The sequence below is a fragment of the Janthinobacterium sp. NFX145 genome, assembly GCF_049810325.1.
GTDB classification, from domain to species: domain Bacteria; phylum Pseudomonadota; class Gammaproteobacteria; order Burkholderiales; family Burkholderiaceae_D; genus Janthinobacterium; species Janthinobacterium rivuli.
On the sequence record NZ_CP187360.1, the window covers coordinates 5,011,531 to 5,472,903 of the forward strand.

Sequence of the window (461,373 nt, forward strand, 5' to 3'; positions counted from 1 at the left end):
GACATTTATTCTCCTGAAGTAAGCAACGGGGAACAAGGGGAAAGCGCGAACTCCGTGCTCGCCCTGCACAAGAATGTCTTTTATACCAAGCTCTACAATTGAAGCGCTTGATGTACCTCAATGTGAAATAACAAGGATCGAACATCTTTCCCGCCCTGCTCTCTTACCAAGTAACCCCCATTAAATTATTGTGATTTCTGACTTCCATAACCGGCGCTCTGCAAGGTGGCCGACGAGGCTTGCCAGCTGCTGGCAGTGCTCGCACTGCGGCGCAACTGGGGCCTTGCATAGCATCCGGTTCTGTTCGTCATAAATTGACAATATTTTCCTGAGGATTACTTAGCAGTAGTTGCGGCCATGCTTGGCGTGCCTGGCATGCGCCATTGACGCTGACCTCCGCCACACCCTGGAAACCGGGTTAACACTTTGTCAGACCAAGAGGAGAACAAGATGAGAGCAAAAAAAACCATGGCGCTGGCCGGCCTGCTGTGTACGCTGGCCGCCTGCAGTTCAAATCCGAACAGCACCGGCATGAGCAGCATGAACGGCCGCAGTGGTGAAAGCTACAGCAATACGACCGCGACGGGCAACGCAGCGACCAACACCGGCATCACCGGCAGCACCATGAACGACACCAGCACCGGCAGCGCCGACACGCGTACCTCCGCGGCCAACAACGCCATGAGCATGGACGGCAGCCAGTCCGGCGTCAGCATCGCCTCCGCCACGGTGCAATCGATCGAGCCGGTGCCACGTGGCATGGATCAGGGCAGCGGCGACATGCAGTCGGGCAGCTCCGGCACAGCGGGCACCACCTCGGGCAACATGCAGTACCGGGTCACCCTGCGCCTGGACGACGGCAGCACGCGCACCCTCATGCAAAACTCCCAGCCAGGCTACCAGATCGGCGATCGGGTCAAGGTGGTCAACGGCTTGCTGCAGCGCTATTAACGATATCCGGGGATCAGCGCGGCATGCGCCGATCCCGCCTGGCCGCTGGCATTCGGGGCGCTGAGCGCCAGCGGTCAGGCACATCGATCGCAGTCAGGCATGCGAGGTGTGGCAAGGCGGGACGGGACAGGCATCATGCCTCGACAAGACAGACATCATGCCTTGCCTTGCCTTGCCTTGCCTGGCCTTTTCCCTGCTGCCATGCTTTGCTTTACTTTTCTTGCCATCTTTTGCTTTATCTTTTCCTTGCCATCGTTTCACCTGGCATGATCTTCGGCAGCGCCCTGCCTCCTCTCATGTTGCGTCTTGGCTGCCTCCTGCCTCGTTTGCCTCTTGCAGACGTCCTTGCTGAATCCGCGCCGGGAGCGCCATTCCCGTGCTCCCGGCGCTAGCGCCTACTCCACCATACCCACCTTGCGCTGGCTTGCCGCCAGCCCGGCGATCAGTTCCGCCGCTTTTTTCCCGGCCAGGAAGGCATGGTCGGAATTGTAGTATTCCCATTCGCTATAGCGTCCCGCCAGCACGATATCCTGCGTCGATAACCATGCCTTCACCAGCGCCACATTGGCGGCCCGCGCGTGGTCGTACACCACATAGGCGTACGGCATGTCCACTTGGTTGGCGGCCAGCAGGCGGTCATCGTCGCGCAGCAAGCCCACCGCGATGCAATCGGCCACGCAACGGTCGATCAGGGCCTGTCCATCGAGCGGCAACGGTTTCCAAGGCGAATAACTGATCTCGCACGTCAGGCCGAAACCGCCCGGCGCGTTGCAGTGGGGGCTGGCATTCCCTTGCAGGAAAATACGGTGGAATATCGTCTCTTCCGGATAGTAGATCCAGTGTTTCTCGCTGATGTTTTCACGCGCCACGCCCAGGTTGACGCAGCGCACGGAAATATGCCGCAAGGCGCGCGCCGCCGCCTGTACCTGCGGCGGCGCCTGCTCGCCGATCAGGCGCACCAGCTGCGGCAAGGGCATGGTGCTGAGCAAGTGCTGGTAGCGGAAGCGGCGGCCGTCGCCCAGCACGATCACGTGCTGCCGTGGCAAGACCTGCACCACATCGGCATTGAGTTCCAGCTTGCCTTGCAGGTGCGGCAGGAAGCCCGACATCAAGGCCTGGAAACCGCCGCGCAGGGGGTAGCCGAAGCGCGCATTCGGGCCCATCGGCCTGGCCACCGGTTCGAGCGCGCCCTCGATGATTTCTTGCAGGTTCGGCAAGGGAACACGCCCGCCCAGCCACGACGTTTCCATCTCGGCCAGGGGCACGGTCCACAATTTCTTGTTGTAGGGAATCGCAAAATGGCGGGCGATGCCGCTGCCCCACACCTGATGGATGAATTGCTCGAAATTGGGCGCGGTCTGGCCTGGGGCTTGGCCCGGCGCCGCCACGGCATCGTGCAGCTGTTCCAGCCCCGTGCCGCCGTCGGCGCAGCAATCCTCAACGGCGCAGGCCGCTGCCTGGCCCGGGGCCACCGGCGCCTTGCCGTAGCGCGCCTCGATGGCGCCAACGATGCACTCCTTGATGACGGCTGGCGGCAAGCCGTACAGCGCCCCTTGGAAAGGATAACGCGTGTAGACCTGCTTGCTGTAGACCCAGGCTTCGCGGTTTTGCCAGTGCAGATTGGTCCCCAGCAAGGTGCGGTACATGTCGAGCACATAGTCATCGTTGGAAAACATGATGTGACCCGCGTGATCGAAGGTAAAACCGCGGTCATGGATGGAGCGGCACCAGCCGCCCACGGCGGCATTTTTTTCCAGCAGCAAAGTATCGGCGCCCAGGTGATAGGCGGCGCTCAGGCCCGTCGGACCGGCGCCGATGATGGCGCAGGCCACGGCTTGCGGCGCACCGGGGGGATGCAGCAAATTGACATCGGCGCCGGTGCCCGGTGCGGCGGCCTGTGTCGTGCCGGCGGCGGACACGGCCTGGCGGGCGCCCTGCCCCGGCGGCGTCGTGTCGAGCAAGTTGCGCATCTGCTCCACCGTGGCATCCCAGGAGGTGGCGTCGACAATGGCGCGCATGCGGGCAGCCATGGCCGCGCGCTGTTCCGGTGTCGCGGCCAGCGCCGCCTCGCAGGCGGCGACAAAGGCTGCCGGCGTGTCGGCGATGGCCACGATGTCGCCATACGGCACGGCCACATCGGCGATCGGCGTGCTGACGATGGGCAGTTGCGCCGCCATGTATTCGAGCACCTTGGTGGGACTGATGAAGCGGGTCGCCTCATTGCTGGCAAACGGCAGCAGGCACACGTCCCAGCCGGCCAGGAAGTGCGGCAGGGCCTGGTACGGTTGCTGGCCCAGGTAATGAATATTCTGGCGCTGCGGCAGGCTGGCCGGGTCGATCTTGAGGATGGGGCCGACCAGCACGATTTGCCAGTCGGGATGGGCGTCGGCCAGCGCCGCCACCAGGGCCGGCTCGAAACGCTCGTCGATCACGCCGTAATAGCCGAGCCTGGGCCGGCCAATCTCCGCCTGCGCGGGATGGCCATTGTGGCGGTCCAGCGCCTGTTCGAAGTGCACGGTGTCGACGCTGCTGGCGAAGCAATGGACGTTGGCGTGGCGCGTGCGCTTCGCCTCAAACAGGCTGGGGCCGCCCGCAAACACCAGGTCGGCGCGCGCCAGCAAGGCCGCTTCTCGCTGCAATAACTGACGCGGCGCATTCTTGAATGCGGCCAGTTCATCCATGCAGTCATACACGACCAGCCCCGCGTGCAGGGCCGGCAGCAGCGGCAGCGCCATCGGCGTATAGAACCACACGATGGGGTCGTCGGCAGGCGTGATCTGGCTCAGCAGGGGCTGCAGCACGGCCAGCTGGTCATCGTGAAAGCCAGGTGCCTGCACGGGCGTGCGGGGCTGGCACACGGTCACGTTCGGCGCCGGCGTGGACAGCTCCAGCCGGCTGGCTCCATCGTCCCAGACGGGCTCCTCGACAAAGACCACGCGGTAGAATTGCGCCAGCCGCGACAGCAGCTGTTGCGGACGCTGATACACGAAATTCCAGCGCAAATGGGAAAAAACGATGATGGTTCGCATGCCAGTTCCTTTCTGCCCCGCCGGGGCAAACGTTGAACAAAGGTGTGCCGTCAGGCGCTGTGCCTGCCGTAGTGCCGCCGTGTAGGGGGGGACAAGGATGCGCCGCAGCCGCTCGCCCCCCTCGCCTTCCAGGCCGACCTCCCACAGGCCGCTGCGGTGCCAGTGGCTGGCATCGTCCCAGTCGGGCCGGTCGATGACGGGATAAATACAGATGCCGCGCAGCGCGGCGCCATGCTGGACGGCCAGCGCCGCCTCGGCAGCCACGTCGCGTATCCAGGCGCCGCGCCCGCTGCCCACGTGGCTCGTTTCCGCCAGCAGCAAAGGCCGCTGGTAGCGCGCCTGTACTTCCAGCAGCAACTGGTGCAGGGGCATGCGGCGCGGTTCGCCCAGGTGCCACCACAGGCGCAAATTGCTGCCGCTTTCCCACTGGTTGCTGTGGTAATAGTTCAGGCCGATCAAGTCCAGGTAGCGCGGCGCGCCGCCCAGTTCCGGCGCTTGCCGGCCGCACAGCATGTCCCACGCTTCGAACTGCGAGGCGCGCCAGGCGGCCGCCTGGTCGACCCAGTCCGTACGTCCGGGCGGCGCGGTCACGTGGATCAGGGGATCGCATTGCAGGAAACGCGCCTGCGGACTGACGTCACGGATCGCATCGCAGGCGGCGATGCTGCCGCGCACCAGCTGCCGCTTTCCTTCCGCTCCCGCATCGGGCCGGTACATATTCAGGCACTGGAACATGTGCACCGACAAGCCCCAGCTGGTAAACGAGATTTCATTGATGGGTGAGTACACGGGCGCGCTACCCGCATACGGCGCAAGGAACTGCGCCGCCGCCCGGCAATAGCGGGCAAAGCGCGGCACGAAGTCGGGTGAAAACAGGTCGAGCCCGGCCGGCCAGCCGTAGTGGCAGAAGGTCCAGTTGATCTGCAGGCCCAGTTCCTGCGCCACGGCGGCGCGCTCCTCGATGAAAGAGAAATCGAACTGGCCATCGCGCTCGGCCAGGCGCCAGCCTATGCTTTCGCGCACGCTGCGAATGCCGAACTGGCGCAGCAGCAGGTAGTCTTCGCGCACCCTGTCCAGGTGGCCCGTGGCGCGGTTCATGTCCAGCGCCTGGCCGCCATGGGTGACGTGGTCGGCGCCTTCGTAGCCGGCCTGCCAGTAAGTAAGGAACGGCGCTGCCGCGCCATCGGTATCGGCCATGCCTGCCCCTTTGAAATCTGAACCAGATGAAACTTGCCAGGTCCGGCTTGCGTTCAATTGAGCCGGATGTTGCGGGTGGCCGCGCTGAGCAGTTCCAGCGCGGCCTTCGGCGTTCGGTCCGCCGTCAGCAAGCCATTGGCTTCCTGGAAGGTGTCGGCGAACTGCGTGTAGCAAAAGCCGCTGAACATCTGCGCCGTATTGACGACCGTCATCAGGCGCCGGTAAATATCGAGGAAGGCCGCCTCGTTGCCCACGCGCGCATAGCCCCAGGTTTCCGCCGATTCGCCCTGTTCCCGGTCGAAGGCGATGCCACCAAACTCCGTCAGGACGATAGGCTGGCCCCGGTGCGGGAAGCCGTCGAGCGTGAGGATGCGCCCGCCCGGACGGCGCTGGTCGAACAGGGTCGTGCGGGCCGAGTCGCTGATCGCATAGCGCGCCTGCAGCCGTTCCGGATCGCAGTCGTAATCGTGGATGCCGAGGATGTCGGTGGCCGACGCTTCCCAGCCGTCATTGCCGATCACGGGGCGCGTGGGGTCGAGCGTGCGCGTCAGGTGGTACAGCGCTTCGACGGCGTTGCGGTGCGCCTGGATGGCCGTCAGGTTGGGCACGCCCCACGACTCATTGAACGGCACCCAGACGAGGATGCATGGATGGCTGTAGTCGCGTTCGATCACGTCCGTCCATTCGCGCACCATGCGCGTGATGGCCTTGCTGGAAAAGCGGTACGTCGATGGCATTTCTTCCCAGACGAGCAAGCCCAGGCGGTCGGCCCAGTACAGGTAGCGCGGATCCTCGATCTTCTGGTGTTTGCGCACGCCGTTGAAACCCAGGGCCTTGGCCAGTTCCACGTCGCGCCGCAAGGCATCGTCGGAAGGCGCCGCCAGCAAGGTGTCTGGCCAGTAGCCCTGGTCGAGCACGAGGCGCAGCGGATACGGCCGGCCATTGAGCATGAAGCGGTCGCGGTTGATGGCCACCGAGCGTAGCGCCGTGTACGACTTGACGGTATCGAGCAGCTCGCCGTCATGCCACAAGGTCACTTCGGCATCGAGCAAAATGGGACGTTCGGGGCTCCACAGCAGTTCGTTGCGCGAATCGTCGATGCCGGGGTCGGACAGGGCGATCTTGCGGCTCGCTTCGTTTTCAATCAGCTTGTACTGGTCGTCGGCCAGCAGGTTGCTGCCATGCCAGATGCGCACGGCCACGGTGAGGTCATCCTGCAGGTCGCCCATGGCGAACACTTCGCAGCCGATCTCGTAGCCCTCGAACACGGGTGTCCAGCGCAGTTTGCCGATGTAGGTGGCCGCCACGCGCTCGATCCACACGCTTTGCCAGATGCCCGTGGTACGCGGATACCAGATGGAATGGGGCAGCAGCTGCCAGTCCTGCTTGCCGCGCGGCTTGGCCAGGTCGTGCGGATCGTCCTCGACGCGCACCGTCAGCACCTGCGGCCCGTCGGGCAGCAACGCATGGCTGATGTTGGCGACAAACGGCGTGTGCCCGCCCTCATGGTCGGCCACCACGTGCCCGTTCAGCCACACCTTGGCATGGTAGTCGACGGCGCCGAAATGCAGCAGCACGCAGGGTCCGCCCGGCTGCAGCAGGAAGTCGCGCTGGTACCAGCAGACGCGGTGAAAGCCTCGGTCGCCCACGCCGCTGGCCTGCGATTCCGGCGGAAACGGCACGATGATCTCGTGCGTCCAGCCGATGCCGCCGTCGGGCAGGCGGTAGCGCCGCTCATTGTCAAACGTAAAGCGCCAGGCGCCGTTCAGCGATTGCCAGTTCTCGCGCACCATCTGCGGCCGGGGATAGGCAAAGGCGCCCGCGCCCGGCAGGACGGTTTCAGCCTGGCCGTCATGCGTATTCGGTGGGGAGAGATGGTCATTGAGCATGCGTGTTGGATGCTTGCCGCAGGGAGCAAGTTCCGGCGTATGGGACTTGCGCCGCAACGCATGAGCAAGATCAAACCACGCTCATGCCAAGGGAACCACCATGCGTGCGCTGTGTCCGGCAGCCTTAAAGCGCTGTACCACCGCGCGCCCCGCGCTGGCGGCGCAGTGCTTGCGGCACAGGGCCACGCAGGCCCCGCCAAAACCGGCGCCCGTCAGGCGCGCGCCGTACACGGCGGACTGCGCCGACAGCAGGGCCACCAGCGCATCGAGCGCCGGCAGCGACACTTCATAATCGTCGCGCAGGCTGGCGTGCGACAGCGTCATCAACTGGCCGAAAAGCACGGGACCATGCTGGCCGCACGCCTGCAGCACGCGCAGGTTTTCGCTGACCACATGGCGCGCGCGGCGGCGGTACGGTTCGGGCAAGCCTTCCACCATGGACGGCTCGCGCACGTCGCGCAGCGCCGCCACGCCCAGCAGGCGCGCCGCCTGTTCGCACTCGGCGCGCCGCTCGTTGTACTTGCTGCCGGCCAAGGTGCGCGCCATGCCGCTGTCGACGACCAGCACCTCGCTGTCGCCAGGCAAGTCGAGCAATTCATGCTGCAAGGTACGCGCATCGAGCAGCAGCATGTGGCGCTCGTCGGCCAGGCTGGACGCCATCTGGTCCATCACGCCGCAATTGACCTGCGCATAGCGGATTTCCGCCTGCTGCCCCATCAGCGCCAGCGACACGTCGTCAATCGACAGCCCCAGCAACTGGCGCAGCGCGCGCAGCATGGCGATTTCCAGCGCCGCGCTGCTCGACAGGCCGGCGCCCGGCGGCACGTCCGATTCGATATGCGCGCGCACGGCCGGCACCGCCACGCCGCGCTCCTCGAGCAGGCGGATGCAGCCTTCCAGGTAGCGGCCGAAGCCGGGCGGCGCGGCGCACTGGTGCTCGAAACGCACGAGCTCATCAAGGGTTGCCGAATAGAACTGATGGTGTCCATCGGCGGCCAGCGCCAGCCTCACCCGCGTGCGTTGCGGCGTGGCGCACGGCAGCATGTAGCCATCGTTGTAGTCCGTATGCTCGCCCAGCAGGTTGACCCTGCCGGGCGCCGAGGCATCCACCACGGGGCTCGCGCCGAAATACGCCTCGGGGGTGATCATGGCAACTCCAGGGTCAGCGGACGCAGCCGCCCCTGCACGGATGTGGCCGGCCAGTCCGGGTCGCAAGTCAGGTTGTGCAGGTGCCCGCCGCTGAGCAGGAAAGTGTCTTCCACCATGCTGTCGGGCAAGGTCGGATGGAAGGCCAGGGCCATGCCCTCCTTCAGGGTGATTTCCGTGTGCGCGCCGGCGGCCACTTCGGGCGAGCGGTAGCCGGCGATGCCGCCCTGCCGGTATTCGTGCACCGTATCGGGCTGGCCCGCATACGCATAGGCGCTGTCGAGCGCGTGATACACCATGCTCAGCGCGTGGCCCACTTCGCAGGCATCGAGCGCCACCGCTTCCAGCGCCAGGATGGCCGCGTCCGCTTCGCCGATGCCGTCGCGCGCGGGGTGGACGGGACGGAAGCGGCGCTGGCGGCTCAGGCTGGCGCACAGGCCGAAACGCTGCGCGCACAGCGCCAGCACGGCCAGTTCACCCAGCGGCGACGCGGCCGGCGGCGCGCGCCGGTAGCGCACGAAGCGCTCGGCGCCCGCCGCCAGCACGTACACGGCGTGCAGGCCGCGCGACCACAGGGCGCGGGCGCACGCGCCGGCCAGCTCCTGCTCGCTCCAGTCCGGGCGCGCGGCGCGCAGCGCTTCGCTGGCGGCAGCGGCGGCCAGGCGCCCCACTTCGCGGTAGCGCACCTGTTCCGAGGCCAGCAAGGGCAAGCGCTCTTCGCGCAGCACAACGGGCAGGCTGCGTTCATGCAGGCCAGGCCGGTCGCACAGCACGGGCCGCCCGCCCGCCGCATGCTGCACGAAATGCTCGCGCAATTCAGCCATCCGCGGCTGCATCCACGGCGTCACTTGCCAGGTCCAGCTGCCGCGCACTTCTTCGTGGCGCAGCCGCTGCGCCTCGGCCGCATCCGTCAGGATGTAGGCCGCGTCGCGCGTGACGAGCACCTCGGCACAGCCGCACTCGGCCGTCTGGCAGGCGCTGCCCGACGCGCCCGCCGTGGCCCAGGCGAACCAGTCCACGCCGCGCAGGCGCAGCGCGCCCGCCCGCTCCTGTTCCAGCCAGCCGCGCATCTGCGCCAGTTTATGTGCAATTTCCAGTTCAACATTCCAATTCATGCGATTTCCTCTGCCATATTCCATGCCACGTGCACGTCCTGCAACTGCCGCGCCGACTCCTCGGGCAGGGCATCCATGGCATACATGCCAGCACCCAACTCGGTACCGGCCAGGTATTTGAGCCGTTCACGCGTGCGGTACGGTGGATAAAACTGCGCATGCAGCTGCGTTTCCGGATGCGCGCACCCGTCCGGCGGCGCCTGGTACCAGGCCATCAGATAGGGCATCTCGCGCTGCCACAGGCCGTCGTATTTCAGCAAGACGGTTTTCAGCGCGCGTGCCAGATCCTCGCGCTGCCCGGCCGACAAGGCCGCAAAGCTGTCCGTCTGCCGCAGCGGCATCACCCACGCTTCATACGGGTAGCGGGCGCAGGCGGGAACAAAAGCGATGGCTTCCGGTCCCAGATACAGCAGGCGCGCGCCGCCATCGGCTTCGCGCCGCGCCATGTCCACCAGCAAGGCCTGGCCATGCTCGGCAAAATACGCGCGCTCCTGCGCCAGCATGCGGGCCGGCACGGGCGGGACAAAGGGATAGGCGTAGATCTGGCCATGCGGATGGTGCAAGGTCACGCCCACTTCCGCGCCACGGTTTTCGAACGGCAGCACGTAGGCGATGCCGGGCCGCTTGGCAAGCTCTTGCGTGCGTTCGGCCCACGCTTGCAGCAGCAAGACGATATGACTGACAGGCAAGGTACCCAGCGAGGCGCAGGCATGCTGGGCAAACACCACCACTTCGCAGTGGCCGCCAGCGGGCGCCGTGGCAACCGTCAAGGCGGGCGGGTCATGGGCATGCAGTGCCAGGGTGGGAAAGCGGTTGTCGAAGACGGCGATATCGTAGTCGCCGGCAGGCAACTCCGTCGGATGCGCGGGATCGCGCGTGGGCGCCAGCGGGTTGTACTGCGCCGGAGGGAGAAAGGTGCGGCCCTGGCGATAGGCCGCGTACGCCACCCACTCGCCGCGCAAGGGGTGCCAGCGCAAGTGCGGATTGGCTTCCTGCGGCAGGGGGAAAGGACTCGGTGCAAGGCCAGCGACGACGATGGGACGCCGGCTGTAGAGAGTCAGCTGGCGCCCATCGGGCTTGACGAGTTGCTTGCAGTACATGATGTTTCGCAATCTTAAGACATGAATTCTTAAGACTGGGGCTGGCAAGGAAAGTTCCAGAGTTTGCGGCGATTTCACCAGTTCAAGCAGCACCGGCCCCAGCCGGCACGAGTTTTTTACCGATCAGTACGCAAATTCCCGATTCGCATTATCATGTGCACAGCCTGTCATCCCTGCCGCTTTCAAGGCCGACCCTATTGTCGTCAGGGGATAGACAAATCGTCCATTGTGATTTTCAACCACGTCCCGATATCGCTACCATGACTCCATTTTCCATACTCGATCTGGCCCCCATCGCCGAAGGCAGCGACGCCAGCCAGTCGTTCAAGAACACGCTCGACCTGGCGCAGCACGGCGAACGCTGGGGCTATAACCGCTACTGGCTGGCCGAACACCACGGCATGCCCGGCATCGCCAGCGCCGCCACGGCCGTCGTCATCGCCCATGTGGCGGCCGGCACGAAAACCATCCGCGTGGGCGCCGGCGGCGTGATGCTGCCGAACCACTCGCCGCTCGTCATTGCGGAACAGTTCGGCACCCTGGAAGCGCTGCATCCGGGCCGCATCGACCTGGGCCTGGGCCGCGCGCCCGGCTCCGACCAGACGACGGCGCGCGCCCTGCGCCGCGACCTGCAATCGGACGCGGAGCAGTTCCCGCAGGACGTGCAGGAATTGATCGACTATATGTCCGACGAGCCGCGCCAGCGCGTGCTGGCCGTGCCCGGCAAGGGCGCGAAAGTGCCCGTGTGGATACTCGGGTCGAGCCTGTTTGGCGCCCAGCTGGCCGCCCACCTGGGCTTGCCGTACGCCTTCGCCTCGCACTTCGCGCCACAAATGATGATGCAGGCCGTGGCCTACTACCGCGAACACTTCAAGCCGTCCAAACAATTGGCGAAACCGTACGTGATGCTGGGCTTTAACGTCTTTGCCGCCGACACGGATGCCGAGGCGCACCTGCGCGCCACGTCGATGCAGCAAGCGTTCGTCAACCTGCGCACGGGCCGCCCGTCGCGTCTGCAACCGCCCGTGCCTGGCTACCTCGAGCAACTGGGTCCGCAGGAACGCGCCATGCTCGATTCCGTCCTGTCCTGCACGGCCATCGGCGCGCCAGACACCGTCAAGGCGAAGATGGCCGCCTTCATCGCCGAAACGGGCGCCGACGAACTGATGATCACGTCGCAGATCTTCGACCACCAGCACCGGCTGCGCTCGTATGAAATCACGGCGCAGGTGCATGCGGAGCTGGCACGCGCTGCTTAAGTTTTAACTCTCCTCGGTATATCCCCCTATACCCTTTTCCCGGCCGTCGGCAACGATCGCCGGGATTTTTTTGCCTGCCCGGCAAGAAATGCGCAGCCCCGCTATCATGTCCATCCAAAAGCATCATTCCAAGAAAGTTGTAACCGCATGAAATCCGCACCATCGAATGTCGACGCCAGCGCCCTGCTGACGTCGACCCGCATCCTGTTGTTCGCCCTGTCCGCCGGCGTGCTCGTCGCCAGCCTCTATTACGTGCAGCCGCTCACGTCCATGCTGGCCGCCTCGTTTGGCGTCAGCGTGCCGCAAGCCGGCTACCTGGTCACGGCCACGCAGATCGGCTATGTGCTGGGCATCGTGTTTCTGGTGCCGCTCAGCGACGTGCTGAACCGCCGTCAGCTGCTGACGTGGATGCTGATCGCCAAGATAGGCGCCCTGCTGCTGGCCGCCACCAGCCAGAACATCATCGTCTTTGCCATCGCCAGCGTCTTGATGGGGATCACGTCCAGCGCCTTGATGGTCGTCACGGCCATGGTGGCCTCGTACGCGCCGGATCACAGCCGGGGCCGCATGGTGGGCACCGTCATGACGGGCTTGTTGTTGGGCATCTTGCTGGCGCGTACCGTGTCCGGCACCGTGTCGCAGATCAGCGGAGGCTGGCGCAGTGTCTACGTGCTGGCCGCCATCGTCGTGGCGGCCCTGCTCGTCATGCTGCGCCGCATCCTGCCAAACGAAGCGCCACGCGGCAAGCTGCAATATGGCAAGCTGTTGGCCTCGCTGGCCGACATCATCCGCCAGGAACCGTTGCTGCGCCAGCGCGCCCTGTTCTCGGGCCTGGGCCTGGGTACCTTCAGCGTGTTCTGGACGGGCCTGACCTTCTTGCTCAGCGGCGCGCCCTACCACTACTCGGAAATGCAGATCGGCCTGTTTGGCCTGGCCGGCGCCACGGGCGCGTTTGCCGCCAACACGGCGGGCCGCATGGCCGACCGCGGCTATGCGCGCCAAGCCACCTGGCTGCTGGCCGTCGCCTCGATCGCTGGCTGGGCCTTGATCGGCTTTGGCGCCCATTCGCTGGTGCTGCTGCTGATCGGCATCGTCCTGCTGGACATGGGCGTGATGGGCTTGCAAGTGACGCACCAGTCGATCATCTATAAACTGGCGCCGCATGCGCGCGCAAGGGTCACCACGGTCTTCATCGCGGGCGGCTTCATCGGCGCCTCCGCTGGCTCGGCCCTGGCCAGCGCCAGCTTTGCCGCCGGCGGCTGGCCCGCCCTGTGCATGGTGGGCGGCGCCATGCCGCTGTTGATGCTGATCGTGTGGAGCAAGTACCGGCACACGCAACGGCGGCTGGAGCGGGCTGCCTGATCCAACGCTGCGGCGCCAACACTATGGGGCCAACAATACTGTCGGATTACGCACGGCTTCGCCGCGCTAATCCGACCTACGCCTGATGCTGATAGGAACAAATCACGTAGGTCGGCTTAGCGCGCCAGCGCGTAAGCCGACACTGCCGCGCCAACATTGTTGGCACAAACCACCCCTTACTTTGCAGCCTGCTCGCGCGCCTTGCCAAACGCATCGCCCGCCTTCCAGGCCGGCATCTTCGCCGCGTTCGCCACGGCTAGACCCAGGTTCAGCGTAAATTGCGCCTGCTGCGTCATGCCGGACAGATCCCAGCTGGCGTCGTACTCATCGGTCACCTGATGGTAGCGGGGACCGTAGGCGGCCGCCTTGGCTTTCGATGCTGCCACGTCCTTGATGTACTCGCGTCCGCCATTGATGGAAAACGCGGGCACGCCCGCCTTGGCAAAGCTGAAATGGTCGCTGCGGAAATAGCCGCCGGCCAGGTCGGGACGCGCTTGCGCGATGTGCATGCCCATGGCTTTGGCGGTTGCCGCCGCCATGGCGCCCAGTTCCGTGCGCTCGCTGCCTTGCGCGCCGATGTCGTGCGTGGCGCCGACAAAGTTCAGGCTATCGAGGTTCAGCGCGGCAGCCGTCTTGTTCAGGGGCCACAGCGGATCGGCCGCGTAGGCGGCGCTACCTAATAAACCCTGCTCCTCGGCCGCCACCCACAGAAAAATCTGCGTGCGCTTCGCCGGTTTTTTCACGGCTTCCTGCGCCATGGCCAGCAAGCCGGCCGTGCCCGAGGCATTGTCGACGGCGCCGTTGTAGATCGTGTCGCCAGTGTCACCCTGCTTGCCCAGATGATCCCAGTGGCCGCTGTAGATGACGGCTTCCTCTTTCAGTGTCGGATCCGTGCCCGGCACCATGCCGGCGATATTGAACTGCTCCACCTTGCGCACGGCCGACTTCATTTCGCCGCTCAGCTTGGCATTCAAGGCGACGGCCTTGAAGTCCTTGCTTTCCGCTTGCGCGCGCAAGGCGTCCAGGTCCTGCCCACCCGCCGCGAACAGGCGGCGTGCCGCGTCTTCCGCGATCCAGCCCTGCAGCGGGGTGCCGGCAGTGCGGTCAGCCAGTTGAAAGCGCTCGCTGCCGCTCCAGCTGTTCTGCACCACGCTCCAGTCGTACGAGGCCGACGGTTTCGTGTGAATCAGCAAGACGCCGGCCGCGCCCTGGCGTTTGGCTTCCTCGAATTTGTAGGTCCAGCGGCCGTAATAAGTCAGCGCCTTGCCGGCGAAACGGTTTGGTTCGGCAGCGGTCGGCTGCGGGTCGTTGACCATCATGACGACGATCTTGTTTTTGACATCGACACCCTTGAAATCGTTCCAGCCTTCTTCCGGCGCCGTGATGCCGTAGCCGACGAAGACGAGCGGCGCGTCGAAGGTGTGGGCGCCAACGGAGTCGCCCGTGGCCCAGACCCAGTCCGGACCGAACGCCAGCGGCACGGCCTTGCCACCACCCGCCACGGCCTGCAGGCTGCTATCTTGCGGCAAGGATTTCACGCCGGCGATCTGCACGCTCTGGCGGTAGCTGTTGCCGCGCACGGGACGCAAACCGGCCATCTGCGCCTGGGTTTCCAGGTAGGCCACCGTCAGGTCGGCGCCCCGTTGGCCCGTGCCGCGGCCTTCCAGCAAATCGTTGGACAGGAAGGCCAGGTGGGCGCGCAAAGGCGCTTCCTGCACGATGGGCGAGCCGGTCGCGGCCTGGGCGGAAAACGCCAGCGCAGTCAAGGCGAGGGAAGAAAACAGCTTCTGCATAATATCCTTTGGGTAAGAGGAGGAAAGCGGTCCGGCGGATGGCCGAGCCGGCGATTGTATGCCATGGAGAAAGATGGATCAAAATGCGGACGAAAAAAATCCCCGCAGCAAGGGCGGGGATTTTTCAGGAAGAACGTTCAGACCAGCAGTGCGGCCGCCAGGGATTCGATCTCTTCGGCCGATTCCTCGAGTATCGTGTGCAAGGTGCTGCCGCCGATGCCGAAGTCGATCTTCGCCGCCGCCTGGCGCCGCGCGGCGCTTTCCGGCGGGTGCAAAGGCGAACCGACGGGCGACAGATCGTTGGCCAGCACCAGGGTCGCGCCCAAGGTGCGGGGCGGGAACGGGCTGCCGCCGTGCCACATGCCTTCCACGGCTTGCAAGACCATGTCCGGCACTTGCAACTGGCGCAGCACGCCGCGGCCGATCAGCTTTTCGCCGTATTCGATCCAGTCTTCGGTATTGTCGTCGAGCAAGCCCGGATATTCCTCGGCGCGCGACAGCAGATAAAAGCCGCCCACTTCGTGCACGATGGCGGCGAACATGGCCGTTTCCACGTCCACGTGCGTGACTTTGCGCGCAATCACCTGGCTCAGCGCGGCCACGTGGGCCGTGTGTTCCCACAGCTTGGCCGCCTTGGCGCGCAATTGCGGGTCGGTAATCTGGCTGCCCAGCTGGCGCACGATGACGGACGCCACCATCGATTTCAGGGTGGCAAAACCCAGGCGCGAGACGGCCGCGCGCACATTGGCGATTTCATTGCCGGAACGGTTGTAGGCGGCCGAGTTGGCCAAGGCCACGACCCGGGCCGACAACAGCGGCTCGGCCATGACCATGCGGGCGGCCGCTTCGATATGGCAATCGGGGTCGTCCAGCGCTTCCTGCAGCTTCAAGGTGGCCTTGACGTTGGCGGGGAACGTCAGCTCGCCCTTGCTCGCTTGCAACGCGATAATCTTGAATACTTCCAGTCTATCCATGGGTCAATCTCCGGTACGGGCCTGTTCAGGCTCTGCTGTGTGGATGGGCCGGGAATGCGCATGTATCCCCGGCCTGGCTCCCGTTTCCGGCAATATTACAGCAAGTTCAAACTCAAACCTATTACTTTCCGGAAACTTTCCCTGCCACGCCTTCGACAAAATAATCCATTTTCGTCAGCGCCGCATCGTCCAGCACGCCTTTGTCCAGGCGCACCTTGCCGTCGTTATCCTTGATCGGCGCGCTGAACGGATTGAGCTTGCCAGCAACCAAGTCTTTCTCGCGCGCCAATACAAACTGTTTCACGTCGGCCGGCACGGCGGCGTTGATGCCTTCCAGCTTGACCATGCCATCCTTGATGCCGCCCCAGGTGCTGCTGGTTTTCCACGTGCCGTCCAGCACGGCTTGCGCCTGCTTCGTATAGTAGTCGCCCCAATGGTGGGTGACGGCGGCCAGCTGCGCCTTCGGACCGTACTTTTTCATGTCCGAATGGTAGGCGATCGCATACTTGCCCTTTTCCTCGGCCGCCTGCACCACGGCGGTCGAGTCCGTGTGATGGGTGACCACGTCGGCGCCCTGGCCGATCAGGGTGATGGCCGCGTCGCGCTCCTTGCCCGGATCGAACCAGCTATTGACCCACACCACTTTGACTTCCGCCTTGGGGTCGACGCTGCGCATGCCGCGCGTAAAGGCGTTAACGCCCTGCAACACTTCCGGGATGGGGAATGCCGCCACGTAGCCGGCCACATGCGTCTTGCTCATCTTGCCTGCCAACACGCCGGCCAGGTAGCGGCCCTCGTAGAAACGGGCATTCGTGTTGGCCACGTTGACGGCCGTCTTGTAGCCCGTCAAATGAATGAACTTCACATTAGGAAATTGTTTCGCCACTTTCAAGGTGGGATTCATGTAGCCGAACGAGGTCGTGATGACCAGCTTGCTGCCCGTTTGCGCCAGGTCGCGGATGACCCGTTCCGCATCCGCGCTTTCCGGCACGTTTTCCACGTACTTGGTGGTGATCTTGCTGCCCAGCGCCTTTTCCATTTCCTTGCGCGCCTGGTCATGCTGGGTGGTCCAGCCCGCGTCGCCGATGGGGCTAATGTAAACAAAACCGACATTCAGCGGCGCGGCGGCGGGCGCGGCGGCCATGGCGGGCATCAAAATCGCACTGCAAACGGCGGCGCACAACAATTTCTTGGACATGGTTTTCCTTGTGGTCAGTGATTAATTTCCGGGATTGAAATTTTTCCCCAGCGAAGCGGGCATGTTGAGCTTGATGTAATTGGCATTGCTGGAGATCAGCACCAGCACGACGATGGCCGCCAGGTAGGGCAGCATCGACAGCAGTTGCGATGCAATCGGCACGCCCAGCGCCTGCGCGTGGAACGTCAGAATCGTGATGCCGCCAAACAGGTAGGCGCCGCCCACCACGCGCGCCGGACGCCAGGTGGCAAAGGTGGTCAGCGCCAGCGCGATCCATCCCCGTCCCGCCACCATGCCCTCGACCCACAGCGGCGTGTACACGAGCGATAAAAACGCGCCGGCCAGGCCGCAGCAGGCGCCGCCGAACAGCACGGCCGCCAGGCGGATGCGGCGCACGGGATAGCCGAGCGCATGCGCGGACGCGGGAGATTCGCCCACGGCGCGCAGCACGAGTCCCGCCCGCGTGCGGTACAGAAACCAGGCGATGGCGACGCACAGCAGCAAGGACAGATACACCATCGGATGCTGGCGGAACAGGGCCGGCCCCAGCACGGGTATGTCTTCCAATAAAGGGATGCCGAAGCGGCCATTCTGCAAGCTGTTGCCCACGTACTTCAAGCCGATATACGTGGACGCGCCGGCGCCGAACAGAGATAAAGCCAGGCCCGTCGCGTACTGGTTCGTGCCCAGCCACACGGTCAGCCAGGCAAAGAAGCCGGACAGCACCATGCTGGCGCCCGCCCCCGCGAGAAAGCCCAAGGTGGCGCTGCCCGTGTTGACGGCCACGGCAAAACCCGTGATGGCCGAGACCAGCATCATGCCTTCCGCGCCCAGGTTGACCACGCCCGCCTTTTCATTCACCAACAAACCGAGGGCGGCCAGCATCAGCGGCGTGCCCGCATTGATGCTGGCGGCGACCAGCGGTGCGATGGTCAGCAGCAGGTTATCCATGTTTTCTCCAGCGCAATTTGTATTGAATCAGCACGTCGCAAGCGAGCAAGGCGAACAGCAAGATGCCCTGGAACACGCCCGTGATGGCGCTGGGCAGACCGAGGCGCGACTGCGCCAGTTCGCCGCCGATATAAAACAGGGCCATGACGAAGCTGGAAAAAATCACGCCCACCGGATGCAAGCGTCCGACGAAAGCGACGATGATGGCGGCAAAGCCGTAGCCGGGCGAGACCGTGGGCGTCAACTGCCCCATCGGCCCCAGCACTTCGCAGGCGCCCGCCAGGCCGGACAGGGCGCCGCAAATCAGCAAGGACGACCATAAAGTCTTGCGTGAGGAAAAGCCCGCATACCGCGCGGCGGCCGGCGCCATGCCGCCCACGCGCAGGCGGAAGCCGGCAATGCTTCTGGACAGGTACAGCCAGCCGCCCAGCGAGGCCAGCAAAGCAAACACGATGCCCACGTGCAAGCGCGTATCGCTGATGACCATCGGCAACAGCAAGCCGTCCGACAGCAGTTTCGATTGCGGAAAATTAAACCCTTCCGGGTCACGCAGCACGCCGTATACGAGATAGCTGAGCAGCAATTGGGCGATGTAGACGAGCATCAGCGAGACGAGGATTTCGCTGGCGTTGTAGCGGTCGCGCAGCCACGCCACCAGGCCCGCCCACGCCATGCCGCCCGCCATGCCGGCCAGCAGGGACACGCCGATGATGGCCGCGCCACCGACGCCGTCATCGAGGTATAGCGCGGCCGCGCCGCCGCAGATGGCGCCCAGGGTCAGCTGCCCTTCCGCGCCGATGTTGTAGATGTTGGCGCGAAAGCAGATGGCCAGGCCCACGGCAATCAACAACAAAGGCGCGACTTTAAGGCCCAGCTCGGACCAGCCGTGCGCGTCGCGCAAGGGTTCGACAAAGAAGACAGCGAGACCGGCCAGCGGATCGTGTCCCAGCGCAAGAAATAGCAGCGCGCCGCACAGCACGGTCAGCAGCACGGCCAGCACGGGCGACAGCCACGACATCAGGCGCGACGGAGTCGGCCGGGCTTCCAGGCGCAAGGCAAACTTAGCCATGGACTGCCTCCTGCGGCCACAGCCCGCTCATCCATTGCCCCACCTGCGCCACGCTGGCCTCGGCCACGTCGAGCGATGGCGAGATTTTTCCCTTCGCCATCACCAGCAAACGGTCGCTGATATCGAACAATTCATCGAGCTCTTCCGACACGACCAGCAGCGCGCAACCGGCATCGCGCAGCGCCAGCAATTCGGCGCGGATTTGCGCGGCCGCGCCCACGTCCACGCCCCAGGTCGGCTGCGCCACCACCAGCACCGTGGGTTCACGCATGACTTCGCGGCCGACTATGTATTTCTGCAAATTGCCGCCCGACAGGCTGCGCGCCAGCGCCTGCGGCCCGCCCGCCTTCACCTGGAAGCGGGCGATGATGGCGGCCGCCCGCTGCGCGATGACGTTATGGCGCACGAAGCCGTGGCGGATGGTGGCCGGTGTCTGCAAGCTCAATAACACGTTGTCGGCCAGCCCCATGTCGGGCACGGCGCCGCGTCCCAGCCTTTCTTCCGGCACGAAGCCGAAGCCCAGCGCGCGCCGCCTTCCCGGCGGCAGTCGGCCCGCTGGCGTGCCATTGAGCACGATGCTGGCGGCGGCCGCGCGCATGTCTTCACCCGACAGGGCCGCCAGCAATTCCTGCTGGCCATTGCCGGACACGCCCGCGATGCCGACGATCTCGCACGCACGCACGTCGAAATGGATATCGATCAATTGTGTGGCGAACGGGTGGCTCTTCGGCAAGTTCAAATTCTTGACGCTCAGCATGGCCGCACCGGGCGTGCGCGCCACGCGCGTGACGGCGGGCGGCTCGGCGCCGATCATCATGCGCGACAGGCTGGCCGCTGATTCCTGAGTGGGGTCGCATACCCCCGCGTTCTTGCCGGCGCGCACCACCGTGCACGTATGGCACAGGGCGCGGATCTCGTCGAGCTTGTGGCTGATGTACAGGATGCTGCAGCCTTCGGCCGCCAGCTGGCGCAAGGTCGTAAACAGTTTTTCCACGGCACCCGGCGTCAGCACGGACGTCGGCTCATCGAGAATCAGCAGTTGCGGCTTGGCCAGCAAGGCGCGCACGATTTCCACGCGCTGGCATTCTCCGACGGACAAGGTGTGCACGTGGCGCTGCGGTTCCAGGTCCAGGCCGTACTGGCGCGCCGTTGCTTCGATGCGCTGCGCCAGCTCCGCCATGTTGGTGCCGGCGGGCAAACCGAGGGCGATGTTTTCCGTCACGGTCAAGGTGTCGAACAGGGAAAAGTGCTGGAACACCATGGCGATGCCCAGCGCGCGCGCGGCCGACGGGTTGGCGATCTCGACTTCGCGGCCATTCCACAGAATGCGGCCGCCATCGGGCTGCACGGCGCCGTAGATGATTTTCATCAGGGTCGATTTGCCGGCGCCGTTTTCGCCGAGTACTGCGTGGATTTGTCCGGGCGCGACGGTGAGACAGATGCCGTCATTGGCCACCACGGCCGGATAGCGCTTGCTGATATCGAGTAATTCCAGGCGTGCCGTCATTGTTTTTTTCGTGCCTCGCTGCAGGGTCGCCGGCATCGCCGCCGGTGGAGAAATTCAAGCTCTTGTCTCTATCGTATCGGCATCCGCGATGCTTGGGGGATGACGCGGCGGCGCGCATTTCTATTTCCTCAAAAAAACAACACCTGTATACAATTTTGAAAAAAATTATCAGCTTTACAGCGGCCGCCTTGCCCCGCAAGGGCGAGAAGGTGCGATGATTATATGCAAGAAATGATAGTAAGTATGCAGACAAGACATATCGCCCAACGCGGTGCTTCTCGCATCATGGATTGAACGGCGCGTAATTATCCCCATCGCAGCGCTTCATGCGGGCTACGCCCCCTGCTATTTCATTTCCCGTTTCCCCACACCGCCATCAGGAGCCGAAAGTGCCAAAAACCATACCGTGTCTGTTGCTCTGCCTCACTACCACCCTCGGCGTGGGCGCAACCGCCCAGGCTGCCGAATGGAGCGATACCGCGCTGAGCTGGCGCGCCGGCAATGATTACCGCGAGCCGTTCAATCCGGACGACATCAAGAAAAACATCTTCGCCATCACGCACGCCAGCGGCTACAAATACGGCAGCAATTTCGTCAACCTCGATTTCCTCATGTCCGACAGCAAGGACCCCGGCGCGCTGGGCAAGACGTCCGGCGCGCAGGAAGCGTACCTGGTGTACCGCAACACCATCGACATCGGCAAGGTGCGCGGCAGCGATATCCAGTTCGGCCCCGTGCGCGGCGTCGGCGTCACCCTCGGTTTCGACGTCAACACGAAAAATGACGTCGGCTACAATTCACGCAAGCGCATGCTGGTGGCCGGCCCAACCCTGATGTGGGACGTGCCCGGTTTCTTCAACACCAGCCTGCTGTTACTGCGCGAAAGCAATGCCCCCAGCGGCGCGTTCCCGCCCATCTCGCAAGTGACGGGCCGCTACACGTATAAAACGCACGCCATGCTGACGGGCGCCTGGGGCATCCCGCTGTCGCCGCTGTTCTCGTTCGAAGGATTCTTTAACCTCATCGATTCAAAAGGCAAGGATGAAGTGGGCCGCAAGACGGCGGTGGAAACGAACATCGACATGCAGGTGATGTTCGACGTGGGCGCGGCCCTGGGCAGCGCCAAGAACACCTTCCGCGTGGGCCTGGAATACCAGTACTGGAAGAACAAGTTCGGCAACTCGCCCGCCACCACGGGCAACGTGGGGCAGACGGCAAAGACGCCGATGATACGCGCGGAGTACCATTTCTAAAATTCATTGTTACGCATCAACACTCACGGTCGCGCCTGATGCCAGCATGAAGCTTTCCTGCTGGCGGAGAGCGCGACCGTGGAACAACTACTGCCGTATTACGAGCGCGAGCTGGGCCTGTTCCGCCAGTACACGCGCGAATTTTCCAGCCGCTATCCGAAAGCGGCCGGGCGCCTGCTGATCGCCGGAGACACCTGCGAAGACCCGCACATCGAGCGCCTGATCCAGTCCGTTGCCCTGCTCACAGCCAGGGTCGCCAAGCGCCTCGACGACGCCTATCCGCAATTTACCAACTCCTTGCTGGAAACCCTGTACCCGCACTACCTGCGGCCGTTTCCTTCGTGCTCCATCGTGCGCATCGCGGCAGACGAAGCGCCCGCTGGCGGTCAGCTGGCCCAGGTGGTGCATGTGGCGCGCGGCACGGTGCTGCGCTCGCAACCGGTGCAGGGCGTCGCCTGCAAGTTCACCAGCGCGTATGACGTGAGCCTGGCGCCGCTGGCGCTCACGCAGCTGCATTTCTCGCCCATCATCGACGCCCCGCCCGGCCTGCGCCTGCCCGCCGGCGCCAGCGCCTTGCTCAGCATGCAGTTCACCAGCAGCAGTGACAACTACTACCTGGACCAGGCCGGCTTTGCCAGCCTGCGCCTGTTTGCCGATGGCGAACCGTCGGTGCGCGCGGCCCTCATCGACGCCCTGTTCCTGCACGGCGCGGGCGCGTACGTGGCGCTGGACGAACACGGCCCATGGCAAGCCATCGATGGTGCCTTGCTGGCGCCGGCAGGCTATGCGGACGACGAGGCGCTGATCCCCATTTCCGCCCGCTCGCACCCGGCCCTGCGCCTGCTGACCGAGTATTTCGCGTTTCCGGAAAAATTTCATTTCATCGATATCGCATGGTCCCTGCTGGCTCCCTTGCTGCCGAAACAGTGCCGCCAGTTCACCCTGCACCTGCCGCTCAAGGGCGTGCGCAGCGACAGCCACGAGGCGCGGCTCTTGTCCGGCGTCAGCCCCGATAATCTTTTGCTCGGCTGCACGCCCGTCGTCAACCTGTTCGCCAAGTCCGGCGTGCCGATCCGCCTCACGCATACCGAGCCCGACTACGCGCTGGTGGCCGATGCCACGCATGCGTTTGCCTACGACATCCACAGCATCGAGGCCGTCACCGTGGTGCGCAAGGACGAGGCCGGCGAGCGCCTGAGCACTTTCTTGCCCCTATATGCCTCGCTGCAGGGTTCTCAGGTAGAACAGGGCCAGGAGTATGGTCAATACTGGCTGGCGCGCCGCGACGAAGCCGTGGCCGCCATCAGCCCCGGCCATGAAATGCGGCTGAGCCTGATCGACCCGCAGTTTTCACCAGGCAGCGCGGCCTGCGCCACCGTCTCGACGCAGCTGCTGTGCAGCAACCGCGACTTGCCCACGCAGTTGCACTACGGCTTGCCCGGCGGCGACTTGCTGGCCGAAGACGTGCCCGACGGTATCCCCGCGCGCTTCCTGCGCAAGCCCACGCCCAGCGTGCGTTTCCTGGCGGACACCCACTGGCGCCTGATTGCGCACCTGTCGCTCAATTACTCCAGCCTGACGCAAGCGGGCCTGGGCGAATTCCAGAAAATGCTGGGCCTGTACGACCTGCCCCGCTCGCCCACCACGCAGCGGTTGATTCAGGGCATCGTCACGCTCGAACACGGCGGTACGCGCGCGTGGATGCCGACCGTGCCGTTTCCCACCCTGATGCCCGGCATCGCCATCCGCCTGGGCATCGACGAGCAAGCCTTCGTCGGCTGCAGTATCCATATCTTTGCCCAGGTGCTGCAGCGCTATTTCGCCCTGAACAGCCAGCTCAACTGCTTTAGCCAACTGACGCTGCTGTCGCACCGCAGCGGCGAGGAACTCATACGATGCCCGGAACGCAGCGCCGACGCCACCCCAGCGTGATCCAGCAATTGCTTGACGCGCCGCAGCGCTTCGAGTGCTTCCAGGCGCTGCGCCTGCTGTTGGCGTGGCTGGCCGAACACGGCATCGACGAGCACGCGGCGCTGGCAAAGCTCGTGCGCTTCGACAATAGCGTCTCGCTGCGCTTTCCCGCCAGCCAGGTCGAGGCGCTCGCGACGGGCGGCATCGACGATGCGGATGCCCTGCTGCAGGCGCTGCTGTCCGGCCACGGCCAGGCCATCCACCTTACGCCTGCCTTCATGGGCCTGCTGGGTTGCCAGGGCAGCTTGCCCAGCCATTATTCCGAACGCATCGCCGCGCACCAGCATAGCGAACGCGACACCGGCCCACGCGCCTTTCTCGACCTGTTTTCCAGCCGCGCCGTGGCCCTGTTTTACCAGGCCTGGCAAAAATACCGCATCGAGCAAGCCGGCCACAGCGGGGACTTCCTGTCGCGCCTGCTGGCCCTGGCCGCATGCCAGCCGGGCCAGGGCCAGGACGAGGCCGCCGCCGGCCTGTACAGCGGCTTGCTGCAGCAGCGCAACATCTCGTCCATCGTCATGGCGCGCATCCTTACCGACCACTTCGGCGTGCCCTGCCATATCGACGAGGCGACGGGAGCCATGGACGTGTTGGCACCGCGCGAACAAACGGCGCTGGGCATGGTCAATACCGTGCTGGGCCAGCGCGCCACCATCGGCGAACGCTGCCGCCGTCCCGACCTGGCCGTGCGCCTGCGCCTCGGCCCGCTCACGGCGCAGCAGCATGCCAGCTTCCTGCCGCGCGCCCCTGGCAGCCAGGCGCTGCGGCACATCCTGATGCTGTTCGGCCAGCCGCTCGTGCGCTACGACATCGTGCTGGTGCTGCGCGCCAGCGATGTGCAAGGGACAACATTGGCGGCAGCGCCACAAGGCGGCCTCGGCTGCAACAGTTTCCTTGGCGATGCGGCAACGCCACGCCACCGCGATGACAAACATTACGAAATGCACTTGATGCCCTCGTTCAACGATTGATCCTTGCGGCCGCGCAAAACGCTTGTGTTCGCTATTGCTACAGTCGGCCAACGATCCCTACCGTGAAGCGATGCGCGATGAGCGAATTCCCCGATACGACGGCGGCATGGACGGCATTGACGGGCGACATGCAGGGTCAGCGCCTGCTGCGCCTGCGCTTTCCGCATGGCGACGGCCCCGCCGGCATCCGCTTCCTCGCCAACAGCCTGTCCGCCAGCGAAAGCCTGTCGCGCGACTTTTCCTATGTGGTGGAAGTGCTGTCCGACGATGCCGCCATCGCCCTCGACAAAGTGATGGGCAAGATGGTGACCATCGAACTGGTGCGCGAGGACGGCACCTTGCGCTACTTCAATGGCTATGTCTTCGAGTTCCGCTTCCTGCGCACGGACGGCGGCTTCGCGTTCTATGAAATGGTGCTGGAACCGTGGCTGGCACACTTGCACTTGCGGCAAAACAATGTCGCCTTCCACGGCTTGACGGTGGCGGCGCTGACGGACAAGGTCTTCGATGATTACCTGATGCGCGACTACAAGCTGGCCGCCAGCGGAGCCGATCCCGCCATCACCTACACGTGCCAGCACAACGAGAGCGACCATAACCTGCTGCACCGCCACTGGGAGCAACTGGGCTGGCACTACCGCTACGAACACCGCCTTGACGGCCACACCTTGTGGCTGTCCGACGACAGCACCACCGGCAAGCCCATCGATGGCGATCTGAGCGAAATCCCCTTCCAGCACCAGGCAGGCTCCCAGGAAGACGATGGCGTGCACCAGTGGAGCACGGTGCGGCGCATGGCGCCAAGCCAGATGACGGTGGCCAGCTTCAACTTTAAAAATCCACGCAGCGCCCGCGCCAGCCGTGATTCCCTGAACAAACAGGGAGCCGTACCCTCGCTGGAAATTTATGAAAACACGGGCAGCTACGGTTTTAAAAACATCGACGATGGCGAAGCGCTGGCCCAGCGCCGCATGGAAGAACGCGACGCGCAGGGGCAGCTGTTCGAAGCGCAAGGCAACGACCGCACGGCGCAACCAGGGCGCTGGTTCACCCTGGGCGGACATTTCGACAGCGCCGCCGGCGAATACCTGATCCTGTCCGTGCACCACTACGCCAGCAACAACTATCAGCAAGGACACGGCGCCACCTCGCACTACAGCAACACGTTCACCTGCATCCCCCGCGCCATCCCTTGGCGGCCGGGCCGCAACTTTCATAGCCGCGAACCGAAGATCTACGGCGTGCAGACGGCCACCGTCGTCGGGCCGCCCGGCGAGGAAATCCACACGGACGGTTATGGACGAGTGAAGGTGCAATTCCATTGGGACCGCCTGGGCACCTTCGACGACAAGAGTTCACCGTGGATACGGGTGATATCGAACTGGGCCGGCCCGAATTTCGGCCACATCAGCCTGCCCCGGGTGGGCATGGAAGTGGCCGTGCAATTTCTCGACGGTAACGTCGCCATGCCCCTCATCATCGGCTGCGTCTACAACGCGCGCAATATGCCGCCGTGGGATTTACCGGCCAACAAGACGCAGAGCGGGATGCTGAGCCGCTCCTCAAAAAAAGGTTCCGCCGCGCACGCCAATGCCCTGCGCTTCGAAGACCGCAAGGACGCGGAAGAGCTGTGGCTGCACGCGGAAAAAGACCAGCGCATCGAAGTCGAGCACGACGAATCGCACTGGGTCGGCAACGACCGGCGCAAAACCATCGACCGCGATGAAACCGTGCACGTCAAGCGCGACCGCACGGAAACGGTGGACCACGATGAAGACATCACCGTGCACAACAACCGCCGCGAGCGCGTCGACCATGACGAACACATCGACATCGGCGACAACCGCCGCGAACACGTGGGCGGCAACGAGCAGGTGCAGATCGACGGCCACCGTTCGGAACGGGTGACCCTGGCCAAGGACGAAACGATCGGACTGGCCAAGGTACTGACCATCGGCGCCGCCTACCAGACCACCGTCATCGGCGCCATGAACACCACCGTGGTGCTGGCGCAGGCCGAGCAAGTCGGACTGACGAAAAGCGTCATCGTCGGCGCCGACAGCACGCTCACGGCCACCGATTCGCACACGATGACGGTAGGCACGTCCAGCATCACCATCACGCCGGGACGCATCGAACTGGTTGCCGATGAAATCATCATCCGCGGCAGGTCGAAGGTGCAGATCCATGGCGACGACATCGACAACAATCCGGGCTGACGATGAACGACGCCGGCACAGCCCATTTCAACATCCCCAACCTGCTCTTCGACAACCGCACGCCGCATGCGGCCAGCCAGTTCGACATGGTCGACCAGTTTGGCCAGGCCTTTCATGTGGTGGTGGCGCGCATGGGCTACACCTTGGGACCCTGCGGCGCGGACGGCCTGGCCAGCCTGCTGCCCATGGCACGGCAATCTCCGCTGGCCACGGAAGACCGGCACCTGGACGGCGACACGCAGGCGGGCACGCTACAGGAGAGCGACTTCGCGCCCTACAAACCGCGCTGCGACGTGATCGTCAATGGCGTAGCGCACGCGCCGCGCGGGCAGGCGATGCCGCAATTTCTCGTCAACCTGAAGGTGCGATCGGAAAAGAAGACCCTGATCGACAAGACCCTGCAAGTGAGTGGCAAGCGCGCCTTCCGCAAGAAAGCCGTCCTCACGCGCCTGGCGCAAGGCTGCGCCCGCATTGCCACCGTGGGCCTGCTGCGGCCCAACCCCTGGCAGTTGTCGGCGCCGGAAGCGTTCCTGCAATTGCCGCTGCACTATGCCTACGCATATGGCGGGCAATGCCGCATCGAGGCCGATGACTGCAACGCGGCGGCGCACGACTCTTGTCAGGCCAATCCGTTGGGTCGCGGTTTTGCGCGCCACTGGTACCTGGACGTGAAACAGATCGATGAGGCGCCCGCGCCGCGCATCACACCGCCATCGCAGCCGTGCACAGCCGCCCAGTTCTGGCAAGGCGCGGGCGGCAAGGAGCTGCCGGCGCCGGCGGGGCTGGCCGTTATCGGCCGTGGCTGGCTACCGCGCCGCGCGCTGGCCGGCAGCATCGTCGTCAAGGACAAATGGGATGCCGACGAAGTCCCCGCCCTGCCGGAAGACTTCGATTTCGCGTACTGGAACAGCACGCCACCCGACCAGCAATGTCCGTACCTGGCGGGACTGGAACAATTCACCTTGACCAATCTGTGTCGCCACGACCACCCCTCGGCCCGCATCGACCCGCGCGGCAACACCGTGCTGCGCTTCGCCCTGCCGCGACAAGTGCTGTGCCTGCTGCTGGCGGACAAGAACGACCAGTTTCTCGTCTGGCGCCTGGCCATCGATACGGTACTGATCGATCCCGAGGCCGCCAGCGTGGAGCTGGTGTGGCGCGCCATCGTGCCGGCCGACGCGGACCAGGTCGGGTCGCGTCTGCTGCACCTGATGGAACCGGCGCAAATCGCCCGCATCGAACTGCTGGAACAGGCGCAGGAAGCGCTCAGCGAAGCCGCCGGACAGGGCAAGAAACCATGACGAATGAAACCGTCACGAAAGCCTCGCGCTTCTATTGCGTCAGCCTCAGCCCCGACATTTGCAAGACGCCCGTCGGCTCGAGCACGCCCCCTATTCCCTACAGCATCATCGGTGAGTTTGCGGAAGCGCAAAATGCCTCGCCCAACGTCAAATCGCACAGCGAGCCCGTCATCCTGCACCAGCGCAGCATCATTCCCACCGTGAAGGGCGACGCGGCCGGCAAGGCGGGCGGCGTCAAGAGCGGCACCGTCGGCAAGCAGGTCGACACCAAGGTCGCCAGCAGCATCCACCGCGCCAACGGCGCCAGCCTGGTGCAGATGGGGCGCGAAGTATGGATGAATTCGCGCAATACCGTGGGCAAGATTTATGAACGGGGCGGAGAAGCGGCCAAGCCCGTGCTCAAGGAACTGACGGCGGCGATACGGGAAGCGGCACAGGATTACAAGGAGCATGGCTCCAGGAAAATGCATGGCGCCGCCGAAGACCTGGTGGACGCGGGCGGCACCATCCTGACAGGCAGCGCCGTGCTGGGAGTCGCCGGGGTGGGCGTTGCGGCGACGGGAGTCGGCGCCCCCGTTGCCGCCGCGATGGAAGCGGGGGCGGCAACGGGCGCTGTGGCCGGCACGGCGACCGTTGCAACAGGCACGGCAATGAAAGCATCGGCCACGGTGCTCGACCAGGCGGCCGACTACATCTTGACAGGCAAGACACCTGATTTGCTCAATACCGCCTCAGACATCGTCATGAATGCGGCAGGCACATTATTGCAAACGGCGGCCTTCAGCAAGGTTCCAGGCGGAAAAATACTGAGCAAGTTCCTTGGCAAGAAAACGGCGTCGACCATCAACAAGGTCAAGGACAAGCTGGTCGGCAAAAAACCGGACCAGCCGCCCCAAAAACTCGACAAACCTCCCCCAAAAAACGGCGGCGACGACGGCAAGAGCCGTGGCAAGAAAGAACCAAAATCGGAAGCACCGTCCGACTGCTGCCCCAAGGATAGCGGCCCCGCGAAAAAACCCGTCAAGGGCCGCAAGCCCGTGCATTTCGGCACGGGCCAGGAAATCCTGTACCAGACGGATTTCGCGCTCGAACGCAGCATCCCCATCGCCTGGACGCGCTGCTATCGCTCCGGCGCCGAATGCGAAGACTGGGGCTTGCTGGGGGCGCGCTGGTCCACGCCCTACACTACCAGCCTGTCGCTATGCGATGCCGGCATCGTCTACCACGAAGACAGCGGCCGCGCCCTGCGCCTGCCACACATGGAACCGGGCCAGCAACACGATAGCCGCAAGGAAGGTTTTACGCTGTCGCGCAACGGCGCCGACACATTCACTTTGCTGTGGCGCGACGGCAGCGTCGACCGCTACGCGCGCGCTGAAGATGGCTGGCTGCCGCACGGCTACGACGGCGTCAACGCCATGCTGGCCCCGTCCGCGCCAATTACCACGCAGCGCTTTGCACTCGTGCGTAGCGAAGGACGCGATGGACGCGGCGTCAGCATCGAGCGATTGATCGATGCCAGGCCGGGCGAAGTGCTGTTGCGCCTGCGCAGCGACGATGGCGGCGTGCTCGAAGCCATGCGCGCGGAGGCAGAACAGTCCTTCAGCATCGGCCGGGTTGACGAAGTGCTGGCGGACGGCAGCCGCCTCTGCCACGTCCGCTACCAATACGCGGCCGAAACAAACGAAACGCAGCCACCCTTCGCGCCCCGCTACAACCTGGTCAGCCAGTCGAATGCGCTCGGTGACACGCGCCGCTACAGCTATCGTCACCACCTGCTCACTTCATGCAGCAGCTACACGGGTTTTAGTTACGAGCTGGAATGGATCAGCCTGGACGCGCTGCACGCCCGCTGGAGCGCTTCCCCCTTGAGCGAACCGGAACTGGCACAGCACTATCCAATCACCGTGGCCAACAGCTACCAGGCGCGCGCCATCGCCACGCGCGCCCAAGATGGCAGCGAGCACACGCGCGTCGATTACGTGGACAACGACACCAGCAGAGTCATGGAAAACGGCGGCGTCCTCGAATACACATTCGACGCCAACTGGCTGGTGACCGAAGTGCGCCGCGTCATCGACGGCAAGGCCGCCTCGCTGGGCCGGCGCGAGTGGGACCGCGATGGCATGCTGCTGGCCGATATCGATGCCAACGGCGCCGCCACGCGCTATGCCTACGATGCGGCCGGTAACCTGACCCGCAGCACCGATGCCAAGGGGCACAGCAACAGCATCGACTACGACGACCGGAACCAGCCTGTCGCCTTCACGGATCCGCTGGGCAACACCACCTTGCGCGAATACGATGCGGCAGGCCGCCCCGTCAGCATCACGGATGCCCTGGGCCACGTCACGCGCTACCGCTACGACCAGCGAGGCCAGCTGGTGGAACTGATCGACGCCAGGGGCGGCAGCAAACATTTCCAGTACAACCGCCAGGGCTGGCTGACCAGCTACACGGATTGCTCCGGCCACACCAGCGAATACCACTACGATGCGCTGGGGCGATTGGAAACGGCCCACGATGCGCTGGGCCATGCCACCCGCTACGAGTATGACGCTCTGGGCCGGCTGATCCGGCTCACGGCGCCCGATCAAACGCGGGAGCAATACGCCTACGATGCGGACGGCAATCTGGTCTTGCACGCGGATGGCGCAGGCCAGCAGACGCGCTACCGCTACAACGGCCAGGGCTTGCCCGTGGAGCGCACGGACGCCATCGGCCAGACCTTGCAGTATCGATACGATGGCGCGCTGCAACTGACGGAATTGATCAACGCCAAGGGCGAAAGCTACCAGCTCGCGTATCACGCGGAAGGCTGGCTGGCGTCGGAAACGGGTTTCGACGGCAAGCGCACGCAATACAGTTATGACCAGGCCGGCAACCTGACGGCCACCGAGTGCGGCAGCCAGCGCACGCAGCTGCTGCGCGACGCGCTCGGCTTGCTGAGCGCCAAGACCACGGCGGATGGCGTGGTGCGCTACGCCTACGATGCGCTGGGCCGGCTGACAGCCGTATCCGCTCCGCAAGCCGAACAACGTTTCTTCCACGATGCCCTGGGCCAGCTGACCGAAGAACGCAGCGCATATTTTCTGCAGTCCGCGCCCGACGCCGGCAGGCTACCGAACGCTCCGCGCGCGCCGGACGCCAGCTTTGTCATGACGCACGCTTATGACGAACTGGGCAACCGTACCCAGACCATCCTGCCGAACGGGCGCCGCATCGACACCCTGCGCTACGGCTCCGGCCACTGGCATGGCGTGCTGTGGCAGGGCCAGACCGTGGTCGACGTGGAGCGCGACAAGCTGCATCGCGAAAAGCAGCGGCAGCTGGGCAACAGTGGCTTGCTTGCCACGCGCCAGTACGACCCGCAATCACGGCTCACGCAACTGACCCTGGCACGCGGCGCCGACGCGCCCGTCCCGGTACGCGAGCGCCGCTTCGAATACGATGCCCAAGGAAACTTGCGCACCATCGTGCAAACGGGCGCTTCTGCTGTCGGCCCGCTTGGCAAACTCAGCTACACCTATGATCCCGTCGGGCAATTGCTTTCCGCTGTGCAACCCGGCCTGACCGAACAATTCGCCTTCGATCCGGCAGGCAATCTGGTCGACAAGGCTCCAGCACCCGGCAACGTCCTGAAAAACTACGGCGATACCGAATACGATTACGACGAGCAAGGCAACGCCACCGGCAAGCGCTTCCATCCACCGGGTAGGGAGTCGACGTGGAGCGAGCTGGAACTCCAATACGACGCCGAAAACCGCCTTAGCCACGCCACAAGGACGGAATGCCAGTCACGCCATCGCGCCCACTACTTTTATGACGCCTTCAGCCGCCGCATCGCCAAACGCGTCGATGAAGCACGCTGGACCAGCCAGCAAGACATCACCAAAGACCAGCCCGCCCGCACGAACGCCACCACCTTCTTCGTCTGGGATGGCGACACGCTGGCGCAGGAACTTGGACACGAAGAAACGGTCACATACCTGTACGAGCCGGACAGCTTCGTGCCGCTGGCCAAAATTAGTTCGCCAGCCTGTCTTCAGGCAAGCGCCGTGCACCTGCCGCGCGTGGCCCAATGGGATTTGCCTGCCATCCGGGACGACGCCGAACTGCAGGCCGCGATTGCGCAAGAACAAGCGGACACCGAAACGCTGCATGCATCGGCATGGCAAGGTACCCAGGCGGTAGCCGATGACGCGGCAGCACACGATAGCATCATCCACTACCACTGCGACCACCTGGGTACGCCGCGCGAACTGACGGATGCACAAGGGAACGTGGTCTGGAGCGGGCGCTACAAGGCTTGGGGGCGTTTGTTGCATATAGACGGAGAAATCGAACAGCCGCTGCGGTTTCAGGGGCAGTATGAGGATGAGGAAACGGGCCTGTTTTACAACCGGTATCGGTACTATGATCCTGACGCATCGAGATATCTAAATCAAGATCCTGCCGGGCTGTCTGGTGGTATGAATTTATATTCTTATGCACCAAATCCTACAATGTGGATTGATCCACTTGGGCTACAAAAAAAATGTGGAACATGTTGCCTCGGCGGACGTTTTTCAAGTGCTGACAGTGCAGCTCGCGCAGCATTAATCCGCTACAACTCAAAATCAATTCGAGATAACCTTGAATATGGCGGACTAATTTACAAAGGAAAGAATGGGAAGTACGATTTCACAAAAGCGACACGGGGAGATAATGACGGAGTAAATCCATGGGAAGGCAAGAAAGTTGCAAAAAACTGTGAGGAATCTGGATACTGGCATACTCACGGAAATTACTCAACAGAAAATGGAATACCTACAACAAGAGAGAAAGATTACTATGACAGCAACAATTTCTCCAAGGCTGACATAGATATTGCGAAATATAAAGGAGTAGGAAAATTTGAGTATAGAGGCTATTTAGGCACTCCGAGTGGTGCTTTAAAAGGATACAACTCGAAAAATGGAAAGACTTACAATTTATGAGAAATACTATTATTTATCTTATCGCATTTATTTTTCTATCACTTAGCGAAAATACCGCCTCAAAAAATCTATACAACCAAAAAGGAAGAAAAATGGAAAACTCAGAAAATGCGAATTATATGATATTAGGAAAATATTTCATATATTCCATTATAGCCTATGAGGATTTTGAAAAAAAACAAAAAAATATTGAAGATTTCATTATCTACATAAAAGATGAGGATAATGAAATAGAATTAACATTCCACCCAAACCTTGCAAAGGGAGAGAGTCCAATGCTAGGAGGGAAAACCTCGCTGGGTCGAACGGTGGTTTATCTTATATCAAAAAAAGACAAGAAAATAATTAAAATCAATTATCAAAAATGAATTTTATTAAATTGCATTAAAGCAAGATATGTTCATAAAAAAATTGTTAAAAATGACCAGCAGCCACCTTCCACAACGGGCCATCGGTGCAAAACACCCATCCATGCGCTCAAGGAATGGCAGCAAAGGAAGCAAGAGCTATTGGCACATACATTACAGACGCAGGAGGAGGAAATCAATATTTCATTGATGATTCAGATATATCAAAACTCAAAGCTAATGAAAATATTTAAATTTCCGACGCCATAAATGAATATAAATAAAAATACTGGAGATATCGAAATAAATGAGAATTTTCACGTAAACAAAAACACATCAACAAAAGAAATAAAAAACATAAATTCTCTTGAATATTTTGGAAAAATAAATGAATTTGAAACATATAGCATGCAAAATATTAAATTTCTCAATGTGGAAACAAGAGTAAATTTCAGACTTAAAAATGGAATTCTTTGCATTATTGAAATATTCTGGACAGATGGAATCACAAACAGACTTGGCTATAACTCCAGTCACTCGGCATGATCAATGAAAAAAAAATATCTTAGTAAGTTAGTTTCAAAATCACTAGGTCAATCAGCGGAAATATCGACAAAGTACGAGGATTTTTTTTTCTTTCTCGTGGGGATACATACTAATCAAGGCAGATCAAAAATCATCACTTTGCTCGACAATGATAATATATGGAAAAAACACAAATATATAATAAAGAAAATAAATATTAACTAGCAGAGCACTCCAACAAACCTTTCCTATCCCGATAGAGATATGAAAAAAAATATATCCAAAATGGAAAACCTGGAAGAAAAAATTTCCGGAAAAAATATTGAAAAATTGCTCGTGGCTTTGGATGAATTCAGAAAAGAGCAAAAAAATATTTCAGATTTTGAAATATATATTCAAGACAACAATGAAGGTATTAAAATAACTTTCGTACCAAATTTTGCACCCGGTGAAAAAATACTAGGTGGAAAAACATCACTGGGAAGATCCATCACTTATACCATTTCAAAAAAGACGAGAAAAATCATCAGTTCAAACTATCATAGATAAAATGAGACTATCAATCAAATAGAGTTCACTCTAATTAATGATGAAAAAATTGCGTCTGGAAGAAAAATATCTTAAAAATTTGCGAAGAAAAATTATCGCAAAAAAAACTGCGCCACTTACAAGCAACGAACTTGATTTTTTTGCCAGCTTGCTCGAACGCGAATTTTATAGCCCGGAAATACATCAGGTCATCTGGGATATAGCATGGCAAAGTCCTGCAAACGCAGCCATGTTAAAAATTGCACAAAATATCATCGCCATCAATGTATCTGCCGACGACGATGTTTTCAATAGCCATATTGAAGCTATATTTAGTTACTACCTACAAAACTCACCAAGCTATGAACAAGAGAAAATTCTTGATCGCTTCGAAAAAAGCAAATCCCTGAGACTGCGCATGATTGTGGCCGAATTCCACATGTGGAAAAATCATGTTTTGAAAGGTTTGCACATGATGGCAAAAATACTTGATGAGGAAAATATAGATCATGCTATCGCTGATTCTATTTGCATGTGGATCGCGCAAAAGAGAACTCCGGAACTACAGAACTCTTTTCTTCATGATGCGGCCCAAGAACGGGAACAAGGAAATATTTCCTATGCGAAAACTCTAGAGTGGATATGCGAAAATCTCATCCGATAGCGGTCAAGGCATATTGTCCGGCTGGAGATTGTCGTATTACCACTCCGTACCAGGTCATCCGGCAAGGTTTCAAAAAATGAAAACATTATCCTTTGATACAGAAAGTGGTTATTTCCTATTGGATGGCATCATGATGGCGCCACTTAACGAATCTGAATTTATTCAAATTGCAAAAGAAAATAACATTGAGATAGAAGACAATAAAACAAACACTTATGTGCGCAATTTATCAACCTGCGGAAGATTGAATGAATTTGAGTTTGGCATAAATTTTATTTTTAAAAATTATTGCATGAAGAGTGTTTGGCTATCGTGGGATGGGGGAAATACAGAAAAATATGGATATAACACGACAGAGTACCAATTAATAGCCGACAAAAACCGACTAGCCAAATTACTTGCTGAAGTCTTGGGAAAAGGTCCTGATGAGATAAAGAAAACATTCTCCGCATTTAATTTTTCATGGGGCAAAATTTCAGCTTCAGCATCTCTTCAATCAGCGATGGCATCAATTGGAATATCGTGGAATATGCACTATTTTCATACGCAATAAATCAAAGGACCAAAATGAAAATTCTTATTTATCCACATAAGAAATTTTTATCAAGTATGAATTTTGAAATTGGAAATGGAACTGATATCCACATTACGCTGTCCAAGGATTGGAATACCAAACTAATCACGCCAAAAATAATCAATCTACTGATCAATGAAAATTCAGAGGAAAAGAGTTGGAAATATGTTTTTTGCATTTTTCTAAATCCGAGTTTCTTCTCCGCTTATTTTTATGCCCAATCAGAAAACTATAGGGTAAGCCTGATTGATGAAAATAAGAAACTGATAAAATTTCACAAAATTTAAATTATTGACAATGAATATAATTCATGATGCTATATTTGAAGATGGATATTTTTCTGTAAAAGAATCAATCATTCTATTTAGAGGAATGAAAAGAAAAAATCTACACTCGATGAATCAAGACTGGGAAGCCTGGATAAAGTGTAAGGATGAGGTAATCGCCTACAAAACAAGTTTCAAACTAAAAAAATTAAAAATAATAGTTATTTGTTTTTTTGAGAAAGATGATGGCCTCATAAAATTCTGGGATTTTGGTCCGGAAAATTGCATGGACGGATTTCAGTCTAAACCCGAAGGAAAATATACAAGAAGATTGAGACGATGGTTTCTAGATGAGTTTGCTATCACGCTGCCGCAATCAGGACCTTGGGGGAAAATAGATGCATGTCATGACCCGCACAATCACACCACATCGGTTTTTTGTGCATATCAATAAAACCACTATTTACTATGAACGAGGAATAAAGACAGGGCTTCGCGCTTTCAAAGAAGAACATGAAGCCTGTGAAAATTTTTTATTAATAATAAAATCCTGGCTTATGTAATTTGAAAGTAATATTTTTTGTATTTATCCTATCTTCCCAAGAGAAGCATGAAATCCAGAAAAATCACATGTTAAACACAATCAATATAGGAATACTTTGCCTTAATTTTGACGAAGCAAAAGAATTTTATATTGACAATCTCGGATTCTTTATTACGGTGGATACCATCATTCAGTGTGATTCAGGCACCAGTCGCCGCCTGACAATGGCGCACGAGTCCAACAAAAAATTCTCAATAGAATTCATGCCTCCTTCAAACATTGAGCAAGCACATCGCGTAGGTAGCAAAGGTGGTACGCTCAATCTATTCACTTTACCAACGAAAAATATTGACACGCTCAAGGAGCGACTGGACAAAACTGCTTTTTTCATCAGTTACGTAGAGACTCCCTACGCAAGTTTTCTGAACGTCGAAGATCCGATGGGGAACAATATTTGCCTCTACGAACCGTGCTGAATCATTGCAATAATTCATACGAGATGCCTCATTCAAAATTTCGCATAACAGAATGAAAAAATTTGAAATCCCAGGCTGTATTTTTGATTTCATTGATGGAGTACTGCTCGTCAATGGAGAGATTGCATTATCGAAAAAGACTTCAGCAAACGATTTCATAAATAGCATTATCAATATATTCCATATCATACCTACAACAACAGCGGCTGGAATGTATATTTTTGACATCAATGGATGGGTAGGCGATTACGTTGTAGAGTTAATTATTGTAAAAGAGAATTTCCCCGAAATGGATTGCATAATAATACATTATTTTGAAAATAATTCTGTAGGCAACGGCGTGAGTGAATCATCGCTAGTCAAACAAATTCAAAGAAAGTCTGGCATTCCCGGAAAAATGAAAGGACTATCAGAAATAGCATTTCAATTTTCGTGGGGAGGGGTTATCGTACAGCATGACATAAAAATATACTCCTCATGCATAATCTTGCAGTACAAAACAGCCAGAAAATCACCCGTCAGATTGAAAATGAATGATCATTGTGTATCGTATATCGATATAGATAAATCTGTAGAAGTGCAGCAACGAATAGTAGCATCCATAAAAAATAGTGATATTTTTTTCCCAAAAACAAGTGAGATACGATGGCTGAATTTATTGAAGAAGCTACCTCGAAAATTAAAAACCTGTCTTCTCGATGAAATTTCTTTTGGAAATTCATTGATAGCATTGCATTCTTCAGGCTGGCCAGATGAGGGAAGCGTTGTAGCACTGCTCAGTAACAGGTTCAGCACGAAGAAATTCGACAAGGATTTACATTTCAGAGCGCTGAATGACGCGCATTACTGCAAAGAAGAAATTTCATATGTTGAAGATAACGTTACGCATTTGATGATCAATTAGGCAATGCAGGAACAGCCCAGGATTTGACTTGCCCATCGCCCTGCACGATACTTGCCGCTGTCGCCAAAGCTCCCCACCCTGAGCAATCAACCATCAGCGCCTGTCACCACCGCCTACACTCACAGCATGCCGTCTCCGAACTCTCCCACCGCCCCCTACATCGGCCGCTTCGCCCCCTCTCCCTCCGGTCCCCTGCACATGGGCTCGCTCGTTGCCGCCATGGCCAGTTATCTTGACGCGAAGGTGCATCGCGGCACGTGGCTGTTGCGTATCGAGGATCTGGACTATGACCGCAATGTCGAGGGCGCCGATCTCGGCATCCTGGCCAGCCTGCAGCGCTGCGGCATGCACTGGGATGGCGAGGCGACGTGGCAGAGCCGGCGGCTGCCGCTGTACCAGGCGGCGCTGAAGCAATTGCAGGACGATGGCCTCGTGTATGCGTGCGGCTGTTCGCGCAAGGAGATCCAGGATTCGAATTTGCTGGCGGGCGCGCCGAAGAATGGGGCCGCCGTGTATCCGGGCACCTGCCGCCACGGCTTGGCGCCGGGCAAGGCGGCGCGGGCCTTGCGGCTGCGCGTGCCAAAGGGGCCGCAAGCCGTGTATGGCTTTATTGACCGCTGGGCGGGTCCTCAGCGGCAAGACCTGGCCGGCGAGGTGGGCGACTTCATCGTGCTGCGCGGCGATGGTTACTGGGCGTATCAGCTGGCCGTCGTCGTCGACGATGGCGCGCAGGGCATCACGCAGGTGGTGCGTGGCGCGGACTTGCTCGATTCCACGCCACGCCAGCTGTATCTGCAGGATGTGCTGGGCTTGCCGCATCCCGGCTTCCTGCACGTGCCTGTCGTCACGAACGACAGCGGCGAAAAGCTGTCCAAGCAGACGGGCGCCCTCGCCTTCGATACAGGAACACAAGCCACCGAACTGCTGGCGTCGGCGCTGCTGCCGGCGGGCCGCTTCCTCGGCCTCGACGTTCGCGCCGAGAACGTGGAAGACTTCTGGCGGCAAGCGATTCCCGCCTGGGCGCAGCGCTTGTCGCAACTTCCGATACACGCATAAAAAAACCCGCCGCGGCGAACCGTAGGCGGGTTGGAATGCAGGCGCCAGCCGCTAGGGCCGGCGCCTGGTATCAGGCAATTAGAAGTTGCCCTTGAACTGCACACCAAACTGACGCGGCTCATTGATGAAGCCCGTGCGGTTGTTGAAGTCGATGGCGCCCGTGATACGCTGGGTGTCGGTGATGTTACGGCCAAAAACGGCCATTTCATACTTGCCAGCATCCCAGGTGTAGCCCACGCGCAAGCCACCTTCAACCATCGGCTTGCCGGTGAACTCGGTGGACTCGTACAGGAAGAAGTTGATCTTGCTGCGGTAAGCCCAGTCCGTGAAGACGAAGAATTCGCCGTTTTCCATCGGGATTGAATAGCGGCCCGTGGCGGTGACCGTCCACTTCGGCGCTTGCGGCAATGGGTTGCCGTTGATAACAGCACGGTTAGCGGCGTTGATCGGATCGGTCACGGTGCAGCTACGGCACGTGGCTACCGACAGGGATGGATCCTTGATTTCCGTGAAGTTGTAGCTACCGCCCAACGACATCTTCAGGCTAGGCGTGACAAAACCTTCCAGTTCCAGTTCCGCGCCGCGGCCATTCGTCTTGGCCGCATTGATCAAACGCGTCACGTTCGAGGTGCCGCCAACGACCGTCAATTGCTGGTTTTTCACCTGGTAGTTGTACAGGCTGAAAGCGACGCGGGCGCGGCGCTCGAACAGGTCGGCCTTGATGCCCGCTTCGAACGAGGTGATCGTTTCCGCATCGGCCACGGTCACGGATACATCTCTGCTGGCTGGCGCGATACTTGGCGCGCGGAAACCGGTGGCGACACGGCCGTAGAAGTTCACATCCTTGTTGTACTTGTAAGTACCGCTCAGGTCCCAGTTGACCTTGGCTTTGCTGACATCGGCGCTGGTCGGGTTGATTTGCGGGACGTTGTTCGCTACTACCGTGTTGAAATCCTTCTTGTCCTTGGTGTAGCGCAAGCCGGCACGCAACATGAAGTCATCGTTGACGGCATAGTTGACGGAACCAAAGGTGGCCCAGGCCGTGTTTTTCTGGCGGCTGGCCAGGTGCGAAACGAGCGCATGGTCGCTACCGCCGAAGTTATCCGTATAGCCGTTGGCGTCCTCATTGAAGTAGTACACGCCAGCCTGCCAATTCAGCGGACCGGCACTTTTCGATTCGGCGCGGAATTCTTGCGAGTACTGTTTCACGCTGCTGATGCCGCCAGCAGTTTCCACCGGGAATGGAATCGCTGGCACCATGCCTGGTGCGCCACCGTCGATGTCGCCATGCGACACATACTTGCCCACGCGTTCGAAACCGGTGATCGAGTACAGCTTGACGCCGTCGAGTTCCCAGCTCAGGCGAGCGCTGGCGCCATTGGTGCGCAGCTCCTGGAAGTTCAAGGCATCGGTGTAGGATTTGGTCGGATCGAAACCGTCGACCAGGTCATTCGTGCCAAGCTTGATGGCGTTGGCAAAGAACACGCGCGCGCTGCCCGTGGTGCTGCGCTGATGCACATTGAACAGGGCGTTGAACGTGCCATTCGGCGCATACATCAATTGCACGCGTTCGGCGTGTTCGTTGTAGCCGTCCAGCGCGTTTTTCTTGCCCGTAAACGTGTTGTCGACGTAGTCGTCGCGGTGCTGGCGCAAGGTCGAGACACGCATGGCCCATTCTTTGCTCAGCGGCACGTTGACGGCGCCATCGAAATTGGTCGTGTTGTGCGTGGCGGCGGAGACGTTGTAATAGCCTTCAACCTTGTCCAGGTTCGGCTTGACGGATTCGAACTTGACCACGCCGGCAGGGGTGTTGCGGCCGAACAAGGTGCCTTGCGGGCCGCGCAGCACTTCCACGCCAGCCACGTCGAAAATCGGATAGCCCTTGAGGATAGGATTTTCTTGCACGACATCGTCGTAAATCAGGGAAACAGGTTGCGATGCAAAGATGTTGAAGTCGGTATTGCCGTAGCCGCGGATGTAGAAGCGGGGAAAGGTGCGGCCATTCGACGACTCCACGTTCAGGCTCGGCACTTTGCCGGCCAGCACGCGAATGTCTTGTCCGCCGGATACCAGCACGTCGAGCTTTTCGTCGCGCAGCAGCGACACGGAAACGGGCACGTCGCGGATATTTTCCTTGCGGCGCTGCGCCGTCACGGTCACGGTTTCCAGCTGGCTGGCGGCAGGGGTCGTATCAGCAGCGACTTCATCAGCGTAAGCCGAGCCGATAGGCAAGGCAGCGGACAGTGCCAGCATAGCAGCGCTTTTGGCGCACAAACGCTTGTGCATCTTGGACATCTTGATCATGTTGTTTCCCAGAAGTTTAAAAAAGAATTGCGAAACCTGTCTCCGGCTTATGTACGGCGCTGGATGATCGTCTGCACCATCACGGTGCAGCAGCGCGAGCGGATGTCTCTCCACTCCTGGCGTCACTGGCTCTGCCCTGGCTGTCGTGCTAGCTGACAGCGGTAGCGGCCGCATCTCTGGGATGTCTGATGAACACCAACTTTTGAGTAAGGCGCCAATTTAATTCAAGCGCCTTGTGCGCTGCAAGAATATTGTTATGTAAAATATTCATTCATCAACATAATGGGCCGACTAGTGGTTATTCAGCCACAATACCGCCTCTATCTTGCTATTTCCTTGCTATTTCATTGCTATTTCCCCCGGTCACCTGCCGCAGGGCGCGACTTTTTTTGCCTGGCCCGCGAAAGCGGAATTGGCGTCCAGCAAGACAGCCCCGGCGGTAAAAATAGTTGTAATATCGCCAGAATTGAGTTGCCAAGCCGCCCCATTCCAGTGCGGCGGCAGCCCCCTGCACCATCGTCGATCGCCTCCATGCCAGAATCCAGCCAACCCAGCAACGCCGTCCCGTCCGCCACCGTCGCCGCCCAGGCGGCGCATTTACTGCTGAGCGCCCATTGCGACATCGTCTGGAGCACGAAAACCTTCGGCCAGTTCGATGCCGACCAGCCATCCTGGCGCGCCTTCACGGGCCAGACCGAGGCCGAACTGCTGGGCCGTGGCTGGGTCAATGCCCTGCATCCGGACGACCGCAACTTGCCTTACGTCATGCCATCGCACCTGACCAGCGTGTTCGAAGCGGAATACCGGCTGCGCCACGTCAGCGGCGCCTACCGCAACATGCTCGTGCGCATGATGCCCGTGCTGGCGCCCGACGGCAGCATCGTTGAATGGCTGGGCTCGCATTGCGACGTGACGCAGCAACGGCAGACGGAACAGCGGCTGCGCCTGGCCATGCAGGGCGGCCGCATGGGCACGTGGGAGATCGACCTGGGCAGCGGCAGCATGGCCGGTTCGGATGCCTTCAAGGGCAACCTGGGCCTGCCGCCTGACAGCCACATCGATTACGCGCAGCTGACGGGCGCCATGCTCGACGGCGACCTGCAACACTGGCAAACGGTAGTGCACGCGGCCATCGCCAGCGCCAGCGATTTCGAAGTCGATATCCGTGTGCGCTGGCCCGATGGGTCGCTGCACTGGGCGCACATGCGCGGCACCTGCGCCAGCGACGGCGCTGGCAACGTGATCGGCCTGTCCGGCATCTCGCTCGACCTGACGGCCAGCAAACAGAACGAGGAAACCTTGCGCCTGACCCTGGCGGCCGGCGAAGTGGCCACCTGGAACTGGGACATCGTGGCCGACCGGGTCACGGCCGACAGCAATATGGCGCGCTTGTTCCCCGTCAATGCCGATGCGGCGACGGCGGCGCCGCTGGCGCGCTATCTGGACATCATCCACCCCGATGACCGCGAGCAAGTCAGCACGCAGATTGCCCAGGCGCTGCAGGCGCACACGCCGTTCGAGGCCAGCTACCGCGTCGGCGCCGGCGATGGCCAGTACCGTTCGGTCATCGCGCGGGGCCGCGCGGAATACGCGCCCGATGGCACGCCCTTGCAATTGCCCGGCGTCCTGCTCGACATCACGCGCCAGAAACAGGTGGAAGATGCGCTGCGCCGAAGCGAGGAACGCTACCGTACCCTGATCGAGCTGATGGACCAAGCCTTTTGCGTCATCGAAATGCTGTACGACGAGCAAGGCCGCCCCGTGGATTTCCGCTACCTGGAAGGCAATCCCGCTTTCGTCAAGCAGTCGGGGCTGGAAAACGCCATCGGCAAGACCATCCGCAGCTTCGTGCCCGACCACGACCAGCACTGGTTCGACCTGTACGACCAGGTCGTCAAGACCGGCGAGCCCGTGCGCTACGAAAACGAAGCCGTGGCCATGGAGCGCTGGTTCGAAGTCTTCGCCGCGCGCCTGGGCGGCCCCGGCAGCCGCCTGCTGACGGTATTGTTCAGCGACATCAGCGAACGCAAGCGATCTGAACAGCAATTGCGCCAACTGGCCGACAACCTGTCCGAAATGGACCGGCGCAAGACGGAATTCCTGGCCACCCTGGCGCACGAACTGCGCAACCCGCTGGCGCCCATCCGCAACGGCTTGCAGATCATGCGCCTGGCCGCCGACAAGCCCGCCACCGTGGCGCGGGTGCGCGACGTGATGGAGCGGCAAGTCAATCAGATGGTGCACCTGGTCAATGATTTACTCGACGTGGCCCGCATCACGCGGGGCCAGATCGAACTCAAGCCCGAGCGCACGGACCTGAAAGCCATCATCGCCGGCGCCGTGGAAACGAGCATGCCGCTGATCGAGGCGGGCCGCCACCAATTGCAAGTGGAACTCGACGAGCAGCCGCTGCCACTCGAGGCCGATCCCACGCGCCTGGCGCAAGTGCTGGGCAATTTGCTCAACAATGCCGCCAAGTACACGCCGGCGGGCGGCCAGATCAGCTTGCGTGCATTACGCGATGGCCACGAGGCCTTGATCGAAGTCAAGGACAGCGGCGTGGGCATCCCCGCCGAATCGATCGCCACCGTGTTTGACATGTTTACGCAAGTGGGACAAAACATGGGCAGAGCGCAGGGCGGCCTGGGCATCGGCCTGTCGCTGGTGCGGCGCCTGGCCGAGCTGCATGGCGGCAGCGCCACGGTGGCCAGTCCAGGCGCCGGCCTGGGCAGCACCTTCAGCGTGCGTCTGCCGCTGCTGACGGAGGAACCCAAGGCGCCCACCGAACCGGCCATCGCCGCCAGCTCCGCCAGCAGCCGCCATTTCCGCGTGCTGGTGGTCGACGACAATATCGATGCGGCCGACACCCTCGCCGCCGTGCTCGACATGATGGGCCACGCCACGCAAGTGGCCCACGACGGCGCACAGGCTCTGGCCGTGGCACCGCAATTCTTGCCGGACGTTATCTTCCTCGACATCGGCCTGCCCGGCATGAGCGGCTATGAAGTGGCGCGTGCGCTGCGCCGGATACCGGCCGGCGCCAACGTCGTGCTCGTGGCCTTGACGGGCTGGGGCGCCGAAAACGACCGCAGCCAATCGAGCGCGGCCGGCTTCGACCACCATCTGACCAAACCGGCCAACCTGCTCGCCATCGGCGAACTGCTGGCTACCCTTTCCACTCCAACAATACTGACAGACCATGACTGAATCCACGAACCACATCCGCCGCCATCTCCTGCTGGTCGGCGGCGCCGCCCTGCTGTGCCCGACACCGATGTTGTTTGCCGCGCCCGCCACCAGCATCGCCGCCGCCCAGACGCAACTGGCCGCGCTGGAAAAATCCGCAGGCGGACGCCTCGGCGTTGCCGCCTGGCGCCAGGGCAGCGAGCTGCGCGTGGCCTACCGCGCCGATGAACGCTTTCCCCTGGCCAGCACCTTCAAGGCCATGCTGGCGGGTGCCGTGCTGGCGCGCAGCGTCAGCCAGCCGGGCTTGCTGGATCAGCACGTGCGTTACGAGAAAAAGGAACTGGTCACCTACTCGCCCATCACGGAAAAGCATCTGGCCGACGGCATGACGGTCGCCGACCTGTGCGCCGCCACCTTGCAGTACAGCGACAATAGCGCGGCCAATTTCTTGATGACATTATTAGGCGGGCCGCAAGCCGTGACGGCGTTTGCGCGCAGCATCGGCAATACGGTGTTCCAGCTGGAACGCTGGGAAACGGAATTGAACAGCGCCATCCCCGGCGAAGTGCGCGACACGGCCAGCCCCGCGTCGATGGCGCACAGCTTGCAGCAATTGTTGTTGGAAAATAGCTTGCCGGCGCCGCAGCGCCAGCAACTCGATACCTGGATGCGCGGCAACACGACGGGTGACAAGCGCATCCGCGCCGGCGTGCCTGCCGGCTGGCAGGTGGCCGATAAAACCGGCTCGGGCGCGTATGGCAGCGTCAACGACATCGGCGTGGCCTACCCGCCCAGCGGCGCGCCACTGGTCATCGCCGTGTACTACACGCGCGAACAGAAAAAAGCGGACACGAATCAGGACATCATCACGGCCGCCACGCGTATCGTGACGGCCGCGCTGGTCTGATTAGATCCAACCCTGATAAAACCGTCGCGAGCGGAAGAGAGGCTCGGCGCCCCCGCTGCGCCGAGAGCGGAACTGTGCTTCAGCACAGTGAGCATCGCAGGCGGCAGATCACGACGCGCAGCAGGTTTGATCAGGTCGTTGGGGGCAAAGCGGCCATGAAACCGGCGTACGTGGACCATGCGGGGTCGGCCGCGCTGCGGATTTCAATCGGGAACTTTGGACGCGGCGCCAGCGCCGTGTTGAGGCGGTTGAAAAACTCTTCGCCCGACTGCGTGTAATAAATCCATTCGCGCAGGTTTTCGCCCGTGGACACCAGCGCCAAGGTGGCGAAACCGTCTTCTTCCACCACGGGCGCCAGCGCCGCTTCCAGCTCTTCCATGTGCTCGCGTTCGTTCGGCGCGGGCATGCCCGTTTCGTCTTCATAACGCCAGGCGATGATGATGCGGTCCGGCTGCGACGACAGGTCCCAGTCGTCATGGAAAGTATCGACATAGCGGTAGATGATGGCCATCTCGTCGCTATGCGTGACGATGGTGCCCCAGCTGCGGGCGGAAGTGGAATTTTCATTCATGGTTGCAACAGTCAAAAAGTAAAATCGGGCAAAGGGCGAGCAGTCTACAGTACTGGCGGGCAAGTCACATTCCACGCGTCATACTGGGCGCCGCTCTTGCGCAGCCAGACACGGGCGTAGCTGTCGCGGTCGCTCTTGAACACCAGCGCATAACGCTCTTCGGCACGCGGTGCGGCCGTGCCCACGTCGACAGCCGCCAGCGCAAATTTCAGCGCCCGCAAGGGGGCGCAGGCCGTATTGCCCGCCATCAATAATCGCGCCCGCTCCAGCAACGGTTTCTGGTACAGCAAGACGCCTTCCAGCTCCACATCGGGGATGCGCTGCAGCATGCGCACGGGTTCGGCCACCGCGCGGCAGGTGCCACGGTCGAGCCAGGCGTAATACTCCATGCCCGCCTCTTGCCAGCGCGCCTGCTTGCCCTCGCCGTGCAGCACGAACTTGGTGCGCTGCGTCCGGCACAGCGCGCCATGGCCGCGATACGGCGACGTTTCCACGCTGCCCACCACTTCGCTGCCGCGGCCGCCCACCACGGGCACGCTCTCGAACACGGTGCGCGCAGCCGGCTCACCCGGATATTGCTGTGCATAAAATTCCAGCAAGGACGCGCGCTGCTGCGCATCCACTGCCACCACCTCGGCGGCACTGGCTGAGATGCACACGGCCGATAGGGTAAAGAGCGCTACAGAGCGCATGAAATATCCTGGCATGGCATTCCTTCAATCGACGTTCAGGGGCGGATATCGCCCAAGCGCAGATTATATAGTTACCAGGAAATACAAGGAGCGTACGGCGTCAGGACGTGCGGAAGTTGACGCCGCCAGCGAGCAACTTGGCGCCACAGGTGGTGGTATCGCCTTCAAAGGCGATGGCGATGCCGTTGATGGTGTGCCGCGACGAGCCGCTGGCGATCTTGCAGCCTTGATGCCCCTTGATGGGGCAGCTGCACAAGTCCCCGACGCAGGCCACGGCAATGCCATTGACCGTAAAATGCGTGGCGGCACAACTGAGCACCTTGCCGCCATGCGACGTGGCGTCGCCCAAACGGATGACTTTACGCATGCTGCCTCCCGTTCTACTTGCCCACCGAGCTTTCCAGGATGGCTTCCACCGATGGCGCCGCATAGTTGCCCGGATCGACGGACGGGGTGACGCGGCTGCGGAAGATATCGCCATTGGCATCCTGCTGCTGGCGTTTGGCGTCCGATGGCGGCGTGATGAAGATGATGCTGGCCTCATTGCCGTCACGCAAATTAATCGCGGCAGTGGCGCCGCCATCGCGATAGCTGCCCATCACGCCAATGGCCATCTGCATGAACCAGGTGGCGGCACCGGTATTGCCCAGGCGAAGATCGGTATTGATGAACTGTGCGCTCTTGCTGCTGTCGATTTCCGGCCCGCCTTGTGACGCATAGTCATGCAACATGCCTTCGAGCATCAGCACCTGCTCCGGCTGATTTCCCGTACCGGCCACGATGCGTGCTGGCCCCTTGCCGCGCTCCGCCACCGGCAAGGTTTGCAGCGCCTGCTGCCAGCCCGCATTGAACATCTTCTGGCGCTGGTCACGCCGCGTGACGGGCTTGCCCTCTTCATCCGCAAATTTGACGAATACGGGCCGATGCACGAAACCGAACGAGGGCAAGCGGTCGAAGGTTTCCATCTGTTCCCGGTTCCATGGAATGGGAAACCACGGCGTCGGCTTCCAGTAGCGCGGAGGGCGATTTTCCCAGGGATTGAGTTTATCGAACGTATGCAAGCCCACGCCGCGGATATCGGGCCGCTGGGCGAAGGCGGCGGCGGCGGCGAGCCATTCGGCGACGGTAGGTTGACGTTCGCTGAAGGCTTCAGGTCGCTGCTGTTTCGCGCGCGAGGGCAGCGATTGCATGACTTCGTAATACATGCCACGCAGTTTTTCCTGGACGAAGTTATTCTCCGGGTCATCCCATACAAATGGGCGCAACGGTTCTACTCGTTCGCGGCGTGCCAGGATGAATACCGCCGTGGCATCAGGCATATCCGGAATGAAATACCCGTTTACCAGTTTTCTTGCAGTGCCTGGCTTCCGGTTGCCATCCCGCGTGCCAACACTGTCCTCGGAATGCAAAACGATGTAGGGTACATCAGGATGCCTATCGAAAAAATCAAACACATCAATCAACAATTGGTCAGGATGCTCATCCAGCTTCCAGGAAGCAATCGAAAACAAGTGCCAAGCCATGCCCGATGTGCCAGCGCCAGCCACGAGTCCCGCCATCGGCTCAGTTAAGCTCGGTTGTGCCGCCGGGTCAAGGATGGGAGTACCTGCATAGAACGATGGCAGCCCCCAGTATAACGGGGTGAAATTGACACCATTTTCTAGCGCATCATAGGCCCTGCTGCCGCCTTCCCCGTCCTTGTCATCGCCCGTCCAAGGGTATTTCTTGGGATCTTTTTCGCGTATGCTGGTGTAAGCACTTCCTTTTTGCAAGGCCTCCCACAATTTTCCCTGACGGTATTTATCCAGCGTCACCCCCAATCCGATCACTTCCAGCACGTACTCTTGCTCTGGCTCCATAGGTGTCTTTGGCTGTTGCGCCTGCAACTGTGACGCGATTTCACGCGCCTGGCTCTTCGATAAGGCACTGAGCCATAACAAACCAAAAAATAAAATCACAACAACTATTGATATTCCCAACCAACGAAGCGTCATCATGGTTATCACCTTTCGGCCTGCAGTTTCGAAGGAATAGTCGGAAGAAAATTATTACCGACGGGGCTATAAAATCCATTTATTTTGCTTTTTTTTCGGTCACTATTTTTGTGTTTTTTGTTTGTGACACTACAATTTTCCACAATGGCCCTGATAGCAAGGGTAATCCTGCAGGCAAAACTCCAGTGTTGTAATAGTCAATGGTGCCATTGATCACGGCACTTCTCCAGGCAGGCTCGACGGATAAATATGGCGCAAACTCCAATACGAATTTTTCTTTTATCCGTATCCCATTGCGCCCTTTTTCGTTGCTCTTTAAGTCCTTCACCCGCCAATCCGCCACCGCACATAAATACGCGTAGAACTGCGGATCCGAACTAGCCTTGCCGCTGCCAATCGCCACGTCATATGCGGTCACTTGGCTATGATTCTTCGCACTACCGATAATGGAGCTATGAAAAGACTTGGCACTGACCTCCCGCTGCCAGCGCAAGCGTGCTTCATTCGGGCTTTCCTGGATGGTCGCCAAGACATTTCCTTCCGTGTAGCGTGTAGCGGCAATGACCTTGCGTTGATCGAGTGGCTCTTTGCCATCGAGTTTCTTTTCCTTGTTATAAGCAGTCGTCATCAAGGCCAATTCGGCCCCGCGTATGGCCTCATCGCGTTCTGGAAAGCGGCGATAGCCAGCCGGATCCGGGCGATCCTCGGCGCTTGTATGCAGGCCGCTTCCGCTGGTAAGTGCCACTGACGCATCGCAGGGATCGACTTCTTCCACAGGTCCCTGATCTTCAGGTTTACGGTTTCGCATCATGGAAGTTTTGGGAATATTGGGCGAATCGATTTGCGAAGTGCCACGCAAATCAGCCAACACCGGCTGTTTCAACGCTTCCCCATTGATGGTGCGTACGCCATTACGTTGTTCCACTTTGCTCAACCTGGTATTGACAGGCCAAACCACCGCATTGTGTTGTGCACGATGACTACGCAAGGAAAGCTCCACATGGGACTGTTCGCTTTCTGTCATGAGCCTTAATGGAAAATCAAAAGGCGGCGGCTTGCCAACCAACGACGCCGTGGTTTTTCCCGTAGCCGGATCCAGTCTGGTCTTGTTGCTGAATACCCGCTGATAAAACCTGCCGCCCAGTTCCGCCAGCGCGCTGCGCACCTTTTTATGTTCCACTATCTTGGTGTGCCCGGATGAGACACTGTACCCATCAAGACTGGATGTCTCCTCTTCTTCAACCAATTCGCTTCCAGATGCATAATCGGGCACGCCATCCCAGCCTATTCCCTGGATGTTATCCAGTGCCACCGTCATGTCTTCCGGGCAGAAATATAGATAAACCTTGCGGCGGTTATCGCGGTCCTCTGCACTCTGCCAACGGCTGCCAACCATGCCGCGATGCTCATCCTTTTTCAAGTCGACAAACGGCGGCTGGCAAGCCTGGCCGTTGCCTTTCGCCACACCGGCCACGATATTCACCAAGGTCTTCAGGCGCGCACCCAGCGTCTGCGCGCCACTGAGCAAATGGTAATAGGGCTTCATCGCTGCATCTTCGCCGCCATCGAACCAGGCGGCTCCGCGCATCAACAGAGGCAGACTGTCCACCAGGCTGTAAGGCGGATGCGTGAGTATCAAATTGTCGGCCGGCGCCAAGCCCTTTTCCATCAGCATCGCTTGCGCCAGCAGCGACAGCAGACAGCCCTGGCTGTGCGCGACGATGCTGACGGTATCATCCGCATCGTAATCGCGGATCATGGAAATCAGTGCGGCCAGGCGCTGGGCCGCCAGCACCATGTACATGCGCCCGGGTGCAGTCCTCAATGGACGCAAGGCATCGCCCATGGGATCGACTGGCGCATAGATTCCCGGACGCCACATGTCGGGCAAATTGCTGGTAGCGTTACCGAAGGGGCCGCCTTCCTTGGACAAGTCCTTGTCGAGACGGTTGCCGTAGCGGTCAACGAATTGGCCGTTGATCGTTTTGCATTTCACTCCCACTTCACGGTAGCCCCAGTAAAACGGAATCACGGGGCTGTTGGTGTCCTTGGCGATCGTACGCTTGAAGAAGACGGCGTCGGGATCGTCTTCCAGCTTGTCCTTGTCCGCCGCCACGGGCATGCGGTAGGTGGCAGGCGTAAATGAACGGCCCAGCCTGGCAGCGAGGCCGGTACACAAGCCGTCCTCTACCGCCTTGTAGCTGACGCCAACATCATTGACGCCATGGATGACGATGATATTGCCCGGCAAATTGCGGCGTATCTTGACCTTCTTGCACACGCTGCGTTCGCAATGCAGGAGCGCCACTTCCTCGCCCACCACGTACGGTACTTTCGGATAGCTGCCCATCGCACTCTCCTGGCGTCGTCAATCCTTGTTGTTGAACACTTCGATGGCGGCCAGGTGCATCGCTGCGCGCTCCAGCACGTCCGTCTTGCCGCCTCCATCGCTGCGCCCATCGGCCGACGAGCCATCGCCCAGCTTCACAGCGAAGTGCGCCTGCGGTGCCAACTGCGGTTGTTGCCGCACGCCATCGACGGCGCTGTCGTCGCCTTCATATTGAAAGATGAATTGCTGGTCGGCCTTGCCCTCGGCAAAGCTTGGCAATTGCACCTCCATGCTTTGCGGGTCGTTGAAGACGAAGTTGGGCGCATTGAACTGCAGCGGCGACTTGCTGCCAAAGGTGATGCCGTTGGCGATACGGATGAAAGCGCCATGTTTGGAAATCAACACGATTTCATCGGCCATGCCTGTCAGCTTGCCTTCGCTGGCGGTGAGCTTCAGGTTTTTCGATGCATTGAGTTCCATGTCGTCATGCTGGCTTTGCAGCAGGAACTTGCCATGGTGGGCGATGGCGCGGATGCCATCCGCATGGGAAAACAGCGAGATGCCCTTGCCCGCGTTCACGCTGTAGCGCTGGCCCGCCACAGCTTGCAAGTGCTGCTGCGCCACCGTATCGATATTACTGACGGCATAGCTGACGATGGCCTTCGAACTGGCAAAGCTGATGCCGGCGGGCGCCGTCACGGCAATCGCCGCCGCACCGCCTAGTTCGGCACGGGGCTGCGTATTGCTGCCGCCCTCCCAGCCTTTCAAGCTGTGCTGCAATTCCTGCTGCGCCTGGTCTTCCTGCTCCAGTGCCTGATGCGTGGCCGCGTAGCTGCCCAGCGAGCGAAACAATTCCAGGCAGTTTTCCATCAGGCCCAGATATTCGCTGCGCGCCATGTGGCTACCCTCGCCATTCAGGCGCTTCCAGGCTGAAATCAGCATGCCCTTGCCCGCCCGCATGGCCAGCTGCTCATCGGTGCGCAGCTCGGCGCCCTCGCCGCGCGCATCGCCCTGGCCGTTGCGCCGGTCCTGCGTCAGCCAGCCCAGATTGAGCTGGGTGGAACCATGATCGCTGGCAAGCTGGGCATTGATTTGCCCGTGCACATCATCAAAACGCAGCTGATTGCCACGCGTACCCTTGATTTCGCGGCTCTTGATGCCTGACAAATAGCGGTTACCGGGCAAGTCGCCTGCCTTGCTCAGGGCAATCGGCTGCGCATTGTGGTTGTACAACTGTCCCACGATGATGGGCCGGTCCGGGTCGCCCCCGAGAAAGGCCAGCAGGACTTCGCTGCCCACGCGGGGCAAGCCCAGATAGCCGCATTGCTGCATGCTGCCGTGACCGTTTCCCGCCCAGCTCGACGCGACCCGCACCCAGGCCGAATCGGCATCCGTGTCGGAGGCGCCCGTGCCGCCTGCATGCTCGTGGTCCAGCTTGCGCGTGGCGGGAAAGCGCACCTTGACTCTGCCCATAGCGTCGCAATGGACTTCCTCATTCGCCGGCCCCACCACCACGGCACTTTGCATGGGAACTGGCGGCAGGTCGATGCGCGCGTCATAGGCTGGAACGATGGGCACGCCGCGCCGCACGGCGGTCAGTGCAATATGCATGCGCAAGGGACCCTCGTCCACCGCCGACGCCAGTTCGCGCTGCGGCAGCGAGGCGTCGTCGGCCAGCCAATGGTTGCGCGCAAACAGGCGGGCCACCCTGGCGGCAAGCTCCCTGGGTAAATTATTTTGCGCCGCCACCTGCAGCGATGTGACGACAAAGTCGCGTTCGTCCACTGGCAAGGCGTCGATGTCCGGGTGCTCGGCCAGGCTGAAGTACTCCCCAGGGCACAGGTCGCGTACGCTGCCTTCGGCGTGAAAGCAATGGCTCTCGTAATCGTGCTGCTGCATGGCCAGCATGCCCAGCTGGCACAAGGCCTCATGATCGTTGCCCGCACGCGGCGGGAGCACGCGGTAATCATCGAGCGTGGCGGCAATCGCATTACCATGCATGCCCTGCGTCCCCCGTCCCAGGGCATCGGCGGTCATGAACGGCCGCGCGCGCGGATGTTCTTCATTCCAGCTATGGCGCGTCACCTTGCCCGCCTGCAGCTTGCGCACTTCGCTCCACGACGTCAAGGTGTCACGCTGTTCCGTCGCGCGGTCCGCGTGATAGCGCACGGTATCGGCCATGTTTTTCCACAAGCCATCGGCATGGTTGAACAGCACCAGGGTATGCGCCGGCTCGGCATGTGCATCCGTATTGCCCTCGGCACGAAAAAACCAGGCGACGCCATTGCGCTTGAGCAGGCGCCGCACGAAGGCCGCATCGGACTCATTGTGTTGCATGACAAATTCGCGCTGCGGATACGTTTGCGCCTCAAAGAAATCGGCAAACGCATACTGGAAGGCGTGCGCCAGCACGGTATTGCTGCGTATCCATTCATCGAGCAAGGTCTTGACGATCTCGATATCCGTCAGGCGCCGGAAGACGCGCGTATTGCAGCGCTTTTCCATGATGGCGAAGGCGTCCGTCAGCACCAGCTGGTAGCTGGCCAGCGCGCCATCGCTGTCGCCAGCACTGGCTTGCGTGACGATGCCACAGATACTGCGCAGCTGGCCCTGGTCGGTGACGATATCGATAGCCGCGGGCAAGGCAATCAAACTACTCAGCGGCAAGTCGGCATGCGTCGAGACACACAAGATGCGGTATTCGATGCCGCCACAGATGGCCTCGCTGCCGGCGATACGCTGCGGTATCAGCACGCCGGCAGGCACCTTGGGCGAAACACCCAGGCGCAGGCGCAGCGGTCGCTCGGCACCCGATATCGACTCGTCACCGTCCATGGCATTCTCCTCGTTCGCACTTGCATCGAATCAAGCTGGAGAACCGACAATGCCATGGGATGGCAGGGAAATACTTGATATTTAGTAAGAGGCTGTCTTGCTGCTCAATACATCCCTCAACAATTGCCGCTTCGCCAACAAGGCGGGATCAAACGCCGTCCACTGCTCCAGCCGCAGCGCATACGCAGGCGCCATCATCCAGCCGAACACTTCCGCCTTGTCTTCCTCGGGGCCGTAGGCCGCGTACAGGCTGACCAGTCCCGGCTGCGGGTGGCCCAGGTTCTGGAAACCCTTGCCATAGGCCGTGGCACCGCCCTGGCCGTAAGCCGTGCCGGGCGGGTTCAGGGCCAGCCAGGCGGGGTCGCGGTAATAGAAGTCGTTGAACAGGCGGAATTCAATGAAGTGGTAATACTCGTGGTGCACGCGCAGCTCCATGCCGGATGGACACAGGGCGGCCAGCAGGTTGTCAGCGTAGACGACGCTGTCGATTTCCGGCGCCGGCATGGCCAGGCGGCGCTGGCCGTCCACGCTCAAGTCTTTCACCAGCACGACGTGGCGCAAGCCCGTGCGCGCGAAGACGCCAGCCGGGTAGCGCTCCATGGCCGGCAAGACGATACTGAGCAACAATTGCAGCCCGGCACGGTCTTGCGCCGAGTCCGTGAAAGCGTGCGCCGCGCTGCCGGGCATGGCCAGGGTCCAGGCGGGCGCCAGTTGCAGGGCCGCCAGGCGCGCCGTGGCGATGGCTTGCAGTTGCGCCACGCTGGCTTCCTGTGGCGCGACGGGAGCATAGCGCACGTTCCAGTCGCACTCGCTGCGCATGCTGTCTTGCTGGGCGGCATGCTCGAACGCTTGCGCGTCGGCCGCCGATGGCGCGGGCGGCCCGGCGCTGGCGCAAGCGGACAGCAGTACGGCGGCAAGACAGGACAACAGGCGGCAAGCAGACATGAAATCTTTCACGGGCTAAAAAATGGGGCGCAATCGCTGCGCCCCATTGTACAAGCTGCAAGTTTCCCAAAGCATCAGCGCTGGTAATGCTTGAAGAAATTCCAGCTGATCACGGTGGCGTCCGGGCCCAGCTCATCGCTGAATGGCCAGCCGGGAGGGCCCCCGCTCCACGCATGGTTCATGCCCTCGACCGTGTACTTTTGCGCGATGACGGCGCCGTTGTGCAGGTAGGTGTCGATGGAGTAACTGCGGCCGTACGGCACCGTCTGGCGCACGATGCTGTCGGCACGGTAGCGCACGCTGTCATTGTCGAGGCCATCGTCGCCATAGTCGTTGGTCTGCAGGAATTGCTCGATGGTTTGCTCGCCGTTGACGGGGTTGACGACGATGTCGGACGTGCCGTGAAACACCATCGTCGGCATCAGCCGGCGCGGCGAGCCGGAGCAGCGCCAGGCATCCTTGCCGCGCACTTTCGGGTCGAACGAGCTGCCGTTGAACAGGGAATCGGCGGCCGTCAGCATGCCGATGGCGCCCTTGTACATGCCACCCGAATGCACCATCACGGCGGCGAACACGTCGGAATAGCAGGCGGCCATGATGGAGGCCATGGCGCCACCGGCCGAGATGCCCGTCACATACACGCGGCTGTCCTGCACCGCGTACTTGCTCTTGACCTTGTTCAAGATGCCCATCAGCACAGCAGGCTCACCCGTGCCCCGTTCCTGGTTCAGCGGCAACATGAAATTCCAGCAGCGCATGGGGTTGGCCGTGGCGTTCTGGCGCGGATAGACGACGATGAAGTTTTCGCTGTCGGCCAGCTGGTTGTAGCGGCTGACGGCGGCCATGCTGTTGGGCTCGGAACCGCAGCCGTGCAGCATCAGCACGACGGGCAACGGCGTATTCGGATTGTAATTGCTCGGTAGCCAGACCTGGTATTCACGCGATCCCCACAGACTCGCGTACAGGCCGAAGTCCCACTGTCCAGCAAAGGCCGGCAGTGCGGCCAGCAAGCCGCAGGCGGCGATGAGTGCAGATAAGAAGTGACGCAGTTGCTGATGCAGATGTGCCATGCCAGTCTCCTGATTGTTATTAAGGACGAAAACAGCGACAACAAACCAGCCTGGCGCTAACCAGGCTGGCACTTCAACAACCTTTTAGAACTTGTAGCCGGCCTTGGCGATGATCTGGCGCGGCGGGCCGTAGAAACCGTCGAGGATGAACACGGCAGGAATGTTGTAGCCATCCGTGCGGTAGCGTTTGTTACCCAGGTTGCTGCCATGCAGACTGAAGGTCCAGTTCTTCGGCGCTTCCCACACGACGCCGGCCGTCCAGATGCTGTAGCCGCCCTGCGCCAGGGTTTCGCTCAAGTCCGTGGTCGGGTAGACCTTGCTGCGGTAGCCATAGCCGACCATGCTGCGCAAGGCGCCGCCGAACACGTCGCGGTCCGTGCGCGTCAGGTTCAAGCCCACTTGCCGGGCTGGCGTATTGCTGAACTTTTGCGTATCCGCAATGTTCTTGCCGCCGCTCATGAACTCGTCATAATGGGCATTGAGCAAGGCGAGGAAGCCGTTGACTTCCCACTGGCGGTTGGGCCGCCACGAAAATTCGAACTCGGCCCCTTTCACGGTTGCCTTGCCCGCGTTCGTGAAGTCGCCATAGAAGCCCGGCACGCCGCCCGGCTGCACGTAGCTGGTGAACACCGACAACTGGATATCCTTGTAGCGGTTGTAAAACAGGGCCACGTTGGCGTCGAACGTGTCGTCCGGCGCCGCGTACTTCATGCCCACTTCCAGCGCGTCGAGTTTTTCATCCTTGTATGGCCGCGCCGAGTCCGGCACCACCAGGTTGTTGGCACGTACGTTGTAGCCGCCCGACTTGAAACCGCGCGACAGGTTGCTGTAGAAATTCGTCGTCTTCGACGCTTCGTAGCGCACCGACAGTTTCGGCGAGGTGTTGCTGACCGACAAGGACTTGTCGAAGTCGGCCGCCGTCTGGATGGGCCGCGTAAAGCCCACGTCGGCAAAAGCACGGTTCAGCACGATGGCGCGCTTTTCCTCGCGCGTGTGGCGCAAGCCCGCATTGATGCTCCACACCTTGCCCAGCGGCCAGGTCCAGTCCGTGTACAGCGCCGTGCTGTCCGTCTCCACCGTACTGACGGCGGCCGTGAACTGGCGCCCCAGGAAGTTGTTGTAGATGCCGCCGCCGGCCGTGCCTTCGAAGCGGTACAGGCCGACCACGCCGGCGCCGTAGTCGCCGCTGTATGACGCCTGCAATTCCAGGCTTTTCTGCTCGTCGCGCGAGTCGCCGAACACGTCGGCGATGGGCTGCGGCAAGCCGTCGAAGTCGATGGTTTGCTCGGACGTGCTGCGCCGCTTGGCGCCGATCACTTTGACAGACCAGTCATTCGACAAGGTGTAATTGGCCACCAGCGAGCCGCCCCGGTTGTGCGTGAAATTGTTGCCCGGCATGCCGCTCTGGATGTCATACGCATCCGTGCTGGCGGGCCGCTTGAGCGGGTCGAAGGCGCTCACGCCCATGCGCTGGAAACCGCGCACGCCGGACTTGTCGTCCGTGGCGTCCAGGCTCAGCACGACGGTCAAGGGGATGTCTTGCGGAAAGTAGCCGACGGACAGGCGCGCGGCCGTGCTGTCCTGGTCGCTGACCTGTTCGCCATTAAACGTGTTGCGGCCGAAACCGTCGCGGTCCAGCTTGGCGGCGGCCAGGCGCGCGCGCCAAGTGCCGCTCTCGTTGGCCAGATTGAAGGCGGCCTTGAAGTTGCGCTGCTTGTAGTTGCCGATACCCACTTCCGCCGACGCGCCGTTTTCCTTCGCCAAGGGGCGCGAAATGTATTTGATGGCGCCGCCGATGGTGTTCTTGCCGTACAGGGTGCCTTGCGGGCCGCGCAGCACTTCGATGCGTTGCACGTCAAACACGTCGAGCAGGGCGCCTTGCGGCCTGGCCATGTAGACATCGTCAAAATAAATGCCCACGCCCGGGTCCACGCCCCAGACGGGGTCAGCCTGGCCCACGCCGCGGATAAACGCCGTCAGGGTGGTATTCGTGCCGCGCGAGGCGTACACGGTCAGGTTCGGCACGCGCTCCTGCAAGTCGGCCAGGTTCTGGATATTCGCCCGTTCCAGGGCCTTGGCGGAAAACGCCGTGACGGCCAGCGGCACGTCCTGCAGGCGCTCATCGCGGCGGCGGGCAGAGACCGTCACGGTTTCCATGCGTTCTTTCGCCTCGCTGGCTTCCTGCGCAGTGGCGGCGTTGACAGCAGCGGGGTTGGCTTCCTGCGCCTGGGCCTGGGTGGCAAAGGCGCCGGCAACGGCGAGGGCGGCGGGCATCAATTTCAAAGCAAGTTTCATAGCGTCTCCAATGTCAGGCTTGCTGACCGCCAGGGAAGACGGCCGGTTTACAGAATCGCAAGACGTCACGGTACCGGCGCGCGCAATGCGAGCACCTGCCCTGCGATGACTGTTTCCCGGCCCTCGGCCCGTGCGGCGAGTGGCCTGTTTATTTTGAATTTATGGTAAGGAAGGACTGCAACAAGGTATTCACACGCTGCGCCTGGTCCAGAGGCGTGGCATGGCGCGAGTTCGCGATGATCTCGATCTCGCACTGCTGAAACTGTGCGGCAAAGGCCCGCTTGCTGGCGACGGGCGTGTAATCCTGGTCGGCCGCCATGATGAGGACGGGCATGGCCAGGGCCTGGAAGTGAATATCGATATCCCAGTGGAAAATGGCGTCCAGCGCGGCCAGATAGGCGCGCTTGTCCATGCCCGCCATCTGCGTGGCGAAGCGCTCGACGAGCGCTTGCTGGGCAGGATCGGGAAACAGTTTCTTGCCGATGATCTTGCCCATGGCTTTCAGGCCGAAGGTGGCGATCACGGTGCGGCGCAGCCAGTAGGCAAACAGCAGCGCGGCCGGTTTGCTGCCCTGGAATGGCTGGGAATTGATCAGGCACAAGCTGGCCACCCTGCCCGGCGCGCGGTTGGCCATTTCCAGGCCCACCATGCCACCCAGGGAAAAGCCGACGATGTGCGCGCGCGGCACGTCGAGCTGGTCCATCAAATTGAAGAGGTCGTTGGCAAAGTCGCCGATCTGCCAGTCGCCGTTGGGCGCGGGACTGGCGCCATGGCCGCGCAGGTCGGGCACGATCAGGCGATAGCTGCTGCCGAGAGCGTCGATCTGCGGGCGCCAGTCTTCGGCGCAGGAGCCGAGGCCGTGCAACAGAAACACGGGCTCGCCCTGCTGCTTGCCGAGGTCGAGGTAATGCAATGGAACATCGGATGTCGTGTGACGCCGCATTCTGTCTCCTTGCTGTTGAACATGCTTTGTGTTCAGGTGCAGGAATATGTTTTCCTGCTGTTGGAAAACATAATACGGAATCAGAATTCCGATTTCAAGTTAAATCGCTAAATAGTTCAAGTCAGGTAATTTAAAGCAACACGCACCAGTTCATCCTCGAGCGCGGCGCCCGACAAAAAGGACAGCGAACCCGTCAGGGTGTGCTGGTTGAGGATGCCCAGCAGCACGGGTGGCACCACCATCATCGCCTGCGTGGGATTCGGGTGGCGAATGCTCGACGACTTGCTGGCCAGCACGGCCACCGTGCGTTGCGAGATCAAATGATTGATCTGGTGCACCCTGTCGCGAAATTGCGCATCCTGCGACGCGCGCGTGATCAAGGCCCGCAAGACGCCGCTGCGCCCGCCATTCACGGCCACGAACATGGCCACCATGGCGCGGATGAAGTCTTCCAGGCTGCGCCCTTCCCACTGGCGCAGCTCCGTCAGGGTCTCGACCTTTTCCACCATGTCGGAAAAAAAGCGCTGCAGCAGCAAGCGGCTCAACGTATCCTTGTCGCCCAACAAACGGTAAAACGTGCCCACCGAGGTTTCCGCCAGCCTGGCCAGGTCGGCCACACCGATTTCATCGAAACGGTTTTCCGCCAGCAACTGTTCACCGACCTGCAGCAGGCGCTCGAACGCTTGCTTGCTGCGCGCCTGGGTGGGTTCCGGGGGAACGATCATCTGCGGGAAGGGCATCGGAAAGGAAGGCATGCGGAGTCGGCGTCTCGAATAGTGGAACCTAAGTTCCGTTATGGGTGCGCGTATTGTAACGCGGGAGACAGCCGATAGGTGCGTTCAAATGTGCTACCTGCCCTGCCATTCCATGTAGACGTCGGCGCGCTGATAATGCGCGTCGCCGGCCGGCCGCGCCACGTGGGCAAAGCCGCTGCTTTCATACAGGCGGATGGCGGGCGCCAGCTTGCTGTTCGACTCCAGGAACAGCAGTTGCGCGCCGCTGGCTTCGAATGCATCGAAGGCCCGTTCGATCAGCCGGCGCGCGATGCCCAGGCCCTGGCATTCGGGTGTGACGGCCATCTTCGACAACTCGATGCTGGCGTCGCCGGCGCGGATCAGGGCGCAGGTGCCAACGATCTTGCCGTCCAGGCGCGCGAGGAAAATCTGCCCGCCAGCGTCGAGGATCGAGCTTTGCGGATCGGACAACACCTTGTCGTCCAGTTCCTCGACATAGAAATAGCGTTCCAGCCAGGCGATATTCAAACGCTTGAAGTCGGGTGCATATTGCGCGGCGTAATCGATGATCTCCACGGCAGCCTGCTCGCGCTGGCGCCGGCAGGCGGCGATCGTCTCGCCGAAACCTTGCGCCTGCAAGCGCGCTTCGGCCCGGTCCAAACTGGCCAGCAGTTGCGGCGTACCGTGTTCGAACACCGTATCGACGGCCGCGCGCACGTCGTCCCACAGGGGCGCCATGTCGCGCAGCAAGGCTTGCCCCGCGTCGGACAGCGCCAGCAGACGGCGACGCTCATCCTTGGCGTCCGGCATCTCCACCACCATACTCGCATCGAGCAGCTTGCGCCCCAGCTGGACCACCACAGGATGCGTCTGCCCGATCTGCGCGGCCAGGGCCGTGATCGCCGTGGGGCCGTTGTCGCGCAGCAGCAATAACAAGGGGAAACAGCGCGACGTCAGCTCGACGCCGGCCGCCACATAGCTGGTATCGACGCCGGCATACAGTTGATCGGAAAGACGACGCAGGCGGCTGGCCAGCATCAGGGAGCCGTAGGTTTGCAAGTTGGAGGACATGAGATCGGGATATATGTAAGTAGTTACGTACACCCTAACGCAAACCAGCTTTCCAGGTCAAGCCTCAGCTTGCTTAGTCTTCCGCCAGCGCCTCCCGCAACCTGGCCTGAAACACGGCGTCGACCATCTCCCCCAATCCCGGCCACATCTGCGTCAGCCAGCGCTTACCCTCCTCGCTTGGCGCCACATACGGCACGTCGCGCGTGGCGCAGGCCAGGCCGATTGCGATGACTTGCCCTGCATCCTCCAGGCCGCCCGCGATCATGGCGTCGATGGGCATGGCGATCAGCTCGGCGGTCAGATGCGGACGCAGCAGACAGGCAGGCGCGATGATGGCGAACGATGCTTCCACGTAACTCCAGCAATTGGTGGGCCAGTGGGCGCTTTTCACATTTTCCAGGAAGACAGCATCACTGAGCGTTTCCGGATGGGCTTGCGCTTGCGCATAGAAGGCAGCCAGGGCGACGAGTTGGGGCGGGGAAGTCCAGGTAGGCATCAATCTTGATCCAGGGAGCGCCGCAATGGGCTTGCGGCAATGGCGGACTGTAGCATGTTCAAGCGGCACGCTGAAACACGGCTGGCACGGGCATAATGCCGGTATTGCTCTCGCCATCTTACTTGAGGAAATCCATGTCGGTCTACGCCATCACCATCCCCTGCTTTGCACAGATGCTGCGCTCCCTGACGACGCTGCTAACTAAAGGTGAAGAACGCGCCCAGGCGCTGGGTTTCGATGCGCAAAACCTGCTCGTATCACGGCTGGCGCCCGACATGCACACCCTGGCACGGCAGGTGGAATTCACGTGCACCCAGGCGCAGGAAGCCGTGTGCCGGCTGACGCGGCAAGCGCTGCCCCAGCTCGCCACGCCCGCGAGCATGCGACAAGCCGGGGCGCTGTTTCCGGCGTAAAGCCTAAAAACGCTCGTCGCGCAGCGCCGGCATCACCAGTTCGCGCACGAACGAGGCATTCGACAGGTTCAGCAGCATGCGCACGACGGCGACGACGTCATGCACGGGAATCAGCTCGCCCTCGCCCCGCGCGGCGGCGTCCGCCAGCGGCACGGACAAGCCATCGTAGGTATTCAGGTAGCCCAGCTGCAGCGCCGTGACAGCCAGTCCCTGTACACGGAAACCTTCGCGCAAGGCGTCGGCGATGCCGTTCAGGGCGAATTTCGAGGCGCTGAACGTCACTTCCGGGCGGCCGCTCTGGCGCAAGCCGGACGTCGACCCCGTGAGTATCAGCTGCGGCTTGTTGCTGGTCAGCAAGCGGGGCACCAGACGCTTGAGCAGCAATATCGTTGCCGTGATGTTGGTATTGACCATGTCGACGATGGCGTCGTCCGCATCGCCGAGGAAAGCGTAGTCATCGCTGAAGGCCTTTTCTTCCCACACACCGAGGTTGTAGATCACGGCGTCCAGCACGGCCGGCGCCTCGCGCGCGATGCGTTCGACGGCCTCGGCGGGTGCCGCCAGATCCGCCGCTATCCATTGCAGCTGCGCGCCCTGGCTGGCGGGCAAGTCGGCAGGTCGCTGGCGCGATACGCCGATGACGGCATGGCCGTCAGCGAGCAAACCGTCCACCAGCGCGCGTCCCAGGCCCCGGCTGGCGCCCACGATCATGATGTGCATTGTGTGTCCTTTCCAATGAAGTCAACGCTGATGATAGCGGCGTTGTATTAAGCACAGCTGAGGCTGCTGCCCATATCCCCCGCATTTACTCACGCGGCGGAAATGCGTATGCTAGGTCTGGCAATCTCCGATAACACACAAGAACGAGACACATGCCTACTTCCAACACCGCCGCCATCAACGCCGCAAGCCGGCCCCTCACTAAACAAGACTACAAGACCCTGTCGCTGGCCGCCCTCGGCGGCGCGCTGGAATTCTACGATTTCATCATCTTCGTCTTCTTTGCCAACGCCATCGGCCAGTTGTTCTTCCCGCCGGAAATGCCGGAATGGCTGCGCTTGCTGCAAACCTTCGGCATCTTTGCCGCCGGCTACGTGGTGCGTCCGCTGGGCGGCATCGTCATGGCCCACTTCGGCGACTTGCTCGGCCGCAAGCGCATGTTCACGCTCTCCATCCTGATGATGGCCGTGCCGACCTTGCTGATTGGCCTGCTGCCGACGTATGCCACCATCGGCCTGGCCGCCCCGCTGCTGCTGCTGTTGATGCGCGTCTTCCAGGGCGCGGCCGTCGGTGGTGAAGTGCCGGGCGCCTGGGTGTTTGTCTCCGAACATGTACCGAGCCGTTTCACGGGCTTTGCCTGCGGCGTGCTGACGGCCGGCCTGACCGTCGGCATCCTGCTCGGTTCGCTCGTTGCGACGGGTTTGAACACTGTCTATACGCCAGCAGAAATCACTGATGGCGCCTGGCGCTATCCATTCCTGCTGGGCGGCATCTTCGGTTTCGGCGCCATGTATCTGCGCCGCTGGCTGCATGAAACGCCCGTGTTTGCGGAAATGCAGCAGCGCAAGGCGCTGGCCACGGAAATGCCTTTGAAATCCGTGCTGCGCAGCCACCGCGGCGCCGTCGTCGTATCGATGCTGCTGACGTGGATGCTGTCGGCCGGCATCGTCGTCGTTATTTTGATGACACCTGCCCTGCTGCAAAAGATCCACCACATCGCGCCGCGCACCACCCTCGTCGCCAATACCGTGGCCACGCTGTGCCTGGCCTTCGGCTGCATCATCGCCGGCATGCTGGCCGACCGCCTGGGCGGCAAGCGTGTGATCTTCGTCGGTTCCGTGCTGCTGGCCATCAGTACGTATATTTTCTACACCACCGTCGGCACCCGCCCCGACCTGCTGCTGCCCCTGTACGCGATGACGGGCCTGTTCGTCGGCGTTGTCGGCGCCGTGCCCTACGTGCTGGTGCAAGCGTTCCCGGCGCAGGTGCGCTTCTCGGGACTGTCGTTTTCCTACAACTTGTCGTACGCGATTTTCGGCGGCCTGACGCCCGTGGTCGTGACCCTGATGCTGAAGAACAACGTGCTGGGCCCCGCCTATTACGTGATCGGCGTGTGCGTGGTGGGCATGCTGACGGCGCTGTTCATCAAGGATCAGCGGCAGACCGTGGGACGATAAACGCGCCACCTGCCGGCCAAGCCACCTTCGGGTGGCTTTTTTTTCGCCCTGATTTGTCGCGCTGCACCAAATTCTGAAAAGACGTTTCACATCGCGAAATTTCGAGTGACGGACTCAGCAATTACTTCTCTCACTTTTTGAAAATTCATTTCATATCATGAAAAATATAAATTAAGTCATTGTAAAACAAAGACTTAATTTAAGTTATATGTCTTATATAAGACTTGAACATCGACGCCAATCGGCCTACTATTTAGTCATGCAGTTTGCTTCGACAAGACGTTGTGGCGCACTCGGCGATTTTCTCAAACATTGCTTTTCTTTTTAGGAGATTCACATGTCCCAATATCAAGACGACATCAAGGCCGTTGCCAGTTTGAAAGACCAACAAGGCAGCGCCTGGAACGCCATCAATCCCGAATCCGCCGCCCGCATGCGCGCCCAGAACAAGTTCAAGACCGGCCTGGACATCGCCCGCTACACGGCGAAGATCATGCGCAACGACATGGCCGCCTACGATGCGGACCCATCCAAGTACACCCAGTCGCTCGGTTGCTGGCATGGTTTCATCGGTCAACAGAAGATGATCTCGATCAAGAAGCACTTCAACAGCACCGACCGCCGCTACCTCTACCTGTCCGGCTGGATGGTCGCCGCCCTGCGCTCCGAGTTCGGCCCGCTGCCAGACCAGTCGATGCACGAGAAGACCGCCGTCACCAGCCTGATCCGTGAGCTGTACACCTTCCTGCGCCAGGCCGATGCACGCGAACTGGGCGGCCTGTTCCGCCAGCTGGACGCTGCCCAAGGTGATGCCAAGCAAGCCATCCAGGCCAAGATCGACGGCCACGTCACCCACGTCGTGCCCATCATCGCCGACATCGACGCCGGTTTCGGCAATGCCGAAGCCACCTATTTGCTGGCGAAACAGTTCATCGAAGCGGGCGCCTGCTGCATCCAGATCGAAAACCAGGTGTCCGACGAGAAACAATGCGGTCACCAGGACGGTAAAGTCACGGTGCCGCACGAAGACTTCCTGGCCAAGATCCGCGCCATCCGCTACGCCTTCCTGGAACTGGGCGTGGACGACGGCATCATCGTCGCCCGCACGGACTCCCTGGGCGCCGGCCTGACCAAGCAGATCGCCGTCACCAATGAACCAGGCGACCTGGGCGACCAATACAATTCCTTCCTCGACTGCGAAGAAGTGTCGGCCGACGCGCTGGGCAATGGCGACGTCATCCTCAAGCGCGAAGGCAAGCTGCTGCGTCCAAAACGCCTGCCGAGCAACCTGTTCCAGTTCCGCGCCGGTTCCGGCGAAGAGCGTTGCGTGCTCGACTGCATCACCTCGCTGCAAAACGGCGCCGACCTGCTGTGGATCGAAACGGAAAAACCGCATATCGCGCAAATCGGCGGCATGGTCAGCGAAATCCGCAAGGTCATCCCGAACGCCAAGCTGGTGTACAACAACAGCCCGTCGTTCAACTGGACCCTGAACTTCCGCCAGCAAATCTTCGACGGCATGAAAGCGGCAGGCAAGGACGTGTCCGCCTACGACCGCGCCCAGCTGATGAGCGTGGAATACGACCAGACGGAACTGGCGATCGCCGCCGACGAGAAAATCCGCACCTTCCAGGCCGACTCGGCCCGCGAAGCCGGCATCTTCCACCACCTGATCACCCTGCCGACTTACCACACGGCAGCCTTGTCGACCGACAACCTGGCCAAGGAATACTTCGGCGACCAGGGCATGCTGGGCTACGTGGCCGGCGTACAGCGCAAGGAAATCCGCCAGGGCATCGCCTGCGTGAAACATCAAAACATGTCCGGCTCGGACATCGGCGACGATCACAAGGATTACTTCAGCGGCGAAGCGGCGCTGAAGGCGGCGGGTAAAGACAATACGATGAACCAGTTCTGAGCTTTTGGCTTGGCTGTAGAGTGAGAAAGCCCGCTTCGGCGGGCTTTTTGCGTCTGAACGTTGCGTGATGTCAGCTTCGTAGGTCGGCTTAGCGGAACGCGTAAGCCGACATGCATGGCCGCTGGCGCGAATTGGCGGGTTGCTTGTTAAGTACAAAAACCGCTTCCGCGATCTTTATTGCATTTGAACCCTAGTCTCGCAAGGACTATGCTGAACTACACGCTCAGCTCAATCACAGGGAGCGGCCATGCATCTCCCCGTTGCCATTTTTAAAGATGCAGCCAGCGTGTACGGCGTGAACGTCCCCGGCATCCAAGGCGTCCACTCGTGCTCAACAACGTCCGGGCAGCCATCACCAGCCACATCGAGACACTGCTGGAACTGGGCGAACCCGTGGATATCACGCAAAGCAAGATTGTAGCCCTGCAGAAAAATCCTGAGCATGCGGGTGGCATCTGGGTATTGGTGCACCTCGACCTTGAAAAGCTCGATAGCAAATCGTGAGAATGCCTGCATCTGCGCCAGGCGATAGCGCCGATCCCAAAATCACTTACCGGCAATCGATATCGATCTCGTTCTGCCCAGCCTTGCGGCCCTTCCTATAGGTGAATTCGCAAAGGCTGACACTGTCGTCCATGCGTCTCGACAGCGTTACCTCACCATGCGCGCCGTAGCTGCATTGCAACCATTTACCGTCTGGATAGCGGCCTTCAAGACGGTAGCTGAGCGCCGTGTGCCCTTTCTTCTTGCGCTCCCCGCTCGGTACCAGCTGCCCCCTGCGCTCCGGGGCGCCATCGATGGGCGCTGCGGCGCTCAAGTAGAGCTGGCTGCCGATATACGGTGTCCACCCAGCTGGCACGGCGTTCAAGCTGATCGATGTCGCAGGCACGCTCTCCGGGCAGGCGAGCGAAGTGGCCATGGCACCCTGCGCGAACAAAGAAAAAATACAGCAGGCGGCACCGCTCAACAAACGTTTATATTGCATGAGCACTCCGCTATTCGATGACGAAAAAAGCATCGGCATTGTTGCTGGGGTCGACATACAAGCCATTCTTGTACTGGCCTTTGGAGCGCAAGGTTCGCGAAGTCTCGATGCCCGGGCGCTTGCCCGACCACTGATCCATGACGAGGATGCCGTCCAAGGTCTGGCCCATATACAGGGCTGCGTGATTGCCTTGCTGATGATTCGCATACTTCCCGCTGATAAACGTGGCAATGGCCGTGCCCTTGCGCAGCAGCCGATTTCCCAGCACCGCCGCCCCCTGCTTCCAGGCCGATGTGGCAGGCGCTCCCGCGTAGAGGCGAACCAGCGCAACGCATTGGTGGTTGCCGACCATGGTGGTTTTTTCCAGGTCGGCGACTTTGCTGTAGGCGTAGGACATGGGACTCTCCGGGGTTGGTGGGAGAGGCTTACGATACATGGGGGAAACTATGGGGGATTGAGGAGGGACAAGGTTTGCGGGGGAATAAGGGTTACGCAAATTTGATTGCACATCTGTATTCGAATGAATACAATGATTCCATGAAGACGGTCAAGAAAACCAGGAACTTCAGCAACTGGCTGTCCCAGATCAAGGACGACAAGACAAGGGCAATCATTGCCCAGCACATTGTCCGGCTGGAAAATGGCTTGGGTGACGTGAAGCCGGTGGGTGGCGGCGTCCGTGAACTACGCATTGATGTAGGGCCAGGCTGGCGCGTCTACTTCATTGAAGTTGAAGGGTACGTGATCGTGTTGCTCGTAGGAGGCAACAAGAGTACGCAGACTGCCGACATCAAGAAGGCCAGGCAGATGGTCAAGGAATTGAAGAAGTCTGCCGCAGACCCGAAAAAATAATGGCGATCCGAAGCAATACAGGAGGTGCATCATGACTGAGTACAACATCACATTGTCTGACCTTGAAGGGCTGGATCTGGAAGACTTCGATCCAGCGGAATACATCACCAGCGATGAAGCAGCCGCCGCCTACATCACGCAAGCGCTGGCAACGAACGACGCCGCCATATTTGCCGCCGCCATTGGCGATATCGCCCGCGCGCGCGGCATGAGCGAAATCGCCAAGGCGGCGGGATTGGGACGAGAGAGTCTGTACAAGGCGCTTCGCCCGAATAGTCAGCCGCGCATGGAGACCATGACCCGCGTTCTGGGGGCGCTTGGGGTGCGGCTGGTGGCGGAGGTTATTGGGGCTGGGAAGGGGGATGCGGTGAGTGGCGCTTCCAAAAAAGCGGGGGCTGCGAAACCGCGCTCGCGGGGCAAGTCGGCGGTGGCGAAGCCAGCAGCTGTCTAGGGCTAGGGCTGCCGTTAGGGCACGGACTGATGCTTTGGGCGCCGTAGAAGCCTATTGGGGGCTTGTCGGCATAAGTTCATAGCCTAGCGGGGAGGTCAAAAGGTCGAACCTACTGGTCCGACGCTCTTCGAATCGACGAAATCTACCACTGTGTGGGCAGATTCGCACACCAAGGGCGTGTGCTCGTGGTTTTAACCAGGCTCTGGACTGAGCGGGCTTCTACGGTGTCCAATGCCTCAGCCCGTGCCTAAATAGCAAACGTGACCCAGTGTGTGGATATTAGGTCGAGTATATTCAGTATAGTTTAATATTCCCCATTTCTCGCGACTCCAGATCGGTTGCCATATAACTTAAAGCAGGACTAAATAATAGAGCCTCAGTGCGGTTTCCTGAGTTAGTTTTATACGCAGTCATCGAATTGCGTTTTGAGAATTCAATAACACTCCACCCACGGAAAAGTTCATATAATTCCGAATTCGCCGCGCATGTTATTAAAATCTTTCGGTTCCTCATTTTTCTTTCTTTCAACATATTTGACAACTTAACCTGCTCATCCCATCCAAAACGAGATGCGTGGTATCGATCAAAGTGCTGAGAAAAAGTTCTTGTTACATAGGGTGCATCAATAAAAATCAAATCGTTAGCAGTACTTTTCTCTATTGTTAAATCAAAGTTTCCATGAATTATTTCCGCACCCTGAAGTTTCTCCGAGGCAATCCTTATCTTCTCCGGACAATAAAAGTCACGCCCATTATTACCAAAAGGAACATTAAAATCACCTTGTCTGTTCTCACGGTAAAGCCCTCCCCAAGAGGTATTAGTTAAGAAAATAATTCTTGCAGCAGCTTGTATTGCATTTGAAGGCTGAAATTTTTTAACTCTTTTAAAATCATCGATTGTATTTTTCAAACTAGAAAGATGAATTAAAACCTCTCGAGGATTATCCCTTACCGCTGACAAGCAAAATGCAATGTGTTCATTTGTATCTCCCAGCAATGCCTTTTCACACTCACCCCCAAGAAAGAAAGCTGCACTTCCTGCAAAAGGTTCAATTATTCGCTTAAAATCTCTTGGTAAGAAATCAGCTAAACGATTTATAAGCCAAGTTTTAGACCCTGGCCATTTGAAATATGGTTTAATCACTATCCAAAAACCGTCCCAGATGCTGGCCTAATAGAATACATCCAATATGTTCCATTACAGTCTATTTCAACTGGAAGATATTTTACTGGGCTATTATAAAGTAATGTTGGCGTCTCTAATGATATGGCACGCAAGGCAAAAGCTATTGAATGAGGTTTATTTCCAGAACAAAGATAATAAACATTTTCATCATTAAATTTTTCCACTCCAGCCTCCGTCATCCTCTGCCATGCTTCCACAGCATCACCCGATGTTGCCTTTAAAATAAATTCATCCGGAATTCGAAAACGTTCGATTAATGCAGCATTTGCAAGCATAGCTCGCTCTACATAACCAGTATGTCCACCGGGACTCGCTAATAGAGCGACAACTCGCTCAGGCTCCTTTCTAATCAGAAGATTCAATGTTTTCCACCCATCAAAACCTAATGAAACAAAAAAGAGCTTTTCCTTGCTGGGCTCAAATTCCCCATAATAACCCGGAACAGGTATTGACTGAAATGCACCATCTGAGAATGATATTTCTTCTAAATCGTTGTAACTAGGTTTTGCGTCCGGATATTTTCCTTCTGAATAACCGAGGCAAATCTGATCAACCTGCCCTGATCTAAATGCTTCACCTAAGAGTGCCAAACTAAAATAACGTGGACAAGTTGAGACATCAATAAAAATTGATGCAGGGAAAGTTCGCTCCTGCTCTCCAATTGCAGCCCAGAAGAGCGAACGAATACGTTCATAAACATCGCTCAGACGCTCTGTATCAGCCTCCAGAACAGTACACAAACCACTTGCTGAATTGAGAAAATTATGTACTTTCGAGTGATTATTTTCTAGCACAGGGGATGAAGTTGTGGTTAAAGGCTTTATTAAGATACTAGACTTGAAATGGATAGAATCACACCCTAGAATAGCGGTGCATCGAGCATCCCAACTAGTTCCAACTAATCCAAAATCAAAACTTCCTCTCCATAACGAATTTGGATTATCACTCTTAATAGATTCAGCCACAATTATTCCATCAGAAAATTTTGTTTGTTTTTGACTCACGCTTATTCTCCTGAAAACAAGTCGTCGATTCTATTACCATCAAGCCTATCGAACAAGCCAGAAGCGAATCTTTCAATATCCTTGTCGTCGGCAGCATCCGCAATTGAAAGAACATCTTGTACCTGCACGATAACCGGATAATACGCTCCGCGATATGAGAATCCAAAAGCCGGAGCAAGCGAAGTATGAACGCGAAATCGCATTGTCATTTCATCACCATCTATCACTTTGAGAAATCCCGCCTCAGCAGCATCAACGATTAACTCTACAGCTCGACTTGTTCGTGCACTCTTTGAAGTTGTAGAAAGCTCAAAAACACCACGTTCCGTAGTTTTTAGGTGACGTACTCCATCTCTTGATCCCGATTGCAACATATGGGTAACTTTACCTAATCCAGATACCAATTTCGCAGTACATGAGGGATGATTCACTCCGTGGGTTGGTAATGACTTAACCTTGGCTTTACTTGAAGCAAGAAGCCCAGCGCTTTGAATACTAGGTTTTATTTTCCCAGAATTTAAAAATTGTGAAATAGTCATTTTCGACTCGCGGAAGATATATTCCAAATTATTCAAATAATCCCTAATGCAACTATCGCTAAGCTGCAATATCATGTCAGCGTAGGCATATTTTGGTTGAGAATGCAGATCGTGCATAATCGACAAATATGCGCCCACCATGGCCTTACGCGTGAGTTGACTGCTTGCCCTACGCTTTGACCATTTTGGCACATCATCACCTGGCAGAGATTTATTCGTCCGCATTTCCAAATAGGTTTCGTATATTGGCAGTGCAGAATCATCGCCTCTTCTACTACGATCAAGATCACCATATTCTTCTCCAATGCTATTACTTGCCTCTTTAAGAAGCGCTTGGGCAAATGGCGAAACAGACTCTCGCAATGAATCCTCTAATAAAAAATTCAAATTAAGTTTACCAAACATGCGCTCCGTATTAAAAACAGGTATACCATCAAGCGAAATATCTTGCACGCGCCGAGAGAACTCTTTAATACGTAGATTGGTTACACCTTCCGCAAACGATCTAAATTGTTTATCTTTAATGCTATCCAATTCTAAAAATTCAACATCAGCGCTTTGTACTGTTAACTTTGGAAGTAAAGTTTCAGACAAAGATTCAGGACGACTAACGAAAGAAATTACATGAAAAAGCGGTCGGGTCGATAATCGTACCCAAGTAGCCAGAATTTGAACGCCGAACGCGTCCAAGGTTTCTGCTTCATCAAAGCAAACTTTAAAAAAAATTTCATCCTGACTATTTGAATGGCTGATGACTTGGGCTAAGCGAGCAATAACTTCACGCGACAACGCTCCAATCTGTGACGGCGAGCCGATAGCATCAAGCACATCCTTTGCCAAAGTGTGTTGCTGCGATGCTTTTTCAATATAACGCCGCAGCGATCGAACACTGCTTGAAAGATCGGAAAACGAAATTGGTGGCCGAGTATTTAATTCACGAAGAAACAATTCCGCAGAGAAATCAGAGAGTAGTTTCTTAACAACTTTCTGCTCATCTGCGGCCGAAAATTTTAGCTGCCCTGTAGATTCCAACTCAGATACCGCATCAAATATTTCCTGCAATTGGATTAATTCAAGGTATCTGGAATAAATTGCACGTTTAAGTAAATCATTTTCATCTTTCAACCAAAAGGAGATCGCATCCAATTGAATATCCGGAAGCTTAATATACACTCCAATAAACTCAGAAAATACAGTTCGCCCCAATTGCTTTCGAAGGCCTTCGTTATTCAAACGCTCGCGCCACGAAAGTGATTTTAATAGTGTCGTTTTACCAGTTCCACGAGATCCGATTAAGTAACATGGCTTCGTTTGTTGCAAAGTAGAATAAATATCTTCTTGCAAATAATATAAATGCCTGATTTCATACTCAAAACGAGTATCAGAAAAAGGAGAAAGGGTAATCATATGATCTTCCTACGGCATTGCCATGTCTTTGATGGTTTTTCGCGATTTACAATTTCAATTATTTCTAATAACTCCAAAATAATCAAAGCATCTGTTAATGCATCTACTTGGGCAGATACTTCAAGATCTACCTTAAGAGAATTCGGAGCGGATTTTAGTAGGTCATTGAATCGAAGAACGATCTGTGGCGATGTCAATTTCGCTAGAACGTGCTCAATCCAAGGTTGATCAATTTCATTCCAAAGTTCTGTTTGATCAATAAGACGTAATTTAATTGCATCACGTTTTACAAGCCCCAAATGATCACCGAAACGATGCGGGATCAACTCCATCCCTAAAGGCTGCCCAGTTTCCGTGGAGAAATATATTCGAATTAGATTAAATCCATCCTCTAGAGCTGGAGCGGAGATGTGAATGATGCGGTGTGCGCCACGCATCGGACTATTCACCGTGAGGAGTGGATCCTGATGAATATGCCCATGTAAATAAATAACGTTCTTTCTCGATTCTAAAATTGTCTCTCGTACGAACCCTGCATTTAGCATTTCGTTATATCCGTCAATTCGCGGCATCGGCTGCGCTAGCAGCGGGTGGTGTCCGAATACAACTGGCACACTGCTGGCATCGCACTCCCGGATATATTGTGCAATAGCGTCAACGTGCCCTCGCTCTGCGGCTGGGCAATCGATTTGTTCACTTACCATCTTGTCGAATACATCAACAGGCACTGTCGACTTCAACGTATCAAGTGCTTTCACCATCTCGTTACGTATCCGTTCGGGGAAGGCTCTGAACTCGCCACACAAGAAACAAGTGTTAATTGGAAGAAAACGTATCGATGGATTGTCAACACCTATCGGCGACAGATCCGTTGCTAAAGGCATACCAACGGTTAGTGCACTCGCGCTACCGCATACGTCCGCCCATACCTGAGAGAGAGGGGAAAACTTGTCTAACAATGGCTGACCATTGACAATTAAAGATCGGTCTAGGTCATGATTTCCCGGTACAGCGAGTAGACCACGGTGTTGCCAATAATCCACATCAGACAACTGAAGAGTTCGATGCAAGAAGGTTAGGCAATCCTTGTAACCGGCTATGTTCCCTTTGGTTGTCAAATCACCAGTCAGTACAATCGCGACAAGGTTTTTCTCTTCCGCTCGTATACGATTGATGCCACGTGCAATGTCTGCGATGCGCGTTGAACTCACTGCTCCAACAGTCGCGGCGGCCAAACCTTGATCCTTGTGGTCAACTAACTGCGATCGCAAAATTAAGTCCGGATAGTGGACGTCCCCTAAGTGCAGGAAAGAAACATGACTAATCGGCAACTACTTCTCCTAGGAAGCTCCTAACAGACGCGATGGCATCCTTTGGAGGAAACAAATTTTCGACGAGCATTCAGAGCAACAACATGGAACAACTTACTTCGTCCGAAGGACATCGAAGCTGCCATTCGTCTTTGCCTTGGGGCCTTAGGGTGGAATATCAACATCATAGGTGATGTTGTTAAACTATGCATCTGTTCTATTTTTCGCAGCCTAATTGACAATGAAAATTGTCCCCATCATGAACACCTGAAGTAAAGCTGAAAACAGAGCCTTTGGGGGAGTAATTCCACCAGCACGACTTAACATCCGCGCTCGTTATCGAAGGCAAGCGGAGTCAGTAAAGGGCCAGATACTGTCTTGAATGGCAAGCGCGTATCGGCGTATCAGGGTCAGGTCCGCCATTTGGAGACGAACTGATGCATTGAGCGCCTTAGAAGCAGGCTCAGTCGAAGACCTAGTTAGAACCACGAACGCGCGCCGGAGGCGCGCGGGGCTGCCGCGCAGCGGCAGCAGTCAGTGGATTCGGAGAGGGCCGGGCCGGTAGGCCCGCCCCTTCGAATCCCCCGCGCACGCCCCGCAGGGGGCGTGCTTCTCTTCGCCTACAGACGAAAAAAAAAGCTACCCGAGGGTAGCTTTTTCTTTTTCGTCTTTGGCGGAGAGAGGGGGATTCGAACCCCCGATAGAGTATTACCCTATACACGCTTTCCAGGCGTGCGCCTTCAGCCGCTCAGCCATCTCTCCTGAAGGCAATGCGCGCGTCTTGCTTGCTCACATTGTGTACTGCATATCGCTTGTCGCGAAGCCGCAGATTATAGCAAAGATTCTACGGACTGCCAAAGTTATTTACCTTGGGGTAAAACCATTGGCTGGCCAGAATTGGTTTCGGATGTTCTCATGCTTCCACCCCAGTAAAAGCTGGGGTCAGACCCGGCGGGGGCCTGTGCCCCAGTGGGGCGCAGGCCGATCCCGAAGGGACTGACCTTATTACGACGCTTCCTTCAGCTGATCCAGGATGGCCGGGTTTTCCAGGGTCGACACGTCTTGCGTGATCGTCTCGCCCTTGGCCAGCACGCGCAGCAGGCGGCGCATGATTTTGCCGGAGCGGGTTTTGGGCAGGTTGTCGCCGAAACGGATTTCCTTCGGTTTCGCGATCGGGCCGATTTCCTTGCCGACCCAGTTGCGCAGCTCCAGCGCCAGTCGTTTCGCTTCCTCGCCCGTCGGACGCGCTTGCTTGAGCACCACGAAGGCGCAGATCGATTCGCCTGTCGTGTCGTCCGGGCGGCCCACCACGGCGGCTTCGGCCACCAACGGGTTGGCCACCAGGGCCGATTCGATTTCCATCGTGCCCATGCGGTGGCCCGACACGTTCAGCACGTCATCGATACGGCCCGTGATGGTGAAGTAGCCGGTGTCCTTGTTGCGGATGGCGCCGTCGCCTGCCAGGTACATCTTGCCGCCCAGTTCTTCCGGGAAGTAGCTGGACTTGAAACGCTCGGGGTTGTTCCAGATCGTGCGGATCATCGATGGCCATGGACGTTTTACCACCAGGATGCCGCCCTGGCCGTTCGGCACGTCCTGGCCCGCTTCGTCCACGATGGCGGCCATGATGCCTGGCAATGGCAGGGTGCAGGAACCTGGCACCATCGGCGTGGCGCCCGGCAATGGGGTGATCATGTGACCGCCCGTTTCCGTTTGCCAGAAGGTATCGACGATCGGGCATTTCTCGCCGCCGATGTTTTTGTAGTACCACATCCACGCTTCCGGATTGATCGGCTCGCCGACCGTGCCCAGCAGGCGCAAGCTGGTCAGGTCATAGTTGCTTGGATGGACTTTCGGGTCCACGTCGGCCGCCTTGATCAGCGAACGGATGGCCGTTGGCGCCGTGTAGAAAATGCTGACGTTGTGCTTCTTGATGGTTTCCCAGAAACGGCCGGCGTTCGGGTAGGTCGGGATGCCTTCGAACACCACTTGCGTGGCGCCCACGGCCATCGGGCCATACGCGATGTAGCTGTGGCCCGTCACCCAGCCGATGTCGGCCGTGCACCAGAATACGTCGTCGGGCTTGATGTCGAAGCTCCACTTCATCGTCAGCGCGGCCCACAGCAGGTAGCCGCCGCTCGAATGCTGCACGCCCTTCGGCGTGCCCGTCGAACCCGAGGTGTACAAGATAAACAGTGGATGCTCGGCATCGACCCATTCCGGCTCGCATTGCGCCGGCTGGCCTTCGACCAGGTCGTGCAGCCATGTGTCGCGACCGGCCACCATCGGCAGGTCGCTGCCCGTGCGTTTGTAGACGATGACGTTTTTCACGCAGTCGCAGCCGCCCAGCGCCAGCGCTTCGTCGACGATGGATTTCAATGGCAGCTTCTTGCCACCGCGCAATTGCTCGTCGCCCGTGATGACGGCCACGGCGCCCGCGTCGATGATGCGTTCCTGCAGGGATTTCGCCGAGAAACCGCCAAAGACCACAGAGTGGGTGGCGCCGATACGCGCGCAGGCTTGCATTGCAGCAACGCCTTCGACGGACATCGACATATAGATGATCACGCGGTCGCCCTTGGCGATGCCCTTGGCTTTCAGGCCATTGGCGAACTTGCAGACTTTTTCGTGCAGCTCTTTATATGTTGCCTTGGTAACGGTGCCGTCGTCCGCTTCGAAGATGATGGCCGTCTTGTCGCCCAGGCCGTTTTCGATATTGCGGTCCAGGCAGTTGTAGGACACGTTCAGCTGGCCGTCTTCGAACCATTTGTAGAATGGCGCGTTGTCTTCGTTCAGGGTGCGGGTGAACGGCTTTTTCCAGCTCAGGTTTTCGCGCGCCAGCTTGGCCCAGAAGCCTTCGTAGTCGCGTTCGGCGTCGGCCACCATGGCGCGGTAGGCGTCCATGCCGGAAATCGTTGCCTGTGCGGCAAATGCTGCCGATGGGTCAAATACGCGCGACTCTCCTGGTCCCTGCTGTTCCGTGCCCTGCCCTTGGTTTTCTGTAGCGCTCATGCTTGTCTCCAGTGTAGTAATTGTTTGCTAACACGATAGACCCCGTGTCTTACGGACGCCTTACATGTCGCGTTTATGCAGCGTTTTACCCCTATCAAGGCTAACCATAAGCGCCTTCGGCAACAGGAGTCAAGGGGACGCCATACAGTATTTTCACTGGGAAAATGCACGCTGCACCGAAGGTTCAATACCACTTCGTGTTTCATCAAACCTAATAATCAGAAGCAAGGCCATGCGCAGTAATCAGCAGCAAGTGTAAAATGTCGGGCATACCAAAAATTGGTATTTACTCCCCCAGGAAACCCCACATGATCGACCACCTACCACCGTCATCCAAACATACCAAGCTGCACCCGCTGTCCTCCTTCATCTTCATGTCGCGCTGGCTGCAGTTGCCGCTGTACCTGGGCCTGATCCTCGCACAATGCGTGTATGTATTTCATTTCTGGGTGGAATTATCCGACCTGATCGGCGCCGTGTTCGGCAATGATGCAGCCCTGCAGCACGTGCTGACGGCCGTTGCCGTGCCGGGCAGCGCCCTGCCGACCAAGCTGAACGAAGCGACCATCATGCTGGTGGTATTAGGCCTGATCGACGTGGTGATGATTTCGAACCTGCTGATCATGGTCATTATTGGCGGCTACGAAACCTTCGTTTCGCGCATGCACCTCGATGACCACCCAGACCAGCCGGAATGGTTGTCGCACGTAAATGCTTCCGTGCTGAAGACGAAACTGGCGATGGCCATCATCGGCATCTCGTCCATCCACCTGCTGAAGACCTTCATCAACGCCAACTCGTACAAGATCGAAGTGATCATCGCGCAAACGGTGATCCACATGGTCTTCATCCTGTCGGCGATGGCGATTGCCTACACCGACCGCATCATGACGGTGACGCAGAACCAAGCGAGAACCCCTCACTAAAGAAACAAGCCCATGGCTGCCAGCGGCGGCCATGGGCTTTCAGCAAAGAGTCTTACCCTTCTTATCCACCGCGAGAACACCATGACTGTCATAAAGCAAGAAGACCTGATCGAATCCGTCGCCGCAGCGTTGCAGTACATTAGCTACTACCACCCTGCTGATTACATCGAGCACCTGGCGCGCGCCTACGCGGCCGAGCAAAGCCCGGCGGCAAAAGATGCGATCGCGCAAATCCTGACCAACTCGCGCATGTGCGCGGAAGGCAAGCGTCCTATCTGCCAGGACACGGGTATCGTCAACGTCTTCCTGAAAATCGGCATGGGCGTGCGCTTCGAAGGCTTCTCCGGCACCGTCACCGACGCCGTCAACGAAGGCGTGCGCCGCGCATACAACTTCGACGACAACAAACTGCGCGCTTCCATCGTGGCCGATCCGCATTTCGACCGCAAGAACACCAAGGACAACACGCCAGCCGTCGTGCACATGGAATTGGTCGAAGGCAATACCGTCGACGTGAAAGTCGCTGCCAAGGGCGGCGGTTCGGAAAACAAATCCAAGATGATCATGATGAACCCATCCGATTCGCTGGTGGACTGGGTCATGAAGACCGTGCCGACCATGGGCGCCGGCTGGTGCCCGCCTGGCATGCTGGGCATCGGCATCGGCGGCACGGCTGAAAAAGCCATGTTGATGGCAAAAGAAGTGTTGATGGAAGACATCGACATGTTTGAGCTGAAACAACGCGGCCCGCAAAACAAGCTGGAAGAACTGCGTATCGAGCTGTGCGACAAGATCAACTCGCTGGGCATCGGCGCGCAAGGCCTGGGCGGCCTGACGACCGTGCTCGACGTGAAAATCATGATGCACCCGACGCACGCCGCGTCGAAGCCGGTCGCCATGATCCCGAACTGCGCCGCCACGCGCCACGGCCACTTCGTGCTGGACGGCTCGGGCCCGGCCTACATGGAACCGCCATCGCTGTCGTCGTGGCCGGAAGTGCACTGGACGCCTGACACGGAAAAATCCAAGCGCGTCGACCTGAACACCCTGACGAAAGAAGAAGTCGCTTCGTGGACGCCGGGCCAGACCTTGCTGCTGAACGGCAAGATGCTGACGGGCCGCGACGCAGCGCACAAGCGCATCCAGGACATGCTGGCCAAGGGCGAAGAATTGCCGGTCGACTTCAAGAACCGCGTGATCTACTACGTCGGTCCCGTCGACCCGGTGCGCGACGAAGCCGTCGGCCCGGCCGGTCCGACGACCGCCACCCGCATGGACAAGTTCACCGACATGATGCTGGAAAAAACCGGCCTGATCGCCATGATCGGCAAGGCCGAACGGGGACCGGTCGCCATCGAATCGATCCAGAAGCACCAGTCGGCCTATTTGATGGCCGTGGGCGGCGCCGCCTACCTGGTGTCAAAAGCCATCAAGCACGCCAAGGTGCTGGGCTTTGCCGACATGGGCATGGAAGCGATCTACGAATTCGACGTGGTCGACATGCCGGTGACGGTGGCCGTGGATGCGAAAGGCACCTCGGTGCACAACACGGGTCCGAAGGAATGGCAGGCGAAGATCGAGCAACTCAATAGCGTCAGCAAGATTCCCGTGACGGTTGCTTAAACAAGCTCTACCATTAACGCCGCGCGGCAATCCAGCGCGGCGTTTTTTTATCTACTCCGGTTCCCCATGACTTCTATTGCAAGCAATGTCCACCCCGACGCGCCCATCGGCATTTTTGACTCCGGCGTGGGCGGCCTGTCGGTGCTGCGCCATATCCGCGCGCAGCTGCCGCAGGAAGACCTGATTTACTTTGCCGATTCCGGCCATGCACCGTATGGCGACAAGACGGAACAGCAGGTGATCGACCGTTCACTGGCAGTGGCCGGCTACCTGCTGCAGCAAGACGCGAAAGCACTGGTCGTCGCCTGCAACACGGCCACCATCGCCGCCATCAAGGCGCTACGCGCGCGCTATCCCGACCTGCCCATCGTCGGCGTCGAACCTGGCCTGAAACCGGCAGCCGCCATCAGCCGCAACGGCAAGATCGGCGTGCTGGCCACCGAGCGCACCTTGCGCGGCGACAAGCTGCTTGCCTTGCGCGAACAAGTCAGCAACGCGACCGGTGCCACGTTCATCTTGCAGCCCTGCGTGGGCCTGGTCGAACGCATCGAACAGTCCGCGATGGGCAGCGACCCGCTCGATGCCACCAGCGCCATGCTCGACCGCTATATCGCCCCCCTGCTGGCGCAAGGCGTCGATACCCTGGTGCTCGGCTGTACCCACTACCCCTTCGTGCAAGACGCCATCGAACGCACGGTGCGCGCGCATACGCAGGAACCCGTCACCCTGGTCGACACCGGGGAAGCCGTGGCGCGCCAGCTGGCCCGTTTGCTCGACGCGGCCAGCCTGCGCCGCAGCGGCAACGACGCGCCACGGCTGCTGGGCTACACGACGGCCAAGGTCGAAGCCCTGGCGCAAGCCTTCGCCGGTTTGCTGGACTTGCAGCCGCCCGTGGCGCACCTGTCCGTGTGAGCGGTGTGAGAGCAAAAGCGACCGTTTTCATGCAATCTTTCGATTCTTTAAAAAAGACCGCATTTAGATTTGCCACTTTGCCGAGTTCTTTGTATAATTCGGCACCTGTTCAGCAAAACAGCTAAACAGGTAAGTAAGACAGTGGTGGCTGTAGCTCAGTTGGTAGAGTCCAGGATTGTGATTCCTGTTGTCGTGGGTTCGAGCCCCATCAGCCACCCCACAGAATTAGCGGTAAATAAAAGGGTTACATGCTTCGGCTTGTAACCCTTTTTTCATTTCCGCGCACATGCATAAGGCAACATCAGCCGCCCTTCCACAACATGTCAGGCGAGCGCATCAGCGAACGAAGCTGGTCGGCGCACAACAATCAAACTTGATGCATACGCTTGATTTATCGTATCCCAAAGAATACACTTGTATGCGTGAAAAGCATCCATACCACCGCCACGTTCGATGACTGGTTCAGCCAGTTGAAGGATCGGAAAGCTTTTTTCCGCATCCAGGCCCGTATTGACCGTGCCGAAGACGGCAACTTTGGCGATTGCAAACCTGTCGGTGGCGGCGTTTCGGAAATGCGAATTGATTGTGGTCCCGGTTACCGCGTTTATTTCACCCAGCGCGGCATGGAAATAATCATCCTGCTCGCTGGCGGCGACAAATCAACGCAAGCAAAAGATATCAAAACGGCGCAGCGGCTCGCGCAAATACTCCAGGAGGTCTGATGATACAAAAACTCAACAAGTGGGATAGCGCGCAGCACCTCAAAACCGAAGAGGATATCGTCGCCTACTTTGAAGCTTGCCTGGAAGAAGCGGGCGACGACGCATCCTTCATCGCCAAAGCGCTCGGCAACATTGCCAAGGCGCGCGGCATGACGCAACTTGCCAAGGATACCGGATTGGGACGGGAAAGTTTGTACAAGGCCTTGTCCGGCGAAGGCAATCCAAGCTTCGACACCATTTTGAAGGTGACGCATGCACTCGGCTTGCAATTTCGCGCCGCAGCGCTGAACACCTGACCACCGATCAGGCGTGGCAGCGAAAAGACTACCCCGCCAGCACCGACTGCACCGTCGTCGCCAAATCCTCCAGGCGCACGGGCTTGACGAGGAAGTGGCGGAAGCCCACGGCCAGCGCGTCGTCCATGTACATGGGCAGGCTGTGGCCGGTGACGGCGATCAGCACGGCGTCGGCCGTGTCGGGATTGTTATGCAGGCGGCGGCCGATTTCGATGCCGCTGATGCCGGGCATTTCGATGTCGAGGTAGACGGCGTCGGGCACGCACAGCTTGACTTGCTCGACGGCCATTTGCCAGTTGCGCACCACCACGGCGTGGTGGCCCAGCGCCTCGAGCAGCATGGCCAGCGATTCGCCCACTTCCTGGTTGTCGTCAACCACCAGGAGATTTAATTTGCGCGCAGCACTTGCCGGCTGGTCGCCCTGACGGCGTTCCACGGAGGAACTGCCTGGTGTCGTTTCAGTTGTCTGGCTCATTGTACGTTCACGTCTGACGGCTGCAAAAACGCGAGTATACAAGAAGCGCGCACAATGCCGCCGCACCCGAGCAATGGTGCCAAGCGGCAATCGAAGCCACCCGCTGTACCGCGCCAGCAACACTTTCCTACCCTGCAAGCGGCCATACCTCCACTACGCAATACTCGCAATTGACGGATAAAATGAGAATCATTATCATTATCATCCCCTTGCGCCGGATGTCCACGCCACGATGTTGTCGCGCCGCCCGATTGCCCGCGCAAACATTGTCATTACGGAGATCCATGCATGGCTGCCACACCTTTCACACTGCCCTTTTCGCTGCGCCCGTGCGCGCTGGCCATCGCCCTCGCATGCCTGAACGCGCCCATCGCCGCGCAGGCACAGCAAGCTACTACTGCCGATAACGCCGGCCCCATCCTGGAATCGATTCAGGTCAGCAGCAATCTGCTGGGCACCAGCATGGCCGCCAGCACGAAAAATTTCGCCGGCGCGCGCACCGTGGTGCAAAAAGACGATATCGAGAACTCGGGCGCAACCAGCCTCAGCGACGTGATGCGCCGCATTCCCGGCGTGCAGATCAGCGACAACTCGGGCAGCGCCGGCAGCGCCATCTCCCTCAATATCGGCGTGCGCGGCCTGGCCGGGCGCTATTCGCCGCGCAGCACGGTCTTGCTGGACGGCATCCCGATGTCGGTGGCGCCATATGGCCAGCCGCAACTGTCGTTCGCGCCCGTCAGCCTGGCCAATGTCGAAACGGTCGACGTGGTGCGCGGCGGCGGCGCCGTGCGCTTCGGCCCGCAAAACGTGGGCGGCATCATCAACTTCAAGACGCGCCGCGTGCCCACCACGCCAGGCATCACGGGCGACGCCACCGTGCGCTACAACTCGTACAGCGAAGTGGGCCACAACACGCAAGCGAGCGTCTTTGCCGGCACCCAGCTCGACAGCGGCCTGGGCCTGGCGGTGCTGTATTCGGGCATCCGCGGCAGCGACTGGCGCGTGGGCAGCGATGAAAAGGTCAACGACTTCGCCCTCAAATTCCGCTACGACCTGAACCCGACGGCCGAGGTGTACGGCAAGCTGTCCTACTACGACGTGACGTCGCGCACGCCGGGCGGTTTGAGCGCCGCGCAATACAAGCAGGACCCGTTCCAGAACACGCGCCCGACCGACTTCTGGAGCGGCGAGCGCAAAGCCTTCGACATCGGCTACCTGAACGCCCTGTCCAGCACGCAGGAACTCGAGGTGCGCGCCTACTACAACAAGAGCTCGCGCGAAAGCACCCTGATCAATGCGAACCGCAACGGCCTGGGCCGCCAGCCGCGCAACTATGAGACGACGGCCATCGAACCGCGCTACACGCAGCGCTTCATCACGGGCAAGATATCGCAGGACGTCACCGTCGGCTACCGCTACCTGGCAGAACGGGCCGACGAGACCATCTACAACGTCGTCATCGCCACCGGCGTGCAACAAAAGCCGACGCGCTTCGCCGACAATTCGACCGATGCGCAAGCCGTGTATATCGACGACAAGATCGCCATCGACGCGTGGCGCATCACGCCCGGCGTGCGCTACGAGCACATCAAGACGGAACGCTTCAACCACTTGCCGACCGACCAGAAGATCGATCTGCTCAACAACAAGGCCCTGCCCTCGCTGAACGTGGCCTACTTGCTCAACAACAACGTGACCCTGTTCGGCAACTACAACAGCTCGTTTGGCGCCGTGCAAAATACGCAGCTCAATGCGCAATCGAGCAAGAACCCGCTGCAGCCGGAACTGGCGAAAACGGCCGAACTGGGCGCACGCTGGAAGAGCGGCCAGCTGTCGGCTGAGGCAACCTTGTTCAACATCAAGTTCGACAATCAGATCCAGTCCGTCGGCAGCGGCGAGAACGTCGTCTTCTACAACGTGGGCGCCACGCACCACCGGGGCCTGGAATCGGCCGTCGACTACCACTTCGACAAGTCCGGCCCGCTGGCCGGCTTGAATGCCTACGCCACCTACACTTACACCAAGGCCACCTTGCAGGATGGCGTGAACGCGGGCAACGACGTGCCCTTCTATTCGCGCACCACGGACACCATCGGCGCCCACTACCAACTGGGCGCCTGGGGTTTTGATTTGTCGAGCAGCCACCAGAGCCGCCAGTTCGCCGACGAAGCCAACACCGTGGCGGAAAATCCGACTGGCAGCCTGGGCGTGATTCCCGGCTTCCGTACCTGGAACACGCAAGTGAAATGGAAAGTACCGGGCCAGACTGGCCTGGAGCTGGTCGCCGGCGTCAACAATCTGAGCGACAAGCGCTACTTCACGCGCACCTCGGATGGCAACCTGGGCAAGATCGTAGGCGCGCCGCGCATGGTCTACCTGCAAGGCCGCCTCGCGTTCTAACAGCCGGCAGCACGCCTGGCACGCGCACTGGGCCAAAAACCTGCATCGTTGTATTTTCGATGCAGGTTTTTTTACGTCCGTCATGTCACAAAGATGCTGCGGTGCAAGCTAAGACAGGGCCGCGTACCCCTGGAAGTCAGTACAACTAATTCACCGTGGAAATTATTTTCATTTTAAACACAAATGATTTCACAATTACAAAATTTTTCCTGAAAAAACTTCTATTTTTTGTGAGTTTTAGTGATACTCTTCAATATCATTTAGGAAATTGAATTAATTATTCAACAATACAACGGACAATACATGAACCTGCCAGCCACCCTTATCAAGATCGCCGCACTCACCACCCTGATCACTGCCGGCGCCGCCAACGCCGCGACCGAACTGGTCATCAACGGCAGTTTCGAAAGCAACGCCATCAGCACACCGTTCGCGCAATTGAGCGCCGTGACGGGCTGGACCTCGTCCGTCAGCGGCAACACGGCCTTTGAAATCCAGAAGGGCGCCACGCAAGGCGGCCAGAGCGGCTTCAACCCCGTCGCCGCTGCCGGCACGCAATACCTGGAACTCAATGCCGAGCGCCTGACCTCCGTCTCGCAATCGATCGCCACCACGGCCGGCGGCACGTATGCGCTGTCGTTCGCCTACTCGGGCCGCCCGAATACAGCAGGCGGCGCGAACAGTCTGATGAATGTCTACTGGGGTTCGACCCTGCTGACGCCAACGGCCCTGGTGGGCACGACCACCGGCGTGTGGCAAACCTACAGCCAGAACGTGACGGCGCTCGGCTCGTCGAGCCTGCTGCGCTTCGAATCGATCGGCCCCGTCTCGGCGCCGACCTATGGTTCCTATCTGGATAATGTCTCGGTGATGGCTGCCGTGCCGGAACCGGAAACCTACGCCATGATGCTGCTGGGCCTGGGTTTGCTGGGTTTTGTGGTGCGCCGCAAGAACGGCGCCTGAGCCTGAGCTAGCATCGCACATCAGCCGCCCCGCCGCCATGGCCGGGCGGCTTTTTTCATGGAAAGACGGGAGCATAATTTTCAGGAAATGTTGCCAAGAAGAATTAAATTGACGCTACAATAGCGGGGTATCAAGCAATGCCAAGCATCGCTCCGCCAGGGCCCCTACCCCGCCCTGATCATCAGCACGCATTTTTTGAACAGGAAGGCTGGCACCACCGGGCCCGATAGCGCTCCCGGCACGGCCACCGCACACGCACCATGTCCGCAGAAAAAACCATTACCGAAACGAGTTCCTACGGCAAGGAAACGCCCGTGGGACGTCCCGACATCGACGGCCGCGCCGGCATTTTCGTGCCCACGGCGGAATTTGACATCGACAACACCACCACCATCCGCAAGGGCGCAGGCATTGTCGGCTTCGGCAACCTCGATGGCACCCTGACCGTGTACTTCGAAGCGAACCGCTTCGACGAAAGCAATCTGCACAAGTGGGAACACAAGGCGCGCAAGGCGTACGACCGCATGGTCATGGGCGCGCCCACGGTGTCGAAAGCGAAAATCGATGCGCGCATGCTGGAACAGGTCGGCATCATCGATGGCATGGGCATCAATCTCAAACACCCGGAACGCCTGACGCACTGGCTGGCGATCTCGAACGTGCCGGATACAGCGCCGGAAGAGCCTGTCGTTCGCTGGAAAAACCGCTAAGTAATCCTCAGGAAATTATTGTGAAGTTATGACGAACAGAACCGGATGCTATGCAAGGCGCCCGCTGCGACGCAGTGCGAGCACTGCTAGCAGTGGGCAACGCCGCAGAGCGCCGGTTATGGAAGTCAGAAATCGCAATAATTTATTGGGGGTTACTCCGGCGGCCGGAGAGCGAGGCGGGGCGCCAGGCACGAGGTATTGTCCTACACGGTAGCGGACATTCATCCGATGCCCAAAGGCATCAACTCATCCTATGATGAAAGCCTGACCACATTTCACACCACTCAGGAGTACGACATGTCCCGCCTCATCCCGATCAGCTTTGGCGCCTTGCAAATAGGTCTGGCAGCGGCGGCGATGTACATCTTGTGCTCGGCGGACGTACTGCACCAGGGTTCGGTGTATTTCCACTAGTAGAATGACAAAGCCGGGCAAGCATTGCTTGTCCGGCTTTGTCCTGCATGCAAACACGCTACATTAGCGGCGGCCGTGATAGCGGCCATGCCCGCCCCAGCCGCCGCGGTGTCCACCGTAGCGCCCAAAGCCAAACATGAAGTCCAGCCCGATCGATACGGGCGGATTGTAATAATACGGTTGCGGCGCGTACACTGGCGCCGGCACATACACGGGCTGCTGCACGTACACCGGCGGCTGCTGCACATACACGGGCTCATTCGTATATTCCACGCGCGGCGCGCTCATCACGCGGCCTGACTGCACCGGCTCGGACGAGACCGTATGCCAGTCGTAAGGATTGTAGGCTCCCTGCGGCGCGCGCGAACCGTAATACGCAGGACCGGGGGGCGCCACGGCGCAGCCACCCAGGGCGGCCAGCGAGATTACTGCCAACAGGGTTTTCATCGCAATTCTCCTAATGTGTACTGCTTAATTAAGTACTATAAGAAATTACGCCGTGCTTTGCTGTGCTTTTACCGATTGTTACACGCCGACGCACGCCGCAACATGAAATGTCGCAAACGCGCCACAAGCGGCCCATGCCGCATGTTTCCTCAAATAAACGGAATCGCGCAGGTATCGATGGCCTTGCCGGCCGCATCGTAGCGCTGCACGCACACCTGGTAGCGCACGCCGTAATCGAGCTCGACCTGCTCGACCTTGCCATACTTCAATTTCCAGCTGGGTTGCACTTGTTGCCGGCCAGCCAGCGCGGCCACATCCTGCGGAATCGCCATCGCCGTTTGCGTCTCGCCCTGGCGCGCATCCTGGCGCCGCGCCACGTCGATGGCCACGCTCACGGCCAGGTCGATGCCGCCGTCCGCATAGCTCAGCGTGGGTGCGCCGCGCTGCGCCCGCATCACGCCCCAGGCGCAAGGCTTGCCGCCGGCTTCGCACTGCTTCAGCTGCGCCAGCGGAAAATATTCAGGGGCAATCTTGCCATCCTTGATGGGCCAGCTGGTGCGCACGCCGTCGCGCTTGCCCGTCAGGGGATTGTCCCAGCTCAGGCTATTGACGACGGCCACGGTCTGCCCCGCCTGCAAGCCCACGGGCGTGCCCAGCGATGCGCAGGCGGAAAGCAGCAAGCCGCTGGCGGCCAGGGAGGAAAGTGTCAGGATGCGCTGCATGGTAGGCCTCTTGTAATGGGAGATCCCGAAGGTATGTTTCGAGGGTAACAGAATCGGCGGCGACAGTGCCGTTGGCTGGCGCACATAACAGTACGGGCGGCACCCTTGCAGGCGCCGCCCGTAGCGGAGTCGGCCATGCCGGGAGCGCCGCTCCCGGCAAATGTGGATCAGTCCAGTTTCCAGGCGTAATCGACCTTGGTCCAGGTTTGCGCCGCGGCGCCATCCTTGGTGCCCGGCTTGAACTTGCATGCGGACAGGGCCTTGATGGCGGCCTTGTCCAGATTCTTGAAGCCGCTGCTCTTGTCGACTTTCGAATCGGCAACGCTACCATCGGCATTGACCAGGAAGGACATCGACACGGTGCCCTGCTCTTCGTTCATCAGCGAGGCTTTCGGATAGTCGGCCTTGCAGTTCTTGGCATCGAACGACGCCGGCACCTCGGCCGCGAAGGCGGCGGAAGAAACGGACACCAGCAAGGCTGCTGCAACACTCATCAAACGCTTATTCTCAAACATGTGCTTCCCCATGATTATTATCAAATACGGCAGTTACCATTTCCTGTGCGCTGTTGGCCGCGCTTAAAACTCTTCCCACTCGTCATTGCTGCCGGCGCCTGCCGCCTTGCGTGGCGCTGAAGCCGCCACGGGAGCGGCTGCTTCGGTCTTGCGGGTCAGCGACTTGACCGGACGCAATGCCGGCGCCGGCTTGCGCACGGCCACTGGCGCGGCAGCCACGGGGGCCGGCACATACGCCGCCGGCTTCTCTTCGCCGTCGACCAGTTTGAAGATGCTGACCACGTGGGCCAGTTCGGCCGCCTGGTCCTGCAGGCTTTGCGCCGCGGCGGCTGCCTGTTCGACCAGGGCCGCATTTTGCTGCGTCATGCCATCCATCTCGATGATCGACAAGTTGACCTGTTCGATGCCGGCGCTTTGTTCCTGGCTGGCACTGGCGATCTCGCTCATGATGTCGGTCACGCGGCGCACGCTGTCGACCACTTCGCCCATCGTCACGCCAGCCTGGCCGACCAGTCGCGTACCGCGTTCCGTCTTCTCGGCCGAATCGTCGATGAGGATCTTGATTTCCTTCGCCGCGCCAGCGGAGCGCTGGGCCAGGTTGCGCACTTCCGACGCCACCACGGCAAAGCCGCGGCCTTGTTCGCCGGCACGTGCCGCTTCCACGGCCGCGTTCAGCGCCAGGATGTTGGTCTGGAAGGCGATGCCATCGATCACGCCGATGATGTCGACAATTTTCTTCGCCGATTCATTGATCGAGCTCATGGTGTCTACCACTTGCGACACGACGGAACCGCCCTTCAGGGCCACGTCCGAAGCAGTGGCGGCCAGCTTGTTGGCTTCGCGCGCATTGTCCGCATTCTGTTTCACGGTCGAGGTCAGCTCTTCCATGGCCGATGCCGTCTTTTCCAGCGCGCTGGCCTGCATTTCCGTGCGCGACGACAGGTCGATATTGCCGTCGGCAATTTCGCGTGACGCCGTGCCGATGGTTTCCGTACCGACGCGCACCTGGCCGACGATGCCCACCAGGCTGTTGCGCATTTCCTTCATTTCCGCCAGCAGGCTGGACGTATCGGAAGGCTGCGTATGGATGCCGATCGACAGGTCGCCATTGGCGATGCTGCCGGCGATCGATGCCGTGTAGTCAGGCTCGCCACCCAGCTGTTTCAGCAAGCCGCGGGTAATCACCAGTGCCGCCGCCACGCCCATCGCCACGGCCAGTACGCCAAGGATGATCATGAACAGGCGCGCGCTGTCGAAGGCCTTGCGGGCGTCCGATTGCATCTGCTCGTTAAGCTTGTCTTCCAGCACGGCCAGTTGCTCCAGCGCTTCCATCCATTTTTTCTGTACCGGGCGGATTTCCTTGATCATCACGCGCGTGGCGCCTTCCGCATCGTTGGCCATCCACAGCGCCGACGCCTTGGCGATGGCTGGCATGGCGGCCGCTTCGTATTCCTTGATCGAGGTCAGCAGGGCTTTTTCTTCCGGAGTCGACTCGACGGCGAATTTCTCTTCGAGCTTCTTCTGCGTTTCCTGATAGGTGCTCGTCTGCGTCTTGATACGCGCCATTTCAGGTTCCATATCGCCCGCGTCCGTCATCAGGGTCAGGATGCGCAGCGAGGTGATGCGGTCGCTGACGTTGCCACGCATGTCGATCACCAGGCGGGTGACGACGTTGTTGACATTGATCACGTGATCGAGACGTTCCTGGATTTGCGCCATGCGCGCGATGCCGAGGACGGTCACGGCCACCAGCAGAACCAGTACCAGGGCGAAACCCAGGCCCAGGCGGGTACCAACCTTCATTTTTGCTAAATTCATTTCGGCTCTTCGTAAATGAAACTATTGATAAGGATTTTTGCCCGGCACGACAAGACGAAGGCTGCGCAACACCGGTGTCCGCCCTTACCGATTGGTATGCTGGCGGTCTCCGGCCGCACGCAGCCTGGGGTACTTCCTGATCTACAACAGCCCTGAAAACGCCAGTGACTGCGAATGCAAATTTGTTCTACACACTGAATTTTTGACACAGATGATGCGAGATCAACATCAAACATTCATATGAGAAATATTTGTCTATAATCAATTATAGGTGTAAATTTTGCCTCAAAGCAAGCAATAAGTACCCGAATAAATGGCTGATTAACTTTCTTCGGGGAAATGGCAACAACGCCGTTTCTTGCCCCATAGAAATGCCCCACGACAGTGCGGGCGTGCGCCGAAACAGCGCATTTACAACACATGGCATAGCCATATGACATCGTTTGGGGAGAGGGACTCAGAGGAGGGGTAGTGCGGACAATACCAGTGCGCAAGGGCACCGGTATAGACAAGTTGGATTAGCGGTCCCAGCTGCAATGCATCACATAGGCGTGGCCGTCTGTGCCGAAGACAAAGATGCTCCAGATAGCGCCCAATCGACCAGCCAGGCTGCCCTGGCCCGATGATACCAGTTGATACCAGTGCGGCTCGCTACCGAACAGTTCGGCCAGTTCGGCCTCGAAACCATCATATAAACGGGCGTCGAGCGGCTCGCGGTCCGCCTCGCTCATCGGCAGCAAGCGCTCGAGCAGCCACTGGCGCGGCGTGCACAAGGCGCCGCTGCAGTCCATGCTCTCGATCGGCTGCAGGCGCATGCCGTCCGGCTCCAGCTTCAGCGTGCGGCACAGCGCGTCGAGCGATGCCTGCGGCGCGACGGGCCCCAGATACTCGCACAGAAACAGGCTGCCATCATCCTTCAATGCGGTGACTGCCTGCAGGTAGCCATGCAACTGCTGTGCATGGACATGGACGTCGCCGCGCATCAGGCAGGCAAGGACAAGCGCGCCGCCGCTTCCAGCAGCAAGCGCGGATCACCCGAGGCCAGCTTCTTGGAATCGGACAAGGTCTGGCGGAAGCCGCGCGCGCCGGGCAGGTTTTGCATCAGGCCCAGCATGTGGCGCGTGACGCTGTTCAGTTTTAATCGCCCCGCTTCTTTTTCCAGCTGCGCGCTGATATACGGAATCATCGCTTCGAGCACCTGTTCACGCGTTTTGACGGGCGTGTCGTCGCCGTAATAGCGCTGGTCGAACTGCGCCATCACGTAGGGGTTGTGATAGGCCTCGCGGCCCAGCATGACGCCGTCCAGGTGCTGCAGGTGCAGGTCGATTTCCTCGAGCGTCTTGATGCCGCCATTGATGATGAATTCGAACTGGGGAAAATCACGCTTCAAGCGGTAGGCATAGTCATACTTGAGAGGCGGCACTTCGCGGTTTTCCTTCGGGCTCAGGCCTTTCAGGATGGCATTGCGCGCATGCACGATAAACGTCTTGCAGCCGGCATCGGCCACGGTGCCGACGAAATCGCGCACGAAGTCATACGATTCGCTGTCATCGATGCCGATGCGGTGTTTCACGGTGACGTCGATGTCGACCACGTCGCGCATGGCTTTCACGCAGTCGGCCACCAGTTGCGGCTCTGCCATCAGGCAGGCGCCAAACGCGCCCTTTTGCACGCGCTCGGACGGGCAACCGCAATTGAGGTTGACCTCGTCGTAACCCCACTGCTGGCCCAGCCTGGCGCTGGTGGCCAGGTCCTTCGGATCGCTGCCGCCCAGCTGCAGCGCCACCGGATGCTCTTCCTCATTGAAGCGCAAATGGCGCTCCACGTCGCCGTACACGAGCGCGCCCGTCGTCACCATCTCGGTGTAGAGCCAGGTATGGCGCGTGATTTCGCGGTGGAACTTGCGGCAATGGCGGTCGGTCCAGTCCATCATCGGGGCGACGGACAGGCGGCGGGAGGGCAAAGAAGAGGAAGTCATGGTGTCTACAAAAAACAGGAGCTGCAAATGACAAACCCGCTGCGCGCCTCACCGGTGAAGGAAAGGCGGAGCAACGGGCTTGAGCGTGGCATGGCCCGCAGGCCATGCGCTACAACAGATTACGAATCGCGCGACGCTTTTTTACGCTCGTGCTCTTTCAGGAAGCGCTTGCGCAGACGGATCGATTTAGGCGTGATTTCCACCAGTTCGTCGTCCTCGATGAATTCGACTGCGTATTCCAGCGACATCTGAATTGGCGGTACCAGGCGCACCGCTTCGTCGGTACCCGACGAACGCACGTTGGTCAGCTGCTTGCCCTTGATCGGGTTGACGACCAGGTCGTTGTCGCGCGAGTGGATACCGATGACCATGCCTTCGTAGACTGGGTCATTGTGCGACACGAACATGCGGCCGCGGTCTTGCAGTTTCCAGATCGCGTAAGCAACAGCGGCGCCGTCATCTTGCGAGATCAGCACGCCGTTACGACGGCCAGCCATTTCGCCACGGGTGTTGTCGACTGGCGCGTATTCGTGGAATACGTGGCTCATCAGGCCGGTGCCGCGGGTCAGGGTCATGAATTCGCCCTGGAAGCCGATCAGGCCACGCGCCGGGATCAGGTACTCGAGACGCACGCGGCCCTTGCCATCCGATTCCATGTTTTGCAGGTCGCCACGACGACGGCCCAGTTCTTCCATGACGCCGCCCTGGTTGACTTCTTCCACGTCAACGGACAGGTTTTCAAACGGCTCGTGGCGCACGCCATCAACCATTTTGAAGACCACGCGTGGACGCGATACGGCCAGCTCGAAGCCTTCGCGACGCATGTTTTCGATCAGAATCGTCAGGTGCAGCTCGCCGCGGCCCGATACTTCGAAGATCGTGTCGTCGTCGGTTGGCGAAACGCGCAGAGCAACGTTGGCTTTCAGTTCGCGGTCCAGACGGTCACGCAGTTGACGCGAGGTAACGAATTTGCCTTCGCGGCCAGCCAGTGGCGAGTTGTTGACCATGAAGTTCATGGTCAGGGTCGGCTCGTCGACGGTCAGCATCGGCAGCGCGTCCGGGGTATCGACTGCGCACAGGGTCGAACCGATGCCGATTTCGTCGATACCGTTGATCAGGCAGATGTCGCCGGCGACGGCTTCGTCAACCAGCACGCGCTCCAGGCCCTTGAAATTCAGCACCTGGTTGATGCGGCCTTTGATAGGCGTGGCGCCTGGGCCATTGATGACCAGCACGTCTTGACCAACTTTGACGGTACCGCGGTTGACGCGGCCAATGCCGATCTTGCCGACGTACGACGAGTAATCCAGCGAGGTGATCTGCATTTGCAGCGGACCTTCAGGATTGTCGTCACGCACTGGAACGTGTTCCAGGATGGCGTCAAACATTGGCTTCATGTCGCCGCTGCGCACGTCTTCGGTCAGGCCGGCATAGCCGTTCAGGCCCGAAGCGTAAATGATAGGGAAATCCAGTTGTTCGTCGGTCGCGCCCAGCTTGTCGAACAGTTCGAACGTCTGGTTGATGGCCCAGTCCGGGCGCGCGCCTGGACGGTCGACCTTGTTGACGATAACGATAGGCTTCAGACCCAGTGCCAGCGCTTTGCGCGTGACGAAACGGGTTTGCGGCATCGGGCCTTCCTGTGCATCGACCAGCAGCAGAACCGAGTCCACCATCGACAGAACACGTTCCACTTCGCCGCCGAAGTCGGCGTGGCCTGGGGTGTCGACGATATTGATGTGGGTGCCTTCGTACTCAACAGCGCAGTTCTTCGACAGAATCGTAATGCCGCGCTCCTTTTCCAGGTCGTTCGAGTCCATGACTCGGGTGTCGACCGCTTGGTTTTCACGGAAGGTGCCTGACTGGCGCAGCAGCTGATCCACCAGCGTGGTTTTGCCGTGGTCAACGTGGGCGATAATGGCGATATTACGAATTGCGCGTTTTGTATTTGACATGGTCGTAGTAGTTACTGAAAAACTGCGGAGTGCGTACAAGGTGTACGAGATACCCGAATGCTAATCTATTTCCGGAACCGCGTAGTATAGCATGTTGCGTTGCAACGCTATCTAAAAATGCTGGCGGCTCCCGCAGTCGGGGACGGTTTGTTTAAAAAAGCGACACTGTTTAACGAGTGTCGCTGGGTAATATGACGTTGCTGTGACTTATTGATGCGCCGTGGCAATCAAGCGTTCCGGCGCCAGGATGCTGTATTCCTGCAACTGGCCGGTGCCCAGCAGCTTGCTGTCGTGATACACGCGCACCCTGCCCGGCTCGGCTGGCACGGCGACGTCTTCCTTGCCCAGCGCGATGCGCTGGCCATGCAGGAAACGCTTGGCCAATTCTTCCGTCAGCTGGACGGCGGGGAAACTCGACAGCAAGGCATCGACGGGCGCCAGCAGGCTCAACGGCGCGGCATGCGCAGTCAACTCATCGAGCGTGACGACGCCGTCCAAGGTCAGGCTGCCCACCTGCGTGCGGCGCAAGGCGTTCAGATGGCCGCCGCAACCGAGGGCATGGCCGATGTCTTCGCCCAGCACGCGGATATACGTGCCCTTGCTGCACATCACGGACAATTTCAGGAACGGGGCGTCATAGCCGAGGAACTCGAGCTTGTGGATGGTCACCGGGCGCGCTTCGCGCTCCAGGGTGATGCCTGCCCTTGCATACTCATACAAGGGCTTGCCGTCCCGTTTCAAGGCCGAGTACATCGGTGGCGTCTGCAGGATAGGCCCACGGAACTGCGCCAGCACGGCTTCGATCTGCTCTTCGGTGACGTTGACGTCGCGCGTTTCCAGCACTTCGCCCTCGGTATCGCCCGTATCCGTCGTCTGCCCCAGGTGCACCAGGGTTTCGTAGGTTTTGTCGGCTTCCAGCAAGTCCTGCGAGAACTTCGTCGCTTCGCCAAAGCACAGCGGCAGCAAGCCCGTGGCGAACGGATCCAGCGTGCCCGTATGCCCCGCTTTTTTCGCGTTCAGGACGCGCTTGGCCTTGATCAGGGCGTCATTGCTGGACCAGCCCACAGGCTTATCCAACAGCAAGACGCCGTCGACCAGGTCGCGCACCCGCTTGATGCCGGGCGGTTTCTTCGGACCCGCCACTGTTATTGCTCGTCCGCTTCTGGTTTGACATCCGGCTCGGCGTCGGCCGCGCGCGTGGCGTTTGCCTTGTCGATCAGCAAGGACATTTCCATGCCGCGCGAAGTCGAGCTGTCGTGCACGAAATGCAGCATCGGGAGGGTGTGGATGTGCAGGCGCTTGCCCAGCAAGCCACGGATGAAGCCAGACGCGGCCATCAGGCCTTCGGTGGTGTTCTTGATGGCTTCCTTGCTGTCTTTCAACATCGTGAAAAACACCTTGGCGTGCGCGTAATCGGGCGTGATCTGTACTTCGGTGATGGTGATCATCGTGCCGACACGTGGATCCTTCAATTCGTAGGCGACGATTTCAGCCAGATCGCGCTGGATCTGGTCAGCCACGCGCAAGCCGCGCGCTGGCATGGTTTTGCTATGTTTAGCCATGATTTTATGCTGTCCTAAGTGCCGCAGGGCGCATGAGTCAAACGGTTGCCCGTTGACCAATGCGCCCCACGTGTTTGCGCGGACAACGATATGTCCGCGCCATTACTTCTGTGATTACAGGGTACGAGCGATTTCCTGAACTTCGAACACTTCCAGGGTGTCGCCAACCTGAATGTCGTTGTAGTTCTTCAGCGACAGGCCGCACTCCAGACCGGCGCGAACTTCTTTCGCATCGTCCTTGAAGCGTTTCAGGGAGTCGATCTCGCCGCTCCAGACCACGATGTTGTTGCGCAACAGGCGGACGGAAGAAGCACGCTTGACCACGCCATCGGTGACCAGGCAACCGGCAATCGCGCCCACTTTCGAGACCAGGATAACCTGGCGGATCTCGACCTGGCCGATGACGGTTTCGCGTTTCTCTGGTGCCAACATGCCCGACAACGCCGATTTGATCTCGTCGATCGCATCGTAAATGATGTTGTAGTAGCGAATGTCCACGCCATTCGACTCGGCCAGCTTGCGTGCCTGGGCATCAGCACGGGCGTTAAAGCCGATGATGACCGCTTTCGAGGCGACTGCCAGGTTGACGTCCGATTCCGTGATGCCGCCGACGGCTGCGTGCACAACTTGTACGCGCACTTCGGAGGTCGACAGTTTCTGCAACGAACCGACCAGCGCTTCTTGCGAACCTTGCACGTCGGTTTTGATGATCAATGGCAAGTTTTTCACTTCGCCTTCGGCCATCTGGTCGAACATGTTTTCCAGTTTCGCAGCTTGCTGTTTCGCCAGTTTCACGTCGCGGAACTTACCTTGACGGAACAAACCGATTTCACGCGCTTTGCGCTCGTCAGCCATGACGACGACTTCTTCACCGGCAACCGGTACTTCCGTCAAGCCCTGGATTTCGACCGGAATCGAAGGACCGGCTTCAGCGATCGACTTGCCGTTCTCGTCCAGCATGGCGCGAACACGGCCATACGAAGAGCCAGCCAGGATCACGTCGCCGCGGCGCAAGGTACCGGACTGCACCAGGATCGTCGCGACAGGACCACGGCCCTTGTCCAGACGCGCCTCGACTACCAGGCCGCGCGCAGGCGCATCGACCGGTGCCGTCAGTTCCAGCACTTCGGCTTGCAACAGCACTTGTTCCAGCAGGTCGTCGATACCTTGACCCGTTTTGGCCGAGACCGGAACGAATGGCGATTCGCCACCGTATTCTTCCGGCACGACTTGTTCGGCGACCAGTTCCTGCGTCACGCGGTCAACGTTGCCGCCTGGTTTGTCGACCTTGTTGATCGCCACCACCAGCGGTACGCCGGCTGCTTTCGCATGGGCAATCGCTTCTTTCGTTTGCGGCATCACGCCATCGTCGGCGGCAACCACCAGAATGACGATGTCGGTTGCCTTGGCGCCACGGGCACGCATCGCGGTAAACGCTTCGTGGCCCGGGGTGTCGAGGAAGGTGATCATGCCGCGTGGCGTATCGACGTGGTAAGCACCGATATGCTGCGTAATGCCGCCCGCTTCGCCGGATGCAACCTTGGCGCGACGAATATAGTCCAGCAGCGAGGTCTTGCCGTGGTCGACGTGACCCATGACGGTGACCACCGGTGCGCGTGGCTTGGTTTCGAAGTGCGCGTGTTCGCCCACATCGGCCAGCAACGCTTCCGGATCATCCAGTTCGGCGGCGAACGCCTTGTGGCCCATTTCTTCCACCAGAATCATGGCGGTTTCCTGGTCCAGCACCTGGTTGATCGTGCACATCTGGCCCAATTTCATCAAATGCTTGATGACTTCGGATGCCTTGACGGACATTTTGTGCGCCAGTTCGGCCACGGTGATCGTTTCCGGTACGTGCACGTCTTTGACGACGGCTTCCGTAGGAGCCTGGAAGTTCGATTCACGGTCGTCATGGTGCGTCGGGCGACGGCCCTTCGCGCCACCGCGCCAGCTGTCACGGCCGCCTGGGCCGCTGTTGCCGCGTGGCTTGGGACCACCGGTGGTGCCGCGTTTTTTCGCGTCATCGGACCAGGTGGACGACACATTCGCCGACTTGATGGATTTCTTGTCTGCAACAGCAGGCTTCTTGTCGCCCGGCTTGTCGCCAGGTTTCTTGTCAGCAGGCTTGTGCAGGGTGCCTTCCGGCGCCTTCGGCTTGACGGGAACCGGTACGGGTTCCGGTGCCTTGATGGCGCGGCGCGGCGCGTTCATCATGGCCTTGATCTGGGCGACTTCGTCGGCAACGGCCTTGCGTGCACGCTCGGTGGCTTCCGCTTTGTCAGCGGCTTCCTTGGCGGCAACAGCAGCGGCAGCCGCTTTCTTCTTCGCTTCTTCAGCGGCAGCAGCTTTTTTCGCTTCGGCGGCGGCGTCGTCAACGACAGGCGCAGCGGCGCTGGCGGCAGGCGCGGCAGCAGCCTTGGCGGCGGCTTTCTTCGCTTCCGCTTCAGCTTCTTTCTTCGCAGCCAGTTCAGCCTGTTGCGTGGCTTTCGCCTGGGCTTCTTTTTCCGCGTCGAGCTTGGCCAGACGTTCTTGCTTTTCGCGCAGATCGGCTTCCTGGCGGGCGATCAGTTCAGCCTGTTTACGGGCTTCTTCTTCACGGCGCGCCACGTCGGCGGGATCGATCACCGGTGCGGCAGGCGCGACCGGTTCAGCTGCGACCGGCGCAGCTTCGTCACGCTGGACGAAAGTGCGTTTCTTGCGCACTTCCACCTGGATGGTGCGCGATTTACCGGTTGCGTCAGCTTGCTTGATCTCAGTCGTTTCCTTGCGGGTCACGGTGATTTTTTTCTTTTCTGTGTCAGCCGCTGCGCCGTGTGTGCGGCGCAGATGATCCAAAAGCTTGTCCTTATCATCTTTCGACAATGGATCTGACGTCGAACTTTTCTCGACGCCGGCAGAACGCAGCTGCGTCAGCAGCAAATCTGCAGGCATCTTCAGTTCGGTGGCAAATTGGGCTACGTTGTTACTCGCCATTCAGTCCTCTTTTCTATGTGTCGCGGAGATGATAAAGATACTCAAATTAAGCCTTTGCGGATTCGGCCAGACTCCATGCCTTGGCTTGCAACGCCTTGGCACGATCGTCGTATTTCGAGTCAACCAACTTCATCTCATCGTCGGTCACATCTTTAAATTCACTTGTAATCAGTTCACGCGCACGGTCCGCAGACAAGGCCAGGATTGCGCCAAATTCGTCGTATGCCAGTGCTGCAAATGCTTCAACGGTCTTGATACCAGCCAGACCCAGCTTGCCGGCGGTAATGCGGTCCATGCCTTCCAGACCCACCAACGCCTCGTCCATGCCTTCCAGACCCTCTTCCGAAGCAATCGCTTCGGTCACGAGCGCATCACGCGCACGGGTACGGAGTTCATTGACGGTATCTTCGTCAAACGATTCGATTTCCAGCATTTCGGAAATTGGCACGTAAGCGATTTCTTCCAGACTGGCGAAACCTTCTTCCACCAGAATATCGGCCACTTCCTGGTCGACATCGAGCTTTTCCATGAACAGGATGCGCACGGCAGCCGTTTCCTGGGCAGCTTTGTCAGCCGATTCTTCGGCCGTCATGATGTTGATCTTCCAGCCGGTCAGGTCAGAGGCCAGGCGCACGTTCTGGCCGGAACGGCCGATCGCGATTGCCAGGTTTTCTTCGTCCACGACGACATCCATCGCGTGTTTTTCTTCGTCAACCATGATCGACGACACGTTCGCCGGCGCCAGGGCGCCGATGACGAACTGCGCCGGATCTTCCGACCACAGCACGATGTCGACGCGTTCGCCACCGAGTTCGCCGGTGACAGCCTGCACGCGCGAACCGCGCATGCCGACGCAAGTACCGATCGGGTCGATGCGCTTGTCGGCCGTGTAGACGGCGATCTTGGCGCGCACGCCGGCATCGCGGGCAGCGGATTTGATTTCCAGCATGCCTTGCTCGATTTCCGGCACTTCCAGCTCAAACAGCTTCATGATGAAGTCTGGCGCGGTGCGCGACAGAATCACTTGCGGGCCGCGCATATTGCGGTCGATGCGCAAGATGAAAGCACGCACGCGGTCGCCGATACGCAGATTCTCTTTCGGGATCATCTGGTCGCGTGGCAAACGGGCTTCGATCTTGCCCGATTCGACGATGGCGTCGCCGCGTTCCATGCGCTTGATGGTGCCGGTAACGAGCGAATCGCCGCGTTCCAGGAAGTCGACCAGGATCTGTTCGCGTTCGGCGTCACGTACGCGCTGCAGGACAACCTGTTTGGTATCCTGGGCGAAACGGCGGCCGAATTCGACGGATTCGATCGGTTCTTCGATGTGGTCATCGACTTCGATATCGGAAATCTGTTCTTTTGCCTCGAAATGCAGGATCTCCTGATCCGGCAATTGCAGGCCCGCTTCATCGGGCACGACGTGCCAGCGGCGGAACGATTCGAATTCGCCCGTTTCGCGGTCGATCGAAACGCGGATGTCTACCTCACCCTCATACCGTTTCTTCGTGGCTTGCGCCAACGCGAATTCGAGGGCGCCGAAGACGACATCTTTATCGACGTTTTTTTCGCGCGCCAGCGCGTCAACCAATAATAAAACTTCGCGGCTCATGCTTTGCGTCCCTTAAAAACCACCTGCGGCACCAAGCGTGCCTTATCCACATCCGCGAGCGTAAACTCCAACATCGCCGGACCATCCTTACCTTCAAATTCCAACGACAATTTATCGCCCACGGGTTCTTGCAAGATCCCCTGGAACGATTTCCGGTTGTTCGTACCCGGCATCGCCACCATCAGCTTGACGATGATTTCCTGGCCTGCGAAACGGACAAAGTCTTCCAGCTTGCGCACCGGACGATCGAGACCCGGGGAAGAAATCTCGAGACGCTCGTAAGGAACGTTCTCTACCGTCAACACATGCGATAACTGGTGACTCACCGTGGCACAGTCTTCGACCGTGATCGGACCTTTTTCAGCGGCATCGGCGGCGCTGAAATCAATAAAGACGCGCAGCAGTCCGCGCTCGGCACGTTCGACATCAACGAGCTCATAGCCCAGACCAGTAACTGTCTTTTCAATTAATCCCAACTGCTGCAAGAAATTCTCCAGAAATAAGGCCCGTTTTCGGCATGACAGCACCACTTGGGCGCCGACAACATGCAAAAACACGCATTCAAGTCATATATGGCCCCTTGCGGAGCCATTACAAACGGTTCAACAAAAAAAAAATGGGCATCTGCCCATCTTCTTGTATTTCCCCAACCAGATGAAAGCACTCCCCACCAAACAACCCTGCGGAGAACTTTTATTAGGCTGCAGATTATAACCTCTTATTAACTTCGCCGCAATGCCGCACACGAGGAGCGGCCCGGCTTACAACAGTTACAAGAGCGCGCACCTGCCGCAGATCGGCGGGTGCGCAAGAAGAAACTCTTCCCGATTAACCTTTGCTGCGGCGGCGCGGCATGCCATCCATGCCGCCGCGATCCATGCCGCCACGCGGCTGGCCACCGGAACGCGCTTGCCCACCGGCACCACCGCCCGTATTGCGGCGCGGACCCGTGTTGGCGAAGCCGAAGGCCGTTTGCAGCGGATCGGGCTGGCGCGGACCGCGCTGCGGTGCGCGGCCTTCGCCGCCACCTGCCGGACGCCCCTGGCCCTGGCCTGCCGCACGCGGCGGACGGCCCTGGCCCTGGCCTTGGCCTTGCGCACCTTCGAACGATGCCGACGAACGGGGCTGACCACCCTGGAACGGACCTTGCGGCTGGCCACGGCCAGGACCACGCGCTTCGCCTGGACGGCCGGCGCCGCCTGGGCGGCCCTGGCCTTGCGGACGGGCAAACTGGCCTTGCGGCTGGCCACGGCGCGGCGCGACCGGGAATGGATCGGCGTTGCGGTTGCTCACATCGATGCGGTTGCCATTCGGCTCGTCATCGCGGTCCTTGCGTTCGACCTTGCGTGCTTCGCGGCCCTTGGCGGCGCCAGCGGCACGGGGGTCGCCCGATGCCGGCATTTTCTTTTCGATGCCGTAGGCGGTCAGCAGATCGCGCACAGTGTTTTCATCCATCTCTTCCCAGCGGCCGCGCTTCAGGCCGCTTGGCAGTGTCATGGCGCCGTAACGGGTACGAATCAGGCGCGAGACGGTCAGGCCGATCGCTTCGAACATGCGGCGCACTTCGCGGTTACGGCCTTCGCCGATCACCACGCGGTACCACTTGTTGATGCCTTCGCCGCCGCCATCGGCGATCTTCGAGAACTGCGCCAGGCCGTCTTCCAGCTCGACGCCGGCCAGCAGCTTCTGGCGCATGCCCTCTTCCAGCTCGCCCAGGGTACGCACGGCGTACTCGCGGTCGATGCCGTAGCGCGGGTGCATCAGACGGTTGGCCAGGTCACCGGAGGTGGTAAACAGCAGCAAGCCTTCCGTGTTGAAGTCGAGGCGGCCAACGGCCAGCCACTTGCCTGCCTTCATGGTTGGCAGGCGGTCGAACACGGATGGACGGCCGTCCGGGTCGTTGTGGCTGACGATTTCGCCGGCCGGCTTGTGGTAGACCAATACGCGCGGCGGCTTCTTGCTGACGCGGCGCTGGATCAACTTGCCGTTGATGCGCACGTGATCGCTCGGCAAGATGCGCTGGCCGATGTGGGCCGGCTCGCCATTGACGGACACGCGGCCCGAAATGATCAGGTCTTCCATGTCGCGGCGCGAACCGAGACCGGCTTCGGCCAGCACCTTGTGCAGCTTCGGCGCGTCGTCGTCGGACGTCAGGTCGCGGCGCACGGCCACTTTCTGCACGCGGCCCGTGCCGCCTTCTTCGCTGTCGAACGCGTCGGAGGTGACGAACGAGAAGACAGCATCAGCGTCGCTGAGTTTGCCTGGCGCAGCCTGGCGGCCTTTGCCCTTTTTTCGGCTCTTGCCGGCATTCTTGCCAGCGCCCGGCACGTCGTTGCGCGGACCACGCGGCAGGCGCGGGCCGGACACGAGGTTGCCTTCGGCATCGAACACGTCGGCGACAGGCGCGGCGGCTTGCTCTGCGGCAGGCGCGCCTGCAACGGCTTCGGCGGCCTGCGGTGCTTCGGCGCGCGGCGGCTGGCGCAGCGCGCGTTCCGCCTGCACGCCACGCATCTGGCGCGGACCGCGGGTCGGACGTGCTTCGGCCGGCTTGTCGGCGACGGCTTCGGGCGCCGTTTCAGCGACGGCGGCAGCGGCCTTGGCGGCGGCGCGGGCGCGCGGCGGACGCGGCGCAGGTGCGGCGACTGCCTCGGCAGCCGCTTCGGCGGCGTCGGCCACGGCTTTCAGGGCTGGCTTGGCGCGGGTTTTCTTGACGGCTGGGGCAGCTTCAACTTCAGCAGCGGCGACGGGCGCATCAGCGGCCACGTCGGCTTTCGTGCGGCGCTTCGGCTTGGCTGGGACAGCGTCGCCAGCAGCGGTAGTTGCAGCAGCGGCATCGGCTTCGATCTGAGCCTTGGTGCGGCGCTTGGGCTTGGCAACGATGGCTTCGTCGCTGGCGGTTACTGTCTCGGGTGTGTTCGGATTATTCATTCTTCGTTTCTTGGCTGTGCTGACCTGGCGCAGCGTCAACCGTTAGTTCTGGCGCAGGGTCGTGAGTGTAGGCTTCGTCCGTGGGCGAAGCATCGGGGCCGGCATCAAGGCTTGCTGTCACATCTATATCTGTCACAGCCGTATTGCTACCTGCACCAAGCTGGGGGACAAGCTCATTGCTTGCCTTGTCAAAATTTTCTTGCAGGGCCGCTTCCAGGGCTTCGAGCCCATTGCCCTGCATCTCGCTGATTTGCTGCAAAGGCGGCAGCTGGGACAGCGATTGCAAACCCAGATCATCCAAAAACTGCTTGGTGGTGGCCAGCAAGGCCGGCCGTCCCACCACGTCGCGGTAACCGATGGCATCGACCCAGCCACGGTCTTCCAGCATCTTGATCGTCTGCGAATTGACGGCAACGCCGCGAATTTCCTCGATATCGCCGCGCGTCACCGGCTGGCGGTAGGCGATGATGGCGAGGGTTTCCAGGGTCGCCCGCGAATACTTGGGCGGCCGCTCGGGCGTCATGCGATCGAGATACATCTTCATTTCCGGGCGGCTTTGAAAGCGCCAGCCCGACGCCAGACTGACGATCTCGATGCCGCGCCCTTCCCACTCATCGCGCAACTCTTCCAGCAATTGCTTGATCGTGTCGGCGCCAACGCCGACGCCGCGCACGCGACCATTCTCGTCCGCATCGACGAACAGCTTCTTCAAGCTGTGGATCGTCAGCGACTCACGAGCGCACAGCAACGCGGTTTCGAGGACTTTTTTAGCCTCAATTGTATTCATAGCAATTCTGTGCGGATGTGTGTTGCAATTCGTATGCAGAGAAAGAAATCAAAAACGTTCATTTCAACGTAACAGAGGGCAGACATCGATGATGACGCCGTGCTGGGTTACTAGTTGAGGCTGTTTTTCCGACGCCTTGGCCGATGCGCGCAAAGCGGGACTAAAGCGGATGCAGTGAAAGTCCTGCCATCCATGGTGCTGGCCTTAATTAACCTTCACTAAGTAACCAGCAATGAAACGATCTCCGGAGCAGCTGCTTTTCCCGTGGCGACGAAGCAGCCAGACAGGAGAGCGACAGTCGTCGTTTCATCCAACGATGCCAATTGTACCTGATAAAAAGCGGAAAAGCGCAAAACCGGGCAAAACACGCGTTTTACCCGGTTCTGGCGCGACATATCGCCCGCTGCCCGCATCACAGGGAGGCGAGTTTCTCCGACAGAATGGCCGATGCACCCAGGAAAGCTGGGTACTGCGCCGTGATGACGAAGGTCGGCACTTGCGAGACATAATTGGCGAAGCGGCCCTTGCGCTCGAAGCGGGCGCGGAAGCCGGAGCGGTCGAAACGCGCGCCCAGGCGTGGCACGATGCCGCCGCCGATATAAATGCCGCCCAGCGCGCCCAGGGTGACGGCAACGTTGCCCGCCACGGTGCCGAGCATGCAGCAGAACGCTTCGATGACATCGTCGCACAGCTGGGATTCGCCAGCCAGCGCGCGGCGCGTGATTTCCGCCGCCGGCAAGTCTTCCGCCGGCACGCCCGCGCGGTCGGCCAGGGCGCGGTAGATCAGTTCCAGGCCATCGCCGGAAATCAGGCGCTCGGCCGAGACGTGCTCGTATTCACGCCAGGCAAATTGCAGAATGCTCACTTCCGTTTCATTGAACGGCGCAAAGCTGACGTGGCCGCCTTCGCTTTGCAGGGCGATCCAGCCGCCATGCGAAGGAATCAGGCCCGATACGCCCAGACCCGTGCCGGCGCCGATCAGGCCGATGGCCGTGTTCGGACGGGCCGTGCCCGCGCCCACCTGGTGCTTTTGCTCGTTCGACAACTGCGGCAAGGCGCGCGCCAGGGCCGTGAAATCGTTGACCACGTCCAGGGTCGTGAAACCGCACTCTTCGCGCATGGCGCGGATCGAGAACGACCAGTGGTGGTTCGTCATGCTGAGGAAATCGCCGTCGACCGGGTTGGCGATGGCGATCACGGCATGGCGCACGGCTTGCCCGCCAGCGGCCGCGATGTGCGGCAGGGCCAAATAGGCTTGCAGGGCGGCGGACAGGCTCGGGTAATCGGCACAGGGCAGCACTTCCACCAGGGTGATGTGGCCAGCGGCCACTTCCAAGGCGAAACGGGCATTGGTGCCGCCCACGTCGGCCAGCAGGCGCGGTCCATCGGCAAAGGCGGAAGTCGGCAGTACGGGAGAAGACGAAGCGCTCATGATTTTAAATGATGAAGTGGGACGCATGGGACGCCAAGCTTAAAGGATGAATGCGCCCGGAGGCAAGCAAAGTTTGTAGTTTAAGTACATCAAAACGAGCCTTTATTGGTAGTTCCACTCCAAATGCAACAGGCAGCGCAAGAATTGCTTGAAAACAATGATTTATAGTAAGTGCTTGCACTCGACAGACGCACGAAAAGCATGTTGCATAGCAGCAGGAATCGCCTTGAAAACACAGTATGCCGGAGTTTGCGCAAAGCCGCTTTGTATGGAACGGCGCAGGTGCGGCGCTGCCGTCCTGGCGGCGCTGCAACGGTGTTTTCGTATTATTACTACCGACTTGCGTGCTACCAAGCAACAGCTATCGGCCAGCAATCAGGCGGATCAGGAAGGCAAACCTTCGCCCAGCAGGCTGGCAGGCGCCGGCTCGTCCGAGCGGTAGGCGGCATTCCAGGCGTCGAGGCCGCCATGCAGGGGCTTGGCGCGGTGGAAGCCGTGCTGGTGCAGCAGCTTGGCCACTTGCGCGGCCGTCACGTCGTTGGGACAGCTGCAATACACGATGATGTGGCGGTCCTTGTCCATGGCGATCATGGCCGGCACGGGTTCCTTGCCGTTGAAGAACAAGGCGCCCGGCACGGCCGGCTCCAGCGCCTGCGCCGTGGCGCTGCGCGCGTCGACCATCAGCGGCTCCTCACCCTGCTCTATCAGTTCGAGCAATTCATCGATGCCAATGCGCTCGATCTGCAAGGCCTGGCGAAAACGCCGGCGTTCGAGGAATTTGTACAGCAGGAACAAGCCCAGCAAGGTGGCCAGCATCAGCAAGGCCGTGCTGCCCATGGTGCTGAGCAAGTCGAGCACTTGCTGCACGCTGGCATGGAAAATCACGCCGACGACGATGCCCGTGCCGCTCCACAGCAAGGCGCCCAGGCCCGCGTACAGGAAGAACAGGCCCGGCGGCGTACCCAGCGCGCCCGACATGGGCGCCGCCACGGTATTGAAACCCGGCACAAATTTGGAAACGATCAGGGCTTTCGGGCCCCAGCGCTTGAATTTGTCTTCCGTCTGGCTGACGCAGTAATCGGGCGACAGCGAGATGCGGCACAGCAGCCGCAGGATGCGCTTGCCGAAATGGCGGCCCGCGCGGAACCACGTGAAGTCGCTGATCAGGCAGGCGCTTAGCGCGGCAGCCAGCACCAGTCCCCCATTCATGTCGCCATCGACGGCCAGCGCCCCCGCCACCACGAGGATGGGAAAGGCGGGAATCGGCAGGCCAAGCTGCTCCACCAGCACGATGCCAAAGACAATCAGGACACCGTAATGTTCGAGCAGATAAATGAGGTTGGGCATGGCCGCTATCTTACCGTAAAAAATCCCTTACAACTGCACGCCCTTGGGTATGGCGCTGAGCAGGGTGCGCGTGTACGGATGCACGGGATTGCGGTACAGCTCGTCCGAATCGGCCAGCTCCACCACTTGCCCCTTGTGCATCACCATCACCTGGTCGGCAATGTATTTCACCACCGACAAATCGTGCGAAATGAAGATGTAGGACAGGCCGAATTCATCCTGCAAGTCCTGCAGCAAATTGAGTACCTGCGCCTGCACCGACACGTCCAGCGCCGACACGGATTCATCGCACACGAGGATTTCCGGCTGCATGGTCAGGCAGCGGGCAATCGCGATGCGCTGGCGTTGTCCGCCAGAAAACTCGTGCGGATAGCGGTGGAAGGCCTGTTCCGGCAAGCCGACTTTGTCGAGCAGCCAGTAAGCCTTGGCGATGCGTTCCTGGTCGGTCGCGCCGATCTTGTGGATGCGCATCGGTTCCAGCAAAATCTGCCCCACCGTGTAGCGCGGGTTCAAGGACGCATACGGATTCTGGAAGATGATCTGGATGCGGCGTTTATACGGCAAATATTCCTTGTTCGGCATGGCGATCAGATCCTTGCCGTGGAACATGGCCGTGCCGCCCGTTGCCTGATGCAGGCGCAGCAAGGTCAAGCCCACCGTCGTCTTGCCGGAACCGGACTCGCCCACCACGCCCAACGTCTTGCCGCGCGGCAAAGTGAACGACACGTCCTTGACGGCCTGGAATTCGCGCTTGCCGAACAGGCCTACGCGCGTATAAAAACTTTTACTGAGGTTATTCACCACCAGCACGGGCTCGTCGCCCGGCGTGTAGCCGCGCGTGCGCTGCTGCATTTCAATACCGGGGCCGGCCTTGCCGTCCATGTAATCGGCAATCACGGGCAGGCGCCACGGGCGCTCGTCCAGCGAGGGCCGGCAATGCAGCAGGGCTTTGGTATAACTGTCTTGCGGCGCTTCGAACACTTGCCGCACCTCGCCCGTTTCGCGCACTTCGCCGTGGCGCATGACGATCACCTGGTCGGCGATTTCCCCCACCAGGCCCAGGTCGTGGGTAATGAACAGCACGGACATCTGATGCTTCTTTTGCAGCGCCGCGATCAGGTCCATGATCTGCTTCTGGATCGTCACGTCGAGCGCCGTCGTCGGTTCATCGGCGATCAGCAGTTTCGGTTCGCAGGCGATCGCCATGGCAATCATCACGCGCTGCTGCTGGCCGCCCGACATCTGGCTCGGGTAGGCGTCGATCTTGGTGGCCGGGTCGGGGATGCCCACTTCTTCCAGCAGCGCCAGCGTGCGGGCGCGTGCCTGCTTGCGGTTCATGCCCATGTGCTGGCGCAACACTTCGGCGATCTGGAAGCCGACCGTAAACACGGGGTTCAGCGACGACATCGGCTCCTGGAAAATCATCGAGATATCCTTGCCGCACATGGTGCGCCGCTCGGCGATCGACAATTTGAGCAGGTCGCGCCCGCCGAAGTGGATGCTCGAGGCGGGGGCTATGATGGTGTTATCCGGCGGCAGCAAGCCCATCACGGCCAGCGAGCTGACGGACTTGCCGCTGCCCGATTCGCCCACCAGCGCGACGGTGCTGTTGCGCGGCACGTTGAACGAGATGCCTTTGACGGCTTCGAACGTGGTCTTCTTGTCCAGGCGGAAGGTGACGCGCAGGTCGCGCACTTCCAACAGGTTATTCTGGTCCATGAGCAACTCCTATTTCACTTTGGGGTCGAGCGCATCGCGCAAGGCATCGGTAAACAGCGAGAACGCCGTCACCAGCACGGCCATCGCCGTGGCGGCGGCGGTCAGCTGCCACCATTTGCCCAGGATCAGTTCATTTTGTGCCTCGTTGAGCATGCTGCCCCACGACACGGTACCCACCGGCACGCCAAAACCGAGGAAGCTCAAAATCACTTCCGCCTTGATGAAGCCCACCACCAGAATCGACATTTGCACCAAGGCAACGTGGCTCACATTCGGGAAGATGTGGGAAAACATCTTGCGCCAGTGCGAGGCGCCGATGGCGTCGGCCGCCATCACGTATTCGCGCGCCTTGTGCTTGATGTATTCGGCGCGTATCAAACGGTACGGACCCGTCCAGCCCGTCAAGCCCAGGATCAGCACGATGGTCAGCACGCCCTTCTGCTGCAGCACGGCCGCCACGGTGAGAATCATCAGGATCGACGGGATCGACGTAAAGATGCTGTAGAACCAGTTGAAGAAGTCATCGACGCCGCCGCCGAAATAGCCGGACACGGCGCCAAAGATGGTGCCCAGCACCACGGCCAGCAAGGCCGCCACCAGGCCCACGACGATCGACGTTTCGCCGCCCTTGATGGTTTTCTGCAGGATGTCGTGGCCCCACTTGTCGGCGCCGAACGGCAGGGTTGCCGCCTTGTGCGTGACGAGTTTCTTGGCCTTGCCCATGCCGGCGCGCAAGGCCGTCAAGTCGTCGGCCAGCGGGTCCGTGACGCCGTACATCTCGACGCCGGCCGATGGATTACTGCCCATCTGGGCCCGCAGTTCGGCGATATCGTCGGCCAGCGGATCGAGCACGTTGACGGGCGTCGGCGCGCTGCGCTCGTCCGTCACGGGCATCGCGCCATCGGCGGCGACGTCCTTGTCGGCGCCCACGAAGGTCGGCGGCGCATAGCTGACGGCCACTTCGTCTTCCCAGTTCGAGGCCACCAGGCCGCTGGCGGACGCCAGCACCAGCAGGAAAAAGGCGCCGACCACGACCAGCGATACCATTGCAATCTTGTCGCCGCGCAAACGGCGCCACGCCAGGGCCCACAGGCCGGGCGATGTATGAGGTTTCGACATCGTCTCTTTCTACTTCAGTTGTACGCGAGGATCGACCGCCTGGTACAGCAGGTCGGTGAGCAGGTTGAAGAGCATGGTGGCGGCGGCAACGTACACGGTGATCGCCTTGATCACCGGGAAGTCGCTGCGCTCGACGGCCAGAATCACTTCACGCCCGATGCCGGGGATGCCGAAGAAGCGCTCGAGCAGGAAAGCGCCGATCAGCAGGGCCGGCAAGTTCGACATCACATAGGTAATGATGGGAATGCCGGCATTGCGCAGCACGTGCACCCACATGATGCGGCCTTCCTTGAGGCCCTTGGCGCGCGCCGTGCGCACGTAATCCTGGTTCGCCTCGTCCAGCACGAAGGTGCGGAACAGGCGCAGGGTCGGCGCAATCGACACGGCCAGGCCGATCAGGATAGGCAAGGTGGAATAGCGCAGCAGGTTTTCCCAGAAGCTGTCGCCCCAGCCCTGCACGGGGAACAGGCCCAGTTTATAGGCGAAGCCGTACTGGAAGACGATGATGTAGACGAGGATGGAAATCGACATGCCCACCGTGCAGGCGATCATGACGGCGCGGTCCGTCAGCGAACCGCGGACAAACGCGATGGCCAGCGCCAGCGCCACGCCAAAAAACGTTTCCAGCACGGTCAGCGGAATCAACACCATCATCGACGGCCCCAGGCGCGAGGTGATGATGTGCGACACGGATTCCCCCGTGGCCCAGCTCTGGCCGAAGTCGAACGTGACGATCTGCTTGATGAAGATCCACAGTTGCACGTAATACGGCTGGTCGACCCCGAGCTGGCGGCGGATGTTGGCGATGCTTTCGGCACTCGACATCTTGCCGGCCAAAATGTAGGCGGGGTCACCGCCGACCCAGTTGAACAGGATAAACACCAGCAGGACCACGCCCAGCATGGTGGGCAGCATCTGCCACAGGCGGCGCAGGATATAAGCAAACATAATGATTCCTTGTCGTTATAAGCTGCGCTTATTTAGTGGCGGGAGCCGGAGTAGCCACTGGCGCACCGCTGCTGTCGATATCCATGTACGCCCATTCCTGGAACAGGATCGGGTGCTTCTTGTAGCCTTGCACCGACTTTTGCGCCAGCATGTTGCGGTAGCGCGCATAGCCGATCAGGGCGCCCGCATTGACTTCCAGGCGGCGCGCCATCTTGTGGAACAGCTCGTCGCGCTCGGGGCTGGCCGGCATGGCCTGGCTGGCCGCGTACCATTTATCGTATTCGGGATCCTGGTAGCAGCCATTGTTGTTCTGGTGCGTGTTCGGGCCGTAGAACAGCTGCATGAAGTTGTCGCCGTCCGGATAGTCGGCCAGCCAGGGCGCCGTGCGCGTCTGCATCTTGCACTGCTTTTCCGTCTTTAAAATGTCGGAAAAGATCATGCGGTCGTTTTCCATGCGGATGCCCAGCGAGTTGTAGGTCTTGCGCCACATTTCCGCCTGCAGCACGCCATTGGCTTCGTTGCGCGAAGCGTAGCGGATCAGCAGCGGCTTGCCGTCCGGCAAAGTACGCCAGCCATCGGCGCCCTTCTTGTAACCGAATTTATCCAGCAATTTGTTGGCCAGCACGGGATCGTATTGCAGCAGGGATTTGTAGTGGGGATCGTAGCCTACGACACCGGGCGGTATCGGATAGTCGAGACGCTTGGCCTGGCCATTCCAGATGATGCGGATTTCCTCGTCGATATTGTGCGCCATGGCGATGGCGCGGCGCAGGGCGATCTTTTCCTTGCTGAAGCCGCCCAGGGTCGGGTCTTCCATATTCCAGTAGTAATAGCTGATTTCAGGATCGAGCAGGCGCGACAGTTGCACGCCCTTCTCCGCCAGCTCGGGACGCAGCTTGCCGTTGAGCAGCGCTTTCGGCGCCAGCGGGCCATCGAGCCAGAACACGTCCGTGCCGCCGCTCTGGAACGACAGCCAGCGCGACTGGTCTTCGATCATCACGGAAATTTCGATGCGGTCGATGGCGGGAATGCGTTTACCCTGCATCTGGCGCACGATGCGCTGGTCGTCCGGATCGTCGCCGGCCATGAAGTTCCACGTCTCGGGCAAGTGCTGCGGGTTGCGGTTCAGGACGATGCGGTTGCCGCGCGTCCACTCACCGAGGGTGTAATAGCCGGTGCCGACGGGATTCGAACCTACCTCGCCCTTCACGTCGCCATATTTATCCACCACTTCGCGCGCCACGGCGGCCGTCGGCACGTAGGCGAGGATCATGGGGAAATTGAAATCGGTCTTGGTCAGCGTGATGCGCAAGGTGTACGGGTCGAGGATTTCCAGGCCGGCCACCTTCTTGTTGAAGTCGAGCTTGTTCGACTTGGCCGCTTCCTTGGCCAGATCATCGAGGCCCACCACCTTGCCTTCGAACAGCCAGCTGTGCGGCGAAGCCAGGCGCGGGTCGAACAGGCGCTTCCACGAATACACGTAATCGGCCATCGTCAGTTCGCGGCGCTTGCCGCCGAACGCGGCGTCCGGCGTGAACAGGATGCCTTTTTTCAGGCGGATGGTGTAGGTCTTGCCGTCGGCGGACACTTCCGGCATGGCGGCGGCCGCGCCGGGCACCACCTTCACGGGACGCGCCAGGTAATCATAGGTGTACAGGGTGTCGAAGACGGCCTGCGTGATGTGGTTCGAATACAGGTCGCGCGCGGTGGCCGGATCGAAGCCCGTCTCGGCGGCCGGCAGGATATAGCGCAAGGTTTTCACCGGCGCGCCCGCGGCAGGGGCGGCATCGGCGGCAACGGCCGCCAGCGGCAGGGTGGCCAGGCAGGCGAGCAGCGCCACGCGCCGCATCCATGGTGACTTCATGTAATACCCTTCATCTCGATTATCTGTCGCACCGCATTGGTGCGCCTGTACTGGCTTCCCCCTGGGATACAGGATTCCACCGCCAAAACCAGTCCATCCACGCAAGATCTATGCCTTGCTCATCGCCAGCCCCGTCCGCATGCAGGCGCGCTGGAAAAAGGCGTAACGATAACGCATATTTTGTCCGCCGGGCGAAAAGCCGCAGTGTTGGCGTGGCACGCAGCCACGGCTGCCCGATCACGGGGAGAATCTTCCGCAGCGCAACAAAGGCAGCTCGCCACCATGACAAAACGCCTTGGTAATAACCCTTACGGCCCCGAATGACAGCTGTTTTTATGGCAGTACGGAAAATATGCGGCGCAGTGCAACATTGAAATAATTGCAAATATTGAAACAAGTCAACATTATAAAAAACACTGTTGTTTCCATGCCGAAAAAGCATGTGTGCGCGTTGACAGGGTTTCCCGTCAAATGGTCTTATCAATCACGGCAACGCACGATATGCCGTTTGACCCACAGCGATTGCCGACGCAGCAATCTTTATCACCCTGGCAAAGCTGTGCCGCACACAGGCCGGCCGAGCACACTTTCGGAGTTCTGAGAATGATGATGGAAACAGTGATATCCCGCTCCGTACGCCTGATCTTTTCGGGTAGCGTGGCAGCGCTCAGCCTTGGCATCATGGCTGCGCCGGCAATGGCGCAAGACGCCAATGTGCAACGTGTGGAAATTACAGGCTCGAGCATCAAACGAGCCACGGCCGAGACCGCATCGCCGGTACAACTCATCACCCGCGATGACTTGATGAAATCGGGCAAGGCCACCGTGGCCGAATACCTGCAAACCCTGACCGCCGATGGCGCCGGCTCCCTGCCGACGGGCTTCGGCAACGGCTTTGCCGCCGGTTCCACGGCCATCTCGCTGCGCGGCCTGGGCGCCACATCGACCCTGGTCTTGCTCAATGGCCGCCGCATGGCGCCGTTCGCGCGCGCCGATGACGGCCAGAAGAGCTTTACCGACCTGTCCACCGTGCCGATGCAAATCGTCGAGCGCATCGAAATCCTCAAGGACGGCGCCTCGTCGACGTATGGCGCGGACGCCATCGCCGGCGTCGTCAACATCATCCTGCGCAAGGACTTCGAAGGCCTGACCCTGAAGGCCGACACGGGCATCTCCGGCGACAGCGACGCCAAGCAGCACCGCGCCTCGCTGACCTTCGGCAAGGGCAACCTCGACACGGATAAATTCAATGTCGTCGTCAATGCCGAATACAGCAAATCGGACATGCTGATGAACAGCGACCGCGCCGGGCGCAAATGGATAGGCAAGGGCGACCTGCGCCCGTATGGCTATGCGATCAACACCCAGTTCGCCGGCGGCTACATCAACAGCAACAACGATGCGAATCCCTCGCCGACAGGGCTGATCCGCGACCCCGTCACCAACAACTATGTCTCCCTGCCCGGCTGCGCCACCTTGTCCGCGTCTTCACCGCAAGATCCGAAAGGCGGCTGCGTGTGGCACCACGACCAGTTCCGCGCGATGCAGCCAAAGATCGAATCGGTCAACCTGTACACGCGCGGCACCTGGCAAGTCAATGCCGACACCCAGGTGTACGCGGAAGCAGGCTACTCGAAACGCGACACGGCCTTTACCATGATCCCGCCATCGGTCACACCCACGGTTGCCTTCCCGCCGAACGCCGGCAACCAGGCCGGCGTCATCAACTACGCCAGCGGCGCCGACACCAGCATTGTGCTGGCCGCCAACCATCCGCAAAATCCGTACGGCGTGCCGGTACGCGTGCGCTACCAGGCTTTCGACGTCGGCCCCAGCACGCGCCAGGCCAACAACGAGTTCAACCGCATCGTGCTCGGCGTCAAGGGCAATGCCATGGGCTGGGACTACGATGCCGGCTACACGCATTCGGAATCAAAGCTGCACCTCGATTACAGCAACATGCTGAACATGGCCGTCGTCAGGGATGCCCTGGGCGATTCCAGTCCGGCCAGCAAGCATTTCCCCTACTACATCGGTGCACAGGCAGGCAAGAATCCGGCCTCGCTGTACGCGGCCATGGTGACGAACGCCACCTCCGATTCGACGACCAAGCTCGACATCATCGACTTCAAGGCCTCGCGCGAGCTGATGCAGTTGCCGGGCGGCGCCTTGGGCCTGGCCGTGGGCGCGGAACACCGCCGCGACAAGCTCGACAATCCATCGCTGACTGGCACGGAAGACGGTTCCATCAACGCCAGTTACGTGGCGGCCAAGGGCGACAGCAAGGTGTCGGCCGTGTTCCTCGAAGTGCTGGCGCCCGTCTTCAAGACGGTGGAACTGTCGGGCGCCTTGCGTTACGACAAATACGACCGTTTCTCGTCGACCACGCCGAAACTGGGCGCCAAGTGGACGCCACTGAAAACCTTCGCCGTGCGCGGCACGTATTCGGAAGGTTTCCGCGCGCCGGGCCCGGCCGAAAGCAATGCCGATTCGCAATCGACGGGCACCGCGACCGTAAGCGATCCCGTGCGCTGCCCGGGCGGCACCCGCCTGCCGGGCGCCAATGCCAGCGACTGCGAACTGCAGGTGGCGGCCGTCAAGGTCGGCGACCCCAGCCTCAAGCCGGAAAAATCCAAGGGCTACACCCTGGGCATCGTGTGGGATCCGTTCAACGATACCAGCCTGTCGCTCGATGGCTGGAAGATCAAGCGCGAAAACGAGATCAATCCCCTGCCGTACAACGAAGCGGCCGCCCTGCCGACCGCCATCCGTTCCGACAGCAACCTGACCATCAATGGCGTGGTGGTGCCGAACACGGGCGTCTTGCTGATCACCAAGGCGCCGTACCGCAACTCCAGCTTCACGGAGATCAAGGGTATCGACCTGGACATCAAGCAGCGCGTGCGCCTGGGCGACTACGGCCGCGCCACGTTCGGCCTGACCTGGACCCACATCGCCTCGTGGGTGCGGGCCGAATCGTCCACCGTGCGCTACCAGTTCGCCGGCACGCATGGCAATTGCGATACCTCCAACTGCGCCGGCACGCCGAAGGACAAGATCAATCTCACAGGCTCGTGGGATCTGGGCAACTGGAACGTCAGCGGCGTGCTGAACTATCGTTCAGACATGAAAAATATCAAGTTTGAGGGCATTCCTTGCTCCTCCAAACTGGCCGACGGCACCCCGGCGCCGAACGGTTGCAAGCTCGCCTCGTTCACCACGCTCGACCTGTCGAGCCGTTGGAACGTCAACAAACAGTTGCAATTGTTTGCCTCGATCAACAACGTGACCGACAAGATCGCGCCGCTCGACCCGCTGACCTATGGCGGCATGAGCTACAACCCGATGGATGCCAGCGGCGCCATCGGCCGCTACTTCAAACTGGGCGCCAGCTACAAGTTCTTCTAAGCTGACGCAGGCATCCTGACGCGAGGCGGTGAGCAATCACCGCCTTTTTTTGTTCCGACTGTGGCGCGCGAACACGCATCCACATGCCTATTGCGCAAACGCAAACCTTAGCTCCCGCGCGCCTGTAAAACTCCCTTGCAGGCCACTTGGCCAAACCCACGCCACAGGAGTGTCAGATGATGCCAACCCGCAGTCCCTTCCCTGCCTTGCGCCTGCTGTGCGCAGCCTTGCTCGGTGTTTATGGCCATGCGGCCATGGCGCAGGACACCGACACAGCCGGCACGCCCGCCATGCAAAGAGTCGAAGTCACCGGTTCCTCCATCAAGCGCCTCGTCGCGGAAACGGCAACGCCCTTGTCCATCTTCAAGGCCGAGGATTTCGCCAGACAGGGCTTGACGACGGCCCAGGAAGTGCTGGGCAGGATCCCCGCGAACGCGTCGAGCATGGGCAGCGGCAATGCCGTCGGCGGCAATACCAGCGGCTTGCCCACGGGCGGCCAGGCCAGCGCCGACTTGCGCGGACTGGGCGGCGACAAGACGCTGGTGCTGCTCAATGGCCGGCGCATCGCCAACCATCCGTACGATGGCGCCAGCGTCGACCTGAACATCATTCCCATCGCCGCCCTGGAAAGAGTCGAAGTGCTGCGCGACGGCGCCTCGGCCATCTACGGCACGGACGCCATCGGCGGCGTCATCAATTTCATCACGAAGCGCTCCGTCAACGTCACGAACATCACGGCCGAAATCATCGCCCCCCAGCACAAGGGCGGCGACGAGCACCGCCTCAACCTGTCGACGGGCTTTGGCGAGCTCGACACGGATGGCTACAATATTTTTGGCGTGCTCGACTACCACAAGCAAGAAGTGCTGACCTCGCAGGACCGCGCCTTCTCGGCCACCGGCATCATCCCCTCGCGCGGCCTGTCCATTACCAGCGGCACGACCTTCCCCGGCAATTACTTCGATGCGGCGGCCAACGGCGGCAAGGGCCTGGCCGGCAATCCGTATGCGGCCAGCGGCTGCCTGCCGCCGCTGTCGGTGCCGGCCGTGCCGGCGAACGGCACTTGCCGCCAGGATTACACGCGCCAGATCGACGACCTGCCGGCGCAGGAACAGCTGGCCTTCTTCGGCAAGGGCGCCTTCAAGCTGGGCGGCGGCCACCTGGCCACGGTGGAATATCTGCATTCGGAAAACAAGGTGAAGGCACGCACGGCGCCGCCGCCGCAAACAGGCTTGATCCTGCCCAGCACCAGCCGATACTATCCGGGCAATGCGGGCGGCGTGCCGGCCCAGCCGGGCTTGTCGGGCCAGCCCCTGAGCGTCAACTGGCGCCCCGTCGAGGCAGGCCAGCGGCAGATCGATTCCACCGGCAAAGCCGACCGCCTGGTGCTGGCGCTGGAAGGGGAACTGGCGGGCTGGGATTACAAGACGGGACTGAGCCATGCGATCAGCAAGTCGTCGGAGAAATTTACCAACGGCTATGTGCAGGATGCGAGCTTTGCCGCTGGCGTGCTGAACGGCATCCTGAACCCGTTTGGCGTGCAGGATGCCCCCGGCAAGGCTTACCTCGACAGCACGGCCCTGCGCGGCGAAGTGCAGAACGCCAGGGTCACCACCACGGGCTTCGACCTCAAGGGCAGCCGCGAGCTGATGCAACTGGCCGGCGGCCCGCTGGCCATCGCTTTGGGCGGCGAAGTGCGGCGCGAAAAGGCCGACTTCAACGTCAACCGCGACATCGCCGGCCAAGCCACCAGTTCCGGCTTGTCGGGCTCGCTGTCGAAGCGCGGCTCGCGCTCCATCCAGGCCGTCTTCGGCGAAATCAACTTACCGCTGATCAAGGACCTGGAAGTGCAGCTGGCCGCCCGTTTCGACCATTACAGCGACGTGGGCAGCACCACCAATCCCAAGCTGGCCCTGCGCTACCAGGCCAGCAGCGCGCTGGTGCTGCGCGGCTCGGCCAGCACGGGTTTCCGCGCCCCCACCCTGTTTGAAAAGAATGCGCCGCCGTCGAAGAACGATACCAACGACAGCTATGACGACCCGATTTTGTGCCCCGGTGGCGTGCCGCAACCGGGCGCCAATCCCTTGCGCGATTGCGACTTGCAGCAGTTCAAGCTACAAGGCGGCAATGAAAACCTGAAACCGGAAAAATCCACGACTTTCGCCTTCGGCCTGGTGCTCGAGCCGATCAAAGAAGTGACCGTCGCCATCGACTACTGGAACATCCATTTGAAGGACAAGATTGGCTCCTTACCCGAGCAATCGATCTTCGGCAACTACGAGAAATACAAGGCCTTGTTCCTGCGCAATCCCGATGGTTCGCCCTACGCCATTCTCGACCTGAACGATAACATCGGTGAAGTGAAAACCGACGGCATCGACGTCAGCCTGAATGCGCGCCTGGCACGCGGCGCGTATGGCGATGTCAACGTCACGGTCGATGGCACGTGGACCCACAAGTACGACTACCAGAACGAACGCAACGGCGCCTTCATCGCCAACGTGGGCCGCTATGCCGACAACAATCCGGTATTTCGCTGGAAGCACACGGCCACGCTGAACTGGCGCAAGGGCAACTGGGGCGCCACCCTGTCGCAATCGTTCAAGTCGCGCTACACGGACCAGAACCTGGTCGAGCCGCCATACCGGCACGATGTGTCGTCGTACAGCCTGCTGGGACTGTCGGGCAGCTATGCGTGGAAGGGCTTGCTGCTGACGGCCGGCGTGAAGAACCTGCTGGACAGGGAGCCGCCGTTCTCGAACCAGGGCACCTTGTTCCAGAAAGGCTATGACCCGCGCTACACGGACCCGGTCGGGCGTGCGTATTACCTGCGCGGCAGCTATACGTTTTAAGGGGAAAAGTTCAGGTCGACAGCTAAAACAGGCAGCGCTGGCAACAGCGTGCCAGCGACAGAAAAGCGGCGCCATCAGCGATGATGTGCGCCGTTTTATTTTACGCATCTGAGCAGGACTGACAAGGGTTCACGATACTTTATTGCTGAAGGATTATAAAAAAAACAGGAAAATGTTGCATTTTGTCCAAAAAGTCCGCGCGAAATTGACAATCTGAATGGTGAATGTTTTGATGAGGGCCCTGAAAATTTACAGAATTTTCATTGGTGGATTTGTAAAAAGGCAAATAAATTGTTGGCGAGCAACAAGTTATTTCAAAATAATTGCCGCCTTTATCACAATAACAAGGAATTTCAGATGATGATAGAAAATGTAATATCGCGGTCGCTGCGCCTGATGTTTGCAGGCGGCATGGCCCTGAGCATGCACGCCGCGTATGCGCAAGAAACAACAGATGGCACCATGCAACGCGTGGAAGTCACAGGTTCGAGCATCAAGCGCATCGCTTCCGAAGCGTCGCTGCCGGTGCAGTCGTTCAACCAGAAAGACATCAAGAAAACCGGCGTCACCACGGTGACCGATTTCATTCAGCAGATTCCTGCGATGCAGGGCTTCTCCGTGGCCGCCGATTCGGTTGGCGGCGGCGGCGGCGGCGTCACCACGGCCTCGATCCACGATATCGGCGCAGCCTACACGCTGGTACTGCTGAACGGCCGCCGCGTGGCGCCATCCAATTCCGGCACCACCATCGACCTGAACTCGATCCCGCTGTCGGCCATCGAACGCGTGGAAGTGCTAACGGACGGCGCCTCGGCACTGTATGGCGCCGACGCCATCGCCGGCGTAGTCAACTTCATCCTGAAAAAAGGCGCTGCGCCGCTGGAAATCAATGCCAAGTACTCGCGTCCTGAAGAATCGGGCGGCGCCAGCAACTCGATTTCGATCAGCAAGGGCTTCGGCGACATCGACGATGATGGCTACAGCATCTTCGTGTCGGCCAGCCATGACGAACAAAAATCGCTGAAAGCATCGCAGCGCAGCTTCGCGAAAAGCGGCATCATCAATTTCAACGATCCGAAGACCGGCAAGGCGCTGCAATTCATCAACGGTTCCTCGCGTTCGGCCCCTGGCAACGCCACTGTCGATTACAACCGCACCGATCCGCTGACTGGCGCCGTGGTCATCAATCCGAAGACCGGCACGCCCTTCGTCGATAGCGTCAACCTGAACCCGTACGCATTGGCCCATGGCGGCAAATGCGCCGCCAGCAACATGGACTTCTATGGCGACGGCAACTGCTATTTCGATTCGCCATCGACCATCGAGATCAATCCTGAATCGAAGCGTGACGCCATCTTCAGCTCGGGTACCGTCAAACTGGGCAAAACCGGCTTCCAGGGTTTCTATGACCTCGCCTACACCGAAGCGCGCGTCATCGCCAGCATTGCGCCATACCCGGCCGATTTCTCCGTCGACGTCGGCTCGCCGCTGTTCAACAAATACCTGGCGCCGAACCTGACGCCAACGCAATTGGCCAACGCCACGGGCGCCGTCGCCAAATACCGCCTGTCGGAAATGGGCAACCGCGTCTACAACTACGGCACCAAAGCCACCCATATCGTCGCCGGCGTCGATGGCAATGCATTCGGCTGGGACATCAATTCCGCCGTGACCTACTCGAAAAACAAGCAGACGCAGCAATACGTCAGCGGTTTCCCCCTGTCGGACAAATTCGATGCGCAATTGGCTGATGGCAACATCGACCCGTTCGCCTACCCTGTGGGCTCGATGCCGGACGCCATGCGCCAGGCACTGATGGGCACGGGCTTCAGCGGCACCTACAACACGCAAACCGTGGAAATGAAGGGCGTCGATGGCCGCGCTTCGCGTCCCGTGTTCTCGCTGCCGGGCGGCACGGCCATGCTGGGCGTGGGCGCCGACTACCGCAACACCTCGTACAAGGTGCAACAGGCGGACGTGGCCAAGCAGGCGCAGATCCTGTTTGACAATGTACAAGTCGACAGCGAATACGCGCGCGACAATGCGGGCGCGTATGCCGAACTGATGCTGCCGATTTCGAAGAAACTGGAAATGACCGGCTCGCTGCGTTATGACCAGATCGGCGCCATCGACAACAAGCTGACGGGCAAGACGGTAGGCAAGAAAGAAAACGCCACCACCTGGAAAGTCAGCGGCAAGTATTCCGCGACCAAGAGCCTGATGTTCCGCGCCGCTGCCGGCACCGGCTTCCGCGCCGCCAGCATGCAGGAAATCGCCGGTCCGCTGGAAGACTGGGGCGTTACCGGTGGTAACTATCAATGCCCATTGACGGCAGCGAACGGCATGGGCGGTCACCCGCTGGCCAACTATTGCGAAGGCGTGGTACGCCAGCAGTTCGAAGCCTTCCAGAGCGGCAATCCGGAATTGAAACCGGAAACGTCGAAGCAATGGAGCATCGGCACCGTGTTCGAGCCGATCGACAGTCTGTCGATGTCGTTCGACCTGTGGAACGTGCAGATCAACGATCAGGTGACACCGGTCTCCGAAGGCTTGATCTTCAGCAATCCAGCCAAGTATGCCGACCTGTTCACTACCAAGCACATCACCTCGACGGGCAAGGACGTGCTGGCCGTCAAACTGCTGCCAATCAACATTGGTAAAGTGGAAAACCGCGGTATCGACTACGACTTCACCCACAAGATGAAGCTGCTGGACGGCCGTCTGACGAGCCGCCTGATGGGTACCTACCTGCTGCGCTCGCGCTACACGACGCCAGGCACGAATGATCAATGGGAAACCAGCCTGAATCGTTACGGTTCGAACGACAAGGTCAGCTTCCGCAACATCATCCGCGCCACCACCACGTTTGAGACGGCCAAGTTCACGCATACGCTGAGCGCCAGCTATCGCAATGGCTACACCGACAAGGAACAGACCGCCAAAGGCTGCGCCGTGATCGTCGCCGGCAGCCCAGGCGAATGCTATGGCATCCAGCTGGAAGTGCCGAGCTACACCACCTTCGACTTCCAGACGGCTTACCGTCCGCTGAAGAACGTGGAAGTCACGGCTGGCATCCTGAACCTGTTCGACCGCGATCCGCCGTTCACCCTGCGTAACACGGGTTCGCATCAAGTGGGCTACAACCCATCGTACTCGAGCGCCCTGGGCCGCCAGTTCTACCTGAGCGGTTCCTACAAGTTCTAAGCTCATCGTGAGCTGAAAACTGAAAAGCCCGGAAAGCTTAGCTTTCCGGGCTTTTTTTCATGCTGCGCGCCACGTCACTTTATTCCGCGTCGCCCTGCAAGCGGCGCTGCTTGACTGCCGCCGCCAGGTTTTCCAGCACGGCCACGCTGGCGCTCCAGTCGATGCAACCGTCCGTGACGGACTGGCCATAGATCAATTCCTTGCCCGGGATCAGATCCTGACGCCCCGCCACCAGATGCGATTCCACCATCACGCCGACGATGCGGCCATCGCCGCCGGCCACCTGGCTGGCGATGTCGGCGCACACGGGGATCTGGTTTTCCGGTTTTTTCGAGCTGTTCGCATGCGAAGCGTCGATCATCAGGCGCGCCGCCAGGCCTTGCGCCCCGATGGCCTTGCACGCCTCGTCCACGCTGGCCGCGTCATAGTTCGGGGTTTTCCCGCCGCGCAAGATGATGTGGCAATCCTCGTTGCCGTTGGTCGAGACGATGGCCGAGTGGCCGCCCTTCGTGACGGAGAGAAAATGGTGCGGCTGCGAGGCGGCCTTGATGGCTTCCACGGCGATTTTGACATTGCCGTCCGTGCCATTCTTGAAGCCGACGGGACACGACAATCCCGACGCCAACTCGCGGTGCACCTGCGACTCCGTCGTGCGCGCGCCGATGGCGCCCCAGCTGATCAGGTCGGCGATGTATTGCGGGCTGATGACGTCGAGGAATTCGGTGCCGGCCGGCAAGCCCAGCTCATTGATGTCGCGCAACAGCTCGCGCGCCATGCGCAAGCCGTCGTTGATGCGGAAGCTGTTGTCCATGTACGGGTCGTTGATCAGGCCCTTCCAGCCCACCGTGGTGCGCGGCTTCTCGAAGTAGACGCGCATGACGATTTCCAGTTCGCCAGCGAAACGCGCACGCTCCTTGACGAGCAGGCGCGCATATTCCATCGCCGCCTTGGTGTCGTGGATGGAGCAAGGGCCGATCACCACCATCAGGCGGTCGTCCTGGCCATGCAGGATACGGTGCAGGGCAATGCGGGCGCTGGCGGCGGTCTGTTCGGCTTGCTCCGAGCAGGCGAATTCGCGGATCAGGTGGGACGGCGGAGTCAATTCCTTCATTTCGCGAATACGCAAATCATCGGTGCGGGGCATCATTTTCTCCAAAATTTAAGGAAGGGTAAAACATCTGGGTAAAAAAAAACCGCCATCAGTGGCGGTTTTTTAGAATTTGCTGGGATCTCGTGTTGCTGCTACGTGAACCGACCGCTACTCCACCGCCTTTGGGTTGGAATTGCTAAAGTAAAAATAAGCGGTAAAAAAGTGGCGAGCGAACATGCGAGTCATCCGTAAGTGATGAACGACTATAAACCTAAATTGCAACGGTTGGCAAGCATATTTGTCGGCAAAGCCGCATGCCGCCGCCGTTTTACACTGCACAACACGCAAAAAAGCATAAAAAGTTGCGCGCTGCCGATACCCGCCTGTTCGCCCCTACCGCTGTGCTCGTCGTGGCAACCACGCCACGCCGGCCATTCTATCGACGACAAGCGGGGCACTACTTGATCTAGATCTAGTCCCGGCGTCGCCGCACGGACAAAACTCAAGGACGTATCGATGACCTTTGACTGCCTGACCTTTCCGGAGAACCGCATGATCCCTACATCATCCCTACAGTCCGCCGCCTTTTCACCACCCAGACTGGGCCTGGCACTGGCCAGTGCGCTGCTGAGTCTACCCGTCCTGGCACAGGACGCCGCGCCGATTGCCCGCGTGGAAATCACCGGCTCGAACATCCGCCGTGCGCAAGCGGAAACGGCTTCTGCCGTACAAACCCTGAACGCAGCCGACATTGAAAAGTCGGGCAAGTCCAGCGTGGCCGAACTGCTGCAGACCCTGGCCGTCGACAACCAGGGTTCCGTCCCCACCACCTTCGGCAACGGCTTTGCCGCCGGCGCTTCCGGCGTGTCGCTGCGCGGTCTCGGCACGGCCTCGACCCTGGTGCTGCTGAATGGCCGCCGCGTCGCGCCGTATGGCCTGGCAGATGATGGCCAGAAAGTATTTGCCGACCTGAACATCATTCCCCTGGAAGCGGTGGAACGGGTGGAAATTCTCAAGGATGGCGCCTCGGCCATCTATGGCTCCGACGCCATCGCCGGCGTCGTCAACGTGATCCTGCGGCGCGACTACCAGGGCACGGCCATCAAGGGCAATTACGGCAAGACGAAGGAGTGGGACGGGCGCGATGCGCGCGCCGCCATCACGCACGGCTTCGGCGACATCGACAGCGACCGCTACAACGTGCTGTTGAACCTCGAATACAGCGAAAAGGCCGCCATCTGGAACCGCAACCGGGCCGGGCGCGGCGCCATCGGGCGCAGCGACTTGCGCGACCTGGGCTTCAGCGCGCAGGAGTCGCTGAGCGGCGCGGGCGCCATCACCACCAACAATGCGGCCGGCAGCGCCGTCAACGGCAATGTGCGCAATCCCGACACGCTCGACTACTACAACCGCGGCAACCTGGCCGGCGCGGATTTTACGCGCACCTTCCCCGGCGCCGCCTGCGGCAACTTCACCACGCATCCGCAAGGTGATCCGGGCGGCGGTTGCCTGACCGATGCCGCCCAACAATACGGCCAGATCCAGCCCAAGCAAAAGAACATCAATTTCTTCGGCCGCGCCGCCTGGCAATTGACGCCAGCGCTGCAAACGTATGCCGAATTGAACCTGTATCACAGCAAGTCGAACTCGGCCACCACGCCATCGACGGTCAGCGGCTCGGTCGGCTACCCGGGCGGCCCTGTCAGCAATGCGGGCGTGTCGCTGGGCGCGGCCCATCCGGACAACCCGTATTTCGGCACGGCGGCGCGGCTGCGCTACCTGGCGGCCGACGTGGGGCCGCGCCTGTCGGAAGTCAACTCCACCTTCACGCGTTTTGTCGCCGGCATCAAGGGCAGCGTGGCGGGCTGGGATATCGACAGCGCCCTGCTGTACTCGCAGAACAAGGTGTCAAACGACCTGGACGGCTACCTGCAGCGCGACGTGGCCTTCGCCCTGCTCAACCCGACTGCCGCCAATGTGGCGGCGGCCAGCCTGAACCCCGCGTATGCGGCCCTGCCAGCCGGCAGCCTGTGGCGCATCGCGGAAAACGCGGGCCTCAATTCCGCCGAGCTATACGCGGCCCTGTCGCCGCGCATCTCGAATGACGCCAAAACGCATATCGCGCAGATCGATTTCAAGGCCAGCCGCGAATTGGGCAAGCTCGACGGCGGCAGCCTGGGCGTGGCCGTGGGCGCGGAATTCCGCCACGAATCGACGGAACTCAAGCCCACCACGGGCACGGAACGGGGCAATATCATCGGCCTCGGCTATTCCGCCTACAAAGGCAGCCGCAATGCCTCGGCCATCTATGCCGAGGTGCTGGCGCCCGTGCTGAAGACCGTGGAACTGTCGGGCGCCCTGCGCGCCGACCATTTCACCGACGTGGGCAATTCCTACACGCCGAAAGTAGGCGTGAAATGGACACCCGTGCGCGAACTGGCCCTGCGCGGTACCTTCGCCAAGGGTTTCCGCGCTCCCAGCGCGGCGGAAAACGGCGTCGGCGGCCTTGCAGCATTCTCCACCGCCAGCGATCCGCTGCGCTGCGCGCTGGGTGTGGAAGTGGCGTGCGATCCAGCGGCAATCGCCGTCATCACCTCGCCCAATCCGAACCTGTCGCCCGAGCGTTCGCGCAGCTATTCCGTGGGCGCCATCTGGGACCCTCTGCCGCGTACCAGCATTTCCGTCGACCTGTGGCAAATCCGCCGCAAGAATGAAATCAACCAGGAGCAAACGGATGCGGCCATTGCCGCCGGCAACGTGGCGCGCGACCCCACAACGGCCACCGGCATTCCCGGCGATCCGGGCGCCATTACGGCCGTGCTGGCCAACTATGTGAATTCGGCGCAAACGACGGTGCGCGGCATCGATATCGACGCGCGCCAGCGCTTCAGCCTGGGCAGCGACTATGGCAGCCTGGTGTTCGACGTGAAATGGACGCATCTGTACAAATGGCTGCGCACGGAGCAGGACGGCACGCAGCGCGATTTTGCCGGCACGCATGGTAATTGCGACGTGTCCAACTGCATGGGCACGCCGGACGACCGCATCAATCTGGGCGCCACCTGGGAACGCCAGAACTGGCGCGTCACGGCCAACGTCAATTACCGCGCACCGCTCGACAACGTGCGGTTCAAGAATGACCCGGACGGCTGCGCCACGCATTTCGCCGACGGCACGGATGCCCCACACGGTTGCCGCATCGCCTCGTTCACGACGGTGGACCTGACGGCCCGCTGGCTGGCCACGCCCAAGCTGGAAGTGTTTGCGACGGTGCAAAACCTGTTCGACAAGATCGCCCCGCTCGATCCGCTGACCTATGGCGCCACGGGCTACAACCCGCTCGACTATGCGGGCGCGGCAGGACGGTTTGTCAGCGCGGGGGTGAAGTACAAGTTCTGAGAAATAGCGGTGGTGTCGGGTTACGCGCTTTGCGCTAACCCGACCTACGCGAGCAGCATGCCAAAAATGTAGGTCGGATTAGCGGGGCGTAGCCACGCGTAATCCGACACCATTGTTGGCCTCACAGTGCCCGAAAAGATCAGGCAGTCCCGCCAACCGTGATGCCATCGAGGCGCAGGGTTGGCTGCCCCACCCCCACGGGCACGCTTTGCCCCTCCTTGCCGCACACGCCCACGCCCGAGTCCAGGCGCATGTCGTTGCCGATCATGGAGACGCGGTTGAGTACGTCCGGGCCGTTGCCGATCAGGGTCGCGCCCTTCACCGGGTAGCTGAGCTTGCCGTTTTCAATCATGTACGCTTCGCTGGCCGAAAAGACGAACTTGCCATTCGTGATGTCGACCTGGCCGCCGCCGAAGTTGACGGCATACAAACCATTTTTGACAGAGGCGAGGATCTCGCCCGGATCCTTGTCGCCACCGAGCATATACGTGTTCGTCATGCGCGGCATGGGCAGGTGGGCAAACGATTCGCGGCGCGCATTGCCCGTCACGGGCATTTTCATCAGGCGCGCATTCATGGTGTCCTGGATGTAACCCTTCAGGATGCCGTCCTCGATCAGGGTCGTGCACTGCGTCGGGTTGCCTTCGTCATCGATATTCAGCGAGCCTCGGCGGCCGGCCAGGGTGCCGTCGTCGACCACGGTGACGCCCTTGGCCGCCACGCGCTCGCCGATGCACCCGGAAAACGCGGACGAGCCCTTGCGGTTGAAATCGCCTTCCAGGCCATGGCCGATCGCTTCGTGCAGCAGGATGCCGGGCCAGCCAGGACCCAGCACGATGGTCATGGGGCCGGCGGGCGCCGGGCGCGCGTCCAGGTTCACGAGCGCTGAATTGACGGCGTCCGTCGCGTATTGTTCCAGCACGGCATCACTGAAATAGTCATAGCTGAAACGTCCGCCGCCACCGGCCGAGCCCGTTTCGCGGCGGCCATTCTGTTCCGCAATCACGGTCAGCGAGACGCGCACGAGAGGGCGGATGTCGGCCGCCAGCACGCCGTCGCTGCGCAGCACCAGCACCACGTCGTATTCGCCGGCCAGGCCCGCCATCACTTGCACCACCCGGGGATCTTTCGCCCGCGCCATCTTTTCCACGCGTTCAAGCAATTGCACCTTGGCCGTGGCATCCAGCGATGCGAGCGGATCGTTGGGCAGGTACAAGGAACGTCCACCCTGGGCAAGCATCTGGCCCGCGATCTTGATTTTGCCGGCGCCGGCGCGCGCAATCGTGCGCGTGGCCGCCGCCGCTTCCAGCAGGGCACGCTCGGAAATGTCGTCGGAATACGCAAACGCCGTCTTGTCGCCGGACACGGCGCGCACGCCCACGCCCTGGTCGATGGAAAAACTGCCCGTCTTGACGATGCCCTCTTCCAGGCTCCAGCCTTCGCTCTTGGTCGACTGGAAATACAGGTCGGCATAGTCGACCTTGTGCGTAAACATCGTGCCCAGGGCTTTGAGCAGCTTGTCTTCATCGAGGCCAAACGGCGTGAGCAGGATATCGCGCGCCACGGCCAGGCTGGACAGATTGGGTTCAAATGGGATCATGGCTTTTTCTCAACATTCAATTTACATCGTGCGGTGGGCCAGCGCTGGCAGCGACTCGCGCACGCCGGCCAAAAACAGCAGGTCGATCTCGCCGCTGACCACGCCCTCGCCTTCGGGCAACACGGCTTTCACTTCGCCCCACGGGTCGATCAGCATGCTGTGGCCCCAGGTGCGGCGGCCGTTCGGATGCAGGCCGCCTTGCGCCGAGGCCAGCACATAGCACTGGTTTTCGATGGCGCGCGCGCGCAGCAGCACTTCCCAGTGGGCGCTGCCCGTCGTATGGGTAAACGCGGCCGGCACGACGATCAGCGCGCAATCGCCCATGGCGCGGTACAGCTCGGGAAAGCGCAGGTCATAGCAGATGGACAGGCCGACCCGGCCGAACGGCGTCTCGATCGAGCGCACCTGCGCGCCCGGCACGATGGTACGCGATTCGTTGTACGACTCGGTGCCGCGCGTAAAACCGAACAGGTGGATCTTGTCGTAGCGGCCGGCCGGCGCGCCTTGCGGGTCGTACACCAGCGTGGTATTGAGGACCTTGCCCTCCTCGCCGGAAATCAGGGGCAAGGTGCCGCCGATCAGCCAGATGCCGTGCTGGCGCGCCATCTGCGCCATGCCATCCTGGATCGGGCCGCTGCCGGGCTGTTCCGCATGGGCCAGCTTGTCCGTTTCCTGCTTGCCCATGATGGCCCAGTATTCGGGCAACACCACCAGTTGCGCGCCAGCGGCGGCGGCCTGCGCCACCAGACGCCGTGCCGTGGCCAGGTTGTCGTCCACGGATGGCGAGGAAATCATTTGTACTGCTGCGACTGTATGCATCATTGCCACCTTTTCTCCATTCGAACGCCTCGCCTATTTCGCCACGGCCTCCACGGCTGCGGCGGCAGGCACGGCGACGGGATCCAATTTACCACCATCGAGCTTGGTCACGACGGGCGATTTCCACGGGCCGGCGATCTGCATGTGATAGGTGAGCGCCTTCATCACGGGTGCGCGCAGGAACAATTGCGCGAGGAAACTACCCAGGCCGATGACGGGGTTGACGGCCAGCGCGTAGACGAGCGGCCCCGTGCCCAGGTTAAATTCCGGGATCACCACCACGTGCAGATTCGTCGTTTCATTGGCGATATCGGCCGTGCCATCCATCAGCACGGTGGCCGCCACGCCGTGCATCTTGAGGTTGTCGGTGGTCACGACGCCGCGTTTGATGCTGGCATTGGCCGTGATGCCGTCGAAGGCCAGGCCTTCGGAAAACACGTCGTGGAAATCGAGTTTCAGCAAGCGGGGCAAGGCTTGCAGGCTGAGCACGCCCAACAGCTTGGCGGCGCCCGGATCCTGCTTGAGGAACTGGCCCGACTCCACGTTCATCTCGATCTGCCCAGACAGGGTGGGAATATCGAGCGAATACGGCAAGCCGTTCCAGGCGATGTCGCCGCTCAGGCGGCCTTTGCCGCGGCGCACCGTGTCGGCAAAGCCGAAACGGTCGAGCAGTTTGCCCGCGTCGACGATATCGAGGCCAAAGCGCAGGCTGGTCGTGCTTTGCCCATCCTTGATGACCCATTTGCCATTGCCGCTCAGGGCGCCATCGGGATTCGATAATTGCAGCTTGCCCACGCGCCACTCGCGCCCGCCCGCCGCCATGGTGTTATAGGCTTGCAACTCCAGCCGGCCGATCTTCTTGTTGAACAATTCAAATTGCTCGGCGACGATATCGAGCGAAGGAATCGACTGGGCGCCGCTCTTTCCCTCCAGCAAATTCTTCACGTCGTTGGCGGCCGACTCCGGAATGATCAGCGACGACAGGCGCGCCGTCATCTTGCCCAGGCCCGACGGCGTTTCCAGCCAGGTCACATAGCCCGACACTTGTTTCGCATCAATATTGGCTTGCCACACATCCTTCTGGTGCGTGGCGCCCACCACCACGTTTTCCAGCTTGCGCTCACCCAGCATCAGTTCGCTGGCGCGGGCCGCCATCATGTCCGGCACCACGTATTGCGCGATATCGGGCGCATCGTCGGCGGCGCCGCTGTCGGTGGGCGCCGTGGCGCTGCCGGCGATCTCGCTGCCGACGGCGATCCAGCTGTCGACGTCCAGGGTTTTCATATTGACGTTGAACATCATGCCGCTGTCCGGCTCTGGCGCCGGCACATTCACGCCGATGCCGCCGCGCACCAGGCGCCAGGCGTCCTTGCCCTGCTTCTGGCGCTGGTAGCGCGCAGCGATTCCGGATCCCAGCGCGATGCGGATATCGTCCGTGCGCAAGCCCGCGCCATTGGCCGCATTGCCCGTCAGGGTAAATTTCACGGGCAGGCTGTCGCCGGCCGGTTTTTTCAGGGGGGCGGGGAAATCCAGGCCCAGGCCCGTCAGCGGCGACTCGACATTGACCACAACCTGGTGGTCGCGCGCCGTGATCAGGCCGCTGTAACGGGCGCCGCCATTCAAATGTTTCGCCAGGCGCTGCAGCACGGGCGCCGGATACGTCTTGCGCAAGCCGTCGATGGTCATGTTGCCGGCAATCTTGACCTGGATGGTATCGTCCGCCTGCGTGCCGCCCGAAATGGCCAGCGGCCCGCCCAGCAGGCTGCCGTTCAAGCCATTCAGGTTGACGCCCTTTTCAGTGAATTCGATCTTGCCCTGCGTGCCCAGCACGGGCGGCATGTCGTGGAACAGCACCACGTCGTTGCCCGCCAGCTGCAAGCTGCCCTGCACGGTCGATTCGAGCATGCGCTCTGTCGGCAAGTGCAATTTGAGGGCCAATTTGGCGTTGCCCGTCGCCGTCGTTTCATCCGTGAAATGCTCGATCCAGCCCAGCACGGGGCTGGCCGTCACGTACTTGAGAAATTCCTGCATCGGACCAGCTGCGTTGCCTTCAATATCGAGCAGGGTGTCGAAGACGGTCAGGTCGGGGATCACGGCTTTGACATTCGTCAGGGCCACGCCGCCCGTGGTGGCCGTGTCGCCGCGAATTTCCATGCGCGCCCGTTCAAACACGAAACTGCCCTTGATCTTTTCCGCCTGCGGCCACAGGGGCGCCTTGCCCGCCAGCGGGCCGCTTTCCGCGAACTCGCCGGGCGCGTAGTTCAGGGTGCCATTCTCGATCTTGCCGGCCACGCGGAAGTCGCCGCGATTGCGCTGGGCCGGCGTATCGCCCTTGAAGGGGAAATGCTCGAGTTCGCCGCGCAGGCGCAGGCTGACATCGCTCGCCACGCCGCCTTCCAGCGCCCCCGTCAGCCAGTGGCGCAGGTGCTCGGGCGTTTGCAGCGGCAGATAGCGGCCGATGGTGTTGATCTGGAAATTATCGATGCTGCCTGTCAAGTCGACCTGGCCCAGATTCTTGCCATCGAGCGGCAAACGCTGCGAGCCATGCAAGGCGACTCGCATGCCTTGTTGATTTAAATCAAGCCTGTCCAGGTCGACTTGCAGCATATTGTCTGCTTGGAAAGCCCAGCGTGCCGCCATTTCGAATTGTTCGAACGGCAAGGCGGGCTCACTCAAATAGGAGGCCAGTTGCAATACCAGTCCCTGTGCATCGATATCGATCTTGCCGCCCTTGTCACTGGCGTCGAGACTGCCAGTCAAATGATCGAAACCGGGGATAGCCGGTGCAGCCGCCTGTGCGGGGCTGGTCGCCGTCTTCGCCACAGCCAGGCGCGCCGGCTGCGCATTCAGCCCAAGATCGATGAGCTTGCCGCGCAAACGGTAGCTGGCCGGCGTCGCCATCTCGCCTTCCCATTGCGCCGAGAAATCCTGCAAACGCCCGCGCGGCGCCAGGGCGTCGAGGCGCTGCCGCTGCTGTTCGCCCAGCGGCAGCTTGTCGGCCAGCGCGGCCAGGGTGTGCAGATCGAGCGACTTGGCCGTGATTTCCGTGCGCGCCGGCTTGCGTTTGGTGGCGGCAACAAAGCGTTCGGACAGGGTCGTGGGCGGCAGGCTGAGGCCATCTCGGGTTTCCACCGCGAAATTCGTCAACTCGACCTGGTGCCCATACGCGCCAAACGTCGGCTTGCCGTCGGGCACCTGCGCCGACAGTTCTTCTTTTGCCGAAATGCGTCCGCTGACGGACAACAGGTCGAGCGGCGCGATATGCTCGCCCAACTGCGCCGTCACATCCGTCAAGCCGACGTCGGCCGTGAAGCCGGCCAGGCGCGCGTGATCCAGGCTCAACCAGGCGCGCAAGGCGCCCTTGCCCTGGCTCAGTTCGAACGGGTAATCGAGGTAGCGGCGCCAGGCGGCCAGGTCGGCATTTTTCAGGTCGGCGTACAGCTCGCCTTTCCACATCGACACGTCGGAGATGCGCGTACTGAAAGGCGGGTGCGTGAAGTGAGCGCGCACATCGATGGGCGCGGCCAGGCTGGCCGGCGGCGTGGCTTGCAAGCCCAGGCGGTGGCTGCGCCAGCGGTTGCGCAGCAGCAAGTTAACCTGGGTTAAAGCCAGCTCCGGCGTGCCGCGCGCTTCATCCGTCCAGCGCACCTTGCCGTCGCGAATGATGATGTCATGCTGCGACAGCAGCCAGTCGGCGCCCTTGCCATCGCTGCCTTGCGTGCCGTCGATCAACACCCCGGCCACGTACAGCTTGCCATCCTTGCTGCGCCGCACGTCCAGGTCGGGCCGCGTGATTTCCAGGGTTGTAAAACGCACGGAACCGAGCACGCTCCACCATGACACGGTGGCCGATATGCTCGGCAGGCTTAGCGCCTGGCGCCCCGCCTGGTCGCGCAGGGTCACATCGCCGAGGAAAAGATTCGGCCGCACGCCATGCCACGAGGCATAAATACGCGCAATGCTGACAGGGTTGCCCAGCGCGCGGCTGGCCGCCCGCTCGATATCGCCCTTGTAATAATCGATATTCGGCAAGATGGCGTAGCGCAGGAACAGGAATAGCACGGCGAAGGCGAAATACGCCAGCAGCACCAGTTTGATGGTAAAACCCAACACATGGTGGGTAGCCAGGTTGGCCATGCGATAGGCGGCACGCAGCCGCTGCCAGCGCAGGGCCAATGGCACATGTTCTGTCACGCTTGCTTCTGGCGGTTTTTGCATCAATAAGCTAATAAACTGGCCCGGCGTCAAATAATGGCAAAAATCGTCTGCATTCGTGGTACGCACCCACATCCCCGCGCTTGCGTCTGAGCAAAGCCTCCCTTACCATCGTCCGGAAGAGCACGTACTGCCGGCGGTATTCGGCCAGCGGCACAATTTTACCGCATCCCCCGCCATTCGCAGCCAAGTTAAACAAGATCATGCACGCCGCATCCACGAGACAGTTACCGATACCATGAGCACACAGCCTTTGATCTCCGCCTCCCGTTTCTACCAGCGCTGGCTGGACGCCGCCCCCGAGCGCGCCGCGCAGGTAGCGCAACTGGTGCGCGCGCCGCTGGACAAGCTCGACTTTGCCGCCGAGCTGGCCGCCCAGGCGAACGCCGCCACGCCGCCGCTGCCGCCCGAGCGGGCCATGCGCCGCCTGCGCAACCTGCTCGTCTGCGGCCTGATCGCGCGCGATCTGGAAGGCCGGGCCGACTTGCACGAAGTCGTCACGGCCATGACGGGCTTTGCCGATTTCGCCATCCGCACGCATGTGGACGCCATCATGGCCGAGATGGTGGCCCTGCACGGCATGCCTGTCGGCGAGGAATCGGGCGAGGAACAGGCCTTGATGGTGTTGGCGATGGGCAAGCAGGGCGGCGGCGAACTGAATGTGTCGTCGGACATCGACCTGATCTTTGTCTACCCGGAAGACGGCGACACGCACGTCACCGTACCGGGCCAGCGCAGCCTGTCCAACCACGAGTTTTTCATTCGCATGGGCAAGAAACTGATCGCCGCTCTGGCCGAGATCACGCAAGACGGTTTTACTTTCCGCGTGGATATGGCACTGCGTCCGAACGGCAACTCGGGTCCGCTGGCCGCCAGCCTGAGCATGGTGGAGCAATACCTGATCGTGCAAGGCCGCGAATGGGAACGCTACGCCTGGGTCAAGGCGCGCGCCGTGACGGGCAAGCCGGAAGACATTGCCTCGCTCGACGCCATCGTGCGCCCGTTCGTCTTCCGCCGCTACCTCGATTTCGGCGTCATCGACGCCATCCGCACCATGCACGGCCAGATCCGCGCCGAGGTCAACCGCCAGGAACGGCTGCATCCGGACCGCAGCAACAACGTCAAGCTGGGCCGTGGCGGCATCCGCGAAATCGAATTCCTCGCGCAAGTGTTTCAGTTGATACGCGGCGGGCGCGACGCCGAACTGCGCGAGCGCTCCACGCGCGCCACCCTGCGCACGGTGGCCGACAAGGGTTTGCTGGAACCGGCCATCGTGGAACAGTTGCTCGGCTCTTACACCTTCCTGCGCAACCTCGAACACCGGCTGCAGTATCTTGACGATGCGCAAACCCACACCCTGCCCGCGAATGACGCCGACCGCCTGACCGTGGCGCAGATGATGGGCTTGCCTGACACGGCCACCTTGCTGGCCCAGTTGGAAGCGCACCGCGTGTTTGTCGCCGGGCAATTCGACGAAATGTTCAGCGACAAGAGCAGCGGCACGCCGCCGGCCGACACGGGCATCGACCCGCAGACGTCGAACGACTGCGCCGCCTCGGACCAGCAGGAAGCCATCGAAGCGCGCTTTGCCGCCCTGGGTTTCCATGAGCCGGCCGCCTGCGCGCGCCGCCTGCTGGCCACGTGGCAGGCGCCGCGTTTGCAATCATTGCCCGAGGCGAGCCGCACGCGCCTGGTGGCCCTCGTCAATTCCGCCCTGCCCCTGATCACCGATTGCTCCGTTTCCAATGGTAACGCCAGCCAGCTAGCCACCCTGGGCCGGCTGCTCGATTTCCTGGAAGCGATCGCGCGCCGCTCGGCCTATCTGTCGCTGCTGACGGAATACCCGCATACGCTCGAGCGCGTCGTGCGCATGGTGTGCGCCAGCGGCTGGGCCGCCACCTTCCTCACGCAACATCCGATTTTGCTCGATGAACTGCTGGACGAACGCATCCGCAACACGGTGCCCGACCCGGCCGCCCTGGCGCTGGACCTGCAGCGCCAGCTCGACGACGCGCCCGGCGACACGGAGCGGCAAATGGATATCCTGCGCGAAATGCACCATGCGCAACTGTTCCAGTGCCTGGCGCAAGACCTGGCGGGCGACCTGAGCGTGGAAAAGCTGGCCGACTACCTGTCGCAGCTGGCCGACATCATCGTCGCCGCCACCGTGCAAGCCGTCTGGCAAACCTTGCCCACGCGCCACCGCGACGTGCCGAAATTCGCCGTCATCGCGTACGGCAAGCTGGGCGGCAAGGAACTCGGTTATGTCTCGGACCTCGACGTCATTTTCCTCTTCGACGATGACGACCAGGAAGCGCCCGGCCTGTACGCCAAGTTGGCGCAACGCTTCATTACCTGGATGACCTCGCACACGTCGGCCGGCATTTTGTTCGACATCGACATCGCCCTGCGCCCCGACGGCGCCTCGGGCATGCTGGTCTCCAGCGTGCAGGCGTTCGAGCGCTACCAGGGCAGCGCGGCCTGGGTGTGGGAACACCAGGCGCTCACGCGCGCGCGCTTCTGTGCTGGAGATACCACCATCGGCAAGCATTTCGAACGCATCCGCGACACCATCCTGCGCAAGGAGCGGCCGGAAAACGGCCCGCTCAAGGGCGAAGTGGTGGCCATGCGCAAGAAGATGCTCGATGCGCATCCGCCCCGCCCCGGCAGCTTTGATTTGAAGCAGGATCCAGGCGGCATGATCGACATCGAATTCATGGTGCAATACCTGGTGCTCCAGCATGCGGCGCAGTATCCGCAACTGACGGCCAACTCGGGCAATATCGCCCTGCTGCGCCTGTGCGGCGAACTGGGGCTGATCGACGCCCAGCTGGCCGCCCTCGTCGCCGACGCCTACCGCGCGCTGCGCAAGCTGCAGCACCAGTTGCGCCTGCAGGGCCAGGACCTGGCCCGCGTGGAACCGGAGCGCGTGCGCGTGCATGCGGATAATGTGATGCGCCTGTGGCAAGCCATCTTCGGCGCCGTTGCCTGAGGCCGGCCCGGGCATGCCACTCCATTACCTGTCCCGGCTGAGCGGATCGGCGCGCGATACGCAAGCCAATCTGCAGCTGGGCTGCGTGCTGGCGCTGGTGGCCGGCGCCGTGAATGCGGGCGGCTTTCTTGCCATCGGCGGCTATACCTCGCACATGACGGGCATCGTTTCCGGCATGGCCGACGACCTGGCGCTGGGCAATATCACCGTGGCCCTGGCCGCGCTGGGCGCCTGGCTGGCCTTTGTCAGCGGCGCGGCCGTGACCGCCATCATGGTGAACTGGGGCAAGCGGCGCCGGCTGCACAGCCAGTTTGCCGCCAGCCTGCTGCTGGAAGCGGCCTTATTGCTGCTGTTCGGCTTGACGGGCAATTACCTGGCCACCATGCCCGACGTGCTGGGCCCCGTCACCATCTTGCTGCTGTGCTTTGTGATGGGCTTGCAGAATGCCATCATCACCAAGATTTCGGGCGCCGTCATCCGCACCACGCACGTGACGGGCCTGTCGACCGACATCGGCATCGAACTGGGCAAGATGGCGTATTACAACCGGCGCCACCTGCCGGATCGGATGGTCAAGGTCAACCGCGGCAAGCTGAGAACGCACAGCCTGCTGATCGCCTGCTTCTTCATCGGCGGCGTCAGCGGCGCCCTGGCCTTCAAGCACATCGGCTTTCCCGCCGCCACCATCCTGCTCGCCGGTGTACTGACCCTGCTGTCGGGCGTGCCCGTGCTGCGCGACTTGCGCCTGCTATGGCGTTTTTACCGGCGCCGTTTCTATTCGCACAGCCATAAATGAAAAAACGCCCAGGCAACTACCTGGGCGTTTTTCTTATGCGGTCAAAAAATTACTTGGCCGACATCAGTGCGACGGTGGTGTCGAGCATGCGGTTCGAGAAACCCCACTCGTTGTCGTACCACGACGATACTTTCACCAGGCGGCCCGACACTTTGGTCAGGGTCGAATCGAAGTTCGACGAAGCCGGGTTGTGGTTGAAGTCGATCGAGACCAGTGGTTCGGTCTGGTACGTCAGGATGCCTTCCAAGGCGCCTTCCGACGCGGCCTTCATCAGGGCGTTGACTTCTTCCACGGTCGTGTCGCGCTTGGCGATGAAGGACAGGTCGACCAGCGACACGTTGATGGTCGGTACGCGGATGGCGAAACCGTCCAGCTTGCCATTCAGCTCAGGCAGCACCAGGCCCACGGCGGCGGCGGCGCCCGTCTTGGTCGGGATCATGCTCATGGTGGCCGAACGGGCGCGGCGCAGGTCTTCATGCATCACGTCGGACAGCACCTGGTCGTTGGTGTAGGCGTGCACGGTGGTCATCAGGCCCGTTTCGATGCCGATGGCGTCGTTGAGTGGCTTGACCAGCGGTGCCAGGCAGTTGGTGGTGCACGACGCGTTCGAAATGACGGTGTCGGTCGATTTCAGCACGGAGTGGTTGACGCCGAACACGACGGTCGCGTCGACGTCCTTGCCGCCTGGTGCCGAAATGATGACTTTTTTCGCGCCGCCCTTCAAGTGAGCCGAAGCTTTCTCTTTGGTGGTGAAGAAGCCCGTGCATTCCAGCACGACGTCCACGCCCAGCTCGCCCCATGGGATTTCAGCCGGATTGCGCTGTGCGAATACACGGATCGGATCGCCATTGACGATCATGTTGTCGCCTTCGACGGTGACCGTGCCTGGGAACTTGCCGTGCGCGGTGTCGTAGCGGGTCAGGTGGGCGTTCGATTTGGCATCGCCCAGGTCGTTGATGGCAACGATCTGGATATCCTGTTTCTTGCCGCCTTCGTAGAAAGCGCGCAATACATTACGGCCGATGCGGCCGTAGCCATTGATTGCAACTTTGATCGTCATACTCTGCTCCTGATTAAAAAAGAAGGTACATGCACGGCCCCGGCGAGCACATCGCCAGGGCCGTTAAAAATCAATATTAGCCAGCGATAACGGCCTTGACCTTGGCGACGACGTTCTCGACCGTGAAGCCGAAGTGCTTGAACAGCACGCCAGCCGGAGCCGATTCGCCAAACGTGTCGATACCGACCACGGCGCCTTCCAGGCCCACGTATTTGTACCAGAAGCTGGTCACGCCTGCTTCGATGGCCACGCGCGGCACGCCTTTCGTCAGCACGCTGGCCTTGTAGGCGGCGTCCTGACGGTCATACACGTCGGTCGACGGCATCGACACCACGCGCACGGCGATGCCTTCGGCAGCCAGCGCGCTGGCGGCGGCGACGGCCAGTTCCACTTCGGAACCGGTGGCGATCAGGATCGCCTTGGCGTCCGCCACGTCGTTCAGCACATAGCCGCCGCGGTAGATGTTCTCGATCTGTTCGGCGCTACGTTCTTGATATGGCAGGTTCTGACGCGAGAAGATCAGGGTCGACGGGCCATCCTTGCGGCGCACGGCGGCGCCCCAGGCAGCGGCCGACTCGACGGTGTCGCATGGACGCCAGTTGTCCAGGTTCGGGATCAAACGCATCGACGAGACGTGCTCGACCGATTGGTGCGTCGGACCGTCTTCGCCCAGACCGATCGAGTCGTGGGTGAACACGAAGATCGAACGCAGCTTCATCAGGGCGGCCATGCGCAGGGCATTGCGGCTGTAGTCGGAGAACGTCAGGAACGTGGCGCCGAACGGGATGTAGCCGCCGTGCAGGGTGATGCCGTTCATGATGGCGCTCATGCCGAATTCGCGCACGCCGTAGTTAATGTGGTTGCCAGGCTGGCCCGAACGCACGGCCACGCACTCTTTCCAGTTGGTCAGGTTCGAACCGGTCAGGTCGGCCGAGCCGCCCAAAAATTCCGGCAGGGACGAGGCCAGTGCCTGGATGGCGTTCTGGCTGGCCTTGCGGGTGGCGATGTTTTCTTTCTTTTCGACGCAGGAAGCGATGGCGGCGCTCAGGGCCGCTTCGAATGCCTGCGGCAAGTCGCCCTGCATGCGGCGCGACAATTCAGCGGCTTGCTGCGGGAATTCCTTGCCGTAGGCGGCAAAGCGCTCGTTCCAGTCCGCTTCCAGCAGGGCGCCCTGCTCTTTCGCATCCCAGGCGGCGTACACGTCGGCCGGCATCTCGAATGGCGCGGCATCCCAGCCGATGTATTCGCGCACGGCGGCGATTTCCTTGTCGCCCAGCGCAGCGCCGTGGACCTTGTCGCCGCCTTGCAGGTTCGGCGAACCCTTGCCGATGATGGTCTTGCAGCAGATCAGGGTTGGCTTCGATGCGGTCTTGGCGGCGGCGATGGCGGCAGCCACGGCGGCAACATCGTGGCCGTCGACGGCGCGGATGACGTTCCAGCCATAGGCTTCAAAGCGGGCCGGGGTGTCGTCCGTGAACCAGCCTTCGACTTTGCCGTCGATGGAGATGCCATTGTCGTCGTACAGGGCGATCAGTTTGTTCAGGCCCAGGGTGCCGGCCAGCGCGCATACTTCGTGCGAAATACCTTCCATCAGGCAACCATCGCCGACGAAAGCGTAGGTGTAGTGGTTGACGATGTCGTGACCTGGCTTGTTGAATTCGGCAGCCAGCAATTGCTCCGACAGGGCCATGCCGACGGCGTTGGCGATGCCCTGGCCCAGCGGGCCGGTAGTCGTTTCAATGCCTGGCGTGATATCGACTTCCGGGTGGCCCGGGGTTTTCGAATGCATCTGGCGGAAGGCCTTGATGTCTTCCATCGACAGCTCGTAACCGGTCAGGTGCAGCAGCGCGTAGTGCAGCATCGAGCCGTGGCCGTTCGACAACAGGAAACGGTCGCGGTTCTGCCATTTTGGATTCGCGGGATTGTGGCGGTAGTGACCACTCCACAGGGCAACCGCGATCTCGGCCATGCCCATCGGCATGCCTGGATGGCCGGAGTTGGCCTTTTGTACAGCGTCCATTGCCAGTGCGCGGATCGCATTGGCCATTTTGGTAGTCGGGAGCGTAGTTGTCATGATGGTGTGGGTCAGTCGCGAGTTTGGGATTCGTTTGCAACAGCACGGACAAGAAAGAACCCAGGCCGGCTGCTTTATGTAGTCAACTATTTTACCAGACTAGGGGGCTGCAAATTAGAATTGCGGCGTACTGGCCAGCCAAATGGCTATACTTTGACGTCTTTCCACCCCACATATACCCCCGTTGAGGATTTGCATGCCGCGTTTTTTCTGCCCCCAGCCGCTCGTTGCCGGCACCACCATCGCCCTGCCGGAGGCTGTCGCCCACCATATCCAGGTCGTGCGCCTGGCGCCGGGCGACGTCATCACCCTGTTCAATGGCGAAGGCGGCGAAGTGCAGGCGAGCCTGGTGGCGGTTGCCAAGCGCAGCGTGACGGCTGACATCCAGACGCACGTGGCGCGCGAAGCGGAGCTGCCCTACGCCGTGACCCTGGCGCAGGCGCTGCCGGAAGCGTCCAAAATGGACTGGATCATCGAAAAAGCCATCGAACTGGGCGCGGCGGGCATCGTGCCGCTGTCGGCGCAGCGCTGCGTCGTGCGCTTGTCCGCCGAGCGGGCCGAGAAAAAACTCGCGCATTGGCAAGGCATTATCGTTTCCGCTTCGGAACAAAGCGGACGCAACCGCCTGGCGCAGCTGGCGCCATTGCAAGATTTTAATAGCTGGAGCCGCCAGCAAGACTTACACAAACGCATCATCCTGACGCCGCGCGCGGAGCAGTCGCTGGCCGACTGGGCCCGCCACCAGCCGCCGCAGGCCATCACCGTGATGGTGGGCCCGGAAGGCGGCTTTTCGGAAGCGGAAGAAAAGGCGGCCCTGGCCGCCGGCGCCATCGGCTTGAGCATGGGCCCGCGCATCCTGCGCACGGAAACGGCGGGCCTGACGGCGCTGGCCACCTTGGCGGCATTGTGGGGCGGGATGTAAGAACGGGATCCGATCCCCTCCCTGCGCGGCACTTTTCCGCGCTCGCCAGTTAAAACGACAAATATCAACGTTCAGACATGAAAAAACCCTGCAAGCATGACGCTTGCAGGGTTTTTTATCTTTCCTGCCAGCCGCACCGGAAAACGGTGCGGCTTCAACCACGAACTATCAGAACTTGTGGTTGTATTCAGCAGTCAGACGCATGCTACGTGGTGCCGTGTAGCTGATGGCACGGTTGTAGGTAGGCGACACGTTGGTGCCGCTGTTGTACGTTTCGTCAATGGTTTGCACAGCCTGACGATTGAACACGTTAAACACGTCAACTTTGAAGACCAGGCCTTTGACTTGTGCAGGCTTGAATGCAACGTTCGCATCCAGACGGATATCTGCTGGCAATTTACCCAAGGCACCGCGTGGCGATGGCACGCCATTGCACATGTGGTAAGCCGATTGATAACCGAAATCGCCATCGACTTCTTCGTTGTTACCCAGGCAGTTCTTCGGACGACCGGTCGCCGCCAGGAAGTTACCACCCACGCTCCATTGTGGCGTCAGCTCGTAGAAGCCGTAAGCCTTGATCTGGTGCGTGCGATCATTTGGCAGCAAGCCATACGCGCCAACCATCAGCTCAGGGAAGTCCCAGGTCTGCGTCGCTGCCACGTCGGTTTGTGCCAGATCGGACAGCGTCTGACCTTCGGTATTACCTTTGCTGCGCGACCACGTGTAGTTAACCTTGCCATACCAGCCATTGCGGAATGGATGTTCAGCAAACAGGTCAACTGCAGCGTAGGTACGCTTGGCCTTGTCGAAGCCCAGATCTTCCTTGCTCAGGTTAACCTTGGTGTATTTGCCATTGCCAGCAAAGTCCACCAGGAAGGTATTCGCTTCGCCTGGGTTGAAGTTGGCGCAACCGAAACCACCGTAGTTCGAGGTATCAATCTTGTTACGCGCAGCCCATGCTGCAACCGGACGGCCATCGCAGAAATCGTCGATGGTGGCGCCCAGAGTACGGTAGGTTGCCTTGGCACCGAAGTTCAGCGAAGGCGAAAACGCCTTTTCAAAGCCGATGGTCAACTCGTCCTGGTAAGTAGGGCGCAGGTTGGTTGCCGACAGCGTTTTCGCATCTTTAGGCTGGAAGTACTCATTGTTCGACGAGTATGGATCGGTCAGATTGACACGGCCAATAGGCGCACCGTTGGCATCAACATCCGTGTACGTGAAGTACTGGGTGGTATTGAGCGAACGGCTGGCGCCACGCACGGCGAGGTGGGTCGGGATTTGCAGGTGATAACGGCCTGCGCTACCGAATACTTTCAAGGTGGCATCGCCGTTCACGTCCCACGAAGCGGACAGACGCGGAGCGATCTGGTTCTTCATTTCCATGAACTTGACGTTTTCGCCGTTCTTGTTGGTGAAGCCTTCGTTACGCAAACCGATCGTCACCAATACATCTTTGTTAACTTGCCACAGATCTTCGATGTATTGGGCATCCTGATCCGAATACGCATTCGTCACAGTGTTCAGAATGTGCTCGCTACCATAGTAGCCCTTCGTACCGAGGCCGCCGCCGCTGGACACCGCTTTTTTCTGGTCACCCAGGTTGATCGGCGTATTTGGCGTCTTGGTAAAACGGTAGATATACAGACCGCCACCGGCACGGAACTCACCCGCATTGATCGACTCAAGCTTGTTTTGATCCAGGCCGGCACGCAAGGTGTGGCTGCCCAGTTTGTATTCCAGATCCAGACGCAAGGACTTGGTTTTGTCTTTCGCGCCTGGTGGCCCGATGAAGTTGATCAGTGGCTGCTTCGAGTTATACGTCACGCCATCAGCGCGGGCAGCCAACGGGGCTTGAACCTGGAACAGCTTGGTATTGATGTCGTAGCCGTCGTAGGTGTTCGAGTGCTTGGAGGTATTGATGCCATACAATGCGGAAACGGTGAAGTCATCGGTAATATTACCCGTGTACTTCAGCACTTGCGCTTCGCCGCCATTACCGCCGTCAATCGCGGCAATGTTCGAATAGTGCTCTCTGGACGCGACGACGCCGTTACGCGAATTATTCTTGTAGTCGAAACCGGACAATTGCACGTCGGTTTTTGGCGTATCACCGATCAACGTCAATTCCAGACGATGGTTGTCGCTGATGTTCCAGTCAAATTTGCCCAGATAGCGGTCAACCTTGGCCTTCGATTCGCCCCAGCCAGTGGTAGGCGCAGCGGTATTGGACGACGCCAGGTTGATGTAGTCACGGTCAGTGCGCGTTGTTTCCGCAGCAATGAACATGAACAGCTTGTCCTTGATGATCGGACCGCCGACATAGCCAGAAAACTGCTTGCTGTCGGTTTTGTTGTATTCACGGTTGAACAAAATCTTGCCGTCGGTTCCAGCATTGACCGCATCGCCCGTGATTGGATAGTAGCCATTGCGCGCCTTGGCACGTGCGCCATTTGGCGTGATGCTCATCTGACCGCCAACTTCCCAGTTATTCGTGCCGCTCTTGGTGGTGATATTGACCACACCACCAACCGAACGGCCGAATTCAGCGCCATAGCCGCCAGTCAGCACTTGCGCTTGCGCAATCGCGCCAAATGGCAGTTCCGATGAACCGAGCTGCGTCAACGCATTGGTTACCACCATGCCGTTGATGTAGTAAGCATTTTCAGACGCACCACCACCACCGAAGCTGGCGCCGCCCGCATAGCGGGAATCGGCACGGGTCGTATTTGGAGCCAGTTGAATGATGGCGCCGACGTTTTGAGCGATTGGCAGGGCGGCCAGTTCCTTGGCGGTAAACACCGCACCGTTATTCGTATTCGAGACGTCAATCCGGCTGCGACGGCCGGTCACTTGCACGGCTTGAACTTTGGAATTGAACGAGGCGTCCACACCTTGGCCGATCACGATGTCGACTTCTTTCGATTCGACAACCTTACCGTCACGTACCAAGTCGATCTTGTAGTGACCGATAGGCAATGCGGTAGCCGTGTAGCGGCCATTCGATTCAACGCTAGCCGTACGCTTCAAACCCGTATCCAGGTTGTGCAGCGCTACGCTGGTACCAGCAGGCGCATCAACCGTACCGTAAATCGTACCGGATGCATTCGACTGTGCCATGACAGGCGCTACGACCATCGTGGACATGGCGCCGGCACTGAAGGCCAGCGCCAGGGCACGTACTAAAACAGTTTTTCTCAACATGTGGTTTCCTAATTATTAGATTAAGCGTCTCTGGTAGAGTTGCTTGGTAAATTTAAGCACTAAATCATGTTTAATACGTTTTTATTTCCGGTTTTAGTTTTTGATGACTTGACACTCCCCCGCCACTGATAGGACAGGCTTCAGACAAAACAGGAAAAACCTACTTGCCTAAGCGATACATAAAACCATAGGCGATTGTTCACTGTCAACATAGGAGAAAAATATGATGCAAAGATACAACAAAATGAACGGAGCGGGAAAAATGGCAAATGCGTCCAAGATTGTGCGGCAATGCACCATTTTGATGCGCTGCAAAAAACGCATATTAATATGCGAAAAATTATTGTTTAAAAACACATGACGTTGCGCGCGCCTCGCGTGCATGGCCACAAGCTGAAATGCCTGCCGTGGCGCACCTGCAGCCCTTGGAACCCTGCCTTTCAAGCACGCGAAGCCTGTGGGATGGCGGCAGGCCTGTTGCAGATTGACAACACACAATGGAATTGAACTATTCAAATCTTAAGTTTTCAATTACATTGTATGAATATCCCCAAAGAGAATATTCACATTTGAATATAAGTTATTAGATGCACCAGTAGTTATCGGAATCCCGCTGTAGAATTTTTATATTCGATATTTAAATAAACAACAAATAGAAGTGCGCCCTGCATTTCCGCCTCTGATAAATAAAAATCAGCGCCATCAAAAAATCATATCTGCATAATCAAAAGCAATTAACTCGGAAATGCAATAGCCTCGCCATTCGAGGAGAATCGCATTAAATAATTCCGCAGTTATTGAACGTAATAATTTAAAATAAAAAGCAGGTTTGGATGGCCGGTGCCGGTGCGCAGCATCCTTCACGCGCGCGAAGCGCGAATGTGGCAGCGCCAGCAGCACGCTGCCATGCCATGCCATGCCACGATGGCAGCCTTCCCGAGGCTGCGAAAAATCCCCTCTCCCCGTATCGCTGCTGCACTTCTTGTCCATTCAACTTGGCAAGAAAATTCAGAATTTGCCTATACATATTGATAATCAATTTATTTGACCGCTAAAAAACCCTCTGGTCAACCAATGCCCGGACGTATGTAATTTGAGCGTGCAAAAACAGCTCCCCAGCACACAAAATGAACTGTGCTCAAAGACAGGTAAAACACCTCGCCATCAACTTTTCAGGCAGAGTTTGCCTACCGCATTGCAAATGCCAGCCGAGGCTGTTCAACGACAGGCTGGCGCACCCAAATGGTGCATTGCGGAAGTTTGCTGTCATGCCATCGCCTCATGTAGCCGATGCCACCATGACGTCAGGGGAAGCGCCGCCTCTTGCGCTGAACCCGGCCGCCGGCAACTTCCATGGGGCAGGAAAATGGCCCGACATCCGCCCGGGCAGCCATGCATTGCGTGCCAGAAGGAGTAAAATGCCGCCTTGCGCCGCGCCACGCGGCTGCCCACTCTCCGCTAGATACGGAGCCCTGCACTTTTCGGATAGACACCATGTTGCGACTCAACGAAGTAAAACTCCCCCTCGAACACGACGAAGCGGCCCTGCCTGCCGCCATCCTGGCGCGCCTGGGCATAGCCGCCGCCGATTTGCTCGGCTTTACCGTCTTCAAACGCAGCTATGACGCGCGCAAGCGCAGCGCCGTGGTGTTGATTTACTCGCTGCATGTGGACGTCAAAAATGAAGCAGCCGTGCTGGCGCGCCTGCAGCACGATGTGCACCTGATGCCCGCGCCCGATACCGACTACAAATTCGTCGCCGGCGGCGAACAGCTGGCCGGCCACAGCACTGAACCGCGTCCCATCGTCATCGGCACGGGCCCCTGCGGCCTGTTCGTGGCGCTGATCCTGGCGCAGATGGGCTTGCGTCCCCTCATCCTGGAACGGGGCAAGCAGGTGCGCGAACGCACGGTCGACACCTTCGGCTTCTGGCGCAAGCGCGAACTGAATCCGGAATCGAACGTGCAGTTCGGCGAAGGCGGCGCCGGCACCTTCTCGGACGGCAAGTTGTACAGCCAGATCAAGGATCCCAAGCATTACGGCCGCAAGGTGCTGACGGAATTCGTCAAGGCGGGCGCGCCTGAAGAAATCATGTATGTGAGCAAGCCGCACATCGGCACCTTCCGCCTGGTCAAGATGGTGGAAGAAATGCGCGCGAACATCGAGCAACTGGGCGGCGAATACCGCTTCAGCAGCAAAGTAGTCGATCTCGACATCGTGCCGGGCGCCGATGGCGGCCAGGTGCGTGGCGTGGTGCTGGACAATGGCGAAACCATCGCCAGCAACCACGTCGTGCTGGCCATCGGCCACAGCGCGCGCGACACCTTCGAGATGCTGCACAAGCGCGGCGTGTACATCGAAGCGAAACCGTTCTCGATCGGCTTCCGCGTGGAACACCCGCAATCGCTGATCGACAGCTGCCGCTTCGGCCCCAGCGCCGGCCACCCGATCCTGGGCGCGGCCGACTACAAGCTGGTGCACCACGCCAGCAATGGCCGTTCCGTCTACAGCTTCTGCATGTGCCCGGGCGGCACGGTGGTGGCTGCCGCCTCGGAGCCGGGCCGCCTGGTGACGAATGGCATGAGCCAATATTCGCGCAACGAGCGCAACGCCAACAGCGCCATCGTCGTCGGCATCACGCCGGCCGACTACCCGGGCGACCCGCTGGCCGGCATCGCCCTGCAGCGCGAACTGGAAGAGCGCGCGTTTGCCCTGGGCGGCGGCAACTACGATGCCCCGGGGCAATTGGTTGGCGACTTCGTCGCTGGCCGCGCCTCGACGGAATTTGGCAGCGTGGTGCCGTCGTACAAGCCGGCCGTGCACTTGACGGACCTGGCGCCGTCCTTGCCCGAATACGCGATCACGGCGCTGCGTGAAGCGTTTCCGGCGTTCAACAAGCAGATCAAGGGCTACTACAAGGCCGACGCCGTGCTGACGGGCGTGGAAACGCGTACCTCGTCGCCGATCCGCATCAAGCGCCGCGACGACAACCTGCAAAGCCTGAACACGCGCGGCCTGTTCCCCGCTGGCGAAGGCGCCGGCTATGCGGGCGGCATCCTGTCGGCGGCCGTCGATGGCATCAAAGTGGCAGAGGCGGTAGCGCTGTCGATGGCCGCCGCCTGAGGTCCGTACAGCAGATCAGGCTGCCAGCGGTAGCCTGATCTGTATATGGCAGCCGGGTGTGCTGTCGATGGCGCACACCTGGCCGCCCAGTTGCTGCACGATCGTGTAGACGATGTGCATGCCCAGGCCGGAGCCGCCCTGGCCCCGCTTGGTGGTGAAAAACGGTTCAAACATGTGTTCGCGCACGGCCGGCGCCAGGCCGATGCCGTCGTCGGAAAATTCCAGCAACAGCCAGCGCGTAGCCGCCTCATCGCCGTCCGCCTCGATGCGCGCGCGTATCGTGATACGCCCCGGCCCGCCCTGCGGATAGCCGTGGCGGGCGCTGTTCATCAGCAGGTTCGAGAGGATTTGCGACAGCTTGCCGGCCGCCAGGCGCACCTGGCAATCGGGCGCGATATCGAGTTCCACGCCCAGCGCCGCCTTGCGCAGTTCCGGGCTGTGCGCCGACACCAGGCCGTGCACGTAGTCGTGCAGGGCCAGATCGGCCACGTATTCGCTGACCTGGTCCACGGCCAGCTGCTTGAAATTACCGATCAGGTCGGCAGCGCGCGCCAGGTTGCGTTCAATCAAGGCCGCCGCGCCTTTCAGCGACTCGGCAATGTCGATCAGTTCGGCGCGGCTGACCTTGGCGCCGCCCAGCAGTTGCACCAGTTGGTCGGCATAGCTGCCCATGCTCGAGGCCGCCGTCAGCGCCACGCCGATGGGGGTGTTGACTTCATGCGAGACCCCGGCCACCAGCGAACCGAGGGCCGCCATCTGCTCCTGCTCGATCAGGTTGGCCTGCGCCGCCAGCAGCGATTCGCTGCGCTGGCGCACGATTTCTTCCAGCTGCCGGGTGCGTTCCTGGTGCTGCAGCTCGGCCGCGCCGCGCGCCGAGAAGATCGACAGCAGCAGCAAGGCCAGCAAACGCTTGTTTTCATCGATGGGCCGCGTGTCGATGGCCGACAGGATGCCCAGGGTCTTGCCATCGGTATCGATCAGCGGCATGCCGACATAGCTTTCGGCCCGCATGTCGACCAGGAGGCTATCGAATGGAAAGCGACGCTGGATGTCGCTGCCGTGAAAACACATGCTCTGGCAGGTGACGTCTTGGCAAGGCGTGTGCTGCAGGCTGTATTCGATATTCGGCTGGTAGCCATCGCCGCCCCACAGGGCCAGGGTGCGGATGCCTTCGCTGCCATCGTCCAGGCGCACCAGGCGCCCGGCGATCACATAGTGCACGTCGAGCGCTTCGGCCAGGTCTTTGACGAGAATGCGCAGGAAGTCGTCGCCACGGGCGTGCGCCGTCGAGGCGGTGATCGAGCGCAGGGCCGCTTCCGCCAGGGTGCGCCGCTGCTCGGCATCGAACAGGGGTTCTTGCGAATTCACATCAAACAACGGAATACTCATGAATGCTCCTGCACGGCACCGCAAGCGCAGGCACACCTGCCGGCGCGGCGACTCTCAGCCATGGCCCGCCCCAGCGGACCTGCCGCGATTGTACCCCTGGCTATTGCTTAATAATACAGATACACAGGAATTTTTTACAGCCAGCCGGAACGCTTGAACAAGTAATACATATAACCGCAGACACAGCTCATCACTGCCACGGCGGCCGGATAGCCGTAATGCCAGTCCAGCTCCGGCATGAATTTGAAATTCATGCCCCAGATGCCGGCAAACGCCGTGAACACGGCAAAAATAGCGGCCCAGGCCGCCAACTGCTTGTTCACTTCGCTCTCGTCGATGGCCACCATCGACAGATTCACCTGGATCGCCGTGCTGATCGTGTCGCGGATGGTGTCGAGCGTGCCGTTGATGCGCGCCAGATGGTCGTGCACATCGCGGAAATACTCCTGGGTATCGTGGCACAGCGGCGGCACGCGGCCGCCGTGCAGCTTGCCCACCGCTTCCATCAGGGGCGCCACCACATGGCGCAAGACCATGACCTTGCGTTTCAATTGATACAACCGTTCAATATTGTCGCGCTCGGTGCCACGGTCGAAGATGCGGTCCTCGATCAGTTCCAGCTCCGATTCCAGCGCGTCGAGCACGGGAAAGTATCGGTCGACGACGGCGTCCATCAGCGCATACAGCACGAAAGCTGAGCCCTGGCGCAGCAAGTGCGGTTCGCGCTCGGCGCGCGCGCGGACACCAAGGAAACCTTGCGAGCTGTTGCTGCGCGACGAGAGCACGTAATTGGCGCCGACAAAAATGTCGACTTCGCCCAGCACCAGTTCGTTCTCGACCATTTCCACGGTTTTCACAACGGCAAACAGGGAATCGCCATACTCCTCGATCTTCGGACGCTGGTGGCCCCGCTGCGCGTCTTCCACCGCCAGTTCGTGCAGGCAAAACTCGTGCTGCATCTGTTTCAGCTCGTCCGGCGTGGCGTCGAGCAAGGCCACCCAAACGAAACAATCGGGGCGCTCGACGTAATCGCTGATGTCGTCGATCGGCAAGTCGGCCAGTTTTTTGCCATCCTGGTAGGCCACGCAGTTTATGAGCATGCTATTCCACAGTTCAAGTTAACACCGGACGAAACAGTCCGGCAGGCGCCAGCTTACCTTATCGACTGCACTTGTTGTGGGTGTTGTGGCGTGCGAGGAACGCCAGGAGGGGAAGCGGACGGGGGCAAGCCCCGTCCGGACGGCAATCAGTCGTCCTTGGCGCCGTCGATGCCCAGTTCGGAGATCTTGCGGGTGATGGTGTTGCGGCCGATGCCCAGGCGCACGGCGGCGTCGTTCTTGCGTCCGTGCGTATGCTTGAGCGCCGTCTTGATCAGGGCCGACTCGAATTGCCGCCCCAGCACGGCCATGACTTCCTGCTGCCCCGCGCCCAGCATGCCGGCCGCCTGCAATTCCAGTAAACCAATCCAGCCCGGCGGCGCGCCGTTGGCGGGCGCTGCCGCCTCGAAGACCTGGCCGCCGTGCGCATGGGCTACGACCGCCGGCGCAGTGTCGCTCGCCGCCACCGTGGCGGCGCCATCGCCCTGCCCCTGTGTCAGTTCCAGCGGCAAGTCCTTGATTTCCACCGTCTGGCCTGGCGCCATCACGGTGATCCAGTTGCACAGGTTTTCCAGCTGACGCACATTGCCGGGCAAGTCGAGGCTGCTCAAGAACTGCATCGTCGGTTCGCTCATGCGCTTGGCTTCCACGCCCAGCTGACGCGCACTTTGCACCAGGAAGTGGCGCACCAGAATGGGGATATCCTCGCGCCGCTCCCGCAAACTGGGCAGGCGCAGCCGGATCACGTTCAGGCGGTGATACAAGTCTTCGCGGAACAGGCCGTCGCGCACGCGCTGCTCAAGGTTCTGGTGCGTGGCTGTAATGACGCGCACGTTCGCCTTCATGGGCTGGTGGCCGCCGACGCGATAGAAATGGCCGTCGGACAATACGCGCAGCAAGCGCGTCTGCAGGTCGAACGGCATGTCGCCGATTTCATCGAGGAACAGGGTGCCGTTCTCGGCTTGCTCGAAGCGGCCGCGGCGCGTCGTCTGCGCGCCCGTAAACGCCCCGCGTTCATGGCCGAATAGTTCCGATTCCAGCAAATCCTTGGGGATGGCCGCCGTGTTCAGGGCAATGAACGGCTGCGCCGCGCGCGGGCTGTGCTTGTGCAGCGCGCGCGCCACGAGTTCCTTGCCGGAACCGGATTCGCCCGTGATGAGCACGGTGACATTCGATTGCGACAAACGGCCGATCGCACGAAACACTTCCTGCATGGCCGGCGCCTGGCCGAGGATTTCCGGCGTTTCCGACGGGCCCGACTCGACGCTCGTCTCGCGCAGGCTCTCTTCCAGCGCGCGGCGGATCAGCTCGACAGCCTTGTCGATGTCAAACGGCTTGGCCAGGTATTCGAAGGCGCCGCCCTGGAAGGCCGCGACGGCCGAATCGAGGTCGGAAAAGGCCGTGATGATGATGACTGGCAAGCCGGGAAAGCGCGACTTGACCGTCTGCAGCAATTCCAGGCCGGACGCGCCCGGCATGCGGATATCGGACACGAGCACTTGCGGCGTGTCAAATTCCAGCGCGGCGATGGCGTCGCGCGCATTGGCAAAACTCTTGGTGGCGAGATTTTCCCGCGCCAGGGCTTTTTCCAGCACCCAGCGGATTGATTCGTCGTCGTCAACTATCCAGATTGGCTTCATTAGTGTGTGCGTCCCGCAATGGATTTCATGGGTGGGATACCGCCTCGCTTATGGCAAGGGTAGAACGATCCTGAAATCGGTGTATCCAGGCCGGCTTTCGCACTCGATCACGCCCAGGTGCTGTTGCACGAAGGTTTGCGCCAAGGTCAGTCCCAACCCACTGCCGCCTTCCCTGCCCGACACCAGCGGGTAGAAAATCCGGTCGCGGATCTGGGGTGCGATGCCCGGTCCATTGTCAATGATATGCAAGTCTAATGCCAGGCCGTAACGGACCTTGGCCAGGGTCACCTGGCGCGCCACGCGCGTCTTGAAAATCAGCTCCGCATCGCCTGCTTCGATGCGCTCGGCCAGGGCTTGCGCCGCGTTGTGCGCGATGTTGAGCACGGTCTGTATCAATTGCTCCTTGTCGCCGCGAAACTCGGGAATCGACGCGTCGTAGTCGCGCGAAATGGTCAGACCGCTGGGAAACTCGGCCAGGATCAGGCTGCGCACGCGCTCGCACACTTCGTGGATATTCACGTCGCCCACGATATGCGGGCGGCGGTGCGGCGCCAGCAGGCGGTCGACCAGGGTTTGCAGGCGGTCCGCTTCCTTGATGATGACTTGCGTGTATTCGCGCAGCTCGCTCAGGTGCAGGGCCGGCAATTCCAGCTCCAGCAGCTGGGCCGCGCCGCGGATGCCGCCCAGCGGGTTCTTGATTTCATGCGCCAGGTTGCGGATCAGCTCCTTGTTGACCTGGCTCTGGTCGAGGATGCGCTCCTCACGGTCGAGTTTTAATTGCTGCACGTTTTCGCGCAGTTCGATCAGCACGCCATCGCGCGGCGCGTCGAGCGCGCTGACGATGCTGTGCACGCGCAGCGGTTCGCGCCCCAGGCGCTCCAGGCTCAGATCCTGGCGCAAGTCGGAAAATTTATGTTCGAGCGCCTGCGCGCAAATGCCGGCCAGCTCCTCGGGATTCAAGAACAGCGCCGTCAGCTTTTGCCGCGACAAGGCCTTCAATGAGCTTTCCAGCAAGTTTTCCGCCGCCGCGTTGGCATAGCTGATGCGGCCATCGCCATCGAGCAGGATCACGGCCGAGGCCAGCAAATCAAGGCCGGCCAGGTGGGCGGGACGGCTGGAGTGGTTGTCTAGTGTCATGTGCTTTACCGAATATTCGCGATCTCGCGTTTCAGGGCCTCGACGTTCTGCTGTGTCCGGCCAATGTTGTCCTTCAACTGCGCCACTCTTTCCTGGTATTTCGCATAGTTACGCTCATTGCCCTGGCGCTCGGGCTGGCCGCCATTGAATTCCAGCCGCTGCGCCGCCAGTTTCTGCTCTTCGCTGCGCAATTCGTCCTGCAGGATCTGGCGCCGGTCCAGGTCGCGCGCGCGCTGCTCGGCGCCATCGACCTTGGGAAACGCGCCAGCGGCAGGCGCCGCCGTGGCCGCCGCCTGCGTGGCGGGCCGGGCCGGCGCGCCGGCCAGCGGCGCCGTCCTGCGTGGCGGTTCCGTCATGGCGCCCGGCAAATCGAGCAGCTGGCAATGCGCGCCAGCCCGCTTGTCCGTGTACGTCTTGTGTCCTTGCGCATCGGCGCAGACATACAGCTGCCCGTGCGCCTGTGCCGCCGCGCCCAGCAATCCTGCCATCAGCGCCATTCTGTAATGCTTGGTCAATCTTCACTCCTGTCGGCTCGTGCCGTATCAATCCTTGGCCGACTATACAACACCGTACTGGCGCCGCATTGGTACTGCATAAAAAAACGCGGGCGAGACCATCGCCTCACCCGCGTTTTTTATTCACTACCGGCACATTGCCGGCGTGGCGCCATTACAGCGAGTAGTACATGTCGAACTCGGCAGGATGCGTGGTCATGCGCATGCGCTGTACGTCCTGCATTTTCAGTTCCAGGTAAGCGTCGATCATCGAATCGCTGAACACGCCGCCACGGGTCAGGAACTCGCGGTCCTTGTCCAGTGCATCCAGAGCTTCTTCCAGCGAAGCGCATACGGTCGGGATCAGTGCGTCTTCTTCTGGCGGCAGATGGTACAGATCTTTCGAGGCGGCTTCGCCCGGATGGATCTTGTTGGCAACGCCGTCCAGGCCAGCCATCAGCAGTGCGGCGAAGCACAGGTACGGGTTCGCCAGTGGATCCGGGAAGCGCGCTTCGACGCGGCGGCCTTTTGGATTGGCCACGTGCGGGATACGGATCGAGGCGGAACGGTTTTTCGCCGAGTACGCCAGTTTCACTGGGGCTTCGTAGCCTGGTACCAGACGCTTGTACGAGTTGGTGCCCGGGTTAGTGATCGCGTTCAGTGCCTTGGCGTGCTTGATGATGCCGCCGATGTAGTACAGGGCGAAATCGGACAGGCCGGCATAGCCGTCGCCAGCGAACAGGTTCTTGCCATCTTTCCATACGGATTGATGCACGTGCATGCCCGAACCATTGTCGCCAACGATAGGTTTCGGCATGAAGGTGGCGGTCTTGCCATAGCTGTGCGCCACGTTCCACACCACGTATTTCAGGTTTTGCGTCCAGTCGGCGCGCTCGACCAGGGTCGAGAACTTGGTGCCGATTTCATTCTGGCCGGCGCCGGCCACTTCGTGATGATGTACCTCAACCGGGATGCCCAAGGACTCGAGAATCAGGCACATTTCCGAACGCATGTCCTGGAAGCTGTCCACTGGTGGCACGGGGAAGTAGCCGCCCTTGACGGTAGGACGGTGGCCGCTGTTGCCGCCTTCGATGTCCTTGCCGGTCGACCACGAACCTTCGTCCGAACCGATCTTGACGAAGCAGCCCGACATGTCGATCTTCCAGCGCACGCTGTCGAAGATGAAGAATTCTGGCTCAGGGCCGAAGTAGGCGGTGTCGCCCATGCCCGACGATTTCAGATAGGCTTCGGCGCGTTTCGCGATCGAGCGCGGGTCGCGGTCGTAGCCCTTGCCGTCCGACGGTTCGATCACGTCGCACTGCATGAACAGGGTCGTTTCTTCCATGAACGGGTCGATATTGGCCGTGTTTGGATCCGGCAGCAAGATCATGTCGGACGCTTCAATGCCTTTCCAGCCAGCGATCGAAGAACCGTCAAAGGCGTGGCCCGACTCGAATTTGTCCATGTCGAAGTGCGACACGGGAACCGTCACGTGCTGCTCTTTACCACGGGTATCAGCAAAGCGGAAATCAACGAATTTGACTTCGTTTTCTTCTACCATCTTCAAGACTTCTGCGGCTGTCATTGCCATGCGTATCTCCTAAATGAATGTGGGGTGAGCCGACCTTAGTGCGTCTGGGCTGATGAAGCGAAGCAAACATTGCGTGCCACCAAAACTCATAAGGATCATAGCAGATTCCATGCCAGCTTCTGATGGGATGTGGCGGCCCAGGTCAAAACCCGGCCTTGCCAGTGAAAGTTTTCCTGCCCGCGATTTTCCTGCTGCGTTTGCGTCAAATCAAGAATGCACTAAGCAAGTGCAAAAAACGAATAACGCACCATTATCGTGCATTTTGTGCCGATTCTTGAAAAATGCCTCGTTGTGGTGCATACGCGATGCACCATGGTTTTCCGTTTGCGAGGCGCGGACGGCGCACTATAATCGTCCACACCTGCCCACTTTCATCGAGGACGCCATGACCACCGCCGCCGACATCCTGACCACCGCCCGCAGCCGGGCCAATGAAGGTACGCCGTATGCCGGCGCCGTCACGCCGCAGGAAGCGTATGACCTGCTGCAGGGCGATCCCGCCGTCAAGCTCATCGATGTGCGCACGAATGCCGAGCGCGACTGGGTGGGCCGGGTCGACATCGCCGATACCCAGCATGGTGCGGTGCAGTGGGCCACCTATCCCGGTGGCGTGCCGAATCCCGATTTCCTCGCGCAGCTGGCCGCCCAGGCCGGCAAGGACGAGGTGCTGCTGTTCCTGTGCCGCTCCGGCGTGCGTTCGCGCCACGCCGCCAAGCTGGCGACCGAGCACGGCTACCTGCACTGCTTCGACATCCTCGAAGGCTTCGAGGGCGACAAGGACGCCGACGGCCACCGCAAGCAGATCGGCGGCTGGTGCAAGGCGGGGTTGCCGTGGCTGGGCGCCTGACGCTGCCAACTGACTATCTGAACAGTGTTTGATCTGGCGGGCCACCTTGCGGCCCGCCATCGGCTACAACCATCCATGCGCGCCCGATTTTTTCAACTGCGGCGCAAATTCTTCTTGCGAACGTGTACCTTATATAGTACAACGTAGAGGTGCGTCATGGATGCTTCCGGCTTGCGGCAAATTACCCTGCTGTTCTATGCGAACGGCAATGGCGGCGAACCCGTGCGCGACTGGCTCAAGTCCTTGCCAGTTGAAGAGCGCCATATGATCGGGCAAGACTTGATGCATGCGCAATGGCGCTGGCCCGTCGGCATGCCCTTGTGCCGCCACCTGGGACACGGCTTGTCGGAGGTACGCAGCAGCCTGCCCGGCAACCGCATCGCGCGCGTGCTGATCTGCCATCACGGCGATTGTCTGGTGGCGCTGCACGGCTTTATCAAGAAAACCCGTGCCACGCCCGATGACGACCTGGCGCTGGCCCGAAAACGCTACAAGGAACTGACATGAACGCCACCTCCCCCCACCTCGGCAGCAGTCTCGACGACTTCCTCAAGGAAGAAGGCATCTTCGAACAAACGCAAAACCGCGCCATCAAGGAAGTGATCGCCTGGCAATTGACGCAGGCGATGCAGGAACAATCGATGTCGAAGACGCGCATGGCGGCCCTGCTGCAGACGAGCCGCTCGCAGCTCGACCGCCTGCTCGACCCCAGCAGCGACGTGACGCTCTCGACCCTGGAACGGGCCGCCGCACTGGTGGGACGCAAGCTGTCGATCACCCTCGTTTAGTACGCCTATCAAAACCTACTACGCGTCGTAATTTGCGGTCTGCGATGCTCACTGTACCTTTGTACAGTTGCGCTTCTCAACCACAACTTCCTTCCGCTCGCTACGGTTTTTATTAGGCGTTGTTAAGCGAGTGAATTGCTCAGGCCGGCTCGCCCGCCTCGGCGGCAGGATGCTCGCCCATCAAGGTCAGGATGCGCTTGCGCACGAAATTGATGTGGCTGCGCAAGCCATACAGGCCATCGGCAAACGACAGGGGAATCGATATCTGGTTGACCATCTCCTCGATCTGGTCGAGCCGTTTCAATTGCGCCGCATACACTTGCGCACGCTGCTCTGGCGGCACGTCTTCCAGCGCCTGCTCCACCGTGCGCAACTGGCCATACCAGCGGTACACGCGTGAACGGATGCGCCACACGTACAAGGGCGGCACCACGCGCGACAGCGGTAAAATCAGCGCGCCCAGGGCCACCACCAGCACCCACATACGGTCAAAGAAATTGGCCAGCCAGAAACTCATGTAGCGCTGCAGCACGGGCGCGCCATCCTTGTAGAATTTCAGCGCTTCGGGCGCCACGGGAATTTCCGTGTAGCGCGCGGACGGGAACTGCCCCTGCTGCTGGAACCAGCCCGTGCCGCCATGGATGCCGGCCGCCGCCTGCACGAACAGGTCGATCAGCGCCGGATGCAAGTCTTCGCGCGCGACCAGGGTAGCCGTCGGCGCGATCAAATGATAATCCTGCGCGGGAATATTCTGCCCCAGGTCGACTATGCCGCGCGGTAAAACGACATGCGTGAGGAAGGGCAAACGCCGTGTGTAGGCCTCCGCTTGCGAAAAATCAAACAGCTTGATGCCCGGCGTTTGCAGCAGCATCTGGATCAGCGGCGCTTCCGGTGCCGAGCTGAACACGAGACCGTCGATGCGCCCTTCCAGCAGCTCCACCGTGGCGGGCGTGTTTTGCAAGTCGCTCACCGTCAATTCCTTCGCTTCGACGCCATTCACAGACAGCAACTGCCGGAACAGGCCGGGCACGCCCGTGCCCTCCGGCCCCAGGTTGATCTTCAGGCCCTTCAATTGCGTCAGTTCCGTCACGGCCTTGTCTTCGCGCATGAACAGCCAGACGGGTTCCGTAAACAGGCTGCCGAGGGAAATGAGGCCATGGCGCTCGGCATCGTCGTGTTCCGTCGAGCCGCTTTGCACGAAAGCAATATCGGTCTTGCCCGCGTTCAGGCGCTGCAGGTTTTCCTGCGAACCCAGCGACGGTTGCAAGGTCACCTTGATGCCGTGTTTGGCCAGGGTAGCCGCATATTTCTTGCCGAATTCTTCGTACGCGCTATTGTCCTGCCCCGTCGACAGGCTCACCTGGCGTGGCGGCGCCGGGTCGACCAGCCAGTAAGCGAGCGCGCAAAACGCGCCAACCAGCAGCAAGGTGGGACCGGCGGTGGCGAGAAAATCGCGCACGGAAAAGCGGCTGAACGCGAGGATTTTGGACATGTGGTGGCGCATAGGTTTCATGGGTGGCTACGATGCCAAGAAAACCTCAACTATGCAAGGCACTTTCGCAGGCGCGGCGTGGCCAAATCCGCTACAGTGCAAGATCAACCACCTGTCCTTCGGAGCCCCGCATGCTGAAAATTCTTGGAAAAGCCGCCTCGATCAATGTCCGCAAAGTCCTGTGGACGTGCGAGGAACTCGATCTGCCGTATGAACGCGAAGACTGGGGCAGCGGCTTTCGCGCCACTGACGACCCGGCCTTCCTGGCCTTGAACCCGAACGCCATGGTGCCCGTGCTGCTCGATGGCGACCTGGTGCTGTGGGAATCGAACACGATATGCCGCTACCTGTGCGCCCAGGCGGGCCGCGACGACTTGCTGCCAAGTAATCCCCGCGCCCGCGCGGAAGTGGAAAAATGGATGGACTGGCAAATGGGTGACCTCAACAACAGCTGGCGCTACGCCTTCATGTCGCTGGTGCGCCACAGCCCCGCGCACCAGGATGCGGCGCAGCTGGCGACGGGTATTGCCGGATGGAACAAAATGATGGGCGTGCTGGAACAGCAGTTGCAGCGCACGGGTGCCTTCGTCTGCGGCGAGCAATTTACCTTGGCCGATATCGTGCTGGGCCTGTCCGTCAAGCGCTGGCTGATGGCGCCGATGCAACGCCCCGACTACCCGGCCATCGCCGCGTATCACGCGCGCCTGGAAGATAAAACCGCCGAATTTGGCGGCTAAAAAAACGCCGGCGTGAACGCCGGCGTTTTGCCACAACTGTCTGCCAGCTGCTAATTCGTGCACTGTTTCGCCACGCCTTCGGCCGGCGCGGGCGCCTCGATCAGCGGCATCAAGCTTGGCGCCAGCGACACCAGCAATTGCACAGGCAAGGCGCTGGTGAAATCATAGTTTTTCGATTCCGGCCCGCGCACATACGCCGTCATGCTGCCATAGAAGCGCTCGCCGATATTGAAGACGAACGTGGCCGAACGGTTCACATAGCGCGACTCGATCAGGCGGCCACCGGCGCCATACACGTCGAAACGCTGGTCGCCCGTGCCCGTCTTGCCGCCCATCGGGATCGGCACGCCGTCGGCGCCGACAAACGCCGTCTTCGCCCGCTTCGCCGTGCCGTCCGACACCACTTCGCGGATGGCCTTGGCGACAGCTTTGGCCACGTCCGGCGACAATACTTGCTCCGCTTCCACCTTCGTGCCCCGCTTGACCATGGTGTCATACGGCGTGTTGGCGGCGAAATGCATGGAATCGATGCGCACGCTCGGTTTGCGCACGCCATCGTTGATGATGATGCCCATCAACTCGGCCAGCGCGGCGGGACGGTCGGCCGACGCGCCCAGGGTTGTCGCATACGACGGCACGAGCGAGTCGAACGGGTAGCCCATCTTCTTCCACTGGCGGTGAATTTCCAGGAACCCTTCCACTTCCAGCAAGTTGGCGATGCGGCGGTCCTGCGCATGCTTGCGGTGCGTATTGAACAGCCATTTATACACTTCCTGGCGCTCTTTCTCGCTGGCCGCCACCATCTGCGACAGGGTGGAACCTTCGTGCTGGCGCAGATACGCCACCATCCACAGTTCCAGCGGATGCACATTGGCCAGATAACCGCGGTCGGCCAGCGACCAGTTTTCCATCGCGTACTGCTGGTACATCCTGGCGACGCGCTCGGGCGGCACTTCGTTTTGCGACGTCAAGTTGGCGTTGAGGAAATCGCCAAATTCCGCCACGGTCCCCTTCGGATTGACGGTGCGGAAAATATTCGCCAGGCGCACGGGCGTCGGGCGGATGCTGGCCAGCAGGATCTTTTCCTGCTCGTCAACGCTCTTGCCGCGGTATTTCTGATAGAAGCGGTGCAGGAACTCGCGCCCTTCCTTGTCGGCAAAACGGCTCAGGTACTGGGCACGGCGCGGATCGTCCGCGTCCGCCAGCAGCGAGGCCGAGGAATCGGGACGCGAGAACATGTAGTAGCGGGCCACGTCGCGCATCAGGCGCACGAACACCAGGTTGGTCGACTGGCGCAGCGCCTGCTGCACCGTCATGATGCGGCTGTCGTCGAGCTTGGAGAAGTTGCCGAAATGATGCAAGCCGCCACCCGTGAAGAAGCCTTCGCCCGGGTTGCCCGAGTATTTGCGCTCCATGGCGGCCGCCAGCATGGCCGGCAGATTGCGCGCCTCGCCCAGCGCCAACGGTTTCAGATAGGCAATCGCCCACTGCGACAGCATGTCCTTCGGATCGACGGCGATCTTGCCCAGCTCGCTAGCACCCATGCCGCTGTAGCGCTGGTGCAGCTGGTCGATGATGTCCATATACGTCACCAGGGTGCGCAGCTTGGCCGTGGAACCCAAGTCCAGCTTGGCGCCTTCGTTGATGTCGAGCGGCTGGTCGTAGTTATCGGTCTGCACGCGCAGCAAGTTGGCCTGGTCGCCCTTTTGCAGCAAGGTAAAGCTGTAGACCACGTTGGCCGGGTCGCCATTGCCCAGCATGCCTTTGCCCGTCAAGCCGGCCGCTTTCGCCACTTCCGGGTCGCGCAATTCGCGCAAGACCTTGGTGACGGCGTTTTGCGCCTGCGCATCGAGCGTGCTGACCACTTTCAGGTCGAGGCGGTCAAGGTTGTACAAACGCGGGTCGCCGAGCATGCTGGCCAGGTGGTTGCGCACGGCATTAGAGGCCTTGCGCGTGACGAACGAGGTCGATGCTTCCGATTGCACGCCCGAAGCCGTCGACGGACGCAGCTTTTCGGCGATGGCCGCATTGCGCAGCTGCGGCGAGATCACCCCCGCTTGCGCCAGCAGGCGCAGATGGCTGTTGGTCAATTCTTCCAGGTCGGCGCCGCCGGCCACCAGGTAATGCGAGGGACGGCGCTGCGCGATCAACAAGCTCAGCGCCTGCTTGTAGGCCAGCGCACTGCCCGGCTGGTCCATATTACCCTTGAGCAAAGTTTTCACTTCAGCAAACGGACGGCCATACCAGACCCACATGCCGTCGCCAATGCCGTTGACTTCGCCAAAACCGCTCTTGGCCGACAGCGGCACGGTGTTGAGGTAATTGACGACGATCTTGCGCCGCGCTTCCATCGTGTTTTCGCCATCCTGGTAGGAGCGCAGGCTGGCCGAAATCATCTGCATCAGCTTATCCTGCATGGAACTGGTGCGCCCGTCTTCCGAATGGCGGTATTTTTCAATCTGCGTGGCCAGGGTGCTGCCGCCGCCACCGCGGTGGCCGCCGAACAGGTTCAGCGCCTTGTCGAGGACGGCCTTGCTCAGGCGGTCCCATTCCACGGCGGGATTGCGCTCGGGCGTGCCCGGGTCCAGCAATTCGCGGTTTTCGATGAACAGCAGGCTTTGCACGAGCGCGGGCGGCGCTTCGGCAAAGCCATCGAACATGCGCTCGGGATAGCTGGCCGCGAACAGCGGTGCGGCACGGCAATCGAGAATCGTCAGTCCCGCGCGGTTTTTCTCGTGATACGTGGCAAAAATGCCCCGGTCGACCAGTTGCACCATCTTCGGCGACATGCGCGCCTGCGCCGTCACTTCATAATCGCGCGCGTTGAGCTTGGTGATGAAGTCAGGCAAGCTGGCATAGCCGAGCCGCTCGTCATACGGGCCGTGCTGCGGATAGCGGATGGCGCCCGCCGGTGCGGGGCCGGGCTCGACCTTGAACGCCAGCTGGCGGTCCAGGCGCGTGAAAAACTCCGCCTGCAGGGCCGAGGTGCGCACTTCGCGCATGACGAACCATGCCACGCCGGCGATCAGCGCCAGCGCGATGAGGGCAAAGATGGGCCAGATGCGCGAACGGCGCTTCTTCGGCGGACTTGCCGGCGGCGGCGCCTCGGCGCCCGTGTCGGAAAGTGGATCAGAAGGGGGCCGCTCTTGCGCGGCCAGATTGACGCCTGTGTCTTTCATGGGATGCTGGGATAAAGTTGGGTTTGGACGGCGCGGGAAATGCGGTAGCGATACCGCTCCGCGCGGGATAAGACGAGGGCCAGCCAGGGCCGGTCACAACAAAGCTTGCTTAACATGATGTCCATACCGGTGAATCAAAAAAACACGTTACTGCACAGGCAGGCGACCCCGCGTTCGACACGCAAGGCCCCTGTTCACCATTCCACCACATCGGCATGAAAACGACTGACGAGCGCACACAAAAATCTTGCTTCATTGAAGATTTTCGCAAAAAAACAACGTCTTGGAATGTACGCTTGCGTACATAGATGCAAAGCGGGCTGGACGCCAGCGAAAAAGCCGCCGGCGCCGGGCTGGCTGCATGTCAGATGGTGGTGTATTCGGCCTGCAAGGTATCGAGCGCGGCGCACATCTGCGCGAAGGCGGCCGTCGCTTGCGCGGGCTCGCCCTTGACGCCAAGTTCGATATGCCGGCGCGTCTGCGCATCGCCCACGCTGGGCAGGCTGAATACCTTAATCAGCGGAAACTCCGCTTCCAGGCGCACCATCAGCGGCGTCAGCAGGGATTCGGCCGTTTCATACACGAGCAAGGCATGTTCCGCGTGCGGCACCTGATTGAACAGGTGGGCGTAATGCGTGTCGAGCACCCATTCGATCATGGGCCAGGACATGACGGGAAAGCCCGGCACGAAGTAATGCTCGCGCACGGCAAAGCCGGCAATCTTGTTGTACGGATTCGGAATCAGCTCGGCGCCGTCGACAAATTCCGCCATTTTCAGACGGTGCAGGTTTTCCGGCGAGTTCAAATCGGCCGGCACGCCCGCCTCTGCTCCCATTTCCGTGATGCGCTGCTGGATATTGACCTTGCCCTGCGGATGCAGCACCAATGGCAAGCCCAGCGCATCGGCCGCCGCCTGGCGCGTATGGTCGTCCGGCGTGGCGCCGATGCCGCCAAAGCTGAAGACGATGTCGCCGCTGGCAAAGCTGCGCTTGAGCAAGGCGACCAGGCGGGCCGGCTCGTCGCCCACGTATTCCGCCCAGCTCAGCTGCAATCCGCGTTGCTTGAGCATTTGTACTACTTTCGGGAAATGCTGGTCCGTGCGCTTGCCCGACAGGATTTCGTCGCCGATGATGATCAATCCGATAGCCATGAAGCTCCCTCGTAGAATTCGATAATAATGGTCAGGCGTCGGCCGGCGCCACGTCGGTCATGCCGCGTACGCCCCGCAAACGCGACAGTGCTTCCAGGCAGTAATACTGGAACCACAGACCCGTAAAGATAAAGATCAGCACATACAGCCAGATGGCAAACGCCGCCAGGAAGGGGAAGAACACTACCGACATCACGCCGCCCATCCACAGCATGCCCGGCACGGCGCCGACCGCGCCGGACACCATGCCGATGGCCAGCAGGGGCCAGCGCTGCTCGCGCATGATGGCGTGGCGCTCTTCCGCGCTGGCGTAGTCGGCCATGGCGTCGTACGCCATCACGCGGTACGTCAGCCAGCCCCACAGCACGGCTTGCCCCGCCAGTGCGGCCGGCGGAAACGCGTACAGGGGCAGCATCAGCACCCAGACCAGGATAAACAGCAGGAATGTGGCCAAGGAGGTGGCGACGCTGCCCAGCAGGCTGCCGCCATGCTTCTTGTCCAGTTGCGGAAAGTGCCGCCCGCCAATATGGCGGCCGATGGCCGGCATGGCGAACAGGCCCATGAAGATCAGCGCCGTCAGGATCATCAGCGGCAGCAGCATGAACATGGCGATCAGGGGCACGATCACGGCTTTCAGCACGCCCAGGCCAAAGGTGGACAACACCTGGCCGCTGGTGCGGAAGAAGTCGTACTGCGTGAACTGCGCATGCAGGCTGTCGATCAGCGGCTGCAGGCCAAACTTCAGCAGTACGCCCCACAGAATCAGCGAGAGGATGAAGGGCGCCACGCTCAGCAGCAATATCCTGCCATGCAATTGCGACAGGAAAGCACGGCCATACGAATTCAACACATTACGCATCAACGGCGTCCTTTTCGTTTAACTCTTGCAAATTCCACCATGCGGCGCAGGCCCAGCCATTGCTGCTGCCAGAAGCCGCGGCCATACTCGCGTCCGGGGCGGCCCACGCCATTGCTGTCGATGCGGGCCAGCTGGTCGCGCACGCCCGTGCGCGCATAGCCCGACGAGAAATTCGCGGTGCCCAGCAGCATATCCCAAATTGGCAAGACCACGCCGAAGTTGCAACCACCCATGCTGCCCTTTCCCTTCGACTCGTGCCCCACGCCGATCGCATGGTGCGTGCGGTGGAAACGGGGCGAGATCAAGAGCCGCTCGCCGATGCGGCCGAAGTGTATCCTCACATTCGCATGCTGCAAGCTTTGCAGAATGCGCGAAATCGACACCAGCAGCACATACTGGCCCGGCGGCACGCCGATACCGAGCGCCACCAGGGCCATCACCACGTCGCGTAAAAAATCGTCGAGCAAGTGGTTGCGGTCATCGCTCCACAAGTTCATGTTTTGCTGGCTGTGATGCAGGCTGTGCAAGCCCCACCACCAGCCGAAATGGTGCGAGGCCCGATGGTAGCAATAGTCGACGAAGTCCAGTATCACAAAATAAATGATAAAACTGAGCAAGGGACTGATGCCGGGCAACAGCGATTCCAGGTTCAAGGGATGAATATTATCGAAACGCAAGGCGCCCGCCAAGGCATCCATCAGCGGATCGAGCGTGAAGAAGACCACGACAGAAAACAGGCCGATGCGGTGCAGCACGGTGTACAAAAAATCGTTCCAGCGGGCGCGCGGGTCGGTGATCTTTTGCGCGGGAATCAGGGCTTCGAGCGGACGCAGCACGAGAAACAGCAGCACCAGTTCACACAGGCCGATCAGCAGCCATTCCGTCCCCTCGAACGCTTCTTCCGTGAATTCGCCAAAGCCCAGGTGGTACACGAGCGGATTGACGATGGTCTGGAACAGCCAGCCTTGCGCCACGCCAAAAGCGTCGACCACCGTGTCAATCACGGGCGTGACGTAGCCGAGGATATCGGCGGCGATCATGGCTGGCCCTTCTTTTGCGCGTAGGCAGGATGCTCGCGCAGGGTGGCAAAGCAGAACCCTTTGTCTTGCAAGCCGGAAATCAAGGCGTCGAGGTTGGCCGGCGCCCATGCATCCTTGCGCGACCAGATGCCCATGTGCGCAATGAAAATGTCGCCGCTGCGCAAGTTCGCCAGCGCTTTTTTCAGCAGCATGGCGTTCGGATACTTGTCGCTGGGCAGCTCATCGCCGGAATACCCCGCAGGCGCCCAGCCCGCATGCTGGTAGCCGCAGGCGCTGCCGGCGGCCAGGGTGCGCGGCGACGTATAGCCGCCTGGCGCGCGCCAGAACGGGTCAAGCTTGTGCCCGGTCAGTTCCTGGAAGCGCGTATCGACACGGCGCAATTCGTCGCAGAACTGCTTGTCGGTGAAGGAGGCCAGCTTGCCGCCATCCTTGCCAAACTGAGGCTTGACCTGGATCAAGCCGTTGGCCAGATCCTTCTTCCAGTACACGTGGTCAAACGTATGCGTACCAAATGCATGGCCTTCGGCGACCCTGGCTTTCCAGTACGGCGCCCACGAGGCATCGAGCGAATAGTCGCCGCGCGTGGTCTTTTCATTGGCCAGGAAGAAGGTTGCCTTCACATGGCGTTTGTTCAGCACGTCGGCGATCAGTTGCGCTTGCGACTGACTGCCCGTGTCGAAGGTCATGTAGATGGTGCCCTTGCAGGCAGCCGGGGCCGAAGATGCGGCTTTGGCCTGTGCTGCCGGCGCCGGTGCGGCGGCATGCGCGGGCGACAGCATGGCGCTGGCGCACAGCAGCATGGCGGGCACGCAGCCCGCGAAAGTGAGGCGTTGCATCATCACACCCGCCATCACATACGCGGCGAGTGGGTGGCGAAATACACGCCATGGGGCGAGCGGCCCACCGGTATGGTCTTGATCACCTTGCGCGTGGTCAAATCGATCACGGCCACTTTCTTGATCCAGCGCAAAGTCACCCACATGGTCTTGCCATCGGGCGTGATTTCCATGCAATCCGGACCGCCCGGCACATTGATGGTGCCCACGTTTTCCAGGGTTTGCTGGTCGATGATGTTGATGGTGTTCGACACGCGGTTCGAGACGAAGGTCATGCGGTTGTCGCCCAGCGCGCGGAAATTGTGCGTGCCGGCGCCCGCCTTGATGCGCTTGACGGTCTTTTGCGTGCGCCAGTCGATCACTTCCACGTAATCGCTGCCCATGATGCCGACCAGCAAATGCTTGCCATCGGGCGTCATCGTGATGCCGGCCGGCGCGGGGCCGACAGGCATGGTCCATTTGACGGTTTGCGTGGCCAGGTCGATGGCGCTGACCTGGTTGCTGCCCTGCTGCGTGATGAAGGCCATGGTGCTGTCGGCCGTGAACGCCATGTGGCTAGGCAGTTTCGGCAGCGGGATACGCTTGGCCAGGGTCAGGTTCTTGCCGTCGTAGCGGTACAGGTCGATGCGGTCCAGGCGCAACGAATTCGAGATGAACCACTTCTGGTCCGGCGAAAAGCCGATCTGATACGGGTCGAGGATGTTGCTGATGCGGCGCTGGATCTGGCCCGAGACGGGGTCGAGGAAGATCAGCTCGTTGCCGACGGAACTGGCGACGATCAGCGACTTGCCATCCGGCGTTTCCATCAGATGGTGCGGTTCCTTGCCGACGGCAAAGGTGGACAGGGGAGCATAGGTTTTCTGGTCCAGCAGTTGCACCGTAGCATCACGGGAATTGAGCACCACCACCACTTCGGCTTGCGCCGTCGATATTGCGGAAACCAGGCACAGCGAGGAAAAAACAAGGCGGCATAGACTGCGGAACATGGAAGAAATCACTGTTAAATACAAAACATGCATTTTACGTGGAACACTGTATTTATTGTGCGAAATCCCCCCTTAAATGCTGCCGGCAGCCACACATCGCCATAATTTCCGTTTTTTCCCTGTGCCGGGCCTGGAATGGCGCTTTGCAACTCATTGCTCTACAATCTGAAGCTTTCATCGCCTACACAAGGATTATCATGACCACCACCACTACCGCTTCCGGCCTGCAATACATCGATACCGTCGTTGGCGAAGGCGCTGAAGCGCAAGCCGGCAACAATGTTGTCGTGCATTACACGGGCTGGCTGCAGAACGACGACGGCAGCGCCGGCTCGAAATTTGACTCGAGCAAAGACCGCAACGATCCATTCGAATTCCCGCTGGGCGCCGGCCGCGTCATTCAGGGTTGGGACGAAGGCGTGCAAGGCATGAAAGTGGGCGGCAAGCGCCAGCTGATCATCCCTGCAGCACTGGGCTATGGCGCACGCGGCGCCGGCGGCGTGATTCCACCGAACGCCACCCTGATTTTCGACGTCGAACTGCTGGGCGTATAAAACAGACTCCGCAGCGCTGAAGCGACTGTACCGGCGCCGCCCCTGTTCACGCAGCGGCGGCGTTTTTGTTTTGAGTGTGTCCTCTAATGCACGGCGCGCTTTTTTTACTATGATGTCAGGCACTGCAGCACGCACGGTGGCCACTCCGCCGGGCCTGCCGCACTTTTCCAGCGATTCCATCAGCACACAGGAGCCATCATGAGTTTACAAGAGCAATTCGAACAAGCGCAGCTCGATTCCAAGACCCTGTCCGAGCGTCCGGACAATATGACCTTGTTGAAAATCTACGCCTTGTTCAAGCAAGCCTCGAGCGGCGACGCCACGGGCGAGCGTCCTGGCATGACCGACTTCGTCAACCGCGCCAAGTTCGACGCCTGGGCGGCCCTGGCCGGCACCTCGAAGGAAGATGCGCAACAGCAATACATCGACCTGATCGAAGACTTGAAGGACTGATCGTCCCTCCCCTGCCCCGGCGCCTGTCGGGGCAGTATAATTTCTGCATGACACCATCACTGATTTCCCAGGTTTCGCTGGCGCATGCCGACGACCTGCCCCGCTTGTTCGACGTCTGGCACCTGTCCGTACGCGCCACCCACGATTTCCTCGCCGATAGCGATATCGCCTTCCTGATGCCCTTCGTCCGCGACGAGCTGGCCAGAGTGACGGCCGAACGCCTGCTGCACGTGCTGCGCGCCGATGACGGCGTCGCTTACGCCTTCCTGTGCGTCGAGCACGCCAGGATCGAAATGCTGTTCGTGCATCCCGACCAGCGCGGCAGCGGTGCCGGCCGCAATCTGGTCCAGTACGCCATCGTCAAGCTGCAAGCCACGGCCGTCGACGTCAACGAACACAACACGCAGGCGCATGGCTTTTACCAGCACCTGGGCTTTATCGTGGAAAACCGCTCGCCGCTTGACCCGTTCGGCAAGCCTTTCCCCATTTTGCACCTGAAACTGGCCGAAAACGGCTAAAAACTCACCAAAAACCACAAAAACAGGCTGTTAACGCAAAAGTGGCTACCAAATCGGTAGCCACTTTTTCATGTTGAAACGGCGTTAAAACTTACTTCTTGGCTGCCGCCAGCGCCTGCGCGATCCAGCCGTCAAACTTTTGCTGGTGGAACTTGATCCAGCCGGCCGTATGGCGGGCGATATCGGCCTGCGTGTTTTCGCCGCGGCGCATGCGCTCATTCTGCGCATTGATGTCCGCCACGGGCAGTTGCATCACTTCGAACAGCTTGGCCGCCGCCGGGTTTTTCTCGGCCCAGGCCTTGTTCGACACGATGCGTGCCGTGTTGACGGCAAAACCGTAATCGCTGCCATCGTCGAGGCGGGTATTCACCTTGTCCGGATTGGCCGAGAATGGCACTTTCAGCCAGATCACGTCCTTGCCCGGCACCAGCACGCCACTGACCCAGTATGGCGTCCACGTGTAGTACAGGATCGGTTCGCCACGCTTGTAGCGGCCCAGGGTATCGGCGATCAGGGCCGCATAGCTGCCCTGCACGTGCGTCACCGTCTCGCGCAATTTATACGCATCCATGTGATTCTCGATCAGCGCTTCGCAGCCCCAGCCCGGGTTGCAGCCCGTCAAGTCGGCCTTGCCATCGCCGTCATGGTCGAACAGCTTGGCCAGGGTCGGGTCGCGCAACTGGTCGATATTCGTGATGTTGTACTTTTCTGCAGTTGCCTTATCGATCAGATAACCTTGCGCGGCAGGACCGGCATACTGGCCCGTGCGCAACAGCTTGGCGTCGCCGCCCGCATTGTTATAGAAATCCTTGTGCATCGGGTCCCAGTGCACGGCCATGAAGGTGGCGTCACCGTTGGCGATGGCGATATGCGCGGTCGGATATTCCACTTCCTTGATCGGCTGCACTTCATAGCCGAGCTTTTCCAGGGCCTTGTCGACCAGCATGGTCTGGAAGGTTTCTTCCGCGATCGAGCTTTGCAGCGGCTGCACCTTGACGCCCTTGCCGGGCAGCACATCGGCGGCCACGGCCGGCGTCTGCGCCATGGCCAGGCTGGTGGTCAGGGCCATGGCGGCGATCGCCAGGGCGGAAAACAGCTGGAACTTGCGTTGCGATTTTTGCGTCACTTTAAAATTGTCAATTTGATGCATGTGCTTCCTTTATTGTGCGTTGGCCAGCGTAGCTTGCTGTTCAACATTATTTTTCTCTGCATTGCCGCGCACCAGGCGCAGCACGAAACCGGCAGGACCCGTCTGGTACCAATGGCGCACGCCACGGCGTGGCTGGCCCATCGCTTGCGTCAAGCGGTCCAGGGTAATGGCCAGCAGCACGATACCCAGGCCACCGACGGTTGCCAGGCCCATGTCCAGGCGGCCGATACCGCGCAATACCATTTGGCCCAGGCCACCGACGGCGATCATCGAGGCGATCACGACCATCGACAGCGACAGCATCAGCGACTGGTTGATACCGGCCATGATCGATGGCATGGCCAGCGGAAACTGCACGCGGGTCAGCAACTGCCACGGCGACGCGCCATAGGCGCGGGCCGCTTCGATCAGGTCGGGACGCACCTGGCGGATACCGAGGTTGGTCAAGCGCACGAGCGGCGGCAGGGCAAAGATGATCGTCACGATCACGCCTGGGGCATTACCGATACCAAACAGCATCACCACCGGCACCAGATAGACGAAGGCAGGCGTCGTCTGCATGGCGTCGAGCAAGGGGCGCAGGATATTTTGCGCGCGGTCGCTGCTGGCAAGGAAAATACCCAGCGGCAAGCCGATGGCCAGACAGAACGCCAGGGAAGTGAGCACCAGCGACAGGGTCGTCATCGCTTCGGGCCAGATGCCCAGCATCGACACGACCAGCAGCGCCAGCACGGTGCCGACGGCCAGCGTGCGGCTGGTAAATTGCCACGCCAGCAAGCCGATGATGGCGATCACCGTCAGCGACGGGGCCGCCAGCAGCACGCCTTCCACGCCGTTCAGGGTGCTATCGATCGGCGCGCGCACTGCCTGAAAGAAAGGGCGGAAATGGGCGACAACCCAGCCCAGGCCCTGGTTGATCCAGCTTTCCAGCGGCAGCGAGCCGTCGAAAATCTGTGTCAGGTGAAAGCCGGTCGCATGTTCCGGCTGCACGGCAGGCGCGGCGGCGTCCAGCCAGGCAGTGCTGGCGTCGGTCGGCGGCGTCAGCGCCCAGGGATTGATTTGCGCGGCTGGCTGTTCAACAACAGCTTCTACTGTGGAAACGGTGCTGGGGTTCATGCTTGTCCTTTCTGTTGTTGTTCGGCTATGGCTGGCGTGTCGCGGTCAAGGAACTTCAGCAAGGTTGTCTTGCTGATGGCGCCGCGGAAGCTGCCGTCATCGGCCACCACAGGGACGGCGTAAGGCAGTTGCGCCACCTGGCCGAACAGGCCGGCGACTGGCTCATCTGCGTTGATGGTCTGCACGTCGGGCAGGTAGGCATGCGCCAGGCCCAGCGGACCAACATGGCCGTCGAGCGCGCTGCGCAGCGAATCGGCCGACACGACGCCAAGGAACTTGCGCTGCGGATTGACGACGTAGGCAAACGCGCGATCCTGCTCTTCCAGCATCGACAGCGCGGCGCGCGAACCGCGGCTCGGCGATTCCGACACGACGATCTGGCTCTTGCGGGCAATATCGCTGGCCTTGAACACGGCCGCCGCATCGACGCCGCGCACGAAGTTGCGCACGTAATCGTTGGCTGGTTTGCGCAGGATTTCTTCCGGCGTGCCCACTTGCACCACGTGGCCGTCTTTCATGATGGCGACGCGGTCGCCGATGCGCATGGCTTCGTCGAGGTCATGCGAAATGAAGACGATGGTGCGGCGCTTGATTTGCTGCAAGCGCAGCAGTTCCGATTGCATTTCCGTACGAATAATCGGATCGAGCGCGGAAAACGCTTCATCCATCAGCAAAATCGACGGATCGCAAGCCAGCGCACGGGCCAGGCCCACGCGCTGCTGCATGCCGCCCGACAATTCGTCGGGATAGCTGGCGCCGTAGCCGTCCAGGCCCACCTGCTCCAGCGCTTGCTGGGCCAGCGCATGGCGCTCGGCCTTGGGCATGCCGGCCAGTTCCATACCGAAGGCAGTGTTGTCGAGCACGGTAATTTGCGGCAGCAGCGCGAACGACTGGAACACCATGCTGATGTCCTTGCGGCGCAGGGCGCGCAGCTGGGCGTCCGGCAAGGTATTGATGTCGTTGCCGTCGATCAGGATGCGGCCGGCGGTCGGCTCGATCAGGCGGTTCAGCATGCGCACCAGGGTCGACTTGCCCGAACCGGACAGGCCCATGATGACGAAGATCTCGCCCGCTTCAATGGTAAAGGTGGCGTCGAAAACGCCGATGGTGCAGTCAGTCTTGGCCAGGATATCCTGCTTGCTGGCGCCTTGATGAACGAGTTCAAGTGCTTCTTCTGGCTTGTCGCCGAACACTTTGAACACATGGTCGATAATGATTTGTTTTGCCACGATGTGGTTCTCCCTCGATTTGACGAATGGAATGAAACCCAGCAAGCTGCCAGCTTGCGGCGGGAATCAGCAAACCCTGTTGCGTCGGCTACGCCACGGCGCAAAAAGCGCACGGGAGCGACAGATAACAGGGGGTGACACGCGTGTGACCAGCGGATGGCCAAAGCCGGTGCCGGGGTGCCGTGTGCGTGCTAAAAGAGGCTGTGGTTCAGGACTTTTAACAACGCTAGCGCCATGCAAATACATGGCACCAAATGTATTTGACCGAAAAAATCGACCAAGCTACTTTTTAACTGGATGCGGGTGTAAAACCCGAAGAATTATTCACCACTCAGCGAGTGGGGAGTACTGCGAAGCAGAAGGTGAAACGCGGTGTAGCTGTTGTAAATATGACTCAAGTATAACGTAAAAAGCCACCAAAGTCCAATGGCTTTCCAAATAGAAATGTGCTAGCAATGTTCGCCAGCGTACAGTCAGACGTGAAAAAGGCGAAAAGCGACGGGTTTTCATCGTCTTTTCGCCCATCACTGCGGCACGTTCCCTAGCACCAAACATGGCGCCAGACAAGCGGCTCAAACTGGCTCGGTAAACACCTTGCGCATCTTCTCGGCAATCTTGCCTTCAATCGTGGAAGCGAAGGCGCTGAGCATGAAGCCCAGCTTGATTTGCAGTTGCGCCTGCTCTTTTTCCAGGGTCAGCGACCCATCGACGCCGCTGCGCTCGAAACGCAGCACGTCGCCATCCCAGGCGCACGCCAGGTCATATTCCTGGGCCAGCTTGTCGGCCACTTGCTGCGCCGCTTCGCGCGCCTTTTCTGCTGTCAGCTTATGTTGCTGAACTATATTTATATCCGCCATCAAACGATCCTTTTATTATAAAAACGGGTGCCATACGGCCAGCATCATACCAGCCGCCACGCGGCAGCCGCAGCCATGGGGAACGCCGGCACATGGAAAAAACCGCGCTTTCCTGTGCGGCGCTTGCGCCACATCAAACCGAAACCAGCGAAGCAGGCCGACTATCTCCATTCCAGTTGCAAGTGTCTTGGAGAGCTACCATGGACCAGAAAGTCATCGTGCCGGTCGAAGCCGTGCTGACCAAATGCGTGTCCTTGCCCGTCGGCTATGTCCCCACCCCCTCGGCGCCCTACCGCCAGCACCGCAAGAATGCGCAACTGACCCTGCAGCCGGGTCGGCCGCGCCTGACCGAGGCAACGGCCCGCGACCTGGCCGCCGTGCCTGTCGGTTCGCGCGTGCTGATCTGGAAGCAAGACCCGTCCGTGAGCGAACTAGGCACGCGCAAGACCTTCCTGCCCGGCCTGACCCTGCAAGGCCCGCGCGACGCGCGCATCACGTTTGGCGAACCGGGCATCGCCCGGGTCAGCCCGAACGCCTTTGGCGACTTCATCGTCTCGCCCAACACCGACCAGTTCGACGCCGTGCACACGTTTGCCATCGTGCGCATGACGCTCACCATGTACCAGCGCGCGATGGCCAGCAACGACACGGCGCCGCCCCTGCCCTGGCAATGGAACAACGCCAACAATACGGAACCGCTGCGCGTGTTCCCGCACGGCATGCCCAACGTCATGAATGCCTATTACAGCCGCAGCGACAACGCCCTCAAGTTCGGCGACTTCATCCCCAGCGGCGCTACCGAACGCGTCTACACCTGCCGTTCGCTCGACATCGTTTCGCATGAAACAGGGCACGCCATCCTCGATGGCCTCAAGCCGAATTGGCTGCTCAACAATAATCCACCGCAGACGGGCGGCTTGCATGAATCGTTCGGCGACCTGACGGCCATCTTCCTGGCCCTGTCGCAGCTGGACCAGGTCGAAGCCGTGATCGCGCAAACCAAGTCCGACCTCCACGATAAAACCTTCCTGGCCGACCTGGCGGAGCAGTTCGGCCTGGCGCTGGGCCGGCCTAACGGTTTGCGCAATGCCGACAATGACATCAAATTGTCGGAAGCAGGCACGGAAGTGCACGCCATCTCGCAAGTGTTTACGGGCGCCATCTACGACATCCTGGCCGACATCTTTGCCCACGAACGCCAGCCCCAGCTGGAAGACGACGCGGCCGTGCTGCACCGTTGCGGCGACTACCTGCGCAGCCTGGTCTTGCGCGCCCTGGTGGCGTCCCCCGATCACGCAGCCACGTACGCCGATGTGGCTGGCCACATGCTGACCCTGGCGCAGGCCGATGGCTACACTACCTACCTGGATTTCATCCGCAACAGCTTTACCGTGCGCGAAGTGCTCAAGAACGCCATGACGGGGGATGGACAGATGAACTTTGCCGCAGGCATCGTCGATGACGAGGGTGCCGTGCAAGACAGGCGGGCCTGCTGCGGTACCATGAACCATGCGGAATACAGCGAGTCCGATCAATTGCTGGAAGCGGAACGCGAAGCGCTGGCGGCCTGGTGCCGCAGTTACGCCCCCCGATAACGCCGTACGCGCCCACCAGCCAGCAGTCAGCCACAGGCGATGACATGCCGCATCACGTCCCCACCACCCCTCAAGAAGGAGCAGCATGAAAATTTCAGCCCGCAGCAGCGGCGGCTTTGCCGGCCTGAGCGAACAGTACGAGATCGATACGCAGGCCCACCCGGCCGGCCCCGGGCTGGAAGCGGCACTGGCCAGCAGCGGTTTTTTCACGCACCCGCAAGCCACGGGCGAACAGGTGGGCGCCGATATCCCTCAATGGCAGATCACCGTCGACGCCCCTGCCGCGCGCCGCACCATCACCTTTGCCGAGGATGGCAGTGCTGAAAATGCACGTTGGCAACAGTTACTGACGCAAATACGCGCCAGCGCCTGATTGTTCCGGCACTTGTTTGGCACATGTTTGGCACATGCCTGGCACTTATTTTTACTGATCTTGATTTGAGTAAAACAAAAACACCACACGGCAAGCCCTTGCGTCGCCCGCCCTGCACCCCGCACCGGCGGGCGACTGTCGCTTTCTTGCCGCGTTCTTCATGGCAACGTCCCGGATAGTCGCTGAATTGCCCGCTCTGCGCGGCAACGGCACTGCCAAAAAATGAATTTGCTTATACGTATTGTATATAAGCGGGATTTGTGAGAAATAGCGAATTGCCTTAAAATACAATGCTTTGCTTTAGTATGCGCCGCCGAGTTTCCTGCAGGCGCTACAGCACCTCCCCAAAAATTGATAGGACTGTTATGACCCACGTTGTCACCGAATCCTGCATCGCCTGTCGCTATACCGACTGCGTCGATGTCTGCCCGGTAGATTGTTTCCGGGAAGGCCCGAACTTCCTGGCGATCGATCCGGACGAATGTATTGACTGCGCCGTCTGCGTGGCAGAATGCCCGGTGAACGCGATTTTCGCGGAAGAAGACGTGCCGGGCGACCAGCAAGCCTTCATCAAGATCAACGTCGATCTGGCGCGTAACTGGCCTTCGATCACCAAGACGAAGGCTGCCTTGCCGGAAGCCGAGCAATTCAAGGACGTCAAGGACAAGCTCGACATGCTGGTGCGCTAAACGCACGGCAATGCCGCGGCCGTTCCGGCGGGAAGATTCTTCTCCGCAGGGGCGTAGCGGCAAAAAAACAGACAAAAAGCAGCGGAAACGCTGCTTTTTTTGCTTTTAAAGCATCGTTGCAGGTCTATCCACGCAAGTGTGGCGCGCTGTCACACCAAAGCGCAAACTGTGGATCTATGCGTGGTAATGCACATTTTGTCCTCAACAAATATCGTAAAATTGGATTATGATATTTGAGCCGATATTGGCGCTTGGAATTAAACAAGGACTCTATATGCTTTACCAACTGCACGAACTGCAACGCTCTTTCCTCACTCCGGTGATGCAATGGGCAGACATGTCCTCCAAGTTATTTACCAACCCGGTTTCTCCACTGGCCCACACCCCGTTTTCGCAACGCATCGCAGCCGGCTACGAGCTGATGTACCGCCTTGGCAAAGACTACGAAAAACCACAATTCGATATCAAATCCGTTCTCGTCCAAGGCGAGAGCGTCGACATCCGCGAACACGTTGTCGTCAACAAACCGTTTTGCCGCCTGATTCACTTCAAAAAAGAAGCCACTGGCTTGCAACAGCCCAAAGTTCTGCTGGTTGCCCCCCTGTCCGGTCACCACTCGACCCTGCTGCGCGATACCGTGCGCGGCTTGTTGGCCGAGCACGATGTCTACATCACCGACTGGACGGACGCGCGCATGGTACCGCTGACGGAAGGCCCGTTCCACCTGGACGACTACATTTATTATGTGCAGGAATTCATCCGCCTGCTGGCGCCTGACTTGCACGTCATTTCCGTCTGTCAACCGACCGTGCCCGTACTGGCCGCCATCTCGCTGATGGCGACGGCCAAAGATCCGCACATGCCGAAAACCATGACGATGATGGGCGGCCCGATCGACCCGCGCCGCTCGCCCACGCAAGTGAACAACCTGGCGACGGAAAAGAAATTCTCGTGGTTTGAAAACACCGTGATCTACGCGGTACCGCCGAACTATCCGGGCTTTGGCCGCAAGGTGTATCCGGGCTTCCTGCAGCACGCCGGCTTCATCGCCATGAATCCGGGCCGCCACGCGCAAAGCCACCGCGAGTTCTATATGCACCTGGTGACGGGCGACGACGAGCCAGCGGAAGGCCATCGCCAGTTCTACAACGAGTACAACGCCGTGCTGGACATGCCGGCCGAGTACTACCTGGAAACCATCAAAACGGTTTTCCAGGAATTCAGCCTGCCGATGGGCACGTGGAAAGTGGGCGGCCAGCTGGTGCGTCCGCAAGACATCACGAACGTGGCGCTGTTCACGGTAGAAGGCGAACTGGACGACATTTCCGGCGCCGGCCAGACGCAGGCGGCGCATGACTTGTGTTCCGGCATTCCTGCCGAGATGCAACAAGACTTCGTGGCGCCGAAATGCGGCCACTATGGCATTTTCTCGGGCCGCCGCTGGCGCGAGATCATATGCCCGAAAATCGGCGAATTCATCCAGAAACACGGCTAATACACGGCATTTCCATCAAAACGCCACGCCAACTCAGACTGGCGTGGCGTTTTTTTATGCCCAGTTCATGCGCGCGACGTTTCGATTTTCACCGTCGGACGCGTATTGACAAAAATCTGCTCGACCCGCGGCTCGCCCGGTCCCGGCTTCTTCATCGCATAGCCATTCACGGGCTGCGAGCGGTTCACCCACAGCGCGTAATACAAATGGTCGGCGCGCGGGTCTTCCGTGTTCGGGTGGATCAGTATCGTCAGGCCCAGGCTATTGAGCTGCAGCCACGGCACGATCACGGGCAATAAATCATTGGTAAAGCCGAAATAGAACGACGGCGTCACGTGCGGGCCGCGCGGCTCCAGGTTCCAGTCGCCCAGTTCGATCTGGAAGCGCTCGGCCGCCCAGCGACGTATCAGCGCCGCCTTCTGGTAACTGTCTTCGTCAAAATAGATATGCGCGTGATAGCTCTCGATATCCGTGTAGGCGCGCGGTGTCGACGGCAAGGTTTCCTCGCCGGGCCGCACGCTGGCGGGGCGCGGCGTGGGCGCCTTGTCCGTATGCTCGCCCCACGGACTCTTGCCAAGTGCTGGTTTCGCGCGCTTGACTGCGCCATCCTGCGCCAGGGCCGTCCCCGCCAGGCCGGAAGCGGCCAGCGCCGCCACCAGGCCGCCGCCGCGCAAGACCGTGCGGCGCTGCGGCGAGAGGAGATTGGCCCATTCCAGATCGATGGCCGCGTGTTGATTGTTGTCAGACATGGTATTTCCTGTTCTTGATGATAAGTATGAAGAGAAGGCAGATCAAAAGTGAACGGTGGCGCGCGCGTAGTAATAAGCACCGAGCACGCCAAGCGGTCCCGAGTTATCGTAGGCGCCTGTGTACTGCGCCAGATTCGCGGCGCTGCGCGCTGCGCGCGGCAGCTGGCCCGGTTTCTGGTCGAAGACATTGTTGGCGCCCACCGTCACGTTGATGCGCTTGCTGACGTCGTAGCCGACGCTGACATCCGTCACGAAGGCGGCTTTCAGCTGGTAGTCGCCGCCCGTGATGGCGTTCAGGCGCTTGAGCTTGCCGTAGCGCGTCTCGCGCAGGTTGAACGTCCAGCCGGCTTTTTCATACGCCAGGGTAAGGATTTCCTTGTCGCGCGGGGCCCGGTACAGCAAGTCGTACTCGGCCGACTTGCTCAGGGTGCCGATGTTCGGCAAGCCTTGCAGCACGGCCGGCAAGGCCGCCTTGCCGACCAGGCTCGTGTGGTTGAAATTGGCGGCCGCCGTCCAGCGCAGCTTGCCATCGGCCACGCGCAAGACATCCTCGGCCGTCAAGTCGATACCACGCGTGCGCGTGTCGCCCACGTTGGCAAAGTAATGCGCGACGAGACCATTGCCTACCGTCAGCCCCGCCGAGCGCAGCAGGTTTTCAATGACGGTTGCTTGCGCCCCCGTCAGCGGCCGGCCGCTGCCGTCGAGCGCCACGCCCGAACTGCGGTCGATGCCGATGTTCGACGACACGCCCAGGCGGTCGCTGACCTTGATTTGATACGCGTCAACGGCCAGACGCAGGGTGGGCGTAGGATTGAAGGTCAGCCCGGCCGACAGATTCGTCGATTTTTCCGGTTTTAAGGCTTGTGCGCCCAGTGCCCGCGCAGCGGCCGAGTTCGGCTGCGCCAGGGTATACGGCACGCCCGCATGGTCGGACGTGTTCGAATACGATTGCGTCACCAGGCTCGGTGCATGAAAACCATTGCTGACGGTGCCGCGCACGGCGACCGCGGGCGTGACGTCATAGCGGGCGGACAAACGGCCCGTCGTCTTGCTGCCGAAATCGGAATATTTCTCGGCGCGCAGTGCCGTGTCGAGCAACAACTGCGGCGTCAGTTTCGCGCCCAGGCCGATATACGCCGCATAGCTGTGGCGCGCAGTGTCGGATGCATCGACAGGCAGGTAGCCCGCCAGCGCCGACGAGCCGCTGCCCTGCCAGGAAGCGGGCTCGCCCGGGCTGCGCTGCTGCGTTTCATGCGAGTACTCGAGGCCCAGGCTCAGGTCGGCCGGCTCGCTCAAGCCCAGCTGCACGGGACGGCGCACGTCGGCATTGGTGGTCGAGCGGCTGTAGCGTTGATTGCCGATGTCAAAATCCGTCTTGCCGCCCGGATAGGTCAGCGAGTAATTGGCCGAGTGCTCCACGCCCACGTCGATATCGTCGCGGCCATACGTCGTGCTCAGGTCCCAGGTCCAGCCAGCCGTCTCGCCCTTGATGCCGCCTGTCAGCGAAAAGTCGTTTTCGCTCGTCGTTTCATACGGCGTAAAGCCGTCCGGATATACGGACAGCAAGCCTTTGTTGTTATTGAAAATGGTATTGGGCAGGCGGAAATTCTGCGCCGAGCGGGCATTGCGGTGCGCATACGTGCCGAAGCCGTACAGTTGCACCTCGTTCGACAGGTCATAGCCGAGGTTTGCGCTGAGCGAGGCGGTCGTGCTTTGCGGCACGCCCGTATTACGCCATGGATTGCTGTTGCGGTTTGCTTCGGCCGGGTTCGGCGTAGCGCCGGCAGGCAAACTGTTGTTCGGTCCCAATTTGACCAGCTGGCCATCGCTGTTGCGCACGGCCGGGTACGACAGATATCCGGGATTCAGCCCGAAATTGCGCACGGCGATGCCCTGGCGCTGGACTTCGGCGCCGAAGTGGGCAAAGCCGTGTTCGCCCAGGCGCGTGCCGCCATCGATGCGCACGGAACCGTTCGTGCCGTCACCCGCGTAGGTGGAACCGAGTTGCGTGCTGAAGCTGCCTTTGTCATCCGCTTTCAGGATGATGTTGATGACGCCGGCAATGGCGTCGGAGCCGTAGATGGCCGAAGCGCCGTCGCGCAGGATTTCCACGCGGGCAATGGCGCCCGTGGGAATCAGGGCCAGGTCCGTGGCGACGGAACCGGGAAAGCCATCTTCATTGACGATGGCCGTCGTATGCCGGCGCTTGCCGTTGACCAGCACCAGGGTATGCGAGGGGTCGAGGTTGCGCAGCTGCCCGGCGCGCACGATGCTGCCCAGGTCGGGCTGCACGCGAGCCGGCAAGTTAAACGATGGCAAGGCCGTATCGAGCGCATCGAGCAAGTTCAACTTGCCCGTGGCCTGCAATTGCTGCGCGCTGATCACGTCGATCGGGGCGGCGCTGTTGGCCACCGTGCGGCCCGTGCCGCGCGCGCCCGTGACGATGACGGTGTCGAGAGGGGCTTGTGAATACGCCACGCCAGGCGCCCCCAGCACCAGCACGGCCGCCGAGACGGCGTGCGCCAGTTGCCGCAAACGGGGAGCGGGGTCTTGCTTGTGAATCAGTTCCAGCATACGAAAACATCCTTTCAAAGTCGTCAACACAGTGGCTGCAGACTAAAGGATGGACAAACAAACAAGAACGAATGCTTTCGTGTTTAGATATTTCGTTTTGGCAACTAACAACAGCGGCGCGCCGTGTCAGGGAGTGGCGGGGGCGGTCGCCAGGCTCTGATCGAGCCGCTTCCAGTAATCGCGTTCCAGCCGGGCCGTATCGATGTCGCGCGCCGCCTCGTTGAAGCGTTTTTGCCGCGCCGCCCCTTCCGCATCGCGCTGGAAGCACACGTAGACGGGGCGCTCCTTGAAGACGGTATCGATGATGGCGATGCGCTCCCGCTCGGCCTTGCTGAAGTTGCGTCCCATCAGCAAGTGCTGCAGGACATGGCGCTCAATGACGATCACGCGGTAACGCTTGATCAGCAGTTTCTTCAGATTCGTCGCGTCGTTCAAGCCCTCTTCCGTATTCAACTCGCCGCGCGCCACCATGCCATCGAACTGTTCCCCATTCGAGTAGCCGGCCACGGTGCCGATGCGCAGCTTGCCCAGTTCCATCAGGCTGGCGCCGGGCACGCCATCCTCCTTCAGGTAGGCCAGCACACCCTGCGTGTTACCAACCGGCACAGAAAAGTGGCAGAGTTTTTCCCGTTCGGGCGTGCGCCAGACGGCCAGCAGCCCGGCATAGCGGGAACTGGCCAGGCCAAACTGCATGGCGCGCTTCCATGGGAAATATTCATATCTGACCGCATAGCCGAGACGCTCGAAGACGGCGCTGACCATGGCGCCCGACATGCCATCGGCCGGCAGGCTGCGGGAAATGAAGGGCGGCCAGTCTTCCGCCGCGAAGCGGACGATGCGCGAGCTGGCTGCGCCCGGCGCCGCCATGGGAGCAGCAGCCTGCCCGTATGCAAGGGCAAGTGCAGAGTGCATGAACAAACAGAAGGGCAAACCAACTGTCCGGAGGAAACGCATGTTTGGCTCCTATGGCCTGGCGCACCTGGCAATACAGGCGTGGCAACAGGACTGGCGGTCGGTTTTTTTTAATAACGAGCTTGATAAAAATCATGCTCCCACAAAAAAAAGGAATTGCAAAGTTGTTTATTTGCACTTTGACATTCCCATAGGAAATAAAATCCGATTGCGGCGCGCCTGCAACAGGCCCGCCATGGCGCGTGCTATCCCCTCTTGTAAAACAGGTTTTTACTTGTGCGCGCGCCGGATGGCCGATAATGGCGTTTTACCGTGGAAGATGACCGTGCCGCACCCTGCCCCTCCCTCACTTGCCGACCAGATCGAAGACTTGCTGCCGCAAACCCAATGCACCAAATGCGGCTACAACGGCTGCCGCCCATATGCGGAAGCGATAGCCGCCGGCAGCGCCGACATCAACCAGTGCCCACCGGGCGGCGTGCAAGGCATCGCGCGCCTGGCCGGCTTGCTGGGCAAAAAAGTCATTCCGCTCAATCCCGTCAACGGCCTCGAACGTCCGCGATCTGTCGCCTATATCGATGAATCGCTGTGTATCGGCTGTACCCTGTGCATCCAGGCCTGTCCCGTGGACGCCATCGTCGGCGCCGCCAAGCAGATGCATACGGTGGTCACCGATCTGTGCACGGGCTGCGACCTGTGCGTGGCGCCCTGCCCCGTCGACTGCATCGTCATGTACCCGGTCAGCGGCGACGCCACGGGCTGGGATGCCTGGAGCCAGGCCGAGGCGGACGACGCGCGCGCGCGCCACGATTTCCGCACCCAGCGCCTGCGCCGCGAAACAGAGGAAAACGAAGCGCGCCTGGCCGCCAAGGCCGTCGCCAAGATGCGCGAAGTGACGCAGGAAGTACCCGTTACGCCCGACGAACAGGCGGAGAAGGAGCGCAAGCGCGCCATCATCGCCGCCGCCATGGAGCGCGCGCGCGCCAAGGCCGCCGCCAGCACGGATACCCCCCAGCCAGCCCCTACCACCCCGAAAAAAGACGCATGAACGCCGCCAAACGCCTGGAAATCTTTACGCGCTTTCGCGCCGCCAACCCCTCCCCGAAGACGGAACTCGAATACACGACGCCGTTCGAGCTGCTGATCGCCGTGCTGCTGTCGGCACAGGCGACGGACGTGTCCGTCAACAAGGCTACCCGCTTGCTGTATCCGGTCGCCAATACGCCGGCCAAGATACTGGCGCTGGGCGTCGACGAGCTGGCCAGCTACATCCGCACCATCGGCCTGTTCCGCACCAAGGCGAAGAACGTCATCGCCACCTGCCAGATCCTGCTGGAGCAGCACGGCGGCGAAGTGCCGCGCGACCGCGCCTCGCTGGAAGCCTTGCCCGGCGTGGGCCGCAAGACGGCGAATGTGGTCATGAACACGGCATTTGGCGAACCGACGATGGCCGTCGACACGCATATCTTCCGCGTTTCGAACCGCACCGGCATCGCGCCGGGCAAGAATGTCGATATCGTCGAGCAAAAGCTATTGAAGTTCGTACCGAAAGAATTCCTGCACGACGCCCACCACTGGCTCATCCTGCACGGCCGCTACACATGCACGGCGCGCAAGCCGCAATGCTGGAACTGCATGATTGCCGACCTGTGCGACTACAAGGACAAGTCGCCGATGCCGGCCGTGGTATAGGTAAAAAAAACGGCCCGAATGGGCCGCTGTCGTTGCGTCGTAGGTCGGATTAGCGCGCAGCGCGTAATCCGACAGGACGCTGCAACAATTTTGTCGGATTACGCTCCGCTAATCCGACCTACAGCAAGACCATATTGTCGCGATGGATCAACTCATGGCCTTCCATGTAGCCGAGGATGGACTCGATCTCGGTGGACGGCTTGCGCATGATGCGGCGCGCTTCGCCGCTCGTGTAGTTGGACAGGCCGCGCGCCACGGGCACGCCGTCCGCGTCGACGCAGGTGATCACGGCGCCGCGGCCGAATTCGCCGTGCACGCCCGTCACTCCGATCGGCAACAGCGACTTGCCTTCCTGGCGCAGCTTTTGCGCGGCGCCCGCGTCCAGCACGACGGCGCCGGCCGTATGCAGATGATCGGCCATCCACTGCTTACGCGCCGTCAACTGCCCCGTTTGCGCCCGCAACTCCGTGCCGATCGCTTCGCCCTGGGCGAGGCGGCTGAGCACGTCGCTGTCGCGGCCCCAGGCGATGATGGTGTGGGCGCCGGACTTGGCGGCGCGCTTGGCGGCGAGGATTTTCGTCAGCATGCCGCCACGCCCCAGGCTGCTGCCGGCGCCGCCGGCCATCGCTTCCAGGGCAGGGTCGCCAGCGATGCCTTGCGTGATCAGATAGGCGTTCGGGTCCTTGCGCGGGTCGGCCGAGAACAAACCGTGCTGGTCCGTCAGGATGACGAGCGCATCGGCCTCGATCAGGTTGGCGACCAGGGCGCCCAGGGTGTCGTTGTCGCCGAACTTGATTTCATCGGTGACGACCGTGTCGTTTTCGTTGATGATCGGCACCACGCCCAGGCGCAGCAGGGTCGTCAGGGTGGAGCGGGCATTCAGGTAGCGTTCGCGGTCGGCCAGGTCGGCGTGCGTGAGCAGCACTTGCGCCGTGCCGAGGCTGTGGGCGCGGAAGCTGCTTTCATAGATTTGCGCCAGGCCCATCTGGCCGACGGCGGCGCAAGCCTGCAATTCGTGGATATCGGTGGGGCGCTGCTCGAAACCGAGGCGCAGCATGCCTTCGGCGATGGCGCCGGAGCTCACCAGCACGACTTCCTTGCCCAGGGCGCGCAAGCCGGAAATCTGCGCGGCCCAGCGCGCGATGGCGGCATGGTCGAGTCCGCGGCCATCGTTGGTGACCAGCGAAGAGCCGACTTTGATGATGATGCGGGTAGCTTTTTGAATCACGGAATCCATGGGGCGGCGCTCTTCACTTAATAGACGTCAGCGCGCAGGACGCAGCAGCAGCAAGGCCAGCCCCGCCGTCAGCTCCATTGCGCACATGAACAACACAAAACCCTGGGGCAAGCCGAAGCTGATGGCCGCGAACAGACGGCCGGCGGGCTGCGCCAGGACCAACATTGCAGTGATATCGCCGAGGACAGGCGGTTCGCCCTGCCGTGCCGCGAACAGCGCCAGGAGCGCGGTAGCGCCCCAGACACCGACATGAGTAGCGTAGAACTGGCTGTAGCCGTTGACGCCATTGAGGAAGATGCCCATGCCGGCCGCCATTTCATCGGCGAACAGCAGGCAGGCGACCGCGCTCAGCCCGTAAGCATACGCGATCAGATGCAATACACGGCGCTGCCACGCTTGCTTGCGCGCTGGCGCGGCAGCGGCCGTCTGTACCGACATCAGGGTAACGCCTTAGTCGAGGATCTTGAAACGCGGATCATCCGGGTCGATCGACGAGATACCGCGTGCTTCTTCGGTCATCTGCGTTTCTTCGGCACGGCTTTCGCTGTGTTTCTTCTCTTCCAGATGCTGGTAAATCGCATTCACCAGTTCCGGGCAACCCTGATGGTTCAGCGCGGAGATCTCGAAGACGGGACCTTTCCAGGCGAAACGCTTGAGGAAGTCCTTGACGATCTTCTTGCGCTCTTCTTCCGGCACCATGTCGAGCTTATTCAACACCAGCCAGCGCGGCTTGTCGACCAGCGACTCGTCGTACTTCTTCAATTCCTTGACCAGCGCCTTGGCTTCCTTGACAGGATCGACGTTGGTTTCAAACGGTGCCAGGTCGACGATGTGCAACAGCAGACCCGTGCGCTGCAAGTGACGCAGGAATTGATGGCCCAGGCCCGCGCCTTCGGAAGCGCCTTCGATCAAGCCCGGAATATCGGCGATCACAAAGCTCTTCTCGTGCGACACGCGCACCACGCCCAGGTTCGGGTGCAGGGTGGTAAATGGGTAATCGGCAATTTTCGGACGCGCGTTCGAGACGGCCGAAATGAAGGTCGACTTGCCGGCGTTCGGCATACCCAGCAGGCCTACGTCGGCCAGCACTTTCAGTTCCAGACGCAGTTCGCGGCGTTCGCCTTCCTTGCCCTCGCCTTTTTGGCGTGGCGCGCGGTTGGTCGAGGACTTGAAGTGGATATTGCCCCAGCCGCCTTCGCCGCCCTTGGCCAGCATTTCGGTCTGGCCGTGTTCGGTCAGATCGGCCAGGATTTCGCCGCTCGCGTTGTCGATGATCAAGGTGCCGACCGGCATGCGCAGGTGGATGTCATCGGCGCCCTTGCCATAGCAATCTGCGCCACGGCCAGGCTCGCCATTGCGAGCCTTGTGCATTTTGGAGAAGCGGAAATCGACGAGCGTGTTGATATTGCGGTCGGCGACTGCCCAAATGGTGCCGCCCTTGCCGCCATCGCCGCCATCGGGACCGCCGAAAGGCCGGAATTTTTCACGGCAGAAAGAGGCGCAGCCGTTGCCGCCATCGCCCGCGATGACTTCGATTTTTGCTTCGTCGATAAACTTCATAATTTTGCCGCCATAAAACTAAAAAGGCTCTACCTTGGGCAGAGCCTTTCGATTGAAGGCTTGCGCCTTACATCATGCGATCATTGCGGAGCGAACTGGCGCTCCGCGATGAATTACGCTGGTACTGCTGCGTTAGGTACAACGGTCACGAATTGCTTCGAGCCAGCACCTTTGACAACGAACTTCACTTTGCCCGCGATCAACGCGAACAAGGTGTGGTCTTTGCCCATGCCTACGCCTTCGCCGGCGCGCACTGGCGTGCCGCGTTGACGAATGATGATGCCGCCAGCATTGATAGCTTGGCCGCCGTAGACTTTAACGCCCAGACGTTTTGATTCTGAATCACGGCCGTTTCGCGTTGTGCCGCCGCCTTTTTTATGTGCCATTTAAGACTCCTTGATAGCTGATTATGTAGACAAACTGCGTCAAACAGCGGCGATTAGCCGTTGATCGAAACGATTTGGATTTCGGTAAAATTCTGGCGATGGCCTTGATGCTTTTGGTAGTGCTTACGACGACGCATCTTGAAAATTTTGACCTTATCATGGCGACCATGCGCCACAACCGTAACCAGTACCGTTGCACCTTCGACCAATGGAGCACCAAACTTGATGCTGTCGCCCGCGCCTACTGCGAGAACTTGATCGATGGTGATTTCGGAACCAATGTCTGCCGGTATCTGTTCTACTTTAAGTTTTTCGCCAGCGACAACTTTGTATTGTTTGCCACCGGTTTTTATGACCGCGTACATGATTTGAAACCTCATCAAATGTTGAAAGAATTTGTCCCACTGCCATGAAAAGCAAGCCGTGCACAACAGGGGGAACCAGCGATTATACACGGACTGAGAAATTGCGTCAAAAACTATTCACAAAGCTTGACGATCGTGGTATGTCGACAACCTGACCATCATGTCAGGCTTGCGCCAGGCGGACAGCAAAACGCGCGCCAGTGCCAACAAGGTCAATCAATTGCTCTACAGTCATAGGCAAACGTCACGCACGCGCAAGCCTTGTCGTATAATCGCGGCACCCACAATCTAATGCAGGTTCGCCTTGTCTGACGCTAACAAACACGTTAACCAAAACACCATCGTGCAAACGATTGCCGCCGATATGGACGCAGTCAATACGGTGATCCGCCAAAAGTTGCACTCCGATGTGATTCTGATCAACCAGATCGCTGAATACATCATCAGCGCAGGCGGCAAACGCATCCGTCCCGTGCTGATTTTGCTGGTGGCCAATGCCCACGCCTATCGCGGCACGGCGCACCATGAACTGGCCGCCGTGGTCGAATTCATCCACACCGCCACCCTGCTGCACGACGACGTCGTCGACGAATCGTCGATGCGCCGCGGACGCCAGACGGCCAATGCCCTGTTCGGCAATGCCGCTTCGGTGCTGGTGGGCGACTTCCTGCACTCGCGCTCGTTCCAGCTGATGGTGTCGCTCAATAATATGCGCGTCATGCAAATCCTCTCCGACGCCACCAACGTGATCGCCGAAGGCGAAGTGCTGCAGTTGCTGAACATGCACGATCCGGACGTGACGCAAGAAAGCTATTTGAACGTCATCCGCTCGAAGACGGCCAAGCTGTTCGAAGCGTCGGCGCAACTGGGCGCCCTGATCGCCGGTGCCAGCGAAGACGATATCGAAGCGGCTGCCGAATACGGCCGCTCGCTGGGCACGGCCTTCCAGCTGATCGACGACGTGCTCGACTATGCAGGCGACGCCGCCGAGATCGGCAAGAATGTGGGCGACGATTTGCGCGAAGGCAAACCGACCATGCCGCTGATCTGGCTGATGGAAAACGGCACGCCGGAACAGCGCGAACTGGTGCGCAGCTGCATCGAGCAAGGCGACGAACAGCATTTCGATACCGTCCTGGCCGCCATCACCAATAGTGGCGCCCTCGACTACACGCGCAAGCAGGCGGAAATCGCCGGCCAGCGCGCCGCCGACGCCATCGCCGGCTGGCCGGACAGCGTCTACAAGCAATCGATGCTGCAACTGTGCTCGTTTGCCGTGGACCGCAATCACTGATCGCGCTTCACTGTCAACAATACAAAACGGCGCCATTGGCGCCGTTTTTTTATTTCACAGGCTTGCCATCGGCGCCGACCACGGCCTGGCCGTCTTCCTTGGCAAACGCGCCTTGCTGCGGCAGCGGCAATATCTCCAGCACTTTTTCCGACGGCCGGCACAGGCGCACGCCCAGTTGCGTGACGACGATGGGGCGGTTGATCAAGATAGGATGGGCTTGCATGGCGTCCAGCAGGACCACATCGCTGAGCTCAGGATTGGCCAGGCCCAGTTCGTCGTACAGGGCACCCTTGTCACGCATCGCCGCGCGCACGGACAAACCCGCGCGTGCGATCAGGTCGACCAACTCTTCACGCGAAGGCGGGTGCTTGACGTAATCGATGATGACGGGCTCGACGCCCGTGTTGCGGATCAGGGCCAGGGTATTGCGCGAGGTGCCGCAGGCCGTGTTGTGGTAAATCGTGATCGTCATGTCGTGATGTCCTTCAGTTAGTGGGTTCGCTGACGCAACAAGGCGCGCCAGCGCAGCAGTTCTCGGTCAAGAAAGCCAGCAAGCCGTTCATGCCCGCATAATTGGCGGCATAGATGATGGAGCGCCCTGCCTTGCTTGCCGTCACCAGATTGGCGTGCGCCAGTTCTTTCAGGTGAAACGACAGCGACGAGGGCGCGATCGCCAGCGCTTCGGCGATTTTCGTCGCCGCCATGCCTTCCGGCCCCGCTTGCACCAGCAGGCGGAACACGGCCAGCCGCGATTCCTGTGCCAGCGCAGCCAGGGCTGCGATGGCGGAAGCGCTCGACAGCGGTGTCGCCTGGTTCGCTATTGTCTTTTCATTTTCCATATTTCAATAATAGTCGAATTATTGAATCGTTTCAAGCGACACCTCTTACGTAACCCAGCGCACCGACTGTCATGGTCTATCGGTCTATCTTGAAGAAAAAATCACTGCGATTGGCATCCCCATGACACGCTCAACCCCGCTCAAAATCCTCGGCTGGAGCCTGGCCGCCCTGCTGGCCCTGATCGCCATCGTGGTCATCTTCGTGCTGACCTTCGACTGGAACCGCGCCCGCCCCTACATCAACGAGAAGGTGTCGGAAAGCACGGGCCGTACCTTCGTCATCGGCGGCGATCTGCAGGTGAAATGGCAGCAGGGCCTGAAAACGGAACCGGGCTGGCGCCGCTACGTGCCGCGCCCCGTCATCAGCGCGCAGGACGTGCGCATGAGCAACCCGGACTGGGCGACGGCCGGCCCGCAACTGGCCAGCGCGAAACGCATCGACGTGGCCATCCATCCCTTGCCCCTGTTGCAGCATCGCGTGGTGCTGACAGACCTGGCGCTAGCCTCTCCCAACATTGCCCTGCAGCGGCGCGCCGATGGCAGCAACAGCTGGACCTTGAAAGACAACGGCCCTTCGGCATGGGACGTGGAAATCCAGCGCATGGCCTTCGGCGACGGCGTCATCCGCTACCTCGACGAAGGCATCGCACTGGACGTGCACGCCAAGGTCAGCTCGACGGCGCCCGACGCCACGCCGGGCGATGCGCCAGGCAACGCTCCCGTGCAGAAATACGGCATCGCCTTCACCTTGGGCGGCAGCTACCGCAAGGCACCCGTGACGGGCGGCGGCAAGGCCGGCGCGGTGCTGTCCTTGACCGACAACAACACCGTGTATCCCGTGCAGGCGCATGCCGTGCTGGGCAAGAACAAGGCCAGCATCGACGGCACCTTGACGGATCCACGCTCATTGTCGGGCATCGATTTGCAGCTGAGCCTGGCCGGCGCCAGCATGGCCGACCTGTATCCGCTGACGGGCGTACTGCTGCCGGAAACGCCGGACTACGCGACCAAGGGCCGCCTGCTGGGCAAGAAGGACGGCGCCAGCTGGAACTGGACCTATCAAAACTTCAAGGGCACGGTGGGCCAGAGCGACCTGGCTGGCACCCTGCAATATTTGCCGCGCCAGCCGCGCCCCCTGCTGCGCGGCGAAGTGACGTCGCAGCAACTGCGCCTGGAAGACCTGGGCCCCACCATCGGCGCCGACAGCAATGCGCGGAAACAGGCGCGCGGCAAGGCGCCCGTGCAACCCGATAACAAAGCCTTGCCCGTGGAACAGTTCAACACGGCCAAATGGAATGCGCTCGACGCCGACGTGAAATTCACGGGCAAGAAACTGGTGCGCACGCACGATATCCCGCTCAACAATGTCGTTGCCAACATCCACATGAAAGACAAGGTGCTGAGTTTGACGCCGCTCAACTTCGGCATGGCCGGCGGCAACATCACCTCGAACATCACGCTCGATGGCCGCCAAAAAACCATCGCCGCGCAAGCCAAGGTGGCGGCGCGCCACCTCAAGATACGCGAACTGTTTCCCAAGCTGCAATCGATGCAGGCGAGCTTCGGCGAAGTGTATGGCGATGCGGCGCTGACGGGCCACGGCAATTCCGTCTCGGCCATGCTGGCCAGCGCGAATGGCGAACTGGCAGCCACCGTCAGCGAAGGTTCCGTCAGCCAGTTCATGCTGGAGCTGGCGGGCCTTAACCTGGCCAACGCCGTCTTCGTGAAAATCTTTGGCGACAAGCAAGTGCACCTGAACTGCCTGGCCAGCGACTTCGCCGTGACGAATGGCCAGGCCGACGTGCGCCGCTTCGTGCTCGACACGGACACGGCCGTGGTAAATGTCACGGGCAACGTCAACCTGGCCACCGAAACCCTGGACCTCGACGTGCGCCCCCGTACCAAGGGCGCCCGCATCATCACGCTGCGCACGCCGCTGTACGCAAAAGGCACGTTCAAGAACCCGGACGTGGGCCCGCAAAAAGGCCCGCTGGCCCTGAAAGCCGGCGCCGCCGTAGCCTTGGCCACCGCCGTCACGCCGCTGGCCGCCCTGCTGCCGCTGGTCAACGTCGACAAAGCCCCCGACACGGACTGCGCCGCCGTCATGGCACAAGCCAACGCCACCCGCAAAGCCCCGACTTCGCCGGCGACGAATGCGCCAGCAAAAAAAGTCAGCGAAGCGGAGATCAAGAAGGCGCAGCAGGAAAAGAAATAGAGGTTGATGCAGCCGCTTGAAACCCGCCCCGCCATCTGCTGTAATAAAGAAAAGCGGGGTGTGGCTCAGCCTGGTAGAGCGCTGCGTTCGGGACGCAGAGGCCGGAGGTTCGAATCCTCTCACCCCGACCAGCCTTTCCCTCACTGAGCAGGCTTGAACTGCTTGCACCTTGACCTGCGCGTTGGCGGCTTGCTGAGAAGTATGATATTAACTGCATTATTAATATCTTGATCACTTCTCACGCAAGGGCCTGACCGATGTCTTTCCTGATAGTTCTGGCCGCACTGGCCTTCCTCATGCTGGCCGCCTACCGCGGCTACAGCGTGATCCTGTTTGCGCCTGTCGCTGCACTGGGCGCCGTGCTGCTGACCGATCCGTCCGCCGTGCCGGCCGTCTTCAGCGGCATCTTCATGGAAAAGATGGTGGGATTTATCAAGCTGTATTTCCCCGTCTTTTTGCTCGGTGCCGTGTTCGGTAAACTAATTGAATTGTCCGGCTTTTCCCAGTCGATCGTCGTGGCCGCCATTCGCTATATTGGCAGTGCGCGCGCGAATGCCGTCATCGTGGCCGTGTGCGCAGCCCTGACGTACGGCGGCGTGTCGCTGTTCGTGGTGGTGTTTGCCGTCTATCCATTTGCGGCCGAGCTGTACCGCCAGAGCAATATCCCCAAGCGGCTGATGCCGGGCGCCATTGCCCTGGGCGCGTTTTCCTTCACCATGGACACGTTACCGGGCACGCCGCAGATCCAGAACATCATCCCCACCACCTTTTTCAATACGACAGGCTGGGCCGCGCCATGGCTGGGCACCATCGGCGCCGTGCTGACGGTGATCATGGGACTGGCTTTCCTGGAATGGCGCCGCCGTTCCGTCAGGGCGACGGGCGAAGGTTATGGGGCCGAGGCCGACAAGGCCACGGCCGACGTGGGCGAGCTGCCCCATCCGCTGCTGTCGGTGGCGCCTCTGGTGCTGGTCGGTGTGGCCAACTTTGCGCTGACCAAACTGATTCCCCAATGGTACGGCGACAGCTACGTGCTCACCGCCGAAGCCCTGCCCGGCTTGCATGCGCCCGTGTCGACGTCGATAGGCGCCGTGACCGGTATCTGGGCCGTGGAAGGCGCCTTGTTGCTGGGAATTTTGCTCGTCTGCGCAACGGCATTCGGGCGCATCCGCGCTGCCTTTGCCGAAGGCACCAAGGCGGCCGTGGGCGGCGCCTTGCTGGCGGCCATGAATACGGCATCCGAATATGGCTTCGGCGGCGTCATCGCCGCGCTGCCCGGCTTTCTTGCCGTCAGCAATACCTTGCGCAGCGTGCCCGATCCGCTCGTCAACGCGGCCGTGTCCGTAACGACCCTGGCCGGCATTACCGGCTCGGCCTCGGGCGGCATGAGCATCGCGCTGGCAGCCATGTCGGACAGTTTTATCCAGGCCGCGCAGCAGGCGCACATTCCGCTCGAAGTCATGCACCGCGTGGTGGCCATGGCCAGCGGCGGCATGGATACCTTGCCGCACAATGGCGCCGTGATCACCCTGCTGGCCGTCACGGGCCTCACGCACCGCCAGTCCTACCGCGACATTTTCGGCATCACCGTCATCAAGACGGTGGCCGTGTTTTTAGTGATCGGTATTTACTACCTGACAGGGCTGGTATGATCGCGTCTTCCCCGACGCTCTTTCGCACCGCTCCATGAATCATTTCCAAGTATTGATCGCGGCCGTCTCGGCCGTGGTGCTGTTCTTGTACAGCTTGCAAGCTTTCAGCCGTGAACTGCAAGCGATGGGCGGCGCGGGCATGCAAGCCTGGCTGGCGCGAGTCACCACCAACCGCTGGTATGGCTTTCTCGTCGGCGCCATCGCCACGGCGCTGGTGCAGTCAAGCAGCGCCACGACGGCGCTGGCCGTCGCCCTCGTCGATGCGCAGGTGATCAGCTTTGCGGGCAGCCTGGCAATCCTCCTGGGGGCGAATGTCGGCACGACGGCCACAGCCTGGCTGGTGTCGATGAAGCTGACGGGCATCGGCCCCCTGTTCATCATCGGCGGCGCCCTCGTCTCCAGCCTGCCCAGCAAGATACAGGCGCTGGGCAAGGCGGCGTTTTACTTTGGCTTGATCTTTTTCGCGCTGGACCTGATTTCGAGCGAACTCAAGCCGCTGCAGGCGCAGCCGTGGTTCGTCGATACCCTGGCGCAGGCGCGCGAACCGTGGATCGCCTTGCTGATGGGCGCGCTATTTACGGCGCTGGTGCAATCGAGCAGCGTCTCCACCGGCCTGGCCATCGTGCTGACGCAGCACCAGCTGATCCCGGCCGAAGCGGCCATCGCCATCGTCGTGGGCGCCAACGTCGGTTCCACCTCGACGGCGCTGCTGTCAAGCCTGCAGATGAGCGCCAACGCGCAAGCCACGGCCAAGGCCAACTTCCTGTTCAACCTGGCCGGCGCGCTGGCCTTCTTCCCCTTCATTCCCGCCCTGTCGGACGCCTTGCTGCCGCTGGCCGGCACGGCCGTGGCGGCCGCCCACCTGATTTTCAACCTGTGCGTGGGCCTGTGCTTCCTCGTGTTCCTGCCCTACCTCCAGCCGCGCCTGATGCGCTGGCTGAAGGCGGCTCCCGCCTGAGGCTATTTCACGGCCGGCGCGGTACCCACCGGCTGCGCCGGCTTGAACACATGGCTGATGCCCATGGTCAGCAGCGGACCGGCCAGCGCCAGGTAGGAACTGTCCACGCCGTACGGATTGCCCGCCAGGAACCAGCCAATCGTGGCGATCACCGAGACGATCACGCCGACAAAGGCGCCGCGCGGCGTGCCGAATTTCGGCGCATAAAAGGCCATCAGCACCAGCACGGCCAGGGTGGCGCGCAGGGCCTTGCCCAGGAAGGCGATCATCAGCAGTTTTTCCGCATACAGCGCCAGCACCAGCGGCAGCAGGCCGGCCACGACGATGGCAATGCGCAGGAACATCAGCGATTTCGCGTCGTTCTTCGCCTTGTTGTACCAGGGATCATAAAAATCCTTCATGGCCAGGGTGGCCGATGCCAGGGTGGTGGCGGAAATGCCGCCGAACAGGGCGCCGGCCAGGCCGACGATCATGATACTGGCGGAAAACGCCGGCATGTGGGCGATCAGGGTCGGGAAGGCGTCGATCGACTTCATGCCCGGATACAGCACGGCGCTGCACATGCCGATCAGGGCCGCCATCAGGCCGAACGGGATCATCAGCGACGACACGTAATAGCAGGCGCGCTTGGCCACGGCCGGATTGTCCGTGCTGACCAGCGCCTGGATCACGTATTGCGTGGCGAAGATGGAACCGATGCCGCCGATCATCCAGGCGATGATCTGGCCCCAGCCGATCTCGACCCAGTTGAACATCTTGGCCGGCAGCTGCGCCTGCAACGCGCCGATGCCGCCCGTTGCTTCCAGCGCATACGCCAGCGCCAGGATCACGCCCAGGTATTTGACGATGGAGTGGGCGAAATTGGTGTACACGACCGAGCGCATGCCGCCCAGGCTGACATAGATCACGGTGATGGCGCCGACCAGCAAAATGGCGACCGTCTTGTTGATGTGCAGCACGGCCGCCAGCACGGCGCCGCCGCTCGCATACAGGGCCACGGCAACGATGCTCAGCGCGACGATGGTAAGGATGGACGCCGCATAGCGCACGGGCTCGCCATACGTTTGCGCGAGGATACCGGAAATCGTCGACTGCCCGCTTTCCTTGTATTTTTTCACCAGCACGATGGCCAGCAGGAAAAAGCCCAGCGACAGCGCCACCAGATTCCAGGCGGCGGAAATGCCCAGTTCATAGCCCTTCTGGGCCGTGCCGATGCTGACGGAACTGCCGATGAATTCCGACAGCAGCAAGGCGCCGATCAGGAAGGCGGGATAATTGCGCCCGCCCGCCGTCATGCCCTCGGCACTGTTGGCATGCTTGCGCACGCTATAGGTAATGTACGACATGAGGGCGAAATAGCCCACCGTGACCGCGGCGATGATGATCAATCTGTTTTCCATCCGTCTACTCCAAGTCTGCTTTTCTTATTATTATTTTTCAAGAAAGCTTCCCCTGCCGCATGCCGCATGCCAGTCTTGCCGGCGACGCTGCTCAGAGGAAAACCACATTCCCGCCGTACCGATACGGTACAGCAAGCCTCACACTAAAAAAGTCCGCAACTGTTCTGTAAACAAGTCCGCCGCTTCGATATTCGAGATATGCGAAGCGGGCAGGCTGGCCAGGCGGGAACCTGCGATCTGCTGCTGCAGCCAGCGCCCGTCGTCGATGGTGGTCACGGGATCGTACTCGCCCGCGATGATCAGGGTCGGCACGGCGATCGTGCCGACGGCGTCGTGCAAGTCCGTCTGGGCCAGCACGTCGCAGCAGGCTGCATAGCCGCCGGCATCCTGACTCAGCAAAATGCCGGCCAGGCGCGCCACCGTGTCCGCTTCGCGTTCGATGAACTGTGGCGTGAACCAGCGCGCGGCCGCGCTCTCGGCCACCGCAGCCATGCCGTCGCGGCGCACCTGCTCCGCCCGCAACTGCCACGGCGCGGCGCCGCCGATGCGCGCCGCCGTATTCGCCAGCACAAGGTGCGTCAAGCGCCGCGGCTGGTGTATGCCCAGCCACTGGCCCGTCAAGCCGCCCATGGAAATGCCGCAGAAGGCGGCGCGTTCGATATCGAGATGGTCGAGCAGCGCCACCACATCCTGCCCCAGCCGCTCGATGCCGAACGGCGCGCCGCCGCTGGCCGACTGGCCATGGCCGCGTGTATCGTAGCGCACGACAAAAAAGTCGTCGCTCAGCGCGGCCGCCTGCGCCTCCCACATGGACAGGTCCGTGCCGAGGGAATTCGACAGGACCAGGCAAGGCTTGCGGCGCTCGCCATCCGTGCGGTAATGCAAGCGAATACCGTCCACCGCGCACGTTTTCCCGACAGTGTCGTTGCCTATCTGCGTCATTAGATGTCTCCTCAGGAATCGTCGTCGCGCACGGACGAGGGATGGCGGCACAGCGGCATCACGTCGATCTGCATGTAGGGGAACAAAGGCAGGGAAGTGAGCAAGTTGTGCAGCTCGTCCACGCTGTCCACGTCGAAGACGCTGACGTTGGCGTACTGACCGGCGATGCGCCACAGGTGGCGCCACTTGCCCTCGTGCTGCAGGCGCTGCGCCAGTGCCTTTTCCGTTTGCTTGAGCTGCGCCGCCTGCTCGGCGGGCATGCTCAATGGCAGGTTCACGTTCATGCGTACATGGAATAACATGGTTTCTCCTTTGACTGACTTATTGACGCTGCATGACGCGCAGCTTGTCCATATCGATCTCGACGCCCAGGCCCGGCCCTGTCGGCACCTGCAGCATGAAGTCGCGGTACACGAGCGGCTCGCGCAAGACTTCCTGCGTCAGCAGCAGTGGCCCGAACAGCTCCGTACCCCAGGCCAGTTCCGCGAACGTGGAGCACACGTGGGCCGTGGCGGCCGTGCCGACGCCGCCTTCGAGCATGGTGCCGCCGTACAGGCCCACGCCGGCCAGACGCGCCACGGTGGCCACTTCCAGCGCCGGCAGCAAGCCGCCCGACTGGGTGATTTTCACGGCAAACACGTCGGCCGCATCGGCCTGCGCCAGCGCCAGCGCATCGGCGGGGCCATGCAAGGCTTCATCGGCCATGATGGCCACGTCGAAGCGCTGCTTCAGGCGCGCCAGCGCGGCGCGGTTGCCGGCCTTGACCGGTTGCTCGATCAAGTCGATGCCACCCGCTTCCAGCGCGGCGATGCCACGCACGGCGTCCGTCTCGCTCCAGGCCTGGTTGACGTCGACGCGCACGCTGGCTCGTTCGCCCAGTGCACGCTTGATCTCCAGCACGTGGGCCACGTCATCCATCACGTCGCGCAGGCCGATCTTCAGCTTGAAGATGCGGTGGCGGCGCAGTTCCAGCATCTTTTCGCCTTCGGCAATATCGCGCGCCGTGTCGCCGCTGGCCAGCACCCAGGCCACGGGCAGCGCATCGCGCACGCGCCCGCCCAGCAATTCCGACAGCGGCACGTTCAGGCGGCGCGCCTGCGCGTCCAGCAGGGCCGTTTCGATCGCGCACTTGGCGAAGCGATTGCCCTGGATGACCTTGCGCACCCTGGCCATGGCCTTGGCCACTTCCCTCGCTTCCATGCCGACCAGCAGCGGCGCGATATAGGTGTCGATATTCGTCTTGATGCTTTCCGGGCTTTCGCCGCCGTAGCCCAAGCCGCCGATGGTGGTCGCCTCGCCCCAGCCCGTGATGCCGTCGGCGCAGCGCAGCCGCACCAGCACCAGGGTCTGCGTATTCATGGTGGCGACCGACATGCGGTGCGGGCGAATGGTAGGCACATCGACCAGGTAGGTCTCGATATTTTGAATCATATTTATTCCGTATAATTCTGTGGAGTGGTGACACGATATGCCCCGAATCTCCCCACGTCCAACACCGAGTTGGTATCAAACCTATACCTGAAAGGTATGAAGATGGAATTACGGCACTTGCGCTACTTTGTTGCGGTCGCGGAGGAAAGGAACTTCACGCGGGCCGCCGCGCGCCTGCACATCGCGCAGCCGCCGCTGAGCCGGCAGATGCAGCAGCTCGAAGAAATCCTGGGCGTGGCGCTGATCGAAAAGGGGTCACGGCCGCTGCGGCTGACGGAAGCGGGCGAGTTTTTCCTCGCCCATGCGCGGCCCCTGCTCGACCAGGTGCGCGACCTGCAGGCGATGACACAGCGCGTGGGCAAGCTGGAACGCACGCTGTCGATCGGCTTTGTCGCCTCGACCCTGTATGGGGAATTGCCCGACATCGTGCACCGCTTTTGCGAGCGCCATCCCGAAGTCGACGTGAGCCTGCATGAAATGACGACGGTGCAGCAGTTGAAGGCCCTGAAGGAAGGCCGCATCGACGTGGGATTCGGACGATTGAAAAGCGAAGATCCCAGCATCCGCCGCATCCTGCTGCGCGAGGAACGGCTGGTGGTGGCGCTGCCACCGGGCCACCGGCTGGCCAAGGGGGAAGGCGGATTGCGCCTGACTGACCTGGTCCACGAAACCCTGCTCGTGTATCCAAAAGCACCCCGCCCCAGCTTTGCCGACCAGGTGCTGGCCATGTTCAGCGAAGGCAATGTCACGCCCGGCCCCGTCACGGAAGTACGCGAGCTGCAGATTTCCATGGGACTGGTGGCGGCCGGCCAGGGCATTTCCATCGTGCCGGAAAGCGTGCAGGCCATGCATCACCGGAACGTCGTGTACCGCAAGCTGGACGACAAGCACGCGTTCTCGCCCATTTTATTCAGCATGCGGCATATGGACCGCTCGCCGGAACTGGAAAACCTCCTCGCTGCCGTGTACTCGATCTACGATGAACACGGCATCGCGCACGTCAAGGAAAGTTTGTAGGAACTACAGCGGCGCGTCGGCCAGCAATGCCGGACGCAGCGCGCGGATGCGCAATTCCGTGAAATAGCCGCCCGCCTCGTTGTAGCGCAGGTAGTGGCGGCCGCAGTTCAGGCAGCGGGCCACCTGGCTCAGGTTGGCGGGATAGTAGCGCGGAGCGATGGGCGCGTCCACGCTGTCATAGCGCGTGCCGTGCGGGTGGTATTCGGCAAACGTCGGTTCTTCGTACGGGTCTTCGCGCAGGGTGCCGACTTCTTCAAAGCGGTCCAGCTCCAGCGAAGTGGGAAGGCGCTGCCAGGCGTCCAGCGGGACGGCGCAGCAGCTGCATTTTTTGGTCACCAGCGCCGACGCGGCGGCCAGTGCGGACAAAGCGGGAAAGTCGATGAATACCATGTTCAGCCGTTACAAGGGGGCGGCCCATGGCAACGAGCCTGGCCGCACCCCTTATTCTAGCGCAGTCGCACCCTGCCGATACGCGCACCGCATTTCGCCAGGACCAGCTCCAGCAACAACAGCATGCCGCCGGAAACGAGCAGCAGCGGCATCAGCGCGCACATGACGACCGCCGCCAGCCAGGCCAGCATGGACGGCGAGGTCCAGGCGCCCGGCAGCAGCTTGGGCAAACCCAGCGAGCCTGGCAGGCGCCGCTTGAAAAACATCACCCAGCCCGACACCAGCGAGAACAGCACGCTGGCGCCGAACAGCAGCAGCAAGGCCTGGTTCCACCAGCCGAATTCGCCGCGGTGAAATGGAATGCCGATGGCCGTGGCCTTGCCGAACGCCGTCTGCGCTTCCCAGCCCGCATAGTACAAAGGCTTGCCGCTGTAGGCATCGAATTGCAGGTCGAAGCGCAAGGTGGGCTGGCTGCGGTCGGCCATGGTGGCGCGCCACACATCGTCCTGGCTGGCCGGCGCCGTCAGCTGCACGGCGATGGCGGGCGCATGGCTGCGCGCCACTTGCCACGCATCCTGCCAGTCGAGCGGCGCGCCCGCCTCGGCCGAATGCAGACCGCGCGGCACGGGCGGCGGCGCCTGGCCGCTGACGTCGCGCAGCGCGCGGATGCGCCCGCCCGCCTGCTGGCTCCACGTCAGCCCCGTCGTCAGGATCACGACGCTGACGATACCGAGCGCCACACCGAGAAACGCATGCCACTGGCGCCAGCCATTGCGGCCCCGCGCGCCCCGTTTCGGCAAGCCCGATTGGGCGCCGCGCGGCCACCACAGCACCACGCCCGTCACCAGCATCACCATCAGCCAACTGGCCGCCAGCTCGATCATCCAGCGCCAGCCATCATTTTGCAGCAGGCGCGAATGCAGCTTTTTCGCCCAGTTGCCGAAACGCTCGCTGCTGGCCAGGCTGCCCAGCACACGGGCGTCGTACGGATTCACGTAGACGATGATGGCTTGCGCGGGCAGGCCAAACTTCGGCTTGACGGACGCGGCATGCCCGCCATGGCCCGCGTGTTCATCCTGCGCGCCACCGGGCGGCGCGAACGCCACCTGCACCGCGTCGTCCTGCTGAAACGGCGGCACCACGTGCTGCACCGTCCAGCCACGCGGCGCGGCACGTTCGGCTGCCGCCACGGCAGTATCCAGCGGCAGCATGGACGCTTGCGGCGCCACATGGTCGAGGTGCTGGTACAGCCTTGCCTCGATCTGCGGCGTGAACACGTACAGGATGCCCGTCAGGGTGGCCACCAGCGCGAAGGGCGAGGCGATCAGCGCGGCCCAGAAGTGGATGCGCCAGTACAGGCTTTTACGCCGCGCGATAAGAAAAGTGTGATCGTCCATGACTATCCTCACAGTGCGTTGAAGGTATAGCCCAGGCCCAGCATCACGCTGCGCGGCGCGCCGGGCGTGTACTGATTCTGCATATTGGCCGCATAACTGCCCACACCCGAATAACTGCTGCTGGCCGAATCGGCATAGCGTTTATCTGCCAGGTTGCGCACCTGCGCCCACGCTTCCAGCCCGCGCGCGAGCTGGTAGCTGGCGCGCACATTCAGCAGCGCATGGCCCTGGTACTCCACCGTGTTGGCATTGTTCATCCAGTAGCGGCCCTGGTGCACGGCTTCAAACGCGATACGCGCACCGGCCACGGGTTTGTAGCCGATCTCGATCGACGTGATGTCGCGCGGGGCCTGCGGCATGCTGCGGCCGCTGTAATCGAGAGTGGCAGATACCTGATAGCGCAGGTAGCGGTGGCGCGCGATGGCCGTAGCGAAGCGCGCGTCGAACGGGCCGCTGTCGTAGTTCAGGCCCAGCTCCAGCCCTTCGCTGCGCGTGCGTCCCGCATTGCGGTTTTCGCTGTTGCCCGGCGAGAGCGTATAGCTGACGATGGTGTCGCGCCCGTCAAGGCGGTACAGGGCCGCGTCGAGCTTCAAGCGGCCCTGCAAAAAGGCCCAGCGCAAGCCCAGTTCATAGTTGTTGTAGACGGACGGCTGCAGGTCGGCGATGCCCGTCTTGCCATACAGCTGGCTCACTTCGGGCGGCGTAAAGCCCTGGCTGACGTTCGCATACGCGCTGCCCACAGGGCCGAGGGCGTAGGTGGCGCCCAGCTTCGGGCTCACATGCGAAAAGCTGCGCGACTCGTCGGGCGCGCCGTAATTGACGCTGCCGCCGGGCGCCAGCTGGTTATGGTAGTCGTAGCGGATGGCGTCCGAACGGCCGCCGAGCACCACGCGCGTGCCAGGCAGCGGAGAGAACTCCCATTGCGCGAAGACGGCCGTGTTCAGAATGTCCGTCTGGTAGTCGCGCACGCCCTGCGGATTACTGGCATTGGCCAGCGAATAGCGCAGGTAACGGCCCGTGGCTGCATCGCGCACGATGGACAGGTTGTCGCTGACGAAGGGATTGTCGCTCTTGTCCACATAAACACCGGCGATCAGGCGCGAATGCAGCCAGGCGAATTCCTGCTGGTGCTTCACGTCCAGGCCCAGCGAATCGACGTGGTTGTTGTTGATGACGCCCTTGCACAGCATGCCCGCGCAACTGCCGATGGAATACGCGGGAATCTGTCCATGGTCGTTCTTGCGCGTAAACACGGTGACGGTGCTCGTGCCATTGGCCGTCGTCGCGCCTTCCCACGCCAGATTCATGCGCGTGGTCTTGTCCTTGCGGTAGCTAAACGTGTTCAGGCTCTTGCCGCGATTGTTGCGGTAATCATTCTCGAACAGGCTGCCCGTCATGGCCGCATCGAGATCCGTGTGGACGATGGTGGCGCGCAGCTGCGAGGTGGGGCTGAGCGCATAGTCGGCGCGCAGCGAGAACGAATCCTTGTCGCCATAGCTGTACTCTTGCCAGTTGTCGCGCGAACGGCGCGAACTGTAGTGGGAAAAGCGCAATCCCAGCGGGCCCCAGGTATTGCTGGCGGACGTGTCGTAGCGGGTGTAGCCACCCACGCTGTCACGCCGCACGCCGACCTTGGCCGTCGGCGTGGCGCTGGCGCCGGCCGTGAGGAAATTGACGGCGCCACCGACGGCATTGCTGCCATACAGCGAGGAGGCGGCGCCCTTCACCACTTCCACCCCGCTGGCCCCCGCCATGTTCATTTCGTTGAGCGAGTTATGGTTGAAGACGCCCAGCGGACGGATGGGGATGCCGTCTTCCAGGTACTGGTAGACGGCATTCGTGCCGATGGGCTGGCGGATGCTCATGCTGTGCTGCTCGTTGCCCAGGTCATTCCAGTACACGCCGGCGATGCGGTTGAGGATATCGCCCATGGTCTTGGGCTTGTCGCGTTCCAGCGTTTTGGCGCTGACGACACCGATGGCCTGCGGCGTCTCGGACAGCCACGATTGCGCACGCGAGCCGGAAACGACGACGGTGTCGATCGCGTGGTCAGTTTGCTCAGGTTGCTGCGCCTGCGCGCAAGGGTAAGCCACAGTGATGGCAGCAGCCAGCACCAATAATGTCTTGTTCATGTGATTCTCGTATAAGTGTGCGGATGCGGCGCCTCACACCGCAAGGTGGACAGCGCCAGCATTGGAAAGGCAAAAACTTAAACGAGGGCGGGCGGCGCGCGCGATTGCGCGGTGGACCAGATGAACAGTGGTGCGGGTGACTGGTAGTACAGGGACGGGAAAATGGCCGTGCCGCTGGCCACAAGCAGCGGCAGCACGGGGCTCGTCGGCGGCAGGCCGACGGAACCCGCATGCATGGAACAGAAGGCGCAATGCTCCATCTGCATGGCCTTGCCGCCAGATTTTCCGTCGGCGGCGCCATCATCATCGGCCTGCACAAGCTGGACGAAACGGATGCCGGCCACCGAGCAGATTTCCGCCCAGCCGGAGCCGGACTCCTGCTTGGCGTTGGCGACGGCCTGGGAAATCGATGGCGCGAGCGCCGCCAGCAGGATCGCAAAGCAGGCGATCCAGGCGGCGAAGCGGCGCGTGAACAAGGTCATTCCCATGGCCGCATTTTACCAGCGGCCGCCGGGACTGGGTAGCGGAAAGCGGCTCAGGCGGCCGGGCAGGCGGCGTTGCCGCTGTCAAAAGCGCGCACCACGCTTGCCGTATCGGCAGCGATGCGGTTCACGGCGCGGCGGTGGCCGAGCACCAGTTCATCGTAGCCGGCGCCCACCTTTTCATTGGCGATCGTACGGCACGTCACCACCTTGTTGCTGGCCAGCTGGCGCACGCTCCACACAGCGTCGATCAGCGCATACTGTCCCATCACCGACTCGAAACGCTGCACATTGGTGCTGATGCGGTACACGGGCAGCTTGTCCGGGTATGGCGTGCGGAACACGTCGATGGCGCCCAGGTCGTTCGTCACGGCCGTCGACAGGGCCTGGCCGATCTCGCCTGCCAGCGGCCCCGCCCAGCGCTGCTGCTCCAGCAATTCGATGCGGCCCGAAGGCGCCGTCACAACAAACTGGTTGCGGCTCACCTGCTGCGGCACGCTGACGGCCAGCACCTCGACATAGTATTTGACGGGCTTGGCCGGCTGCGCGTCGGCGCCGCCGCTCAGCGTATAGAAATGCTCGGGCTGGGGCGTGGAGCAGGCGCCCAGCAGGCTAGCCGCCAGCAGCGCGGAAAAAATCGGTTTCATCATTTTTTTTCATCTCCTTTTTTACCGCGGATCAGGGACTCGGGATGACGTTCCAGGTAATCCGACAGGGCATTGAGCGATTGCAGGGTTTGCGTCAATTGCTGCAAGGCCTGGCGCACGTCCGACTGCAGCGGCGAATCCTTTTGCAGCACCTGTTCGGCCGAACCAAAAGTCTGTTTCGCCGCCGTCAGGGTGTCGCGCATTTCCGGCACCACCTGGCCATCGAGCTGCTTGAACAGGGTATTGGCCTGCTTGATGGTGGCGTTCAGGTTATTGCCGATCTCCGCGTACGGCACCTGATCGAGCTTGCGGGCGATGCTGGCGATCTGCGTCTGCAGTTCATCGAGGGTATTGGGCACGGTCGGCACTTCCAGCGGATACCTGTTCGGATCGAGCGCCACTTTCGGCGCTTTCGGGAAGAAGTCCAGCGCGATGTACAGCTGGCTGGTGAGCAGGTTGCCCGTGCGTAGCTGCGCGCGCAAGCCGCGGCTGACCATGCGCTCGAGCAGCTGGTGGCCGGCCGAGCCTTCCTCATCGTCGACGGCGGCCTTGAAGCGCATGCCCAGGCGGGCTGGGTACAGGTTGACGGTGACCGGCATGCGGAAGTTCTTCTTCACGGGGTCGAATTCGATGCCCACCGAGCGCACCTCGCCCAGGACGATGCCGCGGAAGTCCACCGTGGCGCCAGGCTGCAAGCCGCGCAGGGACTGGTCGAAATAGAACACGGTGGTGATCGCCTCGCCATCGGGCTCGCGCATGGCGCTGGCCTCGTCGGCCGCCAGGCGGAAATTGGTATTGGCCGGCGCCGGCTCTTCGGGCTTGCGGCCATTTTCCGCCTCGAAGGCGATGCCGCCCACCAGCATGGCGGCCAGCGATTGCGTATTCAGTTTGAAGCCGTTGGAATCCAAGCGCACGTCGACGCCGCTGGCATGCCACCAGCGCGCATTCTTGCCGACGAACTGGTCGTACGGCGCATTCACGAAGACGGACATGGTGATGCCGTTGCCATCCTTGTCCAGCGCGAAGCTGACCACCTTGCCCACGCGCAGGCGGTGGAAGAACAGGGGCGAGCCCACATCGACGGAACCGAGACTGTCCGCGTGCAGGGTGTACAGCTTGCCCTTCTGGTCACCGGCCACGGCTGGCGGATTTTCCATGCCGACGAAGTTGTCCTTTTTGGCTTCCGACTTGCCCGTATCGACGCCGATGTAGGCGCCCGACAGCAAGGTGCCCAGCCCCGTCACGCCGCTGGCGCCGATCTGCGGGCGCACCACCCAGAAGCGCGAATCGGCGGTGGCGAAGCGGCGCGCTTCCTTGCTCATGTCGATCGTCACGAGCACCTTGCTCAAGTCCTCGCCCAGGGTGATGGCGCGCACCTGGCCGATATCGACATCCTTGTATTTGACCTTGGTCTTGCCCGGCTCCAGGCCTTCGGCGCTCTTGAAACTGACCGTCACCGTGGGTCCCTGGTCGAGGATGGATTTGGCGGCCAGGCCGGCGCCGATCAGCGCGGCCAGCAGCGGAATGAGCCACACCAGTGACGGCAGCCAGCGGCTGGCCGGATCCACGTCGGGTTCGGGCAGAGGCCGTGCGCCGGTTTCGGCAAGGTCGCCCGTTTCTTTGTCAGCCATGCTGTTCTCCAATCACTGTATTGTTTCCGGTATTTGCCACCACCACGGGTTCTTCCTCGCCAGGCACCTGCCCGTCGACGGGATCCCAGATCAGGCGCGGGTCGAACTGCATCGCCGCCAGCATGGTCAGCACCACCACGGCGCCAAAGGCCAGCGCGCCGGGTCCAGCCGTGATCACGGCCAGCGACTTGAAGCGCACCAGCGCCACCGTCAGGGTGACAACAAAGATGTCGAGCATGGACCAGCGGCCGATGAATTCAACCATGCGGTACAAAATGGTGCGCTGGCGCGGCCGCCAGCGCGAACGCCGCTGCGCCGTGAACGCCAGCAGCGCCAGCACGCCCAGCTTCAGCATCGGCACGACCACGCTGGCGATGAAAATGATGATGGCCAGGCCCTTCGAGCCGCTGGTCCAGAACAGCACCACGCCGCTCATGATGGTGTCGTCCTGCGCGCCGAACAGCGATTGCGTCACCATCACGGGCAGCAGGTTGGCGGGAATGTAGAGGATCATGGCGGCGATCAGCAAGGCCCAGGTGCGGTTGATGCTGTCCGGTTTGCGCACGTGCAGGGCCGTGCCGCAGCGCACGCACGCCAGGTGTTTGCCCTTGCCCAGCGGCGGCGCCACCAGGCCGCACGCATGGCAGGGCAAGACCTTCTCGCCCGGTGCGAAGGCCTTGTAGCGGATGCCGGGCAGCGCCTGGCGGGTCAGGTCGTCGCCCAGGTTCCACAGGGCCTTGGGGTCGAACGAGACGACGATGGCCAGCATCAGGGTCAGCGCGCCAAACGCGAACAGCCCCGGTTGCGGCAGCACCGTGGCCAGGCTGGTCATCTTGACGACGGTGATCAGGATGCCGATCATCAGCACCTCCGTCATGCCCCATTCGCGCGCCGTCTGCACGGCGCGCAGCACGCGGTTAAAGCCCGGCACCTTGACGCCGCCGCGCAAGCCCAGCGCCACATACAGCAGGGAACCGAGTTCGATGGCGGGAAAGAGTATGGTAAACAGGAAGACCATCGTCGCCACGATGTGCATCTGCTCGGACCACAGCACGCGGATGGAACCGAGCAGGGTGGCGCTGGAGGTCAGGCCATTGACGTCGAGTTCGACGATGGGGAAAAACTGGGCGATCAAGAAGACGAAGGCGGCGCCCAGGGTCAGCGCCACCACCTTGCTCAATTCGGCCGATGCGCCGCGCGCGTGGGCGCCGCGATACAACACCGAGCGGCAACGGATGCAGCGCGCCTTTTCGCGTGGACGCAGCGGACGTTTGCGGTACAACACGCCGCAGTCATGACAGCTAATCAGGTCGTATCGGTGCACAGTGTGAAGTTTGCCGGCGCCTGAAGCGCGACTTTCCCATGTTAATGCCAGCCATCATGACAGAGTTGGCATTTTCCTGCACTACGGTATTACTCTTTTCCACTCCCGCGCAACAGCGCCTCCACGGCGCGGCCGATTTGCAGCACCTGATCGTCGGCGCCGGCCAGACCGCAAATGCCCAGCCCCACGGGCAGCTCACCCTCCGCATGGCAAGGCAAGGACAGCGCGCAGCCGTCGAGGAAGTTGATCACGCTGGCGTTGCGCAGCACCAGACCGTTCGTGGCAAAGAAGGTGGCGTCGTCCGCTTCCAGCGGCGCGACTTCCGGCGCGAGTACGGCTACGCTGGGCATCAGCCAGGCGTCGAATGGCGCCAGACGCTGCTTCGCGATGGCGATCAGGCGCGCACGCGCATCGAGCAAGTCGATGTAGTCGGCTGCGCCTTGCTGCTGGCCGCGGCGGATGCGCGCCGCCACGCGCTGGTCGTATTGCGCGCCCTTCTCTTCCAGCCGCGCCCTGTGCCAGTGCCAGGCTTCCGCCGCCACCAGGCCGCCACCGCCATTGATCGTCGGCAGCTCCAGCAATTCCGGGAAATCGAACTGCTCGACCAGGGCACCGGCCGCGCGCAGCTTGTCCAGCGCACGGTCGAATGCCTGCTGCACCTGCGGCTCGACATGGGTGCCCACGTAGTCCAGGGTAAAGCCGAAACGCAGTCCTTTCAACGCTGGCGCGCCATCGGCAAGCTTGCGGCCCGACAGCGCCGCGTAAAGCACCGCGCAGCAGTCGACGCTGTGGGCGATGGGGCCTGCCGAATCGAGGGAGCGCGACAGGGGCACCGTGCCGGCCAGCGGCACGGACGCGGCCGTCGGCTTGAAACCGGTCAGGCCGCAAAAGGCGGACGGGATGCGGATCGACCCGCCCGTGTCCGTGCCCAGCGCGCCGGCCGCCATCGCCAAAGCCACCGTCACGGCGCCGCCCGAGGTGGAGCCGCCCGCCACGCGCGCGCCGTCCAGCGGATTGCGCGGCGTGCCGTAATGGGGATTCAAGCCCAGGCCGGAAAACGCGAATTCGCTCATGTTGGTGCGGCCCAGCAGGATCGCGCCGGCCGCGCGCAGGCACCCCACGGCAAGCGCATCGGCCACGGCGGGCAACGCGTCGGCCAGCGCCAGCGAGGCGGCGCTGCTGACCTGCCCCCGGACGTCGAACAGGTCCTTGATGGAAATGGGCACGCCGGCCAGCGGCGAGGCAACGATGCCGGCGGCGCGCGCCGCATCGCTGGCCCGCGCCTCCATCAGCGCCTGTTCGCCATCAAGGCTGACATAGGCATGGCCGCCCTGCGCCCGGTGCGCCTCGGCGCGCGCCAGCATCTGCTGTGTCAGCGCCACGCTGGTGATGCGGCCGGCGGCCAGGTCGGCCGCCAGTTCACGGATGGTCTTGGTCATTGGTTTATCCTTCCACGGGCAGGGTTTGCACGGCATAGCGGTGCTGCAGGCGGCGCTGCAAGGCTGGATCATACAGCTCCAGCGCGAACGCGTCGCCATGGCCCATCTCGCCGATGATCGGTTGTGTGCCGCAGAACATGGCGCTGCCCACCGGCAGGCTCGTTTGTCCCGTGTAGCGCAAGATCAAATCCTCCGGCGACAGCATGCGCGTCACGGGGCCATCTTGGTACAGGGCCGGCACGCCGCCCCGCTCGCGCCAGGAGCGCATCTGCAGCTGGTCCCAGTGGCCGGCCACGTCGGCATGGCGCCACAAGGTATCGCCTACGGGCTTGCCGCACATCTGCTTGGACACCGTCACGCCATAGCTTTCCACCTTGCGGTCCGTATGATCGGAGCCGATGCCCACCAGCAGGCCGTATGCCGTGGAAAACAGCACGAATTCCGCCTCGCCGGACGAATCGCTGCCCGGCACTTCGATGGCGGCATCACTGGAGAGCAGCGCCGCCGAGACCCGGTAAAACGTCGGCACGCTTTTCGGGCGCGCCACGCCGATGGCTTCCAGTTCGGCGATATGGTGTTCCACCATCGCCATGTCGCGGCCCGTCCAGCCGGCGATGATCAGGTGATCGATGTCAAAGGTGACGGGGCCGTGGCCTGCCAGTTGAAAATGCAATGTCGTCATGATGTTATTCCTCAAGAGGGCCGCGGCCCGTTTCGCGTGCCGCAAAGACGGCGGCGCCGGTGATCAGCAGGGCGGCCGCCACATACAGCGAGACGGCCACGGTGCTGTTGTACGAACGGTACAGACTGGCGATGACGAGCGGGGCGAAACCGCCGCCGATGACGCCGGCCAGGGTATAGGCCAGCGAGGAACCCGCGTAGCGCACTTTGGTGGGGAATTGCTCGATGACGAAAGCCGCCTGCGGGCCGTACATGATGGCGTGGATGACCAGGCCCACGACGACGGCCGTGACGATGGCGGCCGGGCTGGCCGTGTCTAACAAGGTGAAGAAGGCAAACGCCCACACGAGACCCAGCACGGCGCCCAGCGCATACACGGGGCGGCGGCCGATCTTGTCCGACAGCGCGCCAAACACGGGCACCGCCAGCGCATTGCACGCCGTGCCGATCATGATGGCGGTCAGTGCCAGGGTCGACGACAGGTGCAGCACCGTTGTCACGTACGTCAGGGTGAACACCACCACCAGCGCATACAGCACGTCCGAGCCGATGCGCACGCCGCCGGCGATCAGCAGACGGCGCCAGTAGAGGCGCAGCACGTCGCCGATCGGCGCTTCCGCCTTCGCATCCTTCTGATCGAGTTCCTTGAACAGCGGAGTTTCCTCGATGCCGCTGCGTATCCACATGCCGAAGGCCACCAGCAGCAGGCTGGCGATGAATGGCATGCGCCAGCCCCAGTCCATGAATGCTTCATGCGGCAGAAGGTAGGTGATCAGGCCGATGCAACCCGTCGCCAGCAAGGTGCCGAACGACGGTCCGACCTGCGTCCACGAGGCGTTGCGTCCCCGCTTGTCCGGCGCCCCGTGTTCGACGGAAATCAGCACGGCGCCCGCCCATTCGCCACCGAGCGCAATGCCCTGCACGAAGCGCAGCGCCACCAGCAGGATGGGGCTCCAGATGCCGGCCGTCGCATACGTCGGCAAGAGGCCCATCAAGCCCGTCGTCACGCCCATCAGCATCAGGGTCACCACCAGCACCCAGCGCCGTCCCAGCTTGTCGCCCAGATGGCCGAAGATCACGCCGCCGATGGGGCGCGAAATATAGCCGACCGCATATGTGGAAAAGGCCAGGATGGTGCCCGTCAGCGGATCGAAGGAAGGGAAGAACAGGTGGTTGAAGATCAGCGCGGCCATGGTGTTGTAGACGGTGAAGTCATACCATTCCAGGGTCGTGCCGACCATGCTGGCCGTGGCCAGGCGGCCCGTTTTCGGCTTATCGCCCGGCGCCTGGGCTGCCGGATGCGCAGCGTTCGTATATGTGGTCATAGCCTACCTCTCTCGTCAGTTTTATTGCAGGCCCGGCGCAGGATGCTTTGCCCTGCGCCGTGGCCCGTGTCTCGTGTTATCAGTGCCGGCAAGATGCGCGCGGCCGTGTCAGGCAGCGCGCAGGTCCGCCTCGCGCAATTGCCAGGACAACTGCAGGATGGCCGCCTGTTCCGCATCGAGTCCCAGCGCCGCGCTGGCGGCATTGGCGGCCGCCATGGCGGCGCTTTCGGACGAGGCGTCGATCAGGAAAATCGGGTCGAGCACGCGGCCCTCCGTCCGTTCCGCCGGCAAAGGGCCCGACAGATTCGCGTCCGGTGTCAGCAGACGCGTGGCAATGACGCCGTCGATCTGCAGCAGCTTCGTTCCCAGCGTGGCCATGGCGTCCACGGCTTGCGCGTCCTGGCCGATGGCTGGCGCGCCCAGACGCAGCACGGCCAGCCAGGCGCCCGTGCCCATGCCCGTTTCCGCCTCGATGGCACATACACGGCGCATCGGGTCGACCATGCGCTGCAAGTTCGTCAGCGACCATGGCGTCTGCTGGCCGAAGGCCTTGAAGTAGTCGGGCGTCTGGAAGGCGCCCAGCGACACGGTGCGGTACAGGCCCAGGTATTTACGCGGGCCGCGCACGCTCTGGTAGCGCGTGCCGCTGACGAAGCCGGGAATGCGCACGCGCTCTTCCACGTGTTCGCGATCGTACCAGCGGTTGAAATCGCGTTCGTGTTCCGGGTCGGCGCTGGTCCAGACAAACAGGATGCCTGGCAAGGTGGGGGACGTCGTCATGATGGTTCCGTTCTGCGTTATGGGTGGTATGCCAACCCAGAATAGGTGGCGCGCCATCACTTGGCAAACGGGTTATTCTGAACGCGACTGATAAGTTTTTCTTGTGGGTGGAGATGAGGCCAACAATGTTGTCGGATTACGCGCTTGGGCGCTAATCCGACCTACGCCACAGCGTCAAGCTCCGTACTCGTCAGCGAGTCCCACGCTAAACCGGGCCGCCTCCTCACACGCCAGCATGGCCACCAGCTGGATCGCCTCCGTGGTGATGTCTTCGCTGTAGCTGATGACGATACGCTGCGGCGCCAGGCTGCTGGTGCACGGGATCAGGGCGATGTGGCCCTGTTCGATTTCCTCGCGCAGGGGCGCCAGCGGCAGCACGGCGATGCCGAAGCCCGCTTTGACCAGGCGCACGATGGCGGAGATCGAGCTGACGCAGTGGACGCGGCCCAGCTGCACGCCCTCATCCTGGCACAGCGCCTTCAAGGCGGAATGCGGCTGCGAGCCGCGGTTCATGGTGATGATGGGGTGCTGCGCCAGTTGCGCCACCGTGAACGGCTTGCCCGTGTCGGGCCAGTCCGCGGCCCGCCCTGCCCAGCCCATGGCGATGGCGCCGCTGCCCGTGCTGCGGATATGGTCGCCCGTCAGCATGTCCGTCTGCAGCGCGATATCGAGCTCGCCCTGCTGCAGCTGTTCGTGCAGGCGGCGCGTCGATTCCGACGTCAACTGAATCTCGATACCGGGATAGCGCTCCTGCACGCGCTGCAGGAACGGGATCAGCCAGGTATGCACGATGGTTTCGATGACACCGATGCGCACTTCGCCCGTGATCAGCGCGGGCGAGGAATTGGCCGCATACATGTCGCGGCACAGTTCCAGCATGCGTTCGGCGTACACGAGCAGATTGCGCCCGGCAAAGGTCAGGCGGATTTCACGCGCGTCGCGGTCGAACAGACGCGTGCCGAAGTCCTGCTCCAGCGAGGCGATGCGGTTCGAGATGGCCGCCTGCGTGATGTGCAGCTTGTCGGCGGCCGTGCGAAAACTGCCCAGGCGCGCAGCCCAGACAAACGCTTCGAGAAAACGGGTATTCAATGGGGCTCTTCTTCACAGGTTGAGTGTCCGCCCCATTGTAAGCCAAACCGCCCTGCTCTATTTCTGTCCCAGGAAGTCCAGCAAGGTCAGGGCCACGATCTTGCTGGCCTTGCGCAAATCGTCGAGCGCCAGGCGTTCGTCAGCCTTCTTCGCATTCGATTCGGGCACCGTGCGTGGACCAGCGCCATACAGCACGGCGGGGATGCCCCGCTCGCCATACAGGCGTGCGTCCGCGTACAGCGGCGTACCGACTGCAGCGATGGTTTCGCCGAGGATGGCCTGCGCATTCTTTTGCAGGCTGCCGACCAGCTGCTCGGAGCCGTGCAAGGGGCGCAGCGCGTGCGACAGCAGCAGGCGGCGGATCTCGATGCGGATGCCAGGCTCACCGCGCACGGCGTCCTTGATCAGCGCGCGCACCTGCGCCTCCACCGCCACCGGGTCTTCTTCGGGAATCATGCGGCGGTCCATCTTCATGACCACCTTGCCCGGCACCACATTGGTGTTCGTGCCGCCATCGATACGGCCCACGAGCATGGTGGGCGAGTCGATGCCGGCGACTTTCGATTTGATCTTTTTCAGCTCCGGCAGCTGTCCATAGATGGCGTTGAGAATCTTGTTCGCCGCCTGCAGCGCGTCGTGCCCCGTCTCAGGCATCGAGCCGTGGCCCGACTTGCCGTGCACGGTGATTTCCAGCTGCAGGCAGGCGTTGTGCGCCGTGACGATGCCGTAGCTGAAACCGGCGGCGATGACGAAATCGGGCTTCGTCAGTTGCTGTTCCAGCAGCCAGCCCGGCCCCAGCAAGCCGCCGAATTCCTCGTCGTAGGTAAAATGCAGTTCCAGCTGGCCCTTCAAGGGAATGCCCAGGGCTTCGAGCGCGCGCGCGGCAAACACATAGGTGGCGAAATCGCCTTTCGACACGGCCGTCGCGCGGCCATACATATAGCCGCCATCGATCTGGCCGCCATATGGCGGATACGTCCAGTTGTCGCCGGGCGGCACCACGTCGCCATGCGCATTCAGTGCCACGGTCGGCCCGCCTGCGCCGTAGGGGCGGCGCACGATCAAATTGGTGATGCTCTGCATGCCGTAGGCTTCCACCTGGTCGGCAGGGACGGCGTGTTTTTCGGCGTGCCAGCCATATGCCTGCAGCAATTGGGCCACCAGCTCCGCATGGGGCGCGTTGTTGCCGGGCGGCGTATCCGTCGGCTGCTGCACCACCTGCTGTAAAAAGGCGATTTCCTCGTCGAAGTGGTCGTCGATCCAGGCCGTGATTTTTTCTGCGTGCGTCGTCATTTTGCTCCTTGCATGGTCTGTTGCAGCCAGGCGCCCAATTCGCTGCGCTCGGCCTCCGTCATATTCGTCAGGTTCCCGATCGGCATGGCCTTCAATTCGATGGCCTGCTTGTAGATTTGCGCCGCGTGCTGGCGAATTTGGGTTTCATTATCGAGCATCATGCCGGCCGGCGCCGTGGCGAAGCCCGGCTGCGTGGGCTGGGCCGAATGGCAGGTGGAGCAGCGCTGGGCGATGATGGCATGCACGGCCTTGAACTGCGCGACAGGGTCCACCGCCGGCGCGGCCGCCACGGCCACCGGTGCTTTCGGTGCGATGGCGATAGCCACGGCCAGCAGCAAGGCCACGCCGATGGCCGGATAGCGCCACTCGACACGTCCCTTGTGGCGCAGGTTGAAGAAGTGGCGAATGAAGACGCCGGCCGCCATGACCAGCGCCAGCACCAGCCATGCGTGGTCGTTACGGTAAGTCATCGCGTAGTGGTTGCTGATCATGATGAACAGCACCGGCAACGTAAAATAATTGTTATGCACGCTGCGCTGCTTGGCCTTCAGGCCGTGCTTTGGGTCGGGCAGCTTGCCGGCAGCCATGGCCTCGACCATCTTGCGCTGGCCGGGAATGATCAGCATCAGCACATTGGCCACCATGATGGTGCCGATCATGGCACCCACGTGGATGTAGGCGGCGCGCCCGCTGAGCAAATGCGTGAGCACATAGGCGGCGCCGACGATCAGCGCGAACACGGTCACGCCGAACCACAGTTCATACTGCGCCAATTTTGACCTGCACAGCAGGTCGTACACGGTCCAGCCGATGACGAGGGTGGCGATGCCGATGCCGACGGCCTGGCCACTGCTGATATCGGCCACGGATTTGTCGATCATCATGGCCTGGGCATTGAAGTAATACGCGATGGTCAGCAGCGCGAAACCGGACAGCCACGTCGAATACGCTTCCCACTTGAACCAGTGCAGTTCCTTCGGCAATTCGGCCGGCGCCACCAGGTATTTTTGCGGGTTGTAGAAACCGCCGCCATGCACGGCCCACAGTTCTCCCGACACGCCCTTCTTCGCCAGCTCGGAGCCCGGTGCGGGCGGGCGGATCGAGTTATCGAGCCAGACGAAATAAAAGGAAGCACCGATCCAGGCGATGCCCGTGATGACGTGCAGCCAGCGGACGATCAGGTTCAGCCACTCAAGGCCGTACGGGATCAGGTAGGCGAATACTTCCATAAATTTCCTCTAGTCAGACCGAACCAATATTCGTGCCAATCTACACAAGATAAACGGATTTACCGCCCATCACATGAAATATATCGTATATTTAACATATTCAAATCGATATACAACAGAGGCGCCGCCACATGTCCAGCCTGCCGCAACACCTTGACCTGCACCTGATCCGCATCCTCTACCTGCTGCTGGTGGAAAAGAATGTCTCGCGCGTGGCATTGAAGCTCAATCAGCCGCAGCCCTCGATTTCCGCCTCCTTGCGCAAGCTTAGAGAACTGACGGGCGACCCGCTGCTCGTGCGCGGCGCGCGCGGCATGGTGCCGACCCAGCATGGCGAAAGCCTGCTCAATCCGGCCAAGCGCATTCTCGACCAGACGGAAAGCCTGTTCGTCAAGAAGACGCCGTTCGTGGCGCAGGAAGAGGCGCGCACCTTTCATATCGCCGCGCCCGACTACCTGGACAGCCAGTTCCTGCCCAACGTGGTGGCGCTGCTGCGCCGCGGCTCGCCGAAAAGCCGCGTCGTGCTGCACAGCCTGGGACCGGGCATCGACCATATCCGCCAGCTCTCCGATGGTGGCCTCGACCTGGTCATCGCCAACTGGGACGAGCCGCCCGCCCACCTGCACATCTCGAAGCTGTTCGAAGACCCCATCATCTGCGCCATGCATGCGGAAAACGCCTATGCGCGGCGCACGGCCAGCGACGCCATGACCCTCGACGACTATCTGAGCCTGCCCCACGTGGCGCCGTCGCAGATGATGCCCGGCTACCACGGCGTGATCGATTCCTTCCTCGAACGGCAAAACCTGCAGCGCAACGTGGTGGTGGAATCGGCGTATTTCGGCCTGATTCCCTACATGCTGACGCAGACGGACCTGGTGCTGACCACGGGCCGGCAATTCATGCGCTTCTATGAAAAGACGCTGCCGCTGAAAACGTATACCGTGCCCTTGAAATTTCCGCCCATGCGCTTTTACCAGCTGTGGCACCAGCGCGTGCACCAGGCGCCCGAGCACAAATGGCTGCGCGACCAGGTCAGCGCGGCCGCCAAGGCGCTGGTGCAGCGATAGCCGCTATCAGCACGCGCATATAATGGAGGCAGGAACGGGGCGCTATCATCACCGCTTGCATGATCGGAAAACCATGACCACCCTTTCAGACCTGAACGCCGGCAGCCCGGCAGACTTTATCGCACGGCTGCATGGCATCTATGAACATTCGCCCTGGATCGCCCAGCGCGCGGCCGCCGCCCGGCCGTTTGCCAGCCTGACGGCGCTCAAGACGGAGCTGCAGCGCGTGCTGGCGCACGCCTCGCCCGAAGAGCAACTAGGGCTGATACGCGCCCACCCGGAACTGGCCGGCAAGGCCGCCATCGCGGGCCAGCTGACGGTGGAATCGACGCGCGAACAGGCCAAGTCCGGCCTGAACCTGTGCAGCGCCGACGAATTTGCCACCCTGCAGCGCCTCAACAGTGAATACAACGCCAAGTTCGGCTTTCCCTTCATCCTGGCCGTCAAGGGCCCGACGGGCGAAGGCTTGACGCGGCAGGACATCATCGCCACGTTTGCGCGGCGCCTGAAGAACCGGCGCGCCGATGAACTGGCCGAATCGCTGCGGCAGATCAAGCGCATCGCCGAGCTGCGCCTGAACGACCTGTTCGACGTGCGCCTGGACTTCGGCCCGGCCATCATGCAGCAGGCCGAAACCCTGGCCGGCTGGAGCGACAGCGATTACAACCTGACCTGCGCCTACCTGACGCCGGCGCACCAGAGAACGGCCGCGCAGCTGGCCGACTGGATGCGGGACGCCGGCATGCAGGTGCACATCGACGCCGTCGGCAATGTGGTCGGCCGCTACCTGTCCGATATCCCCGGCGCGAAGACCCTGATGACGGGATCGCACTATGACACGGTGCGCAACGGCGGCAAGTACGACGGCCGGCTGGGCATCGTGCTGCCGATCGCCGTCGTGCGCCATCTGCACGAACGGGGAGAAAAGCTGCCGTTCCACTTTGAGGTCGTCGGCTTCGCCGAAGAGGAAGGCGTGCGCTTCAAGAGCACGTTCCTGGGCAGCACGGCCATCACGGGCAAGTTCGACGTGTCGCTGCTGGAGCAGTTAGACGCGGATGGCGTGAGCATGCGCGACGCGCTGGCCGCCGCCGGCCACGAGGCGAGCGCCATCGGCGCCATCGCGCGCGATCCGGCGAATTTGCTCGGCTATGTGGAAGTGCATATCGAGCAAGGTCCCGTGCTGCTCGAGCGCGACCTGCCGCTGGGGATCGTCACGGCGATTGCCGGCAGCTCGCGCTACCTGGTCAATCTTGACGGCGTGGCCAGCCACGCGGGCACCACGCCCATGACCATGCGCAAGGACGCCGCCAGCGCGGCCGCCGAAATCATCCTGCTGGTGGAACAGCGCTGCAACCAGGGCGAGGCGCTGGTGGGCACCGTGGGCCAGCTGCACGTGCCCAACGGCTCCGTCAACGTGATCGCCGGCGCCTGCACCCTGTCGCTCGATATCCGCGCAGCTGTTGATGCCGTGCGTCAGGCGGCCGTCGACGATATTCTCGATGGCGTCGCCGCCATCTGCGCGCGGCGCCAGATCGACTATCAGCTGGAACTGCTGCTGTCAATCAGCGCGGCGCCATGTGCGCCATGGCTGATGACGCAATTGGCGCAAGCCGTGGAATCCGTCGGCATCGCACCATATGCGCTGCTGTCGGGCGCCGGCCACGACGCCATGGCCATGGCCGCCATCACCGACGTGGCCATGCTGTTTACCCGCTGCGGCAACGGCGGCATCAGCCACAACCCGCTGGAAACCATGACGGCGGACGACGCCGACATCGCGGCGCGCGCGCTGCTGGCGTTTTTGCGCAGCTTCCAGCCGAAGCCGTAAGGCTACACCGCCACGGCCCGCTCCAGCATCGCGTGCAGCAGCACATTGCAGCCCGCTTCCAGGTGCTCGGGCTTGGCGTCTTCGATTTCATTGTGGCTGATGCCGTCCTTGCACGGCACGAAGATCATCCCGGCCGGCGCCAGCCTGGCCGCGTAGATGGCGTCGTGGCCGGCGCCCGACACCACGTCCATCACGGAATAACCCAGCTTTGCGGTGGCGTTGCGCACGGCGCCCACGCAGTCGGGGTGGAACGGGCATGGCGGGTAATAGGACACCCTTTCCAGTGAAATGCCCAAGCCTGACTTCTCGCGCGTGGCGTCAATAAAAGCCGTGATCTCGCCATGCATGGTGTTGAGCAGTTCGTCGTTCACATTGCGCAGGTCGATGCTGAATGTGACTTCACCGGGGATCACGTTGCGGCTGTTCGGGAACACCTGCACCATGCCCACCGTGCCGCGCCCATATGGAGGGTAGCGGTTAGCGATGGCGACGACTTCCTGCATGATGGTGGTGGCCACCTGCAGCGCATCCTTGCGCAGGCCCATGGGTGTGGGGCCCGCATGCGCTTCCATGCCCGTCACCACGCAGTCATACCACGACAGACCCATCACGGCAGGCACGACGCCAATCACCTTGTCCGCGTCTTCCAGCACGGGGCCTTGTTCGATATGCGTTTCAAAATAGGCACCAATCGGATGGTCGCCCGGCACCTGCTCGCCCTTGTATCCGATGCGCGCCAGCTCCTCGCCCACGGTCTTGCCTTCCGTGTCCTTGGCCGCATACGCCGTCTCCAGCGAGAAGGCGCCGCAGAACACGCCGGACCCCATCATCACGGGCACGAAGCGCGAGCCTTCCTCGTTGGTCCAGAAAGCCACCTCGATGGGCGCCCGCGTCTTGATGTGCAAATCGTTCAGGGTGCGCACCACTTCCAGTCCCGCCAGCACGCCGTAATTGCCATCGAACTTGCCGCCCGTGGGCTGCGTGTCGATATGGCTGCCCGTCATCACGGGCGGCAGCGTATTGTCCGTGCCGTCGCGGCGCATGAAGACGTTGCCGATCTGGTCGATCGTGATGCTCATGCCCGCTTCGCGGCCCCAGCCCACCACCAGGTCGCGGCCCTGTTTATCGAGATCCGTCAGGGCCAGGCGTTTCACGCCGCCCTTCGCTGTCGCGCCGATCTGCGCCAGCTCCATCAGGGCCGCCCACAGTCGTTCGCAATTGATACGCAATGCATCCATCATCAACTCCTTAAGCTGTCGTGGCGGAAAAGGCGGGCCGTTCGATATAGCGCCCCGCTCCTTCGACGGCCATCAGTTCGCCCTTGTGGAACACCACCTTGCCGGCGGCAATCGTGGTGCTGGGGATGCCGCGCACGGTGCGCCCTTCGAAGACGTTGAAGCCTCCCTTGGCAAACTGCGTGGCGGCGGAAATGGTGCGCGTGCCCTGCGGGTCCCACAGCACGATGTCGGCATCGCTGCCCGCGGCGATGACACCCTTGCGCGGATACATATTGAAGATCTGCGCCGCGTTGGTGGAACTGACCTTGACGAATTCGGACGGTGTCAGCATGCCGGAATTGACACCCGCATCCCACACGACGGCCATGCGTTCCTCGACGCCGCCGCAGCCGTTCGGGATACGCGTGAAGTCGTCCTTGCCGGCCGCTTTCTGCTCGGTGCAAAAGGTGCAGTGGTCGGTGGCCGTCGTGTGCAGGTTGCCGCTTTGCAGGCCGTGCCACAGGGCCGATTGATGGTGCTTGCCGCGAAACGGCGGGCTCATGACGTGGCCGGCGACGAAATCAAAATCGTCGCTCTGGTAGACGCTGTCGTCGATCACCAGATGGCCCGCCAGCGCTTCGCCATACACGCGCTGGCCGTTGGCGCGCGCCCGCGTGATGGCGTCGAGCGATTCGGCGCACGAGACGTGCACGATGTACACGGGAGTATTGAGGACGTTGGCAATGGCGATGGCGCGGTTGGCCGCCTCCGCTTCCACGGCCGGTGGCCGCGACAGCGGGTGCGCCTGCGGCCCGATAATCCCCTTCTTGAGCAAGGCTTGCTGCAATTGGAAAACCAGCTCGCCATTTTCCGCATGCACGGTGGGCAGCGCGCCCAGCTCCAGGGAACGGGTAAAGCTTTTCACCAGTGTCTCATCATCGGCCATGATGGCGTTTTTGTAGGCCATGAAGTGCTTGAAGCTGTTCACGCCATGCTCGTGCACCAGCACTCCCATCTCTTCATGTACCTGCTCGCTCCACCAGGTGATCGCCACGTGGAAGGTATAGTCGCCGGCCGCCTTGGCCGACCACGCGCGCCACTGGTGGTAGGCCTCGATCAGCGACTGCTTGGGCGCGGGAATGACGAAGTCCATGATGGTGGTGGTGCCGCCCGCCAGTCCCGCCGCCGTGCCCGTGAAAAAATCGTCGGACGTCACGGTGCCCATGAAGGGCAGATTCATGTGCGTGTGCGTGTCTATCCCGCCAGGCATCACGTACAGGCCGCCCGCGTCGATCACCGTGGCGCCGGCCGGAACCGGCAGGTTCTCGCCGACGGCGGCGATGGTGTCGCCTTCGATCAGCACATCGGCGCGAAACGCGCGGTCAGCGTTGACGACGGTACCGCCACGTATCAGTGTAGTCATCTTGTCTCCTTCAGTGATTACGACTGCGGCGCCTGCTGCACGTGCGCCACGGCCTTGCCCTTCATCATGACGCCGTACACGACGGCGGCGATGGCCACGCCCACGAACCAGGCGTAGGTGTAGATGGTTTTAAAGCCTTCGGCCACGTCGGGAAACGCCGCGGGAAAGGCCGCATTCAAAAAGCCCGGGATGTTCGGCAGCACGGCGATGACAAAGGCGATCAGCGCCGCCATGTTCCAGCCATTGCCATACGAGTAGACGCCGTCGTCGCGGTACAGCTGTTTGACGTCGAGCTGCGTCTTGCGCACAAAATAATAGTCGACGATGAGGATGCCCGCGATGGGTCCCAGCAGGGCCGAGTAGCCGATCAGCCACGTGAAGATATAGCCCTGCGTCGACTCGAGCACCTTCCACGGCATCATGACGATGGCGATGAAGGCCGTGATGTAGCCGCCCATCTTGTATGAAATCTGCTTCGGCGCCAGCGAGGAAAAGTCATACGCCGGACCCACCAGGTTGGCGGCCAGGTTGACGCTGACCGTATCGATCAACAGGATGATCAGGGCGATCAACACGGCGGCGCCCGTCATGCGGCTGGCCAGATCGACGGGATCCCAGATGGCCTTGCCGTACATGACGACGGATCCTGCCGTGACGATCACGGCCAGCATGGCCAGGAGGCCCATCGGCACCGGCAAGCCGATCGACTGGCCGATCACCTGGTCGCGCTGCGTCTTGGCGAAGCGCGTGAAGTCGGGAATATTCAATGCCAGCGTGGCCCAGAAACCCACCATGGCCGTCAGCGATGGCCAGAAGACGCTCCAGAACTGGCCCGCCTTTTTACCGCCGGGGATGAATTGCGATGGCTGATCCAGCAGGCTGGCCACGCCGCCCGCCTTGCTGTGCACCCAGTACAGCAGCACGAAGCAGATGAGGATTTTCAGCGGCGCCGTGTAGGTTTCGAGCTTGCGGATCGATTCCATGCCATGCAGGATGTAATAGAACTGGATGGCCCAGAAAGCCAGAAAGCACAGCAACTGGCTGCCGTTGATGCCCAGGCCCGCGATCTTCTCGCCGCCCAGTTCATGGCCCACCAGCACGCCCATCAGGGTATAGATCATCTGCCCGCCGAACCAGGTCTGGATGCCATACCAGCCGCAGGCGACGATGGCGCGCATCAAGGCGGGCAAGCGCGCGCCCATGGTGCCGAACGAGGCGCGCGCCAGCACGGCATACGGGATGCCGTACTTGGTGCCCGCATGGCCGATCAGCAGCATGGGCAGGAGCACGATGGCGTTGGCGAGAAATACCGTGAGCACGGCCTGGTAACCGGACATGCCGCTGTCGATCAGGCTGGCCGACAGGGTGTAGGCGGGAATGCACATCACCATGCCGACCCACAGCGCGGCAAAGTGATACCAGCGCCAGGTGCGCTGCGCCGCCGTGGTGGGCGCCAGGTCTTCATTCCAGAGTTGCGTGTTGCCTGAATAGTCGTGGTTCACAGGTATGCTCCATCGGTTGGGAGGGGATCGGTTTTATAGAAACGGCGCGACCTTTAAGTCAATCTAGCTTACCGCAAAGGCCGGCCGCTGTTTACAAATAAAACGCACGCAATAACCGTGCCCTATGCCGACTCCGCCAATGCCCGAGGGTTGCGCGGATCCTGCGTCCAGTTCATGTATGGCTTGCCCGTGGTCTGCGGCACCATCGTGATGCAGCCCTGCACCGGACAGGTGATTTCGCACAGATTGCAGCCCACGCATTCGTCCTTGATCACTTCATAGGTGCGCGTGCCGGCGGCGTCGATCAGCTGCGCAATCGACTGGTGCGAGGTGTCTTCGCAAGCCACATAGCACTTGCCGCATTTGATGCAGTCGTCCTGGTTGATCTGCGCGATGACCTGGTAGTTCATGTCCAGGTATTTCCAGTCCGTCGTATTGGCCACGGCCTTGCCGGAAAAGTCGCTGATGCGTGCATAGCCCTTTTCATCCATCCAGCGCGACAGGCCATCCTTCATCTCGTCGACGATGCGAAAGCCATGCAGCATGGCGGCCGTGCACACCTGCACGCAGCCGGCGCCCAGGGCGAGAAATTCGGCCGCGTCGCGCCAGTTGCCAATGCCGCCGATGCCTGAAATGGGCAAGCCGCGCGTCTGCGGATCGCGGGCGATTTCCGCCACCATGTTCAGGGCGATCGGCTTGACGGCCGCGCCGCAATAACCGCCGTGCGTGCTGGCGCCGCCGACGATGGGCAAGGCCACCATGCGGTCCAGGTCCAGCGAGGTGATCGAGTTGATGGTGTTGATCAGCGAGACGGCATCCGCGCCGCCCGCCTTGGCCGCGCGCGCCGGCATGCGCACGTCCGTGATGTTGGGCGTGAGCTTGACGATGACGGGCAAGCGGCTATGCTTCTTGCACCAGGCGGTGACCATCTGCACGTACTCGGGCACCTGGCCCACGGCCGCTCCCATGCCCCGCTCCGGCATGCCGTGCGGGCAGCCGAAATTGAGTTCGATGCCATCCGCTCCCGTCGCCTCGACCTTGGGCAGGATGTCGGCCCAGTAGTGCTCTTCGCACGGCAGCATCAGGGAGACGATCATGGCGCGGTCGGGCCAGTCCTTTTTCACCTGCGTGATTTCGCGCAGATTGATCTCAAGCGAGCGGTCGGTAATCAGTTCAATGTTGTTGAAGCCCACCACTTCGCGGTTCTTGCCATACAGGGCGGAATAGCGCGACGAGACGTTGACGGCGGCCGGGTCTTCACCCAGGGTTTTCCACACGACGCCGCCCCACCCCGCCTCGAACGCGCGCACCACGTTGTAGGCCTTGTCCGTCGGCGGTGCGGACGCCAGCCAGAAGGGATTCGGCGCCTTGATGCCGCAAAATTCGATGCTGAGATCAGCCATTATGCAGCCTCCACTTTATTGAACAAATCGGAATGGATGGCCAGTGCGGCCAGCTTGCCATGCTGGACGGCTTGCACCGTCAAGTCCTGCCCCGGCGCCACGCAATCGCCGCCCGCGTAGATCCCCGGCAGCACCGTGCGAAAACCTCCATCGACGGCGATCTTGTCGCCTTCGCGTTTCAGCAATGACGCCATCGGGTCATGCAGCACCTCCGTGTCGAGGCTCTGGCCGATGGCCTTGAAGATGGCGCCGGCCGCCACGTCGAACGTTTCGCCCGTGCCAGCCAGGCGCGTTCCCTGCATGCTAGTTTTCTCGAAGCGCATGCCCGCCACCTTGCCAGCCGCGTCGAGCAGCACCTGCTGCGGCTGGGCCCACGTCAGCATGCGTACCTGGTTCGCCTTGGCGATCTCCTGTTCATGGTGGGTGGCCGTCATGGCGTCGAAGCCGCGCCGGTAGACGAGGGTGACTTCCTCGGCGCCGAGCCTTTGGATTTGCACGGCCATGTCGATGGCCGTATTGCCGGCGCCGATTACGATGGCACGTTTCGGCACGGGCAGCGCGGCCAGGTCGTCCGCCTGGCGCAGCGCGCTGATGTAATCGACGGCAGCCAGGAGTCCCGGCGCATCCTCGCCCGTCAAGCCCAGCTTGCGGCTGGCACCCAGGCCCAGGCCGAGGAACACGGCGTCGTACTGCGCGTGCAAGTCGCGCAGCTGCAGGTTCTCGCCCAGCACCTGGCGACATCGGATCTCGATGCCGCCGATGTCCAGCAGGAAGTCGATTTCCTTTTGCGCGAAATCGTCCGTCAGCTTGTACTTGGCGATGCCGTATTCATTCAGGCCACCTGCCTTGCCTTCCTTTTCAAAGATCACCACGTCGTGGCCCAGCATGGCCAGGCGATGCGCGCACGACAGGCCGGCGGGACCCGCGCCGACGATGGCAATCGTCTTGCCTGTGCTTGCAGCCCGCTGGAACGGATGGCGGGTGAAGTGCATGTGGTCGACGGCATAGCGCTGCAAGAGGCCAATCTTGACGGGCTGGCCTTCCGCGTCGTGGTTGCGCACGCAGACGTCTTCGCAGAGGATTTCCGTCGGACAGACTCTGGCGCAGCTGCCGCCCAGGATATTCTGCTTCAGGATGCCGGCGACGGCGCCGTTGATGTTCTTGTCGTGGATGTTGCGAATGAAGCTGGCCACGTCGATTTCCGACGGACAGATGCGGCTGCACGGCGCGTCGTAGCAATACAGGCAGCGGGCGCTTTCGATGGCCGCCTGGCGCGCCGTGAGCGGTGGCGCCAGGTCCGTGAAGTGGCCCGCCAGTTCCTCGTTGGGCAGGGTGGGATGCGGCAAATAGTTCAAAGACTCGATCATCGCGTATTCCTCTTGTTATGTGCGGCCGGCTTGTAATTTGAAACCTTTACTTCATCTGGGGAAAAGCAAATTCCACACCAGCGCTTGCCGTGTTCGGCCAGCGCTGCATCACGGCCTTGTGGCGCGTGTAGAAACGCACGCCTTCTGGGCCATACGCGTGGTGGTCGCCGAACATGCTGCGCTTCCAGCCACCGAAACTGTTGAAGGCCATCGGCACGGGCAAGGGGATGTTTACGCCGACCATGCCGACCTGAATCTGGCGCACGAATTCACGCGCCACACCGCCGTCACGCGTGTAGATGGCCACGCCGTTGCCATACTCGTTGGCGTTGATCAGCTCCACCGCATGCACCACGTCAGGACACCGGAGCACGCACAGCACGGGGCCGAAAATCTCTTCCTTGTAGATGCTCATGTCGCGCGTGACGTGGTCGAACAAGGTGCCGCCGACAAAGAAGCCATTCTCGCGGCCCGGCACCACGTGGTTGCGGCCATCGACCACCAACGTCGCGCCCTGCTCCACGCCCGAGGCAATGAGTTTTTCGATGCGCTGCTTGGCCGCCAAGGACACGACCGGTCCCATTTCCGCACCATCTTCCATGCCGTCGCGCACTTTCAGTGCGGCCGTGCGCGTTGCCAGTGCGTCGATCAACTTGTCGCCCGCGTCGCCCACGGCCACCACCACGGAGATGGCCATGCAGCGCTCTCCTGCCGAACCGTAGGCCGCGCCTATCAGCGCATCGACCGTCATGTCCATGTCCGCGTCGGGCATCACCACCATGTGGTTCTTCGCGCCGCCCAGCGCCTGCACGCGCTTGCCGCTGGCGCCGCCGCGCGCATAGATGTATTCCGCGATCGGCGTGGAGCCGACAAAGCTGATCGCCTGCACCACAGGGTGGTCGAGCAAGGCGTCGACAGTGACCTTGTCGCCCTGCACCACGTTGAAGACGCCGTCAGGCAAGCCCGCATCTTTGAGCAGTTTCGCGTGCAGCAGGGACGCCGACGGATCGCGCTCGGACGGCTTTAATACAAAGGTATTGCCGCAGGCAATCGCGACGGGGAACATCCACATCGGCACCATCACGGGGAAATTGAATGGCGTGATGCCAGCCACCACACCGAGCGCCTGGCGCATGGACCAGGCGTCGATGCCGCGCGAGATCTGGTCCGTGAATTCACCCTTCAGCAGTTGCGGAATACCGACGGCAAACTCCACCATCTCGATGCCGCGCGCCACTTCGCCCTGCGCGTCGGCAAAGGTCTTGCCATGCTCGCGCGTGAGCATGGCGGCAAAGTCGTCCGTGTGCTGCTGGCATAGCTGCAGGTAGCGGAACAGGACACGGGCACGCGTCAGGGGCGGCGTGGCCGACCAGGAGGGAAAGGCGACGGCGGCCGCCTGCACGGCCGCGTCCACGTCTTCCACGGTGCCGAGCGCCACCCGGGCCACGGGTTCGCCCAGGGCCGGGTTGTAGACGTCGCCGTAGCGGCCACTGTGGGTGTCGACTTTGGCGCCGTTGATGTAGTGGGTAATCGTATCGAGATCGTTCATGATGCACTTTCTATTGTTAAACCCGAATTAACCGCCGGGGTCGGACCCTGAGGGTCCGACCCCAGGTTTTGCTTGGGGTCGCCGTTCAATCGAGATTTTTCAACACCGTCGCCAGCTTGCCAAACAGCTCGTCGACATGCTGTTTTTCCAGCACCAGCGGCGGTGACAGGGCGATGATGTCGCCCGTCGTGCGTATCAGCACGCCGTCGGCGAAGGCTTGCTTGAAGGCGTTAAAGGCGCGCGTGCCGGGTTTGCCGGCGATGGGATCGAGCTCAATGCCGGCGATCAGGCCGATGCTGCGCAAGTCAATCACGTGCGGCAGGCCCTTCAGCGAATGCACGGCGTCGCTCCAATATGCCTGCATCGCTTTGGCGTGACCGAGGATGTCCTGTTCCTCGAACACTTGCAGGGTCGCCAGCGAGGCGGCGCACGCGAGCGGGTGGCCGGAATACGTGTAGCCGTGGAACAGTTCAATGCCGGCCGGCGCATCCATGAAAGCGTCGTGGATATACTTTTTGCTGAACACGGCGCCCATCGGCACCATGCCGTTGGTCAGCCCCTTGGCCGTCGTCATCAGGTCCGGCTCGACGTCGAAATAGTCGGCTGCAAATGGCGTCGTCATGCGGCCGAAACCCGTGATGACTTCATCGAAGATCAAGAGGATGCCGTGCTTGGTGCACAGTTCGCGCAAGCGTTTCAGATACCCTTTCGGCGGGATCAGCACGCCCGTGGAGCCGGCCACCGGTTCGACGATGACGGCGGCAATCGTCGAGGCGTCATGCAGGGCGACGATGCGTTCCAGTTCATCGGCCAGGTGGGTGCCGTATTCGGGTTCGCCCACCGTGTAGGCGTTCTTGTCCAGGTTGTGCGTGTGCGGCAGATGGTCCACGCCGGGCAGCAAGGGGCCGAAGGTTTTGCGGTTACCGCCGATGCCGCCCACGGAAATGCCGCCGAAACCCACGCCGTGATAACCGCGTTCGCGGCCGATCAGGCGCGTGCGTGCGCCCTCGCCGCGCGCCCGGTGGTAGGCCAGCGCGATCTTCAATGCCGTGTCGACGGCCTCGGAGCCGGAGTTGGTGTAGAAGACGTGGCCAAATTTATGCCCCGTGTAATCCATCAGTTTTTCCGCCAGCTCGAAGGCGGCCGGATGGCCCATCTGGAAGGTGGGCGCGAAGTCCAGTTGGCCCACCATCTCGCGGATGGCGCCGACGATTTTCGGCTGCGCATGGCCGCACGGCACGCACCACAGTCCCGCCGTGCCGTCGAGGATGGCGTTGCCATCGACGTCCTTGTAGTACATGCCTTCGGCCGACACGAGCAGGCGCGGGTTGGCCTTGAAATCACGGTTGTTCGTAAACGGCATCCAGAATGCCGACATCGATTCCGGCCTTGTTTCGTTCATGACCTTCTCCTTGGGATGGGGGCTGGCGCGGGGCCAGGATCGTTTTTGACGAAGCGTAAAATAATTTACCAGTTGGCAAAAAGCTGATGTAATAATAGACAGGCCATCCCCAATGGCACAGATACACAAACGGCAAAGTACCCCAACCGTACAGGTCGAAATACCACTACAGTTTTGTGCAAGGCAGCATAAGGAGCCACCGTGAAGCACAGCGACAGCACAGACGATGCCCCCGAGCAAGCAAGCGGCTGGCCCGTGCTGGACATCGACCGCCAGAAGAAGGGCGGCCTCGTCGAGCAGATCGTCATCGCCATCAGCGTCATGGTGGGCAGCCGCACCCTGCGCATCGGCACGCGCATGCCGTCCGTGCGCCAGTTCGCCCGCTGCAATGGCGTGTCGACGTTCACCGTCGTCGAATCGTATGACCGCCTGGTCAACCTCGGTTTGCTGTCGTCGCGCCGCGGTTCCGGCTACTTCGTCGCGCGCCACGATATCGCCGCCTCGCCGCAGGCCGCCGTCCACGCGAGTCCCACCGCCATCGATGCCCTCACGCCGGATCTGTATTCGGGCGTGTCCGACGCCCTGCCCGTGGGCGCGGGCTGGCTGCCGCCCGAGATGTATGGCGAGGCGACCGTGCTCGATGCCGTGCGCCAGGCCATGCGCATTCCCGCCAGCCGGCTGCGCGGCTATGGCCATCCTCTCGGCTTTCCCTCGCTGCGCCAGCACCTGGCCACCAGCCTGTCGGAAGAGCTGTTCCAGGTGGAGCCGGACCAGGTCTTGCTGACGCACGGCGCCACGCACGCTTTTGACTTGATCTTGCGCAGCCTGACCAAGCCGGGCGACACGGTGCTGGTGGAAGACCCCGGCTACAGCAATCTGCAGTCGCTGATCCGCCACCACGGCTGCATCCCCGTGGGCATTGCGCGCGGCGAGACGGGCCTCGATCTCGATGCGCTGGCCAGCGAGGCCGCGCGCACCCAGCCGAAACTCATGTTCGTCAACACGGTGCTGCAAAATCCGCTGGGAACATCGCTCAGCCAGGCGCAGACGCACCGCCTGCTGGCACTCGCCGAGCAATTCGATTTCTGGCTGGTGGAAGACGATATCTACCGCGAACTGGCGGCGCGCGGCGAAGCGTCGCTGGCGGCGATGGACGGTTTGCGCCGCGTGATCCGCGTCGGCAGTTTTTCCAAGACCCTGTCGCCCGTGCTGCGCGTGGGGTCGATTTGCGCCTCGCCGTCGCTGGTGGCTGAACTGGTGCGCGTGAAAATGCTGGCGGGGCTAACGACGTCGGAAATCAACGAGCGCGCCGTCTACCACGCCGTGTCCGCGCGGCCCTACAAGCGCATGGTGGAACGGCTGGTGGCGCAGCTCGATGCAGCCCGCGAGCGCAGTATCGACTGCCTGACGCAGGCGGGCATGGCGCCCGTGGCGCGTCCCCGCGGCGGCATGTTCGTCAGCGCCGGCTGGCCCACTATCCAGACGCCGGAATGGAATGGCAAGATCATCGCCGACATGGCCTTGAAGGCGGGCATCCTGCTGTCGCCGAACGAATTTTTCATGCTGCGCGCGCCCGAGACGGTGTGGTTCCGCTTCAACGTGGCCTACACCGATACCCCCGTGCTGCAGGCATTCCTGCAATCGATCCGCCCACGCTAAAGAACCCGCCATGGCCAGCGACAAATCCCCTGCCCTTCCCGTGAAAAATGCCGGCGGCCGGCGCCTGCAAAACCGCGATCGCCTGGAAGCGGACATCCTGGCACAAGCCGTGCGCGTATTTGCGGAAAGCGGCTATGAAGGCGCGTCGATCGCCACCATCGCCGAGCGGGCCGGCCTGTCGAAGCAAAACCTGATGTATTACTTCCCGTCCAAGCAGCTGCTGTACCAGCGCGTGCTCGACGATGTGCTCGACGACTGGCTGGCACGCATGGATATGCTGGCCAATGAACACGACGAGCCGCGCGACGTGCTGCGCGCGTACATCGGCGCCAAGCTGCGTTTTTCGCGCGAACAGCCGTGGGCTTCGCGCGTGTATGCGCTGGAGGTGATCAATGGCGCGCCCCTGTACGGCGCGCAGATACGAGAAAGAGTCGTGCCCCTGCTGCGCAAGGATATCGCCGTCTTCGAAGCGTGGATCGCCGCCGGCAGGATCGCGCCCGTCAACGCCACGCACCTGATGTTCGCCATCTGGGCCATGACGCAATCGTATGCGGATTTTTCAGCGCAGATGACCCTGGTGCTGGAGCGCAAGCAGCTCACGCGCAAGGATTACGAGGACGCGGAAATCCTGCTCACGCACATGGTGCAGGCGGCCATCGCCCTGCCTGGCGCTACGCCGGGCACGTGATGAAATTTCCAATGAACAATCTGGCAGTGATAGCATGACGCGCTGGAGCGCTTGCATTGGCGGCGCCATATCGACAGGACAAGGAACAGGCATGAAACAATGGTCATCGGCGCGCACCGCGTCATTGCTGGGCAAAGCTGCCTGCGCGGCGCTGCTGGCAGTGGCGGGCGCGGCACAGGCGCAGACAGTCGGCATGATAGAAAATCAGCCGCTGAGCGAAACCTGGCTCAACGCGGGCTTTTATTCGTATCACTTTCAGCGCGACAAGAACCTGAACGACAGCAATCCGGGCCTGGGCGCCGAATACCGCTTTTCCACGGTCGCCTCGGTCACGGCTGGCCGCTTCTACAATAGCGACCGCGCCTACTCGAACTACCTGGGCGTGTACTACCAGCCGATCAAGGTGGGCCCGCTGCGCGTAGGCGCCGTCGTTGGCGGCTTCAGCGGCTATCCGAAGATGCGCGATGGCGGCTGGTTCCCGGCCCTGGTCCCCACCATCAGCTATGAATACCAGCGCGTGGGCGTGAATATCGCCATCGTGCCGTCCTACAAGGACCGCCTGTATGGCGCGCTCAGTTTCCAGCTGAAACTCAAGGTGTTTGAATAACCGCTTGTCCCGGTTTGTCGCCGTTCGGTCCGCCATTCCTGCCATTCGTCGCATACGCGATGCCCGGCAGCAAGGTTTTGCCTATAGTGGGTTCATTGCCAGCATGCATACGGCAGCGGCATCCACACGACAGGAGAACGGCATGAAAGACCTCAATGCGGCACCGGGCAGCACTTCCTTCAGCGCTTTCTGGAACGAGCTGTGCGCCTACACGCGCCAGGGCTTGGCCGCCTTGCGCGCCATGTCCTGGCCGATGCTGCTGGCATGCTGCCTGGGCCTGGCGTTCCTGATCACCATCTTGCCGCTGGCCATCATGCTGTTTGCGCTTGTGATGCTGCTCAGATGGGCAAGCAACGGCGACGACACGGACACGGACACGAAGGCCGCGAACTCGTCGCAGTCACCGCAATAAAAATTTGCGTTGTGGCAAGAGTGCAAGGATTGTTCTATGGCACTATGGCGGGACGTAGCACTGACGGGCATCAACCCTATCCCGATGGTTGGTATGGATATGGAACGCCAGACAGTATCCATGATCGAAGCTACTCCCCCACAGCCATAGGAGTTTTCTGATGACCACGACAGCAAAAGCTACAGCAGCGACAACCATCCCCTGCCTGCGCTACCGCGACGCGCCTGCCGCCATCGAATGGCTGTGCAAGGCGCTCGGCTTTGAAAAACAATTGATCGTGCCAGACGGCAACGGCGGCGTCGCCCATGCGCAACTGAGCTTTGGCAATGGCATGGTCATGGTGGCGCCAGCCATCGACAGCGACTATGGCCGCCTGATGAAACTGCCCGCCGACATCGGCGGCGCCAACACGCAAAACTGCTACCTGGTCGTCAGCGACGCCGACGCCGTCTACCGCAGCGCGCGTGAAGCCGACGCCGAGATCGTGCTCGACATCAAGGATGAAGATTACGGCGGACGGGGCTTCACCTGCCGCGACCCGGAAGGCCACATCTGGAGCCTGGGCACCTACGATCCATGGTGAAACGGAGAACAATGATTATCAGTACCCTCGCCGCCGCCAGCCTTGCGCTGATCGGCGGTTTCCTGTCCGCTCCCGTCCTCGTCGACGAGCACCTCAACCGTGTCCATCCGCCGTCCGGCAAGGCGCCATCGGCAGCCACTACGGCCCTGCACGAGAGCCTGTGGATCGCCGACCTGCATGCCGACAGCCTGCTGTGGCAACGCAATCTGAACCGCGACAGCCAGCGCGGGCATGTCGACTTCCCCCGCCTGCAGCGGGCCAACGTGGCGCTGCAAGCGTTTTCCGTCGTCACCAAGACGCCGCGCAAGATGAATATCGAGCGCAATGGCAGCGACACGGACAACATCACGGCCCTGGTGGTGGCGCAAGGCTTGCCGCCCGCCACCTGGAACAGCCTGCTGGCGCGCGCCACTTACCAGGCCGACGAGCTGCGCCAGCAGGCAGCCAGGAGCGATGGCAAGGTGCGCGTGATCGGCAGCCGCGCGCAACTGCGCAGCTTCATCGCCGCGCGCGAAAAAGATCCGGACCTGCTGGCCGGCTGGCTGACCCTGGAAGGCGCGCATGCGCTCGAGGGCAAGCTGGAGAATCTGGATACCCTGTACCGGGCCGGCTACCGCATGGCCGCGCCCACGCATTTCTTCGACACGGAACTGTCCGGTTCCCAGCACGGCCTGAAAAAAGGCGGCCTGACGCCGCTGGGCAAGCAATGGCTGCGCGCCATGGAGCAGCGCAAGATGATCGTCGACCTGGCGCACGCCTCGCCGGCTACCATCGACGACGTATTGACGATGGCGAAACGCCCCGTGATGGTGTCGCACACGGGCGTGCGCGGCACCTGCGCCAATGGCCGCAACCTGAGCGACGCACAACTGAAACGCATCGCCGCCCAGGGTGGACTGGTGGGTATCGGGTTCTGGAATACGGCCGTCTGCGGCAAGGACGTGGCGTCCATCGCGCGCGCCATCCAGTACACGGTCAAACTGATCGGCGCCGAACACGTGGCCTATGGCTCGGACTTCGACGGCGCCGTCACCACGGCCATTGATGCAACGGGCTTGCCGCGATTGACGCAGGCGCTGCTCGACGCTGGCCTGTCGGAAGCGCAGATACGCCGCGTGGCGGGCGAGAACGTGCGCGACTTTTTACTCAAAAATCTGCCGGACGATGATGCCTAGCCCAGGGCGCTGATCAAGTCCAGACTCGCCACCTGGCGCGGCCGGATGCGTATCAGCTTGCGGTACAGCGGCGGCATCGACTCGCACAGCGCCAGCAGCGCGTCTTCCTCCATGGCCGGGCGCACGTACTGGAATTGCGCGGGATTATTCTCCGGCAGCGCGCCTTCCATGGTGGAGCCGTAGGCGCCCAGGGTCATGAAACTGGCGGCGCCGTCGTCCGGGCCGATGGCCAGCACGAAGGTGCCGTGCTTGGGATGGCCCAGATAGCTTTTGATTTCTTCCTGCAGCGCCGGCGCCGCATTCGTCATCAATTCAAAGCGCAGCTGCGCGTACTGGCGCGTGCATTCCATGAACGGCGTGCGGATGACCGACTGCGCCAATTTTCCGGGCATGCACAGCAGCAGGTTGCCAAAGGAATCGAGCAAGGCGGCAGCGTCGCCCTGTCCGCCATCGCGCACATCCTGCTCCATGGCCGCCTGCAGGAACGGTGCCAGGCCCGCATCGGGCGCATGCGGCGCGCAACGGTAAGTCAGGGCGTCCGGATAGCGACGGCGCAAAGCGCGTACCACGGCATGCTCGGATGGCAAGGTGGCCGGATCGCGCAAATGCACGTCGTCACCCGCGTTCAGCAGCTGCATCACCTGCGCCGATGTCGACTCGAACACGAGCGAACACAGTGCCTGCGTCGCCTCGTGGATGCTCTTGCCGATGAAAAAAGATTTGGGCGCGGCGCCGGACGGCAGGCGCGCATACTCGGTGGCGCCGCGCACGGCCGGATAACAAAAACTGCGGCCAGCCTGCGCCTGCAGCTGCGCCGGCAAAGCCGTGAACGTGGCACTGCCATCGTAATTGATGCCCGCCTTGACGTCGGGCGCGGCCACCACCACGTTGAAACCGGCCGCCAGAATCGCCCCCGTGCACATGCAGCAGGGGTCGAGCGAGGTGACGATGGTCAGTTCGCCCGGCGGCGGCAAGGACGTGCCCTTGGCCCGTTCGGCAAAATACCAGTCCACCAGCTGGCGTTCGCCATGCGCCGTGGGGTCGAACACCAGGCCCTGGCGCACGACGTTGTTGTGCATCGATTGCAGCACGTTGCCGGCGCCGTCGAGCAGCACGCCGCCCACGCCAAAGGTGCCCTGCGTCTTCGCTGCCATGGCTTCGGCCGCGGCAATCGCCACGGCGGCCTGGATGTCGATCGTCTTGTTCAAGCGAATCCTGTTACTTCATGTCCAGGTCGGAATTGCCGAAGCCGTGCGGCAGCAGCCAGCCCGCCGTCACTTCCATGATGTCGTTTTTCAGGTTCGTCAGGATGACCGGCAGGTCGGCGCCGCCCATCTCGAAGATCACCTGGCGGCAGGCGCCGCATGGCGAAATCGGTTCGGCCGTATCGCCCGTGACGGCCAATTTGGCGAAGTCGCCCGGCTTGCAGCCATGCGCGATGGCGCTGAAAAACGCCGTGCGCTCGGCGCAGTTGCACAGGCCATAGGCGGCGTTTTCCACGTTACAGCCGCGGAAGACGCGGCCATCCTTGCACAGCAGCGCCGCGCCCACCTTGAAACGCGAGTATGGCGCGTAGGCCAGTTCACGGCCGGCATTGGCTTCGGCGATCAGTTCTTGGTTGTTCATTTGCTTATCTATCTGTAAAACCCGCGAAAGGCCGGGGTCAGACCCTCAGGGTCTGACCCCAGATTTTGCCTCAAGGGTTAAGTTATGGTCGAATGGTACGGTAAATCACCGGATTGCCCGTCAACGCCACCGCGCTGATGGCATACGCTTGCTGGATTTCCCTGACGGCTTGCTGCGCCGCCGCTTCCGTGCGCGCGTGCACCATGGCCAGCGGCTGGCCCACGGCCACTTGCTCGCCCAGGCTCACGAGGTCCGTCAGGCCGACGGCGAAATCGATGCTGTCGGTCGGACGGCGGCGGCCGCCGCCCAGGGCCACCACTGCCAGGCCGATGGCGCGGCAATCGCGCACGTTGGCAAAGCCGGCTGACAGCGCTGGCGCCGGCACGATGACTGGCGCTGTTTCCAGGTGCTTGTCCGGGTTCTCGACCAGATCAAGCGGGCCACCCAGGGCCGACACCATGCGCGAGAAGCGTTCGGCCGCTGCGCCGGAATCGAGGGCCGCCACCAGCTTGGCGCGCGCTTCTTCCTCGGTGGCGGCCAGGCCGCCCAGCACCAGCATCTCGGCGCACAGCGCCAGGGTGACTTCGTGCAGGCGCGCGGGACGCGAACGGCCCGTCAGGTAATCCATGGCGCCGCGTACTTCCAGCGCATTGCCCGCGTACGGCGCCAGCGATTCGTTCATGTCCGTCAGAATCGCCGACGTCTGCATGCCCGCGCCATTGCCGACGGCGACGATGCTCTCGGCCAGTTCCACCGATTTGTCATAGGTCGGCATGAAGGCGCCGCTACCCACTTTCACGTCCATCACCAGCGCGTCCAGGCCGGCCGACAGTTTCTTCGACAGGATGGAGCCGGTGATCATGGCCACCGATTCCACCGTGGCGGTGACGTCGCGGATGCTGTAGAAACGTTTGTCGGCCGGCGCCAGCTGCGCCGTCTGGCCGATGATGGCCACGCCGATCTCCTGCACCACCTTGCGGAACAGTGCATTGTCCGGCACCGTGCAGTAGCCGGGGATGGCGTCGAACTTGTCCAGCGTGCCGCCCGTGTGGCCCAGGCCACGGCCCGAGATCATCGGCACGTAACCGCCGCACGCGGCGACCATGGGACCCAGCAGCAGGGAGACGACGTCGCCCACGCCGCCCGTCGAATGCTTGTCGACGATGGGGCCAGGCAGGTTCAGCGAACGCCAGTCCAGCACCTGGCCGGAATCGCGCATGGCCAGGGTGAACGCCACGCGCTCGTCCATGTTCATGTCGTTGAAATAGACGGCCATGCCCAGCGCCGCGATCTGGCCTTCGCTGACGCTGCCGTCAGTGATGCCACGCACGAAAAACTGGATTTCCTCGGCGCTCAATACGCCCTTGTCGCGCTTCTTGCGGATGATTTCCTGGGTTAAAAACATGGTTTAACTCCGATCATAATAAATTTGGGGTCAGTCCCTACGGTTCTGACCCCAGCTTTGCAACGCTAGTTGCTTATCAGACGCCGTAAGGAATCCACACGTTTTTCACTTGCGACGCATGCGCCAGCACGGCGCGGCCGCCACTTTGGGCGGCGCTGTACCAGTCGCGGCCCTTCGCGCCACCGACCCAGGTGCGCTTCAGGGTACCGGCCGACAGGCGCTCGACTTCCGCACAACCTTCAGCGGAACCGTCATGGCGCCAGACGGCGTCGATGTCGGCGTGCGTGGCCAGGGTGCGCGCCAGTTCATCGGCGTTGCCGCTGATGATGTTGACGACGCCGCCCGGCAAGTCGGACGTGTCGAACACCTGGTACAGGTCCAGCGCGGAGAGCGGATGCGCTTCCGACGGCACCACCACCACGCGGTTGCCCAGCGCGATGGCAGGGGCGACGAGCGAAATGAAGCCCAGCAAAGGCGCTTCGTTCGGGCAGACGATACCGATCACGCCAACCGCTTCATTCAGCGCCACGGTGATGCCCTTGGTGGGCGGCTGGTGCGCCAGGCCATCGTACTTGTCGGCCCAGGCGGCGTAGTAGAACAGGCGTTCGATCGATGCCTGCACTTCCTTCTCGGGGTTTTTATTGCCCGTCATGGCGGCGATGCGGGCGGCGAATTCGTCGGCGCGCGCCGCCAGGTTTTCAGCGATGTAGTACAGCACTTGCGCGCGGTTGTGCGCCGTGGCGCCGGTCCAGCCGGACGCTTTATGGGCTGCTTCGACGGCGTTGCGGATATCCTTGCGGCTGCCCACGCCCACTTCGGCCAGCAGGGCGCCGTTCGCGCCAAACACCGGGGTGCTGTAGGCGCTGTCAGGGCGCGCCTGCTTGCCACCGATGTACATCTTGGCCGTGCGGTCGATGGCGAACGGATCGGCTGCCGCCACTTTCGCATTGCCTTTGGCTTTCGCTTCCACCACCGGCAAGGCTGGACGCGCATCTTCGGCCAGGGCCGTCATGTATTCCAGCATGCCTTCGCGGCCGCCTTCACGGCCGAAACCCGATTCGCGGTAGCCGCCGAAGCCGCACGCCGCATCGAACTGGTTGGCGCTGTTGATCCACACCACGCCTGCCTTGATGGCGGGAGCGATATCGAGTGCCAGGCTGATCGACTCGGTCCACACGCTGGCGGCCAGGCCGTACACCGTGTTGTTCGCCAGCTGCACCGCTTCAGGCGGCGTGCGGAAGCTCATGGCCACCAGCACGGGGCCGAAGATTTCAGCATGTGCGACGGCGGCCGAGGTCGACGCGCCCGTGATCAGGGTCGGCGGGAACCACGAACCGTCAGCCGGCAGTTCGCACGCCGGCTGCCATACGTCACAGCCTTCAGCCTTGGCAGAATCGACCAGCGCGGCGATGCGCTGGCGCTGCACGGGGTCGACCAGCGCGCCCACGTCCATCGATTTGTCCAGCGGCGAGCCGAGGCGCAGGTTTTCCATGCGGGCGCGTACCTTGTTCAGGAAGCGCTCCTGGATCGATTCCTGCACCAGCAGGCGCGAACCGGCGCAGCATACTTGGCCCTGGTTGAACCAGATCGAATCGACCAGGCCTTCCACGGCGCCATCGAGGTCCGCGTCTTCAAAGACGATGAACGGCGACTTGCCGCCCAATTCGAGGGACAGCTTCTTGCCGCTGCCGGCCGTCGCTTCGCGAATGAGGCGGCCCACTTCCGTGGAACCCGTAAACGCGATCTTGTCGACGCCAGGATGGTTGACGATAGCCGAGCCCACGCTGCCGTCGCCGGTGACGATGTTGACGACGCCAGCTGGCACGCCTGCCTGCACGCACAATTCGGCGAATAGCATGGCCGTCAGCGACGTGAATTCGGCCGGCTTGAAGACGACCGTGTTACCGGCCGCCAGGGCCGGAGCGATTTTCCACGACAGCATCAGCAGCGGGAAATTCCATGGCACGATCTGGCCCACCACGCCCACGGCGCGGTAGTCGGCGAATTCTTCCGACTGCAGCTGCGCCCAGCCGGCGTGGTGATAAAAATGGCGTGCGGCCAGCGGCAAGTCGATATCGCGCGTTTCGCGGATGGTCTTGCCGTTGTCCAGGGTTTCGAGCACGGCGAACAGGCGCGAATGTTTTTGCAGCAGACGGGCCAGCGCGTACATGACTTTCGCGCGGCCGTGGCCGCCCATGCCTTGCCAGACGGGCAGCGCGCGGCGCGCTGCTTCGACGGCCCGTTCGACGTCCGCGTCGGTCGCTTGCGTCAGTTCCGCCAGTTGCGTGCCGTCGGCAGGATTGGTCGAGGCGAACAATTCCGCCGGCGCGCTCCAGGCATTGTCGATGAACAAACCGAATGTGCGCTGGTGGCCGTCGAGCCACGCTTGCGCTTCTTTTTGACTTTCGGGAGCAGGGCCGTAGTCCATAGTATTGAGAATCTCGTTAATTGTTGGCATGACGATTGTTCTTTAAGGTTGTGCGTGACGATGATTGGCCGAGTAGCTGCCGGTGACGTAGTGCTCGAGCTGGCGCTCGATGTCGGTCAGCAGGCTGGAAGCGCCGATACGGAACAGGTGCGGCTGCAGCCATTCGTTGCCCAGTTCTTCCTTCATCAGGGTCAGGTATTGCAGCGCGCTCTTGGCCGAGCTGACGCCGCCGGCTGGCTTGAAGCCCACCTGGAAGCCCGTCTGCTCGTGGTATTCGCGGATCGTGCGCACCATCGTCAGGGCCACGGGAATGGTGGCGTTCACGCCCTCTTTACCGGTGGAGGTCTTGATGAAATCGGCGCCGGCCATCATGCAGACCCACGACGCCTTGGCCACGTTTTCCATGGTCAGCAAATCGCCCGTGGCGAGAATCGCCTTCACGTGCGCTTCGCCGCACGCCTTGCGGTAAGCGAGCATTTCGTCGTACAGCACTTGCCAGTTGCCGTTCAGGACGTGCTGGCGCGTGATGACGATATCGATCTCGGAAGCGCCGGCAGCGACCGACAGCTCGATCTCGCGCAGCTTCGTTTCCATGCTCGTCAGTCCGGCCGGGAAACCCGTCGACACGGCGGCGATGGGCAAACGGCCCTGGATGACTTTCACGGCTGGCTGAATCATCTCGTGGTACACGCACACGGCGCCGGTGCTCAATTGCGTCAGGCCCAAGGCGTCCATCAGGTCGGCGCGCAGCGGGCGCATGGCCTTCATGCACAGGCGTTCCACTCTGCCCGGCGTATCGTCGCCGCCCAGGGTGGTCAGGTCGATCATCTGGATGGCTTTGACCAGCCAGGCGGCCTGGTATTCCTTTTTCACCGTACGGCGGTTCGCCAGGCTGGCCGCGCGGCGGTCCGTCGCGGCGCGGTTGACGCGGATCTGGTTGATCCAGCCCAGGTCGAGGCCAACGGCCTCATTACGCTTGAATTCGGGGTGCATGAGTGTCATAACAAGCTGGTTCCATTAGCAAGTGGTGGTACGCCAAGGTGTTTGGCGAGGGTTTGGCCAATATCGGAGAACGACTCGGAAATACCCAGTGCGCGCGGGGCGACACCGGGGCCGAAGAAGATCATCGGTATGTGTTCGCGGGTATGGTCGGAGCCGTGCCAGGTCGGGTCGCAGCCATGGTCGGCGGTGATCACGACCAGGTCGCCTTCCTTGAGCTTGGCCATGAATTCCGGCAGGCGACCATCCATTTCGCGCAGCGCGTCGGCATAGCCTTCGACGTTGCGGCGGTGGCCGAAAGCCTGGTCGAAATCGACGAAGTTCACGAAGGTGAGCGACTTGTCCTGCACTTCATCGGCCGTCTTCAACAGCGCTTCGAACAGCGCCATGTTGTCAACGCCCTTGACGACGCGCGAGATTCCCTGGGTAGCGAAAATGTCGCTGATCTTGCCCAGGCCGACGACTTCGCCGCCCGCATTCTTGACGTGGTCGAGCAGGGTCGGCGCGGGTGGCGCGACGGCGTAGTCATGGCGGTTGGACGTGCGCGTGTAGTTGCCATTGCTGCCGGTGAACGGGCGGGCGATGACGCGGCCGATGTTGTACGGCTCGACCAGCTTGAAGGCCATTTCGCACACTGCGTACAGGCGCTCGAGGCCGAACGACTCTTCGTGCGCGGCGATCTGCATCACCGAGTCGCCCGAGGTATAGATAATCAGCTTGCCGGTGGCGACGTGCTCGTCGCCATGCTTGTTGATGATGTCCGTGCCCGAGGCATGGCAGTCGCCGAGGAAGCCCGGCACGCCCGACATGGCTTTGAGCTTGTCGGTCAGGTCGGCCGGAAACGACGGCGTGGTGCGGGGGAAATATCCCCAGTCGAATTCGACGGGCACGCCGGCGATTTCCCAGTGGCCGCTCTGCGTGTCCTTGCCGGTGGAGCGCTCGCGCGCCGCACCATAGGCGCCGGTGAAGCCGTCGCGCTGGTCGAAACCGGTGGCCCATTCGCCGCTGGCCAGGTGCGCGGCGGCGCCCAGGCCCAGGCGTTCCATGTTCGGGAGTTTCAAGGTCTTGCCGCTTTTGGCGACAGTGCTGGCAATGTGGCCAAAGGTATTGGCACCTGCGTCGCCATACTTGGCGGCGTCTGGCGTCGCGCCAAGGCCGAAGGAATCAAGCAGGAGGATAAATGCGCGTGACATGATAAGGCTCGCTTTATGGATGTAATGCGGGATGATGCGAACAGTGTAGGCCGGATTTTCCCGGCCTGCCGCGCGGCAGCGCCAGTAGATGGCGCGCCGCTACTGCATAAAAAAGTGCTTAGGCTTGCGGCTTTTCTGCGACTTTGGAGAGGAAGGCCAGGATCAGCTTGACCAGGTCTTTCGCGCCGATGGCCGCGTATTTCAGGGTTTGCTCATGCGACAGGGCGAATGGCGACATGCCTTCGGCCAGGTTGGTAATCACCGACACGCCCACCACTTTCAGGTCGCAATGGCGGGCCGAGACCACTTCCGGCACCACCGACATGCCGACCGTGTCGGCGCCCAGGCGGGCCATCATGCGGATTTCGGCGGCCGTCTCGAAGTTCGGACCAGGGTAGGCGACGAACACGCCTTCGTGCAGGGTGATGCCGTTCGAAGCGGCCGTGTCCTTGACCAGATTGCGCAAGTCCGCATCGTAGGCATTGGCCATGCTGAAGAAGCGCGGGCCGAAGCGGTCATCGTTCGGGCCGACCATCGGCGTGCCTGGCAACAGGTTGATGTGGTCGCTGATGGCCACCAGGCTGCCGGCGTCCACTTCAGGGCGCAGGGAGCCGGCGGCGTTGGTGACGAACAGCATTTCGCAGCCCAGCAGTTTCAGGGTACGGATGGCGCTCGTCATCACGCCCATGCCATAGCCTTCATAGAAGTGGCCACGGCCCTTCATGCAGACGACGGCGACGCCCGACAGGGTGCCGATCACCAGTTCGCCGGCATGGCCGTGCACGGTGCTGATCGGGAAGCCTGGCAATTCGTCAAAGCTGATGCTGACGGCGTCCGTCATCTGCTCGGCCAACACACCCAGGCCGGAGCCGAGGATCATCGCCACGCGCGGCTTGAAATTTTCAGGAGCGCGGGCACGGATGATTTCGGCGGCGTGGAAAGGGGTGTTGTTCGACATGGTTATCCTCTGATTGACTAATGGTGATGGGTTGCTGCCTGCGCGACGGTGTACGAAAAGTATCGCCCAGATATCGGGTATGTATGGTGTTACAGGTATATCGAAATGCGTATTGCCTCTATTTGCCGCCACTATGCATCAAACGGAATATGTATGGCAAATACCATTTTTCTTGCCCATTTATACAATTCAAATATAAATCGCCGATATTATAGTCGAGGCAAGCCCGGGCCCGCCATGCCCGGGAAATCCGTGCATACAAGCTCCATACGAAGGTTTTTCGCATGCACCTGACACGCGCTTGACACTGACAAGACAAATGTTTACAGTCACAGACAAATGTTTAAACCTCAGCGAAAACCCTGTGACCGATACCAATAAAAAAGACCAGCTGTACACGCTGATCCGCAACAACCCCTTCATCTCGCAGCAAGACCTGGCGAGCGAGCTGGGCTTGTCGCGCTCGGCCGTCGCCGGCCACATCGCCGGATTGATCCGCGAGCGGCGCCTGCTGGGGCGCGCCTACGTGCTGCCCGACAGCCGCCCCGTGCTGTGCATAGGCGCCGCCAACCTCGACCGCAAGATGCGCACCCTGGCGACCCTGCAGATGGGCACCTCGAATCCCGTGCGTTCGGAGGAAGTGTTTGGCGGCGTGGGCCGCAACATCGCGGAAAACCTGGCCCGCCTGGCTATCCCCGTGGCCCTGCTGACGGCGCTGGGCGACGATGCGGCCGGCCACGCCCTGCAAACGCACGCGGAAGACGCGGGCATCGACATGCGCGGCAGCTTGCATCTGAGCAACACCAGCAGCGGTACCTACACGGCCGTGCTCGACGAGCATGGCGAAATGCTGCTGGCGATGGCCAACATGCAACTGTATGAACAGCTGACACCGGCTTTTCTGCACAGCCGCCAGCCGCAGCGCGCCGCCGCCGCCCTCACCGTCTGCGACCTGAACCTGGGCCACGACAGCGTGCAGGCACTGCTGGCCGATGCGCGCCAGGATGCGACGCACGCGACGCCGCTCGTCATCGTCGCCGTCTCGCAGCCGAAGATGGCGCACCTGCCGCAAGACCTGACGGGCTTGCATTTGCTGATCCTCAACCGGGGCGAACTGGAAACGCGCGTGGCGCGGGCCCTGCCCACGGCGGCGGACCTGCGCGCCGCCTGCCGCGAAGTGCAACGCCAGGGTGCGCGCCAGGTGATCGTCACCTGCGGCGGCGAAGGCGTGTACTTCACGGATGGCGACAATCTGGATGCGCCCATCGTGCATCTGGCCGCGCGCGAAGTGGACGCCGTCGACGTGACGGGCGCCGGCGACGCGTTTTCCGCCGCCGTCTGCTGGTCGCTCTACCACGACAGCAGCGATTTGAAACTGGCGTGCCGGCGCGGCCTGAAGCTGGCCGCCATGACACTGGAATCGGCTGCCACCGTCTCCCCCCAGATTTCCGCCGGCGCGCTCGACAACATTGACGACGCCGACCTGGCGCCGCCTCCCCCTACCCTCTTTCAACAGGACTGAACCATGACCCAATTACAGAATTTCCTCTTGTTCTCGCAAGAAGTGCTCGACGCGCGCGCCGCCGGCAAGGCCATCGTGGCGCTGGAATCGACCATCATTTCGCACGGCATGCCGTATCCGCAAAACGTGGAAATGGCGCGCGAAGTGGAACAGATCATCCGTGACGGCGGCGCCGTGCCAGCCACCATCGCCATCATCGGCGGCAAGATCTGCGTGGGCCTGTCGCCCGAGCAACTGGAACTGCTGGGCACCTCGCCAAACGCCATGAAGGTCAGCCGCCGCGACCTGCCGTTCGTCCTGTCGCAGGGTAAACTGGGCGCCACCACCGTGGCCGCCACCATGATCTGCGCGGAGCTGGCCGGTATTGCCGTGTTCGTCACGGGCGGCATCGGCGGCGTGCACCGCGGCGCGGAAACGAGCTTCGATATTTCCGCCGACTTGCAGGAACTGGCGCAAACCTCGGTGGCCGTCGTCTGCGCGGGCGTCAAATCCATCCTCGACATCGGCCTGACCCTGGAATACCTGGAAACCCATGGCGTGCCCGTCATCAGCGTGGGCCAGGAAGGTTTCCCGGCCTTCTTCACGCGCGAAAGCGGCTTCAAGGCCGATTTCCGCCTCGACACGGCCGCCGAACAGGCCGCTTTCATCGGCACCAAGTGGCAGCTGGGCTTGAAGGGCGGCGTGATCGTCAGCAACCCCGTGCCGGCCGCGCAAGCCATGCCCAAGGAAGAAATCGATGCGATCACCACGCAGGCGCTGCAGGAAGCGGACGCGGGCGGTGTGAAAGGCAAACAAGTCACGCCATTCCTGTTGTCGCGCATCAAGCAACTGACGGACGGCCGCAGCCTGGCGACGAATATCGCGCTGGTCAAGCACAATGCCCAAGTCGGCACCGCGCTGGCCATTGCCATGCAGGCAGTCGTGGCACGATAATAGGACTGCTGTAAAGAAAGCGCGCGCGCCTTCACGGGTCTGCGCGCCGTTCCATCGCCTAGCAACACGCAACGCCAAGGAAAGCATGTCCATCGATCTGAAACAGTTAAAGTATTTTCTTGCCGTTGCCGAGGAGAAAAGCTTCAGCCGCGCCGCGGAGCGCCTGCATATCTCGCAGCCGCCCCTGAGCCAGCAGATCATGAAACTGGAAAGCGAACTGGGCGTGCGCCTGTTTGCGCGCACCACGCGCACCTTCGAGCTGACCGTGGCGGGCAAGGCCCTGATGAACGAGGCGGCCGACCTGCTGGCCAAGATGCGCATGACCATCGACACCATCCGCCAGATCGACCGCGGCGAAGTGGGCCGCTTGCGCGTGGGCATCGTCGGCTCGGCCATGTGGGGCCCCATCCCCAGCTTGCTGGAAGAATTCCAGACCAAATTTCCCCGCGTCACCTGGACCATCCATGAATTCGGTCCCACAGTCCAATATGAAGCGCTGCGCGCCAAGCAGATCGACGTGGGCTTCTGGCGCGAACCCAAGCTCAACGACGACGACTTGCGCCACGATAATCTGCGCCAGGAACTGTGCTTCCGCGAAAACGTCTGCGTGGCCGTCAATGAACATCATCCGCTGGCGAAAAACACGTCCATCGAGCTGATCGACATCGCCCACGAGCCGATGCTGACCCTGAACCTCGACAAATCCGCGTTCCCCCGCTACCTGGTGCAATGCTGCATCAACGCCGGTTTCGAACCCGTGATTTTCCAGGAAGCGAGCGAACCGCAAACCCTGCTGGCCATGGTGGGCGCGGGCCTGGGCGTGACCCTGGTGCCGGAAACAACGAGCCGCATCGGCTGGCCCGGCGTCGTGTTTCTGCCCATCAAAACGAATCCGCCGTCGGCGAATCTGTACATCAGCTACACGACGCTGGACGACGCACCCGTGGTGCGGGCCTTCCTGAATATCCTCAATCCCCCGGCTGCCTGAGAACGCGAACAAAACCTACTGCGCGTCGCGATTTGCGGCCTCCGATGCTCACTGTGCATTCGCACAGCTCCGCTTCTCGACCACAACTCACTGCCGCTCGCTACGGTTTTGTTATGCGTTCTTAAAACCTATTTATATGCCCTACATATAAATACATAAACAAAAACGTATTTGTCATACATATCTGGCATGATGCATAGTGATTCGGACGCCCATCGCGGCGCCGGTCCCGTGCTTGCCCTGCCCGTCCGCTGACGGCGCATCCCAGCCCGCTCCGGCAGCCCCATTCGATGTTGTACCTATAAAAGAGACGGGGCGCGACTGTTGCATGAGCATCACACTGACGGCATGAAAGCAGACGAGGTCAGCAATGATCTTGTGCAATACAGTGCAATGTTGATAAGGAATTATCACCTCGTGCATCAAAAACAGGCTAAATCGACCCCAAATTATATGTTTCACCTATAAAAAATATACAATATCGATCTTCCAGGAGCCAATTCATGAAACTTACACAATTTAGTTTGACGATCGCAGCCGTATTTTTGACTGCTCAAGCGTCCGCGGCTACCCCAAAACTGGGTGTCGTGTATGACGCGGGCGGCAAGTTCGACAAGTCGTTCAACCAATCCGCTTTCGAAGGCGCATCGCGCTTCAAAAAAGACACGGGCATTTCCTTCATCGAAGTACAGGCATCGAGCGATACGCAAGCCGAACAAGTCATGCGTGGCCTGGCCCGCAAGAAACTCGACATGATCGCCGCCATCGGCTTTGCGCAAACGCAAGCCGTGCAAAAGGTCGCCAAGGAATTCCCGAACGTGAAATTCGTGCTGATCGACGGCCAGGCCGCCGGCAGCAACGTCAATTCCGTCGTCTTCAAGGAAGAAGAAGGCTCCTACCTGGTCGGCGTGGCTGCAGCCATGGCCAGCAAGAGCAAGAAAGTCGGCTTCATCGGCGGCATCGATATTCCCCTGATCCGCAACTTCGCCTGCGGCTACGCGCAAGGCGCGAAGGCCGTCAATCCAAAGATGGAAATCACGCAAAACATGGTCGGCACCACGTCCGGCGCCTGGAATGACCCGGCCAAGGGCGGCGAACTGGCCCGCTCGCAATTCGAGCGCGGCGTTGATGTCGTCTTCGCCGTCGCTGGCGGCAGCGGCATGGGCACCCTGCAAATGGCCAAGGAAAAAGGCAAGCTGGCCATCGGCGTCGATTCGAACCAGAATCATCTGTATCCAGGCAGCATCCTGACCTCGATGGTCAAGCGCGTCGACAACACGGTCTACGACAGCTTCATGCAAGTCAAGAACGGCACCTGGAAGGGCGGCGTCAGCTATAAAGGCTTGAAAGAAGGCGGCGTGGATTGGGCGCTCGACGCGAACAACCGCAAGCTGATCACGCCGGAAATCGAAAAGCGCGTGTTGGGTGCGCGTAAGGACATTATCGATGGCAAGATCAAAGTGATCGATTACCGCGTCGGCAGCAGCTGCCCGGTTTAATTTTTCTCCGTATCTTTTAGCGCGCCGCCGGGGCCAGTCTCCGCGCGGCGCGTTTCCATGAAACTATCCAGTTATGAACCTATGCAGCCAGCAGTAGAATTTCGCAGCATTTCCAAGCAGTTTGGACATGTGAAGGCGAACGCCGACGTCAGTTTCTCCATCGCCAAGGGCAGTATCCATGGCCTGGTGGGGGAAAACGGCGCCGGCAAATCGACCTTGATGAGCATCCTGTACGGGTATTACCGTGCCGACGGCGGAGAAATCCTGCTCGACGGAAAAGTACAGCCTATCCGCAACAGCCAGGAAGCGATCAACCTCGGCATCGGCATGGTGCACCAGCACTTCATGCTGGTCGAGAACTTCACCGTTCTCGACAATATCATGCTGGGCACGGAAGGCGGTTTTCGCCTGGCCAGCCACCGCACGGAAGCGGAAGCGAAATTGCGCGAAATTTGCGCGCGCTACCGCCTCGACGTCGACCCGCTGGCGAAGATCGAAGACCTCTCCGTCGGGGCGCAGCAGCGCGTGGAAATCCTCAAGCAGATTTACCGCAGCGCCAATATCCTGATCCTCGACGAGCCGACGGCCGTGCTGACGGCCCAGGAAACGGCCTCGCTGTTTGAAATCCTGCGCCTGTTCAAGGAGCAAGGCAAGACCATCATCCTGATCACGCACAAGCTGCAAGAGATCCTGGAAATCACCGACAACGTCACCGTCATGCGCGGCGGCACGGTGGTGGGCGCCGTGGCGACGGCCGGCACCTCGAAAGAGGAACTGGCCAACATGATGGTCGGCCGCCCCATCCAGAGCCACTTGCCCCGTGCACCGTACAATCCGGGCGCCACGGTGCTGGAAGTGGACGGTCTGCAACTGGCGGATGAGCAACAGGTCAAACTGCTGGCCGACATCGGTTTCAACTTGCGCGCCGGCGAAATCGTCGCCATCGCGGGGGTCTCCGGCAATGGGCAGAGCGAGTTGCTGGAAATCCTGTCGGGCATGCGCCTGCCGACGTCCGGCAAGCTGCGTTTTCTCGACAAGGACTTGCCGTTTGCCAAACGCCACGATGCCGACGGCTTGCCGCTGGCCTTCCGCGAGCTGGGCATCGCCCACATTCCGGAAGACCGCTTGCGCGATGGTGTGGTGAAAAATTTCTCCGTCATGCAAAACACCATCCTCGGTTACCAGGATCACCTGAAAAACCGCTGGGGCCTGTTCAACTTCAAGGCCATCGGCGCGCGCTGCGCGGAACTGCTGAAAACCTTCGACGTGCGCCCGGCCAATCCGGACCTGCGCATCGGCTTGTTGTCGGGCGGTAACCAGCAAAAGGTGGTGATCGCGCGCGAAGTGCTGGCCAAGCCGAAACTGATGCTGGTGGGCCAGCCCACGCGCGGCGTCGACATCGGCACCATCGAAAGCATCCATACGCAATTGCTGGCCCTGCGCGACGCGGGCGTGGCGATCCTGCTGGTGTCCGTCGAACTGGAAGAAGTGCGGGCGCTGGCCGACCGCATTCTCGTCATGTGCGGCGGACGCATCACTGGCGAACTGAAAATTGAAGAATTCGATACCACCCGCATCGGTCTGTTGATGGGGGGAATGCATAAATCATGAATAACGACTTGCCACGCTGGGCGACAGCCTTTGTCATGCCCATGTTAAACCTGCTGTCGGCCTTGCTGGTCGCGGCCCTGGTGATTTATATGCTGGGCGAAGACCCGGCCGAATCGCTGTCGATCCTCGTCCACAGCGCCATCCTCAATCCGGAAGGCTTGAGCTACACCCTGTTCTACGCCAGCACCTTCATTTTCACGGGCCTGTCGGTCTCCGTGGCGATGCAGGCCGGCCTGTTCAATATCGGTTCCGAAGGTCAGATGTATATCGGCGGCCTGGGCTTGACGGTGGCCATGCTGGCCTTCGACCAGACCCTGCCCGCCTGGCTATTGATTCCGGCCGCCATGATAGGTGCGGCCCTGTTCGGCGCGCTGTGGGGTTTCCTGCCCGGCTACCTGCAAGCGAAGCGCGGCAGCCACATCGTCGTCACCACCATCATGTTCAACTTCATCGCCGCCAGCCTGATGAACTTCGTGATCGTGAAATACCTGATTCCGCCGGGCGAGCAGAACACGGCCAGCCGCGTCTTCGCGGAAAGCGGCGAAATGCCGCGCTTAAGTACCTGGTTCCCAGCCTTGGGCGACACCCCGCTGAACATCAGTTTTATCCTGGCGATCGCCGCGCTGGTGATCTACGGCGTGATGGTCTGGCGCTCGTCGTGGGGGTTCAAGCTGCGCGCCACGGGCCTGAACAAGCACGCGGCCCACTATGCGGGCGTGTCGATCAGCAAGATGATCATCATCGTCATGCTGATCTCGGGCGCGCTGGCGGGCCTCGGTTCCGTCAATTCCATCATGGGTTCGACGCATTATCTGTCGCTCAATTTCGTCGGTGGCGCCGGCTTCATCGGCATCGCCATCGCCCTGATGGGCCGCCAGCATCCGGTCGGCATCTTCCTGTCGGCCGTGCTGTTCGGCGCGCTGATCCAGGGTGGCTTCGACTTGTCGCTGGAAAAACCGAATATCCCGACGGAAACTTTCATTTTCATCCAGGGCTTGATCATCCTGTTCTGCGGCGCCATGGAAAACTTCTACGCACCGGCCATTTCCGCCCTGCTCAAGCGCACCAAAGGCTAACACCATGACACTCGACGACTTTCAATTCGCCAGCATCCTGGTATCGACCGTGCGCAATGCGCCCGTCCTGATCTTTGCCGCCATGGCCGGCCTGTTTGCCGAACGCAGCGGCATGATCGACATCGGCCTGGAAGGCAAGATCCTGGCCAGCGCCTTCGCTTCCGCCGCCGTGGCCTACACGACGCAAAACCCGTATTACGGCATGGCTGCCGGCATGCTCGTGTGCGTCGCTCTGGCCCTGCTGCAGGCCTACGTCAGCATCACGCAAAAGGGCAACCAGCTGGTGGCCGGCATGGCGATCAACATCGCCATGAGCGGACTGACGTTTGTGTTGGCGCAATTTTTCTTCCAGCAAGGCGGCCGCACGCCCGACCTCGGTTCGGCGCGGCTGTTCGACGTGGTCTTGCCGGGCACGCAATACGTGGAGCATATTCCCTTCATCGGCTGGGTGTATGCCCATTTGATCGGCGGCCACTCCATCCTCGTCTACGTGGCCTTCCTGCTGATTCCGCTCGTGCATTGGCTGCTGTACCACACGCGCTTCGGCCTGCGCCTGCGCGCCTGCGGCGAAAACCCGCATGCGGCTGACTCGGCCGGCGTGAGCGTGGAAGCGACGCGCTACCTGGCCATGCTGGTGGCCGGCATCCTGTGTTCGTTCTCGGGCGCGTATCTTGCCATCGTGCAAAGCGGCTTCTTCCTGCGCGACATGTCGGCCGGCGCCGGCTACCTGGCCCTGACGGCCATGGTGTTCGGCAACTGGCGTCCCGTCTACACCTTCCTCGGCTGTCTGATGTTCGGCTTCTTCGCCGCCATCCAGATTCAAATTGAAGGCGTGGACTTGCCGGTCGTGGGCCGCATCCCCGGCTCCTTGATCCAGATGGTGCCGTACGTGGTTACCGTCATCGTGCTGGCGGGCTTGATGGCGAAATCCATCGCGCCGAAAGCGATCGGCATTCCGTTCGTCAAGTCCCGCTAAGTTTCAGCCTGCACCAACTAAAAGCGAAGCCCGCGGGCTTCGCTTTTTTTACGCCTGAAGAATTGCGTCCAGCGAGAAAAACACGGACAGACCCAGGCTGCGCGCCACTTCCACCATCTGGTCGGCGCCCTGGGACGCACCGCCGAGGCGCAGCACGGCATCACAATGGTTCAATAAACGCGTCGCATGCGCGTGAAATAATTCCTCGTACACGGCGTCGCCCACTTGGCTTGAACCGGCCAGCGCCAGCATGGGCAAGGCCAGCCACTCACCGAGCACGGGCATGTGGCCCCTGGCATACAGGGGCAGGCAGACGGCTTGCATGGCAGCCACATTCGCCGCCATCAGGGCGGGATCATCGCCCGTGCCGGAGCGATACGGGCCGGCAACCAGAATCTGCATGCCTTGTTTGACCGGCATCAGTTGCAGCTGCGCATGCTGCAGCAGCATGATGGTCTTGCCGTCGCAGATGCGGCCATCGGCCACCATGCGCATGGCCTGCGCCAGGGGCAGCTCCAGCACCTCGATATCCTCGCCCTCGTGCGCCAGGCCGCCGCCGTCGCCGATGCGGCTGGCCGGGTCGTACTCGGCGACAAAGAAATGCAAACGCTCCGTCACGGAACCGGGACTCATGAAGGCTTCGAAAACCTTGTGCACTTGTCCCACCCGGTAACCGGTTTCCTCTTCCACTTCGGCGCGGATGCGCTGTTCCGCGCTGGCCTCTTCCAGCAAGCCGGCCGCCGATTCGATGAGGAAACCGTCATGGCCTTCGCGGTAGGTGGGAAAGCGGAACTGGCGGATCAGGATCACCGTGCGTTGGACTTTGTTGTAGAGCAGGATGGTGGCGCCATCGCCGCGGTCATAGGTTTCCCGCGTCTGCGTCTGCCATTCGCCATCGTGACGCAGGTAGTCGAATGTGGTCTTTTGCAGCAGATACCAGTCGTGCGACAGGGTCTGCACGCCCTGGATGCGGACCCGTTCCTGCTTGCTGTTTTCTTCGCGCATAGTCTCTCCTTGTGCTTGCATGTACTTGCCTTCGCCGACTTTATCATGCAAACTCGTGCAATATCAAGAAAATACAAGAAAAACCATGCTGACACATCAACGCAAACAATACCTGCTGGACTTGCTCCAGCGCGAAGGGCAAATCGTCGCCAGGGCCGTCAGCGACAGCCTGGGCTTGTCGGAAGACACGATACGGCGCGACCTGCGCGAACTGGCAAAAGATGGGTTGTTGGAGCGCGTGCATGGCGGCGCCCTGCCCTTGCTGCCGCGCTCGCCCGCGCTGGCGCCGTTTGCGGGGCGCGAACAGATTTCGCCCGAAGCCAAGCCCGCCATCGGCCGCGCGGCGGGCGCCATGATACAAACGGGACAAGTGGTGTTCCTCGATGGCGGCACGACCGCCGTGCAAGTGGCGCGCCAACTGCCACGCGACTTGCGCGCCACCGTCGTCACGCACAGTCCATCAATTGCCGTCGAACTGGTGCATCATCCATCGATCGAGGTGCTGATGCTGGGTGGGCGCCTGTACAAGCATTCGATCGTGGGCGTCGGTGCCGCGACCGTGGAAGCCATCGGCCGCATCCGCGCCGACCTGTATTTCATGGGCGTGTCCAGCCTGCATCCGCAAGCAGGCATCACCACCGGCGATTATGAGGAAGCGTGCGTGAAACGCGCGCTGAGCGAAGCGTCAGACCGCACCGTCGTGCTGGCGTCGCCGGAAAAATTCAATACGGCTTCGCCGTTCCAGATCGCGCCCTTGAGCCAGGTCAACGATATCATCGTGCACCGCAACGTGGACGACGCCCTGCTCGCGCCCTACCGCGAGATGGGAATCGCCATCACACTGGCATGAAAAAAGCGGCCCGCAGGCCGCTTTCGAATGACATCTTACTGCGGCCAAATTACTGCGGCCAGATCGCCTGCAGCACGGCTGCCAGGTGATAGCCGCCCTCGATCAGCTGCTGCTTCGCCAGCGCCGAGCTGGGCACGGGATAGTTGTCGGGCACCGTCAAGCTCCAGACGTTGTAGACATCGCCCTTGCGACTCGTCTGCTGCATGGCCGGGCCGGCCACCACATCCGTGAAAGCAATCTTCGACGCCGCCAGCGATGCATCGGCCCACTGATACGGCCAGGTGGCGGGGTCGCCTGTGTTTGCGCTCACTACCGGCGCGCTGGCGATCACGGTGCGGGCGAACTGCTGCGGCGTGCGCGTGCTCAGGCGGCGCATGGCGTAATCGACCACGGTCGTATCCCAATACGAATGCAGGGGCTTGGTGGGCGATCTCGGATAGCTGCTGGCAGGCTTGGCCGTGCCATCCTCGGCCGGCAGCGACGCGGGAATCACGGCGTCCGACAGCGCCGTCATCTTCGCATCGTCAAGCAGCAAGTCATTGCCGCCACGCGCGTTGAAAATGGCGACGTCATCGATCTGCGCCTGCGTGGCGGGCACAAAAAACTGGCCATCCTTGCCGAGAAACGCATTGCCCACATGCAGCGGCTGGTGGATATCGCCCACCAGGTGCGTGATCAGGATCAGGGCTTCGCGCTGGCTGAAGCCGTGCGGATTGCTGGCCGCATCAGCCTTGCCTTGCAGCACCAGGATCGCCTGCTTGAGCGTTTGCACGATATCGTCATCGGCCGTGCCCACGCCATGGTCGTGATAGTGCGCGTTCTGGAACGGCACATTCGTGTAATGGTATTCGCCGTGTTTCGGGTTCGCCGCCACATACGTCAGCATTTCCGGCGATTGCGGGCCGCAATACGTGCCCTTCACGCAATCGGGCCAGTTGGCGATCTTTTCCAGGCTTTCGCCCGGCAGCAGCAACTTGGCCACTTGCGCCTGGGCAGCGCTACCCTTGAGCAATTGATCGGCGATGGCGCCCACGGCGCGGTGGCCGTCGTTGCCCCAGGCCAGGACGTTGCCGGAAGCAAAAGCGGCGCCCAGCGCCAGCACGCTCAGCAGTTTTTTCATGTTCACTATTACTCCTTGCCTTGCGGCGCGGCCTTGGCCGGCTTCGGATACTGCTTGTTGATGTCGATAGGCTGCGCATACGCCGAGCTCCACGTCTGCTCATGCAGCGCGGCAATGCGCTGCGCCATCTGTTCGTTGCGCAGCACCACTTCCAGGTTGCGCGAGAGGTCGAAATAACCGCCGGCCCAGTTGCTCGTGCCGACCCAGGCCAGCTTGCCATCGATGCTCATGGTCTTGCTGTGGATCACGCGCGCGAACGGGATGAAACCGGTCGACGCCGCGGGAATCGTCACGATACGGATGTCCACGTTCGGCACCAGAGCCAGGCTTTTCAGGTAGGCGATGGCCGGCGCTTCCGTGTTCCAGCTTGATACCATCAGCTTGATTTTCACGCCGCGCTGGGCGGCGGCGCGCACGGCGTTGTCGATCACGGCATAGTACGGCCGCGTACGGTTCGGGCCATAGGATAACGGCGCGTAGTCGAGCAGCTGGATGCGCACTTCGCTTTGCGCTTGCGCCAGCAAGGCGGGCAAGCCCGTTTCCGAGTCGCCCACGCCGGCCGGGTTATACGCATTCGGGCTGGCAAGCAAAAACGCGTTTTGCGCGTAATTGGCCGGCACCACTTTGCTGTTGAGTACGGTGGCGCGGCTGCCTTGCGACGTCAATGCCTGGGCTTGCCAATCCTGTTCGAAGATCGCCTGCACCTGGCCAACCATGGCGGCTTCCGTGATCTTCAAGCCCGTCTCATGGATGTGCTCGAACGAGCGCCAGTCGAAATTCTGGCTGCCGATGTACGCCACCCGGCCATCGACGGCCAGGTATTTGGCGTGCACGATGCCGTTGCCCGTGACTTTATTGAAATCGATCAGGCGCAAGTCCAGGTTCGGAATCGCCTTGATCTGCGCGATGGTGGCCGCTTCCGACAAGCCCACGCCCTTCTGGTCCAGCAGGAAGCGGATCTTTACGCCGCGCTGGCCTGCCGCCGTCAGGCTGGCCAGCACTTTTTCAAAAGCCGTGCCTGGTTTGCTGACGGCATAGAACTGGGCGATGACGATCTCTTTCTTGGCCGAATCAAACAGCTCGCTCCACACGGCAACAGGTTCGCGCAGGTCGGGATTGGTCAAGCTCGTTTCCACGGGCGAAGTGTGCACCAGCTCAAAGCCGGGAATGGTGAAATCCGCGTGGGCCGTGCCCGCGAACAGGGTAGTGACGAGCAGGGAAACAAATAAACGACGCATGGTTTTTCCTTGTAAATTATTTGACGCGTACGATGCGGCCGGCCGCCGTGGCGCTGCCCGCCGGCTTGCCGGAACGGGCGCGGTCGATCAGGTAATTGCTGAAGGCGTCGATGTCGCGCACGCCCGTGTCGAGCCGGCGCGTGCCTGCCGCCAGCACGGTGAAGCGGTCGCCGCCGCCGGCCAGAAAACTGTTGGCGGCGACTCTGTATTGTTGATTGTCGTCAAGGGGAATGCTATTCAGCATGATGCTGCCCGGCAGCACACGCTGCCCCTGCGGCTTGGTGCTGTCCCAGCGATAAGTAAACCCTTCGGACACTTGCAGCAGATTGCCCTCGCCCGCCTCTGCGCCCGGCCATTGCTGTTCGAGCAAGGTACGGATTTGCGCGCCGGACAGACTCACGACGATCAGGGTATTGCCGAACGGGACAACTGCCTGGTTCTGGCCCACGTTCGTCATCAGGTCGGCGCCCGCTTCCAGGTCCTTGCGGATGCCGCCATTGTTCATCAAACCGATTTGCGCACCGGCAGCGCGCGCGCCGAACAGGGTGCTGTCGGCCACCAGGTCGCCCAACGGCGAAGCGCCGCCCCCCTTGGTGCTGCGGCCCACGTTCGGCACGGCGATGGCGGCCACGGGACGCGACAATTCCGCCGCGCTGCGCTGCTTGACCGATTCCAGGTAGGCTGCGACGGCCGGGTCCGGCTCATACATGCCTGGCAGCATGACGACATTTTGCGCGCTGGCATCAACGACGGCATTCTTGACGGGATCAACCTTGAGCTTGATGCGCGTCAACATGTGACCGCCCATCTGCGCTTGCGTCACGAGGCGGCCATCGACACGGCACAGATAACCCTGGTGCGAATGGCCGCTGATGACCAGCTGGATGGCCGGGTCGAGGCGTTTCACCACGTCGACCACTTCGCCTTTCAACTGGCTGCAATCGGGCTGGTCGACGGCTTCCTTCGTCTCGCCGCCTTGGTGCAGCAGCACGACAAACACGCCCACGCCCTGCGCGCGCAGTTGCGGCAAGGTGGCGTTGATGGCGTCCGCCTCATCGCCGAACTGCAGGCCGGCAATACCGGCGGCCGTCACGACGGACGGCGTATCTTTCAGCACGGCGCCGATCAGGCCCACCTTGACGCCATGCGCCTCTTCGATGCGGTAGGCCGGCAGCAGGGGCTTGCCCGTTTGTGTATCGATAACATTGGCCGCCATATAGGTGTAGCTGGCGCCCTTGAAGTCCGGCGTGAACTTGCACGCCTTGTCGGCGCGCGACGATTCACAGCCACCGCGCTGCTGGCGCAGCAATTCCGCCTTGCCCTGGTCGAATTCGTGGTTGCCGACAGAACTGGCCTTCATGCCCAGCATGTTCATGGCGACGATGCTCGGTTCGTCCGCCCACAGCGCCGACATGGCGGGACTGGCACCGACCAGGTCGCCATTGCCGACAAAAATCAGCTGCGCATCTTCGCGCCGCCACGCCGTCAAGGCGCCGGACAAGGTATCGATGCCGCCGGCCTGCACCGTCTTGCGCTCGGCATCGGCAACGCTCGTGTAGCTAAATTTGCTGCGGTCGAGATTGCCGTGAAAATCGTTCAGGGCGACCAGGTTGATGTCGACGGGCGCCACGGGATGGGTGGCGCAACCGGACATGGCGGCGGCGATGGCCACCGCGATCAGGGATAAGGGCAGTGTTTTCATAGGCTTCGCAGCATAGCGCAAGGGCCGGGATACGGCATTGCGCAAACGGGTTAAACAAGGTCCGGCTGCACAACGCCGGCAGAAAAGAAAAACGGGCCCTGAGGCCCGTTGCAACACATCGCGCGCAGCCTGGCCTGCAGGCTGCGCGTCAGCGCCGATTAGATATCGATCGACAGGGTGACCGATACGAAGCGTGGTGCGCCCAGGTAGTAACGCTGGGTATCAACGGCCGTCGTCACACCAGGGATAGCCTGGGTGTTCTTGACGGTGGTCGAGGACGGATTGCGGTACTGCTTGTCCGTGATGTTGCTCAGGTTAAACGTCAGCTTCGGACGCTTGATGTAACCGAAGTTGGCAAAGGTGTAGCCGCCATCGATACCGAAGGTGGTGTAGCCTGGTGCCGTTTCATCATTGACCATCGATGCTTGCTGCTGGCCGGTGGCGCGCGCTTTCACGCGGGTCCAGAACGAACCATTCTGGTATTCGATCGACAGGCCGGCTTTCTTCTTCGGCGTGTTGATCATTTCCTTGCCAGCCGTTGGCAGGTACACATTCGTCGCGGACAGCATGTCGTCCTTGATCTTGCTGTTATTGAAACCCAGCGAACCGTACATTGCCCAGCCATTGATCGGCGTATTGCCGATTTCAAATTCCAGGCCCTTGTTGCTGACGCGGCCCACGTTGGTGTAGCTGCTCGCCTGCGTGATTGGATCGAAGGTGGTTGCCTGGCGATCCTTGAAGTCGACGAAGAACGCCGTCACCGAAGCGATGAACTTGTCATCCTGGTGGCGATAGCCGATATCGGTGTTCCACGACGATTCTTGTTTCACATCACCAACAAAGTTGGCGACGCCATTGACCACTTTCACGCTGGTGCCGATGTTGCCAAACACGAAGTTAGGGGGTGCTTTGACGTTTTTAGCGACAGAAATGAACACTTGATCGTCGTTGGTGATGCGGTAGCGGGCGCCAAGCTGTGGCAGCAGGGTGTTGTATTTCTTGATCAGGTTGTACGGCTTGACGTTGTTGTTTTCGTCGCCGTAGTTGGTGAAGTCACGCTTCACGTTGGGGCTGCGCACGCCGATATTGATCTTCAGCTTGTCATCACTCAGGCTGATCGTGTCTTGCAGGAAGAACTGATAAGCGGTCGAAATCGACATCCAGTTACGGCTTTGTGCTGGGGTGCCATCCGGGCGCAGGATCTGGCCGTTTTGCAACCAAGGATCTTGCGAGATACCATCATTGCTCAATGCCAGCATCGGACCCGTTTGCTGATGGCGAGCGCGTTCGTACCAGAAGCCACCGAGCACATCGTGGTTACCCGACGACCAGTTCAGCGACGCGGTCACGCCAGGACGGAAGGTCTTGGTGACGCTGGCGTTGGCGACCAGGATGGTATCGAGGGTATCGCCGTCGCCATTCAAGTCCACGCCGCTATTGCGCAGGCCGGTGGTCGCGTCATAAAAACCTTTTTCCGACTGGGCGCGCTGTTGCACGCCACCGTTACCGTAGCCGTACCAGATGTATGGCAGTACTTTCAGATCCAGATTCTCGTTCAGACGGAACTTTGCCGTGGCCGAGGCGATGGCATTCTTGAATGGATTGATGCCCAGTTTATAGAAGGCCGGCGACTGGGTACTTTCCTTTTGTTCCACACCTTTTACCGGCTTCAGATGGCCCTTGAAGGTATCGGCATAGTCGAAGTTATAACCGTTCTTGTTGATTTCAGCCAAGGTCAGGTTATTGATGTTGTTGTTCATCGCCTCGTTGTACAGCAAGGTGGCGTGAATATAGTTGAAACGATCCCAGTCGTAGTTGATACCGGCATCGATATGGTCGCGCTTGGCGCCGCCCTTGCCTTTCCATTTGTCGGCTTCAGCATGCGAAGCGGACACGAACATCTTGGTGCGCTTGTCCGAGAACAGGCCGGTGTCGACGCGCACGAAGGTTTTCTTCATGTTCAGTTGACCGAAGGTCTGCATCATGCGCAGGCGGTGCTTGTCTTCAGGATTGCAGGTATTGATACCAAAGTTGCCGCCGGTAGCGCCCACTTGTGGCGAATCGGCATCGGTCGAACCCTGGGTCACGGTTTGCGAGCAGGTATTTTCCTGGTCGACATATTCTTGTGGGTAGATGGCAAAACTACCGGAGTCATTCACCGGCACGCCATTGATCGTGGCGCCGATCTGGTCGGAGTTAAAACCGCGCAGTGTCAGGCCGCCGCCGAACAGGCCGGTTGCATCGTAGTTGTAGCTATTAACAGCTGGCAACATCTCCAGGGCTTCGTACGCATTGCCCGTTGGACGCTGCTTTTCCAGTTCTTCTGCCGTAATCGTGCTGCGTGCTTTTGGCGCATCTTCCGTCACCATCAGGCCCATACCGGTTTTTTTCGCGGTAATGACCACTTTTGTGGCTTCGTCAGCACTTTGCGCATGCGCAGTAGAAATGCCGAAGCAAGCCAGTTGGCATGCCACTGCGATCATACTTAGTCGCAATTTTGGTTGTTGAATGAACTGCATTTGAACCCCCTAGAGTGTGTTGTAACTTACAAGATTTTGACTTGCTTATATTGTGGTGAAACACGGAAACTATCCAACTAGACACGGCAGTATAAAGATCGAATATTTCAAATCCGTTACACGGATATGACCGCAATGTGACAGGAGCCGCTAGACATCCTGAATTGTCACAAAAGCGATAGCAAAAATGACTTATTCAACTCTTCGCCGTCCAACTATGCATTAAGGTCTGTAGGCTGACAAATACGTTTTTTTTTAATAATTTATATATAAAAAATATAAATCACCGCTGGAAGCCGCATTTTTTGTATCAACCGAGCAAGCTCACCTCATCGGGGCGAAATTATAGATGAGCGGCAACACTTGGAAATTGTTTCAGAAAATAATTGCAAGAAAGCACTACCAGCGCATCATTTTTTGTCGTAAAGACACAACAAAAACGATAAAAGGAGGGTTTTGTAACTATGAAGATCAGGAGCTTACGCGACCGCTAGTTGCGGTCGCGTAGCAGGCAGGAGAGGTGAAATACTTTTACGGTTTTACAACAGTTGCTTTGCGATCACTATTTGCGATCAAGGCTTCAAAACGGGTGAAACGGGCATCGAGTGCTTTCAGCAAGCGTTGCTTGTCCGCTTCCGCCAAAAACGAATAACGCAGGCTGTTGTAGGACAGCTTTTTGATTTCCGCATAATCGGTCTTGTACTGGCTGGCAAACAGCACGTATTCATTCGACAAGGTATTGCGCGAAACGCCCGCGTCATCGGTGGAAATGACGAAGGGCACGCCATACTTGCGGTACAGGGTGATCGGATGTGCCTGCCCCTTGATACCAAGAATGTAATCGTTGCTGGTCAGGTTCACTTCCACGGGAATGCCGCGCTCGCGCATTTTCTGCATGGTCGCCAGCGCATTGTTTTCGTACGCGATATCCATGCCGTGGCCGATACGGTCGGCGCCCGCCACATCGACGGCTTCGGCGATATGGAACGTCATGCCTTCCGGCGGCACCATGCCCAGCGCCAGTTCGCCCGCGTGCAGGGCGATCTTGACGTTTGGATACTTGGCCTTGAGGAATTTGAACATTTCCATGTGCAGGCTGTAGTCGCGCATTGATACGTTCACGCTTTCCTGGCCCACGATGTTCACGCCCACCAGCAGCGGATTCAGGCTCGCTGCCTTGAACGCGGCCACCATGGACGAGAACACTTGCGATGGCGACAGGAAACGCAGCACATACGCCTGGTAGCGCATGGTGAAGTTCGCATCGTCAATGCCGGCGCTGCTGGCGTTGACGTTGTCGTTGTAGGCGGTGATGCTTTTCTGGAAGCTGGCGTCTTGCTCCAGGTTTTGAGTCCAGTTGGCCAGCACGGCTTGTAACGCCGCCGGCTGCAAGCCCGGCGCCAGCACTTGCTGGTCGAACTGCGTGCTTTGCACGAATGGCGACAGTTCGAAAATCGTCTCGATATAGCTGAGGTTTTCCGCGATGGCGCGCTGCTTCAGGGTTTTCAGGCCATCGGCCGTGTTGCTCGACGCGACGGGGCCGAAGTAGCCGAAGGTGTCAAAAAAAGTGCGGTCCGGCGGCGTCTGGATGGCGCCGTGGTTATAGAAATCCTTGGTCGACCAGCGCTGCAGTAATTCCGCATACAGGCCCGCATCGGCAAACACTTCCGTGGACGACAGGCAGCCACGCTGCAAGGCCGGCTTGGCGCGCTCGGCCGCCACGACGTCCTTGTTGCTTTCGATGCGATAGGTCGTCTTGTTGACGCAATAGTTTTCCTTGTCGACCCAGTCAAGGAATTGCTCGGCGTAAATGGCGCCCGAGTAATGATGATGCAGATCACCGCCCTTGGGCATCATGGAAAAGAACAGGCTCAACTCGGCTGTCTTCGGCTGGGTGCCCGAGACCAGGGCGGTAAAATGGCGCGCGGTGGCCGCTTCGTTGGAAGACGGGGCGGCCTGCGCCGTTCCGGTCAATGCCAGCGCGGCGCCAAGCGCCAGGCCAGTGAGTTTCTTGTGCATTCGCGTTCTCGCTCAGGATAAATCGTATGGAACAACGGGTAGGTCAGCCCTGCCCCGCACATGCACGCATTGCCCGCCTGAATAGGTGGCGGCCACGGCGCGGTCGTCGCCCAGCAGCGCAAAGGCAAACAGCAATTCCTCCAGGCTTTGACAGCCAGCCGTGCGGCGCTCGAGCAGCGGCGTCGATTGCTTGTCGAGCACAATAAAATCCGCTTCCGTGCCAGCCTTGAAATTGCCCAGCGTGCCTTCCAGTTGCATGGCGCGCGCGGCGCCCAGGGTCGCCAGGTAAAACATGCGCAAGGCGGGCAGATAGCTGCCTTTCAAGCGTGCTACTTTATAGGCTTCGTTCATGGTTTGCAACATCGAGAACGAGGTGCCGCCGCCCACATCCGTCGCCAGCGACAGCAGCACTTTCGCCGCATCGGCCCGCTCGAAATCGAACAGGCCGCTACCGAGAAACAGGTTAGACGTAGGACAAATGGCGGCCGCCGAAGACGTTTCCGCCATGCGCGCGCGGTCGCGCTCGTCGAGCCAGATGCAGTGGCCAAACATGGCGCGCGGGCGCAGCATCCCGTACTGGTCATACACATCGAGGTAGCTGCGCGCCTGCGGGTGCAGTTCGCGCACCCAGCGGCATTCATCCTCGTTTTCCGATACATGCGTCTGCAAATAGGTATCCGGGTAGGCGCGCGCCAGCTCGCCTACCAGATGCATCTGTTCATTCGTCGAGGTCGGCACGAAACGCGGCGTGATCGCATACAGCGAGCGGCCGTGCTTGTGCCAGCGCTGGATCAGCGCCTCGCTGTCGCGCGCGCCCGACTCGGCCGTGTCGCGCAGGAACTCGGGACAGTTGCGGTCCATCATGACTTTGCCCGCCACCATGCGCAAGCCGCGCGCCTCGCTGGCGCCAAAGAATGCATCGACCGATTGCGGATGCACGCTGCCATACACCATCGCCGTGGTGGTGCCGCAGCGCAGCAGTTCATCGAGGAAAAACTCGGCGACGTTGCGCGCATGGGCAGGGTCTTCAAACGCGCGCTCGGTGGGGAAGGTGTACGTTTCGAGCCAAGGCAGCAGGCCCGGCGCCGGCGAGGCAATCATTTCCGTCTGCGGGAAGTGCAGATGGGTATCGATGAAACCGGGCACGATCAGCTTGCCCCGGTAATCGACGATCTGCGTGCCGGGCGGCAAAGTCGGCTGCAGTTGCGCATAATCGCCGGCGGCCACTACCTTGCCATCGGCCACGATCAGCAAGCCGTCCGCATGCCAGGCGTGCGCCTCCTCGCTAAAGGCGGGATCGGCGTGGAAGTGCAGCAAGCTGGCACGGTAAGCTTGCAATGTGGCAGGAACAATCGGCATGACTTCTTTCTATAACGGGTGAATGGCGGCGCGTAGTTGCCGCCGCAGTGGCGCGCTGGCAGAGGCCAGCCGCAGCGGTGCGGCGAGGGCGGCCGCAGCCGCTTCCTCCCACACCATCAGTAATTGACAGGCAACGGATGCGGCGATCACGGCCGGCGCCTTGTTGCGGATGCCAGGCATGCCGATCGGGCACACCATCGCGGCGATGCGCTCAGCGGGCACGCCGCGCGCCTGCAGGCGGTGCTCGAACTGCTTGCGTTTCGTGTGCGAACCGATCAAGCCGAACCAACCCACATCCTCGCGCTCCATGATGGCTTGCGTCAAGCGTTGATCCAGCGCATGGCTATGCGTCATGACAAGAAAACTGCCGCCCGGCGGCGCCATGGCGACAAACTCCTCGGGCGTATCGGTGGCGGCGATGCGCACATTATCGGGTAGTTGCGCGGGAAACATGTCTTCGCGTTCATCGACCCAGGTGATAGTGCAGGGCAAGTGGGCCAGCGCCCGCACGATGGCGGCGCCCACGTGGCCGGCGCCGAACAAGGTCAGGTGCGCGCGCGGCGCCAGGCAAGGATCGACCAGCCAGCGCCGGCCCTTGCCATCCTGAGCGACATGGGTTGCGCGCTCGCGGGAAAACGTGTCGGGTGCCTGGCCTGGCATGCCGACGATCAAGCTGCCGGCGGCATCGAACAGAACGGACGCGCTCTCGCCGTCGAGCGCCGTCAAACGCCAGCTGTCTTGCTGACGGCGTTCGCGCAAGGCGGCCAGCAATGCATGCAGGCTGGCATCGACATATTCAAAAGCCAGGTGAACGACGCCACCGCAGCATTGCCCCAGACTGGGGCCCAGCGCGAAACGTTCGAGCCGCGCATGGGTATCTGCCGTCGCCAGCATGGTCTTGGCGATTTCCACGGCGCGCAATTCCAGGTGGCCGCCACCGATAGTGTCCATTTGACCATCGAGCGTGACGCGCATCTTCGCACCCGCCTCGCGCGGTCCGGAACCTTCCACCAGGGCGACCGTCACCAGCACGGATGCCCGCGTGTCATTCTCGATTGCTGTCAGCCAGTCGCTCATCCGCGTCTCCTAGGCGCCGGCATGCGCCGCTTGCACGGCCATGATCGCCTTGAGGATTTCCTCGCTGGTGGCAGGCGCATTCAACGGTGGCTGCACGGCATGATGGCCCACGCTGGAAATGGCGTCGCGGATGGCAAAGAACACGGAAAACGGCAGCAACAGCGGTGGCTCGCCCACGGCTTTCGAACGGTGGATGCTGTCTTCCACATTGCGGTTCTGGAACAGGTTCACACGGAAGTCTTCCGGGCAATCGGAAATGCCGGGAATTTTATACGTCGATGGCGCGTGCGTCATCAGCTTGCCCGCCGCATTCCACCACAGCTGCTCCGTCGTCAGCCAGCCCATGCCCTGGATAAATGCGCCTTCCACTTGACCCAGATCAATCGCGGGATTGAGCGACTGGCCCGCATCGTACAAGGCATCGGCGCGCAGCAACTTCCATTCACCGGTCAGGGTATCGACCACCACTTCGGCCACAGCCGCGCCATACGCATAATACGAAAACGGATGCCCCGTCATCGTCTTTGCATCCCACGACAAGCCGGGCGTGGCATAAAAACCGTCCGACCACAGTTGCACACGAGCCAGATACGCCTTCTGCACCAGTTCGGCAAACGCAACGACGTGACCATTCACGTGGAGATGGTTATCGAAGAAGCGCACGCAAGCTGCCTCGCCGCCATACAGTTTGACCGCGTAATCGGCCAGGCGTTCACGGATCTGGCGCGCCGCATCCTGCGCCGCCTTGCCGTTCAGATCGGCGCCGGTGGACGCCGCCGTGGCCGACGTGTTCGCCACCTTGCTGGTATCGGTGGCAGTGGCCCGTACTTTGTCCAGGTCCAGACCCAGCTCGTGCGCCACGACTTGCATGACCTTGGTATTGATGCCCTGCCCCATTTCCGTGCCGCCATGGTTGACCAGCACGGAGCCATCCACGTACACGTGCACGAGCGCGCCCGCCTGGTTCAGATGCGTGACGTTGAAGGCGATGCCGAATTTCAAGGGCGTGAATGCCAGGCCCTTCTTCAACACGGGACTGGCCTCGTTGAACGCATCGATGGCGCGGCGGCGCGCCCGGTAATCGCTGCTCTCTTCCAGTTCGGCAACGAGTTCATGGATCACGTTGTCGACGATTTTCTGGCCATACGGCGTGACGTTGCGTCCTTCTACATCGTTGCGGCCGTAGAAATTGAGCAGGCGGATATCGAGCGCATCGCGTTGCAAGTGGCGGGCGATTTCATCGATCACGTACTCGATGGCAATGGCGCCCTGCGGCCCGCCAAAGCCGCGGAAAGCCGTGTTCGACTGCGTGTTCGTCTTGCCGCAGGCGGCGCGGATGTCCACGTCGGACAAATAATAGGTGTTGTCGAAGTGGCAGACGGCGCGCGTGGCGACGGGGCCGGACAAGTCGGCCGAGTAGCCGGCGCGCGTGGTCATGTCGACCTTGGCGGCGAGGATACGGCCATCGTCGTCGTAGCCCACCTCGTATTCATAGTAGAAACAGTGGCGCTTGCCCGTCACCAGCATGTCGTCGTCGCGGTCGGCGCGCAATTTCACGGGACGCTTCAGTTTCGCCGCCGCGATCGACGCGGCCGCCGCCCACAGGGCCGACTGCGATTCCTTGCCGCCAAAACCGCCACCCATGCGCCGGCATTCGACGGTGATGTTGTGCGAATGCACGCCCAGCGCATGCGCCACCACGTGCTGCATTTCGCTCGGATGCTGGGTCGAACACAGCACCAGCATGCCCTGCGCTTCTTTCGGAATCGCGTAGGAAATCTGTCCTTCCAGATAAAACTGTTCCTGCCCGCCTACATACAACTGCCCCTTGACCACGTGCGGCGCGCCCTCGAACGCTGCCTGGTAATTGCCGCGCGTCAGCTGCATCGGCGGCAGCACATACGATTGCGCGGCCTTGGCCGCTTGCGGCGTCATGATCGCGGGCAATTCCTCGTACGATACCTGCGCCAGGCGGGCGGCGCGGCGCGCATGGTCATGCGTATTGGCCACCACGATGAAGATGGGCTGGCCCACGTATTGCACCAGTTCCGCAGCCAGGATCGGGTCGTCATGGATGATGGGGCCACAATCATTGGTGCCGGGAATGTCCTGCGCCGTGTAGACGGCGACAACACCGGCAGCAGCGCGCACGGCCGACAAATCCATGGCCGTGATGCGCGCATGGGGCTTTTGCGACAGGCCCAGTGCCGCATGCAAGGTGCCTTGCAATTCGGCGATATCGTCCGTGTACGTCGCTTGCCCCAGCACATGCAATTGCGCCGATTCATGCGGGCTGGGCTTGCCCACGGCGGCCCAGGTGGCTGCTTGCAATTCGGGCGTGGCAGGATGGTTCATGCTGGTCCTTTCAGGCGCGGCAAGCGTAGGCGTTGACGGCGGCGCGTTGCAAAGGCGCACCGGGGCGTGTTTCCAGCCAGAAGCGGCGCAACAGGTTTTGCGCCGTCGTCATGCGGTAGGTATTCGACGCGCGCATGTCGGACAGGGGCGCGTAATCGTCGGCCAGCAAGCGCATGGCGATGAGCAGATTGTCTTCCGTCCACGCCTGTCCGCGCAAAAACGCTTCCGTTTGCGCGGCGCGCTGCGGCGTGCCCGCCATGCCGCCAAAGGCGATGCGCGCATCGACGATGCGCTCGCCATCGAGTTCAAAGGCAAACGCGGCGCACACGGCCGAAATATCCTGGTCAAAGCGTTTCGCCAGTTTATACGTGCGGAAATGCACGTCGGCACGCGGCAAGGGCACGCGCACGGCTTCGACGAATTCTCCGGGTTGCAAATCTTTCTTTTGGTAAGCCAGATAGAAGTTTTCCAGCGGCATGATCCGCTGGCCACTTGGACCGTGCAACACGATCTCGCTGCCCAGCGCAATCAGCCATGGCATCGAGTCGCCGATGGGCGAGCCATTCGCCACATTGCCGCCCAGGGTACCCGCGTTGCGGATTGGCAAGGAGGCAAAGCGTTGCCACAGTTCCGACAGCTCATCAGGATAATGCTGGCACAGCGCCGCATAGGCATCGTTGAGGCTGGCACCGGCGCCGATGTGCAGCTTGCCATCGTCCACGGCGATGCTTTTCAGCGCGGCGACGTTGCCGAGATAAATGATGTCGCCCAAGTCGCGCAATTGCTTGGTCACCCACAAGCCGATATCGGTGGAGCCGGCAAGCAGACAGGCTTGCGGCTTTTCCGTGCGCAGCGCCACCAGTTCCTCAATGGTGCGCGGCGCGTGGAAGTACTGGCCGCCATGTTCATAGGTGCTCAGGCTGCCGCGCTGCAGCGCCTGCAATTGCACTCCCAACGCATCGTGATCGAACGCAACATGCGGCAGTTCGCCCATGCGCCTGGCTGCATCGATGATGGGCCGGTAGCCGGTGCAACGGCACAGATTGCCCGACAGGCTGTCGTCGATTTCGCAACGCGTGGGCGTCTCGCCGTTTTTTTTCAGATACATGCCCCACAAGGACATGACAAAGCCGGGGGTGCAAAAACCGCACTGGGAACCGTGGCACTCGACCATCGCCTGTTGCACCGGGTGCAAGGCGCCGTCGGGTTGCTGCAAGTCTTCCACGGAAAACAGGGCCTTGCCATCGAGGGTGGGCGTGAGCTGGATGCAGGCGTTGACAGCCTTCATCTCGACCTGGCCATCGACCAGGCTGCCAATGACCACCGTGCAGGCGCCGCAATCGCCCTCGGCGCAGCCTTCCTTGGTGCCCGTGCAATGCAAGTCCTCGCGCAGGTGCTGCAACACAGTCTGCGTAAGGGCGGCGTCACGTACTTCCTGTACGGCACCACGATAGTAAAAGCGGATCGGTTCTGACATGCTGGCCTCGGTATAGTCCCAGTATAGGAGATTAACACCGGCATATGAGACAACTATATGCAAAGACTGATTTTACTTATCATCTTATCTCAATAGAACTCAGTCCTGGAATGGATGCGTCGCATGCCAGTGTTCGGCGATATCGATGCGGCGCGTGATCCATACCTGCTCATGGCCCTGCACATAGTCGAGGAAGCGCGCCAGCGCCGCGGCCCGTCCAGGCCGTCCCACCAGGCGGCAATGCAAGCCTACCGACAACATCTTCGGCTGATTCAAGCCGTTCGGATCGCCTTCCGCGTACAACACATCGAAGGCATCCTTCAAGTAATCAAAAAACTGCGTGCCCGAATTAAAGCCCTGCATGGCGGCAAAGCGCATGTCGTTCGTATCCAGGGTATAGGGCACGATCAGTTGCGGCTGCACGGCCGGCATGCCGGCGGCATCCGTGTACGCCACCTTGTCCCAGAATGGCAGGTCGTCTCCGTAATAATCAGCGTCATAGCGGAAACCGCCATGCTCGACCACCAGTTTGCGCGTATTCGGCGAATCGCGCCCGGTATACCAGCCTTGCGGAGCGGAACCCGTCAATTCGCGAATGATCTGCACAGCTTCGCGCATGTGTTCGCGTTCCGTCGCCTCGTCCATGTTTTGGTAGGAAATCCAGCGCAAGCCGTGGCAGGCGATTTCATGCCCCAATTGCTGGAAGGCGGCCACCGCCTCCGGATTGCGTTTCAAGGCCATCGATACGCCGAAGACCGTCAGCGGCAGGCGCCGCTCCTCGAACATGCGCAGCAAGCGCCACAGCCCGGCGCGCGAACCGTATTCATAAATCGACTCCATGCTCAGGTGGCGCGCGGGAAAGGCGGCCGCACCGATCATCTCCGATAAAAACGTTTCCGATGCGGGATCGCCATGCAGCACGCTGTTTTCCGCCCCCTCCTCGTAATTGAGGACGAATTGCAGCGCGATGCGGGCCTTGCCCGGCCATTGCGGATGGGGTGGCGTGCGGCCATAGCCGATCAAGTCGCGTGGATAATCTTCGTAATTGTTCATGCGGAGGCGCGCCTATAGGAGGACAATGTTGGCTATATGCCCAATCATATAGCCAGGCGCAGTCACCGGTATATGATTTGCACGATAAGCACATTCACTCACCCTATATACAGGATAGCAAATGGGAAAACTCAGCACGCATGTACTCGATATCGCCCACGGCAGGCCGGGAGCCGGCGTCAAAGTGGCCTTGTTTTCAGTTGCGCCGGAAGGAAAAGTGCTATTGAAGATGGATATGACCAATAGCGACGGCCGCTGCAGCACGCCATTACTGGAAGGCGACAGTATGAAAGCGGGCCAGTATGAACTGGTGTTCAATGCAGGCGACTATTTCGCCGCCCAGGGCTTAGAACTGCCATCGCCCCGCTTCATTGACCTGGTCACCCTGGCCTTCGGTATTGCGCATACGGATGAGAATTACCACGTGCCGCTGGTGGTGTCGCCCTGGTCGTATTCTACTTACCGCGGTAGCTGATGCCACGAGGCCAACAATGTTGTCGGATTACGCTACGCTAATCCGACCTACCGGACTTTACATGACCGTAGGTCGGCTTAGCGCGCAGCGCGTAAGCCGACAAGCACCACCAGCGTCAAACAAAACCACCAGACGTAAAAAAACCCCATCAATTTCTTGACGGGGTTTTCTTCTACTACGAATAACAAGCCTGACGATAACCTACTTTCACACTGGTTGCAGCACTATCATCGGCGCAAAGTTGTTTCACGGTCCTGTTCGGGATGGGAAGGGGTGGGACCAACTTGCTATGGTCATCAGGCATAACTTGTACTGGCATTTGTCCTCGATGGAGCGACAAAGCCTGAATCTGGAAGAAGCAAAGATTAGGGTAATGACTGGTAGTATCAACACACACGCAACGTTGTACCGTCTTATCCTCTGTACCTGCTAAGGTTATAGGGACAAGCCGTACGGGCAATTAGTACTGGTTAGCTTAATGCATTACTGCACTTCCACACCCAGCCTATCAACGTCCTGGTCTCGAACGACCCTTCAAAGAGCTCAAGGCTCTGGGAAATCTCATCTCAAGGCAAGTTTCCCGCTTAGATGCTTTCAGCGGTTATCTCTTCCGAACTTAGCTACCCGGCAATGCCACTGGCGTGACAACCGGTACACCAGAGGTTCGTCCACTCCGGTCCTCTCGTACTAGGAGCAGCCCCCTTCAAATTTCCAACGCCCACGGCAGATAGGGACCAAACTGTCTCACGACGTTTTAAACCCAGCTCACGTACCACTTTAAATGGCGAACAGCCATACCCTTGGGACCGGCTACAGCCCCAGGATGTGATGAGCCGACATCGAGGTGCCAAACTCCCCCGTCGATATGAACTCTTGGGAGGAATCAGCCTGTTATCCCCAGAGTACCTTTTATCCGTTGAGCGATGGCCCTTCCATACAGAACCACCGGATCACTATGTCCTACTTTCGTACCTGCTCGACTTGTCAGTCTCGCAGTTAAGCACGCTTATGCCATTGCACTATCAACACGATGTCCGACCGTATCTAGCGTACCTTCGAACTCCTCCGTTACACTTTAGGAGGAGACCGCCCCAGTCAAACTGCCTACCATGCACTGTCCCCGATCCGGATAACGGACCAAGGTTAGAACCTCAAACAAACCAGGGTGGTATTTCAAGGTTGGCTCCACGAGAACTAGCGTCCCCGCTTCAAAGCCTCCCACCTATCCTACACAGATTGGTTCAAAGTCCAATGCAAAGCTACAGTAAAGGTTCATGGGGTCTTTCCGTCTAGCCGCGGGTAGATTGCATCATCACAAACATTTCAACTTCGCTGAGTCTCGGGAGGAGACAGTGTGGCCATCGTTACGCCATTCGTGCAGGTCGGAACTTACCCGACAAGGAATTTCGCTACCTTAGGACCGTTATAGTTACGGCCGCCGTTTACTGGGACTTCAATCAAGAGCTTGCACCCCATCATTTAATCTTCCAGCACCGGGCAGGCGTCACACCCTATACGTCCACTTTCGTGTTTGCAGAGTGCTGTGTTTTTATTAAACAGTCGCAGCCACCAGTTTATTGCAACCCTTTCACCCTCATGGAGTAAACCAATCAAGCTACCGGGGCGTACCTTTTCCCGAAGTTACGGTACCAATTTGCCGAGTTCCTTCTCCCGAGTTCTCTCAAGCGCCTTAGAATACTCATCTCGCCCACCTGTGTCGGTTTGCGGTACGGTCTCGTATGACTGAAGCTTAGAGGCTTTTCTTGGAACCACTTCCGATTGCTTCGTGCACAAGTGCACTCGTCCCATCCCCTTGAATTCCGCGCCCGGATTTGCCTAAGCGCCTTCTATGAGACAGAAACTGACTATTCCAACAGTCAGACAACCTTCCGCGATCCGTCCCCCCATCGCATCATACGACGGTGCAGGAATATTAACCTGCTTCCCATCAGCTACGCATCTCTGCCTCGCCTTAGGGGCCGACTCACCCTGCTCCGATGAACGTTGAACAGGAAACCTTGGGCTTACGGCGTGGAGGCTTTTCACCCCCATTATCGCTACTCATGTCAGCATTCGCACTTCTGATACCTCCAGCATCCTTTACAAGACACCTTCGCAGGCTTACAGAACGCTCTCCTACCATATATATCTGTGATAAATCACAGAACAATATCCGCAGCTTCGGTGACTGGCTTAGCCCCGTTACATCTTCCGCGCAGGACGACTCGATCAGTGAGCTATTACGCTTTCTTTAAATGATGGCTGCTTCTAAGCCAACATCCTGACTGTTTTAGCCTTCCCACTTCGTTTTCCACTTAGCCAATCTTTGGGACCTTAGCTGGCGGTCTGGGTTGTTTCCCTCTTGACGCCGGACGTTAGCACCCGACGTCTGTCTCCCAAGCTCGCACTCATCGGTATTCGGAGTTTGCAATGGTTTGGTAAGTCGCAATGACCCCCTAGCCATAACAGTGCTCTACCCCCGATGGTGATACTTGAGGCACTACCTAAATAGTTTTCGGAGAGAACCAGCTATTTCCAAGTTTGTTTAGCCTTTCACCCCTACCCACAGCTCATCCCCTAATTTTTCAACATTAGTGGGTTCGGACCTCCAGGGCGTGTTACCGCACCTTCATCCTGGCCATGAGTAGATCACTTGGTTTCGGGTCTACACCCAGCGACTGATCGCCCTATTCGGACTCGATTTCTCTACGGCTTCCCTATGCGGTTAACCTTGCCACTGAATGTAAGTCGCTGACCCATTATACAAAAGGTACGCAGTCACGGAACAAGTCCGCTCCTACTGTTTGTATGCACACGGTTTCAGGATCTATTTCACTCCCCTTCCGGGGTTCTTTTCGCCTTTCCCTCACGGTACTGGTTCACTATCGGTCGATTACGAGTATTTAGCCTTGGAGGATGGTCCCCCCATATTCAGACAGGATGTCACGTGTCCCGCCCTACTTGTCGTACGCTTAGTATCACCGGTCTGATTTCGAATACGGGACTATCACCCGCTACGGTTCCTATTTCCAGAGGATTCTTCTATCAGTCCGACTATCACGTACAGGCTCTTCCCATTTCGCTCGCCGCTACTTTGGGAATCTCGGTTGATTTCTTTTCCTGCAGCTACTTAGATGTTTCAGTTCGCCGCGTTCGCCTTGCATACCTATGTATTCAGTATGCAATACCCTAAAAGGGTGGGTTGCCCCATTCGGAAATCTGCGGATCAAAGTGTGTTTGCTCACTCCCCGCAGCTTATCGCAAGCTACTACGTCCTTCATCGCCTGTAATCGCCAAGGCATCCACCATGTGCACTTATTCGCTTGTCCCTATAACGTTAGCCTCTGCTCACCGAGGTGACCAAAGAGCGCTACAGGGATAAGAAAGTACAACGTTGTTGCTTGTTTGTTGATACATACAATCATTACCCATCGATTCACCTTTTACGGCAAACCGATCAATAAATAATCTTTACTTCTTCCAGATTGTTAAAGAACGAAACAGCTTTGATCGCTAAAAGATCAAATCTAAACCCAGAGGCTTACATTTGTACTTTCGAGTAAAACTTTGGTGGAGGATGACGGGATCGAACCGACGACCCCCTGCTTGCAAAGCAGGTGCTCTCCCAGCTGAGCTAATCCCCCTGTGGGTATTACATTACTGGTAGGTCTGGCTGGACTAGCGTCCACCTTACCCCCGGGTCTGTTTCTGCTGGTAGGGCTGGTTGGACTCGAACCAACGACCCCCGCGTTATCAACACGGTGCTCTAACCAGCTGAGCTACAGCCCCAACGCGGAACTACTACGACTACTGTTTCTTCTTAATTAAACAGCCGATAAGTGTGAACATTTGATGCGTGAATCATTTCTGATTCGTGCAAACTCTAGAAAGGAGGTGATCCAGCCGCACCTTCCGATACGGCTACCTTGTTACGACTTCACCCCAGTCACGAATCCTACCGTGGTAAGCGCCCTCCTTGCGGTTAAGCTACCTACTTCTGGTAAAACCCGCTCCCATGGTGTGACGGGCGGTGTGTACAAGACCCGGGAACGTATTCACCGCGACATGCTGATCCGCGATTACTAGCGATTCCAACTTCATGCAGTCGAGTTGCAGACTACAATCCGGACTACGATACACTTTCTGCGATTAGCTCCCCCTCGCGGGTTGGCGGCGCTCTGTATGTACCATTGTATGACGTGTGAAGCCCTACCCATAAGGGCCATGAGGACTTGACGTCATCCCCACCTTCCTCCGGTTTGTCACCGGCAGTCTCATTAGAGTGCCCTTTCGTAGCAACTAATGACAAGGGTTGCGCTCGTTGCGGGACTTAACCCAACATCTCACGACACGAGCTGACGACAGCCATGCAGCACCTGTGTACTGGTTCTCTTTCGAGCACTCCTCAATCTCTCGAGGATTCCAGCCATGTCAAGGGTAGGTAAGGTTTTTCGCGTTGCATCGAATTAATCCACATCATCCACCGCTTGTGCGGGTCCCCGTCAATTCCTTTGAGTTTTAATCTTGCGACCGTACTCCCCAGGCGGTCTACTTCACGCGTTAGCTGCGTTACCAAGTCAATTAAGACCCGACAACTAGTAGACATCGTTTAGGGCGTGGACTACCAGGGTATCTAATCCTGTTTGCTCCCCACGCTTTCGTGCATGAGCGTCAATCTTGACCCAGGGGCTGCCTTCGCCATCGGTGTTCCTCCACATATCTACGCATTTCACTGCTACACGTGGAATTCTACCCCCCTCTGCCAGATTCTAGCCTTGCAGTCTCCAATGCAATTCCCAGGTTGAGCCCGGGGATTTCACATCAGACTTACAAAACCGCCTGCGCACGCTTTACGCCCAGTAATTCCGATTAACGCTTGCACCCTACGTATTACCGCGGCTGCTGGCACGTAGTTAGCCGGTGCTTATTCTTCAGGTACCGTCATTAGCAAGAGATATTAGCTCTCACCGTTTCTTCCCTGACAAAAGAGCTTTACAACCCGAAGGCCTTCTTCACTCACGCGGCATTGCTGGATCAGGCTTTCGCCCATTGTCCAAAATTCCCCACTGCTGCCTCCCGTAGGAGTCTGGACCGTGTCTCAGTTCCAGTGTGGCTGGTCGTCCTCTCAGACCAGCTACTGATCGATGCCTTGGTAGGCTTTTACCCTACCAACTAGCTAATCAGATATCGGCCGCTCCACGAGCATGAGGTCTTGCGATCCCCCACTTTCATCCTTAGATCGTATGCGGTATTAGCGTAACTTTCGCTACGTTATCCCCCACTCTAGGGTACGTTCCGATATATTACTCACCCGTTCGCCACTCGCCACCAGAGCAAGCTCCGTGCTGCCGTTCGACTTGCATGTGTAAGGCATGCCGCCAGCGTTCAATCTGAGCCAGGATCAAACTCTTCAGTTTAATCTCTGTTACTTTGCCATTTTATTGGCACCGTCTTGCGACGGGTCGCTCACTCAAAAAACTGACAGGCTACTTCCGAAGAAGTATCCTATTTCATTATTTCTTGTGAACATTTGATATTTTAAGTTTTACAGCGATCCGAAAATCGCTGCTGCACTTACATCAAATGCCCACACTTATCGACTGTTAATTGTTAAAGAACTGTATTCGGTGCTGCTTATTTACCACTCTCGCGCTATCGACAAAGCGTTGTGTTTGTCAGCTGCGAAGAAGGAAGAGTATGAAGCATTTCGCTAAATCCGTCAACTCCTTCTTTTCTCTCGTCTCACTCGGCATTTGCATGCGTCGTTCAGCGAGGGGGCGAATTATAGCCCTGCTCCGCGTGCCCCGCAAGCGCTATTTTTCCGTCCTGCGAAACGGCCCTGGCACCACACTTGCTTATACAGCCCTATGCACTGTCCACTGAAAGGAGCAACTCTGGGCCTGGCAGCAACACTGGGGATAGCCCGGTTCGCTTTGCTTTGCTCCCATCTGTGACAGGTGCTACATTATGGAACACTCTCGATATTCAAAAGAGCGCCCAGTACAGGGCCCAACGGAGGCAACGAGATCATGTATCAACCGTCAGCTACTTACCGTAGCACACCGTTTTCGTCCATCGCGGACGCGAACATTTTGCCTGCAGGACAGGACAACGTCCCCGTCATCATTGAAACTTCCCATCAGCGCTCCGTCGCCTTTGGCCTGTCACCCACGGCCACGCCCGACTTTACGCCGGCCGGCAAATCCGACCTGTCCTTGCTGATCGAGCAAAACCGCTTGCTGCACGCGCATGCGCTGCCCGCCATGGAAACTCTGTACCAGCAAATCGTCAACACCCACAATATGGTGATCTTGACGGATGCCAACGGCGTCATCGTGCATTCGCTGGGCGATGATGATTTCTTGGAGAAAGCCAATCGCGTGGCCCTGCAGCCGGGCGTGGCATGGTCGGAACAAAGCCGCGGCACGAATGCCATCGGCACGGCCATCACGGAAAAAGTTCCGACCCTGGTCCATGCGGACCAGCATTATCTGGCCGCCAATCATTTCCTGACCTGCTCCGCAGCACCGATCACCGACCACCGGGGCAATGTCATCGGCGTGCTGGACGTCTCGAGCGACCAGCGCAGTTTCCACAAGCATACGATGGCCCTCGTGCGCATGTCGGCGCTGATGATCGAGAACCAGCTGTTTTCCGCCACCTTCGAAGACGCCATCACCGTGCACTTCCACGCGCGCCCCGAATTCATCGGCACCTTGATGGAAGGCATCGCCTCGTTCACGCCGGGTGGACGGTTTTTATCGGCCAACAAGAATGGCCTGTTTCAGCTGGGCCTGTCATTTGCCGCGCTGCAATCGCACACATTCAGTTCCCTGTTCGGCTTGCCCGTATCCGCCCTGTACGACCATTACCGCACGGCCTCGCCCGGTTTGCTGAACCTGTGCATGCACAGCGGCGTGCGCGTGTATGGGCGAGCGCAGTTGCGCCTGTCCAATAGCGTCTTCCAGCACGGCTTTACTGCCAGCACCGATCAGAGCGATATCAATGCCGCATCGGCCCAGGTTCCCGCGCCGGCCAGCCATGCGGCCAACGCGGCGCGCCGCCTGTCCGGCCTGCGCTATCTGCGCACAGGCGACCCGCAACTGGAACTGGTGATCGAAAAGGTCAACAAGGTATTGGGGCGCGACATCCCCATCCTCGTCATGGGCGAAACGGGCACCGGCAAGGAATTGCTGGCGCAAGCCATCCACAACGATTCGCCACGGGCCATGGGGCCGTTCATTGCCGTCAATTGCGCCTCGATTCCGGAAACCCTGATCGAGTCCGAACTGTTCGGCTATGAGGACGGGGCGTTTACGGGTGCGCGCAAGAAAGGCGCCATCGGCAAGATCCTGCAAGCCAATGGCGGCACCCTGTTCCTCGATGAAATCGGCGACATGCCGTTTGGCTTGCAGGCACGGCTGTTGCGCGTGTTGCAGGAACGCATGGTTACGCCGCTGGGCAGCAGCAAATCGATCACCGTCAATGTGGAACTCATTTGTGCCACGAATCACAACTTGCGCGAACGCATGGCCAAAGGACTGTTCCGCGAAGATTTGTATTACCGCCTGAATGGCCTGGTGGTAAAACTGCCGCCGCTGCGCGAGCGCACGGACCTGGACACGGTCGTGAAAAAAATCCTCGCCACGGAAGCACCCGACACGCGCTACACGGTGGCGCCGGATACTCTGCGCATGTTCCACCAGCATAAATGGCCGGGCAATTTCCGCCAGTTGACCAATCTCTTGCGCACGGCCATCGTCATGGCGGGTGACGAACATGAAATCTGTCTGCGCCACATGCCCGATGATTTCCTCGACGATATTGAGATGACGCAAGCGACTGCCGCCAGCGCCAGCACGGACCGCATGATCGCGGCCGGCGCCAACCTGGAAGAAATGGAGCAAAGCGTCATTCTCAAATCGCTCGATGCCCACGGTGGCAACGTCTCGGCCACGGCGCGGGCCCTGGGCGTATCCCGCAACACGATCTATCGCAAGGTGCCGCATCTGAAATAGCCTACATTAGAAGGGAAAAGCCGGGCGACATCTCGCGCCGGCCCTGCTTGTCGATGGTCATCAGGTCAACGCCTTCCATTTGCGCGGCCATCGCATGCGCGCGCGCCGCGCCCGTCACCATGAAGGTCGTCGACAAGCCATCGGCCAGCAAGCCCGTGGGTGCCAGCACGGTCACGCTGGCCAGTTCGCGCGGCGAATCGCCCTTCGATGGATCGAAGATGTGGTGATGCACGAAGTCGGGCGTAAACGTGCATTCGTAATCGCCCGACGTGGCCACGCTGCGCCCTTCCACTTTCAAGGTGGCCGCGAGTATTTCTGCGTCACGCGGGTCCTGGATACCCAGGGTCCAGGGACGGCGCACGGAACGCTGCCCGCGCGCAACGAATTCGCCCGTGTCCAGCAAGGCGTGCCGTATGCCGCGCGCCTGCACAGCCGCCAGCGCCATGTCCGCCGCATAACCTTGTGCCAGGCCATTCAAGGTCAGCGCCATGCCTGGTCGAAGAAAACGCACTTCCCGGCTATCCCACGCCAGTTGCCGCCAGCCTACCCGCGCCTGCGCTTCGCGCCGCAATGCTTGCGCAGGCAAGCCGGTCTGGTCTGCCGCCGCGCGAAACAGCTGCCATAAGGGTTGCACCGTGATATCAAACGCCCCATTGCTCCATTGCGACAAGGCTTGTGCCTGCGCCAGCACGGCCAGCAAATGGGCGTCCGGCCGGGCCAGGCGGCCATCGCGGTTTAGCTGAAAGACCTGGCTGCTCGGACTGTAAATACTCATCAAGCGGTCGATAGTCCTGGCCGCATGCAAGGCGTCTTCAATCGCCAGCTCCGCCTGGCGCTGATCGTGGTGCAACACGGTGACGGCGATCGTCGTGCCAAACGCCAGCGCGGCGCCTTGATAAGGCCGCACGCCGGACGCCGTGGCCGTACCGCGTGCCATGCTGCCAGGCAAAGACAAGCCCGCCATACCGGCCACGCTGCCGATGGCCGCGGAAATAAAGGTTCTACGCTGCATTGCTGCTCTCCTCTGCCGTGGCCCGGACAATCGGGATGGTGCGGGCACGCTTGATTTCCAGCATCAAGGGTGCGCATTTTTCATCGCTGGCGTAAATCACCACGCAATCCATACACTGGAAACATTCGCCGTAATCGACTTTCCCGCTCGGCGCGATGGCGTGATGTTCGCAGCGGTGGCGACACGTCTGGCACGGTGTGCCGCACTCCTTGCGACGCGGAATCCAGTTGAACACGCGAAACCGCCCCAGCAGCGCCAGCGCCGCGCCAAACGGGCACAGGTAGCGGCAAAAGAATTTGTAGGAAACACTGCTGAGCAGCAGCAAGCCCACGGCATACGCGACGAACGGCCAGGCGCGCACGAAGTTCAGGGTAATGGCCGTCTTGAACGGCTCCAGCTCGACCAGCTTGTCCGTGATCTGGCTGGAAAACAGGCTGCTGCCAAGTATGGCCGCCAGCAAGCCATACTTGATCCATTTCAAGCGGCCATCGAGACGCGGCTTGATCTTCCACTGCGGCAAGCGCAGCCACTGGCCCAGCTTGCCCGTGAATTCCTGCAGCGCGCCAAACGGACACAGCCAGCCGCAAAACGTGCCGCGCCCCCAGATAAACAGACTGAGCAGCACGAACGCCCACAGGATCACCGTCATCGGATCGAACAGAAAAAAGCTCAGGCTGCGCCCCGCCAGCAGCGCCTGGATGACACCCGTGATATTGACAATCGATAACTGCCCCTGCGCGTAATAGCCGATGAAGCCGATGGTAAACAACAGGAACAGACGGCGGAACCAGGCAAATTGCCGCCCGTCGCGCACCAGGCGTTTCTGCCATGTCAATGCGCCGGCCAGCAGCGCCAGCCCGGCGAGCAAGAGCAGCAACTCGGCCTTGCGGTTCTTCCATGTGCCGCGCCACGTGGCATCGTCGCCTTGCGGCGCCGTATAGAACTCGGCCGGCAAACGGTAGTTGAAATCCACGTTGCGCGCGATGCGTTCCGGATACACGATGCCCTTGCTGCGCGTGATCGGTAGCGTGAACGCCAGCGGACTGGCCGCATCGAGCCCCGCCTGGCTGATGATCCGAAACACGGCGACATTTTCCGTTGGTAACGTAGCCGTACCGGACAGGTTCAATTCCAGGTCCAGGTCGCGCATGTCGATGGGCAATCCATCTTGCTTCAGTAACAAGCGGTCCGGCACGGTGCCGCGCACGAAATCGTCGCCCAGCACGCTGTAGCGCCCGCGCGACATGACAAGGATGGCGTGGTCGCCCTCGTCGAGCCGGTTGCGCAATTTGTTCCAGCTGCGCTCCGTCAACAGATTGCGCCCCACTGTGGGCACGGATACATACGCCAGGTACAGATCGATGAACACGCCGTCCGGCTCGCGCGTGGCTTCCGGTTCGAGTCCGGCTCCGGGACTGCCGGCAAACAAAGTCTCTACCTCCTTGTTGCTCAAACGCACATGCTGGATCAAGCCCTGTGCGAGCATCTGCGTCACGCTGCGTTTTTCGAACACTTCCATGCGGATACGGGCGATCTGGTCCGGGTCGCGGCCTTGCGCAAACCCTAGTTTTTTTCGCGACACTTTCAATGCCGAGGCCAGCACGCTTTGATTGATGATGCGCACGGAGGCCGTGGCCTTCGACACGCCGTCGATATCGGCATGGGTCGCATCCGGCGCGCGTTTGGTTCTTGCATCGATGGCGATATTCTGTTTCAGCGACAAGCCCTGGTACTGTTTGACGAACTGAAACAGGGGCGCTTCACCTAGGCCATCGAGAAATACGGGCTCGTGCTGCGACAGCACGGCGACGTCGAGAAAGCTGCCTTTCGGATCGATGGCGATCAGCAGATTGACGGGAACGCCGGAAAAGCCGGGAATCGGCGACAGGTCCACCGATTCGAAAACGTAGCCGGCAAGTTCCGTGGCCGTGGCGTTTTGGCGGAACAAGGGCCAGACGGGCAAATCGGTCTCCTTGTCGCCGACGACGATGGGCGCAGGAAAGCGCCGCGCCAGATCGGCTTTGGTCAGCACACCGGCCCAAGCCTGTCCCAGGATAAACAGGAATAGCCAGCAGGCTATGAACAAGCGCATTATCCGCATGCATGGTGCTCCGTGCGGCGCCCTGTCGCAAGGCGCCGCATTTATTGGTTAGAAGAAAATAATGCCGCCCAAGGACACGCCATTCATCTTTGCCTCGCCGCCCGTAAAGCCTTTCGAGCGCGTCTGGCCCAGCTCGCCCACCAGGGTGATCGCGCTGTTGAGCGAGTAATACGCGCCCAGAGTCAGGTTGGCGTTCGACTTCAAGCCGCCCGTGCCGGTCGTGTTGTCGTCGTTCTTGCTGATGCCGTAAGACAAGCCCAGCTTCAGCTTGTCCGTCGTTTTATACGTGCCTTGCAGCAGCCAGTTCTTCGACTTGGTATCGCCCTGGTCCGCATCGGAAAGAATCCCCAATCCTTTGCCGCCCTGGAAGTTGACCAGCACGCCAGCCGGCCCCATCTGGTACGAGCCGCCCACTTCCACGCCGCGCATGGTCAGATCATCTACACCTGGCGTCTTCGAGGTGAATTTTTGCGACTTCACGCCCAGCCACGCCTTCAAGCCTTCCTGCGCATACGTCAGCTGCGCCTGCACTTGCGGACTCGACTTCGAGGAATAGGTCGAGCCTGCCACGATGGGCGTATCGGAGACGGGGCTGACCAGCGCCACGTCGACGCCAACGCCGCCCGACTTCGGCGAGCTGTACATGATCTGGCCATAGTTGCCCAGATACGTGTAGCCGGCGCCGATATGGCCCAAGGTGACACGACCGCGCTGCGTCGCCTGCACCGGTGCGCCTGAGCCCAGCAAGGTCATGTCGGACAAAATCGCATTTGCGCCGAAGATGCCGTAGTCGCGGCCCAGCTTGAAGGTGCCCATGTGTTCATTGCCAAACGTAAAGAAGGCCTGGCGCACGTCGACCACGCTGTTCTGGCTGATGGCGCTATCCGTGGCCGTCGAGTTGTAGATGCCGATCAAGGCTTTCACGTCGTACTCGCCCAGGCGCGAGCTTGCCGAAGTGATCAAGCCATTCGGCAGCAAGCCGTTGCCGATGGTGGTGCGGTCCTTCTCTCCGCCGCAACCGAGCGCCTGGCCGCCCAGCGCCAGCCCGCCCACCGCATCACCCGAACACGACACTTGCGTGTAATAGGCGTTGACGATGCCGCCTACCGATACGGTCCAGTCGCCAGCCTTGATATCGACGGCTTGCGCCTGTCCCACCGTTGCGATTGTCATGACACCCAGGCTCCCCAGCTTGATCCATGTGTTCATTGCTTCTCCTCTTTCTTCTCTGTTTTTAGTGTGCACACCAGTGATTGATGTACCTCAAGCTTTGGCAATAAGCGTGCCCAGCACGGCCCAGAGGGAGAAAGAAAAAAAGCGTATTTAAGGTGTGCAGCAGCGGATCAATCGCCACTGACAGTGTTCATTTTTTGACCGCAAGCAGGCGTATCGGGCATACAAGTAAACAAAAAACTGACGGCCTGGGCCGTCAGCAAAAAGAAAACACCCGGCGGACAGGGAGACACCCATCCGAGTGGCCCGGATGCTTCACCCCGTTACTTCGATGCCAGCTTGAAAACCCACACGGAACCGCCCTGCTCCAGGAAGTTGACTTTCTTCGCCACTTCGCCGCCCCACAACGGCACCGCGCCACCCCAGCCGGAAACGACGGCTACATATTGCGTGTCGCCATCCTGCCAGGTGACGGGCGGCGCCACGACGCCGGAGCCCGTCTGGAATTTCCACAGCTCCTTGCCCGTCTTCGCATCGACGGCTTTCAGGAAACCTTCCGGCGTGCCGTAGAACACCAGGTTGCCGGCCGTGCTCATCACGCCGCCCCACAGCGGCGCGTTGTTCTTGATTTCCCACACGATCTTGCCCGTCTTCGGATCGACGGCGCGCATGGCGCCGATGTAGTCGTCAAACAAGGGCTTGATGGTGAAACCGGCACCGAGGAAAGCGCCGCCCTTCTTGTAGCTGATCGGCTCGTTCCAGATGTCCATGCCCCATTCGTTCGCCGGCACATAGAACAGCTTGGTTTGCGGCGAGTACGCCATCGGCATCTGGTTTTTGGCGCCGAGGAAAGCGGGCGCGGCAAACACGGTCGTGCCCTTCTTGCCTTCCTCTCCCTTGGTCGGGTCGCCAGGACGACCGGCGGCGATGTAGTTCGGCCGGCCCGTCTTCAGGTCGATGCTGCTGGCCCAGGTGATTTTCTTCACAAACGGAAAGGCGTTCTGCAGCTTGCCAGTGCTGGCGTCGATCACATAAAAGAAACCGTTGCGGTCGGCCTTGCCGCCGTAGCGCTTGCCATCCATATCGAAGGTGACGAATTCGTTGGCGCCGTCGAAATCCCAGGCATCGTTCGGAGTGTTTTGATACGCCCACTTGATCTGCCCCGTTTTCACGTCCAGCGCCACGGTGGAGGACGAGTACAGGTTGTCGCCGGGACGCAAGTGGCTGTTCCACGGCGCCGGATTACCCGTGCCGAAATACGCAAGCTTGGTTTGCGGATCGTAGGTGCCGCCCATCCACGTCGAGGCGCCGCCCGTTTTCCACAGGTCGCCCGGCCAGGTCTTGTTCACCGTTCCCGAAATGCCGTTATCGATCGCTTTGCCATCCTTGTCATAGCGGTGGCCCATATGGCCCTCTACCGTCGGCCGGCTCCACACGAGGTCGCCCGTCATCGGGTTGCGCGCTTCGACCCTGCCAACGATGCCAAATTCCCCACCCGACACACCCGTCAGCAGCAAGCCTTCGGCGATCAGCGGCGCGGCCGTCATCGAGTAGCCAGCCGCATAATCATCGACTTTTTCCTTCCAGACGATCTTGCCCGTGTTCTGGTCCAGCGCCACCAGATAGGCGTCGAGCGTGCCAAAAATCACAAGGTTGCCGTACAGGGCGGCGCCGCGGTTGACCACGTCGCAGCATGGCATGATGCCGTCCGGCAAGCGATGCTCATACTTCCACAGCTTGGCGCCCGTTTTCAAGTCGACGGCAAAGATGCGCGAATACGATGCAGTAACGAACATCTTGCCGTTGTGAATAAGCGGCTGCGATTCCTGGCCCCGCTGTTTTTCGCCACCAAACGAGAACGACCAGGCCGGCACCAGCTTGGCCACGGTCTTGTCATTGATTTGCGTCAACGGCGAATAACGCTGGCCCTGCGTGCCCATGCCAAACGACAGCACGCTGGCCGGATTCTTCGCCGTGCTGTCGAGCATGGCATTCGTGACATTGCCCACGTCGGCCGCCTGGGCCAATGAGGCCAAGGATGCCAATCCCAAACCGACGACGATCCCCATGATTTTTTTCTGCACAATCATCTCCCTCTGTTTTATTAGTATGTGTGTGTAACTCTCAGGTACTTTTTCTGTCGTGCTCATGCGGCTGGGCATGCAACAGCGCGTACTCTTCATCGGTGAACAGGCGCGAGCGCGTCAGGAAGCGCTTGCCCGTACCGTTGTCGAGTGAAAACATGCCGCCATTGCCATCGACCACATCGATAATCAACTGGGTATGCTCCCAGTACTCGAATTGCTCGAGTCCCATGTAAAACGGTGTGCCATTCAAATTGCCGAGATAGATATCGGTATCGCTGACATCGAACTCGCCCAGCGCATAGCACATGGGCGCGCTGCCGTCGCAGCAACCGCCCGACTGGAAAAACATCAGCGGGCCGTGACGCTGGCGCAACTTGTCCATCATTTCCAGCGCCGCATCGGTGGCGACCACCCGGGCAATTGCTGCACTCATGGCATCCCTTTCTGCGCGCCGCGCCTGGATTGACAGGCGCGGCGCGTGTACCGGTTTAGAAGAAGCCCAGCGCTTTCGGGCTATAGCTCACCAGCAAGTTCTTCGTTTGCTGGTAGTGATCGAGCATCATCTTGTGGTTTTCGCGGCCGATACCCGATTGCTTGTAACCGCCGAACGCGGCGTGGGCCGGATACAGGTGATAGCAATTGGTCCACACGCGGCCCGCCTGGATGGCGCGTCCCATGCGGAAGGCGCGCGAACCGTCACGCGTCCACAGGCCGGCGCCCAGGCCGTACAAGGTGTCGTTGGCGATCGCCAGCGCTTCGGCCTCATCCTTGAAGGTCGTGACGGACACGACGGGCCCGAAGATTTCTTCCTGGAAGATACGCATCTTGTTATTGCCCTTGAACACGGTCGGACGCACGTAGTAGCCGCCTTCCAGGTCGCCCGCCTGCGTGTTGCGCTCGCCGCCGGCCAGCACTTCGGCGCCTTCCTGGCGGCCGATGTCGAGGTAGGACAGGATTTTTTCCAGCTGCTCCTGCGACGCCTGCGCACCGATCATGGTGGACGAGTCAAGCGGGTTGCCCTGCTTGATGGCCGCCACGCGCTTCAGGGCGCGTTCGATGAATTTCTCGTAGATCGATTCCTGGATCAGCACGCGCGATGGGCAGGTGCATACTTCGCCCTGGTTCAGCGCGAACATGGTGAAGCCTTCCAGGCACTTGTCGAAATACTCGTCGTCCGCATCCATCACGTCTTCAAAGAAGATGTTCGGCGACTTGCCGCCCAGCTCCAGGGTGACGGGAATCAGGTTTTGCGCGGCGTAACCCATGATCAAACGACCCGTGCCCGTTTCGCCCGTAAAGGCGATCTTGGCGATGCGCTTGCTCGACGCCAGCGGCTTGCCCGCTTCCAGGCCGAAACCGTTGATGATGTTCAACACGCCCGGCGGCAGCAGGTCGCCGATCAGCTCGATCAACACCATGATGGACGCTGGCGTCTGCTCGGCCGGCTTAAGTACCACGCAATTGCCGGCGGCCAAAGCTGGTGCCAGTTTCCACACGGCCATCAGAATCGGGAAATTCCACGGAATGATCTGACCCACGACACCGAGCGGCTCGTGGTAGTGGTAGGCATAGGTTTCCGCATCGATTTGCGCGACAGAACCTTCCTGCGCGCGGATGCAGCCGGCAAAATAACGGAAATGGTCGATGGCCAGCGGAATGTCGGCATTCATCGTTTCGCGGATCGGCTTGCCGTTGTCAATGGTTTCCGCCGTGGCGATCAGGCTCAGGTTCTGCTCGATGCGGTCGGCGATGCGGTTCAGGATATTGGCGCGCTCCGCAGGCGAGGTCTTGCCCCAGGCATCCTTGGCGGCATGCGCGGCGTCCAGCGCCAGTTCGACGTCTTCCGCCGTGGAGCGGGCGATTTCGCAAAATGGCAAGCCGGTGATCGGTGTGATGTTAGGAAAGTATTCACCTTTTACTGGGGCAACGAATTTGCCGCCGATGTAATTGTCATAGCGTTGTTTGAAAGGATTGGCTACGCCCAGTTTGCTGATGTCTGCGAGATTCATGTCGTCCTCTATCGGGTTAATTAGAATGGAATTGCTTTAATTAAAATCAAACGTCCTGGTACAGATGGGGTGAGTACACGGGGTCTTCCGCAAATGCCGTGCCAGCTCGCCATCCCACTACAAACTTAGCCGGTTTTACCCTTGTTGCAAGGGCGCGGCATCAATACCGGCGCGCTTTTCAACGCATGCCCGGGCTTGAGCCGCTGCACAATGGAACAGGTGTACCAGACTGGAACACCTGCGCCTGTGCCACTAGCGAATCACCACGCCCCATGGCAATTCGCCCACGGCAATATCGGCCACCTTCTGCGCGCTGGCCGTGTCGATGACGGAAACGCTGTTCGAGCGGCCATTGGCCACGTACAGCTTGGCGCCATCGGGCGTGATGGCCATATTCCACGGGCGTTTGCCGACGGGAATAGTGGCCGTCACCTTGTTGCTGGCCGTGTCGATCACCATCACCGTGCCATCGATACCGTTCGAGACATACACCTGCTTGCCGCTGGGGTGGACCACGATGCCGTTGGCATTCTTGCCCGCAGGAATGGTGGCGATGGCCTTGCGCGCGGCCATGTCGATGACGTAGACGGCATTGACCAGTTCGCACGCCACGTAGGCACGGTCCGAGTCCGGACTGAAGCCGATGCCGCGCGGACGCAAGCCCACGGCAATGGACGCGACCTGGCGGCGTTGTGCCACATCAATGACGTCGACTTGCTCGGCCTCTTCCGCGCTGACCAGCAGCCAGCGCCCATCGGGGCTGAAAACGGCATGTTCCGGGTTACGTCCGTGCACCTTGATATCGGCAAGCAAGCTGCCTGTATGCCCGTCGAGCAAGGCCACGCTATTGTTTTCCTCGACGGCCACGGCCACATGACTACCATCTTGCGAAGCGCTGACACCTTCCGGCGACTTGCCCAGCGCCACCGTGCGCACGGGCGCGCCGCCAGCGTTATCGATCAGCAGCAAGGCGCTGCTGGCCGCGTCCGTGACAAACAATTGCCGTCCGCTGGGGTCGGCGGCAATGCCGCGCGGACGCTTGCCCGCGGCGATCTGGCGCACGACCTGATCGGTCGCCGTATCGATCACGCTCAAGGTGCCCGATTTTTCATTGGGAACATAAGCAAATGGAGCGGCCTGGAGGGCGCTGCTGGCGAGCGCAGGCAGCAGCCAGCACACCTGGCGCAAGCGCGGGAAGAAGTTGGGCATAATCACCTTTCGATGGCAAAACACAGGAAAAGCGCGCGGCATCGGCGCATCTGAACATTGCTGTATGCAAACGCCGTGCCACTGACACGCGTATAATTTCAGCCCACCAATGGAGACATGGCAGGCATATTGCTTGATACAACTATGCAGACCTGCGCCGCGCACGCGACCAAAGCAGGCTTTTAATCACATTGGAGAATCCGCATGCAGCATCGTTTCCGCCTGAACACCATCGCCAGCCTGTTTGTCGCCGGCAGCGCCACCCTCGCCCCCCACGTCTTTGCCGCCGAGGCAGCTGACCTGGCCAACGGGCAACTGATGGATACGGTGGTCGTCAGCGGCAGCCGCATCGCCCACCCCAGCCAGGAAGTGCCGGCCTCGATCGACGTCGTCGACAGCGCCCGCATCCAGGATGGCCAAATCCGCGTCAACGCGTCGGAAGCGCTGGCCGCCGTGCCAGGGCTGGTTGTGCAAAACCGCCAGAACTACGCGCAAGACTTGCAGATCTCGTCGCGCGGCTTCGGCGCCCGCTCCGCCTTTGGCGTGCGCGGCGTCAAACTGATCAGCGATGGCATTCCCGCCAGCATGCCGGACGGCCAGGGCCAGGCCGCCACCTTCAACCTCGATACGGCCGAGCGCATCGAAGTACTGCGTGGACCGTTTTCTGCCATCTACGGCAACCATTCGGGCGGCGTGATCCAGCTGTTTTCCAAGGATGGACAAAATCCCCCGTCCGTCGAATTGAATGTGACGGGCGGCAGCTACGGCACCAACAAGGTGGACTTGACGGCGCAAGGCCAGGCCGGCGGCATCGGCTACGTGCTCGACGGCTCGCGCTTCCGCACCGATGGTTTCCGCGACCACAGCGCCGCCACGCGCGAACAGGCGTTCGGCAAGATCACCGTCAAGCCGACGGCGGACAGCAAGCTGACCATCGTCGCCAACAGCCTGCATCAGGGCAACACACAAGATCCGCTGGGCGCCACCTGGGCCACGTTTGCCCGCGACCCGCGCGCCGGAGAAACCGATGCGAGCGACACGCAGAACCCGAAGCGCACCCTGGCCGAGCGCTACAACACGCGCAAGAGTATCGACCACCAGCAAATCGGCGCCACCTATGAACAGTCGTTCGGCGACGACCGCCTGCATGTAATGGTGTATGGCGGCAACCGCGACGTGATCCAATATCAGGCCTTCTCCAAGTTCCTACAAAATCAAACTATTAATGGAGTACTCACACATTCAGGCGGCGTGGTCGACTTCCAGCGTCAGTTCTACGGCATCGACACCAACTGGCTGCACGTGAACCAGCTGGCAGGCGGCAAGCTGAGCACCACCATCGGCATCGATTACGGCCGCTCCAGCGACGACCGCACGGGTTATGAAAATTACATCGGCAACACGTTTGGCGTAAAAGGCAAGCTGCGCCGCGACGAGCAAAATGTCGTCTCCAGCCTCGATCCCTATATCCAGGCGGAATGGCAAAGCGGCCCATGGCTGCTCAGCGCAGGTTTGCGCTACAGCAAGATGAAAGTGGCGGTCGACGACCATTTCCTCGGCAATGGCAACGACAGCGGCAGCCTGGAGTTCAGCCACACGACACCGGTGCTGGGTCTGCTGTATAAACTGACGCCGAACGTCAACGTCTACGCCAGCGCCGCGCGCGGCTTCGAAGCGCCCACCTTGAATGAGCTGTTTTACTCGGGCACCGGTGGCGGTTTCAATTACCAACTGAAACCGGCCACCAGCACCAACCTGGAAGCGGGGATCAAGGCCAGAATCGCCAACAACACGCACGTAAACGCGGCCGTGTTCCAGATCAAGACCAACGACGAATTGGTGGTCGACAAGTCCAGCGGCGGGCGCACCAGCTATCGCAATGCGGGTAAAACCTTGCGTCAGGGTATGGAAGTGTCGCTGGACTCGAACTTGCCATATGGCTTCACGACAAAAGTGGCACTGACCAGCCTGCACGCCGTGTATGACCAGGCGTTTGGCAGCGTGCGCGAAGGCAGCCGCTTGCCGGGCGTGCCCAGCGCCAATCTGTTCGCGGAACTGGCCTGGAAAGACACGCTCGACCGTTTTGGCGCGGCGCTGGAAAGCGTGGCCAGCAACCAGGTCTACGCGGAAGACAGCAACATCGAAAAACCGGCGCCCGGCTATACGGTGTTCAATGCGCGCTTCAACGCCAAACAAAACGTGGGGAATTGGCGCTTCAAGGAATTTGCCCGCCTGAACAATCTTTTCGACAAAACCTACGTGGGCTCCGTCATCGTCGGCGACAGCAACAAACGCTACTATGAAGCGGCGCCGGGACGTAACTGGCTGCTGGGGGTTAGCGCCCAGTACAGTTTCTAAAACAAAAAGCCCGTACATCTTCCGATGTGCGGGCTTCACATACAGCATGGCCTGTTACGGCCGCGCCTCCTTCACGCCATACTTTTCAAAGATGGTTTTCAATTCACCGCTGGCAGCCATCTCATTCATGGCTGCTTGCAGCAACTTGGCCACGTCGAGTTGTTGCTTGCTGACGGCCAGGCCCACGGCCCAGCCCGCGCGCGGCAAGCGGGCGAACGCCACTTCGCTCAAGGGGAAAGCGGGATCGCTTTTCAGCACCGATTCGATTTCCGAACGGTTCGCTAACACGGCGTCGAGCTTGCCCGCCTGCAATTGTTGCAAGGCTTCGGCGGCCGTATCGAAGATGCGCACATCGTCGCGGTACTTGCCATTATCTTCGCCCAGCATCAGCATGGCGGCGATCGATACCTTTTCCACGCCGATGCGCTTGCCAGCCAGCGAAGCGACGCCATCGAATTGCGGCACCGCTTGCGCACTGCGCGCCAGGCGCACGGTTTCCACGTAATACGGCGCGAAGATCTCGACCTTGTCGTTATCCGCCATCAACTTCTTGTCGACCGGCACATGCAACATCACATCGGCGGGGCCATAACCAAGGTAATGCCCCTTCCACACCATATTGCGCAAGTCATCGTTCAGGTTTTCGCCGGCGGGAAATGGCAGCAAGCTCAGTTTCAAGCCCAACTTTTTCGCCAGCGCTTCGGCGATGTCGATATCGATGCCCGCCCCCTTGTCGGAAAACGGCGCGAACTCGTTGTACACAGCCACTTTCAGGCTGCCCGACTGCTGCACTTTCTGCCAGTCGGCGCGCGCCGGCGCGGCTGCGCACAGCGCCAGGCAAGCGAGCGAGATCATCGCGCGCGCGCCCCGGAATTGAAATGAACGCATGGGACTCCTTCGTGATCAGTTCGATTCTCTACGGGTTTCCAGATAGGTCTTGATGGCCCACATGGCTTCCTGATTAAATACGCCTTCGAACGGCGGCATGTACACGGCGCCATTGCGCACTTTACCGTGGCGGATGGTGGTCAGGTAGTAATTGTCCGTCTCCTTGTAGCAAGCCTGTTTCTTTGTCTCATTCTTGATACCAAAACAATCGCGGTCCAGCTGGCGCAAATCCGGCGCAATGCCGCCCGAAATGGCTTCGATGCCATGGCAGCGGGCGCAATTCTGGTTGTAAGCCGACGTGCCTACAGTCAAGGCCAGCTTGTTGCCACGATACGGGTTTTGTTCGAGCCACTTGTCGCCCACCTTGGGCAAGCCGGTGGTGTCGACGCCTTGCGGCGTGACATTGCCGTGCGCATAGGCATGCGGCAAGGTCAGCAGGGAAGTGAGGGCAACGGCGCCGGCGGCGGCAACGCCGAGCAGGGTACGAATGGAATAGGTCATGCTGGTCTCCTTGGTTTTTTAGTCAATACCCAAGAAGAGCAAATGCCATGCCATGCACTTATGCCCCACATCCGGCCGCCCATGTATCAATTTGGAACAGCTGCAACACGTATTTGTGTCACCGCGCGTGTAATCCGACAGCGCCAGACAAAACCACCAGACGTAAAAAAACCCCAACCGGATCACCGGAAGGGGTTTTTTCGAATAACAAGCCTGACGATAACCTACTTTCACACTGGTTGCAGCACTATCATCGGCGCAAAGTTGTTTCACGGTCCTGTTCGGGATGGGAAGGGGTGGGACCAACTTGCTATGGTCATCAGGCATAACTTGTACTGGCATTTGTCTCCTGTAGGACGACAAAGCCTGAATCTGGAAGAAGCAAAGATTGGTAATGAATAGTAGTATCAACACACACGCAACGTTGTACCGTCTTATCCTCTGTACCTGCTAAGGTTATAGGGACAAGCCGTACGGGCAATTAGTACTGGTTAGCTTAATGCATTACTGCACTTCCACACCCAGCCTATCAACGTCCTGGTCTCGAACGACCCTTCAAAGAGCTCAAGGCTCTGGGAAATCTCATCTCAAGGCAAGTTTCCCGCTTAGATGCTTTCAGCGGTTATCTCTTCCGAACTTAGCTACCCGGCAATGCCACTGGCGTGACAACCGGTACACCAGAGGTTCGTCCACTCCGGTCCTCTCGTACTAGGAGCAGCCCCCCTTCAAATTTCCAACGCCCACGGCAGATAGGGACCAAACTGTCTCACGACGTTTTAAACCCAGCTCACGTACCACTTTAAATGGCGAACAGCCATACCCTTGGGACCGGCTACAGCCCCAGGATGTGATGAGCCGACATCGAGGTGCCAAACTCCCCCGTCGATATGAACTCTTGGGAGGAATCAGCCTGTTATCCCCAGAGTACCTTTTATCCGTTGAGCGATGGCCCTTCCATACAGAACCACCGGATCACTATGTCCTACTTTCGTACCTGCTCGACTTGTCAGTCTCGCAGTTAAGCACGCTTATGCCATTGCACTATCAACACGATGTCCGACCGTATCTAGCGTACCTTCGAACTCCTCCGTTACACTTTAGGAGGAGACCGCCCCAGTCAAACTGCCTACCATGCACTGTCCCCGATCCGGATAACGGACCAAGGTTAGAACCTCAAACAAACCAGGGTGGTATTTCAAGGTTGGCTCCACGAGAACTAGCGTCCCCGCTTCAAAGCCTCCCACCTATCCTACACAGATTGGTTCAAAGTCCAATGCAAAGCTACAGTAAAGGTTCATGGGGTCTTTCCGTCTAGCCGCGGGTAGATTGCATCATCACAAACATTTCAACTTCGCTGAGTCTCGGGAGGAGACAGTGTGGCCATCGTTACGCCATTCGTGCAGGTCGGAACTTACCCGACAAGGAATTTCGCTACCTTAGGACCGTTATAGTTACGGCCGCCGTTTACTGGGACTTCAATCAAGAGCTTGCACCCCATCATTTAATCTTCCAGCACCGGGCAGGCGTCACACCCTATACGTCCACTTTCGTGTTTGCAGAGTGCTGTGTTTTTATTAAACAGTCGCAGCCACCAGTTTATTGCAACCCTTTCACCCTCATGGAGTAAACCAATCAAGCTACCGGGGCGTACCTTTTCCCGAAGTTACGGTACCAATTTGCCGAGTTCCTTCTCCCGAGTTCTCTCAAGCGCCTTAGAATACTCATCTCGCCCACCTGTGTCGGTTTGCGGTACGGTCTCGTATGACTGAAGCTTAGAGGCTTTTCTTGGAACCACTTCCGATTGCTTCGTGAATAAATTCACTCGTCTCAACCCCTTGAATTGCGCACCCGGATTTGCCTAAGTGCCTTCTATGAGCCAAAAACCAACTATTCCAACAGTTGGACAACCTTCCGCGATCCGTCCCCCCATCGCATCATACGACGGTGCAGGAATATTAACCTGCTTCCCATCAGCTACGCATCTCTGCCTCGCCTTAGGGGCCGACTCACCCTGCTCCGATGAACGTTGAACAGGAAACCTTGGGCTTACGGCGTGGAGGCTTTTCACCCCCATTATCGCTACTCATGTCAGCATTCGCACTTCTGATACCTCCAGCATCCTTTACAAGACACCTTCGCAGGCTTACAGAACGCTCTCCTACCATATCTATTGCTAGATATCCGCAGCTTCGGTGACTGGCTTAGCCCCGTTACATCTTCCGCGCAGGACGACTCGATCAGTGAGCTATTACGCTTTCTTTAAATGATGGCTGCTTCTAAGCCAACATCCTGACTGTTTTAGCCTTCCCACTTCGTTTTCCACTTAGCCAATCTTTGGGACCTTAGCTGGCGGTCTGGGTTGTTTCCCTCTTGACGCCGGACGTTAGCACCCGACGTCTGTCTCCCAAGCTCGCACTCATCGGTATTCGGAGTTTGCAATGGTTTGGTAAGTCGCAATGACCCCCTAGCCATAACAGTGCTCTACCCCCGATGGTGATACTTGAGGCACTACCTAAATAGTTTTCGGAGAGAACCAGCTATTTCCAAGTTTGTTTAGCCTTTCACCCCTACCCACAGCTCATCCCCTAATTTTTCAACATTAGTGGGTTCGGACCTCCAGGGCGTGTTACCGCACCTTCATCCTGGCCATGAGTAGATCACTTGGTTTCGGGTCTACACCCAGCGACTGATCGCCCTATTCGGACTCGATTTCTCTACGGCTTCCCTATATGGTTAACCTTGCCACTGAATGTAAGTCGCTGACCCATTATACAAAAGGTACGCAGTCACGGAACAAGTCCGCTCCTACTGTTTGTATGCACACGGTTTCAGGATCTATTTCACTCCCCTTCCGGGGTTCTTTTCGCCTTTCCCTCACGGTACTGGTTCACTATCGGTCGATTACGAGTATTTAGCCTTGGAGGATGGTCCCCCCATATTCAGACAGGATGTCACGTGTCCCGCCCTACTTGTCGTACGCTTAGTATCACCGGTCCGATTTCACATACGGGGCTATCACCCACTATGGCTCCTATTTCCAGAGGATTCTGTTATCGGTCCGACTATCACGTACAGGCTCTTCCCATTTCGCTCGCCGCTACTTTGGGAATCTCGGTTGATTTCTTTTCCTGCAGCTACTTAGATGTTTCAGTTCGCCGCGTTCGCCTTGCATACCTATGTATTCAGTATGCAATACCCTAAAAGGGTGGGTTGCCCCATTCGGAAATCTGCGGATCAAAGTGTGTTTGCTCACTCCCCGCAGCTTATCGCAAGCTACTACGTCCTTCATCGCCTGTAATCGCCAAGGCATCCACCATGTGCACTTATTCGCTTGTCCCTATAACGTTAGCCTCTTCATTCTTTCAATCGAAAAGAGCGCTACAGGGATAAGAAAGTACAACGTTGTTGCTTGTTTGTTGATACATACAATCATTACCCATCGATTTGCTTGTTATGGCAAACCGATCAATAAATAATCTTTACTTCTTCCAGATTGTTAAAGAACATACAGCACTTGATCTCGAAAAGACCAAACCTAAATCCCTGTGTTGAACTCAACACTGATTTACGTTTGAACTTTTGGTGGAGGATGACGGGATCGAACCGACGACCCCCTGCTTGCAAAGCAGGTGCTCTCCCAGCTGAGCTAATCCCCCTAGGGTATTTCCAGACTACAGAAACTGGTAGGGCTGGTTGGACTCGAACCAACGACCCCCGCGTTATCAACACGGTGCTCTAACCAGCTGAGCTACAGCCCCAAATGCTGTTCTTTATATTAACAGCCGATAAGTGTGAACATTTGATGCGTGAATCATTTCTGATTCGTGCAAACTCTAGAAAGGAGGTGATCCAGCCGCACCTTCCGATACGGCTACCTTGTTACGACTTCACCCCAGTCACGAATCCTACCGTGGTAAGCGCCCTCCTTGCGGTTAAGCTACCTACTTCTGGTAAAACCCGCTCCCATGGTGTGACGGGCGGTGTGTACAAGACCCGGGAACGTATTCACCGCGACATGCTGATCCGCGATTACTAGCGATTCCAACTTCATGCAGTCGAGTTGCAGACTACAATCCGGACTACGATACACTTTCTGCGATTAGCTCCCCCTCGCGGGTTGGCGGCGCTCTGTATGTACCATTGTATGACGTGTGAAGCCCTACCCATAAGGGCCATGAGGACTTGACGTCATCCCCACCTTCCTCCGGTTTGTCACCGGCAGTCTCATTAGAGTGCCCTTTCGTAGCAACTAATGACAAGGGTTGCGCTCGTTGCGGGACTTAACCCAACATCTCACGACACGAGCTGACGACAGCCATGCAGCACCTGTGTACTGGCTCTCTTTCGAGCACTCCCCAATCTCTCGGGGATTCCAGCCATGTCAAGGGTAGGTAAGGTTTTTCGCGTTGCATCGAATTAATCCACATCATCCACCGCTTGTGCGGGTCCCCGTCAATTCCTTTGAGTTTTAATCTTGCGACCGTACTCCCCAGGCGGTCTACTTCACGCGTTAGCTGCGTTACCAAGTCAATTAAGACCCGACAACTAGTAGACATCGTTTAGGGCGTGGACTACCAGGGTATCTAATCCTGTTTGCTCCCCACGCTTTCGTGCATGAGCGTCAATCTTGACCCAGGGGGCTGCCTTCGCCATCGGTGTTCCTCCACATATCTACGCATTTCACTGCTACACGTGGAATTCTACCCCCCTCTGCCAGATTCTAGCCTTGCAGTCTCCAATGCAATTCCCAGGTTGAGCCCGGGGATTTCACATCAGACTTACAAAACCGCCTGCGCACGCTTTACGCCCAGTAATTCCGATTAACGCTTGCACCCTACGTATTACCGCGGCTGCTGGCACGTAGTTAGCCGGTGCTTATTCTTCAGGTACCGTCATTAGCAAGAGATATTAGCTCTCACCGTTTCTTCCCTGACAAAAGAGCTTTACAACCCGAAGGCCTTCTTCACTCACGCGGCATTGCTGGATCAGGCTTTCGCCCATTGTCCAAAATTCCCCACTGCTGCCTCCCGTAGGAGTCTGGACCGTGTCTCAGTTCCAGTGTGGCTGGTCGTCCTCTCAGACCAGCTACTGATCGATGCCTTGGTAGGCTTTTACCCTACCAACTAGCTAATCAGATATCGGCCGCTCCACGAGCATGAGGTCTTGCGATCCCCCACTTTCATCCTTAGATCGTATGCGGTATTAGCGTAACTTTCGCTACGTTATCCCCCACTCTAGGGTACGTTCCGATATATTACTCACCCGTTCGCCACTCGCCACCAGAGCAAGCTCCGTGCTGCCGTTCGACTTGCATGTGTAAGGCATGCCGCCAGCGTTCAATCTGAGCCAGGATCAAACTCTTCAGTTTAATCTCTGTTACTTTGCCCTTTTACAGGCACCATCATTGCTGATGGGTCGCTCACTCAAAAAACTGACAGGCTACTTCCGAAGAAGTATCCTATTTCATTATTTCTTGTGAACATTTGATATTTTAAGTTAGACGCCAATCCGAAGATTGACGCTGCACTTACATCAAATGCCCACACTTATCGACTGTTAATTGTTAAAGAACTGTATTCGGTGCTGCTTATTTACCACTCTCGCGCTACCGACAAAGCGTTGTGTTTGTCAGCTGCGAAGAAGGAAGAGTATGAAGCATTTCGCTAAATCCGTCAACTCCTTCTTTTCTCTCGTCTCACTCGGCATTTGCATGCGTCGTTCAGCGAGGGGGCGAATTATAGCCCTGGCCCGAACTCCCCGCAAGCGCTAATTTGCATCTGGGCAAATATTGCTGTGTGATATCGTAGTGCCGACCATACCCTGCCTCATCCATATAGATTCCCATGCCTATCCCACACATTACCTCTACCGCCAATCCCGCCCTGGCCAGCGCACTCGAACACGCCATCAATAGCAAGACCAAGCCGCTGGGCAGCCTCGGCATGCTGGAAACCCTGGCCCATCAGATCGGCCTGATCCAGCAAGGCACGCAACTGGCATTGCACCAGCCTGCCATCATCGTTTTCGCGGCCGACCATGGCGTCGTCGCGGAAGGCATTTCCGCTTATCCGCAAAGCGTGACCTGGCAAATGGTGGAGAACTTCCTCGGCAACGGCGCCGCCATCAATGTCTTCGCCCGCCAGGCCGATTGCGCCCTCTATATAGTAGACGCTGGCGTGAACCATGATTTCGGCCCGCGCGACGGCTTGCTTGACCGCAAGCAAGGCCCCGGCACCCGCAACTTCGCCAAAGAGCCCGCCATGAGCCAGGAACAATGCCTGGCCGCCATGCAAGCGGGCATGGACTTGGTCGCCACCCTGGATGGCAATGTGCTGGGCTTTGGCGAAATGGGTATCGGCAACACCACCGCTGCCGCGGCACTGATGCACAAGCTGACGGGCACGCCCGTCGCCGATTGCGTGGGCGCCGGCACCGGCCTGTCGAAAGATGGCGTGTTGCATAAACAACGAGTGATCGAAGCGGCCGCCGCCCATCACGCGACAGTCAATGAGCCGCTCGACGTGCTGGCCACCTTTGGCGGCTTCGAAATCGCCATGATGGCCGGCGCCATGCTCAAGGCGGCCGAACGGCGCATGATTCTGCTGATCGACGGCTTCATCGTCAGCAGCGCCCTGCTGGTGGCGGCCCGTCTGCAGCCGGCCATCCTCGATTACTGCGTGTTTTCGCACTGCTCCGATGAAAACGGCCATCGCCAGTTGCTGGCCAGCCTGGACGCACGTCCGCTGCTGCACCTCGATTTGCGCCTCGGTGAAGGCACGGGTTCGGCGCTGGCCTTGCCGCTGCTGCACGCGGCCGTCAACTTCATGCGCGAGATGGCGACGTTTGCCTCGGCCCAGGTCAGCGAAAAGTCCACGCCAGACTAAGACGATGGCTAATCCCGTTTCCGCCGCAGTCCACCAGTGCCGATTGTTCTTTATCGCGCTGCAGTTCTTCACGCGCCTGCCGATACCGCGCTGGGTGGGTTTCGAGCAGGCCTGGCTGCAGCACGCCTCGCGCTACTTCCCGCTGGTCGGCGTGGTGGTGGCGGCCATCAGTGGCGCCGTGTATCTGGTGGCCAGCTGGCTGCTGCCTTCGGCGGTGGCCGTGCTGCTGGCCGTTGCCGCCGGCATCTACCTGACGGGCGCCTTCCATGAAGACGGTTTTGCCGACATGTGCGACGGTTTCGGCGGCGGCATGACGCGCGAGCGGGTGCTGGAAATCATGAAGGATTCGCGCATCGGCGCGTATGGCGCCATCGGCATCCTCTGCCTGCTAGCGATCAAATGCGCGGCGCTCGCTTCACTGCCGCCTGCCACGGTAGTGGCGACATTATTCATCGCCCACCCGCTCTCGCGCCTGGCCGCCGTGTCGCTGATCTGGCTCATGGACTACGCACGCGACGAAGGCAAGGCCAAGCCGATGGCACAGGAGATGACGACGGGAGAATTCATCATCGCCACCCTCTGCGGCCTGCTGCCCGCCATCGCCTGCGGCCTGCTGGGCATATTTGACTGGGCCACGCTGGTCTTTGCCTTCGTGGCGGCGGCAGCTGCCGCATTCTGGCTGGGCCGCAAATGCCAGCGCCGCCTGCAAGGCTACACGGGCGACTGCCTGGGCGCCGTGCAGCAGGTGGCGGAAGTGGCGATTTACCTGGCCATCCTGTCCAGCTTTCAACCTCCATTGCGCTTCTACTAAACAAGCATGCGCCTGATCCTCGTTCGCCACCCCACGCCGCAAGTCACCAGCGGCACCTGCTATGGCCGCAGCGACGTGGCGGTGGCGCCGCACGAAATGGCCACGGTGCGCGCCAGCCTGCAAGCGACTTTGCCGGCCGGCGTACCGCTCTACGCCAGTCCGCTGCGCCGCTGCGCCGGCCTGGCGACAGCCTTGGCGCAAGACCTGCCTTCCAGCGTCCTGCGCCTTGACGCGCGGCTGGCCGAGATGGATTTCGGCGCGTGGGAAATGCAGCCCTGGCACGCGATTGCGCGCGCGGACATCGATGCCTGGGCGGCCGACCTGGCCTGGTACCGCCCCGGTGGAGGCGAGAATGTGCTGGCGATGGCCACCCGTGTCGATGCGTTTTTAGGCGACCTGTTGCGCGAACAACACGAAACGGCCATCCTCATCTGCCATGCGGGCACCATCCGCCTGCTGTCGGCACTGCAAGCCCGGCTGCCATTGGAGGAAGCGGCTCTGCTGGCCGCCCGTTCCGCCCATAAAATCGCCTACGGTGCGACGGTCGTCGTCGATTTCTGATATCGAATCGTCCAGCCAGCCATTTCAGTCCACGCCTGCTGCACGTATAATGGCGGGGTTTTGGTGCCCGCGTTCATGTCCATGAGCGCAGTTAAACGGGAAACACGATGCCGCAGTCGCGGCGAACGTGTGCTGCCCCCGCAACGGTAAGCAAGTGTCGCCCCTCGCAACAGGAAGCGGGCGACAAGCTATCTCTGACAACCACTGTGCTTGCAATCATCGAGCATGGGAAGGTGGGATAGCGGTACTTGCCAGCCCGGATACCGGCCAGGACAGGTGGAAGTGTGCGAACGGGGATGTTCGCGATCCGAATGGCCCATGGCCATCTTCGATCGTCATCTTCAGTTCCCACTTCTGTTCAATCTGGCCTACGGGGACGTCGGCTGGTTGCATATTACTTACTGAAAACTATCATGACCCATGCTGTTTCCCGCCACGCGGCGCTCACGTCGCTCGCGCTAGCCATTGCCGCGCCTGCCGCTTTCGCCCAAGCCACGCCAGACACCTTCGATCCCATCGTCGTTACCGCCAACCGCTACCCGCAGCACCTGAGCGAAGTATTGAGCGATACGCAAACCATCAGCTCGGAAGACATCGCGCGCTCGGGCGCCGGTACGCTGATCGATCTGCTGCAAAAGCAGCGCGGCATTGAAGTCAATCGCAATGGCGGCCCAGGCACCAGTTCGAGCGTATTCATTCGCGGCGCGAACGGCAACCAGAATATCGTGCTGGTCGATGGTGTACGTATCGGCTCCGCCACATCTGGCACTGCCAACTGGAGCGCCCTGCCTCTGTCGAGCATCGACCACGTTGAAATCGTCTACGGCCCACTGAGCACCATGTATGGCGCCGATGCCGTCGGCGGCGTGATCCAGATCTTTACCAAGAAAGGCGACGGCGCGACGCGCTTTTCCGCCTTCGCCGGCTACGGCCGCGACAACACCCGCCAGCTGGAAGCCAGCGTTGCCGGCTCTACCGGTGGCAACAACAGTTTCAGCTACGCGCTGACCGCGGGCAAGGAAAAATCGGATGGCTATTCCGCCACCAAACCTGGTAATTTTTCCTATAACGGCGATAAAGACGGCTACGACAAGGAAAGCGTCAGCGGCCAGTTTGGCTACCAGATGGCCAAGGGACATGACGTCGGCCTGGTTTTCCTGAACAGCAAACTGGATGCACAATTCGATGCGGGCTTGAACTTCGACGCGCGCAACTACAATAAGCAGGAAAGCATTTCGGTCTTCACGAAGAACCAGTTCTTGCCGAACTGGACCAGCGAGCTGCGCTACGCAGAATCGAAGGATAAACTGACCGCAGTATCCGCCGCAGGCACCTCCGGCAGAAGCCAGTTCGACACCAAGCAAACTGACATCAGCTGGCAAAACGATATTCTCCTCGGCCGCGACACCCTGCAACTGCTGGGTGAATACCGTGACGAAGACGTCGTGAGCTCGCTCGAAGGCCTGTCCGGCGGACGCAATACAAAGTCTTTCGCGGCATCGTACAACCTGGTGCGCGGCGCTCATCTGGCCAGCATCAGCGGCCGTCGCGACGACAGCTCGGTGTACGGGACGCACAACACGGGCAGCGTCGCCTATGGCTACCGTTTCAGCAACGCCTTGCGCGCCAGCGCCAGCTATGGCACCAGCTTCCGCGCACCGTCCTTCAACGATCTGTACTACCCTGGTTTTGGCATCCCCACGAACAAGCCAGAAAAAGGCCGCAATGCTGAAATTGGATTGCACTACAACGACGGCCAATCGCAACTGAGCGCGATCTACTATCATAACAAGATTACCGATATGATCAACTATGTATCGGCTTGCCCAGTTATTGGATGGAAACCAGGCTATGGCTGCAGCACGAATGTCGACAAAGCTCTGCTCGAAGGCGTGACACTGGCTGGCGCGCATAAATTCGGTGCCTTCAACGTCAGCGGCAATATCGACCTGCAAGATCCGCGCAATGAATCGCTCGACAAGCAACTGGCGCTCCGCGCAAAAAAACACGCCAATTTCGCTGTCGATTACACGACCGGTCGCTTGACCGCCGGTACGGAATGGCAGTTGTCGGGCAAACGTTTTGCAGATCTCGCCAACACAAGCACTCTCGGTGGCTATGGCTTGCTGAACCTGTACACCACCTACCAGTTCGCGCGTGACTGGTCGGTGCTGGCACGCTGGAACAACATCACCAACAAAGACTATGAACTGAGCCGTTTCTACGCGACGCCACGCTCGAACCTCTTCGTTGGCGTACGCTACGGCATGAAATAAGCACCTAGTAATGATGTAAGCTGCGGGCGATGGCATGCCGCCGTCGCCCGCAGATGCAGTTCTGCAGTCCCCGTTTTTAAGGCAGTACATGCACCCATTTTTCCGCAATATGCGCCACCGCGCCACCGTGATCCTCACGGTGCTGATCGTGTGCGCGATTGCCAGCCTGATTTTCTCCGGCATGATCGGTTCGATCGCGATCCCGCTCGCCGACCTGCCTTCCGCCCTGTTCCATGTCGTGCAGGGCAAGGCCGACACTCTCGCCGCCACCTTGCTTGACCTGCGCCTGGGCCGCGCGCTGACCGCCTTTGTCACGGGCGCGGCGCTGTCGCTGGCCGGCGTCATGATGCAGGCGCTGCTGCGCAATCCCCTGGCCGACCCGTACGTGCTGGGCATTTCCGCCGGCGCCTCCGTCGGCGCACTGGCCGCATTGCTGTTCATGTGCGCGCTGTGGGTGGTCGACGCGGCCGCCTTTGCCGGCGCCGTCGGCGTGTCCATGCTGCTGTATTTTTTTGCCCGGCGCGACCTGCGCGGCGGCACGGCGGCCGAAGGCGGCGCCTCGCTTTTGCTGCTGACGGGCGTGATCCTGGCCTCGGCCTGCATGGCCATCGTCACCCTGATGCTGTCCATCGCCCCGGAAAGCCGCTTGCGCAGCATGGTGTTCTGGATGATCGGCGATCTGTCCGGCGCACCTGCACGGCTGATGCCATGGCTGGTCCTGGCCGGCGCCCTGGTCTTCGCCTTGCGCTGCGCGCGCTCGCTGAACGTCATGGCGCTGCATGCGGAAGCGGCCAGCACCCTGGGCGTGCGCGTGGGCGCGCTGCGCAAGGGCCTGTTCTTCTGCTCCGGCCTGCTCACGGCCAGCGCCGTCACCAGCGCCGGCAGCGTGGGTTTCGTCGGCCTGATCGTGCCGCATGCGCTGCGCTTTGCCTGCGGTCCCGATCATCGCCTGCTGATACCGGCCGCCGCGCTGGCCGGCGGCACCTTCCTCGTGCTGGCCGATACCTTGGCGCGCACCGTGCTGGCGCCATTGCAGTTGCCCGTCGGCGTGGTCACGGCCATGATAGGTGCGCCCGTCTTCCTGTACCAATTGCACCGCTTGCGCAGGGGATGAAAAAGGCATGATACGTACTTACCAACTCGGCCTGAAGGCGGGCACGCGCTGCCTCGTGGAAAACCTCATCTGGCACATCAGGGATGGCGAATGCTGGAGCGTGATCGGCCGCAATGGCGCCGGCAAAAGCACCTTGCTGCGCACCCTGGCCGGCTTGCGCGAACCGGATACGGGCCACGTGACGATACAGGGCCGCGCCCTGATCGACTGGCCGCTCGACGCACTGGCGCGCGAACGGGCTTTCCTGGCGCAGGCGCGCCACGACGCGTTCTCGTACCGCGTCATCGAAACCGTGCTGTCGGCGCGCCACCCGTATCACGACAACCATTACTGGGAAGGCAGCGACGACCAGCGCATCGCCCTGGCGGCGCTGGCCTCGATGGAAGTGGAACACCTGGCCGAGCGCGATGTGCGCAGCCTGTCCGGCGGCGAGCGCCAGCGCGTGGCGATCGCCGCCATGCTGGCGCAGGACACGCCCTTGCTGCTGCTCGACGAACCGGCCAATGCGCTCGACCTGGCGCACCAGGTCAGCGTCATGGGCCTGCTGTCGAAACTGTGCCGCGAACAGAATAAAACCGTGGTGATGGTGGGGCATGACCTGAACCTGGCGCACAGCGTCTCGACCCATGCGCTGCTGCTGATGGGCGACGGCGGCTGGCTGGCCGGTCCCGTGGCCGACGTGATGCAGGCATCCATCCTGAGCGACTACCTGGGCCACCCGATCGAGATCATCGAGCACGGCAAACGCAAGATATTCATACCAAAAGAGGATCAACAATGAACGATAACAAACCCGTCGACGCGGACACCGCCGCCATCAATGAGCGCCACCGCGTGCGCATGGAGAGAAAAAAGGCCATCATCGATGCGGCCATCGCCAAGGCCGACAAGGAAATCGGCATCATCATCGTCAACACGGGCAATGGCAAGGGCAAGAGTTCGAGCGGCTTCGGCATGGCCATCCGCGCCATGGGCCATGGCATGAAAGTGGGCGTGGTGCAGTTCATCAAGGGCGCCATGTCGACGGGCGAAGAAAAATTCCTGCGCCGCTTCCCCGACGAAATCAGTTTTCATGCGATGGGCGAAGGCTATACCTGGGAAACGCAGAACCGCGAGCGCGACATCGAAAAAGCCGAACTGGCATGGGAGCAGGCGAAGACCTTCCTGGCCGACCCCAGCTACGGCCTGGTGCTGTTCGACGAACTCAATATCGCGCTCAAGTACAACTACCTCGACGTGCATAAAGTCATCGCCGACCTGCTGGAACGCCCGGCCATGCAGCACGTGGTCATCACGGGCCGCGGCGCGCCCGATGAATTGATCGCAATCGCCGACACGGTCACCGAAATGGCCGTCGTCAAGCATGCGTATGCGGCCGGCATCGGCGCACAAATCGGCACCGAGTGGTAACAGCGCCATGACGCGCACCCTGGTCTTCGGCGGCGCCCGTTCCGGCAAGAGCGCCCATGCGGAAAAGCTGGCCCGCGAGTCCGGCAAGGAGGTACTCTACCTCGCCACCGCGCAGGCGGGCGACGGCGAGATGGCCACGCGTATCACGCATCACCGTGCGCAGCGCCCGGCCGGGTGGGTGACTATCGAAGAACCGCTGCGCCTGGGTGACGCCATCCTGCGGGAAGCACGGCCCGGCCGCCTGCTGCTGGTCGACTGCCTGACCCTGTGGCTGACGAACCTGATGTTTTCCAGCGGCGAGACGTATCCGGACGTGGGCGACATCGCCCTGCCCGAACTGTTCCACAGCGAGCGCGCGCACCTGCTGTACGCGCTGGCGGAAATCGAAGACACAGCTTGCGACATTGTGCTCGTATCGAATGAAGTGGGCATGGGCATCGTGCCCTACGGCGCCATTTCGCGCTGCTTCACCGATGAAGCGGGCCGCTTGAACCAGGCCGTGGCGGCCGTCTGCGACAAGGCTGTCTTTGTCGCCGCCGGCCTGCCCCTGCACCTGAAAGGTGGCCCATGCTGAGCGGGCTGTCGCTGCCCATGCTGGCCGCCTTGATGACGGCCGGCGTGCTGCTCGACCTGCTGCTGGGAGAAACGCGCCGCTGGCATCCGCTGGTCGGCTTTGGCCGCTTCGCCAGCGCTCTGGAACGCCTGCTGAACCGGGGCCGTGGGCGTTTGCTGCGCGGCGCGCTGGCGTGGTCGCTGGCCGTGCTGCCCATCAGCTATGCCGCCTACTGGCTGTGCGGCCTGGCCGGTGCCGCCCTGCACGTCTTCTTGCTGTATCTATGCCTGGGCTTGCGCAGCCTGCGCGACCACAATCAGCCGATCGCCGACGCCCTGGCCATCGATGACCTGGACAACGCACGTCTGCTGACGGCGCGCATCGTCAGCCGCGACACGGCCAATGCCGATGCGGCCAGCCTGGCCAAGGCCAGCACGGAATCCCTGCTGGAAAACGGCAACGACGCCGTCTTTGGCACCCTGTTCTGGTTTGCCGTGGCTGGCGGCCCAGGCGCCATCCTGTTCAGGCTAGCGAATACCCTCGACGCCATGTGGGGCTACCGCAACGAGCGCTACGACTGGTTCGGCTGCTGCGCCGCGCGCATCGACGACGTCTTGAATTACCTGCCGGCGCGCCTGACGGCCCTGTCGTATGTCTTGCTGGGCAAGAGCATGACGGACAAAAAACGCGCCTGGCACTGCTGGCGCACGCAGGCGCCCAACTGGGGCAGTCCGAACGCGGGCCCCGTGATGGCCAGCGGCGCCGGGGCCCTGGGCCTGGCTTTGGGCGGCGACGCCATTTACGACGGCGAGCTGGAACGCCGCCCGCCTCTGGGCAGCGGCCGCCCCGCCGAAGCGCGCGACATCGACCGCGCCTGGCGCCTGGTGGCCGAGACGGCCGTGTTGTGGCTGATCTGGATGGCGCTGCTGGCGGGCCTGTTCTACCTGAAGGGGAAATACCTTGCTTGAACATGGCGGCAACCTGCGCGACGCCGCGCGCGAATATGGACGGCCCATCGCCGACTGGATCGACCTGTCGACGGGCATCAACCCGCACTGGTATACAGCGCCAGCACCCGACGCCAATGCCTGGCACCGGCTGCCGGAAGCCGATCCCGCGCTGGCCGCTGCCGCCTGCGCGTACTACGACGCGCCGGCCATGCTGCCGGTCGCCGGCACGCAAGCTGCCATCCAGGCCCTGCCCCGGCTGCGCGCACCGTCGCGCGTGGTGGTGGCCGCGCCATCGTACGCGGAACACGCGCACCACTGGGGCCAGCACGGTCACGAATTGCGACAAGTGCCGTATGCGCGGCTGGCCGATGCCGTCGACCACTGCGAGGTACTGGTCATCTGCAACCCGAACAACCCCACGGGTGAGCGCATCGCTCCCGCACTGCTGCTGGAATGGGCGGGCAAGCTGGCCGCGCGCGGCGGCTGGCTGGTGGTCGACGAAGCGTTTGGCGATACGGAAGCGCAAGCCAGCCTCGGGCCGCACACAGGCCAGCCGGGCCTGATCGTGCTGCGCTCGGTGGGCAAATTCTTTGGCCTGGCGGGACTGCGCCTGGGTTTTGTCGCCGCCCATCCCGCCCTGCTGGTGCAACTGGCCGACATGCTGGGGCCGTGGAGCGTCAGCGGCCCGGCGCAGCAGGTGGCGCTGGCTGCGCTCACCGACACGCACTGGCAGGAAGCGATGCGCGAACGCCTGCGCGGCGAAGGCGTCCGCTTGCATCAGTTATTGGCCGCGCACGGCATCGCCAGCAGCGGCACGGCGCTGTTTCAGTGGTGGCCGGAAGCACGCGCCGAAACGTTCTGGCGCCACATGGCGGAAGCAGGCATCTGGGTGCGCCTGTTCCGCCACGCGGCCCACGGCATCCGCCTGGGCCTGCCCCCCGACGAACACGCCTGCCTGCGCCTGCAGCAGGCCCTCACCACATGGAAGCACACATGAAAATCCTGAAAATATCGCTGCTGCTGGCTGGCCTGGTCTCGCTGCAAACACACGCCGCCATCACCGTGCGCGACGACGACGGCAATACCGTCACTGTGGAAAAGCCGGCGCAGCGCATCCTGGCGCTGGCGCCGCATGTGACGGAGCTGCTGTTCGCGGCCGGCGGCGGCGAGAAGATCGCCGGCGTCGTCAGCTACAGCGACTATCCGGAAGCGGCAAAGAAGATCACGCAAGTGGGCGACAACCGCCAGTACGACATGGAACGCATCATAGCCATGAAGCCGGACCTGATCGTCGTGTGGATGCATGGCAGCGCCGAACGCCAGATCGCCATGCTGCGCCAGTTGAAGGTGCCCATCTATCACAGCGAACCGCGCAAGCTGGCCGACATCCCCGACAGCATGGAACGCCTGGGCCAGTTGATGGGCACGGAGAAAACCGCCAAACCGGCAGCCGCCCAGCTGCGCGCCAAACTGGCCAGCTTGACGGCGCAATACGCTCAGCGCCCGCCCGTGCGCGTGTTTTACCAAGTTTGGGATAAGCCTTTGTATACCTTGAGCGGCGCGAGCATCATCAGCGACTCGATGCGCCTGTGCGGCGGCCAGAATGTGTTCGCCGCGATGAAGGTGGTGGCGCCCGTCGTCACCCCGGAAGGCGTGCTGCAGGAAGATCCGGAAGTCATCTTCGGCACCAGTGAAAAAAGCGATCCGCGCAGCGAAGGCGGCCTGGCCATGTGGCGCGCCTTCCCGTCGATGACGGCCGTGCGCAAAAATAACCTGTTCCGCCTGAATGGCGATTTGCTGAACCGCGCCGGCCCGCGCATGATCGACGGCACGGCCGCCATGTGTGAACAGCTGGAAGTGGCGCGCCAGCGCCGCACCGCTCCTGCAGCCAAGGCGGCGCAGTGAGCCACGCTGTGAGTCACTACCAGCGCATCGCCTGTTTGTCGACGGAAGCCGTGGAGACGCTGTATGCGCTGGGCGCGGAAGACGTCATCGCCGGCATCTCCGGCTTTACCGTGCGCCCTCCCCGCGCGCGCGAGGAAAAGACCAAGATCAGCGGCTTTTCGTCCACGAACCTGGAACGTATCCTGGCAGTGAAGCCGGATCTCGTGATCGGTTTTTGCGACATGCAGGCCGATATCTGCCGCGACCTGGTCAAGGCCGGCATCGAAGTGCACCAGTTCAACCAGCGCACGGTGGAGGGCATCCTGCGCATGATCGCCGTGCTGGCGGCGCTGGTGCAGCGCGAAGAAGCGGGCAAAGTACTGATCGCCAGCCTGCGCGCCGACATCGCCGCCGCCCGCACCCGCGCCGCCGCCTGGCTGCGCAAGCCCGTGATGTACTTTGAAGAGTGGAACGATCCCCTGATGAGCGGTATCGGCTGGGCGGCGGAACTGATCGAGATCGCCGGCGGCGCGGACGCCTTTCCGGAATTGTCCGCACATCCCGGCGCGAAGGAACGCATCATCGCCGATCCTTTGGCCGTCGTGACGCGCGCGCCCGACATCATCCTCGCCAGCTGGTGCGGCAAAAAGTTCCAGCCGGCGCAGCTGGCGGCACGCCCGGGCTGGGATGCGATTCCCGCCGTGAGAAACCAGATGCTGTTCGAGATCAAGTCGCCTGACATCCTGTCACCCGGCCCTGCGGCGATTACCGAAGGGCTGCGCCAGATCAGCGACATCATCGCAGCCTGGCAAGAGCAGCAAACATGAAGAGTCCCTTTCCCGCCCTGATGGTGCAAGGCACGACGTCCGACGCGGGCAAGAGCACCGTCGTCGCAGCCCTGTGCCGATTATTGAAGCGCCGTGGCGTAACCGTAGCGCCGTTCAAGCCGCAAAACATGGCCTTGAATAGCGCCGTGACGAGCGATGGCGGCGAGATCGGCCGCGCGCAAGCCCTGCAAGCGCTGGCCTGCGGCATCGCGCCGCACACGGACATGAATCCGGTGCTCTTGAAACCGTCATCGAACACGGGGGCGCAAGTGATCATCCATGGCAAGGTGCGCGCCGAGATGGATGCACGCGACTACCAGCAATATAAAACCATCGCCATGGGCGCCGTACTGGAATCATACGCGCGCTTGCGCCAGCAGTACGACGCCGTCGTCGTCGAAGGCGCGGGCAGCCCGGCAGAAGTGAACCTGCGCGCGCGCGACATCGCCAACATGGGCTTCGCCGAAGCCGTCGACTGCCCCGTTATTTTAGTGGCCGACATCGACCGTGGCGGCGTCTTCGCGCACATCATCGGCACCCTGGCGTGTTTGTCCGACAGCGAGCGGGCGCGTATCGCCGGCTTCGTCATCAACCGCTTCCGCGGCGATATCTCGCTGCTGCAGCCGGGCATCGAGTGGCTCGAGCAGCAGACTGGCAAACCCGTGCTGGCCGTGCTGCCCTATCTGCACGGCCTGTTTCTCGACGCGGAAGACGCCGTCGAAGCGATGCAGGCCGAACGGGGCGCCTTCAAGGTGGTGGTGCCGCAACTGCCGCGCATCAGCAACCATACGGACTTCGACGCGCTGCGCGCCCACCCCGAGGTCGACCTGCAATTCATCCAGCAAGGGCAGCCGATTCCAGCGGCCGACCTGGTGATCCTGCCTGGCAGTAAAAACACGCGTGGCGACCTGGCCTGGCTGCAGCAGCAAGGCTGGCCCGCCTACCTGGCCAAACACCTGCGCTACGGCGGCAAGGTGCTCGGCATCTGCGGCGGCTTCCAGATGCTGGGGCAAAGCGTGCGCGATCCGCTGGGCGTGGAAGGCGCGGCGGGAGAGTCAACGGCGCTGGGATTGCTGGACATGGTGACGGAACTGACAAGCGAAAAACGCCTGGAACAGGTGAGCGGCCGCTGCGCGTTTGCCGGCGCGGCCGATGTGCCCGTCGCAGGCTATGAAATCCACATGGGCGTCTCGCATGGCGCGGCGCTGGCGCAGCCGGCCTTTGTCATCGATGGGAGGCCGGAAGGCGCAGTGTCGGGTGACGGCCAAATCCTCGGCAGCTATTTGCACGGCATGTTCGATACGCCCGCCGCGTGTTCGGCGCTACTGCGCTGGGCCGGGCTGGACTCCGGCCACACGGTGGACACGGCCGCCCTGCGCGAGGCCAGCCTGGAGCGGATTGCCGACGCGGCGATGCCGTTGATGGATGCGCTGGAACGGCTGCCACGCTGATGGCGGTGTCGGGTTACGCCGTACCGGCTAACCCGACCTACTCACACAGGAACGTGGCAGCACCCCTTAATTTTTCAGGCACGTGCCCATATACGAGCGGTCGGTCGAGAATTCGACCGCCATGCTCGACGACACCGGCATGAACATCGAATAATCCGCCGGCACGTCGGCGGGGTCCTTGAACACGGCGATGCCATCGAAATCGACGGCCTGCGCGCCCAGGCCCAGCTTGTTGACGGTGATGGTTTCGGCGTGCGTCTTGCCAGCGGTGTTGTTGGTGATGGTGGCGGTGCTGCCTGCCACCACGATCTTCGCGCTGATGCCCGGCGCAGCGCAAGCATAACTGCCGGCGATTTCGGTGCCGATCTTTTGCTGTTTGGCCGCCACGATGGTGCCCACGCGCAGCACGTTCTGCTGGTTGCGGCTGTAGCGGTCGATGAACAGCGCCAGCCCACGGTCGCCAGCGTGCACGTGCACGATGCCGAAGTCCTGGTCACCCTGGCGGGCGACGAGCAAGCCATTCTTCGCATCCTTGACCAGGGTCAGGCTGGCGTTTTCCGCTTCCAGCTGCGGCGATACCGCGGAACACACGCCTTGCGCATTGAACACGCCGCCATTGCACAGTTGCGCGCTGCCATCGGCCGCCACCTTGAGACTGCCTTTCGGATTGAAACGGTCGCCGCCGTTCGAGGCATTGCGCATGGCGCCCAAGAAGATATAGCTGCCGGCCAGCTTGGCCACGTCCGTGGCGGCATAGCCGCTGCCGCTGACATTGGAATTCATGTTGCCCAGTTTCACAGTCCCTGTCAGCAAGCGCGTGCGCGCGTCGACACTCAGGCTCAGGTCGGTGCCGGCATAGGTCGTGATATTGCCGGTGGTGGTGGCGCTGAACGTGCCGCTGCGGTCGACCAGGCCGAACTGCGTCGACAGCACCTTGACGTTGAAGGTTTTTTTGGCGCTGTCGAACGTGATGCGCCACGTGTCGCCGATATCGGCGGCCACGTCATACACGCTTTCATCGGCGCTGGCGCCGGCGATGACGCTCAGGCCAGCCTGCTTGGCCACGGCTTCCGATGCCACCGTCACGCTGTCGACGGGAACGACGGGAGGCGTGACCACGACGGGCGGCGTGACGGGTGCTTCCGGCGTGCCGCCATCGCTGCCGCCACCGCATGCGGACAGGGCCGCGCCAAACAAAACGATCGAAATTGCATTCTTCATCAGTGACCTTCCAGGATTGCGGGACAAATTGCGAATGACACAGGACTCGCAACGACAACGCTCATGCTAGATCCGGCTGGAAGTTATTACTATAGGACAATTGTTCTATGGACTTTCTACGGCAACATCTCGGTCAGCACAGTCAGCGCCGCCGCCAGCGCCGTCTTGTTGCCGACATCGAGCTTGGCATATACGCTGTGCAACTGATTCCTGACGGTGGCCGGCGATACCCCTTGTTGCCGGGCAATATCCTTGTAACTGAGGCCGGTGGCCGCCAGGCGCGCCACAGCGCTTTCGACGCCGGTCAGCGACCGCCCCGCCGGGCGCTGCGCCAGTTGGATATACAGGTAGCCGCCCAGTTCCGTCACTTGCGCCACCAGGGTTTTGCCCGTGTAGCGGCCGAGGCCAGGGCGCCGCAATTCTGTAACAAAGTCCGCCGGCAACATGGGCGGGTCCCATTCGGGCCACTCCCGCTGCAGCATGTCGGCGGCAATCGGCTCCATATATTGCAGGCAGCCGTTCAGGCTGGCCAGCAAGCGGACACTGCCGGGTGACGGCTGCGTATCCGTTGCCAGGAACAAACGGCTGTTGATCGCCTGCGCCTGGGTCAGGTGCGGCAACAACAGGTTGCCCAGTTCAATCTCAGTAGCGGAATAGGCGCGTTCCGGCCCTGCCCGCCACAAGGCAATCAAGTCCAGGTTGGCATGGTGGGTGGCCGGTGAGATCAGCACCATGCTGTGGGCAATCGCATACTTCCTGCAGTAGGCATGCAAGTCCAGGTAGCGCCGATCGATCTCTGCCGACGCCATCGTCACGCAGCGGCCGCGCGAACGGCAGGCATCGGCCAGGATCGTGTCCGGGCTGACGAGCGCCTTGCGGTCCGCCAGTTTCTCTATCGGTTGCTGATACATGTGCAGGCTGTGCAACGAAATCGCCATGTCAGGAGAAAAAGAGGCGGCGATGATGGCGGCGGAATCGAAGGAAAGCGCCTGCCTCAGCATGTCGAGCGCCTGTCCCTGGAACTCGCCCGTCGTGCATTCCTGCGCACTGCCATACAGATTCAGGATCAGGTGATTCAATTCTCTCATCGTACCGAGTCCGTTTTCATCCAGGAATGGCGGCATTGTGCTGCGCGGCAAGAGGCATGTCAACATAGCAATTATGGCCAAGCAGAGGGCACGGACGGCACGCCTGCGCCATTTATGTGACAATTCGTCGTACTGTCGGCTCCGTTTTTCCTCCTCAGGCTCGCATCCATGACCAGTTCCCCGATTAAAAGCTACCTTCCCTGGGTGGTCGCCACCGCCCTGTTCATGGAGCAACTCGACTCCACCATCGTCAACACCGCCATCCCCGCCATGGCTGCCAGCCTCAACGTGACGCCGCTGAGCCTGAAGGCCGTCGTCACCAGCTACATCCTGAGCCTGGCCGTGTGCATTCCCATCAGCGGCTGGATGGCCGACCGCTTCGGCACGCGGCGCGTGTTTTCCGCCGCCGTTGCCATCTTTACCCTCGCCTCCATCCTGTGCGGCCTGTCCGTGAATGCGCCCATGCTGGTGGCCGCGCGCCTGCTGCAAGGGGTGGGCGCGGCCATGATGATGCCGGTGGGCAGGCTCACCATCATCCGCACCTTTCCCAAGTCGCAATTGCTGGCGGCCATGAATTTCGTCATCATCCCCGCCCTGATCGGTCCCCTGCTGGGACCCACGGTGGGCGGGCTGATCGTGCACTGGCTGTCGTGGCGCGAGATTTTCTTCGTCAACGTGCCTGTCGGCTTGGTGGCGCTGTACCTGGCGCACCGCTACATGCCCGATTATTACGGCGACAAGCCCCGTCCGCTGGACCTGATCGGCCTGGTGCTGTTCGGCACGGGCATCGCGCTGCTGTCATGGCTGCTGGAAATCTTTGGCGAGCACCGCATCGACGGCACCTCGTTTGCCGTGCTGCTGTTCATTTCCATCAGCCTGCTGGCCGCGTATGCCTGGCATTCGAGCGAAGTGCTGCACCCGCTGCTGCGCCTGACCCTGTTCAAGATCCGCACCTTCCGCGTCTCCGTCGTGGGCGGCTTCGTCACGCGCCTGGGCGTGGGCGGCCTGCCCTTCCTCTTGCCGCTGCTGTACCAGCTGGGCCTGGGCTTGCCCGCCTGGCAATCCGGCTTGCTGATGATGCCGTCGGCCGCGGCCGCCATGGGCATGAAATTCATTTCCGCGCGCGTGCTGGCACGCTTCGGCTACCGCCAGGTACTGATCGTCAACACCGTGCTGATCGGCGTCACCATCGCCATGTTTTCACAGGTAAGCGTGGGCACGCCCCTGTACGTGATCGTCGCCATCAGCCTGTGCATGGGCTTTTTCAATTCGCTGCAGTTTTCCAGCATGAACACCATCGCGTATGCCGACGTCGACAAGAGCGATTCGAGCATGGCCAGCACCATCGCCAGTTCGATGCAGCAACTGTCGATGAGCTTTGGCCTCGCCTTCGGTTCGCTGATCACGGGCTGGTACCTGGGCGACATGCCGCAGTCGGACCGCGCCATGCTCAGCACGGCACTGCACCATACTTTCCTGACCCTTGCCGCGCTGACGGTGCTGTCTTCGCTGACCTTCTGGACCTTGCGCCGCGACGATGGCGAAAGCATCAGCAAGGGCACGGACAGCGACGAGGACGATGCGGCCGACGTGAAAGCCCAGGCCGTTGTCCAGACGGAAGTGCAAACCACGAAAGGCTGAGCCACATCAAGCTTGCCGCCAGCGCCGCTGGCGCTTTGGCCTGCCACTGCTACCGTGACGGCAGGAGGTGCACATGGCGGCCGAGCGGCGCTTTGCGTGGAAGGGCACGGACCGCCATGGCAAGGCGGTCGATGGCGTCTTGCGCGCCGCCGACGCCAGCGCTGCCAAGGCCGCGCTACGACGCCAGGGCATCCTCGCGAAGCGGGTGCAGGCTGCGCGCAGCGCGCCCGGCAAAACCATCACGCGCAAGGATATCGCCCTGTTCACGCGCCAGTTGTCGACCATGATGGCGGCCGGCGTGCCGCTGCTGCACGCCTTCGACATCGCCGGCAAGGGCCACGCCAAACCGGCCGTCACCGAGCTGATGCGCGACTTGCGCCACGACATCGAAGCGGGCAGCAGCCTGCAGCAGGCGTTCCGCCAGTTCCCCTTGCTGTTTGACGAACTGTATTGCAACCTGCTGGCGGCCGGCGAACAGGCGGGCATCGTGCAGGAATTGCTGGCGCGCCTGGCCACGCACCAGGAAAAAGCCATCACTCTGCGGCGGCAGGTGCGCGGCGCGCTGATGTATCCGCTCGTCATCGTGCTCGTCGCCATCGTCGTCACGGCCATCATCATGAGCGTGGTCGTGCCCGCTTTCCGCCAGGTTTTCGACAGTTTCGGCGCACCGTTGCCATTGCCTACCCTGCTCGTCATGGGCGTGTCCGCCTTTGTTGTCCGCTACTGGCTGGCCTTGCTGGCGGCGCTGCTGCTCGCTTGCCTGCTGCTGCACCTGGCCTGGCGCCGCTGGCCTGGCGCCGCTGGCCCGATTTACGGCGCAACACGCAACTGCGGGCGCTGCGCCTGCCCGTCTTCGGTCCGCTCTTGCGCAAGGCGGCAATCGCCCGCTGGACACGCACCCTGGCGGCCATGTTCGCCGCCGGCGTGCCGCTGCTTGACTCGCTCGGCCTGGTGGGCGCCGCCTCCGGCCACCCGCTGTACCAGGAAGCGACGACGCGCATCGAACGCGAAATCCGCGCCGGCGGCAGCCTGGCCCTGGCCATGGAACACAGCGCCGTGTTTCCCCCGCTGCTGACGCAGCTGGCCCTGATCGGTGAGGAATCGGGCGCGCTCGACGCCATGCTGTCGCGCGCGGCCGACATCATCGAGGCCGACATCGACGCCACCGTGGCCACCCTTTCCACGCTGCTGGAGCCGGCGCTGATGGTCGTGCTGGGCGTGCTCGTCGGTTCCCTCGTGATCGCTCTGTATTTGCCGATTTTCAAGCTGGGGGCGGTGATTTGACCATACACCCTGCGCAAAACGTCCCCAGGCATCGGCAGATGTTTTACACTGCGGCAGTGCCAGGCAATGTTTGCGCGGCAACACTCATCACCTCAGACTAGTCCACCATGCTGCAAGATACCCTGCTGTTCGCCGCGCCCGGCAATCTGCCCGTCGCCCTCGCCGCCGCCCTGTTCGGCCTGATCGTCGGCAGTTTCCTGAACGTGGTGATCCACCGCGTGCCGAAAATGATGCAGCGCGAATCCGATAATTACGTGGCGGAAGAAAGCGGCTTGCCCTTGCCGCACACGGACCGCTACAACCTGATGCTGCCTCATTCGAACTGCACCGCTTGCGGCCACCGCATCACGGCCATGGAAAACATCCCCGTCCTCAGTTACCTGCTGCTGCGCGGCAAGTGCAGCGCCTGCAAGGCGCCCATCTCCGTGCGCTACCCGATGGTGGAAGTGCTGACGGGCGCCCTGTCGGCCCTGTTGATCTGGCACTTCGGCAGCGGCTGGACCGGTCTTGCCACACTCGTGTTTGCCTGGCTGCTGATCGCCATGACCTTCATCGATGCCGATACGCAAATGCTGCCGGACGACCTCACCTTCCCCCTGCTGTGGGCGGGACTGCTGGTCAATATCAACGGCACTTTCGTGCCGCTGCAAGAGGCCGTCATCGGCGCGGCCGCCGGCTACCTGGCCCTGTGGGGCGTGTACTGGGCCTTCAAACTGGCGACAGGCAAGGAGGGAATGGGCTATGGTGACTTCAAATTGCTGGCGGCGCTCGGTGCGTGGCTGGGCTGGACCATGCTGCCGACGATCATCCTGTTGTCGTCGCTGGTGGGCGCCGTGGTCGGCATCGGCCTGATCGTGTTTGCCAAGCGCGGGCGCGACAAGCCGATTCCGTTCGGCCCCTACCTGGCCGCCGCGGGTTTCATCGCCCTGCTGTACCGCACGCCCATGTCACAACTGACGCTGGGCCTGGCCGGCTGATGGCCTTCCTTTGGAAACATACATGCACATACAAAACTATTTCAGCGTCGGTCTCACGGGCGGCATCGGTTGCGGCAAAAGCACGGTGGCCGACATGTTCGCCGCGCGCGGCGCTTCCATCGTCGACACCGACCAGATCGCGCACAGCCTGACGGCGCCAAACGGTGCGGCCATGCCGGCCCTGGTGGCGGAATTCGGCGCCGACTATGCGGACGCGCGCGGCGCCCTCGACCGTACCAAAATGCGCAACCTCGTGTTTTCCGACGCCGCCGCCAAGGCCAGACTGGAAGCCATCCTGCACCCGCGCATCCGCCAGGCCACCCTGGCGGCGGCCGAAGCAGCGACGGGCAGCTACGTGATCTTTGCCGTGCCCCTGCTGGTCGAGTCCGGCGGCTGGGTGGAGCGGGTCAACCGGGTGCTGGTCATCGATTGCCTGGAAAGCCTGCAAGTGTCGCGCGTGATGGCGCGCAATGGCTTATCGGAAGAACAAGTCAAAGCCATCATGGCCACGCAGGCAACGCGCGCCATGCGCCTGGCGGCAGCGGACGATGTGATCGACAACAATGGCGATTTGGCGTCCCTGGAACCGCAGATTGCCCAGTTGCACGATTTATATCTGGCATTTTCAAAAAGAATGGCCGGAATGGCCCCGCAACGTTTGTAATTTGTCGACGCTTGGTTCAAAATCACGGGATTGTTTGCAGGTCCTTACTTAAGGGAATTATTTTGATTGTCTACGAATACCCTTTCAACGAACGCATACGTACCTTGTTGCGGCTGGAAGACCTGTACGACAAATTCAAGTTCTTCATCCAGCAAGAACATGCAATGCAGCACCATGTTGCCTTGGCAACTATTTTCGATATGCTCGAAGTGGCCGGCCGCGCCGACCTGAAGTCCGACCTGCTGCAGGAACTCGAACGCCAGCGCCAAAGCCTGCTCGGCTACCGCAGCAATCCGAATGTGGAACCGGAAACCCTCGATGCCATCCTCGCTGAACTCGACAGTGTCAGCGGCGCCCTGGTGGCGGCGCAGGGAAAGACGGGACAGAATATCCGCGACAATGAATGGCTGATGAGCATCCGCGGCCGCACCATCATTCCGGGCGGCGCCTGCGAATTCGACTTGCCGTCGTATTTTGCCTGGCAAAAACGCAGCTCGGAACAGCGCCTGACCGATATCCACGCGTGGTTCGCCCCGCTGGCACCGCTGTTCGATGCGCTGGCCCTCGTATTGCGCCTGCTGCGCGATTCCGGCGGACCCGTTAAACTGATCGCCAATGGCGGCAGCTACCAGCAAATGCTGCAAGGCAAGGTGTACCAGATGCTGCGCCTGAGCCTGGATGAAAACAGCGGCGCCATCCCGGAAATTTCCGCCAACAAATACATGCTGTGGGTACGCTTCACCACCCAGGGCGGCGACTTGAAACCCAAGCCGCTGGAAGAAGATGTCCCGTTCGAGCTCACGCTCTGTAATTTTTAACTGTTACTTATTTGCCCCATCATGACCGTCGTTAACTGCCCTACCTGTGCCGCCAAAGTCGAATGGACTGAAGCCAACAAATTCCGCCCCTTCTGCTCGGAACGCTGCAAGCAGATCGACCTGGGTGCCTGGGCCGAAGAGAAATACACGATCCCCGCCGCCGACCCGTTTGAAGATCCCCTCGCGGACGAAGACAACAAGCCGCAGTAAGCCCTAATAAGCCACCATAAGCCTCAAATAAACGGATTTTCCAGGCGCAGTCCCTGCGCCGCGAAACTGTCGAGCCTGCCGCTAACCACCGTCAAGCCATAGGCGATGCCCATCGCCGCGATCTGCCTATCGACGCCGTGCGCGTGGCCACGGCCATGCAGGCGCGCGCACACGAGCGCGCAATCGAGGTCGAATTCCAGCAGCCGCGGCGCATATTCCGCCAGCACGGCTTCCAGCCAGCCTTCCAGCGCCAGTGCTTCCAGCGCCGCCTCGCGCCGCCAGCTGCACTGTATCCCTGCGCGCAATTGCGCGATCACCTGCACCGGCACATAGCGCATCTCCGGCGCCACCCGCTCGAAAAAACCGGCCACGCCCGCCGGCACGGCGCTGCCCTTGCGCGCAGCAACGATCACATCGGCATCGAGCAGATAGCCGGGCATCAGCGTGGCGATTCAGGAGCGGCGCTCGAAATCCGCATCCAGCCCCACGTCGGGCATGCTGCGCAAAATATCGTCGAGCGGGCGCTTCGGCAGGGGACGCAAGGCGCTGCGCAGGATGTCGCGGTGCTCGTCCTCGATGCTGCGCCCATGCGCGCGGGCACGCTTGTGCAAGGCGGCGATCAGCAATTCATCGGTATCGGTAAAGGTCAGTGTCAGCGGCATGCGAGACTCCCCGGTGCGTGATGGAAGCACTGTAGCGCAAAGCGCGCGCGATACAAGGAAAGTAAGAGGAAAGCTTGCGCCAGCACGCAGCATGCTGCTGCCCGCTGGCACAAGTGTGGGGATCAGGCGGGCACGAGGGATTCCCGGCGTACCTCATCCAACCATTCCAGCAGGGGAATGGTGGCCGGCAGCAGGGGTTCCACGCCGACCGTGCCCTGCCAGGCGAACGCCTGCCCTTCCAGGCTTTGCGGCTCGCCCCGCCATTCGCGGCTGATGTAGAAATGCAGGCGCACATGGGCGTGCGGATACACATATTCGACGCCGCACCAGGCTTCGGCACTGTCGATATGCAGCCCCAGCTCCTCGACAAACTCGCGTTTCAAGGCATCAAAAATGGCTTCGCCCGCTTCGACTTTACCGCCAGGAAATTCCCAATAGCCGTCATACGGCTTGCCGGCCGGGCGCTGGCCCAGCAGCACGTCGCCATTCGGCTTCATCAGGATGCCGACGGCGACGTCCACCGGTTTGATTTTCACGTCGCTCATTGCGGCAACTTTCCCGCAGGAAGTTTCCCCGCATAGTCGCGCGCGAATTGCCACGCGACACGGCCCGAACGGGAACCGCGCTGCAAGGCCCAGCGCAGGGCGTCGCCGCGCGCTTGCGCGATCTGTTCCTGGGTGCAGCCGAACGAAGCGAGCCAGTGCGCCGCGATATCGAGGTAATCATCCTGCTTGAACGGGTAGAACGAAAGCCACAGGCCGAAGCGCTCGGACAGCGAGATTTTCTCTTCCACCGTCTCACCCGGATGCAGATCGCCATCGTCGTCCGTCTTGTAGCTGCTGTTGTCCGACATGCGTTCCGGCATCAGGTGACGGCGGTTCGAGGTGGCGTAGATCAGCACATTGTCCGATTGCGCGGCGATGCTGCCGTCGAGCGCCACTTTCAGCGCCTTGTAGCCGCTCTCGCCCTCTTCAAACGACAGGTCGTCGCAAAAGATGATGAAACGCTCGGGGCGCGCCGCCACCAGGTCAACGATGTCGGGCAGGTCGGCCAGATCGGCCTTGTCGACTTCGATCAGGCGCAAGCCCTGGTCGGCGAACTGGTTCAGACAAGCCTTGATCAGCGACGACTTGCCCGTGCCGCGCGCGCCCGTCAGCAGCACGTTGTTGGCTGGACGGTTACTGACGAACTGGCGCGTGTTCTGCTCGATCTGCGCTTTTTGCATGCCGATATTGTGCAAGTCATCCAGAGCAATGGACGAGACATGCGCCACGGCCTGCAAATAAGGCAGCGCGCCCTGGCGCCGGCGCCAGCGGAAGGCAAAGCTGTTCCAGTCGGTAGCCGGCAAGGCCGGCGGCAAGATCGACTCGAGCCGCGCCAGCACCCGCTCGGCGCGGATCAGGAATTGATCGAGACTGGTCATGAGCGGTAGTCGGCGTTGATCGACACGTAGTCATGCGACAGGTCGCACGTCCACAAGGTGGCCGTGGCATCGCCGCGCGCCAGTTTCACCCGGATGGTGATTTCGCTTTGCTGCATCACGCGCTGGCCATCCTGTTCCTGGTAGTCCGGGTTGCGGCCGCCATTCTTGGCCACCCACACGTCGTCCAGGTACAGGTTCAATTGGCCCACGTCGAGGTCGTCCACACCTGCGTAGCCGATGGCGGCCAGGATGCGGCCCAGGTTCGGGTCGGAGGCAAAGAAAGCCGTCTTCACCAGCGGCGAATGGGCGATGGAATAGGCGATCTTGCGGCATTCTTCCACGTTGCGGCCGTCTTCCACCGTGACCGTCATGAACTTGGTCGCGCCTTCGCCGTCGCGCACGATGGCTTGTGCGAGAAAAGTAGACAGTTCGGTGACGGCCGCCGCCAGTGCCGCATAGTGCGGCGAATCGATGGAATCGATGACCAGGCTGCCGGCGCCGGTGGCCACCAGCATGAACGAGTCATTGGTGGAGGTGTCGCCGTCGATGGTGATGCAGTTGAACGATTTGTCGGCCGCCTGCTTCACCAGCTGGTCCAGCACCGGTTGCGCCACGGTAGCGTCAAAAGCGAGGAAACCGAGCATGGTGGCCATGTTCGGCTTGATCATGCCGGCGCCCTTGCTGATGCCCGTCAGGGTCACCGCGTGGCCGCCGATGGCGACCGTGCGCGAACCGGCTTTCGGCTGCGTGTCGGTGGTCATGATGGCTTCGGCGGCCGAGAACCAGTTGTCCGACGTCAGCGCGGCCACGGCTTGCGGCAAGCCGGCGACCAGGCGCTGCACGGGCAAGGGTTCCAGGATCACGCCGGTGGAAAACGGCAGGATTTGCTGCGGCGTGCAGCCCAGCAGCTCGGCCAGCGCGGCGCAGCTGGCCTGCGCGTCGGCCAGGCCCGATTCGCCCGTGCCCGCATTCGCGTTGCCCGTATTGACCAGCAGCGCGCGGATCGGCGCGGCGCCGGCCGTCACTGCCGCCAGGTTGGCTTTCGAAATTTGCACGGGCGCGGCGCAAAAGCGGTTCAAGGTGAACACGCCGGCCACGGTGGCCGTCGGCGCCAGTTTCAATACCAGCAAATCCTTGCGATTGGGTTTCTTGATGCCGGCTTCGGCAACACCGATTTCAATGCCGGCGACGGCTTTCAAGTCGGCGGCGACGGGCTTGGGAGAATTGACGGCCATGGTGAGTTCTTCTGCGAGGGAAAATGGAAGCGCTATTGTAGCGCCTTCGCGGCGCCGGTGAACATGCGTGCCGACAGATGCGCGCGCGTCAATTGAAACGGCATAAAAAAACGGAGACCGCGGTCTCCGTTTTTGCTCAAGCTGTCAAACCGGCTTTACGCCAATTTTCCATGACAAGCTTTGTACTTCTTGCCGCTGCCGCAAGGGCATGGGTCGTTACGGCCCACTTTGACGCCCATGCTCACGCTCATGTCGTCGACGTTGTCCATGTTGCCGCCGGCCACAGGCGCCAGCAGTTCTTCCGGCGCCGCGTTCGGGTCGAATTCAGCGTGCTGGTAATGCACGTTTTCCACGTGCGACTGCTGCATCGCCTGTTCGGCCGCATCGACTTCTTCACGCGACTGGATGCGCACCGTCATCACGTGTTTCGTGACGTCGTTCTTGATCATGTCGAGCATCTGGCCAAACAGTTCAAACGCTTCACGCTTGTATTCCTGTTTCGGGTTCTTCTGCGCATAACCGCGCAGATGAATACCCTGGCGCAGGTGATCGAGCGCCGCCAGGTGTTCGCGCCAGTGGCTGTCCACGCTTTGCAGCATGACATTGCGTTCGAAGCCGCCAAACGATTCCTTGCCGACGATGTCGATCTTCGACTGGTACACGGCGTCGGCCGCGGCCAGCACTTTGTCCAGGATCTCTTCGTCCGTCAGGGTCGCATCGGCTTCCAGCATTTGCTGCAGCGGCAAGTCGAGCTGCCATTCGCCGGCCAGGGTGTTTTCCAGGCCCTTGATATCCCACTGCTCTTCCACCGATTCATGCGGCACGTACTCGTGCACCAGGTCGGTGAACACGCCATGGCGCAGGGAAGCGATCATGTCCGAGATATCGGTCGTTTCCAGCAGCTCGTTACGCTGCTGGTAGATGACCTTGCGCTGGTCGTTGGCGACGTCATCGTATTCCAGCAATTGCTTGCGGATGTCGAAGTTACGCGCTTCGACCTTGCGCTGGGCCGATTCGATCGAACGCGAGACGATGCCTGCCTCGATCGGTTCGCCTTCCGGCATTTTCAGGCGGTCCATCACGGCGCGCACGCGGTCGCCGGCGAAGATGCGCAGCAGCGCGTCGTCGAGCGACAGGTAGAAACGCGACGAACCCGGATCACCCTGGCGGCCGGCACGGCCACGCAGCTGATTGTCGACGCGGCGCGATTCGTGGCGCTCGGTGCCGATGATGTGCAAGCCGCCCGCATTGACCACGTGGTCGTGCAGCGATTGCCATTCATCGCGCAAGGTCTGCGACTGGGCTGCCTTGTCGGCGTCGCTCAGTTCAGCATTGGCTTCGATGAACTTGATCTGGTTTTCGACGTTACCGCCCAACACGATGTCCGTACCGCGACCGGCCATGTTGGTGGCGATGGTGATGGCTTTCGGACGGCCTGCCTGGGCGATAATTTCCGCTTCGCGGGCATGCTGCTTCGCGTTCAGCACGTTGTGCGGCAAACCGGCCTTGGTCAGGATGCCCGACAGCAGTTCCGAGTTTTCGATCGAGGTCGTACCGACCAGCACGGGCTGGCCGCGCTCGTAGCAGTCGCGGATGTCGTTCAACATCGCGTTGTATTTTTCCGCCGACGATTTGTAGACCTGATCCTGGCGGTCCTTGCGCTGCAGCGGACGGTTTTGCGGGATCACGACCGTTTCCAGGCCGTAGATTTCCTGGAATTCATATGCTTCGGTATCGGCCGTACCGGTCATGCCGGCCAGCTTGGCGTACATGCGGAAGTAGTTCTGGAAGGTGATCGAGGCCAGGGTCTGGTTCTCGTTCTGGATCTTGACGCCTTCTTTCGCTTCGACGGCCTGGTGCAAGCCATCGGACCAGCGGCGGCCCGTCATCAGACGGCCAGTGAATTCATCGACGATCACCACTTCATTGTTCTGCACCACATAGTGCTGATCCTTGAAGTACAGCGCATGTGCGCGCAGGGCCGCATACAGGTGGTGCACGAGGGTGATGTTGGCCGAATCGTACAGCGAAGCGCCTTCCGGCAGCAGGCCCATTTCCATCAGGATGCCTTCGGCCTTTTCATGGCCGGCTTCCGTCAGCAGCACCTGGTGCGCTTTTTCATCCTTGGTGTAGTCGCCCGGCACGTCAACCTTGCCCTTGCCGTCCGGCGTTTCTTCGCCGATCTGCAAGGTCAGGCGCGCAGGCACTTCATTAATCTTGTGATACAGGTCGGTATGGTTTTCGGCCTGGCCCGAAATGATCAGCGGCGTACGCGCTTCATCGATCAGGATCGAGTCGACTTCATCGACGATGCCGAAGTTCAGGCTGCGCTGCACGCGTTCGCGCGCTTCGTAGACCATGTTGTCGCGCAAGAAATCGAAACCGAATTCATTGTTGGTGCCATACGTGATGTCGGAGTTGTACGCCTGCTGCTTGGCGCTGTGCTCCATCTGCGACATGTTCACGCCAGTCGACAGGCCCAGCCATGCATACAGGCGGCCCATGGTCTCGGCATCGCGCTGCGCCAGGTAATCATTGACGGTGACGATATGCACGCCCTTGCCCGACAAGGCATTCAGGTAGGCTGGCAAAGTTGCCATCAGGGTCTTGCCCTCGCCCGTGCCCATCTCCGCGATCTTACCGAAATGCAAGACCATGCCGCCGATCATCTGCACATCGAAATGGCGCATGCGCAGGACGCGCTTGCTGGCCTCGCGGCAGACGGCAAATGCTTCCGGCAACAAGGCATCGAGCGATTCGCCAGCGGCGATGCGTTCCTTGAAGGCAGGCGTCTTCGCTTGCAGCTCGGCATCCGACAGCTTTTCGATGGCCGGCTCGAGCGCATTGATCTCGCGTACCGTTTTTTGGTATTGCTTGAGCAGCCGCTGGTTGCGGCTACCGAAAATCTGGGTCAGTAATGACATGCTTGAATTCTTGAAAAAACGCCGTTAAAAAAAGCTCGGTAGGGAACAACGAGGGAGTAATCGCGTCACCGCACGGAGTTCGACTATGGCAAAAGACGATGATTTTATCATGCGTTCCCGACATGGTTGGGGTAATGCGCCATATAACAATAGCTTAATGACAAACAAATGGCAGAAATTGCGGACATTTTCCATACTGTAAGGCAATACGGCCCGCCCACCCACGCCGCACCCGCCGCCGCACTCGTCATGCGCGGGCGAGTGTGCTATGTTTCGGCCATGCGAACTCCCACTTATTCTCCGGCACCGCGCCGCGGCTACGGCTTCGCCCGTTCCGGCCCGGCCGCGACAGGGGCAACCGATTTTCTGCGCGGCAACGCCACGATGGCCTCCCTGATGCCCACCGTCACACGCCTGGCCGCCCTGCAAAAAGATTGCGCCAAGGCCTTGCCGGCCATGTTCGAGCATTGCGACATCCTGCAATTCGAAGGCGGTCAACTGGTGCTGGCCACGCCGAACGCGGCGCTGGCGGCCAAGCTCAAGCAGCAATTGCCGAAGTTGCAAGGGGAACTGGAAAGAAAGGGCTGGCAGATTTCAGGCATCAAGCTGAAAGTGCAAGTCATCAAGAGCATCGCACCCATCGTGCATACGCGGGCGCTGGTCTTGCCGGAAAAAGCCATGTCGGCCCTGGAAGAGCTGAGCACAGCCCTGCCCGCGTCGAAACAGAACGAGCAATTGATCGCGGCGCTGCGCAACATGGTCCGCCACCACCGCGAACCAAAGGACTGAGAATAACGGCGCTAAATTAACGCATATCGCGTAGGTCAGATTAGGCCCTTCGGGCCGTAATCCGACAACACCACGATCAGTGCCAACATGGTTGTCGGATTACGCGGGGCGTCGCCCCGCTAATCCGACCTACGTCAGCGACCACTCGCGCTCCATCTGGCGCAAGTAGGATTGCGGCGCCGCCTCGTTCGTGGCGAACGAGACGATTTCATACGCTTCCGGCTGTTCCAGCAGCGCCAGCAGCAGCTGGTTGTTCAGCGCGTGGCCCGACTTGTGCGCCGTGTAGTACGCCAGCAAGGGGTGGCCCACCAGATACAGGTCGCCGATGGCGTCGAGGATCTTGTGGCGCACGAACTCGTCTTCATAGCGCAAGCCGTCCGCATTCAGGATGCGGTACTCGTCCATGACGATGGCGTTTTCCAGCGAACCGCCACGGGCCAGGCCCATGCCGCGCAAGCTTTCCACATCCTGCATGAAACCGAAGGTGCGTGCGCGGGCCACGTCGTGCACGTACGACACGTCGCCGAAATCGACCGAGGCGCGCTGCATCGTGCCATCGACGGCCGGATGGTTGAATTCAATGAAAAAATCGAGCTTGAAGCCGTCGTACGGCGACAAACGCGCCCATTTCTCCGCGTCGCCCTTGCCGTGACGCACTTCCACGGGCTTGATGACCTTGATGAATTTCTTCGCCGCCTGCTGCTCTTCCACGCCAGCCTGCTGCAGCAGGTAGACGAAGGACGAGGCGGAACCGTCCATGATGGGAATTTCTTCCGCATTCACGTCGATAATCATATTGTCCACGCCCAGGCCGGCCGCGGCCGACATCAGATGTTCCACGGTAGAAACCCTGGCGCCATCCTTGATCAGCACGGAAGCCATGCGCGTGTCGCCCACGGCCATGGCGCTGGCGGGAAACTCGACGATGGGATCGAGGTCGATGCGGCGAAACACGATGCCCGTGTCGATCGCGGCAGGACGCAGGATCAGCTCGACCTTGGTGCCGGAGTGCAAACCGACACCGATGGTGCGGACCTGTTGTTTGATGGTGCGTTGTTTTAACATGGCACGATTATATCCAGTTGCGGCGTGGAATGCTGACCGGCAAAGAAATGCTAGGGATGCTCACTTTCCACATGCACGGCCTCGCGCCGCACCAGGTAGATGCCGCTGGCGATAATGATCGCCGCGCCAAGCAAGGTATAGCGATCCGGCAGCGCCTGCCACAGCAGCCAGTCTATCGCCACGCCCCAGGCCAGCGCCGTGTACTCGAACGGCGCCACGATTGACGCCTTGCCGGTGCTGAAGGCCTTGGTAATCGCCAACTGCCCGAAGAAGCCTGACAGCGCCAGCACCATCAAGATCGAGCCATGTTCGGCACGCACAGGCACCCAGATATGCCACGCCAGCGTTACTGCGCCAACCGACATCAGCGTCAGCAGCCAGAACATCATCGCCTCGGTGCTGTCGGTGCGCGCCAGCACGCGCGCGCTGATGGCCGACACGGCGTAGCAGGCAGCTGCCACCAGAATCGCCAGCCCGCCCAGCGACAGGAAGCCGGTGCCTTCGGGGCGCAGCACCACCAGCACGCCCAGCAGGCCGACGCCAATCGCCACCCACTGCCCGCGGCCCACGTGCTCCTTCAGCACCCACACCGACAGCGCCGTGATCAAAGCCGGCGCGATGAAAAAGATCGAATATGCCTCGGCCAGCGACAGCGACTTCAGCCCGAAGGCAAAGGTGGTCAGCATGGCGATGCCGAGTGCGGCGCGCAACAGGTGCATAGGCCAGCGTATGCGCAAGATGCCCTTGAACGCACCGCGGTACAGCATGTAGCCGCACAGCAGTGGCAACGAACTGAGCGAGCGCATCGCCGTGACCTGCGTGGCGGGATAATGGGCAGACAGCAGCTTCATGGCGGTATCCATGCACGAGAACATGGCGACCGCAATCAGCATCGCATAGATGCTGTGCAGATTTTCTTGACGAGAAGACAGGGAAAGCTCCTTGACGACAGGCCCGGGGCGGACCACTGGGAACGTCATTATGGCGACGTCCGGAGCCAGCACAGCGGAGGCGCTGCCGGGATTGATTATAGCAAGCCGGCCAGCTCATCAGGGGCGACGACGAAAACAGTGCCTGGATCAAGTACCGCCGCAATCGCGGCGGCGGTGCCTGAAATGCTTGATCCACGTCATCGTTTTTTTAAAAGATGTATGTAAAATGCCTGTTTATAATTTTGCAACGATGGAGAACGAGAGATGGACAGCAAGAAGATGGATACCACCAACGACACGCCGTCGAGCCGCCGCGGCTTTCTCGGCAAGAGCGCCGCACTGGGCCTGGCAGGCGTCACGCTGGGCCTGGCCGGCTGCAAGGAGGAAGCTGCCGCCGGCGGCAAGAGCGCTGCCGCACCGGCCGCACACCACGGCACCGAGATCGCGCCAGGCCAGCTGGACGACTACTATGCTTTCATCAGTTCCGGCCATTCGGGCGAAGCGCGGGTGCTCGGCCTGCCTTCCGGGCGCACGCTCAAGCGCATCCCGGTGTTCAACGTCGATTGCATGGTCGGCTGGGGTATTACCAATGAATCGAAAGCCATCATCGGCACCAAGCCCGACGGTACGCTGAAATACATCACCGGCGACACCCACCACGTCCACGGCAGCTACAAGAACGGCACGTATGACGGCCGCTGGCTGTTCATCAACGACAAGCTGCATTCACGCGTGGCGCGCATCCGCATGGACACCATGGAATGCGACAAGATCACCGAACTGCCGAATGTGGCCGGCTTCCACGGCCTGTTCCCTGACAAGCGCGATCCGGTCGACCAGAAGATTGACTACACCACCCGCGTGTTCTGCGGCGCCGAATTCCATATCCCGCTGCCGAACGACGGCCGCGACCTGGACAATCCGGACAAGTGGGGTGCGTTGTTCAGCTGCGTCAGCGCAGAGACCATGGAAGTGATGTGGCAGGTGCGCGTTGACGGCAATATGGATCTGTGCGCCACCTCGTACGACGGCAAGCTGGCCGCCTGCAACCAGTACAACGTGGAAAACGCCGCCGACCTGAACGGCATGATGGCGGCCGAGCGCGATGCCTGCGTGTTCCTGCATATCGAACGCGTCGAGGCCCTGGTCAAGGCAGGCAAGTTCACCACCATCGGCAGTTCCAAGGTCCCCGTGGTCGATGGCCGCAAGGCTGCCAACGCCGATCCGAAAAGCGCGATCTCGCTGTACGTCCCGGTCAGCAAGAACCCGCATGGCGTCAACGCCAGCCCGGACGGAAAATACTTCGTCTGCTCCGGCAAGCTGTCGCCGACCGCCACCGTGATTGAATTGAGCAAGGTGCTGCAGTGGTTCGACGGTAACGTCAAGGATCCGCGCGACACCGTGGTGGCCGAACCGGAAATCGGCCTCGGCCCACTGCACACCGCCTTCGACGGCAGGGGCAACGCCTATACCTCGCTGTTCCTCGACAGCCAAGCCGTCAAATGGAATGTGGATGCAGCCATTGCCCAGTTCAAGGGCGACAAAAACGCCAAGGTCATCATCGAGAAGCTGGACGTGCATTACCAGCCGGGCCATAACTACTCATCGATGGGTGAGACCAGGGAAGCTGACGGCAAATACCTCAACTCCGGCAACAAGTTCTCCAAGGACCGCTTCCTGCCAGTCGGCCCGCTGCATCCTGAAACCGAACAGTTGGTCGACATCAGCGGCGCCAGCATGAAACTGATAGCCGATCACACTGCCTACCCGGAACCGCACGATGGCATTATCGTGCGCCGCGACGTGGTCAAGACGCGCCAGATCCACACCATGACCGACTTCCCGAATGCCGTCACGCCGGAAAACGCCGGCATCGAGCGCAAGGGCAACAAGGTGCATGTGCGTCTGATGTCGCAAGCGCCGGCGTTCAGCATGCCGGTCATCAAGGTCAAAAAAGGCGATGAAGTCACGCTCACCCTGACCAACTACGACAAGGTCGAAGATTTGACCCACGGTTGCGCCATCCCGACCTACAACATCAACTTTATCGTCAATCCGCAGGAAACCAAGTCGGTCACTTTCAAGGCCGATCACGCCGGTGCGTTCTGGTTGTATTGCACGCACTTCTGCCACGCCCTGCATCTGGAAATGCGTAGCCGTTTCCTGGTTGAAGCCTGAGTTGTCCCGCAAGTCCATGCCGGCTGATGCGTCAGCCGGCATGGCATATTCTCATGACGACTACTTTAAAAACCTTGTTCAATTCTCTGGCGTCGTGCTTGATGTTACTGGCTATGCTGGCGCCGCCCATCGCCGCCGCCAGCATCTACGACGCTGAACTTTCCTCCGAACTGTTGCACGGCGCCGACCTGTGCGCGCATGCCGCCTGCCGCGACGTGATGCCGCAAGCGCAGCGCTTCTCGCAGCGCATGGGCTCTCCACGCTATGTGCAAGCGCTGGACGCCGGCGGCAAGCTCGTTGGCTACGTTTTCCTGTCAACCGACGTGGTGGATATTCCCGCCTATTCCGGCAAGCCGGTCATTACACTGATCGGCATGGACACCGCAGGCATCATTACCGGCGTGCGCGTGATCAAGCATTCCGAACCGATCCTGCTGGCAGGCATACCGGAATCGGCGCTGCTCAAGTTCATCGGACAATATGTCGGCCTGCGCGGTGACGCCAGGCTGGAAATTGGCCGTGGCGGCGATGGCAGCGTGGGATTGGACGCGATCAGCGGCGCCACCGTGACGGCCATCGCCGAGAACCAGGTAATTTCCCGCAGCGCCTATGAGATCGGCCGCCAGGTCGGCATCTTCACTGCGGCGGCGCGGCCGCCAGCCCGCTTCACGCCGCTCGACGAGCGCCTCAACTGGGGCAAGCTGGCCGACGAGGGCTCGGTCGGCCGCCTGACGATCACCGCGCGCGAAGTCGGCGCCGACAGCGCACGCGGCGACTACATCGATCTCTACTTCGGCTACCTCAACACGCCGACGCTGGGCAACAGCCTGCTGGGCGAGGACAACTACCAGCGCCTGATGCGCGACCTCAGGCCGGACGAGCATGCGATCTTCGTCATCGCCAGCGGCCAGACATCGTTCAAGGGCTCGGGCTTTGTGCGCGGCGGCATCTACGACCGCATCCAGGTGCGGCAAGATCCTGAAACCTACACCTTCCGCGATACCGACTATCTCAATCTGTATCACCTGCAGCCCGGCGATGTGCCCCAATACCGCGAATCGGGCATCTTCATCGTCCGCTCGAAACACTTCAATCCGGCGTGGCCCTGGACGCTGACGCTGCTGGTCAATCAGGTGGACGCCAAGGGCGCCAAGACCTTCACCCACTACGACCAGACATACTGGCTGCCGGCCCGCTATCTGGAAGGCGGCCATCCGAAAGTGGTGACGGCGCGCCCGGCGTGGCAAAACATCTGGCTGGACCGGATTGCGCAAATCGGCTTGTTCGTCGCCACCCTGTTGTTTACCGCCATCTGGTACGCACGACGCGACCGGCTGGTGCGTGCATCGACGCGCAAGCACAAGCCTTTGATCAGCTGGCCGCGGCTGGTGCTGTGGATCATCAGCGCCGGCTTCATCGGTTTCTACCTGAAGGCGCAGCCCAGCATCACGCAGATCATGACCTGGCTCCATTCGCTGATCCATCAATGGCGCTGGGAGCTGTTCCTGTCCGATCCCTTCATCTTCCTGTTCTGGTGGTTCATCATCATCACGGTGCTGATCTGGGGACGCGGCCTGTTCTGCGGCTGGTTATGTCCATTCGGCTCGCTGCAGCACCTGATGCTGAAACTCGGTTCCGCCATCGGCCTGAAACGCTGGCAGAAACTGCTGCCAAAACCACTGCACGACAAGCTGCGCTGGCTGAAGTACGCCATCTTCTTCGGCCTGATCGGCGTATCCCTGTTCTCAATGGAGACGGCCGAACATCTGGCCGAAATCGAACCCTTCAAGACCACGTTTCTGGTCGGCGTATGGAACCGCAGCTGGCCATTCTGGCTCTTTATCGGCGCCATTCTGGGCCTGTCGCTGTTCAGCGAGCGCCCCTACTGCAAATACCTGTGCCCGATGGGCGCGGGCCTGGCGCTGCCCGGCAAGTTCCGTCTGTTCGGTCTGAAGCGCAAGGCAGAATGCACCAGCTGCCACGCCTGCGCCGCCGGTTGCGGCTCGCACGCCATCGACAGCCAAGGCAAAATCGATCAGATGGAATGCATGCTGTGCCTGGACTGCATGGTGATGTACTACGACGATCACGCCTGTCCACCGCTGGTGAAAGAGCGCAAGCGGCGCGCTGCCAAGGGCGAAGCGCTGACGCGTATCGGCGCCGACGGCTACTTCCTTACGCTCGACAGCTTGCGCTCAACGCTGCCGTCGCAAGGCAAGGAAGACGCATGAGGCTGGCGCCTTCCGCCCTGCTGGCGCTGATGCGCGCGCTGGTGCTGGCATTCATACTGGCCGGCTATGGGCCGGGCCTGGCCGCCGCCGTGCTGGAAGTGGCGCCGGGCACGTCGATCAATGCGGCCATCGCCAGTGCGCAGAAAGGCGACACACTGCTGATCGCACCCGGCAGGTATAACGAACACGTGCTGGTCGACAAGGCGCTGACGCTGCAAGGGCGCAGCCATCCCATCATCAGCGGCCAAGGGCACGGCGACACCATCCGCATCACCGCCCCCGACGTCACCCTGATCGGCCTGATCGTGATCGACAGCGGCGCGGACCTCACTGCGCAGAACGCCGGCATTTATATCGTGCCTGGCGCGCATCGCGTACAGATCAACGACTGTCGACTGGTCGCCAATCTGTTCGGCATCTGGCTGCAAGGCGTTGACGATGCGCGCTTGCTGAACAACACCATCACCGGCCGGCGCGACCTGCAATCGGCGCAGCGCGGCAATGGCATCCAGGTGTACGACACGCGCGGAGCGCGCGTCACCGGCAACGAAATCAGCGGCACGCGCGACGGCATCTATGTCGACGTCTCGCGCGACGCGCAATTTCGCCACAACCGCATCCACCATGTCCGCTACGGCACGCACTACATGAACACCCACCACAGTACCTGGGAAGACAACGAGGTATATCTGAGCCGGGCCGGGCTGGCGCTGATGGAGGTGCGCAGCCTGACCGTGCGCCGCAATATCGCGTGGGGCAATACCGATCACGGCATCATGCTGCGCACCATCCAGGACTCGCTGATCGAAGACAACGTGGTGGCCGGCAACGACCGTGGTTTTTTCATCTATGACGCCGAGTACAACACGCTGCGCCACAACCTGATCATCAATAACCGCACCGGCGTGCACCTGTCGGCCGGCTCGTCAAACAACCAAGTCGATGGCAACGACTTCATCGGCAACCAGGAGCAGGTGCGCTTTGTTGCCGCGCGCGATGTCGAATGGGGCAAACAGGAAGGCAACTACTGGAGCAATTACAACGGCTGGGACCAGAACGGCGACGGCCAGGGTGACGTGGCGTATGAAGCGAACGACCTGGTTGACCGTCTGAACTGGCAATACCCGCTGCTCAAGCTGCTCGGCGCCAGCCCCGCGCTGCAGACGCTGCGCTTTGCCGCGCGTCAGTTTCCGCTGCTGCGCGCGCCAAGCGTAGTCGACCGCCATCCGCGCATGCGCCCGCTCTCACAGAATTGGAAGAAATGGAATGACATCACTCCCCGCATCGAATACAACTGAAGCCGCCGTCAGCCTGCGCGGCATCCGGCATCGCTACGGCGCGCTCACGGTGCTGCAGGACGTCAGCTTTGACATCGCCCATGGCGCCATGTTCGGCCTGATCGGCCACAATGGCGCCGGCAAGAGCACGCTATTCAAGCTGATGCTCGGTCTGATCACGCCCTGCGCCGGCACGCTGCACGTACTGGGCCAGAACGCGGCCGAACCTGCCTTTCGCCAGACGCGCCGGCGCGTCGGCTATCTGCCGGAAAGTTTTCTCACCTACGATAACCTGAGTGGCCAGGAAGTACTGCACTTTTTTGCGGACTTGAAGCACATTGCGCGCGCTGCTTGCGCACCGTTGCTCGACCTGGTGGGCCTGACGCATGCCGCCGCGCGGCCAGTACAGGGGTACTCCAAGGGCATGCGCCAGCGGCTCGGCCTGGCGCAGGCTCTGCTGGGCGAGCCGGACCTGATCTTCCTCGATGAGCCGACCAACGGATTGGACCCGCAAGGCATCGCCGACTTTTACGCCATCTTGCGCACCGCGCAGGACCGCGGCGCCACCATCGTCATCACCTCGCACATCCTGGCAGAGATCGAGCACAGGGTCGACCAGCTGCTCATCATGCAGAGCGGCACGGTGGCCGCGCAAGGCACGCTGAGGCAGCTGCGGACGGGTACCCATGCGCCCCGGATGCTGACCATTACCGCCACGATTGCCCCTGCGCTGCAGGCGGGCGTGCGCGCGGCGCTGGCCGCGTTGCCGCTGGAGCTGGCGCTGGAGGTGCATGGCGAACAGCTGCACGTGCGCTGCGCCAGGGCCGACAAGATGGCGGTGCTGCGCCAGCTGGCCGCTTGCGCCGACGACATCGCGATTCAGGAATCGACATTGGAACAAGTATTTCTCGGCTACGGAGGCACCCATGCGCGCACGCATTGAATGGCGCCAGGTCGGCGTGCTGGCCGCAAAAGAATGGCGTGACCGGCTGCGCAACCGCTGGGTGCTGGCCGTGGCGCTGGTGTTTGCCTTCTTCGCGCTGGCCATCGCCTACTTCGGCGCAGCCCAGCAGGGACAGGTTGGTTTCCACGGCATCGACGCCACCATCGCCAGCCTGTCCAGCCTGGTGATCTATCTGGTGCCGCTGATCGCCCTGATACTCGGCTATGACGCGATTGTCGGCGAGCGTGAGCGCGGTGCGCTGGAACTGCTGCTGTCGATGCCGGTGACGCCGCTGGAAGTGCTGCTCGGTAAATATCTCGGCCTGGCGGCGGCGCTCACCAGCGCCACCGCGATCGGCTTTGGCGCCGGCCTGCTGCCGCTGTTCTCGCAACTGACTGTGGCCGAGGGCTGGCGCTACGCCCAATTCGTCGCCAGCGCCGTGCTGATGGGACTGGCCTTCCTCAGCATTGCCATGCTGGTATCGGTCAGCACCCGCGACCGCGTCCGCGCCAGCGGCATTGCACTGGCGCTGTGGTTCCTGTTCGTGCTGGTGTTCGACCTGCTGCTGATGGGGGTGATGGTGCTCAGCCAGGGCCAGCTCGGTAGCGGCCTGTTCGCCGCCATGCTGATGCTGAACCCGGCCGACGTATTTCGCCTGCTGAACGTGTTCAGCTCGGACCAGGCGCAAGCCATGTATGGCCTGGCCACCGTGATGCCGCAAGGCTGGACCCACCCGGCGCTGCTGTCGGGCGTGATGCTAGCCTGGATTTTTTTACCGTTTTCTATCGCACTCAGGAGATTTTCATGACTATTTTCCACCTGCGCAGGAGCGCGCTGGCCGCACTGGCCACCCTTGCGCTGGCCGCCTGCACGTACAGCGCCACCAACCTGCCAGCCATTGATCCGTCCGACGAAGCCGCGTGTGCGCTGGACGGCATGCTGCTGCGCGACTTCCCCGGGCCGAAAGCGCAGGTTCGCTTCGCCGACGGCAAGACCAGCTACTTCTGTGACGTAAAAGAACTGCTCGGTGAAATGCTGGCGCCGGAACAGCGTCGCGCCACCAGCGCCTTCTACGTGCAGGACATGGGCAGCGCCAACTGGCAACAGCCGCAAGGCCACTGGATCGGGGCACACGACGCGCTCTATGTATTAGGCAGCAAGGCGCAGGGCTCGATGGGCCCGGCCATCGCCTCGTTCAGCCGGCAGGTGGACGCGGAAGCGTTTGTTCGCAAGGAAGGCGGCCGCGTGCTGCGCTTCAAGCAGATCACGCCGGCCCTGCTGAACGAAGCCAGCGGCGCCATGCCGACGCACGCCATGGCGCATTGAAGCACCACCGCCTGGGCCGGCATTGCCGTTCGGCGGAAAGCGCCGGTCCGTTTTTACCCCGGCATTTGCCGACTTACTTTTGAAAAGAGACAGACCATGAAGAAACTACTTGCACTGGCAGCAATGCTGGCAGCCATCACCTCTGCCACCAGCGCCGCCGCCGCGCCGGACGCCGCCAAGGTTGAGAAAACCTACTCCACCACCTGCCTGGCCTGCCACGGCAGCGGCATCATGGGCGCGCCCAAGGTTGGCGACAAGGCGGGATGGAAACCGCGTATCGCCAAAGGCAAGCCGGCGCTGTACCTGAGCGCCATCAACGGCGTGAAAATGATGCCGCCACGCGGCGGCAATCCAGGCCTGAAGGATGATGAAGTGAAAGCACTGGTCGACTACATGGTCGCCAAGAGCAATTAAAACTGCTGGCCGCCGCCTGCGCGCGGCGGCCACACCCGGAGACATTCCATGTTCACCCGCACGCTGCTGGCGCTACTGCTGTTCCTGACTGCTTGTTCCGGCGAGGAACGCCTCTACAAAACCCGGGGCCACGTGTTCGGCACCACGGTCGACATCACCATCTACGGTGGTTCGCAGCAGCGCGCCGACCTGCTTGGCGCCGAGGTATTGAGAGAATTCGATCGCCTGCACCGTAAATTCCACGCGTGGGAGCCAAGCATGCTCACCGCCCTCAACGATAGCATCGCCAAAGGCGAGCCAATGCGCGCCGACGCTGAAATGGTCGGCCTGCTAAAATCGGCCGAGAAGCTGTCAGTGCGTTCCGGCCTGCTGTTCAACCCCACCATTGGGCGTCTGATCAGGCTGTGGGGCTTCCAGAAAAACGACATCGGCGCGCAGGGACCGCCGGCCGCCGAGATCAAGCGCTGGGTCGACGCGCGGCCATCGCTGTCCGACCTGCGTTACAACGGCAACATCATCAGCAGCGTCAACCCTGCCGTCATGATCGACCTCGGCGGCTACGCCAAAGGTTACGCGCTCGACCGCGCCGCCGCGCTGCTGCGCGAAGCGCACGTCAAGGCGGCGCTGGTCAACATCGGTGGCAACGTCATCGCCATCGGCCAGCCCGGCGAACGACCGTGGCAGGTCGGCATCCGCGATCCGCGTGGCGCCGGGACAGTTGCGCAGATCGCTTTGCGCGACAACGAAGCGATCGGCACCAGCGGTGACTATGAACGCTACTTCATGAAGGACGGCAAGCGCCGCCCGCACATCATCGACCCGCGCAGCGGCTACCCGATCGATCTGGTCGCTTCGGTCACCATCATCGCCAGCGGCGGCCGCGACCCTGGCCTGCGCTCGGACGGCCACTCCAAACCGCTGTTCATCACCGGCCCCCGAGACTGGCAAGCGATGGCGGAAAAACTCGACCTGAAAGAAGTGCTGATGGTTGACGCCCAGCGCAATGTCCACATGACAGCAGCCATGCAAGCGCGCATTGCAGGTGCAGAGCGGCACGAGCAAGCCGGGACCTGGCAAGCACGCGAGTGACGTCTACGACACAGGCAACAGCATCACCAGCTTCAGTTCATGCTGGCGCGCCAGGTGCAGGGTCACCTGGTTGAACTCCAGCAGCCCCTGCTGCGCATGCTGGAAGCGGCGCAATCCCCCATCGCGGCCCTGCACCTGCTGCGCGCCCCACCACTGGCGGAACTCCACGCTGGCCTGCGCCAGTTCCGCGATCAGGCCGGCCAGTGGCGCCTGGTCTGCGTGGCGACCGATATCGGCGCGGAACTCCGCCACCAGGCGGCGCGCCCGCTCGGGCCAGCCGACGACGAGCTCGCGCGCAGCCGCATCGAGGAACATGAAGCGCAGCTGGTTCGGCGCGTCCTCCCCGGCCTGCAGCCAGCCCGCAAACAAGGTGGACGCCGCCCCGTTCCACGCCACGGCATTCCATTCCCGGTCGAGGACGTACGCGGGCGCGTCAATGGCGGACACGATGGCGGCCAGTTCGGCGCTGGCAGGCCCCCCGCCCTCGCCTGCGCCATGGCTGGGGTCATGCTTGTCGGCCACCTCGAACAGATAGGCGCGCTCGGCCGCGCTCAGCTGCAGCACCTGCGCCAGGCGGGCCAGCATCTTGGCCGACGCCGACACGGGCCGGCCCTGCTCCAGCCACGTCAGCCACGTGGGACTGACGTCGCACAGCTGCGCCAGCTCTTCGCGCCGCAAGCCCGGTGTGCGCCGCCGCCCGCCGCCGGGCAAGCCAGCCATGGCGGGGGTGACGGCTTCGCGCCGGGCGCGGATGAATTCAGCGAGTTTGTTCGACATGGCAAGGCTGCATGGTAGTAGATATACCAGTATAAGTTATGGTCTTGTTACAGGATAATTTTATCCCTATTCTGCAGGAACTCACCCATCACCAGGAGAAAACCATGCAGCAGCACGATGTCGTTACCGAACAGTTTGGCAAAACAGCCAATGCCTACCTGAGCAGCGCCGTCCACGCGCAAGGCGCCGACCTGGTGCTGATGCAGGAATGCGCGCGCCGCCATGGCAAACCGGTGGTGCTCGACCTGGGCTGCGGCGCTGGCCACGCCAGCTTTGCCGTCGCTCCCGTGGCGCAATCGGTGGTCGCCTACGACCTGGCGCAGCCCATGCTCGACGTCGTCGACCACGCGAAGGCGCAGCGCGGCTTGCACAACATCAGCACGCAGCAGGGCGACGTGGCCCGCCTGCCGTTTGCCGACGCCAGTTTCGATATGGTCGTCACGCGCTTTTCCGCGCACCACTGGAACAACGTGGCAGGAGCCCTGGCGGAAGCGTGGCGCGTGCTGCGCCCGAACGGCACCTTGCTCGTGATCGACATCGTCGCGCCGAAAACGGCCCTGTACGACAGCACCTTGCAGGCCGTGGAAATGCTGCGCGACGCGTCCCACGTGCGCGACTACCGCACCTGCGAATGGGGCGCCAAGTTCGACAACGCAGGTTTTAGCCACAGCTTGCGCAGCGTGTGGAAACTGACGATGCAGTTCGATGAATGGGTGGCGCGCATGCGCACGCCGAGCGAGCGCGTGGCGGCCATCCGCAACCTGTTCGATGGCGCACCCGAGGAAGCGAGAAGATATTTCGCGCTGCAGGACGATTATTCGTTCAGCATCGATGCGGCCATGTTCGAGGCGACGAAACCGTCGGTACAGTAAACGTCAAAACGGCGCCGATGGCGCCGTTTTTTTTGCGTAGCTTGGGTAGGTTGGGTAGGTTGGATTAGCGCAGCGCGCGTAATCCAACAATGCTGAAGCAAACGCGGTGCGAACGTAGCACGTCGGCTTACGCTGCGCTAAGCCGACCTACGCCGGCCTACACAGGCCTACCCAGCCTACGCTCTGCTTAAGCCAGCTGGCCCAGCAAGGTTTCCGCATTCGACACTTCAAACTTGCCGCCTTGCTCGATGTTCAATTGCGTCACGACGCCATTGTCGACCAGCAGCGAGTAGCGCTGCGAGCGCGTGCCCATGCCGTGCTTGGAGAAATCAGCGTCCAGGCCCAGTGCCTTGCTGTAGGCGGCATTACCGTCAGCCATCATGCGCACGATGCCGGTGGCTTTCTGATCGCGGCCCCAGGCGCCCATCACGAACGCGTCGTTGACGGAGATGCACCAGATTTCATCGACGCCCGCAGCTTTCAGGTCGGCAGCGTGCTGCACGTAGCCTGGCACGTGCTGTGCGGAGCAGGTCGGGGTGTAGGCGCCTGGCAGGCCGAAGATGGCGATCTTCTTGCCCTTGACCAGGTCTTGCACGTTGAACGTGTTCGGGCCCAGTGCGCAACCTTCGGTTTCGCTTTCGATGAATTCGGCCAGGGTGCCTTCTGGCAGGGTGTCGCCGATCTTGATGGTCATGTTGACTCCTTGTGTACTGTCGGTTGAGGATGCTGCCGGCATGATGCCGACACTGCGCGATAGTATGCCTGACTTGCCGTATTTGTGCAGAAAATGGCCGGAAAGGCAAAGTCAAAAGTCAAAAACCGGCAAAAAAAACGGCGACCCTCAGGCCGCCGTCATCGTTGCATACATCAAACCACCTTAGTCAGCCTGTTTGCGCAGGAAGGCTGGAATGTCGTACGTCTCCATGCCATTCTTTTCCATCGCGCGCACTTGCTCGGAAGCCGATTCGCGGCGCCATACCGCCGGCGCCTTCATGCCGTCGAAACCGGCGGCCGGCGTGGCCACGCCAACCGTCGTCGTCGCCGCCTGCGCGCTACCCATGGCAGCCGACGGGGTCAACGGGCTGTTGTGGGTACCGGTGCGCAGCACTTGCTGCGGTACCAGCTGGATGTTTTTCTTCGCACGGCCCAGACCCGTGGCCACCACGGTCACGCGGATGTCGTCGCCCATGGCGTCGTCGTAGGCGATACCCTGCGCGATCGACGCGTCCGGCGCGGCAAACGCGCGCACGGCAGCCATGACTTCCTTGATCTCTTTACCTTTCAAGCCACGGCTGGCCGTGACGTTGACCAGCACGCCGCGCGCGCCGGACAGGTCGATACCGTCCAGCAGCGGCGAAGCGACAGCCTGTTCGGCGGCGATACGCGCGCGATCGACGCCGGACGCCGTCGCCGTGCCCATCATGGCCTTGCCCTGCTCGCCCATGATGGTTTTCACGTCGTTGAAGTCGACGTTGATATGGCCAGGCACGTTGATGATCTCGGCAATGCCGGCCACCGCGTTGTTGAGCACATCATCGGCGTGCTGCATCCATTCCAGCATGCTTTCGTCTTCGTAGATCTCTTCCAGCTTTTCGTTGAGGATGATGATCAGCGAGTCGACGTGCAGGGACAGCTGCTCCAGGCCTTCGTCGGCGATGTCCATGCACTTCTGGCCTTCGTACGAGAACGGTTTCGATACCACGGCCACCGTCAGCGCGCCCAGTTCCTTGGCCACTTCGGCCACGATGGGAGCGGCGCCCGTGCCCGTGCCGCCGCCCATGCCGGCGGCGATGAAGACCATGTGCGCGCCGCGCAGCGAATCGGCGATGCGCGCGCGCGATTCTTCGGCCAGTTGGCGGCCGACGGCAGGCTTCATGCCGGCGCCCAGACCGGTATCGCCGATCTGGATGATGTTGTGGGCTTTCGATGTCGACAGGGCCTGTGCGTCGGTGTTGGCGGCAATGAACTCCACACCCGACATGCCTTTGTTGATCATGTGTTGGACTGCATTGCCACCCGCACCGCCGACGCCGACGACCTTGATGACGGTACCTAAAGCTGTGTTATCGACCATATCGAACTCCATGATGTGCTCCTATCAGATGCGGTTTCCAAGCGCCAGGCCTCATATTGGTAGGAGAACTGGAGATTGAAAACTGCGGTTAAATATAAAATAAAGTTATGTGTGTGTACCTGCGATGCTGCCAAAAAACCTGTACTGCCGGGCGCAAATCATGCCCTTAAAAATTCCCTAAAAACCATTCCTTCATGCGCTGCCAGACTGCCTTCACCGAGCCGTCCTGACGCGTCACGATGTGGCCGCGCAGGTATTGCTTCTTCGCTTCCAGCAGCAAGCCAAGCACCGTGGCATAGCGCGGACTGCGCACCACGTCGGCCAGCTGGCCCCGATACTCGGGCGTGCCAAGGCGCGCCGGTTTCAGGAAAATGTCTTCCGCCATTTCCACCATGCCGGGCATGATGGAGGTGCCGCCCGTGAGCACGATGCCCGACGACAGCACGCCTTCGTAGCCGGATTCGCGCACCACCTGGTGCACCATGGCGAACAGTTCTTCGACGCGCGGTTCGATCACTGCCGCCAGCGCCTGACGCGACAGGTTGCGCGGGCCGCGGTCGCCCAGTCCAGGCACTTCCAGCGATTCGCCAGGGTCGGCCAGGACCTGCTTGGCCACGCCATAGCGGATCTTGATTTCTTCCGCTTCCGCGGTCGGGGTGCGCAAGGCCATGGCGATGTCGTTGGTGATCTGGTCGCCGGCGATGGGGATGACTGCCGTATGGCGGATCGCGCCATCGGAAAATACCGCCACATCGGTCGTGCCGCCGCCGATGTCGATCAGCACCACGCCCAGTTCCTTCTCGTCGGGCGTGAGCACCGCATCGGCGGACGCCATCGGCTGCAGGATCAGGTCCGATACTTCCAGGCCGCAGCGGCGCACGCACTTGACGATGTTCTGCACCGCCGACACGGCGCCGGTGACGATATGCACCTTCACCTCCAGGCGGATGCCGCTCATGCCGATAGGCTCGCGCACATCTTCCTGGCTGTCGACGATGAACTCTTGCGGCACCGTGTGCAGCAATTGCTGATCGGTCGGAATGTTAACCGCTTTTGCCGTCTCGATGACGCGCGCCACGTCGGTCGCCGTCACTTCCTTATCCTTGATGGCCACCATGCCGCTGGAATTGAAGCTGCGGATATGGCTGCCCGCAATGCCCGCGTACACATTGCGGATCTTGCAATCAGCCATCAGCTCGGCCTCTTCCAGCGCACGCTGGATGGACTCCACCGTGGCCTCGATATTGACCACCACGCCTTTTTTCAGGCCCTTCGATTCGTGCTGGCCCAGCCCGATCACTTCGTGGCGCCCGTCGGACATCACTTCGGCTACCACCGCCACCACTTTCGAGGTGCCGATGTCGAGGCCGACGATCAGGTTTTTCGCGTCTTTTGTCATTTCTGTCGCCTACTGTATGGGCTATAAATTAAAATTATTCGGTTAAGTCGGTTTTTTAACCGGACTACTGTTTTTCTTCTTCATGACTGGCTTGCCATCCTTGCCTTCGGCCGGTATCACCAGGCCGGCGGAACTGAGCGCCAGGCCATTCTGGTAGCGCATATCGATCGTGTCGATATTTTCCAGCCGGCTCGCCAGTTGCGGATAGATGCCCACCAGCCGGTCGACCCGCGCCTTCAGGGTCGTATGATTCTGTTCGCGCCCCAGCGCCACGCTCATGCCGTTATCCAGTTTCACGGTCCACGCATAGCGGCTCGACAGCGACAGGGTTTCCGGCACCATCTTCAGCGGCGCAAACCACTTGGCCAGCTGCACGTAGGTGGCCAGTACTTCCTTTTCGCTGCCATCGGGGCCGGCAAACGCTGGCAATTCATGGTCGTCTTCCGCTTCGGCCACATTGGCCGTAAACACGTCGCCCTTGACCGACAGCAAACGCCCGTCCTCGCCCCAGGTGCCCAGCGCTTCGTGTTCTTCCAGCGCCACGATCAGCTGGTTCGGCCACTCGCGCCGCACGCTGGCACGGCGTACCCAGGGCACCGATTCAAACACGCCGCGCACGCTTTCCAGGTTGGTCGTGAAGAAGTTGCCCTTGATGCGGCCCAAGGTGCCGCTGCGCAGGGTCAGGTAATTCACGTGGCGCAGGCCCTTGTCGTCCGCGCTTTCCACCTTGATCGTGCGCAGGTCGAACATGGGACGCTGCGACACCCACCAGACGCCGGCCGCCACGCACACGACCAGAACCGCGGCCAGCAAGCCGTTGGCAGTCGTATTGAGGCTTTTAGCGTCATGCCACATATCAGTGCTGTCCCTTGTGCATTTTCAGACGCGCGCCAGCGACGATTTCCAGGCACAGGTCTTCATAGCTGATGCCCACCGCGCGCGCCGCCATCGGCACGAGCGAGTGACCCGTCATGCCGGGCGAGGTATTCACTTCCAGCAGGAACAGCTTGCTGTCGGCCGCGCGCATCAGCACGTCGACCCGTCCCCAGCCTTCGCAGCCGAGGGCGCGGTAGGCTGCCACCGCGATGCGTTCCATCTCCGCCACGATCGCCGGGTCCAGCTGCGGCGGGCAGAAATACTGCGTGTCATCCGTGAAGTACTTGTTCTGGTAATCGTAATTGCCTTGCGGCGCGACGATCTCAATCGGCGGCAGCGCGCGCGCCGTGGCGCCCTTGCCCAGGATCGCGACGGTGAATTCGCGGCCCGTGATGAATTCCTCGGCCAGCACCGAATCATCGAGACCGGCGGCGATATCGTAGGCTGCCTGGAAGGCCGATGCTTCGTTGACGGTGGTGATGCCGATGCTCGAACCTTCGTGCGGCGGCTTGACGATCAGCGGCAAGCCCAGTTCCGCGGCGACCTTGGCCAGGTCGGAGCTGTCATCGAGCACCGCGTATTGCGGCGTCGGCAGTTGATGCATCAGCCAGATCATCTTGGTGTAAACCTTGTCCATGCCCACCGCGCAAGCCATCACGCCGCTGCCCGTGTAGGGAATGCCCAGCTGTTCCAGCGCGCCCTGCAGGCTGCCGTCTTCGCCGAAGCGGCCGTGCAGCGCGATGAAGACGCGGTCGAATTGTTCAGCGGCCAGTTCGGCCAGGCTGCGTTCGCCCGTGTCGAACGCGTGCGCGTCCACGCCACGGCTTTTCAGTGCCGCCAGCACGCCCGTGCCGGACATCAGCGACACTTCGCGCTCGGCCGAACTGCCGCCGAACAGGACGCCGACCTTGCCCAATTGTTTTACATCGATAGCTGAAGCTTGGTTCACATCAGGCCTTTACAGTGTTGGATGGATACGTAGTCAGTTGTTGCGGGATGCCGCTGATCGAGCCCGCGCCCATGGTCAGCACGACGTCGCCGTCGCGCGCCACGCTCATGATGGTGTCGGCCATGTCCTTCATGGATTCGACGAAAATCGGTTCGATCTTGCCGCGCGCGCGCAGCGCATGCGCCAGGGCGCGGCCGTCGGCGGCAACGATGGGCGCTTCGCCCGCCGCATACACTTCGGACAGCAGCAATACGTCGGGCGCACCGAGCACTTTCACAAAATCTTCGAACAGGTCGCGCGTGCGGCTGTAGCGGTGCGGCTGGAACGCCAGCACCAGGCGGCGGCCCGGATAGGCGGCGCGCGCGGCGGCCAGGGTCACTTCCGTTTCCACAGGGTGATGGCCGAAATCGTCGACCAGCGCGAAGCTGCCGCCGTTCGGGAGCGCCACGTCGCCGTAGCGCGTGAAGCGGCGGCCCACGCCGGAGAACTCCGCCAGGCCTTGCTGCGTGGCGCTGTCGGCGATGCCGATTTCGCGCGCGATGGCGATCGCCGAGCAGGCATTCTGCACATTGTGCATGCCGGGCTGGTTCAGCACCACGTCGAGATCCGGATAGCCTTCCTGCAGCACCGTGAAATGCATTTCCAGGCCCACGGCACGCGCGTTGATGGCGCGCACTTGCGCGTCTTCCGCGAAACCGTAGGTGGTGACGGGCTTGGTGACGGACGGGATGATGGCGCGTACGTGCGGATCGTCGATGCACAGCATGGCGCGGCCATAGAAAGGCAAGCGGTGCGTGAACTGCACGAAAGCCTGCTTGAGCTTTTCAAAATCGTGCTCGTACGTATCCATGTGATCGGCGTCGATATTCGTGATCACTTCGATCATCGGCGTCAGGTTCAGGAACGAGGCGTCCGATTCATCGGCTTCGGCCACCAGATAGTCGCCCGAGCCCAGCTTGGCGTTCGCGCCGGCGCTGGTCAAACGGCCGCCGATGACGAAAGTCGGATCGAGACCGCCTTGCGCCAGCACGGAAGCGACCAGGCTGGTGGTCGTCGTCTTGCCGTGCGTGCCGGCAATCGCAATGCCGCGTTTCAAACGCATCAACTCGCCGAGCATCACGGCGCGCGGCACCAGCGGAATCTTGCGCGCGCGCGCGGCCGCCACTTCCGGGTTGTCTTGCGGGACGGCGCCCGACGTCACCACCGCATCGGCGTCGCCGATGTTCTCGGCCGCGTGGCCCAGCATGACGGTCGCGCCCAGGCTCGCCAGGCGCTGCGTCGCCGCATTGCTGCCCAGGTCCGAACCCGACACCTTGTAGCCGAGGTTGACCAGCACTTCGGCAATGCCGCTCATGCCGCTGCCGCCAATGCCGACAAAGTGGATATTGTTTACTTTATGCTTCACAGAGCTAACCTCATGCCAGTTTTTCCAATACGTGTGCGATCGCCTCATTGGCGTCGCGCTTGCCTGCTGCCAGCGCCGCTTGCGCCATGTGCTGGCAGGTATCCCGCGTCAAGGACGCCAGCAAGGTGCTCAGCGACGCGGCACTCATTTCCGTCTGCGGCAGATGAATCGCCGCGCCTTGTTTTGCCATCCATTGCGCGTTGTCGCGCTGGTGGCTGGTGGTCGACGCCACCAGCGGCACGAGCACGCTGGCCACGCCGGCCGCCGTCAATTCCGACAGGGTGATCGCGCCTGCGCGGCAAATCACCAGGTCGGCCTCGGTATACGCCTTGGCCATGTCGTCGATGAAGTCGACCACATTGGCTTGCACGCCCGCCTGCGCATATGCGGCATGCAGGGCGTCGATATTCTTCTTGCCCGACTGGTGCGTCACCAGCGGACGCTCGGCTTCCGGCATCAGCGCCAGCGCGGCAGGCAGATTGTCATTCAGCGCTTTCGCGCCCAGGCTGCCGCCGACCACGAGGATGCGCAACGGTCCGCTGCGGCCCGTGAAACGCATGGCAGGCGGCGCCATGGCGAGGATCTCGGCGCGCACGGGATTGCCCGTGACGACGGCCTTGCCGGCGGCGCTGCCGAAATCGGCAGGGAAACCAAAGCACACCTGCTGCGCCAGCGGCACCAGGGTCTTGTTCGACAACAGCAGCGCCGCGTCGGCATTGACCAGCACCAGCGGCACGCCTTTGAGGCGCGCCATCAGGCCGCCCGGCACGGTGACGTAGCCGCCCATGCCCATCACCACGTCAGGCTTGCGGCTGGCGATGAAACGGCGGATGGCAAAAAAACTGGCCAGCATTTTGAAGCCGCCCTTGAGCGTATGCGCCAGGCCCTTGCCGCGCATGCCGGAGAACGCGATGGCGTCCATCGGAATGCCGCTCTTCGGCACCAGGTCCTGCTCCATGCCATGGGTCGTGCCCAGCCAGCTCACTTCCCAGCCGCGCGCGCGCATCGTCTGCGCAATCGCCAGGCCCGGGAAAATATGGCCGCCGGTGCCGGCCGCCATGATCATCAGTCTTTTTGTCGTTTTCAAGTTCGTCACGTTGTTCATAGCCGGCCCCCGCGCATCAGGATCCGGTTTTCGTAGTCGATGCGCAGCAAAATCGCCAGGCCGATACAGTTAATCAGTACGCCCGTGCCGCCATAGCTCATCAAGGGCAAGGTCAGGCCCTTGGTCGGCAGCAGGCCCAGGTTCACGCCCATGTTGATGAAGGTCTGCACGCCGATCCAGATGGCGATGCCCTTCGCCGTCAGGCCCGCAAAGGTCTGGTCGATGGCGATCGCCTGGCGGCCGATGTCGAACGCCCGCTTGATAATCCAGTAAAACATGCCGATCACGACCAGCACGCCGACCAGGCCCAGTTCCTCGCCGATCACGGCCAGCAAAAAGTCCGTATGCGCTTCGGGCAGGTAGTGCAGCTTTTCCACGCTGCCGCCCAGTCCCACGCCAAACAGCTCGCCGCGCCCGAAGGCGATCAAGGAGTGCGTCAGCTGATACGCCTTGTTCAGCGCATTGTCTTCCTGCCACGGATCGAGATACGCAAAAAACCGCTCGCGGCGGAATTTCGACAAGGCGATGATGGTGACGAAGATCGCCGTCAGCATGGCGCCGATGCCGCCGAACCAGATCGCGTTGACGCCGCCCAGAAACAGAATGCCCATGGCGATGCAGACGATCACGCCGAAAGCACCGAGATCGGGCTCCATCAGCAGCAGCAGGCCGACGAAGCTGACGGCCAGCGCCATCGGCATGAAACCCTTGGTCAGCTTGTGCATGTATTCCTGCTTGCGCACCGTGTAGTCGGCCGCGTACAGCACCATCACCACTTTCATCAGCTCGGACGGCTGCGGCCGCAGGCCCGGCAGGTTCAGCCAGCGGCGACCGCCATTGACCGACACGCCCAGGCCCGGTATCAAGACCATCACCAGCAGCACCAGGGTGCCGATGAACAGCCACGGCGCCATCTTTTGCCAGGTGGCGACGGGGATGCGGAACACCAGCGCGCCGACAATGATCGAAATACCGATGAACAGCGCCTGGCGCACGACGAAATAATTGTTCGTGTAGGCGGCGAACTTGCGCGCGTCCGACAGCGAAATCGACGCCGAATACACCATCACCATGCCCAGCAACATGAGCAGCAGGACCACCCACACCAGCGGCTTGTCATAGTCCATCATCTTCGACTGCCGCGCGCGGCTATCCAGCGGCTTGGCAGCCGAGCCGGAACCAAAGCTGAAGGGCAGTTGGAAGGCCATCAGATATCCTGTCCGTTTTCCAGGGCGATGTCGCGCACGGCGTCGACAAACACCTGCGCGCGGTGCGCATAGTTCTTGAACATGTCCAGACTGGCGCACGCGGGCGACAGGAGCACAGCGTCGCCGGCCAGCGCCAGGCTGCTGGCGCGCTTGACGGCTTCCGGCAAGGTGGCGCAGTCGACGATGTCCACGCCGGACGGTTCAAGCGCCGCGCGCAAGGCTGGCGCATCGCGCCCGATCAGCACCACGGCGCGCACGTAGCGCGACACGGGTTCAGCCAGCGGCGAGAAATCCTGCCCCTTGCCGTCGCCGCCGGCGATCAGCACCAGACGCTGTTCCGCGCCGCCAAACGCCTTGCCCAGGCCAAACAGGGCGGCTACCGTCGCGCCCACGTTCGTGCCCTTGCTGTCGTCGTAATACTCGACTTCATTGACGGCCGTGATCAGCTCCACGCGGTGCGGCTCGCCCTGGTATTCGCGCAAGCCATGCAGCAGCGGCGCGAACGGCAGGCCGATGGCGCGGCACAGGGCCAGCGCCGCCAGCGCATTCGCGGCATTGTGCTGGCCGCGGATTTTCAGCGCGTCGGCCGGCATCAGTTTTTTCGCCATCGTCGGCACCGGTTCCGGCGCCGGGTCGTTCTTCCTGCGTTTTTTCTCGATCACTTCTTCGCTGGGCACGGCTTGCGCCAGCCAGAAGATGCCCCGTTCATTCACCAGGCCAAAGCTGTCCACTTCCGCCGGCTCGCCCGTGCCGAAGGTGATCGTCTCGGCCAGCGGATCGGCCATGTGCATCACAAGCGCATCGTCGCGGTTCAAAATGCGCACGGTCTGGTCGCCGAAGATGCGCGCCTTGTCGGCAGCGTAGGCCGCCATGTCGCCATGCCAGTCCAGGTGGTCCTGCGACAGATTCAAGACCGTGGCCGCATCGGCCTGCAGGCTGAAGGTCGTGTGCAGCTGGAAGCTCGATAGCTCCAGGATCCACGCCTGCGGCAAGGTGCTGGCGACGGCTTCGGCGGCTTCTTCTCCTTCAGCCACAGGCTGCGGCGCCGGTTCGGCGTCGAGCACTTCGCGCAGCACGTCGAGCGCGGCCGGGCTGATATTGCCGGCTACGCGCGTGAGCAATCCCGCGCGTTCGCACAGCAGGCCTGCCAGGCTGGTGACGGTCGTCTTGCCATTCGTGCCAGTGATGGCGATGACTTTCGGCGCATAGCCGCGTTCCGTTTTCAGCGCGGCCAGCGCCTGCGCGAACAGTTCGATCTCGCCCCATACGGGGATATTTTTTTCAAATGCGGCCGGAGCGATGTGCGCCAGTTCGCGGCCAGGTGCCAGGCCAGGGCTGACGGCGACGAAGTCGACGCCATCGAGCAGGTCGGCCGTAAAGGCGCCGGCGATGAACTGCGCCTGCGGCACGGCGGCCTGCAAGGCTGCCAGGCGTTCGGGCGCCTCGCGCGTGTCGGCTACCCGCACGGTCGCACCGCTGCGGGCCAGCCACAGGGCCATGGCCAAGCCTGACTCCCCGAGGCCCAGTACCAGTGCGGTTTTAGCGTCGTACATCATCAGCGCAGCTTCAAGGTGGTCAGGCCGAGCAGCACCAGCATCATGGTGATGATCCAGAAACGCACGACAACCTGCGTCTCTTTCCAGCCTTTTTGTTCAAAATGGTGATGCAATGGCGCCATCAGGAAGACGCGGCGGCCAACGCCAAAGCGCTTCTTGGTGTACTTGAACCAGACGACCTGGATGATCACGGACAGCGTTTCAACGACGAAGATGCCGCCCATGATGAACAGGACGATTTCCTGGCGCACGATGACGGCGACGGTACCCAATGCGCCGCCCAGTGCCAGCGCGCCCACGTCGCCCATGAACACTTTCGCGGGATGCGTGTTATACCAGAGGAAGGCCAGGCCGGAACCGGCCAGCGCGCCGCAGAAGATCACCAGCTCGCCGGCGCCAGGAATGTGCGGGATGAACAGGTAGCGCGCATACGTGGCGTTACCCGTCAGATAGGCGAACAGGCCCAGGGCCGTGCCCACCATCACGGTTGGCATGATGGCCAGGCCATCGAGGCCGTCGGTGAAATTGACGGCGTTGCTGGTGCCGACGATGACGCAATAGGTCAGCGCGATGAAGCCCCACACGCCCAGCGGATAGCTGATGGTCTTGAAGAACGGGACGATCAGGTCGGCCTTCGGCGGCAAGTCCATGGCGAAGCCCGATTGCACCCAGGCGTAGATCAGATTCCACACCTGGCCGGCATTGGGCTCGGAGATCGAGACGGAAAACGCCAGGTAAAACGCGGCGGCGAGGCCGATCAGCGACTGCCAGAAGTATTTCTCGCGCGAGCGCATGCCTTCCGGATCCTGGTGCACCACCTTGCGGTAGTCGTCGGCCCAGCCGACGGCGCCAAAGCCCAGGGTGACGATCAAGACCGGCCAGATGAAGCGGTTCGACAGGTCGGCCCACAGCAAGGTCGAAATGCCGATGGCGATGAGGATCAGCACACCGCCCATGGTGGGGGTGCCGTGTTTTTTCAGATGCGTTTGCGGGCCGTCCGTACGCACGGCCTGGCCGACCTTCATGCGCGTGAGCATGCGGATCACGGCGGGACCGGCGCACAGGCCGATCAGGATCGCCGTCAAGGTGGCGAAGACGGCGCGGAACGTGATGAAGTTAAAGACCCGCAGTGGGCCAATGTCGTCCTGGAAATAATGAGCGAGCCAGAGCAGCATGATTAGTGAGCTTCCTTGTTATTGTTGTTTGAACCAATCAAATGCTGCACGGCCCGTTCCATCTTCATGAAACGGGAGCCCTTGATTAATACTGTTGCATCCGAACGGCCGGACAAATGCGCATCGAGCGCCGCCAGCAAACCGTCGAACTGTTCGAAATACTCCACGACCGTGCCTGATTCCTGGCTCGCGGCTTCCTGCGCCGGATTGACCAGATGGCGCGCCAGGCCGCCCGTCGCCAGCACGTGTTCGATGCCTTTGGCGGCGGCGTAAGCGCCGATCTCTTCGTGGAACTGCTGCCCCTGCGTGCCGACTTCGCCCATCTCGCCCAGCACCAGGATGCGCGGTGCCGCTGCCTGCGCCAGCACATCGATGGCCGCGCGCGCCGAATCAGGATTGGCGTTATACGTGTCATCGATGATGGTGGCGCCGTTGGCGGCACGTTTTTTCTGCAGGCGGCCATTCACGGGAGAAAACGCCTCCAGGCCCTGCTTGATCTGTTCTGGCGCGATGCCGGCGCCGATCGCGCATGCCACGGCCGCCAGCGCATTGCGCACATTGTGTTCACCCGCCGCCTGCAAGCCGACAAAGAACTGGCGCAAGCTGCCGTCCGGTGCGCGTACGCTGACGAACAGGTCGCTGCCAAAATCCTCGGCCGCGCGGTGCGTGCAACTGACGTCCGCCTCTTTCGACAGGCCGAAGGTGATGACGGCGCGCGCGCCGGCCAGTTCGCGCCACACGGGCGTATATTCATCGCCATGCGGGAAGACGGCCACGCCGTCATGCGCCAGGGCTGCCAGCGCGGCGCCGTTCTCGCGCGCCACGGCTTCCACCGTATGCATGAATTCCTGATGCTCGCGCTGCGCGTTGTTGACCATCGCCAGCGTCGGCGCGGCAATCGCGGCCAGGCGGGCGATCTCGCCAGGATGGTTCATGCCCATCTCGATGACGGCCGCCTTGTGCTGCTCGCTCAGGCGGAACAGGGTCAATGGCACGCCGATTTCATTATTCAGGTTGCCGCGCGTGGCCAGCCGGCCCTCTTCGCCAAAGGCCGCCGCCAGGATGGCCGAAATCATCTCCTTGACGGTGGTCTTGCCATTGCTGCCGGTGACGCCGATGACGGGTAAATTGAAACGGCCGCGCCAGTGGTTGGCGATGCGGCCCAGCGCCACCAGGGTATCGGCCACCACGATGGCCGGCACCTTGCCGCTGTCCCAGCCTTCAGGCAGGCGCTCGACCACCACGGCGGCGACCCCGCGCGCGGCCACCTGGCCGAGGAAATCGTGGGCGTCGAAACTCTCGCCGCGCAGGGCGACGAACAGCGAACCGGCTGGGGCGCTGCGGCTGTCGGTGGAGACGCCGTCAAAAACGGCGTCGCCCGTCAGCTGCGCGCCTTGCAGCGATGGCATCAGTTCCGTCAGGGTCGTGCGCATCAGTTCGTCCTCATCATCGTCAGGCGCGCGGACAGGGCCAGCTGCGCATGGTCGGCATCGGAGAACGGCAGTTTCTTGCCCTTGATTTCCTGGTACGGCTCATGGCCCTTGCCCGCCAACAGGATCACGTCCGGCTTGGCGGCGTGCTTGATGGCCGACAAAATGGCGCCGGCGCGGTCTTCGATGGCTTGCGGCTGCGGACCGTCGGCACGCATGCCGGCGACGATCTGCGCGATGATGGCGTGCGGGTCTTCGCTGCGCGGATTGTCGCTGGTGACCAGCACATGATCGGCCAGCTGCGCGATGGCGCCCATCTGCGGACGCTTGCCCGGATCGCGGTCGCCGCCGCAGCCGAACACGCACCACAGCTGACCGCCCCGTTCCTGCGCCACCTGGCGCAAGGCAGCCAGGGTTTTTTCCAGCGCGTCCGGCGTATGCGCGTAATCGATGACGACCATCGGCGCTTCCTGGCCGCCCACCTGCTGCATGCGGCCCGGAGCCGGCTGCAGCGATTCGATGCCGTCGATGGCGGCGCGCAGGCCGGTGCCGTGCGCCAGCAAGGCGCCCAGCACGGCCAGCGCGTTGCTGATATTGAAGTGGCCCACCAGCTGCGTCTTGATCAATGCCACGCCCAGCGCGCATTCCAGGTGGAAGTCGGTGCCGGCATGGCGGCTGCGGAACTGGCTGGCACGCAGCATCAGCACGCCCGGCAAGTCGGGCAAGGCTGCCGCATCCTGCAAGGTGTAGCCGATGACGGGATATTCGCCGGACAGCTTGCCGTCCACGTGGCGCGCCAGGCGCAACCCCATGGCGTCGTCCAGGTTGATGACGGCCGTTTTCAGGCCGGGCCAGTCGAACAGTTTGACTTTGGCCGCCTCGTAGGCCGCCATGTCGCCATGGTAGTCGAGGTGGTCGCGCGTCAGATTGGTAAACATGGCGACGTCGAAATGCATGCCGGCCGCGCGGTCCTGGTCCAGGCCGATCGACGACACTTCGATGGCAACGGCCTTGGCGCCGGCGTCGCGCATGGCGGCCAGTTTGCGCGCCAGCAGCACGGCATCCGGCGTGGTGTAGCCGGTGACGTCGAATTCGATGGCGCCGCGCGGCTTGCACAAGCCCACGCCCAGGGTACCGATGACGGACGATGTTTCGCCGAGGCGCGCCAGGGCTTGCGCCAGCCACAGCGCGCACGAAGTCTTGCCATTCGTGCCCGTCACGCCGGCGCTGAACATGGCGCTGTCGGGCATGTCGTAAAAGGCATGCGCCACGGGGCCGGCCAGGCGTTTCAGGTCGCTGACCAGCAGGTGCGGCACGTTCCAGGCGGCGTTCCATTCGACGGCGTCATGCACGATGGCGGCGGCGCCCTGCTCGATGGCGGCTTCGATGAAATGCGTGGCGCCCGCATAGGCGAAAAACACGTCGCCGCGCTGCACGCGGCGCGAATCGGACGTCAGCTGCCCGGACGGGGCAGCCGTTTTGATCCACAAACTGATGTCTTGTATGGTCATGAGTGACTTCACATGGCCTCCGGGCCGGCATTGGCCGGGACCACGATTTCGGTAACGGAGGAATCGGGCGGTACGTTCATCGCGCGCAGCGCGTTGGTCGCAATCGCCGCGAAAGCGGGAGCGGCAACCTGGCCGCCATAGTGGGCGGGACCGGTTGGTTCATCGATCATCACGGCAATGATGAAGCGCGGCGCCGACATCGGCACCATGCCCACGAAAGAGCCGATGTATTTGCGCGGCATCGCATAGCGGCCGTTTTCCACTTTATAGGCGGTACCCGTCTTGCCGCCCACGCGGTAGCCGGCGACCTGGGCGCGCTTGGCCGAGCCGTGCGCGCCGGAGACCACTAGTTCCAGCATGGCGCGCATTTCGGCGGCCGTCTTCGGCTTGATCACTTGCTGGCCCACGGGCAGTTCATTGACCTTCTGGAACGACAGGGGAATCGTGTCGCCATCGCGTGCGAACATCATGTAAGAGCGCGCCAGCTGGATCAGCGAGACGGAAATGCCGTTACCGTAGCTCATGGTCGCTTGTTCCACCGGGCGCCACGATTTATATGGACGCACACGGCCGGCCACGGCGCCGGGGAAGCCCCATTTCGGCTGCTGGCCGAAGCCCACCTTGGTAAACATTTCCCACATTTCCTGCGACGGCATGCCCAGCGCGATTTTCGAGGTGCCGATGTTCGACGACATTTCGATGATTTCCGAGACATTGATCACGCCGTGCGGCTTGGTGTCGGTAATCGTGCGGTCGGCGATGGTGTAGCGGCCCGGGCCCGTGTCGATCAGGGTGCCCGGCTTGACCCGGCCCGTATCGAGCGCCAGCGAGACGGTGATGGGTTTCAGGGTCGAACCAGGCTCGAAGGTATCGGTCATGACGCGGTTGCGCAGCTGCTGGCCCGTGAGCTTGCGGCGGTCGTTCGGGTCGTAGCTCGGGTAATTGGCCAGGGCCAGCACTTCGCCCGTGTGCACGTCGAGCACCACGGCGCCGCCGGCCTTGGCATTGAATTTTTCCACCGCTTCCTTCAGCTGCGTGAAGGCGATGTACTGGATCTTGCTGTCGACGGACAGGGTCAGGTCCTTGCCGTCATGCGGTTCGTGGATGAAGCCGATGTCTTCGACGATGTGGCCCAGGCGGTCCTTGATCACGCGGCGGCTGCCGGTGGTGCCGACGAGGGTTTTCTGCTGCGCCAGTTCCATGCTTTCCTGGCCCACGTCTTCCACGTTGGTAAAGCCCACCACGTGGGTCATCACTTCGCCCTGTGGATAGAAGCGCTTGTATTCCTTGCGCTCGTCGATGCCATCGATGCCCAGCTTGGAAATCTTGTCGGCCACGTCCATCTCGACCTGGCGTTTCAGGTAAACGAAGCTGCGGTCCGAATCGAGCTTCTTGCGCAATTCGTTGACGTTCATTTCCAGCAGGCCGGCCAGCGCATTGATTTTTTCGGGCGACGCCTGCAGCACGTCGTCGGGAATGGCCCAGATGGCTTTCACGGGGACGGACGACGCGAGCACCTGGCCGTTGCGGTCGGTGATCTTGCCGCGCGTGGCAGGCAATTCCAGGGTGCGCTCATAGCGCGCCTTGCCCTGCTTTTGCAGGAACTGCGTCGATACGCCCTGCAGCCACAGGGCGCGCGCGCCCAGGCCGGCGAAAGCGAAGAACAGCAGGAACAGCACGACGCGCGAACGCCAGACGGGCAGACGCACCGCCAGTACGGGGTTCTTCGAGAATGGCACGCCTTTCGATGCCGCCACCCGGCCGTTGCTATTACCGCCCAACTTCATTATTCGCCCTCCGTCAGGTATTGCGTACGCGCCGCCGTCAGCGGCGTCATGCTCAGGTCGCGCCGCGCGATCGATTCGATGCGTTCATGCTTGCCCAAAGTGGACTGGTCCAGCTGCAGTTGCGCCCAGTCGATGTCGAGCTGGCGCGACAGCGCTTGCGCGCGCTCCAGGTCGATCAGCAGGTGGCGCGACTGGTACTGCGCGTTCACCAGCGACAGGCCGCAGCACACCAGCAGGGCCGACAGCACGACACACAGCTTGCCAGTCATCGGGCGCCGCCACTGACTGGAATGGGCAAACGCTGCGCCACGCGCATCACGGCCGAACGCGAACGCGGGTTGCCCTCGATCTCGGCGTCGGACGGTTTCATCTTCGAAATCAGCTTCATTTCCGGCTGCGGCAAGTCGACCGCGCGGATCGGCAGGCGGCGGTCAGGCTGCTCCACGTTCGCCTTCGAGGCGAAGAAGCGCTTGACCATGCGGTCTTCCAGCGAGTGAAAGCTGATCACGGCCATGCGCGCGCCGGGCGCCAGGCAGGCATACGCCTGGTTCAGGCCGATCTCGAGATCCTCGAGCTCTTTGTTAATGAAAATGCGTATGGCCTGAAAGGTGCGGGTAGCGGGGTCCTTACCCTTCTCGCGGGTCTTGACGGCGCCTGCCACGATGCCGGCAAGCTGTCGTGTGCTTGAAATTGGCTGGACTGCCCGGCCAGCAACAATCGCCTTTGCAATCTGAAAAGCAAACCGTTCTTCCCCATAATCGCGTATCACTTTCTCTAAATTCTGCTCGGTTTCCACCGCCAGCCATTCGGCTGCGGAGATGCCGCGCGTGGTATCCATGCGCATGTCCAGCGGTCCGTCATTGCGGAAGCTGAAACCGCGCGCCGCGTCGTCGACCTGTGGCGACGAGATGCCCAGGTCGAGCAAAATGCCGTCCACCTGCCGCACGCCGCGCTCGGCCAGGCTGGCCGTCATGGTGGCAAAGCTGTCATGGACGATCTGGAAACGGGGGTCGGCGATCTGTTCGGCCGTGGCGATGGCTTGCAAATCCTTGTCGAAGCCGATCAGGCGCGCGTCGGGCGCCAGGCGCGACAAAATCAATCGGCTATGGCCGCCGCGGCCAAACGTGCCGTCGACGTAAACGCCGTGCGCGCGGTCGCCCGACAGGTCGAGCGCATCGACCGCTTCATCGAGCAGCACCGTGCGATGCTGAAATTCCGGCACCGTGAGTTGTGTCATTACGGAGCCTTAGAAAGAAAAATTGGAAAGTACATCGGGGGTGCCGGCATCGATCGCCTGCTGTTCTTTTTCAGCCAACTTGGCGGCATCCCATATTTCAAAGTGGCTGCCCATGCCGATCATCATGACTTCGCGCGCCAGCCCGACGGCGTTGCGCAATTCGGGCGAGATCAGCACGCGGCCGGCCGAGTCCAGCTCGACGTCGACGGCGTTGCCGAGAAAGATGCGCTGCCAGGCGCGCGCCGACATGGGCCAGGCGGCGATTTGCTGGCGGTGGCTTTCCCACACGGGACGGGGGAAAAACAGCAGGCAGCCATCGGGGTGTTTGGTCAGGGTCAAACGGCCTTCGCATTGAATCGCCAGCGCGTCACGGTGCTTGGCAGGGATAGACATCCTGCCTTTGGCATCGAGATTGATTGCGGACGCGCCTTGAAACACGGAAGACCTTTTTTGAGCTTGGGTTGCGACGCTTGCGCATCACGATGAAAAGGGAAAATTTCCCACAAAAACACACTTTTTCACACAGTTGCCCACTTTAGAGGAAGCAAAGATAGTGGTCAAGCGGTTTCCGATTGGCAAAACAGGAATTTTATTAATGAAATTAAGGACTTAGCGCATATCGTTGAAGGAGTCTCAAATAAAAATATATCGATAAATTAGATACTTATGAAAGATAGTGAATGTGGTACCTCATCTGCACACATGTGTTTTCCTACCGTAAACATCGAAAAAAACGAAATCGAAAAATTGAATTTTTTGCAGTTAGTTGACACATGACAATACTTTCGTCATCCGGGCACAACAGCAATCAGCCGCTGTGCAAGACTTGGTTTAAAGCAAAAAATAATCATCCATGGCGCGTACCGGCCCTGTTTTCGAGGGCTGGCCTGACGCAGGAAAACTATTTTTGCAATGCAGCAATTAATTGTAAGCGGGAAACTTTAACCAATTGTTCACTTTTAGTTGTATATACAACTTTATCTTAAGTACTATAATTTTAGAAACAAAAAAAGCCCCGTTGCGGGGGCTTTTGGGTGGCGCGCGACAGGCAAAGCGGCGCGGCCGGGATGTCCCCTGGCAAGCCAGGGAACGGGAATTCAAGTGAAGCAGGCCGGTAGGCCGGATTTTGTTACGGCGCCTTCCCTTGCAGGTCGGCGCTATGACAGTCATTCCTCTAGGCGCCAGATTACTCGGGCGCTCAAGCTTTCTACCCGCACGCTCCGCGAGCAGCATCATCGCGTGCCTATTTGAAATTGCACCAGGTGGAGGTTACCGCGTTTCACCGTAACTTAATACGCTCGTCTCTGTGGCCCTATTCCTCGCCTTATACTCCCCCAACATACAAGTACGCCGGGTCGGCTTTCAGCGGACGGCCGTTAACCGTCACCCCGCTCTATGGAGTCCGGACCTTCCTCCCGCCAGCGCATTGCTGCGCCGGCCAGCGACTGTCTGGCCTGCTTCACCCGCCATTGTACCGCGCCGCAGCATGTTTCTGCAAAAGCGCGGCACGCCAGTCGGGGGATTGTGTAATTCGGTGTCGCCATTTCAAAAGCCGGGCCAAATTGCCTCACATAGAATGAGGCAAGCTGCTTGCATGCAGGCGCATGCAAGCGCATGCAAGCGCATGCAAGCAGCTTGCCCCATTTCTTTGCCACCCACTAGAATATAAAGAGCCGAACATGACGCAACAACCCCGTACCGGCGGCCAGATCCTGGTCGATGCCCTGCAGATCCACGGTGTCGACACCGCCTTTGGCGTGCCTGGCGAAAGCTACCTCGACGTGCTCGACGCCCTGCACGATTCGGGCATCCGCTTCATCATCAACCGCCAGGAAGGCGGCGCCGCCTTCATGGCCGAAGCCTACGGCAAACTGACGGGCAAGCCGGGCATCTGCTTCGTCACGCGCGGACCGGGCGCCACCAACGCCTCGATCGGCGTGCACACGGCCTACCAGGATTCCACGCCGATGATCCTGTTCATCGGCCAGGTGGGCAATGATTTCGTCGACCGCGAAGCGTTCCAGGAAATCGACTACCGCCGCATGTACGGCCAGATGGCCAAGTGGGTGGCGCAGATCGACCGCGCCGAACGCATCCCCGAATACCTGGCGCGCGCCTTCCAGGTGGCCACCAGCGGGCGCCCCGGCCCCGTCGTGCTGGCCCTGCCGGAAGACATGCTGATCTCCCTGGCCACAGTGGCCGACACGCGCACCTACCAGCCGGTGCAGGCGGCGCCATCCAGCGCCCAGCTGCAGCAGTTGCGCAGCATGCTGGCGACCGCCAAGCAGCCGCTGGTCTTGCTGGGCGGCACCACCTGGACGCCGCAGGCCTGCGCCGACCTGCAGCAGTTCGCGGAAAGCAATCAGCTGCCCGTCGCCTGCGCCTTCCGTTTCCAGGACTTGCTCGACAATGCCCACCCGAACTACATCGGCGACGTCGGCATCGGCATCAACCCGAAACTGGCTGCGCGTGTGAAAAATGCCGACCTCGTCATCGCCATCGGCCCGCGCCTCGGTGAAATGACGACGGGCGGCTATACCCTGTTCGACTCGCCCGTGCCGCGCCAGCGCCTCGTGCACATCCATACGGATGCCGAGGAACTGGGCAGCGTCTACCAGGCCGAACTGATGATCAACAGCGGCATGCCGCAAGTGTGCGCCATGCTGGCCGCCATGGCGCCCGTCGATGCGTCCGCCTGGCAGCATACGCCAGCCGAAGCGAAGGCCGAACTGGCCGCCTACCAGCAGCAGCCGCCCATCTTCCAGGATGGCCAGGCGCCGCTGAACCTGTGGCAAGTCACGCAAGAGATCATGGCGCAAGTGCCAGCCGACACCATCCTGACGAACGGCGCCGGCAACTACGCCTCGTGGGCGCACCGTTTTTATCGCTACGGCGGCCTGCGCACGCAGCTGGCGCCGACGAACGGCGCCATGGGCTACGGCGTGCCGTCGGGCGTGGCGGCGAAGATCGTGCATCCCGAGCGCACCGTGATCACCTTTGCCGGCGACGGCGAATACATGATGAATGGGCAAGAACTGGCCACCGCCGTGCAATACCAGGCGGGCGTGGTCATCATCGTCTTCAATAACCAGATGTTCGGCACCATCCGCATGCACCAGGAACGCGATTATCCGGGCCGCGTGTCGGGCACGACCCTGCACAACCCGGATTTCGCGGCGCTGGCGCAAGCGTATGGCGCGCATGGCGAAGTGGTGAATACGACAGAAGCGTTCGCCCCTGCCCTGCAACGGGCGCTGGCGCACGCCAAGGCGCACAATCTGCCGGCCTTGATCGAGCTGCGCTACGACGGCAATCTGATCACGCCAAACGCAACGCTCGCCACCATCCGCGCCACGGCGGAAAAGGCGCAGGCGGCAAAGTAAGCCCCTTGCAACGCTGAAAATGACAAAGGCCCGGTCGATACCGGGCCTTTGTTGTTTTTGACAGCGGTAATCGCTCAGGCAGCGGGCGCTGGCGCGCTTTCCTCGGCAGGCACTGTCTCGGCCGGCGCTTGCGGCATCGGCGGGCATGGCGTGCAATTTTTCAGGGGACGGCCGAAATCGCGCACGCGGCTCAGCTTCATGGGCATGCGCACATTGCCGCCACAGTAATCGCCTTCCAGGGTCAGGGTCTGCCCATCCTTCGAAAACTTGCCGACGATGGTGCGTTCTTCGCTGTCGGCGCCGGCGATGGTGAAGTCGAAGGCGCCCGTGGCGGCGTCCAGATTGACGTCGTTGGCCACGATGGGCCAGCTCAGGGCGCCTGCCGTGAATTCATAGATGACGGAATCGGCCTCGGCAAAGCGGTGCAGGGTGACGCGCTGGCCGCCGATTTCGCCGCTATCCTTTTGCAGGCACAGGTCGGAATAGACGGCCACGCCGTAGCGTTCCAGTCCGGCCGGTTTCTTGCCCTTGACGGCGGCGACAGCGGCGCCCGTGGCGCCCGCGAGCAGCAGCGCGGCCAGCAAGGCGGCCAGGCGTGGCGAGGTGTATGAATACATGGCATTCCTTTACTTGAGTAACGGCGCCATTATAACTGGCGCCGCCAATGCAAAAACGCGCCGCCAGGACTAGCCTGGAGACGCGTTTCCTTGCTTATCAGCATCCCCGAAGGGATGCTGGCAGCGGTACTAAGCTTCGCTTGCGCGAATATTAGAACGAGTGACGAACACCAACGTTGAACGCTTGGTCGCCCGAACCAACATTGCTGTTGTTACCAACGGTGTAACCAGCGTTGTTTTTGTTCGAGATTTTAGCGTACGAAGCGTAGGTGCTGGTGCGCTTCGACAGAGCGTACGAGTAGCCCAGTGCGAACTGGTTCGCATCGGCGTTCGTGAAGCCGTTTTTGTCATTGACGTGGATGATCGAAGCCATCACGGTGCCAGCTGGACCAACTGGTACGGTTGCGCCGATCAGGGCGGTGGTGCTGTCGTTGGTCAAGCCGCCGGTCGATGCGATGTTGAACAAGTTACCAGCGTTGGCGTTGTTACGGGTCGAGCTGTTGTCGCCTTTGTTGACGCCGTATGCAGCATACGCTTTCACAACGGTGAAGTCGTAGTTAGCGGCTACCAGCCAGTTGCGTGCGCTACCAGTCGTCAGGGCTGGGTTTGCGTTCTCGTTGCTGGTGGTGTTGTAAGCAACACGTGCGTTCAAAGGACCGTTGGCGTAGCCAACCGACGCGCCCATTTGGCGACCGATTTTGCTGGATACCAGGCTCTCTTGGCCGTTGTTGCCGGCGCTGTAAGCAACGTCAGCATCGAAACCGCTGAAGTTTGGCGAGGTGTACAGCACGGTGTTGCTGGTACGGGTGGTGTTCGCTGGGAACAAGTTCTTGGCCGAACCGGAGTAACCAGCTGCGAATGGATCAGCAACTTTCGACAGGGTGTTGTACCAAGGGGTGTATTGACGACCCAGGGTTACGGTACCAGCCGTTTTGCTGCTCAGGCCAACGTAGGCTTGACGGCCAAACAGAGCATCGCCATCTTGCGAACCGGAATCAACTTTGAAACCCGATTCCAGAACGAACAGTGCCGACAGGCCGCTGCCCAGATCTTCGGTGCCTTTGAAGCCGATACGCGAAGCCGAAGCAATGCCGCTATCGATTTTGTTGACGGTGCCGGCTTTGCCGCCGCGCTCGCTGACGAAACCAGCGTCAACGGTACCGTAGATAACAACGCTCGATTGAGCTTGGGCTACGCCAGTGGCTGCTGCCAGAACTGCCAGGGTGATCAGAGTTTTTTTCATTGCGATTTCCTTTAATTTTGAAGCAAAAAGTAATACAGCCTATGCATCTCGAGCTGCGCTCTAACAGAGCGCTTTTTATGAGTGAGGGCAAGGTCTCCACCTGCCACATTGCTGTTCCGGTCAGGGGAACAATTCATATCGGTATCGGCACGCTATTGCACCGATAAGCTTGATGGCTGCAGAGCGACCGTATTTTCATGCGCCGGTTCGGTGCTCAAAGGGCACCGGAAGCGGCACTATAACGACCGTTTCACATTCCATCAAGTTCCAACATGTTACTTCCGGTACCAGGCCGAGTGCTTTTTCAGGCATCCCGGTCATCGCCAACCGTACTACGCGATAGAGCCAGTGCCCCTTGCCAACCAATGCATTGGCCTGATTGACCATTCCATCATAGCGCATGCCTTGTCGACACCCGTTGTATTAGTGCAACAGTATCAGGCGCATGATTAAAACATCAACATGCTTTACCCATCATTTGGCCTGCATGATTTACGCGACAAAGCGCACAATTTGTCAGGCGATAATGGATAAACGGTACGAAGCATACACGGCATCGCCATTGTTTGCTGCCGGACGCCCGAAAACGGGAAATAATGCGCCCTGTTTTGGTGCGTTGCCGCATGATTCAGGGGCGTAGACGCGATTTCCGACGTCGGCATGCGCATCGAAAAAATGGGCAGAGTAGCAACACAATTACTGACTTTCCGGTAATTTAAATTGCTCACATAGAAATGTTTTTCAAGTTTTCCGGCACGCGCGCCGGGTACCGGGCGGGAACGGATGAGGACGACTCTTGCTTGCAAATTGCGCATCAGTTGAAACAATTTCTTACAATGTTGCCTTCTCAATATTTTGATATATTTGTGTCTAAAAAACGACACATTGAGCGAAATCAAGTTTTCACCGGCCCAATTCCACACAATTTACTTTTTCTTTTTCGCATTTTTTGCTTAAAAGCATCAACAAACACGCTTAACGCTGGCTTGCGCGCCGGAGCATGCGCATGAAACCACCGAGCACAGGCAGTTTTTCATACAATTCTTCCGCCGCATCCCAATAATCGCGGTGCAATACCACCCTTCCCTGCGCATCGAAACGCAGATGTGTTGCTCCACGGATACATTGTTCGCCTGCCACCAGGCGTTTCATGCGAAAACGAAACTCCCACGTGAGGAAGGCTTGCTGCCCCTGCCCCAGGCTTTCCAGCACGACAAACCGGGGCGCATCGACTTGCACGAACATGTGCTCGAAGATGGCCAGGATGGCGGCATGGCCCACCACCTCGTTGAACGGGTCCTTGAAATGGGCATCTGGCGCGTACACGGCGCCCAGCTGAGCCAGGCTCTCGATGCTCAGGTGCTCGTAAAACGCCACCAGGCGCGCCAGCGCACCTTCCATGGTGGTGCTCATAAGCCCGTCACCTTGCGGATCAGCCAAAAATAGGCGCGGTACGGCAACAGCCGCGCCAGGCGCATGGTATTCGTAAAGCGCTTGGGAAAGTGGATGTGGAACTGGCCCCGCTCGATGCCGTCGAGCATGGCGGCGGCCGCGTCCCGCGCCGTCATCAGGGCTGGCATGGTGAAATCGTTGTTCGCCGTCAGAGGCGTGGCGACAAAACCAGGGTTGATCTGATACACGCCGATGCCGCGCGGATGCAGGTCCAGGTACAGCGACTCCGTCAGGTTGATCAGTGCCGCCTTGCTGGCGCCGTACGCGAGCGCCTTGGGCAAGCCGCCATAACCGGCCACCGAGCCGACGATGCCGATGCCGCCGCTGCCCTGGCGCAACAGCCACGGCAAGGCCTGGTCCAGGCAATTGAAGACGCCGCCCACGTTCAGGGCCAGCAAGCCCTGGGCTGCCTCAAGGTCGAAGCTATCGGCGCGCATGGCCTGATAGCCGCCGGCGACTACCAATATCAGGTCGATATGTGTCCACTGCTGCTGCAATTGTGCGCTGACGGCCCGCAGCTGCGCATGCTGGGTGATATCGAGCGGCAAGGCCAGCGCCAGCGGCTGCCCCTCGCATAACCGTTCGAGACTGGCGCGGTGGCGGGCAGACAAGGCTACGCAGGCGCCCTGCTCCAGCAGCAAGGTGGCGCAGGCGGCGCCAATGCCGCTGGACGCGCCGATGATCCACACATGCTTGCCGGCCCAGCTGGTGATCTTGCGATTCATGGTGCCGCCTGCGGACGCTTGCTGAACGACAAGGTGACGGCGCCCAGGCTGAAGCCGAATTTGCTCATGGCGGCGCGGTTCAGCATGACCTTGTCATCCATCAGGAACATCCAGTCCTCGAAGTCGACGTGGTAGACCGTGCCATCGACGGGCAAGGCCAGCACGTATTGCCAGCGCAGCGCATTGCCGGCCACTTCGCCGACGGCCTCGCCGATCACGTCGGGCGCCGTGCCGATGAAACGCCCGGGCGCCGTCTTGCGCAAAGTCCACACGCGCCGTTGTTTGCTGCCGTCGGAATACGTGAAATCCTCATCCAGGGTACCCGTCTCGCCCGCCCAGCTGGCCCGCATCACGACCGTGAAGCGCTTGACCACCTTGCCGGAGCGGTCCTGGAAAATGCCGTGGGCATCGAGCGTGCCATTGAAATACTGTTGCAGATCCAGTTTCGGCAATTCCTGCGCGTAGGTGGCTGGCGTGGGCGGCGTGGAACAGGCGGCCAGCGCCAGCAGCACGGCTGCCAGGGCGCCGCGTTTGCAAAATGTCATGAGGCGCATGTGCGGGTCTCCGAAGGTTGTGTATATATATGTTGCAGGGGGGCGCGCCACAGCAGCAGCGCGGCCAGCAGTTTCAGGACGCAGGGCAGCAAGGCGTAGGCGGCGGACAGGGCCGGCAAGCCGCCGCTGCCGCCCGGCACATAGCCGAGCCAGGCCAGCAGGGGCAAGGCGATGCCGGCCGCCAGCGCCAGGCTCATCTGCACGCCCCAGTTCCACCAGCCGAAATACGCAGCTTCATGCCGCCCGGCATGGCCGGCCGCGCCGATGAGCCCTGCCAGCAGGGCCGGCGGCAAGGCCAGGTCGGCGCCCAGCGCCAGACCCGACAACAGGCAGATGCTGGCAAAACCCCAGGCCGCGCCCGCCCCGAGGCCATACGCCCAGACAAACACGGTCGCGGCCAGCAGCATGGCGCCGCCCCAGGCGCGCGCCTCGCCAAAACGGCGCGCCAGGGCCACCCATACGGGCATCGAGGCGGCCGCGGCGCAAAAGTAGACGATCAAAAACGGCCCCGCGTAATGGCCCAGGCGCAAATAGTCGGTGGCAAAGAACAGGAACAGGGTGGCGGGAATGGTGGCCGCCACGCCATTGACGAGCAGGACGGCAAACAGCCAGCGGAACGCGCGCTGGCGAAACGGCAGGCGCCAGGCGCCAGCGAGCAACGCCTGCGTACCTTGGCGCAAAACCGGACGCGGCGCGCGCGCCAGCAGCAGCGCGCCCGCCGCCAGCAGGCAGACGGCAAAGGCCAGCGACAAGCCGTCATAGCCGAACACGGAAGTGAGCCCCGCCGCCAGGATGACGCCCAGCAAGCCGCAGCCTTCGCGCACGGCCGTCACCCGCGTCCGTTGCGCGCGCAGCTGGCTCAGGGCCGCGCCCCAGCTCTGGTGCGCGATGCCGGCCAGGCCATAGGCGGCGTAGACGAGCAGCAAGGCGGCCAGGAACCAGGCCAGGGTGGCCGCTTCCCGCATGGCGGGCGGATGGAACAGGGCGCCAAAGCCCAGCAGCAGCAAGGGCAGCGAGGCGCCGATCACCACGGCATAGCTGCGCCCGCCGCGCGCCATCCAGGCACCGAGGGCCGGGTCGATGAAAGCGGCGGCGATGCGGGCCGCCAGCAGCACGGCGCCGATCTGCGCCAGGTCCAGGCTGCTGCGCTGCGCATAAAACGGCGCGACATATATATAGATGGGCAGCGCCAGCATGGCCAGCGGCAAGCCGAACAGGCCATAACTGAACAAGGCAGGCAAGCTCAAGGCGCCGCCCCCGGCATTCATGGCAGCGGCGCCGCGCTCTGCAGCAAGGCCGCGCGCAGCTTCGGCGCCGTGGTCGACGGCGAGAGCCAGATGGCGAAGAAGGCGCGCGCGAAGTCGCCGTCGCTCACGTCGGCCAGTACCTTGCCATCGAGATAAAAGCGCACGCCGGGCGCGATGCCGGCCCGGTAGACGCCCGCGATGCGCTGGTCTTCCTTAACGTCAGGAAAGATGCGCTGCATGGTGGCCAGCCAGGCCAGGCGCTGTTCCGGCGTGCCGGCGCCGATTTTCTGCATCTGTTCATAACTGGCTTCGGCGATCTTCTTGCCGTCGAGCGCGCGCGCGTAGCGCAGTTCCAGCACAAACGGCGCCGTGGCGGACGCCGCGCCCTGGTAGCCCTGCGGTCCCACCCACAGTTGCGCGCGATAAATACGCATGCCGAACCACGTGTATTCGCCCTCACCCGCCAGGCGGGCTTTGGGCACGTCGGCGGCGATAAAGGCAGGCGGCGCGGCCGCGGCGCCCAGCATGGTCAAGGACAGGACGACAGTGGCAAGCAGGCGGCGCATGGTCAGTCCTTGATCAGGGTAAATTGCATCACATCCGTGTTGTGCGCCTGGAAGGCGGCCTCGCAATACGCGAGGTAAAACTCCCAGGTCAGCAGAAAACGGCCATCGAAACCCTGCTTTTCCAGCGCCGTGCGCTGGGCCAGGAAGCTGGCGCGCCACTGGCGCAAGGTTTCCGCGTAATCGAGACCAAAGCTGAAGGCGTCTTCCACGCGCAAGCCCTGCACCTCTGCGGCGCGGCGAAACTCGGCCGGTGACGGCAGCATGCCACCCGGAAAAATATACTGTTGAATGAAATCCGTGCTCTTGCTGTAGCGCTCGAACAAGTCATCGGCGATGACGATGGTCTGGATGCAGGCGCGTCCGCCCCGCTTCAGGTTGCGCGCCACGCATTCGAAATAGCCGGGCCAGTAACTTTGCCCCACGGCTTCGAACATTTCGATCGAGGCGATGGCGTCGTACTGGCCGGCGCTGTCGCGGTAATCGCACAGCTGCAGGTCGGCCTGCCCTGCCAGCCCCGCGTCGTGCAGGCGCTGGCGCGCATAGGCAAGTTGCTCCGTGGATAGAGTCAAACCCGTCACGTGCGCGCCATCGTCGCGCGCCGCCGTTTCCGCAAAACCGCCCCAGCCGCAGCCGATTTCCAGCACCCTGGCGCCTGGCTGCAGCTGCAGCTGATCGGCGATGCGCCGGTATTTCGCACCTTGCGCCTGCTCCAGGCTGGCGCCTTCGGTGAACAGCGCGCTCGAATACGTCATCGATGGATCCAGCCACAGCTGATAAAAGGCGTTGCCGATGTCGTAATGGGCGTGGATATTCTTCTTGCTGCCGGCCCGCGAATTGCGATTGAGCAAATGCCGGACCTTGTAGACCAGGTTGCCCCACCAGTTACCGTAGATCAGCGATTCGATGTGCGCGCGGTTGCGTATCATCAGCTCGATCAAGCCCGGCAAATTGTCCGTGCGCCAGTCGCCGGCGATAAACGTTTCCGCAAAGCCAATGTCGCCCGAACGCAGGACTGCCGCACACAGGCGCCAGTTGTGCAAGTCCAGGGTGACGGGGTGGCTGCCATCGCCGTACAGCAAGATGCTGCCGTCCGGCGTGCGCAGGCGCAGGGCGCCATGCTGCAATTTTTCCAGCAAGCGCAAGATCACCCGTCCGGAAGCAGGCAGGTCCAGGTGCGTGTGATCGGCCGTGTGGTCGGGACGGACGCAGGCGCGCGCCTGCAGGCCGGTCGGCAGGGAATCGGAGCTCATCGGGACACCTTTTCTTGTGGGGGAAGGGGTTTGCTGAAAAACGGCACGCGGCGCAGCCACAGGCGCAAGGCTTGCCAATGGATGCGCGCCATCACGCCTAACGTCATCAGGGGGTAGCGCAGCAGCGCCCAGGCGATGGCGCCATCGCGCAGCGGCTGCGCCGTGCCGGACAAGCTCGTCTGCAGCAGTGGACCATCGAGGTCGTCGTAGTCGACTCTGGCCAGGTGGCGTTCGCCGTCCTGTTCGCTATTGCGCAGGAAACGGAAGCGGTACCTACCCTCCACCTTGCAAAACGGCGACACGTGGAAAATTTTCTTGGCGACCAGTTCGCTGCCATACGCGATGGCGCCGCCCTGTTCGAGCAGGTACAGATGGCGCTCGCCGAAGGTATTGCGCACGTCGCAGACCACGGCGCGCAGCGCGCCATCCGGGCGGTGGCAAAACCAGAAACTGACGGGATTGAAGACATAGCCGAACATGCGCGGCATGGTTTGCAGCCAGATTTCGCCGCCCGCGTCCGACACGCCATGCTGGCGCAGCAAACCATCGATCCAGTCCAGCAGCGGCGTCGTGCCATCGCCGTGGTCGCTGTCGCGGAAGGACAGCACATTGGCGCCGTTGCGCGAAATCAACCTGGCAGGAAAATCGTTCGCGCCCAGGCTGCGCAGGGGCAGGCGCAGATAAAACATGCCATAACTAAAAGCATGCGCGCGCGGACGCAAGCGCGCATGGCGCACCAGTCCCAGGCACAGCTGGGGCTGCGGCTGCGACGGCTGCGTGGGATCACGCGGCATGGCCAAGCTCCGCCGCCGCCATGCCATTGAGTACTTGCGCCACGGCCAGGCCCGACTTCAAGCCGTCTTCATGGAAACCATAGCCCGTCCAGGCGCCCGCGAACCACGTGTGCTGCGCGCCCTGGAAGCCGGCCAGGCGCGCCTGGGCGGCAATGGCCGCGCCATCGAACACGGGGTGGGCATACGAAAATTCGTCGATGATGCTGGCCGGAGCGGGCTCGTCGAGGGGATTGAGCGAAACGATGACGGGCGTGGTAAAGGGCAAGGGTTGCAGCTGGTTCAGCAAATAATGCACGCACACTTGCGGCGCCTCGCCTTCCGCGGCCGGCCGGCCCTGATAATTCCAGGCGGACCAGGCGCGGCGGCGCTGCGGCAGGCAGGACGCATCCGTATGCAGCACAGCGCGATTCGGCTGGTAGCGCACGGCTTCGAGCACGGCGCGCTCGTCGTCGCGGATATCTCCCAGCAGGGCCAGCGACTGGTCGCTGTGGCAGGCGAGCACGACGTGATCGACATGCTCGACGCCGGCGGCCGTGTGCAGCTCGACCATGCGCGCGCCAGCGTGCGGCTGGCGGCGCACGGCCAGCACGGGGCAAGCCAGGCGCTGCTGCGGGATGCCTGCCAACAATTTCTTCACATACTCGCGCGAGCCGCCGCGCACCGTGCGCCATTGCGGCCGGTCGCTCACTTGCAGCAAGCCATGGTTGTGGCAGAAACGGATGAAGGTGGCCAAGGGAAAGGCCAGCATCTGGCGCGCCGGGCACGACCAGATGCAGGCGGCCATCGGCAGCAGATACCAGTGGCGAAATTCCTCGCCATAGCCGTGCAGGTCGAGAAATTCACCCAGCGACAGGGCCGGCGCCGGCACGCTGGCCGTCGCCAGGGCGCTGGCCTGGCGGTTGAAGCGCAGAATATCGCGCAGCATGCGCAAGAATGCGGGGCGCAGCAGGTTGCTGCGCTGGGCAAACACGGTATCCAGGTTGGCGCCGGCCCATTCCAGCACGCGGGCATCGGACGCGGTGCCCAGCGGCATTTTGACGGAAAACGACATGTCGCTGTCGGCCGCCTCGACGCCGAGCTCGTCAAACAGTTGCACCAGGTTCGGATACGTGGCGTGATTGAATACGAGAAAACCCGTGTCCACGCCATGCGTGACGCCATCGAGCGTGACATCGACCGTATGGCTGTGGCCGCCAAAATAATCGCCCGCCTCGTACAAGGTGACGTCCTGGCCCGCTTGCGCCAGCCGATAGGCACACGACAATCCTGCGATTCCTGCTCCGACGACGGCAATTTTCATGAGTGCACCTGTGTTAAGTTTGTCCTGGACAAATAAGACTCATGGATAATCGATGAAATATTGATTTATGTCAATGAGCGTCCTGAGCCGTTCAGAAACTTATACGTAGGCAATTCCTAATCGGATTCAGCTATTTGGTACGGGGCGGCGGAAGGCGTAAAATGCATGCCACGTTCTTCCGCAAGCGAGCAAAGCCACCCTGGTATGGATACTGACCTGCAACCTACTTCCGCCTTCAGCATCAGCGATGTCGAACGCGATACCGGACTGGCCAAGGAAACCTTGCGTGTGTGGGAGCGTCGCTACGCCTTTCCCCAGCCCCAGCGCGACGCCTTTGGCGAGCGCAGCTACCCGGCCGAGCAAGTGCAAAAATTGCGCATGGTCAAGCGCCTGCTGGACCTCGGATTTCGTCCGGGCAAAATCATGCAGCACAGCACCGTGCAACTGCAGCAGCTGGCCAGCGCCGGCAGCGCGGCGCCGTCAACGCCGGCACCGCAGCTCGAACACTATCTGGCCCTGTGCCGCAGCCACCAGATGGAGGAACTGGGCGGCGCCCTGCGCCAGGCGCTGGCCGTACTGGGCCTGAAAGCGTTCACCATCGACGTGATCGCGCCGCTTACCGGCATGGTGGGCGAAGCGTGGGCTTGCGGCGAGCTGGCCGTATATGAAGAGCATCTGTATAGCGAAACCTTGCAGACGGTGATGCGCCACGCCATTTTTTCCCTGCCGCAAGCAAGCAGCCCGTCCACGCGCACGCCGCGCATCGTCCTCAGCACCTTGCCTCAGGAGCGCCATGGCCTGGGGCTGCTGATGGCCGAAGCGCTGTGCGCGGCGGCCGGCGCCCATTGCATGTCGCTGGGGGTGGAAACGCCGCTGACGGACATCGTCGCGGCCGCCCGCGCCCAGCGGGCCGACATCGTCGCGTTGTCGTTTTCCAGCGCCAGCAAGCAACGGCAGACGCGCGACAGCCTGCAGCAACTGCATGCAAGCTTGCCTCCAAGCATGGAATTGTGGGCCGGCGGACGCAGTCCCGTGTTGTACCGCCAGCCGCCGCCGTTTTTGCATGTGCTGGACTTGCGGCAAGTCGACGAAAGCATCGCCGACTGGCGCCGCCGCCATCAGGCGCTGGCCCTGCAAACCCATTGATCCCACTGGAAAGCGCGGCAACTGCGGCGATCTCCGTGGATAGCCGCGCAATGTTGCCAATCGAACAGTAAAGCATGAAGGGCCGGGCGCGCTCTGGTAGAATAGCCCGTAACACAGTGTCCGGCGCCGCCGGGCCTTAGGTCAGCACCCGCCACCACACATCCATGTTTAGTTTCTTCAAGAAAAAACCCATCGCTCCCGAGGCTGCACCAGCCGAGCCCCTCGTCCTTCCCGCCGCCACGCCGCCTGCACCGCAGCCTGCCGCTGCGCCCCTGAGCGGCGCGCCGGCCGAGCTCGTGCCCGTGATCGTGGCCGCCGAACCCGAGAAAAAATCGTGGATGACGCGCCTGAAGGCGGGCCTGTCGAAAACCTCGAATACCTTGTCCGTGCTGTTCGTCGGCGCGAAGATCGACGACGCCCTGTATGAAGAGCTGGAAGCGGCCTTGCTGATGTCCGACGCCGGCATCGACGCCACGGAATTCCTGCTCACGGAACTGAAGAAGAAGGTCAAGGAAGACAAGCTGCTCGACGCGGCCGCCGTCAAGGCCGCCCTGAAAGTATTGCTGATCGACCTGCTCTCGCCGCTGGAAAAGCGCTTCGAGCTGGGCCGCCACAAGCCGCTGGTGATGATGATTTCCGGCGTGAATGGCGCTGGCAAGACCACCACCATCGGCAAGCTGGCCAAGCACATGCAGTCGAACAACCAGTCCGTGCTGCTGGCTGCGGGCGACACCTTCCGCGCCGCCGCGCGCGAACAGTTGATGGTCTGGGGCGAGCGCAACAACGTCACCGTGATTTCGCAGGAATCGGGCGACCCGGCCGCCGTGGCCTACGACTCCGTGCAATCGGCGAAAGCGCGCGGCATCGACGTGGTGATGGTCGACACGGCGGGCCGCTTGCCGACGCAGTTGCACCTGATGGAAGAATTAAAGAAAATCAAGCGCGTCATCGGCAAAGGCATGGAAGGCGCGCCGCATGAAACCCTGCTCGTCATCGACGGCAACACGGGCCAGAACGCCCTCACGCAAGTGAAAGCGTTTGACGACGCGCTGCAGTTGAGCGGCCTGGTGATCACCAAGCTGGACGGTACCGCCAAAGGCGGCGTGCTGGCGGCGATTGCCCGCGTGCGTCCCGTGCCCGTGTATTTCATCGGCATCGGTGAGAAAATTGAAGACTTGCAGCCTTTCGTGGCTGCCGAATTTGTCGAAGCGCTGCTCGGATAAGCCTATACATGATTGAATTTCAGCACGTCTCCAAGCAATACTCCCCCGATGCCGTGGCGCTCAGCGACATTTCGCTCAGTATTGCCAAGGGCGAGCTGGTCTTCCTGGCCGGCCCGTCCGGCGCCGGCAAGTCCACCTTGCTGAAAATGATCGCCGCCATGGAACGCCCCACGTCGGGCAAGCTGATCGTCAATGGCCAGGACATGGCGAAGATCAAGCCGGCCGGCGTGCCGTTTTTGCGCCGTAACATGGGCCTGATCTTCCAGCAGCAAAAATTATTGAACGACCGCTCCATCCTGGCCAACGTCATGCTGCCGCTGCTCGTCGTCGGCGCGCATAAAGTTGCCGCGGAACAGCGCGCGCGCGCCGCGCTCGACAAGGTGGGATTGCTGGACCGCGCCATGGCGCGTCCCCTGTCGCTGTCTGGCGGCGAGCAGCAGCGCGTGTCGATCGCGCGCGCCATCGTCAACCGGCCGCAAATCATCCTGGCCGACGAACCGACGGCCAACCTGGACCGAGCCAGCGCCAACAAGGTGCTCGACGCCCTGAAAGCATTCCACTCCGTGGGCGTGACCTGCCTCATTTCCAGCCATGACGAACAGATGCTCGACGCGGCCGCCCGCGTGATCCACCTGAAAAACGGCCAGCTGGTGGCCATCGACAAGGCCACGCAGGCGCCCGTCTTCGCGCCACCCGATCCCGATTTTGCACCGTCCCCCGGCCTGGACGACGCGCAGGGAGAACAGCCATGAGAGGCTGGTTCCGTCAACACCGCTTCGCGCTCGGTTCGGCGCTGATCCATTTGCGCAAGTCGCCGGGCGGCTTTCTATTGAACGTCGTCGTCGTCGCCATCGCCCTGTCGCTGCCGTTCGCCGGCTTGACCATGCTCGACAATGTACGCCCGATGTCGGAACAGATGTCGGTCGATCCGGAAATCAGCGTCTTCCTGAAGATCGACACGCCGCGCGAGCAAGCCGTGGCGCTGGCCAGTTCCATGCGCAAGATCGTCGGCGAGCAAAAGGCGAAGATCGTCTTCATCGCGCGCGAACAGGCGCTCGACACGCTGAAAAACAAGAACGGCCTGGCCGACGTACTGAGCACCCTGGGCGACAATCCCCTGCCCGACAGCTATGTGCTGAAACTTGACGCCTTCAGCAGCGCCAGCGAAGCGCAGGATGTCGATGCCGTGGCGGAACAATTGCGCCAGTTGCCCGGCGTGGAATCGGCGCAAGTCGATTCGGCCTGGGTCAAGCGTCTGGCGGCCCTGCTGGGCGTGCTGCGTCTGGTGCTGTTGCTGCTGGCCATTACTTTGGGCGTGGCCGTGATCGCTGTTGTCTTCAATACCATCCGCTTGCAAGTGATGCAGCAGCGCGATGAAATCAGCATCTCGAAACTGATCGGCGCCACGGACACCTTCATCCACCGCCCCTTCTATTACACGGGTGCCCTGCTGGGCCTGTGCGCCGGTGCGCTGGCCCTGGGCGCCGTGGCGCTGGCCTTGCAACCGCTCAATACCGCGATTGCCGAGTTTGCGCGCCTGTACGCATCCGAATTCCAGCTGGTGCCGCTGGCACCGCTGCCGATGGCCGGCTTGCTGGCCGTCAGCGCCGGCCTGGGCCTGATCGGCGCCTTCCTCTGCGTGCAGCGCCACCTGGCGCGCCTGAACTGACCTTCCCTCCCATGGCGGCGCCTGCGGTGCCGCCATGCGCCTCACCCTCCCTATCTGCTGTTATCTTGATATTTAGCAAGTATTCTTAAGGTTCGCTTCAGCCAGAGGCCGTAGACTGATTACGTGTTCAAATCACTGTTCATATATATATCAAGCATTAAATCGCCATAGCATTTAGGCTATCAGGCCGATTAAATGTGCTGATTGGCACTCTCAAGCAGAGAGTGCTAATATAGGGACATACCAAAGGCAGAAGCGCCATGGACGCCAGATGAAGATGGTGCCGCGCTCTGCAAAGTGCAAGACCGAATACGCAAACAGACAAGCGGACCACGTCGCGTGATGTGGCCAACTGGAACAAAGCAAGACTACGAGGGAGAAAACATGACTATGATGTCCGCAACGTCCGCATTGGTTCCGACCAAAAGTAATGCGCTGGGCCTCGGTTTCACTGGCAATCTGGGCAATATCGACGCCTATATTTCGGCCGTGAACCGCCTGCCCATGTTGACCCACGACGAAGAAATTTCGCTGGCGACACGCCTGCGTGAAAAAAATGACCTGGCCGCCGCGCAAGAACTGGTGCTGTCGCACCTGCGCCTGGTGGTCTCGATTGCCCGCGGCTACCTGGGCTATGGCTTGCCGCACGCCGACCTGATTCAGGAAGGCAATATCGGCTTGATGAAAGCCGTGAAACGTTTCGATCCGGACCAGGGCGTGCGCCTGGTGTCGTACGCCATGCACTGGGTGAAAGCCGAGATGCATGAGTACATCCTGAAAAACTGGCGCCTGGTCAAGGTTGCGACGACGAAAGCGCAGCGCAAGCTGTTCTTCAACCTGCGCAGCCACAAGACGGGCCTCGATGCGATGACGCCGAAGCAGATCGATGCGCTGGCCAAGCTGCTCGACGTGAAGCGCGAAGAAGTGATCGAGATGGAAACGCGCTTGAGCGGCCGCGACATTGCGCTGGAATCGCCGACCGACGATGAAGACGACAAGTTTTCGCCGATCGCCTACCTGTCGTCGGAGCAAAGCGAACCGACCAAGGTGCTGGAAGCGGAACAAGTGACGCGTCTGCAATCGGAAGGCCTGGAAACGGCCTTGAGCAAACTGGACGCCCGTTCGCGCCGCATCATCGAAGCGCGCTGGCTGGCCAACGACGACGGTTCCGGCGCCACCCTGCACGCGCTGGCAGAAGAGTTCGGCGTATCGGCCGAACGCATCCGCCAGATCGAAGTGGCGGCGCTGAAAAAAATGAAGGGCGCCTTGGCCGCCTGGGTGTAATCGAAAGCAATGCCGCAATGCAAAAGGCGCCGCAAGGCGCCTTTTAGTTTTACAAGTGATGTTTATCAACAGATAAACATGGCAGCGAATTAAGCTGCGGCCAAGCCCTTGACGAGGACTTCGGCAACCAATTCATTCAGATCCGCGCCGCGTTCCTTGGCCAGTGTCTGCAATTGCAAGACCAGATCGCTGTTCAGCTTGACGGCGAACGGCACCAGGCCCAGGGCCTGATCGCGCTTGCGCTGCTCGCGGCGGTCGACGACCACCGCTTCCTTACCGAATGCACCGGCGCCGGGAACATTCATCTTTCCCATCAGTTTCTTGGCATCGCTTTTGGCCAGGTCGGTTTTTTTCATGGTTGTTTCCTGATTTTCAAAACAGCCATTTTACGCAGTAATCGGCGCGCCGCGTGGCCGGCGCGTCAATTCATCGGCAGCACGCCAATAGTGCGCCTGAAAAATATCATTTTGTTACTATCATTTCATCCCGCGCGTGAACAAGCACGCCGGGACGCTCTACCTGAAAGGAAAAACATGCATTCTCTGACCCACTCTTATCGTAGCGTGCTGCTGCCCCTGTTCTTCGCCTGCCTGGCCGTGCTGGCCGGCTGCGGCGCGGCCGGCAGCGCCGGCGACGCGGAAAACACGCCGCGCAGCGTCACCCACGTGCTCTCGCCGGGCGAACAGGTCGCCATCACGGCCACCGATACCCTGAAACTCGAGCGCGTCAACGACAGCCGCTGCCGCAAGGGCGCCGTGTGCGTGTGGAAAGGCTACGTCAGCTACAGTTTCAGCTTGCTCAACAGCGCAGGCACGACCGACATCGTCTTGTCCGATTCCATGCCCGGCGCCGCCAGCTCCGTCACCGTCAACCACCTGACGTTTACCTTGCTCGACGTCGACCCGGCCACGCCGCCGGCCCTGAATGCGGCCGAGCCCACTTACCGGGTCAAGGTGAAAATCACGCAGGGCGCGCTGCCCCGCTAAACGCTGTGGCGCTGGCGGCTGTCGGCCGGCGCCTGTTCCCGGTCCAGCATGCCGTAATCGCGCACGACGGCGGCGATGCGCAGCCGGTAATCGTCAAACACGCCCTGCCTGCCGGCCGACTGCGCCGCGCGGTGCGCTTCCAGCTGCCGCCATTGCGCCAGCGCCGCCTCGTCGCGAAAGAAGGACAGCGACAGCAATTTGCCTGGTTCGCTCAGGCTGCTGAAGCGTTCAATGGAAATGAACCCATCGACTTCATCGAGCAAGGGACGCAGGGACGCCGCCAGGTCCAGATAGTGCTGGCGCCCTTCGGCGCTGGGCCAAACTTCGAAAATCACGGCAATCATTTCATTTCTCCTGGGCTAAAGACAGGGATGCGGGCATTCAGCGACGGCAGGTAACGCCACGCCAGCGGCAGGCGTTGCAACGCATCGGCCCACGCCTGCAGGCAAGCCATGGCGATGGTGTGCGCGATGGACTGGCCCGGACAACCGTGGCGGCCATGGCCAAAGCCCAACTCCGCATCGCCAGCGCTGGCCAGCACGACGACGATCATCTGCCCGGCCGGCACGCGCACGCCATGCAATTCCACGGCATCAGCCGTGTAGCGGCGCGTGTTGTGGATGGCCGGATCATTCCGGCTGACCTCGCGCAGCATGGCCGGCCATCGCTGGGGGGCGGCGCGCAGTGACGGCAGCAAGTCTGGCTGCGCGCGCAAAGCCACGATGGCATTGCCCAGCAAGCCAGCTGTGGCGTCGCAGGTCTGCGACAGCAAGCCCACGAGGTTGGCCAGCATGCCGCTCCCCATGGCATCGGTCTCGGCCACGATACTGGCCAGCAGGCTGCCGGGCCTCGCGTTGCCCTCGCGCAGCAAGTGGCCAAAACCTTGCAACAGGGAATCGGCCGCCACTTGCGCGCCAGGCAGTTGTTCTCCATTGCTGAGCGGCGACAGGCAAGCGACAAAATCGCGCGTCCAGGCGGCCAGCGCCGGCCATTGCGCAGGCGCAAAGCCCAGCAAGTCGGCCATGGCGAACAGGGGCAGTTGAAAAATCGCATCGTTGAGCTGGACAGCATCGCCTGGCATGCAATCACCAGCAAGATGCATCGCCCGCTCCTGCAGGCGCGCCATATCCACCTGGCCCAGCGCGCGCGCCAGCACCTGTTTCGGCACGGCATGCCGCTCGCCATCGTTCATACGCACCAGTTCGGCAAAAATCGCGCCGCACGGCGTGCCAGCCAGAGTATCCGGTACAGGCTGTCCTGTCGGGCGCACGCGGCAAGCGGGATGCGCCAGCACGGCTTGCACGCCGGCCGCACCCGTCGCCAGCCAGCAGTCGAGTGAGGCCTCGAAACGCAGCGGCGGGCCATCCGCCAGGCGGCGATAGTAAGCATATGGCGCCGCATGGGTGACGGCGGCGAAAGGGTCGGCGGGATCGATAACAAAGTCGGCAAGCGGCATGCGCATTCCATTGCAGTGAGGGTGGGACACGAGTATGCTGGTCCTTCCACCACTACACTTCGCCCACGAACGAATCATGGATGACAAACTTCCCTCGGCCGACATGGGTCTGGCGCAACTGGCCGGCGCCATCGCCGAACCGGCCCGCGCGCGCATGCTGTGCAGCCTGCTCGACGGCCATGCGCGCACGGCCACGGAATTGGCCACGCTGGCCGAAGTGGGCGCCTCGACGGCCAGCGCCCATCTGAGCCGCTTGCGCGACGATGGTTTGCTGTCGATGGTGGCGCAGGGCAAGCACCGCTATTACCGCCTGGCCAGCACGGAGGTGGCGCGAGCGCTGGAAGCGCTGCTGGTGGTGGCCGGCGTGCCGGCGACGCCCTTTACGCCCTCCACGCCCGACCGCCTGCGCCACGCGCGCACTTGCTACGACCACATGGCCGGCACGGTGGCCGTCACCGTGCACGACCAGTTGCTCGCGCAAGGCTGGCTGCTCGATGATGGCGGAGAATATCGTTTGTCGGAAGCGGGCGCGGCCGGCATGGCGGCGCTGGGCATCGACGTGCCGCAATTACACAAGCAGCGCCGCCGCTTCGCCTGTGCCTGCCTGGACTGGAGCGAGCGGCGTGCCCACCTGGGCGGCGCGCTGGGGGCCGCCATCCTGCAACTAGCCCTGCGCCAGCACTGGGCCGAACGCGAACTCGACAGTCGCGCCCTGCGCCTCACGCCAGCCGGTGAACGGCGCCTGCTGGCCGCCTTTGGTGGAGGCTGAACGGCGCAGACATTTTGTATCTCGGAAGCAACGAAAAAGATAAAAATGTGCTTTTATCATTCTTTTCATTCATCATAGGCTGCGCCCTTGAGCGATCATTTTTTGGCCATGGAAAGAGTTCATCTTGAAAACAGTGTCATCCAGCACCTGCCATAACTGCAATACCGATGCGCCAGGCAACTTCTGCAGCGCCTGCGGCCAGACGACGACCCTGCACATGCCCAGCGCACGCGAATTCCTGCATGAATTCGTTGCCCATTATGTGGCGCTCGAAGGCAAGCTCTGGCGTACCCTGGCCCTGCTGCTGTTCCGTCCGGGCGCGCTGAGCAATGAATACATCGCGGGACGCCGCGTGCGCTACGTGGAGCCGCTGCGCGTCTACCTGACGTTCAGCATCCTGTTCTTTGCCATCCTCAAGTTCAGCAGCCCCGCCGTATTCCTCACCGTCCACGATCAGCCAGCCCAGGTGAACGCCCACGGCCCCCGTCAAACTCAGGAAAACAAACCATCACCTATACAGCTCAGCATCCTGGGCCAGACCCCCACCCTGCCGCAGCAATGGCAAGACTTCGAGCAACTGCCCACGGCGGAGAAACAAAAACTCGTGGTGGACAGCTTTTACCATTACGCGCCGTACGCCATGTTTTGCCTGATGCCGCTGTTCGCCCTGTTCCTGAAAATCCTTTACCTGGGCAGCGGACGGCGCTATGGCGAACATTTCCTGTTCGCCCTGCATGCGAATGCCTTCGCCTTCATCACGATGGCGCTGATGACCTTGATCCCCGTCAACATCATCCGCCTCACACTCGGCGCCTGGCTGCTGGCCTATCTGCCCTGGGCCATGTGGCGCGTGTATCGAAGCGGCAAACTCGCCACCATCTGCCGCTGGCTGGTATTGATGGCAGCCTACGGCATCGCCATGAGCCTGGCGATCCTGGCCTGCATCGCCATCGGCGTCATGCTGCGACATTAAGGGACGCGCCAGCGGCACCGTCTCGGGCTATCATCCTGCACGCTATCTTTTTTGGGATGCATGATGATTGCCTTCGAAGGCTTGTCCAAACAGTACGGCACGTTCGAGGCCGTCAAGCCGCTGACCTTGCAAGTGGGCAAAGGAGAAGTCTTCGGCTTCCTGGGCCCGAACGGGGCGGGAAAAACCACCACCATCCGCATGCTGATGGGCATCCTCGTGCCCAGCGCCGGCCGCGTGCTGGTCGATGGCCTCGATTGCCAGCGCGATGGCGCCGCCGTCAAGCGCAAGGTGGGCTACCTGCCCGACACCCCCATCTTTTACGATTATTTGCGCGGCCGTGAAATCCTGCAATTCGTGGCCGAAATGCATGGTTTTTCACGCGCCGAAGCGGCCGCCCGCGCCGCGCGCCTGCTGACGGAATTCGGGCTCGATGAAGCGAGCGAGGATTTCGCCGTCAATTACTCGCTGGGCATGAAGAAAAAACTGGGCCTGGCGTGCGCGCTGATACACGATCCGGCCGTGCTGATCCTCGATGAACCGATCAACGGCCTCGACCCGCGAGCTTCGCGCGACGTGCAGGAACGCTTGCTGCGCCGCGCCGCCGCCGGCACCACGATTTTTGTCTCCACGCATTTGCTCGACATGGCGCAAAAGCTGTGCAGCAGGGTCGCCATCATCCACCGGGGCGCCCTGGTCGCCACAGGCAGCCTGGACGATATTCGCCAGCAACTGTCCAGCGATGGCAGCCTGGAAGAGCTCTTCCTGCAACTGACCGATGAAACCACATGACGGCGGCGCCGCCCACCGCCTGGCGCGCCGTCTGGCTGCTGACCCGCTTGCGCCTGCAGCGCCTGCTCAACGTCAGTGGTCGGGGCTTTTCCTTCAAGAAAAACAGTAAAAGCCGCCCCGCCACGCCGGGCAAGCGTGGCGGACGCTGGCTGCTGGGCGCGCTGCTCTTGCTGCCCATGCTGTTTTCCTTCGGCAGCATCGCCCGCCATAGCGTGCTGAACATGCATTGTTTGCTGGACCAGGTCGCCGCCTGCCAGGCGCGCGGCAGCCTGCACACGGGTAGCCATCTGCTCGACCCTGTCATCGCGCAACTGATGGCCGCGCCCTTCAGCGCGGTGCTGACCGGTGGCCTGACCCTGCAGCTGGCGCTGTTGTGGCTGGTCAGCGTCCTGCTGCCGCTGGGCATGGGAGAATTGTCGAAGCCGGACTGGGATCTGGAATGGCTGGTCACCCTGCCCGCCGAGAAAAGCACCTTGCTGTGGGCGCGCGTGCTGGAACGCACGCTCGTCAATCCGGCAGGCTTGCTGGCCCTGTGGCCCGGCACGGCCGTCATCGCATGGTATTCTGGCCAGGGCTGGTTTTCGCCACTGTCCGGCCTGCTCGCCAGCCTCGTCCTGCTGGCCCTGGCCGCCATGCTGCGCACCCTCGTCGACACGGGCTTGCGCCTGTCGCTCACGCCATCCCGGCTGGGCAACCTGCAGGCGGTCATTTCCCTGGCGGGCCTGTTGCCCATGTATCTGGGCATGTCTTTCGGCATGGGCACGGGCGGCTTCGCGTATGACTGGGCCGCCGCCATGCCCGCCTGGAGCCACTGGACGCCGCCGGGGCTGCTGGTGCGCCTGCTCAATGCCGATGGCGTGGCCACCTTGCTGCCCGCCGCCCTGCTGCTGGCGCAATCCCTGTGCTTGATGCTGCTGGGCATGGCCCTCCTGCGCCGCCAGCTGCGCCATGGCGTCGTGGGCGCGGGCCAGCGCGAAGCGGCGCGCAAGCCGGCAGCCGCGCCACTGCCCACACGGCGGTGGCGCCCGCGCCTCGGCACGGCGATCCAGCGGCGCGAACTGACGTTACTCTTGCGCGACCGCAATTTTCTCGTGCAGACCCTGCTGATGCCCCTGCTGATCCTCGGCGGCCAGGCCGTGGTGACGGGCCAGGCGCGCGACCTGCACGCGCTGCTGGATCATCCCGTCCTGCTGGCCTCCACCGGCTTTTTCCTCGGCACCTATGTACTGCTGATGTCGGCTTTCCAGACCCTCAACAAGGAAGGCGGCGCGCTGTGGCTGCTGTACACGTTTCCCGTCTCCATCGAGCAGGCTCTGCGGCAAAAGGCGCAGCTGTGGGCCGTGCTGGCCCTGCTGTATCCATTGGTCCTGTTCGGCGTGGCGCTGGTCTGGCTGCCCGCCTGGTCGTGGCAGACGGCGGGCCTGATGCTGCTGGCCCTGGCCGCCATCCCCCTGTATGCGCTGATCGCCGTAGCGCTGGGCGTGTTTGCCAGCGATCCGCTGGCCACCGAAACGACGGCAAAGCTGCGTCCCATCTATACGTACCTGTATTTGCTGCTCACCGGCCTGTACATTGCCGCGCTGGCCGCCGGCAGCCTGGTGCAGCAACTGGTGTTTGTCGTGCTCACGTGCGCGCTGACCGCGGCCCTGTGGCAAAAGGCGCGCGACGCGCTGCCCTACCTGCTCGACTCCTCCGCCTCGCCGCCAGCGAGAGTAACGGCGGCGGACGGCCTGATCGCCGCCATGCTGTTTTTCATCTTGCAAACACTGGCCTTGATCCTGCTCAAAGCTAGCAATGCGGCGCCGCTGGCGCAGTTGGCGCCGCTGGCCATCGCCTTCGGCGCGGCCGGCGTGCTCACGTATGCGCCGCTGCGCCTCGTCTACTGGCGCGCCAGGACGGCCGGCGTGCCGCGCATCGGCCATGGCCGCGAACCGTGGCGCTGGGGAGTCGCGGGCGCCTGTGCCGCGGCGCTGTTCGGCATCGCTTATGCGGCCCTGTTGCCACCAAGCGCTTCAACATTGATGCAGATCAATAGCGACGGACTGTGGCTGTTGACCGTAGGCGTGCTGGCCGCGCCCCTGTGCGAGGAATTCCTCTTCCGCGGCTTGCTGCAGGGCGGCTTGCGCCGTTCTCTGCCCGCCTGGCAAGCGATCGGCATCGCCGCCGCGCTGTTTGCCCTCGTACATCCACCGGCCGCCATGCTGCCCGCCTTTGTGCTGGGCCTGTGCGCGGGCCATGCCTACGAGCGCAGCGGCGCGCTGCTGGCGCCCATGCTCGTGCACGCGCTGTACAACGCGGCCCTGCTCGGCTGCCAGCTGAATAGGTGATTGTTGCCGAGTTTGCTAGAATCGCACACGTTTCCGTCCGTATCCCAACCCCTGACTACGCACAGATCACGCATGAATCCACGCTTGTTCGTCCCATGTATCCTCGTTGCACTGTTGAGCGGCTGCACGGTACTCGCCCTGCGCCCCAACCGCGGCGTCGAAAACCGCACGTTTACCGTGCAGGAAACCCCGCGCCTGCGCATCGACGCGCCCAAGGCGCGCATCCAGAACCCGATGCCCAACGACCATTTCATCGGCATCGCCCTGTCCGGCGGAGGCAGCCGCGCCGCCAATTTCTCGGCCGCCTCGCTGGAGCAGCTGGAGCAGTTCGGCCTCGTCAGCGGCGCCTCGGCCATTTCCGGCGTCTCGGGCGGCGCCATCGCGGGCGGCTACTATGCGCTGCATGGCAAACAGACGGACTGGCCCTTGCTGCGCAGCAAACTGAAAACGGATTTCTTTGGCCAGACCATCTTGAAACCCGCTAACCTGACGACGATGTTGTTGACGAACAAGACGCGCACCTCGTTCCTGTCCGACGTGCTGGACGATGTGCTGTACGACAAGAAAACCTACCAGGACTTGCCGCACGACGGCCCCATCTTCCTGGCCAACGCGACGGACGCCACCGATGGCGGCAAGCGCGTGGTGTTTTCCTACGAGTATTTCTACAGCACCCTGCATTCGCCGATCCAGGATATCCGCCTGGCGACGGCCGTGGCCACCTCGGCCGCCTTTCCCGGCGTCTTCGATTCCGTCACCTTCGAACGCTTCCGCCCAAAAAACAGTTTCGTGCCGGAACTCGGTTCCGAGTCGCGCGAATCGCCGTCGTACGTGCACTTGTTCGATGGCGGCGCGGCCGACAACCTGGGCGTGGAAACCCTGTGGGACGTGGCCCTGACGCAGCTGTACGGCAACGACATGGCCGTCGTGCCACCGCGCCTGAACAGCAAGCCCTTCATCCTCATTTCCATCGACGCCAACGCGCCCAATTCCAGCGCCGTGTTCGAAAAGATGTCGGACGAGCGCCAGCCGCTGGACCGCATCTTCAACAAGAATATCTACGACGCCGTCGACGCCCTGTTCTCGCGCCAGCGCAAGGAAAACCTCGTCAAGATGGGCTTTGGGCAAGCCCGCTTCGATACCATCACGCATGAAAACTTTGGCGACCTGAGCCAGAAATTCGTCAAGGGCAAGCGCACCTCGGCCTTTGCCATCCCCGTGCTGTGCCGCCCCCACCTGGGCCTGTACCGCTGCGAAGTCGATGCGGCCGATCCCTTGCCGGGCCAGATCCGCACGCGGCTGGAAGGCTTTGCCTGGCATATCTCCATCGACCAGATCGCCTCGCTGGCGCTGCGCCTGGCCAGCGAAGACGTACACGTCGATGGTGCCCGCAAGGAAGAGCGCGCCGCCCTCGTCAAGCTGCAACGCCTGGCCACGCAAACGAAAACCCATCTGAAGCTGACGGGCCCGGAAAATTGCAGCCCGGAAGTCTTGCAATCGGCCCTGTACAGCGCCGCGCGCGTGCTGATCCTCGACGACGAGGAATCGCGCTTCGCCCTGTGCGACTACATGCTGGCGGGCCAGCTCATCAATGACGACACCGTCTGCAAGCAGCGCTATATCCATGCCGTGCCCCGCTTTGCCATCGAAAGCGAAGATTTGCAGTACCGCAACCTGAGTTCGGACGGCAATTCCGTGAACGTGCCGATACGCTGCAAGAAGTGAGCGCCCACAAAAAAGCCCGCACGATCGCTCGTGCAGGCTTTAGCGCAAGGATTCCAAGCGCCCGGTTGACTTAAATCAACCGACTGCGCCTGCGCATGTAGCTGCGGCTTAACGCACCTTCCAGTTCCTGCTCCGTTTTATGCTGGTTCACCGTGTACAGGGCCCACAGGGCCGCCGGCGCCCAGCCGATCACAGTGCACTGCAAGATCAAGGCGGCGGCACCGGCCAGCGGGCGCCCCAGCATGAAAAACGTGAGACACGGAAGTAGCAAGGCTATCAGCAATCGCATCACGACACACTCTCCTTCAATATAGAGCAGCGGACAAGGGCCGGTATCCGGTCCGTCCCTCGCCCGCTGCGTACTGCTCCTTATAGATGCACGGCGATTTGCGGCATCAGGTCGTCAAAAGTGCGACCGTTGCCGTTTTCTCCGATGGCGTGCATCTTCCATTCGCCGTTATGGCGGTACAGCTTGGCCATGATCTGTGCCGTGTGAGTCCCTTGCACAGACAGGTTGAAACGCGCGACTTCCTGGTTATTGCTGGCATTCAAGATGCGGCAATAGGCGTTTTCCACCTGCGAGAAGTTCTGGCCAGTAAAGCTGTTGACGGTGAAGACGAGGCTTTTCACGTTCGCCGGCACTTTCGACAGATCGACATTGATCTGTTCGTCGTCGCCATCGCCCGCGCCCGTGCGGTTGTCGCCCGTGTGGACAATGCTGCCGTCCTTGCTTTTCAGCTGGCGGAACCAGACGATGTCGGACGTGCTCTTGTTTTCATCGAACATGACGCACGACGCATCCAGGTCGACGGCTTCCGTCTTCGAACCGAAACCGAGGAAACCCTTGGTCTTGGCCGCATCCCAGCCCAGGCCCATGGTGATACGGGTCAGGGTGGTACCAGCTTCTTTGTCCAGAGAAATCTTCTGGCCTTTGCTCAAATTGACAGACATACGCATAGCTCCTGTTAAGTGTTTACTGCTTGATTACGCCGGCTTGCTTTGGGTCCAGGCGAGGAAGGCCGCGCGGTTGCGCGAGCACACGAGGATTTTCCCCGTGCCTGAAAACTTCAGTACCACGCCCTCGCCGCTGGTCTGGCTGTTGATCAGGTTCCCCAGAAAGCCGCCGCTGCTGCCGGTCGTCATGGAAATTTCGTATTGCAGGCGGTTGTCCCAGCACACGACGTGCGAGTTATCGATCACCACGTCCTTGCCAGGCGTCACTTCCAGTATCGACATCGCGCCAAAACCGGACACCGCCAACTGGCCGCTGCCTGCCGTCTCGGTAATGAAAAAGCCACCGCTCTGGGCAAACAGCGCATTGCCAAGGCTCTGCGTGCGCACCTTCAATTCCACGCCAGCACTGGCCGCCACGAAGGCGCCGTCGCTGATCATGTATTGCTGGGCACCAACCTCATTGCCCACATCCAGCACCCGCATCGCGCCGGGCAAGGTAGGCGACAGCAAACAATCGCCGTCGCCCCGCATGGCCTCGATATGCTGCTGAAAGAACGATTCCCCGTTGGCAAAGGTGCGCATCAGCGCAGCGCCTATGCCGCCCGTCATCTTGCCTTTCAGCTCAAGATTGGTTTCCATCATCACCATCGCATTGGATTCGCAATAAATCTTCTCGCCCTTGGCAAGCGACACATGCAGGAACGGGTCGACGTCCCCGGTAATACTAAAAACTGGCATCTGACGATTCCTTCCTCAACGATGATGATGGTGTCGGGCTAAACCGCCCTTACTACAGAATAACGGTGCCGCACAAAACCGTAGCGAGCGGATGTGATTTGTGGCCGAGAAGCGCAACCGTACTTTAGTACGGTGAGCATCGCCGGCCGCAAAGCGCACCGCGCAGTAGGTTTGGTGTGGCTACCTTACACGCCGACGCCGAACGATGCTGCGAGTGGGCCCAAGCCGCCCTTGTAGCCCTGGCCGATGGCCTTGAATTTCCAATCGCCGCCATTGCGGTAGATTTCACCGAAGACCATCGCCGTTTCGGCCGAACCGTCTTCCGACAGGTCGAAGCGGGCGATTTCCGTGTTGCCGTTGGCATTCACGCAGCGTACGTACGCCTTCGATACCATACCAAAGTTTTGCTTGCGCGCTTCGGCATCGTGTATCGTCACGCAGACGGCGATCTTGTCGATCTCGGCTGGCACCGTGGCCAGATCGACGATGACGGTTTCATCATCGCCATCGCCGGCGCCGGTGGTGTTGTCGCCCGAGTGGGTGACGGAACCGTCGCTCGATTTCAGGTTGTTGTAGAAAATCATGTCGAGGTCGGCGCGTACCTTGCCGTCGGCCTTCAGCAGGAACACGGAACCGTCGATGTCGAACGCGGCGCCATCGGTGGCGCGGGCATCCCAGCCCAGGCCGATGATCATCTTCGAAATGCCAGGAGCTTCCTTGCTCAGGTTGACGTTGCCGCCTTTTTGCAGACTGATTGCCATGATGTATTTCTCCTATGTGGGTTGTATATGACCAAACACCTGGCGTCCTCCACCGGCCTGACTCCCCAGGCCGGCGGCGACGCTTGCTACAACTTGCCGACAAACGGGTGTAGCGTTTGTCGCGCATTCTTTACACTGCCGTTGCCTTGCCCGCTTCCAGCACTTCCGTCTTGTCTTCTTCGAGGGCCATCCTGCGCTTGTAGCGGATCGACGACCACAGCGAGGCGAGAATGAAGGCCACGCCGATCAGACCCGTGAAGATCTCGGGAATGTGGAACTTCATGCTGACCAACATGATCACGGCCAGGATACCGATCGCATAGTGCGCGCCGTGCTCCAGATAAACGAACTCGTCGAGCGTACCCTTGCGCACCAGGAACACCGTCATCGACCGCACGAACATCGCGCCAATCGCCAGGCCCAGCATGATGATCACGACATCCTTGGTGATGGCAAACGCGCCGATCACGCCGTCAAAGCTGAACGAAGCATCGAGCACTTCCAGGTACAGGAAGCCGCCAATACCGCCGCGCTTGACGATGTCGCCCACGTTGCCGTCGCCGTTATCGCCTTCCAGCAAGCCACTGACCACATCGACGCCCACGTAGGTCAAGATACCCCACAGGCCGGCCGTCAGCACCACCAGTTTCTGGCCTTCTTCGATCATCGACAGACTGGCCATCAGCGTACCCAGCGCAATCATCACGGAAATCGACGAGATTTTGCCCAGTGCGCCCAGTTTTTCTTCAATACGGCCCAGCCAGTGCGTTTCTTTTTCCGAGTCCAGCAGGAAGTTCAGGAACACCAGCAGCAGGAAGATGCCGCCGAAGGCCGCCACTTCCGCATGGTGATTCGTCAGGTGCATCGAGTACTGCTCCGGATTGCTCAGTGCCAGATTCCACACTTCCATCAGTCCCAGGTCAGCCGCTTGCGCCACGATGACCAGCGGGAACACCAGGCGCATGCCGAAGACGGCGATGATGATGCCGACGCCCAGGAACAGGCCCTGCCAGAACTTGTCCCAGTTCTTCAGCACCGAGGCGTTGACCACCGCGTTGTCAAACGACAGCGAGACTTCCATCACGCCCAGGATCACCGCGATACCGAGCGCTGCCAGCATCGTCTGCACGCCACCGTGCGTGTAACCCCACCAGGCGGAAATGCCCAGGCAGATAAATGTCACTAGAAATGACACTCTGAAATGTTTCATCGATAGTTCCCCTTTATCCAAATTCAATGGAACGTAGTATAGGGACGTGTGACACATTTAAAAATAGAAGATAATGGAAGTATTACTTCGTAAAAACAGAAGATAGAGGATGCAGCGATGAAAACCACGGGTTTCAATTACCGCCATTTGTACTTCTTTTGGGTCGTCGCCAAGGAAGGCGGCGTGACGCGCGCGGCCGAACGGCTGGGACTGGCCGTGCAAACCATCAGCACCCAGCTGGCCCTGCTGGAAAAGGAACTGGGCAAGTCCCTGCTGCAGCCACAGGGACGGCGTCTGGTGCCGACGGAAGCGGGCCGGCTGGCGCTCGGCTACGCGGACCAGATTTTCTTGCTGGGCGAACAGATGCAGGAAGCGCTGGCCGACACGGACGCGGAAAAGATGCGCCTGACGGTGGGCATTTCCGATTCCTTGCCGAAACTGATGGCCTACCGCATGCTCGACGCCACGCGCAGCCTGGACAAGCCCGTCAAGCTCGTCTGCCTGGAAGACGAGTTCGAATCCCTGCTGGCCGACCTGGCCCTGCACAAGCTGGACCTGGTGCTGACAGACCGGGCCGTGCCAGCCGGCGCCAGCCTGCGCGTCTCCAGCCACCTGTGGGGCGAGAGCGCCATGAAGCTGTTCGGCATTCCCGCGCTGGCGGAACAATACCGCGAGAATTTCCCGCACAGCCTGCACGGCGCGCCGTTTCTGCTCCCCGCGCGCAACAATGCCTTGCGCGGGCGCATCGACGAATGGATGGTGCAGCAAGGCGTGCGGCCCGACGTGGTCGGTGAATTCGAGGACAACGCCATGCTCAACGCCTTCGGCCGCAAGGGCCTGGGCCTGTTCTTCGCCTCGGCCAGCCTGGCGGCCGACATCGAGGAACAATTCGGCGCCGTGCTGGTCGGTGACGCCTCTTCCCTGCGCGAGCAGTTTTACGTCATTTCCAACGAGCGCAAGATCATGCACCCGGCGCTCGACGTGATCCTGGCGGCCATCCAGGCTTCCCCGAAGATTCACAAGGAAATCTGATAAATCCATTCGAAAATAACGTTTGAATAATCAATCAAAAGCGATTGTAATGAAGCCTGAGACAAACACGCGCCTTTCCCTCGCTGGAAGGGCGCGATCACCATAAAAAAACAGGAGCGGCACCATGTCCACGGCAGGCAAGACGATCGATATTCCCGATCTCATCAATAACAACAAGATCGGCTCCTTCCAGATCGGCATGCTGATCCTGTGCGGGCTGTGCGTCATCATGGATGGCTTCGACGTGCAGGCCATGGGTTATGTGGCACCGGCCATCATCGCCGACTGGCATGTCAGCAAGGCCAACCTGGGCCCCGTGTTTGGCGCGGGCCTGCTGGGCATGCTGGTCGGCTCGCTCGTCTTCAGCATCACGGCCGACAAGTTCGGCCGCCGTCCCGTGCTGATCGGCTCGACCATCTTCTTTTCGCTGTGCATGCTGGTCACGCCGCTGGCAACGAATATCGAGCAATTGCAGCTGATCCGTTTCATCACGGGTCTGGGCCTCGGTGCCATAATGCCGAACGCCATGGCGCTGGCCGGCGAATACAGCCCCCTGCGCAAGAAAGTCACCCTGATGATGCTGGTCTCGTGCGGCTTTACCCTGGGCGCCGTGCTGGGCGGATTATTATCCGCCGCGCTGATTCCCGCCTTCGGCTGGCAATCCGTGTTTTACGTGGGCGGCGTGGTGCCGCTGGTGATCGGCGTGCTGATGTTCTTCCTGCTGCCGGAATCGATGCAGTTCCTGGTGCTCAAGAAGCGCAAGCTCGATAAAGTCGCCAAATGGCTGAAACGCATCGACCCGACGGTGACCATCACGGCCGACACGCAATACGTCGTGCATGAGAAGGAACACAAGGGTGCGCCCGTGCTGCAATTGTTTACGGGCGGCCGCGCCAAGATGACGATTTTGTTGTGGGTCATCAACTTCATGAACTTGCTGAACCTGTATTTCCTGTCGAACTGGCTGCCAACGATCGCCAGGGAAGCGGGCTTGTCGACGGCGAACGCCGTGCTGGCCGGCACGGCCCTGCAGGTAGGCGGCACCATCGGTACCCTCGTCATGGGCCAGCTGATCGACCGCTCCAGCTTCCGCCGCATCCTGCTGCCGTGCTTCCTCGTTGCCGCAGTCGCCATTGCCCTGATCGGCCGTCCGGACGTGTCGCTGGCCTTCCTCTTCATCACGATCTTCATCGCCGGTTTTTGCGTGGTGGGCGGCCAGCCAGCCGTCAACGCCCTGGCGGCCAGCTACTATCCGACCACCCTGCGCTCGACGGGCATCGGCTGGAGCCTGGGCATCGGGCGCATCGGCTCCATCATCGGCCCCGTGCTCGGTGGCGAGCTGATCCGCCTGAACTGGCCCAACAGCACGATTTTCCTCGTCGTCGCCATCCCCGCCATCGTCTCGGCCGTCATGGTCTTTGCCATGCGCGGCGGGCCACAAGCGGCCCCCGCCAAGGTGGCGGCCTGAGGCCGGCGCATCGGCCAGTCCAAGCGTACGCCGTCATAAAGTTGCATGTTTTATACTCAAATGCTCATCCATTTCAGTGTACCGACATGACCAATCTTGCCAATGACGGCGCCGCAAGCAGCCTTCTGGAAACAGCCTGGGCCCAGCGCGAAGAAACACTCTACAAAACCCTGTTCGGGGACCTGGGTCCGGGCATCTATCCGCTCAGCATGTCCCTGTTTGAAGATCTGTTCAACTGCACGCAAGTCGATCCGCGCTGGCTGCATATCGGCGTGTTCGAATGCCCGCCGACACCCGCGCGGCCGCATTGGGCCTACGTGTCGTCGGGCTTGTCCAATCCATGGGACGACGAACCGGATGAGGATGAGGAGTGGACGGGACTGGGCCGCGAACTGCTGCTGGAATGCCCGCAACAGTCGCCATGGGCGCTGGCGCTGGTGCGCAGGTTCGCCGCTTACCAGATGCTGCTGGCGGCTGGCCGCTTCGGCGACCAGGAACCGCTGGACGCCTGGGACCGCATGTCCGTTGGCGGCCCCATCGATGGCCAGCAGTCCGCGCTGAGCGCCATCATCATGGTGCCAAGCGAACATTACCCGAAAGAATACCAATTGGTCTCGGGAAAATTTGCTTTCCTGCAGATTATCGGCCTCAGCGCCGCCGAGCTGGCGCATGGCCGCGCGCACGACTTCGAGGACTTGTTGCAGACGCTGGGCGAACAGGGCGCCGCGCCGCTGGTGGACGCCACACGCCGCAGCATCGTGTAAAACCGCAGGGCCGATTTGCCGGAAATTAGCATACTGCGCCCTTCGTCGTTTAAGATGTCGTTTTACCAGCCCATCTTCTGCGCCCCCATGCACAATGTCTTGCTAGTCCTGCTCGCCCTCTTCCTGGTCGCGCTGAACGGTTTTTTTGTTGCCGCCGAGTTTGGCATCGTCACCTTGCGGCGCACACGCATCCGCGCCATCGCCAAGACACAAGGGCTGCGGGGCCGCATCCTGGCCAAGGTGCATGGCCAGCTGGACGCCTACCTGTCCGCCTGCCAGCTGGGCATCACTCTGGCGTCGCTGGGCCTGGGCTGGGTCGGCGAGCCGGCGTTTGCCGGCCTGCTGGAACCGCTGTTCGGCGCCATCGGCGTCACCTCACAAGAGCTGATCCATGGCGTCTCCTTCGTCGTCGCCTTCAGCGTGATTTCCTTCCTGCACATCGTCGTGGGTGAACTGGCGCCCAAATCGATGGCCATCCGCAACCCGGAAGCCGTCGGCCTGTGGAGCGCGATTCCCCTGTACGGCTTTTACTGGGCCATGTACCCGGCCATCTACCTGCTCAACGCCAGCGCCAACTGGGTGCTGCGCATGGCGGGCCTGTCCGGCAAGGGCGGCCACGATGTCCATTATTCGTCCGAAGAACTGAAACTGATCCTGCGCACCAGCCAGCCGGGCGAAAAGTTTACGCGCGACGAGCGCAACATCCTGGCGCAGTCGCTTGATTTCGAGCAGATGACGGTGTCGGACCTGATGCGCCCGATCAATGAAGTGATCGCCCTGCACGCCTCGAACACGCTGGAAGAAAATCTCGACACGGTGCTGCGCAACCGCTTCAGCCGCTATCCGTATTTCGACATGAATGAAGACGATGTGCTGGGCGTGGTGCACTTGAAAGACCTGTTCTTTGCCCAGCAGGCGGGCAAACCGATCGCCTCGCTCACGCCGTTTTTGCGTCCCGTCGACATCATTTCCGCGCGTACGCCGGCATTGGAACTGTTCCGCCGCTTCCGTGACGGCGCGCCGCACTTCGCGCTGATCGGCGAAAAGGGCAAGCGCCCGCTGGGGTTCATTACCCTGGATAACTTGCTTGGCGCCATGGTCGGTGAAATCCGCGACGAATTCCGCCGCAATGAAAACGACTGGCTCAAGCAAAGCGACGGCACCCTGATCGGCAAGGCCAGCCTGCCCATCTTCTCGCTCGAACGCATCCTCGGCATCGATATCGAAAACGAGGAACTGGGCCTGGATGACGTGGAATCGGTGGGCGGCTTGATCATGGTCAAGCTCGGTGACATTCCGAAGCAGGGCCAGCGCATCACCTTTGTCGACTTCGACATCGTCGTCAAGAAGATGAACGGGCCCCGCATCGTGCTGATCAAGGTGATCCCGAAACAGGAACGCGACCTCGATGCGGACTTACGCGATTAATCTTTTTTCAAGGTAATCGTATCTTTTCCCTGTGGCACGGTGGTCTCTCCCACCGTCCACGTTTGCAGCAAGCTGTACAGCACCGCCAGCAGGGTCGGACCGATAAAGATGCCGACGAAGCCGAAGGCCAGCACACCGCCCAGCACGCCGAGCAGCACCAGCAAAAAAGGCAGGCTGCTGCCGCGGCTGATCAGCATGGGTTTCACCACGTTATCCACGCCGCTGATCAGCAGCGCGCCCCACACCAGCATGAAAATGCCCCAGCCCGTCTGGCCGTCGGTAAACAGCCAGATGGCGGCGCCGCCCCAGATCAAGGGCGGCCCGACAGGAATCAGCGAAAAGATGAAGGTGGCCACGCCCAAGAGCGCCACGGCCGGCACGCCGGCAATCAGAAAACCCACCACGGCCACCAGCGCCTGCGCCAGCGCCGTGCCCAGCAAGCCGTACATGACGCCGCGCACGGTGCGGCTGATGGTCAGGCCCACGCCAGGCGCACTGTCGCCGATGATGCGGCCGGCGCCCGTCATCAGGGCGCGGCTCAGTTGCTGGCCATCGCGGTAGAGGAAGAAGCTAACGAACACGGCCAGGCTGGTCTGCGCCAGGCCCGTGCCCAGCAGGATGCCGCCCGAGGCGAGGAAGTGGCGCGCCGGTTCCAGCATGGTCTTGCCTAAATTGAGTAATTCCTCGCGGTCGGCGAGCAGGCGTTCCACATAGCCGGCGATGGTTTCGCCCACCACGGGAATGCTGGCCAGCCAGGCCGGCGGATGCAGGCCGCCCGATTCCAGCGCCGCGCGCAACTGTTCATAGATGCGCGACACATTGTCGGCCAGGTTGTAGGTGACGAGCGCCAGTGGCAGCACGATGACGAGCAGCAGCGACAGGGTCATGATGGCGGCCGCCCAGTTGCGCCGGCCTTTCAGGCGGTCCAGCAGGAGGATGTACAAAGGCCAGCTGGAAATGCCCACGCAGGCGGCAAACAGCATGGCGGCGAGGAAGGGCCGCAAGACGAAAAAGCAGCCGATCAACAGAAAGATGATGGCTGCCAGGCGGGCGTGCGGCTCGAAACGTTTGTCCATGTACTGCATATCCTGAAGATGGCGCCCTGAGGCGCGACCGGGTCAGGATAGCAGAAGTTTAAGATCGTGCGCGATGGCGGCAGGCTTTTCGCCGTGGCGCACGAACAGGCGGATCTTGCCTTCGCGGTCAAAGACATAAGTGCCGGCCGTGTGGTCGACCGTGTAGCTGCTGTCCGTCTCGCCCTCGACCTTGGCGTAATACACCTTGAATTCCTTGGCCACCTTGGCTGTCGCGGCCGCGTCGCCATACAGGCCGACGAAACGCTTGTCGAAGGCCGGCACATACTGCGCCAGCAATTGCTGCGTGTCGCGCTCGGGGTCGACGGTGACGAACAGCACTTGCACCTGCTCCGCCTGCGGACCCATTTCCTGCATCACCTGGGCCATGTCGGCCATGGTGGTGGGACACACGTCCGGGCATTGCGTGTAGCCGAAGAACACCAGCACCAGCTTGCCCTTGTAGTCGGCCAGGGTGCGCGGATGGCCCGTGTGGTCCGTCAGCGCGAACTCGCGCGCGTAGCCGAGGCCCGTCACGTCCGTGTTCTTGAAGGCCAGCTTCGGTGCGGCAGGCTTGCCGCAGCCGGCCAGGACGGCGACCAGCGCGGCCGCCAACAACAGAGTCAGGGTTTTTTTCATGTGCCGAGAGGAATGTAATGGTCGACCAGCAAAGCCGCGAACAGCAATGCCAGGTAGATGATGGAAAACGTAAAGGCTTTGCGCGCGATCAGGTCCGTGTAGTGGCGGTACATCTTCCACGCGTAATACAGGAAGCCGGCGTTGAGCACCACGGCCGACGCCAGGTAGATCAGGCCGCTCATGCGCACGGCGTACGGCAGCAAGGTGGTGGCGGCCAGCGCGATCGAGTACAGCCAGACGTGAAATTGCGTGAATTGCATGCCGTGCGTGACGGGCAGCATGGGCAAGCCCGAGCGCGCGTAATCATCGCGGCGGTACATGGCCAGGGCCCAGAAATGCGGCGGCGTCCAGACAAAAATGATCAGCACCAGCAGCCACGCCTGCATCGGCACGTCGTTGGCGACGGCAGCCCAGCCCAGCGCGGGCGGCATGGCGCCGGACAGGCCGCCGATGACGATGTTTTGCGGCGTAGCGGGTTTGAGCACCATGGTGTAGATCAGGGCATAGCCGACAAAGGTGACAAAGGTCAGCCACATGGTCAGCGGATTGACGAGGTGATACAGAATCGCCATGCCCAGGCCGCCGATCACCAGCGCGAACACCACCGTCTGCTTGACGGTGATGTCGCCCATGGCCATCGGGCGGCGCGCCGTGCGGGCCATGCGTGCATCGATCTCGCGCTCGGCCAGGCAATTGACGGCAAACGCGGCGCCGGCCAGCAGCCAGATGCCGATGGTGCCGAACACCACCGCGTGCCAGTCAGGCAACTCCTCACTGGCCAGGAACATGCCGATGACGGCGCAAAACACGGCCAGTTGCGTCACGCGGGGCTTGGTCAGCGCCCAATACTGGGCGATGCGGGGGGATGGTTTACGGCTGATGGTCTGAGTAGTCATTTATGCGGTACGGGAAGAACTGGCTTGTGCCGAGGGCACTGGCGCGGAGGCGCAAGCGCGCTTAACATTGCGCGCTACATCGAGTTGGAATTTAGCCTTGTAGTTTAACATGGTCAGCAATAACACGAGCAGCGCCGCCCCGCCGTTATGCATGACGGCAATCGACAAGGGCCAGCTCAGGTAAATCGTCGCCAGGCCCGTGGCCACCTGCAAGGCCAGCACCAGCGCCACCCAGCGGGCCGTGCTGCGCAAGGACGGCAGCTTCCATGCGCGAAACACGGTATAGGCGATGCCGGCCACCACGATGAAGGCGAAATTGCGGTGCACCCAGTGGATGGCCGTCAGCGCGGAAAACGGCAGGTAATGGCCGGCGGCCGTCTTGCCCAGCTCGCGCCACAGATGGAAACCATGCTCGAAATCCATCTCCGGAATCACCTTGCCGCCGCACAGGGGGAAATCCGTGCAAGCCAGGGTGGCGTAGTTGGTACTCACCCAGCCGCCCAGCGCGATCTGCACGGTCAACAGCACGAGCGAAAAGATGGCCAGCGCGCGCACGGGGCGCAGCACGGACTCTTCCGCATCGGCGCGCAGCACGGGTTTGACGGCATGGTCCTGGCGCCCGCCCAGCCACGTCAGCATGGCCAGCAAGCCCATGCCCAGCAACAAGTGGATGGTGACGATCACCGGCTGCAGTTTCAGGGTGACCGTCCAGGCGCCGAACGCACCCTGCAGACAGACGAACAGAAACAGCGCCGTCGGCAGCGCCGGGGCGAATTCCTCGCGTTTGCTTTTCCTCCACTGGCGCCACGCCTGCACCATCATCGCCACGATCAAGACGCCGATGGCCATGGCCAGGTAGCGGTGCGTCATTTCGATCCATGCTTTCACTACCGTCACGGGGCCCGTCGGCATCAGGGTTTCCGCCGCGACGATGTGCTCGTGCGCGAGGAAAGGATTGGCCGAGCCATAGCAGCCGGGCCAGTCCGGGCAACCGAGGCCGGAATCGGACAGGCGCGTAAAGCCACCAAACATGATCAGGTCGACCGTCAAAAAGACGGCGATCCACACGAGCTTGCGGTATTTATTGGCGTCCGCGGACACCCAGACCATGGTCAGCGGCAGCAGCGCCACCAGCAGACCCGTCAAGCCCAGCTGGGCCAGCGCGGAGAGATGCATCGTCGGCATGCAGACTCCTCAACCGATCGCCGAAGCTTTGAGCAGCTTGGCGATGTCTTTCTTGATCTTGTTCGGGTCCGCGTCTTTCGGGAAGCGCATCATCAGATTGCCCAGCGGATCGATCAGGTAGAAATGGTCGCTGGTCTTGCCGCCCGGCTCCACGGGCAGCCACGCTTTCAAGGCGTCGCTATTGACGCGCAGCATGCTGGTGCCATCGAATTCGCGCATCACCAGGGTGTCGAGCGGCTGGGCATCCGTCACCAGCCAGACTCTTTCCAGGCGTTCGCGCTCCTTGCCCTGCATGAGACGCAGTTGTTGCATGTCAAACAATTGCTTCTTGCATGCTTCCTGGCAATCGGATGGCCCTGTCTGCAGCAGCACCCACTTGCCCTTGAATTGCGCCAGCGGCGACGCCTTGCCATCGAGTTCCGTCACGTGCAATTGTTCTTCGGGTATCGGATGCAAACGCGGGTCGATCAGGGCGCCGTAATTGTTGCGGCCAGTGGGCTTGATGATGTAATACGTGAAATACGAGGCGATGATGGGAAACGCGCACACGGCCACGACGGCCAGCAGTTTCCAGCGTCCCGTATTTTGTGCCTGTTTATTGCTGCTGTCTTGCGTTGCGTCAGGGTTGTTTGTTTGCACGTCGAAATCCTGTAAAGACAAAAAATAGAAAAGCCATCAGTGCCAGTGCGTACCACTGGAATGCATAGCCGCGGTGCTTGTCGGCGCCCAAGTCCGGCGCCGGCCAGTCGCGCACGGGAAGCTGGCCGGACGCTGGCGCCGTTGCTGTCGAATCAACTGTTTGTTCGAGAATGAATGGTTGCAAGGCCAGGCCACTGGCCTGTGCCAGCTGGGCAATGTCAGCATTTTGCACGATGGCGTGCGGCGCCAGGGCCGGTGCCGTGCCCAGTTCCATCACATGACCCGCGTTCAGGCGCGCGATGCCGCTAATGGTGAGGGTGCCGGCCTGTGTCGGGTAATCGGGAATGTGAGTGCGCTCGGCATTGTTGCGCGGCAGCCAGCCCTGCGCCACCAGCACGTGCATGGCCGAACCGTCGATCTGGAATGGCGTGAGCACGTGAAAGCCGGCCTGGCCCTTGTAAGGGCGGTTGTCCAGGTACACCGTCCAGGCGGGCACAAAGCGGCCCGTCACGGTGACGCGGCGGTACTCGATCGCTTGCGCATCGCTCGGCAGCATGGGCGCGGCCGTCAATGCTAGCGGAGCGGCCAGGTTGCCCGCTTCCAGCCGGGCGGCGCGGGCGACTTTCTCGTCGCCACGGCGCTGCTGCCATTGCGCCAGCGACACGCCCAGCGCCACCAGTAGCAGCATTACAACAAATGGAATCCATCTAAAATGGAAGCGGATACGCATTACAATGAAACCTCCTCAAGCCTGGCGCTACCATCCATGAAAATCCTCGTTGCCATTGCCTTCATCCTGATCCTGGGCAGCCTGGGCTCGGCCCTGTTCTTCCTCATGCGCGACAAGGGCAAGAGCAACCGCACCGTGCAGGCGCTGGCCCTGCGCGTGGGCTTGTCGATCACCCTGTTTTTGCTGATCCTGCTGGCGCACAAGCTCGGCTATATCCAGCCGACGGGAATTCATTAAGACCCGACATTGCCTGATTGGCAAATTCTTCACACTAAGAAAAAAGCCGTACCCAGGATCTCCCGGTACGGCTTTTTTTATGGTGCCGGCGCGCCTTCAACCGCGCGCGCCCTGCCCCGCCATTATAACCAATACACGACCACGTACAGGCCCAGCCAGACGACGTCGACAAAGTGCCAGTACCAGGCGGCGCCTTCGAAGCCGAAGTGGTGCTCCGGCGTAAAGTGGCCTTTCAGCACGCGGTACAGGATGACGGACAGCATGATGGCGCCCAGGGTCACGTGGAAGCCGTGGAAGCCCGTCAGCATGAAGAAGGTGGCGCCGTAAATACCCGACGTCAATTTCAAATTCAGTTCGCTGTAGGCGTGCATGTATTCGTAGACCTGGAAGCCCATGAAGATGGCGCCCAGCAAGATCGTGGCGAACAGGAACAGGGCCGTCATGCCGCGGTGGCCGGCGCGCAGCGCGTGGTGCGAGATGGTCAGGGTGACGCCCGACAGCAGCAGCAAGGCCGTATTGATGGTCGGAATCCAGAACGGCGTCATGGTGGTGAATTCCTGCACCGTGCCGGCGGGACCCGTATTGCCCCAGTGGGCGGCGAAATCGGGCCAGATCACCTTGTGGTCGAGGTCAGCCAGCCATGGCATCGAGATGCTGCGCGCATAGAACAGGGCGCCGAAGAAGGCGGCGAAGAACATGACTTCCGAAAAGATGAACCAGCTCATGCTCCAGCGGAAGGAGTGGTCGATGCGCTCGCTGTACAGGCCCTGCTCCGATTCGCTGATGGCGTCGCCGAACCAGAAATACAGCACCAGCAGGATGCCGGCCAGGCCGATGTAGTTCAGGTACGGGCCCCAGGAGACGTCGTTGACCCAGGCCGAAGCGCCGATCATGGTCAGCAGCAGGCTGGCGCCGCCCAGCATGGGCCAGCGCGACGGGCCGGGCACAAAATAATAAGGTACGGCGGCGTGGTTGGAACTCATCATCATCTCCTCAAAAACTTGTAGGGTGGTTTTTTATAATTTATAAAACGACGAATTTAACAATTGAAATCAGGATGCCGATCAGGCAAGCCACCACCAGGAAGCCGGCGATGACGATGTGCACGGGATTGAGCTTGGCCGAATCCGTGTCGAAATCGCTCTTGCGGCGCAAGCCCGTGAACGACCACACGACGGCCCGCAGCGAATACAGGAACGACGCTTTTTCAGGCTGCTTGGATTCGCCCATGCCACTCTCCTATTGGACGGCCGGCGTCTGAGCCTGGCTCAGACCGGCGATCTCGAAAAACGTGTACGACAGGGTGATGGTTTTCACCTCTTTCGGCAGGGCCGGATCGAGAAAAAACACCACCGGCATCTGCCGCGCTTCCTTCGGTTTCAAGGTCTGCTGCTTGAAGCAGAAGCACTCGACCTTCTTGAAATGCGGCGTGGCGCTCTGCGGCGCGTAGCTGGGAATGGCTTGCGCATTGACGACGCGGTTTTGCGTGTTGACCACTTCATACATGACGGTCACCAGTTCGCCCGGATGCACCTGCATGCTCGAGACGGTCGGGCGGAAGCGCCATGGTCCCTGCGCATTGCCGTCGAACTCGACGGTGATGCTGCGCGTCGTGTCGACCTGCGTATTGTTGTCGTAGGCCACCGTGCCATCTTTTTGCGTCAGCACGTTAATGCCCATCACTTCGCAAATCTGCTTGTAGACGGGAATCAGGGCATAGCCGAAGCCGAACATCAGCACGGCAATGACGAGCAGCTTGCCCAGCATCTTGCGGTTCAGGCCGCGTGTTTCCTGTTGGTGGGGCGTCGTCACGTCAGAGCCACATGCGCTTGACGAACACGGACAGGAAGAAGAAGGCCGCCAGGGCCCCCAGTATCAGCCCGGTACGCAGGTTGTTCGGTTTTTTACGCTCAGTTTTCACTTCGGTCATGACAGGCACTTTATTCAAGACGGGCCGCGCAACACGCCGGCCCGGGATACCCATTATTTCACTGTCGGCGGCGTTTCAAACGTGTGGAAAGGCGCCGGGCTCGGCACGGTCCATTCCAGGCCTTCCGCGCCTTCCCATGGTTTCGCTGGCGCAGCCTTGCCGCCGCGGATGGTCGGCAAGACCACGAAGAACAGGAAGTACACCTGCATCAGGCCAAAGCCGAAGCCGCCGATCGATGCAATCATGTTGAAGTCCGTGAACTGCGCCGGATAGTCGGCGTAGCGGCGCGGCATGCCGGCCAGGCCCAGGAAGTGCATCGGGAAGAAGGTCACGTTGAACGTGATCAGCGACAGCCAGAAGTGGATCTTGCCGCGCGTCTCGTTGTACATGTGGCCCGTCCATTTCGGCGACCAGTAGTAGAAGCCGGCGAACAGGGCGAACAGCGAACCGGCCACCAGCACGTAGTGGAAATGCGCCACCACATAATAGGTATCCTGCAGCTGGATGTCGATCGGCGTGACGGCCAGGATCAGGCCCGTGAAGCCGCCCATGGTAAAGACAAAAATGAAGCCGACCGAGAACAGCATCGGCGTCTCGAACGTCATGGAACCCTTCCACATCGTGGCGATCCAGTTGAACACTTTCACGCCCGTCGGCACGGCGATCAGCATGGTCGCGTACATGAAGAACAGCTGGCTGGTCACCGGCATGCCGGTGGTAAACATGTGGTGCGCCCAGACGATGAAGGACAGAATCGCGATGGAAGCCGTGGCGTAGACCATCGAGGCGTAGCCGAACAGCGGTTTGCGGGCAAACGCGGGCAGGATCTGCGAGACGATGCCGAAAGCCGGCAGAATCATGATGTAGACCTCGGGATGGCCGAAGAACCAGAAGATGTGCTGGTACATGACGGGGTCGCCGCCGCCTGCCGCGTTAAAGAAGGAGGTGCCGAAATGGCGGTCCGTCAGGGTCATGGTGATGGCGCCGGCCAGCACGGGCATGACGGCGATCAGCAGATACGCGGTAATGAGCCAGGTCCAGCAGAACATCGGCATTTTCATCAGGGTCATGCCCGGTGCGCGCATGTTCAGGATGGTGACGATGATGTTGATCGAGCCCATGATGGACGAGGCGCCCATCAGGTGCATGGCGAAAATCGCCATGTCCATGCCAGGGCCCATCTGCGTCGACAGCGGCGCATACAGGGTCCAGCCGGCAGCCGTGGCGCCGCCCGGCACGAGGAAGGACGTGGCCAGCAAGATCGCGGCCGGTGGCAGCAGCCAGAACGAGAAGTTGTTCATGCGGGCAAAGGCCATGTCGGACGCGCCCACTTGCAGCGGAATCATCCAGTTGGCGTAGCCGACGAAGGCCGGCATGATGGCGCCAAACACCATCACCAGGCCGTGCATGGTGGTCAGTTGATTGAAAAATTCCGGGTGAAAGAATTGCAAGCCTGGGTGAAACAGTTCCGTACGGATCATCAGGGCCAGCACGCCGCCCGACAGCAGCATGATGAACGAGAACCACAGGTACAAGGTACCGATATCCTTGTGGTTGGTGGCAAACAGCCAGCGGCGGTAGCCAGTCGGGTGGTCGTGGGCATGGTCGTGATCGTGACCGGCGTGATCCAAGGTGCTAGTGCTCGTGCTAGTACTCATATACGGCTCCTAATTACTTGCGTGCAGCCACGATTTCGGCTGGTTGAACGATGTTCTCTGCGGCCTTGTTCGACCAGGAATTGCGCGTGTAAGTGATCACTGCGGCAATTTCCGTGTCGGACAGCTGTTTCCAGGCTGGCATTTCAGCGGGATACTTGCCGCTCTTTTGCCCGTTCAGCAAGACGTGGATCTGCTCCGCTTTCGGACCGTTCACCACGGCCGAACCGTCCAGCGGCGCGAACGCACCTGGCACGCCCTTGCCCGTCGCCTGGTGGCAGACCACGCAGTTGGCCGCATACACTTTCTCGCCCTTGACCTTCAATTCATCGATGGTCCACACCTTGCTTGGATCATCAGCCAATGCCGCCATTTCCTTTTGTTTTACATCAACCCAGGCCTTGTAATCTTCGTTGGACACGACCTTGACGACGATGGGCATGAATGCATGTTCCTTGCCGCACAGCTCGGCGCAATTGCCGCGGAAGGTGCCGATATGGTCGGCCTTGAACCAGGTGTCGCGCACGAAGCCGGGAATCGCATCCTGCTTGACGCCGAAGGCGGGCACGGACCAGGCGTGGATGACGTCGTTGGCCGTCAGTACCACGCGGATCTTCTTGTTGACCGGCACCACGACTTCGTTGTCGACTTCGATCAGGTAGTTTTCGCCGCGTTTTTCCGTCGGCGGCACGCCTGGCGCGCCCACTTGCGAGCGCGGCGTGGCCAGGTTGGAAAGGAAGGAAATGCCTTCGCCCTCGCCTTTCAGGTAGTCATAGCCCCATTTCCACTGCATGCCGGTGGCCTTGATGGTGATGTCGGCGTTCGAGGTATCTTTCATGCCGACGACGGTGCGCGTGGCAGGCAGGGCCATGCCGATGACGATCAGGAAAGGCACGACGGTCCAGGCGATCTCGACGGTGGTGCTTTCGTGGAAAGTGGCCGGCTTGTGGCCCAGGGACTTGCGGTGCTTGAAGATGGAATAGAACATGACGCCGAACACGGCCACGAAGATCACCAGGCAGATGATCATCATCAGGGTGTGCAAATCGTAGATTTCATGGGCGATCTGTGTCGCCGGCGGTTGCAGATTCATTTCGAACGGCACGGGACCGCCGGTGCCGGGATAGGTGCCGGCAGCCGGTGCCGCCGTGGCCCATCGCCCGATGCCAAACGCTGTCAAAGACAGCCCGAGCAGCAACGATTGAAGTCGCTTTGCATGTGTCATGTTTTCCCCAACCACCCAAAAAATAATGATATTTTAAACGGCTGCGGACTTCTCCGTACTGGACCGCTGCCGCTCCTCCATGAAAGCAACACGGCCAGAATGCGGCCATGTGCGTCAAGCACCAGCGAATTCCATGCTGGCCGCCGACGCCAAAACGCTGACGGACAACCATGCTGGAACCCTGTTTTTCTTCCTCACATCGAAATGGCCTCGTGTGGAAGATGGTTACTATACTAATGCAGTAACTTCGAATTCGTCTCGCTTTGTTTTTTTTATTTTGTATGCAGCCCTTGTTTTTTACACTTATTAAGCTGACAAACAATCAACGATTATAATCAAGTAAACTTGAATCCATCAAGCAATAATCGGCTTTGTGCATGCCCTTCTGCTGGCCGCCGCGCGCTTTGCAACGCTTGCTGCAACATTAACGCGCGGATGGCGACCAAGTGTCGGTTTCTTTGCGCTTTTATTTGGGTTTGCGCGGCAAATCAAAGCGGATGATCGCCTCGCCATTGCGCGTCACGCGCGGCGCTGGACGGAAGGCGTGGCCATAGATCACCTCGAAACTCAGGCCCAGCTTGCCGTCGGGACGGCGCGTCTTTTCCAGCGCGGCCAGCATACGCTGCCAGGCCGCCTTGCCCATCAGGCCGCGCCGGCGCGTGGTCAGCGGGTTGCCGCCAAAGGCGCGCACGTCCGCCAGCAGTTTTTCCGCCGTGTCGTAGGTGACGGTGATGATCTCCATATCCAGCACGGGGGTGGAAAAACCCGTCTCGACCAGCATGTCGCCAAAGTCGTGCATGTCGACAAAAGGCAAGGCATGCGGATATAAATCGGCCTCGGCAAAGGCATCGCGCACTTCGCGGAAGGTGTCGGGACCGAAACAGGAAAACATCAGCAAGCCATCGAGACGCAGCGCGCGCCGCCATTCGGCAAACACACGGTCGGGTTGCGCATGCCAGTGCAGCGCCAGATTCGACCACACGAGGTCGATGCTGCCCTGCGCCAGCGGCAAGTCGCCCAGGTCGCCGCACAGCAAATCCACGCCCGCCTTGGCCGGCAGCAGTTTGCTGAGGAACTGGTTCAAACTGGCCAGTTTCGACGCGGGCGCGCGCGCCGCCTGCATCATCGCTTGCGCTGCATCGAGACCGATAATCTGCGCGGCGGGATAATCCTTTTGCAACTGCGCCAGATCCGCGCCCGGACCGCAGCCGGCGTCCAGCACACGGTGCGGCGTGATTTTCACCAGCTCCAGGCGCTCGTGCATGCGTGCCGACACTTCGCGGCGCAGGAAGTCCGATGGCGCGACGCGCGCGGGACGGGAAAAGAAATCGCGTACTTGCACCGCATCGATGGGCGCACTCATTTTGGGTGGATTGGCGGGAACAGGCATGTTGAAACCGGTGAGGTGAGATAATGTCGGCAGTGTACATGGAACGACGCCATCGCGATGCGGACGGCCACCCGGCACCGTCTTGATGCCGCCTGGCAGTCGCTGCGGCTGTGGCTGGGCGCCACGGTGCTGCCGGCCCAGTGCGTTCTGTGCGGCATCGGCTGCCCGCAAGTGCTGTGCCCGCCCTGCCGCGCGCAATATCTGGGGCAAGGAGGCGGACAACTGCGCCCCCGCTGCCGCCAGTGCGCCAATCCGCTCGACGATGTGGCAACGCTGTGCGGACGCTGTCTGCGCCAGCGCCCCGCGTATGACGCCACCGTCACGGCGTTTGACTATGCGGCGCCCGTCGACCAGTTGCTGCTGCAACTGAAATTCGGCGCGCGCCTGGCGCTGGCGCCCCTGTTGGCAGAGCTGCTGTATGTTGCCACTCAGCAACAACCCGCTTGGGAGGCGCCGCAACTGCTATGTCCCGTGCCGCTGGGTCCGGCCCGGCTGGCCGAACGGGGCTTTAACCAGGCGCTGGAAATCGCCCGTCCGCTGGCGCGCCTGCTGGACGTCCCTTTACAGCCCCGCCTGGCGCTGCGCGTGCGCGACACCCGGGCGCAAAGCGGCGTGGCGCCGCAGGAACGGCAAGCCAACCTGGCGCACGCGTTCGCCATCGCGCCGGAACACGCGCCGTCATTGCACGGGTGTCATGTGGGCATCGTCGACGACGTGATGAGCAGCGGCCATACCGTCAACGCCCTGGCCACCGCCTGCAAGAGCGCAGGCGCGGCCAGGGTCAGCATACTGGTGGTAGCGCGCACGCCGCCGCATTGAATTAGTTATATATATGAGGAGAGCATTTTGTTTCACGTTGTTTTGGTAGAACCTGAAATCCCGCCCAACACGGGCAACGTCATCCGCCTGTGCGCGAACACGGGCGCGCAGCTGCATCTGGTCGAACCGCTGGGCTTTCCGCTCGACGATGCCAAGATGAAGCGCGCCGGCCTCGATTACCACGATTACGCCAAGATGAAGGTGCACAAGAACTGGGATGCGTTCCTGGCCGACACCCAGCCCGACCCGGCCCGCATGTTCGCCATGACGACGCGCGGCTCGCGCCCGTTCGGCGACGTGGCCTTCCTGCCGGGCGACGTATTCGTGTTCGGCTCGGAAACGAAAGGCCTGGACCCGGCCCTGCGCGACGGTTTTCCCGCCGAGCAACGCATCCGCCTGCCGATGCGACCGGACAACCGCAGTTTGAATTTATCGAATACGGTGGCCGTGGTCGTCTACGAGGCCTGGCGCCAGCACGGCTACGCCGGTGGCGCGTAGGTCGGATTAGGCCCAAGGGGCCGTAATCCGACAACATTGTTGGCGTTAGTGGTGTTGTCGGATTACGCGGGGCTTTACCCCGCTAATCCGACCTACTCGTTTGCATACGGCGATCAGCGCAGCGCCAGCTGCGCGTCAACGCCCGTATCCGCATCCAACATCACCAGCTGCGTGCGCAAGTCGCGCGTGGCGGCCAGCTTGCCGTTCACGTACAGATTCGTCCTGACGCCATACACGCCTTGCGATACGCCTTCCGGAAAGGTCAGCTGGAACGAGTTTTCAAAGCGCCCGCCCGACTTGTTGTTGCTGGCCAAGGCCTTCGAGCCGGACTTGAATGGCTGGCCTTGCGGGTCGAGCACCACCAGCTCTTCGCGCACGTCGGTGACGCTTTGCGCGCTGCCGTTGACCAGCTCCACCACCGAATTGACCTTGAACGGCTGGCCGCGCTTGACGGTCGACGCGCTCAGCTGCGGCGTGTACGACACCACTTGCGGCTCGCGCGGCAGCGCGCCGCGCGTGCGGATGTAGTCGCGGTCCGCCTGCGCCGCCGTCTTGGTCTGGCGCGAATTGACATTGATGGCCAGACAACCGGCCGCCGCCAGTCCCCCGCCGATGGCCGCGCCCTTCAGCGCAGCATTCTTGCCGCCCGCCAGCGCGCCCAGCAATGCCCCCACGGCTGCGCCGGCGGCGGCCGTCGCGCCCATGCTGCACGGGTCATCGTCCGTTGCCGCCTGGCTTCCACCTTGCGGATAGGAACCGTCCTGGCGCACGCCGTTCGGGCTCATCGGCGCCGTGGCGCAGCCGGCCAGCATGGCCGCGATGGTCAGCGCGGCAGCCGCGCGCACAGTGGTGTGATTCAGCATGTTGACTCCCAGGATTGCTAATTGATCGTTGTTTCCGTCTGCAGCACTTGCCGTTCGCGCTCGCGGATGCGGCGCGACAGATTGTCGATGCGCGCATTGCCCGGATCGACGCGGCGCGCGCTTTCCAGATACGTCTTGGCCGCATCGAACTTGCCTTCCAGCAAAGAGCGCTCGGCATCGCGCAAGAACGATTGCGCCATCTCGTTGCGCATGGCCGCGCCGCTATCGACGGGCGACGTTTCCAGCGGACGGCGTTCGGCCACCGCTGAACGTTCGACCGCGTGCGCGGGCGCAGGTTCCTGCTGTGCCGGCGCCAACACGGGGGCCGGGGCTGGAACGGGTGTCGCGGGCGCCGACAGCGCCAGCACGTCTGCCTTCAACTGCGGCAATTCCACCGCTTCGCGGTCGATGGCTTCCAGCCTGGCGATGCCATTTCTTGCCGCCGTCGCGTCCTTGCCATCGAGCGCCTGGCGCACGCCCACCAGCACGGACGCGGCTGCCGCCTGCTGGCGCGCCAGCTGCTTGCGCAAGGAGTCGACGCTCGATGCGCCCGCGCAATCGATGTCGAGCGCGGCGATGCCCTTGGCCGCGCTTTGCAATTGATGGCCGTCGATGGCGCGCTCGATGGAACGCACACCGCGCTGGCAACCGCTGGACGCGGCACCGGCCTTGCCGATGGCCGCCTGCAAATCGTCGGCCTTGGCGCTGGACTTGCCCGTACATACATTCTTCGCCGTCGCCAGCTTCTGGCGGGCGCCGTCCAGGCTGCCATCCGCCACCAGCTTCAAGCCGCTGTCGATGGCGTCGTTGCAAGCCGACTCATTCTTGCCACCCGGCTTGCCGTTCATGTAGACGATCACCAAGGCCAGCACGGCGATGCCACCGAGCCAGCGCAGCCACTTGCGCGGCGGCGATGACCGTTCGGTTGATGCCGGTGGCGCTGCCGGCGCGGGCTTGGGCACGGCTTTCGGCTGGGCCGGCTGGGCCTGTTTCGCTGGCGCCGGCGGCGGCACGGTAGCCTGCTTCGGTGGCGCTTTCGGCGCAGGGGCCGGTGTCACCGGCACGGGCGGCGGCTTGGGCGCTACCGGCAGTGCTGGCACAGGCAGCGGCGGCGGCACGGCCGCGGCTGGCCGGGCCACGCCCGCCATCGCGTGACCGCAGTACGGGCAATGGCTGACAACGGTCCACAGGCCCGTCTTGCATTTGTTACAGATATCCAAAACTAATCCTTCATTCCAACGTCATTCCAGCGTTCACAGGGGCGGCGGCATCAACGGTGGCGGCGCGCTGAGGAACAGGGGCGCCAGTTCCGGGAACTGGGCCAGATCGGCCCAGGCCGGCAAGCCGGCGCGCCACACCTTGGTGGCGCCTGGTGCGACCTGCCCCGCCTGTACGTATTGCACGATCTGCTGGGCCGTGAACGGTCCCTGCTGCTGGCCATTGATGCCCAGGAAATACTGGTATTCCACCAGCGGCGGCGGCATGCCGCCCAATGGTGGCGGTGCCATGCCGAACACGGCCGCCGCCGGGGCAGCGGCCGCGCCGGCCGGGCGCAGCAATTGCTCGAGGCGCCCCGCTTCCAGCATTTCCCCCTTGATCGCATACTTTAACCGCGGCTGCCCGTCCGCTTCCGGCTCGCGCACTTCCCAGTCGTAGGCGTCGCTGTCGGAGTCGCCGATGACATTCGCCCATTCCTTCAGGCGGCCCAGCAAGGCTTGCACCGTGCGGTCGAGCTCGTCGCTGGCCATGCCCTTGCGGCGCGCCGACTCGCGCAGGCGCGCGCCCACTTCGGCGGAAATGGCGCTGCCAAAACCGACGTACGGCAGTTGTGAGCCGTCGGCTTGCGCCACCAGCTTGGGCGCATATACGGTGCGTTCATAGTATTTTGCCAGCGCGGCCATGGCCGCTGTCTGCACGGCGTCAAGCGCCGTCAATTTTTCCTCGATGCGCAGCGCGATATTTTTCTCGTACGAGGCGGGCATGCCGTTCTGGCGGATGGCCCGTTCATTGCCGATGCGGCGCAAGTCACCCGGCTCGACGGCAAACTGGTACTGGCCCGGCGGCACGACGCGGCCCGTGTGGCGCGTCAGCACGCCCAGCATGATCGCTTGCAGGAACTCACCAAAATCTTCCGCCAGGCGCTTCATCTCGTCCGTGTTCGGCGCGATCGGGTGCGTGAATTGCGTCGGATCGATGTGCGTGTGGGTCGGTGCCTTGTCGTTGTCACCTTCCTTGCGGTAACTGGTGCGCCAGCCTTCCAGGCCGCGCAGCACCGTCATCGGCACGCCGGCCAGCTCGCAATAGCAGACGGCGCGCCCGCGGATGCCCGTCTCGACGATTTCCAGCTGGTTCACCGTGATGCCCACCTGGGTCGGCACGCACGATTCGAGCTCGGCACCGAACTTGGCTTTGAAGGCGGCCGCGTTGGCCACGCCGATCACGCACTTGAACTGGTCCGACACAACAGTGAAGTCGCCCGCCATATTGGCGTCGATCCACGGCATGGAGCAGGCCAGCAGCTTGCGGAAGCGGTCCAGGCGTTCGGACACGTCCATCTGTTCCAGCGCTTCGAACAGCGGGTCGGGCGTGCTGGTCGCGCCTTCGGTCAGACCGGCGGTGGCGATCATGTTTTCGGCCATGCGCGTGACTTTGGCCAGGATCAAGCCCCGCTGCGCCGGTTCGCCCAGCATGGGGAACAGGGCTTTCGAGCCGCCCATGTCCTTGAACGCTTCATCGGCCCACTGGCGCAAGGTGGCCGCCGATGGCAGCGCGATGTCTTTTTCCGTGACGGGAATGACGATCAGGGTCGCGTGTTCCTTGTCCAGGTCCTTTTGCAGGATGGTATTGGCCGTTTTGAGTTCCGCCAGCATGGCCAGCACACCTTCGCGGCCCGTTTGCAGCTCGCCCACGAGGCCATTCCACTGCGCGCGGCCTTGCGCATCAACGCCGACCCGGTTGCCCAGCCAGCGCGACAGTTCGCCCAGCAAAATGACGGACTCGTCCGCCGCCTTGGCACGCAGATGGAATTTCAGGGCATTCGCCATTTCCGTGCGCAAATGATCCATCACGACGCCCGCCTGCTTTTCGCCATTGCTGAGGAAACCGAAGGTGCTGCGCGTCTGTTCCAGGTTGTTCAACAGGCGCTCGTATTCGCGCGAGCGCACGGCTTCCTTGATTTCGCGGTAGCGCTCGGCATTGTTGCCGATCTGCGCCGTCAAGCCGCTGCCCGGCGCCTCGATGCGGTCCTTGATCTGTTCCACCAGCGACAACACGTATTCCAGGCCGCCAAATTCCTTATTATCAAGATAGCCATACAGCTGGTCGCGCACGACTTTCTTGACGTCTTCCAGCACTTCGCGGCGGCGCTTGCTGATGCGGTCTTCCGTCGTGTCGGCCGTGGAATCCTGGTCGCGCACGGCGTCGCGTTCCAGGTGCTTCATGGCGTCGCGCACCTGCGCCGGCCACTCGCTGCGGTCAAAACCCGTGCGGATATCGTTGATGCGCGTATTGACGCGGTTTTCCACACCAGCCAGCAAGTGGCCGTGGCGGTCTTCCAGCAATTCGTCGACGACGCGGAAATCGATGAAGTCGCCGCTCGAACGCTTCAGTTCGATGCTCTTGTCGGAAAACTCGGGGAAGTCGCTGAACGGCGTTCCCTTCAGGAACATATTGGCAGCGAGGAAATTGTCGCGCTGCGTATCCGTGGCGCGGTTGGCGCCCGCATCCGTGCCGCCTACGCCGAAGAACGCTTGCAGCATGGCGCCGGCCCAGCGGTGAGCCCGCTCGTCGCGCGCCGCTTCCTGGCGCGTATCAAGCACAGCCATGCCGAACGAGGAAAAGCGCTTCGAGAAATACAGGCGCATGTCGCCGAAGCGGTCTTGCGGCACGGGCGCGTTGTACAGCGAGTTCTTGTGCTGCGCCTGGTTGACGGCGATCGAGCGCTTGGCGCGCGCGAAGTCGGCCGAAGCGAAATCCTCGAACAGCGAGTCGGCCACCATGTGGTAGACGTCGCTGACATCCTTGGTGTGCTGCTGGGCCAGGTTACCCGAATCGATCAGGTAGACCTCGCTGTACGGCTCGCGCGTCAGCTCCGGGCGGTCATACGCATCCCAGCGTCCCACATAGCCTTTATTGCCCATCATCGCCGATTCCAGCTCCATCAGCGCCGCGTAACCGTTGGCCTCGACCCGGTCCTTGTTGGCCTTGGTGTAGCCGGTCGGCAAGAACAGCATCAGCTCCACGTCGGCCGCGCCCACTTCGCTGCGCGCCAGCCAGCGCGCCAGCAAGCCCATGTCGAGGAAGGAACCGGACCCCGTGCCACCGGCCACGGAACCGACGATCACGATGCGGAAACGGTTCGTTTCCATGCGCAAACCCAGCTCGGCCAGCTGGCGCTCGTGCGACAGGCCCGCCTTCAGGGCTTTCAGCTTCAAGCGGATCTTGTCGCGGATTTTTGCATATTTATCGAAGAAATACAGGCGCGAGACGGCGCGGATCTGGCCGGCGCCGCTGCTCATGTCGAAACGCAATTCGCGGATGCGCTGTGGCGTCAGCGGTAGCCATTCCTTGATGTGCGGATATTTTTCCAGGGAATCTTCATCGCGGCTGTACTTGTCCATGTCGAACGATTCGACCACCTTGTCATCGTCCGTGAACTTCACCTGGTCGAACTGCAAGTCCTTCGCCTGCGACTCGCCGCTTTCGATCACGGCGCCATTGTCGAGGTCGAAATGGATGAATTGCGCGATGGGAAAGTCGGCCAAGCCCTCGATGCGCGTGCGGTTGCCCGCGCCGCCCCACAGGGTGTTGAGGACGCGCCGGCGCACGCGCATCAGCACCTGCATGCCCGTGCCGCCGATGCCGATGAACAGGGTCGGGCGCAGTTCGATGATCTTGTCCTGCTTGCGCTCGCTGGCGCCGCCGGTGATGGTTTGGTTCAGGTTCTCTGCCATGGTGATTCCTTCGATGATGCGTGTTACGGCGTGTGCTTAACGGCGGCTGGAAGTAAAAGTCAGCAACAGGGCGACCAGGCCCACCAGCACCAGCGGTCCCATGAACAGTGGCGCGAGGAATTTATGCGCGTTCACGGCGGCCAGCACGACACCGGTCGCCAGGCTGGCCAGGAAGATGAACAGCCACCAGCCCGAGGCATTGGCCTTGTTCGGCGGCACGCGCTTGGCCACGAGGCCATTCGCGTAGGCATTCTTGGCAAAGAAAAAGGCGATGAACAGCAGCAACAGCACGACGCCGCCGATCAGGGTGTCGCGCGACGAGGTATCGGTCGTGCTGGCAGGATCGAGCGCGGGCGCAGGTTCGGTGGTAGCCGTGGTGGCGGCACCTGCAGCCGGTGCGTCCGCCGCTGGCGGCGCGGACGCCGGGGCCGGCAGGGTAAAACCAGTGTTGTCTTTAGGAGTCTCTTGCGCCATGGTATGCCTCTGGTGGATTTGAATAGTTTAAAAGGGAATCGTGATCAGGCCAGGCTCAGGGTATGGCCTTCTGCCACGCGCACGACGGCCGGCTGGCCCAGCCCCCGCTTGAGTTCGCCAATGTCGCGGCCGTCATCGTCGCGGATCTGCACGCTCTTGAATGGTTTTAACAGCACTTGCCGCTGCACGCCGTCGGCCATCACCTTGTAGCGCGTGGCGCGCGTGCCAAGCAAACCCAGCGCCAGCAAGCCCAGTACGAGCGCCAGCACGCCGCCCAGTATCACCAGCACGGGCAGCAGCGGATACTGGATGCGCACCAGCAGCGGTATCGTTGCCTGCGACGCGCGCACGCTGTCGGGCGGCGTAAACATGCCGGATATCGGGTCGCCGGGGAACAGTTCCTGCAAATCCTTGCCAAAACTGGACGCCAGCGCCAGCCGCTGTTCCGACAGGCCCACCTGCGCCTGCATCGGCAGCATCACCTGCTTGCCCATGGCGGCGATCGCCTGCGCCGACCATGGCGACGGAATCTGCGCCATCGGCAGCGCGAACTGTACCTGCACGGACTGGCTGGCGCCCGGCTGCAGCTGGCGGATTTGATCCGGCGCAACGTGCAGCGGCGCGTTCTGGCCAGCCAGGCTGGCGTGCACTTTGGCGCTATCGATCACGTACGGGAAAAACATGTTTTGCAGCGACGCCTGCAACACTACTTGCGGCACCAGCTTCGCCGCATCGACGTCGAGCACGATGGTGCGCCCGTCGCGGCCCAGGCTGGCGTGCACATTGGCGCTGTTCTTGACGGACTGGGGCACGATGCGCACGGCATCCTGGTCCACCGGTTTCAAGCGAGCGGGCGGGCGCGTCAGCACTTGCGACAAACGCCCTTCCGCCAGGATGCGACTCAAAGCCTCGGACGCCGGCTGGCCATACGCGAGCGCATACACCATCAAGCCCTTGGCGCTGTACAGCTTGCCCTGCACGGGCATACGCAGCGGAAACACCACCGTCTTGGTGATCGACGGTTCCAAATGCAGCAGCCGGTAAAAATCGCGGTTGCGCTCGGCCGTCTGGCTGTCGTTGTTAGGGCTGTTCTTGTTATTGGTAAAGATCCACACGATGCCGGAAGCGGACTGGAACGGGCCCGTGATGGTCTTGGTGACGGCTTCCTGGAAATCCGTATCGGCCAGCGCGCCGCCGGCGCTCTTGCGCGCCAGGCCGAGACTGGCCAGCTGGCCCGCCACGCCGGCGCCGCCCTGTCCCTGCCCGATCAGTGCGGGCGACACATTGCTGCCGCTGCTCTGGCTGAAGGCCAGCGTATAAACCTTGTCGGACGGGCTCGTGGCGGCCTGCGCCACGGCGCCCACCAGCGCTTTCAGCTGCGAATGCTCATCCGTGTAAAACGGCTCCATCCAGCCCGAGTTTTGCACGAGGAACGCTTGCTGGATGCCGGCCGCCTGCACGCCGGCGGTGGCGAAGGCGAGCAAGGCGGCACAGGCCGCGATCAGGACGCGCGCTTTCATGCCTGCAAGGCCCAGCCATCGATGCGCGACAGCAGCGGGTGATACGCCCACAAGGTGCCTTCATGGACAAACAAGCGCACCCGCCACGGCTCGCCGACGGCAAAGGTATGAAACACGGTTTCGCGCAATTCATCGTCCTGCACCAGCTGGGCGGCCAGGCGCTCGTTCGAGCGCAGCACGCTCGACAGGCCGGCGCTGGTGGCAAATTTCACGCCAAAGACGCTGTTGCCAACGCTTGATTCCAGCAGCGGCATGACGGCCTGGTTCTTGCCGCCATCGTCGCCGTGTTCCGGCTCTTCCCACGGCGCCGTTTTCAGCTTGGTGGCAAAGCGGTAATTGAAGCTGCCCGAACACAGGCGCGGCGCCAGCGCGTCGGCACGTTCGGACTGCGCGCCCAGTTTCACGTAAACATAGGTGCCGCGGCTGCGCTCGAAGCACAGCTGCCACAGGCCGCCGTCGCGCGACACGTAGGGGCTGCCGAATTCGAAATGCGGCACCAGCCCTTCGGGCCAGGGTGTGAACGAGGCGGCCACGTTGCCGTCCGGCTGCAGTTGCAGGCGCAGCTGGCCGTTGGCGCAAGGCCACACGGCCATGCGGTTGTAGGCGACGGGCGCGCTGACGTTGCCCAGATCAAACAGGCCGTCGAGCAGCACGTCGCTGCCCGGCTTTTGCGCGGCATCAAGATTGACGAAGCGGAGGCGGCCGTCGTCGTCGCGCAGCGGCGCCCACAGGCGGTTCTGGAACCAGACGGGCGCCGCCGCACACGGCGCGCCGCCCACATGCTCGACCACATAGGTGAGCGAAGGCACGTCGGGACGGATGCAAGCCAGGCCATGGCTGGTCGGCAAGACCAGCACGCTATTGAACTCCGGCACCAGCTCGGCGCGCCAGGCGCCGTGGGCCAGATCCGATTCAGCCAGCAGGCTGCCATAGTCGGGATCCAGCGCCAGCCAGCGTTTCGAGGCGGGCAGCCACGCGTGCAAGACGGCCTTGCGCGGGTCGAGCGCCAGCAGCGCGGGTGCGCTGGTGCCGAACTGGGCGGAAAAGAATTCGTATTCGCCGGGCGGCGGCATGGGCAGCGAGGCATCGGCCTGCGCATGCTCTTCGCGGGCGCGCTGGTCGGCCAGTTTCAGCGGCACGCTGGCCTGGCGCAAGCCGGACGGGCCAGCCGGCGGCACGTCGCTGACGGGGTGTGCGCCGTAGGGCGGCACCCACGGCGGGGTAATTGACGTGTCGGGCGGCACTTGCAAGGCCGCGCCCGAAGCGGGGTCGAACGCAAATTCGGGCGGGAACTGGCGCGCGGGCGCGTCGGCCGCCGTGGGCAGGCGCCGCGCGAGCATCAGCTTGCCGATATCGGCATCGCTTACCAAGGGCGAGACGTTCTGGCCGTCCGCGCTGCGCTGCATGCTCCATGCGCCCTCGTCATCCACGTGCCAGGCGCCGGAAGGCAGTGGCCAATCCCCAGAAGTTTTATGGTCCATTTATTTTCTATGACTAGCAATGCATTCAGACGGTGTAACGTGCTGGGGCTGTCGAAACGAAGTCGCAGCCCTGGCAGTTCTCATAGTAACGTCTTTTTATCTGTATGGAAACATTGACGAGCTTCCTCAGCCTTGCTGCGTCCGCACTTTCGTCAACAGCTTGGTGGTCGAGCGGTCATGCTCGAAATCGATGGCCACGGCCTGGCCGCCATACGCGAGCACGGCCTTGCCTTCGGGAATGGCCGCCATGTCGTAGTCGCCGCCCTTGGCATAGATTTCCGGTTCGATGTCCTGCACCACTTCCAGGGCGCTGTCTTCCGAGAACGGCACCACCAGGCTCACCGCTTCCAGCGCGGCCAGCACGGCCATGCGGTCTTCGCAGTTATTGAGGGGACGGTCGTCGCCCTTGCCCAGGCGTTTCACTGAAGCATCGGTATTCACGGCAACGATCAGCGAAGCGCCCAGCGCGCGCGCCTGCGCCAGGTACGTCACGTGGCCGCGGTGCAAAATATCGAACACGCCGTTCGTCACCACCACCGGTTTCGGCAGGGCCGCGGCGCGGGCGCGCAATTCGTCGCGGCCGCACAGTTTGTTTTCAAAGTCAGGCATGAATATCTCTTGTAGGGTTAAATAGGGTCACGCTAGGGTCACGCTCAGGCGTGGCTATCGCCTTGGATGCCGCCGGCATCGCGGCGCCAGGCCTCGATCAAGGCCAGGACGGCCGGCTCCAGGCCCTCTTCGGCGATGCAATCTTGCCGGTTGTAAATCATCAGCGCATACACGTCGGCCAGGCGGCTGACGGGCGACGACAGCGCATATTCATTGCCGCGCGCCGGTTGCCTGGCGCGCCAGTAATTGATTGCCGCTTCCAGCGCCTGCATCCGCAATTCCATCACCGTCTCCCTTCGCCGCCCGGTCCCGCATTATAGGGGGCGATCCGCTACAATACGCCATCGGCGCCACAGTTTCACGTTTGCGCCACCTTTCATTCATTGCAAGTAAGTACTTCCTGTGTTTCAATCAACCTATGACACTGACTGAACTGAAATATATCGTTGCAGTCGCGCGAGCGAAGCACTTCGGCCACGCCGCTGAAGCTTGCTTCGTTGCCCAGCCCACCCTGTCAGTGGCCATCAAGAAACTCGAAGACGAATTGGGCGTGGTCCTGTTCGAACGGGGCGGCGCGGAAATCTCCGTCACGCCCCTGGGCGCGCAGATCATCGCGCAAGCCGAGCGCGTGCTGGAACAGACGGCCGCCATCAAGGAACTCGCCAAGCAAAACAAGGACCCGCTGGCCGGCCCGTTGCGCCTGGGCGTGATCTACACGATCGGCCCCTACCTGCTGCCGCCGCTGGTCAAGGCCATGATAGACCAGGTGCCGCAGATGCCCTTGATCTTGCAGGAGAATTTCACGGTTCGCCTGCTCGAATTGCTGCGCCAGGGAGAACTGGACGTGGCCATCATGGCCCTGCCCCTGCCCGACCACGGCATGGCCATGCAGGAACTGTATGACGAGCCGTTCGTCGTCGCCATGCCGCGCCAGCATCCATGGACGGCGCGTGACAAAATCGCCGCGCAAGATTTGAAATCGGAAACCATGCTGCTGCTGGGCAATGGCCACTGTTTCCGCGACCAGGTGCTGGAAGTGTGCCCCGAAATGGCGCGTTTTTCCTCGCCCGGCAACGGCATGCAGCGCACGTTCGAAGGTTCTTCACTGGAAACCATCCGCCACATGGTGGCCAGCGGCATCGGCCTGACGGTCTTGCCGCGCGCCTCCGTCGCCAATATGCACGCCACCGACGGCATGCTCGAATACCGGCCCTTCGCCGCCCCCGTGCCATCGCGCCGGGTGGTCATGCTGTGGCGCAAGAGTTTTACGCGCAAGGCCGCCATCGACGCCTTGTGCGCGGCCATCGCCAGCTGCAACTTGCCGGGAATTACGCCGCTCTGCGAAGACGACGACTAGCGCCCCAAGCGCAAAATAGTACATTTACATACTATTTGCGATAATCGACCTTTCTCTTCAACAAGATCGAGTCTTCCATGAACAAGCTGGCGCTGTATTTCCGCCTGATACGGCTGGACAAGCCTATCGGTACCGTATTGCTGCTGTGGCCTACCCTGTGCGCGCTGTGGCTGGCGCAGCAGGGCGTGCCGGACTGGCGGCTGCTGCTCATCTTTACTCTTGGCACTTTCCTGATGCGCTCGGCTGGCTGCGCCATCAATGACTACGCCGACCAGGATATCGACAAATTCGTCAAGCGCACGGCCGAGCGCCCCATCACCAGCGGACGCATCAGCGGCAAGGAAGCGCTGGCCGTGGCCGGCGTGCTGACCGTACTGGCCTTTTGCCTGATCCTGCCCCTCAACGCGCTGACCAAGCAGCTGTCCGTGGCGGCCGTCATCATCGCCGGCACCTATCCCTACTTCAAGCGCTTCTTTGCCATTCCGCAAGCGTATCTCGGCATCGCCTTCGGTTTCGGCATTCCCATGGGCTTTGCCGCCATCACGGATGCCGTGCCCGTCGTCGCCTGGCTGCTGCTGCTCGGCAATGTTTTCTGGGCCGTGGCCTACGATACGGAATACGCGATGGTCGACCGCGACGACGACTTAAAAATCGGCATCAAGACGTCGGCCATCACCTTTGGCCGCTACGACGTGGCCATCGTCATGTTCTGCTATGCCGTTTTCCTGCTGCTGTGGCTGGCATGCGGCTGGTATCTGGGCTTGCGTTACTGGTTCGTCGCGGGGCTGGTGGTGGCGGCCGGCTGCGCCGTTTACCACTACACCCTGATCCGCGCACGCGAGCGTATGCCGTGTTTTGCGGCATTCCGGCATAATAACTGGCTAGGAGCGGCGGTGTTTGCGGGCGTGGTTCTGGACTTTGCTTTCCGTTAAGCAATCATCCTTGCGCCGCGGTAGCCCTTGAGGCGGCGCAAGACAGCCTGGCCGCAGCTGCCTACACTGGTATTTCACTGTGCAGTTTCACTTCCATGAGGTAATACATGAGCTCGATACATACCGGAAAATCCAGCAGCGACAGCATCCTCGCCGACGCCGACAAGGCCCGCGACAAACTGGTCGGCGACCTGAAAACCGTCATCAATGAAGCGGAAGGCTGGCTCGACGGTGCCAAGGATCAGACGGGCGAGAATGTCAAAGCCGTCAAGGACAAGTTCATCGCCACGCTGGAAACGGCCAAGAAAGACTTGATCAAGCTGGAAGAAGACTTGCTCGAACGAACCAAGAAGGCGGCCAAGGCCACCGACGAATACGTGCAGGACAATCCGTGGAAAGCCGTGGGCGCGGGCGCCGTCGTGGGCGTGCTGTTCGGCCTGCTGCTTTCCTCGTCACGCCGCTAGGCAGTACCGACGCAGTACCGACGGCCTTGGCCGTCTCCTGACGCGAAAGGCAGCATATGGCTATCGTGCACCATGTCGCCCAAGTCGCAGCGACCCTCGCCGCCATCGTCCAGACACGTCTGGCCCTGGCGGCCGTGGAAATGGAAGAAGAGTCGCTGCGCTTCCTGTCCTATCTGGCGCTGGCCATGCTGGCACTGCTGTGCCTGTTTGTCGGCCTCGTATTGATCGTGTTCCTCGTCATCGTGCTGTTCTGGGATACGCACCGCATCGCCGCCATCGCCATCACGGCCGCCGTTTTCATCGTCGCCGCCATCGCCACCCTGCTCGGCGTGCGCGCCAGTTTCCGCAGCAAGCCGAAACTGCTGTCCTTCACACTTTCCGAACTGAACAAAGACCTGGACGAGCTGCAATTGCTGGCCCGCCGGGGATCGGAGCGGCCATGACCACGCATCCCACCAAGTTGTCGCATGTGCACACGGCCGCCAGCCTGGCGCAGCGGCGCGACGCCCTGCTGGCCGAATGCGCGCTGCAGCGCCTGGCCCTGGGCGTGCAGACACGCCAGTTGCTGGAGCCGCTCACGGGCGGCAATCTGCGCCACACCCTGGCCACGCGTTTTAAAATTCCCCTGATGATAGGCGGCGGCGTGCTGGGTTTGCTGCTCGTGCGCCCGCGCCGTTTCCTGCCGCTGTTGCGCGCCAGCGGCGCGCTACTCAAGCACGCCACCACCGCCATGCCCGTCGTGCTGGCGCTGGCGCAGCGTTTCAGCAAGAAAGACACGCCGGACTAAAATATTTTTTCCTGGCTGCATCCAAATTGCAAACCCCTGCGTAGTAATGGTATCAACCAGCCGGTTGAGCCAACTACCAGGAGTTCGCCATGCTTGCCTTCACCGCCCCACGCCACACCGTTCCCGCACTGACTTTGCTGGGCGCCGCCCTGCTGCTGACGGCTTGCGCGCCCATGAGCGCGCGCTATTCGCAGGAACAATTGCCGAACGCCGTCAAAGTGCCCGATGGCCACCAGGTCGCCATGCAAACGGTGGGCGTGGGCAAGATCGCCTACGAATGCAAGGCCAAGAAAGATATGACGGGCCATGAATGGGTCTTCGTGGGACCGGACGCAGCCTTGAACGACCGCGGCGGCATGCAGGTCGGCACGTATGTCGGCCCACCTGCCACCTGGGCCAACCTGGACGGCTCGAAAGTGACGGCAACGCAAGTGGCCGTGGCGCCGGCCAGTGCGGGCAACATCCCGTATCAGTTGGTGAAAGCCAACCCTGCCACGGGAAGCGGCGCCATGCAGGGCGTCAGCTACATCCAGCGCGTGGCCACCAGCGGCGGCGTGGCGCCAAGCAGCCCCTGCGGCATGGAGTCCATCGGCGCCAAGCAATGGGTACCTTACCAAGCCGATTATATCTTTTGGAAAGCAGCATAAAAGCGTGAGCGTGACGGTTGGCAAGCTGGTTTCTGGCCTATACTCGGTCTTGAAAACTTGCTAACCGTTAACTCCAACGATTGCGCCGACCTTGCCAACCCTAGCCACTCCGTTCGATTACGATGCCGCCCTGCGCGCTTGCGCCAGGGGCGAGCAGCAGGCATTGCACGGCCTGTACCAGCAGGAAAGCCGCTATCTGCTGGGCGTGGCTCTGCGCATCGTGCGCCAGCGGGACCTGGCCGAAGACGTGCTGCACGACGCCTTTCTGAATATCTGGCGCCGCGCCGGCAGCTTCGACGCCACGCGCGGCAGCGGCAAGGGCTGGATCTATGTCGTGGTGCGGCACCAGGCGCTGGATGTGGCGCGCGCCCGCGCCCATGAAGTATCGGCCGACGAGGATACCGTGGAAACCCTGCTGCACGAACGACTAGGCCATGATGCCAGCGATGCCTATGCCGACCAGGCGGATCTGGGCAAGCTGCACGATTGCCTTGGCCACCTGGAGGAAGGCAAACGCAATAGCATCCTGTACGCTTACGTCGATGGCTGTTCCCATAGCGAAATCGCGCAGCGGCTGCAAGCGCCGCTGGGCACGGTGAAAGCCTGGGTCAAGCGGGGCCTGGCCGCCTTGCGGGAGTGCATGGGATGATCGACAGCGACGATGAATTGCACAGGCTGGCCGGCGAATACGTGCTGGGCACCCTGGAACGGGCCGAACGGGCGGACGTGGAACAGCGCTTGCCGCGCGACGCCGCCTTGCGCGACGCCGTCGATGCCTGGGAACAGCGTCTGCTGCCATTGACGACCCTGGCGCCGCCCGAAACGCCCTCGGCGCAACTGTGGCCGCGCATCGGCGCCAGCCTGTTCACGCCAAAAGCCGTGCGGCAGGCGGGCGGCTGGCAGGCTTGGTGGAACAGCCTGGCCTTCTGGCGAGTGCTGGCCGGCGGCGGCCTGGCGGCCACGGCCGCGCTGGCCGTGCTGGTCACTATGCAACTGCAGGCGCCAAGCGGACCCGGCTATCTGGTGGTGCTGGTGGCGCCGCAAGATAAATCGCCGGGCTGGATCGTGCAGGCGGGCGGACGCGGCGGCAAGAACCGCGACCTGAGCCTGATCCCGCTGGGCCCGACTGCCGTGCCGCAGCAGAAAGCCCTGCAATTCTGGACCAAGGGCAAGGACTGGGGCGCGCCCGTCTCGCTGGGCCTCGTCAAGCCGGGGCAAAGCCTCAAGCTGACCCTGGACAAGCTGCCGCCGCTGCAGCCCGATCAACTGTTTGAAATCACGCTGGAGCCGCAAACGGGCTCGCCGACAGGCAGGCCGACAGGGCCGATCCTGTATATCGGCCGCGCCGTCAAGGTGATGTAGCGTTTATTTGCCCAGCTCGTCACCCATCTCGCGCCCGCGCTGCGCGGCCGCCTTGATGCCCTTGACGATGGCCGCCTTCACGCCGCTCTCTTCCATGCTGGTGAGGGCCGCGTACGTCGTGCCGCCCTTTGACGTGACCCGCTCGCGCAGCAAGGATACGGGTTCGCTGGAGTTCGCCGCCAGCTGCGCCGCGCCCGTAAAGGTGGCAATCGCCAGCTGCGTGCCCTGCTCCGGCGTGAGACCCAGCTCGGCCGCCGCCTGCTGCATCGCTTCGATAAAGTAAAACACGTAGGCAGGGCCGCTGCCGGACACGGCCGTCACAGGATCGATCTTGGCTTCGTCATCGAGCCAGACGGTCTGGCCGACGGCGCGCAGGATGGCGTCCGCCGCCTTTTTCTGTTCTTCGCTCACGCCGCCGCTGGCCACCATGCCCGTGATGCCCATGCCGATCAGGGCCGGCGTGTTCGGCATGCAGCGCACGATGGCGGGGTAATCGCCGAGCCAGCGCGACAGGTCTTGCGCGCGTATGCCGGCCGCGATCGACAGGATCAATGGCGCCCGGTCACCATCAAGGAAAGGCAGCAACTGCGCCGCCACCTCGCGCATGCTTTGCGGTTTCACGGCCAGCACGATCACGTCCACGGCGCGCAGCGCGTCGTCCGCAAGCAGCGCCGTCGTCACGCCGAATTGCGCCTGCAGTTTTTCCAGCGCGGGCGCGTGCGGATCGATCACGTGGATATTGCCTCCCAGGGTCAATTTGCCCGTCAGGCCGGCGATCAGCGCGGCGGCCATGTTGCCGCCGCCCACAAAGGCGATATTCAATTCTGTCGTCATGCTTGTTCTCTCTTTATCAGGAATAGTTGCGGGAACCGAAAATGGCGCTACCCACGCGCACGATGGTGGCGCCTTCCAGCACGGCGGCGCGCAAGTCGGCCGACATGCCCATCGACAAGGTGTCGAGCGCCAGCCCTTCGGCCTTCAATTGTTGGTACAACACGCGCAATTGCGCAAAGGCAGCGCGCTGCAGCGTGACATCCGTTTCCGGCTCGGGAATGGCCATCAGGCCGCGCAAGCGCAAACGGGGCAATTGCGCCACGGCATGCGCCAGCGCCGGCAGTTCGGCTGGCGTCACGCCGCTCTTGCTCGCTTCGCCGCTGATATTGACTTGCAGGCAGATATTCAGGTCCGGCAAGCCGGCCGGGCGCTGCTCCGACAGGCGCGCGGCGATCTTTTCCCGTTCCACCGTGTGCACCCAGTCGAAGTGCTCGGCAATGGGGCGCGTCTTGTTGCTCTGGATGGGACCGATGAAATGCCAGACGGGTGCGCCTTGCGGCAGCGCAAGCTTGACGGCGGCAATCTTGTCGAGCGCTTCCTGCAGATAATTTTCGCCAAACGCCGTCTGGCCCGCGCGCATGGCGTCCAGCACAGCGTCCGCGCCAAAGGTTTTCGACACGGCCAGCAGGGTCACGTCTTCCGGCAGGCGCCGCGCCTCCAGGGCCGCCTGCGCAATACTGTCTCGCACGGCTTGCAAGTTCTGTTCGATTGTGGACATAATCATTTTCTAGTGTATAGGGGCGGCGGCACAGTGCGCCAGCCCATCAATGCAGGCACAGGGATTATAAATGGACATCTCCGAACTACTCGCTTTCTCCGTCAGCAACAAGGCTTCCGACTTGCACCTGTCTTCCGGCCTGCCGCCGATGATACGGGTCAACGGCGACGTGCGCCGCCTGAACGTGGCCCCGCTCGAGCACAAGGAAGTGCACAGCATGATCTACGACATCATGAACGACAGCCAGCGCAAGGCGTATGAAGAAGCGCTGGAATGCGATTTCTCGTTCGAGATTCCCGGCCTGGCCCGCTTCCGCGTCAACGCCTACAACCAGGAACGAGGCGCCTCGGCCGTGCTGCGCACGATTCCGTCGAAAGTGCTGACCCTGGAAGAGCTCAACGCGCCGCGCATCTTCGGCGAGCTGGCCATGCGCCCGCGCGGCTTGGTGCTGGTGACGGGTCCGACCGGTTCGGGCAAGTCGACCACTCTGGCGGCCATGGTGAACCACGTCAACGAGCGCCTGAACCACCATATATTGACCATCGAAGACCCGATCGAATTCGTGCATGAACCGAAAAAATGCCTGATCAACCAGCGCGAAGTCGGTTCGCACACGCATTCGTTCAGCAATGCGCTGCGCTCGGCCCTGCGCGAAGACCCGGACGTGATTTTAGTGGGCGAATTGCGCGACCTGGAAACCATCCGTCTGGCGCTGACGGCGGCCGAAACGGGCCATCTGGTCTTCGGCACCCTGCACACCTCGTCGGCGGCGAAATCGATCGACCGCATCATCGACGTCTTCCCCGCCGAGGAAAAGGAAATGGTGCGCGCCATGCTGTCCGAATCCTTGCAAGCCGTCATTTCGCAGAACTTGCTCAAAACCAAGGATGGCGCGGGCCGCGTGGCCGCGCATGAAATCATGCTGGCCACGCCGGCCGTGCGCAACCTGATCCGCGAAGCGAAAGTGGCGCAAATGTATTCGGCCATCCAGACGGGCAGCAATGTCGGCATGCAGACGCTGGACCAGTGCTTGAGCGACCTGGTCCGGCGCGGCACGATCTCGGCGGAAACGGCCCGCTCGGCCGCCAAAGCCCCTGAAAACTTCCCCGGATAAGCCATGCAGACGACGCACGAACACTATGGCGCCATGCACGCGCTGCTGGCGCAGATGCGCGCACGGGGCGGCTCGGACCTGTTCATCACGGCCGGCTTTCCTGCAGCCATCAAACTCGACGGCAAACTGACGCCGCTGGCCGGCGGGGCGCTCGATGCGCAACAGGCGGCCGGCTACGTGCGCGCCGTCATGAACGAACGCCAGGCGGCCGAGTTCGAATCCAGCCGCGAAGCCAATTTCGCCATCAGCCCGGACGGCCTCGGGCGTTTCCGCGTGTCCGCCTTCGTCCAGATGGGCCAGGCAGGCATGGTCTTGCGCTTGATCAATACCGCCATCCCCACCCTCGATGGGCTCGGTTTACCCGCCATCCTGCAAGACGTGGTGATGAGCAAGCGCGGCCTCGTCATCATGGTGGGCGCCACGGGCTGCGGCAAGTCGACCACCCTGGCGGCCATGGTGGGCCACCGCAACGCGCACAGCCATGGCCACATCATCACCATCGAAGACCCGGTGGAATTCATCCATCCGCACGGCAACTGCATCGTTACCCAGCGCGAAGTGGGCGTCGATACGGACGACTGGGGCACGGCCCTGAAAAACACCCTGCGCCAGGCGCCTGACGTGATACAGATCGGAGAAATCCGCGACCGGGAGACGATGGACCACGCCATCGCGTTTGCCGAAACGGGCCATCTGTGCCTGGCGACCTTGCACGCGAACAACGCCAACCAGGCGCTGGACCGCATCATCAATTTCTTCCCCGAAGAGCGGCGCCAGCAGTTGCTGATGGACCTGTCGCTCAATTTGAAGGGCATGATTTCGCAGCGCCTGATCCCCGGCAAGGACGGCGGCGGACGCAAGGCGGCGCTGGAAATCCTGCTCAACTCGCCGCTGATGAGCGACCTGATCTTCAAGGGCCAGGTGCACGAGATCAAGGAATTGATGAAAAAGTCGCGCGAGCATGGCATGCAGACCTTCGACCAGGCCCTGTTCGACCTGCACGAAGCGGGCGCCATCAGCTATGAAGACGCGCTGCGCAATGCGGACTCCGTCAACGACCTGCGCCTGACGATCAAACTCAAGGGCGCCACGGCGCCGGAACCGGCCCCGCAAGCGGGCGCCACCAAACTGGGACTCCTCTGACATGACCAGCATCCACGATTTCCAGGCCGAGGCACTGGACGGCACGCCGGTCGACCTGGCGCGCTACAAAGGCAAGGTATTGCTGATCGTCAACACGGCCAGCGCCTGCGGCTTCACGCCGCAATACCAGGGACTCGAAGCGCTGTACCGCGAATTTCACGAGCAGGGCCTGGTCGTGCTGGGTTTTCCCTGCAATCAATTCCGCCAGCAAGAACCGGGATCGAACGGGGAAATTGGCGCCTTTTGCGAGAAAAACTTCGGCGTCACCTTTCCCCTGTTTGCCAAGGTCGACGTGAATGGCGCGCAGACCCATCCCCTGTTTGCACAATTAAAACAGGCGGCGCCCGGCATATTGGGCACGCAATCGATCAAATGGAATTTCACCAAGTTTTTGGTGCGTAAAGATGGCAGCGTATTTCGCCGCTATGCGACGGCCAGCAAACCAGCCAGTCTGGCGGCCGACATACGGCAATTGCTACAGGAGTAAAAACGGATTGCTTTGATTTAAGACAACAATCATGTGAAATCCATAAAACTGCATTTATTTCATGCTTGATATCAATATTGTGTTTCAAATAGCAAATATCGGTGATAATGTTTACATAATTATTCGCAGATATCGATCATAAAACGATGCCAGTCTTTGGGAAAATATTATCTTCTTGGATGCGGATGGGCAGTTATCCCCGCCTCTTCATCCCTATTACCTTCCTGATACTCGCCGTTTCCGCCGTTCGCTATCACGCCCTGCTGGGTACCGAAACGGCGTTGGCCAATGCGCGCTACCAGAGCGACGCCCGGCAACTCGACCTGTTCCTGGCCAATAGCGTGCTGCCGCTGGCCGTGCACACGGACCGGCATGCGACGCACGACAGCGTGCGGCAGGCGCTGCGCAGCGCCTTGCCGCTGAACCGCAGCCTCGTTTCCGCGCGCTGGGATACGGCTGGCGGGCATATCGAAGTGCTGGCCGACAACAAGCCAGGCGACACACTGGCCGACGGCGTGCCGGCGTGGTTTGCGCGCCTGGCGGGCATGGCGGCCATCCGCAGCCGCCTGACGGTGGCGCTACCTGACGGCGGCGACGGCATCCTCGACCTGCACTACACGCCCGGCCGGCCCCTGGCGCAGGTGTGGCAAAGGGTGCTCGAGCAGGCCGTCCTCAGCAGCATCAATATCGTCCTCGTCTTCCTCCTGCTGGGCTTGATCCTGGCGTCGCACCGCAAGCTGCTGGCGCGCTTCGTGCAAGCGACCGACCGCTTCCGTGATGGCAATTTCGCCGTGCGCCTGGCGGCCGGCGCCACGCCCGAGGCGCAAGCCGTGTCGCAGTCGTTCAACGGCATGGCCGGCGATATCGAAGAACTGCTGACCTCGCTGAAAACCAGCCAGCGCCAGCTGGGCGAACAGCTGAACGAAACCGTGCACATGCAGCAGGCGCTGCAAAAGCTGTCGTGGCAAAACTACAATGACGTGCTGACAGGCTTGCCCAACCGTGCCGCGCTGGCCGCCCGCTTCGAGCAGGAACTGTTCCTCGCGCGCGAACGCCAGCGCCTGCTGGCCGTCTGCCTGTTCGACCTCGACCACTTCCAGGCCATTAACGACCGCTACGGCGCCGAGGCCGGCGATGAAATCCTCAAGCAGGTGGCCGGCCGCCTGCACGGCTTTACGGGCCAGGTCCATTACGCGGCGCGCCTGGGCGGCGATGAATTCGTCATGCTGCTGTGCGGCCAGGCCAGCATCGCCAGCATCGAACAGAACATCACGCAATTGATGCAGGAACTGAGCCGCCCCTACCAGTGCGACCAGCAGGCGCTGCACGTGACGGCCAGCGCCGGCATCGCCGTGTATGCGGGCAAGGACTTGAATACGGAAAGCCTGCTGCGCCACGCCGACCACGCCGTCTACCAGGCGAAACTGACGGGGCGCAACCAGTACCACTTCTTCGACACCAACCTCGATGAAGAAGTCCGCACCCACCACAACCAGCGCACGGAAGTGCGCCACGCCCTGATCAATGGCGAACTGCGGCTGTACTACCAGCCCAAGGTGAACATGCGCGCCGGCACGGTGGTGGGCATGGAAGCGCTGCTGCGCTGGCAGCATCCGCGCCGCGGCGTGCTGGCCCCCGCGCAATTCCTGCCGCTGGTGGAGCAGACGGATTTGATCATCGACATCGGCGAATGGGTGCTGCGCCAGGCCCTGTGGCAGATGCAGCGCTGGGTGGCTTGCGGCAAGCACTGGGTAGTCAGCGTGAACATCGCGGCGCGCCACTTCCAGCAAGCCGACTTCGTCTCGCGCCTGGAAACCATCCTCGGCGAATTTCCCGGCGTGCGCGCCAGCATGCTGGAACTGGAAATCCTCGAATCGTCAGCCCTGCACGACATCGAAGACGTGCGCCGCATCATCCGCGCCTGCCAGGCGCTGGGCATCACCTTCGCGCTCGACGATTTCGGCACCGGCTACTCGTCGATGTCATATTTAAAACGCCTGCCGGCGAATATCGTCAAGATCGACCAGAGCTTCGTGCGCAACATGCTCAACGACCGCGACGACCTGCACCTGGTGCGCGCCGTCATCGGCCTGGCCCGTTCATTCAGCCTGACGGTGATCGCCGAAGGCGTGGAAAGCGTCGAGCATGGCGCGCGCCTGATCCAGCTGGGCTGCGACCTGGCGCAAGGCTACGGCATCGCCCGCCCCATGCCGGCCGACGCCGTGCTGGAGTGGGCTGCGAACTTCGTGCCGGCGCCCCAATGGCGCATTGCGCAGTACAGCGAAGCGCCTATTTAGGCGTCAAGGCGGAGTCGATCAGCTCGATCCAGTGCCGCACGGGCGTCTGCGTGCCTGACTGCAGGTGGCTCAGGCAGCCGATATTGGCCGACACGATCATCTCCGGCTCGCACGCTTCCAGGTTCGCCACCTTGTTGTCGCGCAGCTGCTGCGACAATGCCGGCTGCAAAATCGAATACGTGCCGGCCGAACCGCAGCACAGATGGCTGTCGGCGCACAGGCGCACGTCGACGCCGACGGCGCGCAAGACCTGCTCCACCTTGCCGCGTACCTGCTGGCCATGCTGCAGGGTGCATGGCGGGTGATATGCCACCCTTTTCCCGATGCGTCCTTTCAGCAGCGCCGCCAGCTCGTTTTCAAACGCCGGCATGATCTCGGACAGATCGCGCGTCAGTGCCGCGATGCGCCGCGCCTTGTCCGCATACTGCGGATCGTGCGCCAGCAAATGTCCATATTCCTTCACCGTGGCGCCGCAGCCGGACGCCGTCATGACGATGGCTTCGGCACTATCGACATACGGCCACCAGGCGTCGATATTGCGGCGCATGTCGTCCAGCGCCGCTTCCTGGTCATTCAGGTGATGGCGTAGCGCGCCGCAGCAGCCGGCCTTCGGGGCGACGATCAGTTGCACGCCCAAGGCGTCGAGCACGCGCGCCGTGGCCGCGTTGATGTTCGGCGACATGGCCGGCTGCACGCAGCCGTCCAGCAGCAGCATGCTGCGCGCATGCTGGCGCGTCGGCCATGCCCCCGCTTGCGCACCCGGACGCAATTTATCCTGCAAGCCTTTCGACAGCAGTGGCCGCAGCGCCTGCCCCGCCTTGTACACGGGCGTAAACAGCCAGCGGCGCGGCAAGGCTTCCTTCAGGGCGAAGCGCAGCGCGCGTTCGCGCAAGGGGCGCTGCACGCGCTGCTCGACGACGTTGCGGCCGATGTCGACCAGGCGCCCGTACTGCACCCCGGACGGACAGGTCGACTCGCAGTTGCGGCAGGTCAGGCAGCGGTCCAGGTGCGTCTGCGTCTTGGCCGTGACGGGCGCGCCTTCGAGCACTTGTTTGATCAGGTAAATGCGTCCGCGCGGGCCATCGAGTTCGTCGCCCAGCAATTGGTAAGTGGGACAGGTGGCCGTGCAAAAGCCGCAATGCACGCAGGCGCGCAAAATGGCTTCGGCTTCGTCGCCTGCCGGCGTATTCTTGATGAAATCGGCGAGATTGGTTTGCATGCGCTCAATCCATTCTGTGCGGGTTGAAGATGCCGGCCGGGTCGAAAGCCTGCCGCAGGCGCTGGTGGATGGTGGCGATGGCGGGCGCCAGCGGGTGGAACACGCCCACGGCCTTGTCGCCGCCGCGAAACAGCGTGGCGTGGCCGCCGGCGGCCGCCACGGCCTGGCGAATCTGCGCGCTGCCGGCCGCATCGGCGTCGCCATCGAGCTTGAGCCAGCGCTGTGCCCCGCCCCACTCGATCAGCTGGCGCCCCTTTAAAATCATGGCGCTGGCGTGCGGCGGCAGAGACAAGCGCCACAGGCTGCCCGCGCCCGCGAAGAATGCGTGCGTTTGCTCGCGCACGTCCAGCCAGAAGGCGGCCGCGTCATCGTGCGTCAGCACTTCGCCTCCCAGCGATTGCAGGGCCGCCGAGACAGCCGCCTCGGCGCCGGACAGGCGCACCGTCAACACGCCATCGTGCCAGCAGCTGGCCGATATCGGCAGCGGCTTGCCCGCCCACTCATTGAGCATGCGCAAGGCGGCGATTTCCGCGCAGGCCACGCGGAGCGTCGCTTCGCGCAGCGGCAGGGGCAGCACCTTCAGCGACACTTCCAGGATCAGGCCCAAGGTGCCCAGGGACCCCGCCAGCAGGCGCGAGACATCGTAGCCGGCCACGTTTTTCATCACCTGTCCGCCAAAGGCCAGGCGTTCGCCATGGCCATCCATCAGCACGGCGCCCAGCACGAAATCACGCAAGGCCCCCGCGCTGGCCCGGCGCGGGCCGGACAAGGCGCTGGCGACGACGCCGCCCACCGTGGCGCCGGGGCCGAAGTGCGGCGGCTCGAACGCCAGCATCTGGTTGCGCGCGGCCAGCGCCGCCTCGATTTCCAGCAGCGGCGTGCCGCAGCGCGCCGTGATCACCAGCTCCGTCGGTTCATAGTCGATGATGCCCGCATACGCGCGCGTATCGAGCACCTCGCCTGTCAGCTGCTGGCCATACCAGTCTTTCGTGCCGCCGCCGCGCAGGCGCAAGGGGCTGCCCGCCGCGCTGGCCGCCAGGATCTGCTGCCTGAATTGTTCAACGATTGCTTGCAAAAGAGTCTCCGGCGGATTAAAAACGGGGCAGGTTGGCGAACGGCAGCCGCCCCGCCGTCACATGCATCTTGCCGAATTCGGCGCAGCGGTTCAAGGTGGGGATCGCCTTGTCCGGGTTGAGCAAGGTATGCGGATCGAAGGCGCGCTTGACGGCAAAGAAGGCATCGAGTTCGGCGCGTGTAAATTGCACGCACATGGAATTGATCTTTTCCATGCCCACGCCATGTTCGCCCGTGATGGTGCCGCCCACGGCCACGCACAGGGCCAGGATGTCGGCGCCAAACGCTTCGGCGCGCTCGAATTCGCCGGGCATATTGGCGTCGAACAGGATCAATGGGTGCAGATTGCCGTCTCCAGCATGGAACACGTTCGCGCAGCGCAAGCCATGCGTCGTTTCCATGGCGGCGATACCCGTCAACACTTCCGCCAGTTTCTTGCGCGGGATGGTGCCGTCCATGCAGTAGTAATCGGGCGAGATGCGACCGGCGGCGGGAAACGCGTTCTTGCGGCCGGACCAGAATTTCATGCGTTCCGCTTCCGACTGCGACACGGCAATCGCGCTCGCGCCCGCCCCTTCCAGCACGGCCGTCATGCGCGCGATTTCCTCTTCCACTTCCTCGTGCGTGCCGTCCGCTTCGCACAGCAAAATGGCGGCCGCGTCGATGTCGTAGCCGGCCTTGACGAACGGTTCGACCATGCGCGACGACGTCTGGTCCATCATTTCCAGGCCAGCCGGGATAATGCCGGCGGCGATCACGTTGGCCACCGCATTGCCGCCCGTGACGACGTCGTCAAACGACGCCATGATGACTCTGGCCGTCGCCGGTTTCGGTATCAGTTTCACGGTCACTTCCGTGACGATGCCCAGCATGCCTTCGGAGCCGATGAAGACGGCCAGCAGGTCGAGGCCCGGAGCGTCGAGGCATTCGCCGCCCAGTTCCAGCACGTCGCCAGCGATGGTGACGACGCGCACGCGCAGCACATTGTGCACGGTCAGGCCGTATTTCAGGCAATGCACGCCGCCCGAGTTTTCCGCCACGTTGCCGCCGATGCTGCAGGCGATCTGCGACGACGGGTCGGGCGCGTAGTACAAGGCATATTGCGCCACCGCTTCGGAAATGGCCAGGTTGCGCACGCCCGGCTGCACCACGGCGATGCGCGCATACGCATCGACGCGCACGATGCGGTTCAAACGCGCCGTCGACAGCACCACGCCATCGGCGATCGGCAAGGCGCCGCCCGACAGGCCCGTGCCGGCCCCGCGCGGCACGATCGGCACCTTCAACTCGCGGCAGACGCCGAGGATGGCGATGACCTGTTCTTCCGTGTCCGGCAGGGTCACCACCATCGGCAGCTGGCGGTAGGCGGCCAGGCCATCGCATTCATACGGGCGCGTATCTTCGGCGTCGGACAGCACGCAGCGTGCCGGCAGCACGGCCAGCAGGGCAGCGACGACGGCTTGCTGGCGCGCGGCGGTCAATCCGGATTCAGAGGCAGCATTGGGCATAAGATGGAGGGCAAATGAGCATGGGCGTGCAACGATTGTAAGCACAAACGTGGCGTGCAGCGCATTTTTTGTCACAATGGCGGGCAAATGCAGGGCCAGGCGGCGCGCGGTGTCGTATGCTGCCCCCATTCTTCTTTACAGGATCAGCATCATGGGCAACCGACTTTCGAAAATCGCCACGCGCACGGGCGACAATGGCAGCACCGGCCTGGGCGACGGCAGCCGCACCAGCAAGGACAGCGCCCGCATCCACGCCATGGGCGACGTGGACGAACTGAACTCCAATATCGGCTTGCTGCTGTGCGAAGCCATGCCCGACGCCTTGCGCGAGGAGCTGGTGGCCATCCAGCACGACCTTTTCGACCTGGGCGGAGAAATCTGTATCCCCGGCTACCAGCTGATCAAGGAAGAACACGTGCTGCGCCTCGACGACCTGCTGGCGAAATACAATGCGGACTTGCCGGCGCTCTCCGAATTCATCCTGCCGGCCGGCTCGCGCGCCGCCTCGCTCGCGCATGTATGCCGCACCGTGTGCCGCCGCGCCGAGCGCAGCATCGTCGCGCTGGCCAATGCGGAACCACTGCACGAGCATCCGCGCCAGTATGTGAACCGCCTGTCGGACCTGCTGTTCGTGCTGTCGCGCGTGCTCAACCGCTTTGCCGGCGGCGATGACGTGCTGTGGCGGCATGACCGCGCCAGATGACGCGGCCATGCACGTGTTGCTTATTCCGGCATCTCGGGATAGATGCCATTACGGCAGTTTTCAACGCAGAAATTGTAGTTGTCGCGGCAGGAAGCGTCACCCCGGCCTTCGTCGAGACAAATTCCCCTTAATTGGGCGCACTGGAAACCACAGCTTGGAGTGCTGTTTGCCGCCTTGTTGAACGACAGGCTGGCACCTGCAACAAAAAGAAAAAAAGCGATTTTTTTAAACATGCTGTTCCTTAGTGAGCGACGTGAAGTAAACACGCAACATGCCGCCGTTTCATGTTGCGCCCAAAGACAAGGGATAGAATCGGCTAGCGCCTTTCTTCAGCACCGGCCAGAATAGTTATTAGATTTTCCTAGCCGCAGGCCTGAAGACACACTTTATTGGCGCGGACGCATGAAGGAACACTGAACTCCATGACACAGGCATCGAGCGCCATATAGCACTCGGACTGGCATTCGGAAATGTCGGCGGTACTACTGGCCATCGCATACGAGGCGCTGACGCCCATGGCAAACAAAAAGAAACCCAGTTTTTTGAACATAAGTAATCCTTTGTGGAAATGAGGCACTGCAGGACGGATGAGGTGATTCGGCCGGCCTGGCCAGGAGACCGGCAGACCGGCAATCATTATTTACGGCAAGTATGGATCGCAGCTTTGATTGCACATCTGGTGAATCTTGGAGCAAGCGCCTGGCGACCTCGGATGGTCCGTCATGCACTGCACCAGATCGTCGTCACACTGCGCATAGCATTCCGGCTCGCCGCCGCCGGCGATCGCATACGAGGCGCTGACGCCCATGGCAAACAAAAAGAAACCCAGTTTTTTGAACATAAGCACTCCTGTTGAATTGACAGACGATGAGTAACAGCCATGGCGCGCCGTCTCTTACGCGCCATCGATCAGCTGGCATTGCCTCCGCGTCAATGACGCGGCGGACGCAGACATTCCTTCTGGCAAGCCTGATAATTTTCCACGCAGGCAGGCTGGCCGAATTCCACGCAATCGAGCAGGTTGCGTTCGCAGACAAAGGTGCAGTCAGGGCCAAAGGCCTGGGCACTGAAGGACAGCGCGGCGCCGGCGGCAAACAGGAACGCGGCAATCTTTTTGAACATGGTCAGCCTTTCAAGTTAACGATTGAAACGTCAGATTTTCTTCAGCGCCGCTTCCAGCGCGCCCGTATTGAAACCCTGGATCTTGCGGTTGCCGATCAACACCACGGGCACGCCGCCACCACCGAGTGCTTCATGGGCTTTTCTTGCTTCCGGGGATTTCTCGATATCAAGATCGACGAATTCGATCTTGTTTTCCTTGAAGTAGGCGCGCGTCTTGGCGCAATAGCCGCACCAGTCCGTGCCGTACAGCACCACTTTCGTCTGGGCGTTCGGGAAATACGCGGCGTAATTGCCCTCGGTGTAATTCGACTTGAGCAAGCCGGGCAACAAGGACAGGCCATAACCGCTGCCCAGGCCGGCGGCCAGTATCAAGCCATACATGGCGATGGTTTTAATTTTTTTCTGCATCATAAGTATTGTCAGGGGCGTCAAGAATCGAGGGCGACCGGTGCAGCATGCGCTTGCCGGCCGCCTCGCAATGCAAAAACAGCTATCAGGCGCCGGCTTGGCAGGCTCTCAGGCAGGCTTTGTAATTGTTGCTGCACAATGGGGATCTGTCGCCATACATCATCTTGCATTCCCGCAGTTCCTCCTCGCAGCTATAGCAGTCGATATCGGAAGCGATGGCATAGGAAGCGCTCAGTCCCAAGGTAAAAATAAACGCGGCAATCTTTTTCATTTACTACTCTCCATGTTGGCGATGGCATCAGGCAAAGCCGGCAATCGCGTCAGATCAGTCGTAAAAAATCCATACAGATTTCGTCTTTGCTTGCTACGAAAACGAATATAGACCGCACTTATTTTAGAGTCAACGTTTCCTTTCGATAAATTTCCAGTTTGGAAAATATATCGGGAAAGCCCGTGAAATGTGGAATTTGGAGAGATTGGCAGGCGTCAAACGTCTATACAATATCGGCGCCGCATGCAGGAAAAGGCCGGTTGCGGGCGCAACCGGCCGAGCGGCTACAGCACTTCGAGAAAACTCTTCAGCGCGATGATTTCCTCGGATGTCAGCTGCAATTGCTGCAGCAAGGGCGAGGTAACGGGAAACTTCGGATCGGCCGCCTGTTCGGCGTTGCGCGGCACGGGGCGCGACATGCCCGCGTTGTACATGTTCAGCAAGCCCACCATCTGCGGGAACAGGCCATTGTGCATCCACGGCCCCGATTGTGCCACGCCGCGCAAGCCGGGCGTTAGGAACTTGCCCACGTCCTCATCCTTGCCCGTCACCAGGTAGCGTCCCAGGTCTTCATATTTCTTGCGCCCGTAATACGTCAGTCCCAGGTTGTGAAATTGCTGGTCCGTCAGCATGGCGCTGCTGTGGCACGTCATGCAGCGCGCCTTGGTGCGGAACAGATGCAGACCCAGCAGTTCGCGGTCGTTCAAGTCCGTGCGCCGGCCCTCCAGGAAAGTATCGAAGCGCGTGACGGGCGGCAGCACCGTGCGCTGGTAGTCGGCCAGCGCCGTCAGGATGCGCGGCAGGGTCACGCCGGCCCCCTCGCCAAAGGCGGCGTCGAACTGCGCCGGGTAATCGTCCAGTTTGGCCAGCTTGGCCGCCAGGGCTGGCACGTCCATGGCCATCTCGTCCGGATGCTGCAAGGGGCCCAGCGCCTGCTCTTCGAGGGTGGCCGCGCGGCCGTCCCAGAACAGCGGCTTGAGCTGGCCCACGCCCAGCAAGCCAGGCGCATTGCGCTGTCCCAGTCGTCCTTCGTGGCCGACGGAGGTACGCTTGCTGTCGGCAAAGCTGTGGGCCGGACTGTGGCAGCTGATGCAAGCCACCGCGTTCGAGCGCGACAAGCGTGGATCGTTGAACAGGCGCTGCCCCAGCGACGCCACGGCCGGCGCCACCTGCGGTGCGGGCATGGCCGAGACGGGTGCCATTTCCTGCGGCGTGACGCCATCAGCCACCTGCGGCCGGGGCCAGCTGGCGATGGGCTGCGCGTACGTCTGCCGCAGGCACGCCATGTCCCAGCCCTTGTCCGCCGCGCAGGCCGCGCTGGCGGGCACGGCATCGCTGGCGCGGCCATCCATGCTTATCATCAGGCCCGCGCCGCCCACCAGCAAGGCGGCCACGGCGAAGGTGGTTTTTTTCAGGTGGGATGCGATGCTCATGCGCCTGCCGTCATGGTCGTTGTCATCAGAAGCGGTAACCGAGTTCCAGCGTGAACTGGCGGCCTTTTTCATACACCAGCGCGGTAGCGGACTGATACAGCGGGTTGGTGCGGTTGGTGAGGTTTTCAATGCCCAGGTTGACGAATCCTTCGCCCGGGCCCGTTTTCGGCAATGCATATTGCACGCGCATGTCCCAGCTGATGGACTTGCCCACCGTGATGTCCTTGAAAACCGTCGCCACGCCACCGTCGAACATCAGCGATTCGCCCGTTGTCACCATGCCCGTTTCCGGACCCCGCACGCGGAAGAAATTATCCACTTTCAGGCGGTAGGCAGGCACGTCCGTCGACAGCAGCAGGCGCGCCGTCCAGGGCCGGTTGTAATTATTCGCCGGGCGGTCGATCCAGCGCACAAACTTGCCCTGGTAATAGATGTAGTCATCGAGTTCGCCGGCGAGATTGCTCAGAGTGTCATCGTAGCTGGCGTGCGACGAACGGGTGCGCGTGTGGTCATAGGCGAACTGCACCTGCGTGCTGCTGCCGCCCCAGCGCAGCGGACGCGCCGTTTCGGCCGCCAGCGTCCACACCTTGCTGTCGGTGCTGCCAATATTATCCCAATAATAATGGGCGGCCGATTCCAGGTGCTGCACGATTTCGTCGCGCCCCTCGCGCAGCACGCGCTTGGCGCTCCACTTCACGCCGCCCCAAAGATGGCTGACGCCCAGCATTTTTTCATCCGTGTACGGCGTTTTCATGTCGCCCAGCTGGTACCAGGTCCAGTTGGTGGCCATCTCGGGCGCGGCCCAGTCTTTCAGCAGGCCGCCCGACAGGGTGCGCGTCTGCGCCTTCGTCTGCAGTGCCAGGCGCTTCGAGTTGGCATAAAAATCGAAGAAATTGCGGCCATAGTAGCGGTTGGCGCCCACTTCGACCTGCGTCGTGCCCTTGCCCGCCACGTCCCAGAACGCCGACAGGCGCGGCGCGATGCTCGACTTGGGCGACAGGTCGTCGCTGTCGTAACGCGCGCCCAGGCGCAGGCGCACATTGCCGGCCCGGATATCGTCCTGCAAAAAGGCACCGCGCGTCTTGTTGCTCAGCTCATAGCCGCCCGCGTAATAAATGACGCGCGACGACAGGTATTGGCCGCGCACATTTGAGGCCGCGTTCCAGGGCGTCGCGAGGGAACAGTATTGCGTATCGACGCCGCCCACCATATTGCAGGTGCTGGTATTGACCGACGCCGTGTACTGTTCGTACGTGGTGTTGCGCTGGTAACTCGAATGCTGGGTGCCCAGTTCCAGACCCGCCTGGAAGGTGTGCGTGGCGCCCAGCAGGGCGAACGACTCCCACTTCAGCTTGCCTTGATACTGGGCGCTTTCCTGCTCCTGGTCAACGTCGCCATAGCCGCCCTCGTTGCTGGACCAGCCCGTCGCGCCCGTGCCCGTCTTGACGCCCCAGTTCTTGTTGCTCGAATAGCGCCAGCCTTTCCAGACGGTGGCATCGGCATCGCGCGAGCTGTCCATCCTGTTCCAGCTCAAACGGTGTTCCGCCGTGGCGTTGCCCAACAGCGCTATCGGGTGGGTCAGGCCCAGGTTGAGGCCATTGCCGCCGCTTTTCAAATGATACGTGCTGTTCTTCGCATTGGCGATGAAATAGTCGCCGTCTGACGGTGCATGCATGAGAGAAAAATCGGCCAGCACGCCGGGGCTGATGCTCCAGAAACCGCGCACAAAGGCGTTGTCGCTGCCGCGCCGCTGCACCTTGCGATTGGCGTCGCTTGCGCTCTGCAGGCCGTTGCCGTAACCATTCAGCGGAATTTCCGAGGTCTTGCGGATGAAGCTGCCGATCAGGCTGAAATTCTCCGTCACCTTGCCCTGCAGCGCGGCGCGGTACGTCCATTTCTCGAATTCCGGCTGCAAGTCGGCCGTGGCCGAGTTGGCAGCGCTTTCCCGCTGCGCGTCGCTGAGTTTGTACTTCATCCACGCCGAGCGCGTGCTTTCGACCGACACCTGGCCGGCCAGCTTGCGCGCGGGCGCGCAGGTATTGGCATTGACGACGCCGCCCTTGAAACGGCCATATTCGGCGCCGATGTTCGAGTCGAGCACCGTCACATCGCACAGCAGACTGGTATCGACTGCAAAGCCCTGGCTGGCCGACGGCGGCGTGGTGAGACTGGCAGGATTGTTGCTGCCCGGGCCGATATCGTTGTTGAGCGACATGCCATCCATCTGGTACAGATTGTCGTAGAACTTGGCGCCATTGATGCTGATGTCGGCTGGCGCCAGCTCGCCCTGGGTGGCGGAGGCTTGCTGCTTGTTATCGAATTGCACGCTGGGATTGATACGCAACAAACTGGTGATATTGCCGTCGATTCCATTCATGGCTTCGATCTGGCGCTTGTCCAGGCGCTGTTCGCCCACGGATTCGCGCTCGGCCTGCAAACGCACTTCGGGCAGCACTTGCGGCGTGGATTCTTCGCTGTCGGTGTCGGCGGCAAAAACACATGGCGTGACGGCGCTGGCGCCAAAGGCCAGGCTGATGGCCAACACGGACTGGCGCACGGTAAGAATGGAAGACATGGAAACCTTGCAACTGCGGATGAGAAGGCGGCAGTCTCATGATGCCGTCCTTCACTCGCGTCGCCAGTGTCGCCTTCTCATGCTGCCAGTCACAAATGATAACGATTACCATTTGCATTGACAATGCAGGAAAATCAAGACTCGGCCGTTTTTTTGACATGGGTAAAAATTTCAGCCGTCTTGTTGCATCCTCACCACGCCTGCTTTGTCATTCAGGCGCCTGACGCCACGCCACCTGGCTGCGCTTGCGCCAGCACATGCTCGCGCAGCAAGCCGCGCAGCAGCTGCACCTGGGCCACGGCATCGGCTTGCAGCGGCGTCAGGCTGTCGGCAAGACACGGGCCAGGCGCGCCGGCAGTGGCTTCACCGCGCAGCAGCGCATCGATTTCCCCGCTGACCTCGGCAATCCACCGTTGCAATGCCGGCGGCGCCGGCTCGGCCTGGGGACTCAGGCTGATGCGCGCCGTGCTGCCTGCCACGCGGCGCAGCAGCGGCAAGGTGCGCAGCGCCGCCAGGCCCACGCCACTGCTGCGGTCCAGGCGGCGCTCGATGCGCAAGCGCTGCAGCACCTGTTCCGCGTTATTGCTGGCCAGCCCCGCCTCGCGGCGCAGGCGCGCGATGGCGCTGTCCCATTTACCACCGGCGGCCAGCACGGCCAGCAAGTATTTCAGGTTGGCCGACACGGCTTGCGCCAGGCGCTGATCCAGGTCGTCCGCCTCGCGGTCCGGCCACAGGAAAAACGTGGCCAGCAAGGCCAGCACGCAGCCGAGCACATTGTTGCCGAGGCGGCTCATGGCATACACCATCTCGCTGGCCGGCGCCGCATAGTCGGCCACCAGCACGAAGGCGGGCGTCATGAACAGCACGTGCAGGCTGTAGCTGACACGGCGCAAGGCCATGGTGGCAACGATCAAGGGAAACACCACCAGCGAGATGCCCAGCGGCGTGTAAATGGCCAGGCCGATCAGCACGGCCAGCACGGCGCCCAGCACGCTGCCCGCGACCCGTTCGATGCCGCGCGGCCAGGTGGTCGACACGGACGGCTGCAGTATCAGCAAGGTCGCCATCGTGGCCCAGTAGCCGAACGGAATATGCAAGGCCTCGACCAGCAGGAAGCCGGCCGTCGTCGCCAGCGACACGCGCGCCGCATGGCGCCAGCTCAGCGACTGCGGCGTGGCGTTGACTTTCGCCGTTTGCCAGGCCTGCCCCAGCGCCAGGAAAGCGGCCTCGCGCCACGGCAGCTGCGCCGCGCGCGGCAAGCCCAGTTCCATGAAATCCACGTTCAGGCGCAAGGGCAGCAAGGCGCCCAGCGCCGCTTCCAGGCGCCGTCCGCAGCCCGCCAGGCGGCGCTGCAATGCCAGCGGCGGCGTTGCCGGCTGGCGCTGCACGGCTTGCCCCAGGCGGCGCAGCAGCACGGCCATCACTTCCAGGCTGCGCCGCGCGCGCGGGTCCTGGCGCAGGCGCTGCTGCTCGCGCTCGCACGTATGCGTGACGGCGATCAGATAGGCGAAGATGCGCTCGGCATCGCTGAGCGCCAGCAGCAGGTTGTCGTACAGGGCGCTGCGTCCCGCGCGCGCCGGCGGCACGGCGGCCAGCGCCACGCGCGCCGCTTCCAGCGCGGCGCGCGCCTGCGAACGGTAGCTGGCGCCATGCGCGGCAACACCTGCCTGCGCGGCGCCATGTTCGAGGAAGCGCGCATTGTCGCGCGCGATGCCGGCCAGGCGCGAATACGCGGCGCGGATGGCGCGTCTGGCAGGGCTGAACGGGTGGATGCGCCAGACGGTAAAACTGAGCACGGTGGCGAACAGGCAACCGAACATGTACAGGCCCAGGAAAGGCGCCGTCTGCGTCATCGATTCCAACGGATGCGTGACCATCACCACGCAGGCCGTGGCCGCCAGGATGGCCACCTGCGCCGTGGCCGCGCCCCAGATGCGCGCCAACGCGCCGGCCCAGGAAAACAGCAGCACGGCAATGGCCGCCGCCGCCACGCCATGCCCGGCCGCCAGCGCCGTCAGGCCGCCGGCGACCGTCGACAGCAAGCCGAAGCCCACCATCGAGACGAAGCGCATGCGCCGCGTGCCCGCCGCGTCGGCCAGACAGGTCCAGAAGGCGCCGATGGCGGCCCAGGAAAAATCGGGGTGGTCGAACAGCAGGCCCAGCAGCAGCATGGCACTCGAGGCGCAAGCGGCCCGCAGACCCTCGGACAGATTCGTTTCGTCGATGGCCAGACTGACCATCCACAGGGGACGGCGCTGCGCCAGCTTGTCGGTATAGGCGTGCATGCCCGTCAGCCAGCGGCCGGCCAGTGCGCGCGTACGGCGGTGAAGTTTCCTGAAGTGCAAGTTGGACTTTGAAAAGGTATCAAAGCGTCATCGTAGCATTCCCCGGCAGAAAATGTTGCAGTGCAGCGTAAAATTCCTGCGAACGAAAAAAAAGGCTATGTCACCGTCAAATGTGGGAATGCGCCCAGCGTTGCTTTCAATAACGTTTCCGGTGAGCGGATACGCCTGGCGTCGAGTATCCAGCGCCATCCCAGGTAGTTCGGCAGGTAGCGCGTCGCCACGCCATGAAACGGACCCAGCCATTGCCGCAAACGGCTGTGATAGGCATTGACGTTCTGCACATGGGCGGCGCCCTGCACGCGGATGCCGGCGCGCAAGTTGACGGCCTGGTGGCTGATGCCCGCTTCCCTCGCAAAGGCCCGGTAGGCGGCATGGCCATCAGTCACCAGCAGCACGTCCTTGTCGATGACAGGCAACAAGCAATGATGCAGCTGCGCTTTCGTCAACGCCCCTTTCCCCGTGACAAAATCGAGCGTCTGCCCCGTGCGGTCGCGTGCCACCAGGATGCAGACCTGTTCATTGGAAATGCCGCGCTTGTGGGCATGGCCGCCCCGGCGGCGCGCCGGACGCGTCATGTTTCTGGATCCCTTTTCCGATTCCAGCAGATATAACTCGTCGGCTTCGGCAATGCCGTGCAAACCATGCGGTCTGTCCGTCTTTGCCAACGACAAAAACCGGTGGCGCCAGCGGAACGTCGTGTTGCGGTGTACGCCCAGCTGTAACGCCGCCTTGCGCACGGAATCCGATGCCAGCAGGTAATCGGCATAATCGAGCCACAGCGCCTTGTGGCGCAAGCGGGCCAGCGGCGTGCCCGTCAAGGCATTGAAGGTGCGGCCGCAGGACACGCAGCGGTAGCGCTGCAAACCGTGCGCATGGCCATGCCGGTGCAAGTGGTCTGAATGGCAGGCGGGACAGGCCAATCGCGGTTGGGCCACACTTTCCAGCAGCGCGACGGTCGCGTCGTGTGGCGCGCTGCCACACAGCAGGGCAATGCTTGCTTGCCGCTGACGCTGGCTCAACTGAGCAAACTGCGCAATCAAGGTGATCCATTCGGCTGGCCGCATGATCTGCTCCTGCAGGGTGGGTATGCAGAGTCAGACAGCACGGTCACAGGAAGATTCCGGCATTTCCCCTACTTGCCGATGACAGAGCCAAAAAAAGCGGCACCGCAGTGCCGCTTCTCAGTATGCAGGCAAACTTAGCTGACGGCGGCCAGGCGCGGCTGCGTGCCGCCAAAACGCTGCTCGATCGACGCGGCGATGCCGTTCGCATCGAGACCCACGCTTTTCAGCAACTGCACGGGGTCGCCATGGTCGATGAAGACGTCTGGCAAACCCAGCATCAGGATCGGCTTGACGATCCCTTCCGCCGCCAGCGCTTCGGCCACGGCCGAACCGGCGCCGCCCATGATGCAGCCCTCTTCCACCGTCACCAGGTAATCGTGTTCCGCAGCCAGCTGTTTCACCAGCGCCACGTCGAGCGGCTTGACGAAGCGCATGTTGGCGACCGTCGCGTCGAGCTTCTCGCCCGCCGCCACGCTCGGCGCCACCATCGAGCCGAAGGCGAGGATGGCGATGCGCTTGCCGTGGCGCTTGAGCTCGCCCTTGCCGATCTCGATGCTGGTCAGTTCCGGCACGATGGCCACGCCCGCACCGGCGCCGCGCGGATAGCGGATGGCGGCCGGGCCCGGATAGTGGTAACCCGTGGTGAGCATCTGGCGGCATTCGTTTTCGTCCGACGCGGCCATGACGACCATGTTCGGGATGCAGCGCAGAAACGCCATGTCGTAGTTGCCCGCATGCGTGGCGCCATCGGCGCCCACCAGGCCGGCACGGTCCAGGGCGAACGTCACGTCCAGGTTTTGCAGGGCCACGTCGTGGATCAGCTGGTCGTAGGCGCGCTGCAGGAACGTGGAATAGATGGCCACGACGGGTTTCAAGCCTTCGCAAGCCAGGCCTGCGCCGAAGGTCACGGAATGCTGCTCGGCAATGCCGACGTCGAAATAGCGGTTCGGATATTGCTGTTCGAACTTGACCATACCCGAACCTTCGCGCATGGCCGGCGTGATGCCCACCAGGCGCTTGTCGTGCGCGGCCATGTCGCACAGCCAGTTGCCGAACACTTCCGTGTACGTCATCTTGGCCGGCGCCGTGGCTGGCTTGATGCCTTCCGCCGGATTGAACTTGCCCGTGCCGTGGTACAGGATCGGCTCCGCCTCGGCCAGCTTGTAGCCTTGCCCCTTCTTGGTGACCACGTGCAGGAATTGCGGGCCCTTCAGTTGCTTGATGTTTTGCAAGGTCGGGATCAGCGAATCGAGGTCGTGGCCATCGATGGGGCCGATATAGTTAAAACCGAATTCCTCGAACATGGTGGCGGGCACGACCATGCCTTTGGCGTGCTCTTCAAAGCGCTTCGCCAGCTCCAGCACGGGGCCGGGCAAGACGGACTTGCCGACATTTTTCGCGGCCGCATAGAACTGGCCCGACATCAAGCGCGCCAGGTGGCGGTTCAGCGCGCCCACGGGCGGCGAGATCGACATGTCGTTGTCGTTCAGGATCACCAGCAGGTTGACGTCTTCTTGCACGCCAGCATTGTTCATCGCCTCGAAGGCCATGCCGGCCGTCATCGAGCCGTCGCCGATCACGGCGATCGCGTGCAGCGGGTCGCCCTTGATCTTGGCGGCCTGGGCCATGCCCAGCGCGGCCGAGATCGACGTCGACGAATGCGCCGTGCCGAAGGTGTCGTATTCGCTTTCATCGCGTTTCGGGAAGCCGGAAATGCCGTCCTTCTGGCGCAGGGTGTGCATGCGCTCGCGGCGGCCCGTGAGAATCTTGTGCGAATAGGTCTGGTGGCCCACGTCCCACACGATGCGGTCGTGCGGCGTGTTGAACACGTAATGCAGCGCGACGGTCAGCTCGACCGTGCCCAGGTTGGACGACAAGTGGCCGCCCGTCTTGGAAACGGAATCGAGCAGGAAGCCGCGCAATTCCTGCGCCAGCGGCACCAGTTGCGAGCGGGCCAGCTTGCGCACTTGCGCTGGTTCATTGATGGTTTCTAACAGTTTCATTTATGCCTTCCGCTGCACGACCAGGTCTGCCAGCTCGCGCAGACGGCGTGCCTTGTCCCCGAATGGCGCCAGCGCCGCATGGGCGTCGCACCGCAATTGTTCTGCCAGGGCTCTCGATGGTTCCAGCCCCAGTATCGATACGTAAGTGGGCTTGTTGGCGGCCGCATCCTTGCCTGCCGTCTTGCCCAGGGTGGCCGAATCGGCCGTGGCGTCGAGCACGTCGTCGACCACCTGGAACGCCAGCCCGACAGCGCGCGCATACGCGTTCAGCGCCGTCATCTCGTCTGGCGTCAAGTCCTTGCCGGCCAGCGCGCCGAGGATCACGGCCGCGCGCAGCAAGGCGCCCGTTTTCAGTTGATGCATCTGTTCCAGCTGCGGCAAGGTCAAGGCCAGGCCGACGCTGTCGAGGTCGATCGCCTGGCCGCCGCACATGCCGCTAGACCCGGAAGCCTGTGCCAGCAGGCGCACCATGGCCATTTGCCGCGCTGGCGGAATGGCCGCGCCTTCGGCCAGCAGCATGAAGGCCTGCGATTGCAGGGCGTCGCCGACCAGCAGGGCCGTCGCTTCATCGTAGGCGATGTGCACGGTGGGTTTGCCACGGCGCAAGGCATCGTCATCCATGCACGGCATGTCGTCATGCACGAGCGAATACACGTGAATCATTTCCAGCGCGCAAGCGGCGCGCGCGAGGGTATCTTGATCGGCATCAAACAATTCGCCAGCCGCCATCACCAGCAGCGGGCGCACGCGCTTGCCGCCACCGAGCAGCGCATAGCGCATGGCCGCGTGCAGCTTGTGCGGCACGACGTCCGCCGCCGGCAGGAACTGGTCGAGCCGAGCTTCCACGCCGGACTGGGTCGCTTGCATCCAGTCGCCGAAGGTCACGCCGTCTTGTTGCACGCTGGCCATCATTGGGCGGCCTCGCCGGCATCCACGAACGGTTTCAACATGTCGCCTTCCAATACTTTCACCTGCGCTTCGACACTGTCGAGCTGGGTAGCGCAATACTTGACCAGTTCCGAGCCGCGCTGGTAGGCCGCGACCGATGCTTCCAGCGGCAACTGGCCCGCTTCCATTTGCGTTACCAGCTGCGCCAGTTCCGCCATCGCCTCTTCAAACGAGGCCGGCGCTGCGGCAGCGGCAGTTAATTTCTTCGACATAGACTCAGATCTCTTCGTGGCACGAGGGGCTTGTAGGGAGACGCCGGGGATTCCCGGCCAGCATAGAAGCGTTATTTTAGAACAAACCACACTATTAAGTGAAAACTAAAGCGCAATCGGCGCGCTCAAAGTCAATAGCGTTGCCAGCTTGGCAGTGAATTTTAGCGCAATCGCCCCCATCTACAGGAAATTGCGCGCCAAATGACAATGTTTCTCATTAATAGCCTATTTGCCGGGGGGGTTTTGATAATGCCGAGGCCGATCCGCGCTATAATCGCCGGTTCTGTCCGAAATACCGTTTCAACAAATTTGAATTCAGGTCTTTGCGGATTCTTTCTCTCTGTAGCGGCTGCCCAGGGAATGGCCTGGGGCACTGCTGACCGTTGTACATTTATGGGGGGTTGGGATGTCCGATCTGGCTACTCACGCCAAGCTGGCGCGCTCAAACGCGCAACTTCCGGTCCACGTCTATTTTGACGAAACGCTGTTGCAGCGTGAAATGCAGCAATTGTTCCAAGCCGGCCCGCGCTATGTCGGGCATGAGCTGATGGTGCCGGAAACCGGCGATTTTGCGACCCTGGCGTCTGAGAACGAAGGGCGCATGCTCGTGCGCAACGCCAATGGCATCGAAGTGCTGTCCAACGTGTGCCGCCACCGGCAGGCGCTGATGTTCAATGGCCGCGGCAATGCAAACAACATCGTCTGCCCGCTGCACCGCTGGACCTACGACCTCAAGGGCGAACTGATCGGCGCGCCGCATTTCCCCGAGACGCCGTGCCTGAACCTGTCGAAAACGCCGCTGCAAAGCTGGAATGGCTTGCTGTTCGAGCAAAATGGCTACAACGTGATGGAAAAATTGAAAGATTTTTCCGTCTCGAAAGAACTCGATTTTTCCGGTTACATGTTCGACCACGTGGAAATCCACGAGTGCGACTACAACTGGAAGACCTTCATCGAAGTCTATCTGGAAGACTATCACGTGGAACCGTTCCATCCGGGCCTGGGCAGCTTCGTCAGCTGCGATGACCTGCGCTGGGAGTTCGGCAAGGATTACAGCGTGCAAACGGTGGGCGTGCATCGCGGCTTGCAGCAGGCCGGTTCGCCCGCCTACAAGAAATGGCAGGAGCAGGTGCTGCAATTCCGTGGCGGCGAAGCACCGCCGTATGGCGCCATCTGGCTGACCCTGTATCCGAACATCATGGTGGAATGGTATCCGCACGTGCTGATCGTCTCGACCCTGTGGCCCGACGGTCCGCAAAAGACGCGCAACGTGGTCGAGTTCTATTATCCGGAAGAAATCGTGCTGTTCGAGCGCGACTTCGTCGAAGCGGAACGGGCCGCCTACATGGAAACCTGCGTCGAGGACGATGAAATCGCCCTGCGCATGGATGCGGGCCGCAAGGCCCTGATGGCGCGCGGCGTGAGCGAAGTGGGCCCTTACCAGTCGCCCATGGAAGACGGCATGCAGCATTTCCACGAGTGGTACCGCAACAATATCGAACTGTAATTCCCTCCAGGGCCGCCTCGTGCGGCCTTTTTCATTTCCGTCACCAGGATGTATTCATGCAGTCTTTATGGATGTTATTTGCCAGTTTCATGTTCGCCATCATGGGCGTGTGCGTCAAACTGGCGTCGGATATGTATTCGACGTCCGAAATCGTCATGTACCGCGGCATCATCGGCATGACCGTCATGAGCTGCACGATTTTGTACCAGGGCGGCAGTTTTAAAACCACGATGCCGGGCCAGCATCTGTGGCGCGGCGTGGTGGGCGTGATCGCCCTGTGGCTGTGGTTTTATGCGATCGCCATCCTGCCGCTGGCCACGGCCATGACGCTGAACTATATGGCGCCCATCTGGATCGCCGTGATCCTGCTGGCCGGTGGCTGGTGGAAAGCAACAAAACAAGTCGAGTGGCCGCTGGTGGCGGCCATTGCCATGAGCTTTGTCGGCGTGACCCTGCTGCTGCAACCCGTGTTCGAAACGGACCAGGCGGCCGGCGCCATCACGGCCTTGATTTCCGGCATGCTGTCGGCCCTCGCCTATTTGCAGGTGCGCAAGCTGGGCTTGCTGGGCGAACCCGAATACCGGGTCGTGTTTTATTTCTCGGTCGTCAACTTCCTGGCCGGCGTGATCGGCCACGTGGCCAGCGCTGGCGGCGGCCACGTCGTCTGGCACGCGCACACGAGCGGCTATGGCATCGGCTTGCTGGCCGCCATCGGCCTGTGCGCCACCATGGCGCAGATGGCCATGACGCGCGCCTATCGCCTGGGCAAGACCCTCGTGGTGGCGAACTTGCAATACACGGGCATCGTCTTTTCCAGCTTCTGGGGCGTGGTGATCTTCGGCGACCTGTTCGACTGGCACGGCTGGGCCGGCATCGGCATCATTCTCGCGTCCGGCATTGCGGCAACCTATTACAATACCCGCAACACGGCCCGTGGCGCGGCGATCGCGCGCACGGATCCGATTGCCAGCGAAGTGTAAAGGAGCGTTTCCGATGTACACCACCTTGTTACAGGCCAGCGAACTGGCCGACCACCTGAACGACAGCAACTGGGTCATCCTTGATTGCCGCCACGACTTGCTCAACCCGACCGCCGGCAGCGACGCGTTTGCCGCCGGCCATATCCAGAACGCGCAGTTCGCCGATATCGACACGGCCCTGTCCGGCCCCAAGACGGCGCGCGGTGCAGATTTTACGGGGCGCCACCCCTTGCCCGAGCGCAACGCCCTGCTGGCCACTCTGCGCGGCTGGGGAATCAATGACGACACGCAAGTGATCGCCTATGACGGCCAGGGCGGCATGTTCGCCGCCCGTGTGTGGTGGCTGCTGCGCTGGCTCGGCCACCCGGCAGTCGCCGTGCTCGACGGCGGCCTGGCCTCCTGGCAGGCGCAAGGCTTGCCACTGGTCACGCCCGTGGCGCCCCGCCCTGTGGGCACCCTGACGGAAAAAGCCAGCCTGACGCGCACGGTCAGCGTGCAGGACGTCATCGCCAACCTGGAAACCCAGGCCTTGACCGTCATCGACGCGCGGGCACCCGACCGTTATCGCGGCGAAAACGAAACCATCGACCCCGTCGGCGGCCATATCCCCGGCGCGAAAAACCGTTTTTTCAAGGATAACTTGCAAGCGGACGGCCGCTTCAAAAGCGCGGACGAACTGCAGCGCGACTTCAGCGCATTGATCGCCTCGCCGCAAGCCGCCATCCTGCAGTGCGGCTCCGGCGTGACGGCTTGCCACAACCTGCTGGCCCTGGAAGTGGCAGGTTTACCTGGCGCGGCCCTGTATCCGGGCTCGTGGAGCGAATGGTGCGCCGATCCGGCGCGGCCTGTGGCGACGGGGAATTAAAAAATGGCGGACCAACTGGTCCGCCATTTTCTTACCAGTGGATAACTACGACGTTATCCCCAGCGCTTGATTCAAACGTTCCAGTTCCGCCAGCCACGCCTGCTGGCTGGCCGGCTTCTGGTGGCGCGGCTTGCGTGCCAGGTCCTCGGCCAGCAATTGCTCCAGTTCACACAAGCGCCCCAGCTGCACGTCGACATCCGCCAGTACCGGAGATACATTCTCCACGCGCGGCACGGGCGTCAGCGCTTGCCCATCTTCCGCGCTCAGCCGTGCATACGCGCTGGCCGCATCGGGCCACTCTGCCAGCCCGCCATCGGCCACCACCCAAAAACGGTTGCAGGCCGTCTCGATCAGATCGCGGTCGTGCGATACCAATAAACAGCCGCCGGCAAAGCTGAGCAGCGCTTGCCCCAGTTCCGCCTTGCCCTGCATGTCCAGATGGTTGCTGGGTTCGTCCAGCAGCAGCAAGTGGTAGCTGGCCAGGGACAAGGCCAGAAACAGCAGCCGCGCCCGCTCGCCGCCGCTCAGGGTCGCGACTGTCTGGCCATGGCGCGCATACGGAAAGCCTGCCGCAATCAAGGCCTGCTTGCGCGCCACCTGGCTGCGCGCAGCCTCGTTTTGCACGGCAAACGGGTACAGGGCGTCGGACAAATCCGCATCGTCCGCCAGTTGCTTGAGCGACTGGTCGTAATAGCCGATGTTGGCCGCCTTGTGGTAGCGCAAGTCAGGCCGCTCGTCCTGCGCCTGTATCGCTTGCCAGCACAGGCGCAGCAAGGACGATTTGCCGCTGCCGTTGGCGCCCAGCAAGGCGATGCGGTCACCCGGTTTCAGCCACAGCTGGCCGACCCGGAATAGTACGGCAGACGTGGGCACGGCGCGCACATCGAGTTCGTCCAGCGCCAGCAACTGGTCGGCCGCCAGCGCCTTGCCGCGCAGGCTCAAGCACCACGGCGCGCCATCGCTGACGAACGATTGCACATCCTTCAATTTATCAATGCGCCGCTGCATGGTCTTGGCCTTGCGCGCCAGGTCTTCATTGTCATAGGTGCGGCCCCACAGGGCCAGGCGGGCGCTGCTGGCCGACAGGCGGTCGATTTCCTTTTGTTCGGCCGCATGGCGGGCGGCCGCGGCAAGATCGGCTTCGGCAAGCGCCGCCAGCGCGGGGCCGCACGGCAAGTCGAAGTCGTACAGGCGGCTATCGCGCAAGATCCAGCTGCGCGTGGCAACATTGTCGAGCAGGCGCTGGTCGTGCGAGACGAGGATGAAGGCGCCGCGCCAGGCCAGCAGGAATTGCTCCAGCCACAGCAGCGACGGCAAATCCAGGTGATTGCTCGGTTCGTCGAGCAGCAGCACGTTCGGTTCCTGCAGCAGGGCCCGTCCCAGCAGCAGCCGCGTGTGCTGGCCGCCGGATAAAGAATGCACGGGCACTTGCGCGGTTTCCTGGTCGAAACCCAGTTCAGCCAGCAGGCTGTCGACCCGCCAATGCAGTTCCGGCTGCTCCAGCACGGGCGCCAGCAAGGCGTCGTACAGGCTCAGGTTGGCAAGTTCGGCCGGCAAATGCTGCTCCACATGCTGCAAGCGGCAGGCACGGGCGTAGTGGATGGTGCCGGACGTGGCTTCGCGCGTGCCGCTGAGCAGACCCAGCAAGGTGGATTTGCCGCAGCCATTGTGGCCGATCAGGCCGATGCGGTCGCCCTGGCGCAAGGTAAAGGCGAGTTCGTTGAAGAGGAAACCGTCGTGGGTATCCAGTTGTAAAGCTTGTGTCGAGATAAGGGTAGTCATGGCTCTTGTCTTTGTTCGGGATGCAAGCATCCGCGTTAACAGGAGCGCTAACGACAACGGAGTACCAGGAAAGGACTCGTGGAGGAGGGTAACTTTGCTCTGGCCAGGTTATCGCAGCGCGATAGAACGTGGGCAAGAGCTGGCAAATGTGCTTAAAGAACGCGCATCCCATAGGGCGAGCATAAAAATTTCCATATTTTCCTCCTTTCTGTGCAAGTTAGTCAGAAAGGCAATACTACACCCACACAGTCAGTACATCAACCGCCGTGGCGCTTGTGCGTCAGGAACAGCACGATGCACACGCCCAGCGCGATCAACAGCACTTGCGGAATGGTTTCTCGCAGAGTGGCGCGGCGCTGCATCTGCGGCATCAAGTCGCTCAAGGCGATGTAGATGAAGCCGGACGAGGCGAACACGAGCACGTAAGGAATCAGATTGCTGGCGCGGTCCAGGGTGAAATAGCCGAGCAAGCCGCCCGCCACCGCCATCAGGCTGCACAGCAGGTTGAAGATGTAGGCACGCAGGCGCGAGAAGCCGGCGTTGAGCAGTACAATAAAATCGCCGATTTCCTGCGGGATTTCATGCGCGATGATGGCCAGGCCCGTCACCAGGCCCAGCTTCGGGTCGGCCAGGAAGGCGGCGGCGATCAGGATGCCGTCCGTAAAGTTGTGCATGCCGTCGCCGACGAGAATCATCCAGCCGGCCTTGCCCGCCTCGTGCTTGTCGTGGCCGTGCGCATGGTGGTGTCCATCGCCTTCGTGGTGGTGCGAATGGCGCAGGATGGCGAATTTTTCCAGCATGAAAAAGGCCAGCAAGCCCGCCAGCAGGGTGGCGAACAGGCTGCGCGGGTCCGCCTGCGATTCAAACGCTTCGGGCAAGGCGTGCAGCAAGGACGTCGACAACATGATGCCGACGGACAAGCTGACCATGCGCTCGACCACTTTGGACAGGAATGCAAACGAAAAGATCGCCGCCGCGGTAATGCTCAACACGCCCGCGATCGTGGTCGCGAGCAAAATGGATATAAGGACGGGATCGATGATTTTCTTACCTCAAAATGGCGCCGGGTCACTGGCGCCCGCGATGCTGGCGTCTGGCCTGATGAATGCGTTGTTATCTATTGTTTACATTTGCGCGTCTGGCGGCAGCGTCGCGCGATGAAGATGCAATTGTACTGCATTGGCGCGCAGCGGGCATTTTACAGCCCGGTGCGCCTTTCGCGTTAACTTCTGGGAAATGCGGTGTTTTTCTGTTGCCGATCAGGCCACGCCGTGGCGCTTGAACCAGGCTAAACAACGCGCATAGCCGTCTTTCGCATCGGCCGCCACGTAGCTGGGGCGGTAATCTGCATTGAAGGCGTGGCCCGCATCGGGATACACGACAAATTCCGACTTGTTGCCGCCCTTGGCCAGCGCCTCCTTCATTTTGCCGATCGATTCCTGGCTGATGCCCGTATCCTTGCCGCCATACAAGCCCAGCACGGGGACTTTCAAGGTCGGGGCGATATCGATGGGGTTGCTTGGCTGCAAGGGATTGGACTCGCCCACGAGGCGGCCATACCAGGCCACGCCCGCCTTGACGGCCGGATTGTGCGCCGCGTACAGCCAGGTGATGCGCCCACCCCAGCAGAAACCCGTGATGCCCAGGCGGCTCGTGTCGCCGCCATTCTGCTTCGCCCACGCCACCACCGCGTCGAGGTCCGCCATCACTTGCGCGTCCGGCGTCTTGGCGATGATGCCTTTCATCAACTCCGGGATGCTGCCCACTTTGGTCGGGTCGCCCTGGCGCACGAACAGATCAGGTGCCAGCGCCAGGTAGCCCTGCTTGGCGAAACGGCGCGCCATGTCGGCGATATGTTCATGCACGCCAAAGATTTCCGAAATGACCAGTACCACGGGCAAACCCGTCTTGCCTTCCGGCTGCGCCGCGTACACGGGCACGGCCTGGCCATCGACCATCACCGACATGCTGCCCGTGACAAGCCCGGCGGAATCCGTCTTGATGACGTTTTGCGCCGCCACGGGCAGCACGGCCACGGCAAAGCCCGTGCCCAGCGCCACCTTCAGGAAACCACGCCGGCCATCCGGCCCGGACAAGCTGCTCTGGCCCAGCAAACTTTCACAATCGGTGATCATGTCGCTCATGCGTTTCTCCTGAAGGGTGTGTTGACAAAAAATGTCGGCTTACGCGCTGCGCGCTAAGCCGACCTACGGTCATTGCTGCTATGTCAGATGGTTAATGCGCTTCGTCCCAATTTTTACCGATACCGACTTCCGCCGTCAGCGGCACCTTCAACTCGGCCACGCCAGCCATCAGTTCCGGCAGCTTGCGCTTGACCAGTTCCAGCTCCGCGTCCGGCACTTCCAGCACCAGTTCATCGTGCACCTGCATGATCATTTTTGTTTGCAAGTTGTCCGTTTCCAGCCAGCCTTGCACGGCGATCATGGCCAGCTTGATCAGGTCGGCCGCCGTGCCTTGCATCGGCGCGTTGATCGCCGCCCGTTCCGCACCCTGGCGGCGCGGGCCGTTTGGCGAATTGATTTCCGGCAGCCACAGGCGGCGGCCGAACACGGTTTCCACGTAGCCGCGCGCCTTGGCTTGCTGGCGCGTGTCTTCCATATACTGTTTCACGCCGGAAAAACGGGCGAAATATCGGTCGATATAGCTTTGCGCGGCCGTGCGGTCCACGCCCAGGTTGCCGGCCAGACCGAATGCGCTCATGCCGTAGATCAAGCCGAAGTTGATGACCTTGGCGTAGCGGCGCTGCTCGCTCTGCACTTCCGCAGCCGGCACGCCAAAGATCTCGGCGGCCGTGGCGCGGTGAATATCGATGCCGTCGGCAAACGCGCGCAACATGGCTTCGTCGCCAGAGATATGCGCCATGATGCGCAATTCGATCTGCGAATAGTCGGCCGAAACGATGTGGCTGCCGGGCGGCGCAATAAACGCTTCGCGGATGCGGCGGCCTTCCGCGCTGCGGATGGGAATATTCTGCAAGTTCGGATCGTTCGAGGCCAGTCGTCCCGTCACGGCCACGGCTTGCGCATAGTTCGTATGCACCCTGCCCGTCGTGACGTTGATCATCTTCGGCAATTTATCCGTGTAGGTCGATTTCAGCTTGGCCATGCCCCGGTATTCCAGCAGCACTTTGGGCAGCGGATAATCCTCGGCCAGTTTTTGCAGTACTTCCTCATCCGTCGATGGCGCGCCCGTCGGGGTTTTCTTGACCACCGGCAGTTTCAGCTTTTCAAAGAAGATTTCGCCGATCTGCTTGGGCGAACCGAGGTTGAACGGCTGCTCGGCCAGTTCATATGCCTTCTTTTCCAGTTCCAAAATCTTGACGGCAAGCTCGGCCGACTGGATGTTGAGCAACTCGTCATCGATCAGCACGCCGTTGCGCTCGATCTTTTGCAAGACCACGGCCGTCGGCATCTCGATCTTTTCATAGATGAAGGTGAGTTTTTCATCGTTCGCCACATTGCCCCACATGGCATTGTGCAGGCGCAAGGTGACGTCGGCATCCTCGGCCGCGTATTTGGCCGCCTGCTCCACTTCCACCTGGTTGAAGGTGATCTGCTTGGCGCCCTTGCCGCACACGTCCTCGAACGGAATCGTCGTGTAGTTCAGGTGGCGCAGCGCCAGACTGTCCATGTCGTGCTTCTTGTGCGACTCGAACACATACGATTCAAGCAAGGTATCGTGGGCGATGCCGCGCAGGGTCACGCCATGGTTGGCGAAGATGTGGCTGTCGTATTTCAGGTTCTGGCCCAGCTTGGGCTTGTTGGCATCTTCCAGCCACGGGCGCAGTTTCGCCAGCACGTGTTCGCGCGTCAACTGTTCCGGCGCGCCCGCGTAATCGTGGGCCAGCGGGATGTAGCAGGCGGCGTGTTCGGCAACGGAGAGGGAAATGCCGACCATTTGCGCCGTCATCGGTTCCAGCGACGTGGTTTCCGTGTCGACAGCCGTCAGGGCAGCCGCATCGATCAGCGCGATCCATTTGTCCAGCTGTTCATCCGTCAGCACGGTTTCATACACGGCTTCCACCGCTGGCGCGGCATCGGCAAACATGTCGCCGGTCGTGTTGGCAACAGCACCGCCGGCAACAGGTGCACCGACCGGCGACATCGGCGGCGGTGCCGCACCCAATTCGCGCAGCAGGGCCTTGAAGCCGTAGCGGTTGAAGAAGGCCAGCAGCGCTTCCTTGTCTTCGTGTTTTGCCACCAGCGAATCGGCGATCGTCGTCATGTGCCCGGACAAATCGCAATCGGTCTTGACGGTAATCAAGGCGCGCGCCTGCGGCAGCCATGGCAGGGCCGTGCGCAGGTTTTCCCCGACGGCGCCGCCCACACTGGCCGCGTTTTCCATCACGCCTTCCAGGCTGTCGTACAAGGTCAGCCATTTGACGGCCGTCTTCGGGCCGCACTTCGATACGCCCGGCACGTTGTCGACCGTATCGCCGATCAGCGACAGATAATCGATGATGCGGTTCGGCGGCACGCCGAATTTGACCAGCACGGCCGCTTCGTCGAGCTTTTCATTGCTCATGGTATTGATCAGGGTCACCTGGCTGTTGACCAGCTGCGCCAGGTCCTTGTCGCCAGTCGACACCACCACGTTCATGCCGGCGCTAGCGGCCTGCACGGCCAAAGTCCCAATCACGTCGTCCGCTTCCACGCCGTCGACCATCAGGATCGGCCAGCCCATGGCGCGCACGGCTTCGTGGATCGGTTCGATCTGCAATCGCAGGTCGTCCGGCATCGAGGCGCGCGTGGCCTTGTATTCGGGATACATGTCATCGCGGAAAGTTTTACCTTTGGCATCGAACACGCAGGCGATGTAAGCGGCCGGGAAATCGGCGCGCAAACGGCGCAGCATGTTGACCATGCCGTGCATGGCGCCCGTGGGATAGCCATCCGGGCTGCGCAGGTCGGGCAGCGCATGGAAGGCACGATAAAGATAACTGGAACCGTCGACTAACAGCAGGGTGTTTTGCATAATGCCAATAAAATAAGGTGAGCCGCGCCAGCCGGGAAGACACAGCGGCGAACGGGCGGAATATCGCACAATTATCGCAGAGTTTAGGGCCGCGCCACTGGCCGCCACACGTGCCGTTCCTGCTGTTTTTGCCACCCTGGCGACCCCGTGCGGGCGCGCGGGCTGCCACCTCGGCCGATTTCAACCCATTTAAACAGCATTGCCTACCAGTTTGTTACAATGCCTTATAGATAAATTGACGGCATTACACCACTGCACGCGCTGCAGTCCCACACATGGAAGCGAACCCATCATGATGCGTACATCGACACTCTGGACATTCCTCGCCCTGCCCCTGCTGGCATGTTCGGCCATTGCCAGCGCCCAGACGCCGGCCAAACCGAGCGACGCGCCACCCCAGCTCGAACGTATCGAGGAAATGGGCGAAGCGCCGATCACCGTGGCGCCAGCGGTGGCCAAGCAGCAGATCACCGAAAAACGCGAAGCGGGCGTGACGTCCGAAGTGAAAGTGACGAGCGGCGGCAGCACGTATTACATGAAGCCGGCCGCCGGTGCCGACCAGGCGCACGGCGGTGCCCTGCGCGGCCCTCAATGGAAAGTGCTGGAATTTGACCTGGGCAAGAAGAAACAGAAACAACGCGACGAAGAGGCAGCGGACGCGCCAGCGCCGCCCGCACCAGCGAAGTAAGCAGCCACTCTCTTCTGCCCTGCCCCGGCCACCTGCGGGGCAGCCGGCTTTTTTTGACCTTTTAGACCATTCCCCTCTTTCCCATGGCAGTTTTTACCGCGCTACACCTGGACGATATCGGCCAGTGGATCACGCAATTTCCACTCGGCAAACCTCTGGCGCTCAAGGGCATCGCGTCCGGCATCGAAAACAGCAATTTTTTCCTGAGCACGGAGCGCGGCGAGTATGTGCTGACGATCTTTGAAAACCTCAGTTTCGAGCAATTGCCGTTCTATCTGCAACTGATGCGCCATTTGGCGGACCGGGGCGTGCTCGTGCCGGCGCCGATCGCCAATGCCGATGGCGAACTGGTGACGTCCCTGCAAGGCAAGCCGGCCGCCATCGTCAGCAAACTTGACGGCAGCTCGCAGATGGCGCCGCAAGCCGTGCATTGCGCGGCTGTCGGCGCCATGCTGGCAAAAATGCACCTGGCGGCGCAGGACTTCCCCCTGCAACAGCCGAATCTGCGTGGCCTGGACTGGTGGAACACCACCACGCCGCTGGTCTTGCACCACCTCGACGATGCCAGGGCGCATCTGCTGCGCGCGGAAATCCATTTCCAGGACGCCTTTGCTGCCTGCGATACGTATAAAGCCATCCCGCGCGGCCCCGTGCATGCCGACTTGTTCCGCAACAACGTCATGTTTGACGGCGAGCAACTGACGGGCTTTTTCGACTTTTACTTTGCCGGCTGCGACACCTGGCTGTTCGACGTGGCCGTCACCGTCAACGACTGGTGCGTGGACCTGGACACGGGCGTGCTCGACACGGCAAGAGTGCGCGCCCTGCTCGACGCCTACCAGGCCGTGCGCCCGTTTACGCAGGAAGAACAAACGGCATGGCAAGCGATGCTGCGCGCCGCCGCGCTGCGCTTCTGGCTGTCGCGCCTGTACGATTATTACCAGCCGCGCGAAGCGGAAATGCTGACCCCGCACGATCCGGCGCATTTCGAACGCATTCTGCGCGAACGTATCGCCACACCTGCTCCGGAACTGTTTTAAACATGGAAAAATTACCTGCAAGTACAGGTTGGCAATGGGTGAAACAAGGCTTTGCCCTGTTTCGCAAGCAACCTGGCGGCATGTCGATGCTGTTTCTCGGCTATATGTTCTGCATGCTGGCCGTCAGCATCGTGCCCATGCTCGGCCAATTGCTGCCCGTCATCCTCGTCCCCGTCTTTTCCGTCGCCTTCGTGCAAGGCTGCCTGAATATCGACCAGGGCAAGCGCGTCTTGCCCAGCCTCTTGATCTCGGGCTTCCGCAAGCCGGCTTTTCCTTCCCTGTTCGGCTTGGGCGTGCTGTACATCCTGATGGCCATCGTCGCCATCGGCGCCTCGACCCTGGTCGATGATGGCTTGCTGTGGAAACTGGTCACAGGGCAATTGACGGAAGAAGCGGCACGCGCCGCCATCCCCGAATCGCGCCTGGGCCTGGGCATCCTGCTGGCCATCGTGCTGTACGTACCGGCCGCCATGGCCTTCTGCTTTGCCGCGCCGCTGATCTACTGGAAACAAGTCAGCCTGGGCAAGGCGCTGTTCTTCAGCTTTTTCGCCGTCTGGCGTTCGCTGTCGGCCTTCATCGTCTTCGCCGCCACCTGGTTCGCCATCAGCATCGTCACCAGCCAGTTGCTAGCCATCATCTTTGGCCGCACGCAGCTGATGATGCAACTGATGATGCCGCTGTCGATGATCTTGACCATCATCATGCATTGCTCGTTCTACGCCGCCTACCGCCAGATCTTCGGCCTGCCCGTCGATGAGAGCAAGACGGTGTCGCTGGACAAGAGCGGCGAGTGATCGCCAGACACCGGTCGGCCGCGTAATCTGACGCTGCGAGGCCAACAATGGTGTCGGATTACGCTTCGCTAATCCGACCTACGCGACCGGCCAGTAGGTCGGATTAGCGGGGCCGAAGGCCACGCGTAATCCGACAACATTGTTAGCACCCGCAGTGGTACCGGGTTACCTTCACAGCCGTTCCAGCTTCGCAATCCCCAAATCCAGCACCTTCATGCCGTGCTGTCCGAAATTGATCTGCGCGCGCGCATTGCCGCCGCCGCCTTCGATGTTGACGATCACGCCTTCGCCGAACTTGGCGTGCGCCACGGATTCACCGATGCGCCAGCCGCCGCCCGTGGCTTTTTGCGCGATCTTTTGTGCAATCGCATTGTCCGACCCCAGGCTGGCCACGCGCGGCGCCTCGTCCCAGGCCGACTTGCGGTTGCCGAACCAGTTCGCCTGCACCTTCGGCGACAGCCATTTCAGCGATTCTTCCGGCAATTCATCGAAAAAACGCGACTTCATGTTGTAGCGCGTCTGGCCGTGCAGCATGCGCGTCTGCGAAAAACTCATGTACAGCCGCTTGCGCGCGCGCGTGATGGCCACGTACATCAGCCGACGTTCTTCTTCCACGCCATTGTCCTCCTTCGAGCTGCTTTCGTGCGGGAACAGGCCTTCTTCCAGGCCCGTGATGAACACGTTGTCGAATTCCAGGCCCTTGGCCGAGTGCACCGTCATCATCTGCAGCGCATCCTGGCCCGCCTGCGCCTGGTTGTCACCCGCTTCCAGCGACGCGTGCGATAAAAACGCGGACAGCGGCGACATCACGGCCGGCAGCGGTGCGTCCGCGTCCAGGATTTCGATGCCATCCTGGTTGACGACGGGCGCGCCCGACTGGGCCTGGGCCGCTGGCCCCAGATGGGCCGGTGCGCCCTGGCCAAAACCCTCTTCGGAAATGAACTGGCTGGCCGCGCTGACCATCTGCTCCAGATTCTCGATGCGGTCGGCGCCTTCTTTTTCGTTCTGGTAATGCTGCAGCAAAGTACTCGCTTCGAGCACCACTCTGACCATTTCCGGCAGCGACAATTGCTGCGTTTCAAAGCGCACGCCTTCGATCAGCTTGACGAAGCCGGCCAGCACGCTGCCCGCCTTGCCCGCCACATACGGCACGGAGGCGTACAGCGAAATGCCGTACTGTTCCGAGGCGGCCTGCAATTGCTCGATTGAGCGCATGCCGATGCCGCGCGTGGGGAAGTTCACCACGCGCAAGAAGGCCGAATCGTTGTGCGGATTGTCCATCAACTGCAAATAGGCAATCGCGTGCTTGACCTCGGCGCGCTGGAAGTAGCGCTGGCCGCCATACACGTGATATGGAATCGCGGCCGAAAACAGCGCATGTTCGATCACGCGCGACTGCGCATTCGAACGGTACAAAATCGCGATTTCGCTGCGCGAAGCGCCATCGGCGATCAGGCTTTTCGCCTCTTCGATGATCCACTGCGCTTCCTGCAGGTCGGAACTGGCTTCATACACGCGCACCTGCTCGCCATGGCCCGCATCCGTGCGCAGATTCTTGCCCAGGCGCTTGCTATTGTTCGCGATCAACACGTTGGCACTGTCGAGGATGTGACCATGCGAGCGGTAGTTCTGCTCCAGCTTGATCAAGTTCTTCACCTGAAACTCGTGCTCGAAGGCGCTCATATTGCCCACGTTGGCGCCACGGAAGGCGTAGATGCTCTGGTCATCGTCGCCGACGGCAAACAGGGCGCCGCCATCGCGGCTGCCGTGGCCGGCCAGCAATTTGAGCCAGTTGTATTGCAGGTTGTTCGTATCCTGGAACTCGTCCACGAGAATGTGGCGGAAACGCGCCTGGTAGTGTTCGCGCAGCGGCTGGTTGCGGCTCAACAATTCATACGTGCGCAGCAGCAATTCCGCAAAATCAACGACGCCTTCGCGCTGGCACTGGTCGTCGTACAACTGGTACAGCTCGACCATCTTGCGCTCGTGCGCGTCGTACGCTTCCACGTCCGTGGCGCGCAAGCCCTGGTCCTTGGCATTGTTGATGAAATACATCACCGTCTTCGGCGGGAATTTTTCATCATCGATGTTGTTTGCCTTCAACAAGCGCTTGATCACCGACAATTGATCCTGGGAATCGAGAATCTGGAACGTTTGCGGCAAGGCCGCGTCGCGGTAATGCGTGCGCAGCAAGCGGTTGCACAGGCCGTGGAAGGTACCGATCCACATGCCGCGCGTATTGATCGGCAGCATGGCCGACAATCGCGTGAGCATTTCCTTGGCGGCTTTATTGGTAAACGTCACGGCCAGGATGCCGGGCGGCGACACCTGCTGGGTCTGGATCAGCCACGCGATGCGGGTGGTCAGCACGCGGGTCTTGCCCGAACCGGCGCCTGCCAGGATCAGCGCATGTTGCGCCGGCAAGGTGACGGCAGCCAATTGTTCGGGATTGAGGTTGTGAAGAAGATTTTGCATCCCGTGATTATACCGGCATGGCTAAAAATACTGTGCATTTGTCCAGCGGTCGCGCCAGTTTTCCATGTGCGCGCTACAATCGGCGTCCCGACACAGCAGCCTGTATCCCATGACACCTCCCAGCCACCTCGACGGCGCCCGCGTACTGGCCTGGGCCTGGTCCGACCTGCCCTTCGGCCATGTCGCCAGTGATGATGGCGCCGCCCCCACCGCCATCCACGGCCTGGCCGTGTGCCGCTACGCAGACGAGGCGCAAGTCTACCGTTTCAGCTGCGACGCGCAGTGGGAAACCGTGCAGGATGAGGTGTATGCCAGCGAAGACGACGCCAGGGGGCAGTTGCCGGCGCAATACCGCGCCGTGGCGGCCGCGTGGAACACGCCATGAGCAACACCATCCGCGCGGCCACCCGTGCCGACCTGCCGTTGCTGGCCCAGGTCGAACGCAGCGCCGCAATCCTGTTTGCCCAGGCCGGCCCCGAACTGGCCTGGCTGGCGCATGGCGAACCCTTGCCACTGGAGACCTTGCAGGCGCTGCAGCAGGATGGCGGCGTGTGGGTGGCCGCCGATGGGCAGGATGCGCCAGCGGGTTTCCTGGCCGCCCAGCCGCTCGACGGCCAGTTGTTCATCGTGGAATTGTCCGTTGCACTGCCGCAGCAACGGCAGGGACTGGGCGCGCGCCTGCTCGACGCGGCGGCGGCCCATGCCCGGGCGCTGGGCTGCGCCTGGCTGACACTGAGCACGTATCGCCACCTGCCGTGGAACGCGCCCTACTATGCGCGCCATGGCTTCAGCGAAATCGAGGCCGTGGCGCTGGGGGCTGGGCATGCGCTCAAGCTGGCGCGCGAAGCGCAGGACGGGCACGATCCGGCGCTGCGCTGCCTGATGCGCAAGCCACTGGCCCGCTGATTCGGCACAGCACTCAGCGCACCAGCTTTGCCTTGCCTTCGCTGAGCGCCTGGGCGATCACCTGGCGCGTGGTCTTGTCGGCGATCTTGACGACTTTTTCCTGCCGGCGGCCCAGGTCGCCCATTTGCTTGCCCAGCGCTTCCATCGGCTTGCTGCGTTGCTCCATCTGGCGCGACATCTGCTCCACTTTCTCGGCCTCGCGCTCGTGCACGTCGGAGATGCGGTCGTTGATCTCTTCCATCTCTTCCTGCGCATCTTCCATCTGCTGCTGCAGGCGCTCCACGTCGCGCTCGGCCGCGCGGCGCGCCGTGTCGCTCGTCGCCAGCGCCTGGCGGCGCGAGGCGTCGCCAAGCTTGCGGCCCAGTTCCTGCTGCTGGCGGCCCAGCACGCGCAACTGCTCCGACTCGCGCGCATTGCCTTTTTCCAGGCTGCGGGCACCCATCTTGCGGCCCATTTCGCCCATGGCCTTGCCGTGCGCGCCCATTTGATCGCCGAGCGCGCTCATCTCCTTGCCGAGCTGTTTCGAAGGCTGCCATGCCGTGCGCACCTTGCCCAGCAAGGCCGCATCCTGCAGCACATAGGCCTGGCCCTGGTCGCGGAACCACAGGAACGGCCCCTTGATCGAACGCTTGAGCTTTTCCACCTGCTGCGAGTGGATATCGCTGTCGACGACGATGACGCCCTCGCTATCCGTGGCGCCATCGACGAGCGCATAGCTTTCGCCCTTCTCGAGCGAACGGCTGACCTGTACGCTGGGCGCGGCTGGCGGAACCGGTGGCGCGGGCGGCTGCGGCGGCTGCACGGCCAGCGCGCTGCCGCCAAGCAGGATACCGGCCAGGCTGAGGATCAAACGGTGGGAAGTGGACATGGCTGCCTCGTCGCAAAAGTAGTGGAGCATTGACTTTAGCGGCGGCTGGAGCACGGCTCCAGCGCGATGCGACAGGCTGCAAAAAGACCTGCCTGGATGGCAGACATGGACGATGGATGGCAAGCGGGCAAAAAAAAAGGCTCTGTCATCGATAAATAGGGGATCTGCCTGAATCTTTCCTTGGCTGGGCTGTCTGACTCTGCATACCCGCCATGCAGGAGCCGATCATGCAGCCAGCCGAATGGATACGCTTTATCGCGCAGTTTGCGCAGTTGAACCGACGCCAGCGGCAGGCAGGAATAGCCTTGCTGTGTGGCAATGGGCCACACGATGTGACCGTCACGCTGCTTGAAAACGCTACGCAAGCACGCCTGGGCTGTCCCGCCTGCCAATCGTGTCACCTGCACCGGCATGGCCATGCGCACGGCCTGCAGCGCTACCGCTGTGTATCCTGTGGGCGCACATTCAATGCCTTGACGGGCACGCCGCTGGCGCACTTGCGCCATAAATCGCTGTGGCTCGACTATGCGGATTGCCTGCTTGATTCCAGGTCGGTACGCCAGGCCGCTCAGCAGTTGGGACTGCACCGCAACACCACGTTTCGCTGGCGACACCGTTTTCTCAGCGTAGCAAAGACGGACCGGCCGCATTGTCTGCATGGCATTGCCGAGGCCGATGAACTCTACGTGCTGGAATCCGAAAAGGGATCCAGGCAGATGACGCGTCCGGCGCGCCGCCGTGGCGGCCATGCCCATCAGCGCGGCATTTCCAATGAACAGGTTTGCATCCTGGTAGCGCGCGACCGTACGGGCCAGACCCTCGATTTCGTCACGGGCAAAGGGGCGTTGACGAAGGCACAGCTGCATCATTCCCTGTTACCCGTTATCGACAGGGACGTGCTGCTGGTGACCGACGGTCATGCCGCCTATCTGGCTTTTGCGAGGGAAGCGGGCATCAGCCACCAAGCAGTCAACTTGCGCGCTGGCATCCGTGTGCGAGGGGCCGCCCACGTGCAGAACGTCAATGCCTATCACAGCCGCTTGCGCGAATGGCTACGGCCCTTTCACGGCGTGGCGACGCGCTACCTGCCGAACTACCTGGGCTGGCGCTGGATACTCGACGCCAGGCGCATCCGTTCATCGGAAACGTTATTGAAAGCAACGTTGGGCGCATTCCCACACTTGACGGTGACATAGCCAAAAAAACGGAGGCCGCAGCCTCCGCAAAACACCGTGGTACGGCGTATTTATATTAGTACAACACGACGGAGCGGATCGATTCGCCGCTCTTCATCAGGTCGAAGCCCTGGTTGATGTCGTCGAGCTTCAAACGGTGCGTAATCAAATCGTCGATATTGAGCTTGCCTTCCATATACCAGTCGACGATCTTTGGCACGTCCGTGCGGCCGCGCGCGCCGCCGAAAGCGGAACCTTTCCACACGCGCCCCGTCACCAGCTGGAATGGACGCGTGGAAATTTCCTGCCCGGCCGCCGCCACGCCGATGATGATGGACTGGCCCCAGCCCTTGTGGCAGCACTCGAGCGACTGGCGCATGGTGGTGGTGTTGCCGATGCATTCAAACGAATAGTCGGCGCCGCCGTCCGTCAGCTGCACGATGGTGTCGACCACGTTTTCCACCTCGTTGGCGTTGACGAAATGCGTCATGCCGAACTTGCGCGCGATGTCCTGGCGGGCCGGGTTGATGTCGACGCCGATGATCTTGTCCGCGCCGACCATTTTCGCTGCCTGGATCACGTTCAAGCCGATGCCGCCCAGGCCGAACACGACCACGTTGGCGCCCGCCTCGACCTTGGCCGTAAACAGCACGGCGCCCACGCCGGTGGTGACGCCGCAGCCGATGTAGCAGACTTTGTCGAACGGTGCGTCTTCGCGGATCTTGGCGAGAGCAATTTCCGGCACGACGATGTAGTTGGAGAAGGTGGAGGTGCCCATGTAGTGGAAGATGGGTTTACCGTCGATGGAAAAGCGCGAGGTCGCGTCCGGCATCAGGCCGCGGCCCTGGGTCGAGCGGATCGACTGGCACAAATTGGTTTTTTGCGACAGGCAGAATTTGCACTGGCGGCATTCCGGCGTGTACAGGGGAATGACGTGGTCATCCTTTTTCAGGCTTTTCACGCCCGGCCCCACGTCGACGACGATGCCGGCGCCTTCATGGCCGAGGATCGATGGGAAGATGCCTTCCGGATCGGCGCCCGACAGGGTGTAGTAATCGGTGTGGCAAATGCCGGTGGCCTTGATTTCGACCAGTACTTCGCCCTCGCGCGGGCCGGCCAGGTCGACTTCTTCGATGGTCAAAGGCGCGCCGGCCTTCCATGCAATCGCTGCTTTGGTTTTCATGTGTGTCCTGTGTATGGTTGAAACGTTTACTTGGCTTTCGCGCGGTTGAGGAAGGCGCCGTGCAAGCCGTTCAGGGTTTCCTCGGCCAGCAACAGCTGGCTGGCGATTTCATTGATCTTGCGGCGGCTGGAACGGGCGTGGTCGCGCAGCACTTCGAAAGCCGTGTTGCGGTCCGTCTGGAATTTGCCCATCAGCAAGCCCACGGCCAGGCTGGTTTCGCGGCCCGCAGCCAGGGCCGCGTTCAGGTTCAGTTCGGTACGGCGCAGCTGGCGGATTTCATCGGCGCGCGCCAGGCCCGCTTCGAAGGCGGGCATCAAGCGGGCTTCATCGACGGGTTTCACCACGTAACCGACCGCGCCGTAGGCGGCCGCCTGCTTGCCCGATTCGCTGTCGCCGCTGCCGGACAGGAACATGAATGGCACGGCCGTTTCGCCATGCAGGCGCTTGGCCAGTTCCAGGCCGGACATGCCCGGCATGTGGATGTCGAGCAAGGCCAGATCCGGCTCGCGCTGAGCGATCAGCTGCAGCGCCACTTCGGCCGAATGGGCCAGGGCCGTCTCATAGCCGGCATGGCGCAGGACTTCGCCGAGGAATTCCAACAGGAGCTGGTCATCGTCAACGATCAGGATAAGGCGTTTCGCGGCGGCTGGCTGACTCATGGGTGGGGGACCTCGGTAATGAATGATGCTCATATTATATGCCGATTACTGCCCCAAACCAGCCCTGCACGCCCATGCTCATGCCGCAAATAATTGATTGAATTGCTGCACCGCAATATCCACATCGTCCGCTTGATAGACGCTAGTGATGGCCGCCACCATGTCGGCGCCGCGCGCGGCCAGCGGCGCCGCGTTCTCCGGCGTCATGCCGCCGATCACCACGCAGGGCAAGGCGATCTCGCGCTTGGCTTGCAGCACGATATCCAATGGTGTCGTGAGCGGGTATTTTTTTACCAGCGACGGATAAAAGCCGCCGAAGGCGACGTAGCTGGCGCCGCCCGCCTCGGCCGTCCTTGCCAGGGCCAGGTCGCCATAGCACGAGGCGCCTACGATCTTGTCAGTGCCCAGGCGCGCGCGCACCTGCGCCACGGACGCATCCGTGCCGCCCACGTGCACGCCGTCCGCGTCGAGCTCTTCGCACAGCTCGATAAAATCATTGATGATAAAAGGCACGCCATATTTGCGGGCCAGCGCCAGCAAGGCGCCCGCCTGTTCGCGCCGCTGCTCCGCCTCGGCGCTCTTGTGGCGGTATTGCAGCAGGGCCACGCCTTCCTGCAAGGCTTGCTCGCTCACGTCGAGCAGGCGGTCGGTGTCGTCCCAGTTCGGGGTGACCAGATACAGTCCACGCATGATGTTTTCCTTATTGAATGAATCGTTGCGGCATGAGTTGACCTGGCGCAATCGCATACGCGCCGGCCAAGGCCGCATGGCAATAGCGTTGCGCCAGATCCAGCGCTTCGGGCAATGCCTGGCCCAATGCCAGGCGCGCCGCGATGGCGGACGCCAGAGTGCAGCCGCTGCCGTGAAATTCGCCGGGAAGACGGGGCCAGCGCCACTCGCGCTCCCTGCCCTCACCATCGACCCAGCGGTTGACGATCGTCTCGCCATCGCCATGGCCGCCCGTCACCAGCACGTTCCGACAGCCTTGCGTGCGCAGGTTTTCTGCGCCACCCAGGGCCAGCGCTTCCGGCCCGTTCGGTACGATGACGGTCGTCACCGGCAACAAGGGCGCCAGCGCCAGCACGGCGTCGTCCCGGCTGAGCACGTCGCCATGGCCGCTGGCCAGCACGGGGTCGAGCACCACGGGCAAATCGGGCCGCGCCTGCCGCATTTGCGCGATCAGCTGCGCAATGACGGCCGCATTCGCGGCGCTGCCGGGAATGCCGATCTTGACGGCATGAATCGCCATCTTGTCGATCAGCGCCAGCGCCTGCCGGCGCAATAGCTCCGGTGCCACCGCCTGCACGCCAAAAACCCTGTCGTTGTCCTGCACCGTCAAAGCCGTGATGACGGGCAAGGCATGCGCGCCCTGCGCGGCAATGGCCACGATATCGGCGGCGATGCCGGCGCCACCCGATGGGTCGGCGCCGGCAAACACGAGCACAGTGTGGCGCATCGGCATCATCACGCCAGGCGGCCCGCCATCGGCGACGATGGCGAGGCGGCAAATTTGCGCGGCATGCGGCCCGCCAGGAATGCTTCGCGCCCGGCCCGCACGGCCAGCTTCATCGCATGCGCCATGCGCACGG

386 protein-coding genes, 7 tRNA genes, 6 rRNA genes, 1 other RNA gene, 2 pseudogenes and 1 riboswitch (2 of these 403 cut by a window edge) are annotated in these 461,373 nt (G+C 61.3%); of the genes and pseudogenes, 153 read left to right on the top strand and 249 right to left on the bottom strand.

Translation table 11 applies throughout. From position 1 onward, the window contains the following. Window positions 1–5, bottom strand: partial view of a hypothetical protein gene (locus tag ACPJXG_RS22490; protein ID WP_099400830.1) — the 5' end (the start) only. The gene continues 295 nt to the left of window position 1, outside the view; only the first 5 of its 300 coding nucleotides appear in the window; its start codon is at window positions 3–5; the stop codon falls past the left edge of the window. Window positions 6–450: 445 nt separating this feature from the next. On the opposite strand from ACPJXG_RS22490, the gene ACPJXG_RS22495 reads away from it, so the two are divergent. Beyond that, window positions 451–951 carry a hypothetical protein gene (locus tag ACPJXG_RS22495; protein WP_425252384.1) on the top strand — a complete coding sequence of 167 codons (501 nt, stop codon included), beginning with the start codon at window positions 451–453 and terminating at the stop codon, window positions 949–951. 395 nt (window positions 952–1,346) lie between these two features. On the opposite strand, the gene ACPJXG_RS22500 is transcribed toward ACPJXG_RS22495, so the two are convergent. The 5 genes from ACPJXG_RS22500 to galT form a co-directional block, all read right to left on the bottom strand. Further along, window positions 1,347–5,177 (bottom strand): NAD(P)-binding protein, encoded by a 3,831-nt coding sequence (locus tag ACPJXG_RS22500; protein ID WP_425252385.1) that lies wholly within the window; start codon window positions 5,175–5,177, stop codon window positions 1,347–1,349. 53 nt (window positions 5,178–5,230) lie between these two features. Next, window positions 5,231–6,970: a glycoside hydrolase family 2 protein gene (locus ACPJXG_RS22505; RefSeq protein WP_425254780.1), complete on the bottom strand. Its 1,740-nt coding sequence runs from the start codon at window positions 6,968–6,970 to the stop codon at window positions 5,231–5,233. Between the two features lie 177 nt (window positions 6,971–7,147). After that, window positions 7,148–8,215, bottom strand: coding sequence for a galactokinase (gene galK, locus ACPJXG_RS22510; protein WP_425252386.1), 1,068 nt, complete (start codon window positions 8,213–8,215; stop codon window positions 7,148–7,150). Further along, window positions 8,212–9,327: a M24 family metallopeptidase gene (locus ACPJXG_RS22515; protein ID WP_425252387.1), complete on the bottom strand. Its 1,116-nt coding sequence runs from the start codon at window positions 9,325–9,327 to the stop codon at window positions 8,212–8,214. The genes galK and ACPJXG_RS22515 overlap by 4 nt, the downstream gene beginning before the upstream one ends. Beyond that, the gene (gene galT / locus ACPJXG_RS22520; protein ID WP_425252388.1) at window positions 9,324–10,427 is read right to left on the bottom strand and encodes a galactose-1-phosphate uridylyltransferase; all 1,104 of its coding nucleotides are present in this window, start codon (window positions 10,425–10,427) and stop codon (window positions 9,324–9,326) included. The genes ACPJXG_RS22515 and galT overlap by 4 nt, the downstream gene beginning before the upstream one ends. Window positions 10,428–10,687: 260 nt before the next feature. On the opposite strand from galT, the gene ACPJXG_RS22525 reads away from it, so the two are divergent. Both ACPJXG_RS22525 and ACPJXG_RS22530 read left to right on the top strand, forming a co-directional pair. Further along, the gene (locus ACPJXG_RS22525; RefSeq protein WP_176389385.1) at window positions 10,688–11,686 is read left to right on the top strand and encodes an LLM class flavin-dependent oxidoreductase; all 999 of its coding nucleotides are present in this window, start codon (window positions 10,688–10,690) and stop codon (window positions 11,684–11,686) included. A 147-nt stretch (window positions 11,687–11,833) separates the two neighbouring features. Beyond that, window positions 11,834–13,048 (top strand): MFS transporter, encoded by a 1,215-nt coding sequence (locus tag ACPJXG_RS22530; protein ID WP_425252389.1) that lies wholly within the window; start codon window positions 11,834–11,836, stop codon window positions 13,046–13,048. A gap of 176 nt (window positions 13,049–13,224) precedes the next feature. On the opposite strand, the gene ACPJXG_RS22535 is transcribed toward ACPJXG_RS22530, so the two are convergent. The 6 genes from ACPJXG_RS22535 to ACPJXG_RS22560 all read right to left on the bottom strand — a co-directional run bounded on the left by ACPJXG_RS22535 (window position 13,225) and on the right by ACPJXG_RS22560 (window position 20,540). Then, the gene (locus ACPJXG_RS22535; protein ID WP_425252390.1) at window positions 13,225–14,841 is read right to left on the bottom strand and encodes a M28 family peptidase; all 1,617 of its coding nucleotides are present in this window, start codon (window positions 14,839–14,841) and stop codon (window positions 13,225–13,227) included. Window positions 14,842–14,978: 137 nt separating this feature from the next. Next, on the bottom strand, window positions 14,979–15,815 hold the full coding sequence (locus ACPJXG_RS22540) for an HDOD domain-containing protein (RefSeq protein WP_099379493.1): 837 nt from the start codon (window positions 15,813–15,815) through the stop codon (window positions 14,979–14,981). A 121-nt stretch (window positions 15,816–15,936) separates the two neighbouring features. After that, on the bottom strand, window positions 15,937–17,013 hold the full coding sequence (locus ACPJXG_RS22545) for a BMP family ABC transporter substrate-binding protein (protein ID WP_176389382.1): 1,077 nt from the start codon (window positions 17,011–17,013) through the stop codon (window positions 15,937–15,939). Between the two features lie 21 nt (window positions 17,014–17,034). Next, on the bottom strand, window positions 17,035–17,964 hold the full coding sequence (locus ACPJXG_RS22550) for an ABC transporter permease (protein ID WP_425252391.1): 930 nt from the start codon (window positions 17,962–17,964) through the stop codon (window positions 17,035–17,037). Further along, complete coding sequence (locus ACPJXG_RS22555) at window positions 17,957–19,033, bottom strand: ABC transporter permease (protein WP_425252392.1); 1,077 nt, start codon at window positions 19,031–19,033, stop codon at window positions 17,957–17,959. Before ACPJXG_RS22555 ends, ACPJXG_RS22550 begins: the two co-directional genes overlap by 8 nt. Beyond that, complete coding sequence (locus ACPJXG_RS22560) at window positions 19,026–20,540, bottom strand: ABC transporter ATP-binding protein (protein ID WP_425252393.1); 1,515 nt, start codon at window positions 20,538–20,540, stop codon at window positions 19,026–19,028. Before ACPJXG_RS22560 ends, ACPJXG_RS22555 begins: the two co-directional genes overlap by 8 nt. Before the next feature lie 389 nt (window positions 20,541–20,929). On the opposite strand from ACPJXG_RS22560, the gene ACPJXG_RS22565 reads away from it, so the two are divergent. The 16 genes from ACPJXG_RS22565 (at window position 20,930) to gluQRS (ending at window position 39,118) form a co-directional block, all read left to right on the top strand. Further along, entirely contained in the window at window positions 20,930–21,793 is an 864-nt protein-coding gene (locus tag ACPJXG_RS22565; RefSeq protein WP_425252394.1) for an outer envelope protein, read from the top strand. Window positions 21,794–21,871: 78 nt separating this feature from the next. Further along, a complete protein-coding gene (gene tssF / locus ACPJXG_RS22570) occupies window positions 21,872–23,725 on the top strand; it encodes a type VI secretion system baseplate subunit TssF (protein WP_425252395.1) in 1,854 nt (617 codons plus the stop codon). After that, on the top strand, window positions 23,689–24,735 hold the full coding sequence (gene tssG / locus ACPJXG_RS22575; RefSeq protein ID WP_425252396.1) for a type VI secretion system baseplate subunit TssG: 1,047 nt from the start codon (window positions 23,689–23,691) through the stop codon (window positions 24,733–24,735). The genes tssF and tssG overlap by 37 nt, the downstream gene beginning before the upstream one ends. A gap of 77 nt (window positions 24,736–24,812) precedes the next feature. Then, window positions 24,813–26,954 (top strand): type VI secretion system Vgr family protein, encoded by a 2,142-nt coding sequence (locus ACPJXG_RS22580; protein ID WP_425252397.1) that lies wholly within the window; start codon window positions 24,813–24,815, stop codon window positions 26,952–26,954. Window positions 26,955–26,956: 2 nt separating this feature from the next. Beyond that, window positions 26,957–28,255, top strand: a complete 1,299-nt coding sequence (locus ACPJXG_RS22585) for a DUF2169 family type VI secretion system accessory protein (RefSeq protein ID WP_425252398.1) — start codon at window positions 26,957–26,959, stop codon at window positions 28,253–28,255. Continuing rightward, a complete protein-coding gene (locus tag ACPJXG_RS22590; protein WP_425252399.1) occupies window positions 28,252–33,234 on the top strand; it encodes an RHS repeat-associated core domain-containing protein in 4,983 nt (1,660 codons plus the stop codon). Before ACPJXG_RS22585 ends, ACPJXG_RS22590 begins: the two co-directional genes overlap by 4 nt. Next, entirely contained in the window at window positions 33,231–33,602 is a 372-nt protein-coding gene (locus ACPJXG_RS22595; protein WP_425252400.1) for a hypothetical protein, read from the top strand. Before ACPJXG_RS22590 ends, ACPJXG_RS22595 begins: the two co-directional genes overlap by 4 nt. 86 nt (window positions 33,603–33,688) lie before the next feature. Beyond that, a complete protein-coding gene (locus ACPJXG_RS22600) occupies window positions 33,689–33,835 on the top strand; it encodes a hypothetical protein (protein ID WP_425252401.1) in 147 nt (48 codons plus the stop codon). Between the two features lie 16 nt (window positions 33,836–33,851). Continuing rightward, window positions 33,852–34,127 (top strand): hypothetical protein, encoded by a 276-nt coding sequence (locus ACPJXG_RS22605; RefSeq protein WP_425252402.1) that lies wholly within the window; start codon window positions 33,852–33,854, stop codon window positions 34,125–34,127. A gap of 243 nt (window positions 34,128–34,370) precedes the next feature. Next, window positions 34,371–34,655 (top strand): hypothetical protein, encoded by a 285-nt coding sequence (locus tag ACPJXG_RS22610; RefSeq protein WP_425252403.1) that lies wholly within the window; start codon window positions 34,371–34,373, stop codon window positions 34,653–34,655. Between the two features lie 37 nt (window positions 34,656–34,692). Continuing rightward, complete coding sequence (locus ACPJXG_RS22615) at window positions 34,693–35,298, top strand: hypothetical protein (RefSeq protein ID WP_425252404.1); 606 nt, start codon at window positions 34,693–34,695, stop codon at window positions 35,296–35,298. 76 nt (window positions 35,299–35,374) lie between these two features. Next, entirely contained in the window at window positions 35,375–35,851 is a 477-nt protein-coding gene (locus ACPJXG_RS22620) for a hypothetical protein (protein ID WP_425252405.1), read from the top strand. Between the two features lie 318 nt (window positions 35,852–36,169). Then, complete coding sequence (locus ACPJXG_RS22625; protein WP_425252406.1) at window positions 36,170–36,592, top strand: hypothetical protein; 423 nt, start codon at window positions 36,170–36,172, stop codon at window positions 36,590–36,592. Between the two features lie 176 nt (window positions 36,593–36,768). Then, window positions 36,769–37,158 (top strand): VOC family protein, encoded by a 390-nt coding sequence (locus ACPJXG_RS22630; RefSeq protein WP_425252407.1) that lies wholly within the window; start codon window positions 36,769–36,771, stop codon window positions 37,156–37,158. Window positions 37,159–37,210: 52 nt separating this feature from the next. Then, window positions 37,211–38,062: a hypothetical protein gene (locus ACPJXG_RS22635; RefSeq protein ID WP_425252408.1), complete on the top strand. Its 852-nt coding sequence runs from the start codon at window positions 37,211–37,213 to the stop codon at window positions 38,060–38,062. A gap of 126 nt (window positions 38,063–38,188) precedes the next feature. Further along, the gene (gene gluQRS, locus ACPJXG_RS22640) at window positions 38,189–39,118 is read left to right on the top strand and encodes a tRNA glutamyl-Q(34) synthetase GluQRS (RefSeq protein WP_425252409.1); all 930 of its coding nucleotides are present in this window, start codon (window positions 38,189–38,191) and stop codon (window positions 39,116–39,118) included. Window positions 39,119–39,196: 78 nt separating this feature from the next. Here gluQRS and ACPJXG_RS22645 read toward each other — a convergent pair whose 3' ends face one another. Beyond that, window positions 39,197–41,422, bottom strand: a complete 2,226-nt coding sequence (locus ACPJXG_RS22645) for a TonB-dependent receptor (RefSeq protein ID WP_278317929.1) — start codon at window positions 41,420–41,422, stop codon at window positions 39,197–39,199. Between the two features lie 531 nt (window positions 41,423–41,953). On the opposite strand from ACPJXG_RS22645, the gene ACPJXG_RS22650 reads away from it, so the two are divergent. Next, the gene (locus tag ACPJXG_RS22650; protein ID WP_425252410.1) at window positions 41,954–44,629 is read left to right on the top strand and encodes a hybrid sensor histidine kinase/response regulator; all 2,676 of its coding nucleotides are present in this window, start codon (window positions 41,954–41,956) and stop codon (window positions 44,627–44,629) included. 67 nt (window positions 44,630–44,696) lie between these two features. After that, entirely contained in the window at window positions 44,697–45,515 is an 819-nt protein-coding gene (gene bla, locus ACPJXG_RS22655) for a class A beta-lactamase (protein ID WP_425254781.1), read from the top strand. A gap of 130 nt (window positions 45,516–45,645) precedes the next feature. On the opposite strand, the gene ACPJXG_RS22660 is transcribed toward bla, so the two are convergent. From ACPJXG_RS22660 to ACPJXG_RS22720, 13 genes are all read right to left on the bottom strand, one after another. After that, complete coding sequence (locus tag ACPJXG_RS22660; protein WP_051959421.1) at window positions 45,646–46,086, bottom strand: DUF695 domain-containing protein; 441 nt, start codon at window positions 46,084–46,086, stop codon at window positions 45,646–45,648. A gap of 44 nt (window positions 46,087–46,130) precedes the next feature. Further along, the gene (locus ACPJXG_RS22665) at window positions 46,131–46,778 is read right to left on the bottom strand and encodes a hypothetical protein (protein ID WP_152598853.1); all 648 of its coding nucleotides are present in this window, start codon (window positions 46,776–46,778) and stop codon (window positions 46,131–46,133) included. 100 nt (window positions 46,779–46,878) lie between these two features. Beyond that, window positions 46,879–47,145, bottom strand: a complete 267-nt coding sequence (locus tag ACPJXG_RS22670) for a PAAR domain-containing protein (RefSeq protein WP_099379511.1) — start codon at window positions 47,143–47,145, stop codon at window positions 46,879–46,881. Between the two features lie 13 nt (window positions 47,146–47,158). Next, a complete protein-coding gene (locus ACPJXG_RS22675) occupies window positions 47,159–48,775 on the bottom strand; it encodes a type VI lipase adapter Tla3 domain-containing protein (protein WP_425252411.1) in 1,617 nt (538 codons plus the stop codon). A 76-nt stretch (window positions 48,776–48,851) separates the two neighbouring features. Next, window positions 48,852–51,122, bottom strand: a complete 2,271-nt coding sequence (locus ACPJXG_RS22680; RefSeq protein WP_425252412.1) for a T6SS effector phospholipase Tle3 domain-containing protein — start codon at window positions 51,120–51,122, stop codon at window positions 48,852–48,854. 18 nt (window positions 51,123–51,140) lie between these two features. After that, window positions 51,141–53,936 (bottom strand): type VI secretion system Vgr family protein, encoded by a 2,796-nt coding sequence (locus ACPJXG_RS22685; protein WP_425252413.1) that lies wholly within the window; start codon window positions 53,934–53,936, stop codon window positions 51,141–51,143. An 81-nt stretch (window positions 53,937–54,017) separates the two neighbouring features. Continuing rightward, window positions 54,018–54,881: a hypothetical protein gene (locus tag ACPJXG_RS22690; protein WP_425252414.1), complete on the bottom strand. Its 864-nt coding sequence runs from the start codon at window positions 54,879–54,881 to the stop codon at window positions 54,018–54,020. 74 nt (window positions 54,882–54,955) lie between these two features. Further along, complete coding sequence (locus ACPJXG_RS22695; protein WP_425252415.1) at window positions 54,956–55,951, bottom strand: alpha/beta hydrolase family esterase; 996 nt, start codon at window positions 55,949–55,951, stop codon at window positions 54,956–54,958. Window positions 55,952–56,035: 84 nt separating this feature from the next. Beyond that, a complete protein-coding gene (locus tag ACPJXG_RS22700; RefSeq protein WP_425252416.1) occupies window positions 56,036–58,246 on the bottom strand; it encodes a TonB-dependent receptor in 2,211 nt (736 codons plus the stop codon). A 148-nt stretch (window positions 58,247–58,394) separates the two neighbouring features. Next, complete coding sequence (locus ACPJXG_RS22705; RefSeq protein WP_219310989.1) at window positions 58,395–59,189, bottom strand: alpha/beta fold hydrolase; 795 nt, start codon at window positions 59,187–59,189, stop codon at window positions 58,395–58,397. A 116-nt stretch (window positions 59,190–59,305) separates the two neighbouring features. Continuing rightward, complete coding sequence (locus ACPJXG_RS22710; RefSeq protein ID WP_230503576.1) at window positions 59,306–59,944, bottom strand: TetR/AcrR family transcriptional regulator; 639 nt, start codon at window positions 59,942–59,944, stop codon at window positions 59,306–59,308. Window positions 59,945–60,037: 93 nt separating this feature from the next. Further along, complete coding sequence (locus ACPJXG_RS22715) at window positions 60,038–60,994, bottom strand: bifunctional helix-turn-helix transcriptional regulator/GNAT family N-acetyltransferase (RefSeq protein WP_425252417.1); 957 nt, start codon at window positions 60,992–60,994, stop codon at window positions 60,038–60,040. A gap of 73 nt (window positions 60,995–61,067) precedes the next feature. After that, complete coding sequence (locus ACPJXG_RS22720; protein WP_425252418.1) at window positions 61,068–61,490, bottom strand: hypothetical protein; 423 nt, start codon at window positions 61,488–61,490, stop codon at window positions 61,068–61,070. A 134-nt stretch (window positions 61,491–61,624) separates the two neighbouring features. On the opposite strand from ACPJXG_RS22720, the gene ACPJXG_RS22725 reads away from it, so the two are divergent. Then, a complete protein-coding gene (locus ACPJXG_RS22725) occupies window positions 61,625–61,903 on the top strand; it encodes a DUF1993 family protein (RefSeq protein ID WP_425252419.1) in 279 nt (92 codons plus the stop codon). Window positions 61,904–61,906: 3 nt separating this feature from the next. On the opposite strand, the gene ACPJXG_RS22730 is transcribed toward ACPJXG_RS22725, so the two are convergent. Then, a complete protein-coding gene (locus ACPJXG_RS22730; protein ID WP_425252420.1) occupies window positions 61,907–62,623 on the bottom strand; it encodes an SDR family oxidoreductase in 717 nt (238 codons plus the stop codon). A 152-nt stretch (window positions 62,624–62,775) separates the two neighbouring features. Between ACPJXG_RS22730 and ACPJXG_RS22735 the strand changes: the two genes are divergently transcribed. The 3 genes from ACPJXG_RS22735 to ACPJXG_RS22745 all read left to right on the top strand — a co-directional run bounded on the left by ACPJXG_RS22735 (window position 62,776) and on the right by ACPJXG_RS22745 (window position 66,502). Then, window positions 62,776–64,080 (top strand): MFS transporter, encoded by a 1,305-nt coding sequence (locus ACPJXG_RS22735; protein WP_425252421.1) that lies wholly within the window; start codon window positions 62,776–62,778, stop codon window positions 64,078–64,080. A gap of 337 nt (window positions 64,081–64,417) precedes the next feature. Next, on the top strand, window positions 64,418–65,998 hold the full coding sequence (locus ACPJXG_RS22740; protein ID WP_425252422.1) for an isocitrate lyase: 1,581 nt from the start codon (window positions 64,418–64,420) through the stop codon (window positions 65,996–65,998). A 327-nt stretch (window positions 65,999–66,325) separates the two neighbouring features. Continuing rightward, complete coding sequence (locus tag ACPJXG_RS22745; protein WP_425252423.1) at window positions 66,326–66,502, top strand: type II toxin-antitoxin system HicB family antitoxin; 177 nt, start codon at window positions 66,326–66,328, stop codon at window positions 66,500–66,502. 46 nt (window positions 66,503–66,548) lie between these two features. Here ACPJXG_RS22745 and ACPJXG_RS22750 read toward each other — a convergent pair whose 3' ends face one another. Together ACPJXG_RS22750 and ACPJXG_RS22755 are read right to left on the bottom strand one after the other, a co-directional pair. Next, entirely contained in the window at window positions 66,549–66,983 is a 435-nt protein-coding gene (locus tag ACPJXG_RS22750) for an STY0301 family protein (RefSeq protein WP_425252424.1), read from the bottom strand. A 10-nt stretch (window positions 66,984–66,993) separates the two neighbouring features. Continuing rightward, a complete protein-coding gene (locus tag ACPJXG_RS22755) occupies window positions 66,994–67,380 on the bottom strand; it encodes a BPSL0067 family protein (RefSeq protein WP_425252425.1) in 387 nt (128 codons plus the stop codon). Window positions 67,381–67,520: 140 nt separating this feature from the next. On the opposite strand from ACPJXG_RS22755, the gene ACPJXG_RS22760 reads away from it, so the two are divergent. Together ACPJXG_RS22760 and ACPJXG_RS22765 are read left to right on the top strand one after the other, a co-directional pair. Then, window positions 67,521–67,835: a type II toxin-antitoxin system RelE/ParE family toxin gene (locus tag ACPJXG_RS22760; RefSeq protein WP_425252426.1), complete on the top strand. Its 315-nt coding sequence runs from the start codon at window positions 67,521–67,523 to the stop codon at window positions 67,833–67,835. A 31-nt stretch (window positions 67,836–67,866) separates the two neighbouring features. Continuing rightward, window positions 67,867–68,286: an addiction module antidote protein gene (locus ACPJXG_RS22765; RefSeq protein ID WP_425252427.1), complete on the top strand. Its 420-nt coding sequence runs from the start codon at window positions 67,867–67,869 to the stop codon at window positions 68,284–68,286. A 294-nt stretch (window positions 68,287–68,580) separates the two neighbouring features. Here ACPJXG_RS22765 and ACPJXG_RS22770 read toward each other — a convergent pair whose 3' ends face one another. The 6 genes from ACPJXG_RS22770 to acs form a co-directional block, all read right to left on the bottom strand. Next, a complete protein-coding gene (locus ACPJXG_RS22770; protein WP_425252428.1) occupies window positions 68,581–69,429 on the bottom strand; it encodes a DNA adenine methylase in 849 nt (282 codons plus the stop codon). Then, window positions 69,429–70,475 (bottom strand): hypothetical protein, encoded by a 1,047-nt coding sequence (locus tag ACPJXG_RS22775; protein ID WP_425252429.1) that lies wholly within the window; start codon window positions 70,473–70,475, stop codon window positions 69,429–69,431. The genes ACPJXG_RS22770 and ACPJXG_RS22775 overlap by 1 nt, the downstream gene beginning before the upstream one ends. 2 nt (window positions 70,476–70,477) lie before the next feature. Beyond that, complete coding sequence (locus ACPJXG_RS22780) at window positions 70,478–72,421, bottom strand: hypothetical protein (RefSeq protein WP_425252430.1); 1,944 nt, start codon at window positions 72,419–72,421, stop codon at window positions 70,478–70,480. Next, window positions 72,418–73,752 carry a metallophosphoesterase family protein gene (locus ACPJXG_RS22785; protein ID WP_425252431.1) on the bottom strand — a complete coding sequence of 445 codons (1,335 nt, stop codon included), beginning with the start codon at window positions 73,750–73,752 and terminating at the stop codon, window positions 72,418–72,420. The genes ACPJXG_RS22780 and ACPJXG_RS22785 overlap by 4 nt, the downstream gene beginning before the upstream one ends. Window positions 73,753–74,402: 650 nt before the next feature. After that, window positions 74,403–74,493: transfer RNA gene (locus ACPJXG_RS22790), tRNA-Ser, on the bottom strand. A gap of 243 nt (window positions 74,494–74,736) precedes the next feature. After that, on the bottom strand, window positions 74,737–76,743 hold the full coding sequence (acs, locus tag ACPJXG_RS22795; RefSeq protein ID WP_425252432.1) for an acetate--CoA ligase: 2,007 nt from the start codon (window positions 76,741–76,743) through the stop codon (window positions 74,737–74,739). Window positions 76,744–77,051: 308 nt separating this feature from the next. On the opposite strand from acs, the gene ACPJXG_RS22800 reads away from it, so the two are divergent. The 6 genes from ACPJXG_RS22800 (at window position 77,052) to ACPJXG_RS22825 (ending at window position 81,222) form a co-directional block, all read left to right on the top strand. Continuing rightward, the gene (locus ACPJXG_RS22800) at window positions 77,052–77,669 is read left to right on the top strand and encodes a YqhA family protein (RefSeq protein ID WP_425252433.1); all 618 of its coding nucleotides are present in this window, start codon (window positions 77,052–77,054) and stop codon (window positions 77,667–77,669) included. An 81-nt stretch (window positions 77,670–77,750) separates the two neighbouring features. Continuing rightward, window positions 77,751–79,292: a fumarate hydratase gene (locus ACPJXG_RS22805; protein ID WP_034784516.1), complete on the top strand. Its 1,542-nt coding sequence runs from the start codon at window positions 77,751–77,753 to the stop codon at window positions 79,290–79,292. Between the two features lie 66 nt (window positions 79,293–79,358). Next, on the top strand, window positions 79,359–80,204 hold the full coding sequence (gene murI, locus ACPJXG_RS22810; protein WP_425252434.1) for a glutamate racemase: 846 nt from the start codon (window positions 79,359–79,361) through the stop codon (window positions 80,202–80,204). 144 nt (window positions 80,205–80,348) lie between these two features. Then, window positions 80,349–80,424 (top strand) — tRNA-His (locus tag ACPJXG_RS22815). A 202-nt stretch (window positions 80,425–80,626) separates the two neighbouring features. Then, window positions 80,627–80,926 carry a type II toxin-antitoxin system RelE/ParE family toxin gene (locus ACPJXG_RS22820; protein WP_035828697.1) on the top strand — a complete coding sequence of 100 codons (300 nt, stop codon included), beginning with the start codon at window positions 80,627–80,629 and terminating at the stop codon, window positions 80,924–80,926. After that, a complete protein-coding gene (locus tag ACPJXG_RS22825; protein WP_035825229.1) occupies window positions 80,926–81,222 on the top strand; it encodes an addiction module antidote protein in 297 nt (98 codons plus the stop codon). The genes ACPJXG_RS22820 and ACPJXG_RS22825 overlap by 1 nt, the downstream gene beginning before the upstream one ends. Window positions 81,223–81,250: 28 nt before the next feature. Here ACPJXG_RS22825 and ACPJXG_RS22830 read toward each other — a convergent pair whose 3' ends face one another. Further along, window positions 81,251–81,697, bottom strand: a complete 447-nt coding sequence (locus ACPJXG_RS22830) for a response regulator (protein ID WP_425252435.1) — start codon at window positions 81,695–81,697, stop codon at window positions 81,251–81,253. A gap of 288 nt (window positions 81,698–81,985) precedes the next feature. On the opposite strand from ACPJXG_RS22830, the gene ACPJXG_RS22835 reads away from it, so the two are divergent. From ACPJXG_RS22835 to ACPJXG_RS22845, 3 genes are all read left to right on the top strand, one after another. After that, window positions 81,986–84,097 (top strand): TonB-dependent receptor family protein, encoded by a 2,112-nt coding sequence (locus ACPJXG_RS22835; protein WP_425252436.1) that lies wholly within the window; start codon window positions 81,986–81,988, stop codon window positions 84,095–84,097. A gap of 303 nt (window positions 84,098–84,400) precedes the next feature. Continuing rightward, window positions 84,401–85,060 carry a PEP-CTERM sorting domain-containing protein gene (locus tag ACPJXG_RS22840; protein WP_425252437.1) on the top strand — a complete coding sequence of 220 codons (660 nt, stop codon included), beginning with the start codon at window positions 84,401–84,403 and terminating at the stop codon, window positions 85,058–85,060. 260 nt (window positions 85,061–85,320) lie between these two features. Continuing rightward, window positions 85,321–85,770: a hypothetical protein gene (locus ACPJXG_RS22845; protein ID WP_035825219.1), complete on the top strand. Its 450-nt coding sequence runs from the start codon at window positions 85,321–85,323 to the stop codon at window positions 85,768–85,770. 477 nt (window positions 85,771–86,247) lie between these two features. Here ACPJXG_RS22845 and ACPJXG_RS22850 read toward each other — a convergent pair whose 3' ends face one another. The 20 genes from ACPJXG_RS22850 to ACPJXG_RS22945 all read right to left on the bottom strand — a co-directional run bounded on the left by ACPJXG_RS22850 (window position 86,248) and on the right by ACPJXG_RS22945 (window position 111,907). Then, complete coding sequence (locus tag ACPJXG_RS22850; protein ID WP_425252438.1) at window positions 86,248–86,631, bottom strand: hypothetical protein; 384 nt, start codon at window positions 86,629–86,631, stop codon at window positions 86,248–86,250. Between the two features lie 149 nt (window positions 86,632–86,780). Next, window positions 86,781–87,353 (bottom strand): hypothetical protein, encoded by a 573-nt coding sequence (locus ACPJXG_RS22855; protein ID WP_035825212.1) that lies wholly within the window; start codon window positions 87,351–87,353, stop codon window positions 86,781–86,783. 167 nt (window positions 87,354–87,520) lie between these two features. Further along, the gene (locus ACPJXG_RS22860) at window positions 87,521–87,868 is read right to left on the bottom strand and encodes an energy transducer TonB (RefSeq protein WP_233516259.1); all 348 of its coding nucleotides are present in this window, start codon (window positions 87,866–87,868) and stop codon (window positions 87,521–87,523) included. Window positions 87,869–87,931: 63 nt separating this feature from the next. Further along, window positions 87,932–89,671, bottom strand: coding sequence for a methyl-accepting chemotaxis protein (locus ACPJXG_RS22865; protein ID WP_425254782.1), 1,740 nt, complete (start codon window positions 89,669–89,671; stop codon window positions 87,932–87,934). A 533-nt stretch (window positions 89,672–90,204) separates the two neighbouring features. Then, window positions 90,205–90,669, bottom strand: coding sequence for a hypothetical protein (locus ACPJXG_RS22870; RefSeq protein WP_035825207.1), 465 nt, complete (start codon window positions 90,667–90,669; stop codon window positions 90,205–90,207). After that, window positions 90,669–91,664: a tRNA dihydrouridine(20/20a) synthase DusA gene (dusA, locus tag ACPJXG_RS22875; RefSeq protein WP_035825205.1), complete on the bottom strand. Its 996-nt coding sequence runs from the start codon at window positions 91,662–91,664 to the stop codon at window positions 90,669–90,671. The genes ACPJXG_RS22870 and dusA overlap by 1 nt, the downstream gene beginning before the upstream one ends. Before the next feature lie 119 nt (window positions 91,665–91,783). Beyond that, window positions 91,784–93,616: a translational GTPase TypA gene (typA, locus tag ACPJXG_RS22880; protein ID WP_100875795.1), complete on the bottom strand. Its 1,833-nt coding sequence runs from the start codon at window positions 93,614–93,616 to the stop codon at window positions 91,784–91,786. Window positions 93,617–93,823: 207 nt separating this feature from the next. Continuing rightward, window positions 93,824–94,759 carry a tRNA pseudouridine(55) synthase TruB gene (truB, locus tag ACPJXG_RS22885; RefSeq protein ID WP_425252439.1) on the bottom strand — a complete coding sequence of 312 codons (936 nt, stop codon included), beginning with the start codon at window positions 94,757–94,759 and terminating at the stop codon, window positions 93,824–93,826. A gap of 2 nt (window positions 94,760–94,761) precedes the next feature. Then, window positions 94,762–95,178 (bottom strand): 30S ribosome-binding factor RbfA, encoded by a 417-nt coding sequence (gene rbfA, locus ACPJXG_RS22890; protein WP_035825200.1) that lies wholly within the window; start codon window positions 95,176–95,178, stop codon window positions 94,762–94,764. A 114-nt stretch (window positions 95,179–95,292) separates the two neighbouring features. Next, entirely contained in the window at window positions 95,293–98,151 is a 2,859-nt protein-coding gene (infB, locus tag ACPJXG_RS22895) for a translation initiation factor IF-2 (protein ID WP_035825196.1), read from the bottom strand. Between the two features lie 46 nt (window positions 98,152–98,197). Continuing rightward, a complete protein-coding gene (gene nusA, locus ACPJXG_RS22900) occupies window positions 98,198–99,763 on the bottom strand; it encodes a transcription termination factor NusA (RefSeq protein WP_035825194.1) in 1,566 nt (521 codons plus the stop codon). Further along, a complete protein-coding gene (gene rimP, locus ACPJXG_RS22905) occupies window positions 99,760–100,248 on the bottom strand; it encodes a ribosome maturation factor RimP (protein WP_035828693.1) in 489 nt (162 codons plus the stop codon). Before rimP ends, nusA begins: the two co-directional genes overlap by 4 nt. Window positions 100,249–100,591: 343 nt before the next feature. Then, window positions 100,592–102,691, bottom strand: a complete 2,100-nt coding sequence (gene rluB / locus ACPJXG_RS22910) for a 23S rRNA pseudouridine(2605) synthase RluB (protein ID WP_425252440.1) — start codon at window positions 102,689–102,691, stop codon at window positions 100,592–100,594. Beyond that, window positions 102,684–103,478 carry an SMC-Scp complex subunit ScpB gene (scpB, locus tag ACPJXG_RS22915; RefSeq protein ID WP_035825189.1) on the bottom strand — a complete coding sequence of 265 codons (795 nt, stop codon included), beginning with the start codon at window positions 103,476–103,478 and terminating at the stop codon, window positions 102,684–102,686. The genes rluB and scpB overlap by 8 nt, the downstream gene beginning before the upstream one ends. Window positions 103,479–103,890: 412 nt before the next feature. Beyond that, window positions 103,891–104,910, bottom strand: a complete 1,020-nt coding sequence (locus ACPJXG_RS22920) for a glucokinase (protein WP_077400303.1) — start codon at window positions 104,908–104,910, stop codon at window positions 103,891–103,893. Window positions 104,911–105,294: 384 nt separating this feature from the next. After that, entirely contained in the window at window positions 105,295–106,257 is a 963-nt protein-coding gene (locus ACPJXG_RS22925; RefSeq protein ID WP_035825185.1) for a VTT domain-containing protein, read from the bottom strand. 27 nt (window positions 106,258–106,284) lie between these two features. Then, the gene (locus tag ACPJXG_RS22930) at window positions 106,285–107,976 is read right to left on the bottom strand and encodes an ABC transporter ATP-binding protein (RefSeq protein WP_425252441.1); all 1,692 of its coding nucleotides are present in this window, start codon (window positions 107,974–107,976) and stop codon (window positions 106,285–106,287) included. Window positions 107,977–107,985: 9 nt separating this feature from the next. Beyond that, a complete protein-coding gene (locus tag ACPJXG_RS22935) occupies window positions 107,986–109,095 on the bottom strand; it encodes an ABC transporter permease (RefSeq protein ID WP_425252442.1) in 1,110 nt (369 codons plus the stop codon). A gap of 9 nt (window positions 109,096–109,104) precedes the next feature. Further along, window positions 109,105–110,043, bottom strand: coding sequence for an ABC transporter permease (locus ACPJXG_RS22940; protein WP_034782513.1), 939 nt, complete (start codon window positions 110,041–110,043; stop codon window positions 109,105–109,107). A 28-nt stretch (window positions 110,044–110,071) separates the two neighbouring features. After that, window positions 110,072–111,907, bottom strand: coding sequence for an ABC transporter substrate-binding protein (locus ACPJXG_RS22945; RefSeq protein WP_081922696.1), 1,836 nt, complete (start codon window positions 111,905–111,907; stop codon window positions 110,072–110,074). 681 nt (window positions 111,908–112,588) lie between these two features. Between ACPJXG_RS22945 and ACPJXG_RS22950 the strand changes: the two genes are divergently transcribed. The 3 genes from ACPJXG_RS22950 to ACPJXG_RS22960 all read left to right on the top strand — a co-directional run bounded on the left by ACPJXG_RS22950 (window position 112,589) and on the right by ACPJXG_RS22960 (window position 121,371). Next, the gene (locus ACPJXG_RS22950) at window positions 112,589–115,315 is read left to right on the top strand and encodes a TonB-dependent receptor (protein WP_425252443.1); all 2,727 of its coding nucleotides are present in this window, start codon (window positions 112,589–112,591) and stop codon (window positions 115,313–115,315) included. A 176-nt stretch (window positions 115,316–115,491) separates the two neighbouring features. Beyond that, on the top strand, window positions 115,492–118,167 hold the full coding sequence (locus ACPJXG_RS22955) for a TonB-dependent receptor (protein ID WP_425252444.1): 2,676 nt from the start codon (window positions 115,492–115,494) through the stop codon (window positions 118,165–118,167). 357 nt (window positions 118,168–118,524) lie between these two features. Then, window positions 118,525–121,371, top strand: a complete 2,847-nt coding sequence (locus ACPJXG_RS22960; RefSeq protein WP_425252445.1) for a TonB-dependent receptor — start codon at window positions 118,525–118,527, stop codon at window positions 121,369–121,371. A gap of 79 nt (window positions 121,372–121,450) precedes the next feature. Here ACPJXG_RS22960 and aroG read toward each other — a convergent pair whose 3' ends face one another. Further along, on the bottom strand, window positions 121,451–122,515 hold the full coding sequence (gene aroG, locus ACPJXG_RS22965) for a 3-deoxy-7-phosphoheptulonate synthase AroG (RefSeq protein WP_035828690.1): 1,065 nt from the start codon (window positions 122,513–122,515) through the stop codon (window positions 121,451–121,453). A 498-nt stretch (window positions 122,516–123,013) separates the two neighbouring features. Between aroG and ACPJXG_RS22970 the strand changes: the two genes are divergently transcribed. Then, window positions 123,014–125,860, top strand: a complete 2,847-nt coding sequence (locus tag ACPJXG_RS22970; RefSeq protein WP_035828689.1) for a TonB-dependent receptor — start codon at window positions 123,014–123,016, stop codon at window positions 125,858–125,860. 139 nt (window positions 125,861–125,999) lie between these two features. Here ACPJXG_RS22970 and tldD read toward each other — a convergent pair whose 3' ends face one another. From tldD to ACPJXG_RS22985, 3 genes are read right to left on the bottom strand one after another with little or no spacing between them, the layout of a single operon-like run. Next, complete coding sequence (gene tldD / locus ACPJXG_RS22975; protein WP_425252446.1) at window positions 126,000–127,460, bottom strand: metalloprotease TldD; 1,461 nt, start codon at window positions 127,458–127,460, stop codon at window positions 126,000–126,002. Window positions 127,461–127,481: 21 nt separating this feature from the next. Further along, window positions 127,482–128,282: a carbon-nitrogen hydrolase family protein gene (locus tag ACPJXG_RS22980; protein ID WP_099400774.1), complete on the bottom strand. Its 801-nt coding sequence runs from the start codon at window positions 128,280–128,282 to the stop codon at window positions 127,482–127,484. Between the two features lie 30 nt (window positions 128,283–128,312). Further along, entirely contained in the window at window positions 128,313–132,473 is a 4,161-nt protein-coding gene (locus ACPJXG_RS22985) for a YhdP family protein (protein ID WP_425252447.1), read from the bottom strand. A 259-nt stretch (window positions 132,474–132,732) separates the two neighbouring features. On the opposite strand from ACPJXG_RS22985, the gene glnE reads away from it, so the two are divergent. Together glnE and ACPJXG_RS22995 are read left to right on the top strand one after the other, a co-directional pair. Then, window positions 132,733–135,486: a bifunctional [glutamate--ammonia ligase]-adenylyl-L-tyrosine phosphorylase/[glutamate--ammonia-ligase] adenylyltransferase gene (gene glnE / locus ACPJXG_RS22990; protein WP_425252448.1), complete on the top strand. Its 2,754-nt coding sequence runs from the start codon at window positions 132,733–132,735 to the stop codon at window positions 135,484–135,486. A gap of 13 nt (window positions 135,487–135,499) precedes the next feature. After that, window positions 135,500–136,282 carry a YoaK family protein gene (locus ACPJXG_RS22995; RefSeq protein ID WP_176388871.1) on the top strand — a complete coding sequence of 261 codons (783 nt, stop codon included), beginning with the start codon at window positions 135,500–135,502 and terminating at the stop codon, window positions 136,280–136,282. Between the two features lie 49 nt (window positions 136,283–136,331). On the opposite strand, the gene gap is transcribed toward ACPJXG_RS22995, so the two are convergent. Next, window positions 136,332–137,342, bottom strand: coding sequence for a type I glyceraldehyde-3-phosphate dehydrogenase (gene gap, locus ACPJXG_RS23000; RefSeq protein ID WP_010395244.1), 1,011 nt, complete (start codon window positions 137,340–137,342; stop codon window positions 136,332–136,334). 76 nt (window positions 137,343–137,418) lie between these two features. After that, entirely contained in the window at window positions 137,419–139,416 is a 1,998-nt protein-coding gene (tkt, locus tag ACPJXG_RS23005) for a transketolase (RefSeq protein ID WP_425252449.1), read from the bottom strand. 196 nt (window positions 139,417–139,612) lie between these two features. On the opposite strand from tkt, the gene ACPJXG_RS23010 reads away from it, so the two are divergent. Continuing rightward, window positions 139,613–140,338, top strand: coding sequence for a 16S rRNA (uracil(1498)-N(3))-methyltransferase (locus ACPJXG_RS23010; protein WP_425252450.1), 726 nt, complete (start codon window positions 139,613–139,615; stop codon window positions 140,336–140,338). A 168-nt stretch (window positions 140,339–140,506) separates the two neighbouring features. On the opposite strand, the gene ACPJXG_RS23015 is transcribed toward ACPJXG_RS23010, so the two are convergent. Both ACPJXG_RS23015 and ACPJXG_RS23020 read right to left on the bottom strand, forming a co-directional pair. Then, complete coding sequence (locus ACPJXG_RS23015) at window positions 140,507–143,539, bottom strand: TonB-dependent receptor (protein ID WP_425252451.1); 3,033 nt, start codon at window positions 143,537–143,539, stop codon at window positions 140,507–140,509. 702 nt (window positions 143,540–144,241) lie between these two features. Beyond that, window positions 144,242–144,529, bottom strand: a complete 288-nt coding sequence (locus ACPJXG_RS23020; protein WP_425252452.1) for a hypothetical protein — start codon at window positions 144,527–144,529, stop codon at window positions 144,242–144,244. Between the two features lie 504 nt (window positions 144,530–145,033). Between ACPJXG_RS23020 and ACPJXG_RS23025 the strand changes: the two genes are divergently transcribed. Beyond that, a complete protein-coding gene (locus ACPJXG_RS23025; protein WP_425252453.1) occupies window positions 145,034–146,662 on the top strand; it encodes an NAD(P)/FAD-dependent oxidoreductase in 1,629 nt (542 codons plus the stop codon). Between the two features lie 15 nt (window positions 146,663–146,677). Here ACPJXG_RS23025 and ACPJXG_RS23030 read toward each other — a convergent pair whose 3' ends face one another. The 6 genes from ACPJXG_RS23030 to glnA all read right to left on the bottom strand — a co-directional run bounded on the left by ACPJXG_RS23030 (window position 146,678) and on the right by glnA (window position 154,010). Further along, a complete protein-coding gene (locus ACPJXG_RS23030) occupies window positions 146,678–148,051 on the bottom strand; it encodes an ATP-binding protein (RefSeq protein ID WP_425252454.1) in 1,374 nt (457 codons plus the stop codon). 134 nt (window positions 148,052–148,185) lie between these two features. Continuing rightward, window positions 148,186–149,151, bottom strand: coding sequence for a magnesium/cobalt transporter CorA (gene corA / locus ACPJXG_RS23035; RefSeq protein ID WP_034760218.1), 966 nt, complete (start codon window positions 149,149–149,151; stop codon window positions 148,186–148,188). A 146-nt stretch (window positions 149,152–149,297) separates the two neighbouring features. Beyond that, window positions 149,298–150,788, bottom strand: coding sequence for a nitrogen regulation protein NR(I) (gene ntrC, locus ACPJXG_RS23040; RefSeq protein ID WP_425252455.1), 1,491 nt, complete (start codon window positions 150,786–150,788; stop codon window positions 149,298–149,300). Between the two features lie 48 nt (window positions 150,789–150,836). Next, on the bottom strand, window positions 150,837–151,925 hold the full coding sequence (gene glnL / locus ACPJXG_RS23045; protein WP_035825143.1) for a nitrogen regulation protein NR(II): 1,089 nt from the start codon (window positions 151,923–151,925) through the stop codon (window positions 150,837–150,839). A 5-nt stretch (window positions 151,926–151,930) separates the two neighbouring features. Then, a complete protein-coding gene (locus ACPJXG_RS23050) occupies window positions 151,931–152,413 on the bottom strand; it encodes a DUF4124 domain-containing protein (RefSeq protein ID WP_176388900.1) in 483 nt (160 codons plus the stop codon). Window positions 152,414–152,594: 181 nt separating this feature from the next. After that, window positions 152,595–154,010, bottom strand: a complete 1,416-nt coding sequence (gene glnA, locus ACPJXG_RS23055; protein ID WP_029496182.1) for a type I glutamate--ammonia ligase — start codon at window positions 154,008–154,010, stop codon at window positions 152,595–152,597. Between the two features lie 385 nt (window positions 154,011–154,395). On the opposite strand from glnA, the gene ACPJXG_RS23060 reads away from it, so the two are divergent. From ACPJXG_RS23060 to ACPJXG_RS23070, 3 genes are all read left to right on the top strand, one after another. Further along, window positions 154,396–154,857 carry a rhodanese-like domain-containing protein gene (locus ACPJXG_RS23060; RefSeq protein WP_070303347.1) on the top strand — a complete coding sequence of 154 codons (462 nt, stop codon included), beginning with the start codon at window positions 154,396–154,398 and terminating at the stop codon, window positions 154,855–154,857. A gap of 156 nt (window positions 154,858–155,013) precedes the next feature. Further along, the gene (locus ACPJXG_RS23065) at window positions 155,014–155,364 is read left to right on the top strand and encodes a type II toxin-antitoxin system RelE/ParE family toxin (RefSeq protein WP_099379381.1); all 351 of its coding nucleotides are present in this window, start codon (window positions 155,014–155,016) and stop codon (window positions 155,362–155,364) included. Then, window positions 155,361–155,645: an XRE family transcriptional regulator gene (locus ACPJXG_RS23070; protein ID WP_099400765.1), complete on the top strand. Its 285-nt coding sequence runs from the start codon at window positions 155,361–155,363 to the stop codon at window positions 155,643–155,645. The genes ACPJXG_RS23065 and ACPJXG_RS23070 overlap by 4 nt, the downstream gene beginning before the upstream one ends. A gap of 139 nt (window positions 155,646–155,784) precedes the next feature. Here the strand turns inward: ACPJXG_RS23070 and ACPJXG_RS23075 are convergent, their stop codons facing one another. Beyond that, window positions 155,785–157,137, bottom strand: a complete 1,353-nt coding sequence (locus ACPJXG_RS23075) for a TAXI family TRAP transporter solute-binding subunit (RefSeq protein WP_176388881.1) — start codon at window positions 157,135–157,137, stop codon at window positions 155,785–155,787. 131 nt (window positions 157,138–157,268) lie between these two features. On the opposite strand from ACPJXG_RS23075, the gene ACPJXG_RS23080 reads away from it, so the two are divergent. Continuing rightward, window positions 157,269–157,874 carry a glutathione S-transferase family protein gene (locus ACPJXG_RS23080; protein WP_425252456.1) on the top strand — a complete coding sequence of 202 codons (606 nt, stop codon included), beginning with the start codon at window positions 157,269–157,271 and terminating at the stop codon, window positions 157,872–157,874. Between the two features lie 50 nt (window positions 157,875–157,924). Here the strand turns inward: ACPJXG_RS23080 and ACPJXG_RS23085 are convergent, their stop codons facing one another. The 6 genes from ACPJXG_RS23085 to ACPJXG_RS23110 all read right to left on the bottom strand — a co-directional run bounded on the left by ACPJXG_RS23085 (window position 157,925) and on the right by ACPJXG_RS23110 (window position 165,957). Continuing rightward, window positions 157,925–161,053, bottom strand: a complete 3,129-nt coding sequence (locus ACPJXG_RS23085; RefSeq protein ID WP_425252457.1) for a transglycosylase domain-containing protein — start codon at window positions 161,051–161,053, stop codon at window positions 157,925–157,927. A gap of 364 nt (window positions 161,054–161,417) precedes the next feature. Beyond that, window positions 161,418–162,203: a competence/damage-inducible protein A gene (locus ACPJXG_RS23090; protein WP_425252458.1), complete on the bottom strand. Its 786-nt coding sequence runs from the start codon at window positions 162,201–162,203 to the stop codon at window positions 161,418–161,420. Between the two features lie 31 nt (window positions 162,204–162,234). Beyond that, a complete protein-coding gene (locus ACPJXG_RS23095) occupies window positions 162,235–163,062 on the bottom strand; it encodes an EI24 domain-containing protein (RefSeq protein ID WP_425252459.1) in 828 nt (275 codons plus the stop codon). Continuing rightward, the gene (locus tag ACPJXG_RS23100; protein WP_423221821.1) at window positions 163,062–164,102 is read right to left on the bottom strand and encodes a sterol desaturase family protein; all 1,041 of its coding nucleotides are present in this window, start codon (window positions 164,100–164,102) and stop codon (window positions 163,062–163,064) included. The genes ACPJXG_RS23095 and ACPJXG_RS23100 overlap by 1 nt, the downstream gene beginning before the upstream one ends. Then, window positions 164,099–164,941 carry a polysaccharide deacetylase family protein gene (locus ACPJXG_RS23105; RefSeq protein WP_425252460.1) on the bottom strand — a complete coding sequence of 281 codons (843 nt, stop codon included), beginning with the start codon at window positions 164,939–164,941 and terminating at the stop codon, window positions 164,099–164,101. The genes ACPJXG_RS23100 and ACPJXG_RS23105 overlap by 4 nt, the downstream gene beginning before the upstream one ends. An 11-nt stretch (window positions 164,942–164,952) precedes the next feature. Then, the gene (locus tag ACPJXG_RS23110; protein ID WP_425252461.1) at window positions 164,953–165,957 is read right to left on the bottom strand and encodes a cytochrome D1 domain-containing protein; all 1,005 of its coding nucleotides are present in this window, start codon (window positions 165,955–165,957) and stop codon (window positions 164,953–164,955) included. Between the two features lie 164 nt (window positions 165,958–166,121). Here ACPJXG_RS23110 and ACPJXG_RS23115 point away from each other — a divergent pair, with 164 nt between their 5' ends. The 3 genes from ACPJXG_RS23115 (at window position 166,122) to ACPJXG_RS23125 (ending at window position 167,449) form a co-directional block, all read left to right on the top strand. Further along, the gene (locus tag ACPJXG_RS23115; RefSeq protein WP_034760263.1) at window positions 166,122–166,478 is read left to right on the top strand and encodes an FKBP-type peptidyl-prolyl cis-trans isomerase; all 357 of its coding nucleotides are present in this window, start codon (window positions 166,122–166,124) and stop codon (window positions 166,476–166,478) included. A gap of 198 nt (window positions 166,479–166,676) precedes the next feature. Beyond that, on the top strand, window positions 166,677–166,931 hold the full coding sequence (locus ACPJXG_RS23120) for an acyl-CoA-binding protein (RefSeq protein ID WP_034760268.1): 255 nt from the start codon (window positions 166,677–166,679) through the stop codon (window positions 166,929–166,931). A gap of 47 nt (window positions 166,932–166,978) precedes the next feature. After that, window positions 166,979–167,449 carry a GNAT family N-acetyltransferase gene (locus ACPJXG_RS23125; RefSeq protein ID WP_425252462.1) on the top strand — a complete coding sequence of 157 codons (471 nt, stop codon included), beginning with the start codon at window positions 166,979–166,981 and terminating at the stop codon, window positions 167,447–167,449. A 91-nt stretch (window positions 167,450–167,540) separates the two neighbouring features. On the opposite strand, the gene proX is transcribed toward ACPJXG_RS23125, so the two are convergent. From proX to ACPJXG_RS23145, 4 genes are all read right to left on the bottom strand, one after another. Beyond that, entirely contained in the window at window positions 167,541–168,599 is a 1,059-nt protein-coding gene (proX, locus tag ACPJXG_RS23130; RefSeq protein WP_278317882.1) for a glycine betaine/L-proline ABC transporter substrate-binding protein ProX, read from the bottom strand. 9 nt (window positions 168,600–168,608) lie between these two features. Then, window positions 168,609–169,715 (bottom strand): glycine betaine/L-proline ABC transporter permease ProW, encoded by a 1,107-nt coding sequence (gene proW, locus ACPJXG_RS23135; protein WP_035825112.1) that lies wholly within the window; start codon window positions 169,713–169,715, stop codon window positions 168,609–168,611. Next, window positions 169,712–170,944 (bottom strand): glycine betaine/L-proline ABC transporter ATP-binding protein ProV, encoded by a 1,233-nt coding sequence (gene proV / locus ACPJXG_RS23140; RefSeq protein WP_035828675.1) that lies wholly within the window; start codon window positions 170,942–170,944, stop codon window positions 169,712–169,714. The genes proW and proV overlap by 4 nt, the downstream gene beginning before the upstream one ends. Before the next feature lie 572 nt (window positions 170,945–171,516). Beyond that, the gene (locus ACPJXG_RS23145; RefSeq protein ID WP_289918037.1) at window positions 171,517–171,801 is read right to left on the bottom strand and encodes a polyhydroxyalkanoic acid system family protein; all 285 of its coding nucleotides are present in this window, start codon (window positions 171,799–171,801) and stop codon (window positions 171,517–171,519) included. Window positions 171,802–172,001: 200 nt separating this feature from the next. On the opposite strand from ACPJXG_RS23145, the gene ACPJXG_RS23150 reads away from it, so the two are divergent. From ACPJXG_RS23150 to ACPJXG_RS23165, 4 genes are all read left to right on the top strand, one after another. After that, entirely contained in the window at window positions 172,002–173,396 is a 1,395-nt protein-coding gene (locus ACPJXG_RS23150) for a hypothetical protein (protein WP_425252463.1), read from the top strand. Window positions 173,397–173,481: 85 nt separating this feature from the next. Next, window positions 173,482–173,769: a protealysin inhibitor emfourin gene (locus ACPJXG_RS23155; RefSeq protein WP_099400755.1), complete on the top strand. Its 288-nt coding sequence runs from the start codon at window positions 173,482–173,484 to the stop codon at window positions 173,767–173,769. Window positions 173,770–174,134: 365 nt separating this feature from the next. Further along, window positions 174,135–174,458 (top strand): ferredoxin FdxA, encoded by a 324-nt coding sequence (gene fdxA / locus ACPJXG_RS23160; RefSeq protein WP_034782458.1) that lies wholly within the window; start codon window positions 174,135–174,137, stop codon window positions 174,456–174,458. A 274-nt stretch (window positions 174,459–174,732) separates the two neighbouring features. After that, entirely contained in the window at window positions 174,733–175,953 is a 1,221-nt protein-coding gene (locus ACPJXG_RS23165; RefSeq protein ID WP_425252464.1) for a polyhydroxyalkanoate depolymerase, read from the top strand. A gap of 65 nt (window positions 175,954–176,018) precedes the next feature. Here the strand turns inward: ACPJXG_RS23165 and ACPJXG_RS23170 are convergent, their stop codons facing one another. From ACPJXG_RS23170 to ACPJXG_RS23180, 3 genes are all read right to left on the bottom strand, one after another. Then, window positions 176,019–176,702, bottom strand: a complete 684-nt coding sequence (locus tag ACPJXG_RS23170; RefSeq protein ID WP_219311093.1) for a DOPA 4,5-dioxygenase family protein — start codon at window positions 176,700–176,702, stop codon at window positions 176,019–176,021. Window positions 176,703–176,744: 42 nt separating this feature from the next. Further along, entirely contained in the window at window positions 176,745–179,276 is a 2,532-nt protein-coding gene (locus ACPJXG_RS23175; RefSeq protein WP_425252465.1) for a TonB-dependent receptor plug domain-containing protein, read from the bottom strand. A 126-nt stretch (window positions 179,277–179,402) separates the two neighbouring features. Then, window positions 179,403–180,143 carry a substrate-binding periplasmic protein gene (locus ACPJXG_RS23180; protein WP_176388892.1) on the bottom strand — a complete coding sequence of 247 codons (741 nt, stop codon included), beginning with the start codon at window positions 180,141–180,143 and terminating at the stop codon, window positions 179,403–179,405. A 364-nt stretch (window positions 180,144–180,507) separates the two neighbouring features. Between ACPJXG_RS23180 and rsxB the strand changes: the two genes are divergently transcribed. Together rsxB and nth are read left to right on the top strand one after the other, a co-directional pair. After that, window positions 180,508–181,236: an electron transport complex subunit RsxB gene (gene rsxB / locus ACPJXG_RS23185; RefSeq protein WP_278317877.1), complete on the top strand. Its 729-nt coding sequence runs from the start codon at window positions 180,508–180,510 to the stop codon at window positions 181,234–181,236. Next, window positions 181,233–181,880, top strand: a complete 648-nt coding sequence (gene nth, locus ACPJXG_RS23190) for an endonuclease III (RefSeq protein ID WP_035825095.1) — start codon at window positions 181,233–181,235, stop codon at window positions 181,878–181,880. The genes rsxB and nth overlap by 4 nt, the downstream gene beginning before the upstream one ends. 118 nt (window positions 181,881–181,998) lie before the next feature. Here nth and proB read toward each other — a convergent pair whose 3' ends face one another. From proB to rplU, 5 genes are all read right to left on the bottom strand, one after another. Further along, window positions 181,999–183,117 carry a glutamate 5-kinase gene (proB, locus tag ACPJXG_RS23195; protein WP_099400751.1) on the bottom strand — a complete coding sequence of 373 codons (1,119 nt, stop codon included), beginning with the start codon at window positions 183,115–183,117 and terminating at the stop codon, window positions 181,999–182,001. Window positions 183,118–183,144: 27 nt separating this feature from the next. Next, entirely contained in the window at window positions 183,145–183,555 is a 411-nt protein-coding gene (locus tag ACPJXG_RS23200; protein ID WP_035825091.1) for a hypothetical protein, read from the bottom strand. A gap of 12 nt (window positions 183,556–183,567) precedes the next feature. Continuing rightward, window positions 183,568–184,677, bottom strand: a complete 1,110-nt coding sequence (gene obgE, locus ACPJXG_RS23205; protein WP_034754647.1) for a GTPase ObgE — start codon at window positions 184,675–184,677, stop codon at window positions 183,568–183,570. A gap of 113 nt (window positions 184,678–184,790) precedes the next feature. Next, on the bottom strand, window positions 184,791–185,063 hold the full coding sequence (gene rpmA / locus ACPJXG_RS23210) for a 50S ribosomal protein L27 (RefSeq protein WP_010395157.1): 273 nt from the start codon (window positions 185,061–185,063) through the stop codon (window positions 184,791–184,793). A 53-nt stretch (window positions 185,064–185,116) separates the two neighbouring features. Beyond that, window positions 185,117–185,428: a 50S ribosomal protein L21 gene (gene rplU / locus ACPJXG_RS23215; RefSeq protein ID WP_034754730.1), complete on the bottom strand. Its 312-nt coding sequence runs from the start codon at window positions 185,426–185,428 to the stop codon at window positions 185,117–185,119. A 304-nt stretch (window positions 185,429–185,732) separates the two neighbouring features. Here rplU and ispB point away from each other — a divergent pair, with 304 nt between their 5' ends. Further along, window positions 185,733–186,722 (top strand): octaprenyl diphosphate synthase, encoded by a 990-nt coding sequence (ispB, locus tag ACPJXG_RS23220; RefSeq protein ID WP_035825085.1) that lies wholly within the window; start codon window positions 185,733–185,735, stop codon window positions 186,720–186,722. Between the two features lie 49 nt (window positions 186,723–186,771). Here ispB and arsC read toward each other — a convergent pair whose 3' ends face one another. Together arsC and ACPJXG_RS23230 are read right to left on the bottom strand one after the other, a co-directional pair. Continuing rightward, entirely contained in the window at window positions 186,772–187,194 is a 423-nt protein-coding gene (gene arsC, locus ACPJXG_RS23225; protein ID WP_278317876.1) for an arsenate reductase (glutaredoxin), read from the bottom strand. Between the two features lie 13 nt (window positions 187,195–187,207). Then, the gene (locus ACPJXG_RS23230) at window positions 187,208–187,561 is read right to left on the bottom strand and encodes an ArsR/SmtB family transcription factor (RefSeq protein WP_425252466.1); all 354 of its coding nucleotides are present in this window, start codon (window positions 187,559–187,561) and stop codon (window positions 187,208–187,210) included. Window positions 187,562–187,682: 121 nt separating this feature from the next. On the opposite strand from ACPJXG_RS23230, the gene ACPJXG_RS23235 reads away from it, so the two are divergent. From ACPJXG_RS23235 to ACPJXG_RS23250, 4 genes are all read left to right on the top strand, one after another. Further along, window positions 187,683–189,776, top strand: a complete 2,094-nt coding sequence (locus ACPJXG_RS23235) for an AsmA family protein (protein ID WP_425252467.1) — start codon at window positions 187,683–187,685, stop codon at window positions 189,774–189,776. Between the two features lie 54 nt (window positions 189,777–189,830). After that, window positions 189,831–189,907 (top strand) — tRNA-Pro (locus tag ACPJXG_RS23240). A gap of 126 nt (window positions 189,908–190,033) precedes the next feature. Then, window positions 190,034–191,428, top strand: coding sequence for a GntP family permease (locus tag ACPJXG_RS23245; RefSeq protein WP_425252468.1), 1,395 nt, complete (start codon window positions 190,034–190,036; stop codon window positions 191,426–191,428). Window positions 191,429–191,462: 34 nt separating this feature from the next. After that, entirely contained in the window at window positions 191,463–192,386 is a 924-nt protein-coding gene (locus ACPJXG_RS23250; RefSeq protein WP_176390445.1) for a Na/Pi cotransporter family protein, read from the top strand. A gap of 2 nt (window positions 192,387–192,388) precedes the next feature. Here ACPJXG_RS23250 and ACPJXG_RS23255 read toward each other — a convergent pair whose 3' ends face one another. From ACPJXG_RS23255 to ACPJXG_RS23270, 4 genes are all read right to left on the bottom strand, one after another. Continuing rightward, window positions 192,389–193,786, bottom strand: coding sequence for a sodium:solute symporter family protein (locus ACPJXG_RS23255; RefSeq protein ID WP_092715889.1), 1,398 nt, complete (start codon window positions 193,784–193,786; stop codon window positions 192,389–192,391). A gap of 138 nt (window positions 193,787–193,924) precedes the next feature. Further along, window positions 193,925–194,728 (bottom strand): 3-oxoadipate enol-lactonase, encoded by an 804-nt coding sequence (gene pcaD / locus ACPJXG_RS23260; protein ID WP_425252469.1) that lies wholly within the window; start codon window positions 194,726–194,728, stop codon window positions 193,925–193,927. A gap of 11 nt (window positions 194,729–194,739) precedes the next feature. Continuing rightward, on the bottom strand, window positions 194,740–195,030 hold the full coding sequence (gene catC / locus ACPJXG_RS23265) for a muconolactone Delta-isomerase (protein ID WP_035825063.1): 291 nt from the start codon (window positions 195,028–195,030) through the stop codon (window positions 194,740–194,742). 19 nt (window positions 195,031–195,049) lie between these two features. Further along, a complete protein-coding gene (locus tag ACPJXG_RS23270) occupies window positions 195,050–196,159 on the bottom strand; it encodes a muconate/chloromuconate family cycloisomerase (protein WP_425252470.1) in 1,110 nt (369 codons plus the stop codon). A 102-nt stretch (window positions 196,160–196,261) separates the two neighbouring features. Here ACPJXG_RS23270 and ACPJXG_RS23275 point away from each other — a divergent pair, with 102 nt between their 5' ends. Continuing rightward, complete coding sequence (locus tag ACPJXG_RS23275) at window positions 196,262–197,176, top strand: LysR family transcriptional regulator (RefSeq protein WP_035828665.1); 915 nt, start codon at window positions 196,262–196,264, stop codon at window positions 197,174–197,176. A gap of 3 nt (window positions 197,177–197,179) precedes the next feature. Here the strand turns inward: ACPJXG_RS23275 and ACPJXG_RS23280 are convergent, their stop codons facing one another. The 14 genes from ACPJXG_RS23280 to ACPJXG_RS23345 form a co-directional block, all read right to left on the bottom strand. Further along, window positions 197,180–197,566: a hypothetical protein gene (locus ACPJXG_RS23280; RefSeq protein WP_425252471.1), complete on the bottom strand. Its 387-nt coding sequence runs from the start codon at window positions 197,564–197,566 to the stop codon at window positions 197,180–197,182. 56 nt (window positions 197,567–197,622) lie between these two features. Further along, the gene (locus ACPJXG_RS23285) at window positions 197,623–198,963 is read right to left on the bottom strand and encodes a PepSY-associated TM helix domain-containing protein (RefSeq protein WP_425252472.1); all 1,341 of its coding nucleotides are present in this window, start codon (window positions 198,961–198,963) and stop codon (window positions 197,623–197,625) included. Between the two features lie 8 nt (window positions 198,964–198,971). After that, window positions 198,972–201,095 carry a TonB-dependent receptor family protein gene (locus ACPJXG_RS23290; protein ID WP_425252473.1) on the bottom strand — a complete coding sequence of 708 codons (2,124 nt, stop codon included), beginning with the start codon at window positions 201,093–201,095 and terminating at the stop codon, window positions 198,972–198,974. Window positions 201,096–201,172: 77 nt separating this feature from the next. Continuing rightward, the gene (locus ACPJXG_RS23295) at window positions 201,173–201,583 is read right to left on the bottom strand and encodes a DUF2946 domain-containing protein (RefSeq protein ID WP_425252474.1); all 411 of its coding nucleotides are present in this window, start codon (window positions 201,581–201,583) and stop codon (window positions 201,173–201,175) included. 47 nt (window positions 201,584–201,630) lie between these two features. Further along, window positions 201,631–202,227 (bottom strand): PqiC family protein, encoded by a 597-nt coding sequence (locus ACPJXG_RS23300; protein ID WP_070303397.1) that lies wholly within the window; start codon window positions 202,225–202,227, stop codon window positions 201,631–201,633. Beyond that, complete coding sequence (locus tag ACPJXG_RS23305) at window positions 202,224–203,855, bottom strand: intermembrane transport protein PqiB (protein ID WP_035825049.1); 1,632 nt, start codon at window positions 203,853–203,855, stop codon at window positions 202,224–202,226. The genes ACPJXG_RS23300 and ACPJXG_RS23305 overlap by 4 nt, the downstream gene beginning before the upstream one ends. Next, window positions 203,848–205,140 carry a paraquat-inducible protein A gene (locus tag ACPJXG_RS23310; RefSeq protein ID WP_425252475.1) on the bottom strand — a complete coding sequence of 431 codons (1,293 nt, stop codon included), beginning with the start codon at window positions 205,138–205,140 and terminating at the stop codon, window positions 203,848–203,850. Before ACPJXG_RS23310 ends, ACPJXG_RS23305 begins: the two co-directional genes overlap by 8 nt. A gap of 128 nt (window positions 205,141–205,268) precedes the next feature. Further along, on the bottom strand, window positions 205,269–206,618 hold the full coding sequence (locus tag ACPJXG_RS23315; RefSeq protein WP_425252476.1) for an amidase: 1,350 nt from the start codon (window positions 206,616–206,618) through the stop codon (window positions 205,269–205,271). Between the two features lie 4 nt (window positions 206,619–206,622). Further along, window positions 206,623–207,300: a DUF2848 domain-containing protein gene (locus ACPJXG_RS23320; protein ID WP_425252477.1), complete on the bottom strand. Its 678-nt coding sequence runs from the start codon at window positions 207,298–207,300 to the stop codon at window positions 206,623–206,625. 4 nt (window positions 207,301–207,304) lie between these two features. Next, window positions 207,305–208,624, bottom strand: a complete 1,320-nt coding sequence (locus ACPJXG_RS23325) for an MFS transporter (RefSeq protein ID WP_425252478.1) — start codon at window positions 208,622–208,624, stop codon at window positions 207,305–207,307. A gap of 108 nt (window positions 208,625–208,732) precedes the next feature. After that, window positions 208,733–209,404: a hypothetical protein gene (locus ACPJXG_RS23330; protein ID WP_425252479.1), complete on the bottom strand. Its 672-nt coding sequence runs from the start codon at window positions 209,402–209,404 to the stop codon at window positions 208,733–208,735. Between the two features lie 174 nt (window positions 209,405–209,578). Continuing rightward, window positions 209,579–210,493, bottom strand: a complete 915-nt coding sequence (locus tag ACPJXG_RS23335; RefSeq protein ID WP_219311141.1) for a LysR family transcriptional regulator — start codon at window positions 210,491–210,493, stop codon at window positions 209,579–209,581. 57 nt (window positions 210,494–210,550) lie between these two features. Then, the gene (locus ACPJXG_RS23340; protein WP_425252480.1) at window positions 210,551–211,786 is read right to left on the bottom strand and encodes a M20/M25/M40 family metallo-hydrolase; all 1,236 of its coding nucleotides are present in this window, start codon (window positions 211,784–211,786) and stop codon (window positions 210,551–210,553) included. Next, window positions 211,783–213,015 (bottom strand): urate hydroxylase PuuD, encoded by a 1,233-nt coding sequence (locus ACPJXG_RS23345; protein ID WP_425252481.1) that lies wholly within the window; start codon window positions 213,013–213,015, stop codon window positions 211,783–211,785. The genes ACPJXG_RS23340 and ACPJXG_RS23345 overlap by 4 nt, the downstream gene beginning before the upstream one ends. Before the next feature lie 131 nt (window positions 213,016–213,146). Between ACPJXG_RS23345 and ACPJXG_RS23350 the strand changes: the two genes are divergently transcribed. Both ACPJXG_RS23350 and ACPJXG_RS23355 read left to right on the top strand, forming a co-directional pair. After that, a complete protein-coding gene (locus ACPJXG_RS23350) occupies window positions 213,147–214,085 on the top strand; it encodes a LysR family transcriptional regulator (protein ID WP_034754583.1) in 939 nt (312 codons plus the stop codon). Window positions 214,086–214,158: 73 nt separating this feature from the next. Then, window positions 214,159–215,913: an allantoate amidohydrolase gene (locus ACPJXG_RS23355; RefSeq protein ID WP_425252482.1), complete on the top strand. Its 1,755-nt coding sequence runs from the start codon at window positions 214,159–214,161 to the stop codon at window positions 215,911–215,913. Between the two features lie 2 nt (window positions 215,914–215,915). On the opposite strand, the gene ACPJXG_RS23360 is transcribed toward ACPJXG_RS23355, so the two are convergent. The 7 genes from ACPJXG_RS23360 to ACPJXG_RS23390 all read right to left on the bottom strand — a co-directional run bounded on the left by ACPJXG_RS23360 (window position 215,916) and on the right by ACPJXG_RS23390 (window position 225,776). Continuing rightward, a complete protein-coding gene (locus ACPJXG_RS23360; protein ID WP_425254783.1) occupies window positions 215,916–217,151 on the bottom strand; it encodes a Zn-dependent hydrolase in 1,236 nt (411 codons plus the stop codon). 10 nt (window positions 217,152–217,161) lie between these two features. Further along, on the bottom strand, window positions 217,162–218,553 hold the full coding sequence (gene hydA / locus ACPJXG_RS23365) for a dihydropyrimidinase (RefSeq protein ID WP_425252483.1): 1,392 nt from the start codon (window positions 218,551–218,553) through the stop codon (window positions 217,162–217,164). A 17-nt stretch (window positions 218,554–218,570) separates the two neighbouring features. Then, window positions 218,571–220,055, bottom strand: a complete 1,485-nt coding sequence (locus tag ACPJXG_RS23370) for an NCS1 family nucleobase:cation symporter-1 (protein ID WP_176390432.1) — start codon at window positions 220,053–220,055, stop codon at window positions 218,571–218,573. A 122-nt stretch (window positions 220,056–220,177) separates the two neighbouring features. Then, window positions 220,178–221,458 carry an NAD-dependent dihydropyrimidine dehydrogenase subunit PreA gene (gene preA / locus ACPJXG_RS23375; RefSeq protein ID WP_425252484.1) on the bottom strand — a complete coding sequence of 427 codons (1,281 nt, stop codon included), beginning with the start codon at window positions 221,456–221,458 and terminating at the stop codon, window positions 220,178–220,180. Continuing rightward, on the bottom strand, window positions 221,458–222,825 hold the full coding sequence (locus ACPJXG_RS23380) for an NAD(P)-dependent oxidoreductase (RefSeq protein ID WP_425252485.1): 1,368 nt from the start codon (window positions 222,823–222,825) through the stop codon (window positions 221,458–221,460). Before ACPJXG_RS23380 ends, preA begins: the two co-directional genes overlap by 1 nt. A gap of 46 nt (window positions 222,826–222,871) precedes the next feature. Continuing rightward, window positions 222,872–224,374, bottom strand: a complete 1,503-nt coding sequence (locus tag ACPJXG_RS23385; protein WP_425252486.1) for a CoA-acylating methylmalonate-semialdehyde dehydrogenase — start codon at window positions 224,372–224,374, stop codon at window positions 222,872–222,874. 85 nt (window positions 224,375–224,459) lie between these two features. Further along, on the bottom strand, window positions 224,460–225,776 hold the full coding sequence (locus tag ACPJXG_RS23390; protein WP_176390514.1) for an aspartate aminotransferase family protein: 1,317 nt from the start codon (window positions 225,774–225,776) through the stop codon (window positions 224,460–224,462). Window positions 225,777–225,977: 201 nt separating this feature from the next. Between ACPJXG_RS23390 and ACPJXG_RS23395 the strand changes: the two genes are divergently transcribed. From ACPJXG_RS23395 to ACPJXG_RS23420, 6 genes are all read left to right on the top strand, one after another. Further along, complete coding sequence (locus ACPJXG_RS23395) at window positions 225,978–227,435, top strand: PLP-dependent aminotransferase family protein (protein ID WP_425252487.1); 1,458 nt, start codon at window positions 225,978–225,980, stop codon at window positions 227,433–227,435. A gap of 10 nt (window positions 227,436–227,445) precedes the next feature. Next, on the top strand, window positions 227,446–228,123 hold the full coding sequence (locus ACPJXG_RS23400) for a TetR/AcrR family transcriptional regulator (RefSeq protein ID WP_176390516.1): 678 nt from the start codon (window positions 227,446–227,448) through the stop codon (window positions 228,121–228,123). 91 nt (window positions 228,124–228,214) lie between these two features. Then, complete coding sequence (locus tag ACPJXG_RS23405) at window positions 228,215–228,730, top strand: hypothetical protein (protein WP_081922693.1); 516 nt, start codon at window positions 228,215–228,217, stop codon at window positions 228,728–228,730. 142 nt (window positions 228,731–228,872) lie between these two features. Beyond that, the gene (locus ACPJXG_RS23410; protein WP_225243521.1) at window positions 228,873–229,142 is read left to right on the top strand and encodes a hypothetical protein; all 270 of its coding nucleotides are present in this window, start codon (window positions 228,873–228,875) and stop codon (window positions 229,140–229,142) included. Window positions 229,143–229,302: 160 nt separating this feature from the next. After that, window positions 229,303–229,725, top strand: coding sequence for a VOC family protein (locus ACPJXG_RS23415; RefSeq protein ID WP_425252488.1), 423 nt, complete (start codon window positions 229,303–229,305; stop codon window positions 229,723–229,725). A gap of 11 nt (window positions 229,726–229,736) precedes the next feature. After that, window positions 229,737–230,900, top strand: coding sequence for a dipeptidase (locus ACPJXG_RS23420; protein ID WP_425252489.1), 1,164 nt, complete (start codon window positions 229,737–229,739; stop codon window positions 230,898–230,900). Here ACPJXG_RS23420 and ACPJXG_RS23425 read toward each other — a convergent pair. From ACPJXG_RS23425 to xapA, 7 genes are all read right to left on the bottom strand, one after another. Next, on the bottom strand, window positions 230,897–232,114 hold the full coding sequence (locus ACPJXG_RS23425) for a nucleoside deaminase (RefSeq protein ID WP_425254784.1): 1,218 nt from the start codon (window positions 232,112–232,114) through the stop codon (window positions 230,897–230,899). The two genes, ACPJXG_RS23420 and ACPJXG_RS23425, sit on opposite strands and share 4 nt — an antisense overlap. A gap of 4 nt (window positions 232,115–232,118) precedes the next feature. Then, the gene (locus ACPJXG_RS23430; RefSeq protein WP_099379413.1) at window positions 232,119–232,526 is read right to left on the bottom strand and encodes a cytidine deaminase; all 408 of its coding nucleotides are present in this window, start codon (window positions 232,524–232,526) and stop codon (window positions 232,119–232,121) included. An 82-nt stretch (window positions 232,527–232,608) separates the two neighbouring features. After that, a complete protein-coding gene (gene deoA / locus ACPJXG_RS23435; RefSeq protein WP_425252490.1) occupies window positions 232,609–233,931 on the bottom strand; it encodes a thymidine phosphorylase in 1,323 nt (440 codons plus the stop codon). Between the two features lie 76 nt (window positions 233,932–234,007). Beyond that, window positions 234,008–236,389: an aldehyde dehydrogenase family protein gene (locus ACPJXG_RS23440; protein WP_425252491.1), complete on the bottom strand. Its 2,382-nt coding sequence runs from the start codon at window positions 236,387–236,389 to the stop codon at window positions 234,008–234,010. 12 nt (window positions 236,390–236,401) lie between these two features. After that, window positions 236,402–237,361, bottom strand: coding sequence for a deoxyribose-phosphate aldolase (deoC, locus tag ACPJXG_RS23445; RefSeq protein ID WP_034785577.1), 960 nt, complete (start codon window positions 237,359–237,361; stop codon window positions 236,402–236,404). Next, a complete protein-coding gene (locus tag ACPJXG_RS23450) occupies window positions 237,358–238,551 on the bottom strand; it encodes a phosphopentomutase (RefSeq protein ID WP_099400715.1) in 1,194 nt (397 codons plus the stop codon). Before ACPJXG_RS23450 ends, deoC begins: the two co-directional genes overlap by 4 nt. 118 nt (window positions 238,552–238,669) lie before the next feature. Then, the gene (xapA, locus tag ACPJXG_RS23455) at window positions 238,670–239,509 is read right to left on the bottom strand and encodes a xanthosine phosphorylase (protein WP_035824988.1); all 840 of its coding nucleotides are present in this window, start codon (window positions 239,507–239,509) and stop codon (window positions 238,670–238,672) included. Between the two features lie 364 nt (window positions 239,510–239,873). On the opposite strand from xapA, the gene ACPJXG_RS23460 reads away from it, so the two are divergent. From ACPJXG_RS23460 to ACPJXG_RS23490, 7 genes are all read left to right on the top strand, one after another. Then, window positions 239,874–241,031 (top strand): PfkB family carbohydrate kinase, encoded by a 1,158-nt coding sequence (locus tag ACPJXG_RS23460; protein WP_402720280.1) that lies wholly within the window; start codon window positions 239,874–239,876, stop codon window positions 241,029–241,031. Between the two features lie 3 nt (window positions 241,032–241,034). Next, window positions 241,035–241,964 (top strand): pseudouridine-5'-phosphate glycosidase, encoded by a 930-nt coding sequence (locus ACPJXG_RS23465; protein ID WP_425252492.1) that lies wholly within the window; start codon window positions 241,035–241,037, stop codon window positions 241,962–241,964. Between the two features lie 85 nt (window positions 241,965–242,049). Continuing rightward, complete coding sequence (locus ACPJXG_RS23470) at window positions 242,050–242,952, top strand: LysR family transcriptional regulator (protein WP_176390523.1); 903 nt, start codon at window positions 242,050–242,052, stop codon at window positions 242,950–242,952. Between the two features lie 503 nt (window positions 242,953–243,455). Beyond that, entirely contained in the window at window positions 243,456–244,451 is a 996-nt protein-coding gene (locus ACPJXG_RS23475) for a BMP family lipoprotein (protein ID WP_034754523.1), read from the top strand. A gap of 81 nt (window positions 244,452–244,532) precedes the next feature. After that, a complete protein-coding gene (locus ACPJXG_RS23480) occupies window positions 244,533–246,062 on the top strand; it encodes an ABC transporter ATP-binding protein (protein ID WP_035824977.1) in 1,530 nt (509 codons plus the stop codon). Further along, window positions 246,059–247,138: an ABC transporter permease gene (locus ACPJXG_RS23485; RefSeq protein ID WP_425252493.1), complete on the top strand. Its 1,080-nt coding sequence runs from the start codon at window positions 246,059–246,061 to the stop codon at window positions 247,136–247,138. Before ACPJXG_RS23480 ends, ACPJXG_RS23485 begins: the two co-directional genes overlap by 4 nt. Before the next feature lie 4 nt (window positions 247,139–247,142). Continuing rightward, a complete protein-coding gene (locus ACPJXG_RS23490) occupies window positions 247,143–248,114 on the top strand; it encodes an ABC transporter permease (RefSeq protein WP_034754516.1) in 972 nt (323 codons plus the stop codon). A gap of 420 nt (window positions 248,115–248,534) precedes the next feature. Here the strand turns inward: ACPJXG_RS23490 and ACPJXG_RS23495 are convergent. After that, window positions 248,535–249,119 (bottom strand): annotated as a pseudogene (locus tag ACPJXG_RS23495) (NUDIX domain-containing protein); the annotation flags it as partial. A gap of 85 nt (window positions 249,120–249,204) precedes the next feature. Here ACPJXG_RS23495 and ACPJXG_RS23500 point away from each other — a divergent pair. Beyond that, window positions 249,205–249,969, top strand: a complete 765-nt coding sequence (locus ACPJXG_RS23500; protein ID WP_425252494.1) for a DeoR/GlpR family DNA-binding transcription regulator — start codon at window positions 249,205–249,207, stop codon at window positions 249,967–249,969. 49 nt (window positions 249,970–250,018) lie between these two features. On the opposite strand, the gene ACPJXG_RS23505 is transcribed toward ACPJXG_RS23500, so the two are convergent. The 10 genes from ACPJXG_RS23505 to puuE form a co-directional block, all read right to left on the bottom strand. Next, window positions 250,019–251,089, bottom strand: coding sequence for a S1/P1 nuclease (locus tag ACPJXG_RS23505; protein ID WP_425252495.1), 1,071 nt, complete (start codon window positions 251,087–251,089; stop codon window positions 250,019–250,021). A gap of 8 nt (window positions 251,090–251,097) precedes the next feature. Then, the gene (locus tag ACPJXG_RS23510) at window positions 251,098–252,327 is read right to left on the bottom strand and encodes a phospholipase D-like domain-containing protein (RefSeq protein ID WP_425252496.1); all 1,230 of its coding nucleotides are present in this window, start codon (window positions 252,325–252,327) and stop codon (window positions 251,098–251,100) included. Window positions 252,328–252,343: 16 nt separating this feature from the next. After that, window positions 252,344–254,029 carry a bifunctional metallophosphatase/5'-nucleotidase gene (locus ACPJXG_RS23515; protein ID WP_425252497.1) on the bottom strand — a complete coding sequence of 562 codons (1,686 nt, stop codon included), beginning with the start codon at window positions 254,027–254,029 and terminating at the stop codon, window positions 252,344–252,346. A 158-nt stretch (window positions 254,030–254,187) separates the two neighbouring features. Then, window positions 254,188–256,407 carry a TonB-dependent receptor gene (locus ACPJXG_RS23520; protein ID WP_425252498.1) on the bottom strand — a complete coding sequence of 740 codons (2,220 nt, stop codon included), beginning with the start codon at window positions 256,405–256,407 and terminating at the stop codon, window positions 254,188–254,190. Between the two features lie 672 nt (window positions 256,408–257,079). Next, on the bottom strand, window positions 257,080–258,567 hold the full coding sequence (locus ACPJXG_RS23525; RefSeq protein ID WP_099400708.1) for an adenosine deaminase family protein: 1,488 nt from the start codon (window positions 258,565–258,567) through the stop codon (window positions 257,080–257,082). Between the two features lie 12 nt (window positions 258,568–258,579). Further along, on the bottom strand, window positions 258,580–259,926 hold the full coding sequence (gene guaD, locus ACPJXG_RS23530; protein ID WP_425252499.1) for a guanine deaminase: 1,347 nt from the start codon (window positions 259,924–259,926) through the stop codon (window positions 258,580–258,582). A 9-nt stretch (window positions 259,927–259,935) separates the two neighbouring features. Further along, window positions 259,936–261,003, bottom strand: coding sequence for a xanthine dehydrogenase accessory protein XdhC (gene xdhC, locus ACPJXG_RS23535; RefSeq protein WP_425252500.1), 1,068 nt, complete (start codon window positions 261,001–261,003; stop codon window positions 259,936–259,938). Between the two features lie 9 nt (window positions 261,004–261,012). Then, window positions 261,013–263,358: a xanthine dehydrogenase molybdopterin binding subunit gene (xdhB, locus tag ACPJXG_RS23540; protein ID WP_425252501.1), complete on the bottom strand. Its 2,346-nt coding sequence runs from the start codon at window positions 263,356–263,358 to the stop codon at window positions 261,013–261,015. 10 nt (window positions 263,359–263,368) lie between these two features. Next, window positions 263,369–264,835, bottom strand: coding sequence for a xanthine dehydrogenase small subunit (gene xdhA, locus ACPJXG_RS23545; protein WP_425252502.1), 1,467 nt, complete (start codon window positions 264,833–264,835; stop codon window positions 263,369–263,371). A gap of 99 nt (window positions 264,836–264,934) precedes the next feature. Then, a complete protein-coding gene (puuE, locus tag ACPJXG_RS23550; RefSeq protein WP_176390535.1) occupies window positions 264,935–265,888 on the bottom strand; it encodes an allantoinase PuuE in 954 nt (317 codons plus the stop codon). A gap of 121 nt (window positions 265,889–266,009) precedes the next feature. Between puuE and uraH the strand changes: the two genes are divergently transcribed. Further along, the gene (gene uraH, locus ACPJXG_RS23555; RefSeq protein ID WP_425252503.1) at window positions 266,010–266,363 is read left to right on the top strand and encodes a hydroxyisourate hydrolase; all 354 of its coding nucleotides are present in this window, start codon (window positions 266,010–266,012) and stop codon (window positions 266,361–266,363) included. Window positions 266,364–266,551: 188 nt separating this feature from the next. Here uraH and rrf (ACPJXG_RS23560) read toward each other — a convergent pair. The 5 genes from rrf (ACPJXG_RS23560) to ACPJXG_RS23580 form a co-directional block, all read right to left on the bottom strand. Further along, window positions 266,552–266,664: ribosomal RNA gene (rrf, locus tag ACPJXG_RS23560) — 5S ribosomal RNA — on the bottom strand. Window positions 266,665–266,802: 138 nt separating this feature from the next. Next, window positions 266,803–269,692 (bottom strand): 23S ribosomal RNA (locus ACPJXG_RS23565). 239 nt (window positions 269,693–269,931) lie between these two features. Further along, window positions 269,932–270,007, bottom strand: a tRNA-Ala gene (locus tag ACPJXG_RS23570). Window positions 270,008–270,075: 68 nt separating this feature from the next. Then, a tRNA-Ile gene (locus ACPJXG_RS23575) sits at window positions 270,076–270,152 on the bottom strand. 98 nt (window positions 270,153–270,250) lie between these two features. Beyond that, window positions 270,251–271,780, bottom strand: a 16S ribosomal RNA gene (locus ACPJXG_RS23580). The 16S, 23S and 5S rRNA genes sit together here with 2 tRNA genes alongside, the layout of an rRNA operon. Window positions 271,781–272,392: 612 nt before the next feature. On the opposite strand from ACPJXG_RS23580, the gene ACPJXG_RS23585 reads away from it, so the two are divergent. Further along, window positions 272,393–274,381: a sigma-54-dependent Fis family transcriptional regulator gene (locus tag ACPJXG_RS23585; protein WP_425252504.1), complete on the top strand. Its 1,989-nt coding sequence runs from the start codon at window positions 272,393–272,395 to the stop codon at window positions 274,379–274,381. A gap of 1 nt (window position 274,382) precedes the next feature. Here ACPJXG_RS23585 and ACPJXG_RS23590 read toward each other — a convergent pair whose 3' ends face one another. The 7 genes from ACPJXG_RS23590 to ACPJXG_RS23620 form a co-directional block, all read right to left on the bottom strand. Next, complete coding sequence (locus ACPJXG_RS23590) at window positions 274,383–275,393, bottom strand: FAD:protein FMN transferase (RefSeq protein WP_425252505.1); 1,011 nt, start codon at window positions 275,391–275,393, stop codon at window positions 274,383–274,385. Further along, entirely contained in the window at window positions 275,383–277,485 is a 2,103-nt protein-coding gene (locus ACPJXG_RS23595; RefSeq protein ID WP_425252506.1) for a 4Fe-4S binding protein, read from the bottom strand. The genes ACPJXG_RS23590 and ACPJXG_RS23595 overlap by 11 nt, the downstream gene beginning before the upstream one ends. 57 nt (window positions 277,486–277,542) lie before the next feature. After that, window positions 277,543–278,703: a porin gene (locus ACPJXG_RS23600; protein ID WP_425252507.1), complete on the bottom strand. Its 1,161-nt coding sequence runs from the start codon at window positions 278,701–278,703 to the stop codon at window positions 277,543–277,545. Between the two features lie 287 nt (window positions 278,704–278,990). Then, window positions 278,991–280,736 carry a PQQ-dependent methanol/ethanol family dehydrogenase gene (locus ACPJXG_RS23605; RefSeq protein WP_425254785.1) on the bottom strand — a complete coding sequence of 582 codons (1,746 nt, stop codon included), beginning with the start codon at window positions 280,734–280,736 and terminating at the stop codon, window positions 278,991–278,993. Window positions 280,737–280,791: 55 nt separating this feature from the next. Then, a complete protein-coding gene (locus ACPJXG_RS23610) occupies window positions 280,792–281,187 on the bottom strand; it encodes a DUF779 domain-containing protein (RefSeq protein WP_425252508.1) in 396 nt (131 codons plus the stop codon). Between the two features lie 55 nt (window positions 281,188–281,242). Then, on the bottom strand, window positions 281,243–282,763 hold the full coding sequence (adh, locus tag ACPJXG_RS23615; protein ID WP_425252509.1) for an aldehyde dehydrogenase: 1,521 nt from the start codon (window positions 282,761–282,763) through the stop codon (window positions 281,243–281,245). Between the two features lie 252 nt (window positions 282,764–283,015). After that, window positions 283,016–283,972 (bottom strand): beta-propeller fold lactonase family protein, encoded by a 957-nt coding sequence (locus ACPJXG_RS23620; protein ID WP_425252510.1) that lies wholly within the window; start codon window positions 283,970–283,972, stop codon window positions 283,016–283,018. Between the two features lie 204 nt (window positions 283,973–284,176). Here ACPJXG_RS23620 and ACPJXG_RS23625 point away from each other — a divergent pair, with 204 nt between their 5' ends. Continuing rightward, window positions 284,177–286,330, top strand: coding sequence for a TonB-dependent receptor family protein (locus ACPJXG_RS23625; protein WP_425252511.1), 2,154 nt, complete (start codon window positions 284,177–284,179; stop codon window positions 286,328–286,330). Between the two features lie 54 nt (window positions 286,331–286,384). Here ACPJXG_RS23625 and ACPJXG_RS23630 read toward each other — a convergent pair whose 3' ends face one another. From ACPJXG_RS23630 to ACPJXG_RS23660, 7 genes are all read right to left on the bottom strand, one after another. Then, window positions 286,385–287,218 carry a substrate-binding periplasmic protein gene (locus ACPJXG_RS23630; protein WP_425252512.1) on the bottom strand — a complete coding sequence of 278 codons (834 nt, stop codon included), beginning with the start codon at window positions 287,216–287,218 and terminating at the stop codon, window positions 286,385–286,387. Between the two features lie 15 nt (window positions 287,219–287,233). Next, window positions 287,234–287,719: a cytochrome c-550 PedF gene (gene pedF / locus ACPJXG_RS23635; RefSeq protein WP_035824926.1), complete on the bottom strand. Its 486-nt coding sequence runs from the start codon at window positions 287,717–287,719 to the stop codon at window positions 287,234–287,236. Window positions 287,720–287,930: 211 nt separating this feature from the next. After that, window positions 287,931–288,043 (bottom strand): 5S ribosomal RNA (gene rrf, locus ACPJXG_RS23640). Window positions 288,044–288,179: 136 nt separating this feature from the next. Next, a 23S ribosomal RNA gene (locus ACPJXG_RS23645) occupies window positions 288,180–291,056 on the bottom strand. A gap of 243 nt (window positions 291,057–291,299) precedes the next feature. Then, a tRNA-Ala gene (locus tag ACPJXG_RS23650) sits at window positions 291,300–291,375 on the bottom strand. 25 nt (window positions 291,376–291,400) lie between these two features. Continuing rightward, window positions 291,401–291,477: transfer RNA gene (locus ACPJXG_RS23655), tRNA-Ile, on the bottom strand. 79 nt (window positions 291,478–291,556) lie between these two features. Beyond that, a 16S ribosomal RNA gene (locus ACPJXG_RS23660) occupies window positions 291,557–293,087 on the bottom strand. Window positions 293,088–293,562: 475 nt separating this feature from the next. On the opposite strand from ACPJXG_RS23660, the gene cobT reads away from it, so the two are divergent. The 13 genes from cobT to ACPJXG_RS23725 all read left to right on the top strand — a co-directional run bounded on the left by cobT (window position 293,563) and on the right by ACPJXG_RS23725 (window position 306,440). Then, window positions 293,563–294,603 (top strand): nicotinate-nucleotide--dimethylbenzimidazole phosphoribosyltransferase, encoded by a 1,041-nt coding sequence (gene cobT / locus ACPJXG_RS23665; RefSeq protein WP_425252513.1) that lies wholly within the window; start codon window positions 293,563–293,565, stop codon window positions 294,601–294,603. Between the two features lie 4 nt (window positions 294,604–294,607). After that, window positions 294,608–295,414 carry an adenosylcobinamide-GDP ribazoletransferase gene (locus ACPJXG_RS23670; protein ID WP_425252514.1) on the top strand — a complete coding sequence of 269 codons (807 nt, stop codon included), beginning with the start codon at window positions 294,608–294,610 and terminating at the stop codon, window positions 295,412–295,414. Window positions 295,415–295,420: 6 nt separating this feature from the next. Further along, on the top strand, window positions 295,421–295,975 hold the full coding sequence (locus ACPJXG_RS23675; protein ID WP_219311688.1) for a histidine phosphatase family protein: 555 nt from the start codon (window positions 295,421–295,423) through the stop codon (window positions 295,973–295,975). 44 nt (window positions 295,976–296,019) lie between these two features. Beyond that, window positions 296,020–296,261, top strand: a riboswitch (cobalamin riboswitch). A 10-nt stretch (window positions 296,262–296,271) separates the two neighbouring features. After that, window positions 296,272–298,251: a TonB-dependent receptor domain-containing protein gene (locus ACPJXG_RS23680; protein ID WP_425252515.1), complete on the top strand. Its 1,980-nt coding sequence runs from the start codon at window positions 296,272–296,274 to the stop codon at window positions 298,249–298,251. A gap of 88 nt (window positions 298,252–298,339) precedes the next feature. Then, a complete protein-coding gene (locus ACPJXG_RS23685) occupies window positions 298,340–299,365 on the top strand; it encodes a FecCD family ABC transporter permease (protein WP_425252516.1) in 1,026 nt (341 codons plus the stop codon). Between the two features lie 7 nt (window positions 299,366–299,372). Next, window positions 299,373–300,146 (top strand): ABC transporter ATP-binding protein, encoded by a 774-nt coding sequence (locus ACPJXG_RS23690; protein ID WP_425252517.1) that lies wholly within the window; start codon window positions 299,373–299,375, stop codon window positions 300,144–300,146. Then, on the top strand, window positions 300,143–300,775 hold the full coding sequence (cobO, locus tag ACPJXG_RS23695; RefSeq protein ID WP_035824906.1) for a cob(I)yrinic acid a,c-diamide adenosyltransferase: 633 nt from the start codon (window positions 300,143–300,145) through the stop codon (window positions 300,773–300,775). Before ACPJXG_RS23690 ends, cobO begins: the two co-directional genes overlap by 4 nt. A gap of 7 nt (window positions 300,776–300,782) precedes the next feature. After that, window positions 300,783–301,349: a bifunctional adenosylcobinamide kinase/adenosylcobinamide-phosphate guanylyltransferase gene (gene cobU / locus ACPJXG_RS23700; RefSeq protein WP_035824904.1), complete on the top strand. Its 567-nt coding sequence runs from the start codon at window positions 300,783–300,785 to the stop codon at window positions 301,347–301,349. Further along, window positions 301,343–302,296, top strand: coding sequence for an adenosylcobinamide-phosphate synthase CbiB (gene cbiB / locus ACPJXG_RS23705; protein WP_425252518.1), 954 nt, complete (start codon window positions 301,343–301,345; stop codon window positions 302,294–302,296). The genes cobU and cbiB overlap by 7 nt, the downstream gene beginning before the upstream one ends. Then, a complete protein-coding gene (cobD, locus tag ACPJXG_RS23710) occupies window positions 302,289–303,275 on the top strand; it encodes a threonine-phosphate decarboxylase CobD (protein WP_425252519.1) in 987 nt (328 codons plus the stop codon). The genes cbiB and cobD overlap by 8 nt, the downstream gene beginning before the upstream one ends. Further along, window positions 303,272–304,183: a cobalamin-binding protein gene (locus ACPJXG_RS23715; protein ID WP_425252520.1), complete on the top strand. Its 912-nt coding sequence runs from the start codon at window positions 303,272–303,274 to the stop codon at window positions 304,181–304,183. Before cobD ends, ACPJXG_RS23715 begins: the two co-directional genes overlap by 4 nt. Next, window positions 304,180–304,989, top strand: coding sequence for an ABC transporter substrate-binding protein (locus ACPJXG_RS23720; RefSeq protein ID WP_425252521.1), 810 nt, complete (start codon window positions 304,180–304,182; stop codon window positions 304,987–304,989). Before ACPJXG_RS23715 ends, ACPJXG_RS23720 begins: the two co-directional genes overlap by 4 nt. Then, window positions 304,986–306,440, top strand: a complete 1,455-nt coding sequence (locus ACPJXG_RS23725) for a cobyric acid synthase (RefSeq protein WP_425252522.1) — start codon at window positions 304,986–304,988, stop codon at window positions 306,438–306,440. The genes ACPJXG_RS23720 and ACPJXG_RS23725 overlap by 4 nt, the downstream gene beginning before the upstream one ends. A 66-nt stretch (window positions 306,441–306,506) precedes the next feature. On the opposite strand, the gene ACPJXG_RS23730 is transcribed toward ACPJXG_RS23725, so the two are convergent. Further along, on the bottom strand, window positions 306,507–307,661 hold the full coding sequence (locus ACPJXG_RS23730; protein ID WP_425252523.1) for a hypothetical protein: 1,155 nt from the start codon (window positions 307,659–307,661) through the stop codon (window positions 306,507–306,509). A gap of 116 nt (window positions 307,662–307,777) precedes the next feature. Then, window positions 307,778–308,749: a helix-turn-helix domain-containing protein gene (locus ACPJXG_RS23735; protein ID WP_219311708.1), complete on the bottom strand. Its 972-nt coding sequence runs from the start codon at window positions 308,747–308,749 to the stop codon at window positions 307,778–307,780. Between the two features lie 168 nt (window positions 308,750–308,917). Between ACPJXG_RS23735 and ACPJXG_RS23740 the strand changes: the two genes are divergently transcribed. The 7 genes and pseudogenes from ACPJXG_RS23740 to yacG all read left to right on the top strand — a co-directional run bounded on the left by ACPJXG_RS23740 (window position 308,918) and on the right by yacG (window position 314,343). Continuing rightward, window positions 308,918–310,390 (top strand): DHA2 family efflux MFS transporter permease subunit, encoded by a 1,473-nt coding sequence (locus tag ACPJXG_RS23740; RefSeq protein ID WP_225243832.1) that lies wholly within the window; start codon window positions 308,918–308,920, stop codon window positions 310,388–310,390. Window positions 310,391–310,676: 286 nt separating this feature from the next. Next, window positions 310,677–310,964: pseudogene (locus ACPJXG_RS23745) on the top strand (type II secretion system F family protein); the annotation flags it as partial. A gap of 335 nt (window positions 310,965–311,299) precedes the next feature. Then, window positions 311,300–311,674 carry a type II secretion system F family protein gene (locus ACPJXG_RS23750; RefSeq protein ID WP_425252524.1) on the top strand — a complete coding sequence of 125 codons (375 nt, stop codon included), beginning with the start codon at window positions 311,300–311,302 and terminating at the stop codon, window positions 311,672–311,674. A 107-nt stretch (window positions 311,675–311,781) separates the two neighbouring features. Beyond that, entirely contained in the window at window positions 311,782–312,651 is an 870-nt protein-coding gene (locus tag ACPJXG_RS23755; RefSeq protein ID WP_425252525.1) for a prepilin peptidase, read from the top strand. Window positions 312,652–312,673: 22 nt separating this feature from the next. Then, window positions 312,674–313,315 (top strand): dephospho-CoA kinase, encoded by a 642-nt coding sequence (gene coaE, locus ACPJXG_RS23760; RefSeq protein ID WP_425252526.1) that lies wholly within the window; start codon window positions 312,674–312,676, stop codon window positions 313,313–313,315. Between the two features lie 62 nt (window positions 313,316–313,377). Beyond that, window positions 313,378–314,133: a cell division protein ZapD gene (gene zapD / locus ACPJXG_RS23765; RefSeq protein ID WP_035824877.1), complete on the top strand. Its 756-nt coding sequence runs from the start codon at window positions 313,378–313,380 to the stop codon at window positions 314,131–314,133. 18 nt (window positions 314,134–314,151) lie between these two features. Next, the gene (gene yacG / locus ACPJXG_RS23770; protein WP_034748814.1) at window positions 314,152–314,343 is read left to right on the top strand and encodes a DNA gyrase inhibitor YacG; all 192 of its coding nucleotides are present in this window, start codon (window positions 314,152–314,154) and stop codon (window positions 314,341–314,343) included. 23 nt (window positions 314,344–314,366) lie between these two features. On the opposite strand, the gene ACPJXG_RS23775 is transcribed toward yacG, so the two are convergent. From ACPJXG_RS23775 to secA, 6 genes are all read right to left on the bottom strand, one after another. Further along, complete coding sequence (locus tag ACPJXG_RS23775; RefSeq protein WP_402720249.1) at window positions 314,367–314,783, bottom strand: hypothetical protein; 417 nt, start codon at window positions 314,781–314,783, stop codon at window positions 314,367–314,369. Between the two features lie 12 nt (window positions 314,784–314,795). After that, window positions 314,796–315,005: a FitA-like ribbon-helix-helix domain-containing protein gene (locus tag ACPJXG_RS23780; RefSeq protein WP_035824872.1), complete on the bottom strand. Its 210-nt coding sequence runs from the start codon at window positions 315,003–315,005 to the stop codon at window positions 314,796–314,798. A 122-nt stretch (window positions 315,006–315,127) separates the two neighbouring features. After that, on the bottom strand, window positions 315,128–315,550 hold the full coding sequence (locus ACPJXG_RS23785) for an NUDIX domain-containing protein (RefSeq protein WP_099403243.1): 423 nt from the start codon (window positions 315,548–315,550) through the stop codon (window positions 315,128–315,130). Further along, complete coding sequence (locus tag ACPJXG_RS23790; RefSeq protein WP_425252527.1) at window positions 315,547–316,428, bottom strand: ATP-binding protein; 882 nt, start codon at window positions 316,426–316,428, stop codon at window positions 315,547–315,549. The genes ACPJXG_RS23785 and ACPJXG_RS23790 overlap by 4 nt, the downstream gene beginning before the upstream one ends. Continuing rightward, the gene (gene argJ, locus ACPJXG_RS23795) at window positions 316,425–317,663 is read right to left on the bottom strand and encodes a bifunctional glutamate N-acetyltransferase/amino-acid acetyltransferase ArgJ (protein WP_425252528.1); all 1,239 of its coding nucleotides are present in this window, start codon (window positions 317,661–317,663) and stop codon (window positions 316,425–316,427) included. The genes ACPJXG_RS23790 and argJ overlap by 4 nt, the downstream gene beginning before the upstream one ends. Window positions 317,664–317,818: 155 nt before the next feature. Then, window positions 317,819–320,587: a preprotein translocase subunit SecA gene (gene secA, locus ACPJXG_RS23800; RefSeq protein ID WP_225243824.1), complete on the bottom strand. Its 2,769-nt coding sequence runs from the start codon at window positions 320,585–320,587 to the stop codon at window positions 317,819–317,821. Between the two features lie 279 nt (window positions 320,588–320,866). Between secA and ACPJXG_RS23805 the strand changes: the two genes are divergently transcribed. Then, window positions 320,867–321,376 (top strand): DciA family protein, encoded by a 510-nt coding sequence (locus tag ACPJXG_RS23805; protein ID WP_219135108.1) that lies wholly within the window; start codon window positions 320,867–320,869, stop codon window positions 321,374–321,376. A 129-nt stretch (window positions 321,377–321,505) separates the two neighbouring features. On the opposite strand, the gene lpxC is transcribed toward ACPJXG_RS23805, so the two are convergent. Next, on the bottom strand, window positions 321,506–322,441 hold the full coding sequence (gene lpxC, locus ACPJXG_RS23810; protein WP_425252529.1) for a UDP-3-O-acyl-N-acetylglucosamine deacetylase: 936 nt from the start codon (window positions 322,439–322,441) through the stop codon (window positions 321,506–321,508). A gap of 50 nt (window positions 322,442–322,491) precedes the next feature. Beyond that, window positions 322,492–323,334, bottom strand: coding sequence for a DMT family transporter (locus ACPJXG_RS23815; protein WP_425252530.1), 843 nt, complete (start codon window positions 323,332–323,334; stop codon window positions 322,492–322,494). Window positions 323,335–323,637: 303 nt separating this feature from the next. Here ACPJXG_RS23815 and nosZ point away from each other — a divergent pair, with 303 nt between their 5' ends. The 8 genes from nosZ (at window position 323,638) to ACPJXG_RS23855 (ending at window position 332,831) form a co-directional block, all read left to right on the top strand. Then, window positions 323,638–325,551, top strand: a complete 1,914-nt coding sequence (gene nosZ / locus ACPJXG_RS23820; RefSeq protein ID WP_051959385.1) for a TAT-dependent nitrous-oxide reductase — start codon at window positions 323,638–323,640, stop codon at window positions 325,549–325,551. A 101-nt stretch (window positions 325,552–325,652) separates the two neighbouring features. Next, window positions 325,653–327,782 carry a 4Fe-4S binding protein gene (locus ACPJXG_RS23825; protein WP_425254786.1) on the top strand — a complete coding sequence of 710 codons (2,130 nt, stop codon included), beginning with the start codon at window positions 325,653–325,655 and terminating at the stop codon, window positions 327,780–327,782. A 29-nt stretch (window positions 327,783–327,811) separates the two neighbouring features. Next, window positions 327,812–329,080: a nitrous oxide reductase family maturation protein NosD gene (locus ACPJXG_RS23830; RefSeq protein ID WP_425254787.1), complete on the top strand. Its 1,269-nt coding sequence runs from the start codon at window positions 327,812–327,814 to the stop codon at window positions 329,078–329,080. Continuing rightward, window positions 329,049–330,002: an ABC transporter ATP-binding protein gene (locus ACPJXG_RS23835; protein WP_034748846.1), complete on the top strand. Its 954-nt coding sequence runs from the start codon at window positions 329,049–329,051 to the stop codon at window positions 330,000–330,002. Before ACPJXG_RS23830 ends, ACPJXG_RS23835 begins: the two co-directional genes overlap by 32 nt. Then, window positions 329,986–330,810: an ABC transporter permease gene (locus ACPJXG_RS23840; protein WP_200880309.1), complete on the top strand. Its 825-nt coding sequence runs from the start codon at window positions 329,986–329,988 to the stop codon at window positions 330,808–330,810. The genes ACPJXG_RS23835 and ACPJXG_RS23840 overlap by 17 nt, the downstream gene beginning before the upstream one ends. Beyond that, on the top strand, window positions 330,807–331,328 hold the full coding sequence (locus ACPJXG_RS23845; RefSeq protein WP_070305655.1) for a nitrous oxide reductase accessory protein NosL: 522 nt from the start codon (window positions 330,807–330,809) through the stop codon (window positions 331,326–331,328). The genes ACPJXG_RS23840 and ACPJXG_RS23845 overlap by 4 nt, the downstream gene beginning before the upstream one ends. 96 nt (window positions 331,329–331,424) lie before the next feature. After that, window positions 331,425–331,742, top strand: coding sequence for a c-type cytochrome (locus ACPJXG_RS23850; protein ID WP_034748852.1), 318 nt, complete (start codon window positions 331,425–331,427; stop codon window positions 331,740–331,742). Between the two features lie 48 nt (window positions 331,743–331,790). Then, a complete protein-coding gene (locus tag ACPJXG_RS23855) occupies window positions 331,791–332,831 on the top strand; it encodes an FAD:protein FMN transferase (protein WP_425252531.1) in 1,041 nt (346 codons plus the stop codon). 3 nt (window positions 332,832–332,834) lie between these two features. Here the strand turns inward: ACPJXG_RS23855 and ACPJXG_RS23860 are convergent, their stop codons facing one another. After that, window positions 332,835–333,608, bottom strand: coding sequence for a helix-turn-helix transcriptional regulator (locus tag ACPJXG_RS23860; protein ID WP_425252532.1), 774 nt, complete (start codon window positions 333,606–333,608; stop codon window positions 332,835–332,837). Between the two features lie 104 nt (window positions 333,609–333,712). Between ACPJXG_RS23860 and ACPJXG_RS23865 the strand changes: the two genes are divergently transcribed. Beyond that, window positions 333,713–334,480, top strand: coding sequence for a class I SAM-dependent methyltransferase (locus tag ACPJXG_RS23865; RefSeq protein WP_425252533.1), 768 nt, complete (start codon window positions 333,713–333,715; stop codon window positions 334,478–334,480). Window positions 334,481–334,667: 187 nt separating this feature from the next. Here the strand turns inward: ACPJXG_RS23865 and ACPJXG_RS23870 are convergent, their stop codons facing one another. From ACPJXG_RS23870 to rnpB, 17 genes are all read right to left on the bottom strand, one after another. After that, window positions 334,668–335,174, bottom strand: coding sequence for a peroxiredoxin (locus ACPJXG_RS23870; protein ID WP_425252534.1), 507 nt, complete (start codon window positions 335,172–335,174; stop codon window positions 334,668–334,670). A gap of 183 nt (window positions 335,175–335,357) precedes the next feature. Continuing rightward, window positions 335,358–336,566 carry a cell division protein FtsZ gene (ftsZ, locus tag ACPJXG_RS23875; RefSeq protein WP_034784974.1) on the bottom strand — a complete coding sequence of 403 codons (1,209 nt, stop codon included), beginning with the start codon at window positions 336,564–336,566 and terminating at the stop codon, window positions 335,358–335,360. 154 nt (window positions 336,567–336,720) lie between these two features. Next, window positions 336,721–337,953, bottom strand: a complete 1,233-nt coding sequence (ftsA, locus tag ACPJXG_RS23880) for a cell division protein FtsA (protein ID WP_010394955.1) — start codon at window positions 337,951–337,953, stop codon at window positions 336,721–336,723. 42 nt (window positions 337,954–337,995) lie between these two features. Beyond that, a complete protein-coding gene (locus tag ACPJXG_RS23885; RefSeq protein WP_035824841.1) occupies window positions 337,996–338,808 on the bottom strand; it encodes a cell division protein FtsQ/DivIB in 813 nt (270 codons plus the stop codon). 1 nt (window position 338,809) lies between these two features. After that, a complete protein-coding gene (locus tag ACPJXG_RS23890; protein ID WP_369681707.1) occupies window positions 338,810–339,778 on the bottom strand; it encodes a D-alanine--D-alanine ligase in 969 nt (322 codons plus the stop codon). A gap of 1 nt (window position 339,779) precedes the next feature. Continuing rightward, window positions 339,780–341,183, bottom strand: a complete 1,404-nt coding sequence (gene murC, locus ACPJXG_RS23895; protein WP_034748872.1) for a UDP-N-acetylmuramate--L-alanine ligase — start codon at window positions 341,181–341,183, stop codon at window positions 339,780–339,782. Window positions 341,184–341,193: 10 nt separating this feature from the next. Continuing rightward, window positions 341,194–342,288, bottom strand: a complete 1,095-nt coding sequence (murG, locus tag ACPJXG_RS23900) for an undecaprenyldiphospho-muramoylpentapeptide beta-N-acetylglucosaminyltransferase (RefSeq protein ID WP_081922689.1) — start codon at window positions 342,286–342,288, stop codon at window positions 341,194–341,196. Next, window positions 342,285–343,496 carry a putative lipid II flippase FtsW gene (gene ftsW, locus ACPJXG_RS23905; protein ID WP_035824835.1) on the bottom strand — a complete coding sequence of 404 codons (1,212 nt, stop codon included), beginning with the start codon at window positions 343,494–343,496 and terminating at the stop codon, window positions 342,285–342,287. Before ftsW ends, murG begins: the two co-directional genes overlap by 4 nt. Further along, entirely contained in the window at window positions 343,496–345,052 is a 1,557-nt protein-coding gene (murD, locus tag ACPJXG_RS23910) for a UDP-N-acetylmuramoyl-L-alanine--D-glutamate ligase (protein WP_425252535.1), read from the bottom strand. Before murD ends, ftsW begins: the two co-directional genes overlap by 1 nt. Then, a complete protein-coding gene (gene mraY / locus ACPJXG_RS23915) occupies window positions 345,052–346,227 on the bottom strand; it encodes a phospho-N-acetylmuramoyl-pentapeptide-transferase (RefSeq protein WP_035824830.1) in 1,176 nt (391 codons plus the stop codon). Before mraY ends, murD begins: the two co-directional genes overlap by 1 nt. 2 nt (window positions 346,228–346,229) lie before the next feature. Then, window positions 346,230–347,660, bottom strand: a complete 1,431-nt coding sequence (locus ACPJXG_RS23920; protein WP_425252536.1) for a UDP-N-acetylmuramoyl-tripeptide--D-alanyl-D-alanine ligase — start codon at window positions 347,658–347,660, stop codon at window positions 346,230–346,232. After that, window positions 347,660–349,168, bottom strand: coding sequence for a UDP-N-acetylmuramoyl-L-alanyl-D-glutamate--2,6-diaminopimelate ligase (locus ACPJXG_RS23925; protein ID WP_425252537.1), 1,509 nt, complete (start codon window positions 349,166–349,168; stop codon window positions 347,660–347,662). Before ACPJXG_RS23925 ends, ACPJXG_RS23920 begins: the two co-directional genes overlap by 1 nt. A gap of 8 nt (window positions 349,169–349,176) precedes the next feature. Next, window positions 349,177–350,955 carry a peptidoglycan D,D-transpeptidase FtsI family protein gene (locus ACPJXG_RS23930; RefSeq protein WP_034748891.1) on the bottom strand — a complete coding sequence of 593 codons (1,779 nt, stop codon included), beginning with the start codon at window positions 350,953–350,955 and terminating at the stop codon, window positions 349,177–349,179. Continuing rightward, a complete protein-coding gene (gene ftsL, locus ACPJXG_RS23935) occupies window positions 350,955–351,224 on the bottom strand; it encodes a cell division protein FtsL (RefSeq protein ID WP_034748894.1) in 270 nt (89 codons plus the stop codon). The genes ACPJXG_RS23930 and ftsL overlap by 1 nt, the downstream gene beginning before the upstream one ends. Next, the gene (gene rsmH / locus ACPJXG_RS23940; protein ID WP_035824823.1) at window positions 351,221–352,192 is read right to left on the bottom strand and encodes a 16S rRNA (cytosine(1402)-N(4))-methyltransferase RsmH; all 972 of its coding nucleotides are present in this window, start codon (window positions 352,190–352,192) and stop codon (window positions 351,221–351,223) included. The genes ftsL and rsmH overlap by 4 nt, the downstream gene beginning before the upstream one ends. A gap of 9 nt (window positions 352,193–352,201) precedes the next feature. After that, entirely contained in the window at window positions 352,202–352,630 is a 429-nt protein-coding gene (gene mraZ / locus ACPJXG_RS23945; protein WP_035824821.1) for a division/cell wall cluster transcriptional repressor MraZ, read from the bottom strand. A gap of 661 nt (window positions 352,631–353,291) precedes the next feature. Beyond that, an RNA gene (rnpB, locus tag ACPJXG_RS23950) (RNase P RNA component class A) lies at window positions 353,292–353,653 on the bottom strand. 218 nt (window positions 353,654–353,871) lie between these two features. On the opposite strand from rnpB, the gene ACPJXG_RS23955 reads away from it, so the two are divergent. After that, the gene (locus ACPJXG_RS23955; protein WP_425252538.1) at window positions 353,872–355,575 is read left to right on the top strand and encodes a thiamine pyrophosphate-binding protein; all 1,704 of its coding nucleotides are present in this window, start codon (window positions 353,872–353,874) and stop codon (window positions 355,573–355,575) included. 74 nt (window positions 355,576–355,649) lie between these two features. Here the strand turns inward: ACPJXG_RS23955 and ACPJXG_RS23960 are convergent, their stop codons facing one another. The 10 genes from ACPJXG_RS23960 to ACPJXG_RS24005 all read right to left on the bottom strand — a co-directional run bounded on the left by ACPJXG_RS23960 (window position 355,650) and on the right by ACPJXG_RS24005 (window position 365,323). Continuing rightward, window positions 355,650–356,192: a hypothetical protein gene (locus ACPJXG_RS23960; RefSeq protein WP_176388110.1), complete on the bottom strand. Its 543-nt coding sequence runs from the start codon at window positions 356,190–356,192 to the stop codon at window positions 355,650–355,652. 151 nt (window positions 356,193–356,343) lie between these two features. Beyond that, window positions 356,344–357,435 carry a porin gene (locus tag ACPJXG_RS23965; protein ID WP_425252539.1) on the bottom strand — a complete coding sequence of 364 codons (1,092 nt, stop codon included), beginning with the start codon at window positions 357,433–357,435 and terminating at the stop codon, window positions 356,344–356,346. 975 nt (window positions 357,436–358,410) lie between these two features. Beyond that, window positions 358,411–358,848 (bottom strand): nuclear transport factor 2 family protein, encoded by a 438-nt coding sequence (locus ACPJXG_RS23970; protein ID WP_176388109.1) that lies wholly within the window; start codon window positions 358,846–358,848, stop codon window positions 358,411–358,413. Continuing rightward, window positions 358,845–359,612 carry an SDR family NAD(P)-dependent oxidoreductase gene (locus ACPJXG_RS23975; protein WP_425252540.1) on the bottom strand — a complete coding sequence of 256 codons (768 nt, stop codon included), beginning with the start codon at window positions 359,610–359,612 and terminating at the stop codon, window positions 358,845–358,847. Before ACPJXG_RS23975 ends, ACPJXG_RS23970 begins: the two co-directional genes overlap by 4 nt. Beyond that, a complete protein-coding gene (locus tag ACPJXG_RS23980; protein WP_099403261.1) occupies window positions 359,609–360,166 on the bottom strand; it encodes a DUF3833 domain-containing protein in 558 nt (185 codons plus the stop codon). The genes ACPJXG_RS23975 and ACPJXG_RS23980 overlap by 4 nt, the downstream gene beginning before the upstream one ends. Then, complete coding sequence (locus ACPJXG_RS23985; RefSeq protein ID WP_425252541.1) at window positions 360,154–361,434, bottom strand: MFS transporter; 1,281 nt, start codon at window positions 361,432–361,434, stop codon at window positions 360,154–360,156. The genes ACPJXG_RS23980 and ACPJXG_RS23985 overlap by 13 nt, the downstream gene beginning before the upstream one ends. Continuing rightward, window positions 361,431–361,979 (bottom strand): chalcone isomerase family protein, encoded by a 549-nt coding sequence (locus ACPJXG_RS23990; RefSeq protein ID WP_425252542.1) that lies wholly within the window; start codon window positions 361,977–361,979, stop codon window positions 361,431–361,433. The genes ACPJXG_RS23985 and ACPJXG_RS23990 overlap by 4 nt, the downstream gene beginning before the upstream one ends. 2 nt (window positions 361,980–361,981) lie before the next feature. After that, window positions 361,982–363,229 (bottom strand): class I SAM-dependent methyltransferase, encoded by a 1,248-nt coding sequence (locus tag ACPJXG_RS23995; RefSeq protein WP_425252543.1) that lies wholly within the window; start codon window positions 363,227–363,229, stop codon window positions 361,982–361,984. Then, window positions 363,226–364,023 carry a DUF1365 domain-containing protein gene (locus ACPJXG_RS24000; RefSeq protein ID WP_425252544.1) on the bottom strand — a complete coding sequence of 266 codons (798 nt, stop codon included), beginning with the start codon at window positions 364,021–364,023 and terminating at the stop codon, window positions 363,226–363,228. The genes ACPJXG_RS23995 and ACPJXG_RS24000 overlap by 4 nt, the downstream gene beginning before the upstream one ends. Continuing rightward, a complete protein-coding gene (locus ACPJXG_RS24005) occupies window positions 364,013–365,323 on the bottom strand; it encodes an NAD(P)/FAD-dependent oxidoreductase (RefSeq protein WP_425252545.1) in 1,311 nt (436 codons plus the stop codon). Before ACPJXG_RS24005 ends, ACPJXG_RS24000 begins: the two co-directional genes overlap by 11 nt. Window positions 365,324–365,488: 165 nt before the next feature. Between ACPJXG_RS24005 and ACPJXG_RS24010 the strand changes: the two genes are divergently transcribed. The 5 genes from ACPJXG_RS24010 to rpoH all read left to right on the top strand — a co-directional run bounded on the left by ACPJXG_RS24010 (window position 365,489) and on the right by rpoH (window position 370,645). Then, window positions 365,489–366,469: a MerR family transcriptional regulator gene (locus ACPJXG_RS24010; protein WP_425252546.1), complete on the top strand. Its 981-nt coding sequence runs from the start codon at window positions 365,489–365,491 to the stop codon at window positions 366,467–366,469. A 164-nt stretch (window positions 366,470–366,633) separates the two neighbouring features. Continuing rightward, the gene (ftsY, locus tag ACPJXG_RS24015) at window positions 366,634–367,692 is read left to right on the top strand and encodes a signal recognition particle-docking protein FtsY (protein ID WP_035824796.1); all 1,059 of its coding nucleotides are present in this window, start codon (window positions 366,634–366,636) and stop codon (window positions 367,690–367,692) included. An 8-nt stretch (window positions 367,693–367,700) separates the two neighbouring features. Further along, on the top strand, window positions 367,701–368,444 hold the full coding sequence (locus ACPJXG_RS24020; protein WP_425252547.1) for a cell division ATP-binding protein FtsE: 744 nt from the start codon (window positions 367,701–367,703) through the stop codon (window positions 368,442–368,444). Further along, entirely contained in the window at window positions 368,441–369,361 is a 921-nt protein-coding gene (gene ftsX, locus ACPJXG_RS24025) for a permease-like cell division protein FtsX (protein ID WP_425252548.1), read from the top strand. The genes ACPJXG_RS24020 and ftsX overlap by 4 nt, the downstream gene beginning before the upstream one ends. A gap of 390 nt (window positions 369,362–369,751) precedes the next feature. Next, window positions 369,752–370,645 carry an RNA polymerase sigma factor RpoH gene (rpoH, locus tag ACPJXG_RS24030; RefSeq protein WP_035824784.1) on the top strand — a complete coding sequence of 298 codons (894 nt, stop codon included), beginning with the start codon at window positions 369,752–369,754 and terminating at the stop codon, window positions 370,643–370,645. 89 nt (window positions 370,646–370,734) lie between these two features. Here rpoH and ACPJXG_RS24035 read toward each other — a convergent pair whose 3' ends face one another. Continuing rightward, window positions 370,735–371,001: a hypothetical protein gene (locus tag ACPJXG_RS24035; RefSeq protein ID WP_034748940.1), complete on the bottom strand. Its 267-nt coding sequence runs from the start codon at window positions 370,999–371,001 to the stop codon at window positions 370,735–370,737. A 177-nt stretch (window positions 371,002–371,178) separates the two neighbouring features. On the opposite strand from ACPJXG_RS24035, the gene ACPJXG_RS24040 reads away from it, so the two are divergent. Then, window positions 371,179–371,631, top strand: a complete 453-nt coding sequence (locus ACPJXG_RS24040) for a hypothetical protein (protein ID WP_425252549.1) — start codon at window positions 371,179–371,181, stop codon at window positions 371,629–371,631. On the opposite strand, the gene ACPJXG_RS24045 is transcribed toward ACPJXG_RS24040, so the two are convergent. Both ACPJXG_RS24045 and ACPJXG_RS24050 read right to left on the bottom strand, forming a co-directional pair. Beyond that, window positions 371,628–371,975 carry an antibiotic biosynthesis monooxygenase family protein gene (locus ACPJXG_RS24045; RefSeq protein WP_425252550.1) on the bottom strand — a complete coding sequence of 116 codons (348 nt, stop codon included), beginning with the start codon at window positions 371,973–371,975 and terminating at the stop codon, window positions 371,628–371,630. The genes ACPJXG_RS24040 and ACPJXG_RS24045 overlap by 4 nt on opposite strands. Continuing rightward, window positions 371,972–373,087 (bottom strand): cytochrome P450, encoded by a 1,116-nt coding sequence (locus ACPJXG_RS24050; protein ID WP_425252551.1) that lies wholly within the window; start codon window positions 373,085–373,087, stop codon window positions 371,972–371,974. The genes ACPJXG_RS24045 and ACPJXG_RS24050 overlap by 4 nt, the downstream gene beginning before the upstream one ends. A gap of 76 nt (window positions 373,088–373,163) precedes the next feature. Here ACPJXG_RS24050 and ACPJXG_RS24055 point away from each other — a divergent pair, with 76 nt between their 5' ends. From ACPJXG_RS24055 to ACPJXG_RS24075, 5 genes are all read left to right on the top strand, one after another. Beyond that, window positions 373,164–373,856, top strand: coding sequence for an ArsR/SmtB family transcription factor (locus ACPJXG_RS24055; RefSeq protein ID WP_425252552.1), 693 nt, complete (start codon window positions 373,164–373,166; stop codon window positions 373,854–373,856). Window positions 373,857–373,989: 133 nt separating this feature from the next. After that, a complete protein-coding gene (locus ACPJXG_RS24060) occupies window positions 373,990–374,829 on the top strand; it encodes a DUF3667 domain-containing protein (RefSeq protein ID WP_425254788.1) in 840 nt (279 codons plus the stop codon). Between the two features lie 60 nt (window positions 374,830–374,889). Beyond that, window positions 374,890–375,618: an ABC transporter ATP-binding protein gene (locus tag ACPJXG_RS24065; protein WP_425252553.1), complete on the top strand. Its 729-nt coding sequence runs from the start codon at window positions 374,890–374,892 to the stop codon at window positions 375,616–375,618. Then, complete coding sequence (locus ACPJXG_RS24070) at window positions 375,615–377,945, top strand: lysostaphin resistance A-like protein (protein ID WP_425252554.1); 2,331 nt, start codon at window positions 375,615–375,617, stop codon at window positions 377,943–377,945. The genes ACPJXG_RS24065 and ACPJXG_RS24070 overlap by 4 nt, the downstream gene beginning before the upstream one ends. Window positions 377,946–378,017: 72 nt before the next feature. Next, complete coding sequence (locus ACPJXG_RS24075) at window positions 378,018–379,670, top strand: patatin-like phospholipase family protein (RefSeq protein ID WP_425252555.1); 1,653 nt, start codon at window positions 378,018–378,020, stop codon at window positions 379,668–379,670. A gap of 70 nt (window positions 379,671–379,740) precedes the next feature. Here the strand turns inward: ACPJXG_RS24075 and ACPJXG_RS24080 are convergent, their stop codons facing one another. The 5 genes from ACPJXG_RS24080 to ACPJXG_RS24100 form a co-directional block, all read right to left on the bottom strand. Continuing rightward, window positions 379,741–379,959 (bottom strand): hypothetical protein, encoded by a 219-nt coding sequence (locus ACPJXG_RS24080; protein WP_034784905.1) that lies wholly within the window; start codon window positions 379,957–379,959, stop codon window positions 379,741–379,743. An 80-nt stretch (window positions 379,960–380,039) separates the two neighbouring features. Continuing rightward, the gene (locus tag ACPJXG_RS24085) at window positions 380,040–380,621 is read right to left on the bottom strand and encodes a TerD family protein (RefSeq protein ID WP_219135067.1); all 582 of its coding nucleotides are present in this window, start codon (window positions 380,619–380,621) and stop codon (window positions 380,040–380,042) included. A 33-nt stretch (window positions 380,622–380,654) separates the two neighbouring features. Beyond that, on the bottom strand, window positions 380,655–381,362 hold the full coding sequence (locus ACPJXG_RS24090) for a TIGR00266 family protein (protein ID WP_425252556.1): 708 nt from the start codon (window positions 381,360–381,362) through the stop codon (window positions 380,655–380,657). 185 nt (window positions 381,363–381,547) lie between these two features. Further along, a complete protein-coding gene (locus ACPJXG_RS24095) occupies window positions 381,548–382,123 on the bottom strand; it encodes a TerD family protein (protein ID WP_092716984.1) in 576 nt (191 codons plus the stop codon). A gap of 130 nt (window positions 382,124–382,253) precedes the next feature. Further along, on the bottom strand, window positions 382,254–383,333 hold the full coding sequence (locus ACPJXG_RS24100) for a DUF475 domain-containing protein (protein ID WP_425252557.1): 1,080 nt from the start codon (window positions 383,331–383,333) through the stop codon (window positions 382,254–382,256). A 117-nt stretch (window positions 383,334–383,450) separates the two neighbouring features. Between ACPJXG_RS24100 and nhaR the strand changes: the two genes are divergently transcribed. The 4 genes from nhaR to ACPJXG_RS24120 all read left to right on the top strand — a co-directional run bounded on the left by nhaR (window position 383,451) and on the right by ACPJXG_RS24120 (window position 388,025). Next, a complete protein-coding gene (gene nhaR, locus ACPJXG_RS24105; RefSeq protein ID WP_099379743.1) occupies window positions 383,451–384,365 on the top strand; it encodes a transcriptional activator NhaR in 915 nt (304 codons plus the stop codon). Window positions 384,366–384,489: 124 nt separating this feature from the next. Beyond that, window positions 384,490–385,833 (top strand): MFS transporter, encoded by a 1,344-nt coding sequence (locus ACPJXG_RS24110; protein ID WP_425252558.1) that lies wholly within the window; start codon window positions 384,490–384,492, stop codon window positions 385,831–385,833. Between the two features lie 86 nt (window positions 385,834–385,919). Beyond that, the gene (locus ACPJXG_RS24115) at window positions 385,920–386,597 is read left to right on the top strand and encodes a suppressor of fused domain protein (protein ID WP_425252559.1); all 678 of its coding nucleotides are present in this window, start codon (window positions 385,920–385,922) and stop codon (window positions 386,595–386,597) included. An 87-nt stretch (window positions 386,598–386,684) separates the two neighbouring features. Continuing rightward, complete coding sequence (locus ACPJXG_RS24120; RefSeq protein ID WP_425252560.1) at window positions 386,685–388,025, top strand: hemolysin family protein; 1,341 nt, start codon at window positions 386,685–386,687, stop codon at window positions 388,023–388,025. Here ACPJXG_RS24120 and ACPJXG_RS24125 read toward each other — a convergent pair. From ACPJXG_RS24125 to ACPJXG_RS24150, 6 genes are read right to left on the bottom strand one after another with little or no spacing between them, the layout of a single operon-like run. Beyond that, on the bottom strand, window positions 388,022–389,101 hold the full coding sequence (locus ACPJXG_RS24125; RefSeq protein WP_099403384.1) for an AI-2E family transporter: 1,080 nt from the start codon (window positions 389,099–389,101) through the stop codon (window positions 388,022–388,024). The genes ACPJXG_RS24120 and ACPJXG_RS24125 overlap by 4 nt on opposite strands. A gap of 42 nt (window positions 389,102–389,143) precedes the next feature. Further along, on the bottom strand, window positions 389,144–389,737 hold the full coding sequence (locus ACPJXG_RS24130; protein WP_035824747.1) for an SCO family protein: 594 nt from the start codon (window positions 389,735–389,737) through the stop codon (window positions 389,144–389,146). Continuing rightward, window positions 389,734–390,633, bottom strand: a complete 900-nt coding sequence (cyoE, locus tag ACPJXG_RS24135; protein ID WP_035824745.1) for a heme o synthase — start codon at window positions 390,631–390,633, stop codon at window positions 389,734–389,736. The genes ACPJXG_RS24130 and cyoE overlap by 4 nt, the downstream gene beginning before the upstream one ends. After that, window positions 390,634–391,809, bottom strand: coding sequence for a COX15/CtaA family protein (locus ACPJXG_RS24140; RefSeq protein ID WP_425254789.1), 1,176 nt, complete (start codon window positions 391,807–391,809; stop codon window positions 390,634–390,636). Between the two features lie 18 nt (window positions 391,810–391,827). Further along, the gene (locus ACPJXG_RS24145; RefSeq protein ID WP_425252561.1) at window positions 391,828–392,457 is read right to left on the bottom strand and encodes an SCO family protein; all 630 of its coding nucleotides are present in this window, start codon (window positions 392,455–392,457) and stop codon (window positions 391,828–391,830) included. After that, window positions 392,438–393,145: an SURF1 family protein gene (locus ACPJXG_RS24150; protein ID WP_425252562.1), complete on the bottom strand. Its 708-nt coding sequence runs from the start codon at window positions 393,143–393,145 to the stop codon at window positions 392,438–392,440. The genes ACPJXG_RS24145 and ACPJXG_RS24150 overlap by 20 nt, the downstream gene beginning before the upstream one ends. Window positions 393,146–393,223: 78 nt before the next feature. Between ACPJXG_RS24150 and ACPJXG_RS24155 the strand changes: the two genes are divergently transcribed. Next, a complete protein-coding gene (locus ACPJXG_RS24155) occupies window positions 393,224–393,424 on the top strand; it encodes a twin transmembrane helix small protein (protein ID WP_034748996.1) in 201 nt (66 codons plus the stop codon). A gap of 122 nt (window positions 393,425–393,546) precedes the next feature. Here ACPJXG_RS24155 and ACPJXG_RS24160 read toward each other — a convergent pair whose 3' ends face one another. The 7 genes from ACPJXG_RS24160 to ACPJXG_RS24190 form a co-directional block, all read right to left on the bottom strand. Continuing rightward, window positions 393,547–394,407, bottom strand: coding sequence for a cytochrome c oxidase subunit 3 (locus ACPJXG_RS24160; RefSeq protein ID WP_099403386.1), 861 nt, complete (start codon window positions 394,405–394,407; stop codon window positions 393,547–393,549). Between the two features lie 40 nt (window positions 394,408–394,447). Next, window positions 394,448–394,654: a DUF2970 domain-containing protein gene (locus tag ACPJXG_RS24165; protein ID WP_034749002.1), complete on the bottom strand. Its 207-nt coding sequence runs from the start codon at window positions 394,652–394,654 to the stop codon at window positions 394,448–394,450. A 9-nt stretch (window positions 394,655–394,663) separates the two neighbouring features. Beyond that, complete coding sequence (locus ACPJXG_RS24170; protein ID WP_099409817.1) at window positions 394,664–395,236, bottom strand: cytochrome c oxidase assembly protein; 573 nt, start codon at window positions 395,234–395,236, stop codon at window positions 394,664–394,666. A 1-nt stretch (window position 395,237) separates the two neighbouring features. Next, window positions 395,238–395,354, bottom strand: a complete 117-nt coding sequence (locus tag ACPJXG_RS24175; RefSeq protein ID WP_216350353.1) for a cytochrome oxidase small assembly protein — start codon at window positions 395,352–395,354, stop codon at window positions 395,238–395,240. Window positions 395,355–395,407: 53 nt separating this feature from the next. Next, window positions 395,408–397,012 (bottom strand): cytochrome c oxidase subunit I, encoded by a 1,605-nt coding sequence (ctaD, locus tag ACPJXG_RS24180; protein ID WP_034784874.1) that lies wholly within the window; start codon window positions 397,010–397,012, stop codon window positions 395,408–395,410. A gap of 13 nt (window positions 397,013–397,025) precedes the next feature. Continuing rightward, a complete protein-coding gene (gene coxB / locus ACPJXG_RS24185; protein WP_035824734.1) occupies window positions 397,026–398,234 on the bottom strand; it encodes a cytochrome c oxidase subunit II in 1,209 nt (402 codons plus the stop codon). Window positions 398,235–398,700: 466 nt separating this feature from the next. Next, window positions 398,701–399,597, bottom strand: coding sequence for a methyltransferase domain-containing protein (locus ACPJXG_RS24190; protein WP_046683389.1), 897 nt, complete (start codon window positions 399,595–399,597; stop codon window positions 398,701–398,703). Window positions 399,598–399,681: 84 nt separating this feature from the next. Here ACPJXG_RS24190 and ACPJXG_RS24195 point away from each other — a divergent pair, with 84 nt between their 5' ends. After that, window positions 399,682–400,443 carry a phosphoribosyltransferase family protein gene (locus ACPJXG_RS24195; protein WP_425252563.1) on the top strand — a complete coding sequence of 254 codons (762 nt, stop codon included), beginning with the start codon at window positions 399,682–399,684 and terminating at the stop codon, window positions 400,441–400,443. A gap of 27 nt (window positions 400,444–400,470) precedes the next feature. Continuing rightward, entirely contained in the window at window positions 400,471–400,941 is a 471-nt protein-coding gene (trmL, locus tag ACPJXG_RS24200) for a tRNA (uridine(34)/cytosine(34)/5-carboxymethylaminomethyluridine(34)-2'-O)-methyltransferase TrmL (protein ID WP_035824729.1), read from the top strand. A 113-nt stretch (window positions 400,942–401,054) separates the two neighbouring features. Here trmL and ACPJXG_RS24205 read toward each other — a convergent pair whose 3' ends face one another. The 8 genes from ACPJXG_RS24205 to ACPJXG_RS24240 form a co-directional block, all read right to left on the bottom strand. Beyond that, entirely contained in the window at window positions 401,055–401,804 is a 750-nt protein-coding gene (locus tag ACPJXG_RS24205; protein ID WP_219311787.1) for a hypothetical protein, read from the bottom strand. 17 nt (window positions 401,805–401,821) lie between these two features. Continuing rightward, complete coding sequence (locus tag ACPJXG_RS24210; RefSeq protein ID WP_425252564.1) at window positions 401,822–403,024, bottom strand: hypothetical protein; 1,203 nt, start codon at window positions 403,022–403,024, stop codon at window positions 401,822–401,824. Between the two features lie 33 nt (window positions 403,025–403,057). Beyond that, window positions 403,058–406,756 (bottom strand): tubulin-like doman-containing protein, encoded by a 3,699-nt coding sequence (locus ACPJXG_RS24215; protein ID WP_425252565.1) that lies wholly within the window; start codon window positions 406,754–406,756, stop codon window positions 403,058–403,060. A gap of 36 nt (window positions 406,757–406,792) precedes the next feature. Continuing rightward, window positions 406,793–407,230, bottom strand: coding sequence for a hypothetical protein (locus tag ACPJXG_RS24220; protein WP_176388082.1), 438 nt, complete (start codon window positions 407,228–407,230; stop codon window positions 406,793–406,795). A gap of 44 nt (window positions 407,231–407,274) precedes the next feature. After that, entirely contained in the window at window positions 407,275–408,750 is a 1,476-nt protein-coding gene (locus ACPJXG_RS24225) for a hypothetical protein (protein ID WP_425252566.1), read from the bottom strand. Then, window positions 408,747–410,231: a hypothetical protein gene (locus tag ACPJXG_RS24230; protein WP_425252567.1), complete on the bottom strand. Its 1,485-nt coding sequence runs from the start codon at window positions 410,229–410,231 to the stop codon at window positions 408,747–408,749. Before ACPJXG_RS24230 ends, ACPJXG_RS24225 begins: the two co-directional genes overlap by 4 nt. A 126-nt stretch (window positions 410,232–410,357) precedes the next feature. Further along, complete coding sequence (rfaE2, locus tag ACPJXG_RS24235) at window positions 410,358–410,840, bottom strand: D-glycero-beta-D-manno-heptose 1-phosphate adenylyltransferase (RefSeq protein ID WP_035824719.1); 483 nt, start codon at window positions 410,838–410,840, stop codon at window positions 410,358–410,360. A 44-nt stretch (window positions 410,841–410,884) separates the two neighbouring features. After that, window positions 410,885–411,124, bottom strand: coding sequence for a DUF3717 domain-containing protein (locus ACPJXG_RS24240; protein WP_425252568.1), 240 nt, complete (start codon window positions 411,122–411,124; stop codon window positions 410,885–410,887). Window positions 411,125–411,258: 134 nt separating this feature from the next. Between ACPJXG_RS24240 and ACPJXG_RS24245 the strand changes: the two genes are divergently transcribed. From ACPJXG_RS24245 to ACPJXG_RS24280, 8 genes are all read left to right on the top strand, one after another. Then, window positions 411,259–412,197: a hydrogen peroxide-inducible genes activator gene (locus ACPJXG_RS24245; protein WP_035824715.1), complete on the top strand. Its 939-nt coding sequence runs from the start codon at window positions 411,259–411,261 to the stop codon at window positions 412,195–412,197. Between the two features lie 77 nt (window positions 412,198–412,274). Further along, window positions 412,275–413,129 carry a 4-hydroxybenzoate octaprenyltransferase gene (gene ubiA / locus ACPJXG_RS24250; protein WP_035824713.1) on the top strand — a complete coding sequence of 285 codons (855 nt, stop codon included), beginning with the start codon at window positions 412,275–412,277 and terminating at the stop codon, window positions 413,127–413,129. Between the two features lie 107 nt (window positions 413,130–413,236). Continuing rightward, a complete protein-coding gene (locus tag ACPJXG_RS24255) occupies window positions 413,237–413,593 on the top strand; it encodes a glycine zipper domain-containing protein (protein ID WP_046683402.1) in 357 nt (118 codons plus the stop codon). Window positions 413,594–413,649: 56 nt separating this feature from the next. Beyond that, window positions 413,650–414,036, top strand: coding sequence for a phage holin family protein (locus ACPJXG_RS24260; RefSeq protein WP_046683403.1), 387 nt, complete (start codon window positions 413,650–413,652; stop codon window positions 414,034–414,036). After that, entirely contained in the window at window positions 414,033–414,380 is a 348-nt protein-coding gene (locus tag ACPJXG_RS24265) for a hypothetical protein (RefSeq protein WP_035824704.1), read from the top strand. The genes ACPJXG_RS24260 and ACPJXG_RS24265 overlap by 4 nt, the downstream gene beginning before the upstream one ends. 89 nt (window positions 414,381–414,469) lie before the next feature. Then, window positions 414,470–415,027: a DUF3455 domain-containing protein gene (locus tag ACPJXG_RS24270; protein WP_425252569.1), complete on the top strand. Its 558-nt coding sequence runs from the start codon at window positions 414,470–414,472 to the stop codon at window positions 415,025–415,027. Window positions 415,028–415,118: 91 nt separating this feature from the next. After that, complete coding sequence (locus tag ACPJXG_RS24275; protein ID WP_278317766.1) at window positions 415,119–415,676, top strand: sigma-70 family RNA polymerase sigma factor; 558 nt, start codon at window positions 415,119–415,121, stop codon at window positions 415,674–415,676. Next, window positions 415,673–416,389, top strand: a complete 717-nt coding sequence (locus ACPJXG_RS24280; RefSeq protein WP_099403293.1) for an anti-sigma factor — start codon at window positions 415,673–415,675, stop codon at window positions 416,387–416,389. The genes ACPJXG_RS24275 and ACPJXG_RS24280 overlap by 4 nt, the downstream gene beginning before the upstream one ends. Before the next feature lie 3 nt (window positions 416,390–416,392). Here ACPJXG_RS24280 and proC read toward each other — a convergent pair whose 3' ends face one another. Next, complete coding sequence (gene proC / locus ACPJXG_RS24285; protein WP_425252570.1) at window positions 416,393–417,223, bottom strand: pyrroline-5-carboxylate reductase; 831 nt, start codon at window positions 417,221–417,223, stop codon at window positions 416,393–416,395. Window positions 417,224–417,239: 16 nt separating this feature from the next. Continuing rightward, on the bottom strand, window positions 417,240–417,941 hold the full coding sequence (locus tag ACPJXG_RS24290; protein WP_425252571.1) for a YggS family pyridoxal phosphate-dependent enzyme: 702 nt from the start codon (window positions 417,939–417,941) through the stop codon (window positions 417,240–417,242). Window positions 417,942–418,011: 70 nt separating this feature from the next. Here ACPJXG_RS24290 and ACPJXG_RS24295 point away from each other — a divergent pair, with 70 nt between their 5' ends. The 4 genes from ACPJXG_RS24295 to ACPJXG_RS24310 all read left to right on the top strand — a co-directional run bounded on the left by ACPJXG_RS24295 (window position 418,012) and on the right by ACPJXG_RS24310 (window position 422,982). After that, entirely contained in the window at window positions 418,012–419,055 is a 1,044-nt protein-coding gene (locus ACPJXG_RS24295) for a type IV pilus twitching motility protein PilT (RefSeq protein ID WP_035824693.1), read from the top strand. A 3-nt stretch (window positions 419,056–419,058) separates the two neighbouring features. Then, on the top strand, window positions 419,059–420,198 hold the full coding sequence (locus ACPJXG_RS24300; RefSeq protein ID WP_425252572.1) for a PilT/PilU family type 4a pilus ATPase: 1,140 nt from the start codon (window positions 419,059–419,061) through the stop codon (window positions 420,196–420,198). Between the two features lies 1 nt (window position 420,199). After that, on the top strand, window positions 420,200–420,685 hold the full coding sequence (locus tag ACPJXG_RS24305; RefSeq protein WP_099403295.1) for a glutathione peroxidase: 486 nt from the start codon (window positions 420,200–420,202) through the stop codon (window positions 420,683–420,685). A gap of 185 nt (window positions 420,686–420,870) precedes the next feature. Beyond that, a complete protein-coding gene (locus ACPJXG_RS24310; protein ID WP_425252573.1) occupies window positions 420,871–422,982 on the top strand; it encodes a putative bifunctional diguanylate cyclase/phosphodiesterase in 2,112 nt (703 codons plus the stop codon). Here the strand turns inward: ACPJXG_RS24310 and glcF are convergent. Genes glcF through ACPJXG_RS24325 form a run of 3 tightly spaced genes read right to left on the bottom strand, consistent with a single transcriptional unit; the run spans window position 422,975 to window position 426,783 of the window. After that, the gene (glcF, locus tag ACPJXG_RS24315; RefSeq protein WP_099403297.1) at window positions 422,975–424,201 is read right to left on the bottom strand and encodes a glycolate oxidase subunit GlcF; all 1,227 of its coding nucleotides are present in this window, start codon (window positions 424,199–424,201) and stop codon (window positions 422,975–422,977) included. The genes ACPJXG_RS24310 and glcF overlap by 8 nt on opposite strands. Window positions 424,202–424,205: 4 nt before the next feature. Next, the gene (gene glcE / locus ACPJXG_RS24320) at window positions 424,206–425,276 is read right to left on the bottom strand and encodes a glycolate oxidase subunit GlcE (protein WP_099403298.1); all 1,071 of its coding nucleotides are present in this window, start codon (window positions 425,274–425,276) and stop codon (window positions 424,206–424,208) included. Between the two features lie 16 nt (window positions 425,277–425,292). Further along, window positions 425,293–426,783 carry an FAD-linked oxidase C-terminal domain-containing protein gene (locus ACPJXG_RS24325; RefSeq protein ID WP_425252574.1) on the bottom strand — a complete coding sequence of 497 codons (1,491 nt, stop codon included), beginning with the start codon at window positions 426,781–426,783 and terminating at the stop codon, window positions 425,293–425,295. A 151-nt stretch (window positions 426,784–426,934) separates the two neighbouring features. Between ACPJXG_RS24325 and ACPJXG_RS24330 the strand changes: the two genes are divergently transcribed. Beyond that, on the top strand, window positions 426,935–427,486 hold the full coding sequence (locus ACPJXG_RS24330) for a cob(I)yrinic acid a,c-diamide adenosyltransferase (RefSeq protein ID WP_278317760.1): 552 nt from the start codon (window positions 426,935–426,937) through the stop codon (window positions 427,484–427,486). A gap of 20 nt (window positions 427,487–427,506) precedes the next feature. Here ACPJXG_RS24330 and ACPJXG_RS24335 read toward each other — a convergent pair whose 3' ends face one another. From ACPJXG_RS24335 to ACPJXG_RS24395, 13 genes are all read right to left on the bottom strand, one after another. Then, on the bottom strand, window positions 427,507–427,719 hold the full coding sequence (locus ACPJXG_RS24335) for a hypothetical protein (protein WP_139143510.1): 213 nt from the start codon (window positions 427,717–427,719) through the stop codon (window positions 427,507–427,509). Window positions 427,720–427,847: 128 nt separating this feature from the next. After that, the gene (locus ACPJXG_RS24340) at window positions 427,848–428,036 is read right to left on the bottom strand and encodes a hypothetical protein (protein WP_034749095.1); all 189 of its coding nucleotides are present in this window, start codon (window positions 428,034–428,036) and stop codon (window positions 427,848–427,850) included. Between the two features lie 90 nt (window positions 428,037–428,126). Continuing rightward, window positions 428,127–428,327 carry a hypothetical protein gene (locus ACPJXG_RS24345; protein ID WP_099403301.1) on the bottom strand — a complete coding sequence of 67 codons (201 nt, stop codon included), beginning with the start codon at window positions 428,325–428,327 and terminating at the stop codon, window positions 428,127–428,129. An 89-nt stretch (window positions 428,328–428,416) separates the two neighbouring features. Beyond that, a complete protein-coding gene (locus ACPJXG_RS24350; RefSeq protein WP_425252575.1) occupies window positions 428,417–428,608 on the bottom strand; it encodes a hypothetical protein in 192 nt (63 codons plus the stop codon). A gap of 30 nt (window positions 428,609–428,638) precedes the next feature. Continuing rightward, window positions 428,639–429,019, bottom strand: a complete 381-nt coding sequence (locus ACPJXG_RS24355; RefSeq protein ID WP_425252576.1) for a glutaredoxin family protein — start codon at window positions 429,017–429,019, stop codon at window positions 428,639–428,641. 82 nt (window positions 429,020–429,101) lie between these two features. After that, the gene (locus tag ACPJXG_RS24360; protein ID WP_425252577.1) at window positions 429,102–429,287 is read right to left on the bottom strand and encodes a hypothetical protein; all 186 of its coding nucleotides are present in this window, start codon (window positions 429,285–429,287) and stop codon (window positions 429,102–429,104) included. Window positions 429,288–429,571: 284 nt separating this feature from the next. Then, complete coding sequence (locus ACPJXG_RS24365; RefSeq protein WP_425252578.1) at window positions 429,572–430,720, bottom strand: cytochrome-c peroxidase; 1,149 nt, start codon at window positions 430,718–430,720, stop codon at window positions 429,572–429,574. 25 nt (window positions 430,721–430,745) lie between these two features. Further along, complete coding sequence (locus ACPJXG_RS24370; RefSeq protein ID WP_278317757.1) at window positions 430,746–433,295, bottom strand: TonB-dependent receptor plug domain-containing protein; 2,550 nt, start codon at window positions 433,293–433,295, stop codon at window positions 430,746–430,748. 212 nt (window positions 433,296–433,507) lie between these two features. Then, entirely contained in the window at window positions 433,508–435,580 is a 2,073-nt protein-coding gene (locus tag ACPJXG_RS24375) for an FUSC family protein (RefSeq protein WP_176388063.1), read from the bottom strand. Window positions 435,581–435,735: 155 nt separating this feature from the next. After that, window positions 435,736–436,704, bottom strand: coding sequence for an IS1595 family transposase (locus tag ACPJXG_RS24380; RefSeq protein WP_402720205.1), 969 nt, complete (start codon window positions 436,702–436,704; stop codon window positions 435,736–435,738). 134 nt (window positions 436,705–436,838) lie between these two features. Further along, a complete protein-coding gene (dxs, locus tag ACPJXG_RS24385) occupies window positions 436,839–438,707 on the bottom strand; it encodes a 1-deoxy-D-xylulose-5-phosphate synthase (RefSeq protein WP_425252579.1) in 1,869 nt (622 codons plus the stop codon). After that, window positions 438,708–439,574, bottom strand: a complete 867-nt coding sequence (locus ACPJXG_RS24390; protein ID WP_425254790.1) for a polyprenyl synthetase family protein — start codon at window positions 439,572–439,574, stop codon at window positions 438,708–438,710. A 41-nt stretch (window positions 439,575–439,615) separates the two neighbouring features. Then, on the bottom strand, window positions 439,616–439,867 hold the full coding sequence (locus ACPJXG_RS24395; protein WP_046683420.1) for an exodeoxyribonuclease VII small subunit: 252 nt from the start codon (window positions 439,865–439,867) through the stop codon (window positions 439,616–439,618). A 406-nt stretch (window positions 439,868–440,273) separates the two neighbouring features. Between ACPJXG_RS24395 and ACPJXG_RS24400 the strand changes: the two genes are divergently transcribed. Genes ACPJXG_RS24400 through ACPJXG_RS24410 form a run of 3 tightly spaced genes read left to right on the top strand, consistent with a single transcriptional unit; the run spans window position 440,274 to window position 443,219 of the window. Continuing rightward, complete coding sequence (locus tag ACPJXG_RS24400; RefSeq protein ID WP_425252580.1) at window positions 440,274–441,374, top strand: aromatic ring-hydroxylating oxygenase subunit alpha; 1,101 nt, start codon at window positions 440,274–440,276, stop codon at window positions 441,372–441,374. A 56-nt stretch (window positions 441,375–441,430) separates the two neighbouring features. Further along, entirely contained in the window at window positions 441,431–442,354 is a 924-nt protein-coding gene (locus tag ACPJXG_RS24405) for a DMT family transporter (RefSeq protein WP_322426516.1), read from the top strand. A gap of 13 nt (window positions 442,355–442,367) precedes the next feature. Further along, window positions 442,368–443,219 (top strand): sulfurtransferase, encoded by an 852-nt coding sequence (locus ACPJXG_RS24410; RefSeq protein WP_425252581.1) that lies wholly within the window; start codon window positions 442,368–442,370, stop codon window positions 443,217–443,219. 45 nt (window positions 443,220–443,264) lie between these two features. Here the strand turns inward: ACPJXG_RS24410 and ACPJXG_RS24415 are convergent, their stop codons facing one another. The 4 genes from ACPJXG_RS24415 to polA form a co-directional block, all read right to left on the bottom strand. Then, entirely contained in the window at window positions 443,265–445,001 is a 1,737-nt protein-coding gene (locus ACPJXG_RS24415; RefSeq protein WP_425252582.1) for an ABC-F family ATP-binding cassette domain-containing protein, read from the bottom strand. Between the two features lie 257 nt (window positions 445,002–445,258). Then, entirely contained in the window at window positions 445,259–446,017 is a 759-nt protein-coding gene (locus ACPJXG_RS24420; protein WP_051959370.1) for a ZIP family metal transporter, read from the bottom strand. Window positions 446,018–446,260: 243 nt separating this feature from the next. Next, window positions 446,261–447,145, bottom strand: a complete 885-nt coding sequence (locus ACPJXG_RS24425; RefSeq protein WP_425252583.1) for a dienelactone hydrolase family protein — start codon at window positions 447,143–447,145, stop codon at window positions 446,261–446,263. A 91-nt stretch (window positions 447,146–447,236) separates the two neighbouring features. Next, window positions 447,237–449,996: a DNA polymerase I gene (polA, locus tag ACPJXG_RS24430; protein ID WP_425252584.1), complete on the bottom strand. Its 2,760-nt coding sequence runs from the start codon at window positions 449,994–449,996 to the stop codon at window positions 447,237–447,239. Window positions 449,997–450,288: 292 nt separating this feature from the next. Between polA and ACPJXG_RS24435 the strand changes: the two genes are divergently transcribed. The 3 genes from ACPJXG_RS24435 (at window position 450,289) to ACPJXG_RS24445 (ending at window position 452,518) form a co-directional block, all read left to right on the top strand. After that, window positions 450,289–450,684 carry a hypothetical protein gene (locus ACPJXG_RS24435; RefSeq protein ID WP_176388056.1) on the top strand — a complete coding sequence of 132 codons (396 nt, stop codon included), beginning with the start codon at window positions 450,289–450,291 and terminating at the stop codon, window positions 450,682–450,684. Between the two features lie 83 nt (window positions 450,685–450,767). Continuing rightward, the gene (locus ACPJXG_RS24440) at window positions 450,768–451,724 is read left to right on the top strand and encodes a homoserine kinase (protein ID WP_425252585.1); all 957 of its coding nucleotides are present in this window, start codon (window positions 450,768–450,770) and stop codon (window positions 451,722–451,724) included. A gap of 2 nt (window positions 451,725–451,726) precedes the next feature. Next, complete coding sequence (locus ACPJXG_RS24445; protein WP_099403310.1) at window positions 451,727–452,518, top strand: BPSS1780 family membrane protein; 792 nt, start codon at window positions 451,727–451,729, stop codon at window positions 452,516–452,518. A 171-nt stretch (window positions 452,519–452,689) separates the two neighbouring features. Here ACPJXG_RS24445 and ACPJXG_RS24450 read toward each other — a convergent pair whose 3' ends face one another. Then, a complete protein-coding gene (locus ACPJXG_RS24450; RefSeq protein ID WP_034749150.1) occupies window positions 452,690–454,993 on the bottom strand; it encodes a UvrD-helicase domain-containing protein in 2,304 nt (767 codons plus the stop codon). Between the two features lie 109 nt (window positions 454,994–455,102). Here ACPJXG_RS24450 and ACPJXG_RS24455 point away from each other — a divergent pair, with 109 nt between their 5' ends. Both ACPJXG_RS24455 and ACPJXG_RS24460 read left to right on the top strand, forming a co-directional pair. After that, window positions 455,103–455,378, top strand: coding sequence for a hypothetical protein (locus tag ACPJXG_RS24455; RefSeq protein WP_425252586.1), 276 nt, complete (start codon window positions 455,103–455,105; stop codon window positions 455,376–455,378). After that, entirely contained in the window at window positions 455,375–455,899 is a 525-nt protein-coding gene (locus tag ACPJXG_RS24460) for a GNAT family N-acetyltransferase (protein ID WP_035824632.1), read from the top strand. The genes ACPJXG_RS24455 and ACPJXG_RS24460 overlap by 4 nt, the downstream gene beginning before the upstream one ends. Before the next feature lie 13 nt (window positions 455,900–455,912). Here ACPJXG_RS24460 and ACPJXG_RS24465 read toward each other — a convergent pair whose 3' ends face one another. Then, on the bottom strand, window positions 455,913–456,767 hold the full coding sequence (locus ACPJXG_RS24465; RefSeq protein WP_425252587.1) for a hypothetical protein: 855 nt from the start codon (window positions 456,765–456,767) through the stop codon (window positions 455,913–455,915). Between the two features lie 227 nt (window positions 456,768–456,994). Between ACPJXG_RS24465 and ACPJXG_RS24470 the strand changes: the two genes are divergently transcribed. After that, complete coding sequence (locus ACPJXG_RS24470) at window positions 456,995–457,963, top strand: IS1595 family transposase (RefSeq protein WP_035827397.1); 969 nt, start codon at window positions 456,995–456,997, stop codon at window positions 457,961–457,963. 55 nt (window positions 457,964–458,018) lie between these two features. Here ACPJXG_RS24470 and ACPJXG_RS24475 read toward each other — a convergent pair whose 3' ends face one another. From ACPJXG_RS24475 to ACPJXG_RS24495, 5 genes are all read right to left on the bottom strand, one after another. Further along, window positions 458,019–459,125, bottom strand: a complete 1,107-nt coding sequence (locus ACPJXG_RS24475) for an S-(hydroxymethyl)glutathione dehydrogenase/class III alcohol dehydrogenase (protein ID WP_035824628.1) — start codon at window positions 459,123–459,125, stop codon at window positions 458,019–458,021. Between the two features lie 26 nt (window positions 459,126–459,151). Then, complete coding sequence (locus ACPJXG_RS24480) at window positions 459,152–459,784, bottom strand: ANTAR domain-containing response regulator (protein ID WP_035824626.1); 633 nt, start codon at window positions 459,782–459,784, stop codon at window positions 459,152–459,154. Between the two features lie 78 nt (window positions 459,785–459,862). Further along, window positions 459,863–460,474 carry a thiamine phosphate synthase gene (gene thiE / locus ACPJXG_RS24485; protein WP_425252588.1) on the bottom strand — a complete coding sequence of 204 codons (612 nt, stop codon included), beginning with the start codon at window positions 460,472–460,474 and terminating at the stop codon, window positions 459,863–459,865. A 10-nt stretch (window positions 460,475–460,484) separates the two neighbouring features. Then, window positions 460,485–461,240: a bifunctional hydroxymethylpyrimidine kinase/phosphomethylpyrimidine kinase gene (gene thiD / locus ACPJXG_RS24490; RefSeq protein ID WP_425252589.1), complete on the bottom strand. Its 756-nt coding sequence runs from the start codon at window positions 461,238–461,240 to the stop codon at window positions 460,485–460,487. Between the two features lie 8 nt (window positions 461,241–461,248). Continuing rightward, on the bottom strand, window positions 461,249–461,373 hold the 3' end of the coding sequence (locus ACPJXG_RS24495; RefSeq protein ID WP_425252590.1) for a thiazole synthase. 673 nt of this gene lie beyond the right edge of the window; the window shows 125 of its 798 coding nt (coding positions 674–798); its start codon lies off the right edge, out of view — the gene reads right to left on this strand; it ends in the stop codon at window positions 461,249–461,251.

Coding starts and splice junctions, on each gene's coding strand:
- ACPJXG_RS23855 (WP_425252531.1), top strand. CDS start 331,791: ATGTTCACCCGCACGCTGCTGGCGCTACTGCTGTTCCTGACTGCTTGT.
- hydA (WP_425252483.1), bottom strand. CDS start 218,553: ATGACTACACTGATACGTGGCGGTACCGTCGTCAACGCTGACCGCGCG.
- ACPJXG_RS23170 (WP_219311093.1), bottom strand. CDS start 176,702: ATGTCTGACAACAATCAACACGCGGCCATCGATCTGGAATGGGCCAAT.
- corA (WP_034760218.1), bottom strand. CDS start 149,151: ATGCTCATAAACTGCGTGGCCTACCAGGATGGCAAAAAACTGGCCGAC.
- ACPJXG_RS23815 (WP_425252530.1), bottom strand. CDS start 323,334: ATGCTGATTGCGGTCGCCATGTTCTCGTGCATGGATACCGCCATGAAG.
- ACPJXG_RS22545 (WP_176389382.1), bottom strand. CDS start 17,013: ATGTCCAAGAAATTGTTGTGCGCCGCCGTTTGCAGTGCGATTTTGATG.
- ACPJXG_RS23675 (WP_219311688.1), top strand. CDS start 295,421: ATGCGCCTGATCCTCGTTCGCCACCCCACGCCGCAAGTCACCAGCGGC.
- ACPJXG_RS23480 (WP_035824977.1), top strand. CDS start 244,533: ATGCAGCCAGCAGTAGAATTTCGCAGCATTTCCAAGCAGTTTGGACAT.
- ACPJXG_RS23510 (WP_425252496.1), bottom strand. CDS start 252,327: ATGCGTCGTTTATTTGTTTCCCTGCTCGTCACTACCCTGTTCGCGGGC.
- ACPJXG_RS23330 (WP_425252479.1), bottom strand. CDS start 209,404: ATGACGACGTCCCCCACCTTGCCAGGCATCCTGTTTGTCTGGACCAGC.
- ACPJXG_RS24365 (WP_425252578.1), bottom strand. CDS start 430,720: ATGAGCATCGCATCCCACCTGAAAAAAACCACCTTCGCCGTGGCCGCC.
- ACPJXG_RS23340 (WP_425252480.1), bottom strand. CDS start 211,786: ATGACGACGCACGCAGAAAAAATCACGGCCTGGATCGACGACCACTTC.
- ACPJXG_RS22605 (WP_425252402.1), top strand. CDS start 33,852: ATGAATATAAATAAAAATACTGGAGATATCGAAATAAATGAGAATTTT.
- obgE (WP_034754647.1), bottom strand. CDS start 184,677: ATGAAGTTTATCGACGAAGCAAAAATCGAAGTCATCGCGGGCGATGGC.
- ACPJXG_RS22980 (WP_099400774.1), bottom strand. CDS start 128,282: ATGATGCATACAGTCGCAGCAGTACAAATGATTTCCTCGCCATCCGTG.
- ftsY (WP_035824796.1), top strand. CDS start 366,634: ATGTTTAGTTTCTTCAAGAAAAAACCCATCGCTCCCGAGGCTGCACCA.
- ACPJXG_RS22685 (WP_425252413.1), bottom strand. CDS start 53,936: ATGGACGGTGACGAGTCGATATCGGGTGCCGAGCGACCGCTGCGCCTG.
- ACPJXG_RS23020 (WP_425252452.1), bottom strand. CDS start 144,529: ATGGACAAGAAGTGCAGCAGCGATACGGGGAGAGGGGATTTTTCGCAG.
- ACPJXG_RS23430 (WP_099379413.1), bottom strand. CDS start 232,526: ATGAACAACCAAGAACTGATCGCCGAAGCCAATGCCGGCCGTGAACTG.
- ACPJXG_RS23305 (WP_035825049.1), bottom strand. CDS start 203,855: ATGGCTGACAAAGAAACGGGCGACCTTGCCGAAACCGGCGCACGGCCT.
- ACPJXG_RS22625 (WP_425252406.1), top strand. CDS start 36,170: ATGAATATAATTCATGATGCTATATTTGAAGATGGATATTTTTCTGTA.
- ACPJXG_RS22500 (WP_425252385.1), bottom strand. CDS start 5,177: ATGGCCGATACCGATGGCGCGGCAGCGCCGTTCCTTACTTACTGGCAG.
- ACPJXG_RS24390 (WP_425254790.1), bottom strand. CDS start 439,574: ATGCAAGCGACCCAGTCCGGCGTGGAAGCTCGGCTCGACCAGTTCCTG.
- ACPJXG_RS23865 (WP_425252533.1), top strand. CDS start 333,713: ATGCAGCAGCACGATGTCGTTACCGAACAGTTTGGCAAAACAGCCAAT.
- ACPJXG_RS22630 (WP_425252407.1), top strand. CDS start 36,769: ATGTTAAACACAATCAATATAGGAATACTTTGCCTTAATTTTGACGAA.
- rplU (WP_034754730.1), bottom strand. CDS start 185,428: ATGTACGCGGTCATAAAAACCGGTGGCAAACAATACAAAGTTGTCGCT.
- ACPJXG_RS23715 (WP_425252520.1), top strand. CDS start 303,272: ATGAAAATCCTGAAAATATCGCTGCTGCTGGCTGGCCTGGTCTCGCTG.
- ACPJXG_RS24090 (WP_425252556.1), bottom strand. CDS start 381,362: ATGCCAGTTTTTAGTATTACCGGGGACGTCGACCCGTTCCTGCATGTG.
- ACPJXG_RS22955 (WP_425252444.1), top strand. CDS start 115,492: ATGATGCCAACCCGCAGTCCCTTCCCTGCCTTGCGCCTGCTGTGCGCA.
- ACPJXG_RS23920 (WP_425252536.1), bottom strand. CDS start 347,660: ATGCGCACGACCCTGACGGAACTGATGCCATCGCTGCAAGGCGCGCAG.
- ACPJXG_RS22665 (WP_152598853.1), bottom strand. CDS start 46,778: ATGCGCTCTGTAGCGCTCTTTACCCTATCGGCCGTGTGCATCTCAGCC.
- ACPJXG_RS23620 (WP_425252510.1), bottom strand. CDS start 283,972: ATGCCCAACTTCTTCCCGCGCTTGCGCCAGGTGTGCTGGCTGCTGCCT.
- ACPJXG_RS24465 (WP_425252587.1), bottom strand. CDS start 456,767: ATGTCCACTTCCCACCGTTTGATCCTCAGCCTGGCCGGTATCCTGCTT.
- ACPJXG_RS22960 (WP_425252445.1), top strand. CDS start 118,525: ATGATGATAGAAAATGTAATATCGCGGTCGCTGCGCCTGATGTTTGCA.
- ACPJXG_RS23250 (WP_176390445.1), top strand. CDS start 191,463: ATGAATCATTTCCAAGTATTGATCGCGGCCGTCTCGGCCGTGGTGCTG.
- ACPJXG_RS22925 (WP_035825185.1), bottom strand. CDS start 106,257: ATGCCCAACCTCATTTATCTGCTCGAACATTACGGTGTCCTGATTGTC.
- ACPJXG_RS23410 (WP_225243521.1), top strand. CDS start 228,873: ATGAAAGACCTCAATGCGGCACCGGGCAGCACTTCCTTCAGCGCTTTC.
- ACPJXG_RS22660 (WP_051959421.1), bottom strand. CDS start 46,086: ATGAATGAAAATTCCACTTCCGCCCGCAGCTGGGGCACCATCGTCACG.
- ACPJXG_RS24120 (WP_425252560.1), top strand. CDS start 386,685: ATGCACAATGTCTTGCTAGTCCTGCTCGCCCTCTTCCTGGTCGCGCTG.
- ACPJXG_RS22550 (WP_425252391.1), bottom strand. CDS start 17,964: ATGGATAACCTGCTGCTGACCATCGCACCGCTGGTCGCCGCCAGCATC.
- secA (WP_225243824.1), bottom strand. CDS start 320,587: ATGTCATTACTGACCCAGATTTTCGGTAGCCGCAACCAGCGGCTGCTC.
- ACPJXG_RS24330 (WP_278317760.1), top strand. CDS start 426,935: ATGGGCAACCGACTTTCGAAAATCGCCACGCGCACGGGCGACAATGGC.
- ACPJXG_RS22750 (WP_425252424.1), bottom strand. CDS start 66,983: ATGCAATATAAACGTTTGTTGAGCGGTGCCGCCTGCTGTATTTTTTCT.
- ACPJXG_RS22765 (WP_425252427.1), top strand. CDS start 67,867: ATGACTGAGTACAACATCACATTGTCTGACCTTGAAGGGCTGGATCTG.
- ACPJXG_RS23050 (WP_176388900.1), bottom strand. CDS start 152,413: ATGGCAGGATTGCTGGGCGCGGCGGCACAGGCGCACGGGCAGCTGTAT.
- ACPJXG_RS22740 (WP_425252422.1), top strand. CDS start 64,418: ATGTCCCAATATCAAGACGACATCAAGGCCGTTGCCAGTTTGAAAGAC.
- glnL (WP_035825143.1), bottom strand. CDS start 151,925: ATGACACTAGACAACCACTCCAGCCGTCCCGCCCACCTGGCCGGCCTT.
- tldD (WP_425252446.1), bottom strand. CDS start 127,460: ATGATCCCATTTGAACCCAATCTGTCCAGCCTGGCCGTGGCGCGCGAT.
- ACPJXG_RS23500 (WP_425252494.1), top strand. CDS start 249,205: ATGCTGACACATCAACGCAAACAATACCTGCTGGACTTGCTCCAGCGC.
- ACPJXG_RS24480 (WP_035824626.1), bottom strand. CDS start 459,784: ATGAGTCAGCCAGCCGCCGCGAAACGCCTTATCCTGATCGTTGACGAT.
- ACPJXG_RS24055 (WP_425252552.1), top strand. CDS start 373,164: ATGGATGACAAACTTCCCTCGGCCGACATGGGTCTGGCGCAACTGGCC.
- ACPJXG_RS24360 (WP_425252577.1), bottom strand. CDS start 429,287: ATGAAAAAGATTGCCGCGTTTATTTTTACCTTGGGACTGAGCGCTTCC.
- nth (WP_035825095.1), top strand. CDS start 181,233: ATGAACGCCGCCAAACGCCTGGAAATCTTTACGCGCTTTCGCGCCGCC.
- ACPJXG_RS23585 (WP_425252504.1), top strand. CDS start 272,393: ATGTATCAACCGTCAGCTACTTACCGTAGCACACCGTTTTCGTCCATC.
- ACPJXG_RS23515 (WP_425252497.1), bottom strand. CDS start 254,029: ATGAAAACACTGCCCTTATCCCTGATCGCGGTGGCCATCGCCGCCGCC.
- ACPJXG_RS23380 (WP_425252485.1), bottom strand. CDS start 222,825: ATGATCGAGTCTTTGAACTATTTGCCGCATCCCACCCTGCCCAACGAG.
- ACPJXG_RS23415 (WP_425252488.1), top strand. CDS start 229,303: ATGACCACGACAGCAAAAGCTACAGCAGCGACAACCATCCCCTGCCTG.
- ACPJXG_RS23120 (WP_034760268.1), top strand. CDS start 166,677: ATGAGTTTACAAGAGCAATTCGAACAAGCGCAGCTCGATTCCAAGACC.
- ACPJXG_RS24080 (WP_034784905.1), bottom strand. CDS start 379,959: ATGCGATTGCTGATAGCCTTGCTACTTCCGTGTCTCACGTTTTTCATG.
- murG (WP_081922689.1), bottom strand. CDS start 342,288: ATGAACAACGTGACGAACTTGAAAACGACAAAAAGACTGATGATCATG.
- ACPJXG_RS22515 (WP_425252387.1), bottom strand. CDS start 9,327: ATGAATTGGAATGTTGAACTGGAAATTGCACATAAACTGGCGCAGATG.
- ctaD (WP_034784874.1), bottom strand. CDS start 397,012: ATGAGTACTAGCACGAGCACTAGCACCTTGGATCACGCCGGTCACGAT.
- ACPJXG_RS23015 (WP_425252451.1), bottom strand. CDS start 143,539: ATGTTGAGAAAAACTGTTTTAGTACGTGCCCTGGCGCTGGCCTTCAGT.
- ACPJXG_RS24305 (WP_099403295.1), top strand. CDS start 420,200: ATGACCAGCATCCACGATTTCCAGGCCGAGGCACTGGACGGCACGCCG.
- ACPJXG_RS24065 (WP_425252553.1), top strand. CDS start 374,890: ATGATGATTGCCTTCGAAGGCTTGTCCAAACAGTACGGCACGTTCGAG.
- ACPJXG_RS24310 (WP_425252573.1), top strand. CDS start 420,871: ATGGGCAGTTATCCCCGCCTCTTCATCCCTATTACCTTCCTGATACTC.
- ACPJXG_RS23085 (WP_425252457.1), bottom strand. CDS start 161,053: ATGAAAGACACAGGCGTCAATCTGGCCGCGCAAGAGCGGCCCCCTTCT.
- coxB (WP_035824734.1), bottom strand. CDS start 398,234: ATGACACATGCAAAGCGACTTCAATCGTTGCTGCTCGGGCTGTCTTTG.
- ACPJXG_RS24335 (WP_139143510.1), bottom strand. CDS start 427,719: ATGTTTAAAAAAATCGCTTTTTTTCTTTTTGTTGCAGGTGCCAGCCTG.
- ACPJXG_RS24020 (WP_425252547.1), top strand. CDS start 367,701: ATGATTGAATTTCAGCACGTCTCCAAGCAATACTCCCCCGATGCCGTG.
- ACPJXG_RS23740 (WP_225243832.1), top strand. CDS start 308,918: ATGACCAGTTCCCCGATTAAAAGCTACCTTCCCTGGGTGGTCGCCACC.
- ACPJXG_RS22970 (WP_035828689.1), top strand. CDS start 123,014: ATGATCCCTACATCATCCCTACAGTCCGCCGCCTTTTCACCACCCAGA.
- ACPJXG_RS23605 (WP_425254785.1), bottom strand. CDS start 280,736: ATGGGGATCGTCGTCGGTTTGGGATTGGCATCCTTGGCCTCATTGGCC.
- ACPJXG_RS23245 (WP_425252468.1), top strand. CDS start 190,034: ATGTCTTTCCTGATAGTTCTGGCCGCACTGGCCTTCCTCATGCTGGCC.
- ACPJXG_RS24370 (WP_278317757.1), bottom strand. CDS start 433,295: ATGTCTTCCATTCTTACCGTGCGCCAGTCCGTGTTGGCCATCAGCCTG.
- ACPJXG_RS23115 (WP_034760263.1), top strand. CDS start 166,122: ATGACCACCACCACTACCGCTTCCGGCCTGCAATACATCGATACCGTC.
- ACPJXG_RS23670 (WP_425252514.1), top strand. CDS start 294,608: ATGGCTAATCCCGTTTCCGCCGCAGTCCACCAGTGCCGATTGTTCTTT.
- proW (WP_035825112.1), bottom strand. CDS start 169,715: ATGAACCCCAGCACCGTTTCCACAGTAGAAGCTGTTGTTGAACAGCCA.
- ACPJXG_RS24050 (WP_425252551.1), bottom strand. CDS start 373,087: ATGCCGCTTGCCGACTTTGTTATCGATCCCGCCGACCCTTTCGCCGCC.
- ACPJXG_RS24255 (WP_046683402.1), top strand. CDS start 413,237: ATGAGCTCGATACATACCGGAAAATCCAGCAGCGACAGCATCCTCGCC.
- ACPJXG_RS23685 (WP_425252516.1), top strand. CDS start 298,340: ATGCACCCATTTTTCCGCAATATGCGCCACCGCGCCACCGTGATCCTC.
- xdhB (WP_425252501.1), bottom strand. CDS start 263,358: ATGAACCATCCTGCCACGCCCGAATTGCAAGCAGCCACCTGGGCCGCC.
- rsxB (WP_278317877.1), top strand. CDS start 180,508: ATGACCGTGCCGCACCCTGCCCCTCCCTCACTTGCCGACCAGATCGAA.
- ACPJXG_RS24425 (WP_425252583.1), bottom strand. CDS start 447,145: ATGAGCGACATGATCACCGATTGTGAAAGTTTGCTGGGCCAGAGCAGC.
- ACPJXG_RS24075 (WP_425252555.1), top strand. CDS start 378,018: ATGAATCCACGCTTGTTCGTCCCATGTATCCTCGTTGCACTGTTGAGC.
- ACPJXG_RS23360 (WP_425254783.1), bottom strand. CDS start 217,151: ATGGATGCATTGCGTATCAATTGCGAACGACTGTGGGCGGCCCTGATG.
- ACPJXG_RS23755 (WP_425252525.1), top strand. CDS start 311,782: ATGCTGCAAGATACCCTGCTGTTCGCCGCGCCCGGCAATCTGCCCGTC.
- xdhC (WP_425252500.1), bottom strand. CDS start 261,003: ATGAGCGACTGGCTGACAGCAATCGAGAATGACACGCGGGCATCCGTG.
- ACPJXG_RS24005 (WP_425252545.1), bottom strand. CDS start 365,323: ATGAAAATTGCCGTCGTCGGAGCAGGAATCGCAGGATTGTCGTGTGCC.
- ACPJXG_RS23475 (WP_034754523.1), top strand. CDS start 243,456: ATGAAACTTACACAATTTAGTTTGACGATCGCAGCCGTATTTTTGACT.
- ACPJXG_RS24265 (WP_035824704.1), top strand. CDS start 414,033: ATGACCACGCATCCCACCAAGTTGTCGCATGTGCACACGGCCGCCAGC.
- ACPJXG_RS23300 (WP_070303397.1), bottom strand. CDS start 202,227: ATGATGAAACCGATTTTTTCCGCGCTGCTGGCGGCTAGCCTGCTGGGC.
- ACPJXG_RS22725 (WP_425252419.1), top strand. CDS start 61,625: ATGTCGGTCTACGCCATCACCATCCCCTGCTTTGCACAGATGCTGCGC.
- ACPJXG_RS22705 (WP_219310989.1), bottom strand. CDS start 59,189: ATGCGGCGTCACACGACATCCGATGTTCCATTGCATTACCTCGACCTC.
- ACPJXG_RS23320 (WP_425252477.1), bottom strand. CDS start 207,300: ATGACGACATTGCATTTTCAACTGGCAGGCCACGGCCCCGTCACCTTT.
- ACPJXG_RS22695 (WP_425252415.1), bottom strand. CDS start 55,951: ATGGCACATCTGCATCAGCAACTGCGTCACTTCTTATCTGCACTCATC.
- ACPJXG_RS22505 (WP_425254780.1), bottom strand. CDS start 6,970: ATGGTGCGCGAGAACTGGCAATCGCTGAACGGCGCCTGGCGCTTTACG.
- xapA (WP_035824988.1), bottom strand. CDS start 239,509: ATGTCGAACAACACCCCTTTCCACGCCGCCGAAATCATCCGTGCCCGC.
- ACPJXG_RS22595 (WP_425252400.1), top strand. CDS start 33,231: ATGAGAAATACTATTATTTATCTTATCGCATTTATTTTTCTATCACTT.
- argJ (WP_425252528.1), bottom strand. CDS start 317,663: ATGGCCGTCAATTCTCCCAAGCCCGTCGCCGCCGACTTGAAAGCCGTC.
- ACPJXG_RS24045 (WP_425252550.1), bottom strand. CDS start 371,975: ATGATTGCCGTGATTTTCGAAGTTTGGCCCAGCGCCGAAGGGCGCCAG.
- ubiA (WP_035824713.1), top strand. CDS start 412,275: ATGAACAAGCTGGCGCTGTATTTCCGCCTGATACGGCTGGACAAGCCT.
- ACPJXG_RS22715 (WP_425252417.1), bottom strand. CDS start 60,994: ATGTCCTCCAACTTGCAAACCTACGGCTCCCTGATGCTGGCCAGCCGC.
- ACPJXG_RS23845 (WP_070305655.1), top strand. CDS start 330,807: ATGACTATTTTCCACCTGCGCAGGAGCGCGCTGGCCGCACTGGCCACC.
- ACPJXG_RS22525 (WP_176389385.1), top strand. CDS start 10,688: ATGACTCCATTTTCCATACTCGATCTGGCCCCCATCGCCGAAGGCAGC.
- ACPJXG_RS23295 (WP_425252474.1), bottom strand. CDS start 201,583: ATGGGAATGACCTTGTTCACGCGCCGCTTCGCCGCCTGGATCGCCTGC.
- ACPJXG_RS24445 (WP_099403310.1), top strand. CDS start 451,727: ATGGAAAAATTACCTGCAAGTACAGGTTGGCAATGGGTGAAACAAGGC.
- pedF (WP_035824926.1), bottom strand. CDS start 287,719: ATGACCTATTCCATTCGTACCCTGCTCGGCGTTGCCGCCGCCGGCGCC.
- ftsX (WP_425252548.1), top strand. CDS start 368,441: ATGAGAGGCTGGTTCCGTCAACACCGCTTCGCGCTCGGTTCGGCGCTG.
- ACPJXG_RS23420 (WP_425252489.1), top strand. CDS start 229,737: ATGATTATCAGTACCCTCGCCGCCGCCAGCCTTGCGCTGATCGGCGGT.
- ACPJXG_RS22730 (WP_425252420.1), bottom strand. CDS start 62,623: ATGCACATCATGATCGTGGGCGCCAGCCGGGGCCTGGGACGCGCGCTG.
- ACPJXG_RS23985 (WP_425252541.1), bottom strand. CDS start 361,434: ATGAATGCCGGGGGCGGCGCCTTGAGCTTGCCTGCCTTGTTCAGTTAT.
- ACPJXG_RS24070 (WP_425252554.1), top strand. CDS start 375,615: ATGACGGCGGCGCCGCCCACCGCCTGGCGCGCCGTCTGGCTGCTGACC.
- ACPJXG_RS23600 (WP_425252507.1), bottom strand. CDS start 278,703: ATGAACACATGGATCAAGCTGGGGAGCCTGGGTGTCATGACAATCGCA.
- lpxC (WP_425252529.1), bottom strand. CDS start 322,441: ATGTTAAAACAACGCACCATCAAACAACAGGTCCGCACCATCGGTGTC.
- ACPJXG_RS22850 (WP_425252438.1), bottom strand. CDS start 86,631: ATGAAAACCCTGTTGGCAGTAATCTCGCTGGCCGCCCTGGGTGGCTGC.
- thiD (WP_425252589.1), bottom strand. CDS start 461,240: ATGCGCCACACTGTGCTCGTGTTTGCCGGCGCCGACCCATCGGGTGGC.
- ACPJXG_RS23750 (WP_425252524.1), top strand. CDS start 311,300: ATGTTCGCCGCCGGCGTGCCGCTGCTTGACTCGCTCGGCCTGGTGGGC.
- ACPJXG_RS23525 (WP_099400708.1), bottom strand. CDS start 258,567: ATGCACAAGAAACTCACTGGCCTGGCGCTTGGCGCCGCGCTGGCATTG.
- ACPJXG_RS24375 (WP_176388063.1), bottom strand. CDS start 435,580: ATGCACGCCTATACCGACAAGCTGGCGCAGCGCCGTCCCCTGTGGATG.
- gluQRS (WP_425252409.1), top strand. CDS start 38,189: ATGCCGTCTCCGAACTCTCCCACCGCCCCCTACATCGGCCGCTTCGCC.
- ACPJXG_RS23075 (WP_176388881.1), bottom strand. CDS start 157,137: ATGTCCAAAATCCTCGCGTTCAGCCGCTTTTCCGTGCGCGATTTTCTC.
- ACPJXG_RS23385 (WP_425252486.1), bottom strand. CDS start 224,374: ATGAACGATCTCGATACGATTACCCACTACATCAACGGCGCCAAAGTC.
- ACPJXG_RS22835 (WP_425252436.1), top strand. CDS start 81,986: ATGGCTGCCACACCTTTCACACTGCCCTTTTCGCTGCGCCCGTGCGCG.
- rluB (WP_425252440.1), bottom strand. CDS start 102,691: ATGAATAATCCGAACACACCCGAGACAGTAACCGCCAGCGACGAAGCC.
- tkt (WP_425252449.1), bottom strand. CDS start 139,416: ATGACAACTACGCTCCCGACTACCAAAATGGCCAATGCGATCCGCGCA.
- ACPJXG_RS24165 (WP_034749002.1), bottom strand. CDS start 394,654: ATGGGCGAATCCAAGCAGCCTGAAAAAGCGTCGTTCCTGTATTCGCTG.
- ACPJXG_RS24195 (WP_425252563.1), top strand. CDS start 399,682: ATGCGGACGGCCACCCGGCACCGTCTTGATGCCGCCTGGCAGTCGCTG.
- ACPJXG_RS24350 (WP_425252575.1), bottom strand. CDS start 428,608: ATGTTCAAAAAGATTGCCGCGTTCCTGTTTGCCGCCGGCGCCGCGCTG.
- ACPJXG_RS23485 (WP_425252493.1), top strand. CDS start 246,059: ATGAATAACGACTTGCCACGCTGGGCGACAGCCTTTGTCATGCCCATG.
- ftsZ (WP_034784974.1), bottom strand. CDS start 336,566: ATGGAGTTCGATATGGTCGATAACACAGCTTTAGGTACCGTCATCAAG.
- rsmH (WP_035824823.1), bottom strand. CDS start 352,192: ATGACACAACTCACGGTGCCGGAATTTCAGCATCGCACGGTGCTGCTC.
- rpmA (WP_010395157.1), bottom strand. CDS start 185,063: ATGGCACATAAAAAAGGCGGCGGCACAACGCGAAACGGCCGTGATTCA.
- ACPJXG_RS22930 (WP_425252441.1), bottom strand. CDS start 107,976: ATGGACCAGAATAACCTGTTGGAAGTGCGCGACCTGCGCGTCACCTTC.
- galT (WP_425252388.1), bottom strand. CDS start 10,427: ATGTACTGCAAGCAACTCGTCAAGCCCGATGGGCGCCAGCTGACTCTC.
- cyoE (WP_035824745.1), bottom strand. CDS start 390,633: ATGACTACTCAGACCATCAGCCGTAAACCATCCCCCCGCATCGCCCAG.
- ACPJXG_RS24470 (WP_035827397.1), top strand. CDS start 456,995: ATGCAGCCAGCCGAATGGATACGCTTTATCGCGCAGTTTGCGCAGTTG.
- ACPJXG_RS22840 (WP_425252437.1), top strand. CDS start 84,401: ATGAACCTGCCAGCCACCCTTATCAAGATCGCCGCACTCACCACCCTG.
- ACPJXG_RS24150 (WP_425252562.1), bottom strand. CDS start 393,145: ATGCTGCTACTGGTGGCGCTGGGCGTGTCGCTGGCGCAATGGCAGCAG.
- ACPJXG_RS23100 (WP_423221821.1), bottom strand. CDS start 164,102: ATGATCGCCGCCGATATCCTCGGCTACGTCACGCCCGTGATTGACACG.
- ACPJXG_RS24035 (WP_034748940.1), bottom strand. CDS start 371,001: ATGAAAAAAACCGACCTGGCCAAAAGCGATGCCAAGAAACTGATGGGA.
- ACPJXG_RS23990 (WP_425252542.1), bottom strand. CDS start 361,979: ATGCGCCGCCTGCTTGCCACTGTCGTCCTGTCCTTGACCATGCTGGGC.
- ACPJXG_RS22645 (WP_278317929.1), bottom strand. CDS start 41,422: ATGATCAAGATGTCCAAGATGCACAAGCGTTTGTGCGCCAAAAGCGCT.
- ACPJXG_RS23110 (WP_425252461.1), bottom strand. CDS start 165,957: ATGCATGTTTTGTATTTAACAGTGATTTCTTCCATGTTCCGCAGTCTA.
- ACPJXG_RS24340 (WP_034749095.1), bottom strand. CDS start 428,036: ATGTTCAAAAAACTGGGTTTCTTTTTGTTTGCCATGGGCGTCAGCGCC.
- mraY (WP_035824830.1), bottom strand. CDS start 346,227: ATGCTGCTCTGGCTCGCTCATTATTTCCAGGACGACATTGGCCCACTG.
- proX (WP_278317882.1), bottom strand. CDS start 168,599: ATGCATCAAATTGACAATTTTAAAGTGACGCAAAAATCGCAACGCAAG.
- ACPJXG_RS22680 (WP_425252412.1), bottom strand. CDS start 51,122: ATGGGCAGCTATCCGAAAGTACCGTACGTGGTGGGCGAGGAAGTGGCG.
- ACPJXG_RS23105 (WP_425252460.1), bottom strand. CDS start 164,941: ATGATGCAACGCCTCACTTTCGCGGGCTGCGTGCCCGCCATGCTGCTG.
- ACPJXG_RS23790 (WP_425252527.1), bottom strand. CDS start 316,428: ATGACCAGTCTCGATCAATTCCTGATCCGCGCCGAGCGGGTGCTGGCG.
- cobT (WP_425252513.1), top strand. CDS start 293,563: ATGCCTATCCCACACATTACCTCTACCGCCAATCCCGCCCTGGCCAGC.
- ACPJXG_RS23200 (WP_035825091.1), bottom strand. CDS start 183,555: ATGTCGGTACAGACGGCCGCTGCCGCGCCAGCGCGCAAGCAAGCGTGG.
- glnE (WP_425252448.1), top strand. CDS start 132,733: ATGAGCACACAGCCTTTGATCTCCGCCTCCCGTTTCTACCAGCGCTGG.
- ACPJXG_RS24355 (WP_425252576.1), bottom strand. CDS start 429,019: ATGATGCAGAAAAAAATTAAAACCATCGCCATGTATGGCTTGATACTG.
- bla (WP_425254781.1), top strand. CDS start 44,697: ATGTTGTTTGCCGCGCCCGCCACCAGCATCGCCGCCGCCCAGACGCAA.
- cbiB (WP_425252518.1), top strand. CDS start 301,343: ATGCTGAGCGGGCTGTCGCTGCCCATGCTGGCCGCCTTGATGACGGCC.
- ACPJXG_RS22830 (WP_425252435.1), bottom strand. CDS start 81,697: ATGAGCCAGACAACTGAAACGACACCAGGCAGTTCCTCCGTGGAACGC.
- ACPJXG_RS24300 (WP_425252572.1), top strand. CDS start 419,059: ATGCAGACGACGCACGAACACTATGGCGCCATGCACGCGCTGCTGGCG.
- ACPJXG_RS24240 (WP_425252568.1), bottom strand. CDS start 411,124: ATGGAATTGCGGATGCAGGCGCTGGAAGCGGCAATCAATTACTGGCGC.
- ACPJXG_RS23590 (WP_425252505.1), bottom strand. CDS start 275,393: ATGCAGCGTAGAACCTTTATTTCCGCGGCCATCGGCAGCGTGGCCGGT.
- ACPJXG_RS22585 (WP_425252398.1), top strand. CDS start 26,957: ATGAACGACGCCGGCACAGCCCATTTCAACATCCCCAACCTGCTCTTC.
- gap (WP_010395244.1), bottom strand. CDS start 137,342: ATGACGATCAAAGTTGCAATCAATGGCTACGGCCGCATCGGCCGTAAT.
- ACPJXG_RS24460 (WP_035824632.1), top strand. CDS start 455,375: ATGAGCAACACCATCCGCGCGGCCACCCGTGCCGACCTGCCGTTGCTG.
- ACPJXG_RS23010 (WP_425252450.1), top strand. CDS start 139,613: ATGCCGCGTTTTTTCTGCCCCCAGCCGCTCGTTGCCGGCACCACCATC.
- ACPJXG_RS22710 (WP_230503576.1), bottom strand. CDS start 59,944: ATGCCTTCCTTTCCGATGCCCTTCCCGCAGATGATCGTTCCCCCGGAA.
- glcF (WP_099403297.1), bottom strand. CDS start 424,201: ATGCAAACCAATCTCGCCGATTTCATCAAGAATACGCCGGCAGGCGAC.
- ACPJXG_RS24475 (WP_035824628.1), bottom strand. CDS start 459,125: ATGAAAACCAAAGCAGCGATTGCATGGAAGGCCGGCGCGCCTTTGACC.
- ACPJXG_RS22800 (WP_425252433.1), top strand. CDS start 77,052: ATGATCGACCACCTACCACCGTCATCCAAACATACCAAGCTGCACCCG.
- ACPJXG_RS22940 (WP_034782513.1), bottom strand. CDS start 110,043: ATGTTTGCTTATATCCTGCGCCGCCTGTGGCAGATGCTGCCCACCATG.
- ACPJXG_RS23030 (WP_425252454.1), bottom strand. CDS start 148,051: ATGAGTATTCCGTTGTTTGATGTGAATTCGCAAGAACCCCTGTTCGAT.
- rfaE2 (WP_035824719.1), bottom strand. CDS start 410,840: ATGCCTGACTTTGAAAACAAACTGTGCGGCCGCGACGAATTGCGCGCC.
- ACPJXG_RS23490 (WP_034754516.1), top strand. CDS start 247,143: ATGACACTCGACGACTTTCAATTCGCCAGCATCCTGGTATCGACCGTG.
- ACPJXG_RS22920 (WP_077400303.1), bottom strand. CDS start 104,910: ATGAGCGCTTCGTCTTCTCCCGTACTGCCGACTTCCGCCTTTGCCGAT.
- ACPJXG_RS23830 (WP_425254787.1), top strand. CDS start 327,812: ATGCGCGCGCTGGTGCTGGCATTCATACTGGCCGGCTATGGGCCGGGC.
- ACPJXG_RS23350 (WP_034754583.1), top strand. CDS start 213,147: ATGTCCAGCCTGCCGCAACACCTTGACCTGCACCTGATCCGCATCCTC.
- ACPJXG_RS23165 (WP_425252464.1), top strand. CDS start 174,733: ATGCTTTACCAACTGCACGAACTGCAACGCTCTTTCCTCACTCCGGTG.
- ACPJXG_RS23775 (WP_402720249.1), bottom strand. CDS start 314,783: ATGCCCGGCTATCTGCTCGATGCCGATGTGATCGTTGCTGCGCGCAAG.
- ACPJXG_RS22845 (WP_035825219.1), top strand. CDS start 85,321: ATGTCCGCAGAAAAAACCATTACCGAAACGAGTTCCTACGGCAAGGAA.
- proC (WP_425252570.1), bottom strand. CDS start 417,223: ATGACGACAGAATTGAATATCGCCTTTGTGGGCGGCGGCAACATGGCC.
- ACPJXG_RS22530 (WP_425252389.1), top strand. CDS start 11,834: ATGAAATCCGCACCATCGAATGTCGACGCCAGCGCCCTGCTGACGTCG.
- ACPJXG_RS22760 (WP_425252426.1), top strand. CDS start 67,521: ATGAAGACGGTCAAGAAAACCAGGAACTTCAGCAACTGGCTGTCCCAG.
- ACPJXG_RS24155 (WP_034748996.1), top strand. CDS start 393,224: ATGAAAATCCTCGTTGCCATTGCCTTCATCCTGATCCTGGGCAGCCTG.
- ACPJXG_RS22635 (WP_425252408.1), top strand. CDS start 37,211: ATGAAAAAATTTGAAATCCCAGGCTGTATTTTTGATTTCATTGATGGA.
- ACPJXG_RS23785 (WP_099403243.1), bottom strand. CDS start 315,550: ATGAGCGACGTGAAAATCAAACCGGTGGACGTCGCCGTCGGCATCCTG.
- ACPJXG_RS24115 (WP_425252559.1), top strand. CDS start 385,920: ATGACCAATCTTGCCAATGACGGCGCCGCAAGCAGCCTTCTGGAAACA.
- ACPJXG_RS23610 (WP_425252508.1), bottom strand. CDS start 281,187: ATGAGTGCAGCAATTGCCCGGGTGGTCGCCACCGATGCGGCGCTGGAA.
- galK (WP_425252386.1), bottom strand. CDS start 8,215: ATGATCACCCCCGAGGCGTATTTCGGCGCGAGCCCCGTGGTGGATGCC.
- ACPJXG_RS23255 (WP_092715889.1), bottom strand. CDS start 193,786: ATGGAAAACAGATTGATCATCATCGCCGCGGTCACGGTGGGCTATTTC.
- cobU (WP_035824904.1), top strand. CDS start 300,783: ATGACGCGCACCCTGGTCTTCGGCGGCGCCCGTTCCGGCAAGAGCGCC.
- rpoH (WP_035824784.1), top strand. CDS start 369,752: ATGATGTCCGCAACGTCCGCATTGGTTCCGACCAAAAGTAATGCGCTG.
- ACPJXG_RS23450 (WP_099400715.1), bottom strand. CDS start 238,551: ATGTCACGCGCATTTATCCTCCTGCTTGATTCCTTCGGCCTTGGCGCG.
- ACPJXG_RS23870 (WP_425252534.1), bottom strand. CDS start 335,174: ATGACCATCAAGATCGGCGACACCCTGCCAGAAGGCACCCTGGCCGAA.
- rbfA (WP_035825200.1), bottom strand. CDS start 95,178: ATGGCTAAACATAGCAAAACCATGCCAGCGCGCGGCTTGCGCGTGGCT.
- ACPJXG_RS24175 (WP_216350353.1), bottom strand. CDS start 395,354: ATGACCGAAGTGAAAACTGAGCGTAAAAAACCGAACAACCTGCGTACC.
- ACPJXG_RS23235 (WP_425252467.1), top strand. CDS start 187,683: ATGACACGCTCAACCCCGCTCAAAATCCTCGGCTGGAGCCTGGCCGCC.
- ACPJXG_RS24190 (WP_046683389.1), bottom strand. CDS start 399,597: ATGAGTGCGCCCATCGATGCGGTGCAAGTACGCGATTTCTTTTCCCGT.
- ACPJXG_RS23090 (WP_425252458.1), bottom strand. CDS start 162,203: ATGGCTATCGGATTGATCATCATCGGCGACGAAATCCTGTCGGGCAAG.
- ACPJXG_RS23270 (WP_425252470.1), bottom strand. CDS start 196,159: ATGATTCAAAATATCGAGACCTACCTGGTCGATGTGCCTACCATTCGC.
- ftsL (WP_034748894.1), bottom strand. CDS start 351,224: ATGACTGGCAAGCTGTGTGTCGTGCTGTCGGCCCTGCTGGTGTGCTGC.
- ACPJXG_RS24415 (WP_425252582.1), bottom strand. CDS start 445,001: ATGACTACCCTTATCTCGACACAAGCTTTACAACTGGATACCCACGAC.
- ACPJXG_RS22950 (WP_425252443.1), top strand. CDS start 112,589: ATGGCTGCGCCGGCAATGGCGCAAGACGCCAATGTGCAACGTGTGGAA.
- coaE (WP_425252526.1), top strand. CDS start 312,674: ATGCACATACAAAACTATTTCAGCGTCGGTCTCACGGGCGGCATCGGT.
- ACPJXG_RS22620 (WP_425252405.1), top strand. CDS start 35,375: ATGAAAACATTATCCTTTGATACAGAAAGTGGTTATTTCCTATTGGAT.
- ACPJXG_RS24440 (WP_425252585.1), top strand. CDS start 450,768: ATGGCAGTTTTTACCGCGCTACACCTGGACGATATCGGCCAGTGGATC.
- ACPJXG_RS22935 (WP_425252442.1), bottom strand. CDS start 109,095: ATGTCGAAACCTCATACATCGCCCGGCCTGTGGGCCCTGGCGTGGCGC.
- ACPJXG_RS22495 (WP_425252384.1), top strand. CDS start 451: ATGAGAGCAAAAAAAACCATGGCGCTGGCCGGCCTGCTGTGTACGCTG.
- ACPJXG_RS24230 (WP_425252567.1), bottom strand. CDS start 410,231: ATGGACCATAAAACTTCTGGGGATTGGCCACTGCCTTCCGGCGCCTGG.
- ACPJXG_RS23290 (WP_425252473.1), bottom strand. CDS start 201,095: ATGAACAAGACATTATTGGTGCTGGCTGCTGCCATCACTGTGGCTTAC.
- ACPJXG_RS23725 (WP_425252522.1), top strand. CDS start 304,986: ATGAAGAGTCCCTTTCCCGCCCTGATGGTGCAAGGCACGACGTCCGAC.
- ACPJXG_RS24245 (WP_035824715.1), top strand. CDS start 411,259: ATGACACTGACTGAACTGAAATATATCGTTGCAGTCGCGCGAGCGAAG.
- polA (WP_425252584.1), bottom strand. CDS start 449,996: ATGCAAAACACCCTGCTGTTAGTCGACGGTTCCAGTTATCTTTATCGT.
- scpB (WP_035825189.1), bottom strand. CDS start 103,478: ATGAATACAATTGAGGCTAAAAAAGTCCTCGAAACCGCGTTGCTGTGC.
- ACPJXG_RS23825 (WP_425254786.1), top strand. CDS start 325,653: ATGTTACTGGCTATGCTGGCGCCGCCCATCGCCGCCGCCAGCATCTAC.
- ACPJXG_RS23155 (WP_099400755.1), top strand. CDS start 173,482: ATGAAAATTTCAGCCCGCAGCAGCGGCGGCTTTGCCGGCCTGAGCGAA.
- ACPJXG_RS23180 (WP_176388892.1), bottom strand. CDS start 180,143: ATGGCGGCGCCGGGCGCAGCCAGCTCGCGCATCGTCCGCTTCGCGGCG.
- ACPJXG_RS24325 (WP_425252574.1), bottom strand. CDS start 426,783: ATGCCCAATGCTGCCTCTGAATCCGGATTGACCGCCGCGCGCCAGCAA.
- ACPJXG_RS23595 (WP_425252506.1), bottom strand. CDS start 277,485: ATGCGCTTGTTCATAGCCTGCTGGCTATTCCTGTTTATCCTGGGACAG.
- ACPJXG_RS23095 (WP_425252459.1), bottom strand. CDS start 163,062: ATGCGTAATGTGTTGAATTCGTATGGCCGTGCTTTCCTGTCGCAATTG.
- adh (WP_425252509.1), bottom strand. CDS start 282,763: ATGAATCTCGCAGACATCAGCAAACTGGGCGTAGCCAATCCTTTCAAA.
- proB (WP_099400751.1), bottom strand. CDS start 183,117: ATGGATTCCGTGATTCAAAAAGCTACCCGCATCATCATCAAAGTCGGC.
- ACPJXG_RS22870 (WP_035825207.1), bottom strand. CDS start 90,669: ATGCGCGGCGACGTCCATGTCCATGCACAGCAGTTGCATGGCTACCTG.
- ACPJXG_RS23315 (WP_425252476.1), bottom strand. CDS start 206,618: ATGACCAAGACCATCCGTGAACTGGCGGCCGACCTGGCCGCCGGCCGC.
- ACPJXG_RS23355 (WP_425252482.1), top strand. CDS start 214,159: ATGACCACCCTTTCAGACCTGAACGCCGGCAGCCCGGCAGACTTTATC.
- ACPJXG_RS23520 (WP_425252498.1), bottom strand. CDS start 256,407: ATGGGCCTGATGGTGACGGAAGATGCGCCAAAAGCACGCAGCACGATT.
- ACPJXG_RS22855 (WP_035825212.1), bottom strand. CDS start 87,353: ATGCAGCGCATCCTGACACTTTCCTCCCTGGCCGCCAGCGGCTTGCTG.
- ACPJXG_RS23390 (WP_176390514.1), bottom strand. CDS start 225,776: ATGAACGAAACAAGGCCGGAATCGATGTCGGCATTCTGGATGCCGTTT.
- deoA (WP_425252490.1), bottom strand. CDS start 233,931: ATGTTTTTAACCCAGGAAATCATCCGCAAGAAGCGCGACAAGGGCGTA.
- ACPJXG_RS23440 (WP_425252491.1), bottom strand. CDS start 236,389: ATGCCAACAATTAACGAGATTCTCAATACTATGGACTACGGCCCTGCT.
- nhaR (WP_099379743.1), top strand. CDS start 383,451: ATGAAAACCACGGGTTTCAATTACCGCCATTTGTACTTCTTTTGGGTC.
- ACPJXG_RS23780 (WP_035824872.1), bottom strand. CDS start 315,005: ATGCCGCTGACACTGACCTTTACCGATACCGATGAATTGCTGATCGCC.
- ACPJXG_RS22700 (WP_425252416.1), bottom strand. CDS start 58,246: ATGAAACTTGCTTTGAAATTGATGCCCGCCGCCCTCGCCGTTGCCGGC.
- ACPJXG_RS22580 (WP_425252397.1), top strand. CDS start 24,813: ATGAGCGAATTCCCCGATACGACGGCGGCATGGACGGCATTGACGGGC.
- ACPJXG_RS24085 (WP_219135067.1), bottom strand. CDS start 380,621: ATGTCTGTCAATTTGAGCAAAGGCCAGAAGATTTCTCTGGACAAAGAA.
- ACPJXG_RS23405 (WP_081922693.1), top strand. CDS start 228,215: ATGAAACAATGGTCATCGGCGCGCACCGCGTCATTGCTGGGCAAAGCT.
- ACPJXG_RS24125 (WP_099403384.1), bottom strand. CDS start 389,101: ATGGACAAACGTTTCGAGCCGCACGCCCGCCTGGCAGCCATCATCTTT.
- ACPJXG_RS23505 (WP_425252495.1), bottom strand. CDS start 251,089: ATGAAAAAACTGCTGAGCGTGCTGGCGCTGGGCGCCGCTTTTGCTTCC.
- ACPJXG_RS23470 (WP_176390523.1), top strand. CDS start 242,050: ATGTCCATCGATCTGAAACAGTTAAAGTATTTTCTTGCCGTTGCCGAG.
- ACPJXG_RS23860 (WP_425252532.1), bottom strand. CDS start 333,608: ATGTCGAACAAACTCGCTGAATTCATCCGCGCCCGGCGCGAAGCCGTC.
- ACPJXG_RS23150 (WP_425252463.1), top strand. CDS start 172,002: ATGGACCAGAAAGTCATCGTGCCGGTCGAAGCCGTGCTGACCAAATGC.
- cobO (WP_035824906.1), top strand. CDS start 300,143: ATGAACGATAACAAACCCGTCGACGCGGACACCGCCGCCATCAATGAG.
- ACPJXG_RS22995 (WP_176388871.1), top strand. CDS start 135,500: ATGCCACTCCATTACCTGTCCCGGCTGAGCGGATCGGCGCGCGATACG.
- ACPJXG_RS23175 (WP_425252465.1), bottom strand. CDS start 179,276: ATGCTGGAACTGATTCACAAGCAAGACCCCGCTCCCCGTTTGCGGCAA.
- ACPJXG_RS24380 (WP_402720205.1), bottom strand. CDS start 436,704: ATGCGGCCAGCCGAATGGATCACCTTGATTGCGCAGTTTGCTCAGTTG.
- murI (WP_425252434.1), top strand. CDS start 79,359: ATGACTTCTATTGCAAGCAATGTCCACCCCGACGCGCCCATCGGCATT.
- ACPJXG_RS23735 (WP_219311708.1), bottom strand. CDS start 308,749: ATGAGAGAATTGAATCACCTGATCCTGAATCTGTATGGCAGTGCGCAG.
- ACPJXG_RS24160 (WP_099403386.1), bottom strand. CDS start 394,407: ATGAGTTCCAACCACGCCGCCGTACCTTATTATTTTGTGCCCGGCCCG.
- typA (WP_100875795.1), bottom strand. CDS start 93,616: ATGTCAAATACAAAACGCGCAATTCGTAATATCGCCATTATCGCCCAC.
- ACPJXG_RS24270 (WP_425252569.1), top strand. CDS start 414,470: ATGCTTGCCTTCACCGCCCCACGCCACACCGTTCCCGCACTGACTTTG.
- ACPJXG_RS24400 (WP_425252580.1), top strand. CDS start 440,274: ATGTCCGATCTGGCTACTCACGCCAAGCTGGCGCGCTCAAACGCGCAA.
- ACPJXG_RS23925 (WP_425252537.1), bottom strand. CDS start 349,168: ATGACCATACAAGACATCAGTTTGTGGATCAAAACGGCTGCCCCGTCC.
- ACPJXG_RS23060 (WP_070303347.1), top strand. CDS start 154,396: ATGACCACCGCCGCCGACATCCTGACCACCGCCCGCAGCCGGGCCAAT.
- ACPJXG_RS23930 (WP_034748891.1), bottom strand. CDS start 350,955: ATGAAGTTGGGCGGTAATAGCAACGGCCGGGTGGCGGCATCGAAAGGC.
- ACPJXG_RS23840 (WP_200880309.1), top strand. CDS start 329,986: ATGCGCGCACGCATTGAATGGCGCCAGGTCGGCGTGCTGGCCGCAAAA.
- ACPJXG_RS23070 (WP_099400765.1), top strand. CDS start 155,361: ATGAACGCCACCTCCCCCCACCTCGGCAGCAGTCTCGACGACTTCCTC.
- ACPJXG_RS23690 (WP_425252517.1), top strand. CDS start 299,373: ATGATACGTACTTACCAACTCGGCCTGAAGGCGGGCACGCGCTGCCTC.
- ACPJXG_RS23400 (WP_176390516.1), top strand. CDS start 227,446: ATGGCCAGCGACAAATCCCCTGCCCTTCCCGTGAAAAATGCCGGCGGC.
- aroG (WP_035828690.1), bottom strand. CDS start 122,515: ATGCCCCGCACCGATGATTTGCGTATTCGCGAAATGAAGGAATTGACT.
- ACPJXG_RS22560 (WP_425252393.1), bottom strand. CDS start 20,540: ATGACGGCACGCCTGGAATTACTCGATATCAGCAAGCGCTATCCGGCC.
- ACPJXG_RS23680 (WP_425252515.1), top strand. CDS start 296,272: ATGTTCGCGATCCGAATGGCCCATGGCCATCTTCGATCGTCATCTTCA.
- ACPJXG_RS22865 (WP_425254782.1), bottom strand. CDS start 89,671: ATGAAGGTTGGTACCCGCCTGGGCCTGGGTTTCGCCCTGGTACTGGTT.
- pcaD (WP_425252469.1), bottom strand. CDS start 194,728: ATGACGCAGATAGGCAACGACACTGTCGGGAAAACGTGCGCGGTGGAC.
- ACPJXG_RS24140 (WP_425254789.1), bottom strand. CDS start 391,809: ATGCATCTCTCCGCGCTGGCCCAGCTGGGCTTGACGGGTCTGCTGGTG.
- ACPJXG_RS23325 (WP_425252478.1), bottom strand. CDS start 208,624: ATGACCACATATACGAACGCTGCGCATCCGGCAGCCCAGGCGCCGGGC.
- ACPJXG_RS23230 (WP_425252466.1), bottom strand. CDS start 187,561: ATGGAAAATGAAAAGACAATAGCGAACCAGGCGACACCGCTGTCGAGC.
- ACPJXG_RS22825 (WP_035825229.1), top strand. CDS start 80,926: ATGATACAAAAACTCAACAAGTGGGATAGCGCGCAGCACCTCAAAACC.
- ACPJXG_RS24295 (WP_035824693.1), top strand. CDS start 418,012: ATGGACATCTCCGAACTACTCGCTTTCTCCGTCAGCAACAAGGCTTCC.
- fdxA (WP_034782458.1), top strand. CDS start 174,135: ATGACCCACGTTGTCACCGAATCCTGCATCGCCTGTCGCTATACCGAC.
- ACPJXG_RS23995 (WP_425252543.1), bottom strand. CDS start 363,229: ATGAGCTCCGATTCCCTGCCGACCGGCCTGCAGGCGCGCGCCTGCGTC.
- ACPJXG_RS22735 (WP_425252421.1), top strand. CDS start 62,776: ATGCCTACTTCCAACACCGCCGCCATCAACGCCGCAAGCCGGCCCCTC.
- ACPJXG_RS24225 (WP_425252566.1), bottom strand. CDS start 408,750: ATGAAAGCGCGCGTCCTGATCGCGGCCTGTGCCGCCTTGCTCGCCTTC.
- murD (WP_425252535.1), bottom strand. CDS start 345,052: ATGATGTACGACGCTAAAACCGCACTGGTACTGGGCCTCGGGGAGTCA.
- ACPJXG_RS23125 (WP_425252462.1), top strand. CDS start 166,979: ATGACACCATCACTGATTTCCCAGGTTTCGCTGGCGCATGCCGACGAC.
- ACPJXG_RS23025 (WP_425252453.1), top strand. CDS start 145,034: ATGTTGCGACTCAACGAAGTAAAACTCCCCCTCGAACACGACGAAGCG.
- thiE (WP_425252588.1), bottom strand. CDS start 460,474: ATGCGTGGACTGTATCTGGTCACCCCGAACTGGGACGACACCGACCGC.
- uraH (WP_425252503.1), top strand. CDS start 266,010: ATGGGAAAACTCAGCACGCATGTACTCGATATCGCCCACGGCAGGCCG.
- ACPJXG_RS22690 (WP_425252414.1), bottom strand. CDS start 54,881: ATGTCTGCTTGCCGCCTGTTGTCCTGTCTTGCCGCCGTACTGCTGTCC.
- ntrC (WP_425252455.1), bottom strand. CDS start 150,788: ATGAAGCCAATCTGGATAGTTGACGACGACGAATCAATCCGCTGGGTG.
- ACPJXG_RS24095 (WP_092716984.1), bottom strand. CDS start 382,123: ATGGCAATCAGTCTGCAAAAAGGCGGCAACGTCAACCTGAGCAAGGAA.
- ftsA (WP_010394955.1), bottom strand. CDS start 337,953: ATGACAAAAGACGCGAAAAACCTGATCGTCGGCCTCGACATCGGCACC.
- deoC (WP_034785577.1), bottom strand. CDS start 237,361: ATGACACTCATGCACCCCGAATTCAAGCGTAATGAGGCCGTTGGCCTC.
- catC (WP_035825063.1), bottom strand. CDS start 195,030: ATGTTATTCCATGTACGCATGAACGTGAACCTGCCATTGAGCATGCCC.
- dxs (WP_425252579.1), bottom strand. CDS start 438,707: ATGAAACTGTTAGAAACCATCAATGAACCAGCGCAAGTGCGCAAGCTG.
- ACPJXG_RS24000 (WP_425252544.1), bottom strand. CDS start 364,023: ATGCCGCGTGATCCCACGCAGCCGTCGCAGCCGCAGCCCCAGCTGTGC.
- ACPJXG_RS23965 (WP_425252539.1), bottom strand. CDS start 357,435: ATGAAAAAAACTCTGATCACCCTGGCAGTTCTGGCAGCAGCCACTGGC.
- ACPJXG_RS22860 (WP_233516259.1), bottom strand. CDS start 87,868: ATGTTTGAGAATAAGCGTTTGATGAGTGTTGCAGCAGCCTTGCTGGTG.
- ACPJXG_RS22555 (WP_425252392.1), bottom strand. CDS start 19,033: ATGGCTAAGTTTGCCTTGCGCCTGGAAGCCCGGCCGACTCCGTCGCGC.
- ACPJXG_RS24290 (WP_425252571.1), bottom strand. CDS start 417,941: ATGTCCACAATCGAACAGAACTTGCAAGCCGTGCGAGACAGTATTGCG.
- ACPJXG_RS24405 (WP_322426516.1), top strand. CDS start 441,431: ATGCAGTCTTTATGGATGTTATTTGCCAGTTTCATGTTCGCCATCATG.
- ACPJXG_RS24205 (WP_219311787.1), bottom strand. CDS start 401,804: ATGCTGAATCACACCACTGTGCGCGCGGCTGCCGCGCTGACCATCGCG.
- ACPJXG_RS23275 (WP_035828665.1), top strand. CDS start 196,262: ATGGAATTACGGCACTTGCGCTACTTTGTTGCGGTCGCGGAGGAAAGG.
- ACPJXG_RS22590 (WP_425252399.1), top strand. CDS start 28,252: ATGACGAATGAAACCGTCACGAAAGCCTCGCGCTTCTATTGCGTCAGC.
- ACPJXG_RS23975 (WP_425252540.1), bottom strand. CDS start 359,612: ATGAATCGCAAGATCACCAGCTGGGCCGGCAAGCATGTGTGGATCATC.
- ACPJXG_RS23065 (WP_099379381.1), top strand. CDS start 155,014: ATGGATGCTTCCGGCTTGCGGCAAATTACCCTGCTGTTCTATGCGAAC.
- ACPJXG_RS22755 (WP_425252425.1), bottom strand. CDS start 67,380: ATGTCCTACGCCTACAGCAAAGTCGCCGACCTGGAAAAAACCACCATG.
- ACPJXG_RS22650 (WP_425252410.1), top strand. CDS start 41,954: ATGCCAGAATCCAGCCAACCCAGCAACGCCGTCCCGTCCGCCACCGTC.
- nusA (WP_035825194.1), bottom strand. CDS start 99,763: ATGAGCCGCGAAGTTTTATTATTGGTTGACGCGCTGGCGCGCGAAAAA.
- ftsW (WP_035824835.1), bottom strand. CDS start 343,496: ATGGCCTTCCAACTGCCCTTCAGCTTTGGTTCCGGCTCGGCTGCCAAG.
- glnA (WP_029496182.1), bottom strand. CDS start 154,010: ATGGCAATGACAGCCGCAGAAGTCTTGAAGATGGTAGAAGAAAACGAA.
- ACPJXG_RS24260 (WP_046683403.1), top strand. CDS start 413,650: ATGGCTATCGTGCACCATGTCGCCCAAGTCGCAGCGACCCTCGCCGCC.
- ACPJXG_RS22675 (WP_425252411.1), bottom strand. CDS start 48,775: ATGATGACGCTTCGTTGGTTGGGAATATCAATAGTTGTTGTGATTTTA.
- ACPJXG_RS22780 (WP_425252430.1), bottom strand. CDS start 72,421: ATGATTACCCTTTCTCCTTTTTCTGATACTCGTTTTGAGTATGAAATC.
- ACPJXG_RS23730 (WP_425252523.1), bottom strand. CDS start 307,661: ATGAAGAATGCAATTTCGATCGTTTTGTTTGGCGCGGCCCTGTCCGCA.
- ACPJXG_RS23145 (WP_289918037.1), bottom strand. CDS start 171,801: ATGGCGGATATAAATATAGTTCAGCAACATAAGCTGACAGCAGAAAAG.
- ACPJXG_RS24110 (WP_425252558.1), top strand. CDS start 384,490: ATGTCCACGGCAGGCAAGACGATCGATATTCCCGATCTCATCAATAAC.
- ACPJXG_RS24345 (WP_099403301.1), bottom strand. CDS start 428,327: ATGTTCAAAAAACTGGGTTTCTTTTTGTTTGCCATGGGCGTCAGCGCC.
- preA (WP_425252484.1), bottom strand. CDS start 221,458: ATGGCTGATCTCAGCATCGAATTTTGCGGCATCAAGGCGCCGAATCCC.
- ACPJXG_RS24280 (WP_099403293.1), top strand. CDS start 415,673: ATGATCGACAGCGACGATGAATTGCACAGGCTGGCCGGCGAATACGTG.
- ACPJXG_RS23955 (WP_425252538.1), top strand. CDS start 353,872: ATGACGCAACAACCCCGTACCGGCGGCCAGATCCTGGTCGATGCCCTG.
- ACPJXG_RS22615 (WP_425252404.1), top strand. CDS start 34,693: ATGATGAAAAAATTGCGTCTGGAAGAAAAATATCTTAAAAATTTGCGA.
- ACPJXG_RS24410 (WP_425252581.1), top strand. CDS start 442,368: ATGTACACCACCTTGTTACAGGCCAGCGAACTGGCCGACCACCTGAAC.
- ACPJXG_RS23625 (WP_425252511.1), top strand. CDS start 284,177: ATGCAGCATCGTTTCCGCCTGAACACCATCGCCAGCCTGTTTGTCGCC.
- ACPJXG_RS24395 (WP_046683420.1), bottom strand. CDS start 439,867: ATGTCGAAGAAATTAACTGCCGCTGCCGCAGCGCCGGCCTCGTTTGAA.
- ACPJXG_RS23285 (WP_425252472.1), bottom strand. CDS start 198,963: ATGGACGATCACACTTTTCTTATCGCGCGGCGTAAAAGCCTGTACTGG.
- ACPJXG_RS22805 (WP_034784516.1), top strand. CDS start 77,751: ATGACTGTCATAAAGCAAGAAGACCTGATCGAATCCGTCGCCGCAGCG.
- infB (WP_035825196.1), bottom strand. CDS start 98,151: ATGGCGAGTAACAACGTAGCCCAATTTGCCACCGAACTGAAGATGCCT.
- ACPJXG_RS23970 (WP_176388109.1), bottom strand. CDS start 358,848: ATGAGCACCACCATGGAAGGTGCGCTGGCGCGCCTGGTGGCGTTTTAC.
- ACPJXG_RS24450 (WP_034749150.1), bottom strand. CDS start 454,993: ATGCAAAATCTTCTTCACAACCTCAATCCCGAACAATTGGCTGCCGTC.
- guaD (WP_425252499.1), bottom strand. CDS start 259,926: ATGCCGATTGTTCCTGCCACATTGCAAGCTTACCGTGCCAGCTTGCTG.
- ACPJXG_RS24215 (WP_425252565.1), bottom strand. CDS start 406,756: ATGGCAGAGAACCTGAACCAAACCATCACCGGCGGCGCCAGCGAGCGC.
- ACPJXG_RS22535 (WP_425252390.1), bottom strand. CDS start 14,841: ATGCAGAAGCTGTTTTCTTCCCTCGCCTTGACTGCGCTGGCGTTTTCC.
- ACPJXG_RS22540 (WP_099379493.1), bottom strand. CDS start 15,815: ATGGATAGACTGGAAGTATTCAAGATTATCGCGTTGCAAGCGAGCAAG.
- ACPJXG_RS23885 (WP_035824841.1), bottom strand. CDS start 338,808: ATGTGGCATGACGCTAAAAGCCTCAATACGACTGCCAACGGCTTGCTG.
- ACPJXG_RS23980 (WP_099403261.1), bottom strand. CDS start 360,166: ATGCGCCTCATGACATTTTGCAAACGCGGCGCCCTGGCAGCCGTGCTG.
- ACPJXG_RS24220 (WP_176388082.1), bottom strand. CDS start 407,230: ATGGCGCAAGAGACTCCTAAAGACAACACTGGTTTTACCCTGCCGGCC.
- tssG (WP_425252396.1), top strand. CDS start 23,689: ATGCCCGGAACGCAGCGCCGACGCCACCCCAGCGTGATCCAGCAATTG.
- xdhA (WP_425252502.1), bottom strand. CDS start 264,835: ATGTCAGAACCGATCCGCTTTTACTATCGTGGTGCCGTACAGGAAGTA.
- ACPJXG_RS22610 (WP_425252403.1), top strand. CDS start 34,371: ATGAAAAAAAATATATCCAAAATGGAAAACCTGGAAGAAAAAATTTCC.
- ACPJXG_RS24100 (WP_425252557.1), bottom strand. CDS start 383,333: ATGAAACATTTCAGAGTGTCATTTCTAGTGACATTTATCTGCCTGGGC.
- ACPJXG_RS23630 (WP_425252512.1), bottom strand. CDS start 287,218: ATGCGTTCATTTCAATTCCGGGGCGCGCGCGCGATGATCTCGCTCGCT.
- acs (WP_425252432.1), bottom strand. CDS start 76,743: ATGAGCGCTACAGAAAACCAAGGGCAGGGCACGGAACAGCAGGGACCA.
- ACPJXG_RS23465 (WP_425252492.1), top strand. CDS start 241,035: ATGACCCAATTACAGAATTTCCTCTTGTTCTCGCAAGAAGTGCTCGAC.
- puuE (WP_176390535.1), bottom strand. CDS start 265,888: ATGAACAATTACGAAGATTATCCACGCGACTTGATCGGCTATGGCCGC.
- ACPJXG_RS24455 (WP_425252586.1), top strand. CDS start 455,103: ATGACACCTCCCAGCCACCTCGACGGCGCCCGCGTACTGGCCTGGGCC.
- ACPJXG_RS23805 (WP_219135108.1), top strand. CDS start 320,867: ATGCGAACTCCCACTTATTCTCCGGCACCGCGCCGCGGCTACGGCTTC.
- ACPJXG_RS22720 (WP_425252418.1), bottom strand. CDS start 61,490: ATGCCTACCTGGACTTCCCCGCCCCAACTCGTCGCCCTGGCTGCCTTC.
- ACPJXG_RS22945 (WP_081922696.1), bottom strand. CDS start 111,907: ATGAAGTCACCATGGATGCGGCGCGTGGCGCTGCTCGCCTGCCTGGCC.
- ACPJXG_RS23835 (WP_034748846.1), top strand. CDS start 329,049: ATGACATCACTCCCCGCATCGAATACAACTGAAGCCGCCGTCAGCCTG.
- arsC (WP_278317876.1), bottom strand. CDS start 187,194: ATGACGATCACGATTTACCACAACACGGCCTGCGGCACCTCGCGCAAT.
- nosZ (WP_051959385.1), top strand. CDS start 323,638: ATGGACAGCAAGAAGATGGATACCACCAACGACACGCCGTCGAGCCGC.
- ACPJXG_RS24010 (WP_425252546.1), top strand. CDS start 365,489: ATGCCACGTTCTTCCGCAAGCGAGCAAAGCCACCCTGGTATGGATACT.
- ACPJXG_RS23080 (WP_425252456.1), top strand. CDS start 157,269: ATGCTGAAAATTCTTGGAAAAGCCGCCTCGATCAATGTCCGCAAAGTC.
- ACPJXG_RS24040 (WP_425252549.1), top strand. CDS start 371,179: ATGCATTCTCTGACCCACTCTTATCGTAGCGTGCTGCTGCCCCTGTTC.
- ACPJXG_RS24435 (WP_176388056.1), top strand. CDS start 450,289: ATGATGCGTACATCGACACTCTGGACATTCCTCGCCCTGCCCCTGCTG.
- dusA (WP_035825205.1), bottom strand. CDS start 91,664: ATGACTTCCTCTTCTTTGCCCTCCCGCCGCCTGTCCGTCGCCCCGATG.
- ACPJXG_RS23960 (WP_176388110.1), bottom strand. CDS start 356,192: ATGTATTCATACACCTCGCCACGCCTGGCCGCCTTGCTGGCCGCGCTG.
- ACPJXG_RS23345 (WP_425252481.1), bottom strand. CDS start 213,015: ATGGAAGTATTCGCCTACCTGATCCCGTACGGCCTTGAGTGGCTGAAC.
- ACPJXG_RS24130 (WP_035824747.1), bottom strand. CDS start 389,737: ATGAAAAAAACCCTGACTCTGTTGTTGGCGGCCGCGCTGGTCGCCGTC.
- ACPJXG_RS23850 (WP_034748852.1), top strand. CDS start 331,425: ATGAAGAAACTACTTGCACTGGCAGCAATGCTGGCAGCCATCACCTCT.
- ACPJXG_RS22670 (WP_099379511.1), bottom strand. CDS start 47,145: ATGCGTAAAGTCATCCGTTTGGGCGACGCCACGTCGCATGGCGGCAAG.
- ACPJXG_RS23280 (WP_425252471.1), bottom strand. CDS start 197,566: ATGGTATTCATCGACTTTCCCGCTTTGTCCGCACTGGCCGCCGCGTCG.